The organism is Streptomyces sp. NPDC052052 (assembly GCF_040680455.1).
In the GTDB taxonomy this organism is placed as follows: Bacteria; Actinomycetota; Actinomycetes; order Streptomycetales; family Streptomycetaceae; genus Streptomyces.
The window spans coordinates 57,672-438,951 of record NZ_JBFAWU010000002.1; the positions used below are offsets into that span (position 1 = coordinate 57,672).

Consider the following 381,280-nt stretch of genomic DNA (forward strand, 5'->3'; position numbering starts at 1 on the left):
CGCCTGCGGGACCGGCGGGAGCCGTTGGTCGCGCAGATCGCCGAGTGGGTCGGCGCGGGCATCATCGAGGGGCGGCTGGAGCCGGGGCAGGACCTCAACAGCGTCGAGCTGTCCCGCCGGTTCGACACCAGTCGTACCCCGGTGCGTGAGGCGCTGATGCTCCTGGAGCAGGAGGGGCTGGTCGAGATGAAGGCCCGGCGCCGACCCCGGGTCGCCGCGCCCTCGCTCGCGGACATCCGTGACATCTACCAGGTGCGGCGGCAGCTGCTGTCGATGCTGGCAGGACTGCTGGTCGAGCGGGCCGGTGACACCGAGCTGGCCGAACTGCGCGGCCGGGTCGAGGAGATGCGGAAGCTCGCCGACGCCGGAGACGTGGACGCGTACTTCTGGAGCCATGTCCAGCTCCAGGAACGGATGACCGAGATCGTCGGCAACTCCACCCTGAAGCAGATTCTGGACTCGCTCGCCCTGCGGACCCTCATGCTGCGCCACCTCAGCCTGACCCGCCCCGGCCGTCTCGCCTACAGCGTGGACGACCAGGAGCGACTGATCCAGGCCTGCGAGGAGCGCGACGGGGAACTCGCCTCGGCGTTGATCGCCGGGGCGACCGTACGGGCTCTGCGCGCAGTGGAGGAGCAGATCGAACAGGACACCGCGAGCAGCCGGAAGCCCGCCCGAAAGCGCCGCGTCACCGCCTGAACGACGCGCCCCGCGGCACTACTTGGCAAGGACTCCGCCGTCCACGGGGAAGTTCCCGCCCGTCACCCACGCGGCCTCGTCGGACACCAGGTAGACCGCGCACCAGGCGATGTCCTCCGGCCTGCCGACCCGCCCCAGCGGGATGCGGGCCAGCAGCGCCTCGCGCTTCGCGCCCTCGTGGGCGCCGGCCGTCTCGGTGGCGGGCGTGCGCACCATGCCGGGCGAGATGGTGTTGGCCCGGATCCCGGCCGGGCCGCCCTCCACGGCAAGCTGCCGGGTCATTCCGAGCACGGCGGCCTTGCCCGCGCAGTGCGCGACCATGCCGAAGTTGCCACTACCCCGGAAGGCGTTGACCGAGGCGAAGTTGACGATCGAGCCGCCACCGGACGCCTCCAGATGCGGCCACGCGGCCCGCACAGGCAGAAAGACCACGTCGACCTCGCCGCGCATGGTCGGGGTCCACTGCGCGTCGTAGTCCATCTCGGCGGCAGTGGCCATGTGCGGGGCGATTGCACCCGCGGTGACCAGTGCGTCGATCCGGCCGTACCGCGCGTACGCCTCGTCCGCGAAGCGCCGGGCGTCGGCGGGGTCGGTCATGTCCAGCGGCGCGATCACCTCCAGGGCCAGCCCGCGATCGGCGGCGAGCTTACGGGTCTGCTCGGCCGCGGCCGGGTTGATGTCGCAGCCGACCACGGTCGCCCCCTGTTCGGCGAAGAGCAGCGCGCACCCCTGGCCGATACCGGCACCGGCACCGGTGACGAGGGCGACCTTGCCGGAGAGCCGACCGGTACCGGGTGTCGCGGTGGCCCCGGGGCGGGTTTCTGTCGTCACGTTGTCCTCCTGGTAGCGGTGTGCCGAGTGCCGGGCACCGCCCGAAGTGATCGGACCATGCCCCACACCCTTCCTAGTGTCGACAGTATGGCCACGTCAATGATTTTGGGACGAGAAAAAGCCTAAACTGTCGACAGATTCTGGTGAGTCGGGCATGCTCTCGCGGTGAACACACCCCGCACCAAACCCGGGAAGGAACCGTATGACGCACCACCGCAGGTACCGCATCGCCGTGGCCACAGCCGCCGGCCTGGCGCTCGCGGCGGCTTCCACCGGCACCGCCGCGGCCCGCCCCGGCCGTGCCGCCCACACTTCCCGTTGCCCGGGAACGGCCTCCTACACGCAGCTCGGAACCTCCGCGACGACCTCCACCAACCCCCGGCACGTGACCTTCGCCGACCTCGACGGCGACGGCCGCAGGGACGTCGTGGCCAGCAACCTCGAAGGCGACTCGGTGACGGTGCTGCTCGGCCGGGGCGGCGGGACGTTCGCGCCGGGCAGCACCTACGCCGTCGGCTCGCATCCGTACCAGACCGTCGCCGCCGACTTCAACGGCGACCACCACCCCGACCTGGCGGCCACCGACTTCGGCGGCGCCCAGGTCAGCGTCCTGCTGAACAACGGCGACGGCACGTTCGCGCCGGCCACCGCGCTGGACGTCGGCACGGCGCCGCGGGCACTGGCCACCGGCGACCTCGACGGCGACGGCCACGCCGATCTCGTCGTCGGTGAACAGGGACCGAACGCCGTGCGCGTGCTGCTGGGCAAGGGCGACGGCACCTTCGACGACCAGGGCGACATCGCGGCCGTCAGCTCACCGCACGGAGTCGTCGTCGCCGACTTCGACGGCGACGGAGCGGCGGACGTGGCCACCGCGAGCGCCGGCCGCAACGGGGTGAGCGTCCTGCTCGGTGACGGCACCGGAGCGCTCGGCACCCCGGTCGTCCATCCGGCCGCCGCCCGCCTCTACTCCCTGGCCAAGGGCGACTTCAACGGCGACGGCGCCGTCGACCTGGCCACCGTCAGCAACGACACCAACACCCTCGACGTCCTGCTCGGCAACGGAGACGGCACGTTCGCCGCGGCCGTCGCCTACACCACGCCCGGCCTGCCCGTCGCGGTCGGCTCCGCCGACCTCGACCGCGACGGCATCACCGACCTCATGGTGTCCTCGCTGAAGGGCAACTCCGTCACCCTCTTCCACGGCTCGGCCGACGGCACCCTCAGCCAGTCGACCGAGCTCGCGGCGCCGGGCGCCTACGACGCCGCCGCGGCCGACCTCGACGGCAACCGCGTACCGGACATCGTGGTGGCGAACAGCACGGCCGGCCAGGTGGACGTCTTCAGGGGCCACTGCGGCAGGTAGTGCCGCGACCGGCACTGGGCGGGGTGGCCGGCGCCGGTGAGGTCACCGGGCGCCGGCCACCGGCAGCTCCACGTCCAGGGCGACCAGGAAGCGGGACACCATGCTGTACGCGGCCACCGTGGCGGTCAGTTCGACCAGTTCCGGTGGGGTGAAGTCGCCGCGGACCGCGTCGAAGAGGGCATCGGGGACGTGGACGTCCCGGGTCATGGCGTCGGTGTACGCGATGACCCGGCACTGCCGCTCGTCGAGAGCCGGGTGCGCGCCGGCGTCCTCGGCACGGAGCGCGTCGAGTTGCGCCTCGCCGAGCCCGGCGGCACGGGCATCCGGCTCGTGGGCGGTCCATTCGTAGGGGGCCCGGTTGAGCACGGCGATCCGGAGGATCACCAGTTCGCGAATGTCGGCGGGCAGTGAGACGCGCTGCCGGATGGCGCCCAGCAGGCTGTTCCAGCCGTCCGCGAGCTGCGGACTGTGCAGCAGCATCCGGTCGAGGGGGCGCAGGACGCCCCCGCGTCTGTCGCGGATGCGGTCCGCGATGTCCCCGGTGCCGTCGGTACCCGGGAGTCGTGCCACGGGCATGTCCTTTCTGAGAGTTCCTGGAGCGTCTCCGGGGCGTGTTTCGGAAGTGGCGTCGTCTGCCCGAAGTCGCCGAGCAGGCGGGACGTTCGAAACACGCCTGTTGCGGCACTAGGAGCTCCGGGGGCGCCGCAGGGTCTCCGTGCGCACCGTGTCGCCGAAGACCAGGGCGGGGGTCTCGCCGGGGCCGGTGAACCGCGGCCACGGCGGCAGCGTGCCGCCGCCCGGGTCGCCGGTCGCGGCGAAGCGCGCCCAGGTGTCGGCCATGACGGCGGCCAGTCTCCGGTCGGTGTCCTGCCAGGGCCAGTCGGGGCGCTGAGCCAAGTTGTCCAGTACGTAGGGGAGTTCTGCGGTGTGGTAGACGCCGAGGTCGGGCAGGCCGGGCGGCAGCGGGGGCCTGCGGGCGAAGCGGTACATCCAGGTGGGTGCGCCGGACGTGGCGCGGTGGGTCTGTGCCCAGTGCCATACGGGGCCCACGAACCGGGCGTCGCCGACGGTTTCGGCGTCCTCGCCGGGGCGGGCGTAGACGGTGCCCTCGTCCGCGTTGGTGCCGAGCAGCAGCGGTACGGCGTGCTGGCGGCCGGCCGCGAAGACGTCGTCGGTGGGCTCGGTCAGGACCCGGCCGTCGACGACCGGGCCGAAGTGGCCGCGCACGATCAGCTCGACGCCCGAGGTGCCGCGCAGCGCCCCGATGTCACGGCCGCCGAATCCGTTCGCGTATGCCAGGCCCTGTTTCTGCGCTTCTGCCTGGCTCGGCAGCGGCCCCTCCGCCCGGCCCACACCTGAGGCGCTCTGTCCGAGGGCCGCGCGGAAGAGCGGTCGGCTCGCCGGGGCGGCCATGAGGTGGCAGATGTGGGCGGCGCCGGCGGAGTTGCCCGCGAGGGTGACTCTGTCGGGGTCGCCGCCGAAGGCGGCGATGTTCTCGCGCACCCAGGTCAGGGCGGCGACGAGGTCGAGCAGTCCGTAGTTGCCCGACGCGCCCAGGCCGTCCTCGGCGGCCAGTTCCGGGTGGGCGAGGAAGCCGAGGGCGCCGAGCCGGTGGTTGAGGGTGACCACGACCAGGCCCCGGCTTGCCTGGGCGCGGCCGTCGTGGATGTCCTGGTGACCGTATCCGTAGCGGTTGCCGCCGCCGTGGATCCAGACCATGACCGGCAGCCCGGTGCCCGGCGCGGCATCGGGTGTCCAGACGTTGAGGTAGAGGCAGTCCTCGCTCATCACCAGGGCGCGCCGGTCGGCGAAGTTGGTCCTGTACATGACGGAGGCGACCGGCGGCTGCGGCTGGAGGGGCGCGGGCCCGAAGTCGTACGCGCGACGCTCCCCGTCCCAGGAAGCGGCGGGCCGGGGCGGCCGCCAGCGCAGGTCGCCCACCGGGGGTGCGGCGAAGGGGATGCCGCGGAACACGGCAACGCTCCCGTCCCACTCCCCCAGCAGCCGTCCGGTGGCGGTACGGGCCCGGGGTGTGTCGGCACCGCCACCGCGCACCCGGCCCCGGGGTCCGCTCACGCCGTTCGGGGAGGCACTCACGCCGGGACCTTGTGGAGTCGGCCGTCCTTCATGATCGCCACCAGACGGTCGCGGTCCTGGAGGATGCGGATGTCGTCCAGCGGGTCGCCGTCGACGAGCACGAGGTCCGCGAGGAAACCCTCCCGGATCAGCCCGAGTTCGCCGCCCATGCCCATCACCTGGCCGCCGTACCGCGTGGCGGCGCGCAGTGCCTCGGCCGGGGTGAAGCCGAACCAGTCGACGAACAGCTCCAGGTCGCGGGCGTTGCGGCCGACCGGGTTCCAGGCGAAGCCGTAGTCCCCGCCCGGGACGACGCGGATTCCCCGCCGGACGAGCTCGGGGACGACCTGCTTGACCGCCTTCTCGGTGGCCTCGACCTCCATGCCGGGCTCGGGCTCGCTGTCGGCCTCGTGCAGGTTGGCGTGGATGATGCCGGGGGTCGGGGCGACGAACAGCCGGTCGCGGGCCTCCTCCAGCAGGTCGAGGGCCTCCTCGTCGGCGAAGGTGCAGTGGTAGACGGCGCGGATGCCGTGCCGTACCGCCATCTTGACGGACTCGGCGGCGTGCGCGTGGGCGGTCAGCGACACGCCGCGCTCGCGGGCCACGGCCGCCGCGGCGGCGACCTCCTCGTCGGTGAACTGCACGATCCGCGAGGTGCCCTGGACGACCGCGCTCTCGCCCGACAGCGACAGCTTGACGATGTCGACGCCCAGGTCCGCCATCTCCCCGACGAACCGGCTCACCGACTCGGGGTCGGAGGCCCGGCCTTCGACGCCGGGGAAGTCGTAGACGCCCGGCTCGACCATGCCTGCGGTGCCCTCCCAGGAGGCGGCCTTGAAGCGCGGTCCCGGCATCCAGCCCTCGGCGAACGCCTTGCGGGCGGCGGTCTCCGTGCGGGGCAGCCGGTTGCCTCCCGAGTAGGCGCTGGTGATGCCGTGGTCCAGCAGGACCCGGCCCGCGTGCGCCACCAGCAGGGCCTTCTCCTCGTCGGATTCGTCGCGGCGCGGCGAGCGGTGCTCGACGGTGGAGCCGAAGCCGAGGTGGGCGTGGGAGTCGACCAGGCCGGGGACGAGGGTGGCGCCGCCCCCGCCCCCGTCCACGACCCGGGCCCCTGCCCATCGGGCGGCCGGGATCTTCGGGGCGACGGCGGTGATGCGGTTGCCCTCGACGAGGACCTCGGCGGGGAAGGGGTCGCTCCCGGTGCCGTCGAAGACCTGGACGCCGGTGAAGACGGTCGTGTCGCTCATGGTGCGCTCCTGAAGGTGTGCCGCATCTCGCCCAGTCCCCCGATCCTGCTGACCAGGGTGTCACCGGGACCTATGAAGCGTTGCGGGGTGCGGCGGTTGCCGACGCCCGCGGGGGTACCGGTGAAGATCAGGTCGCCGGGGCGCAGCGGACAGACGGCGCTGAGGTGGGCGACCAGCCTCGGGACCGGGAAGATCATGTTCGAGGTGCGGTCGTGCTGGACGACCTCCCCGTTGAGTTCGCAGGTGAGCTCCAGGTCGTCGCGGTCGGCCAGTTCGCCGACGCTGACCAGGGCGGGACCCACCGGGCCGAAGCCCGGGAAGGACTTGCCCAGCGAGAACTGGGCCGGGCGGCCGGCGAGTTGGACGATCCGCTCGGACAGGTCCTGCCCCACGGTCACGGCGGCGACCGGGTCCCAGCCGTTCTCCTCCGGGACCCGGTGGGCGTCGCGGCCGATGACGGCGACCATCTCCAGCTCCCAGTCGACGTGGCCTTCAGGCAGGTCGACGGTGGCATACGGCCCGGTGAGACAGCTGGGGAACTTGGTGAAGACCAGTGGTTCGGCCGGTTCCTCGTAGCCCGCCTCGGCGGTGTGGGGGCGGTAGTTGAGGGCGACGGCGAAGATCTGGCGCGGCTCGGGGACGGGAGCGAGGAGGTCGGACTCCTGGTACGGCACGGCTGTCGCCGGGTCGACTCCGGCGGACCAGCGCAGCAGTTCGTCCCACTGGGCGAAGAGCGCGGCCGGGTCGGCGTCGAAGCCTCCGGCCGCCACGTCCACGGCGCCGTCGCCGGTCAGCAGGGCCAGTCGGCCCGCGAGGTTGGCGATGCGCATGCCGTCACGCCCACTGTCCGGCGGGCGGCTCGGGGGTGCCGTGCGCGTCCTGCCAGGAGACGACCTTGTTGCGGAGCACCCCCAGGCCCTCGATCTCGGCCTCGACGACGTCACCGGGCTTGAGGTAGTTGGCGAACGGATCCTCGGTGCTCGCCGCGACGCCGGCGATCGTGCCGGTGGTGATGATGTCGCCCGCGCTGTAGATCTGCGGCGAGTGGTAGGCGACCAGCTGCGGGATCGACACCGACATCCGGGAGGTGTTCGACTTCTGCCGGACGTCGCCGTTGACCCGCAGTTCCATGTCGAGGTCGTGCGGGTCGGCGATCTCGTCGGCGGTGACGATGTACGGGCCGATCGGGCAGAAGGTGTCGATGGCCTTGGAGAAGGAGAAGACGCCGGACTCCATCTCCTTGCGCTGGATGTCGCGCGCGGTGATGTCGTTGAAGACCAGGTAGCCGGCGATGTGTTCGGCGGCCTGCTCGGCGCTGAAGAACTTGCCCGGTCTGCCGATGATGACGCCGAGTTCGAGCTCGTAGTCCATCTCCCGGGTCAGGTTGGCCGGGTACACGATGTCGTCGTCGGGGCCGATGATCGCGTCCACGTTCTGGAAGAACACGATGCCCTTGTTGACCGGGTGGGACCAGTCGACGCGTTCCAGGTCCTCGTGGTGCTCCCGGAAGTTGCCGGCCGTGTGGAAGAACTTCTTGGGCACGATCGGTGCGCGCAGCCGAACGTCCGCGAGCGCGAACGTGCGCCCCGTCTCGCCGACTTGGCCGTCGCGTTCGAAGAACTCCCGGGTCGACGCGACGTCGAGTTCCACCACCGTGTCGCCGTCCAGCCGCCCCACGAGCCCCTCGTCGAACGTCACCAGTTTCATCAAGGCCTCCGTGTCACCACTACACCCACTAACTGTCGACACTCACCCTGCATCATTCCCATATTCGCGTCAACAACCTCCTCAAGTGTGGACACCTCGTTCCGGGGTCGACTACGGTCCAGAGCATGAAGACGATGTGGAACTTCTCCGGTACGCGTGCGCTCGTCGCCGGTGCCGGAGGAATCGGAACCGTCGTGACCCAGGCTCTGGCCGACGCCGGGGCGGACGTGGTCGTCCTGGACCGCGACACCGAGCAACTGGCGAAACTGTCCCGCACCCGCACCGCCGAGGGATTCGGCGCGGTCAACGGTCTGACCGCCGACCTCACTTCCGCCGACGCCTGCCGCGACGCCGTCGCAGCGGCCGCCGAACTCCTTGGTGGGATCGACGTGTTCGTGCACGCCGTCGGTGCCAACGACCGCAGGCCCGTCCTGGAGACACCCGACGAGGTCTGGGAGCGGATCGTCGCCATCAACCTCAGCAGCGGCTTCTGGCTGGGCCGGGCGGTGGGCGCCCTCATGGTGCCGAACGGCTACGGCCGCATCGTCTACCTCTCCTCCGTGTCGGGCCTGCTCGCACATCGCGACCACGCGCCGTACGCCGCCACCAAGGGCGGCATCAACCAGCTCATGCGTGTGATGGCCCGCGAGTGGGCGTCGTCCGGCGTCACCGTCAACGCGGTGGCCCCCGGCTACACCGAGACCGACCTCACCCGCGCCTACCTCGCCGAGCCGGGCATGCGCGCGTCCATGGAGGCGCTGGTCCCGTCCGGGCGCCTCGGCCGCCCGGACGACCTGGTCGGCCCCGCTCTCTTCCTTGCCTCCGCCGAGGCCGCGTTCGTCACCGGCCAGGTGCTGTACGCCGACGGCGGCCGCACCCTCGTATGACCCGCCCGCCCTCCTTCTCCCCCGAGCCTCTCCCCCCGAACGGAGTCGTCATGACCAACTCCCAGCGATTCACCGGCCGGACCGTGCTGGTCACCGGAGCCGGTACCGGCTTCGGTGCCGAGATAGCGGTGCGTGCCGCCCAGGAGGGCGCCGACGTCGCGGTCCACTACCGCAGTTCCCGCGCCGGCGCCGAGGCGACGGCCGAGCGGATCACGGCGCTCGGCCGCAAGGCCCTGGTGGTACAGGCCGACATCGCCGAGCGCGAGCAGATCAAGCGCATGGCCGACGAGGTCTGGGGGCACTTCGGCCGGCTCGACGTGGCGATCAACAACGTCGGTGACGTGGCCCGCGAGCAGATGTCCTGGCGGGACATCACGGAGGAGTCCATCGACCACGTCCTGGCGGTCGACGTGAAGGGCACCCTGCTGTGCACGCACGAGTTCGGCGCGCGGATGCTGGAGCAGGAGGGAGGCGGCTCCATCGTCAACATCGGCTCCACCGTGGTGGCACGGGGCAGTGCGCGGGCGCCGCAGTACGCGGCCGCCAAGTACGGGATCATCGGGCTCACCAAGTCGTACGCACATGCCTTCGCTCCGGCCGTGCGCGTCAACGTCTTCGCTCCGGGGTTCATCGAGACGGCGGCGACCCTCGGGCGCGAGGACTGGAAGAGCGGGCGCGGCGACCAGTTGCGGAAGATGACTCCCATGGGCCGTATCCCGGGTCCGGAGGAGCTCGCCGGCGCCGCACTGTTCCTGGCCACCGAGGACGCCCACCACATCACGGGCGGCTTCCTGATCGCCGACGGCGGCTACAACATGATCGGCGCCTGACTCCCTCCGGCGAGAGCCCCGGGCCCGATGCACGCACGCGTGCCGGGCCCGGGGCTCTCGCACGGGCACGGAGTGACGTTGCCGGCCCCGGATCCGAGTCCGGGGCCGGCATCGTCACTCCGTGGTGTCAGCGGCGGTCCAGCAGTCAGAGCACCGCCCCTCCGGTCTTCTCCCGGTCGGTGACGGCCTCGGCCTGTTGCGTCCCGGCGGCCGCCTGCCCCCCGCGGATCTGGGTCAGCACGCGGGTGCGCAGGTCGGTGAAGCGGGCGTCGGCCCGGGTGGTGATCTGGTCGCGGTCGGCGCCGAGGCCGACGGTGAGGTTGTCCACGACGGTGGTGGGCTTCCCACCGAGCACGACGACGCGGTCACCGAGGTAGACGGCCTCGTCGATGTCGTGAGTGACGACGATGACGGTGATGCCGAGCCGCGCGCGCAGTTTCAGCGTCAGGTCCTCCAGGTCGAAGCGGGACTGGGCGTCCACCGATCCGAACGGCTCGTCCATCAGCAGCACGGGCGCCTCGTAGGCGAGTCCGCGCGCGATGGCGACCCGCTGCTGCATGCCGCCCGAGAGCTGCCAGGGGTACTTGTCGCCGACACCGGCCAGTCCGACGGCGGCCAGGCACTCCTCGGCGCGCTCGCTGCGCGCTGCGCGCTTGACGCCCATGCCCTCCAGCGGGAAGGCCACGTTGTCCCGGACCTTCATCCACGGCAGCAGCGAGCCGCGGTAGTCCTGAAAGACGACCGCGATGTCGGCGAGCGGCTTGACGACCGGCTCCTCGCCGTACCGGACCGTTCCCGAAGTGGGCCTGGTCAGGCCGGACAGACAGCGCAGCAGGGTGGTCTTGCCGGCGCCGGACGGGCCGACGATGCAGACGAACTCGCCGGGATCGACCCGCAGTGACAGGCCCTCGATCACCCGGTGCTCGTCAGCGCCGTGGCCGAACGTCTTGCAGACGTCCTCCACGACCAGGCTGGATCCGCCTGTTTTCAGGTGTCGCTGCATGATGTCGTGACCTCGTTCCGGGGCTGGGGCTTGGTCCGCCGGGTACGGGGCGGACGCTGGTGGTACCAGCCGAGCAGCGCGTACTCGGCCGCGAGGAGGAGCACGCTCAGGCCATAGCCGAGGATGCCGATGAGCACGGTGCCGGCCCAGGTCTCGGGGACGGCGAAGCTGGAGCCGCTCTGCAGGATGAAGTTGCCCAGGCCCACCGGGGACCCGTAGATCTCGCTGACGACCATGAGGACCACCGCGATCGACAGGGCGACGCGGATGCCGGCGAAGATCTGCGGCAGCGCCCCGGGCAGGACGACCTTCAGCAGGCGCAGTCGTAGCGGGATGCGGTAGCTGTGCGCGGTCTCGTGCACGGCCGGGTTGATGCCGTGCACACCGCTGACGGTGTTGAGCAGGATCGGCCAGAGGGAGCCCAGGGCGATCAGGAAGATCTTGGGTCCCGAGCCGATGCCGAGCGTGAGGATGATGACGGGGACGAACGCCACGGTCGGGGTCGCGCGGGCGAAGTCCAGCAGGGGGGCGGTCGCCTGCCGCAGCAGCCTGGTCTCGCCGATGACGAGTCCCGCGCCGACTCCGACGACGGTGGCGACGACCAGCCCGGCCACGATGTTGCCCAGGGAGAACAGCAGGTCGTCCACCAGCCCCTCGTGTGCGAGCTCCCGCCACAGGGTGGCGAGCACCTCCGTCGCCGGCGGGAAGTAGAAGCTGGTGTTGCCCGCCGTGCCGACCAGCAGCACGGCGACGCACAGGACCGGCAGCCACAGCTGCTTGAGCGCGGATGCCCAGAAGGCGCCCGGGGGTTTCAGGGACATGGTGTCTCTCCCCGCCTCATTCGGTGTGCGCCGGCGGGCGCCAGCGCAACAGCCGGTGTTCGGCGAACTGGGACAGCAGGTTGATCAGGTAGCCGATCGTGCCCGCTGTGAGGATGTATGCGTAGGCCTCAGCCGACGCGCCGCCCTGCTGCGCGTTCACGACCTCGTGGCCGATGCCGGGCAGTGTGGTGAGCACCTCGACGCCGATCGTCACCAGGACGGAGGTGGTCGCCGCGAGCCGCAGCCCGGTCATGATCGAGGGCATGGCGCTGGGCAGGACCACCTTGCGGAAGCGCAGCAGTTTCGGGACGCGGTAGCTCTGCACGGTCTCCGAGATCATCGGGGTCACGGACCGGGCGCCGTACTGGGCCTGCAGGAAGATGGGGAAGACGCAGGCGATGAAGACGACGGTGGCCTTCATCGTCGGAGTCGACCCCAGAACCAGCAGGAACACCGGCAGCAACGCGATGACGGGGAACGAGCGCAGCACGTCCACGAGCAGCCGCGAGGACTGTTCGGCCGCCGCGTAGGTCCCTGTCACCAGGCCCAGCGGGACCCCGATCACGACGGCCACGACGAACCCCGTCACAGCCCCGTCGAGGGTGTCGCCGACCGCCTGCCAGTAGGCGCTGCTGCCGAACAGGTCGGGGAACCGCCCGAACACCGACACCGGGCCGGGCAGCGCCGTGGAGCTCACGAAACCGGTCGCCGCGACGGCTGCCCAGATCAGGAGGACGGCCGCGACGGCGGACAGTTGGAGCAGGAGGAGCCCGGATCGCCCAGGGCCCCCCGGCCGGACGCGCACAGCGGTGCGCACCCGGCCGGGGGTCGGACGCCGGCTCTCGGTGGAGATGGCCATGGTTGGTGTACCTCTGCCGTAGGTCAGCTGCCGGTGGTGGTCGGAGCCTGGTCCCAGTAGATGGCGCTGTCCTCGGGGGAGCTGGTGAGCAGCCCGTACTGGTGCATCTTCGTGGCGACGGTACGCACCACGGTCTTGTTGACGGTCTTGTCGTAGTACGAGACCTGCTCGTCCTTGATGTAGTCGGCGGAGAGCGTGGTGTACTTCGACTGGATCGCCTTGACCGCCTCGGGGTGCGCGTTGGCGTAGGTGATCGCCTTGGCGACGGCACCGATGAACTTCTTCGCCGTGGCGGCGTTGGCGGACAGGTACTTCTGGGTGGCGAAGAGGACACCCTGGGGGATGCCGGGCAGGTCGTTCATGCCGTTGCCGATCGACTGCAGCCCGGCCGACTTGGCGGCCGAGTAGAAGGCGCCGAAGGAGTAGACGGCGTCGGTCTTGCCGCTCTTGGCGGCGTCCGTCAGCGAAGTGGTCGGCAGGGCGACGAACTTGACCTTGCTCGGGTCGCCGCCGTCCTTCTCGACCAGGTACTCGACGATGAACTGGATCGTGCCGCCGAGCGCTGCCAGGCCCACGGTCTTGCCCTCCAGGTCCTTGAAGGACGTGATGGGACTGCCCTTCTTGACCAGCAGGCCGTCGGTGGGGTCGGTCCTGGTGGTGGCGGACTGGAGCCCGGTGGCGATCCGGATCGGCATGTTCTTCGCGGCGCCCTTGAGGAAGCCCGAGCTGTCGGTCATCGCGAACTGGGCCTCGCCGTTGAGGACGGACGGCGCGTTCTGCGAGGTGTCCTGCGCGCCGGCCTTGATGGTGACGTCCAGGCCCTCGTCCTTGAAGTAGCCCTGCTGCTGGGCTATGTACAGCGGCTCGAAGATGGCGCTGTTGGAGCGCAGCACGGTGATCTTCGTGGTGCCGTCGCCGGACTGCGAGTCGGAGGAGTCCGAGCCGCAGGCGGCGAGCGGAGCGGTGACGGCGAGCGTCACGAGGGCGAGGGAAAGACGGCGGCCCAGCGGGTGTCTCGTGAGCTTCGACATGAAGATGTGCTCCTTTGCACGGTGAGGGCAGCTCATGGACGCGTTCCCACGAGCGGATACGGCTCTTGGCGGGTGGATCGCTACAGCGGTGTTCGCGGTAACGGTGGTGCCAACGGTCGAACGGTGTACGGATGCTGCTGCAACAACCTGTGAGGCGGGGGATACGGGGGCGCTGCTACGAGCGCGCTGCGCGGGCGTAGGCGGTGGTGGACTCGGCCGATGCCATGTAGGTCCGGAAGAACCCGTCGGGGTCGTAGACGCCGCGGATCTTCTCCAGCCGCTCGGCGTTCTCGGCACTGAGACCGAGGTCGAAACGGTCGGCCAGGTTGTTGTCCGAGAACTGCAGGCCCTTGGACAGATGCTGGACCGCAGCCAGGGAGCCGTGGACCCAGTTCTCGTGAGCCAGGTCCTCGGACGGGTCGCTCCAGCCGGCGTTCGGTGAGAGGTAGGCCTTGGCCTGGGCGGACCAGCAGGCGTCGGGACGCGGCGGGTAGTGGCCCCACAGCATCCACAGCACGAAGCTGGTCCCGCCGGGGATGCCGTCCAGGACGGGCGCGGAGGCGGTCAGGATCTCCTCGACGGGTCCCTCGGCCCATACACCGTCCACGGCCCAGCGCAGGCCCTCCGGGTTGAGGCGGTCCGCGACGTCGTACAGTTCCGCGATGGTGGTCTCCTGGCCGACCAGGGCACGTACCGCCTGGTCACGGAAGGGGGCGGCCTCCAGGGGCGCCAGAGCTTCCGGGCCGTGCTCAGGGGTGCAGAAGGCGGTGGCGGTCAGGGAGACGGTCCGGGTGTCGAGCCCGGGGGTGAAGCCGACCTTCGCGGAGAACTCCACGGTGGTGGGCAGGGTCTGAAGAATGTCGTAGGACCAGGCCAGTACCTCGTCGCGGAGGGCGAGCGGGTAGCTGTGCACCGTCCGGACGATCTTCGTCGGGCGTTCGTGCACGTCCAGGTGGAAGCGGGTGACGATGCCGAAGAACCCGGGTCCGCTGCCCCGTGCCGCCCAGAGCAGGTCGGGGTGCGTCTCGTCGGTGGCGTGCACGAGCGTGCCGTCGGCGAGGACCACGTCGATCGCGCGGATGCTCAGGCAGGCCGGTCCGAGGTGACGGGAGTTCCAGCCGTAGCCGCCGCCCAGGATGAAGCCGCCGATACCGACGGTCGGCGCGTGACCGGTGGGGAAGAACAGCCCGTGCTCGGCGAGTGCCTCCTGGATGGCCGGGCCCTTGGCGGCCGGCTGGACGGAGGCGGTGCGACTGGCTGGGTCGACGGCGATCTCCTGCAGCCGGGAGAGATCGATCAGCAGACCGCCGTTCCGCACGCCGTTGCCGACCCAGCTGTGGCCGCCGGAGCGGATGGAGACACGCAGCCCCTCCGCCCGGGCGAGGCGCACGGCCCGGACGACATCCTGCTCCCCCTCGGCGATGACGATGACGTCGGGGAACCGGTCCGGCTTACGCTCGTTCCACACGGCATCGAGACGGGCCTTCTCATAGCTCGCATCACCACGCCGGATGACAGCTCCGCGCATGGCCTGGGCAGGGTTCGGATCGAACAACCTGGACAAGTGGGGCTCCTTGGGTGGTGCAGACATCCTGACGGTACTGTCGACACAAAATGGCGGTCAAGGGTCCGTACACCCCCTCTTTCGCCAATCTGTCGACACTAAGGGATCGTTTGGGCGCGCCGCTGCAGAGCCGGCGTCGTCCACACGGCGTTCGACGAGAAGTGCAGCCGGGCCTGCGTGGACCAGCAGGCGTTCTCCCGGACGGGCTGACGGGCGTCCTCGCAGCCGGGGGCGCCTCGAGCGAGGAAAGGTGCCGTCGAAGCCGGTCACGTCCGCTCCGTATCCGGGTCGTGCGGGCCGGGCGGGAAGTCGAAGAGGTCCACCGGGTTGTCGACCACGAGCCGGCGCAGCAGGCCGGGGTCGGGGGCGATGTCGGCGAGCAGGTCGACCAGCAGGCCGTCGTCGGGGGCGGCGCCCTCGATGTTCACGTGCGGATAGTCGGTGCCCCACACCACCCGCTCGGGCGCGTGCGTCACGAAGGAAGCCGCCAGCGCGACGGCGTCCGCGTAGGGCGGGCCCTGCCGGGAGACCCGGTCCACGCCGCTCACCTTGAGCCAGATGTCGCCGGTGTCGAGCAGGGTGCGCAGGCTGTGCAGGGCGGGACTGCGGGGGCCGTCCGCCAGATCCACCCGCGCGAGGTGGTCGATGACCACACGGCCGGGGAGGGACCGGATGAGGGACTCGTACTGGGCCACTTCCTGTCCCTTGACATGGATCTCGGTGACCCAACCGAGGCCGTCCACGCGCTCCAGCACGGAGTCGATCTCCTCGCGGGTCGGCGCGGCGCGCAGGTGCGGCAGGAAGTTGAGCCGGAAGCCACGGACTCCCGCGCGGTGCAGTTCCTCGATCTCCGCCCGGGTGGTCGACCCGCCGATCAATGCGACTCCGCGAAGTCGGCCGCCCCCGGCGGTGAGCGCGTCGAGCAGCACCCGGTGGTCGGAGCCGTTGCAGGACGACTGGACGACCACGGCGCGGGACAGGCCCAGATGGGCATGGATGGCCGCGAGCTGTTCCTTGGGGGCGTCGATCGGGGTGAAGGTGCGCTCGGGCGCGTACGGGAACGTCGCGGCCGGGCCGAGGATGTGGCAGTGCGCGTCGCAACTGCCCGGCGGCAGCCCGAGAGAGGGGCTGCGCGGCGCCGGGTGCGGGGGCGGGCAACCCGGGGAGGGCACCGCTTCGTGCAGGGCCGGATCAATCACAACGGGCCGTCATTCCGCCGTCGACGACGATCTCGGTGCCGGTGACGAAGCGCGCCTCGTCGGACGCCAGGAAGAGCGCCGCGTACGCCGTGTCCCGGCCGTCACCCATGAACCCCAGGGGGATGCGAGCCTGCCGCTGGGCGAGCAGCTTCCCCACGTCGCCGCCCGCCCGCTGATGGGCCAGGCGCGCCTCGACCATCGGGGTGTGCAGCTGACCGGGGACGACGGTGTTCACCCGGATGCCGTCGGGCGCGTACTGGACGGCTGTGACCCGCGACAGCTGGATGACCGCGGCCTTGGCCGCCGCATACCCCACCTGCGCGGCACCGGTCCAGCGCAGCCCGGACGCCGAGGCGGTGTTGACGATCGCCCCTCCGCCGCCGCGCCGCATGATCGGCACGATCTGCTTGCACGCCAGGAAGGCGCTGGTGAGGTTGGTGCGCAGCTGGCTCTCCCAGTCCTCCAGGGAGAGTTCGGCCGCTCCCCCGGCGCGGGATCCGCCGACGTTGTTCACCAGGATGTCGATCCGGCCGGCCTGCCGTTCGGTCTGCTCGAAGTAGGCGGCCACGGCCTCCGGTTCGGTCACGTCCAGCAGCGAGGTGTACGCCTGGCCGCCCTCCTCCCGGATCTGCCGGGCCGTGACCTCCAGCGCTTCCTCGTCGCGGTCGGTCAGGTACACGGTGGCACCCTCGCGGGCGAAGATCACGGCTGTGGCACGGCCGTTGCCCCAGCCGGGACCGACACTGCCGGCACCGCTGATGACGGCGGTCCGTCCGGCCAGGCGGCCGGACCGCGCGGGGGGCACGTCTCGGGTCACGGTTGTCTCCCTCGGTTCGAGTGTGGCGTTCCAACTGCCGAGAGTTTCACTTAGTGTCGACAGAAAGTAAACATCAGAGGAGACAACCGCCAGTAATTCGCATGTAGCTACCGTTAGTGTCGACAGCAATGGGGCGGCGATGCTTGAATGCAGAGCAGAGACCTTTCCAGACAGCCACCCGGAGGGCCCATGGACAAGCCGGCCGTATTCACCGACGAGGAGATCGCCCGCTTCCGCGCGGAACTGGCCGCCACACGCGCGCCCGGTGCATACGAACCGGGCCGCTGGTCGGTGAGCCCGCTCAACCGCCGGCCGGAGGTACGCGGACCGATGCCCGGATCCGTACGGCTGCGCGACGCCACCCTGCGGTCGGTGGAAACCCTGCCGGGCGTCGTCGCCTCCACCGAGGCGAAGGAGGCCTATCTGCGCCGGCTCGTCGGCGCGGGTGTCCGCGAGGTCGTCACGGCCGGGCTCGCCGGGCGGGACGACAAGGCGTTGCGCACCGAGATCGAGGTCATCAAGGGCGAGAACACCGACTGCCGGGCCGTGCTGCCGCTGCTGCGCACCACGCAGGACATCGACCGCGCCGCCGACGCGGGCTACGACGCCGTACAGATCTGGGTCCAGGGCCTGGGCGAGGCGTCCCTCATCTACAACCCGGCGATCTACCAGAAGGCGTGGCGGGGCGAGGAGTGGCGCGCCCCGGACACCCCGCGCGGCCGGGCCGACGTCCTCGCCCGAGCCGTGGCCCTCATCCGGCACGCCCGTTCCCGGGGTCTGGACGCGATCGTCCCGATGCTGATGGTGTCGTACCTCACCGAGGAGGTGCTCCAGGAATCGGTCGCCGTCCTCACGGAGGCGGGCGCCACCGAGCTCACGCTCTTCGACGGCCCCGGCGCCATGAGCCCCGAGGCCTACGGACATCTCGTCGCCCGCACCAGGGAACTCGCCCCCGGCGTCCAGGTGGGCCTGCACCCGCACAACACCTTCGGGCTGGCGGTCGGCTGCGCGGTCGCCGCGGTCCGGGCCGGCGCCGACGTCGTCGAACTGTCCGTCAACGGCTACTGCGGCGGCCCCGGCAACGCCGATCTCGCCGCCACCGCCATGGCGTTCGAGACGCTGTACGGGGTGAGCACCGGGATCAGGACCGAGCGGCTGACGGAACTGGCCCGCGCCGGCGAGGCGTTGACCGGCTACCACCTGGCCTGGAACCACCCCGTGACCGGCACCAGCGCCTTCTCCTGGGGAGGCATGGACCTCATCACCCAGGAGACCGCCGTCGACCCGCTCCTGCACAACTGCCTGGAGCCCACGCTCGTCGGCAACGCCCGCAAGGTCCCCTTCACCCCCGACAGCGGCCCGTACACCCTCGCCGACAAGCTGGCCGCGCTCGGTGTCGACACCACCACCGGCCAGGTCGACGAGGTGCTGCGGCGCGCCCGCGCGGTCATGGCACGCGAGGGCCGTCTGCTCACCGATGCGGATCTGGCGTCGCTGGCGAGCGAGGTTGCGGACGAAGCCACGGCGAGCGACGGGACGGGCACCCAGCGATGACGTCCGCGCCTCCGACCGGCCGACTGCCCCTCTTCCACCCCGCCCGCCTCTCGCCCGAGCAGCAGACCCTGTACGCGGAGATCACCGGCGGCCCACGCGCCACCGGCCCCCGGCTCTTCGCTCTCACCGACGACGAGGGACACCTCCACGGCCCCTTCAACGCCATGCTGTCCAGCCCCCGGCTCGGCGGCGCGCTGCAGGCACTGGGCTCGGCGATCCGCTTCGGGACGGATCTGTCTCCCCGGGTGCGGGAGACCGCGATCCTGGTCGTCGCCACCGTGTGGGACAGCGACTTCGAACGGTATGCCCACGAATCCGTCGGCAGGGCCGTGGGTCTGACCGAGGCCGAACTGCAGGCGCTGCGCGAGGGCACCGACCCCGGTTTCACCGATCCGTTCGAACACGCCGCCTGGTCGGCCACCCGCATGCTCGCCGGACATCCGGATCGGCTGGAGGACACCTGGTACACCACGGCCCGCGCGTCCCTCGGCGAGGCCGTCCTCTTCGAACTGTCCACACTCGTCGGCTACTACGCCACCCTCGCCCTCCAGCTGCGCCTCTTCGCTGTCCCCGCACCGGACACGGCCGGCCCGGCCCCCAGGCCTTCCCGAAGATAGAGCCCGCGCCTTGGCGATCACTGTGGTGAGCTCGACGACTCACACGCCGAGAGTCGCAACGACCAGCCCGGCAGTTCCGCTCATGTCCCGGTCCCTCCAGCTCCTCGGCGGACCGTCCGATCCCCATCTCTACGCACGATCCGAACCTCTGGCGAGACGGCATACTGATCGCACTTCAATCTTGCGCGAGGGAGGGATACCTGCCATGAGAGTAGTGGTTGAGTGCGACAACCCGGTCGAAGGACTTGAGGAGTTGTCCGACTGGTTCGCTCAGGAGCCTGACTTGAGGGGTTTAGTCAGGGGGAACACCGTGCCGGGACCGGGTGAACTAGGCGCGGTGACCGATGCGTTGGTGGTCGCTGTGGGCAGCGGCGGGGTGTTGAGCGTGCTGGCCGCATCAATCAAAGCGTTCCTGGCCTTGCCGCGTCGCTCCGATGTACGGATCAAGGTCAGCGGGAGGCCGGACGGGCGCACGGTGGAAATCGATGCCAAGCGCGTGAGCGACGTCGAGGCGATACTGCGACAGGCACTTGGACAGGACGAGTGAGTAAGCGAGCAGTCGATCCCGCCCGTTCGAGGATCGTGTTGGTCGGACCTGCCTACTACGAAGATCCGAAGTTGACGAACGTGCCGGAAATCGCCAACAACATCAGTGATCTGACTCAGGTGCTCACCGACGAAAAGCTCGGTGGCTTCAACCCTTTCCACTGCGTCGCGGTTCCCTCAGCAGCCGGTGTGGCGCAGATCGGCGACGTGCTGGTACGTGCGGCTGCCGAGGCGGAGGACCTTCTGCTGTTCTATTACAGCGGACACGGGCTGCTCGGCTCGCGGCGCAGGGAGCTGTATCTGAGCCTGGCCGCGACCCGGCACGACCAGTTGGCCTTCACCGCGCTGCCGTTCGAGGCAGTGCGCGATGCGTGTCTGGACAGCACAGCCACCAGCCGGGTCGTCATCCTCGACAGTTGCTTCAGTGGGCGGGCGATCGGAGAGACGCTTACCCACTTCGATGAGGCGGTGATCGGCGAGCTGGAGGTCTCCGGGACCTACACACTGACCTCGTCCCCGGCGAATCGAACCGCGTTGGTCCTGCCCGGGGAGCGGCATACCGCGTTCACCGAGCGGCTACTGGCCATGCTGACCGCGGGCAGTCCGACGGCCGGAGCGATGATCAATCTCGGAGACATCTACCGACACCTGCATACCAGGCTGCGCGCCGAGGGCCTGCCGTTGCCGCAGCGTTGCGGCGTGAACAACGCCGATCTGCTCGGGCTGGTCCGCAACATCCATTCTCCGCATACGCCCGGCGACGCACAGGCGGCTGACACCGCGGAATCTGAACGCGTTGCCGGCGCAGACATGACCGAGCGCCTGATACACGCCGAACGCATCGCCCACACCATCGATGACGGGGTGTGGAGAACCAGGGCGCTGGCACGGGTCGCCTTGGCGGCAGCGAACACTCTCGAACCCGAGCACGTGGGACGCCTGATCGATCAGGCGGAGCAGGCCGCGAGCACGGTCAGTCGGACTACAGAGGAGGCGCTGGCCGCCGTGGTCACCGCGTTGGCCGACCTCGACCCCGACCGGGCCGAACACATCGCCAACACGGCAGCCGACATGGTCGAGACCGGCTCCGCTCTGCATGCCTTGTCCAAAGCGGTGGCCGCCAGTGATCCCGGCCGAGCCGAGCAGATCGCCAACTCCATCACCAGCAAGTACCACAGGTGGCGAGCGCTCAGCGCCGTAGCTGCGGCAGTGGCCGCCGAAGACCCCGACCGGGCCGAACGCATCGCCAACTCCGTCACGGACAAGTACACCAGGTTCGCGGCGCTCGGCAACGTAGCCGTGGCGGTGGCCGCCAGGTACCCCGAGCGGGCCGAACACATCGCCAACACCATCACCGACAAGTACACCAGGTGGCGAGCGCTCGGCGCCGTAGCTGTGGCAGTGGCCGCCGAAGACCCCGACCGGGCCGAGCGCATCGCCAACACCATCACCGACGAGAACCTCAGGTGGTCGGCGCTCAGCGCCGTGGCCGTGGCGGTGGCCGCCAGGTACCCCGAGCGGGCCGAGCACATCGCCAACGAGATGATCCTCAAGCACAACAAGTGGTCTGCGTGGTTCTTCGCGGGAAACACCCTGCCCGCAGCGCTTAAAGCGGTGGCCGTGGCGGTCGCTGCCACGGACCCCGACCGCGCCGAACGCATCGCGTACGCGACGCCCCACAGGTACACCCGAGGCGCGCTGGCCGCGGTGGCCGCAGCGGTGGCCGCCAACAACCCCGACCGGGCCAAACGCATCGCCGGCACCATCACCGACAAGTCCGCACAAGTGACGGTGCTGATCGCCGCGGCCGCAGCGGCGGCCGACCGGGATCCCGAACACGCCGGCGCCCTGATCAGCGAGGCGGAACAGACCGCGAGCTCGGTCGAACTCGACGCCAGGACGGAGGCACTGACCGGTGTTGCCACCGCAGCGGCCGCCTTCGATCCCGACCGCGCCGAACGCCTCGCCCACGCGATCTTCGACAAGTCCTCGAAGGAGAGCGTGCTGGTCGCCGTCGCCGCGGCGGTGTCCGCCGACGACCCCGACCGCGCCGAACGCATCGCCGGCACCATCACAGACGAGTATTCCCGCGTCAGGGCGCTGGCCAGTATCTCCAGGGCAGTGGCCCTTGCCGATCCCGACCGCGCCCGGCGTATCGCCCGCCGGGCCCCCGGCGCGGCCGTGGCTGAGGTCCTGCACTCGGTCGTACTCGTGGCGGCAGCCCGGCCGACGGCCCTTCAGTGAGGGTCCTGCGACTGGCCGCGATAGATGACGCCAGCGCCTTGGGGCCAACCAGGCATGGCTCCTCGTTCGGGTCGCAATGGTTGGCACCCGGCAGTCGTCGACAGCGGCTGTGCCTGGCCTTCACCGCGGCCGCGCCCGTCGACGACGCCGCGTTGGAAGGGCATCGAGCGCACCGACCGATTCGGCAGCCAGAGGATAGGGGCGGTGGAGTTGTCAGGCGGCTCTACCTGCTAGATCGGGTTGATCGAGCCATTCGTAGAGTTGGGTCGCCCAGGGGTGCTGGGTGTGACCTGCGGCGCGGCTGGGAGGCGGTCGCCCAGCGGCTTCCGCCCGGCTCGGGCCGGACGAAGTACAGAAGCCGGATCAGACGTCGGAAGCCGCGCTGCGCCGAATCGCTGCGACCACCTCACTGGACGCCCGAGGCGAGACCTGCCGTCAGGTGATTGCGGCGACCGCGGCGCCACTCCTGCTCACAGCAGGCCGAACGACTTCAGGACCCGGCGCCGACCCGGCGTCGGGTGCGCCGGGACGTACAGGTAACAGGCCCCGCCCGTACCGCTCCCGACTTTGCCGTTCGGGTCGTAGCGCTTGGTGCGGAGCCAGATGTTCTCCACAGGGGACCCAGTCCACTACGACCTGCCACAGAGCCCCCGCAGCCTGAGAGGTGGCCTGCCTCGCGAACTGCCTGGTATCGCGGCGGGCCAGCCACAGTGACCAGCCGCGGCGCCGACAGCGGTACTCGACACCCGGTGCGTCAGTCGGGATTCCTCGTGCCGCCGGCCTGCCGCGCGGCGTAGCGGCGGGCCTTGGCCCGGTTGCCACACACTCGCATCGAGCACCAGCGGCGGCTGCGGTTCTTCGAGGTATCCCAGAAGACCCAGGCACAGGCGTGCTCGGAGCAGCGCTTCAGCCGTGCCGCCTCGCCGGTGACCGACAGCTCGCTCCAGGCGATCGCGAGCACCCCGAGGGCCTTCCTGGTCGCCGAGAGGTGTGGAGCAGGGGAGAGTGCGCTGGGGGTGCCGACTCCGATGGTGACCACGACGGGCAGTTCGCGCAGCGCCTCGGTCGCCTCGTGCAGGAGCGTCGGGTCCGCGGAGTCTCCCACGTGGGCACCCAGTTCCTCACGCATGCCCGCCCGCAGACGCAGGCACAGGGTGTGGTCCTGCGCTCCGACGCGTTCGCGGCCCCGCAGGAGCCCCTGCCCCCTCAGCCATGCGTCGAGCTTGCGGGCCGTGTCCAGGTCGTCGGTCCCGCACTCGACGTCGACGGTGTTGGCGAATACCTGGACCAGCTGAGCCGATGCCGGCGCGTCGGGCATGAGCCACCTCCTGGTACGGCCTCCACCTTACAGCGACTAACCGGCTATCGGCTTGACCGGGTAGAGAAGGAGGCCGTTCCGTGCCAGACTCAACGTCCCGGTTAACCACTAAAACCGTTAGACGGTTAGGGGAAGACTGATGAGCGATCACAGCGTCGACACCACGCAAGCGCCGGTGGCGCTCGTCGACCGCTTGGCGGCGACCGCACCGAGCACCACGCACTCCCCGCCGCGCCGCGGCACGCGGAACACCGTCGTCCTCCTCGTCTTCACCGCGGTCACCAACCTCGCGGACGGCGTCACCAAGATCTCGCTGCCCCTCATGGCCACCCGAGCCTCTGGCTCACCGGCTCAGGTCTCCGCGGTGTCCCTCACACTGTCCCTGCCCTGGCTGTTGGCCGCCCTCCATGTCGGGGTCCTGGTCGACCGCGTCGACCGGCGCCGCCTGCTGTGGGCGGCCAACGCCCTGCGGCTGATCGCGCTCGGTTCCCTCATCCCGATCGCGGCAGCCGATGCCGTCACCATCCCGGTGCTCTGCGCCACCGGAACGGTTCTGGGCGTCGCCGAAGTCATCGCCCTGACCTCGGCTTCGGCCTTGATCCCGGCCCTGACCCCGCCGGAGGGAAGGGAGCGCGCCAACACCTGGATCGCCGGCGCCGAGACGGTCTGCAACGAGTTCGCCGGCCCCTTCGTCGGCGGCCTGCTGCTCGCGGCGGGAACCGGCGTTGCCCTCGGTGCCACCTGGTTGTCCTACCTGGCCGCCTCGCTCGTCGTGATTCTGCTCGTCGGCCGGTTCCGGGCGAGCCGGCAGGGGGCCGCGCAGGCCGCCCCCGAGACCGTCCATGTGCAGATCGTCGAAGGTCTGCGCTACCTGTGGCGGCACCTGCTGTTGCGCACCATGGCCCTCATCCTGACCGCCCTGTGCGCCTGCTGGGGTGCCTGGCTCGCGCTGATGCCACTGTTCGCCACCTCCGTGATGCAGCTGAACTCGCGCGAGTACGGCACTTTGCTGAGCGCCCTGGGCGTCGGCGGCCTCGTCGGTGCGCTGGCCGTCACCTGGCTCAACCGGTTCTTCGGCCACCGCTGGGTCATGTTCGCGGACCTGGCCGGCACCTTTGCGATGATGGCCGTACCCGCGCTGACGACCCGTCTGTGGGCAGTGGCCGTGTCCGCTTTCCTGGGCGGCATGGGCGGCATCCTGTGGACGGTGAACGCCCGGACCCTGTCGCAACGCCTCGTGCCTGACGCGATGCTCGGCCGGTACGGAGCTGTCAGCCGGCTGTTCAGCTGGGGAGCCATGCCGGTGGGCGCTGGTCTCATGGGCCTGTTCGCCGAATGGTTGGGCCTGCGGGTCGCTTTCGGCATCTTCGCCGTGTCGGTCGCCCTCACTGTCCCGCCCTTCCTGCGTGTCCTGACACGGCCCGCGCTGGCGGAGGCGTTCGGCGGACAGGGTGCCTGAGGTGCGACGGCGCGCCGTTGGCCATGCAGAAGAGGAGGCCGGGGAGCCGGCCTCCTCTTCTGCATGGACCCCACTGATGAGCACCCTCGGGGAAAGGGCCGTGTTCAAACCCTTCGATGGGTGTGCATCTGAACCGTTGCGGTGGTCCAGTACGCCCCCGCACCTGGACGGTCAGGAACCCCTGCCGTCACATGGTTGGACCGGCGACCGTGGCGACGTACCTGCTCACAGCAGGCCGAACGACTTCAGGACCCGGCGCTGACTCGGCGTCGGGTGCGCCGGGAAGTAGAGGTAACAGACCCCGCCCGTACCGCTCCTGACCTTGCCATTTGCGTCGTAGCGCTTGGTGCGGAGCCAGATGTTCTCCAAATGGGAGGGCGCTAAAAGGAGCCCCTGTACGCCGCTCCCCTGCTGCTCCAGTGCATGGTGGAAGCGGGCTGTCTCGGCCGCAAGAACCGGCTCGGGTTTCTACCCGTACTGACCCCCTCGGTCGCCCCGGAAGGCGACCGAGGCGTAGCGGTCGTCCTCCGGGGCGGCCGAGGATCGCAACCCCGGCGGCCGTGTCCCCGCGAACACCATCTTCGTCGATGAGATCGACGCGCTCGGCGGCCGCCGCAGCGGGGTGGGCATACAGGTGTCCAACAACCAGCGTGAGCAAACGTTGAACCAGCTGCTGTCGGAGATGGACGGCTTCGACCCGTCCGAGGGCATCGTCGTGCTCGCCGCCACCAACCGTCCCGAAGTCCTGGATCCGGCACTGCTACGGCCGGGCCGCTTCGACCGCCAAGTCGTCATTCCCCTGCCGACGCTGGCCGAGAGGGCGGCGATCCTGGCGGTGCACTGCCAGGGAAAGCACCTCGGCGAGGATGTCGACCTCTCGGTGGTGGCCCGCGGGACGCCGGGCCTTTCGGGAGCAGACCTGGCCAATCTGGCCAACGAGGCGGCGATCGGAGCCGTACGGGAGGGTCACAAGATCATCGCGGCGAGCGATTTCGATGCCGCGCGTGACCGGATCCTGCTCGGCCGCCGCGAAGCCGCACCCGACTCCGCCGCCGAGCGCGGACCCGGTCGTCTCCGAGGTGCCGGTCGCCCAGTGGCAGCGGATCGTCGAGGTCGGTGCCTGGCCCGAGGCTGCCCCGCCGGCCGCGAGGACCTGCGGCTGGTGACGCCGTCTGGCAGACGTTCATCGAGGAGGGCTGGATCTGGCAGAACATCGAGGTCCCCGACTACATGCACTTCGGCACCGGCTACCCGTCGGCCCCCTACGAAGGGCCTGGCGTGTCTTTCGCATCCGGGTTCACATGCCAGGGGCAGGGCTCCGCCCCTGTTTCGATGGCGCATCACGCGGAGTGCATGTGTGTGCTACTGCTCGTGACGCTCATTCAGGGGCTGGTTCTGATGGCATGTCAGCTACAGTGAAGGGCCGGTCAGGGGTCTTCCGTGGCAGATTGTTCGGTTCAAGAGTCCTGGTCGGGGTCGGTCTTTCCTGGACTGGCAGTTTCAGGTGGAGCTTGTATCCGCCGTCGGCTGTGGATCCGGCGGCGATGGTGCCGCCGAGGAGTTCGGCGCGTTGGCGCAGGCCGATGAGGCCGTGGTGGGCGCTGGGCAGGGGCAGCGCGGGTCGGGTGGGGGCAGCGTTGCTGACGGTGGTGTGGATGGCGCCGTCCCTGTGATGGATGCATACCTTCGCCGTGGCGCCGGGGGCGTGTTTGCGGACGTTGGTAAGGGCTTCCTGGACGGTGCGATAGACAGCGCGTTGAACGGCGGGCGGAAGGTCTTCGGACAGGTCCGTCTCCAGTTCCGCTTCGATGCCGCTGCCGCCGACCAGTCGCTGCAGGTCGGCGAGGGACGGCTGGGGGGTGAGCTCCGTGGGACGGCTGTCGGACGCACGCAGCACGCTGACCATGTGTCGCAGTTCGTTCAGGGTCTGCACGCTGAGCCGTCGGATCGTGGCCGCGGCCTCTTTGGTCTCGGTGTCAGGGCTGCCCACCTGGAGCACTCCGGCCTGCACGGCGATGAGGCTGACCTGGTGGGAGACCACGTCATGCATCTCTCGGGCAAGCTGTGCGCGTTCCTTCGCCAGGATGCTCTGGGCGGTGAGCAGCCGTTCGTGCTCGCGGGCTTCGAAGATCTCGTCGAGGCGCAGGGACAGTTCGCGCCGGGCGTGTACGAGTTGCCCCAGGAACACAGGGGCGGCCGCGGTGGCCAGGGTGTAGGTGAGGTGGACCAGGCTATGGGTCTGAGCGAGTTCGGAGGCCTGCAGGGACGACCACGGCCAGGGCAGGAAGTCGGTGATCGCGTAGGCCAGGGCGCAGCCGGCCAGCAGGGTGCGGTGGCGGCTGAGTGAGGAAAGCGTGTACAGCGCGGCCATCGTGGCGAACACCGCATTGGTGACCACGGCGGTGGGGAGTGTGAGCACGAAGGCCGTCAGTGGCAGGAGGCGACGCAGCACGAGGGCGAACGCGGCGAGCAGCGCGCAGGCCATGGCCGCGTGCTCCTCGACGTCAATGTTGACCCACGCGTCCGCCAGCGACGCCCCGACGAGGGCGGCGTCCAGTAGCGGAGCCGGTGGATGCCGGAGGTTCATCGGGTGCCCCCGTCCTGCGGTGGCGTGAGAAGGCCCGCGCGTTCCGCGATCAGAGCCGCCTGGACGCGGCTGGTGACCTGCAGTTTGCTGAAAACGGCGCTGACATGGCCTTTGACGGTGCCGGTGCTCAGGTGCATCCGTTCGCCGATGTCGGTGTTGGCGAGTCCTTCGGCCAAGAACACAAGGACGGCACGCTCACGCTCGGTCAGCCGGGAAGCAAGGTGGACGGCGGAGGGCTCGCGCGCGCCCCCGTCGAGGTAGCCGTCCACCACTGTACGAGTGACCGCGGACGACAGTACGGTCCCGCCGCCGGCCAGGGTTCGCACAAGGTAGGGAAGGTGCTCGGGGTCGGTGTCCTTGAGCAGAAACCCAGCGGCACCCGAGCGCAGTGCGGTCGCCACGTATTCGTCGGTGTCGAATGTGGTGAGCATGGCCACCACCGGTGGGTCCACTATGCGCTGGAGGTCGGCCAGAATGGTCAGCCCGTCCACGTCGGGCATCCGGATGTCCAGCAGGACGACATCAGGGTGCAGCACCCGCACCGTCCGGACAGCCTGACCGCCGGGGACCGCCGCCACGACCTCGATATCGTCCACAGTGTTGAGGATGTGCGTGAAACCCATGCGGATCAGGGCTTCGTCGTCGACCACCAGTACCCGGATCACGTGCGCTCCGCTCGTCGCATGCCCGCCGTTCCATCCATACCCCATTCGGAGCTGTCCGCCGGCGGGCCGGCTGCGTTTCGCATCAGTTGGCCGCGCGGTTCCAGCCGGTCGGCGGGGGTGACTGCAGCCGGTCGGCGGGGTGCCTTCGGAATCCCGGCAGGGTGACTCGGACCGGTACTCGGTCAACCCTGAAGATATGACGCAGATTGCACCGCCGACTGTGCCGACACAGGTGTCACACGAGCGTGAGGCGGATCCCTCCCTCGCCTCGCTCGACAGGCAGCCGACGGGCCGACTGATCGGTATCGACCTGGCCCGTGGGCTCGCGGTCTTCGGCATGTACTCCGCCCATGTCGGCCCCGACGTGACTGTGGGCGGACCGGTGGGGTTCCTGCTGGAGATGGCGCGGGGCCGCTCCTCCGCGCTCTTCGCGCTGCTCGCGGGCTTCTCGCTCGTCATCATCACCGGCCGTCCACACCCACGGACTGGGTGTTCCGGCCGTCAGGCAGTGGTCAGGATCGTGATCCGAGCCGTCGTCCTGGCCGCGCTCGGCTACGCCCTGACCTCCCTGGACACTCAAGTCGACGTGATCCTCAGCTTCTACGGGCTGCTCTTCCTGACCGTCCTTCCCTTGTACCGGTTGCGGGCAAGGACGCTCGCGCTCATCGCCGCCGCAGGTGCGTTGATCCTGCCCCAAGTCCTTTACGTGGTAAGGAAGTCGATCGAGGAAGGGAACTGGGCGGAGACCTTCGCGGCCCGGGACCCGCTGGCCCGGATCAGCGGCACGGACGGCCTTGTAGAACTGATGTTCACCGGGGAATATCCGATCCTCACCTGGACGCCGTTCCTGGTCGCGGGTATGGCCGTTGCCCGACTCGACCTCACTCGGTCGGGTATTCGATCCCGGCTGGCCCTCACCGGTGCGGTCCTCGCCCTGCTCGGCTACGGAGGCTCCTGGCTGGCCCTGCGGCTGGTCCCTCACACGCTTTCCGCGGTCGCGGCCGCCACGGCCAGCGGTTCCGCGTCGTCCGCGTGGTGGTCCGACACCATCGGCGAACCCGAGGACGGCACCCCGCTCGCCTGGCTGCTGGTGGCCGCACCACACAGCCAGACGACCTTCTCCATCCTCGGCAACACGGGCGTCGCCCTCGTAGCGGTGGTCGCGTGCCTCACCGTCGCCGACCGAATGCCGCGCCTCACACGCCTGGCCACGCCCGTCGCAACGGTAGGCATGACAGCACTGACTGCGTACGTCCTGCACATCGTCGCCCTCTGGTTCTTCACCGACGTTTGGCACGTGGCCGTGATCGAGGACACGACCATGTCTGCCTTGCCAGTGCTGCTCGGCTTCATCGCGGTCACCACACTCCTGGCGACTGTGTGGACCCGCCTGTTCCGGCGTGGCCCCCTGGAGTACCTGCTCCATGCTGCCACCCGGCCCGCACGGCACATCAAGTAGACGTCGCGCGGGCCAACTTGGCAGACGCCACTGCAACTGGGTGTGGTGTCCCGCGACCGCGAGCACCGTGCGCGCCCGGCCGGGCGGGGCGAAGACATCGAGGGCCTGTACGCGCGTTGGCACCGGGAGGGGGCAGCCCTCCATACGATCGAGTCCCGCCACATCGTCCTTTCAGCCCTCTTCACCCACGCTGCACGTCACAGGCAGATATCCGGCAACCCGGTGAAGCAGGCCGAGAAGTTGGACAACCCTGTCATCCCTGTCGATGACAGGAGCCTTCCCAGCTTCGAAGAAATCGCAGCCCTGGCTCAGGAGATCGGCCCTCGCCTGTCTCCCGCCACATGGCTCACGACCTGTTGCGGACTTCGCATCGGGGAATCCTTGGGAGTGTTCACCGAAGACGTTCACGGCGGCACCCTGCGAATAAGGAGGGAGGTGATTCGCTACAAGGGGACCGATGGAAGGTGCACAGCCCGGTATGCCCCTTTGAAGCACCGAAAAGAAGGTGAGTGGCGCGATATACCCGTGCCCGCTTCCCTTCAGCCTTTCGTCGAAGGACTTCCGGTCCGCAACGCAAGCGGCGGCCTGCCTTACCCCGATCTCCTGCGTAAGTCGCGGGATCGGGCCATCAGGAGGCTCGGGCTACCCGAATACAACCCGCACGACGTGCGACACACATGGACCACCGTGACCTCGACGAGCGGCGTGTCCATCCACGAAAGTCTCTCGCCGACTCGGACATCGCTCGATCAAGGTCACGGTGGACCAGTACGGCCCCTTCACCCGGGACGGTCGGGAACGCTGCCGTCAGGTGGTGGAGGCGGCCGTGGCGCCGCACCTGCTCACAGCAGGCCGAACGACTTCAGGACCCGGCGCTGACTCGGCGTCGGGTGCGCCGGGAAGTACAGGTAGCAGACGCCGCCCGTACCGCTCCTGACCCTGCCGTTCGCGTCGTAGCGCTTGGTGCGGAGCCAGATGTTCTCCCACTCCTGGCGCTTGTAGACCCGGCGCACGGCGTCGTTGTTCGGCGAGGCCGGGTCGTTCGCGATCACATCGCCGTCCTCGGTGAACCCGATCACGGTCATCAGGTGGCCCGACGTCCCGTACCCGGCGCCGGTCAGCTCCTCCTTGAGGAAGGACTGCGACGTGATGGCCGGGATGCCCGCCCGGATCAGCGTCTCCAGGTCCGTCAGCGAGCTCAGCCGGGTCACCGCCGCGCTCAGCTCGTCGTACGTCGCGGCGTACGCGGCGTTGAACGGCCAGTTGCCGCAGCCCTCGTACTGGTAGTCATAGGTGGACCTGGCGGCGTGGCAGACCTGCGGGTCGGCCAGGGCGGGATCGACCCAGGCCAGGTCCTCGGCGCTGGGCTTGCGCCCCCAGTACTCGATGATCATCTGCGAGGAGGTGGGGCTGCACCAGGCCTCGCCGCCGTTGTCGTACTCCGGGTACTGGCCCACATGCACGTTCTGCGAGTACCGCGGCACCGGCAGCTCCCGAACGAGGCCGGGGGTGCTGGCGGGCACGGTGAAACGGGCCGGGATGTCGGACGCCATCGCGCCGACCCGCCAGACGGTGGGCGTGACGCGGGTGCCCTGGGTGCGGTGGAGGGTGAGCCGCAGCCGGTAGGAGACCAGCCGCAGCCCGCTCGCGGCGTCGTCCACGGAGAAGGTGTCGGTCCAGATGGAACTCTTGCCGTCGCCCTGGTCGTCGACGGACGTCCGGCGGATGTCCCCGTCGCCCGCGGCCCAGCGGCCCATCACGTACCAGGGCGTGGCGGTGTCGTCCGAATAGCTGCCCTGGAGCTCGATCTGGATCCAGGTGCCTGCCGGGGTGTCGGCGTTCCACGAGGCGATCACCTCGGTCGCCGGCACGGCGGACCGGTGGACCGGCGAGGTCCAGGTCGCGTACTCCCAGGTGGCGGTCTGGCCGGTGTGCGGGTCGGTGTAGTCGGTGACCCCCTCGGCGTGGCCGATCACCAGACCGGGCCGGCGGCCCGCGACGGCCCGGGTCCCGGCGCCGGAACCACAGCGCCAGTCGGTGTACGTGTGCCAGAAGTGGTTGTCCACCAGGGAGGCGGCTCCATCCGTGGCGGCGGAGCGCGGGGCGGCCGCCTCCGGAGCGGCGGACCGAGCGGCGGCGGTTGCGGAGTTGGCGGTGGACACCGTGCCGGCGGTGACAGCGGCCGCGATCGCGGCGTTCAGCACGGTCCTGCGCGAGGTCGGACTGTTCATGGGCAAAAGACCCCCGGTCGTCAGCGGAATGGGGCGGCAGGTGCACGACAGTGCGCCAACTATTACGGGTTGCGGCCCGATTCGGCCAGTGATTCGGGCCGCACCGGGGCAACCAATATTGGTCTGGTCCACTGGCGTGACCTGCGCTTCCCTCTCATCTGTCCATAAGCTGGGCACATGAACGACCTCTCGCCCCTCGCCGCCCGACTCCGCACCCTGGCGCCGTCCTGCGGACCGGTGCGGTTGATCGGCGTCGACGGTCACGCGGGGTCGGGGAAGAGCACCTTCGCGTCCCGTCTCGCGGCCGCGCTCGGCGATGCCCCCGTACTGCACCTCGACGACCTGGCCACCCACGCTTCCTTCTTCGCCTGGGTGGACCGGCTGCAGGCGCAGGTGATCGAGCCGATGTCGCGCGGCGAGTGCGCGCGTTACGCACCGTACGACTGGAGCACGCGGACGCTCGCGGCCCCGCGCAGCCTGGAGCCCGCACCGGTCGTCCTGATCGAGGGCGTCGGGGCGGGCCGTCGCGCACTGCGGCCGCATCTGGCCCGGCTGCTGTGGATGGACCTCGCCGCCGCGGAGTCCTGGGAGCGCGGCCGCCGCCGGGACGGACCGGCACTTTCCGCCTTCTGGGACGGGTGGACGGCGGCCGAGACGGAGCATTTCTCGGCCGATCCTTCGCGCCCTCACGCAGAAACTCTGATCCTGCAGGGGCCAGTGGGATACAAGTGGCTGGATAGGCCCGTCAAGGCAGCACGAGCGAACCATCTCGTCACGGAGAGTGAACACTTGGGCCGTCGTGATGAGTGATGAGAAAACGGCCCGGAAGTGCCCCAACTCCGCTTGACCCGGGGGCGGTACAGGTCTTACGTTCTCAATGTGCGGCTTTTCGAAGCCTCCACAAACACGAAGCCCCCGGTTGTTCCCCCGTGATCGGGGGCTTCGTTCTGCCCTCACTCCCGTTGCCCGTCACCTGTTCGACGGATTCCGCTCACCCTCGGTCACGGTCATCCTTCGGCCTGCGATCCTCTTAGTCGCGCACTCCCTGCGCAGGTACGATGCCTCCCGGTGCGGTCAAGTGCCGTGCGTGGCACGGCGATTCGGCATGCCTCGGCGGGCAGGCCGTGCGGCGCGACATCCTGGTGGCACGGTTTGTGGGGGACCAGATGGACATCGGCACACAGGGTGCGCAGGCCCCGGCCGACCTCGCCTGGCTGCGCGGCGTGGACGCCTACACGATGGGCGCCTACCCCCAGGCCGAGGAGGAGTTCCGGGCTGCGGTCCGGATCGATCCCGGCATGGCGGACGGCTGGCTCGGCCTCCACGCCCTCAGGGTCGACACCACGACGGCGCTGCTGCGCATGTACCGCCACCGTGAGCGCTTCGGTGAACAGCGCGCCCGCCATCGACGCACGCTCAACTCCTGGTACTGGCTCGGCTGGTGGGTGCAGCCGGTGCTGGAGAGCACACGCGACCTCCTGCTCGCGCACGCCTCGCACTGGCTGGACGGCCGCCATGTGCCCGAGCTGGACCGCGCGCTGGCCGGTCTGCCGCCGGTGGACACCGACCCGCAGGTGCGCTTTCTGCACGCCTGCCGCTCCTACCTGGTCAAGGACTGGGAACAGCTCGTCCGCAACACCGATCAGCTGATCGACGACCCGTTACTCGGTATCGAGGCGGGGCTGTTCGGCGGGATGGCGCGGGTTCGGCTGGAGATGTACGGCCAGGCGGAGCCCCTGCTCTCCGCCGCGCTGATGCGCTGCCGCAGCGAGCAGCCGCAGCGCAAGGAACTGCGCTACTGGCTGGCACGCGCCCATGAGGGAACCGGCCGCAGCGCGGCCGCCCTGCCGCTCTACCGTGCGGTGCACCGGATCGACCCGGCGTTCATGGACACCTCGGCCCGGCTCGCCGCGATCGCGGACTACGACGGTCTCGACGAGGGCGACGAGGCGATCGGCCTGACCACCGTGTCCCTGGGCGGGTTCGGCTCGGACACGGTGACGGAGGCGCAGCCGGACGGGGACGCGCCGGTCGGCACCGGGCTCGCGGACGGCCGGGAGCTGCGGCCGGGCGGCGAGACCCCGGGGCTCATGGGGATCGGGGTGCCGCCGTCCGGCGGGGCGCGGCGGAAGACCGCGGTGCCCGGCCAGCCGGTGGTCCCCTTCCCGGCCGGGCCCAGTGATCCGGTGCTGCTTGCCGAGGCGCTGACGGAGCTGGAGAGGATGGTCGGCCTGGAGCCCGTCAAACGCCAGGTCAAGGCCTTGTCCGCGCAGCTGAACATGGCACGGCTGCGGGCCGGCCAGGGGCTCCCGGTGCAGCCTCCGAAGCGCCATTTCGTCTTCTCCGGCCCTTCGGGCACCGGCAAGACCACGGTGGCCCGCATCCTCGGCCGGGTCTTCTACGCACTCGGTCTGCTGGGCGGCGACCATCTCGTCGAGGCGCAACGGGCGGACCTGGTCGGCGAGTTCCTCGGCCAGACGGCCGTCAAGGCCAATGAGCTGATCGACTCGGCGCTCGGCGGGGTCCTCTTCGTCGACGAGGCGTACAGCCTCTCCAACACCGGTTACAGCAAGGGGGACGCATACGGCGACGAGGCCCTCCAGGTCCTCCTCAAACGCGCGGAGGACAACCGGGACCATCTCGTCGTCATCCTCGCGGGCTACCCGGAGGGCATGGACCGGCTGCTGGCCACCAATCCGGGGCTCTCCTCACGCTTCACCACCCGGGTGGACTTCCCGAGCTACCGCCCGCCGGAGCTCACGGCCATCGGAGAGGTGCTGGCGGCGGAGAACGGCGATGCCTGGGACGAGGAGTCCCTGGAGGAGCTGCGCTCGATCAGCGGCCATGTGGTCGAACAGGGTTGGATCGACGAGCTGGGCAACGGGCGGTTCCTGCGCACCCTGTACGAGAAGAGCTGCGCCTACCGTGATCTGCGGCTCTCCGGCTGTACGGCCGTCCCGAGCCGGGACGATCTGGCCACGTTGCGGCTGCCGGACCTGATGCAGGCCTACGGCGAAGTGCTCTCCGGCCGCGGGCCGGTGGGCCGGGGGCCGCAGGAGCCGCCGCCCCTGTGAGAGCGGTCCGGACGGTCGGCCATACGGGCCGGGCCGGTCGGAGCGCGAAGGCCTGGGCCGGTCCGAGGAATCCCGCCGCGAGCGCGCGACGCCCTGCGGGCGCACGGCGGGATCCGTCGGACGCCCCCTGACCGACCGACTAACGGACCGACGCGGCGAGCTCGCCGTAGCCGGTCGTCGTCTCCGCCGTCCGGCGCGGTACCGAGACCCGGTGAGCCGGGTCGCGTACCTCACCGACCAGCATCTCCAGCACGTCCTCCATGGCGACCAGGCCCAGGATCCGGCCCGACGCGTCGGCGACCTGCGCCAGATGCGTGGCGGCGCGCCGCATCACGGTCAGGGCGTCGTCGAGGGGCAGTTCGGCCCGGACGGTCGCCATCGGGCGCCACACGTGCTGGGGAACGGCCCGCTCGCCGTCCTCCAGTTCGAGGACGTCCTTGACGTGCAGATAGCCCATGAACGGGCCGCCGCCCTCCGCGCACACGGGAAAGCGCGAGTAACCCGTCCGCACGGTCAGTTCCTCGATCCGGCGCGGGGTGACGGAGGGATCCACGGTCACCAGGGAGGCCCGCCTGAGCAGCACATCGGTGACGGGTCTGCTGCCCAGCTCCAGTGCGTCCTCCAGCCGTTCCTGCGCCTCCGGCTCCAGGAGTCCGGCCTGCCCGGAGTCCTCGACGAGCCGGTTGAGCTGTTCGCTGGTGATGACCGCCTCCACCTCGTCCTTCGGTTCGACGCCGAAGAGCCGGAGCACCGACCGGGCGCAGGCGCCCAGTGCGGAGGTGACCGGGCGGCAGACGCGGGCGAAGCCGACGAGGCCGGGGCCGAGCCAGAGCGCGGTCTTCTCCGGTGCGGCCATCGCGAGGTTCTTCGGGACCATCTCGCCGATCACGAGATGGAGGAAGACCACGAAGACGAGTGCCAGGACGTAGCCGAGCGGGTGGACGAGGCCGTCGGGCAGGTGGACCGCGTGGAAGACCGGCTCCAGGAGACGGGCGACGGTCGGCTCGGCGACGGCGCCGAGGGTCAGCGAGCAGACGGTGATGCCGAACTGGGCCGCGGCCATCATCCGCGGCAGGTGCTCCAGGCCGTACAGCGTGCGGCGGGCCCGGCTGGACCCGGCTGCCGCCAGGGGTTCGATCTGGCTGCGCCGTACGGAGACGAGGGCGAACTCGGCACCGACGAAGAGGCCGTTCGCCAGCACCAGAAGTGCGGCGAAGAGCAACTGGACCAGGCTCATCGCACGGCCTCCAGCGCGTCCCTCGTCATCGGTGTCCGGGTGAGGGGACCGGCCGCCTCGCCCGTGCGGACGAAGCGGACCTTCTCGGCACGGTAGTGACCGACCTGGCGGACGGAGATCCGCCATCCGGGCAGCTCGGCCCGGTCGCCGGGCGCGGGAATGCGTCCCAGCAGGTCGGCGACGAGGCCGGCCACGGTCTCGTACGGCCCGTCGGGTACGTCGAGTCCTATCCGGCGCAGGGTCAGGACGCGGCAGCTGCCGTCGGCGTCCCAGGCCGGGCGGCCGTCCTCGGGGGCGGCGGGGGTCGGTTCGGGCCGGTCGGCGCCTTCGACGGCGTCGTGCTCGTCCCTGACCTCGCCGACGAGCTCCTCGATGATGTCCTCCAGGGTGACGACTCCGGCGGTACCGCCGTACTCGTCGACGACCACGGCGATCGGCTGCTCGTTGCGCAGCCGCTGGAGCAGTTGTCCGACCGGCAGGGTCTCCGGCACCAGGAGGGGCGGTATGGCGATCCGGCCGGCCGAGGTGCGCAGCCGGTCCTCCGCGGGCACGGCGAGCGCGTCCTTGAGGTGGATCATGCCGACGACCTCGTCGATGCGCTCCCGGTACACGGGGAAGCGGGAGAGGCCGGTGGCACGGGTGAGGTTGAGGACGTCCTGAGCGGTTGCCGAGGACTGGAGGGCGCTGACCCTGACCCGTGGGGTCATGACGTGCTGTGCGGTGAGTCCGGCCAGTGACAGGGTCCGCACGAAGAGATCCGCGGTGTCCTGCTCCAGGGTGCCGGCCTCGGCCGAGTGGCGGGCCAGGGAGACGAGTTCGCCGGGGGTCCGGGCGGAGGCCAGTTCGTCGGTGGGTTCGACGCCCAGCAGGCGTACCAGGCGGTTGGCGACGGTGTTCAGCAGGCTGATCACCGGCCGGAGCGCGGCGGAGAACCGGTGCTGGGGACCGGCAACGAAGCGGGCGACCTCCAGCGGGCGGGAGACCGCCCAGTTCTTCGGCACGAGTTCACCGATCACCATCTGGACGGCCGAGGCCACCGTCATCCCGATCACCACGCTGATGCCGGACACGACGCCGTCGGGCAGACCGATCGCGGCGAGGGGGCCGTTCAGCAACTGGGCGAGCGCCGGTTCGGCGAGCATGCCGACGACCAGTGAGGTGATGGTGATGCCCAGCTGGGTGCCGGAGAGCTGGAAGGAGAGTTCCCTGAGGGCTTCGACGACGGTGCGGGCCCGCCGGTCGCCCTCGGCTGCGGCGCGCTCGGCGTCCGGCCGCTCCACCGTGACGAGCCCGAACTCGGCTGCCACGAAGAATCCGTTGGCGAGGATGAGAAGGAATGCTGCGCTCAGAAGCAGCAGGGGGATGGTCATGCCGCCGCCTCCTGGGCAGGGGCGGCGCAGGTACTACCGGACGATCCGTCCATTGCTGGAAGGAGTCACTCCTCGGGTCGCAGGAAGGCCCCGCCGGCCTGATGAGCCTCTCGTGCGGGGCGGGGCGTACAGAACACCACCGTCCTCCAGAGTAATCAAGAACGCACCGTACGGGGCAGGGGGCTCAGCCGTTGTCCCGGCCCGTGCCGTGGTCCTCGACCAGGATGCGGAGCGCACCGGCGTCGCGAATGGCCTGCTGCTTGCCGATCCCCGGCTGGATACCGAGGGCGGGCATGCTGGTCCCGTCGCTCAGGTCGAGAAAGACCCACGGGTCGCCGACGCGCAGGTTGACCCGGAGGATCTCGGCCCAGGAGAGCCGGCGTGTCCGGGTGAGATTGACCACCGTCACCCCGTCCTCGGTCGCGACCACCTTCGGGCGGCTGAGCAGCGCGAGCACGCCGAAGAACAACAGCGCGGTGAAGATGAAGCTGGACCGCTCCCCCGCGCTCAGCTGCTCCAGGCTCAGCGCGATGACGGTGATGACGACGAACATCGCCGCCCCCACGGTCAGCAGCACCACCCGGGTTCGGGTCGGACGGAACGTGACCGGGAGCGCGGGGAGTTCGGGCCGCGCGGCGGGGGCGGACATGGCGTTCTTCTGTCTTCCGGGTGATGCCGGGCCGTCAGAGGCGGCAGGCGTGGATGGCGGTGGTGAGGATGGCGCGGGCGCCGAGGTCGTAGAGATCGTCCATGATCCGCTGGGCCTCGCGGGCCTCGACCATGGAACGGACCGCGACCCAGCCCTCGTGGTGCAGTGGGGAGACGGTCGGCGATTCCAGGCCCGGGGTGAGGGCGACCGCGCGTTCCAGGTGCTCGACGCGGCAGTCGTAGTCCATCATCACGTAGCTGCGAGCGACCAGGACGCCCTGCAGGCGGCGGAGGAACTGCTGCACCTTGGGATCGTCGTCCGGTGCGCCGGTGCGGCGGATGACGACGGCTTCGGACGTCATGATCGGCTCGCCGATCACTTCGAGTCCGGCGTTGCGCAGGCTGGTGCCGGTCTCCACGACGTCGGCGATGATCTGGGCGACACCGAGTTCGATGGCGGTCTCGACCGCGCCGTCGAGGTGGACGACGGAGGCGTTGACGCCGGAGTCGGCGAGGTGCTTGGCGACGATGCCCTCGTAGGAGGTGGCGATCGTCCTGCCGTCGAAGTCCTGCGGCCCCTGCGCCGTGCCGGGCTTGGTGGCGTAGCGGAACGTGGAGCGGGCGAAGCCGAGCTGCAGGATCTCCTCGGCGTCGGCGCCGGAGTCCAGCAGCAGGTCACGGCCGGTGATGCCGATGTCGAGGCGGCCGGAGCTGACGTAGATCGCGATGTCCCGCGGCCTCAGGTAGAAGAACTCGACCTCGTTCTCGGGGTCGACGAGGACGAGTTCCTTGGACTCCTTGCGCTGTTGGTAGCCGGCCTCATGGAGCATCGCCATCGCAGGCCCGGAGAGTGAACCCTTGTTGGGGACGGCGATGCGCAGCATGAACTCAGGTTTCCTTTGCGAGGAGGGATCGTGTCGGGTGTGCGGGCCTGCGGCCGGCTACGGGGTGCTCGGGTCGGGCTCAGAGGTGGGCGTAGACGTCCTCGAGAGAGATCCCGCGGGCGACCATCATCACCTGGACGTGGTACAGCAGCTGGGAGATCTCCTCGGCGGCGGCGTCCTTGCTCTCGTGCTCGGCGGCCATCCAGACTTCGGCGGCCTCCTCGACGACCTTCTTGCCGATGGCATGGACCCCCTTGTCCACCAGCTCTGCGGTGCGGGAGGTGGAGGGGTCGCCGTTGGCGGCCTTGAGCTGCAGCTCGGCGAAGAGCTCTTCGAAGGTTTTGTTCGCCATGATGGTCCCTAGACTACGGGGTCCGAGACCCTCGTTCAGCGCCAGGGCTCGCTGACGGTGCGCAGGGTGGCGGCGGTGGCGACGGCGGCGGTGACCGCTTCGTACCCCTTGTCCTCGTTGGCCCCCTCCCGACCGGACCGGTCCAGCGCCTGCTCCTCGTTATCGCACGTGAGTACGCCGAAGCCGATCGGGACCCCGGTGTCGACGGCGACCTGGGTCAGGCCGTTGGTGACGCCCTGGGAGACGTACTCGAAGTGCGGGGTGCCGCCGCGGATGATCACGCCGAGGGCGACGACCGCGTCGTAGCCGCGGCCGGCCAGGACCTTGGCGACGACGGGGAGCTCGAAGCTGCCGGGTACGCGCAGCAGGGTGGGCTCGTCGATGCCCAGCTCGTTCAGGGCGCGCAGGGCGCCGTCGACGAGGCCGTCCATGATCTTCTCGTGCCACTGGGCGGCGACGACCGCCACGCGCAGGTCACCGCAGTTGCGTACGGACAGTTCGGGTGCGCCCTTGCCACTCATGGTTCTCCTACCGCTCGTTTCGGTGGTCGTTCACTGGTTGCCGCAGGTCGGCGCCGTGGCGGCGTCGAGCCACGGAAGGTCGTGCCCCATGCGGTCGCGCTTGGTGCGCAGGTACCGCAGGTTGTGTTCGCCCGGTTGGACGGGCATCGGCTCGCGGCCGGTGACGGCCAGACCGTGCCGCTGGACCGCGGCCGTCTTGTCGGGGTTGTTCGTCATCAGTCGCAGACTGTGGACGCCGAGGTCCTTGAGGATCTGGGCGCCGGCCGCGTAGTCCCGGGCGTCGGCGGGCAGGCCGAGCTCCAGGTTGGCGTCGAGCGTGTCGATGCCGCGCTCCTGGAGTTCGTAGGCACGCAGCTTGGACAGCAGGCCGATGCCGCGGCCCTCGTGGCCGCGCAGGTACACGACGACACCGCGACCCTCCTCGGTGATCCGGCGCATGGAGGCGTGCAGCTGGGGGCCGCAGTCGCAGCGCTGCGACTGGAAGATGTCACCGGTCAGGCACTCGGAGTGGACCCGGACCAGTATGTCGTCGCCGTCCCCGATGTCGCCGTGAACGAGTGCGACATGTTCGACGCCGTCGGCGGTGGAACGGTAGCCGTACGCGGTGAACGTGCCGAAGCCCGTCGGCAGCCGCACCTCGGCCTCACGGCGGACGGTCGGCTCCGAGGTGCGGCGGTAGGCGACCAGATCCTCGATGGAGATGATCGTGAGGCCGTGCTTGCGGGCGAACGGAACCAGCTCGGGCAGCCGCAGCATCACACCGTCCTCGCCGGCGATCTCGACGATCGCCCCGGCGGGCCGCAGCCCCGCGAGCCGGGCGAGGTCGACCGCGGCCTCGGTGTGGCCGTTGCGCACCAGCACCCCACCGGGGCGGGCGCGGAGCGGGAAGACGTGGCCGGGCCGTACGAAGTCACCGGGTCCGGCCTCGCCGCCGGCCAGCAGCCGGAGCGTGGTGGCCCGGTCCGAGGCGGAGATGCCGGTGGTCACGCCGTGGGCCGCCGACGCGTCGACGGAGACGGTGAACGCGGTGCGCATCGACTCGGTGTTGTGGTCGACCATCTGCGGGAGTTCGAGCCGTTCCAGCTCGTCGCTCTCCATGGGTGCGCAGATCAGACCACGGCACTCGCTCATCATGAACGCGACGATCTCGGGGGTGACCTTCTCCGCCGCGACGACGAGGTCGCCCTCGTTCTCCCGGTCCTCGTCGTCGACGACCACCACGGGCCGTCCGGCGGCGATGTCGCGGATCGCCTGCTCGACGGGGTCGAGGCCCAGGTCCTCGACGGGGATCTCGTGCTCCCGGTGCAGCCAGGTGGGCTGGGCAGTCATGCCGTGGCTCCTTCCAGAGCGGGTGTCCGCGAACGCAGCCACCAGTCGCGCATGCCCCACAGGACGAGGGCGCCGTAGACGACGTAGATGAGACCGGAGAAGGCGAGACCGCTGTGGAAGTTCAGCGGCACACCGACCAGGTCGACGAGGAGCCAGGCGAACCAGAACTCGACCATGCCGCGGGCCTGGGCGAGCATCGCCACGAGCGTGCCCGCGAAGATGTACGCGTCCGCCCACGGGCTCCAGGAGAGGGAGGGGAACGCGGTGAACAGGCCACCGACCGCGAGTGTGCCGACCGCGGCGCCGCCCAGCAGGTAACCGCGTTCGCGCCAGGTGGCGAACCGTACGGCGAGGGAGCCGTCCTGGGCCTGCCGCTTGCCCCGGGTCCACTGCTGCCAGCCCCATACGGCCACGGCGATGACCACGAGCTGCTTGCCCACGCTTCCCGCCTGGTGCACCGACGCGTTGGCGGCGACCAGCACGACACCGGACAGGAGCTGGGCGGGCCAGGTCCAGATCGAACGGAGCCAGCCCAGGGCCAGTGCGAAGAGACCGACCGTGTTGCCGATCATGTCGGACCAGATGATGTGCTGCCCGAGGACGGTGAACGCCTCGGAGTTCAGCCAGTTCAGCGCGGTCACTTCACCGGCTCCTCGGGCTCCTGCGCGGTGGTGCCGAGCAGCCGCTCGACGTACTTCGCGATGACGTCCACCTCCAGGTTGACCGGGTCGCCGGGCTTCTTGATGCCGAGCGTGGTCAGCGCGAGGGTGGTGGGGATGAGGCTGATGGTGAAGTAGTCGGGTCCGGCGTCCACGACGGTCAGGCTGACGCCGTCGACGGTGATCGACCCCTTCTCCACCACGTAGCGGGACAGGTCCGCGGGCAGGGAGATCTTCACGATCTCCCAGTTCTCGGAGACCTTGCGCTCGACGATGTGGCCGGTGCCGTCGACGTGGCCCTGGACGATGTGGCCGCCGAGCCGGCCGCCGACCGCCATGGGGCGCTCCAGGTTGACCCGGGAACCGACCGACAGGGCGCCGAGGCTGGACCGGTTCAGTGTCTCGGCCATCACATCGGCGGTGAACTCGTGCTCGGCGAAATCGACGACGGTGAGGCAGACGCCGTTGACGGCGATGGAGTCGCCGTGCTTGGCGCCTTCGGTGACGAGGGGACCGCGCAGGCGGAAGCGGGAGGCGTCGCCGAGTTTCTCGACAGCGGTGACTTCGCCCAGTTCTTCGACAATTCCGGTGAACACTCAGTTTTCCTTCCGGACGGGGCCGGGGACGGCGGTGATACGCAGATCGGGGCCGATACGGACGGTCTCGGTCACGTCGAGCCGCAAGGCCTGGGCCATGGTGGAGATTCCGGCGTCGGCGAGGGCCGCGGGGCCCGCACCGAGGAGCACGGGGGCGAGATAGCCGACGACCTTGTCGACCTGTCCCGCCGCGACGAAGGCCCCGGCCAGGGTCGGGCCGCCTTCGAGGAGCACGGAACGGACGCCCCGCCCGTACAGGGCGGTGAGCAGTGCGGGGATGTCCAGGCCGCGGCCGGTCGTGGCGCGCGGCAGCCGCAGGACGGCGGCCTCGGGGAGATGGCGGGCGTCGGCGTCGTCGGCGACGGCGATCAGGGTGGGAGCGGTGCCGTCGAGGACTCGGGCTCCGGGGCGCACGGCGGTGGCGTCGGTGTCGACGACGACCCGCAGGGGCTGGACGGCGCCTTCGACGCCCCGGGCACCGAGCTGCGGGTCGTCGGTGCGGGCAGTGCCGGAGCCGACCACGACGGCGTCGGCCTGGGCGCGCAGCCGGTGGACGTCGGCGCGGGACTCGGCGGAGGTGATCCAGCGGCTGCTGGCGTCGGCGGCGGCGATCCGGCCGTCGAGCGTCGCGGCATACTTCCACAGCACGTAGGGGCGGCCCAGACGCACCGAGGTCAGCCAGGCCGCGTTGCCGGCCTCGGCCTCGTCCGCCAGGAGGCCCTGTTCGGCCTCGACCCCGGCCGCGCGCAGGGTGTCCGCGCCTCCGGTGGCCTGTGGGTTCGGGTCGCCGACCGCATAGACGACCCGGGTGACACCGGCCTCGACGAGCGCCTGTGCGCAGGGGCCGGTGCGGCCGGTGTGGTTGCAGGGTTCGAGAGTGACGTAGGCGGTGCCGCCCCGGGCCCGGTCGCCCGCGGCGCGCAGGGCGTGGATCTCGGCGTGCGGCCCGCCGGCGCGCTGGTGGAACCCCTCGCCGACCTGCCGGCCCGTGGCGTCGAGGATGACGCAGCCGACGACCGGGTTGGGGCTGGTGGAGCCGAGACCGCGCGCTGCGAGCGTGATCGCTCGGCGCATGGCGGTGATGTCGGCTGCGGTGGCCACCGGGTCCTCCTGCCTCTTCGGGCACGGACTCCGGGGCCTGTCGATGACGACAGATCGAGCGGGAACGCAACGGGGGGAACGCCGAAAGGTCGGACCCACGGATGGATCGGTCGCCCGATGACCATCCGCCGACGGCGGCGTACCCGCGAAACGGCCCGCCGCGCACTGCCTCCCATCCGGACTTTAACCGTCGGTCCAGGAATCCCACCTGGTCAACCGGCCGCTGGATGCGGACGGGTCGCGGACTATAACCGCCGGTTCGGAATTGCACCGACCCCGGAGTGCGCTGCTGCTGGTACACGCCCAGTGTGCCATGCCCGCGCAAGGGCCATTCGGGCGAGCACCTGTGGGGTGGCTCACAGGCGGGCCGGGCGGGATCCGCGCGGACCGGCCGAAGCGGGGCCGCGACCGGGCAGTCGCACCCCGGACCAACCTTAAAGGTCCAGACCTATTGACGCAGTGGTCTAGTCCTTTTAATCTCTGCGTCACCTCCGAGGAGCGGTCCCGCGGTGTGCGCACGCCCGGGACATCAACACGACCACCCGTCCTGCCCGTTGTGTTCTGCCGAACCTCCCTTGGAGGAACCGAACGTGCTGTCCCGCACCCGTGCGAGAGCCACCCTGCTCACGGCCGCCGTGGCCGTCGCCGGCCTGCTCATGGGCTCGCTCGCCGCCACCCCGTCGGCCGCCGCCGACCAGGAGTCCTGTCGCCCCGACGGGCTCTACGAGACACCCGGTACCGCCGTCCCCTACTGCTCCGTCTACGACACCGAGGGCCGCGAGAAGATGGGCGCCGACCACCAGCGGCGCGTCATCGGATACTTCACCAACTGGCGGACCGGGAAGGACGGCAAGCCCGCCTATCTCGCCTCCGACATCCCCTGGGACAAGGTCACCCATCTGAATTACGCGTTCGCCCACGTCGACGCGGACAACAAGATCTCCGTGGGCGCCGACGGCCCGGACAACGCCTCGACCGGCATGACCTGGCCGGGCATCGCGGGCGCGGAGATGGACCCGGCCCTCCCCTATCAGGGACATTTCAACCTGCTCAGCAAGTTCAAGAAGAAGTACCCGAACGTGAAGACCATGGTGTCGGTCGGCGGCTGGGCCGAGACCGGCGGCTACTTCGACGACAGCGGCCAGAGGGTCGACTCGGGCGGCTTCTACTCGATGGCGACCAACGCCGACGGCTCCGTCAACCAGGCGGGCATCAACACCTTCGCCGACTCGACGGTCGCCTTCATCAAGAAGTACGGATTCAACGGCGTCGACATCGACTACGAGTACCCGACGACCATGAAGGACGCGGGCAACCCGCTGGACTGGACGCTGTCCAACGCCCGCCGCGCCGGCCTGGTCAAGGGCTACGCCGCGCTGATGAAGGCCCTGCGCGAGAAGCTCGACCGTGCGTCCGCCGCCGACGGCACCCACTATCTGCTGAGCGTCGCCGCGCCCTCGTCGGGTTATCTGCTGCGCGGCATGGAGACCTTCCAGGTCCAGAAGTACCTCGACTACGTCAACATCATGTCCTACGACCTGCACGGGGCCTGGAACGAGTACGTCGGGCCGAACGCCGCGCTCTACGACGACGGCAAGGACGCCGAACTCGCCCAGGCGAGCGTCTACTCGACCTCGCAGTACGGCGGGACGGGCTATCTCAACACCGACTGGGCCTACCACTACTTCCGCGGTTCGATGCCGTCCGGGCGGATCAACATCGGCCTGCCGTACTACACCCGCGGCTTCAAGAACGTGCAGGGCGGCACGGACGGCCTGTGGGGGCGGGCCGCCACCACCGACTGCCCGGCCGGCGCGGGGCTGACGAAGTGCGGTGACGGCGCCGTCGGCATCGACAACCTCTGGCACGACCTGGACGCCAACGGCAAGGAGTCGCCCGCAGGTTCGAACCCGATGTGGCATGCGAAGAACCTGGAGAAGGGCATCGTCGGCGACTACGTCACCGACTACGGATTCGCCGCCGACACCGAGCTGACCGGCACCTACGTCCGCAAGTACGACTCGACGCTGGTCGCACCCTGGCTGTGGAACGCGCAGAAGAAGGTCTTCCTCTCCACCGAGGACGAGCAGTCGGTGGCCGCGAAGGCGGCCTACGTGGTCGACAAGGGCATCGGCGGCACGATGATCTGGGAACTCGCGGGCGACTACGGCTGGAACGCGGCCAAGGGCCAGTACGAACCGGGCTCCACACTCACGTCGACGATGTACGACGCCTTCAAGTCGGCCGCCCCGTACGGCGCGAAGCGGTCCACCATCGATCTGCCCACCGAGACGCTCGACATCGACGTGTCGTTCGACCAGTTCCCGCTCGGCGACTCCAACTATCCGATCAGCCCCAAGCTGAAGATCACCAACAACACCGCGACAACCCTGCCCGGCGGTACCGAGTTCCAGTTCGACTACGCGACGTCGGCGCCCGCCAACGCCAAGGACCAGTCGGGCTTCGGCACGACGATCGTGCGCAGCGATCACACCGCCGCGAACAACATCGGCGGGCTGAAGGGCGACTACCACCGTGTCTCCCTGAAGCTGCCGAGCTGGCAGAGCCTGGCTCCCGGCGCCTCGGTCCAGGTGGACTTCGTCTACTACCTGCCTGTCTCCACGCCGTCGAACTGGACGGTGACCTTCGGCGGGAAGTCATACGCCCTCGCCGCCGATCTGGCGCGCGGCACCACACCGGTGGAGCCCGGTACGGGCACCTCGCCGTCGCCCGACCCGTCGACCAGCCCGAGCCCCGGCCCCACCGGCGGCAGCTGCACCGCTCCCGCCTGGAGCGCCACCGCCGAGTACGGCGGCGGTACGACGGTCAGCCACGGCTCGCACGAGTGGAAGGCCAAGTGGTGGACGAAGGGCGAGACGCCCGGCACCACCGGTGAGTGGGGTGTCTGGCAGGACCTCGGCGCCTGCTGACGCTCCCGCCGACCGCCCGGCGGTGACCGGTTCTCCCCCGGTCGCCGCCGGGCACGTCCATGGTGTGCCGCCGCCGGGCACGTCCATGGTGTGCCGCCGCCGGGCACGTCCATGGTGTGCCGGACACCGGCGCGGGGTCCGTGTGCGGCCCCGGTACATCGCGGGAGAGCCAGGTGTTCTGTCCAGGGATCCTCCCGCCGGGCGGTTCAGCCCGCCGGAGTGAACAGATCGTCCTGCGCCGCGTCCCGGGCGGCCAGCAGCGCGCCACGGAGCACCGCGCCGCCGCCCAGCCGGCCGGCCCTGACCTCGGTGCGCAGCGGTGACATCCCGGCCAGCCGCTCCTCGACCCGGGCCGCGAGCGCGTCGCCGCCCGCATGGCCCACCTCGCCCGCCAGCAGCACACAGCCGGGGTCGAGGACCGCGGTGACCGCGGCGGCGCCGAGCGCGATCCGTTCGGCGAGAGCGTCCAGGAACGCCTCGCTCTCCCCCTCCCCCGCCAGCGCCGCCCGGACCACTGCCGCGGCGCCCGGCTCCTTGTCCCCCTCGGCCGCGCCCGGCGGCACGGCGATGCCGTGGACGGCGGCCAGCTCGCAGACCGGTCCGGAGCCCACCAGCGAATGGAACCCGCCCTCGCAGTTGACGGCCGAGGGGGTGCCGCTCGTGCCGGGCACCGGCAGGAAGCCGATCTCGCCCGCTCCGCCCGAGACCCCGCGGCGGAGCTTCCCGTCCAGCATGACGGCGGCGCCGACACCATGGCCGAGCCAGAAGAGCACAAAGGTGTCGCGGTCGCGGGCCGCGCCGCCGCGGTGTTCGGCGACGGCGGCGAGATTGGTCTCGTTCTCGACCAGCACGGTCGCGGGCAGCCGCTGCTGGAGCACCCGCACCAGCCGCCGGTGCCAGGCCGGCAGCCCGGTGGTGTCGCGCAGTTCGCCGGTGACCGGGTCGATCAGACCGGGCGCGCCGATGCCGACGCTGTGGAGCGCGGCGCCCGCCTCGCGCGCGGTGCGTTCCAGCAGTGCGGCGGCCTGCTCGGCCGCGGCCTCGGTGCCGGTGTCACCGGCGATGGGCAGGGTGGCCTCGGCGAGCGTGGCGCCGAGGAGATCGGCGACGACCACGGCAACACTGCCGGTGCGTACGTCGAGCGCGGCCAGGTGGGCACGGTCGGCGGCGATCCCGTACAGCCGGGCGTTCGGGCCGCGGCGTTCGGCACCGGCCTCGCCGACCACCCGGATCAGACCGGCTCCCTGCAGCCGTTCGACGAGGTCGGCGACGGTGGGCCGGGAGAGACCGGTCCGGGTCTTCAACTGGGCGGCCGTCAGCGGGCCGTCCTGCTGGAGCAGTCGCAGGGCAAGCCGGTCGTTGATGGCCCGAGCGGTGCTCGGTGATGCGGGCATGCCGGGATCCTTCCAGATCGCTGCCGCACGGGATCAGAGGGTGGACTATTTATCAGGCAGGGTTCCTGATAGTTTACGGCCGCACCATGAGGCGGGCGCCGAACGCGCCGGTACCAGAGGATTTCCAGGGGAGGGCACGGCGGTATGACGACGGATTCCACAGGGACGGTCTTCGGCAGGGAGCAGGTGAGGCGAGCCCGGTTCGCCGTCGCCACGGTCTTCACCGTGCACGGCGCGGTGACCGGCAGTTTCGCCACCCGGGTGCCCTGGATCCAGGACCACGCCGGGGTCAGCGCGGGGCAGCTCGGGCTCGCCCTGGCCTTCCCCGCGATCGGCGCCTCGCTCGCGATGCCGCTGGCCGGTGCGGTCAGCCACCGCTTCGGCACCCGGACCGCGCTGCGCGGTCTGCTCGCCCTGTGGACCCTGGCACTCGTCCTGCCGGCGCTGGCACCCAACCTGCTGACGCTGTGCGCCGCGCTCTTCGTGTACGGGGCGTCGGCCGGCATGTCGGACGTGGCGATGAACGCCCTCGGTGTCGAAGTGGAGAACCGCCTCGACAAGTCGATCATGTCCGGGCTGCACGGAATGTGGAGCGTGGGTGCCCTGATCGGTTCCGCGGCGGGCACGGTGGCCGCGCATCTGGGCGCCGACGCCCGGCTGCACCACTCCCTCGCCGCCCTCACCCTCACCGTGCTCGGCCTGCTCGCCTGCCAGGGCGTACTGGACCTGCGCAGCGAGCCGGACGAGGAGCCGCCGCCGCGCTTCACACTGCCGCCCAGGTCGGCGCTGATCATCGGCGCGGTGGGATTCTGCGCCGTGTTCGCTGAGGGCGCCAGCCTCGACTGGTCGGCCGTCTATCTGCGGGACGTCATGGACACCTCCGCCGGGCTCGCCGCGGCGTCCACGACGGCGTTCACGCTCACCATGGCGGTGGCCCGGATCGCCGGCGACAAGGTCGTCGACCGCTTCGGCGCGGTCCGCACCGTACGGGTCGGCGGCATCCTCGCCACGGTCGGCGGGCTCCTCGTGGTCGCGTCACCGAACGCGGTGCTGTCGATGTGCGGCTTCGGATTCCTCGGTCTCGGGATCGCCGTGGTCGTCCCGCTCGCCTTCGCGGCGGCCGGACGCAGCGGCCCGAACCCGAGCCGGGCGATCGCCGGCGTCGCCACCATCACCTACACCTCCGGGCTCATCGCCCCGTCCGCGATCGGCTCACTGGCCGAGGCGACCTCGCTGGTCGTGTCGTTCGGTCTGGTGACGGTGCTGGCGTTCGGCCTGGTCGTGGGCGCCGGAGTGCTGCGCGCGGCCGACCGCAAGGCCGCGCCGTCCCCGGGCGCCGCCACCCCGAGCGCGGCGGCGGCCGAGCCACGCCCCTGAGCCGGCGGCCGGGCGCCGCGGTATGCGCGCTCTCCCACCGCTGACCAGGGCGGGGTGCTGACCACAAGATCGCGCCCACGGTCCCGCCCCCGGGCGCGGCGCGCTCCGGCATTACCATGGCTCCGAACATTTCTGCGGTGTGCGCCGGGCCCGTCGAGGCACGCGACTCCGCACCTACCCTCAGGGAGCGACCATGGGCCTCGGCGTGCGCTGGACCTTGCACGGCGACGGAAAGACCCCCGCCCCAGGGGCCGTGGTCCGGCCGGACGAACGGCTCTCCTGGCCCCGTACCTTCGGACTTGGCGCCCAGCACGTGGTCGCGATGTTCGGTGCGTCGTTCGTCGCCCCGGTGCTGATGGGCCTGGACCCGAACCTGGCGATCATGATGTCGGGTGTCGCGACAGCCATCTTCCTGCTGGCCACCCGCGGCAAGGTGCCCAGCTACCTGGGCTGTTCGCTCTCGTTCGTCGGGGTCGCCGCGACGATCCGGGCGAGCGGCGGCAGCAGCGCCGTGGTCACCGGTGCGGTGTTCGTGGTCGGCGTGGCGCTGTTCCTCGTCGGTCTGGTGGTGCAGCGGTTCGGCGCGCGCATCATCCATGCGGCGATGCCTCCGGTGGTCACCGGCGCCGTCGTCATGCTGATCGGCTTCAACCTGGCCCCGGTGACGGCGTCCACGTACTGGCCGCAGGACCAGTGGACGGCACTGCTGGTGATGCTGTTCACCGGGCTGGCCGTGGTGTGCCTGCGCGGGTTCTTCTCGCGTATCGCGATCTTCCTCGGCCTGGTGTTCGGGTACGTGCTCTCCTGGGTCCTCGACCGGGTCCTCGGCAAGATCCACTCCCCCATGGGCGGCGCCGAGGCCGTCGATCACTGGCGACTCGATCTGTCGGGCGTCGGCAAGGCCGACTGGATCGGTCTCCCCTCCTTCCACGCACCGAGCTTCGAGTGGTCGGCGATCCTGGTCGCCCTGCCGGTGGTCATCGCGCTGATCGCGGAGAACGCCGGACATGTGAAGGCCGTCGGCGAGATGACCGGCGCCTCGCTGGACGACAAGCTGGGCACCGCGATCGCGGCCGACGGTGCCGCGTCGATGCTGTCGACCGCGGTGGGTGGTCCGCCGAACACCACGTACTCGGAGAACATCGGAGTCATGGCCGCCACCCGGGTCTACTCCACCGCCGCGTACTGGGCCGCGGCCTGCTTCGCGCTGCTCTTCGGGCTCTGCCCCAAGTTCGGTGCGGTCGTGGCCGCCGTTCCCGGCGGTGTGCTCGGCGGCATCACCGTGATCCTCTACGGCATGATCGGGCTCCTCGGCGCCCAGATCTGGCTGCACGCCAAGGTCGACCTGCGCAACCCGCTGAACCTCGTCCCGGCCGCGGCGGGCATCATCATCGGTGTCGGCGGGGTCGGTCTGAAGATCACCGACACCTTCGAGCTGAGCGGTATCGCGCTGGGCACGATCGTGGTGATCACCGGCTACCACGTCCTGCGAGCTTTCGCCCCGGCGCATCTCAAGGGCCAGGAGCCCCTGCTGGACTCGGGGACGTCGGCCTACGGCGAGACGGCACCGGCGGACAAGCCGTAGTACGAGCGGCGATCCCGTACCGCGCGGCCCCGGCCGGTCCCTGGGACCGGCCGGGGCCGCGCGGCTCAGTCCTCCGGAAGCTCGACCGGGGCGATGGCGTCGAAGACATCGCCGGGACCGGGGTTGGCCGCATCGGTCGCGCCGCCGAACTGGGCCATCACACCCCACACCGCGTTGAGCGCGGTCTGTACGGCGCCCTCGGCCCATCCGGCCGTCCAGGAGATGTCGTCGCCCGCCAGGAACAGACCCCGCCGGTCGGCGGGCAGCCGGTCCTGCATGAAGTGGGTGAACAGCCGCCGCTGGTAACGGTAGTGGCCGGGCAGATTGGCCTTGAAGGCCCCCATGAACCAGGGTTCGTTCTCCCACGAGACCGTCACCGGGTTGCCGATGATGTGCTTCCGGATGTCGACGTCCGGATAGATCTCGCCGAGCGATTTGAGCATGACGTCCATGCGCTCGTTCGCACTGAGCGGCAGCCACTTCAGACTGTCGTCGCACCAGGTGTACGAGAGGCAGATGACGGCGGGCCGGTCGGGGCCGTCGTCCAGCAGATACGTCCCCCGGGTCATCCGGTCGGTGAGCGTCATCGACATGGTGTCCCGCCCGGTCGGCACGCCCCGGTCGTCGACGGCCTCGTCCAGCCAGAACGGCCGGTCGACGGGGACGAAGAGCTTGGACGACTCCATGTAGTGGGTACGCTCCATCGCCGTCCAGTGGTCGATCGGGAAGAGCGCCTCATCGCAGTCGATCTTCGAGAGCAGCAGCCAGGACTGCCCGGTGAAGATCACGGCGGAATAGGTGCGGATGTCACCGGTGGCGTCGGTGACGGTGATCCGGTTCCCGGCGGTGCGGTGCAGCCGGGTCACGGCGGGGCGCGGCCGGCCGTCGTGCAGCGAGGACAGGGACGTACCGAGCGGCCAGTGGACCATCTTCCGCGGTTCGCGGTCCCAGAGGCGCAGCGGAAGTTGCTGGCTGCCGCCGACGATGCCCCGGTGGTGGTCGTCCGCCTCGGTGTAGACGACGCGCAGGATCTCCAGGATGGAGTTGGGGAAGTCGGTGTCCCAGCCGCCGGTGCCGAAGCCGACCTGGCCGAAGATCTCACGGTGACGGAAGGACGTGAAGGCGTCGGAGTCGCAGAGGAAGCCGTAGAAGGTCTGGTTGTCGAGCTTGCGGACCAGCTTCGCCCAGATCTCCCGGATGCGCGGCACGTCGCGCTCGCGCATCGCGCGGTTCATGTCGGAGAAGTCCGCGCCCTCCTCCAGGCACCGGTTCCAGGCGTCCATCACATCGCGATAGACCTGTGGCAGGTCGGCGATGGTCCGCGCGTAGTGCGACTCGCCCTTGAGGTCGACGACGGTCGACGGGGTGGCCGGTGAGAGCGGGTTGGGGAACGGCCTGGTCTCCAGACCGACCAGATCGATGTAGTGCTGGAGTGCGGTGGAGGACGGCGGGAAGCGCATCGCGCCCATCTCCGCGGTGAGCTGCGGGTCGCAGCCGTCGAATCCGACGGTGCGCAGCCGGCCGCCGATCTCGTCCGCTTCGTACACAACCGGCTTGAGCCCCATCTTCATGAGCTCGTACGCGGCGACGATGCCGGAGAGCCCGCCGCCGATGACGGCGACCTCGGTGCCGTGCGCGGTCGCCGGTATCTGCCCGATCCCCGCGGGGTGCGCGAGGTAGTCGTCGTACGCATAGGGGAAGTCCGGTCCGAACATGGTGATGGGCTCGGCCGCGTCGGTGTGCTGTACGGCGTTGGGCACCGTGGACGTCATGGGGTACGGACTCCTTGCACGAAAACAGGAAAACGAGGAAACGAGGAAGGGGCGGAGCGGGGGCGGCGGGCTCAGAGCAGGGAGCCGTACAGACCGGCGCGGCGGTCGTCCAGATACGGGTTGGCGGCACGCGAGGCGCTCAGGAGCAGGAGGTCGACCTCACCGGTGACCAGTTCCTCACCGCGCCCGGCGCGGGTCCGGACGGTGCCGTCCGGGCCGGCCAGGCAGCTCAGCCCGACGAACTCGAACTCGCCTTCCGGACCGGTCCTGTTGACGTACGCGACATACATCTGGTTCTCGAAGGCGCGGACCGGTACGACGGACTCGGCGACGAACTGGAAGGGGTGCATCTGCGCGGTGGGAACCAGCAGCAGGTCGGTTCCCGCGAGGGCGTGTGCGCGGACGTTCTCCGGGAACTCGACGTCGTAGCAGATCATGATCCCGACGCGTACGCCGTCCAGTTCGGCCTGGACGACGGTCTGCTCGCCCGGGGTGAACCACTCCCGCTCGAAGCATCCGAAGAGATGGGTCTTGCGGTAGTTCGCGAGCGCCACCCCGTCGGGTCCGATGAGCTGCGCGGCGTTGAAGATCCGCTCTCCCGCGCGTTCCGGGTAGCCGTACAGGACCGCGAGCCCGCGCCGTGCGGCGATCTCGGCGACGGCCCCGGCCGAGGGCCCGTCGGCCGGTTCGGCCAGCGCGGGCACCTCGGCCCCGATCGCGTACCCGGTCAGGAACAGCTCGGGGCAGACCAGCAGCCGGGCTCCGTCCTGCGCCGCTCGCGCCGCGGCCCGTTCGAGGACCTCGATGTTCTCAGCCACCTGCCCGGGACGCCCCGAACTCTGGAGCAGGGCGGTACGCAAGGGGGGCATGGTTGACCTCGGGCGGTGCGGCGGGGCGGGACGCATTGACGGTACGGTCCGCCGATCAGCCCGGACAAGACGCGAGCGTTGCGCGTGTACCGTCGATCCGTTGCGCGCCAAAGGGCCGAGGCGGCGATTCATTGCGCGCCGCGTCCTCGCAGGCCACCGGGGTGATCGGGGTCTCGTCCAACCCCCCGTCCGCGCGCCCCGGGCGGGCCCGTGGTGTGCCCTATTCCGGCGCCCCCGACCCGTACCGTCGCAACAGCGGCGACAGCACCAGCACGGACTTGGTCCGCTCCACATACGGCTCGCCCGCGATCCGTTCGAGCACCTGCTCGAAGTGGCGCATGTCCGCTGCGAAGACCTGCACGAGGGCGTCGGCCTCCCCCGTCACCGTGGAGGCCGACGCGATCTCCGGAAAGCGTGCCAGCCCCTCCTTGATCACCTCCGGCGAGGTGTTGCGGCTGCAGTGGACCTCGATGAACCCCTCGGTCTCCCACCCGAGCGCCGCCGGATCCACGCGCACCGTGAAACCGGTGATCGCACCCTCGGCGCGCAGCCGGTCCACGCGACGTTTCACGGCGGGCGCGGACAGACCGATGAGCGCGCCGATGTCCGCGTAGGAGCGCCGGGCATCCTCGGCGAGGGCGTGGACGATGCGTTCGTCGAGGTCGTTCAGGCGCACGTCGGACGGTTCACTTCTCTGTGATGGTCTGCTTCGGGGGCGGCGCGGGCCGCCCCCGAAGTAGACCACGCGCCGCCTCGCCCGGCGCGCCCACCTCGTCCGGCGAGCGGTCAGAACGGGAACTGCGAGCGGCCGTGCTGCACCGAGATCCACTTCTGGGTGGTGAAGGCCTCGATCATCGAGTCGCCGTTCAGCCGGCCGAGGCCGGAGCTCTTCTCGCCGCCGAACGGGACGACGGGCTCGTCGTGGACCGTGCCGTCGTTGATGTGGATCATGCCGGTGTGGATGCGCTGCCCGACGCGCACACCGCGCTCGATGTTGCCGGTGTGCACCGCACCGCTCAGACCGTACGGGGTGTCGTTGGCGATACGGACCGCCTCCTCCTCGCCGTCGAACGGCACGATGAGCGCCACCGGTCCGAAGATCTCCTGGGAGAGCACGGGAGAGTCGGCGGCCAGGCCGGTCAGCACGGAGGGGCTCACCAGATTGCCCTCGGTGCCGCCGTGCAGCAGAGCCGTCGCACCGGCCTCGACGGTCTGCTCGACGAGCGAGGAAATGGCCTCGGCCTGCGAGGAGTTGATCAGCGGCCCGATCTGGGTCTCGGGGTCGGCCGGGTCGCCGACCCGCAGCGAGGCGACCTTGGCGACGAACTTCTCGGTGAACTCCTTCTCCACCGCCCGGTCGACCAGGATCCGGTTCGCGGCCATGCAGACCTGGCCCTGGTGCACGTACCGGCTGAAGACCGCCGCGTCGACGGCGTAGTCCAGGTCGGCGTCGTCGAGGACGATGAACGCACTGTTGCCACCGAGTTCGAGCACGGCATGCTTGAGGTTCGCCGCGCACACGGTGGCGACGTGCCGTCCCACCTTGTCCGAGCCGGTGAAGGAGATCACCTGCGGAATGGGGTGCTCCAGCAGGGCGTCACCGATCTCGGCGATGTCGGTGACCACGACGTTCAGGAGTCCGGCCGGCAGCCCTGCCTCCTCGAACACCTTCGCCACCAGCGTGCCGCCGCAGATCGGGGTGTTCTGGTGCGGCTTGAGCACCACACCGTTGCCCAGCGCGAGGGCGGGGGCGACCGACTTCAGCGACAGCAGAAACGGGAAGTTGAAGGGGCTGATGACACCGACGACACCGACCGGCACCCGGTAGACACGGTTCTCCTTGCCCTCGGTCGGCGACGGCAGGATCTGCCCGGTGGGGCGCAGCGCGAGGTGCACCGACTCCCGGAGGAACTCCTTGGCGAGGTGCAGCTCGAAGGCCGCCTTCAGCCGGGTGCCGCCCAGCTCCGCCACGATCGCGTCGCCGATCTCGCTCTCGCGCTCCTCGACGATGCGCAGCGCCCGCTCCAGCACCAGCCGTCGGGCATACGGGTTGGTCTCACCCCAGGCCTGCTGGGCGGCTTCGGCGGCCCGGTACGCCTGGTCCACCTCGTCGGCCGTCGCGACCGTGATCGAGGCGAGCTTCTCCCCGCTGTACGGATTGAAGTCGATGATGTCCCAGGAGCCCTTGCCCGGCCTCCACTCTCCGTCGATGTACTGATGGGCCAAGTCGGTGAAGAAGGACATGAGATCCCTTACCACAGAGGGGCGGGTAGTTGATTGGCCTTCATATTACTTACAAACCAACGACGTTGGAGCGGATCACGGGTTTTCCGAACGCCTGGATCGAACACCCCTGGTCACCTGCGAGAAGAGGGGCGAGACGGAACCGTGCCAAGCACGGTGCTCCTGCCCGCCCCGGGCGTCCCGGAACGCCGTTGCCCCCACGGAACGAACGTCCGCGGGGGGCAACGGTGTTGAAAGGGTGTGCGGATCAACTCCAGCTGGCGTGCAGCGGCTTGCCCTCGGCATAACCGGCGGCGCTCTGCATCCCGATGACCGCCTTCTCGGCGAACTCCTCCAGCGAGGCCGCACCGGCGTACGTGCAGGAGGAACGGACACCCGCGATGATCGAGTCGATCAGGTCCTCGACGCCGGGCCGGACCGGGTCGAGGAACATCCGCGAGGTGGAGATGCCCTCCTCGAAGAGCGCCTTGCGGGCCCGGTCGTACGCCGACTCGTCCGACGTACGGTTCTTCACCGCGCGCGCGGACGCCATGCCGAAGGACTCCTTGTAGAAGCGGCCGTCGGCGGTCTGCTGCAGGTCACCGGGCGACTCGTGCGTACCCGCGAACCAGGAGCCGATCATCACATTGGACGCACCTGCGGCGAGGGCCATGGCCACATCGCGCGGGTGACGGACACCGCCGTCGGCCCAGACGTGCTTGCCGTACTTCTTCGCCTCGGCAGCGCACTCCAGGACGGCCGAGAACTGCGGCCGACCCACGCCGGTCATCATCCGGGTGGTGCACATGGCCCCGGGACCGACACCGACCTTGATGATGTCCGCTCCGGCCTCGACGAGGTCGCGCACCCCCTCGGCGGCGACGACGTTGCCCGCGACGACGGGCACCCGGGGGCTCAGCGCACGGACGGCCCGGATCGCGTTGATCATGGATTCCTGGTGGCCGTGGGCGGTGTCCACGACGAGCGTGTCGACGCCCGCGTCGAGCAGCTGCTTGGCCTTGCCCGCGACGTCGCCGTTGATCCCGACGGCGGCCGCGATCCGCAGCCTGCCCGCGGCGTCGGTGGCCGGGGTGTACAGGGTGGCGCGCAGTGCGGCCTTTCGGGTGAGGATGCCGGCGAGACGGCCGTCCGCGTCGACGGCGGGGGCGAGCTTGCGGTGGGCGCCGTCGAGGGTGGTGAAGGCGTCACGCGGATCGATGTCCGCGTCGAGCAGCACCAGGTCCCTGGACATGACCTCGGAGAGCTGCGTGAAGCGGTCGACGCCGGTCAGGTCGTGCTCGGTGACGACGCCGACGGGCCGGTGCTCCGCGTCGACGACGACGCCCGCGCCGTGCGCCCGCTTCGGCAGCAGGGACAGGGCGTCGGCGACCGTCTGCCCCGGGGTCAGCACGATCGGCGTGTCGAGCACGAGATGGCGCGTCTTCACCCAGGAGACGACATCGGTGACGACATCGATCGGAATGTCCTGGGGTATGACGACGAGCCCGCCGCGCCGGGCGACCGTCTCGGCCATCCGACGGCCCGCGATGGCCGTCATGTTCGCGACGACGAGCGGGATGGTGGTGCCGCTTCCGTCGGGGGAGGCGAGATCGACTCCCTGGCGGGATCCGACCGCCGAACGGCCCGGAATCATGAAGACATCGTCGTACGTGAGGTCGTACGGAACCGAAGGGGAATCTGTGTAACGACCGGTGCCGGGCTCAAGGAAACGCATAACGATAATTTTTTCACATGGATCGGCGCAGGTCGCCTCCACAAAAACACAGCAAAAGCTTCCCGCGCTCGTACGTTCCCCCAAAGGGCGCAGCGGGAATTCCGGGCAGGCGACACCTGCCCTATCAGGGCCCCCTACCCCCGCCTGGCCCGATTCATGCACGATCACCCGCCCTGGACCTGGTGACAACCGGTCAGGTAGCTTCACCCCGCAGGTCCCGCGGGTCACACGTACGCCCTGGAAGGACAGTCGAATGGTCACAACTTCCGTCACTCACAAGACCGGAGAGGATCACGACCCGCCCGTGCGGAACGAACTGCCGGACATTTACTGCCCGTTCCCCCGACGCACGAATCCGCACGTCGGGCACACGCGTGTCCACCTCGACTCCTGGATACGCAACACCGGTCTGGTGAACCATGATTCGGCCAGAAAACGCTTCGAGCAGGCGGACTTCGGTTCCTTCGTCGGCATGGTGCACCCGACCGCGGACCGCGAGAGCCTCGCCCTCGTCGCCGACTGGTTCGTCTGGCTGTTCCTCGTCGACGACCAGCTCGACGACGGCGTGCTGGGCCACAGCCCGGAGCGGGTGCGGGACGTCGTCGCGGTGATGCGGTCCTTGATCGACGGCACCGGGACGGGCGCCCTGCCGGACGAGGACCTTCCCGCCGCCGTGGTCGCCCTGGCCGATCTGTGGGAACGGACGACACCGAACGCCGCCGCGCACTGGCGCGCCCGGTTCGCGCAGCACCTCACCACGTATCTGATGACGGCCACCACCTGGGAGACCGGCAACCGGGCGGCGGGGGTGGTGCCGTCCGAGGAGACGTACATCGCCAAGCGCCGGCACACCGGCGCGATCCATGTCTGCATGGACCTGATAGAGATCGTGGCCGGGATCGAGGCGCCCGAGTCGATCCACGACGATCCCCGGTTCGTCACCGCGGTCGAGGCGTCGTGCAATGTCGTGTGCTGGGCCAACGACGTGTACTCGTACGAGAAGGAGCAGATGCTCGGCGAGATCCACAATCTCGTCCATCTGGTCCGCCACCATCGCGGATACGGCAAGCAACAGGCGCTGGAACACGTCTGCACGCGGATCGCCACGGAGACGGATCGTTTCCTCAGCGCCGAGGCCGCGCTGCTGTCCGCGTATCCCCAGCTGTCCTGGATGCTCACGCCGTACCTGGACGGGATGCGGAGCTGGATGCGCGGCAACCTGGACTGGTCGCGGCAGACCCCCCGCTACAGCCCGGCGGATGCCGGCCAGTACGAGAAACCGCAGGAGTACCTGGAGGCGACGGTCCTGGGCGTGGCTCAGCGCTGAATCACCGGGGACCGGGGAGGGGATCGGGGCCGGGCGGGCCACCGCCCGCCCCGGACCCGCTCAGGCGCCGCCTGCCCCGGACCCGCTCAGGTCCCGTCCGGATCCGCCCGCTCCAGCGCCGGCCGCCGGGGCGCCGACGCGGTCAGCAGGTAGTCGGCCGCCGCCGTGTCCGTCACCAGGCTGGTGACGAGTCCGGACCGCAGCACCGCTCCGATCGCCGCAGCCTTCCGCTGACCGCCCGCGATCGCGACCACCTCGGGGATCCGGCGCAGCCGGTCGGCCTCGACCGTGATGCAACGCTCGCCCAGGTCCCGGCCGACCCGCCGCCCCTCCGTGTCGAAGAGGTGTGCCGACATCTCGGCGGCGACGCCGAGGGACGCGTAGTGCGCCCGCTCCTCCTCCGAGAGCATGTCGTGGACGGTGGAGATGCCGGGCTCCCAGGATCCGATGGAGACCGCGGCGACCGTCACCTTGTCGAAGTACTCGAAGGCGCGGGCGATGCCGGTCTGGTGGCGCAGCGCGGCGGCCGTCGCGGGGTCGGGCAGCAGCATCGGCGCATAGATCGGATGGGCCTCGCCGCCGGCCACCTGGGCCGCCCGCCGGACCGCCTCGACCGAGCCGCGCTCGGCCGTCCCCGCGTCGTACACCCCGGTGAGCTGCACGACCGTGCACGGCGGCAGCCGGTCGAGAGCCGCCGCCATGTGGATGGTGGACCTGCCCCAGGCCAGACCGAGCACATCGCCCTCGTTCACCAGCTCCCCGAGGAGGTCGGCCGCGACCTCGCCCAGGTTCTCCGGGTCGGGGGCGTCCTCCTGCTCCTCCGCCGGGGACTCCACGACCACCGCATGACGCAGCCCGTAACGGGCCCTGAGCGCGTCGGAGCGCTCGGCGTCCAGCTCGGCGGGTACGCGGATCTCGATCCGTACGAGATCGCGCTCCAGAGCCGTCTCCAGGACCCGGGCCACCTTGAAGCGGCTGACGCCGAATTCCTCGGCGATCTGGATCTTCGACTTTCCTTCGAGATAGAAGCGGCGCGCCATGGCCGCCGCCTGCACCAGCTCCGCGGGCCCCATCCGCAGGGCGGACCGTCCCGCCGACATTGCAGACACCGCGATCTCCTCACTGCTGTTCACACGCTCGATACGCCGTTCATCCTGTCAGATCCGGCGATCCCTGATCGGTCCCGTCGGACCACGTCCCTCTGCCCTGGCCCGGCCGGCCCGGTATGGGGCCGGGTGGCTCCCGGCCACGGTCACCGCCTCAGTGGCGGCACGCCCAGGCCGCCGCGGAGGTGGCCGTGTCGGCCTTGGCCCGCAGGGCACGCACCGCGTCGGCCGGGTCCTGCGCCCCGTACACCGCCGAACCCGCGACGAACACATCCGCACCGGCTTCGGCACAGCGCTCGATGGTGGACTCGGAGACCCCGCCGTCGACCTGGAGCCACAGTTCGAGACCGTGCTTGGAGATCAGCTCACGGGTGCGGCGGATCTTCGGCAGCATGATGTCCAGGAACGCCTGACCGCCGAAACCCGGCTCCACCGTCATGATCAGCAGCATGTCGAGCTCGGGGAGCAGGTCCTCGTACGGCTCGATGGGCGTCGCGGGCTTGAGCGCCATGGAGGCGCGGGCCCCCTTGGCCCGGATCTCCCGCGCCAGCCGTACGGGGGCCGCCGCGGCCTCCACGTGGAAGGTGACGGAACCGGCGCCCGCCTCGACGTACTGCGGTGCCCAGCGGTCCGCGTCCTCGATCATCAGGTGACAGTCCAACGGGGTGTCCGTGGCCCGGCTGAGCGATTCCACGATCGGCACGCCGAGGGTCAGATTGGGCACGAAATGGTTGTCCATCACGTCGACATGGAGCCAGTCGGCACCTTCGACTGCCTTCGCCTCCTCGGCGAGCCGGGCGAAGTCGGCGGACAGGATGCTGGGGTTGATCTGGGCCATGTGCCAAGCCTGCCATGTTCCCGGCCACTTCCTTGCCGTGGTGCGGGCCAAAGCCTCACGGGATCATTACAGTTCGCGGAATCCATGCCTCCGGGCGGGGCGATACGGGCTTTTCAGCCATCTTCGGCCCTCGCCGGTCCGCGGCGGGCCCGAAGCCGACGGGCCCGCCGCGGACCGGCGGGGTCACGGAATCCGCGTCAGGCGGTGCGCCGCAGCAGTGCCAGATACATCGCGTCCGTGCCGTGCAGGTGGGGCCACAGCTGCACGTCGGGACCGTCGCCGAGCGCGGGCACACCCGGCATCAGCGGGCGGGCATCGACCCACTCCGCCTCGACCGGCTGTCCGCCACGCCCCTTGAGCACGTCCTCGACGACGACCCGGGTCTCCGCGAGATGCGGCGAGCAGGTCGCGTAACCCACGATGCCGCCGACCCGGACCGCCTTGAGTGCCTCGCGCAGCAGCGCGCGTTGCAGCGGTGCGAAGCTCTCCAGATCCTCCGGGCGCCGCCGCCAGCGCGCTTCCGGGCGGCGCCGCAGTGCGCCGAGGCCCGAGCACGGCACGTCCATCAGGATCCGGTCGAAGGTGCCGGGCCGCCACGGCGGGCGGGTGCCGTCGGCGGTGATCACCTGGTACGGGCCGGGGTTGCCGGCCAGCGCGCGTTCGACGAGGCGGGCCCGGTGCGGCTGCTTCTCGGCCGCCAGCAGGACGGCGCCGCGTTCGGCGGCCAGCGCCCCGAGCAGCGCGGCCTTGCCGCCGGGCCCCGCGCAGCCGTCCAGCCACCGGGTGTCGCTGCCCTCCAACGGTGCGCCGGCCAGGGCGGCGGCCACCAGCTGACTGCCCTCGTCCTGGACCCCGGCGCGGCCCTCCCGCACGGCGTCGAGCGCCCCGGGCTCACCGCCCTCGGCCATCCGCACCGCGTAGGGCGACCAGCGGCCTGGCAGGCCGTTCCCGTCGCCGAGGGCGGTGAGCAGCTCGTCGGTGGTGGAGCGGCCGGGGCGGGCGACCAGGGTGACCTCGGGCCGTTCGTTGTCCGCTTCGAGCAGGTCCTCGATCCCGGCGCGGGGGCCGCCCAGGGCGTCCCAGAGGGCGGACACGACCCACCTCGGATGCGAGTGCACGACCGCGAGATGGTCCTCGGGGTCCTCCTCGTACGACGGGGCGACCCGCGCCACCCAGCCGTCGAGGTCGTCCGCGGAGACCTTGCGCAGGACGGCGTTGACGAACTTGGCCCGCCCCTCGCCGAGCACCACCCGGGCCAGCTCCACGCTGGCGGAGACCGCCGCGTGGGTGGGGATACGGGTACCGAGGAGCTGGTGCACGCCCATGTTGAGCACGTCCAGCACCGGCGGATCGACCTCGCGCAGCGGCCGGTCGATGCAGGCGGCGACGATCGCGTCGTACGTCCCCTGGCGCCGCAGCGTCCCATAGACCAGCTCGGTCGCCAGCGCCGCGTCCCGGTTGTCGAAGTCGCCCTTGGCGCGGGCCTTCTTCAACAGCGGAGGGAGGACGAGGTTGGCGTACGCGTCGCGTTCGTCGACCGCCCTGAGCGCCTCGAAGGCAAGGAACCGGACGGGGTCCTTCCGGGGGCGGCGATGCGGCTTGGCAGGACGGCGACGCTGCTGGTCGTTCACGTGAAAGGTGCTCCGCTGACAGTGAGTGGGCGAACCCTCCCAGCCTACGTCGCCGCCCCGGATCCGGATGCCGCCGGAGTGGCCCGGGGCCTCTCCCCCTGCTGCTGCGTCAGCTTCCGAGCAGCTCGCCGTGGACGATCCGCACCCCGCGGGCCCAGTCCGCCGCGCGCATCGGCTTCTTGCCCTGCGGCTGGACCCAGAGCAGTTCGACGGCATGCGATCCGGTGCCCACGTACACATTGTTCTTGGCCGCCGACAGCTCGCCGGGCGCCAGATCGGCACGGTCCAGCACGGGCGCGGCCTGGATCAGCTTCAGCCGCTCACCGCGGAACAGCGTCCATGCGCCGGGAGCGGGGGTGCAGCCGCGCACCACCCGGTCGACCCGCAGGGCAGGGGCGGACCACCGCACCTGGGCGTCCTCGACGGTGATCTTCGGCGCCTGGGTGACCCCGTCGGCGGGCTGCGGCACGGCGTGGAGCGAGCCGTCCTCGATCCCGTCCATGGTCGCGACGAGCAGCCCCGCACCGGCGAACGCCAGCCGGGTGAGCAGGTCGCCGCTGGTGTCGGTGGGCCGTACCTCCTCGGTGAGGACGCCGTAGACCGGTCCGGAGTCCAGCCCCTCCTCGATCAGGAAGGTCGACGCACCGGTCACCTCGTCCCCGGCCATGATCGAGTGCTGGACGGGGGCCGCGCCGCGCCACGCGGGCAGCAGCGAGAAGTGGAGGTTGACCCAGCCGTGCGCGGGCACGTCGAGCGTGGTCCTGGGCAGCAGCGCGCCGTAGGCGACGACCGGGCAGCAGTCCGGACCGATCTCCCGCAGCCGCGTCAGGAAGTCCTCGTCGCGCGGCCGGGCCGGCTTGAGCACCTCGATGCCGGCCTCCTCGGCCCGCTCGGCGACGGGGCTGGCGACCAGCCGGCGGCCCCGCCCCGCGGGGGCGTCGGGCCGGGTGACGACGGCGGCCACCTCGTGCCGGTCGGAGGCGATCAGGGCGTCCAGGGCGGGTACGGCAACCTCGGGGGTGCCTGCGAAGACGAGCTTCATGGGTGGCTGACTGCCTCTCGGGCCGAAACGTGCGGTGACGAGCAACGCACCAGTCTATGGGCCATGCGACCAGGGGGCGTACGCATGACCGCGCGCCCCCTGGATAGACGCACGCGCCCCCGCACCGTGACCAGATCCCCGGCTGACGCGTTGGTCAAGAGAGATTGACCGAAGCGAGCCGCCACGGTGCGGCCCGATCCCTTTTCATTGCCGGTTCGAGAGGCTTCTTCATGGCCGACCACGCAACCCACGACGCCCAAGCGCGGGCCAGTCTGCATCTGTTGGTGCGGGACATCGAGCGGGTCCGGCGGCAGGTGGACGCACTGCGCACCCTCACCGCCCAACTGGGCAACGTCTACCGTCCGCGCCGTTCCGGCCCGTCCACGGGCTTCGTCGTCTACGGCAGAGCCCCGGCCCCCACCGTGAGGCTCGCCCAGGAGCTGCGTGACAGCGTCGAGACCCTGGTCACCGCCGCAGTGGACTTCGACCGTTCGCTGGGCTTCTCCTGGGATGCGGTGGGCTCCGCGCTCGGGGTCACCAAGCAGGCGGTGCACCGCCGCTACGGTACCCGCCGCACCGCCCGGCAGACGGCAGCGGCCGAGCCCGTCGAGGAGACCGCGGCGTCACGTCCCGCACCCGCGGACCCCGGCCCGTCCACCGCACCGGCGCTGCCCGCCGTGCCTGCCGCGCGTTCCATGCCCCCGCAGCCGTCGACCGAGCGCCCGGCGCTGCGGGAGGACCTGCGCCCGGGTGTCTTCCCCGGACCACGCAACGGCTGACCGTCCGCTGCCCCGCCCCGTCGCGCCCACGCGCGGCGGGGCGGCGTCGTACCAGCCACCGGGTCCGCTCCACCCGGGCTGTCACCCGATGTCGGGCGGATCCACCCTGATCCGGACCTGCTCACCGCTCCCCCGGGACATCCGTGCCGCCTGGGCCGTCTTCAAGGCGGCCGCGAGCGCCGCGCCGCTCCCCGGAGGCACCCGGAGCAGCGCCCGCTCCCAGGACTCCCCCGGCGGCGCCTCAAAGGCCCTGCGGGGCCTGCCCGGCCCGGCGCCGGGCACCGGTACGGGGCCGAGGACCTCCGTCCCCGACGGCAGCTCGGCGGCTGCGAGGAACCCTGCGACCGCCTGGGCCGAGCCGGTCACCGAAGCCATCCGGGACACCGGCGGGAAGCCCAGCTCGGCACGTTCCGCCAGCTCACGGCGGGCGTGTCCGACCGGGTCCCAGCGCACCAGAGCCTGTACGGGCCGCAGCGTCGGCTCGGCGACGATCACCACCGTGCCGCCCTCCTGCTGCCCCTTCACCAGCGAGGCCGCAGCCGTCCAGCGGCGCAGCGCCTCCTCCCCGGCCCGCAGGTCGGGGCGCCCGACCATCGCCCAGCCGTCCAGCAGCAACGCCGCCGCGTAGCCGCCCTCGGCCACGGGTTCGGCGCCGGGGGTACTGACGACGAGCGCCGGCGCGTCCGGCACGGAGTCCAGGATGTGGTCGCGCCCCGACGTCCGTACGGGGACGGCGGGGAACGCCCGGCCGAGCTCCTCCGCGGTGCGGCGGGCGCCGACGATCCGGGCCCGCAGCCGGTGGTTGCCGCAGGCGGCGCAGGCCCAGGCGGTCTCGGCCCGCCCGCACCAGGCGCAGTCGAGACCCTGCTGGTCCGGCGCCTGGAGCGGTCCGGCACAGTGCCGGCATCGGGCGGGCTCACGGCAGCGCTCGCAGGCGAGTCCCGGCGCGTACCCACGGCGGGGCACCTGGACCAGGACGGGCCCGCTGCGCAGCCCGTCCCGTGCCGTCTGCCAGGCCAGGCTGGGCAGCCGGGCCGTCCTGGCGGCGCCGTCGCGCGCGAGCTCGCCGTCGCCCACCGTGCGCACCAGGGGCGCCGCGATCCGCACCTGCTCCCGGTCCGCGCGCAACGGCAGGGCCCAGCCGCTCTCCACCAGCTGGGCGGCCTCCACCGTGCAGCTGGTACCGCCGAGAAGAAAAGCGCACCGGCCATGTGCGGCACGGAGTTCGAGGACCTCGCGGACGTGCGGGAAGGGGGCGTTGTCGTCGCTGTGGCTGGAGTCCCCGTCGTCCCAGACGGCGACCAGGCCGAGATCGGCGACGGGCGCGAACATCGCGGCACGCGTCCCGACGACCGCCCGCACGGAGCCCCGCCGCACGGCGAGCCACTCGCGGTACCGCTTCTCCGGCCCGGAGTCGGCGGTCAGCAGTGCGTGGTGCCCCGGGCCGAGGAGCTCGGTGAGTGCCGCGTCGACCCGTCCCGCGGTCCGGCCGTCCGGCACGACGACGAGGGCGCCGCGCCCCGAGGACAGGGTCGCGGCCATGGCCCGGGCGATCTCCTCGGGCCAGTGCGGTCCGGGCAGCGCGGTCCACACGGCCCGGGGCGCCCCGCCCTCCGCCAGGGCGCGCAGAAACGCGGGCCCCTGGGCATACCGCGCCCAGCTCCCCGTCGGCGGTGCGGGCGGCGGGGGCAGCGGCTCGGGCGAGGGCCTGGACTCGGCCCGGCCGTTCCTCGGTGGCACGGCGAGCTGCAGGACATCGGCGAGGCTGCCGGCGTAACGGTCGGCGACGGCCCGGCAGAGGGCAAGCAGCTCCGGTCCCAGCACCGGTTCGGGCGACACGACGTAGGCGAGCGCGGCCAGGGCGCCGGTGTAGTCCGACTCGGCCAGCCGCTCGACGAGGAATCCGTCGACCAGTCCGCCGCCCTCGCGCCGCCCGCCCCGGACATGGCGCGCCCCGGCCCCGAACCGCACCCGCACCCGCACCCCGGGCTGTGCGTCCGCGTCGAGCTCCTCGGGCACGGCGTAGTCGAAGTACTGGTCGAGGTGGAGCGCGCCCTTGTTGACGAGCACGCGGGCGACGGGCAGTTCCTTGGCGAGCGCGGCGCCGCGCCAGGTCCGCGGCTTGGCCCGCGGCACCTTGGCCGTCCGTACCGACTCGCGAATGAGCGCAAGCTGTTCCGCGGCACCGCTCGCGGGGCCTTCGGATCGCTCGTTGTTCCTGCTCACAGCCAAATTCCTACCAGAGACCGCTGACACCGGCATCGGCGCGACCGCAGGGCGACCGGACGCACCGGGGCCCGGACGCCCTGTGCGGCGTCCGGGCCCCGGTGTTCCGGCGGGAGTGCGGCAGGCTGTGCCTCCGGTTACAGCCCGGCCGCCGCACGCAGCGCGTCCACCCGGTCCGTGCGCTCCCAGGTGAAGTCGGGAAGCTCACGGCCGAAGTGGCCGTACGCCGAGGTCTGGGCGTAGATCGGGCGGAGCAGATCCAGGTCGCGGATGATCGCGGCCGGGCGGAGGTCGAAGACCTCGCTGATGGCGTGCTCGATCTTCTCGGTGTCGACGACGGCGGTGCCGAACGTCTCGACGAACAGACCGACCGGCTCCGCCTTGCCGATCGCGTACGCGACCTGCACCTCGCAACGGGCGGCGAGGCCCGCGGCGACGACGTTCTTGGCGACCCAGCGCATGGCGTACGCGGCCGAGCGGTCGACCTTCGACGGGTCCTTGCCCGAGAAGGCACCGCCGCCGTGACGGGCCATGCCGCCGTAGGTGTCGATGATGATCTTGCGACCGGTCAGGCCGGCGTCGCCCATCGGGCCACCGATCTCGAAGCGTCCGGTCGGGTTGACCAGCAGCCGGTAGCCGTCGGTGTCCAGCTTGATGCCGTCCTCGACCAGCTGCGCGAGCACGTGCTCGACGACGAACTCGCGGATGTCGGGCGCGAGCAGCGAGTCGAGGTCGATGTCGCTGGCGTGCTGCGAGGAGACGACGACCGTGTCGAGACGGACGGCCTTGTCGCCGTCGTACTCGATGGTGACCTGGGTCTTGCCGTCCGGGCGCAGGTAGGGGATGACCCCGTTCTTGCGCACCTCGGAGAGCCGTCGCGAGAGCCGGTGCGCGAGGTGGATCGGGAGCGGCATGAGTTCGGGCGTCTCGTCACAGGCGTAGCCGAACATCAGGCCCTGGTCGCCGGCGCCCTGCTTGTCGAGCTCGTCCTCTTCCTCACCCGCGGTGGAACCCTCGACCCGCTTCTCGTACGCGGTGTCGACGCCCTGCGCGATGTCGGGCGACTGCGCTCCGATGGACACCGAGACCCCGCAGGAGCCGCCGTCGAAGCCCTTCTTGGAGGAGTCGTAGCCGATCTCGAGGATCTTGTTGCGGACGAGCGTCGGGATGTCGGCGTAGGCCTTGGTCGTGACCTCACCCGCAACGTGCACCAGACCAGTGGTGATCAAGGTCTCGACGGCGACGCGGGACCGGGGGTCCTCACGGAGAAGCGCGTCGAGAATGGTGTCGCTGATCTGGTCAGCGATCTTATCGGGGTGACCCTCGGTGACGGATTCCGAGGTGAAGAGACGGCGGGACACATCGCTCCCTGGGGTTGCAGCGGCTGCTGGCTGATCATTTGGTGGACAGCCGAGAGCTGCGCTCGGCATGGTCCGCGGGTCAGTTTATCGGGCGTCTCAGGTCCGTGGACAGCGTGTCTCACTGTTTGGCGGTTATGTCACCCCCCGCGCGACCCTCCGCCGTACCGGAGTCGCCGCCCGGAGATGCTGTTCGCGCCCGTGTTCCGGGGCTTTTTCCCGTGCGGCGCACGGGAGGGGAAACTCACCCCAGTCGTACCGCGACGAGATCCCAGACCGTGTCGGCGAGTGCTTCCTTGGGGCCGAACGGCACAACGGTCTCCCCGCCGTCGGCCGCGAGGACCACCGCTTCGTTCTCCTCGGAGCCGAAGGTCCGGTGCTCCCCCACCTCGTTGACGACGAGGAGATCGCACCCCTTGCGGCGGAGCTTCGCGCGGCCGTTGGCGAGGACGTCGTCGGTCTCGGCGGCGAATCCGACGACGATCTGGTCCGGCCGCGCGCGCTCGGCGGCGGCCTCGGCCAGGATGTCGGGATTACGGACGAGCACCAGAGGGGCGGGCTCCTGGCCGTCCTTCTTCTTGATCTTCCCCGTCGCGTACTCGGCAGGCCGGAAGTCGGCGACCGCCGCGGCCATCACCACCACATCGGCGTCCGCCGCGGCCTTCAGCACGGACTCCCGCAGCTGTATGGCGGTCTCCGTGTGCACGACATCGGCGCCCGCCGGGTCGGGCAGGCCCGTGTTGGCCTCGACGAGGGTGACCCGGGCGCCCCGGGCGACCGCGGTGCGGGCCAGGGCGTACCCCTGCTTGCCGGAGGAGCGGTTGCCGAGGTAGCGCACCGGGTCGAGCGGCTCGCGGGTACCGCCCGCGCTGATCACCACGTGCCGGCCGGCCAGGTCGGGTGCGACGGGCCCGCGGGCCAGCACCCGACGGCAGACCTCGAAGATCTCCCCGGGATCGGGCAGCCGCCCCTTGCCCGTGTCGACGCCGGTGAGACGGCCCACGGCCGGCTCGATCACCACGGCGCCGCGGCGGCGCAGCGTGGCGACGTTCTCCCGGGTGGCCGGGTGCTCCCACATCTCGGTGTGCATGGCGGGCGCGAAGACGACCGGACAGCGGGCGGTCAGCAGCGTGTTGGTGAGCAGGTCGTCGGCGAGGCCGTGGGCGGCCCTGGCGAGCATGTCGGCGGTGGCCGGGGCGACGACGACCAGGTCGGCCTCCTGACCGATCCTGACGTGCGGCACCTCGTGGACGTCGTTCCACACCTCCGTCGACACCGGGTGCCCCGAGAGCGCCGACCAGGTGGCCGCCCCCACGAAGTGCAGCGCCGACGCGGTCGGGACGACGCGTACGTCGTGACCGGACTCGGTCAACCGGCGCAGCAGTTCGCACGCCTTGTACGCGGCGATGCCTCCGCTGACCCCCAGAACGACCTTCGGCTTGTCCACTGCGTCTCCCCGCACTCGATTGCGAACATCCCCATGCTGCCTCACCGCACCCGGCCCCACGCTGTTGCCCCGGACACACCACAGGCCCGGCGGTCGTGACCGCCGGGCCTGTGGTGAAGGTACGTCTGCTGACCTACTGCGCGGGGCCCTCGATGGCCTCGGAGGTGAGCAGGCCCGCGTTGATCTCGCGGAGCGCGATCGAGAGGGGCTTCTCGTGCACGTGGGTGTCGACGAGCGGACCGACGTACTCCAGGAGGCCTTCGCCGAGCTGCGAGTAGTACGCGTTGATCTGACGCGCACGCTTGGCGGCGTAGATCACGAGGCTGTACTTCGAGTCGGTGGCCTCGAGGAGCTCATCAATCGGCGGGTTGATGATGCCCTCGGGCGTGGTGATGGAAGAGGACACTCTCTGCCTTCCGAAGGGGGTGACGATCAAAGAATCTTTGACAGTGCGGAGTTCCGTGCGGAGTTCCGTGCTGCGGCTCGCGCCGACTGAGTCAGTCGAGGGTCAGTCGAGGGTTCAGTCGCTCTCGGGTCGGTGGCCGGAAGGCTCCATCATCAAGGCTAGCAGCTCACGGGCCACCTCCTCGACCGAGGTGTTGACCAGCGTCGTGTCGAACTCGGACTCGGCAGCCAGTTCGACCCTGGCGGCGGCGAGACGGCGCTCGATCACCTCGGCGGACTCGGTCCCGCGGCCGGTGAGCCGGCGCACCAGCTCCTCCCAGCTCGGCGGGGCCAGGAAGACGAGCCGGGCGTCCGCCATCGACTGGCGTACCAGCCGGGCACCCTGGAGGTCGATCTCCAGCAGCACCGGCTCGCCCGCCTCCAGGCGTTCGAGCACGGCGCGACGGGGCGTGCCGTACCGGTTGCCGGCGAACTCGGCCCACTCCAGCAGTTCGCCGTTGGCGATCAGCTTGTCGAACTCGTCGTTGTCCACGAAGAAGTAGTGAACGCCGTTGCGCTCGCCGGGGCGCGGCTTGCGGGTCGTCGCCGACACCGAGAGCCATACGTCGGGGTGAGCCTTGCGCATATGAGCGACGACCGTGCTCTTGCCGACCCCGGAGGGGCCGGAGAGCACGGTCAGCCGCGGACGTACGTCCGGGGGTACGGGGGACGTCCCCCGGGATGTTGCAGCCATGCAGCGATTATCCAGGTTCTCGGGAGTGCCCGAGAACTCAGGCCGCGCTGCCGCCGAACTCGCGCTCCAGGGATGCGATCTGGTTGGAGCCGAGACCCCGGACCCGACGGCTCTCGGAGATACCGAGCCGCTCCATGATCTGCTTGGCGCGGACCTTGCCCACGCCGGGCAGGGACTCCAGGAGGGCCGAGACCTTCATCTTCCCGATGACGTCGTTCTCCTGGCCCTGCTTGATGACCTCGTGGAGGGAGGCGCCGGAGTGCTTCAGTCGATTCTTGACCTCGGCCCGCTCCCGGCGAGCCGCGGCGGCCTTTTCGAGCGCGGCTGCGCGCTGTTCAGGGGTAAGGGGCGGAAGAGCCACGCCTACGTCACCTCGGATGTCGATCTGTCGGATACGGACCGGTGAGGAAGCTGGGCGCTCCACACCAGGTGAGCGACGGACCACGTGTGTACGTCGGCTCTCGACGGAGACTAGCGGCCAAGACCGCCCGAGTCAGCGAGAACCAACGAAAAGTCCTGGTCAGCCTCAGCCGACCAGGACATTCCCGACATAACAGCCGAGTTTTTTGGTCAGGATTCAGTCAACGCGCTGTTACGTGGCATGCTCATCCACCTGCGACGGCACGCCGGACCTCGTCCGCGAACCGGTCGGCGGCCGCGCGCAGCGCTGCCGGGTCGGGTCCGTGGCTGAGCACACCGCGGCTGACACTGGGCACCACATTGCCCACCGCGTCGCCGAAGACAGCGGGCAGATCCGCCGGGGTCGCGCCCTGGGCCCCGATCCCGGGGGCCAGCAGCGGACCGTTGATCGCGAGATCCACCCCGGCGTCCCCGAGCGTGGCACCGACCACCGCGCCGACCGAGCCGAGCGGGGTGGCCCCCTCGTTCTCGGCGGCCATGTGGTCGAGCATGACCTGCGCCAGCGAACGGCCGTCGGCGGCGGTGGCGCGCTGCACCTCGCCACCCTCCGGGTTGGAGGTGAGGGCGAGCACGAACACCCCCGCGCCGGAGAGGACGGCCGCGTCCAGCGCCGGGCGCAGCGAACCGAAGCCGAGGTACGGCGAGACGGTGACCGCGTCCGAGAACAGGGGCGAGTCCTTGTCCAGGTAGGTCGCCGCGTAGGCCCCCATGGTGGAGCCGATGTCGCCGCGCTTGGCGTCCATGAGCACGAGCGCACCGGCCGCCCGCGCCTCCTCCACGGCCTTCTCCAGGACGGCGATCCCGCGGGAGCCGAACCTCTCGAAGAACGCGGACTGCGGCTTGAGCACGGCGACCCGGTCGGCCAGGGCCTCGACGACCGTGCGCGTGAACCGCTCCAGCCCCGCGACGTCGTCGTTCAGGCCCCAGGCGGTGAGCAGCGAGGCGTGCGGGTCGATGCCGACACAGAGCGGCCCGCGGGTGTCCATGGCGCGGCGCAGGCGCGCGCCGAACGGTTCCGGGATCATGCGGTGGCCCTTCTGGTGTCTGCGCCGACGGCCTCGGCGAGGGTGACGTACGGGGAGGCCGCCAGGCGGGCGGCGAGTCCCTTGTGGATCGCCCGGGCGTAGAACGGACCCTCGTAGATGAAGGCGCTGTACCCCTGGACGAGGGTGGCGCCGGCGAGAATGCGCTGCCAGGCGTCCTCGGCGTTCTCGATGCCTCCGACACCGACCAGGGTGATCCGGTCGCCCACCCGCGCGTAGAGGCGCCGGAGGACCTCCAGGGAGCGCTCCTTGAGGGGTGCGCCGGACAGGCCGCCGGTCTCCTGCACCAGGGACGGCGAGGACGTCAGACCGAGGCCGTCCCGGGCGATGGTGGTGTTGGTGGCGATGATGCCGTCGAGTCCCAGTTCGAGGGCGAGATCGGCGACGGCGTCGACGTCCTCGTCCGCGAGGTCCGGGGCGATCTTGACGAGCAGGGGGACCCGCCGGTCGGTGACGGTCCGGTCGGCCGCCTCGCGCACGGCCGAGAGCAGGGGCCGGAGCGCCTCGGTGGCCTGGAGGTTGCGCAGACCGGGCGTGTTGGGCGAGGAGACGTTCACGACGAGGTAGTCGGCGTGCCGGGCCAGCCTCTCGGTGGACTTCACGTAGTCGCCGACCGCTTCGGCCTCCGGTACGACCTTCGTCTTGCCGATGTTGACGCCGACCGTGGTCCTGAAGACCGGCCTGCGGGCCGCCAGCCGCTCGGCCACGGCGGCCGAGCCCTCGTTGTTGAAGCCCATGCGATTGATCAGTGCGCGGTCCGCGACGAGGCGGAAGAGGCGCTTCTTGGGGTTGCCGGGCTGCGGCTCCCCGGTGACCGTGCCGATCTCGACGTGGTCGAAGCCGAGCATCGCCATGCCGTCGATCGCGACCGCGTTCTTGTCGAAGCCGGCGGCGAGGCCGAACGGACCGTGCATCCGCAGGCCGAGGGCCTCGGTGCGCAGCTCCGTGTGGCGGGGGGCGAGCGCGGCGGCGACGAAGGTGCGCAGCACGGGGATGCGGGCGACGAGGCGGATCCAGCGGAAGGCCAGGTGGTGGGCCCGCTCCGGGTCCATCCGGGAGAAGACCAGCCGGAAGAAGAATGTGTACATCGGGGTGTCCTCGGTGTTCTCAGGGTCCTCGGGGGCTCACAGAGAGGGGGACACCGTTTCCGGTGTCCCCCTTCCGGGCTGCTAGTCGCGAGCCGCGATCAGACGCTCCGCGTGTTCCTGGAGGGAGCGGACGCCGACGTCTCCGTGGGTGAGTGCGTCGATGCCCTGGACGGCGGCGGCGAGCGCCTGGACCGTCGTCAGGCACGGCACGGACCGGGCCACGGCGGCGGTGCGGATCTCGTAGCCGTCGAGGCGGCCGCCCGTGCCGTACGGCGTGTTGACGATCAGGTCGACCTCGCCGTCGTGGATCAGCTGGACGATGGTCCTCTCGCCCTGCGGGCCCACGCCCTCGGACTGCTTGCGCACGACCGTGGCGTTGATGCCGTTGCGCTTGAGGACCTCGGCGGTGCCGGAGGTGGCGAGCAGCTCGAAGCCATGGGCGACGAGTTCGCGCGCCGGGAAGATCATCGAGCGCTTGTCGCGGTTGGCGACCGAGATGAACGCGCGGCCCTTGGTGGGCAGCGGGCCGTACGCACCGGCCTGCGACTTGGCGTAGGCCGTGCCGAAGACCGAGTCGATGCCCATGACCTCACCGGTGGAACGCATCTCCGGGCCGAGGACGGTGTCGACGCCGCGGCCGTGGATGTCGCGGAAGCGCGACCACGGCATGACGGCCTCCTTGACGGAGATCGGCGCGTCCAGCGGCAGGGTCCCGCCGTCGCCGTGCGCCGGGAGCAGGCCCTCCGCGCGCAGTTCGGCGATGGTCGCGCCCAGCGAGATCCGGGCGGCCGCCTTGGCGAGCGGGACCGCCGTCGCCTTCGAGGTGAAGGGGACGGTGCGCGAGGCGCGCGGGTTGGCCTCCAGCACGTAGAGGATGTCGCCGGAGAGCGCGAACTGGATGTTGATCAGTCCGCGTACGCCGACGCCCTTGGCGATGCCTTCGGTCGAGGCGCGCAGCCGCTTGATGTCGAAGCCGCCGAGCGTGATCGGGGGCAGGGCGCAGGCGGAGTCACCGGAGTGGATGCCGGCCTCCTCGATGTGCTCCATGACACCGCCGAGGTAGAGCTCGGTGCCGTCGTAGAGCGCGTCGACGTCGATCTCGATCGCGTCGTCGAGGAAGCGGTCGACCAGGACCGGCCGGGTGGGGCTGATCTCGGTGGATTCGGCGATGTACGTGGAGAGCCGCTCCTCCTCGTACACGATCTCCATGCCGCGGCCGCCGAGCACGTAGCTGGGGCGGACGAGGACGGGGTAGCCGATCTCGTCGGCGATGGCCTTGGCCTCGTCGAACGTGGTGGCGGTGCCGTGCTTCGGGGCCGGCAGGCCCGCCTCGGCCAGGACACGGCCGAAGGCGCCGCGGTCCTCGGCGGCGTGGATCGCCTCCGGGGACGTACCGACGACCGGCACACCGTTGTCCTTGAGCGCCTGCGACAGCCCCAGCGGGGTCTGGCCGCCGAGCTGGACGACGACACCGGCGACCGGGCCCGCGAGGGACTCGGCGTGCACGATCTCCAGCACGTCCTCGAGCGTCAGCGGCTCGAAGTACAGCCGGTCGGAGGTGTCGTAGTCGGTGGACACGGTCTCCGGGTTGCAGTTGACCATCACGGTCTCGTAGCCCGCGTCGCTCAGCGCGAACGAGGCGTGGACGCACGAGTAGTCGAACTCGATGCCCTGACCGATGCGGTTGGGGCCGGAGCCGAGGATGATCACCGCGGGCCTGGTGCGGGGCGCGACCTCGTTCTCCTCGTCGTAGCTGGAGTAGAAGTACGGGGTCTTCGCGGCGAACTCGGCGGCGCAGGTGTCGACCGTCTTGTAGACCGGACGGATGCCGAACGCGTGCCGCACCTCGCGGACGACGTCCTCGCGCAGTCCGCGGATCCCGGCGATCTGGAGGTCCGAGAAGCCGTGCCGCTTGGCCTCGGCGAGCAGCTCGGCGTCGAGCTTGTCGGCGGCGGCCAGCTCGTCGGCGATCTCCTTGATCAGGAAGAGCTGGTCGACGAACCAGGGGTCGATCCTCGTGGACTCGAAGACCTCTTCCTGGGTGGCGCCGGCCCGGATCGCCTGCATGACGGTGTTGATCCGGCCGTCGGTCGGGCGGGCCGCCTCGGCCAGCAGCACGGCCTTGTCACCGGTCTCGCCGACGAAGCTGAACTGCGAACCCTTCTTCTCCAGGGAGCGCAGCGCCTTCTGGAGCGCCTCGGTGAAGTTCCGGCCGATCGCCATGGCCTCGCCCACCGACTTCATGGTGGTGGTGAGGGTGGAGTCGGCGGAGGGGAACTTCTCGAAGGCGAACCGCGGGGCCTTGACGACGACGTAGTCGAGGGTCGGCTCGAAGGAGGCGGGCGTCTCCTCGGTGATGTCGTTCGGGATCTCGTCGAGCGTGTAGCCGACGGCCAGCTTGGCGGCGATCTTGGCGATCGGGAAGCCGGTGGCCTTCGAGGCGAGCGCCGAGGAGCGGGAGACGCGCGGGTTCATCTCGATGACGATGATCCGGCCGTCGGTGGGGTCGACGGCGAACTGGATGTTGCAGCCGCCGGTGTCGACGCCGACCTCGCGGATGATCGCGATACCGATGTCGCGCAGCCGCTGGTACTCGCGGTCGGTGAGCGTCATCGCCGGGGCGACGGTGATCGAGTCACCCGTGTGGACGCCCATCGGGTCGAAGTTCTCGATGGAGCAGACGACCACGACGTTGTCGTTCTTGTCGCGCATCAGCTCCAGCTCGTACTCCTTCCAGCCCAGGATGGACTCCTCCAGGAGCACCTCGGTGGTCGGGGAGAGCGTCAGGCCCTGGCCGGCGATCCGGCGCAGTTCCTCCTCGTCGTGGGCGAAGCCGGAGCCGGCACCGCCCATGGTGAAGGAGGGGCGGACGACCACGGGGTAGCCGCCGAGCGTCTCGACGCCCGCCAGGACGTCGTCCATGGAGTGGCAGATGACCGACCGGGCGGACTCGCCGTAGCCGATCTTCTCCTTGACGGCTTCCACGACGCCCTTGAAGAGGTCGCGGTCCTCGCCCTTGTTGATGGCCTCGACGTTGGCGCCGATGAGCTCGACGTTGTACTTCTCCAGGACACCGTTCTCGTGCATGGAGATCGCGGTGTTGAGCGCGGTCTGCCCGCCGAGGGTCGGGAGCAGCGCGTCGGGCCGCTCCTTGGCGATGATCTTCTCGACGAACTCGGGCGTGATCGGCTCGACGTACGTGGCGTCGGCGATCTCCGGGTCGGTCATGATCGTCGCCGGGTTGGAGTTCACCAGGATGACGCGCAGGCCCTCGGACTTGAGGACGCGGCAGGCCTGGGTGCCGGAGTAGTCGAACTCGGCGGCCTGACCGATGACGATCGGGCCCGAGCCGATGACCAGGACGGACTGGATATCGGAGCGCTTAGGCACGCTGGCCCTCCATCAGAGATACGAAACGGTCGAAGAGGTAAGCGGCGTCGTGCGGGCCCGCGGCCGCTTCGGGGTGGTACTGGACGCTGAAGGCCGGCTGGTCGAGGAGCTGCAGCCCCTCGACGACCTGGTCGTTCAGACAGACGTGGGAGACCTCGGCGCGGCCGAACTCCGTGTCGGACACCTTGTCCAGCGGGGCGTCGACGGCGAAGCCGTGGTTGTGCGCGGTGACCTCGACCTTGCCGGTCGTGCGGTCCTGCACGGGCTGGTTGATTCCGCGGTGGCCGTACTTGAGCTTGTACGTGCCGAAGCCGAGGGCGCGCCCCAGGATCTGGTTGCCGAAGCAGATGCCGAAGAGCGGGGTCTTCCGTGCCAGGACGCCCCGCATGACCGAGACCGGGTGGTCGGCTGTGGCCGGGTCGCCGGGGCCGTTGGAGAAGAACACGCCGTCGGGCTCGACCGCGTACACCTCGTCCAGGGTCGCGGTGGCGGGCAGCACGTGCACCTCGATGCCGCGCTCCGCCATGCGGTGCGGGGTCATGCCCTTGATGCCCAGGTCGATGGCGGCGACGGTGAACCGCTTCGTGCCGATCGCGGGGACGACGTAGGCGTCCTTGGTGGCGACCTCGGTGGAGAGGTCGGCGCCCACCATCCCGGGTGCCTCCTGGACCCGGGCGAGCAGCGTGGCCTCGTCGGTGACCGCGTCACCGGAGAAGATGCCGACGCGCATGGCGCCGCGCTCGCGCAGGTGGCGGGTGAGGGCGCGGGTGTCGATGCCGCTGATGCCCACGACGCCCTGCCGCTCCAGCTCCTCGTCGAGCGAGCGCCGGGAGCGCCAGTTGGAGGGCACCCGGGCGGGGTCGCGCACCACGTATCCGGCGACCCAGATCCGCTTCGACTCGGGGTCCTCGTCGTTCACGCCGGTGTTGCCGACGTGCGGGGCGGTCATCACGACGACCTGGCGGTGGTACGAGGGGTCGGTGAGCGTCTCCTGGTAGCCGGTCATGCCGGTGGAGAAAACCGCCTCGCCGAAGGTCTCCCCCACGGCCCCGTAGGCACGGCCGCGGAAGGTGCGGCCGTCCTCCAGGACGAGTACGGCGGGAACTTTGGCAGCTCCCCGGGTGGAGATCGTCATCGTGCGGTGCCTTCCGTAGTGCTGGTGAGTTGGTTGATGGCCTCGACCCAGGCCGGGTGCTCGGCCGAGCGGTCGGAGCGGAACCCGGAGTCGATCAGCTGGTCGCCCAGGGCCCAGGTGATGATCAGGAGGCCACCCTCGGGGAGGACCTTGCCTGCGATGCCCTTGTCGAGCCGGGCGCCGCGGAGTGCGGCTGCCGGGACGAAGAAGTCGGACGCGCCGGGTCGTACGACGTCCAGGCCCTGGCCGGTCAGTGTGAGCTCGACGCGGCTGCGGGTACCGAGACCGTGGGCGACGATCCGGTCGAGCCACTGCCCGGCGGTCGTCGAGGCGTGGTAGCGGCCGGTCAGCGTCAGCAGCTTCTCGCCGTCCGTGAAACCGTCCGGGGTGGTTTCGGGTTCCGGCAGATCGGACTGGAGACTGCCTCGCCACTTCCATCCCTGGCGCATCAGCCAGTAGACGAGGACGACGAGGACGATCAGTCCGACGACCCAGCTGATGCGGGCGGACCAGTCGGTCACTTCGGCCGACTTCCGCTCGGCTGCGAGCTGGAGGTACAGGGGGGTGAGTGTTGTCACGCGAGCTTCCCGTCGACGACCGTGGCGCGGCCCCGCAGAAACGTGTGAGTGACTCGGCCCGGCAGCTCACGGCCCTCGTAGGGGGTGTTGCGGCTGCGGGAGGCAAAGGCGGCGGGGTCCACCACACCACGGTAAGCCGGATCGACCAGGGTCAGGTTGGCGGGCTCACCGGCCGAGACGGGCCGGCCGTGGCCGTCGAGCCGGCCGATGGCCGCCGGACGGAACGACATCCGGTCGGCGACGCCCGCCCAGTCGATGAGGCCGGTCTCGACCATCGTCTGCTGGACCACCGAGAGCGCGGTCTCCAGGCCCACCATGCCCATGGCGGCGGCGGCCCACTCGCAGTCCTTGTCCTCGTGCGGGTGCGGGGCGTGGTCGGTGGCGACGCAGTCGATGGTGCCGTCGGCGAGGGCCTCGCGCAGGGCCATGACGTCGGCCTCGGTGCGCAGCGGCGGGTTCACCTTGTAGACCGGGTTGTAGGACCGTACGAGCTCGTCGGTGAGGAGCAGGTGGTGCGGGGTGACCTCGGCGGTCACGTTCCAGCCCTTGGACTTGGCCCAGCGGACGATCTCGACGGACCCGGCGGTCGACAGGTGGCAGATGTGCACCCGGGAGCCGACGTGGGCGGCGAGCAGGACGTCGCGGGCGATGATCGACTCCTCGGCGACGGCGGGCCAGCCGCCGAGACCGAGTTCCGCGGAGACGACGCCCTCGTTCATCTGGGCGCCCTCGGTGAGGCGGGGCTCCTGGGCGTGCTGGGCGACGACGCCGTCGAAGGCCTTCACGTACTCCAGTGCACGGCGCATGATCACCGCGTCGTCGACGCACTTGCCGTCGTCGGAGAAGACCTTCACCCCGGCGGCCGAGTCGTGCATGGCGCCGAGCTCGGCGAGCTTCTTGCCCTCCAGGCCCACGGTGACGGCGCCGACCGGCTGCACGTCGCAGTAGCCGGACTCCCTGCCGAGCCGCCAGACCTGCTCGACGACACCGGCGGTGTCGGCAACCGGGAAGGTGTTGGCCATGGCGTGCACGGCGGTGAAGCCGCCGACGGCCGCCGCCTTCGTGCCGGTGAGGACGGTCTCGGAGTCCTCGCGGCCGGGCTCGCGCAGGTGGGTGTGGAGGTCGACCAGGCCGGGCAGCAGGATCCGGCCCTCGGCCTCGACGACGGTCGCGTCCCCGGCCTCGATGCCGGTGCCGACCTCCGCGATGGTCTCGCCGTCGATCAGGACGTCCTGGGGTTCGCCGCCGAGGATCTTCGCGCCGCGGATAAGGATCTTGCTCATGGTTACTTGTTCTCCTCGGTACGGGCGGACGGAGCGGACGACGGGAGGGCGGGGCCGGGCTCCGAACCGCCGAGCAGCAGGTACAGGACGGCCATGCGGATCGAGACCCCGTTGGCGACCTGCTCGACGGCCGTGCACCGGTCGGAGTCGGCCACCTCGGCGGTGATCTCCATGCCGCGGACCATCGGGCCGGGGTGCATGACGATGGCGTGCTCGGGCATCTTCGCCATGCGGTCGGCGTCCAGGCCGTAACGGCGGGAGTACTCGCGCTCGGTCGGGAAGTACGCGGCGTTCATCCGTTCGCGCTGCACACGCAGCATCATCACCGCGTCGGACTTCGGCAGCACCTCGTCGAGGTTGTAGCTGACGTCGCACGGCCACTGCTCGGCGCCGACCGGAACGAGGGTCGGCGGGGCCACCAGGGTCACGTGGGCGCCGAGTGTGGTCAGCAGACGGACGTCGGAGCGGGCCACCCGGCTGTGCAGGATGTCGCCGACGATGGTGACCCGTCGGCCTTCGAGGTCCCGGCCGAGACCGTTGTCGGCCCCCACCAGGCGGCGGCGCAGGGTGAAGGCGTCCAGGAGGGCCTGTGTGGGATGTTCATGGGTGCCGTCCCCGGCGTTGACGACGGCGCCGTCGATCCACCCGGAGGTGGCCAGACGGTACGGGGCCCCGGAGGCACCGTGCCGGATGACGACGGCGTCGGCGCCCATCGCCTCCAGGGTGAGCGCGGTGTCCTTGAGCGACTCGCCCTTGGACACGGATGAGCCCTTGGCGGAGAAGTTGATGACATCGGCGGACAGGCGCTTGGCGGCGGCCTCGAACGAGATGCGGGTGCGCGTCGAGTCCTCGAAGAAGAGGTTGACGACGGTACGGCCGCGCAGGGTGGGGAGCTTCTTGATCGGCCGGTCCGCGACCCTGGCCATTTCCTCTGCGGTGTCGAGGATCAGGACGGCGTCGTCGTGTGTGAGGTCGGCGGCCGAGATGAGGTGGCGCTTCATCTGGGGGTTCTCCGGTGGCTGGAGGGTTCGGGCATGCGGGCGCGCGGGCGCGGCCGTACGGCTTCGAGGTGCGCCGTACGGGTGAAGTGCAGCTACTGCGCGCCCGCCGGGGCGGCCTGCTCGACACCGAGCAGCACGGCGTCGCGGCCGTCCTCCTCGGCGAGCTGGACCTTGACCGTCTCCCGCAGCGACGTGGGGAGGTTCTTGCCGACGTAGTCGGCACGGATCGGGAGTTCGCGGTGACCGCGGTCGACGAGGACCGCGAGCTGCACCGCGCGCGGCCGTCCGATGTCGCCCAGCGCGTCGAGTGCGGCGCGGATCGTGCGGCCCGAGAAGAGGACGTCGTCGACGAGGACGACCAGCCGGCCCTCGATGCCCTGGCCGGGGATCTCGGTGCGGGCCAGGGCGCGCGCCGGGCGCAGCCGCAGGTCGTCGCGGTACATGGTGATGTCGAGCGACCCGACCGGCATCTTCCGGCCGGTGATCTCTTCGAGCTTTTCGGCGAGCCGGCCGGCGAGGAAGACGCCTCGCGTCGGGATGCCGAGGAGCACCACGTCGTCGGCGCCCTTGGCGCGTTCGACGATCTCGTGGGCGATTCTGGTCAGTGCTCGGGCGATGTCGGGGGCCTCGAGAACGGGCCGCGCCGCATTGCCGGTGGCTTCGTGCTGTGCGTCCATAAGAAACGGACCTCCTTCTCCGCCTCACGGGACGGACCTTAAAGGACGTCGAAATTGCGTCATCCACGTTACCAGGGCTTGTGCATCGCCTTGAGAGCACCCCCGGGAGGTGCCGGTCCGGACCGTTCGGCTTGACGCATCCAAGTAACGCTGCGTAACCTCACAGTGAGTTACCAGCCTGCGGCGGAGCCGCGAAATGTTCCAGCGTCCGGGGAGCCATATGTCCAGCGAATACGCAAAACAGCTCGGGGCCAAACTCCGTGCCATCCGCACCCAGCAGGGCCTCTCCCTTCATGGCGTGGAGGAGAAGTCCCAGGGTCGCTGGAAGGCCGTCGTGGTCGGTTCGTACGAGCGCGGCGACCGTGCCGTGACCGTGCAGCGCCTTGCCGAACTGGCAGATTTCTACGGAGTCCCGGTGCAGGAACTCCTGCCCGGTACGACGCCCGGCGGGGCCGCCGAGCCGCCGCCGAAGCTCGTCCTGGACCTGGAGCGCCTCGCCCACGTCCCGCCGGAGAAGGCCGGGCCGCTGCAGCGCTACGCGGCGACGATCCAGAGCCAGCGCGGTGACTACAACGGCAAGGTGCTCTCGATCCGCCAGGACGACCTGCGCACACTGGCCGTGATCTACGACCAGTCGCCGTCCGTGCTCACGGAACAGCTGATCAGCTGGGGTGTGCTGGACGCCGACGCGCGTCGTGCCGTCGCCCACGAAGAGGGCTGAGCCCCAGCAGGCCGAAGCCCCAGCAGAAACGTGTCGCCGCGGCGGTGCGGTTCACCCTTTCGGGTGTCCGCGCCGTCGCGGTTTTTTGTCGCGCCACCTGGACACGCTTGGCAATGCCGAAGGGCCCGCGGTACGACCGCGGGCCCTTCGTCGGCTGAACGCCACCGGTGGGCTACTGCTCCCGGCGGAGGTTCGGCTTGAGGTCCTTGAACCGGGCCAGCAGCCCGTTCACGAAGGACGGGGAGTCATCGGTGGAGAACTCCTTGGCGAGCTGGACCGCCTCGTCGATCACTACCGCGTCCGGGGTTTCGTCCACCCAGATCAGCTCGTACGCACCAAGGCGCAGGATGTTCCGGTCGACGACCGGCATCCGGTCGATCTCCCAGTCCACCGCGTAGGTCACGATGAGTTCGTCGATCCGGTCCGCGTACTGCGCGTACCCCTCGACGAGCTCCATCGTGTACTCGGCGACCGCCGGCTGGCGGGTGTCGGTCCGCGAGTGCCGCACCCAGTCCGCGAGGACCGTCTGCACGGACTCACCGCGCTGGTCGGCCTCGAAGAGGATCTGGAAGGCGCGCTTGCGGGCCTTGTTCCGGGCAGCCACGGTTAGCTGTTCACCCGGCCGAGGTAGTCGCCCGTGCGGGTGTCGACCTTGATCTTCTCACCCGTGGTGATGAAGAGCGGAACGCCGATCTCGTAGCCGGTCTCCAGCGTGGCGGGCTTGGTGCCACCGGTGGAACGGTCGCCCTGGACACCCGGGTCGGTGTGCTGGATGGTCAGCTCGACGGCGGCGGGCAGCTCGACATAGAGCACCTCGCCCTCGTGCTGGGCCACCGAGGCGGTGAAGCCCTCGATGAGGAAGTTGGCGGCGTTGCCGACAGCCTTGCGGTCGACCATGAGCTGGTCGTACGTGTCCATGTCCATGAAGACGAAGTACTCGCCGTCCATGTACGAGAACTGCATGTCGCGACGGTCGATGGTGGCCGTCTCGACCTTCACGCCGGCGTTGAACGTCTTGTCGACGACCTTGCCGGACAGCACGTTCTTGAGCTTGGTGCGCACGAAGGCAGGGCCCTTGCCGGGCTTGACGTGCTGGAACTCGACGACGGACCAGAGCTGGCCTCCGTCGAGCTTGAGCACCAGGCCGTTCTTGAGGTCGTTCGTGGAAGCCACGGTTGCGGAATCTCCTGGACTGAAGCTGGTGGAACGGCCGAGGATGCGCGCTAGAGCGCGAGCAGCTCCTTGGTCGTGATGGTGAGTAGCTCGGGTCCGCCGTCCGCCTCGGGGCGCACGACGAGCGTGTCATCGATCCGGACCCCGCCCCGGCCCGGGAGGTGGACTCCCGGTTCGACGGTGACCGGCACACAAGCGTCCAGTTTACCCATGGCTGAAGGTGTCAGTTGCGGGTCCTCGTCGATTTCGAGCCCGACTCCGTGCCCGGTCCAGGGCCCGAGGCCTCCACCGTGGCCTGCGGAGTCCAGGACATGGCGGGCCGCACGGTCCACGTCGCGGTAGGCGGCACCGGGTACCAGAGCCTCGCGTCCGGCTCGCTGAGCGGCGAAAACCAGGTCGTAGAGCTCGATCTGCCAGTCGGCGGGCGCCGTCCCGATGACGAAGGTGCGGCCGATCTCGCAGCGGTAGCCGCGATAGTTCGCGCCCAGGCGGACGGAGAGGAAATCCCCCTCCTCCACCCGTCGGTCCGAGGGGCGGTGGCGCCCCTGGCCCGCGTTCGGCCCGGTCGCCACGGATGTGGGGAAGGCGGGGCCGTCGGCACCGTGGTCCACCAGCCGGCGCTCCAGCTCCAGGGCGAGATGCCGCTCGGTGCGGCCCACCAGGATGGATTCGAGGAGTTCGCCCAGCGCCTGGTCACTGATCTCGGCGGCGATCCGCAGGCAGGCGATCTCCTCCTCGTCCTTGACCACCCGCAGCTGCTCGACGGTGGCACCCAGGTCCGAGAGCCGGAGGCGCGGGGCGACCGAGCCCATGGCCCGGTGGCGCGAGACCGTCAGGTGATGTTCCTCGACGGCCAGGGAATCCGCTCCGCGGGAGGCGGCCAGATCCGCTGCCGCGAGCACCGGATCGCCGTCGGAGTCCGGCATCAGGGACACCCGCAGGTGCTCGTCGGTGCACCCGTCGGCGCGATCGTCGACCGGCCCGCGCGGGCTGAGCAGGATGTCCTCGCCTGGGCCGAGCAGGAGCACGGCGCCGGAAGGCGCTCCGCCCGCGAGATAGCGGACGTTGGCGGGACGGGAGACCAGAGCGGCCGCGGATCCGACGGCGGCGCACCGGTCGCGGAGCAGCCCGCGGCGGACGGCGTACACGTCTGACATGTCACGAGCCTACGAGCGCCGGCCCGGACCTGCTCGGTCAGCGCATCCGACCGGGGCGGCGGCCGGCCCGGGACCGGGCCGGGGACATCGCCCAGCGCCGCTTCACCAGGCCGGAGGACTGGCCAGGGAGCGGGCGAGTATGTCGTCCAGAACCCGGGCGGTGGTCTCCACGTCGTACGTCGAGTTGTCGATGATCGGCAGTCCGGAGCCGTACCACCCGGCCATCCGCCCGTGGATCCGGGCAACCTCCTCGTCCGAGAGGCGGCGGTTGCCGCTGCGGGCGGCGTTGCGCTCCAGCACGACCTCCAGGCCCGGCAGCAGGACGACGGGCAGCAGACCCGGGCCCACATGGCGCTTCCAGCCGCCGAGGCCGACCACCGGACGGTCGGGGAAGACGGCGTCGTCCAGGATGCAGGAGATGCCGTTGGCGAGGAAGTTGCGCGCGGCGAAGCCGCAGGTCCGGCGGGCCAGACGGTACTGGGCCTCGGAGTGGTCGTTCCATCCGGCCTGGGGGTCGGCGAAACCGGAGCGGACCCATTCGCGGACGTCGTCGAGGCTGATGTGGGCCGTGGGGACACGGCGACGGCCGGCCCAGAACTTGGCCACGGTGGTCTTGCCGGCGCCCGCGGGGCCGATCAGGAGAACGGCGAGGGTCGCCGTGTCGGCGCCGGGACCGGCAGGCGGCGCGGGCAGCGGGACGGGCCCGCCGGGCGGCAGCCGGAAGTGCCCGGTGGTCTCCCGGGAAGGAGGTGCCGGGGCGTGCTGCGGTGCGGGACCGCTCCAGCCCTGGGGCGGGGGCGGCGGTCCGGGGTGCCGGGCCTGGTGTGCCCAGCCGGCTGGTCCGCTTCCGGGCCCTTGGGGTGGCAGCGGAGCCCCCCCTGCGTGCTGCATCCGGTGCCACTCCGTCTCGTACAGGCAACTGGCGCTGGTGGAACGGCAACCGTACCGTCCCCGGCCGCCACGGGAGGAAGGGACGGGGACGGTCCACGGTGCCCGTAGGCGGAGTGGACCGTCCGGGACGCCGGTCGGTCAGGCGGTCAACTCGTCCGCGAGGGCACGCAGGGCGAGGCGGTAGGAGCCGATGCCGAATCCGGCCACGGTCCCCGTGGCGACGGGCGCCACCACGGAGTTGTGCCGGAATTCCTCCCGCGCGTACGGGTTCGAGATGTGCACCTCGATCAGCGGGGCGGTGCGCTGGGCCGCCGCGTCCCGCATTCCGTACGAGTAGTGGGTGAAGGCTCCTGGGTTGAGCACGACCGGAATCGAACCGTCCGCGGCTTCGTGGAGCCAGCTGATCAGCTCTCCCTCGTCGTTGGTCTCCCGCACGTCGACGTCGAAGCCGAGCTCCCTGCCGAGTGCCTGGCAGGTCTCGACGAGTCCGGCGTAGGAGGTGGCGCCGTACACATCGGGCTCCCGGGAGCCGAGCCGGCCGAGGTTCGGGCCGTTGAGGACGAGAACCCGGCGGGTCACGCCGACACCTCCCCGTAGGCGGCGAGCAGCACGGCCGGGTCGGGCCCCTCCAGCACGGTGGGCCTGCCGAGGCCGTCGAGGACGATGAAGCGCAGCAGGTCGCCGCGGGACTTCTTGTCGACCCTCATGTTCTCCAGCAGCTTGGGCCACTGGTCGCCGCGGTAGGTGAGCGGCAGTCCGACGGACTCCAGGACGGCCCGGTGCCGGTCGGCGGTCGCGTCGTCCAGGCGGCCGGCCAGACGGCCCAGTTCGGCGGCGAAGACCATGCCGACCGAGACGGCCGCGCCGTGCCTCCACTTGTAGCGCTCGTTCTTCTCGATCGCGTGGGCCAGGGTGTGGCCGTAGTTCAGGATCTCGCGTCGGCCGGACTCCTTGAGGTCGCCCGAGACGACCTCGGCCTTGACCCGGATGGCTCGCTCGATCAGCTCGGCCGTGTGCGCTCCGGTGGGGGTGCGGGCACCTTCCGGATCCGCCTCGATGAGGTCCAGGATCACCGGGTCGGCGATGAAGCCGGCCTTGATGATCTCGGCCAGGCCGCTGACGTAGTCGTGTACGGGCAGCGAGTCCAGCGCGGCCAGGTCGCAGAGGACCCCGGCGGGCGGGTGGAAGGCGCCGACGAGGTTCTTGCCCTCGGCGGTGTTGATGCCGGTCTTGCCGCCGACGGCCGCGTCGACCATGGCCAGCACGGTCGTCGGTACGGCGATCCAGCGCACCCCGCGCAGCCAGCTCGCCGCGACGAATCCGGCCACGTCCGTGGTGGCTCCGCCGCCGACGCCGACGATGACGTCGGTACGGGTGAAGCCGGTCTGCCCGAGCGCCTTCCAGCAGTACGCCGCGACCTCGACGGTCTTGGCCTCCTCGGCGTTCGGCACCTGGATCGCGATGGCCTCGTAGCCCTGCTCGGCAAGGTCCTGACGGACCGCCTCACCGGTCTCGGCGAGCGCCTCGGGGTGCAGCACCGCGACGCGCTTGGCGCGGTCGCCGATGAGCGCGGGCAGCTCGCCCAGCAGCTGACGGCCGACCAGCACCTCGTACGGGTCGGTGCCCGCGCTGCCTGCGATCGGGATACGGATGGGGCCCTGCTCGGTCATGGTGTGTTCTCCCGGCCGGGGGCGACGGGATCGTCCGCGCTCTCCGGCAGTTCCAGTGCGTCGAGGACCGCCTGGGCGACCTCTTCGGGGGTGCGCTCGTCGGTGGCGACGGTCACCCGGGCCACCTCGGTGTACAGGTGCCGGCGGGCGTCCATCAGCTCGCGCCACTGCCGGCGCGGGTTGACCGCGAGGAGCGGGCGGGCGGCGTTCAGGCCGACCCGCTTGACGGCCTCCTCCACGTCCATCGAGAGATAGACGACGGGGTGGTCGGCGAGCAGCGCACGGGTCGTGTCGTCGAGCACGGCGCCGCCGCCGAGGGCGAGGACACCCGTGTGCTCGGCGAGGGCGGTGTGCACCGCCCGGCGCTCCAGCTCACGGAAGTGCTCCTCGCCCTCGTCGTAGAAGATCTCCGCGATCGGCTTGCCGGCCGTGGCCACGACGTCCGCGTCGGTGTCCCGGTAGGAGGCGCCGAGCCGGTCGGCGAGCAGTTCGCCCACCGTGGACTTGCCGACGCCCATCGGACCGACGAGGACGATCAGCGGGCCGCTCATCGGATCTGCAGGTGGTCGAGGTACGACTGCACATTGCGGCGGGTCTCGGTGACGCTGTCCCCGCCGAACTTCTCGGCGACGGCGTCGGCGAGCACCAGGGCGACCATCGCCTCGGCGACGATGCCCGCGGCCGGTACGGCACAGACATCGGAGCGCTGGTGGTGGGCCTTGGCGGGTTCGCCGGTGACGACGTCGACGGTGGCGAGCGCGCGCGGCACGGTCGCGATGGGCTTCATCGCGGCGCGCACCCGCAGCAGCTCACCGGTGGTCAGACCGCCCTCGGTGCCGCCGGAGCGGCCGGAGGCGCGCTTGATGCCGTCCTCGGTGACCAGGATCTCGTCGTGCGCCTGGGAACCGGGGACCCGGGCCAGGTCGAAGCCGTCGCCGACCTCGACCCCCTTGATGGCCTGGATGCCCATCAGCGCCGCGGCGAGCCGGGCGTCGAGCCGGCGGTCCCAGTGGACGTGCGAGCCGAGACCGACCGGCACCCCGTACGCGAGGACCTCCACCACACCGCCGAGGGTGTCGCCGTCCTTGTGGGCCTGGTCGATCTCGGCGACCATCGCCTTGCTCGCCTCGGCGTCCAGGCAGCGCACCGGGTCGGCGTCGAGGCGCTCGACGTCGGCGGGCGTGGGGTAGACGCCGTAGGGCGCCTTGGCCGCGGCCAGTTCGACGACGTGGCTGACGATCTCGATGCCCGCGGTCTCCTTGAGGTAGGACCGGGCGACGGCGCCGAGCGCGACCCTGGCCGCGGTCTCCCGTGCGCTGGCGCGCTCCAGGATCGGCCGGGCCTCGTCGAAGCCGTACTTCTGCATGCCGGCGAGGTCGGCGTGTCCGGGGCGGGGGCGGGTCAGCGGGGCGTTGCGGGCGAGTGCGGCCAGCTCCTCCGGGTCGACCGGGTCGGCCGCCATGACCTGCTCCCACTTGGGCCACTCGGTGTTGCCCACCATCACGGCGACCGGGGAGCCCATGGTGAGACCGTGGCGCACGCCGCCGAGGAAGGTGACCTCGTCCTTCTCGAACTTCATCCGCGCACCGCGGCCGTAGCCGAGCCGCCGCCGGGCGAGTGCGTCCGCCACCATCTCCGTGGTGATCGGGACACCGGCGGGAAGCCCCTCCAGCGTCGCCACGAGTGCGGGACCGTGCGACTCCCCCGCGGTCAGCCAACGCAACCTGCTCAACGGTGCTCCTCCTGCTCGCGCCTGGAACTGCGACGGCGCGACCGGGTGCGCGGCCCTGGCCCGCCGTCTTTGATCCTCCCACGGACGGACGCATGGACCGGCCGCCGGTCCAGCAGACGGACGCATGGACGTCCTCGGGAGCCCGGGTCAGCGGGCAGCGAGCGCCGCTTCCCCGGCCCGCCGCATGGCCCCGAGCGGTGCGGGCGCACGGCCCGTCATCTGTTCGACCTGGAGGACGGCCTGGTGCACCAGCAGGTCGAGACCTCCGACGACCGCGCCGCCGCGGGCCGCCCAGGCCGCGGCCAGTCCGGTCGGCCAGGGTTCGTAGAGGACGTCGAAGAGAGTGCCGGGCCGCTCCGGTACGGCGCCGGTGAGCCCGTCGGTGGTGCCCGCCGGGGTGGTGGCGACGACCAGCGGGGCGTGCAGCGCCTGCTCGGCCTCGGTCCAGTCGGAGATCCGGACGTCGACGCCCAGGCGTTCGCCCCAGCCGCGCATCTCCTGGCCGCGTTCCCGGCTGCGGACGTACGCCGTGACCGGTCCCGTGCAGATCCCGGACAGCGCGGCGAGCGCCGAGGACGCGGTCGCTCCGGCCCCCAGCACGGCAGCGGACTCCACCTTCTCCACGCCTCGCTCGCGCAGGGCCGCGACCATGCCGGGGATGTCGGTGTTGTCGCCGGTCCGCCGACCGTCCTCGGTGAACACGACCGTGTTCACCGCTTCGACCGAGGAGGCCGTCTCGCTGACGGAGTCCAGCAGCGGGATGATCGCTCGCTTCAACGGCATGGTCAGCGACAGTCCGGCCCAGGAGGAGTCCAGGCCCTCGATGAAGCCGGGCAGCGCCTGCTCGTCGATCTCGAACCGGTCATAGGCCCAGTCGGTGAGGCCGAGTTCGGCGTACGCGGCCCGGTGCAGGACCGGGGAGAGCGAGTGGGCGATGGGTGAGCCGAGCACGGCCGCCCGTCGGCGCCCGTCAGTCGAGAGCATCGAACTTTTCCTTGAGCTTCAGGAATTCCTGATAGTTCTTGGCGAACTCGGTCTTGCTGTTTCCGTCGGTCGCCACGAAGTAGATCCAGCCGTCCGTGGTCGGATGCAGCACGGCCGCCAGTGCCTCGGCTCCCGGATTGCCGATCGGGCCAGGAGTGAGGCCCTTCTGCGTGTACGTGTTGTACGGATCGCGGTTCTGCTTGATCTCGTTCTCAGTGATCTTGATCTCGCTCTGACCCTTGAGATAGTTGTATGTCGAATCGAACTGGAGATAGCGATTGGTCTCCGTATTCGTGACCTTGAGGCGGTTGTAGACGACTTCGGCCATCTTCCGGAAGTCGTCGTGCGTCTTGCCCTCGGCCTGGACCAGGCTGGCCGTCGTGAGCAGTTGCCAGGCATTGTCCAGGTTGTGCTTCTTGGCGTTGCCCTCGAGATCGAGTTTGTCGTACTCGGAATCGGCCCGCTCGACCATCTTCTTGAGGACGTCCTCCGGCTTCATCCCCTTGACCACGGGGTAGGCCGCCGGGAAGAGGAAGCCCTCCAGCGGGTCCTTGAGTTCCGGATGGTTCTCGGCCCATTGCGGGAGCCCCAGGCTGCCCACGTTCTTCTTGGCGACGCCGCGAGTGGTGCCGTCCTTGAGGCCCAGCTTCTGGTCGATCTTCGCGTAGACCTGACTGTTGCGCCAACCCTCCGGGATGACGAGCAGATTCTGGCTCTTCGGGTCGAGCATCATCTTCACGGCCTCGGCCGCGGACATCTTCTCGTGGAGCAGATACACGCCCGCCTGGATCGACTTGCCCTTGGGGTTCTTGTTCTGCGCTTCGACGAACGCGTCGACGCTCTTGACGACACCCTTCTGCTTCAGGATGTTGCCGATGTCGTAGCCGTAGGCGTTCTTCTGGATCTCGACCTCGACCTCGCCGCTGCCCGTCCCGGTGTAGTCGGGCGCCGCGCCGAACTTGTCCTGCCAGAAGGAGTAGCCGAGGTAGGCCACCGTACCGACACCGCCGACCAGCACCAGCGAGACGACCAGGCAGGCACAGCCGCTGCGGCCCTTCTTCTTGCCCTTGCCGCCCCGGCGTTCGCGACTGCCGCGGCGCGACTCGCGCGGGTCGTCACCGTCATCGTCGTCGTACGCGTCGTCGCTGTCACGGCGGGCATCACGGTCGTCGCGGTCGTCGGTGCCCGTGAAGAAGGGGTGGGTCTCCTCCGGCTCGGCCTCCGGGTCCCAGTCGGGACTCTGCGTCGGGGCCGGCCCGGCTGCCCCGCGGCGGCTCGGGGGCTGCGGCGGCGGATAGGCCTCCGGCGTGCCGTAGGGGTCGTGCGTCTCGCCGTAGCCGCCCTGCCCGCCGCCGTACGGGTCGGCCTGCTGGGCGGGGTAGGGCATCGCGGCGGGCTGCTGTCCGGTACCCCAGCCGCCGTTGCCGTACGGGTCCTGCTGGGGCTGCTGCTGGGGCTGCTGCTGCGCATACGGATCCTGCGGGACCCCGTACGGAGGCTGCTGCGGGTAGTGCTGTTGCGCGTAAGGGTCCTGCGGGACGCCGTACGGGTCCTGCGGCTGCTGCCCGTACGGGTCCTGGGGATAGGGCTGCTGCCCGCCGCCGTACTGGCTCCGGCCGTGGGCGGACTGCTGCCCTCCCCATCCCTGATCCCCGTACAGGGGGTCCTCGGGATGCCACGGTTCGGAGCCGGAACCCCGGCCATACTCAGTCATCTATCCCCTAGAGCCGCGAGACGCCATTCCGCCTCTTTGCTGTGCGGTGTCTGTTCGAACCCCGCCGCATCGCGCGGAACGTTACCGTATCGCGATCAGGGGGCCACTTCGACGCCTTCGCCGGGTGCTTTGCCCGACGCCCGTTCGGACTCCAGAGCGTTCTGCAGGATCACCACAGCGGCAGCCTGGTCGATGACCGAACGGCCCTTCTTGGACTTCACGCCCGAAGCGCGCAGCCCCTGCCCGGCCGTCACCGTGGTCATCCTCTCGTCCACCAGTCTTACCGGAATCGGAGAGACCGCACGGGCGAACTCCTGGGCGAAGACCCGGATCTTGGCGGCCGCGGGGCCCTCGCCCCCGCCGAGGGAGCGCGGCAGACCGATGATGACCTCGATCGGCTCGTACTCCTCGACGATCTGTCCCAGCCGCCGGTGGGCCGCCGGGACATCCCGTCCCGGAACGGTCTCCACCGGCGTGGCGAGGATCCCGTCGGGGTCGCACGAGGCGACCCCGATCCGGGCGTCCCCGACGTCGATCGCGAGTCGACGGCCCCGGCGCATCCCCGTCACCTCCGTCGTCACGCCGTCTCGGTGACGAGGCGTTCGACGGCGGCAACGGCGGCGCCGATGGCCTCGGGGTCCTGGCCGCCGCCCTGGGCGACGTCCGGCTTGCCGCCGCCACCGCCGCCGAGGGTCTTGGCCGCCGTGCGGACCAGGTCACCGGCCTTGAGCCCGCGCTCACGGGCGGCCTCGTTGGTGGCGATCACGGTCAGCGGGCGGCCGTTCGCCGTGGTGAACAGGGCCACGACGGCCGGCCGGCCGCCCTGGATACGGCCACGGACGTCGAGGACGAGCCTGCGCAGGTCGTCGGCCGTGGTGCCGTCCGGGACCTGACCGGTGACCAGGGCGACGCCCCGTACGTCCTTCGCGGACTCGACCAGTCCGGCGGCGGCCTGGAGGACCTTCTCCGCGCGGAACTTCTCGATCTCCTTCTCGGCGTCCTTCAGCTTGCCGAGCATGCCGGCGATCTTCTCGGGCAGCTCCTCGGGGCGGCCCTTGACCAGTTCCTGGAGCTGGGCGACGACCGTGTGCTCCCGGGCGAGGAAGTTGTACGCGTCGACACCGACGAGGGCCTCGATGCGGCGCACACCGGAACCGATGGACGACTCGCCGAGCAGCTTGACCAGACCCAGCTGGGCGGTGTTGTGGACGTGCGTACCGCCGCAGAGCTCCTTGGAGAAGTCGCCGATGGTGACGACCCGGACCCGCTCGCCGTACTTCTCGCCGAACTCGGCGATGGCGCCCTGCTTCTTGGCCTCGGCGATCGGCATGACCTCGGCCTGGACGTCGAGTTCGCGGGCGAGGACCTCGTTGATCTTCTGCTCGACGTCGGTGAGGACCGTGCCGGGTACGGCGGCGGGCGAGCCGAAGTCGAACCGGAAGCGGCCCGGCGAGTTCTCCGAACCGGCCTGGGCGGCCGTCGGGCCCAGCGCGTCGCGCAGCGCCTGGTGCGTGAGGTGCGTGGCGCTGTGGGCGCGGGCGATGGCGCGGCGGCGGGTGGTGTCGATGGCGGCGTAGGCGCTGGCGCCGACGGTCACCTCGCCGACCTGGACCGTCCCCTTGTGGACGGAGATGCCGGGCACGGGCTGCTGGACGTCGCGGACGTGGATGACCGCGCCGCTGTCGAGCCTGATCCGCCCCTGGTCGGCGAGCTGACCGCCGCCCTCGGCGTAGAACGGGGTGCGGTCCAGCACGACCTCGACCTCGTCGCCCTCGGTGGCGGCGGGCGAGGGCACGCCGTCGACGAGCAGGCCGACGACGGTCGACTCGCCCTCGGTGGCGGTGTAGCCGGTGAACTCGGTGATGCCGGAGTTGTCGGCGACCTCGCGGTAGGCGGAGAGGTCGGCGTGGCCGGTCTTCTTGGCCTTGGCGTCGGCCTTGGCCCGCTCCCGCTGTTCCCGCATCAGACGGCGGAAGCCGTCCTCGTCCACCGAGAGGCCCTGTTCGGCGGCCATCTCCAGGGTGAGGTCGATCGGGAAGCCCCAGGTGTCGTGGAGCAGGAAGGCCTTGTCGCCGGCGAGGACCTTGCCACCGGCGGCCTTGGTCTCGGTGACGGCGGCGTCGAGGATGTTGGTGCCGCCCTTGAGGGCCTTGAGGAAGGCGGCCTCCTCGGCCAGGGCGACCGTCTCGATGCGCTTGCGGTCGGTGATGAGTTCCGGGTACTGCTGCCCCATCGTGTCGATCACGACGGCGACCAGGTCCTTCACGACCGGGCCGGTGGCGCCCAGCAGACGCATGTTGCGGATGGCGCGGCGCATGATGCGGCGCAGCACGTAGCCGCGGCCCTCGTTGCCGGGAGTGACGCCGTCGCCGATCAGCATCACGGAGGTACGGATGTGGTCGGCGACCACACGGAGCGAGACGTCCGAACCGTGCTCGGCGCCGTACCGCACACCGGTCAGCTCGGTGGCCTTGTCCATGACGACGCGCAGGGTGTCGGTCTCGTACATGTTCTGCACGCCCTGCAGGATCATGGCGAGGCGTTCCAGGCCCAGACCCGTGTCGATGTTCTTCGACGGCAGGTCGCCGAGGATCGGGAAGTCCTCCTTGCCGTCACCGGCACCCCGCTCGAACTGCATGAAGACCAGGTTCCAGATCTCCACGTAGCGCTCGTCGTTGACGGCCGGGCCGCCCTCGACGCCGAACTCGGGGCCGCGGTCGTAGTTGATCTCGGAGCAGGGACCGCAGGGACCGGGGACGCCCATGGACCAGAAGTTGTCCTTCTTGCCCAGGCGCTGGATGCGCTCGGCCGGTACCCCGACCTTGTCGCGCCAGATGGCCTCGGCCTCGTCGTCGTCCAGATAGACCGTGATCCACAGCCGCTCGGGGTCGAGACCGAAGCCGCCGTCCGCCACGGAGCTGGTCAGCAGCTCCCAGGCGAACGTGATGGCGCCTTCCTTGAAGTAGTCGCCGAAGGAGAAGTTTCCACACATCTGGAAGAACGTGCCGTGCCGGGTGGTCTTGCCGACCTCCTCGATGTCCGGCGTACGGACACACTTCTGCACGCTGGTGACGCGCGGGGCGGGCGGCTTGACCTCACCGAGGAAGTACGGCTTGAAGGGCACCATGCCCGCGGGGACCAGCAGCAGAGTCGGGTCGTCCGCGATGAGCGACGCCGAAGGGACGACGGTGTGACCGCGCTCCTCGAAGAAGCTCAGCCAGCGGCGACGAATTTCAGCCGACTCCATCAGTGGTCCTCATTCCGGTTGTACGAGTTGTAGGGGAGCTTGCGGTGGTTCGTGACATCGAGGGCCCGGTCCGGGCCGACGGGCTCGGCCGCCTCGACGACGACATGACGCCGCACCGGGGGGCCGGGGTCGACGGGCGCCTCCAGGCCCAGCGCCTCGCCCAGTTCGGCCTCGCGCCGGACCATCGACTCACGGACGTCGAGCGCGAAGTCCCTGACCTTGTGGCCCGTCTCGATCGCCTTGTCCGCGGCCTGCGCGGCGAGACTCTCGGGGGTCAGTTGCTTGAGCTTCCGGTTCACCTTGGCGGTGGCCCATACACCGGCGGCGGCGCCGGCGGTGAACCAGAACGTACGGCGGAACATCGCTGCGTCAGTCCTTCGGTCCGCGGGAGATTCTGCCGTTGCGCTTCCGTCCGCGGCCGGACGGTACGGTGCGGCCGACGATCACGGTCCGGCGGTCGGCCCTGCGGTCGGGCTCCGGTTCCGGCCCGGTCCTGCGGCCGATGGCCTGCCGTACCCCGTAGCCGAACGCCGCGACCTTGACGAGCGGGCCGCCGAAGGCCGAGGCCACCGTGGTGGAGAGCGCCGAGGCGTTCGAGGTGACTTCCTGGACGTCCGTCGCGATCGCGTCGACCTTGTCGAGCTGGGTCTGCGCGGAGCGCACGGTGGCGGAGGCGTCGGCAAGCAGCGGGACCGCCTGCTCCGTCACGCTCGCCACGAGTTCGGTGGTCGCCCTGAGCGTCTGGGCCAGCCTCACCAGCACGACGGCGAGGAACGAAACCAGGATCGCCCAGAAGACGGCCACCAGGATCCCGGCCACCTCTCCACCGGACACAGTGCACCGCTCTCTAGCTTGTCGCTGTCTTAAGTACTGTCTCTGTCTGTCTCGGTCCGGCGACGGCTGCCGCAACAGCCGATCGTCGTCTCCCGAGCCTATCGCGCCGGTGGTTGCGCCCCGTACCGCATTACCCACGGCAGGACCGCACCTTCCGAGACGATCGCACGGAGCGCATTCCTGGCGGCACTCTGCGTGCTCCACGGCGAAGGCCCGCCACCTCCCGTACATCGGAAAGGGGCGGGCCTGAGCGCCGGTGAGAGCGACTGCGCCTGGATCAGCGGGCGTAGTACTCGACGACGAGCTGCTCGTCGCAGATCACGGGGATTTCCTTGCGGTTCGGGTCCCGGTCAAGGCGGAAGGCCAGGGCCTTCAGGTTCACCTGCAGGTAGCGCGGGGTCTCACCCTCGGGGGCGTAGCCACCCTCGCGAGCAACCTGGAAGGGGTGCTTGTCACGGCTGCGCTCGCGGACCATCACGACGTTGTCGGGACGGACACGGAACGAGGGCTTGTCGACCTTGCGGCCGTCGACCTCGATGTGACCGTGCACGACCATCTGGCGGGCCTGGTAGATGGTGCGGGCGATGCCCGAACGCAGGACCAGGGCGTCGAGACGACGCTCGAGCTCGACGACGAGCGCCTCGCCCGTCTTGCCCTCGGCCTTCTTGGCGCGGTCGTAGGCACGCGCCATCTGGCGCTCGCTGATGTCGTACTGGGCACGCAGACGCTGCTTCTCCAGCAGACGGACCTTGTAGTCCGAGTTCTGCTTGCGCCCACGGCCGTGCTCGCCCGGCGGGTAGGGGCGGGCCTCGAAGTACTTGACAGCCTTCGGCGTCAGCGCAATGCCGAGCGCGCGGCTCTTCTTGACCTTGGGACGCGACTGGTTAGGCACGTTCTCCAGACCTCCGTTGTAGGTTAGGTACACCTTATTCGTGGAGATCGCATGTCTCGCCCGGGGAACACCACTCACGTCACGGCAGCACTGACAGCGTCGACACCTCCACAGATGGGGTGCCGATACGACGGAGGACCGATCAGATCGTGGTCAGCCGCGTCCCGGCGGGCTTGAAACCACTCGGATGCCGTCAGCAGCCGAGCGCACACGAACTCCCGTACAGGATACCTGCTCGGCGGCAGTGCTCGTCCCGGGGGGCCCGCGCCGGGCGCGGAACGGGTCCCGGCACGTCCCGTCGTCAGCCTGCAAAGCGGCCCTGGAGCCGCTCACGGACCCGCTCGACGACGTCCGCGTAACGCGCCTCCGCGCCATAACGCGTGGGCCGGTAGTACTGCTTGTCGCGTACGGCTTCCGGGGCGTACTGCTGGGCGGCGATGCCACCGGGGACGTCGTGCGGATACACATAGCCCTGGGCGTGCCCCAGTTTGGCGGCGCCCTTGTAGTGGCCGTCCCGCAGATGTGCCGGGACCGGACCCGCCAGCCCCTTCCGTACGTCCTCCTGCGCGGCGAAGATCGCCAGCGTCGCGGCATTGGACTTGGGGGCGAGGGCCAGGGCGATGGTGGCATGGCTCAGGGTGAGCGCGGCCTCGGGGAAACCGATCATCGCGACCGCCTGGGCTGCCGCGACGGCGGTGGGCAGTGCCGTGGGATCGGCGAGACCGATGTCCTCGCTGGCCGAGATCATCAGCCGTCGGGCGATGAACCGGGGGTCCTCCCCCGCCTCGATCATCCGGGCCAGATAGTGCAGTGCGGCGTCCACGTCGGAGCCGCGGATCGACTTGATGAGCGCACTCGCCACGTCGTAGTGCTGGTCGCCGTCCCGGTCGTAGGTGACGGCGGCGCGGTCGACGGTCTCCTCCAGGGTCAGGAGGGTGATCTCCTTCTCCTGCTTGTCCAGCGCCGCACCGGCCGCGGCCTCCAGCGCGGTCAGCGCCCGCCGGGCGTCACCGCCCGCGATGCGCAGCAGATGGGCCTCGGCGTCCTCGGGCAGCGCCACCGCGTCGCCCAGGCCGCGCTCGTCGGTCAGGGCGCGCCTCAGCAGGCCGCGCAGATCGTCGTCGGTCAGCGGCTCCAAAGTGAGCAGCAGCGAGCGCGACAGGAGGGGCGAGATCACCGAGAAATACGGATTCTCGGTGGTCGCGGCGATCAGGGTCACCCAGCGGTTCTCCACCGCCGGCAGCAGCGAGTCCTGCTGGGCCTTGGAGAAGCGGTGGATCTCGTCGAGGAAGAGGACGGTCTCCTTGCCGTATCCGCCGGTGGCGCGGCGGGCGCCCTCGATGACGGCCCGTACTTCCTTGACGCCCGCGGTGATCGCGGAGAGTTCGACGAAGCGCTTGTTGGTGGCCTTGCTGACGACGTACGCCAGCGTCGTCTTCCCGATGCCGGGCGGGCCCCAGAGAATCACCGACGACGGACCTGCGGGCCCGCCGTTCCCCTCGCCGACGAGTCGGCGCAACGGCGAGCCCGGCTTGAGCAGATGCTGCTGCCCGACGACCTCGTCGAGGGTTCGGGGGCGCATCCGGACAGCCAGCGGGCTCCTGGACGGGTCCTTCTCCTGGCGGTCTTCGGCAGCAGCGGTAAAGAGGTCGGGCTCCACGTCCTGAAGCCTATTCCACCTCTCCGACATCCCTGCCGGGCCGGTCGTCCCGGCCGGGACGACCGGGCGGTCAGCTCGTCCAGAAGTCCCACCAGCGCGTCAGGATCAGCATGCCGATGATGCCGATCCACAGCACCGGCGGCACCCAGTGGAACTCCGCCAGTCCTGTGCGCAGCCAGTTCGGGGCGGGCAGGATCCGGTGCTCGATGTTGTGCGCGGTGACGTAGCAGAACATGACGATCGTGGCGACCCAGGCCAGGCAGCACCACAGGCAGAGCGAGTTGATGTTGTAGAGCGACTGGTACTGGAGCCAGGTGCAGAAACCGACGCCGAACAGCGTGCCGGCGTTCATCCCGAGCCAGTACCAGCTGCGGAATCGGGCGCCCGCGAGCAGCGCGAGGCCGATGCCGATGATCACGGGGTAGGCGGCGAGACCGAGCATCGGGTTCGGGAAGCCGAAGGCGGACGCCTGCTCGCTCTTCATGATGTTGCCGCAGGCGACGACCGGGTTGAGACTGCAGCCCGGGGTGAAGTTCGGGTCCTCCAGCAACTTGAACTTGTCGATGGTGATGACCCAGGCGGCAAGAAGTCCGGCTGCGCCCGTGATCACCAGCAGCAGTGCGAACGCCCGACTGCCGCCGATGGTCCTCTTCCCGCCGTCCTCGTCCTGGTCGGAGGAGGGATGGTCAACCGCTGCAGTCGTCATATCTCTCGTTCCATCAGTGAGTGGCCTGCTGGGCAGGGACATTGTGCCGCACTGCACCACTGCCGTTCTGTTCGACGGACATAAAGACGTACGGGGAAACCTGCGCCTCGTGGGCGGGGATCACGCGGTCCTTGCGTCGCTCCGACCCGTGCGCGACGGGCCCCGGGGACGCTGCCTGCGCGGGTGGCGGGGAGAAGCGGCCACCGCGGCCGGGTCCGGACGCGGCGTCGGCCCGGCGCCGTCGGCCTTCTTGGCCGGAACCGGTTCGGCAGGATGAATCCGCCGGCACACCGTTGACGTCCGCGGGACCGGGGCGTGAGCAACGGGACGCGCCCGGTCCGCCCGGGGGACCGGGCGGACTCAGGCGGTCCGGCGGCCGGTCAGGCCAGCCGCTGCCGGACCTCGGCCACCAGCGCGCCGATCGCGACCGGCTGCTGCTCACCGGACTCCATGTCCTTGAGCTGGACGACGCCCTCGGCCAGATCCCGCTCGCCCGCGACGATCGTGAACCGCGCGCCCGAGCGGTTCGCGCTCTTCATCGCACCCTTGAGACCGCGGTTGCCGTACGCGAAGTCCGCCGCCACACCGGAGCGGCGCAGCTCGGTGACGATCCCGAAGAGCACTCGCCGGGCCTCCTCGCCGAGCGGTACCGCGAAGACGCTGGTGGTGGCGGGGAGTGCGAGCTCGATGCCCTCCGCCTCCAGGGCGAGCACCGTGCGGTCCACACCGAGCGCCCAGCCCACCGACGGGAGCGACGGGCCGCCGATCATCTCGGAGAGGCCGTCGTAGCGGCCGCCGCCGCCCACCGCGGACTGCGAGCCGAGCCCGTCGTGGACGAACTCGAAGGTGGTGCGGGTGTAGTAGTCGAGACCACGGACGAGCTTCTCGTCGTCCTCGTACGCCACACCTTCCGCGGAGAGCAGGTCGCGCACCTGCTCGTGGTACGCCTTGCAGGCGTCGCACAGGTAGTCGCGCAGCACCGGGACGCCCGTCAGCTGCTTCTGGACCTCGGGCCGCTTGTCGTCGAGGACCCGGAGCGGGTTGATCTCGATCCGGCGCCGGGTGTCCTCGTCCAGGTCGAGCTCGCGCAGGAAGCCCTGGAGCGCGTCCCGGTAGACCGGGCGGCACTCCTTGTCGCCCAGCGAGTTGAGCAGGATGCGGAAGTTCCGCAGGCCCAGTGCGCGGTACGCCTGGTCGGCCAGGATGATGAGCTCGGCGTCCAGCGCCGGGTCCTCGGCGCCGATCGCCTCCGCACCGACCTGCGAGAAGTGCCGGTAGCGGCCCTTCTGCGGGCGCTCGTAGCGGTAGTACGAGCCGGAGTACCAGAGCTTCACGGGCAGGTTGCCGAGCTTGTGGAGGTTGGCCTCCAGCGCGGCGCGCAGCACGGACGCGGTGCCCTCGGGGCGCAGGGCCAGCTGGGAGCCGCCCTTGGTGGTGAGGGTGTACATCTCCTTGGTCACGATGTCGGTGGACTCACCGACACCGCGCGAGAAGAGGGCGACGTCCTCGAAGCCGGGCGTCTCGATGTAGCCGTAGCCGGAGTTCTTCAGGGGCGCGGCGATCGCGTCGCGCACCGCGAGGTACGTCGCGGAGTCGGGCGGGGTCAGGTCGTACGTGCCCTTGGGGGCCTTGAAGGTGCTCACGGAGTTTCTCTCGTCACATTCCTCGTCGCGGCGCGTCCATACCGTGCAGGTAGGGATTCGAGGCGCGCTCGCGGCCGATGGTCGTCTGGGGGCCGTGGCCGGACAGCACCACGGTCGAGTCGTCGAGCGGCAGGCACACACGGGCCAGCGACTCGAGCAGCTCGGTGTGGTCGCCGCCGGGCAGGTCGGTGCGTCCGACGGAGCCGGCGAAGAGCAGGTCGCCCGAGAAGAGGATCTGCGGAACGTCCGCGGCCTCGGGCATCCTGAACGTCACCGACCCCTTGGTATGGCCGGGTGCGTGGGCGACGCCGAACTCCAGACCGGCCAGTTTCAGCAGGGAGCCGTCGCTCAGCTCCTTGACGTCGTCCGGCTCCCCCACGGTCAGCTCGCCCATGAGCGGCATCCCGATGGAGCGTCCGAGGGCCTTCTCCGGATCGCTCATCATGTAGCGGTCCTGCGGATGGATCCAGGCAGGGACGTCGTGCGCGCCGCACACCGGGACCACCGAGGCGACATGGTCGATGTGGCCGTGCGTCAGTATGACGGCGACGGGCTTCAGCCGATGTTTTCTCACCGCGTCCTCGACACCCTGCGTGGCCTGGTGGCCCGGGTCGATGATCACGCACTCCTCGCCTGCGGCCGGGGCGACCAGATAACAGTTGGTCCCCCAGGCCCCGGCGGGGAACCCGGCAATGAGCACGATCGTCCTTAGTGGTCGTCCGACGTCTGGATGGCGACTGAGAAGGTCGCGGCAGTTCAGAGCCTACCGGCGCTCCTCATTCCACAGCTAACCCATATACGGTACGGGGCAACCCAGGCCCCATCGACCTACAAGGAGATCACCCGGTGGTCAGCAGCGATCAGCGGCGGCGGCAGCTCGCCCGGGAGAAGTTCGAGCGGCAGCAGCAGCGCCGGGAGGAGGCCCGCCGCAGGACGAGGCGCCTGACGGTCGCCATCGCGTCCGTGGTGGCCGTGGCGGCCATCGTCGGGGTGGGGACGTATCTCGCGCTCGACGGCGACGACGGCAAGAAGGACAAGGCCGATGCGGCGGCGAGCCCGTCGGCGAGCGAGAGCGCGTCGGAGCCGGCGATGAAGATCGACCAGAAGGGGAAGTACACGATGTCGCTCAAGACGAGCCAGGGCGACATCGGGTTCACGATGGACGCGGCGAAGACGCCGCACACCACGAACTCCTTCAAGTCGCTGGCCGACAAGGGTTTCTTCGACGGTACGAAGTGTCACCGGCTGACCACACAGGGCATCTTCGTCCTGCAGTGCGGTGACCCCCAGGGCGACGGCACGGGCGGTCCCGGCTACACGATCCCGGACGAGAACCTGACCGCGCTCGGCAAGGCGGGCGAGAGCGGCACGGTGACCTACCCGGCGGGCACGGTGGCCATGGCGAACACCGGTCAGGAGCACACCGGCGGCAGCCAGTTCTTCCTGGTGTACAAGGACAGCGAACTGCCGCCTTCCTACACTCCGTTCGGCACGATGGACGCCGACTCGCTGAAGACGATCAAGAAGATCGGTGCGGCGGGTGTGGACGGCGGAGCGACCGACGGTGCGCCGAAGAAGGCCGTCGAGATCTCGAAGGCCACCGTCGACAAGTCGTGATGCCGCCTGGCGGGCCGCTGCGGGCCGGACCGGCGGTGACGACGAGGCGCGGGCCGGATTATTTTCGGCCGCGCTGAGTGCGGACAGCCGGGCGGCCGGTCGCCTAGATTGGCGTTGTGCAGGGCGGGCGCGGCCCGCCCCAGGAAACTGTGGACGATGCCAGGGGGGCGAACCCCCTCGCAGGCATCAGGTGGAGGAGGCGCTGTGAGCAGCGACCCGTGGGGCCGTGTCGATGAGACGGGCACCGTGTACGTGCGGACAGCCGATGGCGAGCAGGTCGTCGGATCGTGGCAGGCGGGTTCCCCCGAGGAGGCCCTGGCCTACTTCGAGCGCAAGTACGAGGGCATGGTGGTCGAGATCGGCCTCCTCGAACGTCGGGTGAAGACCACCGACCTGTCGGCGAAGGACGCCACGACCGCCATCGAGCATCTGCGGCAGCAGGTGGACGAGCATCACGCCGTCGGCGACCTCGACGCGCTGCGCAAGCGACTCGACGCGCTGGTCGCGGCGGTCGACTCGCGGCGCGAGGAGCGCAAGGCCCAGAAGGCGAAGCAGACCGACGAGGCGAAGCAGGCCAAGGAGGAGCTGGTCACCGAGGCCGAGGAACTGGCGCAGAGCGAGCAGTGGCGCTCCGCGGGCGAGCGGCTCCGCGCGCTCGTCGACACGTGGAAGGGCCTGCCCCGGCTCGACCGCAAGTCCGACGACGAGCTGTGGCACCGCTTCTCGCATGCCCGCTCGGTGTTCTCCAAGCGCCGCAAGGCCCACTTCGCCTCGCTGGACGCCCAGCGCGAGGAGGCCCGCAAGGTCAAGGAGAAGCTGGTCGTCGAGGCCGAGTCGCTGTCCCGCTCCACGGACTGGGGAGCGACGGCCGCCCGCTATCGCGACCTGATGACGGAGTGGAAAGCGGCGGGCCGCGCTCAGCGCGAGGCCGAGGACGAACTGTGGGAGCGTTTCCGCGGTGCTCAGGACGTCTTCTTCGCCGCCCGCGGCGAGGTCTTCGCGGAGCGGGACGCGGAGCAGGGCGAGAACCTCAAGCTCAAGGAGGAACTCGCGGTCGAGGCCGAGAAGCTGGTGCCGGTGCAGGATCTGAAGGCGGCCAGGGCCGCGTTCCGGTCCATCAACGAGCGCTGGGAGGCCATCGGCCATGTGCCGCGTGACGCCCGCCCGAAGGTCGAGGGGCGGATGCACGCGGTGGAGCGGGCGCTCCAGGAGGCCGAGGAGGCGGAGTGGCGCCGGACGAACCCGGAGGCGCGTGCGCGCGCCGCGGGTCTGACCGGTCAGCTCCAGGCGGCCGTGGACAAGCTGCGTACGCAGATCGACGCCGCCCGCGCCTCGGGCAACAACGCCCGGGCCGACAAGCTGGCGAAGGAGCTCGAGGGCAGGCAGGCGCTGCTGGACCAGGCGCTGAAGGGCCTGGAGGAGTTCGGCGGCTGAGCACCGCGGGCCGGTCGGCACTGAGCCGGCCGGCCTGGGACAGGGCCCCCTGTACGTGTCCTGAGGACACGTACAGGGGGCCCTGTCCCTGTACGGGAGCCCGCGGTCAGGGCCTGCGGGCGGAGGTGACGCGGTAGACGTCGTAGACGCCCTCCACGCCCCGTACCGCCTTCAGCACGTGCCCGAGGTGCTTCGGGTCGCCCATCTCGAAGGTGAAGCGCGAGGTGGCCACCCGGTCCCGGGAGGTCTGGACGGCCGCCGACAGGATGTTGACGTGCTGGTCGGACAGGACCCGGGTGACGTCCGAGAGGAGCCGCGACCGGTCCAGCGCCTCGACCTGGATGGCGACCAGGAAGACCGAGGACTGGGTCGGCGCCCACTCGACCTCCAGGATCCGCTCCGGCTGCTGCGACAACGAGTCGACGTTGACGCAGTCCGCCCGGTGCACGGAGACGCCGCTGCCGCGGGTGACGAAGCCGATGATCGGGTCTCCGGGAACGGGTGTGCAACAGCGGGCCAGTTTGACCCACACGTCCTCGACACCCTTGACGACGACCCCCGGATCGGCGTTGGACCGGCGCTTGTGGCGGCCACGGGAGGGCGGCGCGCTCTCCGCGAGGTCCTCCTTGGCCGCGTCCTCGCCGCCGAGCGCCTGGACGAGCTTCTGCACCACACCGGCCGCGGCGACATGGCCCTCGCCGACCGCCGCGTAGAGCGACGAGATGTCCGGGTAGCGCATTTCATGGGCGAGGGTGACCAGGGAATCACCGGTCAGGATGCGCTGGATCGGCAGATTCTGCTTGCGCATGGCGCGGGCGATGGCGTCCTTGCCCTGCTCGATCGCCTCGTCCCGGCGTTCCTTGGAGAACCAGGCACGGATCTTGTTGCGGGCGCGGGGCGACTTGACGAAGCCCAGCCAGTCCCGGGAAGGTCCGGCGCCGGCCGCCTTGGAGGTGAAGACCTCCACCAGGTCGCCGTTGTCGAGCGTGGATTCGAGCGGTACGAGCCGGCCGTTGACCCGTGCCCCTATGGTCCGGTGGCCGACCTCCGTGTGCACGGCGTACGCGAAGTCGACCGGCGTCGCACCCGCGGGCAGCGCTATGACATCGCCCTTGGGCGTGAAGACGAAGACCTCGTTGCGGGAGAGGTCGAAGCGCAGCGACTCCAGGAACTCGCTGGGGTCCTCGGTCTCCTTCTGCCAGTCCAGGAGCTGGCGCAGCCACGCCATGTCGTTGACCGTGTCCTGGCGCCCGCCCTTGCCGGGGGCCTTGGGCACGTCGGTGCGCACCTTGGACGCGCCGGCGACGGCTTCCTGCTTGTACTTCCAGTGCGCGGCAATGCCGTACTCGGCACGGCGGTGCATGTCGAACGTTCGGATCTGCAGCTCGACGGGCTTGCCGCTGGGACCGATCACCGTGGTGTGCAGCGACTGGTACATGTTGAACTTGGGCATCGCGATGTAGTCCTTGAACCGGCCGGGGACCGGATTCCATCGCGCGTGGACGGTGCCGAGCGCCGCGTAGCAGTCGCGGACGGTGTCGACGAGGACCCGGATGCCCACCAGGTCGTAGATCTCGGCGAAGTCCCGGCCCCGCACGATCATCTTCTGGTAGACGCTGTAGTAGTGCTTCGGCCGGCCGGTGACGGTGGCCTTGATCCGGGCGGCGCGCAGGTCGGATTGGACCTCGTCGGTCACTATGGCGAGGTATTCGTCGCGCTTGGGCGCCCGCTCGGCGACGAGGCGGACGATCTCGTCGTACATCTTGGGGTAGAGGATCGCGAAGGCGAGGTCCTCGAGTTCCCACTTGATGGTGTTCATGCCCAGCCGGTGTGCCAGCGGGGCGTAGATCTCCAGCGTCTCGCGGGCCTTCTTCTCCTGCTTCTCCCGCTTGAGGTAGCGCATGGTGCGCATGTTGTGCAGCCGGTCGGCGAGCTTGATGACGAGGACCCTGGGGTCCTTGGCCATGGCGACGACCATCTTGCGTACGGTCTCGGCCTGTGCGGCCTCGCCGAACTTGACCTTGTCCAGCTTGGTGACACCGTCGACGAGCAGGGCCACCTGGTCGCCGAAGTCCCGGCGCAGGGTGTCCAGGCCGTACTCGGTGTCCTCGACCGTGTCATGCAGCAGTCCGGCCATCAGTGTCGCCGGGTCCATGCCGAGCTCGGCGAGGATGGTGGTGACGGCGAGCGGGTGCGTGATGTACGGGTCGCCGCTCTTGCGCTTCTGGCCGCGGTGCCAGCGCTCGGCGACCTGGTAGGCGCGCTCGATCTGACGCAGCGTGGCGGTCTCGATCTTGGTGTCGTTGCTGCGGACGATGCGCAGCAAGGGTTCGAGCACCGGGTTGTACGGGCTGGAGCGCTGCACACCGAGCCGGGCGAGCCTCGCCCTCACCCGGTTGGAGGAGCCACCGGAGCGGGTCCCGGAAGCGGACGGGGCGACCGGCCTGGCGGCGGGCTTCGCCGGAGGCTTCGGCGTGGACGCGGCCGGGGAGGCGGGTTGGGCCGGCTGGGCGGGTGAAGCGGGAGCGGACCCCGGCGCCGCAGCCCTCCGCTCCGGCCCCGTGACGGGCTCGGGGGCTGGGGGCTTCGGCTTCTCCGCGGCCTGCTTCTTCCCGGGCACGGCTGGGGCCGCCACCGGCTTCTCGGGCTGCGGGGCGGCGACTGGCTGGGCCTCGTCTGGCAAGAGCGCTCCTCGTGCGGTTCCGGGTACCCGGGAAGGCCATCGTATCGACCCGGTGGCCGAGCCTCCCCCGGGGACCACGAGAGCTCTCACAACGCAGAACGGGCACCCGATTGTTCCCGGGTGCCCGTCCGACGCGCGCGATCCGTTGCCACGCGCGGTCCGTCACTGCTCAGACCGTGATCAGAACCTCCAGCGGAGCCCCCTGGAGCCCCTGCTCCAGACGGGCGCGTCCGGGCAGGAAGCCGAGCTCCATGAGGACCGCGACGCCCGCCACCTCGGCACCGGACCGCCGGATCAGCTCCAGCGTTGCCTCGGCGGTGCCACCCGTCGCCAGGATGTCGTCGATGACCATGATCCGGTCACCGGCGGTCACGTCCTCCGCGTGGATCTCGATCTCGGCGGTGCCGTACTCCAGCGCGTACGCCTGGCTGAGCGTGGCTCCGGGCAGCTTGCCCGCCTTGCGGACGGGTACGAAGCCGAGCCCGGCCCGGACCGCGACCGGCGCGGCCAGGATGAAACCGCGCGCCTCGAGGCCGGCGATCTTCGTGGCGCCGTGCCGTACGCACAGCTCCGCGAGGGTGTCGGTGAGGGCCGCGAATGCCGTCGGGTCCGCAAGCAGGGGGGTGATGTCCTTGAACAGCACGCCCGGCTTGGGGTAGTCCGGCACGTCGCGGATCCGGCTGAGCAGGAGCTCGCGCGTGGTCTGAGTGGTGTGACTGGTCATCAGCGCTTTCCCGAGGTGTTGCGGCCGTGGCCCCTGGGGGGCTGCTGGCGCTGCCCGACGACCGCGGCGGCGGGTGCGTCCGCGGGGAGGTCGTCGTCCTGGGACTCGTCCTGTGCGGACTCGCCCTTGGCAGCGGCCGCCGCGCGCTTGGCGAGCACCCGCTTCTTCAGGGCCTTCATCTGCGGATCGGTCTCCTTGAGGTCGGCGACCAGCGGAGTGGCGATGAAGATCGAGGAGTACGCACCGGCCGCGAGGCCGACGAAGAGCGCCAGCGAGATGTCGTTCAGCATGCCGGCGCCGAGGACGCCGCCACCGATGAACAGCAGACCGGCGACCGGCAGCAGCGCCACGACGGTGGTGTTGATGGAACGCACCAGCGTGCCGTTGATGGAGCGGTTGGCGATGTCGCTGTAGGTCCACCGGGTCTGCTTGGTGATCCCCTTCGTGCCCTCCTTGAGGCTGTCGAAGACGACGACCGTGTCGTAGAGGGAGTAACCGAGGATGGTCAGCAGACCGATCACGGTGCCCGGGGTGACCTCGAAGCCGACCAGGGCGTAGATGCCGACCGTGATGGTGATGTCGTGGATCAGCGCGACCAGGGCCGCGATGGCCATGCGCCACTCGAAGGCGATGGCCAGGTAGATCACGACCAGGACCATGAAGATGCCGAGGCCCGTCCAGGCCTTGTTGGCGATCTGCTCACCCCAGCTGGGGCCGACCAGGTCTGCGGCGATCTTCTCCATCGGGACGTCGAGGTCCTGGGCGAGCCGCTCCTTGATCTGGTCGGACTTCGCGGTGTCGACCTCGGTGATCTGGACGCGCAGACCGCCGTTGCCGAGCTTCTGGACGATCGCCTGGTGACCGGACGCCTCGGTGGCCAGGTCCTCCGCCTGGGCCACGGTGACGCTGGTCTTCGGGGTGGTGAAGACCGCGCCGCCCTTGAACTCGATGCCCATGTTCAGGCCGCTGACCGCCAGGCCGACGATGGCCGTGATGGTGATCAGGATCGAGATCCCGTACCAGATCTTGCGCTTGCCGATGAAGTCGTAGCCGACCTCGCCGCGGTAGAGACGGGCGCCGAGAGTGCCGAGTCGCGACATCTCACGCCTCCTTCGGGTCAGTGGGGGCGTTGACACGACGCGAGCGGCGCAGCGGCGGCTTGGCACCGAGCCGCCTCGGGTCCAGTCCGGACCACGGGTGGCCATCGGCGAAGAACTTCTTCCGCGCCATCAGCGTCATCACGGGCTTGGTGAAGAGGAACACCACGACCACGTCGAGCAGGGTGGTGAGGCCGAGCGTGAAGGCGAAGCCCTGGACCTTGCCGACGGTGACGACGAAGAGCACCGCTGCGGCGAGGAACGACACGAAGTCGGAGACCAGGATGGTGCGCCGGGCGCGCGGCCAGGCCCGCTCCACGGCCGGGCGGAGCGTCCGGCCCTCGCGGATCTCGTCGCGGATTCTCTCGAAGTACACGATGAAGGAGTCCGCGGTGATACCGATGGCCACGATGGCTCCGCAGACCGCCGGGAGGTTCAGCGCGAAGCCGATGGCCGGGCCGAGCAGCGACATGAGCGTGTAGGTCAGGATGCCGGAGACCAGCAGGCTGAGGAGCGCGATGAACGCCAGTCCGCGGTAGTAGGCCACCAGGTAGATGACCACCAGGGCCAGACCGATGGCACCGGCGATCAGACCGGCCCGCAGCTGCTCGCCGCCGAGGGCGGCGGTGACGGTGGTGACGCTCGACTCGTGGAAGGAGAGCGGGAGCGCACCGTAGGAGAGCACGTTGGCCAGGTCCTCGGCGGACTGCTGGGTGAAGCTGCCGGAGATCTCGGCGCTGCCGCTGAGCGTCGTGTTCACCTGGGGCGCGGAGACGACCTCACCGTCGAGCGCGATCGCGAACTGGTTCTGCGGGGACTGCTGCGCGGAGAGCTTCTTGGTGATCGTCTGGAACTGCTTGGACCCCTTCTTGGTGAAGTCCATCTGGACGATCCACATGCCGCGCTGCTGGTCGAAGGCGGCCTTGGCACTGTCGACCTCGGTGCCGGACACCTCGGACGGGCCGAGGATGTACTTGGCGTCACCCTCCGAGCTGCACGCGACGGCCGAGTCGGTCGGCTTGACGCCCTGGGCGGCCTTGGCGCGGGAGGCCTTGCTGGAGCAGTCGAGCGCCTCGAAACGCTTCTCCAGGTCGGTGGCGGCGGCCTCGTCAGCGGCCGAGGCCGTGGTCGCGGAGGCGGACGGCGTGGCATCGGCCGATGCGCTCGGCGTGGCGTCGGCCTTGAGAGCGTCGGTGACCGCGCGGCCCTGGGTCGTGGCGCTCGCGCTCGGCGTCGCCGACGCCTTCCCGTCGGACGCCGCGGTGCTCGGGCTCGCCGACGGGCTGGCCGAACCGGACGGCGAGGCGCTGGATGCGGGGGTGGGCGTGCCCGCGGCCACGGCCAGCACCGGCCGGAAGTAGAGCTTGGCGGTGGTGCCGACCTGCTCACGGGCCTGGGCGGAGTCCGTGCCCTTGGGGATGTTGACGATGATGTTGCGATCGCCCTGGGTCTGGACCTCGGCCTCGGAGACACCGAGACCGTTGACACGGCGCTCCATGATCTCGACCGCGGTGTCCATGTTGGTCTTGTTGATCGCGCTTTCCTGGCCCGGCTCGCTCTTCGCCGTGAGCGTGATGGACGTACCGCCCGCAAGGTCGATACCCAGCCGTGGGGTCGGCTGGTCAGCCAGGAACATCCCGCCGGTGAGCGCGACCAGGGCGATCAGGATCAGAGCCAGGGAACGCCCCGGCCTGCCCTGACCGCCGGCCGGCCCTCGGCTCTTCTTCGGTGCTGCCACCTTCTCGTTTCTCCCTGTCCAACCGCCCCGCGCCGGGTACGCGCCCGAGCGGCCACGAAGTGTAGTGGGGACCCGCCCCCGCGGAAGATCGCACGGTCCGGGGAGTGCCGGATGCCTGTGGGCCTGCGGCACTCCCCGGGTCGCGGACTACTTCTCGTCGGCCTCGCCGTCGGCCTTGCCCTCGGACTTCTTGTCGGAAGCGGAGTCGTCGGGCCCGGCCTTCTTGTCCAGGTCGATCTTGGACTCGTCCGAGGTGTCCTCGTCGGCGTCCGTCCCGGTCAGCGAGGAGGCGTCGTCCGGCACGACCGCACCGTCGAGGTCGAGGGCGTCATCGTCGTCGCCGTGGACGATGCGGTTGTACTCCGCGTCGTCGAGGACGGCTCCGATGGCGTTCTTGGCGTAGACGGCGTGGACGCCGGGCGCGATCTCAAGGAGCACCGTATCGTCGTGAAGCTCCTTGACGGTGGCGTACATGCCCCCGATCGTCCGAACGCCGGTGCCGGGCTGCATCTCGTTGCGCATCTGGGCGGCGGCCGCCTGCTTCTTCTTGGCGGACCGCGTCATCAGGAACATGGCCCCGATGAGCACGATGAAGGGGAGGAGAGACACGGGATTCACGGGACGAGTTTCCTTCGCACGACCGCGCTGAAAGACGGCCTGATCTTCGGGGGTGGGCACACCGACCCTGTACGGGCGGCATCGGCGGAGTCTAAGCGAGTCCGCATCGATGGAACAACGCCCGCTGTCGCCCGATCGTTCCTGTACGGGTGAAGCTGTGACGCATCACGCCCCGAAGAGACCCTGTTGTCCCGTTCCGCCGTGCTGAGGTGGCACGAGGCCCAGGTGGGCCCAGGCCGCAGGCGTCGCGACACGCCCTCGCGGCGTCCTGGCCAGCAGTCCTTCCCGCACCAGGAACGGTTCCGCGACCTCCTCGACCGTCTCGCGTTCCTCACCCACGGCCACGGCCAGCGTGGACAGCCCGACGGGGCCACCGCCGAAGAGCTTCAGCAGGGCACCGAGCACCGCCCGGTCCAGCCGGTCGAGGCCGCGGGCGTCGACCTCGTAGACCCCGAGGGCGACGGAGGCGACGGTGCGGTCGATCCGACCGTCAGCCTTGACCTGGGCATAGTCCCTGACGCGGCGCAGCAGCCGGTTGGCGATACGGGGCGTGCCGCGGGAACGCCCGGCGATCTCGGCGGCGCCGCCCGCGTCTATCGCCACGTCGAGGAGGCGGGCGGAGCGGTGGACGACGCGTTCCAGCTCGGCGGGGGCGTAGAACTCCATGTGCCCGGTGAAACCGAAACGGTCGCGCAGCGGGGGCGGCAGGAGTCCGGCCCTGGTGGTGGCGCCCACCAGGGTGAAGGGCGGCAGTTCCAGCGGGATGGCGGTGGCCCCGGGGCCCTTGCCGACGATGACGTCGACCCGGAAGTCCTCCATCGCCATGTAGAGCATCTCCTCGGCGGGCCGCGACATGCGGTGGATCTCGTCGAGGAAGAGAACCTCGCCCTCCTGGAGCGAGGAGAGAATCGCCGCAAGATCACCCGCATGCTGGATGGCGGGGCCCGAGGTGATCCGGATCGGCGCGCCCATCTCGGCCGCGATGATCATGGAGAGGGTGGTCTTACCGAGGCCGGGTGCGCCGGAGAGCAGGACATGGTCGGCGGTGGCGCCGCGGGCCCTGGCCGCCTTGAGGACCAGGTCGAGCTGTTCGCGCACCTTTTCCTGGCCGACGAATTCGTCGAGGTCCTTCGGCCGCAGCGCCGCCTCGACCGCGGTGTCCTCACCGTCCGCGTCGGCGTCGACGAGCCGCTCGTCGAGCCGCTCGTCGGTGTCGGGTCCGGTCTCGTCCCAGTTCATTCAGTCTGTCCCGCCTCGGGTGTTTCGGTGCCGTGCGGTGCCCGGCCCGGCGTCGGGGTCTCCCCCTGGGGGTCGCGCTCCGGTCAGCGAGCTCGGTTGAGGGTCTGCAGCGCGGCGCGCAGCAACTGCGGCACGGGGGCCTGCCCGCCCTCGGCCAGGGCCGCCTCGGCCTGCGGGGCGACGGCGGTGACGGCTTCGTCGGCCTCGCGGGTCGCGTATCCGAGGCCGATCAGGGCGGCCTGGAGCTGATCGCGCCAGGAGGAGGTGACGGCGGTGCCGATGCCCTGCTGACCGATGTGGGCGCCGACCGGCTCGCCGAGCTTGTCCTTCAGTTCGAGGAGGAGTTTCTGCGCGCCCTTCTTGCCGATGCCGGACACGGCGGTGAGGGCCTTCTCGTCGCCGGTGGCCACGGCGAGGCGCAGTGCGTCCGGGCTGTGGGTGGCGAGCATGGCCTGGGCCAGCCGGGGCCCGACGCCGCTGGCGGTCTGGAGCAGTTCGAAGACCTGCCGCTCGTCGTCGTCGGTGAAGCCGTAGAGAGTGAGCGAGTCCTCCCTGACGACGAGGGAGGTGGCGAGTCTGGCCTCCTGGCCGATCCGGAGGCCGGTGAGGGTGTTCGGCGTGCACTGGACGGCCATGCCGATGCCGCCGACCTCGATCACGGCCGTGGTCGGGGCGAGCGCGGCGACGGGGCCGCTGACGAAGGCGATCATCGGGGGACCTTCCGGACGGGAACTACGGGTGTACGGGGGCTGCGCGCGCCCCGGGCCGCGCCGGCTGCCGCCTGCGCCTGCTGGAGGCGGTTGATGGCCGGGGCGCGCCAGATGTGGCAGATGGCGAGCGCGAGGGCATCGGCCGCGTCGGCGGGTTTCGGCGGGGCGTCGAGCCGCAGCAGCCGGGTGACCATGGCACCGACCTGGGCCTTGTCGGCACGGCCGGTGCCGGTGACGGCCGCCTTGACCTCGCTGGGGGTGTGCAGTGCGACCGGTATGCCGCGCCGGGACGCGCAGAGCATGGCGACCGCACTCGCCTGGGCCGTGCCCATCACCGTACGGACGTTGTGCTGGCTGAAGACCCGCTCCACGGCGACGAATTCGGGCCGGTGCGCGTCGAGCCATTCCTCGATGCCGCGCTCGATGGCGACGAGTCGGTGGCCGAGTTCGGCATCGGGCGGGGTACGGACGACCCCGACACCGAGCATCGTCAGAGGCCGGCCGGCCACGCCCTCGACCACGCCGACACCGCACCGGGTCAGCCCCGGGTCGACGCCCAGTACCCGCATGACAGGCCCCCTCCGTACCGATCGGTCAACTGTTCCCGCAGGCTATCGGCTCGCACTGACAATGCGACGGGCCGACGGGGTGTGTCCCCGTCGGCCCGTCGGTGAAAGCTGCGCCGAACGCGGCTCAGGCGTCGACCTTCTCCATGACCTCGTCCGAGACGTCGAAGTTGGCGAAGACGTTCTGCACGTCGTCGCTGTCCTCCAGCGCGTCGATCAGCTTGAAGATCTTGCGCGCGCCCTCCTCGTCCAGCTCGACCTGCATGGTGGGCAGGAAGTTGGCCTCGGCGGAGTCGTAGTCGATGCCTGCCTGCTGGAGTGCGGTACGCACCGCGACCATGTCGGTGGCCTCGCTGACGACCTCATAGCTGTCACCGAGGTCGTTGACCTCCTCGGCGCCCGCGTCGAGCACGGCTCCCAGGACGTCGTCCTCGGTCAGATCACCCTTGGGGACGATCACGACGCCCTTGCGGTTGAAGAGGTACGACACCGAACCCGGGTCGGCCATCGAACCGCCGTTGCGGGTCATCGCGACGCGTACGTCGGACGCGGCCCGGTTGCGGTTGTCGGTGAGGCACTCGATGAGCACCGCGACACCGTTGGGGCCATAACCCTCGTACATGATCGTCTGGTAGTCGACGCCGCCGGCCTCGAGACCGCCACCGCGCTTGACCGCGGAGTCGATGTTCTTGTTCGGTACCGAACTCTTCTTCGCCTTCTGGATCGCGTCCACAAGGGTCGGGTTTCCATCGGGGTCGACACCGCCGGTACGGGCGGCGACCTCGATGTTCTTGATCAGCTTCGCGAAGAGCTTGCCGCGCTTGGCGTCAATCACGGCCTTCTTGTGCTTCGTCGTAGCCCATTTAGAGTGGCCGGACATCTGCCTTCTCCTTCGCGTCACCAAAAACGATTCGAACCCGGGAGATCCTACCGGGATCGAATCAGCCCACTGCGCGCACCATGTCCACGAACAGGGCGTGAACCCGGTGGTCTCCGGTCAGTTCCGGATGGAATGACGTCGCAAGGGCGTTTCTCTGACGTACGGCGACAATGTGACCGCCGTACTCCGCCACCACCTCGGCCTGCGCACCGACCGATTCCACCCACGGGGCGCGGATGAACACTCCCTCGACGGGACCGCCCTCGATGCCCGCGACCTCGACGGCCGCCTCGAAGGACTCGTTCTGCCGCCCGAAGGCATTACGGCGCACGATCATGTCGATCCCGCCGACCGTCTCCTGACCCGAACGGGGATCGAGAATCTTGTCGGCGAGCAGAATCATTCCGGCGCAGGTCCCGTAGACCGGCATTCCGCCGCGTACCCGCTCGCGCAGCGGTTCCAGCATGCCGAACAGCGAGGCGAGCTTGGACATCGTGGTGGACTCCCCACCGGGAATGACCAGCCCGTCGACCTCGGCGAGTTCCTCCGGAAGCCGGACCGGCCTGGCCTGGGCGTCCGCCGAGGCCAGGGCGATCAGGTGTTCCCGGACGTCGCCCTGGAGAGCCAGGACTCCGATCACAGGTGTGTCGCTCATCGGTGCTTACCAGCCACGGTTGGCGTAGCGCTCGGCCTCGGGCAGGGTGTCGCAGTTGATGCCGACCATGGCCTCGCCCAGGTTCCGGGACGCGTCCGCGATGATCTTCGGGTCGTCGTAGAAGGTGGTGGCCTTCACGATGGCGGCGGCACGCTTGGCCGGGTCGCCGGACTTGAAGATGCCGGAGCCGACGAAGACTCCCTCGGCGCCGAGCTGGCGCATGAGCGCGGCGTCGGCGGGGGTCGCGACCCCGCCCGCGGAGAACAGCACGACAGGCAGCTTGCCGAGCTCGGCCACCTCCCTGACCAGCTCGTACGGGGCGCGGAGCTCCTTGGCGGCGGCGTACAGCTCGTTGCTGTCGTAGCCGCGCAGCCGGGCGATCTCGTTCTTGATCTGGCGCAGGTGACGGACCGCCTCGACGACGTTCCCGGTGCCGGCCTCGCCCTTGGAACGGATCATGGCCGCGCCCTCGGCGATGCGGCGCAGGGCCTCCCCCAGGTTGGTGGCGCCGCAGACGAACGGGGTGGTGAAGGCGAACTTGTCGCTGTGGTTGACCTCGTCGGCCGGGGTGAGGACCTCGGACTCGTCGATGTAGTCGACCCCCAGGGACTGCAGGACCTGGGCCTCGACGAAGTGTCCGATGCGCGACTTGGCCATCACCGGGATGGAGACGGCCTCGATGATCTCCTCGATCATGTTCGGATCCGACATTCGGGCCACGCCGCCGTCCTTGCGGATATCGGCCGGCACCCGCTCCAGGGCCATGACGGCCACGGCCCCCGCGTCCTCGGCGATCTTCGCCTGCTCGGCGTCGACGACATCCATGATCACGCCGCCCTTGAGCTGCTCGGCCATGCCGCGCTTGACGCGGGCGGTGCCGGTGGCCGGGGAGTCGGCGGACTGCGGGGTGGTGGGAAGCGTGGACACGGATCGACCTCACTCGAAGAAAAGTGGCCTGGGAGCACGGAAGGTGCAGGCCTGAGCAAACTCTCCGGGACCAGTCCACAGCAAGGGCCAATGAGAGGCCGGTGGATCGTTTTGAGCGGCTGCGGGCCACGCGGTGAACCCGTCCTCCGCCGTGCGGGGCCGCCGGGTCAGCTGCCGGGGCGGTCCGCCAGGGCTGCCGGCGGCTCGTCGTCCATCTCGAAGGCGAGCGGGAACGGAGCGTGCCCGGCCAGCCGGAACCATCGCACCGTGCGGTGGCGGCGCAGCGCACGTGCCGCGCGGACCGCGTCGTTGTGGAACCGCCGGGCCATCGGGACACGGCGGACGGCCGCGGCGAGTTCGGATGCCGCCTCCTCGCCGCCGGGGATCTCCTTCACGGACTCCACCTGCGCCCGCTCGCCGAACACCGCCCGCAGTGCGGTGCTCAGCTCGCTCTCCGCCACCTCGCGGTTCTCCTCCTCCGCCTGGCGGGCGGCGTGCGCGGCCTCGTACAGGACGATGGAGGCGGCCGGGTCCAGAACGCCCGAGGTCGCCAGCTCCTGGGTGACCGAGGCCCGGCGCAGGAGCTGCGCGTCGAGGGCGGCACGGGCCGCGTCGATGCGGGTGTGCAGCCGGTCCAGGCGGCCGGCGGTCCAGCTGAGGTACATACCGATCGCGACGATCGCGACGGCGATCCAGATGAGGGTTTCGATCACGGGCGGCAAGGCTACCGTCGGGGCTCGGCTGCCGTGGCCGCCCGGTCCGGGGTGCCGGGGACGGTGCGGGCGGGTCCGGCCGCACCGTCGGTCCGTCAGTCCCGCGCCAGGCCCCAGCGTGCACGCAGGCCCGTGCGTTCGTCCGCGGCCACCGACGCCGCACCGTCCGTCACCGTTTCGTACACCGCGAGGATGTCCGCGCCGACCGTCGCCCAGTCGAAGCGCCGCACATGGGCGGTTCCCCGCTCGCGCAGCTCGGCGCGCCGTTCCGGGTCGCCGAGCAGCCGGATCGCCGCGGCCGCCAGCGCGTCCGCGTCCTCGTTGGCGAAGAGTTCGCCCGCCGCGCCCTGGTCCAGCACCTGCGCGAACGCGTCCAGGTCACTGGCGAGGACCGGCGCTCCGGCCGACATCGCCTCGACCAGGATGATCCCGAAGCTCTCGCCGCCCGTATTGGGCGCGACGTACACATCGACGCTGCGCAGCAGCCGCGCCTTGTCCTCGTCGCTCACCATGCCGAGGAACTCGACGTGGCCGCGCATCTCCTCGGGCAGCGAGGCGACGGCCTCCTCCTCGTCGCCGCGGCCGGCCACCAGCAGCCTGGTGTCCGGGCGCGCCGCGAGGATCGCGGGCAGCGCCCTGATCAGGACCGGCAGGCCCTTGCGGGGCTCGTCGATGCGGCCGATGAAACCGATCGTGCCGCCCTGCCGTTTCTCGCCGCCGCCCTCGACCGGGCTTCGGGCCTCCTGCGACTGCCACTCGGCCCTGGGCCGGGCCCCGGCGAAGAAGCCGACATCGACCCCGTTCGGGATGACGACCGCGTCGCCGCCCAGGTGTTCGACCAGGGTCCGGCGTGCGTACTCGCTCACCGCGATGCGTGCGCTGATCTTCTCCAGCGCGGGCTGCAGGATCGGGTACGCGGCGATCATGGCCCTGGAGCGCGGGTTGGAGGTGTGGAACGTGGCGACGATCGGCCCCTGCGCCGCCCAGCAGGCGAGCAGCCCCAGCGACGGCGAGGCCGGCTCATGGATGTGGATCACGTCGAAGGTGCCGTCGTGGAGCCAGCGGCGCACCCGGGCGGCCGAGAGGATGCCGAAGTTCAGCCGGGCCACCGAACCGTTGTACGGGACGGGCACGGCCCGGCCCGCCGAGACCACGTAGGGCGGCAGCGGGGTCTCGTCGTCGGCGGGTGCCAGCACCGACACCTCGTGGCCGAGGCGGATCAGGTGTTCGGCCAGGTCCCGGATGTGGAACTGCACACCGCCGGGTACGTCCCAGGAGTACGGGCAGACGATGCCGATCTTCACGGACGGTCCTCCCGCGGCTCCAGATCGTCCGACCACAGTCGTTGCAGCATGTGCCAGTCCTCCGGATGCTCGGCGATTCCGATGGCGAAGGCATCGGCCAGCGCCTGGGTCATCGAGGACGTCTTCTCCCTGCGGCTGCCCGTCCCGGGCACCTCGACCGGTGGGTGGACACGGGCCTTCATCACGGGCGTGTCGTCGTACGCCAGCGTCACCGGCAGCAGCAGCGCACCGGTCTGCTGGGCCAGCAGCGCCGGTCCGGCGGGCATGCGCGCCCTGTCGCCGAAGAACGTCACCTCGACCCCGGAGGCCGACAGGTCACGGTCGGCGACCAGGCACACCAGGCCACCGGCCCGCAGCCGTCGCGCCAGGGTCCCGAAGGCGGCGCCACCGCTGTGCGGCAGGACCTCCATGCCGAGCCCCTCGCGGTAGGCGACGAACCGGTCGTAGAGGCTCTCGGGCCTGAGCCGCTCGGCAACCGTGGTGAAGGGCACCTTGAGATCGGTGGTGACCCAGGCTCCCGCCAGGTCCCAGTTCCCGAGGTGCGGCAGGGCGAGGATGACACCGCGACCGGTGGCCAGCCCGTCGGTCAGCAGGTGCACGTCCGTGACGTCGATCGACGCCTTGATCCGGTCCGGGCTCCAGGTGGGCAGCCGGAACGACTCCATCCAGTAGCGCATGTACGAGCGCATCCCGGCCCGGGAGAGGGCGGCGAGCCGGGCCTCGGAGGCCCCGGGCACCACCCGTGCCAGATTCGCCTCCAGCCGCAGCACCCCCTTGCCGCGCTTCTTCCACGCCTGGTCGGCGATCGTGCGGAAGAGGGACCGGGCGGCCGGCTCGGGGAGTTTCTTGACGGCAGCCCAGCCGAGCCCGTACAGCCCGTCGGCCAGCCGGTCCCGCAGGCCCGAGGAGGCGTCGCCCGGTGCGCCGCTCACTGCGCGGCCCCGCTCCCCCGGTTCGCAGGAGCGGCATCGGCCGCATCGGCCTCGGCGGCCTCACGGCGCACGGTCACGACCCGCTGCACGAGCGTCACCAGGCTGCCCGCGGCGACGATCCACAGCGCAATCGGCAGCAGGACCTGGATCCCGGGGACGCCGAACGCGTGGAGGCCGGCGAGTCCGGCCGCGACCAGCGAGATCACCAGGCGTTCGGCGCGCTCCACGAGGCCGTTGACCGCGACCGGCAGCCCGATCGACTCGCCGCGCGCCTTCGTGTACGAGACCACCTGGCCGCTCGCCAGGCAGAAGATCGCGACGGCGCACAGCGTGTTGTTGTCGCCGTTGCCCGCGTACCAGAGCGCGAAGCCGCCGAAGATCGCCCCGTCGGCGACCCGGTCCAGGGTCGAGTCCAGGAACGCGCCCCAGCGGCTGGAGACACCGGCCTGCCGGGCCATGTTGCCGTCGACGAGGTCGGAGAAGACGAAGATCGTGATGACGATCGTGCCCCAGAAGAACTCCCCCATGGGGAAGAAGACCAGTGCACCTGCCACCACCCCGGCCGTTCCGATCAGAGTGACCGCGTCAGGACTCACGCCGAGGCGGAGCAAGAGTGCGGCGAACGGTGTGAGAACACGCGTGAAAAAGGCACGCGCGTACTTGTTCAGCATGGCCTTCCCGAGGGTCGGTGGGCCGAGCGGCCCCTACGGCCACCGGCTGGCCCATCGTAGTCACGCTTGCCGCACTCCACCGTCCGGGCACCCGGCGCCGCACCGCTCCACGCGACGTGTGGACGCGGCCGGAGCCGAGTGGAAAGCTCGAATTACCGCGGGCGTCGTCGTAGCCGCCGCGGCGGCTCCCCCGTGCCCGCGCACCCCTCTCCCCCCGCATCGCGTCGGATCCTCTCCCCGCTCCGCGCCATCACCTGGGAGGCACGCATCATGGGCGACAAGGCACATGCACACACCGGGGCCGCCGGCAGAGCAACGACGGCCGACCGGCCCTCGTCCGTACGGAATGTGGTGCTGGTCGGCCACAGCGGCTCAGGCAAGACCACCCTCGTCGAGGCCCTCGCACTGACCGCGGGCGCGGTCAACCGGGCCGGCCGGGTCGAGGACGGAGCCACGGTCTCCGACTACGACGAGATCGAACACCGCCAGCAGCGTTCCGTTCAGCTCTCGCTCGTCCCCGTGGAATGGGACGGTCACAAGATCAACCTGCTGGACACCCCGGGATACGCCGATTTCGTCGGAGAGCTCAGAGCCGGTCTGAGGGCCGCCGACGCGGCCCTGTTCGTGGTGTCCGCGGCCCAGGAGCCCGAGGCCGTGGCGGGCACCACCCGTGCCGTGTGGGAGGAGTGCGCCGCCGTCGGCATGCCCCGCGCGATCGTCGTCACGCACCTCGACACCGCGCGCACGTCGTTCGACGAGATGACGCGGATCTGCGGCGAGATCTTCGGCGGCGAGGACCCCGACGCCGTGCTCCCGCTCTACCTTCCCGTGCTCGGGCCCGAAGCCCCTGACGGGCACGCGCCGCTCACCGGGCTCACCGGTCTCCTCACCCAGCGGATCTTCGACTACTCCTCGGGCGAACGGCAGGAGAAGCCGCCCGCCGGCACCCAGCAGACCATGCTCCAGGAGGCCCGCGCCCGGCTCATCGAGGGGATCATCGCCGAGAGCGAGGACGAGACCCTGATGGACCGCTACCTCGGCGGGGCCGGGATCGACGTCCCCACGCTCGTCGACGATCTGGAGCGCGCCGTCGCCCGGGGTTCCTTCCACCCCGTTCTCCCCGCGGCCCCCGCCGCCGATGCCCGCCAGGGCATCGGCACGGTCGAGATCCTGGACCTGATCACCGGCGGCTTCCCCACCCCGCCGGAACGCCCGCTGCCCGACGTCACCCCGCTGCACGGGGCGCCCCGACCGGTACTGACCTGCGCACCGGAGGGTCCGCTCGTCGCGGAGGTCGTCAAGACCGCCTCCGACCCGTACGTCGGCCGGGTCTCGCTCGTACGCGTCTTCTCCGGCACCCTGCGCCCCGACGAAACCGTCCACGTCTTCGGCCACGGCCTCAGCGATCCCGGCCACGAGACACGTCCCTTCCACGAGGCGGAGGTGCGCGTCGGTGCGCTCTCGTCCCCCTTCGGCAAACAGCAGCGCCCCCTCACCGCGTGCATCGCCGGGGATCTGGCCTGCGTCGCGAAACTGGGCAGCGCCGAGACCGGGGACACCCTCTCCACCCAGGACGGGCCGCTGCTGATGGACCCCTGGACCGCACCGGATCCGCTGCTGCCGCTCGCCATCGAGGCGCACAGCAAGGCGGACGAGGACAAGCTCTCCCAGGGACTCGCCCGGCTGGTCGCCGAGGACCCGACCATGCGCCTCGAACAGAACCAGGACACCCGTCAGGTGGTCCTGTGGTGCCTCGGCGAGGCCCACCAGGAGGTGGCGCTCGACCGGCTGCACAACCGCTACGGAGTCCGGGTCGACGCCGTACCGCACAAGGTGTCGCTGCGCGAGACCTTCGCCGCCCCGTCGTCCGGACACGGCCGGCACGTGAAACAGTCCGGCGGCCACGGCCAGTACGCCATCTGTGATGTCGACGTGGAGCCACTGCCGCCGGGTTCGGGCATCGAATTCGTCGACAAGGTGGTCGGCGGGGCGGTGCCGCGCCAGTTCGTCCCGTCCGTCGAGAAGGGGGTGCGCGCCCAGGCCTCCCGGGGCGTGGCGTCCGGACATCCGCTCGTCGATGTGCGCATCACCCTGCGGGACGGAAAGTCCCACTCGGTGGACTCCTCGGACGCGGCGTTCCAGACCGCGGGCGCGCTGGCCCTGCGCGAAGCCGCCGCCGGCACCCGTATCCAGCTCCTCGAACCCGTGGACGAGGTCCAGGTGCTGGTGCCCGACGACTATGTCGGACCGGTGATGAGCGATCTGTCCGGGCGGCGTGGCAGGGTGATCGGTACCGAGCAGTCCGGCCCCGGACGCACCCTCGTACGGGCCGAGGTCCCGGAGCTGGAGATCGGCCGGTACGCGATCGACCTGCGCTCCCTGTCCCACGGCACCGGACGCTTCGACCGGGCGTACGCCCGGCACGAAGCCATGCCTGCGCAACTCGCCGAACGCATCCGCGAGCATCAGGGCGACGGCCTCAACGACACCTGAGCGACCGCGCTGTTCACCCTTGTCCACAAGGGCGAGCAGCGATCGGATCCGGACGATACGCTGTGGTCCCAGCTCAGAAGGTGTGCCGGGCACGGCAGTTGGGAAACAGCCGCAGGAGCAGATGCTTGGCGGGAGTGGGGGCGACAGTGGCCGACAACGGATTCGATTTCTCTCCTGGAGCGCAGATCCCGCTCCAGGGCACGGGCTCACAGGCGGTGGCGACGAACGCCCTCGCCTCCGCCGCGTACCGCGACAGCCCGGTGGAGAAGATCCTTGACGCCAACAGCGAGTGGCACAAGTCAGAGGTGAAAGAGGGCCGTTCCAAACTCTTCAAGTCCGACTACTTCAAGCCGAACCTCGGCGAGGCGTTCTCCCGCGCCGTCCAGGAGCGCATGCTGGGCGGCGCGCGGAAGGCCCTCATCCAGTCCTTCGGCATGGACCCGCAGACCGTCGTCGAGCACTGTCTGTCCGCGACCCGTCTCCGCAGGGCCCGTGACGCCAAACTGACCGCGGTCACCGCCCTGTTCGGCTTCGTCTTCCTGCCCGGCATGATTCTCTGGATCCTCGCGTTCCGGCTGCGCGACGGGCTCGGCAAGACCAAGGACAAGGCCCTCGCGGCCCTGGGCAACGCCCTTCTGCCGATCATCGGCCTCGTGGCCCTGTTCTTCCTGATCAAGCTCCCGCTCACCGGACTCCTCGCCCTCTACGCACGGGCGATGATCGTCGCCCCGGTCATCGGCTGGTTCCTCGCCCGACGGATCGCCGAGTCCTCCGCGAAGGACATGCGCGCCCGGTGGGAGGCCCTGCTCTCCGGTGGCGGGGTCATCGCCAAGATCCCCGAAGCCGTGCCCAAGAACCCCAACGAGACCGCGCGCGAGGCCCTCCGCCAGAGCCTGGAGAAGCTGTCCGCCGAACAGCAGTCCAATGCGGTCTTCTACGCGGGCCCCAAGGGCATCCTCGGCATGGGAACCCGCTGGGGCAGCTGGCAGCTCGCCGAAGAGCTCGCCCCCAAGGAACCCGGCAAGGAATTCCACCAGTTCCGCAGCTGGGACCTGATACGGGCCATCCACGACCAGCTCAAACTGCTGGAGCGCGGCCCGCTGAACACCGGAGGATTCCCCACCCCCTCGGTCACCCACTGGATCGTGTCGCCCATCGGCGAGAACGCCGACTCGGTCTCCCGGCCCGAGGGCGAGGACGTCGCCACCTTCCAGGTCAAGCCGCACGAAATACAGCGGATCTGCAACCACCAGCAGTTCGGCGGCGGCGACCGGCACTATCTGGGCGTCCAGTTCACCCTCTGGGACGGCCAGTTGGTCATCACCATGATGATCACGGTCACGGTGCTCTACGAGACCCTGCGCATCGAAGTCACCGGGCACGCCCTGGGCCCGATCCACTCGCTCTTCACCAGCAAACCGGAGGCCAGGACGAAGACGGTCAACAAGACCGTCCGGTTCTGGGAGACCCGCGACATCACCCTCGCGCTGGTCGAGCCGAGGGAAGTCGTCCGCCTCGCGCTGCGCGCCCCCTTCACCTGGTATCCCCCGCTCCTCGACTACCTGGGCGGAAAGATTGCCCTGCCCGAGCCGTTCGGCCTGCGGCACGCCTGGGCCGAGAAGCCATGGCGTCACCGCTTCATGGCCGACGACGCGATGCGCGCCGCCACCCCTGTCCTGCGCGCCGTGCACAGTGCCGCCCTGAAGGTCCTCGAGGAACACGGCGTCGACACCGAACGCTTCGACAACCGCTCCATGATCGTCAGCGGGCTCGTGCAGGACCCGACCCCGCGCAAGGCCGATCTGTACGACGCGTGAAGCGCGTGAGCCGCCCCGGACGGGGCGGCTCACCTGTCGGCATCGGCTCGGGTCAGTCCACCGGCCAGGCGTCGGCCAGCATCGAGCGGGTATCGGCGAGCAGCTGCGGCAGCACCTTCGTGTGTCCGACCACCGGCATGAAATTGGTGTCCCCGCCCCAGCGCGGCACCAGGTGCTGGTGCAGATGGGCCGCGATCCCGGCCCCGGCCACCGCACCCTGGTTCATCCCGATGTTGAATCCGTGCGCCCCCGAGGCCGCCCGCAGGGCCACCATGGCCCGCTTCGTGAAGTCGGCCAGCTCCATCGTCTCCGGACCGTCCAGCTCGGTGTAGTCCGCGACATGCCGGTACGGGACCACCATCAGGTGCCCGCCGTTGTACGGGTACAGGTTCAGCACGGCGTAGACGTGCTCGCCACGTGCCACGACAAGCCCGTCCTCGTCCGACTTCGACGGGATTCCACAGAACGGACAGCCGTCACCGGCCTCCGGACCGGTCGGCTTGTTCTCACCCTGGATGTACGCCATCCGGTGGGGCGTCCACAGGCGCTGGAACGCGTCGGGCGTCCCCACTCCGATCTGCTGTTCCGGCTCACTCGTCATGGCGTTCAGCATATTGCTTCGCCGGCGGCGGGCGTGTCGCCGGGGGCACGCCCGCCCGCGCACCGCAATGCTGAAGCGATGAGCGACCAGCCCACGGACTCCACCCCGCGGAGGTTCCGGCTCTGGGAGCAGCGCACGGAGGTGCCGCTCTTCGGTGCCTCTCTGCTCTTCCTGGCCGGCTACGCGGTCCGGGTCCTGGCCCCGCAGGACGCGGAGGCGTGGCGCAGCCTCGCCCTCGGGCTCGTCTGCGGCACCTGGGCGGTCTTCGCCGCGGACTACGTCGTACGGCTCCGTCTCAGCGGCCTCGGCCGCCGTTTCGTCCGCGTGCACTGGCTGGACACGCTGGTCCTGCTGCTCCCGCTCCTGCGGCCGCTGCGCCTGATCCGGGTCTACACCGCGGTCCAGCAACGCAGGGAACGGCCGAGGCTGAGCCTGCACGCCCGCGTGATCGCCTATGCCGGTGCGACCGCGCTGCTTCTGGGCTTCTCCGCCTCGCTCGCCGTCTACGACCGGGAGCGCGGGGCCTACGGAGCCTCGATCCGTACCTTCGGCGACGCGGCGTGGTGGGCGTGCGAGACGCTCACGACCGTGGGGTACGGGGACGCGGTGCCGGTCACGACGGGTGGCCGGATCGTGGCGTCGGGCCTGATGGCCTGCGGGCTGGCGCTGCTGGGGGCGGTGACGGGTTCGTTCTCGTCCTGGCTGGTGCAGGTGTTCCGGCGGGAGGACGAGAAGAGGCCCCCGGGGAGCAGGTAGCCGACGCTGCGGGTGTGCGACCCGCAGCGCCGGCACAGAGCTCTCCGAGAGCCTCGCCCCGGCCGTGTCGGACACGGCCGGGCGCCGGTCAGACCTGGACGCGGTCCTCGACGGCCTGCTGGATCTTGGCGATGGCGTCCTTGACCGGGATGCCGTTCTCCTGCGATCCGTCGCGGTAGCGGAAGGAGACGGCGCCGTTGGCCATGTCCTCGTCACCCGCAATGATCATGAAGGGGGTCTTGGCCTTCTGCGCGTTGCGGATCTTCTTCTGCATCCGGTCGGAGGAGGCGTCCACCTCGATCCGCAGGCCCTTCTTCCGGGCCTCGGCCGCGAACTCCTGGAGGTACGGGATGTGCGCGTCGCCGATCGGGATGCCGACCGCCTGGACCGGTGCCAGCCACACCGGGAACGCTCCCGCGTAGTGCTCCAGGAGCACCGCGAAGAAGCGCTCGATGGAACCGAACAGGGCACGGTGGATCATGACCGGGCGCTGCTTGGTGCCGTCCGGGCCGGTGTACTCCAGGTCGAAGCGCTCCGGCAGGTTGAAGTCGAGCTGCACGGTCGACATCTGCCAGGTACGGCCGATGGCGTCCTTGCACTGCACCGAGATCTTCGGACCGTAGAAAGCGGCGCCACCCGGGTCCGGGACCAGCGGCAGTCCCTGCTTCTCGGCGACCTGGCGCAGCGTCTCGGTGGCCTCTTCCCACGCCTCGTCCGAGCCGACGAACTTCTCCGGGTCCTTGGTGGAGAGCTCCAGGTAGAAGTCGGTCAGACCGTAGTCGCGGAGCAGGTTCAGCACGAAGGTGAGCGTGCGGTCGAGCTCCTCCGCCATCTGCTCCCTGGTGCAGTAGATGTGCGCGTCGTCCTGCGTGAAGCCGCGCGAGCGGGTCAGGCCGTGCACGACGCCGGACTTCTCGTACCGGTACACCGTGCCGAACTCGAAGAGACGCAGCGGCAGTTCACGGTAGGAGCGGCCGCGCGCATCGAAGATCAGGTTGTGCATCGGGCAGTTCATCGGCTTGAGGTAGTAGTCCACCCCGTCGTCGAGCTGCATGGGCGGGTACATGCCCTCGGCGTACCAGTCCAGATGGCCGGACTTCTCGAAGAGCTTGCCCTTGGTGGCGTGCGGGGAGTAGACGAACTCGTAGCCCTCCTCCTCGTGACGCCGGCGCGAGTAGTCCTCCATGGCGCGGCGGATGATGCCGCCCTTGGGGTGGAAGACCGCGAGACCGGGGCCGATCTCGTCCGGGAAGGAGAAGAGGTCCAGCTCGTTGCCGAGCTTGCGGTGGTCGCGCTTGGCGGCCTCCTCCAGGAACTCCAGGTGCGCCTTGAGCTCGTCCTTGGTGGGCCACGCGGTGCCGTAGATGCGCTGGAGCATGGGGTTCTTCTCGCTGCCCCGCCAGTACGCCGCGGCGTTGCGCATCAGCTTGAACGCCGGGATGAACCGGGTGGTCGGCAGGTGCGGACCCCGGCAGAGGTCCTTCCAGCACAGATCGCCGGTCTTGGGGTCGAGGTTGTCGTAGATGGTCAGCTCGCCGCCGCCCACCTCGACGTCGGCACCGTCACCGGCGTTCTCGACGGAGCCGGAGCCCTTGATGCCGATGAGCTCCAGCTTGTAGGGCTCGTCGGCCAGCTCCTCGCGGGCGGCCTCGTCCGTCACGACCCGGCGGGAGAACCTCTGCCCCCGCTTCTGGATCTCCTGCATCTTCTTCTCGATGGCCTTGAGGTCCTCGGGCGTGAAGGGCTTCTCGACGTCGAAGTCGTAGTAGAAGCCGTCCTTCACCGGCGGGCCGATGCCCAGCTTGGCCTCGGGGAAGATCTCCTGCACGGCCTGCGCCATGACGTGCGCGGTGGAGTGCCGGAGGATGTTCAGACCGTCCTCGGAGGAGATCTCCACGGGCTCGACGACCTCGCCGTCGGCGACGACGTACGCGAGGTCCTTCAGTTCACCGGCAACCCGGGCGGCGACGACGGTGCGCTCGCCGGGAAAGAGCTCGGCCGCCGTAGTGCCCGTCGTCACCACGCGCTCTTCCCGCTCGGAATCGCGTTGGATGATCACACGGACGTCTGACACCGGTCTCTCCTGACTCAGAGGTAACGCACGCGTCCGTAGTGCGCGTGCGCTATGAATCGTACCGAGCCGCGGGCCCCCTCTGCGAAACGGCCGAGCAGCGCTCGCCCGCCACCGCCCCCGCACCCCCGTGCGCCGGTGCCCACGCCGCCGGAACGGCCGGTGTTCTCCCGGGGCTGCTCCGTCGTCCGGGCCCGGCCCCCCAAAGCCCGTCACAGCTCTCCGCCCGGACCGACGGACCTGCGGGGCGGGCCCGACCGCGATCCGTTGCGCCTCCTCGCCCGGCCCCGGCCGGGTGGGCCCGGCTGCCCAGGGTGCCGCCGTGCGGGGCAGCCCCGGACGGCGTGGCAGGCAGAGGGTGCGGGTATCACCGAACCGGGCAGGGGCATCACGCCATCTGCCGTCCGGACACAAGGAGTTCGGGGATGACTCACTGGTACGAAGGCCCACTGGCCGCTTGGGGCACCGGGACAACGGGAGCGGACGCCGAGAAGGACCGGATCGTGTCGGCCGCCCTCGTCGTCCAGGACACCGCCGGCGGGCGGGTGCGCGTCACCCGCTGGCTGGTGAATCCGGGAGTGCCGGTGCCCGCCGGGGCGACCGGTGTCCATGGCCCGACCGAGGAAGATCTCCGGCGCAACGGCCGCTGGCCGGCGCCGGTGATGGCGGAGATGGCCCGGGCGCTGGCCGAGCAGTGCGCGGCCTGCCGTCCGCTCGTGGTGATGAACGCACCGTTCGATCTGACGCTGCTGGACCGGGAGCTGAGACGCCATCGCGCGTCGACGCTCACCGGCTGTCTGCGGGACGCACCGCTGTGCGTCCTGGACCCGCGGGTGCTCGACCAGCACCTGGACCGCTACCGCAAGGGCCGGCGGACCCTCACCGATCTCTGCGAGCTGTACGGAGTGGCGCCGGCCGGCCCGCCTGACGCGGCGACCGACGCGACGGCCTCGCTGGAGCTCGTACGGGCGGTGGGGCGGCGCTTCTCGTCCCGTCTGGCCCGGCTGACACCCCCGGAGCTGCACACCCTGCAGACCAGGTGGCATGCGGCACAGGCGCGCGGGCTCCAGGCGCGGTTCGCGAAGCACGGCATGACGGAAACGGTGGATCCCGCGTGGCCGCTGCGCCCGGAACTGCCGGCCGCGGCATGACCGGTCGTACCCCGAGTCCGTACCCGGACACGCAGAGGCCGGTCCGTCGGTACTACTGACGGACCGGCCTCTTCCGGGTGGGCGATACTGGGTTCGAACCAGTGACCTCTTCGGTGTGAACGAAGCGCTCTCCCACTGAGCTAATCGCCCGGGAACGGGTTGAACCATACAGGGCTCGGAGGGTCTGGTTCAAACTCCGCCCAGCCAGGCCGAGAGGCCCCGCCGACCGGCCCGCATCATGAGGGCGTGGTTGGCCCGGAACACGGCGCGTCCGGGCACCGCGCACAGCCGCATCAGCCGTCTGCGTACCTCGACCTCCTGTTCGTAGGTGGCCCGGCTGCCGGTGCCGTGCGCGGTCACCGTCCACCGGGCCCAGCCGTCGAGGTCACCGCCGAGGGTCGCCTCGAGAACCCCCGCCCGGGGGTCGCGGCGCCGTTCACGAACGGTCAGCACGAGGTCGTACGGCAGGAGGGAGCGGACGCGGACCGTACTGCTGACCCCGTCGACCGGTGTGACCGCGCGGATCTGCGGCCACCATCGCGGATAGTCGTCGGCGCGTTCGAGGATCTCGTACACGGCCTCGGGCGGGCCGGGCAGGTCCCAGACACTCACGAATCGGTAGCGGCACCAGTCCATCCTCCAAGTCTGCGCATACTCGGCGCGGGATCTGAGTACCCGAACTCATGTCCACAGATGTGGCCGACGCCACACTCCCCTTCATGGAACATCTACCGCCGCCCGCCGAGGAATTGGCGCTCCTCGATCGTGAGCTGGCCCAGCTGGACGTCCGCCGGTCCCAGTTGCTCGTTCGTCGCGCCTGGCTGCTGAGCGTGCTGACGCCGCCGGCCGCGCGCCCCGCGGTGCCGGCCGCACCGCCGTCCCGAACCGGGCCGTCGACCCCGTTCGCCGCTCCGCCCGGAACCTGGTCGCCGGCCGCACCGGCCGCATCGGCCGGGCCGCGCAGCGCCCAGAACGTGCTGCTCACCCTGGGTGGTCTGCTGCTGACGATCGCGGCGGTCGCGTTCACCCTGGTCAGCTGGGGCCACATGGGCATCGGCGGCCGCACGGCAGTGCTCACCGCCGTGACGGTCATGGCGCTGTCCGCCCCTGCCGCTCTGCTGCGTCGTGGGCTGTCCGCCACGGCCGAGTCGTTGGCCGCCCTCGCGGCGGTGCTGATGGTGCTGGACGCGTATGCACTGCACCAGGTGGCATGGCCGGAAACCGATGATCTCGGCTTCGCCACGGTCTGCACGGCGGTGCTCGCCGTGCTCTGGGGTGCCTACGGGCTGCTGCTCGGCCGGCTCCGACTGCCGCTTCTGCTGGCGGTGGGGAGCGCGCAGTTGCCGCTGGTGCTGTGGGCGTGGGCAGCGGACGCCGGAGCCACGGCGTTCGGCTGGGCGCTGCTGACGACGGCGGCGGTGGACTGCGCGATCGCGGTCCTGGGCAAGCGCCTCGCGGTACGGGTGACGGCCTGCGTCTGCTGCTGGACGACGGGCTCGATCGGTCTGCTGGTGGCCCTGGTTCAGTCGGTGTCCGCGGATGCGGTGCCGGCCGCCGCGGCGCCGGGTGCGCTGTTGCTCGTGGGTGCGGGGATCGCGGTGTGGGGGGCCTGGCGGGCGCCGTCGGGGCTCGCGGTGGCAGGGGGTGTGGTGGCCGGGCTGGCCGCGGTGGCCGCGGTGGGCGGTGTGCTGAGCGCGGAGGTGCCCCGGGGCTGGTCGGTGCCGTGGTACCTGCTGTGTGCGGTGCTGCTGCTGGTGGCGGTGCGCACCCCGCTGCCGCGTCGGGTGGGGCAGGGGCTGGTGTGCGCGTCGGCAGCGGTGACCTTCGCCGCGCTCCTGACCTCTCTGCCGCCGCTGGGCCTGTCGTTGGCGGGTGCTGCCTCGCAGGTGGCCGGGGTGTGGTCGGGAACCCCGGACGGGGGTGTCCGGGGCGCACTGGGCGTGGAGGGTCCGACCTGGTCCCGGATGGCCGCGGCGCCGGTGGTGCTGCTGCTGATGGCCGCGCTGTCGGCGGCTGCGCACCGGTCCTGGGCCCGGCTGGTGCGGGTGGCCGGGCCGGTGCTGTCTCCGGGTGAGGCGTGGCGGAGTGCGGCAGGGGCGGTGGCGGTGGCGCTCGGCTGGGCGGGGTTCACCGTGCTGCCCGCGGTGCTGGGCATGCCGTACGCACCGGCTCTGGCGGTGCAGTTGGTGCTGGTTGCCGGGGCCTTCGCCGTGGCGGTCCCGGGGCTGCGACGCGGGGCGGACGCCGTGGGGCCGATCGCGCTGCTGTGCGGCCTGGTGGGCGCGGCCGGCGCGGGGATGCTGTCGCTCGCGACGGAGACCGCCACGTACACGGCGTTCACGGTGCTGCTGGTGGTGTTCGGCACGTCGGCGGTGGCGCTCGCCGGCGCCTCGGTCTCCACGGCGCGGACCCTGCCGCCGCCGTCCACGTCTCAGGGAGCGCGGACCGTACGGCTGCCGGGGATCGCGCAGGCGGTGTCGGCGTGCGGGGCGGTGCTGTGCGCGACGGTGCTCGCGCGGGCGGTCGGGGCGTCACTGGACCTTGCCACCGACCGCGCGGCACTGGTCGTGCTGGTCGTCCCCGCGGTGACGGTGGTGCTCTCGGCGCGCCTGCGGGGCCTTCCCTCGGCTCTGCCGGTCGAGCTGTCCGGGGCCGCGGCAGGCGTGGTGGCGGTCGGCATGGCAGCAGGGAACCGGCCGTTCCTGGCGCTGGTGCTGGGGCTGTGCGGGGTACTGGCGGCAGGTACGGCCGTGCGTGCCGAGCGGCGCCCGGCAGCCGGGTATCTGGCGGTGACGCTGTTCGTCCTGGCGGCCTGGCTGCGGCTGTCGGCCTCGGGGGTGTCGGCCCCGGAGGCGTACACCCTGCCGGTGACCCTGCCCGCGCTCGCTATCGGTGTCCTGCGCCGACGCCGTGATCCGGAGGCGTCGTCGTGGACCGCGTACGGGACCGGCCTCGCAGCGACCCTGGTGCCGAGCCTCGTCGCGGCCTGGGCCGATCCGCACTGGCTCCGGCCGCTGCTGCTCGGCCTGGCAGCGCTGGCGATCACCCTGTCGGGCGCGCGGCTGCGCCTGCAGGCGCCGCTGCTGCTCGGTGGCACGGTGCTGGCCCTGGACGCCCTGCACGAACTCGCGCCGTATGTGGTCCAGGTCGTCGGCGTCCTCCCCCGCTGGCTGCCGCCCGCCGTGGCCGGGGTGTTGCTCCTGGCGGTCGGCGCGACGTACGAGCAGCGGCTGCGTGAAGCCCGTCGGCTGAAGAAGGTTGTGGGCAGGATGCGTTGACGGTGTGCCACGGTTGCCGGCTCGACCCGCTTCCGGGACCCGAGCCGGCAACGAGTTCGTCCGCCTCCCCCGGGTGAGGTGTGAACACGAGGGACGAACTCAGCCGAACTCCCCCTCGAAGTTACGCAGTACGCGATTTCTCGCCGCATGTGCGCAGAATTACGGAGGAGTTCCGAAACGTATGAGGAGATGCCTGGGGTGCGAAGGCTCCGCGCCGAACTCCTTCGAGAAATTCCGGTGTTACCGGAAGGCGGTCCCGGCAGCCCGTCCGGACCTTGTTTTCCGGCTTCCGCTTCTCACGGAAGCGCCCCCTGCGATACGCACCGCCCGAGGCTCATCGATTCGTCCACGGAGACACCGCAGCGAATCGTCCGAAGAAATTGCAGAGGGCCCGCGAGACGGTGAAGTCTCGCGGGCCCTCTGTCCGGGGTGGGCGATACTGGGTTCGAACCAGTGACCTCTTCGGTGTGAACGAAGCGCTCTCCCACTGAGCTAATCGCCCGGGCGCAGGCCAAACATTACCCCATGTCAGCGGCACCCCATGACCACCCCCGGGTCACTCGTCGATCTTCCACGGCATGGTGATCCCGAACTTCCAGACGTAGATCCCCACCAGCACCGCGACGATCACCAGACCGATCACGGTGAGGATGATGTTGCGCCGCCGGACCTTGGGGTCGAGCGCCCGCTGGGCGGCCTCGGTGACCTTCCGCCGCGTCCAGTGCAGCACCAACTGCGCCCAGACGAACTCGGTCGCCCAGATCGCCATGCCGCCGAAGATCACCAGCCAGCCGGGGCCGGGCAGCGGCAACATGATGATGCCCGCCACGACCACGGCGAGACCGACCACGAAGACGCCGACCTGCCAGCTCAGATGCAGCGCCCTGGACGCCTTGATGAACCCGGGCGCCCGGGAGCCGAGCTTCCGGCCCTCCCCCGCCGCTCCCTCGATGACGTCCCCCGTCACACGCACACCCCCGTGCCGGAGACCGGTACGCCGACACGGCGCCCCTCGCCCCACTCGTCCCTGTCCGCACTGTCCGCTTCCATGCGGCCAACCTACCGGAACGGCCTTTGTCACCGGAATGGCCGCATAACCCAAAGTTACACACCGCCATATGAGCTACTTGAAGGGACACAAAAAGGTCAGAGGGGTTTACAACACCACCCCAGGTGGCATGTCGATTTCGCCGACGTGCGAATCCCCGAGCGCACACTGAGCGAAAGGCCCTGGCGCTTATGAACACCACGGTCAGCTGCGAGCTGCACCTGCGCCTCGTTGTGTCGAGCGAGTCCTCACTGCCTGTACCTGCGGGCCTGCGGTATGACACGGCCGACCCTTATGCCGTGCACGCCACCTTCCACACCGGAGCGGAGGAAACGGTCGAATGGGTTTTCGCCCGCGACCTCCTGGCCGAGGGGCTTCATCGCCCCACCGGCACCGGAGACGTACGTGTCTGGCCATCCCGTAGTCACGGTCAGGGCGTCGTCTGCATCGCACTGAGCTCCCCAGAGGGAGAAGCCCTGCTCGAAGCCCCGGCGAGGGCCCTGGAGTCGTTCCTGAAGAGGACCGACGCCGCGGTTCCACCAGGCACCGAGCATCGTCACTTCGACCTCGACACGGAGCTCTCCCACATCCTGGCCGAGAGCTGAGCCAGGCCGAGAGCTGCACGGCGCCGTCCGACTCGGGGAGGCGGCGCCGCGCGGAAAACCTCATAAGGGCTGAGACCGGCGCCGTCATCACGGAATCCACCGTGGTGGCGGCGCCGGTGCGTGCCCTCCCCGCCCACACCCGTACGCCCGGCATGCCGCTCCCGGGCCCGCAGCGCCCGTCCAGAGCCGGGACCGGGCAGGCCCGGCTCCCCGGGACCCCGGCGCTCCGGTATGAGCTCTGTGCTCCCTTCAAGGGCCCTCTCGGCCCTCTTCCTGTCCGGCGCGAGCCAGTAGAGTCGGTCGGCATCGGCGGACACCCGCCCGCCGGAGGCCAGGGAGCGAAAGCGTGCTGATCCCCCACGACACCCGGATCGCCCTCGACACGGTGATCGACCTGCTGAACACCGCACCCGAGAGCGAACCCCCGGGGCACGGGCAGCCGGAAGACGGATCCACCGAGGGCCTCGACGGCATCGAAGCGCTGTACGACTTCGCGCGGCGTCATCGCATCAGCGGCGTCGGCGAGCTCCACGAGAAGGACCTGCGTGCCGTCCAGGAGGTACGGGCACGGTTCGCCACGATCTTCGCGACGGACGACGCCGGGACCGCCGCCTCGCTCGTCAACGCCCTCGTCGCCGCGGCCGGCACCACCCCGCAGCTGAGCAATCACGACGGCTACGACTGGCATGTGCACTACTTCGCGCCGGACGCCTCGCTCGCCGACCATCTCGCGGCCGACTGCGGCATGGCGCTGGCCTTCATCGTGGTGGCGGGTGAGCAGGAGCGGCTGCGGCGCTGCGAGGCGCCGGACTGCCGGCGCGCCTTCGTCGACCTCTCCCGCAACCGCTCCCGCCGCTACTGCTCCAGCCGCACCTGCGGCAACCGTCTGCACGTGGCCGCATACCGGGCACGCCGCAAGGAAGCGGCCGGCTGACCGTTCACAGCAGGAAGAGATCATGCAACGCGGCCATCAGCAGCAGACTGCCGACCACCGCGAGGAAGATCATCAAAGGGGGCTGGGAAAGCGCGAAGAGGCAGCCACGCGGCTCTTCGGCAGGGCTTGCGGGGGAATCGCCCCGTGAAGTGTCCACCATCTCGAGACGATCATGACCCAGTCCGGGCCCCCCTGGCGATCAACATGCCTTTTTGCGCAGTGAGTTCACCCTCTTCAGTGCCGGGAGGGATTCGCTCCGGCATCCGATCGCCCGTCATGCTTTCGGTACGTCCCGCAGTGCGCCGGACCGCGTTCACCGGCCCGGCAACGGCGCACCGGCCCGCGGGCGGCCGGCGAGGGACGGGGCAGCGTCAGATGCCGTGCTTCTTCAGGATGGCCTCGATGTCGCTGAAGTCGTCGTCCGCCGGGCCGGACTTCCGCTTCGGCTCGGCCTCCGCCCGGGTCCGCGTCGCCGGGAGGGCGGCTCCCCGGGAGGGCGCCGAAGCAGCGGGGGCGAGGGCGTCGCTCCCGGCCGCCCGCTCGGCGGCCTTGCTCCCCTTCCCCGCACCGACGCCGCGGTTCTCGACCGCACGGGTACTGATGAACAGCAGCCAGGCCACGGCGAGCAGTCCGAAGCCGATCCAGACGCTCGGCTTGAAGGCGATTCCGGCGACCCAGTCCACGATCCCGGTCAGCACCAGGCCGATCGGCACCAGGGAGTAGGCCGCGATCCGGGCCGCGCGGAGGAAGCGCTTCCGGTATGCCATGACGGCGGCGATGCCCAGGCCCGCCGCGGACGCCGCGGAACAGATCGTCTCGGCAAGCATCACGGCCTCCAGGCGTCGGCGGGGAACGTCCCTTCCATCCTGCACCGGTCGCGCTCCGCGCGGCCACGATCCGGGGCCGCATCGGGGACATTTCAGGGCCGGGATCCTCCCCAGGTGCCGGCCGGGTACCGATGGGGACATCCGCGAGGGCCCTGGGAGACTGGTCCCATGAGCGATTCCACCCCGGCAGCGCCCGTCGTCCTGGACGTCTGGTGCGAGCTCCAGTGCCCCGACTGCCACCAGGCCCTCACCGATGTGCATGCCCTGCAGACCAAGTACGGCGACCGGATCGAGGTGCGGCTGCGGCACTTCCCGCTGGAGAAGCACAAGCATGCCTACGCCGCCGCCCAGGCCGCCGAGGAGGCGGTCGCCCAGGGCAGGGGATGGCCGTACATCGAGGCGGTACTCGCCCGCACCACCGACCTCGGCCGCACCGGCGAACCGCTGCTGATCGAGGTGGCACGCGAACTCGGCCTGGACGCCGCAGAGATGGACACCGCGCTGATCGACGGACGCCACATGCTGATCGTCGACGCCGACCAGGCCGAGGGCAAGGCGATCGGGGTCACCGGCACACCGACGTACGTGATCGGCGACGTACGGCTCGACGGCGGCAGGAGCCAGGAAGGACTGCGTGAACGGATCGAGGAGATCGCCGACCGGCTCCTCGCCGCACAGGGCTGAGGCCGCCGAGCCGCTACAGCGCCTTGGCCAGGCTGTTCTGGGTCGTGCGGTAACCGAGCGACTCGTACAGCCGCAGGGCGGGCGTGTTGGAGGCGAAGACGTGCAGACCGAGCCGGTCCTCGCCCGCCTCCAGCGCGATGCGTTCCGCCTGGAGCATCAGGGCCCGGCCGTATCCCCGTCCACGGAACTCCTCGCGCACCTCGACGTCGAACACGTACCCCACCACCATCCCCGGGTGCATCTCCTGGCGCGCGACCCAGACATGTCCCACGACCACGTCCTCGTGCACGAGGACGTGCAGGTGCACTCCCGGGGTGGCGAGGCCGTGCGGCAGGAGTTGGGCATGGCTGGTCTCGGCCTTCCGCACGGCCTGTTCCGCCGGGACGCCGCGATCGATCCAGGACTGCGCGTAGCCGTTGATCGCGTCGCGCTCCCAGTGGGCGAACTCGTCGTCCGTCATCGACCGGGCGGTGACGTCGCCGGGCAGCTCGGGTGGGGTCTGCGGCAGCTGTTTGACCATGTTCCTGCTGCGCTCGACGTAGCCCAGCGCGGTGGCCAGCCGCAGCCCCGCCGGGGCGTCCGCCGGGACCGACACCATCATCCGGGTGCAGCCCCAGCCGCGCAGCACCTCCTCGGCCGCCAGCGCGGCGATGGTGCCGCGGCCCCGCCCGCGACGGGGTTCCTCGATGTGCAGGGAGCGGAGCTCGCCCGCCGTCGACCCGAACCCCGGATCCGTGCCGATCTCGACGGCGCCGACGGGCCGCCCGTTGTCGCACACGTCGTACGTGCGACTCTTCGCGCCGTCGGCGCCCTGCTGGATCGGCCCGGTCGGCCGGAGTGTCGTAGTCATCGGAGTTGTTCTATCCGCTGGGTCCCGGCTCGTCACCCGTTTTTACGGGGCATGGTGCCGGGGTCACGGGTCGAGGTCGTTCCCGGCCCGCTCGTCGAAGATCCGCATGGCCTTGGTGGTCACCGGTCCGGGCTCGCCGGACAGCTCCCGGCCGTCCACCCGGTGGACGGACTGCACGTCGCGCAGGGTGGAGGTCAGGAAGATCTCCTCGGCCTGTTCCAGGACGTCGAACGGCAGGTCGGTCTCCTCGGCCCCCGTCCACTCCACGGCCAGTGCACGGGTGATCCCGGCGAGGCAGCCGGAGGCGACCGGCGGGGTGTACAGCCGCCCGTCGACGACGACGAAGACATTGGACCCGGTGCCTTCGCAGAGCTGTCCGACCGTGTTGGCGAAGAGGGCCTCGGACGCCCCGTGCTCATGGGCGCGGGCAAGGGCGACGACGTTCTCGGCGTACGAGGTGGTCTTGAGCCCGGCGAGCGCACCGCGTTCGTTGCGCGTCCAGGGGACGGTGATCACGGCGGTGGTGTCGGGGCGGCGCCGGGCCTCCCCCAGGGCGACGACGAGGCCGGGGCCGGCGTCGCCGCGGTCGGAGCCCAGCGGGGAGAGCCCGCCGGTGTACGTGATGCGCAGCCGGCCCAACGCCATCGGGTTGGCATCGAGAACGGCCGCGCAGGCACGGCGCACCTCGTCGAGGTCAGGGTCGGGCAGGCCGAGGCCCCGGGCGGAGCGGGTCAGCCGGTCGAGGTGGCGGGTGAGTGCGAAGGTGCTGCCCCCGACGGCCTTGACCGTCTCGAAGACGCCGTCCCCCACGGTCAGTCCGTGGTCGAGCACGGACACCCTGGCGTCGTCGGCGTCCCGCAGTCCGCCGTTGACCCACATCCTCATGGCACGGTCCTTCCAGTCGCTTCTGTGGTGCCCGACGCTACAGCCGGCAGCCGGAAGGCCTTCGGTCCGGTCTCGTCCCCCTCCCCCTCCGTGGCGGAGTCCCGGGTGATGCCGGCCCCGGCGCCGGACCGGAGGACCGGGCGCGGTGCCGGTCCGGCGCCGGTCCACTCGATCCAGGAAGGTCCGTGTGCCGACGGCCGGCGAGGCGGTGCGGCAATCGGCGTCGGCCGGCTGCGGGACCGCTGGTGACGTCCTGCGGACCGGACGCGAGGAGGCTGCCGAAGCGGGCCAGGAGGGCGAGGTCGTGCGCCCGCTCGGGTCCGGGAAGGCACGCCGTGACCTGCCCCGGGGCACACGCACCTCAGCACGCTGCACAAACGCGTTTTTGTACTGGCCCGGGAATCCGCTAGAGTTCAACACGTCGCCGGGACGCGGAAGCGGACCGGGAAAGACAAGCGGACGTAGCTCAGTTGGTAGAGCGCAACCTTGCCAAGGTTGAGGTCGCCAGTTCGAACCTGGTCGTCCGCTCGCAGACAGGTGGGGGATCTTCCCGAACCCTCACTCCTGGTGGAGTGGCCGAGAGGCGAGGCAACGGCCTGCAAAGCCGTCTACACGGGTTCAAATCCCGTCTCCACCTCCAAGGACGATTAGCTCAGCGGGAGAGCGCTTCCCTGACACGGAAGAGGTCACTGGTTCAATCCCAGTATCGTCCACTGATCCGCAAGGATCCCCGCGCGATTAGCTCAGCGGGAGAGCGCTTCCCTGACACGGAAGAGGTCACTGGTTCAATCCCAGTATCGCGCACGCAGTACACGCAGGTTCACCCTGCGCGATTAGCTCAGCGGGAGAGCGCTTCCCTGACACGGAAGAGGTCACTGGTTCAATCCCAGTATCGCGCACCAGCGAGAACCCCGGTCGTTCCGACGACCGGGGTTTTTTCGTTTCCGTGGCGGGCACGGGTCGGCGCCTGCGGGCAGCGGGGCGCACCGCGGCCCGGACGGAAGGTGTCCGGGCCGCGGTCAGCTGTTGACCCGTGCCGGGCCGCTCAGGACGAGAAGAGCATGCGGCCGAAGCTCTTGTGCCGGTAGTGGCCACCGTGATGCTGAGGCGCACCCCAGGCGGGCGCCGGGGCAGCCGGGTAGGCCTGCGGCGGGGGCGGAGCCTGCTGGGTCCACTGCGCCTCGATGCGGGTCAGGGATTCCAGCTCGCCGTAATCGAGGAATATCCCCCGGCAGCCGCTGCACTGCTCGATCTGTATGCCGTTGCGGTTGTACGTGTGCATCGGCGCGTGGCACTTGGGACACTGCATGGTTCGACTCACTCCTCCACGTCGGTCACCGTCGTCGGAATGCGGGCCCGCCGACGGTCGGTTCAGCCTACGACGGGCCGTGCGCGCCCAACTCCGGCGGGAGGGAGGCGATTCGGGCGCAGGCGTCGATCATCGCCTGCTCCACCTCGTCCGGACTTCGGCCCTCCGCAGCGGACTTGGCGCATGCCAGTGCCGCGGTCTGGACGGTCAGGGCTCGGGCCGGGCCGTCCAGGGCGGACCACGGGTCGTCCTCGGCGTCCACGGCGGGCCCGCCGGCCGAGCGGTAGGCGTCGAGGAAGCGGAGCCAGACCTCCGGGGGCAGCACTCCGGCCGCGTACCAGGCGGCGGGGCGGGCGAGGTCCCACGCGGGGTCGCCGAGTCCGGCGTCGTCGACGTCGATGAGCAGCCAGGGGCCGTGGGGCGAGGGATGCCGGACGAGTTGGCCGAGGTGCAGATCGCCGTGGCAGAGGTAGCGGGAGCGGTGCGCAGGCGCGGTGCCCTCGCCGCGGGCCCAGGCGGGCAGGCGGCGCCAGGCCGCGAGGACGGGGGCGGTGGACGGGTGGCCGGGCCGGGCGGCCCGCATCCGGGCCACCGCGAGCGCCGCCTTGGCGGGGCCGCGCATGGGAGGGAGCCCGATGCCGGGCGGCGGCGGGGTCCGGTGGAGCCCGGCCAGCAGGACGGCGGCCTCTTCCCAGGGAGCGGCGTCGGGATCGCCGGGGTCGACGGGCTCGCCCTGGGGCCACAGGGTGATCGGACGCCCCTGGACGAGCGAGGTGAGGGGCCGGGGGCGCAGGGGGGCGAGGAGGATGCCGGACAGGCGGGGATCGTTCGCGAGGCTCAGGCGGGCCAGCAGGTCGGTGATCACCGTGCCGGGGGCGTGGGCCTTGGCCACGACGGGCCCGCGGCGGACGACCGTCCCGTCCGCACGGTCGGCGAGGACCGACGGCGCGGGGCAGGCACAACCGGACACGGTAGGTGCGTGGACGGCCCGGTGGGCGAGGGCGCCCAGCGCGTGTACGACTGCGGTGGTCACGTTCTCCCCCGGTGGCGGACGGCCCGATCCGTGCCGGGCCCGCCGACGAGCGTACGCGGGTCGCCCAGGGCGTATTGCGAAAGTGGCGTCGTCGAGCAGGCGGGACCTCCGGGACACGCTCAGGGGCTCCGCGCAGCGCGATGTCCGGCCGGCTCCCCAGCCGGCCGGACAAACGCTGCCGTCCGCCGCACCCCCGTCCCCACGGGGTTGTTGGCCGGATGCCCCGGTCCGGACCGCTCTTCCGGACCCGGAGCGCCGCTCAGCGCCCCAGCATCACACCCACGGACGACGCCTGTGTGACCACTGCGTCCCAGCCGCCGAAGACGACCACGAGCAGGGCCGCCAGAGGAAGAACCATCGCCGCCGCCACCAGCGGGTGGCGGGTACCGGACGACGGCCGGGCGCCGAACGCGGCATGCAGGGCGCGTTCCCGGGTGCGGATCATGGTCCGCGGTGCCGTGTCCGCCATGGTTCCTCTCCTGACCGGTTGTGAAGCGACGGGCGTGCTGCCTCGGGGGACGAGTAGTGCGCCCGCCGCTCGATCTCCACCCTAGGGAGGCGCAGGACCTGCGGCATCATGCCCGCGTACGGAATCCCGGGCCTGCGGGAGGATGAGCCCCGGGCAGTCCACGTACTCCCCTGGGTGGAGATCGGGCACGCCGCCCCGGGGACATCCCGGAGAAACTCCGCGGAAGGCCGGCCGGCAACCTCCGGAGACCCGCCGCCGCCCCCGGCCGTGACGTGACTCACTCGCTCTCTCCTCCACCGCTCCACGGCGGTCCCCCGCGGGTGCCCGCGCCCTGTCCGGTCCGCCGCTCGCGCGCGACCGAGCAGCCGCGATACCACGTCAACCCTGCTTCCTCGCAGTCGGGTTGAGGCGCCGAACGCTCCGATGCGAGGCCGTTCACAGCCCACGCTCCGTCATGAGCCCCGCCACGCACAGACAATCGGTCGGGGGGCGAGGGCGCGGCCTCTGAGCGCCCCGGGCACCGGGTACGTAAGCTGTGCCTCGTCAGGCGTACCAGGCAGCGGGGATGGGCAGACATGGCGATGATGCGGCTCCGGCGCGAGGACCCGCGTGTCGTCGGCTCGTTCAGGCTGCACCGGCGGCTCGGAGCGGGCGGCATGGGTGTCGTCTACCTCGGTTCGGACCGGCGGGGTCAGCGGGTGGCGCTGAAGGTCATCCGGCCGGATCTGGCGGAGGACCAGGAGTTCCGCTCACGGTTCGCCCGGGAGGTCTCCGCCGCCCGACGGATCCGCGGCGGCTGCACAGCGCGTCTGGTGGCCGCCGATCTGGAGGCGGACCGCCCGTGGTTCGCCACGCAGTACGTCCCGGGGCCCTCGCTGCACGACAAGGTGGCCGAGGAGGGACCGCTGTCGGCGGCCGAGGTGGCCTCGATCGGGGCGGCGCTGTCCGAAGGGCTGGTGGCGGTGCACGAGGCCGGTGTCGTCCACCGTGACCTCAAGCCGTCCAACATCCTCCTCTCGCCCAAGGGCCCCCGGATCATCGACTTCGGGATCGCCTGGGCGACCGGTGCGTCGACCCTCACGCACGTCGGGACGGCAGTGGGCTCGCCGGGGTTCCTGGCACCCGAGCAGGTGCGCGGCGCGGCGGTGACGCCTGCGACGGACGTGTTCTCGCTCGGGGCCACGCTGGCGTACGCGGCGATGGCGGACTCGCCCTTCGGGCACGGCAGTTCCGAGGTGATGCTGTACCGCGTGGTGCACGAGGAACCCCAGCTGTACGACGTGCACGACGCACTCGCGCCGTTGGTGAGCGCCTGTCTGGCGAAGGACCCCGAGGAACGGCCGAGCACGCTTCAACTCTCCATGCGGCTCAAGGAGATCGCGGCTCGGGAGGCACAGGGCCTGCATGAGAGCCGTCCGCCCGTGCAGCGTTCGGCGCAGGAGCTGGACCGGCCGACCGGCCGTATCGACGGCCCGTACACCGAGCAGCAGACCCGGCGCACGGCTCCTCCGGCACCCCGTCAGCCGAGGCAGAAGGTGCCGCAGGGCAAGCGGCCGGCCACGTCGTCGCGGTCCGGGGCATCCCGTACCGGTGGTTCGCGTCCGCAGCAGCCTCAGCCGCCGCGCAGCACGACGCGTTCCGGCAAGCGCCCCCAGGGCACGAACGGGGCGAACAGCCGGCCGGGTACGCGGCCCGGGGCCCGCAGGACATCGACGGGGCTGCGCCCCGCCAATCCGCGGCTGCTGCGGCAGCGGCTCATCGTCTTCGTCGTGGTGACGCTGCTGGTGGCCCTGGGCATCGCGGCGGCGCAGGGCTGCCAGGGTCCGGCCCGCGGGCTGGGCGCGGGCAACCTCGGGGACCGGTCTCGGAGTCAGGTCCTGGGCGAGGCGCAGGTTCCGGGCGAGGCGCAGGTCCTGGGCGAGACGCAGGATGCGGGCCCCGGGCAGGATGTGGCGCTTCGGTAGTCGGCGCGCGGCGGTTCCTGTGCGCGCCGTCGTCGGAGCGCCGTGGACCGGGTGGCGCGTTCAGGCGGTTCGCGGCCGGGTGGCGTAGAAGGCCACGGCGGAGGCGGCCGCCACATTGAGCGAGTCGACACCGGCATCCATCGGGATACGGACGTGCTCGTCGACCGATGCGAGCGTCCTGGGGGTGAGGCCGGTGCCTTCGGTGCCGAAGACCAGAGCGAGCTTCTCGATCTTCCGGGCGGCGAGTTCGTCGAGGGTGATCGCCCGTTCGCTCAGACAGAGTGCGGCAACCGTGAACCCCTCGGAGCGCAGCACCTCCACCCCCTTGGGCCAGGAGGCGAACCGGGTCCACGGCACCTGGAAGACGCCCCCCATCGAGACCTTCACGGACCTGCGGTAGAGGGGATCGGCACAACCCGGGCTGAGGAACACCGCCTCGACACCGAGGGCGGCGGCATTCCGGAAAGCGGCCCCCAGGTTGGCGTGGTCGACGATGTCCTCGAACACGGCGACGCGCCGGGCCGTCGGACCGCCGCCGAGGTCGTCACCGGCGATCCGACGGGGCGTCGCCAGCAGTTCGTCCGCGGTCGGCAACGGTTTGCGCTGCATCGAGGCCAGGGCGCCGCGGTGGACGTGGTAGCCGGTGACCCGCTCGGCGAGCTCGGGGGTGACCGCGTACACCGGGGCGGGGACCTCGTCGATGACATCGCGCATCAGGTCGATCCACTTCGCCGAGAGCAGCATGGACCGCATCTCGTACCCGGCGTGCCTGGCACGTCTGATCACCTTCTCGCCCTCGGCTATGAAGAGCCCCTCGGCGGGTTCCCGTCTGCGCCGGAGTTCGACATCGGTCAGCCCGGTGAAGTCGTGCAGACGGGGGTCGTCGGGGTCGTCGATGGTGATGAGATCAGCCACGGGGTTGATACTGCCTTGTCCGGTGTGTGGTGCCAACGGTGGGAGGAAGATCTGTTACCGCCGGTTACTCTGCGGGGGCCGGAGGGGTGTCCGGGCCGACCGCGACGACGTCACCGATCACGATGACGGCCGGAGGCCGCACGTCCTCCGCGACGGCCCGTTCGGCGACGGTCGCGAGCGTGGCGTCGACGCGGCGCTGGGCCGCCGTGGTGCCTTCCTGGACCAGGGCGACCGGGGTCTCGGGGGCCTTGCCGTGGGCGACCAGCGTGCGGGCGATGGCCCCGATCTTGTCGACGGCCATCAGGAGCACGAGGGTCCCGCGCAGCTTGGCGAGGGCCGGCCAGTCGACCAGCGAACGCTCGTCGTCGGGGGCGACATGGCCGCTCACGACGGTGAACTCATGGGCCACTCCCCGGTGTGTGACGGGGATTCCGGCCGCGCCGGGTACGGAGATCGAGCTGGAGATGCCCGGGACGACGGTGCAGGCGATGCCTTCGGCGGCGAGCGCCTGGGCCTCCTCCATGCCGCGGCCGAAGACGAACGGGTCGCCGCCCTTGAGCCGCACCACGGCCTTGCCTGCCTTGGCGTGCTCGATGAGCGTCCGGTTGATCGCCTCCTGGGCCATGAAGCGGCCGTACGGGATCTTCGCGGCGTCGATCACCTCGACGTGCGGCGGGAGTTCGTCGAGCAGGTCGCGCGGGCCCAGGCGGTCGGCGACGACGACATCGGCCTCGGCGAGGAGACGGCGGCCGCGGACCGTGATCAGGTCCGGATCGCCGGGGCCGCCGCCGACCAGCGCGACACCGGGGGTCCGGGTGCGGTGGTGAGGGGCGGTGAGGGTTCCGTCGCGCAGGCCCTCGACGATGGCGTCGCGGACGGCGGCGGAGCGCCGCGGGTCGCGGCCGTGGGTGTCGGTGGTGAGAACGGCGACGGTCACGCCCTCGCTGCGGCCGGTCGCCGGGGTCAGGGCGGTGGCGGCCTCGGCCCAGTCACTGCGGACGCACCAGGTGCGGGTGCGCTCGGCCTCGGCCGAGGCGGCGTCGTTGGCCGCGGTGTCGTCGGACGCCACCAGGGCGTACCAGCTGCTCGCCAGGTCCCCGTCGGCGTACGGACGGCGCTCCCAGCGGATCTCACCGGCGTCGGCCATCGCCTCGACGGACGGGGTCGCGGTCGGCGACACGAGGACGATGTCGGCGCCCGCCGCGATGAGCGCGGGCAGGCGGCGTTGGGCGACCTGGCCGCCCCCGATCACGACGACGCGTCGGCCGCTGAGGCGCAGACCGACGGGGTACGCGGGGTGATCGGCGTGAGCGGTGTGCTCGGTGTGATCGGCCATGGCGATGCGGGCTCCTCGTACGGTGCGGAGTGCGGGCCGCTGCGACGACGGAGCGGCGGTGACGTGCGATTTCGTGGCGCGGATCCACGATACGGCGTGGGATGCCGCGCACGGCGACGGGTGACGGAGGGCGTTTCGGCCGCGTCGGCTGCTTCCCGCTGCCGCTTCGCACCGGCCCCGCTCCTTCGCGTTGTCGAAGCCGAAGGGGCGGGGCCGGTGGAGGGGCGAGGAGACTACTTCTCCGTGACACCCGCCGAGTCGAACGTCGCCACCTCGTGCATCGCCCGTGCGGCGCTCTGGACGATGGGCAGCGCCAGCAGCGCGCCCGTGCCCTCGCCCAGGCGGAGGTCGAGGTCGACCAGCGGGCGCAGGCCGAGCTTGTTGAGCGCGGCGACATGGCCGGGCTCGGCGCTGCGGTGGCCCGCGATGCAGGCGGCCAGGGCCTCGGGGGCGATCGCCCGGGCGACCAGGGCCGCGGCGCCCGTGCTCACACCGTCGAGGATGACGGGAGTGCGGAGCGAGGCGCCGCCCAGAAGGAAGCCGGCCATCGCCGCGTGCTCGAGGCCGCCGACCGCCGCCAGCACACCGATCGGATCAGCCGGGTCGGGCTGGTGGAGTTCGAGGGCCCGGCGGACCACATCGACCTTCCGGGCGTGCATCTCGTCGTTGATGCCGGTGCCGCGGCCGGTCACCTCGGCCGGGTCCATGCCGGTGTACACGCAGATCAGAGCGGCCGACGCGGTGGTGTTGGCGATGCCCATCTCGCCGATGAGCAGGGCCTTGTTGCCTGCCGCGACCAGATCGCGAGCGGTCTCGATGCCGACCTCGATGGCCGCGAGGACCTCTTCCCGGGTGAGGGCGGGACCGGTCGTGAAGTCGGCCGTCCCGGCCCGTACCTTGCGGGGAAGGAGGCCGGCCCGCGCGGGCAGCTCCATGGCCACGCCGACGTCGACCACGCAGACCTCGGCGCCGACCTGGGCGGCGAACGCGTTGCAGACCGCGCCGCCGTCGAGGAAGTTGGCGACCATCTGGCCGGTGACCTCCTGCGGCCAGGCGGTGACGCCCTGGGCGTGCACCCCGTGGTCGCCCGCGAAGACCGCGACGGCCGCGGGCTCCGGGATCGGCGGCGGGCACATCCGGGAGAGCCCCGAGAGCTGCGCGGAGATGATCTCCAGCATGCCGAGCGCACCGGCGGGCTTGGTCATCCGCTTCTGGCGTTCCCACGCCTCGCCGAGCGCCTTGGCGTCCAGCGGGCGGATGCCGGCGACGGTCTCCTGCAGCAGGTCGTGCGGTTCCTCGCCGGGCAGGGCACGACGGCCGTAGGTCTCCTCGTGCACGACCCAGGAGAGCGGACGGCGCTTGGACCAGCCCGCCTGCATCAGCTCGGGTTCCTCGGGGAACTCGTCGACGTAACCGACGCAGAGATACGCGACGACTTCGAGGTGCTCGGGCAGCCCCAGGGTCCGCACCATCTCCCGCTCGTCGAAGAAGCTGACCCAGCCGACGCCGAGGCCTTCGGCGCGCGCGGCGAGCCACAGGTTCTCGACGGCCAGCGCGGAGGAGTACGGGGCCATCTGCGGCTGGGTGTACCGGCCGAGGGTGTGCCGACCGCCACGGGTGGGGTCGGCGGTGACGACGATGTTGACCGGTGTCTCGAGGATGGCCTCGATCTTCAGTTCCTTGAACTGCTTGGCCCGGCTCTTGGGAAGCGACTGGGCGTACGCCTCGCGCTGACGCTGTGCCAGTTCGTGCATGGTGCGGCGGGTCTCCGCCGAACGGATGACGACGAAGTCCCAGGGCTGCGAATGGCCGACGCTGGGCGCGGTGTGCGCGGCTTCGAGGACACGGAGCAGCACCTCGTGCGGGATCGGGTCGCTGCGGAAACCGTTGCGGATGTCACGGCGTTCGCGCATGACCCGCAGGACGGCCTCACGCTCGGCGTCGTCGTAGCCGGGTGCGGGCGCGGACACCTCGGCACCGTCGGACTCGGACGTCTGAAGCAATTCGTCTCCGTCGGCGTGGTGCGGGTCCTGGTCCTCGGGCTGCCCCGGCTCCATCGGTGCCGCCGCCGTGGACCGGTCGCTGCCGGTGGCCTCCGGGGCCTCGATGACCTGCGGGCCCGGCCCGGCCACCGTCGCAGCCTCGTCCTCGGCCCCGGGAACGGGGGCCGGATCAGGAGCTTCGGCCGGTGCGGGGACCGGCTCGACGCCCTCGGCGGGGGCGGGGACGGGCTCGGGAGCTTGCTCGGGTGCGATGCCCGTGACAGCCGCGGCCATCTGCTCGGCGGCACCGGGCTCGGCGGGCTGGACCGGCTCCCCCGCGAACGCCTCACGCTGCGGCTCGGGCTCGGGCTCCGCAACCGGCTCCGCGGCGGGCGCCGGGTCCTGGAGAGCGGCCGTCGGGGCCGGATCGTCCGCGGACACGAACTGCCCCGAAGGCGCGGTCTCGGTGGCTTCCTCCGCCGCGGGAGCCTCGGACTCGGCCGCGGCAACGGGCGTGGCCTCTGCCACCGGCTCCGCGGGAACCTCCGCAGGCGTGCCGACGGCGATCGGTGCCCCGTCGTCCACGGCCTCGGGGGCGTACACGGCCTCCGGCACCGCGGCCTGAACGGTCTGCTCCGGCTCCGTGGGCGCTGCGGGGGCCGGGACCGGCTCGGCGACCGGTTCCGGCACGGCCGTCTCCACGGTCGCGGAAGGGGCGACCGGCTGCGGCACATCGGCCGCCCACGGGATGCCGCCCTGCGGCAGGATCTCGCCGAGCTGCGGACCCGGCAGCACGGCCGCCCCGTCACCCGGCGTCCCGAAGTACTCGGGCCCGGTGGCCTGCGGTACCGGCTGCCGTACGGGGGCCTGCTGGACCGGTGCCGCGGGGACGCCCGCCGGGCCGCGGTCGGCGAGCGAGCGGACCACACCGCCGGTGGACGCTCCGCCGTAGGTCGGCCCGTCCGACGCGACCGGACCGCGGTGCAGCGGGCGGCGCACCGGGGCCTGGGGCTGTGCGGCCGGGGTGGGCGAAGGGATGCGTACGCCCCCCAGGTCGACCGAACCCGAGTCGCGGCCACCGGACTCGTGGGTCCCCTGGACCGCCTCGGGCCGGGCTTCGGTCTGCTGCACGGTGTGGGTGCCCGGGACCTGCGTCTGGCCGGGTTCCTGCGGCTGGGCCGTGGCCTCACCGGTCGGCGGGGCGTAGGCGGGCGGGGCCTGGTAGGTGCCCTGTTCGGGCAGGACTGCCTGGGCGGGTACGCCCTCGGGGTACGGGCCGGGGGCCGGGACCGTCTGCGGGTCGCTCCAGGCGCCCTGGGGGCTCGGCATCAGCAGGAGGTCGTCGTCCTCGGACACGTGCTCGGAGGGAGCGAGGTAAGGGTAGGCGTCCGGGGCGGCGATGCCCGGCTGCTCCACCAAGCCCGCGTTCTCCGGCAGTCCCTCACCCGGGATCTGGCCGGTGTCACTCATGCGTACCCCTCGCCCATCGTCAGTGCTCCTTCGGCCCTTCGCCCGGGACGCCCGACCGCGGCACACCGGCGCTCGTCAACAAGAACGAGCGGGCGCGCCGCGCGGCACGAGACGTTCGCGGACATCCTGCATTCTCGCGGCCGTTCGCCACCGGGGCAGCCGATTCCGCCCCGGTTCGCTGTGGACTGCGCCACGTCGCGCATCTCCCGGTTCCGCCGTACCACAACGGGGATCAAAACGGTCCCCTTTTCCGGACATTGACGAACGAACCGACGAACGCCCGGGCGCGGTGCAGCGATCGGCCAGCCTACCTCGCGCGCTACGCCGACCGGGTCAGGGGGCGAGGTCCGAACGCAGTGCGGAGAGCACGAACACGACCGAGCGTTCACGCTCCGACCACGCGACCGTGTCGAGTTCGACGGACTGGAGGAGCGAGCATCCGACGGTGTATCCGTTGCCGGCGAGTGCCGCGCCGAGTGCCTCGGCCTCGTCGCGCGTCGACGCATGGGTCACTATCCGTTCCGGGCGGGCCTCGGTGACCGCGGTGACGACGGGCACTCCCCCGCCCCCGATCCGGACGAGATCGGGCTCCGGAAGCCGCTCCAGCACCTGGGGCGCCCGTCCCTCGACGACCTGGATCTGGACCCCGTGCGCGCGGGCCGCCGCCGTGGTGCGGGCGCAGGCCGCCGGGTCGCTGTCGACCGCCAGGACGGCCGCACCGAACCGGGCGGCCTCCACGGCCAGGGCCCCGCTGCCGGAGCCGATGTCCCACAGGAGGTCTCCGGCACGGGGGCCCAGCCGGGCCAGTTGGGCGGCGCGCAGCTGCGGGGACTCGCCCTCGCCGGTCTCGTTCGCGGATTCCTGGGCGGCACCCGGATATGCCTCGGAGGGCAGCGCCCAGCCCCGTACGCCACGCGGGTAGGCGGGGTGCCGGCCGGCGATCCAGGCACCGGTGGGCTGCGCCTCGGGGCCGCCGCCTATGACGATCACCACATTGGGGTCGCGCCAGGCGTGGTCGGCGGCCTTGTCGGAGGTGACGACACTGACCCGTTCGCGCGCGGTGCCGAGTTCCTCGCAGATGACGAAGGTGCGATGGACGCCTTCGAGGAGCAGGGCGAGTTCCGCAGGGCCCGCGCCGGGCGAGGTGAGGACGGCGACCTTGTGGTGGGCCCGGCAGACATTGACGGCTCGGCGCAGGGTCCGGGGGTGGGCGACGACGGTCTGGGCGTCCTCCCACGGCATTCCGGCGCGGGCGAACGCGGTGGCGACGGAGGACACGGCGGGCACCACTTCGACTTCAAGGCCGTGCTCGGATGCGCGGAGATTGCGTACGACTCCGAAGAAGCCGGGATCGCCGTCGGCGAGCACCACGGCGCTGCCGCGGTGGCCGGCGATCCGGCGGGCGGCCAGGTCGATGGAGCCCAGGCGGATGTGTTCGGCATGGGCCGGGACTTCGGGGAGTGCGAGGTGGTGGGCGGCTCCGGCGACGAGTGTGGCGGCCGAGAGGGCGGCGGTGGCCGCTTCGGTCAGTGGCGAGCCGTCCCAGCCGATCACGGTGACCCGATCGGCCATCTGTCGTCAGTCTCCTGGAGTTGTCGCAGGTAGGAGTGCCCGTTCAGGGCGGGCAGAGTGAGATTACCCGGTCCGTGTCCGGAAGGTGCCGAAACCGTCCCGGGAACTCAGTCCCAGTCGTTGTAGGTGCCGTAGCCACCGGCATCGGCCAGTTGCTCGGCCACGCCTTCGAGGTCCTCGGCCAGCAGGCCCCAGACGATCAGGTCGGTCCTGATGTCGGTCCATCCGCCGTCCTCGGTCCGGGTGCGCGCTATGCGGGCGTTGCGCAGGACCCCCTCACTGATGCAGCCGAGCTTCTGGGCCACCTGCTGCGAGGCGGTGTTGCCCGCGGCGGTGCGCAGTTCGATGCGCTCGAAGCCCTGGTCGCGGAAGAGCCACTGGGCCAGAGCCAGCACGGCCTCGGTGGCGTATCCCTCGCCGCGCGCCCAGGGGGCGGTGATGTACGCGGCCTCGGTGGCGAGGGTGCGCCAGTCGGTGTGGTGCAGACGTACCGAGCCGACGAGCCGTTGGGTGAGGAACTCGGTGACGGCGAGCGCGATGCCGTCGCCCGTGGTGCGCTGCGCGGGTGCGATCCTGCGGACCCAGCGTTCGGCGTCCACCTGGGTGTAGGGGTGCGGGGCCCCGATCCAGGCGGTGACGAGTTCGTCGTTCATCATCTCGGTGTACGCCGGGACGTCGGCCATGTCGAAGGGGCGCAGCACCAACCGATCCGTGCTGATGGAGATGTCCGGAAAGGTGGAAGTCATGCGCCGCTCCATGCCGAAGACCGTGTAAAGGCACAGCATGCAGCATCCGGCCGGTATTGCGCATGGGCGGGTTCGAACGGCGGAACCCCGCGCCCCTCGGAATGCTCCGGTGGGATGCGCGGGGTCCGTCGTCCGGCCGCTGTGCGGGGGTCAGGACGTGGTGGTACCGAAGGCCGGGATGACCGAGCCCTGGTAGGTGTCCTCGATGAACTTCTTGACCTCGTCGGAGTGGAGGAGCTTCACGAGCTTCTGGACGCGGGCGTCGTTCTCGTCGCCCTTCTTCACGGCGATGATGTTGGCGTAAGGGTTGCCGTCGGCCTTCTCCAGCACCAGCGCGTCCTTGGAGGGCTTGAGGTCCGCCTCGATGGCGTAGTTGCCGTTGATGACGGCGGCGTCCACATCGTTCAGGGCGCGGGGCACGGTTGCGGCCTCCAGCTCCTTGAACTCCAGGCCCTTCCGGTCGGTGATGTCGCTCAGCTTGGCGTCGGTGCCGACACCGGACTTGAGGGTGATCAGACCGTTCTCGGCGAGCAGTTGGAGGGCGCGGCCCTCGTTCGTGGTGTCGTTGGGCACCGCGATGGTCTGGCCGGACTTGATGTCGCCGATGTCCTTGACCTTCTTGGAGTAGAGGCCGAGGGGCTCCAGGTGGACGGTGCCGACGGAGACGAGGTGGGTGTTGTTCTTCTTGTTGAAGTCGTCGAGGTACGGCTGGTGCTGGAAGAAGTTGGCGTCGACCTGGCCGCTCTCGGTGGCGGTGTTCGGCAGGACGTAGTCCGTGAACTCCTTGACCTCCAGCTTGAGGCCTTCCTTGGCCGCCAGGTTCTTCTTGACGTAGTCGAGGATGTCGGCGTGCGGCGTCGGGGACGCGGCGACGACGAGGGTCTTGGACGTGTCGGACTTGGCGCCGGTCTCGCTCTTGGAAGCCGGGTCGGACGACGTACCGCAGGCGGTGAGGCCGAGGGCCACGGCGGCGGTGGCAGCGGCGGCTGCGGTGATCTTGATGTTCTTGCGCACGAAAAGTGCCTCTTTCCGGTGGTGAAGGTGGTGCGCCCGGACAAGGAGTTCGGGCTCGGGTGGCAGGGAAGTCTCAGGAGGCGGTACGGCCACGGCGGGCCAGCAGGCGTATGGCCGTGTCGCCGATCAGCTGGACCACGGTCACGATGACGATCAGCAGCGCGACGGTGATGAGCATGAACCGGTTGTCGAAGCGCTGGAATCCGTAGGTCACGGCCTTGGAACCGAGGCCTTCGCCACCGACCGCGCCGGCCATCGCGGAGTATCCGATGAGCACGATGACGGTGGTGGTGATCCCGGAGACGAGCGAGGGCAGCGCCTGCGGCAGCAGGACCTTGCGCACGATCGTCGGGATGGATCCGCCCATCGACTGGACGGCCTCCACGAGCCCGTGGTCGACCTCGCGCACGGCCGTCTCGACGAGTCGCGCGAAGAACGGGATGGCGCCGACGGAGAGCGGCACGATCATCGCCGTCGGGCCGATGAAGGTGCCGACGACCCAGGTGGTGAAGGGAATCAGGGCGATCAGCAGGATGATGAACGGCAGCGAGCGGCCGATGTTCACGATCACACCGATGATCTTGTTCACCGGGGTGTTCCGGAGCAGTCCGCCCTTGTCGGTGAGGACCAGCAGGACACCGAGCGGCAGTCCCACGAGAACGGTGACGGCTGCGGACCAGAGCACCATGTACAGGGTGTCCACGGTTCCCTGGACGAGCAGTGGCTGCATTTCGGACCAGGTCACTTCGCCACCTCCTTGGTGAGCGGGGCGGGGGTCTGTACGGGGGCGGACGCGGCGTCGTGCTCCACGACCTCGGCCTGGAGCCCCTGCTCGCGCAGGAAGCCGATCGGGACGACGTTCTCCTCGAAGCGGCCGGGCAGCTCGATGCGCATCCGGCCGATCTGCCTGCCCGCGACGGTGTCCATCGCGGCGCCCAGGATCGAGATGTCGATGTTGTACGTCCGGGCGAGCTGCGAGATCACCGGCTGGGTGGCGGACTCGCCGTGGAAGGTGACGTCGACGACCGTGCGGTCGGGGCCGGAGGCCGCACCGCCGACGGGGAACAGTTCGTCGGCCAGTTCCGAGCCGGGGGTGGCGAGCAGTTCGCCGACGGTGCCCGACTCGACGATGCGCCCCTTGCGCATCAGCGCGGCGGAGTCGCAGATCGTCTTCACGACGTCCATCTCGTGCGTGATGAGCAGGACGGTCAGGCCCAGCTGCTGGTTCAGGTCCCGGATCAGCTGAAGGATGGAGCGGGTGGTCTCGGGGTCGAGAGCCGAGGTCGCCTCGTCGGAGAGCAGCACCTTGGGGTCCCCGGCGAGGGCGCGGGCGATGCCGACGCGCTGCTTCTGGCCGCCGGAGAGCTGGCCGGGGTAGGCCTTGGCCTTGTCGGCGAGGCCCACCAGGTCGAGGAGTTCGAGGGCCTTGCGGGCGCGATCCCGGCCGGAGACCCCGAGGATCTCCAACGGCAGTTCGACGTTGGCCTGGACGTTGCGGGAGGCCAGCAGGTTGAAGTGCTGGAAGACCATGCCGATGCGGCTGCGCGCCCTGCGCAGTTCCTTCCCGGCCCGGTGGCCCCGTCCGGCGAGGGCGGTGAGGTCCTGCCCGTCCACGGTCACGGTGCCGGAGGTGGGGCGCTCCAGGAGGTTGACGCAGCGGATGAGCGAGGACTTCCCGGCGCCGCTGCGGCCGATGACGCCGTACACCTCGCCCTCACGGACGTGCAGGTCCACGCCGTTCAGGGCGGTGACCTCGCGGCCGTGCGACTGGTAGACCTTCGTGAGGCCCGAAGTGGTGATCACAGGGTTTCCGTCACTGTCGAGGTGCGCGGCGCGATGTCCGCCGGGCACGGGGCATTCGTCTGATGAGACCGTCCGGACGTATCGATCGGACGTTCCGAGCGGGGTCTCGGCACGGTCGCGAACGGCCGGGCCCGGTGATGCTCGGGCAGGCCCGTCGCGACGGGTGCGGACGGCTCGGACTCGGTCTCGCTTCGGGGCGCGAGACTCGGGCGGGGGCCCTCAGAAGGCGCGCATTCGACACATGCAACGAGCACCGGGCGTGCTGATCGCCTCGGTCGCAGGGATGCGGCTGCTCGTCGTGGTCATGCGGCAAGTAAAACAGACGTAACGATCTACCAACCCCGGATGTCCACATAGCGGACATCCGTGGACGGCGCGTGGAGCCGGTTCGGTCGGCGGTCGAAATATCCGCCCTCACGGCTGTGACCTGCATCGATACAGCGAAGACCGGCCCCGTTGACGGGCTCCGCCTCCGGTTGGGAACGATCACGGGTTGTGGTCAAGACCACGATCACCCCTGCCCTCGTGCCCGCCGTCCGTCCGGCCCGCCGAGGCGACGACGGCCCGGCACGGCCTTCGGGCCCGGGGGCGCACGTCGAGGGCATTCCGGTCCGTAATACCCTCGCCTCATGCTTGACGCCCTGACGATCGCGGTCGGCGCGACCGCGCTCGCGCTCGCCGCATGGTGCGGATTCGCCGCGCACCGGGACCAGCCGACCAAGGACTGGCACTTCATCGGGATGGCCGTCGTGACGCTGCTGGCACTGGCCCAGCTGGTCACCGGCATCGTGCAGCTGGCCCGGGGAGAGCGGCCCGACCAGGGCATGACGATCTTCCTCGCCTATCTGATCGGGGCCTTCCTCGCCGTGCCCGCAGCCGGTTTCATGTCGCTCACCGAGCGGACCCGCTGGGGTTCGGTCACGGTGTCGGCGGGCGCGGTCGTGCTGGCCGTCCTCGAAGTACGGCTCTACGACATCTGGGGAAACTGACCGTGACCGACACCGATCGCACTCCCGCGGCCGACTCCGCCGAGAAGCAGCCCTTCGATCTGGGCACCGGTCCGGGCCGGGTACTGGTCTGGTTCTACGGGGTGTTCACCGTCGCGGCGGCCTCCCGCTCGATCGTCCAGATGGTCCTGGACTTCGACAAGGCGCCGCTCGCCTACACACTGTCGGCCGTCGCCGCGCTCGTGTACGGGTTCATCACGTACTCGCTGGTGCGCGGTGGCGAGACGGCGCGCAGGTCGGCACTGGCGTGCTGCGCCGCGGAACTCCTGGGTGTGCTGGTGGTGGGGACCTGGACGGTGGTGGAGCCCTCGGCCTTCGCGGACGCCACGGTCTGGTCCGACTTCGGCATGGGTTATCTGTTCATCCCGGTGATCCTGCCGATCACCGGGATGATGTGGCTGCGCCGGGCGCGCACCCCGCTGGCCGATCCGGCCTGACGGCCCTCAGGCGCTGGCCACGTAGGCGGGTGCGGCCGTGTCCTTCTCCAGCAGGATCATCAGGACGCCGTCCGGACTCGTCTCGGTGCCCACGGGGGCGTAGCCGGCCCGCCGGTAGAGCCGCAGATTGCTCTCGCTGCGATGCCCCGTGTGCAGCCGGAAGCAGGTGGCCGACCGCTCGTCGGCGAGTCCCGACTCGACGGCCCTCAACAGCCGGGCACCGAGCCCGTGCCCCTGGAGCCGGGGATGGACGCAGAGCCTGGCGATCTGCCCGGCGCCGTCCAGGTCGGTGGATCCGCTGACGGAACCGACGATTTCGTCGCCCAACCGCGCCACGAACACCAGCTGGGTCGTGATCGCCGTGCGCACCGAGTCGAGGGTCTGGACCAGTGGGTCGATCCGGTAGTTCGCGTACACCTCCGCCTCGCGCTGGAAACAGAGGTACTGAAGTTTCAAGATCTGCTCGGCGTCGTCCGCCGTCGCCGCCGAGATGACCACGCTCATGCCCATGTGCGCACGCCTCCGCCCACCTGATCCACCGGTTGTGTCTCACGCTCCTTTCCCCGCAGTTCAGGAGCCACAACCTCCGCCGGGAGCATTCTGCGCAGACATCCAAGGCATCGGGAACGGATCGGACCCAAACTCCCCTGTGACATACCCAACTCCCCTGCGATTTCCCGGTATGTGGGGTCGCCGGGCGCAAGCATCGCGGCCAGCAGCCGGGCGCACCGGCCGGGGAGGCGGCCCACCGCGGCGTGCAGCGCCCGGCGTTCGTCGGCACCGACGGCGATCCGCTCGGGGCAACCGGCCGGATCCGCCGCGGTCTCGTCACGGTAGGGGCGTTCGCGCCGCGCGGTGCGGCGGGCCCGGCGCGCCTCCGCCCGTACGGCGTCCCGCACCCAGCGCGCCGTGTCCGCGGGCGGCCCGTCCTGAGCGAGCCGCTCCAGCAGCCGCAGCCAGACGGCCTGTTCGAGATCGGCGGGTTCGACGGCCGCTCCCGTCGCCGAGGCGGCTGCCTCGGCCGTGGCCTCGGCGCGCACCAGCGGATACAGCGCGCGGACGACGGCAGCGGGGGCAACGGCCCCTGCCCGGACAGGATCGGGAAGCGTCATGCCGGGCCAACGCCCCCGCTCCGGCGGCCGGTTGCCCCGACCGTCGAGCTCCACCCGACCGGGGCACGCCCCGGCCGGGTGCTGACGCCGGTGTCACGCCGCGGCGAAGTCCGCAGCGGCGAGCAGGGCGGTGTCCGGGTTGTCGGAGAAGATGCCGTCGATGCCCGTCGCGAAGTACGCCTGGAACGCGCCGAACGCGTCGCCGTACGCGGCGGGGTCCGTACCGCGCCGGAAGTCGGCGGGCAGGAAGGTGTTCTCGTTGCGCATGGTGTAGGGGTGCAGGACCAGCCTTTGGGCGTGCGCGTCCTGCACCAGGGTGGTCGGTGCGGTGAGCCGGCCCGAGGCGTCCTTGGGAATGATCAGGTCGAGGGTGGGTCCGATGCCCTGGGCGAAGGACGCGATCCAGTTCAGGCCCTCGGGCTTCACCAGGTCGGCGACGGTGCGCGGATCGCCGGACGTCACGAAGTCCCACGGCCGCTCGCCCGCACCGGAGAGCAGGACGACGCGCGGGGTGGCGACGAGACCGGCCAGGCGCTGGATGCTGCCCGGTTCGAAGGACTGGAGGATGAGCGGCGACTGCTTGCGGTGGCGGTCGTAGCGGCGCAGCAGGTCGGCGAGGGGTTCTTCGAGGCCGAGGCCGAGGCCGCGGAAGTAGGTGGGGTGCTTGGTCTCGACGTAGAGCCAGACGGGCTTCTTGCGCCTGCGCCCCTCACGATCGGCCCAGCGCAGGACCTCCTCGAACGTGGGGATCTCCCAGCGTCCGTCGTAGAGCGTGTTCCTCTGCCGGGTGCCGGGGACGCGCTCCTTGGCCCGCAACGTCTTCAGCTCGGCGAGCGTGAAGTCCTCGGTGAACCAGCCGGTGACGGAGACTCCGTCGACGTTCTTGGTGGTTCTGCGGCTCGCGAACTCGGGGTGGGCGGAGACATCGCTGGTGGCGGTGATGTCGTTCTCGTGACGGCAGACGAGATGGCCGTCCTTGGTCGGCACCAGGTCCTGCTCGATGATGTGCGCGCCCATGTCGAGGGCCAGCTGGTAGGAACCGAGGGTGTGCTCGGGCCGGTAGCCGCTGGTGCCGCGGTGTCCGATGACCGTGGGGACCGGCAGGTCCAGCCGGAAGCCGTGGTCACCGAACGGTGCGGAGGTCCTGCCGGCGGCCGCGGCCGGGCCGCCGGCCAGTCCGAGGGCCGCCGTGCCCAGCACGGCGGCTCCCGCTCCCAGCAGGGTTCTGCGGCCGGGACCTGTCTGCGCGCGCTCTGTCATGAATGCTCCTCGCGTGTGATGTCTCGCACCTGTCGGGCGGGGCCCGAGCGTAGGGAGTCGTACCGTCGAAGGAGCAGCGCCTGGACGAACTTGGCGGGAACTCACGTCAAAACTGCGTATCCGCTCGATGAACCCGATGTGCGAACCAGGAGTACCCGCGAGTATCGTCCTCACCTGCATGGACCCCCACGATCCCGCACCCGGCCGGCCCGGCCACCACACCGGCCCGGCCACAACACCGGAGGAACCGTTGTCCCGACACGCACTCATCAAGGCAGTGCTCGGACCGATCTTGCGCCTGATGTTCCGCCCCCAGGTGGACGGCGTGGAGAACATTCCCGGGGACGGTCCGGTGATCCTCGCGGGCAACCATCTGACGTTCATCGACTCGATGATCATGCCGCTCTGCTGCGACCGGCCGGTGTTCTACATCGGCAAGGACGAGTACGTGACGGGCAAGGGGCTCAAGGGCCGGGCGATGGCGTGGTTCTTCACGGGCTGCGGCATGATCCCGGTGGACCGGGACGGCGGTCGCGGCGGTGTCGCGGCGCTGATGACGGGCCGGAGGGTGCTGGAGGAGGGCCATGCCTTCGCCATCTACCCGGAGGGCACCCGTTCCCCCGACGGGCGCCTCTACCGGGGCCGTACCGGCATCGCGCGGCTGACCCTGATGACGGGTGCGCCGGTGGTGCCGTTCGCGATGATCGGCACGGACAAGCTGCAGCCCGGTGGCTCCGGTCTGCCTCGCCCCGGCAAGGTGACGGTCCGCTTCGGCGCACCGATGGAGTTCTCCCGCTACGAGGGCATGGACCGCGACCGCTATGTGCTGCGTGCGGTGACGGACTCCGTGATGGCCGAGGTGATGCGGCTGTCCGGCCAGGAGTATGTCGACATGTATGCGACGAAGGCCAAGGCCGCCTGAGCCGACGCCCGGCCCAGGACGCGTGGAGGGGCCCGAACCGCCCTGGGGTGGTTCGGGCCCCTCCACGCGTCCGACGGGTCCTACGGGTGCCCCCCGCTGTCCTCCAGCCGCTGGCCCCGCAGCAGGAACCAGGCGGCGACGGCCGCCGCCAGCAGGACGGCGGCGCCGACGCCTGCGGCAACCCGCAGCCCGTCGACGAACGACTCCTGTGCCGCGAGGACCAGGGCGCTCGCCTGCTCCGCCGGAAGGCCCCGGGCCGCCTCGACGGCGCCGCCCAGCGATTCGTGGGCCGCGGCGGCGTGGGTGGACGGGACGCCGGGAGGGGTGGCGAAGCCCTGGTAGACGCCGGTGACGACGGAACCGAGCAGAGCGATGCCGAGGGCCGCGCCGAGTTCGTACGCCGTCTCGGAGACCGCACCCGCGGAGCCCGCCTGCTCCTTCGGAACGCTGGAGAGGATCACGTCGGCGGTGACGGTGAAGGCGAAGCCCGCACCGACGCCGACGACCAGAAGTACCGCGCCGATCAGCGGATAGGCGGTCTCCTGGTGGATCAGGGTGACCGCGGCAAGCGCCAGGCCGATCGCCGCGAGGCCGCCGGACACCACCGACCGTACCGAGTGGCGGCGGGCCGCCACGCCGGCGACCAGACCCGCGGTGACCGCGCCGACGGCCGCGGGAAGCTCCGCGAGCCCGGCCTCCAGCGGTCCGCGTCCCTGGACCAGTTGCAGGAACTGCGAGAGGAAGAAGACCAGCCCGGACAGGCCGAGGATGGTCAGCAGATCGGCGAGGACCGCCCCCGAGAAGCCCCGGTGCTGGAAGAGCCGCATGTCCAGCAGGGGTGCGGGATGCGTGAGCTGTCTGCGTACGAACCAGCAGAGCACGGCCAGGCCGCCGATGCCCGTGACGGCCGGCCCCCAGCCCGCGCCGTGCGCGGCCAGCTCCTTGACGGCGTAGACGACTCCGATCATGCCGACGAAGGAGAGCACCACGCCGACCAGGTCCCAGGGGCCCCGTGCCGGGTTCTTCGACTCGGGGATCATCCGGATGCCGACGACCACGAGGACGGCCATGACCGGCAGGTTGATCAGGAAGACCGATCCCCACCAGAAGTGCTCCAGGAGAAACCCACCGACGACGGGGCCGACGGCCGCGCCCGCGGAGGCCATGGCACCCCAGACGCCGATGGCGAGGCTGCGCTCGCGCGGATCGTGGAACAGGTTGCGGATCAGGGCCAGCGTGGACGGCATCAGGGTGGCGCCCGCGACACCGAGCAGGGCCCTGGCCAGGATCATCATCTCGGGCGTGCTCGCGTACGCGTTGAGCACGGAGACGGCGCCGAAGGCCGTGGCTCCGCTCAGCAGCAGCTTCTTGCGGCCGATGCGGTCGCCGAGGCTGCCCATGGAGACGAGGAGCCCCGCGATGACGAAGGAGTAGACGTCGCCGATCCAGAGCAGCTGGGTGCCGGACGGTTTGAGGTCCTCGCTGAGGAAGGGGGTGGCGAGGCCCAGGACCGTGGCGTCCACGGCCACGAGCAGCACGGCGAGGACGAGTACGGTCAGGGCGATCCACCTCCCGGGCCGGCGCAGGTCCCGGGATTCCGTCACGTGGTCTTCGAGGCTGGTCATCGCTCCACGCTCCGGCGTACACCGCCGAGCAGCAACTCGACGATCATGTGGGTGAAGTCCTGCCCGGCGATCCGGCCCGCCTGGACGGCCCAGGCTCCGCTGGAGACGAGCCCGTAGAGCGCCTCGGTCAGCCAGGCGGGGGTGAGGTCGATCCGGAACTCGCCGCGTTCCTGTCCGCGCCGGAAGAAGGCGGCGACCCGGGCGTCGAGCCGGTCCCAGCCCTCGTTCACCTCGTCGCCCTCGAAGAGCTGGTTCTCGGTGACGAGGAAGGAGAGCAGTCCGGCGCTCGGCTCGACGGCCGCCACGAACCGGCGCAGCGCCTCCTCGCAGCTCCCCTCGTCGAGAGCGGCCGCGTCCAGGGCCGCTTCGAACTCCTGGATCCCCAGATTCTCCAGCGCCTTGACCAGGGCGTCCCGTCCGGCGAAGTGCCGGTGCAGGGTGGCGCGGCCGATGCCCGCGGCTCTGGCGACCTCGTCCATGGTGGCGGTCGATTTGCGGGTCAGCAGGTCGGCGGCGCTGCGCAGCACACGTTCACGGTCAAGAGCCATGAGACAACCATAGCCCACATGAGACACCGATGTCTCACACTCTCTCGCTCCCGTGGAACGGAGGGAGGACGATGTCCGCATGAAGCCGCTGCTGCTGATCGACATCGACGGCCCGCTCAATCCGTACGCGGCACTGATGCTCCGCCGGGTCCCGGTCGGCTATGCCCTGTATCTGACACGGCCGGCGGGCTGGGACTACGGGTCGCCGCTGCCGGTCCTGCTCAACCCGGACCACGGCCGGTCGCTGCTGGCCCTCGCCGGCCGGTACGAGCTGGTCTGGGCGACGACCTGGAAGGACGAGGCCAACCGGTGGATCGGGCCGCGCCTCGGGCTGCCCCCGCTGCCGTACATCGACTGGCCGTCGATGCCCGACGACGCACCGGCGGGTACGTACTGGAAGACGCGGTACGTCGTGGAGTACGCGGCCGGCCGGCCGTTCGCCTGGGTCGACGACGAGGTCACCGAGCAGGACCGGGAGTGGGTCAGGGAGCAGGGAGCTGCCGAAGCGCTGCTGCTGTGGATCGACCCGCGGACCGGTCTGCTGGCGGACGATTTCGAGGAGCTCGCCGCCTGGGCGGACGACCGGCGGGACGACCGCCCCTGAACGCCGTACGGGCCCCTCCCCCGCCCTGCCCGGCGACGGGGCGAGGACGACGACCGGTCATCCCCAGGGCAGCGTGGCGCGGTGCCGCCAGTACGCGTCCGGCTCCTCCACGAGCGAGCCGAGCCGGGTACGCCGCTCCTCGTCGAGGCCGACGACGGCCGCGTGCAGGTTTCCGGCCAGCTGCTCGACCGTCACCGCACCGGACAACACCACACCCGCCCACGGCTGGTGCAGGACGAACGCCAGGGCGACCGCGTCGCTGCCCACACCGGCCTCGGCGGCGATCTCCCGGACCAGGGCGGGGGCGTCCGTTCCGGCGAGCCGGCCGTTGGCCATGGCCTCCTTGACGATCACGGTGAGTCCGGCGTCGTGGGCCTCGGCGAGCGCCGGTCCGGCCGAGGTCTCCAGGGTGTTGTAGGTGGCCTGGACGGTACGGAAGAGCGGCTCGCCGTCGACCTTGACGGCCAGCGCGGCGCGGATGGCGTCGGCCTGGCCGGGTCCGCTGGTGGAGAGGCCGACACTGACCCCTTCGGCGGCGAGTGCGGCGAGCCGTGCGTGCAGTTCCTTGTCGGTGAGGGCCGGGCTGTCGGCCGTGACCGAGTGGATCTGGTACAGGTCGAGCCGGTCGCCGAGCAGGGCGTCCGTCTCCGCGCGCTGTCGTTCGAACGTGGCGAGTCCGTGGTCCTTGGCCTCGTGCACCTCGGCCGACACGCTCCAGTCGGCCGTGTAGGTGTAGCCCCATTTGCTGCCGATGACGACGTCGCGCAGCTCCGGGTGCGCCGTCAGCCACTGGGAGAGGAACTCCTCCGCACGGCCGTAGGAGCGGGCCGCGTCGAAGTAGCGCACACCCTGCGCATAGGCGGCGTCCAGCAGCTCGTGGGTGCGCTGCCGCAGCGCTTCCACGCTGCGGTCGGCGGGGAGGTCGCGGTCACGGTGGAGGGTGATGTAGCCGGGCCTGCCGACTGCCGCCAGGCCGAGCCCGATATGGGCGGTCGGAGTCGTCGCTGTGGACAGCCGCTCGAATGGCATCGTGGGCTCCTCGTCGATCGGGTGCGCTTCCCCGCCGACGTCAACGTAACCCAGCGGGCGGAAAGCGGAAGGCGGGGAGCGAACCACCGCTCCCCGCCTCTGCCATCTTCCGGCCCCTGGCGTCAGCCCTTCGTCCGCGCCGTGGCCCATGCCTGCTGGACGGCGAGGTCGGCCTTCACCTCGGCGAGCTGGACGGCCACGGCGGACGGGGCCGTACCGCCGCGCCCACTGCGGGACGCGAGGGCGCCGGGCACATCGAGGACCGTGCGGACCTCGGGAGTGAGGTGCTCGGAGATCGTCGCGAACTGCTCGTCGGTCAGCTCGTCGAGCTCGATGCCGTGCTTCTCGCACTCCTTGACGCACGCGCCCGCGACCTCGTGCGCGACACGGAACGGCACGCCCTGCTTGACCAGCCACTCGGCGATGTCGGTGGCGAGCGAGAAGCCGGCCGGGGCCAGTTCCTCCATGCGCTCGCGGTTGACGGTGAGCGTGGCCATCATTCCGGTGAAGGCGGGCAGCAGGACCTCGAGCTGGTCGCAGGAGTCGAAGACCGGCTCCTTGTCCTCCTGGAGGTCGCGGTTGTACGCGAGCGGGAGCGCCTTCAGGGTGGCCATCAGACCCGTCAGATTGCCGATCAGCCGGCCGGACTTGCCGCGGGCCAGCTCGGCGATGTCCGGGTTCTTCTTCTGCGGCATGATCGAGGAGCCGGTGGAGAAGGCGTCGTGCAGGGTGACGAAGGAGAACTCCTTCGTGTTCCAGATGATGATCTCCTCCGCGATCCGGGAGAGGTTCACCCCGATCATCGCGGTGATGAAGGCGAACTCGGCGACGAAGTCGCGCGAGGCCGTGCCGTCGATCGAGTTGGCGACGGAACCGTGCTCGAAGCCCAGGTCGGCGGCGACCGCCTCCGGGTCCAGACCGAGGGACGATCCGGCCAGGGCGCCGGAGCCGTACGGGGAGACCGCGGTCCGCTCGTCCCACTGGCGCAGCCGCTCGGCGTCCCGGGAGAGGGACTGCGCGTGGGCCAGGACGTGGTGGGCGAAGAGCACCGGCTGGGCGTGCTGCAGATGCGTACGGCCGGGCATCGCGACGTCGCCGTGCGCCTCGGCGAGGCCCACCAGCGCACCCTGGAGGTCGGCGATCAGACCGCCGATGATGCGGGCGTGGTCGCGCAGGTACATCCGGAAGAGCGTGGCGATCTGGTCGTTGCGGGACCGGCCGGCCCGCAGCTTGCCGCCGAGGTCGGGGCCGAGGCGTTCCAGCAGGCCGCGCTCCAGTGCGGTGTGCACGTCCTCGTCGGCGACGGTGCCGGTGAAGGAACCGTCGGCGACATCGGCCTCCAGCTGGTCGAGGCCGGCGATCATGCGGCTCAGCTCGTCCTCGGAGAGCAGCCCCGCCTTGTTCAGCACACGCGCGTGCGCGCGGGAGCCGGCGATGTCGTACGGCGCGAGCCGCCAGTCGAAGTGGACGGAGGCGGACAGCCTGGCCAGTGCCTCGGCCGGACCGTCGGCGAAGCGGGCGCCCCAGAGGCGGACGTCGCTGCTGCCGTTGCCGTTGCTCACTGCGTGCTCCTCGGAAGAACAAGGGATGGATGTGCGACCGCCTCCCCGCGCGGAAGACCGGGGAGACGGCGACATGGCCACGGGGCTCAGGACAGGTCACGCCGTGCCGCGGTCCTTGACGAGAGCCTGAAGATCTCGGTGCAGGGTCCGCGGGCGCGCCCACTGATAGGCATAACTATGCAGTCCTCTGTATGTTTTGTCAAAGTACAGGCGGGGCGGCGCGGCTCCCGTCGGCCGCGGCGGCCGGGCCTTCCGCTCCGGCCGCCGGGCGCCGGAGGTGCGGACCGCGCCCCACTCCCTGACATGACCCTGACGCCGACCGGGTCCACGGCCATCATCGCCACCGCGGGAAAAACATACGCACGCATCGACGGACGGATCAGGACCTTCATCGAGGAGCAGCCCCTCTTCTTCACCGCGACCGCTCCCCTGGACGCGGCGGGCACGGTCAACCTCTCCCCCAAGGGCGTCCGCGGTTCCTTCGCCGTGATCGACGAACTGACCGTGGCCTACCTGGACTTCGCGGGCAGCAACGCGGAGACCGTCGCCCACCTCCGCGAGAACGGCCGTATCACGCTGATGTGGTGCGCCTTCCAGGGACCGCCGAACATCGTGCGGGTGCACGGACGCGGTGAGCCGGTCTTCCGTGACGATCCGCGGTTCGGTGCACTGCTCGGCCACTTCCCCGGGGTGGACCCGGGCCCGCACGGGCTGCGCGCCATCATCGTGGTGACGGCCGAACCGATCCGGGACACCTGCGGATTCGCCGTGCCCTTCATGACGTACGACGAGGACCGCCCCCTGCACGCCCAGCGCTTCGTGCGTGAGGACGACGCGTCGCTCAGTGCCTACTTCGAGAAGAAGGAGCACATCGCGACGAGCATCGACGGGCTGCCGGGGCTGCCGCTCCCGCTGCCGGCGCTGCCCCGGGCGGAATCGGACTGAGCCGCGGCCTCGGCCACGGGGAGGGCGCAGGGAACTTCCGGCACGTCAACGGGCACGGCGCGGCCGCCGGTTGAATCTCGGTACCGGCGGCCGCGACGGCCCGCTCAACGCCCGTTCTGGGCCAGGCGCAGCATGTGTTCGGCGAGCGCCTGGCCGCCCGCCGGGTCACGGCTGATCAGCATCAGGGTGTCGTCACCCGCGATGGTGCCCAGGATGTCCTGCAGTTCGGCCTGGTCGATGGCCGAGGCGAGGAACTGCGCCGCGCCGGGAGGCGTACGCAGCACCACGAGGTTGGCCGAGGCCTCCGCCGAGATGAGCAGTTCGGCGGAGAGCCGCCGCATCCGCTCCTCCTTGGCGGACTCGCCCAGCGGAGCCTGCGGGGTACGGAAACCGCCCTCGCTCGGCACCGCGTAGATCAGCTCGCCGCCGGTGTTGCGGATCTTCACCGCGCCCAGCTCGTCCAGATCGCGGGAGAGCGTCGCCTGGGTCACGCTCAGCCCGTCGTCGGCGAGGAGCTTGGCCAACTGGCTCTGCGAACGCACCGGTTGCCGGTTCAGGATGTCCACGATCCGGCGGTGGCGTGCGGTGCGGGTCTGCGGCACGGACGGCCCGCCGTGCTCGGTCTCCTGCGCCTCGGTCATCGTCGTCGCCTCATTCTCCGGATCGTCCGTCCCCGTTTGCCGTGTCGAGAGCGCCGGGCAGTGCCTGGAGGAACGCGTCCACGTCGGCGTCACCGATGATCAGCGGCGGCATGAGCCGCAGCACATCGGGGGCGGGTGCGTTCACCAGGAATCCGGCTCCCTGAGCCGCCAGTTGCACCTGGGGCGCGAGAGGCTCGGTGAGCACGATACCCAGCAGCAGTCCGGAGCCGCGGACGTGGGAGACCAGCGGGTGGCCGAGCCCTTCCACGCCCTCCCGGATCTTCTCGCCGAGCCGCTTCACATGGTCCAGGGCGCCGTCGGCCGCCAGGGTGTCCAGGACGGCGAGACCTGCGGCGCAGGCGACGGGGTTGCCGCCGAACGTCGTACCGTGCTGCCCCGGCTTCAACAGCCCGGCAGCCGGGCCGAACGCGACGGTGGCCCCGAGCGGCAGCCCGCCGCCGAGCCCCTTCGCGAGGGTGACGATGTCGGGCTCGACGCCCTGGTGGGCCTGGTGCTCGAACCAGGTGCCGCAACGGCCGATACCGGTCTGCACCTCGTCGAGCACGAGCAGGGTGCCGGTGGCCCGGGTGATCTCCCGGGCCGCCTCCAGGTAGCCCTTGGGGGGCACGACCACACCGTTCTCGCCCTGGATGGGCTCGATGATCACCAGCGCGGTGTCGGTGGTCACGGCGGCCCGCAGCGCCTCGGCATCCCCGTAGGGGACGTACGTGACGTCGCCGGGCAGCGGCTCGAAGGCCTCGCGCTTCTTGGGCTGACCGGTGAGCGCGAGGGCGCCCATGGTGCGGCCGTGGAAGCCGCCTTCGGTGGCGACCATGTGGGTCCGCCCGGTCAGCCGTCCGATCTTGAAGGCGGCCTCGTTGGCCTCGGCGCCCGAGTTGGCGAAGTAGACGCGGCCTTCGCGGCCGAAGAGCTGGAGCAGCCGTTCGGCGAGCGCCACGGGCTGCGGTGCGATGTAGAGGTTGGAGACATGGCCCAGCGAGGCGATCTGCGTGGAGACGGCCTCGACGACCGCGGGGTGGGCGTGGCCCAGCGCGTTCACGGCGATACCGCCGACGAAGTCGACGTACTCGGCGCCGTCGCTGTCCCACACATGGGCGCCTTCGCCGCGGACGAGGGACAGCCCCGGGGTGCCGTAGTTGTCCATCAGCGCGTGCTGCCAGCGCTGCGAGAGCTCCTGGTTGCTCATGACTCCCCCTGGGCGTCGGGCACGACCATCGTGCCGATTCCTTCGTCGGTGAAGATCTCCAGCAGGATCGAGTGCTGGACCCGGCCGTCGATGACACGGGCGGTCTCGACACCGTTGCGGACGGCGTGCAGGCAACCCTGCATCTTCGGCACCATGCCGCTGGACAGTTCCGGCAGCAGCTTCTCCAGCTCGCCGGCGGTGAGGCGGCTGATCACGTCGTCGCTGTTCGGCCAGTCCTCGTAGAGGCCCTCGACATCGGTGAGGACCATCAGCGTCTCGGCGTTCAGCGCGGCGGCGAGTGCGGCGGCGGCCGTGTCGGCGTTGACGTTGTAGACGTGGTTGTCGTCGGCGGAGCGTGCGATGGAGGAGACGACCGGGATCCGGCCGTCGTCCAGCAGCGCCTGGATCGCCCCGGTGTCTATGGCGGTGATCTCGCCGACCCGGCCGATGTCGACCGCCTCGCCGTCGATGATCGGCCGGTGCTGGGTGGCGGTGATCGTGCGGGCGTCCTCGCCGGTCATCCCGACGGCGAGCGGGCCGTGCTGGTTGAGCAGGCCGACGAGTTCACGCTGGACCTGTCCGGCCAGCACCATCCGTACGACGTCCATCGCCTCGGGCGTGGTGACACGCAGACCGGCCTTGAACTCGCTGACCAGCCCCTGCTTGTCGAGCTGGGCACTGATCTGCGGGCCGCCGCCGTGCACGACGACGGGCTTGAGGCCGGCCTGGCGCAGGAAGACGACGTCCTGGGCGAAGGCCGCCTTCAGCTCCTCGTCGACCATCGCGTTGCCGCCGAACTTGATCACGACGGTCTTGCCGTTGTGACGGGTCAGCCAGGGCAGCGCCTCGATGAGGATCTCCGCCTTCGGGAGTGCGGTGTGCTTCCGCGCCGTGGTCATGAGCTGTACGCGCTGTTCTCGTGGACGTAGTCCGCGGTGAGGTCGTTGGCCCAGATGACGGCGGACTCGGACCCTGCGGCCAGGTCGGCGGTGATCTTGACTTCGCGGTACCGCATGTCGACCAGGTCCCGGTCCTCGCCGAGACCGCCGTTCTTGCAGACCCAGACGTCGTTGATGGCGACGTTCAGCCGGTCCGGCTCGAAGGCGGCCTTCGTCGTACCGATCGCCGAGAGCACCCGGCCCCAGTTGGGGTCCTCACCGTGGATGGCGCACTTGAGGAGGTTGTTACGGGCGATGGTCCGGCCGACCTCGACGGCGTCGTCCTCGGTCGCGGCGTTGATGACCTCGATCCGGATGTCCTTGGAGGCACCCTCGGCGTCACCGATGAGCTGCCGGGCGAGGTCGGCGCAGACGGTCCGCACGGCCTCGGCGAACTCGTCCTGCTCCGGGGTGATGCCGCTCGCTCCGGAGGCCAGCAGCAGCACGGTGTCGTTGGTCGACATGCAGCCGTCGGAGTCGACCCGGTCGAAAGTGGTGCGGGTGGCGGCGCGCAGCGCGGTGTCGAGCGCCGGGGCGTCCACGTCGGCGTCGGTGGTGAGGACGACCAGCATGGTGGCGAGGCCCGGGGCGAGCATGCCCGCTCCCTTGGCCATGCCTCCGACGGTCCATCCCTGACCGTCCGCGACGGCGGTCTTGTGGACGGTGTCGGTGGTCTTGATCGCGATGGCGGCCTTCTCGCCGCCGTGCTCGCTGAGGGCGGCGGCGGCGATCTCGATGCCGGGCAGCAGCTTGTCCATCGGGAGCAGCGTGCCGATCAGCCCGGTCGACGCGACCGCGATCTCGCCCGCGCTGTGACCGGGGAGGACCTCGGCGACCTTCTCCGCGGTGGCGTGGGTGTCCTGGAAGCCCTGCGGACCCGTACAGGCGTTGGCGCCACCGGAGTTGAGGACGACGGCGCTGACCTCGCCGCCCTTGAGCACCTGCTGCGACCAGAGGACGGGGGCGGCCTTGACGCGGTTGGAGGTGAAGACGCCCGCGGCGGCACGACGCGGACCGTGATTGACCACCAGGGCCAGGTCCGGGTTACCGCTCTCCTTGATTCCCGCGGCGATACCCGCCGCCGAGAATCCCTGTGCTGCCGTGACGCTCACGGTGCGACTCCGATCGTGGAAAGACCTGTGTCCTCGGGAAGTCCGAGGGCGATGTTCATGCTCTGCAGGGCACCGCCCGCGGTGCCCTTGGCAAGGTTGTCGATGGCGCTGACGACGACGATCCGGCCCGCCGCCTCGTCGTACGCGACCTGGATCTGTACGGCGTTGGACCCGTACACGGCTGCGGTGGCGGGCCACTGCCCCTCGGGGAGCAGGTCGACGAACGGCTCGTCGGCGAACGCCTTCTGGTACGCGGCGCGGACGGACTCGGCGCTCACCCCCGGCTTCGCCTTCGCGCTGCACGTGGCGAGGATGCCGCGGGGCATCGGGGCCAGGGTCGGCGTGAAGGAGACCGTGACGGGCTCGCCGGCCACGGCACTGAGGTTCTGGATCATCTCGGGGGTGTGCCGGTGGACCCCGCCGACGCCGTACGGGGACATGTTGCCCATCACCTCGGACCCGAGCAGGTGCGGCTTGGCCGCCTTGCCCGCTCCGGAGGTGCCGGACGCGGCGACGATCACGGCCTCGGGCTCGGCCAGCTGGGCCGCGTACGCCGGGAAGAGCGCGAGGGAGACGGCGGTCGGGTAGCAGCCGGGCACCGCGATCCGCTTGGCCCCCGCCAGGGCCGAGCGTCCACCCGGAAGTTCCGGCAGCCCGTAGGGCCAGGTGCCCGCGTGCGGGGAGCCGTAGAATTTCTCCCAGTCGGCTGCGTCCCTGAGCCGGAAGTCGGCGCCCATGTCGACCACGAGCACCTCGTCACCGAGCTGCTCGGCGACGGCGGCGGACTGTCCGTGGGGAAGGGCGAGGAAGACGACATCATGGCCGGCGAGCACCTCGGGCGTCGTCGGCTGGAGCACCCGGTCGGCGAGCGGCCGCAGATGCGGCTGCAGCGCGCCGAGCTTCTGCCCCGCGTTGGAGTTGGCGGTGAGGGCCCCGATCTCGACCTCGGGGTGGACCAGCAGAAGGCGGAGCAGCTCCCCGCCGGCGTATCCGCTCGCCCCTGCCACTGCTGCACGTACCACGGTCGATATCCTCCTCGTCGATGGCATGACTATACGCAGTAGTGCACTTTTATGCAACGATCTCTGCGGTCCACCTCGTTCCCGTAAGCGGCGGGAATCGTCCGCCGGACGGTCGCCGGCGCGGCGACCGCACCCCTCTATCCGAGGGCCCGGTCGAGGTTGAAGGCCGCGCTGATCAGGGCGAGATGGGTGAAGGCCTGCGGGAAGTTCCCGCTCTGCTCCCCGGTGTGGCCGATCTCCTCGGCGTACAGGCCGAGGTGGTTGGCGTACGTGAGCATCTTCTCGAACGCGAGCCGGGCCTCGTCCAGGCGGCCGGCCCGGGTCAGTGCCTCGACGTACCAGAACGAGCAGATCGAGAACGTGCCCTCGCCGCCCCGCAGCCCGTCCGGACTGGCCTGCGGGTCGTAGCGGTAGACCAGCGAGTCGGACACCAGGTCCTCGCCCAGCGCGTCCAGGGTGGCGAGCCACTTCGGGTCGATGGGCGAGATGAACTTCGCCAGCGGCATCATCAGCACGGACGCGTCCAGCACGTGGCCGTCCTCGGCCTGGACGAAGGCGTGCCGCTCGGTGGACCAGCCGTGGCTCATGATCCGGCGGTAGATCGCGTCCCGGGCCCGCCCCCACCGCACGAAGTCGACGGGCAGTCCGCGATGCTGGGCCAGCCGCATGGCGCGCTCGATCGCGACCCAGCACATCAGGCGCGAGTAGAGGAAGTTCTTGCCCCCGCCGCGGGACTCCCAGATCCCCTGGTCGGGCTGGTCCCAGTGCCCGCACACCCAGTCGACGAGCTCGGTGATGCTGTCCCAGTGCGCGCTGGAGACCGGCTGGCCCCACTTGTCGTAGAGGTAGAGCGCGTCGATGAGCGCCCCGTAGATGTCCAGCTGCAACTGACCCACGGCACCGTTGCCGACCCGGACGGGGGACGAGCCGCGGTAGCCCTCGAGATGGGGCAGCTTGCGTTCGGGCAGCTCACGGCGCCCGTCGATGCCGTACATGATCTGCAGCGGACCGGCGGAGCGGGCTGTCGGGCCCGATCCGGTCGCCCCGGGCACTTCGAGACGGACGTGCTCGGAGAGGAAGCCCATGAAGGCCTCGGCTTCGTCGGTGAAGCCGAGTCTGAGCAGCGCGTAGACGCAGAAGGCCGCGTCACGGATCCATACGTAGCGGTAGTCCCAGTTGCGCTCGCCCCCGATGCGCTCGGGCAGGCTGGTGGTCGGCGCGGCGATGATGGCGCCGGTCGGGGCGTAGGTGAGCAGCTTCAGCGTGAGGGCGGAGCGGTGCACCATCTCCCGCCAGCGACCCCGGTACCGCGACCGGTGCAGCCAGTGCCGCCAGTACCGGACGGTGGCGTTGAACTGCTGCTCCGCCTCGGACAGCGGGCAGAAACGGGGGGCCACGTCGCCGCCGACCCGGTCGAGGGCGAAGACCGCCGACTCGCCCTCGTGCAGCTTGAACAGCGACCAGACGTCCTGGCCGTCGACCTCGAGGGGGACGCTCGACGTCAGGGCGAGCGTGAGCGAGGGCGACTCGAAGACCGCCTGCCCGTGCCCGGAGTGCACGGTGTGCGGCTGCGCCCCGTACTCGAAACGGGGGGCCACCCGGGCCCGGAACGGCAGCGATCCGCGCACGCACACCACACGGCGGATCAGCCGGTGCCGGCCGGCCTCGCGCGAATCGTCGACCACCGGCATGAAGTCCTGGATCTCACCGACGCCGTCGTCCGCGAAGAAGCGGGTGATCAGCACATTGGTGTCGGGGAAGTAGAACTGCTTGGTGCGCGTCGGGGCGTCCGCGGCGAGCTCGAAGGACCCGCCCCGCTCGGCGTCGAGGATCGAGGCGAAGACGCTGGGCGCGTCGAAGCGTGGGCAGCAGTACCAGTCGATGGTGCCGTTGGTGTCCACCAGCGCCGCGCTGCGCAGGTCACCGATCAGTCCGTGCTCGGCGATGGGCGGATAGCGGCAGACTCCTCCGTCCGGGGGTGCGCCGAAGGCGCTGGGCGTCCCGGCGCCCCCATGGGCTCCACTGGTCACGTCGGACCTCCCTGAGCAGCCACGCCCCCACTTCAGGCTAACCAGTGGCCGGGGTCCGGGACAGCGGGAGCGGACGGCGGGACGGACGGAGCCGTTCGGCGCTCCGCCCGGGGTTCACCGCACCCGTCGACGGCCCGGGTAGGTCATGGCCCGCCGGGCGGCGCGGCGCGCATGGATGTCAGGATGGTGTCCATGACGAGCAAGGTTTTCTTCGACATCACCATCAACGACGAGCCCGCCGGGCGGATCACGTTCAAGCTGTTCGACGACGTCGTCCCCAAGACCGCGGAGAACTTCCGCGCGCTGGCGACCGGCGAGAAGGGCTTCGGCTACAAGGGATCGTCCTTCCACCGCATCATCCCCGACTTCATGCTGCAGGGCGGCGACTTCACCCGCGGCAACGGCACGGGTGGCAAGAGCATCTACGGCGCGAAGTTCGCCGACGAGAACTTCAAGCTCGCGCACTCCAAGCCGGGCCTGCTCTCCATGGCCAACAGCGGCCCCGACTCCAACGGCTCCCAGTTCTTCATCACGACCATCGTGACCTCGTGGCTGGACGGCAAGCACGTGGTGTTCGGTGAGGTCGACAACGAGGAGAGCATGGACCTGGTCAAGAAGATCGAGGCCCTCGGCTCGCAGAGCGGCCGCCCCCAGGCGAAGATCACCATCGCGGACAGCGGCGTTCTCTGAGCCGCCCCCGAATCCGCTGAACGAGCGCGCCGCCCGACGGAGTAGGTCGGGCGGCGCGCTCCGTCGTATCCGGGGCGGACCGGGCGCGCCGGGCGGCACCGCCCGTCCGCACCGCGACCGGCGCCGGGACGGCCGGTCAGCGGGCTCCCGCTTCGAGGCTGAGGCTCCAGCGGCCCGGGGCCCCGGTCAGGGTGACGGTGGACAGCGGTCGGACGTCGATGTTCCAGTACGCCGACGGCGGGGCCTTGAGCGCGTAGACGAGGGCGGCCCGGACGACGGCCGGTTCGACGACCGCGACGATGGCACCGTCGAAGGCGGGGCGGGTGTCCAGCCAGCCCCCTATCCGCGAGATGAAGGCGAGCAGGGGTTCACCCCCGTGCGGGGCGGAACGCGGGTCGGCGAGCCATGCGTCGACGGCCGCGGGTTCACGTGCGGTGATGTCGGCGAGGGTGTGCCCGCGCCAGCGGCCCATGTCGCAGTCGCGCAGGGCGGGTTGGGCGAGCGGCGCGTAGCCGAGCGCGTCGCCGGTGGCCCGGCTGCGCGGGGTCGGTGAGCAGTAACGCAACTCCGCTGCGCCCAGGGGAGCCAGCGCGTGCGCGGCAATCTGCACCTCGTGCCAGCCGGCCTGGTCGAGCGGCCGGTCGTCGTCGAAGCGCTCGGCCAGCAGGGCGGAGCTGCGCGCCGCGGCGACGAGCGAGACTCTCACACTCATGGCGGCGATCGTGGATCCCGGCGCCACCCGGGTCAAGAGGGCCTCATGAACGGTTCCGGCCCGGCCGGACCGGGGCACGTACGCGTGCGTGGCTCCACCGGTCGCCCGGGGTCGGCGTTCCGGTGTCCCCGACCGGGCCCGGCGGCCGAAGGGAGATTCCCTGCCCCTCCACCGGGCGAAGTCACCTTTCGGTCATAGACTTGTCGACAAGGACCGCCACCCGTGAGGAGGTCACCCTCGATGGAGGCACACGCGGGCGACCGGCTGCTGACGCACGGCAGGACCGTGGGACAGCACGACCGTGTCGCAGAGATCGTCGAAGTGCTCGGGGCCGGGGGCACCCCCCCGTTCCGCGTCCGCTTCGAGGACGGACACGAACACCTGATTTCGCCCGGTCCCGACAGCGTCGTACAGCACACCACCGTCCGGAAGCAGTCACCGGAGAAGTAACGGTCTCCGGCGGACGGCGGCGCTCTTCGCGCCCCGGGCCCGGGGCGGGCCGATAGGTTCCGGGCGGCCCGCCCACGATCCCGTGCGTCCGCTCCGCTTCTCCTGTCAGCGGGGCGGGCGCACCCGTGTGCGGTAGTGGTCGGCCACCACCTGGTCCATGGCTCCTATCCGGTCCGTGACCACGTTCTTGCCGGAGAAGTACACATGGCCGCGCACCTGGTCGTAGCCGGCTGCGAAATCGAGGTGCCGGGAGAGTTCGGCCGGGTCCTGCCAGGCGGCCGGCTGGGCGGGGTCACCGGCCTTGTAGAGCGCCTCGCCGACGAACAGGTCGACGCCCGTCCCCCGTACGACCTCGTCCCACCAGGGCAGCAGCTTGGCGTAGTCGGCGGCCGCGAAGCCGATGTTCCAGTAGATCTGCGGGCAGATGTAGTCGATCCAGCCCTTCTGGACCCAGCCGCGGGTGTCGGCGTACAGGTCGTCGTAGGTCTGCACCCCCGCCTTCGTGTCGGAGCCGAGCGGATCGGTCGCGACATTGCGCCACACACCGAACGGGCTTATCCCGAACCGAACGTTCCGCTTGATGCTCTTGATCCGCTCGGCCGTCTCGCGCACCAGCTTGTCGGTGTTGTCGCGCCGCCAGGCGGCCTTGTCCGTGAAGCCCGCTCCGTACGTCGCGTACGTGGCGTCGTCGTCGAAGACCTGCCCGGCCACCGGGTACGGGTAGAAGTAGTCGTCCCAGTGCACGGCGTCGATGTCGTAGCGGCGGACCGCGTCCAGCATGGCGTCCTGGACGAAGCGGCGGACCTCGGGGATTCCGGGGTTGTAGTAGAGCTTCCCGCCGTACGGCAGGACCCATTCGGGGTGGAGCCTGGCGGGATGCGTGGACACCAGCCGGGACGGATCGGTGTGGTTGGCGACCCGGTACGGGTTGAACCACGCGTGCAGTTCCAGGCCGCGCCGGTGCGCCTCCTCCACGGCGGTGCCCAGCGGGTCCCAGCCGGGGTCCTTCCCCTGGACGCCGGTGAGGTACTGGGACCACGGTTCGTAGGGCGAGGGCCAGAGTGCGTCGGCGGTCGGCCGGACCTGGAAGATCACGGCGTTCAGCCGCCGGTCCACGGCCTCGTCGAGGTAGGCGATCAGTTCGGCCTTCTGCTCGGCGGCGGTCAGGCCGGTTGTCGAGGGCCAGTCGACGTTGACCACGGTGGCGATCCACATGCCGCGCAGCTCGCTGTTCTCCGCACGGTGCCCCCTCCTGCCCGGTGCCGCGCCCGCCCGCGCGAGAACGTCCTGCCGGGAAGGCGACGCGACGGCGTCACCGGAGGTGGCCAGGGAACCCACCACCCCCGCGACCACACCGGCCGCACCCGCCACAAAGCCTCTTCTGGCCATTTGCCGCATTTCGTTGCACCTGCCGTCTCTGGGCACTCATCCGTCGCACCCGTATTCGGGCGCAACGCAGAGCATGCCCGCCCCGGCCCGCAATGACCCCCAGGATGCGGAGTAACGTCGGGGGGTCGGGGCGGGGCCGGAATCGGACGGGACCCCGCGACTCGGACTTACAGCGAAGGGCACGAGGTGACGGACTCAATGGCCGACATTGCGCGTGTGGGAGTGGTCGGCTGTGGCCAGATGGGCGCGGGTATCGCAGAGGTCTGCGCCCGTAGCGGTCTTGAGGTCAAGGTGGCCGAGACCACTGGCGAGGCACTGGAGATCGGCCGCACCCGGCTGCACAACTCCCTCTCGAAAGCTGCCGAACGCGGCAAGATCACGCCGGAGGAGCGCGACGAGACCCTGGGGCGCCTGAGCTTCACCACCGACCTCGGAGAGTTCGCCGACCGCGATCTCGTCATCGAGGCCGTCGTGGAGAACGAGCAGGTGAAGACCGAGATCTTCCAGGTGCTCGACCAGGTGGTGACCCGACGGGACGCGATCCTTGCCTCGAACACCTCCTCCATCCCCCTGGTGAAGCTGGCGGTGGCGACCTCCCGCCCGGACCTGGTCATCGGCATCCACTTCTTCAACCCGGCCCCGGTGCAGAAGCTTGTCGAGCTGATCCCCGCGCTGACGACGTCCGACGACACGGTGAAGCGCTCCGAGGCCCTGGTGCAGGACATCCTCGGCAAGCACCCGATCCGCGCCCAGGACCGCTCGGGCTTCGTCGTCAACGCGCTGCTGATTCCGTATCTGCTCTCCGCGATCCGGATGTTCGAGTCGGGGATCGCCAGCCGCGAGGACATCGACAACGGCATGGAACTCGGCTGCGCCCACCCGATGGGCCCGCTCAAGCTCGCCGACCTGATCGGTCTCGACACCGTGGCCTCGGTCGCCGACTCGATGTACGCGGAGTACAAGGAGCCGCTGTACGCCGCTCCCCCGCTGCTCCAGCGGATGGTGGACGCGGGCCGGCTGGGGCGGAAGACGGGGTCGGGCTTCTACCCGTACGCCTGATCCCGCCGCCGGTGTCACTGCGGGGCCGACCGGGAGACCCCCGGCCGGCCCTGTATGCGTTCCAACAGGCTTCATCCCAGGCGTAAATGATGGGGCATCAGACTGTCTTGCCTCTTGATGCCCCGTCACAGCGGCACGCACAGCGCGCCGTCGATCAGCTCGGCGGCCCGCCCCGCGTCGGCGCAGCCGCTCGCGAGCAGGTCCTCGCGTACGGCACGCAGCCGGTCGCGCAGCCGCTGCGACTCCATGCCCCTGGCCCGCTCCGCCATCTCCACGGCCGTGGCCGCCGCCCGGTCCGCGTCTCCCTGGCGCAGCTCGATCTGGGTCAGCATGGCCAGCCGGTACACCCGGCCCCGGTCGTGCGCCGGCGTACCCGCGGCCGTTGCCGCGTGTTCCCGGGCCCCCGGCAGATCACCGAGGCGCAACAGGGCTTCCGCCACTTTCACCTCGACCAGGCCCGGCTGGACGTATCCCGTCTCGTCGGGCTCCTGGCCCGGGCGGATGCGCGCGGCCTCCGTCTCCGCACGCCGGATGCAGTGCAGGGCGCTTCCGGCATCGCCGATGTGGGCGTACGCCTTGGCCTGCATCGCGTGGAGATCGGCTGCCAGCGCCGGAGTGATGTGCCACCCGGCGGCCCGCAGCGCCGTCTGCGCGAAGGCCACCGACTGCCGGTACTCGGCGAGGAACAGCGACTGGTTGACCAGCAGGGCGATCACATAGCAGCCGAGCCCCCGGTCCCCGCTCGCCTTGGCCAGCCGCAGCGCCTGGTGGAAGTAGCGCTGGGCGAGGCCGTGCGCGTCGGCGTCGTAGGCGCAGATGCCCGCGACCGCCACCAGACCGCTCGCCGCCCGGTGCAGCCGGCGCCCGGTGGCGTCGCTGTAGCCACCGCGCAGCAACGGCGCGACCTCGGAGTTGAGGAAGGCGGTGATGCGGGAACGGGTCGCGATACCGCCTGCCCTGCGGTACATCAGTTCGTAGTGGGTACGGGCGGCACGCAGGGTCACCAAGTCGGCCGCTCCGACCCGGGTCGCGCCGTCGCGGGAGACGTCGGCTTCCTCCGGCGGGTTCTCCCACTCCCAGACGGGCATCACCGCCGAGGTGCCGGTGACGGTCGGCAGGGCGAGCCGGTGCGGGTGCTGATGGACATCGGAGCGCCACAGTGCGGTGGCCCGCTCGACGAATCCGGTGAGCGTGGAGGCGGGCGCGGCCGGGCCGGTGCCCGGGGTCGCCATGCCGATGTCGTCCAGCGAAAGATGCCTGTTCAGCCGGTTCCCGAGCACGTCGCAGATCAGGTCCGGCACCTGACCGCGGGGGCGCTGCCCCTTCAACCAGCGGGCCACGGCGGTGTGTTCGTAGCGCAGCCGCAGCCCGCGGGAGCGGCCGGCCCGGTTGATGTGCGCGGCGAGGCCGGCCCGGGAGACGCCGGCCTCCTCGATCAGGGCCGCCAGCAGAATGTTGGGCTCCGTAGCCCCCATGTGCCCCTCCGGTCGTTCAGCACGCCGAGGCGTGTCGCACCAGTGGAGCACGATTCACACGGGGTGTGAAAAGAGTGCCCGAGCCACCCCGTCGCATGCTCTGCCACCCCGGACCGCGAATCGGTTGAATCAGTCGTCTCGCAAGAGGCGGCCGGGTCGTCGGCTCCCCCTCGTACAGCAGACGACCCGCACCCGCACCGTCCGTTCCGCCGGCCTGCCGAACGCCCCGTGGCGGCGCGGTCGACGCGGGGAACGCCTGTGAGCGGCTCCGTGCCGCTCGGCGAGCGAGGAAGGGGCGTACCGGTCGCCGGTACGCCCCTTCCTCATGCTGGTGGTACGCGAGGTGTCATGCGCCCCGCAGTACCGCGCCCGTGCGCTCGGCGGCCAGGGCCACCGCCGCGTCGCGGGCGGCCGTGGCCTCGTCCACGGTCAGCGTCCGGTCCGCGGCGCGGAAGCGCAACGCGTACGCCAGGGACTTGCGGCCCGCACCGATCTGCTCACCGGTGAAGACGTCGAACAGCCGCAGCGATTCGAGGAGTTCACCCGCACCCGCGCGCAGCGCCTGCTCCACCTCGGCGGCGGGGACGCTGTCGGCGACGATCAGCGCGACGTCCTGGGTCGCCACCGGGAAGGTGGAGATCCGGGGTGCCTGGAGCGCGCCGTCGGCCGCCCGCTCCAGGAGGTCGAGCTCGACCTCCATGGCGCAGGAGCGCTCCGGCAGGTGCAGCTCCTTGATGACGCGCGGGTGCAGCTCGCCGGCGTGTCCGAGGAGGGTCTCCTCGCCGTCGACCGTGACGTACAGGGCGGCGCAGCGGCCCGGGTGCCACGGTGCGTGCTGGTCGCTGCGGACGGTCAGCTCGACACCCGCCTCGCGGGCGATCGTACGGGCGGCCTCGACGGCGTCCGCCCAGTCGGCCGGGCGTCCCTTGCCCCACCAGCCGGCCTGCTCGCGGGCGCCCGCGAGGACGACGGCGGCGCGGCGCGGCTGCCGGGGCAGCAGGGCGTTGAGCCCGGCGATCTCCTCGTCGGTGGGACGGCGGTCGACGGGCAGGCGCACGGCCCTGGTCTCGTCGCCGGTCGGCCTGAAGACCAGACCGGTCTCGAAGAGCGCGAGGTCGTGGCTGCCGCGGCCGTCGTTGCGCCGCAGAGCGCCGAGCAGGCCCGGCAGCAGGGTGGTGCGCAGCGCCGGCTCCTCGTCGGAGAGCGGGTTGACGAGGTCGACCGTACGGCGGCGGGCGTCGTCGGCGTCGAGGCCGAGCTGGTCGAGCACCGCGGTGCCGATGAACGGGTAGTTCAGCGCCTCGACGTAGCCGGCTCCGGCGAGCGCCCGGCCGACCCTGCGGTGCAGCCGCTGGCGGTCGGTGAGCCCGCGGCCGGACGGCGGCGTCGGGAGGGTGGAGGGGAGGTTCTCGTACCCCTCCAGGCGGATGACCTCTTCGGCCAGGTCGTTCGGCGCGGCGAGGTCGGGGCGCCAGGACGGCAGGGTGACGATCAGCTCGTCCTGCCCGTAGACGTCGCAGCCGACCTCCTGGAGGCGGCGTACGACGGTCTCGCGGCCGTAGGAGACACCGGCGACCTTGTCGGGGTGGTCCGCGGGCATCGTGATGGTGCGGGGCGCGGACGTGGCGCTGACCCCGGTGACCCCGGCCTCGGCGGTGCCGCCGGCGAGCAGCACCAGCAGGTCGACGGTGCGCTGCGCGGCGGCGGCCGCGGCCTGCGGGTCGCAGCCGCGCTCGAAGCGCTTGGACGCCTCGGAGGACAGCTTGTGGCGGCGCGCGGTACGGGCGATCGAGAGCGCGTCGAAGTGCGCGGCCTCGATGACGACCTCGGTGGTGCGGTGCGCGCCGTCCTGGACGTCCGCGATCTCGGTGTTGGCCCCGCCCATGACGCCCGCGAGACCGATCGGCCCACGGTTGTCGGTGATGACCAGGTCCTCGGCGTCCAGGACGCGGACCGTGCCGTCGAGGGTGGTGAGCTTCTCGCCCTGCTGGGCGCGGCGCACCCCGATCGGCCCGTCGACGCGGGTCCGGTCGTAGGCGTGCAGCGGCTGGCCGAGCTCCAGCATCACGTAGTTGGTGACGTCGACGGTGAGCGAGATCGGGCGCATCCCGGCCTTCTGCAGCCTGCGCTGCATCCAGATCGGGGAGCGGGCCTCGGGCTGCAGGCCGACCACGGTGCGTGCGGTGAAGCTGTCGCAGCCGGTCGGGTCGGCGATCTCGACCGGGTAGCCGAACGCGTTCGGCGCGGGCACGTCGAGGAGCGCCGGGTCGCGCAGCGGCAGTCCGTACGCGATGGCGGTCTCGCGGGCGACGCCGCGCATGGACAGGCAGTAGCCGCGGTCGGGCGTGACGGCGATGTCGAGGACCTCGTCGACGAGCTGGAGGAGCTCGATCGCGTCCGTACCGGCCTCGTGCTCCGGCGGCAGCACGATGATGCCGTGCGTGCCGTCGTCGCCCATGCCGAGCTCGTCGGTGGAGCAGATCATGCCGTGCGAGGTCTTGCCGTACGTCTTGCGTGCGGCGATCGCGAAGTCGCCGGGCAGCACGGCGCCCGGGAGGACCACGACGACCTTGTCGCCGACGGAGAAGTTGCGGGCGCCGCAGACGATCTCCTGCGGCTCACCGGTGCCGTTGGCGTCGCCGACGTCGACCGTGCAGAAGCGGATGGGCTTCTTGAAGCCCTCCAGCTCCTCGATGGTCAGTACCTGTCCGACGACCAGCGGGCCCTTGAGGCCGGCGCCGATCTGCTCGACCCTCTCGACCTCCAGGCCCACGGCGACGAGCTTGGCCTGTACGTCACGGCCGGTCTCCGTCGCCGGCAGGTCGACGTACTCCCGCAGCCAGGAAAGCGGGACACGCATCAGATCTCCATCCCGAACGGCCGGGTGAAACGGACGTCACCCTCGACCATGTCTCGCATGTCTTCGACGTTGTGGCGGAACATCAGCATCCGTTCGATGCCGAACCCGAAGGCGAATCCGCTGTACTTCTCGGGGTCCACCCCGCAGGCGACGAGCACCTTGGGGTTGACCATGCCGCAGCCGCCGAGCTCGATCCAGCCCTCGCTGCCGCAGGTGCGGCAGGGGCGGTCCGGGTTGCCCACGGAGGCGCCGCGGCAGACGTAGCAGACCATGTCCATCTCGGCGGACGGCTCGGTGAACGGGAAGAAGTTCGGCCGGAGCCGGGTCTTCATGTCCGGGCCGAAGAGCGCCTGGACCATGTGGTCGAGGGTGCCCTTCAGGTCGGCCATGGTGAGGCCCTCGTCGATGGCGAGCAGCTCGATCTGGTGGAAGACCGGGGTGTGCGTCGCGTCGAGCTCGTCGGTGCGGTAGACGCGGCCGGGGCACACGACGTAGACGGGGGGCTCGCGGTCGAGCAGGGTGCGGGCCTGGACCGGCGAGGTGTGGGTGCGCAGCACGACACCGGACTCGTCGTTGTCGCCGCCGTCGGCGCCGCGGACGAAGAACGTGTCCTGCATCTGCCGGGCCGGGTGGTCGGGCACGAAGTTCAGGGCGTCGAAGTTGAACCACTCCGCCTCGACCTCGGGGCCCTCCGCGACCTCGTAGCCCATGGCCACGAAGACGTCCGCGACGCGATCCATCAGGGTCGTCAGCGGGTGGCGGGCGCCGGACGGGGTGCGGTCGTAGGGCAGCGTGACGTCCACCGCCTCCTCGACCAGCACGCGCGCGTCCCGCTCGGCCTCCAGCTCCGCCTGACGGGCGGCGAGGGCCTTGCTCACGGCGCCGCGGGCCTGGCCCACGCGCTTGCCCGCCTCCGCCTTGGCCTGCGGCGGCAGAGCGCCGATCTCCCGGTTGGCGAGCGACAGGGGCGAGGTACCGCCGGTGTGCGCGGTCTTCGCCTGGGCGAGCGCGTCGAGGTCACCGGCGGCGGCGAAGGCGGCGAAGGCCTCGTCCCGCATGCGCTCGATCTCTTCCGGTTTCAGTGCCTCGACCTCGACTGGGTCGTACGACTTGTTCGGTGCCGACATCTCTTCCCGTGCTTCCGATTGGCTGATACTGCTCTGGACCGGGGACGTCCCGGACCCCGCGGCCCCGCTCGACGACCGGAGAACGCAAAGGTGCCAAAGGTCGATTCTAAGGGTTCGCGGGATGTGACGACGGCCCGTGGGATGCTCAGGCCCGTCCGTCGCCCGCCACCGCCCGGCCCGATGGCGCCGCAGACCGTCCTGCTCATCTCAGGTAGGCCGGTGCGCTCACGGGCAGAACGAATCGGAATTCGGCACCGCCGCGGGGGCCGCGGCCGACCGTGATCGTGCCGCCGTGCGCCTCGACGATGCCCTTGACGATGTAGAGGCCCAGGCCCGTACCGCCGCGCTTGCTGCCCCGCCAGAAGCGGGTGAAGACACGGCCCATCGACTCCTCGGGGATGCCGGGACCTTCGTCGCTCACGGTGACGGCCGTTCCCCTCTCGTCGCTCTTCGCGGGTGCGGGCGCGACGTCGATGGTGACGGTTCCCTCGCCGTGGCGCACCGCGTTCTCCAGCAGGTTGCCGAGCACCTGGTCGACCTTGTCCGGGTCGGCCCAGACCGCGGGCAGCGGCTGGCAGGTGCGGACGAGGAAGCGGTCGGGGGTCTGGCCGTTCGCGGTGAGGGTCTGGATGTGGCGTTCGACGGCGGCGGAGAGATCCACCGGCTGCCGGCGCAGCTCCAGCCGGCCGGAGTCGATCCGGGAGATGTCGAGCAGTTCGGCGATGAGCCGGGTGACACGGCCCGCGTCCGCGTCGACGGTCTCCAGCATCAGGCGCTTCTGGTCGTCGGTGAACCGTTCCCATTTGGCGAGGAGGGTCGCGGTGAAGCCCTTGACGGAGGTCAGCGGGGAGCGCAGTTCGTGGGCGACCGTCGCGATCAGTTCGGCATGGCTGCGTTCGGTGCGGCGGCGGGCCTCGGTACCGCGCAGCGAGATCACCAGGCGGCGCACGGGCCCGGTGGGGTGCTCGCGTACGTACCGCGCGGAGACCAGGACCTCACGGCCCCCGGGCAGTAGCAGATTGCGCTCGGGCTGGCCGACGCGGGTCGCGAGGCCGCCGTACGGATCGGTCAGGTCCCACCAGCGGCGGCCCTCGAGGTCCTCCAGCGGCAGTGCGTGCTCCAGGGGGCGGCCGAGTGCGGCGGCCCGGGGCACGGCCGTGATCCGGACCGCGGCGGCGTTGAAGCAGACGACCCGGCCGGTCTCGTCGGCGACGACCAGGCCGTCGGGGAGATCGTCGGGGTCCACGGCCGCATCGGCGGGCAGGAGGTCCCGGCCCTCGGCCGGTTTGCCCGTCGGGCCGAGGTCCTCGCCGGCGCGCACGGCAGCCGCATACGTCCCGCGCGGCCTGCTCATGCCGACAGCCATATCCCGTACCCCACCCTTCGAACCGGTGCAGTGGGCCCCCGAGTCCGTCACCCTACTAGTCGTCGGTGAGGGAGCGACACCCTGCGGAGGACGCTGCCGCGGTCGGCCGCCCGGTGGGGTGCGGGGCATCGTCCCGGAGTACGGGAGCGGCTCCCTCCCGTGGCCCGATCCCGCGCACGGCCCGGTCCCGGAGGGGGCGGGACGGACTCAGCGGCGCGGGCGCTGGGCCCGTGCGGAGGCGTACAGGCAGACGGCCGCCGCGGTGGCCAGATTGAGGCTCTCCGCCTTGCCGTGGATCGGCACCCGCACGACGGCGTCGGCCAGGGCGCGGGTCTCCTCCGGCAGGCCCCAGGCCTCGTTGCCGAAGACCCAGGCGGTCGGCCCGCCCATGGTCCCGGCGTCGAGCTCGTCGTCGAGGTCGTCGTCGCCCGCTCCGTCGGCGGCGAGAATCCGTACGCCCGCGTCCCGCAGCCCCTGCACGGCCCGCTCGACCGGGACACCCACGGCGACCGGCAGATGGAAGAGCGAGCCCACCGAGGCCCGCACGGCCTTGGGGTTGTAGAGGTCCACCGAGGCGTCCGTGAGCACGACGGCGTCGGCGCCCGCGGCGTCGGCACAGCGCAGCACCGTGCCCGCGTTCCCCGGATCGCGGACATGGGCCAGGACGGCGACCAGCTTCGGCTTCGCGGCGACGATGGCGTCGAACGGCGAGTCGAGGAAACGGCAGACCCCGATCAGCCCCTGCGGGGTGACGGTCTGCGACACGTCGGCGAGCACATCGGCGTCGGCGAGGTGCACCCGGGCACCGGCCGCGCGGGCGGCGTCCATGATCCCGGTGTAGCGCTCGGCCGCCTCGACCGTGGCGAACAGCTCGGTCAGCGTCGCTTCGCCGTCGCTCCCGCGGTGCTCGGCGGCCTCACGCACCGCCTGCGGCCCCTCGGCGATGAACCTGCGCTCCTTGCCGCGGAAGTTGCGCTTGGCCAGCCGCCGGGCGGCGGTGACGCGCGGCGATCGCGGGGAGATCAGTTCGGGGGTGCCCATGGTCGGCGGCGAGCCTCTCTGCGTACGGAGGTGTCGGGTCCGGAGCGGATGTGGGGTGTCGGGTCCGGAGCGGACGTGCGGAACAGGTCGTGCAACGCGCCGGACCCGCAGGCGACGGGCGCCTGCGGGTCCGGCTCAGAAGCCAAGAAGTGCGACCTGGGTCAGGCGGCCTTCGGGGCGTTGACGTCGCTCGGGAGGGCCTTCTGGGCGACCTCGACGAGGGCGGCGAACGCGTTGGCGTCGTTGACCGCGAGCTCGGCCAGGATCTTGCGGTCCACCTCGACGTTGGCGGCCTTCAGACCCTGGATGAGGCGGTTGTACGTCATGCCGTTCTGGCGGGCAGCGGCGTTGATGCGCTGGATCCACAGCTGACGGAAGTCGCCCTTGCGCTTCTTGCGGTCGTTGTAGTTGTAGACGAGGGAGTGGGTGACCTGCTCCTTCGCCTTGCGGTACAGGCGGGAGCGCTGGCCCCGGTAACCGCTGGCCTGCTCGAGGATCGCCCGGCGCTTCTTGTGAGCGTTTACTGCCCGCTTGACGCGTGCCACTTTTTAACTCCTTGTAGCGGGGCCGTGGTTGGACTCACACGGCCCGGAAACGAATTGGTCCCGGTCTGGGTCGAGGTCGCCGCCCGTCGGATGCACCGAGGGCCGCGAACTCACTTGCCGAGAAGCTTCTTGACCTTCTTGGCGTCGGCCGGGGCCAGCTCGACCGTGCCGGTCAGCGAGCGGGTCTTCTTGGACGACTTGTGCTCAAGAAGGTGGCGCTTGCCGGCGCGCTCACGGAGCACCTTGCCGGAGCCGGTGATCTTGAAGCGCTTGCTGGCACCGCTGTGCGTCTTGTTCTTCGGCATCGCGCCGTTCTCTCCTCGTCAGTGGCGCCCCTCTCGGTGCGGGCACCGGACAGCAGGGGCGTCAGATCTTGGTGGGGATTCCGGGGTGACCCGGGGCCGCCTGGCCGGCGGCCCCCTGAGATCACGCCTCGGAAGGTGTATCGGCCGGAGCCTCGGACTGCTCTTCGGCAGCCCCGGCGTCGGGGGTGGAACCCTGACGCCCCGCCTTGCGGGCGGCCTGGGCCTCACGGGCCTCGGCCATGGCTTCGGTCTTCTTCTTGTGCGGGCCCAGAACCATGATCATGTTCCGGCCGTCCTGCTTCGGGTTGGACTCGATGAAGCCGAGTTCCTCCACGTCCGAAGCCAGACGCTGAAGCAGTCGGAAGCCCAGCTCGGGGCGGGACTGCTCACGACCACGGAACATGATCGTGATCTTGACCTTGTCGCCCTGCTTGAGGAACCGGACGACGTGACCCTTCTTGGTGTCGTAGTCGTGCGGGTCGATCTTCGGCCGGAGCTTCATCTCCTTGATGACCGTGTGCGCCTGGTTCTTGCGCGCCTCACGGGCCTTCATGGCCGACTCGTACTTGAACTTCCCGTAGTCCATGAGCTTGCACACGGGCGGACGGGCGGTCGCCGCCACCTCGACCAGGTCGAGGTCGTACTCCTGTGCGAGTTCCAGGGCCTTGGCAAGCGGAACAATCCCGACCTGCTCGCCGCTGGGACCGACAAGTCGCACCTCGGGAACGCGAATCCGGTCGTTGATGCGGGGCTCGGCGCTGATGGATCCTCCTCGGTAGCACCACGCGACCGCCTGGAGGACAGCCACGTAACGTCTGTTTCGTGAGACCAACCGCATCGGGCCAAGAAAAATGCCCCGGACGGGACACAGGCGGGGCTCCTGGAACAACCGGAACACCGCCGCGTTGAACCGCGGGGCGCATCGGGCGGCTCCATCGTCCGTACGGAACGGTGGGCGCCGCCTGACCGGTGACCCGCTGTCCGGTGAGGACAGCCAGGTGGGAGATCGGAGCCTCCACTTGTGGGCCGGGCGCATAGCTGCCCAGCCGGTCGTCACCCCAGGTTAGCAGCTCCCGGATGTGGGCGCTAACCGGCCGGCTCCCACCGCTCCCGCGGACGGAGCGGTGTGCGACGGGGCCTATCGTATGGCGCATGAGTGACGCGACCCCCACCGGCGATTCCCCCGGCTACGACGACATGACCCGCGACATCGCGGAGGTGCCCGCGGTCGAGGTGATCGTGACGGTCGCGGTCAACCTGATGAGCGCCGCCGCCGTGAAGCTCGGCCTGACCGAGGACGGCGACGAGCACAAGGACCTCGACGAGGCCCGCAAGCTGGTGCACGCGCTGGCCGGCCTCCTGGACGCCAGTGCCACCGAGATCAGCTCCTTCCACGCGGCCCCGCTGCGCGACGGTCTGAAGTCCCTGCAACTAGCGTTCCGCGAGGCGTCCCTCGTGCCCGACGAGCCCGGCCAGGGCCCCGGCGAGAAGTACACCGGCCCCGTCTTCGGCTGAGCCGCCCCGTACTGCCCGCGCGCACGATCCACGTCTTCGAACGGCGGTGGGCTCCTGTCCGGTCCCGGACAGGAGCCCACCGCCGTTCTGTCGTGTCCGGCGCAGCGGTCAGCGCGTGAACAGGGGCTCACCAGGGGTGGCCGCGTCGGCCGGGAGCAGCGCCAGATCCAGGCCCCGCACCAGGCGCGCGCGCAGGACCTCGTCGGCCGCGAGCAGTTCCGCGACCCGGCGCGCCGCCACGGCGGGGTCCGTGTCGGGCGCGAGCACGAGCGCCAGGGTGCCGTCCGCACTGCCGGGGCCGAGGTGGGCGCGGAGCACCGTGGGCTCGGCGGCCGCCGCGGCCCGAATCGCCGAAATCACCGCGGGGTCGTCCAGCGGGTCGGCACTGGTACGGCCCTCGGCGAGAGCGAGCAGCGCCGAGCCGGTCAGCTCGAACGCGACCGGGCCGGCGAGGTCGAGAACCACCGTGTCGGCCTTCTCGTGCGCGGCGGCCTGCAGCGCCTGGTGCAGTGGTACGGCGACGGGGCGGGCCTGCGGGTCCCAGAGGGCCAGCGAAGCGGTCGAGGTGAAGGCCGGCAGGGCCCGCCGGTCTCCGGCCTGGAGGGTGGGGACGGCCATGTCGCTGGTCTTCTCGCGGCGCAGCCCGTTCTCGTCCACCTCCACCTCCCCCAGCACGGCGACGACCGGGACCAGGAGCCGGGTGCCCTTGAGCGCTTCGAGTACCGGGGCGACGGCCTTGCGGTCCTCGGCCCAGGCGGCGAGTGCCGCGGCCAGGGCCGGGTCTGCCGTGCCGTCGTCGTCGGAGTAACCGGGGTCCGGAATGTTCTTCAGCTCCACGGGGCGAGCGTAGTACCCCGGGTTTCTCACCTGGCCGACAGGTCGGGCTCAGCCGGTTCTCAGATGCCGTTCCTAGCGTCCGGCTCATGCCTCGAAAGAAAACCCGCGGCTTCGCCCGGACCACTTCCGTCACGGCCGTGATCCTGGTGGCGGTGTCCGCCGCAGGCGGTCTCGGTCTGGCCGCCCGGTCGTCGGACCACTCCCCGCGCACCACCGCGTCCGTCTCGTCCGTATCGGCCGCCGCGGCCACTCCCGTCCCGGCGACGACGAGTGCGGAGCCGGCGGTGGACCTCGACGGCGCACTGGCCTCGGCGGTGGAGCCGCTGCTGACCGACGCCGGGGAGGCACGGGTGTCCGTCGCCGTACTGGACACCGGTAACGGGGCGGGGGCGGTGTACGGGGACGGGGTGTACGACACCGCCAGCATCGTCAAGGTCGACATCCTCGCCGCGCTGCTGCTCATGGCCCAGGACGAGAACCGGGTGCTCACCGCCGAGGAGCGGAACTACGCGACCGCGATGATCGAGCGGAGCGACAACGCCTCCGCCACCGCGCTGCTGCAGGCGATCGGCGGGGCGGAGGCACTCGACGCGGCCAACGAGCGCCTGGGTCTGACCGCGACGACGGCCACGCACGCCTGGGGGCTGACCCAGACCACCGCGGCGGACCAGCTGGCCCTGCTGGAGGCGGTGTTCGGTACGGAGTCGGAGCTGAGCGAGAAGTCCCGTACCTATCTGCAGGAACTGATGGGGCAGGTGGAGGCCGACCAGCAGTGGGGGGTGTCGGCTGCGGGCAGCACCTGGGCGCTGAAGAACGGCTGGCTGCCGCGGACGTCCACCGGGCTGTGGGACATCAACAGCATCGGGCAGGTGCGGGCCGACGGGCACACCTACCTGGTGGCGGTGCTCTCGGACGGGCAGCGGACGCAGGAGGCCGGGATCACGCTTGTCGAGTCGGTCGCGAAGGCGGCGGTGGAGGTGCTCGACGACGCCCGGTGAACGCGGCCCCGGGCGGCGTTCAGCGCCTTCAGCGCCTGGCGCCGAACGGCCGGTGCCCGCGGCCGCGCCAGAGCACCACGGCCAGGGCCAGCAGTATCGCTCCGAGGCCGCCCGCCGCCGGGGCGAGCAGGCCCGCGGGCCCGTTGTCGTGGTGTGCCGCGGTGGGGCCGGGGCCGAAGTACCGCTTGCGGTAGCCCGCCTCGGCGGACTCGGCGCGCGCATCGGCGGGACGGAGTTCGGCCGCCGCACTGATCGCGGCGGCGGGGTCGACGATGCCGTAGCCCCGGGCGTCGTCCCGGCCGGACGCCGGGGCGCTGCGGGCCGTGTCCGTGAGCAGTTGCTTGATCTGGGCGGGGGTCAGTCCCGGGTGTGCGGCGCGGACCAGGGCGACCGCGCCCGAGACGAACGCGGCGGCGGCCGAGGTGCCCCACTCGATGTAGTACTTGCGGTCGGGGGCGGCGACGACGATGTCGACGCCGGGGGCGCTGACCGTGGCGTACCAGCGGCGGGTGGAGAAGGCGGCATGGGTGCCGTACCGGTCGACGGCGGCGACCGCGATCACGCCGGGGTAGGCGGCGGGGTACGAGATGTGGTCGCCCTTCTCGCCGCCGTTGCCCGACGAGGCCACGACGACCGCCCCCTTCTTCAGCGCGTACTGGATGGCCGCGTCCTCGCCCGATTCGGGGTGCGCGGACTTGCTGTCGTCGCCGAGCGAGAGGTTGATGACGTCGGCGCCGTGGTCGGCGGCCCAGCGGATCCCGTCGGCCAGGGCCGTGCCGCGGGACTCCCGCGCCTTGGTGCGGGCCGGGTCGGAGGCTTCGAGAATCACCCGGACGGGGAGGATCTTCGCCTCGGGTGCGATGCCCAGCACGCCGTCGCCCTGTCCGGCACCATGCCCATGACCGGCGATGATCCCGGCCATCGCGGTGCCGTGCCGGGCCCAGGAACGATCTCCTCGGGCGGCCCCGAAGCCGATCATGTCCTTGCCCGGGAGCACCTGGCCGTCCAGGTCGGGGACGGTGCCGTCGACGCCGGTGTCGACGACGGCGACGGTGATCCCCTTGCCCTTGGTGGTCCGCCATGCCTGATCGGTGTGGAGTGCCTCCAGGCCCCACTGCTGGTAACGGATGGCATCGGCCCGGGCCGGTGCCGCGGGCAGGAGCGCGAACGCGGTCGCGGCGCAGACCGCGCCCAGGGCGCGGCGGCGGTGGTGGCGGGCGCGGCGGCTCATTCCGGGTTCTCCGTGAGGTCGGTGACGGTCCGGCGCAGACCGCGCTCGATCCGGTCGGCGATCCCCTTGGCCTCGTGCCCCAGTCCGGCCTGGGCGGCGGCCGTGGTGGCGTTCGCGGCCATGGCCCGGTCGACGGGCTGCGGGTCGGTGACCGTTCGTCCGTCGGCGAATCCGGACACGGCGAACATGAGGACGGGCACCTCGGTCAGTACGTGGATGGTCCAGCTGGCGCGCTGCCGGTCGCCGAACCCGGCGGCGACCGTGCCCTTGACGGCATACGCGGGGGGCATCAGATCGGTCCGCAGGCCGAGGTGCTGGTCGGTGAAGCGGGTACTCAGCGCGCGCATGGCCTGGGGGTCGCCCTCGGTGAAGACGGCCCCGACCGTGGTGACGCTGCTGCGGGTCGCATCGGTGTAGGTGGCGCGGATCATCCGGGCGCAGCCGACCGGGCCGAGTGTCCTGGCGAGCAGGGGATCCAGGGCCTTCGCGCAGTCGCTGTCCGGCGCGACGCCGATCCTGGTCCACACCCGGTCGGCGCCGCCGGGCCCCGCTCCTGTCCCCTTGAGCGTGCGGGGGAAGAGGGTGTCCACGGGGACGCTGTGCCAGGCCGATCGTCCCACGGTGTAGGCGCTGCGCGCGGCGGAGCCGGCCGAGGAGTCGCTGGTGAGCCAGGCGCCGGTGGCCGCGCCGCCGATCAGTCCGAGTCCCAGCACGGCGCAGGCCGCGATGGTCGCGGTCCTGGCCGGATTGCGGGTCCGGACGGGGCGCAGCCGGGTGGTGGTCTCGACGGGCGTCTCGGGAAGCGGATCGCGGTACGGGAATCGGTACGGGTACGGGTGCTGCTGCCGGTGGTGGGCGTGCGCCTGCGGGGCAGCGCCAGGACGCGGGGCGGCGCCCACGGCGGGCGGCTGCCAGGGGCCGGGCGGCGGGGTGGCGGGCGGGGTCGCCGCGCGGGCGGGTGGCACGGCTCTCAGTCGCACCGTGGTCTCCACGGGCGGCACTTCGGGAGCGGGCGCCGGCCGGTAGGTCGCCGGCGGGCTCGGCTGCGCTGGCGGCTCCTGCTGCCGGGGGGTGCGGGCCGAGGCCGGCGGGCCGGCGGGAGGCGCCGGCACGCCGGGCGGTGGTGCCGTCGGGTGTGGTGCAACGGGCGCGCTCGCGGCGGTCGTGGGAGGCGGCTGCGCGGGCCCCGGTGGCGGGGCCGTGGGGCGGGGCGGGACAGGAGCGCGCTGCGCCTCGGTACTCATCCGTCCCCCTGATCCTGTTCCGTACCGCGCGCGGATCGCCGTCACAGGCAGGCCCGTTGGCTGCCGCGTGCCCGTCACTCTACGGGGTGGCAAGGCCCCGGTGGGAGCCGGAGGCCCAGCCCCTGGACGATCTGCGCAGATCATCCCCCTACCCAGTGGTACGGCCGTCTGGCAAGCTGCGGCCATGACTGCCCGTACCGCTGATCTGACCCGTTACAACCGTGCCACCGCCCATCTGGACGCCCCGGTCGCCGTCGTCGATCTCGACGCGTTCGACGCCAATGCCGATGACCTGGTGCGCCGGGCCGCGGGGAAGCCGATCCGAGTGGCGAGCAAGTCGGTTCGCTGCCGGGCGCTGCTTGAACGGGTGCTCGCCCGGCCGGGGTTCGCGGGCATCATGTCGTTCACGCTGGCGGAGTCGTTGTGGCTGGCGCGGGCCGGTTTCGACGATGTGCTGCTGGCCTATCCGTCGGCCGACCGGGCCGCCTTCGCGGAGCTGGCCGCCGATCCGAAGTTGGCCGGCGCCGTGACCGTGATGGTGGACGACGTCGCACAGTTGGAGCTGATCGACGCGGCGCGGGCCGGTGGCCACGAGGAGATCCGGGTCTGTCTGGAGCTGGACACCTCGTTGCGGCTGATGGTCGGCCGGGTCAGGATCGGCGCGCTGCGTTCACCGCTGCGCTCCCCCGCCCAACTGGCCGAGCTGGCGGGCGAGGTGGCGCGCAGGCCCGGCTTCCGGCTGGTGGGCCTGATGGCGTACGAGGGTCATATAGCCGGGGTCGGGGACGCGGTCGCGGGGCGGCCGCTGCGCTCCCGGGCGATCCGGCTGATGCAGGCGGCGGGCCGCAGGGAACTGGCCGCCCGGCGGGCCGAGGTGGTGCGTGCGGTACGGGCCGTGGCGCCGGACCTGGAGTTCGTCAACGGTGGTGGCACCGGCAGTGTGCAGCACACGGCGGCGGAGGCCGCGGTGACCGAGATCGCCGCCGGGTCGGGTCTCTACGTACCTCGTCTGTTCGACAACTACACGTCCTTCACCGCGCGTCCGGCTGCGCTGTTCGCCCAGCCGGTGGTGCGCCGGCCGGGTGTGGGTGTGGTGACGGTCCTGGGTGGCGGGTATCCGGCGTCCGGGCCGGCGGGCGCGGACCGGCTGCCCGTTCCGTACCTGCCGGAGGGGCTGCGCTACGACTCCCAGGAGGGGCCGGGCGAGGTGCAGACGCCGCTGGTCGGCGCCGCCGCTGACGATCTGCTGATCGGCGACAAGGTGTGGTTCCGGCACGCGAAGGCCGGTGAACTGTGCGAGCGTTTCGACGAGTTGCAGCTGATCGAGGGCGACCGGGTGACGGCCGCCGTGCCGACGTACCGCGGCGAGGGCCGTACGTTCCTCTGAGCTCAGGGAGCCACGGGGGCGGATTCCTGGCATGAACGCAGAGGCGGCCACGGCCGATTCCGCTTCGGCGGCAACCGGCGCGGACACGTCACGGCCACTCAAACCTATTGTCTGCCACCGTTGGCACCATGGAACCGAGCCCGCCCGCACGGGCGGCCGACCGGAGGGACCGCCTGTGTCCGAACCTCTCATCGGGGTCACCACCTATCTGGAACCCGAGGCCCGCTGGGGGGTCTGGGAGCTGCCCGCCACCCTCCTTCCGGCCGCCTACCCGCGGATGATCCAGCGGTCCGGCGGCCTGGCCGCGCTGCTCCCGCCGGACGCTCCGGAGCGCGCCGCCACGGCCGTGTCCCGGCTGGACGGTCTCGTCCTCGCCGGCGGCGCCGATGTGGAGCCCGGGCTGTACGGCGCGGAACGCGACTTCAGAACCGGTCCCCCGGTGCAGGAACGCGACGCCTGGGAGCTGGCCCTGATCAGGGCCGCGCTGGAGTCCGGAACACCGTTACTCGGCATCTGCCGCGGTATGCAGTTGCTCAATGTCGCGCTGGGCGGCACCCTCACCCAGCACATCGACGGACACACCGGTCCGCTGGGCACGGCCGGAGTCCTCGGCACGCATCCGGTGATTCCGGTACCGGGCACGCTCTGCGCTTCCGTCATCGCCGAGGAGACCCCCGTCCCCACCTACCACCACCAGTGCGTGGAACGGCTCGCACCGGGACTGGTGGCCTCGGCCCACGCGGCCGACGGCACGGTCGAGGCGATCGAACTCGAGGGACCGCAGTGGGCGCTCGGGGTGCAGTGGCACCCGGAGATGAGCGACGACCTGCGGCCGGCACAGGCCCTGGTGAGGGCGTCGACGGCCCGGTCGGTCCCGGCCCGTACACCGTCCGGCAGCATCGCCCCGCCGAGGCCCACGGGGGTACGCGAGGGATCGCGGTCCTGATGCCGCGACCGGCGCCGGCGGCGCGACCGGACGACCCACCGCACGGTCCGGTCCCGCGGCGGGCGGGCCCTACGCCTCCCGCCCGGTCAGCGACAGCAGATCGCGGGCCGGCCCGGTCGGGCGGTGTCCCGCGGGCCATACCGCGCGCAGCTGGCGCCTCAGCCGCACCCCGGCAACCGGAATCCTGATCAGGCGCCTGGCGGACAGTTCCTCGCCCAGCGCCAGTTCGCTCAGCACGCACGGTCCCGCCCCGCTCTGTGCCGCCCCCTTCACCGCGGTCGTCGAGGAGAGTTCGAGCAGCGGCTGGGCGAGACCGCCGTGCACGGCCAGGGCCGCGTCCAGGACCTGGCGGGTGCCGGAGCCGCGCTCGCGCAGGACCAGCGGGGTCCCGGCCAGTTCCTGCGGGGTCAGCGGCGTACGCCGACGGGCCCATGCGTGGGACGGGGCGACCACGACGACCAGCCGGTCGTGGGCGATGACCGTGCCGTCGAGCCCCTCCGGCACGGACAGGCCCTCCACGAAGCCGAGATCGGCCTCACCGGCGAGCAGCCGCCTCGCGACCGCCGCCGAGTTCCCGGCGAGCAGCGAGACCGCGGTGTCCGGCCGTTCGGCGCGCAGCGCCATCAGCCAGCCCGGCAGCAGGTACTCGGCGATGGTCATGGAGGCCGCGACCCGCAGCCGGGAGTCCCTCCGGTCCCGCAGGGCCTGCGTGCCGGAGTCGAACGATTCGGCGGCCTCGACGATCCTGCGGGCCCAGTCGGTGACCAGCGCGCCGGCGTCGGTGAGCCGGGAGCCGCGCGGCGAACGGTCCAGCAGGGCCAGGCCGAGCTGCCGCTCCATCGACCGGATGCGGCTGCTGGCCGCGGGCTGGGTGATGCCGACATCCCGTGCCGCGCGTCCCAGGCTGCCGTGCCGGGCGACGGCGAGCAGCAGTTCCAGCGCGCCGAGGTCGGGGACCCGGTGGGAGAGCGGAACACGCACGTCATCGGCCATAAATCCACCTTATGACCCCATAGACGCGCGGCCCCTGCCGGGTCCGCGCCCGCGCCGCGAGAATCGTGGCATGGCCATCTTTCCGCTGACACAGCAGTCACCGGTCCCGTTCCCCGCCCCGGTGCGGCTGCCCCGTCTGCGGCACATCGGCCCGAACTGGTACGCGACCGTCATGGGCACCGCGGTCGTCGCGAGCGCGGGTGCCGCGCTGCCGGGGCAGGTCCCGGGACTCCGGGGCGCCTGTGCGGTGGTGTGGGGGTGCGCGACGCTCGCGCTCGTCGTGGTGCTCGCGGCCCGTACCGGGCACTGGATCGCCCATCGCGACCAGGCCCGCGCCCATCTGCTCGACCCGGCCGTCGCCCCGTTCTACGGCTGTCTCTCGATGGCGCTGCTCGCGGTCGGCGGTGCGTCGATGACGGTCGGCCGGGACGTCGTCGGGGAGCGGACGGCCCTTGTCCTGGACGTGGTGCTGTACACGGCGGGCACGGTGACCGGCCTCGTCTGCGCGGTCGCGATCCCGTACCTGATGGTCGTACGCCACCGGGTCGAGCCCGGCACCGCCTCGCCGGTCTGGCTGCTGCCCGTGGTGGCCCCGATGGTCTCCGCGGCGCTGGGCCCGCTGCTGGTGCGGGAGCTGCCGGCCGGGCAGGGGCGCGAGGCGTTGCTGCTGGCCTGCTACGCCATGTTCGGCCTGAGCCTGCTGGCCACGCTGGTCATGCTGCCGCTGGTCTTCGCCCGGCTCGTCCACCGGGGCCCGCTGCCGCTCGCGCTGACGCCGACGCTGTTTCTCGTCCTCGGGCCGCTGGGCCAGTCGACGACGGCGGTCGGCGGGCTCGCCGACGTGGCGCCGGACGCGATCGGGGAGCCCTACGCCTCGGGGCTGGGAGTGTTCGCCGTGCTGTACGGGGTGCCGGTGATGGGATTCGCGCTGCTGTGGCTGGCGCTGGCCGTCGCGCTGGTGGTGCGGGCCCTGCGCAGCGGCATGACCTTCGGCATGACGTGGTGGGGCTTCACCTTCCCGGTCGGTACCTGTGTCACGGGCGCCGCGGGTCTGGCCCGGCACACCGGTCTCACCGCGTACAACTGGCTCGCCGTGGCGCTGTACGTGCTGCTGGTGGCGGCGTGGGCGGTCGCCGGGGTGCGGACGCTGCGCGGGCTGCTCAGCGGAGTGCTGCTCGCAGCGCCGCCGGGGCCTGCACCAGTGACGGCCCGTACCACGTGAGGAACCGCCCGTCGACGAGTGCGGCGGGCAGTGCGGGGAACGCCTCGGGCCCGTCGTCCGCGGTGAAGCGGTACGGCTCGTCGGGCAGGACGACCAGGTCGGCGCCCGCCGTGTTGAGGGCGTCGAGCGGGATGCGGGGATAGCGCTCGGCATGGTCCGCGTAGACGTTCCGGACACCGAGCCTGGCCAGCAGATCCCCGGCGAAGGTGTCCCGGCCCAGCACCATCCAGGGCCTGCGCCAGACGGGCACGACCGCACGACGCGGGGCGCGCGGCGGCGGGAGCGCGGCCCAGGCGGCCTCGGCCTCGTCCAGCCAGCGCGGCCTCGCCTGTCCGCAGCCGGCGACCAGCACCCGGTCCAGTTCCTCGAAGGCCTGGTCGAGGGTACGGATCTCGGTGACGAGCACCTCGATCCCGGCGGCCCTGAGCGCCGCGAGGTCGGGTGAGCGGTTCTCCTCCTCGTTGGCGACGACGAGATCGGGCCGCAGCTCGACGACCGCGGCCACGTCGGGGTTCTTGGTGCCGCCGATCCGGGCGGCGGTCAGCCCGGCCGGGTGGGTGCACCAGTCGGTGACACCGACCAGCAGCCCGGGGGCGGTCACGGCGACGGCCTCGGTGAGCGAGGGAACCAGGGAGACGACCCGCACGACGCGTGCCTCTCTCAGCGGCGGGGATCGAAGGTCGCGTCGACATGTTCGGCGACCGCGACGACCAGCAGCCGTGTGCCGGGTGTCGTGGCCCGCCAGCGGTGCCGCACCCCGCCGGACAGGAACAGGGTGTCCCCCTGCTCCAGCCGGTGCGCCCGCCCCTCGGCCTCCACCTCCGCGGCTCCCTGCACCACGTACATCACTTCGTCGTTGCGGTGCTGGAACTCGCGTCCGAGGTCGATCTCACCGGCGAACTCCAGGGCGCTGAGCTGATGGCGTCCGCGCACCACCCTGCGTACCCCGTCGCCCTCGCCCGCACGGACGACTTCGACGGCCCGCGCCGAGTCCGCGGCGGCACAGAGCCGGGCCGTGGTGGTCTCCAGGGCTTCCGCCACCCGGTCCAGGGACCGGGCACTGGGCCGGGCCCGCTCGTTCTCGATCTGACTGAGGAACGGCACGGACAGGCCGCTGCGGCTCGCCACCGCGGCCAGTGTGAGCCCCAGGGATCTGCGCCGTCGGCGAACCGCGGCGCCCACGCGGAGTGCTTCCTTGTCGTCCATGTCCGGCTCCCTCCCGACTCGTCATCCTTCCGGGTGCAGGCCCATTACGCACACTGTTGCGCAAGGTCGGCCGGTGGATGAACGTCTTCCGGACAGCCGGAAGGGGTGGGCCCCGCCATGGCGGGGCCCACCCCTTCCTCCACAAAAGCCCTGGTCAGAGCTCTATTGCGGGGCCATCGTGTCCACGATGCCCGGATTATCCTTCATCCAGGCCTTCACCGCCTCTTCCTCGTGTCCGGTGCCGCTCTTCTGGATCCGGTTCTCCAGGCCGGCGAGCTGCTCCTCGCTCAGCTCGAAGTCCTTGAACCACTTCGTGAGCTGCGGGTACTGCTTCGGGAAGTTCTTGCTGGCGATGGTGCGTATCCGGTCGCCGTCCCCGAATGCCTTCTCGGGGTCCTTCAGCTTGGTCATGCCGTACTCGTTGTACGCCCAGTGCGGGGTCCAGAGCACGACCGCGATGGGCTCCTTCTTGGCGTACGCGCGCTTCAGCTCGGCGAGCATGCCGGGCGTCGAGGAGTCGACGACCTTGTACTCCTTGTCCAGGCCGTACGCCGGCAGCACGTTCTTCTTGAGGTTCTCCATCGTGGCGGTGCCCGGCTCGATCCCGACGATCCGGCCCTTGAACTGCGAGGACTTGCCCTTGAGGTCGGCGAGGGAGGTGACGTCCTTCACGTAGTCGGGCACCGCGATCTCGATCGACGTCGGGCCGTACCACGAGCCCAGGTCGGTCAGTTGCGATCCGTAGGTGTCCCAGTAGTTCTTCTGGGTGTACGGAAGCCAGCCGTCGAACTGCACGTCGATCTGGCCGCGGGACATCGCGGTGTACATCGGACCGACCTCGAACTGCTTGAGGTTGATCTTGTAGCCGCGCTCCTCCAGGACCGCCTTCCACAGGTACGTGGCGGCGATGTCCTCCTCCCAGGGGAACCAGGCCATCTCGACGGTGCGGTCGCGCTCGTCCGTGCCGCCCGCGCTCTTGGACGTGCCGGACGCGGAGACGGGGGTCCACCGGTCGGCGACACCCGGGTTGGCCTTCAGCCAGGTCCGGACGGCCTGCTGCTCGTTGCCGGAACCGGCCTTCTGGATCTCCGCCTCGAGGCTGGTGAGCTGGTCCTCGGTCATCTCGAAGTTCTTGAGCCAGGTGCCGACCTCGGGGTTGTCGGCGGAGAAGCCCTTGCGGGTCAGCGTGTGGATGCCGTCGCCCTTGCCCCAGAGGTTCTTGGGGTCCTTGAGCTTGGTGAGTTCGAACTGGTCGTACGCCCAGTGCGGCGACCAGAGCGGGACGACGATCGCTTCCTTCTTGGCGTAGGCGCGCTTCAGCTCGGCCAGCATCGACGGTGTGGAGCCGTCGACGACCTTGTACTCCTTGTCCAGGCCGTATCCCGGCAGGATCTTGTCCTTGAGCAGGCCCATCTCGCCGGCGCTCGGCTCGATGCCGACGATGCGGCCCTTGAACTGCGAGGACTTGCCCTTGAGGTCGGCGAGGGACGTGACGTCCTTCAGGTACGAGGGGACGGCCAGCTCCAGTGAGGTGGGGCCGTACCAGGAGCCCATGTCCTCCAGGCGGTCCTGGTACTTCTTCCAGTAGCTGGCGTGGGTGACCGGGAGCCAGGAATCGGTCTCGAAATCGACCTGCCCGTTGGCCATACCGGTGTAGAGCGCACCGGCCTCGTACTGCTTGGCATCGACCTCGAAGCCGCGCCGTTCCAGCAGCTCCTTCCACAGGAACGTGGAGGCGATGCCCTCGTCCCACGGGATGTAGCCCATGCTGATCTTCTTGCCCGCACCGATCTTCGAGCTGTCGGCGCCGGCCGTTGCCGAGCCGGACGAGCCGAAGACGCCCATGCCTCCCGCGACGAGCGCGAGGACGACGATGCCGGCCACCGCGACGACGGGCTGCGGGCGGTGGTTCCAGATCTTCGGTCCACCGGCCAGCGCCTGCGCCCTGGCGAGGGCGCGGCGGGCGAGCGGGGAGACCTCACGGCCGAGGGCACTGGTCATCCGGTCGAGGTACATCGCCAGGATGACGATGGAGATGCCCGCCTCGAAGCCGAGGCCGACGTCGACGTTGCCGATGGCGCGGTAGACGGACCCACCGAGGCCGCCGCCACCGACCATGCCGGCGATGACGACCATGGACAGGCCCAGCATGATGACCTGGTTGATGCCGGCCATGATCGTGGGCAGGGCGAGCGGCAGCTGCACCCGCAGCAGGGTGTTGCGCCGAGTGGTGCCGAAGGCCTCGGCCGCCTCGACGAGTTCGCTGTCGACCTGGCGGATGCCGAGCTCGGTCATCCGGACGCCCGGGGGCAGCGAGAAGATGATGGTGGCGATGATGCCGGGGACCACGCCGACGCCGAAGAAGATGACGCCGGGGATCAGATAGACCATGGCGGGCATGGTCTGCATGAAGTCCAGGACCGGCCGGGCCACGGCGGCGACGGTCTTGGAGCGGGACGCCCAGATGCCCAGCGGCACGGCCAGCACCAGCGCGATGATGGTGGCGACGAGCACCAGGGTGAGGGTGTCCATCGCTTCGTCCCACAGCTCGACGGAGTCGATGACGGCGAAACCGACGAAGGCGAGCACCCCCGCGGACAGGCCGCGCAGCCACCAGGCGATGACGGCGACGATGCCCGCGAAAAGCAGCGGTGCGGGGGCGGAGAGCACGGCGGCGATGCCGTCGAACATGCCGCTGACGACCGAGCTGATCGCGTCGAACAGCCAGGCCAGGTGGGTCTGGAGCCAGTCGACCGCGGAGTCGACCCGGTCACCGAGAGGAAGCCTGAACACGAGCCACCTCCTTCGGGCCGGAGGCCGCGTCGCTGATGCTCTGCGGGGCCTCGACGGGCTTGCTGATGCCCTGCGGGGCTTCGACGGGCTTCATCGGCTCCCCGAGGACGGCGAGCAGCCGCGCGGACGGTACGACGCCGACGAGCTTGCCCGCGGCGTCGGTCACGGCGACCGGGACCGTGCTCCGCGAGCAGGGCGTGAAGAGTTCGATGATCGGCGTGGACTCGCCGACGGTGGCCGGGGCGGCCCCGAGGACGTCGGCGGGGGTGCGCAGTTCCCTGCCGTCGTCGGTACGGCTGCCCAGGACGGTGTGCGGCTCGGCCATGATGGCGCCCGCGGTCAGCACGCGCGTCCGGTCGACGTCCTGGGTGAAGGAGGCGACGTAGTCGTTGGCCGGGGTGACGAGGATGTCCTCGGCGGTGCCGAGCTGGACGATCCTGCCGTCACGCATCACGGCGATGCGGTCGCCGAGGCGCATGGCCTCGTTGAGGTCGTGGGTGATGAAGACGATGGTCTTCTTCAGGCGCTTCTGGAGTTCGAGCAGCTGGTCCTGCATGTCGCGCCGGATCAGCGGGTCGAGTGCGCTGAAGGACTCGTCCATCAGCAGCAGATCGGCATCGGTGGCCAGTGCGCGGGCGAGGCCCACACGCTGCTGCATGCCGCCGGACAGTTCGTCGGGCCAGGACTTCTCCCAGCCGGCCAGTCCGGTCAGCTCAAGCGCCTCGGCGGCACGCTTCTCGCGCTCGGCGCGCGGCACGCCCTGCACTTCGAGCCCGTAGGCGGCGTTCTCCAGCACGCTCCGGTGCGGGAAGAGAGCGAAGTGCTGGAACACCATGCTGATCCTGGAGGACCTGACATGGCGCAGTTCCGCGGGGCTCAGGGCGGTCAGATCCGCGCCGTCGAACAGCACCCGCCCGGCCGTGGGCTCCAGAAGTCCGTTGAGCATGCGCAGCAAGGTGGACTTGCCGGACCCGGAGAGACCCATCACGACGAAGATCTGCCCCGGTTCCACGGTGAACGAGGCGTCGATCACCGCTGCGGTCGTCCCGTCGGCGCGCAGTGCGTCGCGGTCGGCGCCGCCTTCGAGCTTCCGCACGGCTTGATCGGGTCGTCTGCCGAACACCTTGTACAAGCCCTCAGCTTGCAGCCTTGACACATGCACCTCACGGGTCGAACCGAAAAACGGTCTGCCACCCCCGCCGGCAGACCGTGGAGCGGCACGGAATCGGTCCGTAGGACACGTGCACTGGTTGAAATTGGTACGTGTTCCGCTCCGGCTGCGCGCCTGCCCCGACGAGAACAAGCCAAACACAAGAGTGACGCGCGTCACGTCCGCGGTCTCTTGTCGGATCGAGCCCGGCGCGATCCGGACCAAGGCCCCGATGCCCTCCGACGGAGCGCGGACCCGCACCCCGGTGTCCGCGACGGGCAGTGTCGGAGGGGTGCGGCATGATCGGGGTGTGACGCGACGCCTGATGCTCCTCGACACTGCCTCCCTCTACTACCGCGCATACTTCGGGGTTCCCGATTCGGTGCGCGCCCCGGACGGAACACCCGTCAACGCCGTGCGCGGGCTGCTCGACTTCATCGCGCGCCTGGTCCAGGACCACCGGCCGGACGACCTGGTCGCCTGCATGGACGCGGACTGGCGGCCCCACTGGCGGGTCGAGCTGATCCCCTCGTACAAGGCGCACCGCGTCGCCGTGGAGACCGCCGACGGGGTGCCGGACGAGGAGGAGACCCCCGACACCCTGGCCCCGCAGGTGCCCGTCATCGAGGACGTCCTGGACGCGCTCGGCATCGCCCGGGTCGGTGTCCCGGAGTACGAGGCGGACGACGTGATCGGCACGCTCACCGCTCGGGCCACCGGCCCGGTGGACATCGTCACCGGCGACCGGGATCTCTATCAGCTGGTCGACGACGCCCGCGGGGTGCGGGTGCTCTACCCGCTGAAGGGGGTCGGCTCGCTCCAGCTGACCGACGAGACCTGGCTGCGGGAGAAGTACGGGGTGGACGGATCCGGCTACGCCGACCTCGCCCTGTTGCGCGGTGACCCGAGCGACGGGCTGCCGGGCGTCGCGGGCATCGGCGAGAAGACGGCGGCGAAACTGCTGGACACCTTCGGGGATCTGGCCGGAATCATGGCCGCCGTGGACGATCCGGCCGCCAGGCTGACACCCTCGCAGCGCAAGCGGCTGGACGAGGCCCGCGACTACCTGGCCGCCGCTCCGAAGGTGGTCCGCGTCGCCGGTGACGTCCCCCTGCCGGAGTTCGACCCCGCGCTGCCCGCCGAGCCGCGCGATCCCGAGGCCCTCGACGCCCTCGCGAAGCGGTGGGGACTGGGCGGAGCCCTGCAGCGGATGCTCTCCACACTCCGGGACTGAGGTGCTAGCTTAGGTAACCCTAAGCATTTGGAGCAGGGAGAACCTCGTGGCCGAACGACCCGCACGACAGGCACCCAAGGCGCAGGGCGCCAGCGTTCTGCGCACCGAGCGGATCACCCCGCACATGGTCCGCGTGGTGCTCGGCGGCGAGGGCCTCGCCGACTTCGGGCTCTCGGGGTTCACGGACCACTACGTCAAGCTCTGCTTCGCCCCCGAGGGCGCGGACTACGCGCACCCGTTCGACATGGCCCGCATCCGCGAGGAGCAGCCGCGGGAGCTGTGGCCGACCACCCGCACCTATACCGTGCGGTCCTGGGATCCGGTCGCCCGGGAGCTGGCGATCGACTTCGTGGTGCACGGCGACGAGGGCCTCGCCGGGCCCTGGGCGCTGCGGGCGGCCCCTGGTGACCCGGTGACCTTCCTCGGCCCGGGCGGGGGCTACGGCCCGGATCCCTCGGCGGACTGGCACCTCCTGGCGGGTGACGAGAGCGCGCTGCCCGCCATAGCCGCCGCCCTGGAGCAGATGCCGGCAGGGGCGCGCGTGCACGCCTTCGTCGAGGTGGCGGACGCCTCGGAGGAGCAGAAGATCGCGGCGCCCGACGGGGTCGAGGTGACCTGGCTGCACCGCGGGGAACGCCCGGTGGGCGAGGCGCTGGTCGCCGCGGTCACGGAGTTGGAGTTCCCGGCCGGCGAGGTCCAGGCCTTCGTCCACGGCGAGGCGGGCTTCGTGAAGGAGATCCGCCGCCATCTGCGTCTGGACCGCGAGATCCCGCTCCCCCAGCTGTCCATCTCGGGCTACTGGCGGCTCGGCCAGAACGACGACGCCTGGCGCTCGGTCAAGCGCGAGTGGAACGCACAGGTGGAACGCGAGCAGGAGAACGCGGCCTGACACCGGCCCGCCCGGCCCCGTACGCCCCGGCCCCCGGCCGGGGCGTACGCGTTCTGGAGGCGGGCTTCCCGGAGCCGCCGGCACGTCCGCACGTCCGCACGGCCGCACCGCCGGCGCCGCGAGGACCAGGAGCCCGAGCGTGACGGGGAGAGCACCGATCGAGGCGACGACCGGGATCAACCGCCCGCCCAGCTGCGGTCACCCGGACGCGTCGACCACGACCTCTCGCGAACTCCCGTGGGCGTGGAAGGATTTCGCGCATCCACCATTCCGCCGCCGTCCGCCCCGGAGCACTCCGGAGAACCGACGCGCCATCCTGGAGGAAGCCCCGCCGGACGGAGCCGTGAGGGCCCGTCGCGCGAGGGCGGCACGACCGAACCCTGGAAGGGCGCACGTCCATGACCGTCTCCGTGGCGCTGTTCACCTCCGATCTGCGAGTGCACGACAACCCGGTGCTGCGGGCCGCGGTGGACGACGCGGAAGCCGTCGTCCCGCTGTTCGTCCGCGACGAGGGCATCCACCGGACTGGCTTCGACGCCCCGAATCGGCGGGCGTTCCTCGCGGACTGCCTCGCCGACGTCGACGCCGGGCTGCGCCGCCGCGGCGGACGGCTCGTCGTCCGGGAGGGTGCCGTGGTGGCCGCCGCGCGCGACCTGGTCGTGGAGACCGGTGCGCGGAGCCTGCACATCGCCGGCGGGGTGAGCGGATACGCGATGCGCCGCGAGGAACGGCTGCGCAGGGAACTGGCCGCCGTCGGCTGCACCCTGCGGGTCCATGACGCCGTGGTCACGGCGCTCCCCCCGGGCCGGGTCGTCCCGGCGGGACGGGACCACTTCGCCGTGTTCACCCCGTACTTCCGGCGCTGGGAGGCGGAGGGAGTACGCGGAACGCTGGACGCGCCCCGCACGGTGCGGCTGCCGGAAGGGGTACGGTCCGGGCCGTTGCCGGAGCGTACCCGGGTGACCGGGGTCTCCCCCGGACTCGCCCGGGGCGGTGAGTCCACCGGCCGCCGGCTGCTGTCGTCCTGGCTGCGCGGCCCCCTGGCCGACTATGGGACCGGTCAGGACGACCTGGCCGGTGACGCGACCTCCAGACTCTCCCCGTACCTCCACTTCGGCTGCGTCTCGGCGGCCGAGACGGTCGGCCGGGCACGACAGCGGGGCGGGCCGGGCGCCGACGCGTTCGTGCGGCAGCTGGCGTGGCGGGACTTCCATCACCAGGTGCTCGCCGCCCGGCCGGACGCCGCCTGGGAGGACTACCGCACACGGCACGACCACTGGCGGCCCGGCGAGGACGAGGCCGAGGCCTGGCGCGCGGGACGCACCGGCTATCCGCTGGTCGACGCGGCGATGCGGCAACTCGCGTACGAGGGCTGGATGCACAACCGGGGCCGGATGCTCGTGGCCTCCTTCCTCACCAAGACGCTGTACGTGGACTGGCGGGTGGGTGCCCGGCACTTCCTCGATCTGCTGGTCGACGGTGATCTGGCGAACAATCAGCTGAACTGGCAGTGGATGGCGGGTACCGGCACCGACACCCGCCCCAACCGGGTCCTGAACCCGGTGGTCCAGGGCAAGCGGTTCGATCCCCGTGGCACCTATGTGCGCCGCTGGGTACCGGAGCTCGAGGACCTGGCGGACGGCGAGATCCATGAGCCGTGGAAACTGTCCGGCCCGCGACGCTCCGCGCTCGACTACCCGGAACCGCTCGTGGACCTGGCGGAGGCGCGGGCCCGCTTCGAACGCGCCCGCGGCCTGGGCTGACGCCCAGCCTGACGCCCGACCTGATCCCCCGTCCGACACAGGGTCAGCCGAACGGGCCCCGAGTGAGGACTTCGGCCCCGCGCGGACACAGCTGCGTCATGCGGCCGAAACAGCCCGTCCCTAATTTCTGTCACCCGACAGGAAATCGGCGACAGGGGCTCATATGACCGCCACCGCACCCACCGAAGTACGGTCCTCCCCGCCCGGGACCGGCCGGGGCGACTCCGCCGCCCTGGCCGGCTTCGGCTACCGGCAGGAGCTTCACCGGTCCATGGGGCGGTACGCCTCGTTCGCGGCCGGGTTCTCCTTCATCTCCGTCCTCACGACCGTCTTCCAGTTCTTCGCCTTCGGCTTCTCGTTCGGCGGCACGGCCTTCTTCTGGACCTGGCCCGCGGTGCTGATCGGCCAGCTCCTGGTGGCCGCCTGCTTCGCCGAACTCGCCGCGCGCTACCCGCTGTCCGGGGCGATCTACCAGTGGTCGACGCGGCTGAGCACGCCCGCCTTCGGCTGGTTCGCCGGCTGGATCATGGTGATCGGGCAGGTCGTGGTGGTGGCTGCCGCGGCGCTCGCGCTCCAGGTGGTGCTCCCAGCGGTCTGGTCCGGCTTCCAACTGCTGGGCGGCGACCCGGCACCGACCACCGCGACGGGCGCGGGCAATGCGGCGCTGCTCGCGGTGGTGCTGCTGGCCCTCACCACGACGGTGAATCTGCTCGACAACCGGATCATGTCGGCCGTCAACCGGGTCGGTGTCACGGCGGAGATCATCGGCGCCGTCCTCATCGTGGTGCTGCTGTTCACGCACGCCGAGCGCGGCCCCGGGATCACTCTGCACACCGGCGGGCAGGGCGGCACGGTCGGCGCGCTCCTCGTCGGCTCGTTCACGGCCGCGTACGTACTGATCGGGTTCGACAGTGCGGGCGAGATGAGCGAGGAGACCCACAGCCCCCGCCGCACCGCGCCCCGCACGATCCTGCTGGCGCTCGCCTCGGCCGGCGTGCTCGGCGGGCTTCTGGTGCTGGGCGGAGTGCTGGCCGCGCCGAGTCTCGTCGACGGACGACTGGCCACGGAGGGCCTGTCGTACGTGCTGACCAGCAGCCTGGACCCCGGTGTGGGGAAGCTGCTGCTCGCCGATGTGGCGGTCGCCGTCGCCGTGGCCACGCTCGCCATCCAGACCGCCGGATCCCGGATGCTGTTCTCGATGGCCCGGGACGGCGTACTCCCTTGCTCCGTTCGGCTGGCCAAGGTCTCCCCGCGCACCGGGATGCCGGCCGCCCCCGCACTGCTGGTCGGCGCAGGGGCCGCTGCGCTCGGACTGCTCAACCTGGCGTCCCCGGACGCGTTCCTGGCGATCGGTACCACCTGTATCGCGATGCTCTATCTGGCCTACGCCATGGTCACGGGCCCGATGCTGCTGCGCCGCCTGCGCGGCCTGCCACTCGCCGCCGACGCCGACGCCGACGCCGACGGCACGGTCCGCGACGAGGCGGGCGACCCCCTGTTCTCGCTGGGACGGTTCGGACTCCCGGTCAACGCCCTGGCGTTCCTCTACGGGGTCGGCATGACGATCAACCTGGCCTGGCCCCGCGCAGCGGTGTACGACCCGGCGGGCGGCCACTGGTACTTCCAGTGGTTCACGGTGCTGTTCCTGCTGGTCACGGTGGGGATCGGAGCCCTGTACCGGCTCCTGCGCGCACGCCGCGTGGGCGCGGCTGCGGAACCGGTTATGACGGAGATTCAGTAACCGGCTGACTGCCCGAGGATTGCCCCTGAAGGCAGACGAGCCGACTCTAGGATGAGCATGCGCGTCGCCGCCATCACTTGATGCTTGAGCAGAGGAATTGAGGGCGCTATGCCGGTATTGCCGGACTCGGCGAAAGTGAGGGAAACCGGCCTGCCCCCGCGATAAAGCCGCAGGTCGCACAGCCTGCTCCCCGCGCACGCGGGGATGGTCCCAGTGGATCAAGACCACCGAAGGAACGCCCCAGCTGCTCCCCGCGCACGCGGGGATGGTCCCAACACCAAGCACGGTGTCTGGTACGGCATGAACTGCTCCCCGCGCACGCGGGGATGGTCCCGCTGGCGTAGGACACACGGCGGGCACGCTGAACTGCTCCCCGCGCACGCGGGGATGGTCCCATCTCGATCCGGCCCAGGCCGACATTGAGCTGCTGCTCCCCGCGCACGCGGGGATGGTCCCGCGCACAACTCACAGTGCCGTGGAGGCACTTGCTGCTCCCCGCGCACGCGGGGATGGCCCAGGAAGCGAAACCCCGGAGAGCGCTGCGGCAATACCGCTCGGTGCGGCTCTCGCACGTACACGAGGAGGTGGCGCTCCGTACGCTGAGCAGATGAACCCTCTGGGCATCGTGGGCCGGCCGGACCGTGTGGCGGGTGCCGTCGTCGGTTCGGCGGTCGGTGACGCGCTGGGCGCACCGTTCGAGTTCGGGCCCGCCGGTGTGTACACGGCCCGCTTCCCTGAGGGCATCGGCACCATGTGCGGGGGCGGCGGCTGGGATCCCGGCGAGGCCACGGACGACACGCAGATGGCCGTGCTGATCGCGGAGTCCTTGCTGGAACAGGGCGGCCTGGACCTCCCGGACATGTTCGGCCGGTTTCGCCGATGGGCGGCGGGCGACCCGAAGGACATCGGCCTGCAGACCGAGGACGTCCTGACGAGCGACGCCCCCTGGGATCTCGCGGCGGCGCTGCACTTCCAGATCAACGGGCGCGCGGCAGGCAACGGTTCACTGATGCGGGCCGCCGCACCGGCGGTGTACTTCGCGCGGGCGGGGTGCGGGGCGACCATGGACGCCGCCCGCCGGATTGCCGCGCTGACGCACGGCGACCGGGCCGCCTGGGAAGGCACCGCCGTGTTCCACGAGCTGGTCCGGGTGGCGCTGGAGGGCGACGATCCGCTCGCAGCCGTCCCGCGCACACTGGACCTCGTACACGAGGATCACCGCGCACGGTGGGCCAGCGTGCTCTCGCCCGACTGGCACCCGGACCAGGCGACGGAGTTCAACGGTGCGGTGTGGCCGTGCCTGGGTACCGCGCTGTGGGCACTTCGCACGACAGGTACTTACGAGGAAGCCCTGGCAGCGGCGGTCGACGTGGGTGGGGACACGGACACGGTCGCGGCAGTGACCGGTGGTCTGGCAGGAGCGGTCCACGGTTTCGAGGCGATTCCGACGCGCTGGTGCGAGCCCCTGCACGTCCCACTGCCGGGGTACGGAGACCGCGTACTGCGGACGCCTGATCTGCTGACCCTGGCCAGGCGGCTGGACGGCGGCGCAGATGGCGCGATTCCCGCAGATACATATACGCCATAAATCTGCGCATAAGGGCGAGATAAGAGCACAATGGCATGAGCGGGCCGTGTGCATGCAGTCACGCCGGTCAGGCCCGTAGAGACGAAGGAGGCGATCCCATGTCAAACGTCTCGCACCCCACCCGTGACATGCGCACTCACCCCGATATCACCGAAATGCGCGAACGTTACGCGCACATGTTCGGCGGCCGTGATGTGGTTCTGGTGGACGCGCCGGTGTTCCTCATCGGCCTCTACTGCGCCATCTCGCCCTGGGTGCTCCACTTCACGGCGACTCAGCCCGCACTCATGACGCACAACCTGATCATGGGTATCGCCATCGCCGTGCTGGGCCTCGGGTTCACCGTCATGCCGGAGCGGATGTACGGCTTGAGCTGGGCCATCTGCGCCATGGGCGCCTGGGTGATCGCCTCGACGTGGGTCGTCGGCAGCAGCCCGGACCTCGGCGTCACCCTCAACAACGTCATCATCGGCGCGCTGACCATTCTGCTCGGCCTGGTCTGCGTAGGTGCCGCGATGAAGAGCGGTCGGCGCGGCCGGCGCTCGACCTGAGGAAGGAAACCCCGGCCGGTCCGCACCCAGCGGACCGGCCGGAACCGTGCCCGGGCCGGGCCCGGCGGGGATGAATCGAGGCCCGGCGCCCCGGGCCGGGCTACGAACCGCCCGCCCCGCCCCGGGTCTCCCGGTGCGCTCCCACGATCCGCAGGGCCGCGTCCGCCGTGGCCGCCGCGAAGGCGTCGACCGCGCGCCCCGGATCCGACCGGTGGACCAGGATCACCCCCTCGATCAGCCCGAACACCAGATCCGTACGGAGTTCCGCCTCGTCCTGGCTGAGGGCCCCGCCCGCCTCCGTGGCCACCAGCAACTGCCCGTACGCCTGCTTCAGTCCGGCCCTCACGCGGTGGAAGTCCGCGAACCGCTCGGCCCGCACCTCGGGCAGCACATACAGCGCCCCGAGGTTGTACGCGCCGCCGCACAGCAGCTCCACGTCCGAGCGGCACAGCTCCCACAGCCGGTCCTCGGCGCTCCGCTCCTCGTCCGCCAGCAGCCGCCTCGCCAACTCCAGCGACGGGGCGACCGTGGACTCCAGGAGCTCGGCGAGGAGGTCCTCCTTGCCCGCCACGTAGTGGTACATCGTCGCCTGCCGCATGCCCGCCCGGTCGGCGACGGCCCGGGTCGTGGTGGCGGCGTACCCGCGCGTGGTGAAGAGCTCGGCGGCCGCGGTGAGCAGTTCGTCGCGCGCGGCCAGCCCGCTGTCCGGCCGCCGCTGAGCCCGCGGGCGGCCGACCTTTCTTCCGGTACTGGACATGGGCCGATCGTCGCACATCCGCACGGGTCGCGATCTTGGTGAGGACCCGGTAACTCCCGCGCAACGGACGGGCAACGCCCGCGACTTACCGCCGCCCTAATTTCTGTCGTGCGACAGAAACAGGCCGCGGTAACCGCGTCAGAACCCCCCGTACAGCCGGAGGTCCAGCCATGCCGACAGCGACGACACACGGGGCCCGGGATCACGCCCGCGCCCAGCACGGCACCCGTACCGAGTCCATGCCGGTGGTACCCGCGAGCGACTGGTCCGAGCCCCTTCCCGGCGCCCCGGTCTGGGCCGAGACCGTGGCAGGCGGCAACTACACCCATCGCGTCCTGGCCCGCGGCACCGAACTGCGGCTCACGGACCTCGCGGGCGACGCCTGCGCCCATCTGCTCCTGTACGCCGACGGGCGGCCGTGGGAGCGGCTCAACACCGCGGACACGGTGAAGGTCCAGTGGAACGCCTACCTCGGCACGGGCCGGCTGCTCCTCTCCGACCAGGGCCGGGTCCTCGCCTCGGTGATCGCGGACACCTCGGGGCGCCACGACGCGCTCTGCGGCACCTCGTCCCTCGCGCGCAACACCGCTCGCTACGGCGACGGCACCCCTCAGTCCGCCTCCCCCGCGGGCCGGGAACTGCTGAAGCTGGCCGCGGCGAAGAACGGTCTGGGGCCCCGCGATCTGCCGCCGTCGCTCTCCTTCTTCCAGGGGGTGGAGGTCCGGGAGGACGGCGCCCTGGACTTCACCGGCCCGGCCGGGGCGGGCGCCGCGGTGACCCTGCGCGCCGAGCAGGACCTGACCGTACTGATCGCCAACGTCCCGCACCCGCTGGACCCGCGCCCCGCCTACGTCTCCACCCCGCTCCAGGTGCTGGCCTGGCGGGGCAGGGCGACGGGTCCGGGCGATCCGCTCTGGGACGCCACCCCGGAGGGCCGCCGGGCCTTCCTCAACACCGTCGACTTCCTCACCTCCAGGGGGCTCGCATGACCTCGACCGGCACCACCGCCGCCACCGGTACCGGCCTCACCGCGGCCACCGCTCCGGGCCGCACCACGACCGTCGTTCCGGCCCGCGCCGCCTGGTCCGCCGTCGTGCGGGCCGGCGAACAGCTCTCGCTCACGGATCTGCACGGCAACCAGGCCGTCGACTTCCTGGTGTACGACGCCCATGACACAGCCGTCCGCTACAGCGCCCCGGACACCCTCCAGGCGCAGGGCGGCATCTTCCTCACCACCGGCAGTGTGCTGATGTCGAACGAGCACACGCCGTTGATGACCGTCACCGAGGACACCTGTGGCCGCCACGACACCGTCGGCGGCGCCTGCTCCAAGGAGTCCAACACCCTTCGCTACGGGCACCACACGTGGTCGCAGCACGCCTGCGTCGACAACTTCCTCGCCGAGGGCGCGAGGTACGGGCTCGGGAAGCGCGATCTGGTCTCCAACATCAACTGGTACATGAACGTCCCGGTCGAGGAGGACGGCACGCTCGGCATCGTCGACGGCATCTCCGCCCCCGGTCTGCGGGTGACGCTGCGCGCCGAGACGGACGTCCTGGTGCTGGTCTCCAACTGCCCCCAGATCAACAATCCCTGCAACGGCTTCGATCCCACCGCGATCGAGGCCACCCTCACCGCGGCCACCGTCAGCGGGGCCCGCGCATGAGCCGTTTCGACACCCTGCTGGTCGCCAACCGGGGCGAGATAGCCGTACGCATCATCCGCACCGCCCGCCGCCTCGGCATCCGTACGGTCGCGGTCTTCTCCGACGCCGACCGCTCCGCACCCCATGTCCGTCTCGCCGACGAGGCGGTACGGCTGGGCCCCGCGCCGGCCAAGGAGTCCTACCTCGACGCCGACCTGGTCCTGGCGGCGGCCAAGGACACCGGAGCGGGCGCCGTCCACCCCGGCTACGGCTTCCTCTCCGAGGACGCCGGTTTCGCCCGCCGCTGCGAGGACGCCGGGATCGTCTTCGTCGGTCCGACCGCCGAGCAACTGGAACTCTTCGGCACCAAGCACACCGCACGCGCGGCGGCCGAGGCGGCCGGCGTGCCGCTCGCCCCCGGCACCGGACTCCTCGCCGACCTGCCGTCGGCGCTGGACGCCGCCGGGCGCATCGGCTATCCGGTGATGCTCAAGGCCACCGGCGGCGGTGGCGGGATCGGCATGTCGGCCTGCCGGTCGGCACAGGACCTCACCGACGCCTGGGAGCGGGTGCAGCGGGTCGCCGCCGCCTCGTTCTCCTCGGCCGGTGTCTTCCTGGAACGCCTCGTCGAGGACGCCCGCCATGTCGAGGTCCAGGTCTTCGGCGACGGGCACGGCCGGGTGGTGACCCTCGGCGACCGCGACTGCTCCCTCCAGCGCCGCAACCAGAAGGTTCTGGAGGAGGCCCCCGCGCCCGCACTGCCCGCGCACATCCGCGCGCAACTCTCCCGGTCCGCAAGCGAGTTGTGCGCAGCGGTCGGGTACCGCTCCGCGGGCACCGTCGAGTTCGTGTACGACGCGGCGCGCGCCGAGGCGTACTTCCTGGAGGTCAACACCCGCCTCCAGGTCGAGCATCCCGTGACCGAGGAGACCCACGGCGTCGACCTCGTCGAGTGGATGCTGCGGCTCGCCCAGGGCGACACGGACGTCGTACGCGAGCCGGAAGCGCCGCGCGGCCATGCCGTCGAGGCGCGGGTGTACGCCGAGGACCCGACCCGCGACCACCGCCCCGGTGCGGGCCTGCTGACCCGGGTCGCCTTCCCCGAGAGCCCCGGCGTGCGCGTGGACACCTGGATCGAGACGGGTACGGAGGTGACGACCGCGTACGACCCGATGCTGGCCAAGGTCATCGCGTACGGCAGCGACCGCGCCGAGGCCCTGGCACGGCTGGACGCCGCGCTCGCCGCCACCCGGATCGACGGCATCGAGACCAACCTCGGCCTGGTACGGGCGGCCCTGGCCGACGACCGGGTGCTCGGAGCCACGCACTCCACCGCCACCCTCGCCACGATCACCGACCCGACCCCACGTATCGAGGTGGTCTCCGGCGGCACCCTCACCACCGTGCAGGACTGGCCGGGCCGCACGGGCCACTGGCAGGTCGGCGTACCCCCGTCGGGTCCGATGGACGACCTGTCGTTCCGGCTCGGCAACACGGCCCTCGGCAACGACGCGGGCGCCCCCGGCCTGGAGTGCACGCTCCAGGGGCCGACCCTGCGCTTCTCCCACCCGACGACCGTCTGCGTGACCGGTGCGCCCGCCCCCGTCACCCTGGACGGCCGGGCCGTCGCCCAGTGGGAGCCGTTCACGGTCCCGGCGGACGGCACCCTCACGATCGGCGCGCCCACCGGTCCCGGGCTGCGCACCTACGTCCTGTTGTCCGGTGGCGGACTGGACGTGCCGGAGTTCCTGGGCAGTGCGGCCACCTTCACCCTCGGCGGGTTCGGCGGCCACGGCGGCCGGGCCCTGCGCACCGGCGATGTGCTCCACGGCGGCGCGGCGGACACCCCGGCCGCCCCGGTACCCGAGGCGGACCGCCCCCGTTTCGATTCCGTCTGGCAGCTGGACGCGGCCGAAGGCCCGCACGCCGCACCGGAGTTCTTCACCGAGCAGGACATCCATGACTTCTACGCGGCCGACTGGAAGGTCCACTTCAACTCCGCCCGCACCGGCGTGCGGCTGGTCGGTCCGAAGCCGCGCTGGGCCCGCGCGGACGGCGGCGAGGCCGGCCTGCACCCCTCCAACATCCATGACACGCCGTACTCGGTGGGCGCGGTCGACTACACCGGCGACATGCCGGTCCTGCTGGGCCCGGACGGCCCGTCCCTCGGCGGCTTCGTCTGCCCGGCGACGGTGGTGACCGGCGAGCGCTGGAAGCTGGGTCAGCTACGGCCCGGCGACACGGTCCGCTTCAGGCCGGTGACAGTGACGGGCGAGCCCCGCGCCGACCTCGTCGACGGAGGCATCCTCCTGCGCGATGCCACCCGCACCTACCGGCGCAGCGGCGACGACAACGTGCTGGTCGAATACGGGCCGATGCAGCTGGACCTGGCTCTGCGGATGCGGGTGCACGCGCTGATGGAGGCGCTGGAGGCGGAGGCCGTCCCCGGCATCACCGGTCTGACGCCGGGCATCCGCTCGCTCCAGATCCAGCTGGACCCCAGCGTCCTTCCCCAGCAGCGCCTGGTGGAACTGCTGTGCCGCATCGAGGCGGAGCTCCCGCCCACCGATGCCCTGGTCGTCCCGTCCCGCACCGTGCACCTCCCGCTGTCCTGGGACGATCCTGCGACCCGTGAGGCCATCGCCCGCTACATGGCGGGGGTACGGGACGACGCTCCCTGGTGTCCGTGGAACATCGAGTTCATCCGCCGGGTCAACGGCCTGGACTCGGTCGACGACGTGTACCGCACGGTGTTCGACGCCGAGTACCTGGTGCTGGGACTGGGCGACGTGTATCTGGGCGCCCCGGTCGCCACACCGCTGGACCCCCGCCACCGCCTGGTCACCACCAAGTACAACCCGGCCCGCACCTGGACCGCGGAGAACTCGGTCGGCATCGGGGGCGCCTACCTCTGCATCTACGGAATGGAGGGGCCGGGCGGCTACCAGTTCGTCGGCCGCACCACACAGGTCTGGTCGGGCTGGCAGCAGCGCGGCGCCTTCGAGCCGGGTTCGCCGTGGCTGCTGCGGTTCTTCGACCGCATCAAGTGGTACCCGGTCGAGGCGGACGAACTCCTGGAGCTGCGCGCGGACATCACGTCCGGCCGGTTCGTACCGCGCATCGAGGAGGGCGAGTTCTCCCTGGCACGGTACGAGGAGTTCCTAGCCGAGAACGTCGACTCCATCGCCGCGTTCCGCACCCGCCAGGGTGCCGCCTTCGCCGCCGAACGCCATGCGTGGGAGGAGGCGGGCGAGTTCGCCCGCGCGGACGCGGTGGCGGCCCCGGCACCCCCGGCCGACGAAGTGCCGGTGCCGCCGGGCGGCCGCCTCGTGGAGGCGGAGTTCGCCGCGTCCGTCTGGCAGCTCAACGTCTCGGTGGGCGACACGGTGTCAGCGGGTCAGCCGCTGCTGGCCCTGGAGGCGATGAAGATGGAGTCCCGTGTCCACGCTCCCGCCGCCGGCATCGTCACGGCGGTTCTCACCCGGCCCGGTGCGCAGGTGGAGCCGGGTACGGCGCTGCTGGTCCTGGCCCCGCCCCACACGAACTGAGGAGCACTCATGCCGACCCCGGACCCGTCCCCCGTCGTCGCCCGCGTCCGTGCCGCCTACGCCCGGATCGAGGCGGTGGACCGCCCCGAGATCTGGATCGATCTGCGCCCTGGGCCGGACGTGGAGGCCGAGGCCCGCAGGATCGAGTCCCGCATCGCCGAGGGCGCATACCTCCCCCTCGCGGGCCGGCTGCTGGCGGTCAAGGGCAACATCGACGTGGTCGGCCTCCCGACCACCGCCGGCTGCCCCTCGTACGCGTACGAGCCGGACGCCGACGCACCGGCGGTGGCCCGTCTCCGCGCCGCGGGCGCGTTGGTGATCGGTACGACCAACCTGGACCAGTTCGCCACGGGTCTGGTCGGTACGCGTTCGCCGTACGGCGCCGTCCGCAACGCGTTCGATCCGGAGCGGGTCAGCGGCGGTTCCAGCTCCGGATCGGCGGTCGCCGTCGCCCTGGGCATCGCGGACCTCGCGCTGGGCACGGACACCGCGGGTTCCGGCCGGGTCCCCGCCGCGTTCAACGGCATCGTCGGGATCAAGCCGACCCGCGGCCTCGTGCCGACGGACGGTGTGGTCCCCGCCTGCGCGAGCCTGGACTGTGTCACCGTCTTCGCCCGTACGCTCCCCGAAGCCGAACAGGCGATGGCCCTGATGGTCACCGCCGCTCCGCGACCCGACCGCTCCCGTGTCCCCGGTCCCTGGCGGATCGCGGTCCCGCCCACCGAACTGCTCGGCGCACTCGATCCCGGCTGGGCGGCGGCGTACGAGTCGGCGGCCGGGCGTCTGCGTGCGGCGGGCGCGGTGCTCCGGACCATCGATCCGGCCCCGTTCATCGAGGCCGCCGCGATGCTGTACGACGGTGCGTTCGTCGCCGAGCGCTACACCGCGGTCGGGGCGTTCATCGACGGCGCCGCCACCGCGTCCGGTCTCGACCCCACGGTCGCCCGCATCATCACGGCGGCCCGTGACATTCCGGCCCACCGGCTCTTCGCCGACCAGGCAACCCTCTCCGAGCTCCGCGCCGCCGCGACAGCGGCGCTCGGCGACGCGGACGCCCTCCTGCTGCCCACCGCACCGGGCCACCCCACGCTCGCCGAGGTCGCGGCCGACCCGGTGGGGGCCAATGCCCGCCTCGGCCGGTTCACCAACTCCACCAACCTGTTCGACCTGTGCGCGGTGGCGGCCCCCGCGGGCGAGGTGGACGGCCTGCCGTTCGGCGTGATGCTGATCGGCCCGGCGCACACCGACGAGCGCCTCGCCCGGATCGCCGCCCTGCTGACCCCGCCCGCCCGCATCGCCGTGGTGGGCGCCCACCTCACCGGCGAGCCCCTGAACCCCCAGCTCCGGGCCCTGGGCGCCCGCCTGATCCGGACCACGGCCACCGCCCCCGTCTATCGCCTGCACGCCCTGCGCACGGACCCGCCCAAGCCGGGCCTGGAACGGATCGGGGAGGGTGGGGCCGCGATCGAGGCGGAGGTGTGGGAGCTGCCCGCCGAGGGGCTCGGGCAGCTCGTCGCCGCGCTCCCCGCACCGATGGCCCTGGGCCGGGTCGAACTCGGGGACGGGGAATCGGTGCCCGGCTTCCTCTGCGAGCCGTATGCGCTCGAAGGCGCGAAGGACATCACGGTGCACGGAGGTTGGCGCGCGTACCTCGGTCATTGACCCCGGGGGCAGTCGGCTCGGCGGCCCCGCACCCGTTCTGCAGGGCGCAGGTGCCTCGACCGATGTGGTCCCCCGTGGCCGGATCGGCATCCGCTCGTGTGGGTGCCCAGGGCGTGCCCTAGCAGTGGCCGGGCAGCGACCGGATCCGTGGCCTGCGGCCGGAGGTGCGCCGGGCGTGCCCCGGCCGGCCGGCCTCCGGCCGGATGCGCCCGTCGCCGCGGGTCTCCCCGGGGCGCCTGCCCCGCGATCCCTCAGCCCACAGAGCTGTAGGCGACGACGCCACGCAGCACCGCGTCCACGGCCTTGTGCGCACTGCGCGCCACGGAACTCCCGTCCCGGGGCGCCGCGGCCGCGATCTGGCCCAGCACGTCGATCACCTGCTTGCACCACCGCACGAAGTCCCCCGCGGGCATGTCCGCCTCGCTCAGCACCTCGTCCAGCGTCCGGCCGGACGCCCACATGTAGACCGCCCAGGCAAACCCCAGGTCGGGTTCGCGCTGACCGACCCCCTCCGTCTGGTTGATCTTGAAGTCCTCCTCCAGGGCGTCGAGCCGGCCCCAGATCCGGACCATCTCGCCCAGCGCGGTCTTCGCGGGCCCCGACGGCACCTTCGGTGCCACCGCGTCGTCGGCCTGCCGCGCCTCGTACACCAACGCCGAGACGCACGCCGCGAGTTCGGCCGGGTTCAGCCCCTCCCAGACCCCGGCCCGCAGGCATTCGCTCGCCAGCAGGTCCAGCTCGCCGTAGAGCCGCGCGAGCCGCCGCCCGTGCTCGGTGACCTCGTTGCTGCGGAGGTAGTCGAGTTCGGTGAGCAGGGCGACGATCCGGTCGAAGGTGCGGGCGATCGTGTTCGTCCGGCCCTCGATCCGGCGTTCCAGTTGCCTGGTGTCGCGCTGCAGCCGGTGGTACCGCTCGGCCCACCGGGCATGGTCCTCGCGCTCGTCGCAGCCGTGGCAGGGGTGCGCGCGCAACTCCGCCCGGTAGCGGGCGATCTCCCGGTCGTCGGCCGCCGGGGAACGGTTCTTGCGGTGCCGCTCGGGCACTATGTGCCCCGCCTTGGTCCGCAGCGCGGAGGCCAGATCGCGACGGGACTGCGGGGAGCGCGGGTTGAACGACTTCGGCACCCGCATCCGGTCCAGCGCCTCCACCGGAATCGGGAAGTCGATCGCGGCGAGCCGCTTGACCTGTCGCTCGGCGGTCAGCACCAACGGCCTCGGCCCGTCGTGGTATTCGAGTCCGCGGTGTCCGTGTCCGTTGGTCCGTCCGGCCGGCAGCCCCGGGTCGAGGACGAGTGCGAGTCCGGCGAACTTGCCGGTGGGGACATGGATGACATCGCCCGGCTTGAGCTTCTCCAGGGACGCCGCGGCCGCGGCCCGCCGCTGCGACGCGCCCTGCTTGGCGAGTTCGGTCTCCCGGTCCTTGAGTTCGCGGCGCAGTCGCGCGTACTCCTCGAAGTCGCCGAGGTGGCAGGTCATGCCCTCGCGGTAGCCCTCCAGCCCTTCCTCGTTCCGCTGGACCTGCCGGGAGATCCCGACCACCGACCGGTCGGCCTGGAACTGCGCGAAGGAGGTCTCCAGCAGTTCCCGCGAGCGGTGCCGCCCGAACTGCTGCACGAGGTTGACGGCCATGTTGTACGAGGGCCGGAAGCTGGACCGCAGCGGATAGGTGCGGGTGCCCGCGAGTCCGGCCAGCGCGCCCGGGTCCATGCCGCGCTGCCACAGCACCACCGCGTGGCCTTCCACGTCGATCCCGCGCCGCCCGGCCCGCCCGGTCAGCTGGGTGTACTCGCCGGGGGTGATGTCGGCGTGCTGTTCGCCGTTCCACTTGACGAGCTTCTCCAACACGACCGAGCGCGCGGGCATGTTGATGCCGAGGGCGAGGGTCTCGGTCGCGAAGACGGCCTTAACGAGCCCTCGTACGAAGAGTTCCTCGACGACCTCCTTGAACGTGGGCAGCATGCCGGCGTGGTGCGCGGCGATGCCCCGTTCCAGTCCCTCGAGCCACTCGTAGTAGCCCAGGACATGGAGGTCCTCGCTCGGGATCGACGCGGTGCGCTCCTCGACGATCTCGCGGACCAGGCGGCGCTTCTCCTCGTCGTTGAGCCGGAGTCCGGCGTGCAGGCACTGCTGCACGGCGGCCTCGCAGCCGGCCCGGCTGAAGATGAACGTGATGGCGGGGAGCAGCCCCTCGGCGTCCAGCCGGTCGATGACCTCGGGCCTGGCCGGGGTCCAGATCCGGCTGCGCTGGCGCCGCTCCCGCTCCCGGTCCGCCTCGCGGATCATCTTGCCGCGGCGGCGGTCTCGCGGGTTGTACGCGCGCTGGTTCTCCAGCCGGACGAGCCTGACGAGGTCGGGGTTGACCTCGCGGCGTCCGGCACCGCGGCCGCCGTGGTCCGTCTCCTCCTCGAAGAGGTCGTACATCCGGCGGCCCACCAGCACGTGCTGCCAGAGCGGCACCGGGCGGTGCTCGGAGACGATGACCTCGGTGTCGCCGCGGACGGTGTCCAGCCAGTCACCGAACTCCTCGGCATTGGACACGGTCGCCGACAGCGACACGAGGGTCACCGAGTCCGGGAGATGGATGATCACTTCCTCCCAGACGGCACCGCGGAAGCGGTCGGAGAGGTAATGCACCTCGTCCATCACCACATAGCCGAGACCCCGCAGCGCCTGCGAGCCCGCGTACAGCATGTTCCGCAGGACCTCGGTGGTCATGACGACCACCGGGGCATCGCCGTTGACGCTGTTGTCACCGGTGAGCAGGCCGACCTTCTCGGGGCCGTAGCGCTTGACCAGGTCGGTGAACTTCTGGTTGGACAGGGCCTTGATGGGGGTGGTGTAGAAACACTTGCGGCCCTGTTGAAGGGCGAGGTGGACGGCGAACTCGCCGACGATCGTCTTGCCCGATCCGGTCGGGGCGGCGACCAGCACGCCCTTGCCGGCCTCCAGTGCCTCACAGGCCTCGATCTGGTAGGGGTCCAGATCGAAGTCGTACATCGCGCGGAAGGGCGCGAGCGCGGTGGCCAGCTCGGCGGCACGGATCCGAGAAGCCTGGTATCGCTCAGCTGGTGAGAGGTCCTCTGTCATCTTGCTTACGAGCGTACCCGCCGCCTCGGACAGTGACGCGATCTTTAAATGGCACCCTCGGAACCCGGCACCAGCACCCTCGCCGCACCCGGCACACAGGTCGCCGTGAGCGGCAGCGCCCCCAACGGCTCGCCGTCCGCGTACGCGGTGACACCCGCTGCGGCCAGCTCGATCGAGGAGACCCGGTGCACGGTGACCGCGGGGTGGTCGAGGTGCGTTCCCCGGTAGACGCGGGGAAAGACCTTCAGCAGGGTGGTGCGGCTGCAGTTCCCGACGACGGTCACGTCGAAGAGCCCGTCGTCCATGACGGCGTCCGCGCAGATCCGCATGCCCCCGCCGTACGACGATCCGTTGCCCACCGCGATGAGGGTCGCCTCGATCTCCCGGACCGCTCCGCCGTCCAGCCTGACGCGGTACGGGATCGGCCGGAAGGCGGCGAGTTCGACGAGGATCGCGAGGTCGTACTTGAACCGTCCGCCGACCCACCGCATCCGGTTCCCGCGGTCGTTGACCCGGGAGTCGAAGCCGGAGGCGAGCACCGAGCCGAACCAGCGCTCACCGACCTGTCCCAGGTCTATCTCGCGGACGGTGCCGCCCTTGAGGGCTTCGGCCGCGAGCCGCCCCGCGGCGGCCGGATCGCGTATCGGCATCCCGAGCGCACGGGCGAAGTCGTTCCCGGTGCCCACGGCGACGACCCCGAGCGGGGTCGTCGTTCCGGCCACGGCCTGCAGGGCGAGGGACATCATCCCGTCCCCGCCCACCGCTATCAGCGCACCGGTCCCGCCCGCGACGGCTTCACGGGCCCGCCGCAGGGCGTCGTCGGCGTCCGTACCGAGCACCGTGCGGACGGAGAATCCGGCGTCCCGCAACGCCGAAGCGGCCGGCTGCGCGTCCTGCGCGCCCCGGCCGCGTCCGGCGGTGGGATTGACGAAGAGGGTGATCTCGCTGGTCACCCGGGGACCCTACCGGTCAGGTGATGTCGTCGTAACCGTCGGCCCGGTCACGGTCCGAGCCCGCCTGCGCGGGCAGCGACCGGCTGGACGCGACCGGTTCGATCTCACCGATGTCCTCCGGGGTGAGGTCCAGGTCCGATGCCTCGTCGTCGGAGGGACCGGCCGCCGCGAGCTGTGCCTTGCGACGGTCGTTGAGGAGGGAGATCGCCGTGGCGATGAAGTAGAGCACCCAGATCGGTCCGGCGAGCGCCAGCATGGTCAGCGGGTCGGTACTGGGGGTGGCAAGCGCGGCGAAGACCGTGATGCCCATGATCATTCCGCGCCACCAGCCGAGCATCCGTCGACCGGTGATGACCCCACCGAAGTTCAGCATGACGAGCAGCAGGGGCAGCTCGAAGGAGAGCCCGAAGACCACCACCATGCGCGTGATCAGGTCCAGCAGGTCGTCCAGCGGCAGCTGGTTGTCGAGCCCGCCCGGCGAGAAGTCCAGGAGCACCCGGGCCATCGTGGGCAGAGTCTTGTACGCGAAGAATCCGCCGGCGAGGAAGAGCGGGAATCCCGCGCCCACGAAGGCGAGCGAGTACCTCTTCTCGTGCTTGTGCAGCCCCGGGGCGACGAAGGCCCACAGCTGGTAGAGCCAGATCGGCGAGGCCAGGACGACACCCGCCATCAGGGAGACCTTGAGGGCCAGGGTGAACGGGGTGAGCAGACCGTTCAGGACGATACGCGCGCAGGTACCGTCCTCCTTCTTGGCGAGTTCGGCGAAGCTGTACTCGCAACCGACCGACTTCAGTACCGGGTCGGTGAAGAACTCGATGATCCCCTTGTAGAAGAAGGCGGCCACGATCGTGACGACGACGATCGCGAGCAGCGCCTTCGCCAGCCGGTTACGCAACTCACGCAGGTGCTCCACCAGGGGCATACGGCCCTCTGGATCGGTCTCCTGTTTGCGGGCAGACTTGAGCAACCCACGTCCTCATCTCGTGCAGCAGGCCGTCACCGTGCGCGGCGCCTGCGTCGGCCCGGTGGTCAGCGCTTGGTCGAGTCGGTCGGCTCCGCGACCGGACGCGAGCTGGTCACGTCACCGGGCGCCGCCTTGATGGTGCGCGGGGCGGCCTGGTCCTGGGCGGCGTCGTTGGCCGGCTCGGCCGGGGTGGCCGACGGGTTGCCCTCGGACTTCATGGCCTTGGCCTCGCTCTTGAGGATGCGGGCCGACTTGCCCAGCGAGCGAGCCATGTCGGGAAGCTTCTTCGCGCCGAACAGCAGGACGATGACGACGAGGATCAGGATGATCTCGGGAGCGCCGAGCCTTCCGAACATATGCGTGTACCTTCTCACCGAGGCAGCAGGGGTGGGGCGGATCGAACGCCGGACAGATGTCCGATCGTCGTACTGCCTGCGATCGTATCCCGCAGGAGTAAACGCAGGGCAATACCCATGCATCCTTGCGATTACGGCCCATGCCTCGCTCTCAGGGCCGCTTCAGCAGGGTACCCCGCGACGCTGAGAAACTGGAGGGCGCAACCTTCACTCGCCGGTTCCCCCTGTTCACCATGGGTCACACGATCGTGTGGACGGCAGAGCCGGGCGGCATCCTGTGGGCCGTACCGGGCCCTCCTCGCGGCAGCGCTCCCTCTCGCCCACGCTCCGCAGTGGCCCCTGATACCCCCTGATTCACAGGAGATCCCTAACGCAGGGCCTCACCGGTGGCGGCAAGATCCGTCGCGGCCCGTTCGAGGTCCTCCGCCGCCCGGTTGATGCGCTGGGCGGTCCGCGCCACCTGGTGCCCCAGACGCCGGGCCTCGATGAAGACCTTGACGGCCAGCACGCCGAGGACGGCGATCCCGAGAAACCCCAGGGCGACGGCGAGCATGGGCCAGAACATGTGCAGAGCCTCCATGTGTCCAGGTGTCCGAAGGCCTAAAGGCCGGCGTGGAGGCGCAGTGTCCGCACCCCGCCGCCGGTGAGGAGCTCGACTATCCGTTCCCCGGCGGGCTTGCGGACCGCCGCTCCGCACTCCGGGCAGGTGAAGGAGTAGAACGTCGTCCGACGGCTGGCGCCCACGGCGAGGCGGATGGCGCTCGCCGCCAGTTCGAACCTGCTGCCGCAGTCCGGACAGCCGGCCTTGAAGCGTACGGCCTCGGGGACGACCACGGTCGGAACACCCGACACCACAGACATATCGCTCATATCTCCCTCAGGGCTCCGCTCACGCCGGATCATCGTAGGCGGCGAGCGCCGCACGGGCCGCCTGCTGTGCGCTCTGCGCCAGTTCCGGCGGCGAGACGATGCGTCCTTCCCCGCCCAGCCGCAGCGCGAGCCTGCGCAGCGACGCCGGGTCGGGGGTACGCAGAGTGATCCGCAGCCCGCCGTCGGGCAGCTCCTGTGCACTGTCGTGCGGGTAGTACTCGGCGACCCACCGGCCGCCGGGTCCCACCTCCACCACGACCGCCGGGTCCTCGGCCGCGGGCTGGACGAGACCTGCGGACAGATCACGCAGTTCGAGCTCGGGCGGCGCGGCCGGTTCGTCGAGCAGCCGGATCTCGGCGACCCGGTCGAGCCGGAACGTGCGCCGGTCCTCGGTGGATCTGCACCACGCCTCCATGTAGGTGTGGCCCACGGCGAACAGCCGGATCGGGTCGACCTCGCGCTCGGTGAGTTCGTCGCGCGCGGGCGAGTAGTAGCGCAGCCAGAGCCGGCGCCGCTCGGAGATCGCCCGGTCGACATCGGCGAAGACACCGCCCTCGGACTCGAAGATGACCGAGAGCCGCGAGCTCGCCGCCGCCGCCTCACCGGCGGCCGTCTCCAGCTTCGCGGTGGCCCGCAGCAGCGCCTGCCGGTCGCTCTCGCGCAGCCCGGGCAGGGTGGCCACGGCGCGGGCGGCGACCAGGAGCGCCGTCGCCTCGTCGGCCGCGAGCCGCAGCGGCTCCGCGACATCGTCCGGGTTGTGCCACCAGATCCGGTCCCCGTCGGTGTCGATGTCCAGCAGATCCCCGCCGCGGAAGCTGGTACCGCACATGGGCAGCACGTCCAGGTCCGAGATCAGTTCGTCCGCGGTGATCCCGAAGGCGCGGGCGACGTCCTGGACATGGGCGCCGGGCCGCTCACGCAGGTACGTCACCAGGGAGAGCATCCGGCGGGTCTGGTCGATGGCGTTCGTGGCCATGAATACGGTCCCCCTCAGTCCTTGGCCACGGCGCGCAGCCGGTCCACCACGTCGGCCCGCAGGTCGGCGGGCTCCGTCACGACGACGTCCGGACCGAACTCCACGAGCCAGGCGTCCAGACCGTGTCCGTACGGAATCTCCAACTCGTCCCACCCGTCGCCGAGTTCCCGTACGGAGACGGCGCGTGAGCGCAGCGGGTATCCGGCACCGGCGCGCAGCCTGATCCGCGCGGTCCTGGTCGCCGTCTCCCCCGCCCAGCTCTCGACGGTCTCGCGGACGGTCACGACATCGGGGACCTCGGCGGTGAAGGCGCCGGCGCGGGAGCGGACCCGGCCGGTGATCCTGGAGAGCCGGAACACCCGCTCCGCACGGCGGTCCCGGTCCCAGCCGGCCAGATACCAGTGGCCGCGCCAGCACTCCAGCGTCCAGGGCTCGACCTGGCGCTGCTCGGGCCGGGCGGCCGTGGCCTTGCGGTAGTCGAAGGTCACCGGACGGCGGTCCCGGCAGGCCAGCATCAGGGGTTCGAACGCGGCCTCGTGGACGGGGATACGGGGTTCGAGGGCGCTGTGGACCTCATAGGCGTCCTCCGCCTCCGGCATGCCGGCGGCCCGCAGCTTCTGCAGCGCGCCGCTGGCGGCGCCTGCCAGCCGTGCCTGCTGCCAGACCTTGGCGGCGAGGCCGAGCGCGGCGGCCTCCTCGGCGTCGAGCGTGATCGGGGGCAGCCGGTTGCTGTCCCGGCGGGCGAGATATCCCGCGTCGCCGTCCAGGGTTTCCACGGTGTCGATGACCAGACCGAGTTCGCGCAGGTCTTCCTTGTCGCGCTCGAACATCCGGTTGAAGGCGTCGTCGGAGCCGGCTTCGAGATAGGCCTCGATGGAACCGCGCAGCTCGCGCTTGCTCAGCGGGCGCCGGGTCCCCAGCAGACACAGAGCCAGGTTCATCAGCCGCTCGGCCTTGGCAATCGCCATCGACGCCCTTTCTGTCGTGCTCTACGACCGTCGACCGTACCGCTCCGCGGTGTCCGGACAAAAGCGAGGGCCCGCGCCTTGCGGCACGGGCCCTCGTGTCCCACGAGCGCGGATCAGGCAGCGACCAGGTCGCAGACGAAGATCAGCGTCTCGCCGGGGGCGATCCGGCCGCCACCGGCGCCGCGGTCGCCGTACGCGAGGTGTGCGGGGATGGTCAGCTGACGACGGCCGCCGACCTTCATGCCCTGCACGCCCTTGTCCCAGCCGGAAATGACCTGACCGGCACCGAGCTGGAACTGCAGCGGGGCGCCGCGGTTCCAGGAGGCGTCGAACTCCTCACCGGTGGAGAAGGCCACGCCCACGTAGTGGACGGAGACGGTGGCGCCCGCCTCGGCCACGGGACCGTCGCCTTCCCAGATGTCCTTGATCTCCAGGTCGGCCGGCGGCTCGCCACCCGGGAAGTCGATCTCGGGCTTCTCGATGCTCACTGACTTGCTCCTCATGATGATGAACTGGGCAACCGGGACAGTCTTACATCTTGGCCAGCAGGTCCACGGCGAAGACCAGCGTGGACTTCGCCGGGATGGTCTGCTGGGCCTCGTTGCCGAAACCCTGGTCCGGCGGGATGACAAGGAGCACCCGGCTGCCGATCTTCTTGCCGACCAGACCGTTCTTGAGACCCTTCAGGGTGACCTGGGCCAGCGGGAAGGTCTGCGTCTTGCCCGTCGTGTAGGTGCTGTCGAAGGTCTTGCCGTCCTTCCACAGCAGACCCACGTAGTTCACGACGACGCTGTCGGTGTCCTTCACGACCTCACCGTCGGACTCCAGGATGTAGTTGGAGACGAGCTTCTTCGGCGGGTCGGTCTTGGTGGGGATGGTGACCTTGGGGGCCTTGCCGTCGGTGTTGGTGCCGACCTTCGGCAGGGCGGTGTCGTTCTGGGCGACCGCGGTCCCCTTGGCCGACTTGGGGATCTGGGTCGCCTTCAGGACGTCGACGACGAAGACAAGCGTGGCGTTCGGCTTGATGTCGCCCTGGCCCTGTGCTCCGTAACCGAGATCCGGCGGGATGACCAGCTGGACCCGGCTGCCGACCTTCTGGCCGACGAGGCCCTTGTCCCAGCCCTGGATGACCATTCCGGCGCCGAGGGTCAGGTCGAACGGCTGCTTGCGGTCGAAGCTGTTGTCGAACGGCTTGTCGGAGTCCCAGGCCTGACCGAGATAGTTGACCTGGACGGCATCGCCGTTCTTGAGCGTGGCGCCGTCGCCCTGGCTGATGACCCTGGTCTTCAGCTCCTTGGGCGCAGTGCCCTGCCCCTTGGACAGGGTGGGCTTCTCGCCGAACTTCGCACCGGCGGTGATCGCGGGGAACCCGTCCTCGGATGCGGCGGAAGCGGAAACGGAATGGGAAGCGGAGCCCTCGCCGCCACCGCAGGCCGCTGTCAACAGCAGCATGGGTACGACGAGAAGGCCGGCAAGTCGGCGCACTGGTTCCTCAGATCTCAGACGGCACAGTCGGTTGATTCCTCGACACTCTAAGGGCTGTCCCGTCGTCCCCGGAGGGCGTACGCGGGCCCCGCACGAGGAACGTACGGGGCCCGCGTCACCTGCCCGGCCGAAGGCGTCCTTCCGCCTGCTCACATACCCGCGATGAGCTTCTCCACCCGATCGTCCACCGAACGGAACGGGTCCTTGCACAACACCGTGCGCTGCGCCTGGTCGTTGAGCTTGAGATGGACCCAGTCGACGGTGAAGTCCCGCCGCTGTTCCTGGGCCCTGCGGATGAAGTCGCCGCGCAGCCGTGCCCTGGTCGTCTGCGGGGGGACGGACTTGCCCTCGAAGATCCTCAGGTCGTTGCAGACACGGGCGGCCTGTCCCTTGCGCTCCAGCAGGTAGTACAGGCCGCGACGACGGTGAATGTCGTGGTAGGCGAGGTCTATCTGGGCGACCCGCGGATGCGACATGGTCATGTTGTGCTTGGCCCGGTACCGCTCGATGAGCTTGTACTTCATCACCCAGTCGATCTCGGTCTCGATCCGGTCGAGGTCCTCGGTCTCGACCGCGTCGAGCGTACGGCCCCACAGATCCAGGACCCGGGCGACGGTTCCGGTACGGATTCCCCGGCGGTCCACGAAGTCGACGGCCTTCTCGTAGTACTCGCGCTGCACCTCGATGGCGGACGCCTCACGGCCACTGGCCAGGCGGACCTTGCGCTGCCCGGTGATGTCGTGGCTGACCTCACGGATCGCCCGGATCGGGTTCTCCAGCGTCAGATCCCGCATCACGGTGCCCGCCTCGATCATACGGAGCACCAGATCGGTCGCGCCGACCTTGAGCAGCATGGTCGTCTCGGACATGTTGGAGTCACCGACGATGACATGGAGGCGGCGGTACCGCTCCGCGTCGGCGTGCGGCTCGTCCCGCGTGTTGATGATCGGACGGGAGCGCGTCGTGGCGGAACTGACTCCCTCCCAGATGTGCTCCGCACGCTGGCTGACGCAGTAGACGGCCCCGCGCGGTGTCTGCAGCACCTTGCCCGCACCGCAGATCAGCTGCCTCGTGACGAGGAAGGGAATGAGGATGTCCGCAAGCCGGGAGAATTCCCCGTGCCGTGCCACGAGATAGTTCTCGTGGCACCCGTAGGAGTTTCCCGCCGAGTCGGTGTTGTTCTTGAAGAGATAGACATCGCCCGCGATTCCCTCCTCATGCAGGCGACGTTCGGCGTCGACGAGCAGACCCTCGAGAATGCGCTCGCCGGCCTTGTCGTGGGTGACCAACTCGGTCAGGTTGTCGCATTCGGGGGTTGCATATTCCGGATGCGATCCCACGTCGAGGTAGAGGCGGGCACCGTTCCGCAGAAAGACATTGCTGCTGCGGCCCCATGACACAACACGGCGGAAGAGGTAGCGCGCCACTTCATCAGGGGACAGTCGGCGCTGTCCCCTGAATGTGCACGTGACGCCGTACTCGTTCTCCAGCCCGAAAATGCGGCGGTCCATGACTGAACATTACGCCTGATGGCCTGAGCTGAAACCGGGTTCGACAGCACCGCTTCGATCATTTTCCGATCCTTGCGCGGCAACTGCCGTGCGCCCGGGAACGTCGAGGACCCTGCCCGTGGCCAGCAGGACCAGCAGTGCCGCCACCCCACCGGCCCCCGCGACGGCGAAGCTCCACGCCGTGCCTCCCAGCTCGACGGCCGGGCCCGCCACGGCCGTTCCCGCCGCCGCGCCCACTCCGAACGTCGTCACCAGCCAGGAGAACGCCTCGGTCACCGTGCCGCGCGGGGCGTGCCGGTCCACCACGATGAACGAGCAGGCGATCGCGGGCGCCAGAAAGACTCCGGCCAACGCCGCCAGAGCGGTCATGCCGGCCACCGAGGGGGTCAGCATCAGCGGCAGATAGCCCAGAGCCAGCAAGGCGACGATGATCCGCAGCCGCCGTTCCGGTGCTCCGGCCCACTGCCGCGCCCCGTACACCGCACCACCGACCAGCGCCCCCAGGCCGAGCGCGGCCATCAGCCAGCCGTACACCGACTCCCGGCCGTGGTCGTCGGCGTAGGCGACCGCGGCCACGGTGATCGAACCGAGTGCGAGCCCGACGAAGAAGAACGAGCCGAGCAGTGCCAGCAGCCCCGGCGAGCGCAGCGCGCCCAGCCAGTGCGCCTCGCGGGGCGCGGAGCGCCAGGTACGGGAGGGCTCGGAGAGGACGACGCAGAGCGCCCCCAGCACGCCGATCGCGTTGATCACGAGCAGGGCCGCGGCCGGCGACCACAGCGAGACGAGCAGCGTCACCAGCAGCGGGCCCACGGTGAACATCACCTCCTGGGCCACGGCATCCATCGCGTACGCCCTATGGACCCGGTCCTCGCCACCCAGGACGCTGGGCCACAAGGCCCGCAGGCCGCCCTCGAGCGGCGGGGTGAACAGACCGGCCACGATCACCGCCCCGTAGGCCAACGGCAGCGACCCCAGGCCCACCAGGGCCAGCAGCGCCATTCCCAGCGCCGACACGACGGAGGCCGGGAACTGGACGCGCGGCTGCCCGTACAGGTCCACGGCGCGGCCCAGCAGCGGCTGTCCGACGGCGTTGGAGAGCCCGTACACGGCCGCCAGCCCGCCGGCCAGGGTGTAGCTGCCGCCCTCGGCCCTGGTGAACAGCACGATCGCGATATGGGCGGTGCCGCTCGGCAGCCGCCCCACCAGGGTCCCTGTCAGCAGCCGCGCGGCATGCCGCGCCCGGAGGATGTCCAGATAGCCTGCGGCCATGTCCCGCCCCATCTCCTTCGGGCACTCTCCGGCACCCTGAGGTTTTACGTATAACGTCGAGGTTCATACGTACCATGTGCCCAGTCCGCAGGTCCACAGCACGGTGCCTGCCCCCGACCGGCCCGGAGGCCCGAGTGACCAGCGCACCACAGTCACACCCCGCCCCGGCGAGGCCCACCAGCCGTGATGTCGCCCGAGCCGCGGGTGTGTCGCAGGCCACCGTCTCGCTGGTGCTCGGTGAGAAGTGGCGCGGCAGGGTCTCCGAGGCCACCGCCGGGCGTGTGCGGGACGCCGCGCAGGAGCTCGGCTACCAGCCCAACCTCGCCGCCCGCAGCCTCCGGCTCGGCCGCACCAGGACCGCACTGCTGGTCGTCCCCGCGCTCACCAGCGAGTTCTTCGCACGTGTCTACACCGGAGCCGCAGCGGTCGCCGCCGAGCACGGCTTCGAGGTCGTCCTCTACCCGTCCCCCGAGGGCACCGGACCGGCCAGGGACCCCTTCGCCTCGGCGCGCGCCTCCCTCGACGGGGTGATCGCCTCCTCCATGGCCGCAGGTGCGCTCGACGCGTTGCGGGGCGCTGGGCTGCCGCTGGTCATGCTCGACAGCGATCCGGCGGACACCGGCGTGGCGGCACGGGTCAACCTCGACATCGCCGACGGCATGCGGCAGGTCGCCGAGCATCTGCTCGCGCTCGGCCACCGCCGCTTCGTCCACCTCGCGTCCGCGGTCGACACCTGGACCTTCGCGGTCCGTGCCCGGGCGCTCCACGACGCCCTGGGGGCGGTGCCCGGTACCTGCGTGCGGAGCGTCACGGCAGCGCTGGACGTCCAGGCCGGCCGTGAAGCGGCGGAGCAGGCACTCGCCGCCCCCGGTGCCCCGCCCACCGCCATAATCTGCGACGACGACATCCTCGCCGCGGGCGCCTTCAAGGCTGCCCGGAGGCGGGGGCTGCGCGTCCCCGACGACCTCTCCGTCACCGGATTCGACGATCTGGCCCTGGCCACGGCCGTCGAGCCGGAGCTGACCACCGTGCGGCTGCCCGCCGAGCAGGTCGGCGAACGCGGCATGGCCGCCCTGCTGGCGGCTCTGGACGGCCGCCCGGCCGAACCCGGCAGCCTGCCCGTGCGCCTGGTGGTGCGGGGCTCCTCGGCGCCGGCACCGGTGGACGGCCCGCGCTCATGACCGCGCCCCGGTCCGCCGGGACGGGCGGGCCGGGGCGCGGTGCGGCAGGCGACTAGTGCCGCGGCAGGGAACGTTTGCCCGTCAAGGAGCGGCGTCCGGTGCGTGCTCTCGGCGTGCCGGCCGGAAGTCCTCGTACTGGACGTACTTGGACTTTCGTCCGGTGCGGCGAGAGTGCGTGCCGGGCGTCGCGACGGGGCAAACGTTGCCTGTTGCGGCACTACTTCTCGGAGGACTCCACGTCCCCGCCGGATTCGGTGGGCTCGGTGCCTTCGGTCGTACCCGCCGAGGACGCGGTCCCCTCCTCGTCCTCGACGTCGGAGGGGGCGTCCGTCGGCGCGGAGCCGCCGTCCGCCTCCAGCAGCCGCGCCAACTGCCTGCCGACGATTCGCTTGAACTTCCGCTGCTGCGGCCTCGTACGGTCCAGGACCGCGACCTCGAGCCGCTCCGCGGGGATTTCCCGCTCGCTGCCGTTCGGGTCGCGGGAGAGCGCCTGGACCGCCAGCTTGAGTGCCTCGGCGAGCGTCATGCCGTCGCGGTGGCGCTGGTCCAGGAAGGTGCTGATCTGCTCGGCGTTCCCGCCGACCGCGACCGAGCCGTGCTCGTCGACGATCGATCCGTCGTGCGGCAGCCGGTAGATCTGGTCACCCTCGGGCTCGGTGCCCACCTCGGCGACCACCAGCTCCACCTCGTACGGCTTCTCGGCCGCACTGGAGAAGATGGTGCCCAGCGTCTGCGCGTAGACGTTGGCCAGCCCACGTGCCGTCACGTCGCCGCGGTCGTAGGTGTATCCACGCAGATCCGCGTAGCGCACACCGCCGATACGGAGGTTCTCGTACTCGTTGTACTTGCCGGCGGCGGCGAAACCGATCCGGTCGTAGATCTCGCTGAACTTGTGCAGCGCACGGGACGGGTTCTCGCCGACGAACACGATGCCGTCGGCGTACTGCAGCACGACAAGGCTGCGACCGCGGGCGATGCCCTTCCGGGCGTACTCCGCGCGGTCGGCCATGGCCTGCTGGGGTGAGACATAGAACGGCGTCGACACCGGTTATCCGTCCCTTTCTGTCAGTGACGAGAGCATCGGAGAAGCAAGGGGGAACGGAGGTCAGAGCAGAGCGGCGCGCGGACCGTCGGGCTGCTCCATCCGACGGTCCAGAATCGAGCGGGCGATCTCGGAGGATTCCGCGTCGGTGAGCTTCCGGAAGCCCTCGTCGGTGATGACGGTGACGATCGGGTAGATCCGCCGGGCCATGTCGGGACCGCCGGTCGCCGAGTCGTCGTCGGCGGCGTCGTACAACGCCTGCACGACCAGGGTAAGCGCCTGCTCCTCCGTCAGATCCTCGCGATAGAGCTTCTTCATCGAGCCGCGGGCGAAGACCGATCCGGAGCCGGTGGTCGCATATCCGTATTCCTCGGACCGGCCGCCGGTGACGTCGTACGAGAAGATCCGGCCCTTCCCACGGTCGATGTCGAAGCCGGCGAAGAGCGGCACGACGGCGAGCCCCTGCATGGCCATCGCCAGATTGCCGCGGATCATCGTGGAGAGCCGGTTCGCCTTGCCCTCCAGGGAGAGCTGGGCTCCCTCCACCTTCTCGAAGTGCTCCAGCTCCAGCTGGAAGAGCTTGACCATCTCCACGGCGATTCCGGCCGTGCCCGCGATACCCACCGCCGAGTACTCGTCGGCCGGGAAGACCTTCTGGACGTCACGCTGCGCGATCATGTTGCCCATGGTCGCCCGCCGGTCACCGGCCAGGACCACACCGCCGGGGAACGTCACCGCGACGATGGTCGTCCCGTGCGGCGCCTCGAAGGCCCCCTGCACGGGCGGCAGCTTCCGGTTGCCCGGGAGCATCTCGGGGGAATGGCCGGACAGGAAATCCATGAACGAAGAAGATCCCGGCGTCAGGAAGGCAGCTGGTAGACGCCCGGTACTACGAGTGTTGGCTTCCACGCGTTTCCCTCCAGGTATGCGACGGCCCTGCGCTGGGTGTCAGGATCGTCTCCCGACGTGCCGATGGCCGAATTGCAGTCGATGCGTTGCTGCCACGGACCCTACCCGTCCCGTGACCATGATCCACATGAACTGCGGGGAGGCAGCCGCTGCACGGCCTGTGGTACCGCCCGGAGCCGCGCGGTACGGGCCGAACCGGCCCGCACCGCGCACCCCGCCCCCCGCGTTCCGCCCGTGAAACTACTGTCCGCCCTTTTGGACGAAGGAACGCACGAAGTCCTCCGCGTTCTCCTCGAGGACGTCGTCGATCTCGTCCAGAACCGAGTCGACATCGTCGCTCAGCTTCTCCTGGCGCTCCTTGAGGTCCCCGGACGCCTGAGCGTCCTGCTCCTGCTCCTCGACCTCCTCGGTGGAGCGCGTCGCCCTCTGCTGTCCGCCGTCGGTGTCCTTGGTCGCCATACAGCTCACCCCGCTCGGTTCGAAGCACTTGATCAGACCCTACCCACGGGGTCCGACATTGGCCCGGTAGTTGTCTCAACGTCCGGGGGTCATCTCGATGTTTCCCCGATCGGCGGCGTTTCAGCCGCCCGACAGCACCTGGACGAGCTCTTCCGCCGTGCGGCACCGGTCCAGGAGGTCCTTCACGTGGCTGCGGGTCCCGCGCAGCGGTTCCAGGGTGGGCACCCGTTGCAGAGAGTCATGGCCGGGCAGGTCGAAGATGACCGAATCCCAGGAGGCCGCGGCCACGTCGTCCGCGTACTGCTCCAGGCAGCGGCCCCGGAAATAGGCCCTGGTGTCCTCCGGAGGGTTCTTACGGGCCTCCTCGACCCGGGCGTCGTCCAGCAGGCGCTGCATCTTCCCGCGGGCCGCCAGACGGTTGTAGAGACCCTTCTCCGCCCGCACGTCGGCGTACTGCAGATCCACGAGGTGGAGACGCGGAGCGTCCCAGTCCAGACCGTCCCGGCGCCGGTAGCCCTCCATGAGCTCCCGCTTGGCGATCCAGTCGAGCTCCCCGGAGAGGCTCATCGGATCGTTCTCCAGCCGGTTGAGTGTGTCCTCCCAGCGGATGAGCACGTCCTTGGTCTGCTCGTCGGCGTCCGCCCCGTACCGTTCCTCGACGTACTTGCGGCCCAGCTCGAAGTACTCCATCTGGAGCTGCACCGCGGTGAGCGTACGGCCGCTGCGCAGCGTGACCAGATGCTTCAGCGTCGGGTCGTGGGAGACCTGGTGCAGCGTGCGCACCGGCTGGTCGACCGCGAGATCGACGTTGATGAAGCCGTCCTCGATCATGGAGAGGACCAGTGCGGTGGTGCCGAGCTTGAGGTAGGTGGAGATCTCCGAGAGGTTCGCGTCACCGATGATCACATGCAGCCGGCGGTACTTCTCCGCGTCGGAGTGGGGTTCGTCGCGGGTGTTGATGATGGGCCGCTTGAGGGTGGTCTCCAGCCCGACCTCGACCTCGAAGTAATCGGCCCGCTGGCTGATCTGGAAGCCGTGCTCGTGGCCGTCCTGGCCGATTCCCACCCGCCCCGCTCCGGTGACCACCTGGCGGGAGACGAAGAAGGGGGTCAGATGACGCACGATGTCGGAGAAGGGGGTTTCCCGCTTCATCAGGTAGTTCTCGTGCGTGCCGTACGAGGCGCCCTTGTTGTCGGTGTTGTTCTTGTAGAGGTGGATCGGCTGGGCGCCGGGCAGCTGGGCCGCGCGTTCGGCCGCTTCTGCCATGACGCGTTCGCCCGCCTTGTCCCAGAGGACGGCGTCCCGCGGATTGGTGACTTCCGGGGAGCTGTATTCGGGGTGCGCATGGTCGACGTAGAGGCGGGCCCCGTTGGTGAGGATGACATTGGCGAGGCCGATGTCCTCGTCGGTGAGCTGGCTGGAGTCCGCGGTCTCGCGCGCGAGGTCGAAACCTCGCGCGTCCCGCAACGGGTTCTCCTCCTCGAAGTCCCAGCGGGCGCGGCGCGCCCGGTGCATCGCCGCTGCGTAGGCGTTGACGATCTGGGACGAGGTGAGCATGGCATTGGCGTTGGGGTGGCCGGGGACGGAGATCCCGTACTCCGTCTCGATGCCCATTACTCGCCGTACGGTCATGCGGCCCTCCTTGCCCGGCGTCGCTCCCTCGCGGGGGCGGCGTTCACGTACCGCGGCTTGTCCGATGCGTGTGCGGTGCCCGTCCCGCACTGTGCGACCGGGCGGTACGCACGAGCCTAGAGCGACTCTGCGCTGGTCGGGAGATCAATTACGTCATTCCTGCAGTGTCGCGTGGGCTGTCCGGAAAACAACCGGCTGCGGATGCCCGGCCGGGCATCCGCAGCCGGTCCGCGTTCTACAGGTACTGCCCGGTATTCGCGACCGTGTCGATGGACCGGCCGGTGTCCGCGCCCTGCTTTCCGGTGACGAGTGTACGGATGAAGACGATCCGTTCGCCCTTCTTGCCGGAGATCCGGGCCCAGTCATCCGGATTCGTGGTGTTGGGCAGGTCCTCGTTCTCCTTGAACTCATCCACACATGCCTGGAGGAGATGGGAGACGCGAAGGCCCTTCTGGCCCTGTTCGAGGAAGGCCTTGATGGCCATCTTCTTGGCCCGGTCGACGATGTTCTGGATCATCGCACCGGAATTGAAGTCCTTGAAGTAAAGGACTTCCTTGTCGCCGTTGGCGTATGTGACCTCGAGGAAGCGGTTCTCCTCGGATTCGGTGTACATCCGCTCGACGACCGACTGGATCATGGCGTGCGCAGCGGCTTCCTTGGAGCCGGTGTGCTCCGCGATGTCGTCCGCGTGCAGGGGCAGCGAAGGCGTGAGGTACTTCGCGAAGATGTCCTTCGCGGCCTCTGCGTCGGGGCGCTCGATCTTGATCTTCACGTCCAGGCGGCCGGGTCGCAGGATCGCGGGGTCGATCATGTCCTCGCGGTTGGAGGCGCCGATGACGATGACGTTCTCCAGGCCCTCGACACCGTCGATCTCGGCGAGCAGCTGGGGGACGATGGTGTTCTCCACGTCCGAGCTGACGCCCGATCCCCGGGTGCGGAAGAGGGACTCCATCTCGTCGAAGAAGACGATCACGGGAGTGCCCTCGCCCGCCTTCTCGCGAGCACGCTGGAAGACCAGACGGATGTGCCGTTCGGTCTCGCCGACGTACTTGTTGAGGAGTTCCGGGCCCTTGATGTTGAGGAAATAGCTCTTCCCCGCGGGCTGGCCGGTGACTTCGGCGACCTTCTTGGCAAGGGAGTTGGCCACGGCCTTGGCGATCAGCGTCTTGCCGCAACCGGGCGGCCCGTAGAGCAGGATGCCCTTCGGCGGCCGCAGTTCGTGTTCCTTGAAGAGGTCGGGGTGGAGATAGGGGAGTTCGACCGCGTCCCGGATCAGCTCGATCTGGTCGCCCAGACCGCCGATCCTGTCGTAGTCGATGTCCGGTACCTCTTCGAGGACGAGCTCCTCGACCTCGCTCTTGGGGACCACTTCGTAGACGTAGCCGGACCTGGGTTCGAGCAGCAGGGCGTCGCCGGGGCGGACGGTGGTGTCCAGCAGCGGCTCGGCGAGCCGCACCACCCGCTCCTCGTCGGTGTGCCCGATGACCAGGGCCCGCTCGCCGTCCTCGAGGATCTCCTTGAGGGTGACGATGTCCCCGGCCCGCTCGAATTCCATGGCGTCGACCACGTTGAGCGCTTCGTTGAGCATGACTTCCTGGCCGCGCCGGAGGTCGTCGAGCTCGACACTGGGACTGACATTCACCCGGAGTTTCCGGCCCCCGGTGAAGATGTCGCAGGTCCCGTCCTCATTGGCCTGCAGGAACACACCGAAACCGGCCGGCGGCTGTGCGAGCCGGTCGACTTCTTCCTTGAGCGCCACGATCTGGTCGCGGGCTTCGCGGAGTGTGTTGGCGAGCCGCTCATTCTGTGCGGACACGCCCGCCAGGTTGGTCTGCAACTCGACGATCCGCTCTTCGAGAATCCTCGTGTGGCGCGGAGAGTCGGCGAGCTTACGTCGCAGGACGGCGATTTCCTGCTCGAGATAGGCGACCTGGCCGGCTGGGTCTTCGGACCCCCGTCCGGGCCGGATGCCGCGGTTGATGTCGTCGTCGTGGGCTGCCACGGTCCTCACCTCCTCCAAGGGGAGCTGGACGCTTCCTGACCCTACCTGGGTGGGTGAAGATTGAAACCCCTAGATCACAAAGACTGCGGGGCGTGTCCGATCTTCACCCTTGCGTTCCCCCTCGTGACAGGGCAATACCCACCCTTCAACATCGGAAAGCGGCCGGTTGTATCGTCGAACCGTTCAACACCCGTCAGGGCTGGCGACTTTTGGTTCGGATACACAGGGAACGGCAGGAGAAATGACCGTGCAGCAGGACGCGCCCACCGATGGCGACGCGCAGGATCTGGAGGTCTGGATCGACCAGGACCTCTGCACGGGAGACGGTATCTGCGTCCAGTACGCACCCGAGGTGTTCGAGCTGGACATCGACGGCCTGGCCTATGTGAAGAGCGCCGACGACGAGCTGCTGCAGGACAAGGGCGCGACGACACCGGTCCCGCTGCCGCTCCTCCAGGACGTGGTCGATTCGGCCACGGAGTGCCCGGGCGACTGCATCCACGTGCGCCGCGTTTCGGACAGTGTCGAGGTGTACGGTCCCGACGCCGCCTGATCCGGCGGATCGGGCGGTGGTCACGTACGGTGCCTGACCGGCCGCCCCCGCGGCCGCCCGGTCAGGCGCCCGCGGGGGCGTTCCGGGTGGCACGGACGAAGGCGCCGCCCTGCCACCGCCAGGTGACCTCTTCCTGCTGGTCGGGACAGCAGCGCGGCACCGAGGCCGAGGAGTAGCCGAGCAGCGTGGCGGAGATGATTCCGTGACGCACCGTGAAATCGCCGACGCTCATCTTCTGAGCGGGGTCCACCAGGGTCGCCACGACCCTGGGAGTGGCCCCGCTTCCTTGTGTGAGGACGTAGACGCCGCTGGGCGGGGTGCCGGATCCGGCGGCGCAGTGGACCACCGCGACGGTCTCGGGGCGGCCGTCGCCGTCGAGATCGCCGGGGGCCTGTTTGGCCACGGTGTTCTCCAGCCCACCGCATTCCAGGGGGAAGGTCGCCCGCTCCGGATCGGGTGCGGCGACGGGCGTGGTGCCGTGCTGTGCGGTGGTGCGGTGCGAGGCCGGGACGGGGGCCGAGGGGTCCGGCTGGAGCATGCCGGCGGCTGCGACGACGGCGGCCATGGCCGTCGCTGTGGCAAGCCAGTGCACAGGCTTGGTGTCGGTGTGCGCGAGGTCCGGGAGCTCGGAGGTCTGCACGCGGGATGTCTCCTGTGGTTCGTGGGTGCCCGAGTGGGCAGTGCCGCCGGTGGAACATCAGCGGTGGCGCAGGGGCGGCCAGCATCGTGCCACACCTCACACGACGGGGGAACGGTGGGGTGGGGAACGACGCGCCTGCGTACGGGTAACGAAAGCGCGCCGCCGCCGAGTTCCCGGGTCGTTCGGAGAACTCGGCGGCGGCGCCCGTGGGTTGTACGGCTCAGCCGCGGGAGGAGCCGCTCTGGCTTCCGGGGCCGTCGTAGTCCTCGCCGTAGGCGCCCTTTGCGGGGCGGCGGCGGCGCAGCGGGGGTTCCACACCGTCGGCCAGTCGGCGGGCGGTGACGAGGAAGCCGGTGTGCCCGATCATCCGGTGGTCCGGGCGGACCGCCAGGCCCTCGACGTGCCAGTTGCGGATCATCGATTCCCAGGGCTGCGGCTCGGCGAAGCAGCCGATCTCGCGGATGGACTCGACGGTCCGCGCGAGCTGGGTGGTGGTCGCGACGTACGCGCAGAGGATTCCCCCGGGTACGAGCGCCTTGGAGACGGCCTCCAGGCACTCCCAGGGGGCGAGCATGTCGAGGATGACACGGTCGACGTCGGTGTCCGAGAGGTTGTCCTGGAGATCGCCGACGGTGAGCTGCCAGGCAGGATGCGGTTCGCCGAAGTAGCGTTCCACGTTCTGCTGGGCGATCTCGGCGAAGTCCTCGCGGCGCTCGTAGGAGTGCAGCATGCCCTGGTCGCCGATGGCGCGCAGCAGGAAGGTGGAGAGCGAGCCGGAACCGACGCCGGCTTCCACGACGCGGGCGCCCGGGAAGATGTCGGCGAAGGCCAGGATCTGCCCCGCGTCCTTGGGGTAGACCACGGCTGCGCCGCGGGGCATGGACAGGACGTAGTCGGGGAGCAGGGGGCGCAGCGCGAGGTAGGCGACGTTTCCCGTGGTTCGGACAACACTGCCCTCGGGGGCACCGATCAGCTCGTCGTGCGGGAAAGAACCCTTGTGGGTGTGGAAGTTCTTTCCGGCTTCGAGCGTGAAGGTGTAGTGACGTCCCTTGGGATCGGTGAGCTGGACCTGGTCCCCGACCTTGAAGGGCCCGCGTCGGCGGGCGGCACCGGTCGGTTCAGACATGTGACCAGCGTACCGGTGATTTCCCGCGCCCCGGTCGCGAGCCCGGACGCGCACCGGGCGGTCAGCCCGCGGGCCTCGCCAGAGCCGCGACGAATGCCCGTTCGACGTCGGCGGTGGACAGCACACCGTAGATCTCGCCGGTCTCCTCCAGGACGAGGTACTCGGTGGCGGGGTTGGCCTTGAGCCTGTCCAGGAGGGCCTCGCCGGTCAGTTCGGCGGAGATCCTCATGCCCTCGGTGAGGTCCTGGGCAAGGCCGCTGACGGCCACCCAGGGACGGCGGTGTTCGGGGACGGAGACGATGGCCGTCTCGCGCACGATGCCCCGGGGTTCGCCCTGTCCGTCGACGACGACGAGAGCACGGGCACCCGCTTCGTTGGCACGGCGCAGCGCCTCGGAGAGCGGAGTGGCGGCCTCCACCGGGACGGCCCGCCTGGTGAGGGTGCGGGCGCCCAGTTCGGGGAGGTGTTCGCGCAGGCGGGCCATGCGAAGGCTGTTGCCCGCACCGGTCCAGATGATGGCGGCGAGGATGGCGGCGAGCAGCGCGTCGGTGACGGTGTCCACGCCGCTCAGGTCCTGGGGCCCGTTCCCGAAGAAGCCCGTGTGGGTCAGCAGCGGGAGGCCGATGAGGGTGACGACGGCGAGTGCCCGGCCGACCCAGGCGGCGGCGACGGTGCCGCTCATCGGCCGGCCGGTGATCTTCCAGACGACGGCGCGCAGCATGCGTCCGCCGTCGAGCGGAAGGCCGGGGAGGAGGTTGAACGCGGCCACCAGGAGGTTGGAGATCATCAGTCCGGCGAGCAGGACACCGGGCACCGTACCGGGCTCGACGAACCTCATGCCCGCGTAGAAGACCCCGGCGAGCACCAGGGAGAGCAGCGGGCCGACGAAAGCCAGGACGAACTCCCGGCCCGGGGTCTCGGTCTCCTTCTCGATCTCGGAGACCCCTCCGAAGAACTGGAGCTGGATGCGGCGCACCGGCAGCTTGTAGCGCAGGGCGACGACCGTGTGGGCGAGTTCGTGGACGAGCACCGAGGCGTAGAAGGCGATCGCGAAGAAGAGCGAGACCAGATAGCGGACCGCGCCGAGTTCGGGCAGGACCCGTTCGAGCTGACCGCCGAAGACCCAGGTGATCAGCGCGGCCACGAGGAACCAGCTCGGCGCGACGTACACGGGCACGCCGAAGGGGCGGCCCATGAGGAATCCGCCGCCGGGCTCCTTCGGGCGTCGCGGTTCGCCTTGGTCGGGGCCGGGGGCCGTTCCCCCTGCGCCGGGCTGCGGCCGCCCGCTGTCGCCGCTCTCGTCCACGGGGTCCCTTCGGTCGGTGCCGTACGGCAGGATCATGCGGTGTTCGAGGATGTGTGGTCGATGGTATGCCGCCGGTTGTCGGTGGTGGGCCGTAGGGTCTTCGACATGACCTCCCTGCCGCGGCCCGCTCAGCCGCCTTCGTCCCTGTCGCCGTCGCGGGCGAGCGATTTCATGCAGTGTCCTCTGCTGTACCGCTTCCGGGTCATCGACAAACTGCCGCAGAAGCCCAGCGAAGCGGCTACCCGGGGCACGCTGGTGCATGCGGTGCTGGAACGGCTCTTCGACAACCCCGCGGCGGAGCGCACGGCCGGCCGGGCCACGGCGTTGGTCCCCGGCCAGTGGGACCGCCTGCTGGAGTCGAAGCCGGAGCTGTCGGAGCTGTTCGCCGAGGATCCCGGGGGCGAGCGGCTGGCCCGCTGGCTCTCGGAGGCGGAGGGCCTGGTGGAGCGGTGGTTCTCGCTGGAGGATCCGACGCGTCTGGAGCCCGCCGAGCGGGAGCTGTTCGTCGAGACGGAGCTGGAATCGGGTCTGCGTCTGCGCGGCGTGATCGACCGGATCGATGTGGCGCCGACGGGCGAGGTCCGGATCGTCGACTACAAGACCGGCAAGGCACCGCGACCGGAGTACTCGGAGGGCGCCCTCTTCCAGATGAAGTTCTACGCCCTGGTGATCTGGCGGCTGAAGGGTGTGGTGCCGCGCCGGCTCCAGCTCGTCTACCTCGGCAGCGGCGACATCATGACGTACGACCCGGTGGCGGCGGATCTGGAGCGCGTCGAGCGGAAGCTGCTGGCGCTCTGGGACGCGATCCGTCTGGCGACGGAGACGGGCGAGTGGCGCCCCCGGCCGACGAAGCTCTGCGGCTGGTGCGACCACCAGTCGGTCTGTCCGGAATTCGGGGGGACTCCCCCGGTCTATCCGCTGCCGGTACGCCCGGCGGAGTCGGGGCAGGATGCCCGGGGCAGAATGAACCCGGTCCGTGCCGAGGCCGGCCGGCCTGCGGCCCCCGAAGGACCTTGAGGAGACAAGGGAGACCCTGTGGCTGTCCGCGTCCTGCTGGTCGACGACCAACCACTGCTGCGCACCGGCTTCCGGATGATTCTCGAGGCGGAGGGGGACATCGCGGTGGTCGGCGAGGCCGGGGACGGCCTCCAGGCTCTCGACCAGGTGCGGGCGCTGCAGCCCGATGTGGTGCTGATGGACATCCGGATGCCGCGGATGGACGGCGTCGAGGCGACCCGCCGGATCACCGGTCCCGGCCGGGACGGTCCCGCGAAGGTCCTGGTGCTGACCACCTTCGATCTCGACGAGTACGTGGTGGAGGCGCTGCGCGCCGGTGCCAGCGGCTTCCTGTTGAAGGATGCGCCGGCCCATGAGCTGGTGCAGGCCATACGCGTGGTCGCGGCGGGCGAGGCGATGCTCGCCCCGAGCGTCACCCGCAGGCTGCTCGACAAGTACGCGGACCATCTGCCGTCCGGCGAGGAGCCGGTGCCCGACATCCTGCACACGCTGACGGACCGCGAGGTCGAGGTGCTGAAGCTGGTCGCGCGCGGCCTGTCGAACGCCGAGATCGCTGCGGACCTGTTCGTCAGTGAGACGACGGTGAAGACGCATGTCGGACACGTACTGACCAAGCTCGGTCTGCGCGACCGGGTGCAGGCGGCCGTGTACGCGTACGAGAGCGGCCTGGTACGCCCCGGCGCCCAGTGAGCGGAGCGCGGGGGGCCGGACCGGAAGCGGCGCCCGGCCGGGGATCACGCGCGTGAGGCGGCGTCCTGCCTGCTCTGCCGGACCGGCAGGGCACGGGGGCGTCGTGGACGCGCCGGAGTCGGCGCCCCTCAGCTCGGAGCGGAGTTCCGGGGCGGGCGGGTCACCGCTTTCCTGTGATCAGGCCCCGGAGGAAAGCGAGATCGACTTCTTCGAGCGAGCGTACGACCACTCGGCCCGACGCGGGGGCGATCGGCGCGACGGACGGTACGGCGACCACCCGGCAGCCCGCGGCCTCCGCCGCTGCGACGCCGGTCGCGGTGTCCTCGATGACCGCGCAGCGCTCGGGGTCAGCCCCGAAGCCGAACGCAGCCGTGAGGTAGGGCTCCGGGTGCGGTTTGGTGCGGGAGACCTCGTCGCCCGCGATGGAGAGGGCGAAGTGGTGGTGCCCCACCGAATCCAGCACCCGGTCGATGATCCGGCGGTGCGAGGCGGAGACCAGGGCGGTGGGAATCTCGTGCCGGGCCAGTTCGGTCAGCAGCCGGGCCGCGCCGGGCATCAGCGGTACCCCGCGTCCGATGCGCCTCTCGAAGCTGTCGTTGAGCAGCACGGTGAGTTCCGTGAGGGTGATGTCCGCACCGGTGACGTCCATGAGGTAGCCGGCGCTGCGGGTCATCGGCCCGCCGACGACCACGTCCCGCCATGCTTCGTCGAGCTGGTGCCCGAGCTCGGCGAAGACCTCCACCTCGGCGTCCCACCAGAAGCCCTCGGTGTCGACGAGGGTGCCGTCCATGTCGAGCAGGACGGCCTCCAGCGCGGCACCTTCGGCCGTGCGGGTCATGGACGCGGGAACCGTACTGGTCATCCGGCACACCTTCCGTAAGGGACGAGAAGGCCGGTCACCCTTTCCGGTGGAGAGGGCGACCGGCCTGCACTGGACCGACCAGTGTACGACTTGTCCGTCGACCGTGCGTGAAACCTTGATCTACCGCGCGTTGAAGTACTTCGCCTCGGGGTGGTGGATGACGATCGCGTCGGTGGACTGCTCCGGGTGCAGCTGGAACTCCTCCGAGAGGTGCACTCCGATCCGCTCGGGCCGGAGCAGCTCGGCGATCTTGGCCCGGTCCTCGAGTTCGGGGCAGGCACCGTAACCGAGCGAGAACCGCGCGCCGCGGTACTTCAGCGCGAACATGTCCTCGACATCGGCAGGGTCCTCACCACCGAAGCCGAGTTCCGAGCGGACCCGGGCGTGCCAGTACTCGGCGAGCGCCTCGGCCAGCTGTACGGACAGGCCGTGCAGTTCCAGGTAGTCGCGGTAGGAGTTCGCCTCGAAGAGCTTGGCGGTCTCCTCGCCGATCCTCGAGCCGACGGTGACGACCTGGAGGCCGATCACGTCCGTCTCGCCGGACTCCTCCGGGCGGAAGAAGTCCGCGAGGCAGAGGCGGCGGCCGCGGCGCTGGCGCGGGAAGGTGAAACGGGTGCGCTCCGAGCCGTCCTCGTGGAGCAGGATCAGGTCGTCGCCCTTGGAGACGCAGGGGAAGTAGCCGTACACGACGGCGGCTTCCAGCAGGTTCTCGGTGTGGAGCTTGTCGAGCCAGCCGCGCAGGTGCGGGCGGCCCTCGGTCTCCACGAGCTCCTCGTACGTCGGTCCGTCACCGGCGCGGGCCTGCTTGAGGCCCCACTGCCCCTTGAACAGGGCGCCCTCGTCCAGCCAGGACGCGTACTCCTTGAGCTGGATGCCCTTGACGACCCGGGTGCCCCAGAACGGCGGGGTGGGCACCGGGTTGTCCACGGCGACGTCGGAGCGCACGCCCTCCTCGGGCTCGTCGACCTCCAGAACCGCCGTGTCGCGCTTGGGCACGCGGCGCTGCTTGAGCTCGGGGAGGGTGGCGCCGGGGACGCCCCGCTTGACCGCGACCAGGGCGTCCATCAGACGCAGGCCCTCGAACGCGTCGCGGGCGTAGCGGACCTCGCCCTCGTAGATCTCGTGGAGGTCCTGCTCGACGTAGGCACGGGTGAGGGCCGCGCCGCCGAGGATCACCGGGAAGTCGGCGGCCAGCTTGCGCTGGTTCAGCTCCTCCAGGTTCTCCTTCATGATCACGGTGGACTTCACCAGGAGGCCGGACATGCCGATGACGTCGGCGCGATGTTCCTCGGCGGCCTCCAGGATCGCGGAGACGGGCTGCTTGATGCCGAGGTTCACGACGTTGTAGCCGTTGTTGGACAGGATGATGTCGACGAGGTTCTTGCCGATGTCATGGACGTCGCCGCGGACCGTGGCCAGGACGATGGTGCCCTTGCCCGCGCCCTCTCCGTCGGCGCTCTTCTCCATGTGCGGTTCCAGGTACGCGACCGCGGACTTCATGACCTCGGCCGACTGGAGCACGAACGGCAGCTGCATCTGGCCGGAGCCGAAGAGGTCGCCGACGACCTTCATGCCCTCCAGCAGGGTGTCATTGACGATGTCGAGGGCCGGGCGGGTCTGCAGGGCCTCGTCGAGGTCGGACTCCAGCCCGTTCTTCTCGCCGTCGATGATGCGCCGCTGGAGGCGCTCTTCGAGCGGCAGGGCGAGGAGCTCCTCGGCCTTGCCCGCCTTCATGGACTTCGTGCTGACGCCCTCGAAGAGCTCCATGAGCTTCTGGAGCGGGTCGTAGCCCTCGGTGCGACGGTCGTAGACGAGGTCGAGCGCGACCTTGACCTGCTCCTCGTCGAGGCGGGCGATCGGCAGGATCTTGGAGGCGTGCACGATCGCGGAGTCGAGACCGGCCTTGACGCACTCGTCGAGGAAGACGGAGTTCAGCACGACCCGGGCGGCCGGGTTGAGCCCGAAGGAGATGTTGGACAGTCCGAGCGTGGTCTGCACGTCGGGGTGGCGCTTCTTCAGTTCACGGATGGCCCCGATGGTGGCGATGCCGTCGCCCCGGGATTCCTCCTGCCCGGTGCAGATCGTGAAGGTCAGGGCGTCGATGAGGATGTCCGACTCCTTGATGCCCCAGTTGCCGGTCAGGTCCTCGATGAGCCGCTCGGCGACGGCGACCTTGTGCTCGACGGTGCGGGCCTGGCCCTCCTCGTCGATGGTCAGGGCGATCAGCGCCGCACCGTGCTCGGCGGCCAGTGCGGTGACCTTGGCGAAGCGGGACTCAGGTCCGTCGCCGTCCTCGTAGTTGACGGAGTTCAGCACGGCGCGGCCGCCGAGCTTCTCCAGACCGGCCCGCAGGACGGGCAGCTCGGTGGAGTCGAGCACGATCGGCAGGGTGGAGGCGGTGGCGAAGCGGCCGGCCAGCTCCTCCATGTCGGCGACCCCGTCACGGCCCACGTAGTCGACGCAGAGGTCGAGCATGTGGGCACCCTCGCGGATCTGGTCGCGGGCCATCTCCACGCAGTCGTCCCACCGGGCCTCCAGCATGGCCTCGCGGAACTTCTTCGAGCCGTTGGCGTTCGTGCGCTCGCCGATCGCGAGGTACGAGGTGTCCTGGCGGAACGGAACGGACTGGTACAGGGACGCGGCGCCCGGTTCGGGCAGCGGGGTGCGCGGGGTGACGGCGACACCGCGGACCCGCTCGACGACCTGGCGCAGGTGCTCCGGGGTCGTACCGCAGCAGCCGCCGACCAGGGAGAGGCCGTACTCGCGGACGAAGGTCTCCTGGGCCTCGGCCAGCTCGGCCGGGGACAGCGGGTAGTGCGCCCCGTCCTTGCCGAGGACGGGCAGGCCGGCGTTGGGCATGCAGGAGAGCGGGATGCCGGAGTGGCGGGCGAGGTAGCGCAGGTGCTCGCTCATCTCGGCGGGGCCGGTGGCGCAGTTCAGGCCGATGAGGTCGATGCCGAGCGGTTCCAGGGCGGTGAGCGCCGCGCCGATCTCGGAGCCGAGCAGCATCGTGCCGGTCGTCTCGACGGTGACGGAACAGATCACCGGGAGATCCGCACCGCAGGCCGCCAGGGCGCGGCGGGCGCCGATGATCGAGGCCTTGGTCTGCAGCAGGTCCTGGGTGGTCTCGATCAGGAGTGCGTCGGCGCCTCCGGCGATCATGCCCTCGGCGTTCTGCTGGTAGGCGTCGCGGAGCTTGGCGAACGGGGCGTGGCCCAGGGTCGGCAGCTTCGTCCCCGGACCCATGGAGCCCAGCACCCAGCGCTGCTGTCCGGTGGAGGCGGTGAACTCGTCGGCGACCTCGCGGGCGATGCGCGCGCCGGCCTCGGAGAGCTCGAAGACCCGCTCGGCGATGTCGTACTCGCCCAGAGCCGCCAGGTTGGCGCCGAAGGTGTTGGTCTCGACGCAGTCGACGCCGACGGCGAAGTACTCCTGGTGCACGGAGCGCACGATGTCGGGGCGCGTGACGTTCAGGATCTCGTTGCAGCCTTCGAGGTCCTGGAAGTCCTCGAGGGTCGGGTCCTGCGCCTGGAGCATGGTGCCCATGGCACCGTCGGCCACCACCACTCGGGTGGCGAGCGCCTCACGGAGGGCTGCGGCTCGGTTCCGGCTGTCGGCGGAAGGGGTCGGCGACGAGGCCATGGATGTACTCCCTGGGATGCGACGGCTGTCGGCTTTGCGTCTCCGGCGGGAGGCGCACCACGCCAGCGTAGCCGGGCGGCACCCGGGCCCGTCACTCCGTCCCACGGAACGGACGGCCTGGGCCGTGAGGGGGCATGTCCGGATCTCCATGGTGTCGCAGGCCCCCTGACCGATCGATCACAGGTCGACATCCACCGATACTGTTCAGCATCGTCGAACCAGATGGAGGAGTACGGCGCGATGGCCAAGAACATCCAGTCGCTGGAGCGGGCGGCGGCGGTGCTGCGCCTGCTGGCAGCCGGCGAGCGTCGGCTGGGGCTGTCCGACATCGCTGCCTCCCTGGGCCTGGCCAAGGGCACCGCGCACGGCATCCTGCGCACGCTCCAGCACGAGGGCTTCGTCGAGCAGGACGCGGCATCGGGCCGCTACCAGCTGGGCGCCGAGCTGCTGCGTCTGGGCACCAGCTACCTGGATGTGCACGAACTCCGGGCCCGCGCCCTGGTCTGGACGGACGACCTGGCCCGTTCCAGCGGCGAGAGCGCCTATCTGGGGGTCCTGCACCAGCGGGGCGTCCTGATCGTCCACCACGTCTTCCGGCCGGGCGACAGCCGGCAGGTCCTGGAGGTCGGGGCCGTGCAGCCGTTGCATTCCACGGCCCTGGGCAAGGTGCTGTCGGCGTACGACCCGGGGGCGCACACCGAGGCGATGGAGGCCGAGCGGCGGCCGTTCACCCCGCGCACCGTCACGGGCGCGGAGGAGTTCGGGGCGATGCTCGACCTGGTCCGGGCCCGCGGCTGGGCGGCCGACGTGGAGGAGACCTGGGAAGGCGTGGCCGCGGTGGCCGCCCCGATCCACGACCGGCGACGGGTCCCGGTCGGTGCGGTGGCCGTGACCGGCGCGGTGGAGCGGGTCTGCACGGACGGGGAGCTGCGCCCGGAACTGGTCGCCGCGGTGCGCGACTGCGCCCGCGGGGTCTCCAGGGATCTGGGCGCCCGGCCCTTCTGAGACCGGGCGCACCCGTCGCCGGGGTGGCCGGCCGGCCTGGCGGCCAGGTCCTTCGGTACCGCTCGGGCGCGAGAAGGACACGCCCTTGACGGCCGATTCCCCGGGGAGAACACTGCCGTTCATCGGTCGGCATTGTCGAACGCCTATAGGAATCTCGTAGCTCAGTGCGACAGCGCCAAGGGCCGGAAACCGCCCTCACCTGAGGGCGCGGACCACCGGCGGGCCCCGGGGTCCGGCTTCCCAGGACGAAGGACAAAGGAGTCGCGCGTGACCAGCTCCGACATCTTCACCGGCGAGACCTTAGGTACCGCCGTCCTCATCCTCCTCGGCGGCGGTGTCTGTGCCGCCGCCACCCTCAAAGGCTCCAAGGCACGGAACGCCGGCTGGCTCGCCATCACCTTCGGGTGGGGGTTCGCCGTCCTGACCGGCGCGTATCTGGCCGGTGGCGTGTCCGGCGCGCATCTCAATCCGGCGGTCACCGTCGGCCTCGCGATCGAGGGCGGCACCGAGTGGAGCGACGTGCCGCTCTATCTCGGCTCCCAGCTGCTCGGCGCGATGATCGGCGCGGTGCTGGTCTGGCTGACCTACTACGGACAGTTCCGGGCTCATCTCACGGATCCGGAGACCCTGGGCACCCGGTCGGGTGAAAACGCCCCGGCCGACCGGCTCGCCGGTCCGGCACTGGGCATCTTCTGCACCGCCCCCGAGATCCGGAACGCGGCGCAGAACCTCCTCACCGAGATCATCGCCACCGTGGTGCTCGTCCTGGCGATCCTCACCCAGGGCCTCAACAGCGACGGCAACGGCCTGGGCACCCTCGGCGCACTGGTCACCGCTCTGGCCGTCGTCGGGATCGGTCTCTCGCTCGGCGGTCCGACGGGTTACGCAATCAACCCGGTTCGCGACCTCGGCCCGCGTATCGTGCACGCACTGCTACCGCTGCCGAACAAGGGCGGTTCCGACTGGGGCTACGCATGGGTCCCTGTCGTCGGACCGCTCGCCGGCGGCGCGATCGCGGGCGGGCTCTACCAGGCCGCCTTCGCCTGAGCCGCGGCGCACAGAGCCGTACCCCTCACGACCACACAGTCTTCCGGGAGCACACCGTGACCGACGCACACACCACCGGCCCGTTCATCGCAGCCATCGACCAGGGCACCACCTCCAGCCGCTGCATCGTCTTCGACAGGGACGGCCGGATCGTCTCCGTCGACCAGAAGGAGCACGAACAGATCTTCCCGAAGCCGGGCTGGGTCGAGCACGACGCGGCCGAGATCTGGGAGAACGTCCAGGAGGTCGTGGCCGGCGCCGTCGTCAAGGCGGGCATCACCGCAGCCGATGTGAAGGCGATCGGCATCACCAACCAGCGCGAGACCACACTGCTCTGGGACAGGCACACCGGTGAACCCGTCCACCACGCCGTGGTCTGGCAGGACACCCGCACCGACGCGCTCTGCAGGGAACTCGGCCGCAACGTGGGCCAGGACCGCTTCCGCCGCGAGACCGGTCTGCCGCTCGCCTCGTACTTCGCGGGCCCCAAGATCCGCTGGCTGCTCGACAACGTCGAGGGCCTGCGCGAGCGCGCCGAGCGCGGCGACCTGCTCTTCGGAACCATGGACTCCTGGGTCATCTGGAACCTGACCGGCGGCGCCGACGGCGGCGTCCACGTCACCGACGTCACCAACGCCTCGCGCACCCTCCTGATGAACCTGCACACCCTGGCATGGGACGAGAAGATCCTCTCGTCCATGGAGATCCCGGCGGCCGTGCTGCCCGAGATCCGCTCCTCCGCCGAGGTGTACGGCACCGCCAGGGGCGGCGTCCTGGACGGGGTCCCGGTCGCCTCGGCGCTCGGCGACCAGCAGGCGGCCCTGTTCGGCCAGACCTGCTTCTCCGAGGGCGAGGCCAAGTCCACGTACGGCACCGGCACCTTCATGCTGATGAACACCGGCGAGAGGCCCGTCAACTCCTACAACGGACTGCTGACGACGGTCGGTTACCGGATCGGCGCACAGAAGCCGGTGTACGCCCTGGAGGGCTCCATCGCCGTCACCGGCTCGCTGGTGCAGTGGATGCGTGACCAGATGGGCATGATCGAGTCCGCGGCCGAGATCGAGCCCCTGGCCGCCTCCGTCGAGGACAACGGCGGGGCGTACTTCGTGCCCGCGTTCTCGGGTCTGTTCGCCCCGTACTGGCGCTCCGACGCCCGTGGCGTCATCGCCGGTCTGACCAGGTACGTGACGAAGGCGCACATCGCCCGCGCGGTCCTGGAGGCCACCGCCTGGCAGACCCGTGAGATCACCGACGCCATGACGAAGGACTCCGGGGTCGAGCTCTCCGCCCTGAAGGTCGACGGCGGCATGACCTCCAACAACCTGCTGATGCAGACGCTCGCCGACTTCCTGGACGCGCCCGTCGTGCGGCCGATGGTCGCCGAGACGACGTGCCTCGGCGCCGCGTACGCCGCCGGCCTCGCGGTCGGCTTCTGGCCGGACACCGACGCACTGCGCGCCAACTGGCGCCGGGCCGCCGAGTGGACCCCGCACATGGAGGCGGAGACCCGCGAACGCGAGTACGCGTACTGGCTCAAGGCCGTGCAGCGGACCATGGGCTGGATCGAGGACGGCACGGGCGAGAAGTGATCACCGCAGCCTCCCCGGGTGCGTCCCGCGGTGAAGACGCACCGGGCCTCCGGTCTCCTCCCGGGCCGTGCCGGGACCCGGGGGCGGCCCGGCGACCGGCTCCCCAGGGAGAGTGAACTCTCGGCGGATCCGGGGCTCCCGCGCAATTCCTTGCGGAAGGCGGTGCGCACCCTGTCGCTGATCCGCATGCTCGACGTGCGGCAGGGCGACGGCCCCCACGTGATCAGCTTCGACCCACAACTGCCGCTGGAGTCACTGAGCTTCGTGGTGGACTTCCCCCGCGACGACACGGTGCTCGAATTCCTCGCGGCCCGCCGGATCCTGGAACCGGCGGCCACGGCAATGGCGGCGACGCGCACAGAGAGGCCCGACTGGACGCTGTGGCCGCACAGTTGGACTCCCTGGGCGTCGAGCCCTCGGTGGAGGAACTGATCGCCTGTGACCTGGAGTTCCACCGCGGCATCGTGGAGTCGTCGGGGAACTCGTTGCTCTGCTCGCTGCTCGACGGACTCTCGGGGCCGACGACCCGGGCGCGGATCCGGCGGGGGCCGGCCCAGGAGGACGCGCTCAGCCGCACGCTCCACGAGCACCGGGCGATCCTGTAGGCCCTGTGGGACCGGGATGCGGAGGCCGCCCGGGCCTGGGCGACAGCGCATGTGGCGGGCGTGGAGCAGTGGTTGCACTCGACCCTGTGGCGCGGGGACACCGAGGCCGTACCGACAGGGCTTCCCCCGTTCCCGGTCCCGCCCCTGTGCCGTACCGGTGACCGCGACGACGGCGGGACTGGGACTGCGGCACATGTGACCAGAAGCCGTAAGGTTGACGAGTACGCAAGGGAACTTCGGAAGGAGGCCTGGGTGATCGAGCTCGAGGGAGTTCCCGAGCTGATCGACCCGGTCATGGTGGCCGCGTTCGAGGGATGGAACGACGCAGGTGACGCCGCCTCCACGGCGGTGGCGCACCTGGACCGGGAGTGGAAGGGCGAGGTGTTCGCGGCGCTGGACGCCGAGGACTACTACGACTTCCAGGTCAACCGGCCGACGGTGTGGCTGGACGGCGGGGTACGCAAGATCACCTGGCCGACCACCCGGCTCTCCGTGGTCCGCATCGGCGGGGACGAGCCCCGCGATCTCGTTCTGGTCCGCGGCATCGAGCCGTCCATGCGCTGGCGCTCGTTCTGCAACGAGCTCCTGGGATTCGCCCATGAGCTGGGCGTGGAGATGGTCGTGATCCTCGGCGCGTTGCTCGGCGACACCCCGCACACCCGGCCGGTACCGGTCAGCGGGGTCACCTCCGACCCGGACCTGGCGCGGTCCATGGATCTGGAGGAGACCAGGTACGAGGGGCCGACGGGCATCGTCGGCATCCTCCAGGAGGCCTGTACGCACGCGGGTGTTCCCGCGGTGAGCCTGTGGGCCGCGGTGCCGCACTACGTGTCCCAGCCGCCCAACCCGAAGGCGACGCTCGCGCTGCTGAACCGCCTGGAGGACCTTCTCGGTCTGCGCATCCCGCTGGGCGAACTGCCCGAGGACGCACGCGCCTGGCAGCTCGGGGTCGACCAACTGGCAGCCGAGGACAGCGAAGTGGCGGAGTACGTCCAGACGCTGGAGGAGGCCCGGGACACCGCCGAGCTGCCCGAGGCGAGCGGGGAGGCCATCGCCCGCGAGTTCGAGCGCTATCTGCGTCGCAGGGACATCGGTCCGGGCCAGGCGCCCGGTGGGCATGCGACGGACGGCGGCGACGCCTCGTACCTGCGCGACACCTCCAGTGGTCGCACCCGCCCGCCGAAGCCGGCCCGGCCGGACACCGGGTCCGGTTCGGCGCCGGGCGGCGGGCCCGGCCGGCAGTCGCCGACCGGCCGGGAGAACGAGGACGGCGAGGACGGCCCACCGGCCCCGCCGGATGATTCATCGGAGGACTGACGGACCGAGAGAGCGCCGGGCGGGTGCGTACCCGCCCGGCGCTCCTGTGTGTCCGGTGCGTGCGGGAACAGCCTCCGGGGCGCGTTCGACACGGATCGCTCGACCAGGGGCGGAACGGAACCGGCCCGGGACTTCTTGGAGAAGTCCCGGGCCGGTTCATGGATGGGCGGCCCTCGGGGCCGTCACCCCGTGCGGTACTTACAGGGCGACACCCAGCAGCGCGTCGACGGTGCGCGAGACGAGGCCGGGTGCGCCCTCGTCCGTCCCGCCGCCGGCGTTCTGGCGCTCGGCCCAGCGGTCCACGGCGGCCAGCGCCGCCGGTGCGTCCAGGTCGTCGGCGAGGGCCTCGCGGACCTCCTCGACCAGGGCGTCGGCGGACAGCCCGTCGGGCCGGGAGACGGCGGACCGCCAGCGTCCGAGCCGCTCCACCGCATCGGCGAGCACCTGGTCGGTCCACTCCCAGTCGGACCGGTAGTGGTGCGCCAGCAGGGCGAGGCGGATCGCCGCCGGGTCCACCCCGTCCTGGCGCAGCTTCGAGACGAAGACCAGGTTGCCCCTGGACTTGGACATCTTCTCGCCGTCCAGGGCGACCATTCCGGCGTGCACATAAGCCTGGGCGAACGGGTACTCGCCGGTCAGCACCTGGGCGTGCGAGGCCCCCATCTCGTGGTGCGGGAAGGCGAGGTCGGACCCGCCGCCCTGGACGTCGAAGCCCATGCCGAGGTGGTCCAGCGCGATGGCGACGCACTCGATGTGCCAGCCGGGGCGACCGGGACCGAGCGAGGCCCCGTCCCAGCTCGGCTCGCCCTCACGGGCGGCCATCCACAGCATCGGGTCGAGCGGGTTCTTCTTGCCGGGGCGCTCCGGGTCGCCGCCGCGCTCGGCGGAGAGCAGCCGCATCGCCTCGGCGTCGAGGTTCGAGACCCCGCCGAAGTGCGGGTCGGCCTCGACGGAGAAGTACACGTCCCCGTCGAGTTCGTAGGCGGCGCCGGCGTCCCGGAGCCGTTCGACGAGCGGAACGATGCCGGGTATGGCCTCGACGGCACCGATGTAGTGCTTCGGCGGAAGCATGCGGAGGGCGGTCATGTCCTCACGGAACAGCGCCGTCTCGCGTTCGGCGAGCTCGGTCCAGTCCTGGCCGTCGCGCACGGCCCGCTCCAGCAGCGGGTCGTCCACGTCGGTCACGTTCTGGACGTAGTGGACCTGCCGCCGGGTGTCGAGCCACACACGCTGGACGAGGTCGAACGCGTTGTAGGTCGCCGCGTGCCCCATGTGGGTCGCGTCGTACGGAGTGATACCGCAGACGTAGATACGGGCGACGGGACCGGGGTCGAGAGTGATCCGTCCGCCGGTCGCGGTGTCGTGGATCCGAAGGTCGCGGCCCTTGCCGGGCAGGGCGGGGACCTCAGAAGCGGGCCAGGCATGCATGCCACGAGCGTAACCGGACGCATGTTCCGGATACGAACCGGATGCCGGATCTGGCCGAAGGGGCGGTCTTGCGCGGCCCTGGCCCATCTGCTCTGCCTCGTCCCCGTCCACGCGCCCGCTGCTCGACCGCCGGGCCCACGCCCTTCCGTCAGACCGGCGGCCAGGGGATCGACGGCCATTCCCCGCTCGGCTCCGGGTGCTTCCCCGACACCCTGAGTGCCTCCACCCGGCCGCGCAGCGCCGCGATCTCAGCGGCGGTGATCAGCTCGGCCAGCCGGGTGACGAGGGCGGTCCCCGGCGCGAGCGCCGCACCGAGACGATCGACGACCTCGACCGCCTCGGCCGTCAACGGCTCCCCCGCCCACCCCCAGAGCAGCGTGCGCAGCTTGTCGTCGGCGTTGAAGGTCACCCCGTGGTCGATGCCGTAGAGCCGGCCGTCGGACGCGGGGAGCAGGTGGCCGCCCTTGCGGTCACCGTTGTTGATCACTGCGTCGAGCACCGCCAGCCGCCGCAGCCTCGGATCGTCGGCATGGACCAGCAGGGCCCTCCCGCCTTCCTCGGTCTCCGCGAAGGCGACGGCCTTCCAGCCCTCCCCCGGTTCCTCGTCCTCGACGAGCGCCAGGAGCGGGGGCCGGCCGTCCGCGTCGGGGCCGTCGGGGCCGTTGTCCTCTGCCGCCGTTTCGATCCACAGCTGGCACATGCCCTCACCGTAGGGCCCGTCCCGCAGCACGGTGGGCGGTATGAGCCCCCATCCGGTCGCCTCGGAGATCTCGTACGCGGCCACCTCGCGCTGGGCGAGCGTGCCGTCCGGGAAGTCCCACAGAGGCCGTTCCCCGGCAACGGGCTTGTAGACGCACGTGACTTCCTCGCCTTCGTGGGCGACCGTGCAGTAGAGGACCGCGTTGGACGCGCCACGGATCCGGCCGCGGACGGTCAGCCGGCCCTCGGCGAGGAACGTGACCAGTTCGGTCGCGGTCAGGCTCCGCGACGGTACCCGTTCTGGCGCGGGCATACATGTCCTTCCGGATCGAGCGGCAGGCTGCACAGCGGGCACGGCGGGCGCCCGGCGTTCACGACGTCCAGGGCGCGTTTGGCGAAGGCGCGGGCCTGCGCGCCGCTGAGCCGGACCCGCAGCATCGGCGGGCCGTTCTCCTCGTCCTGGAGCAGCCGCTCCTCGGCCTCCGCGAGATCCTCGTCGGATGCCACGTCCAGCTCGACCAGTGCCTGCGCCTCGACGATCATGCGCTGGTCCTCGCCGTCCCAGGCGAGCGCCATCGTGCCGACCCGGAACTCCTCCTCGACGGGCACGTCGAGGGGCGCGGTGTCGGTGACGTCCATCGGCGCGACGGCGGGCACCGGCGAGTTCCCGCCGGTCCGCCGCACCACTTCGTCGAGCAGTTCGTCGATGCGCTCGGCGAGTGCGGCGACCTGGGTCTTCTCCAGGGCCACACTGGTCACGCGTCCGCCTGAGGATGCCTGCAGGAAGAACGTACGACGCCCAGGCAACCCGACCGTACCGGCCACGAAGCGGTCCGGGGGGTCGTAGAGGAACACCTGACGGGACACGTCCTGTCTCCCTTGAGAATTGACGGCAGATGAGCGGTGGCCGGGCTTCCGGGGGATTCCCCGAGGAAGGGCGCCTCCGGCGCATCCACCCTACTGTGAGAAGCGATCACGGCGCCCCTGCGCCGCCCCCGACCGCCGCATCGGCATCGGCGTCCCCGGCCGCACGCCTGCCGTGGCCCGCACCGTCGGGGTGCTCCCGGGGCGCCAGGGCGGCGAGGTCCCCCGTGTCGCCGAGCCGCAGCAGGAAGGGCCGCAGTCTGGTGTAACGGATCGCGGTGACCGAACAGGGATCGGCCTGGATCCGCTGGAAGAGGTCGAGATGCATACCGAGCGCATCGGCGACGAGGGCCTTGATGATGTCGCCGTGCGAGCACATCACATAGGCGGCGTCGTCGCCGTACTCGCCCTCGATCCGCGCGTTCCAGTCCCGCACGGCGTCGACCGCGCGCGCCTGCATGGCACGCATGGACTCGCCGCCGGGGAACGCCGCGGACGAGGGGTGCTGCTGCACGACGCTCATCAGCGGTTCCTCGGTGAGTTCGGCGAGTTTGCGTCCCGACCAGTCGCCGTAGTCGCACTCGCTGATGCGTTCCTCGGCGTGCAGCACCAGTTCCGGCCGGGCTTCGAGCAGCGGCGCCAGGGTTTCCCGGCAGCGCTGCAGCGGGCTGCTGACGGCGGCGACCAGGGGCAGCGCGGTCAGCCGTCCGGGCAGCGCCGCGGCCTGTGCGCGGCCGCGCTCGTCGAGCGCGACACCGGGGGTGCGGCCCGCGAGCACCCCGTCCGTGTTGGCGGTGGAGCGTCCATGGCGTACGAGGATCAGGGTGGGCATACGAGCCAGCGTAGGGCTCCGGCGCCGACGAGGTGCGCCGGGCACCGTGGCAGGGAAGAATGCGCGCCGTGATTGTGGACTGTGCGATCTACCGGGACGGACGTCGTACCGCGGGCCCGGAGGATCTCTCCGAGGCCCTTGCGGAGGCACGCGCCACCGGGGACGCGTTCCTCTGGATCGGACTGTACGAGCCGACGAAGAGCGAGATCGAACGCGTCAGCAGCGAGTTCGGGCTCCATCCGCTGGCGGTGGAGGACGCCCTGAGCGCCCACCAGAGGCCCAAGCTGGAGGTGTACGACGACTCGCTCTTCGCGGTCATCAAGCCGGTGGTGTACGAGCACCACAGCGACAAGGTCACCACCGACGAGCTGATGGCGTTCGTCGGCGATTCGTTCGTCGTGACGGTGCGACACGGGGAGGGCGCCCCGCTGGCCGCGGTACGCCGCCGTCTGGAGTCCGAGCCGGACGTTCTCAAGCACGGGCCGACCGCGGTCCTGTACGCGATCAGCGACGCCGTCGTCGACCACTACATCGAGGTCGCGGGTGAACTCCAGGCCGACCTGGAGGAGCTGGAGACCGAGGTGTTCGCACCGGCAGGCGGGGACACCAAGAACACCGCGTCCCGCATCTACACCTTCAAGCGGCAGATCCTGGAGTTCCGCCGGGCCGCGGGGCCGTTGAGCGACCCCATGGCCCGGCTGGCCGGCGCGGAGGTGCCGTTCGTCCACGAACACTCGCAGCCCTTCTTCCGCGACGTGAACGACCACCTGACGCGTGCCAACGAGTACGTGGACGGGCTGGACCGGCTCCTTTCCGACGTCCTGTCGGCCCACCTGGCCCAAGTGGGGGTGCGACAGAACGACGACATGCGCAAGATCTCGGCCTGGGCGGCGATGGCCGCCGTACCGACCATGGTGGCGGGGATCTACGGCATGAACTTCAGGTACATGCCGGAGCTCAGCTGGACGTGGGCGTATCCGGCGGTGATCGGGGTGATGGGTGTCCTGGTGTTCGGCCTGTACCGGCTCTTCAAGACCCGCGGCTGGCTCTGACGGGCAGGACCCGTCGCCCCCATCAGCCGGCCGCGGGCACCCGCGTCGCGGGGCCGCCCAGCGGATCGCGCCGTCGGGGCGGCGACAGGCTCACCATGCGCCGCCACCCGACGAGCCGTTCGTACCCGTAGACCGCGTGGATACCGGCGGCCAGTACGGCCGACTTGGCCCGGGGCCAGTGCAGGATGCGGCCCATGTGGTCCATCACGGCGAGACTGACGTCGCGGTACACCCGGATCTCGGTGAGCGCGGACTCGCGCAGGATGCGCTGGATCGTACGGCCGTGTCCCAGCCGGGCGAAGCGGAGCAACTCCTCGTGACAGTAGGCCAGGTGGTTGTCCTCGTCGTCCGAGATCATCCTCACGGCGCGACCGAGGTCGGGGTGGTCGGCGAAGTGCGTGCGCAACAGCGCCATCTGCTCGGAGGCGCGCTGTTCGGTGACCCGGCTGTGGGCGAGGTAGGTGATGATGTCCCGCTCGGAGAGCGGCTCCTCGCGCCGCAGCTGCTCATGTGCGAGGCCGATGCCGTACTGCTCCAGCAGCATCGTGTAGTCGGTCTCGCGCGGCACCTCCACCGGCTGCAGTCCGCGCTTCCTCAGCAGCGCCTCGAAGATCCGGCCGTGCTTGTCCTCGTCGGCGCCGTGCCGCGCGATCCTGGACGCCAGGTGGCGCTGGCTCTCGGGTGCGAGGGCCGCGATCCGGCCGTTCTCCCAGCCGCCCTGGGACTCCCCGCCGGCCGCGATGGAGCAGAAGAGCCGGAAGGACTCGTCCTCGTCGAGGATCTCCTGGAACAGGCTCCTTGCCGAGAGCATCACCGCCACCTCCGTGTCGCCGTCCGTGCACCGACAGTCAAAAGCGGCTGCCCTGCCGGGGCAACAGGAGCGCTCCCGTACTGCTCCGGTCGGGGCCGGCCCGCCGGCGGTGCTCCGTACCCTCTCGGGGACGGAGCCGCCACCTCGGCCGGGCTGCCGGCGCGCCAGGGCGTGTTTCGAAAGGGGCGTCGCCGAGCAGGCGGGACTTTCGCCCTATGCGAGCCCGGCCCGTTCCAGGGCTTCGGCGCCGGCCCGCAGGGCCGTGATCCGCTCCTCCAGCGTGAACCCCGCAGGCGCGAGGGTCAGCGTCGTGACGCCCGCCGCGGCATAGGCCTGCATGCGCTCGGCGATCCGCTCGACCGAGCCGAGCAGCGTGGTCTGGTCGATCAACCGGTGCGGAACGGCGGCGGCGGCGCCGTTCTTGTCACCGGACAGGTACAGGTCCTGGATCTCGGCGGCTTCCTTCTCGTATCCCATGCGCCCCGCGAGCCGGTTGTAGAAGTTCTGCTTGCGGCTGCCCATGCCACCCACGTACAGCGCGGTGTACGGACGGAACATGTCGGCGAGGCCGTTGACGTCGTCACCGACAGCCAGCGGAAGGGTCGGGCAGACGTCGAAGCCCTCCATGGTCAGGCCCGCCTTCTCGCGGCCGGCCCGCAGGTGCTTCACCGCGGTCTCCTCGAGGTGCTCCGCGGACGGGAAGATCAGGAGCGCGCCATCGGCGATCTCACCGGTCTGCTCCAGGTTCTTCGGGCCGATCGCGGCGATGTAGAGCGGGATGTGCTCGCGCTGGGGGTGGACGGTGAGCTTGATGGGCTTGCCGGGGCCGTCCGGCAGCGGGAGCGTCCAGTGCTGCCCCTGGTACGACAGCCGCTCGCGGGACATCGCCTTGCGGACGATCTCGACGTACTCGCGGGTCCGGGCCAGCGGCTTGTCGAACCTGACCCCGTACCAGCCCTCGGAGACCTGCGGCCCGGAGACGCCGAGGCCGAGCCGGAACCGGCCTCCGGAGAGCGAGTCGAGGGTGGCGGCGGTCATCGCCGTCATCGCGGGCTGGCGGGCCGGGATCTGCATGATCGCGGAGCCGACATCGATCGATTCGGTCCGGGCGGCCACCCAGGCGAGCACGGTCGGTACGTCGGAGCCGTAGGCCTCGGCCGCCCAGCACACGTCGTAACCGATACGGTCGGCCTCCTGGGCGACGGCGAGGTTGTCGCCGTCCATTCCCGCACCCCAGTAACCGAGATTGATGCCGAGCCGCATAGCCGCTCCCCTTACTGATCAGTAACGTCGCTGGTCCCCGGACTCTAGCGCGCGGCGACGCGTTCCGGCAGGGGCGGCCCGACAAGGGGTTGTCCACAGGCTTCCGCCGAGGGGGGCTTCCGGCCAGTAATCTCAGCCCACATGGAGCAGAGGCATCTCGGCCGCACCGGCCTTCGCGTGTCCCGGATCGGGCTCGGCACCCTGACCTGGGGCCGGGACACCGACGAGCACGACGCCGCTGAACAGCTGAAAGCCTTCTGGGAGGCGGGCGGCACACTGGTCGACACGGCCGATGTGTACGGCGGCGGAGAGGCCGAACACCTGCTCGGACGGCTCATCGAGAGCCTGGTCCCGCGACGCGATCTGATCATCGCGACGAAGGCGGGCAGCGTGCCCGACCCGTATCGCCGGTTCAACGGATCCCGTGGTCATCTGCTGGCCGCGCTGGACGCCTCTCTGGCGCGGCTCGGGACGGACCATGTGGATCTGTGGCAGCTCCATGCCTTCGACCCGGTGACGCCGCTGGAGGAGACCCTTCAGGCGGTGGACCTGGCGGTCTCCACCGGCCGCGCCCGGTACGCGGGGGTGTCGAACTTCTGCGGCTGGCAGCTGGCCAAGGCCGCGACCTGGCAGCTCGCCTCGCCCGGGGTGCGCACCCGGCTGGCGAGCACCCAGATGGAGTACTCGCTGTTGCAGCGGGGCGTGGAGCGAGAGGTGCTGCCGGCCGCGCTCGACCTGGGTGTGGGACTGCTGCCCTCCTCCCCCCTGGGCCGCGGGGTCCTGACCGGAAAGTACCGGACGGGCACGCCGTCGGACTCGCGCGGCGCCTCGGAGCTGCTCGCTCCCTTCGTCGAGCCGTATCTCGACGAGCCGGCGAGCCGCATCGTGGACGCGGTGGCGACAGCCGCCGACGGGCTGGCCACGACACCGCTCCAGGTGGCTCTGGCCTGGGTGCGGGACCGTCCCGGAGTGGTGGCCCCGATCGTCGGCGCACGCAACGCGCGGCAGCTCACGGAGGCATTGTCGGTGGAGGCGCTTAGTCTTCCTGACGAGATCTGCCAGGCGCTCGACGACGTGTCCGCGCCCGTGCACCGCTATCCCGACCAGGACTGGAGCACGCTGTGACTGCCCTTCCCCGGGGGGAGACCCCCGGCTCCCCGGCCGCCGACGACGCCGATGCCGTCGCGGACCCTTCCGCCGCCGTACCCGCTCCGCCCGTCCGGGGCGAGGGGCACGGGGCGGGCGAGGGACCGTCGGCGGCCGACGGTGCCGCCGAAGTCGCGGAGACGGAAGACGACGAATCCGGGACCACCGGCGCCGACGAGGAGACGGCAGCGGAGCCCGGCGCCGAGGGGGCGACCGACGGCACCGCTCCTCTCTCCGAGGCCGAGGCCGAGCTCGCCGCCCAGCGTGAGCTGCGGGAGCGGATCGAGAAGCGCAAGGCCGAGAAGGCGGGCCCCATCGCCGCGGGCGCGAAGCTGAGTGGCAAGGCGGCCGATCTGCTCGCGGCCGTGCGCGCCGTGGAGAGCGGCGACAAGCCGGCCGCCTCGTTCTTCGATTCCCCCGCACCCGCCGTGCCCCGCCGGGACGCTCCCGCGCCCGCTCCGGTGCGCCCCCGCGTGCCCGAACCCGCCGCGGCTCCGCAGGGGCCGTCGCCCCAGACCCTCGCCGCGGTGGCGGCCGTGCTGGCCGAGGGCGGGGCGCCTGGAGCTCTGGCGGGCGCGGCGGCCGAGGCCCTCGGCGCTCAGGCCGCCGAGGGCCTGCGCGAGGATCCGTGGCGGTTGCTGGCCGTGCCCGGGGTCAGGCCCGAACAGGCCGACGGATTCGCGCGGGCGCTGCTGGGCGCCGCATGCGGTCCGGACGACGAGCGGCGGACCTCGGCCCTGGTCAGCCGGCTGCTGGAGCAGGCCGCACTCCGCGGCCACACGGCACTGGACGCGGCAGCGGTCCGTGCCGCCCTCGCCGAGCACTCGGTCGCCGACCCCGAAGCCGCTGTCCGGCACGCCGTCGCCGAGGGCGTCGTCCTGGTCTTCCAGGACGGACAGGAGGAAGGCCAGGACGACCAGGAAGCCGAAGTGCCGGCGGAGCCCGGCGAGGACGCCGGGGGCGGTTTCGAGGACCGGGCCGGACAGGAACCGGTGCAGGTGCTGCTGGGGCTCGACCGGTACGCACTCGCCGAGGAGAGCCTCGCCGACGGCCTGGCCCGCCTCGTCAGCACCTGCGGGAAGGACGCGGACTGGGCGCAGGCGGCGTCGGCCGCGGGCTCCCCGTCGGCGGCCGAACTGATCCGCGCGGTCGCGGCCCATGGTCTGGTGGCACACACCGGTGGCGAAGCGGCCAGGGCCGAACCCGCCGCTCTGATCACCGCGGCCCGCGGTCTCGGCCTGCGTGCCCTGGGTGCGGTGCACAGTGCCGAGGGCAGGCGCCGGCTGGCCGAGGCGACCGGTGATCCGTCGGCGGCCGTCACGCTGGCCGGGCTGGTCTCCGGCACCGAGGGCCCGGGGCGGGACGAGGAGGGCGCGATCGCCGTCGACCTGCTCGTGGTGCTGGACGCCCCGCAGCTGGACGTCGAGACGGCCGCGATCCTCGTGGAGTCCCTGGCGGACGGCACCCGCCTGGTCCTCAGCGGCGACCCGGGCGTGCTGGGCTCGGCGGGTGCGGGGCAGGTCTTCGCCGATGTGCTCGCCGCCCGTGTGTGCCCGCAGGTCGTCTCCCGTACGCCGGACCCGGGGCCGATCGGCGAGCTGGTCTCCGGCATCGGCATCGGGGAGCTGCAGACGGTCGCGGCGCCCGGCAGAGAGGTCGTGATCGTCCCGGTGCGCGACGCGGGCGAGGCGGTCCACCGCACCGTGCAGCTGGTCGCCGACTCGGTGCCGCGCGCCCTCGGCGTACCGTCGGCCGACACCCAGGTGATCACCGTCGGCCACGGAGGCCAGGCGGGGACCCGGGCGTTGAACGCGGCGCTGAAGCAGCGGCTCAACCCGGGGCCGGGGCGGTTCGGCGGCTACGACCCGGGCGACCGCGTGGTCCATGTCCCGGCGCCCGGCAGGGCCGTGCCCGGGGTGGTCGTCTCGGCCGACGCCGAGGGCCTGCACCTGGACTGCGCGGGCACCGAGGTCGTCGTGGCGCAGGAGCGGGTGGAGTCGTCCGTGCGCCACGGCTGGGCCCTCACCGCACACCAGGCGGTGGGGATGCGGTGGCCGGCGGTGGTCGTCGTGCTGCCGGGTGACGCCGTCCGGGGGCTGAGCCGCCCCTGGGTGTATACCGCTTTCGGCCGCGGGGAGCGGCACCTGTCCGTCGTGCACGGCGTGGACCAGGCGCTGGAGCGCGCGGTCGCCCAGTCGCCGGTCCGGGACCGCACGACGCGACTGCGCACCTTGCTGGAGACCCCGTCCGGATGACCGGGCCGCGTCCTGTCGTCCGTCGTCGGGCGGGCCCGGTCGCGGGCCCGGCCGACGACGGGCGGATCAGGAGCTGTCCACTGCCAGGCCGGCCCGCTCCCCGCCCGGTTCGTCCTCGTCGAAGACCGCGCTGACGTCGAAGCGGCAGACCACCAGCTGCGGGTCCGCGTCGTCGAACGGCGCACCGAGCCATTCCCCCGCCTCGGGCGGTTCCTCCGCCGCCACGACCCAGAGCGTGGAGTCGCCCTCCTCCAGGCCGAACTCCGTGTGCCGGGAGGCGATCTCGTCCGGTTCGTACTCGCCGAAGAGCACTCCGAGCGCCGCGTGGACGCTGGAACCGACCACCGCGGCGTTCCCGACGACGGAGTCGTCCGGTTCGAGATCGGCGATCCGCTGCGCCTGCGCGAGCAGCCGTGGCGGCTCCACCACCGTGTAGTCGCGGCGGATCAGCACGGTCAGCGCCTTGGGTTCCTCGGGGCCGGCGTACGGGGGCAGGGAGTCCTCCGCACCCGGGATCTCGAAGGGAGTCACCTCGTCGTAGCGGTCGTAGAGCAGTTCGTCGTAGACCTCGGCGGCAGCGGCCAGTGCGTTGAACGCTTCGTTGACAGCGGGATCGTCGTCCCCTGTCCGGCGCTCGACCGCCTCGAGGTGCTGGTCGAGCGCGGCTTTGATCGCTTCGGCGGCGGCGCGTACCTCGGCAGCGGTGGGCTGCGCAGCATCAGACATAGTGCAGACGCTATCCGCACAGGGGCTCTGCCCGCACAATAGATGCGATGCCGGAATACGAATTTGTCGATGTGTACGTACCGCGCGGGGTGTCCCGGAAGGACACGGCCCGCCTGTTGACCGACCATGCCGAGTACGGGCACTGGGAACTGGACCGGTTGTCGCTGCGCCGTGACGGCAGCCGCAGGGTGCGGCTGCGCCGACGGATCATCCGCCAGCTCCGGGCCACTTGGTGAGACGGAGCGGGCCCCGCAGTCGCGGGGCCCGCTCCCTTCACCATGCTCGCGCCGCCGTCCCGGTCCGCTGGGCGGACATCCTGGCGCGGCGGTAGAGCACTGCGCCCGCGCCCGCCAGCAGCAGACCCGCGCTCGCCGGGACCAGCAGGTCGAGTCCGCCCGCTCCGGTGTGTGCGAGTTCGACGACGTCCTGTGCCTGCTGCTCCTGCTGTGTCTGGGGTTCGTTCGGCACGGTCTGCGGTTCGGGTGCCGAGGGCTCGTTCTCGGTGACCGACGTACTGACCGGTGGCGTGACGGCGTCCTGCTCGTCTCCGCACCCGTTGTCGGAGGCGGGGCTGAGCAGTCCGCCGATGGTGAAGCTGTTCCCACAGACGTTCACGGGGATGTCGATGGGTACAGCGATCTTGTTGCCCGAGAGCACCCCGGACGAGCCGCTCGTGCTTCCCTCCGCCGTGGTCCCGCTCCCGGTGTCGCCCGGGACGGCCCGGTGCTTCCCGGTGCCCGCCCTGTGTGTCTCGGTCAGGTCGCCGGCCTCCTCGGAGCCCGAGGCGTGCCGGCCCGACGCGTCCCTTCGCGAACCGTTTCCGCAGGCGTTTCCCGCTGCCGGGTCGAACAGTCCCACGACGTTCACGGAGTTGCCGCATACGTTGACCGGCGCATGGACCGGGACCTGGACCGAATCCCCTGAAGCCACCCCCGGGGAATTCGACGCACCGCCGGTCGCTCCCGCGTCGGCGTGCGCGTAACCGCCGCTCAGTGCGAGGACTCCGCCCGCGGCCGCCATGGTGATCAGACCTTTACGCGTGACCTGTCGCATAGGTTTTCCCTGCCTTCTACGTTCCGGAATACCCCCGGACCCAACCGTGCGGGGGCGGGGCACCCAGCGGCCCCGGAGTGCATGGCGTGCACTCCGGGGCCGACCGGGTTCAAACCCTTACGGGGCGACGCACAACGTCAGGCGCCGGTGCACCTGTTGCCCATGGCGGGGTTCAGCAGACCGATCACGGAGATCGTGTTGCCACACACATTCACCGGCACGTGCACGGGCGCCTGGATGGTGTCGCCCGAGATCAGACCGGGGCTGTTGAGAGCAGTGCCCTGGGCGCCGGAGTCGGCGACGGCCATGCCCGCACCGGCCAGAACCAGGCCACTGGTGGCAACCGCAGCTGCGACGACCTTCTTGATCATTGTTCCTCCTCATTGGCAATGCGGTCCCAGCCGCGGACCGCATCACCTGTAACGAAGAAAAATGAAGCGGGCTACGAGCGTATGGTTCCTTTCACTCGTTCCGGCCATATACGTACACGTTGACGAATGTTGGCGTGGTGCTCGCTGAAAAAGCGGCAGGAACTCAGCAGTTGTCGATGAAACGGTCGAGCACCCGGACGCCGAACTGCAGACCGTCCACCGGTACCCGCTCGTCCACACCGTGGAACATGCCTGCGAAGTCGAGCTCCGGCGGGAGCTTCAGCGGGGCGAAACCGAAGCAGCGGATACCGAGGTCGTCGAAGGACTTGGCGTCGGTACCGGCGGACAGCATGTAGGGAACGGCGCGCGCGATCGGATCCTCCGCCTTCAGGGCGATCTGCATCGCGTCCACGAGGGAGCCGTCGAAACTCGTCTCCAGCGCCTTGTCCCCGTGTACGTCCTCACGCCTCACCCGCGGGCCGAGGATCCGGTCCAGATCCGCCAGGAACTCGTCCTCGAAACCGGGCAGGAAGCGGCCGTCCACATGGGCGGTGGCCTGGCCGGGGATCACGTTCACCTTGTAGCCGGCGCCCAGCATGGTGGGAGCGGCCGAGTTGCGGAGTGTGGCACCGATCATCCTGGCGATGCCACCCAGCTCGGCGAGGGTCGTCTCCATGTCCTCCGGGTCGAGCGGGATGCCCAGCGCATCGGACAGCTCGTCGAGGAAGGACCGTACGGTCTTGGTCACCCGGACCGGCCACTGGTGCCGTCCCAGCCGTCCGACCGCCTCGCAGAGCTCGGTGATCGCGTTGTCGTCATTGGTCATCGAACCGTGGCCCGCGGTGCCGTCCACGGTGAGCCGCATCCAGTGCATGCCCTTCTGGGCCGTCTCGACGAGATAGAGGCGGAGGTTCTCGTTCACCGTGAAGGAGAAGCCGCCGACTTCACCGATGGCCTCGGTGACGCCCTCGAAGAGGCCGGGGTGCTTGTCCACGAGGTAGCGCGCGCCGTAGGTGCCGCCCGCCTCCTCGTCCGCGAGGAAGGCCAGCACGATGTCACGCGGGGGCTTGCGGCCACTGCGCATCCGGTCGCGGACGACCGCGAGCGTCATCGCGTCCATGTCCTTCATGTCGACCGCACCGCGCCCCCACACGCAGCCGTCCGCGATCTCGCCGGAGAACGGATGGTGCGTCCAGTCGTGGGCGTTGGCCGGAACCACGTCGGTGTGCCCGTGGATCAGCAGCGCGGGCTTCGACGGGTCCTCCCCCTCGATCCGCGCCACCGTCGAGGCCCGGCCCTTGTGCGACTCGAAGATCTTCGGCTCCAGACCGACCTCGGCGAGCTTCTCCGCGACGTACTCCGCGGCGGCCCTCTCCCCCGGTCCCGAGTGGTCACCGTAGTTACTGGTGTCGATCCGGATCAGCTCACGGCAGAGGTCCACGACCTCGTCCTCGCCCGAGACGGTCCGGGCCGCGTTGGTCTCGCTCACACTGCTTCCTTCCGCTGTCGCCGTGGTGCGCCCGCTCATCCTCCCGTGCCCGGCCCGTACGCCCAAGGCCGCCGCCCCTGCCGTGCGCCCTTCGCACCCCCGGCGTGATCGAGCACCCCCGAATGTTTGCTATTGTTTTCCACGTCGGAACGGGCCAGGGCCCGCGAGACAGACACCTTGTCCGGGTGGCGGAATGGCAGACGCGCTAGCTTGAGGTGCTAGTGCCCTTTATCGGGCGTGGGGGTTCAAGTCCCCCCTCGGACACCAGCAGAAACCCCAGTTCACCTGGGGTTTTTCTGTTTTCCGCCCCGGCACGGCCCACCACGCGATCGACAGCGGAACGGTCCCTGCCCGGACCAAGGAGGGGCGCCCCCGGAAGACCAGCACACGCAAGGAGCCGCACCATGTGCACCGCTGTACCGGCCGGCGCGTCCCGATGAGAGGGCGCGCGAAGCCGCCGCAGCCGCCGCTGCCGCAGCGGGACGGGATCGATCCGGTCCGTGTGCGGCTCCCCGAGGATCCGGACGGCCGCTGGGCGACGGTCGGCGCCCATCTGCGGGCGCGGTTCGCCGGGGCGATCGGGGCGGCACGGGTGGACGCCATGGTCGCCGAGGGCCGGTTCGTCTCGGTACAGGGTCCGGTGTCCGCCGACGAGCCGTACACCGCCGGCCGGTACCTCTGGTTCCACCGGGATTTCGCGCCGGAGGAGCCGGTGCCGTTCCCGGTCGGCGTCGTCCACCGCGACGAGCACCTCGTCGTCGCCGACAAACCGCACTTCCTGGCGACGACCCCACGCGGCCGGCACATCACCGAAACCGCGGTGGCGCGGCTGCGCCGGGAACTGGACCTGCCCGAGCTCCAGCCGGCGCACCGGCTGGACCGGCTGACGGCGGGCCTCGTCCTCTTTGTCGTGCGGCCCGGGGAGCGGGGCGCCTACCAGACGATGTTCCGGGACCGGCTGGTGCGCAAGGAGTACGAGGCGGTGGCGGCGTACGACCCCGTGCAGGCCTTCCCGCGGACCGTGCGCAGCCGCATCGTCAAGGAGCGCGGGGTCATCGCCGCCCGCGAGGAGCCGGGCGAGCCGAACAGCGAGAGCCGGATCGAGCTGGTGGAGCACCGGGCGGGTCTCGGCCGTTACCGGCTCGTGCCCGCCACCGGTCGCACCCATCAGCTGCGGGTGCACATGAACAGCCTGGGGCTGCCGCTCGTCCACGACCCGGTCTACCCGGTGGTCCGGCCGGAGGGTGCGGCCGACGACTGGTCGCACCCGCTCCAGCTCCTCGCCCGGGTGCTGGAGTTCACCGATCCGGTCACGGGCCGACCGCGCCGCTTCGAGAGCGGGCTGCGGCTCGCCGCGTGGCCGGACCGGTGAGCCGCGGGCTTCAGTGACCGCGGGCGATCCACTCGTCCAGGTGCGGGGCCTCCGCACCGATGGTGGTGGAATCGCCGTGCCCGGTACGGACGGTGGTCTCCGCGGGGAGACCGAGCAGCCGGTCCCTGATCGACGCGACGATCGTCGGGAAGTGGGAGAACGACCGCCCGGTGGCGCCGGGCCCGCCCTGGAACAACGTGTCGCCCGTGAAGACGGTGAACAGCTCGGGGGCGTACAGGCAGACCGCGCCCGGGGCATGTCCCGGGGTGTGCAGGACCTGAAGCGTCGTCCCCGCGATCTCCAGCTCCTGGCCGTCGGCGAGTTCGCCGTCCGGGGCGCGGTCCGGGTGGGTCTGCCTCCACAGCGGCAGGTCGTCGGGGTGCAGCAGAACGGGTGCGCCGGTGGCGTCGGCGAGGGCCGGGGCCGCGTCGATGTGGTCGTTGTGGGCGTGCGTGCAGACGATGGCGCGCAGCGTACGGCCGTTCAGCGCGGCCGCGATGGCGGCGGCGTCATGGGCGGCGTCGATGACGATCGCCTCGGTGTCGTCGCCGACGATCCAGACGTTGTTGTCGACGTCCCACTCCCCGCCGTCGAGGGCGAAGGTGCCGGACGTGACGAGGTGGTCGATGCGGGCGGTCATCAGAAGACCACCACCGAGCGCAGGACGTCCCCGGCGTGCATCCGGGTGAAGGCCTCCTCGATGTCGCCGAGCCCGATGGTCTCGGTGACGAACGCGGCGAGGTCGATCCGGCCCTGCTGGTGCAGATCGATCAGCATCGGGAAGTCGCGGGAGGGCAGGCAGTCGCCGTACCAGGAGGACTTGAGCGAGCCGCCGCGGCCGAACACGTCGAGCAGCGGGAGTTCGAGCCGCATCTCGGGGGTGGGGACGCCGACGAGGACGACGGTGCCGGCGAGGTCGCGGGCGTAGAAGGCCTGCTGGTACGTCTCGGGGCGGCCGACCGCCTCGATGACGACGTCCGCACCGTTGCCGTCGGTCAGCGAGCGGATCGCCTCGACCGGGTCGGTGGAGCGGGAGTTGACGGTGTGGGTGGCACCCATCGTCCTCGCCGTCTCCAGTTTGCGGTCGTCGATGTCCACGGCGATGATCTTCGACGCGCCTGCCAGTCGCGCACCCGCGATCGCCGCGTCGCCGACGCCGCCGCAGCCGATCACGGCGACCGAGTCGCCGCGGCCGACCTGCCCGGTGTTGATGGCGGCGCCGATGCCCGCCATCACGCCGCAGCCGAGCAGTCCTGCGACGGCCGGGGAGACCTCCGGGTCGACCTTGGTGCACTGGCCGGCGGCGACGAGGGTCTTCTCGGCGAACGCGCCGATGCCGAGCGCGGGCGACAGCTCCGTGCCGTCGAGCAGCGTCATCTTCTGCTTGGCGTTGTGGGTGTTGAAGCAGTACCAGGGGCGGCCGCGCAGACACGCGCGGCACTGCCCGCACACGGCACGCCAGTTGAGGATGACGAAGTCGCCGGGCGCGACGTCCGTGACCCCTTCGCCGACGGACTCCACCACGCCCGAGGCCTCGTGGCCGAGCAGGAAGGGGAAGTCGTCGTTGATGGCACCCTGCTTGTAGTGGAGATCGGTGTGGCAGACGCCGCACGCCTGGATCTTCACCACGGCCTCGCCGGGGCCCGGATCCGGGATCACGATCGTCTCGACCCGGACCGGCTCGTTCTTCCCCGGCGCGATGACCCCTTGCACCTGCTGCGACATTCCGCCGTCTCCCTGTTTCCATCGTTTTGTGCGGATCGAACATGCTCACCGTACGCTGCGTCAGGGTGTCACAGGAGCGCACCTCGTCGGCGGGACACGTCCCCCTGCCGAGGCCGTCGGCGACGGGGGCGGCCCCACCCCCGTACGGGGTTCAGGGCGCGAGTACGTCCAGTTCGTGCAGGGCTCCCACCGCGATCTCCTTCGTCAACCGCTCCGCCGCCTCCGCGTCGCTCTCGCGCACCGCCTCGGCAAGGCGGACATGCAGGGTGACCGCGGCCGGGTCGGGTTCCTCGAACATCACCTGGTGGTGCGTACGGCCCGCCAGGACCTCGGCGACGACGTCGCCGAGCCGCGCGAACATCTCGTTGCCGGACGCGTCGAGCACGATCCGGTGGAACGCGATGTCGTGCTTCAGATAGCCCTCCAGCTGTTGCCCTCGCGAGGTGGCGACCATGCCGAGTGCGCACTCGGTGAGGGCCGCGCACTGCTCCGCGGTGGCGTTCCGTGCGGCGAGACCGGCGGCGACCGGCTCGATCGCCGAGCGGAGCACGGTCAGGGAGCGCAGCTGGCGCGGGCGGTCGGCGCCGGCCAGCCGCCATCGGATGACCTGCGGGTCGTAGACGTTCCACTCCGCGGCCGGCCGTACGGTCACGCCGACCCGGCGCCGGGACTCGACCAGGCGCATGGATTCGAGGACCCGGACCACTTCGCGCACGACCGTGCGCGAGACGTCGAAGCGCTGGGCCAGCTCGTCCGTGCGCAGTACCTGCCCCGGTCGGTGCTCCCCTGCGGCGATCTCCAGACCCAGGGTGTCCAGCACATGTGTATGCAGCCCAGGGCCCTGTGTGGTCATGCGCACAGCCTACGGGGCACCCCCGAGGCAGAAAAAGTACGACGTTTACATCACAGAATCTTGAATAAGTCGTACGTATGAGTTTCAGTAGCGCGACGGACCGATGTCGACGAAGACATCGATGAGAACAGCGAGGCACCGCCAATGAGCACCCCCCACGTCGTCGTGGTGATGGGCGTCGCAGGGACCGGCAAGACCACGATCGGCCCCCTGCTCGCCGCCGAACTCGGCGTTCCGTACGCCGAGGGCGACGACTTCCATCCCTCGGCGAACATCGCCAAGATGTCGGCCGTCACCCCGCTGGACGACTCCGACCGGTGGCCCTGGCTCGATGCGATCGGCCGGTGGGCACACGGCCGGTCGGGGCTCGGTGGCGTGGTGAGCTGCTCCGCGCTCAAGCGGGTCTACCGTGACCGGCTGCGGGCCGAAGCCCCCGACGCCGTCTTCCTCCATCTGACCGGCGACCGGTCTCTGATCGAGGAGCGCATGGCGCAGCGCACGGGCCACTTCATGCCCACCGCACTGCTCGACTCGCAGTTCGCCACCCTGCAGCCGCTGCAGGAGGACGAGGCCGGAGTCTCCGTCGAAGTCTCCGGCACCCCTGAAGAAATCACCCGGCGAGCCGCCGCCGCGTTGCGCCGCCTCGACAACCAAGGATCACGACCGTGAGCAGTCTCAGCGTCGAGATGCTGGCAGCGGATGCCGCCGAACCGATCACTTCGGCAGGCAACGCTCAGTTGGGCATCGCAGTCCTGGCGGGCATCGCCGTCATCGTTCTGCTCATCACCCGGTTCAAGATGCACGCGTTCCTCGCGCTGACCATCGGCTCACTGGCGCTCGGCTCGTTCGCCGGCGCCGCACCGGCCAGGACGATCGCCAGCTTCACCGCCGGCCTCGGCTCGACCGTCGCGGGTGTCGGTGTCCTCATCGCGCTGGGCGCCGTCCTGGGGAAGCTGCTCGCCGACTCCGGCGGAGCCGACCAGATCGTCGACACGATCCTCGCGAAGGCGAGCAGGCGGTCCATGCCGTGGGCGATGGTCCTGATCGCCTCGCTCATCGGTCTGCCGCTGTTCTTCGAGGTCGGGATCGTGCTGATGATCCCGGTGGTCCTGCTCGTGGCCAAGCGCGGCAACTACTCCCTGATGCGGATCGGCATCCCGGCGCTGGCCGGTCTCTCCGTGATGCACGGGCTGATCCCGCCGCACCCCGGCCCGTTGGTGGCGATCGACGCCCTCGGCGCCAACCTCGGTGTCACGCTCGCCCTGGGCGTGCTGGTCGCGATACCGACCGTGATCATCGCGGGGCCGGTCTTCTCCCGCTACGCCGCACGCTGGGTGGACATCCCGGCTCCGGAGAGGATGATCCCGCAGCGCCCTTCGGAGGAGCTGGACCGTCGGCCCGGCTTCGGTGCCACCCTGGCGACGATTCTGCTGCCGGTCGTACTGATGCTGGTCAAAGCCCTGGTCGACATCGTCGTGGACGACCCGGAGCAGCCTGTCCAGCGGGTCACCGACGTGATCGGCTCGCCGCTGATCGCACTTCTCGCGGCCGTCGTAGTCGGCATGTTCACGCTGGGCCGGGCCGCCGGATTCTCCAAGGGCCGGCTCTCCACCACCGTCGACAAGTCCCTCGCCCCGATCGCCGGTGTGCTGCTGATCGTCGGTGCGGGCGGCGGTTTCAAGCAGACCCTGATCGACGCCGGTGTGGGTCAGATGATCCTGGACTTCTCCAAGGACTGGTCGATCCCGGCACTGCTGCTGGGCTGGCTGATCGCCGTCGCGATCCGGCTCGCAACCGGTTCGGCGACCGTGGCGACCATCTCGGCGGCCGGTCTGGTCGCTCCGCTCGCCGCCGACATGTCGACCCCCCACGCCGCCCTGCTGGTTCTCGCCGTCGGCGCGGGCTCCCTCTTCTTCAGCCATGTCAATGACGCCGGGTTCTGGCTGGTGAAGGAGTACTTCGGCATGAACGTCGGTCAGACAGTGAAGACCTGGTCGGTGATGGAGACCATCGTCTCCGTGGTCTCCCTGGCCTTCATTCTGCTGCTCTCGCTCATCCTCTAGTGCGGCACGAAGGTGGCGCTCATGCGGCACCTTCGTGGCACGAGACCGGTGGCCGACCCATGCATCCACCCGGACGCGCCACCAACTCTGCTCTCCGCCCGAACAGTTGACGCCCTTCACCGGCGTGCGACCCGGCGCCGGGCCGAAGGCGCATGCCAGACTTGGCGCCATGCCGAACCGTGAACCTCTCAAGCCCTTTCTGCTCGCCTTCCCCGGACCGCTGCGCGACCGGTTGGTGGAGGCGGTGCTCGCCGGTGTGAAGGTGTCGACGACCAGTCTGCTCGCGGAGTACGAGGCGGAGAAGGAGGAGCTTCCTCCGGTGGGCGAGAGGTCCGCGCTGATCGACTCGGACGGCCGGGAGATCGCGGTGCTGGAGGTGACGGAGGTACGGGTGCTGCGCCTGGGGGACGTCGGTCTTCAGCATGCGATCGACGAGGGCGAGGGCGACACGTCGGTGGCGGGGTGGCGTGCCGGGCACGAGAGGTTCTGGCACAGCGAGGAGATGCGGGAGGCGCTCGGCGATCCGGAGTTCACCGTCGACGACGACACCATGGTCGTGGCCGAACGGTTCCGGGTCGTCGAGCTGCTGGACCCCGTCGTGGCCGCGGCCCAGCAGTAGAGCGTTGCGCGGGCCCGCTGCCCGGGCCCGCGTACCGCCGGACCGGCTACGCCGTGGCCTGCGCCGCCGCACGGCCGGCCACCCGGCCGGAGAAGAGGCAGCCGCCGAGGAAGGTCCCTTCCAGCGAGCGGTAGCCGTGCACCCCGCCGCCGCCGAAACCGGCCGCCTCCCCCGCCGCGTACACACCGGGCAGGGGCGTGCCGTCCTCGGTGAGCACCCGGGAGGACAGGTCCGTCTCCAGGCCGCCGAGCGACTTGCGGGTCATGATGTTGAGCCGTACGGCGATCAGCGGGCCGGCCTTGGGGTCGAGGATGCGGTGCGGGGCCGCCGTACGGATCAGCTTGTCGCCGAGGTAGGTGCGGGCCCCGCGGATCGCGGTGACCTGGAGGTCCTTGGTGAAGCGGTTGGCGATCTCGCGGTCGCGCGCGGTGATCTCGCGGCGCAGTTCGGCCTCGTCGATCAGTTGCTCGCCGGTGAGTGCGTTCATCCCGCGGACCAGTGCCGCGAGGTCCTTCTCGACGACGAAGTCCACCCCCTTGTCCATGAACGCCTGCACCGGGGCCGGTACGCCCGCGCGGGCCCGGCCGATCACGTCGCGGATCGACTTCCCGGTGAGGTCGGGGTTCTGCTCGGATCCGGAGAGGGCGAACTCCTTGCCGATGATCTTTCGGTCGAGGACGAACCAGGTGTACTCGTAGCCGGACCTCATGATGTGTTCGAGGGTGCCGAGGGTGTCGAAGCCCGGGAAGAGCGGGACCGGCAGCCGCTTGCCCCGGGCGTCCAGCCAGAGCGAGGACGGGCCGGGCAGGATCCGGATGGCGTGCCCGGCCCAGATCGGGTTCCAGTTCTCGATGCCCTCGGTGTAGTGCCACATCCGGTCGCGGTTGATGTGGTGGGCGCCTGCTTCCTCGGCGATGCCGAGCATGAGTCCGTCGACATGGGCGGGGACGCCGCAGAGCATCTTGCCGGGCGGGGTGCCGAGCCGTGCGGGCCACTGCTTGCGTACCAGGTCGTGGTTGCCGCCGATGCCACCGGAGGTGACGATCACGGCCTGGGCCCGCAGCTCGAAGGAGCCGGTCGCCACCCTGCTGCTCGCGGTCCCGCGGGCCGCCGTGCTCGGCTCCAGGACCTCCCCGGTCACCGTGTCGACGGTGCCCGCGGTGCGGCCGAGGCCGGTGACCCGGTGCCGGAACCGATACGTGACGAGGCCCTTGGCGACGCCCTCGCGGACCCGGCGCTCGAAGGGCGCGACGACTCCCGGGCCGGTGCCCCAGGTGATGTGGAAGCGGGGTACGGAGTTGCCGTGGCCCGTCGCGTCGTAGCCGCCGCGCTCCGCCCAGCCGACGACGGGGAAGAGACGCAGCCCCTGGGCGTACAGCCAGGAGCGCTTCTCACCGGCGGCGAAGTCGACGTAGGCCTCGGCCCACTTCCGCGGCCAGTGGTCCTCCTTGCGGTCGAAGCCGGCCGTGCCGAACCAGTCCTGGAGGGCCAGCTCATGGCTGTCCTTGATCCGCGACCGGCGCTGCTCGGGAGAGTCGACGAGGAAGAGACCGCCGAAGGACCAGTGCGCCTGGCCACCGATCGACTGTTCGGGCTCCTGGTCGAGCAGGATCACCGAACGGCCCGCGTCGACCAGCTCCGCGGTGGCCACCAGCCCCGCGAGACCTGCCCCGATCACGATCACATCAGCGTCGTACGCCATGGGTTTCCATCCTTGTCGAGGTGGCCCGGGCCCGGTGACGGTCCGGCTCCGGCGCCGGAAGTTACTCGTGCGTCAGATCCTCCGCACCGCCCGCCGCGGAGTCAACCGCCCGGTCGGCGGCACTCCGGCCGCACCCTCGGGGCGCAGGCGCTATCGTCGATACAAATCACCCACTTCTGGCCTGACTTGAGGTAGAAGCGTGTCGGTGCTGGTCCTCGTGCTCGCCGTGAGTGCCGCCTGCTGTCTGGGGTTCGGCTTCGTCCTGCAGCAGGCCGCCGCTGCGCACGCCCCGAAGAGCGACTACCTCTCCCCCAGGCTGCTGCTGGACCTGATGCGGGTGCCGAGCTGGCTGGCCGGGATCGGGCTGATGGTCTGCGGCATGGGCCTGGGCGCCCTGGCCCTGGGCAAGGGCGAGGTGTCCGTCGTCGAACCCCTGCTGGCGACCAATCTGCTCTTCGCGATGACCCTGTCGCGCCACCGCACCGGACAGCGGCTCGGCCGGCAGGGCTGGTCCGGGCTCTGGCTGCTGGCCGGTGGCGTCACCGCCTTCCTGCTGGCGGGCCGGCCGCAGGGCGGCGAGGCGGTGACCGATCCACTGCGGCACTGGCTGGTGGTCGGCATGGTCGTGGCTCCGGCCCTGCTGCTCACCACCATCGCCAAGCGCTCGCGGTCCGGGGTCGCCCCCGCACTGCTCGCAGTCGCGGCCGGTCTGCTGTACGGCTTGCAGGACGCCCTCACCCGGCTCTCCGGCCAGCGGCTGTCCGAGGGCGGCTGGACGGTGCTGATGACGTCGTGGCAGCCGTACGCGGTGGTGGTGCTGGGGGTGACGGGGCTGCTCCTGGTGCAGAGCGCGTTCGAGACCGGCCCGCTGCGGGTCTCGCTGCCCCCGCTGACCGCGTCCCAGCCGCTGGCCGGGATCGCCTGCGGGGTCGGCTTCCTCGGTGACCGGCTGCGTACCGACAGCGTGGCGCTGGCCTGGCAGGCGGCCGGTCTCGTGGCGATCGTCGTCGGGATCGTGCTGCTGGGGCTGCATCCGGCGATGCCCGAGGGACCCGTGGACCGACGCAGGGAGAAGAGCCTCCAGCCGAACTGAGCGGCTTCGACGGGACCTCCGGGAGCGTCGCCCGCAGGGCCTGATGTTGGATGAGGGGTATGACCCCTTCTGACGAGATCCTGGACATCGTCGACGAGAACGACGTGGTCGTGGGGCAGGCCCCGCGCGGTGAGGCGACCGCGCGGGGCCTGCGCCACCGCTGTGTCTTCATCGAGGTCCGGGATGCCGATGGCCGGCTCTTCGTGCACCGCCGGACGTCCACCAAACTGCTCTTCCCGTCCCACTACGACATGTTCGTCGGCGGGGTGGTCGGGGCCGGCGAGTCCTACGACGACGCGGCGCTGCGGGAGGCCGAGGAGGAGCTGGGTGTCTCCGGGCTCCCCCGCCCCGAGCCGCTGTTCACGTTCCTCTACGAGAGCGCCGAGCACTCCTGGTGGAGCCGCGTGTACCGGGTGCGGTGCGAGCTGCCGGTGCGGCCGCAGGCGGAGGAGGTCGCCTGGCACACCTTCCTCACCGATGCGGAGCTCGAGCGGCGCCTGGGCGACGGGCAGTGGGTGCCCGACGGTGTGGAGGCGTACCACCGGCTGCGCGCCTTCCGTGCGGGCGGGGCGGCCTCGTGAGCCCGGCCCACGACCGTCGACGGGTGACGGGCGGGTGTCCCGCGTGAGCGCGTTCCTCCAGGGCCTGCGGCTGTGGTTCGCGCCGCAGCGGATCCGAGAAGAGGGCACCACCCCCGACTACCGGTTCTCGCTCGCCAACGAGCGGACCTTCCTGGCGTGGATCAGGACGGCCCTGGCCCTGATCGGGGGCGGTTTCGCGGTCGATCAGTTCCTCCCGTCCCTGGCGTGGGTCATCCGGGCGGGGCTGGCGCTGGCCCTGCTCGCGGCCGGTGTGCTGTGTGCGCTGCGGGCCATCAACCACTGGGTGCGGTGCGAGCGGGCGATGCGGCGCGGGGAGGACCTGCCGGTCTCGCGCTTCCCGACGCTGCTGGGTCTCGCCGTCGCCGTGGTCGCCGTGGCGATGGTGGTGGTGGTCCTCTTCGGCTGGGAGGGCCGGTGACGGGCGAGGGCCGTGATCCGGGTCTGCAGCCCGAGCGGACCAGGCTGGCGTGGCGGCGTACGACCCTGTCCTGCACGGTGGTGGCGGTGCTGGCGGTCAAGCAGGCCCTGCACGGCGGGCCGGGGCCGGCCGGGATCGTCGCGGTGGCGCTGAGCGCACTGGCCTGGCTGGGGTTCCTGCGCGTCGCGCACCGGCGGGTGCTCGGGATGGAGGTCGCGCGGCCCCGGCCGCTCTCGGCGCGCGCCGCGCTGACGGCGGTGGCGTGCGTCCTCGCGCTCGCGGCGTTCGCCGTGGCGATGCTCTTCTGAGCGGGACGGACCAGTCCGGCTCGTAGAACGATCGGGGCGATCACCGGTTCCGGCCGGTCCGGCCCCCGCTGCCCGCATCCCGCTCTGGAACCCTCGAGCCACTGGACGACATACCGACTGGTCGGCATGATGAGCACCGACCAGTCTTTCTCACCCGGAGGTGCGCACGATGAGCCCAGTCCATCCGCCAGGCCTCGACCTGGACCGGCTGCGCGGACATCTCGACCGCGAGCGGCCGGGCCTGGTGAAGGGACCGCTCGAAGCCCGGCTCATCGAGGGCGGCCGCTCGAATCTGACGTATGTCGTCACCGTCACCGACGGCACCGGCCGCTGGGTCGTGCGCAGGCCTCCGCTCGGCCATGTCCTGGCCACGGCCCACGACATGAAGCGCGAACACCGGGTGATCAGCGCCCTGCACCCGACGGCGGTTCCGGTCCCCGCACCGGTCCTGCTCTGCGAGGACGACTCGGTGACCGGGGCGCCCTTCTACGTCATGGAGTACGTCGAGGGCACGCCGTACCGCACGGCCGAGCAGCTCGCGCCGCTGGGCGCCGAGCGCACCAGGCAGGCCGTCCTCGGTCTCGTCGACACCCTCGTCGACCTGCACGCCGTGGACCCGGGCTCCGTGGGGCTCGCCGATTTCGGGCGCCCCGAGGGTTTCCTCGACCGGCAGCTGCGCCGCTGGGGCAAGCAGCTCGACGCCTCCCGCAACCGTGAGCTGCCCGGTATCGACGCGCTGCACGCGGCGCTCGGCCGTGAGCTGCCCCGCTCCCCCGCTGCCACCGTGGTGCACGGCGACTACCGCCTGGACAACGTCCTGATCGGCTCCGACGACCGGATCAAGGCCGTTCTCGACTGGGAGATGTCCACGCTCGGCGACCCGCTGACCGACCTCGGTCTGCTGGTGATGTACAGCTCCGATCTCGGCCTGCCCGAGTCCCCGGTCTCCACCACCAGCGGCGCGGCCGGCCACCCCGCCCCCGCCGAACTGATCGAGCGCTACGCCGCACGCTCCGGCCGGGACACCTCCGCCCTCTCCTGGTACACGGCGTTCGCCTGGTTCAAGCTCGCCGTGATCCTTGAGGGCATCCACTACCGCTACACCCTGGGGCAGACGGTCGGCGCGGGCTTCGACCGGATCGGCGATCTCGTCCCCGTCTTCATCGAGCACGGCCTCACCACCCTCCAGGAAGGCTGATCCCCCATGGACTTCGCTTTCGACGCACGCACCGAAGAACTGCGCGACAGGCTGCTCGCCTTCATGGACGAGTACGTCCACCCGGCCGAGTCGACCGTGCACGAGCAGCGCGCGCTGCTGGCCTCCCCGTGGGAGACCCCGCAGATCGTCGAGGACCTGAAGGCCGAGGCGCGGCGCCAGGGTCTGTGGAACCTCTTCCTCCCCGACGCGAAGTACGGCGCGGGGCTGACCAACCTCCAGTACGCCCCGCTCGCCGAAATCACCGGGCGCTCCCCGCAGTTGGCGCCGACCGCACTCAACTGCGCGGCCCCGGACACCGGGAACATGGAAGTCCTCTTCCACTTCGCCACGGACGCGCAGAAGAAGCAGTGGCTGGAGCCCCTGCTCGCCGGGGAGATCCGCTCGGCGTTCGCGATGACGGAGCCCGAGGTGGCCTCGTCGGACGCGACCAACATCGAGACCCGCATCGAGCGCGACGGCGACCATTACGTCATCAACGGCCGCAAGTGGTACATCTCCGGTGCGATGAACCCCGACTGCCGCATCTTCATCGTGATGGGCAAGACCGATCCCGAGGCCGCGGACATCCGCCGCCAGCAGTCGATGATCCTGGTCCCGCGCGACACCCCCGGTCTCGAAGTGCGCCGCGCCATGCAGGTGTACGGCTACGAGGACCACTACCACGGCGGTCACGCCGAGGTCGTCCTCACGGACGTGCGGGTGCCCGCCGAGAACCTGATCGGCGAGGAGGGCGGCGGCTTCGCCATCGCCCAGGCGCGTCTGGGACCGGGCCGTATCCACCACTGCATGCGGCTGATCGGGATGGCCGAGCGGGCGATCGAGCTGATGTGCCGACGTGCGGTGTCCCGTACGGCCTTCGGCAAGCCGCTCGCCCAGCAGGGCGTCGTACAGAACTGGATCGCGGACGCGCGGGTCACCGTGGAGCAACTGCGGCTGCTGGTGCTGAAGACGGCGTGGCTGATGGACACGGTGGGCAACCGGGGCGCGCACACCGAGATCCAGGCCATCAAGATCGCCACACCGCGCGCGGTGGTCGACATCCTCGACCGGGCGGTGCAGCTGCACGGCGCGGGCGGTGTCGGCCAGGACTTCCCGCTGGCCGAACTCTGGGCGGCGGCACGGACGTTGCGGCTGGCCGACGGGCCGGACGAGGTGCACCAGCGGTCCTTGGCCCGGCGGGAGATCAAGCGGTACGTGTAGGCCGCGGCAGCGAGGCGGCGCGGGGCGAGCGGGTCCCCGGAGCGGGATCCGCCCCTCGTCAGTCGTCAGTAGCCGCCGAACGGCACATGGTCGGCCAGGGCCAGGTCGCGGGCGAACGCCCGCACCCGCAACAGGCACCGGGCGGCGAGGCGGACGGCCGGTGTGTGGTGCGGGCCGTACGCCGCGGACCACAGGGCGGGGACGTGCACGGAAGGCTGGGTGCGAGTCATACCTCCACCCTCGGCCCGGGGCGGCGGCCGGTCCAACCGAAGGTCCGGTCCGCGACCGGCGAGGGAGCGGACGGCCGAAACCGCAGCGGCTGCGTCACCTCATGACAGCGGTCGCGCACGTCGGGCCGGCGGCGCTCGCCCCGGTGGGACGGGGCCGCGCTCAGGGGCGCAGGGCGCGCAGCAGCAGGTCCGCCAGGTGGTCGGCGACCTCCTGCTTGCCGAGAGGCCCGTCGGGCCGGTACCAGGTGGACAGGTGGTGGACCGAGCCGAAGTGGTAGTCGACGACCAGGTCCGCCGGGGTGGCAGTGGTGAACACCCCGGTCCGCTGGCCCTCCTCCACCAGGGCCCGGAAGCGCTCGTGGTAGCGGCGTCGCTCCATCCGCACCTGCTTGTTCTTCTCCGGGCTGAGGTGGTGCATGGACCGGAAGAAGATCGAGGCGTCGTCGAGGTTCTCGATGGTCGTGACGACCACGTCCGCGGCGGCGTCGCGCAGGCGCTCCTCGACCGGGGCGTCGGCGTCGGCGAAGGCGTCGAGGCGCTGCTGCTGGAGCCGGAGCACCCGGGCGTAGATCTCCTGGAGGAGGTCCTCCTTGGAACCGAAGTAGTGGTAGAGCGCCCCCTTGGTGACGCCCGCCGCCTCGACGATCTCCTGGACCGAGGTGCGGTCGTACCCCCGTTCGGCGAAGAGCCGGGTGGCGGCGGCCAGCAGCCGCTGCGGAACGGGGGCCGTATCCCCGTCCGTCACCTTGGCCATTGCCGCCACCGTCCTTCCGTACCGTGCGTGGTCCCGTGCTGTGCGTGAAACGTCCTACCGGGGTGAACGCGGTTCCCGCCCGAGGATCTTCCCACTCGCCGTCCTCGGGAGCTCCGCCAGGATCCCGGCCTCGCGGGAGTACGGGTACACCGCCGGCCGTTCCCCGCCGTACGCGCCCCGTCTCCCTGGGGCGAGGGCGGCGCCCGGCCGCAGACCGGTCCGCGGGCTGCCAGGCCCGGTCACGCCTGCATCCCCTCCCACTTCTGCTGGAGGTGGTTCATCTGGCCGAGCCAGTGGTCGGGGTCCTTGGCGCGGGCCCGGTGGAAACCGGCCACCTCGGGATGCGGCAGGACGAGGAAGCGGTCCTCGTCCATGGCGTCGAAGAGCGCGTCGGCGACCGCCTCCGGCTCGATGGCGCCGGGGGCGAGGACGAGCTCGCCGGCCGATCCGGCCGCGGTGAGCATGTCCGTCCGCACACCCTGCGGGCAGATCGCGTGGACCTTGATGCCGCGGTGGCGGTAGGTGAGGGAGAGCCATTCGGCGAAGGCGACGGAGCCGTGCTTGGTGACGCTGTACGGTGCGGCGCCGATCATCGTCAGCAGTCCGGCGGCGGAGGCGGTCGAGACGAACCGGCCGCTGCCGCGCTCCAGCCAGTCCGGCAGGAGCGCCCTGGCTGCCCGGACCTGGGCCATCACATGGACGTCCCAGGCGGCTGCCCAGACCTCCTCACCGGCGAAGACGTCGCCCGGCGAGGCGAGGCCGGCGTTGGCGCAGTAGATGTCGACGGTCCCTCCCAGCGCATCACGGGCGGCGTCCACGACGTGCGAGGCGTCGCCGGCGACGGCCACGGCGCCGATCTCCTCGGCCAGCGGGCCGATCCCGGCCTCGTCGAGATCGTTGACCACGACCCGGGCGCCCTCCGCGGCGAACCGGCGGGCCAGGGCGGCCCCGATGCCGCCGCCGGCCCCTGTGATCACTACGCCTGCGCCCTGCACGGTACTCATCGGGTCCCGCCTCTCTCAGCCGACTTCCCAGCAGACTAACCGGTCGGTATGTCGTCGTGGAAGAGGTTGTTAACGCCCCGCAAAACACTCCTGTCACAACTGTCACGGCCAAGCTCATTCCATCGGGCCTGAACCAGCGCTAGCGTGCGTGTCCACGACAGACGTCGCGATCATGGAGGTTGCTGAATGAGCCTGTCCAGACGTGGTTTGCTGGCCGCCGGTGGCGCGATGGGAGCCCTCGTGGCCACGGGCACCGGCACCGGGGGCGCGACGGCCGCCCCCGCGTCCGCCGCGGAGCGGGCCAACGCGCACAGCAGGGTCCGTACCGGTTTCGACCGGCTTGCGGCGGACGGCTACTCCCTGCTGAAGGGGCAGAAGGTCGGGGTCGTCACCAACCCCACCGGGATCACCTCCGACGTACGGCACATCGTCGATGTGATGCACCCGGACGACCGGGTGGACCTGATCGCCGTCTTCGGGCCCGAGCACGGGTTCCGCGGCACCGCGCAGGCGGGTGGGTCGGAGGGGCGGTACGACGACCCGGCGACCGGACTCCCGGTCTACGACACGTACCTGAAGAGCGGTCAGCCGCTCGCCGATGTCTTCACCGCGTCCGGTGTGGACACGATCGTCTTCGACATCCAGGACGCGGGCGCCCGTTTCTACACCTATATCTGGACGCTGTACGACTGCATGGAGGCGGCGGCGCTCGCGGGCAAGCGGTTCGTCGTCCTGGACCGGCCGAACCCGATGACGGGGCGGGCGGCACTCGGGCCGGTGCTGGACCCGGCGTTCGGCACGTTCGTGGGCCGCCGGGAGATCGCGCAGGCGCACGGCATGACCGTCACCGAGCTGGCGCTGCTCTTCAACGCGGAGTTCCTGGCCGACCGTCCGGTGGACCTGAGCATCGTGAAGATGTCGGGGTGGAAGCGCTCGGACTTCTTCGACACGACCGGCCTGCCGTGGGTGCCGCCGAGCCCCAACATGCCGACGCCGGACACGGCGCTGGTCTACTCGGGGACCTGTCTGTTCGAGGGCACGAACCTCTCGGAGGGGCGCGGTACCACCCGTCCGTTCGAACTGCTCGGCGCGGAGGGCATCGACCACCGGTGGGCGGATGCCGCGAACGCCCTGGGTCTGCCGGGGGTCGCGTTCCGCGAGGCCTACTTCGCGCCGACGTTCTCGAAGTTCCAGGGGAAGACGGTCGGCGGGGTGCAGCTGCACGTCCAGGACCGCGAGGTCTTCGACCCGGTACGCACGGGGATCGGCCTGCTGGTGACGGCCAAGCAGACCTGGAGCGGATTCGCGTGGCGCTCGGACAACTGGATCGACAAGCTCACCGGCAACACGCGGGTCCGCACGATGATCGACGCGGGTGCGGACACCGATGAGGTGGTAGGGGCGTGGTCGGAGGACCTCGCCGCGTTCCGGGCCGTCCGCAAGAAGTACCTGCAGTACCGGTGAGACGGGCCGGGCGGGTCCGGTGCTTCCGGACCCGCCCGGCGCGGCACAGGCCGAGGCCGGTGGCCTACCGGTGGGTGGGGAACTCCACCACCTGCTGGTAGGTCGGGCGGTTCTGCCAGTGGATCGTCTTCTGGCTGATGCCGCCCAGTGCGCGGTGGATGATCGAGTCCGTGCACCACTGGTCGCCGGCATCGCAGTTGTCGTCACCGGGGTAGACCTCGGTGGCCGGCTCGGACGCCGCCTGCGCCAGGGAGGCGAGCAGCGCGTCCCGGCAGCTGTCCGGATCGCCGCCACCGCAGTAGGTCCTGGCGAGGGGGCCCCTGACCGGCTGCCCGAGGACCTGGCGCAGGTCCTTGTCCACGAAGCCCCACCAGCCGTACTGGAACGCCGAACCGCTGTGCGCCCCGCTCGGGCCGTGGCCGGCCGCCGGCGACTCGTCGGTGGCGAGGTTCTCGGTCAGCGCCGCGTACAGGTCGTCGCCGAGACCCGGCGCGAACTCCGCCTCCACCAGCTCGGGCCACCACGCGTCCATGACACGGATCGCGTCGGCATGGGTGTACGCGTGGGATCCCGGGCTGCTCTCCCGGCGCTGCGCTCCCGCCGCCTGCCAGGACTCCAACTGCTGGACGACGGCGTCGAGTCCGGCGTCGTCGACGGGACGGGAGCGGATCACCGCCAGCAGCTCGGGCAGCAGTTGCTCGCCGCGCAGATCGGTGACGGCGGCCTCGGCCATCGCCCGGGTGAGGGAGGCGCGGGTCACGCCGCCCGCCTCGACCAGCTTCGCCACCCGCCCGTCCAGGAGGTCGGCCCGGTGCACGGCGCCGAAGCCGAAGCCCGCCGAGGAGTACCCCTCGGCCTGCTTGTTGTTCCAGGAGACGTAGTAGTCCTGGCCGCTGGAGTGCGGGTGCTCGGCGAACGCGGTGTACGTGGCGGTGTTGGCGACCGGGTCGTAGCCCTTCCACTCGTAGGCCGGTTCGGCCTTCACCGGCAGGGCCGGATCGACGCCCGCCGAGCGCACCGGGTTCATGCCGCTGTTGTAGTACGCGGCGGTGCGTGAGTCGGCGTAGAACCAGTTGAACGCGTAGTCGATGTTGCTCGCGGCGCGCTGGAACGAGGCGGCGTCCGTGACGTAGTCGGGGTCGTTGAGCATCTGGAAGCCGATGATCGAGTCGGCCTCGTGGCGGTAGGTGGAGCGCAGTGAGGTGTACGCGACGGGCTTGCCGCCCACGGTGGCACGGTGGGTGACGATTCCGTAGGCGGTGCGCCTGACCTGCATCCGGTAGGAGCCCTTCGCCGTGGAGTCGGCGACGGTCGGCTTCCAGGAGTTGGTGCGGGACAGCGTCTCCATGGCGGTGCACGTACCGCGGTGGAGGTAGTACAGGGAGTCCTTGGTGGGCGTGGAGCCGTCGGGCTCGCACAGCTCGATGGCGTAGGTGTCGGTGATGTCCTGGCCGGCCGAGGTGGCGCTCCAGGCGTAGTCCTGGCCGCGGCCCATCTGGACGTACATGCCGACACCGGCGAAGGCGACACCGCGGGCGCTGATGCCGGGCCCCTGGAGTTCCTGAAGCATCATCAACTGCGGTGCGAAGTAGCCGGTCTGGGGTCCGAACACGGCGATCGGGTGCCCGCTCGCGGTATGCGCACCGGAGACCAGCAGGGCATTGGACATGCCGCGCTTCTGCGCACCGGAACCGGGCAGCGAGCCCTCGGGGAGGACGCCGTCGTCGTAGATGCCCTGGACCTTCCGGAGCGCGGCCGGGGCCGCGACCGGGCTCTTCCGGTCGGTGCCCGCGGAGCCCGTGCGGTCGAGGACCAGGGGTTCGGCCGTGACGGAGCCGCTGTCGGGCAGTGCGGTGCCGCGGGCCGCCGCGGGCTTGCCTGCGTAGGGGAACGCCGTGCCGTCATGGACCGTCAGCACGGCCTCGGGGTCGTTGCGCTGCCGGAACGACTCCCAGACCCTGGTGCCCTCGGCGACGCCGTACCGCTGCTGGGCGGAGAGCAGCGAGAGCGCCGCCTGCACCTCGCCGCCGCCACCACCGCCGAACTGGCCGCCCACGACGGAGGCGATCGAGATCAGGTCGGTCAGCACGAAGGGCTGGATCTCCCCCACGTTGGTGAGGGCGTCGATCTTGCCGGTGAGAACGTACTCACCGGGGAAGTAGCGGCCCTTCTTGGACTTCTCACGGTACGCGTTGATGCCGTCGACGTACGCCTGGGCATCCGCCATCGCCTGTTCGCCGCGGGCGCCCTCATGTGTCCTGATGTACTCGACCTGGGCTTCGAGATCGGCCTCGGTGTACGGGGCCTGCGGCCAGAACTGTTGCTCCAGCCCCTGGTTGGCGAGGGCGCCCCCCGCGAACGAGGTGAGTTCGCCGCGTCCGATGTGCCGGAACAGATCCATCAGCCAGAGCCGGTCCTGTCCGGCCGCGTAGCCGGCGCCGAACTCCGTGCCGTATCGGGTGGTGCCCTTGATGTGCGGGACGCCGGACGCCTTGTCGCGGGTGATGGTGACGTCGTCGCGCGGCGAGACGACGGACTCGGTCTGCCCGTCGGGGACACCGAACGAGGCGTCGTTGAAGAAGTCGGTCAGCTTCTGGTCGGTCAGACCCGTCTGCCCGGCCACCAGGCCGTTGTAGCGGTCGAGTTGGTCGTCACTGTGGGCGGGGTGCGTACCCAGTGCCTTGTTGGCGAGGATCTCGACGAGAGTGGCGTTGCCGTTCTCGCCGGGCGGCAGGATGTCGGCGCACTGGGCCTGGCAGTAGTCGGTGACGGATGCGGGCTGCGCTGCCGTGGCGCGGGACTGCGGCGAGGCAGCCAACAGGGTGGCGCCGAGCGCGAGAGCCGCTGCGACGGTGACGGCTCTGGACGTGACGGTGCGTGGGGGCATGCGTGCTCCTCCGGAAGGCCGATGGGCCGGAGGTTACTGGTGATATGACCGCTTGTTAAGATGAACAACAGTCACCTTCTCCGAATCGCCCCATGCGTTTGTGTCGAGCTTTCATGACGGGGCACCATCCCGCCTGATGGATACAGCCCCTGCTGAGGGATCCGAATCGGGCGGCCGTACGTCCATCCGTCGACGCCGAAGCACGAGCGACGGAGGTGGCGGCGCAGTGGCCGGATTCAGGAGTCTTGCGAGACAGGTCCGCGATCCGCGGAACGACCTGGCACTGCGGCGGTATTCGCTGCGCAAGTGCCTGGAGAGATTCGCCCCCTACGGGCATCGGGCGACCTGGGACCATCTGTGCGCCCGCCACGGGATCGAACCCGAGGACCGGTCCCCCGACCCGGTGCGGCTGCTGCGCGTGCTGGACGAGCTGGAGGCGGCGCGCGCCGTCTGGCTCGGCCATGAGGCGGAGTTCGCCGAGCGGCGCAGACGGGAGAAGCGCGAAGGCCTGCGCAGTCCCGGCACGTGTGACGACTGGCACCGGTCCGTCCGGGGCGGTTGCGGGGTCGCCCGCTGCGCGGACCCCGCGGTCCACCCCGCCGCGCCACTCGCCGACGTCCTCGGCCGGCTGGTCGCCGCTCTGGAGTCGCCACCGGGCACGGCCTGCCCGGTGTGCGAGGGGGCCGGCATCGTCTGGCGGCACGACCTGACGTGCGAGCCGTGGTCGGGACCGGTCTGCACGGAGTGCGGGATCATGGTGCCGCGAGCGGTGCTCACACCGGGGACCCTGGCACAGGCCAGGAGCGGGGATCACGGTCTGGCGCCCGCGGCATGACGGGCGGCCGCCTCACGTGACGGGGCCGGGGCACGCGAGCCCGGCCTGATCCATGAGGGAAGCCCTACGGGCGGTCGTCCGACGACCCTTCCGGCATCAGCCGCGAACCGCTGATCCGCTGACCGGAGATGTCGTCCGGGTTGGAGAGGACGCAGCTCTCCAGCGACAGACAGCCGCAGCCGATGCAGTCGGTGAGATGGTCCCGAAGCCGGCCCAACTGTTCGATCCGCTCGTCCAGTTCGGAGCGCCACGCCGCGGAGAGCCTCGCCCAGTCCTCCCGGTTCGGGGTGCGCTCGTCGGGGAGTTCGGCGAGCGCCTCCCGGATGGTGGCGAGCGGGATCCCGACCCGCTGCGCCGCCCGGACGAACGCGACCCTGCGCAGTGCGTCCCTGGTGAAGCGACGCTGATTGCCGCTGGTGCGGCGGCTGCTGATCAGGCCCTTGGCCTCGTAGAAGTGCAGGGCCGAGACCGCGGCGCCGCTGCGCGCGGAGAGCTGGCCGACCGTGAGTTCGTTGAGTGTCTGTGGGATCCGGGGCACCTCCCCCACCCTACGTGCCCCCCACCCGGCCGGTCCGCCGTTGACAGGAACGCACCCGCCAACCATGCTGAGCAAGCGCTTAGGAACGGGGGCGACCGTGATCGAGAACGGGAAGGGCGGGACCAGGGACATGACAGAGCCGAGGATCTTCACGTCCGCGCAGGAGCTGCGCGACGGGGTGGGCGAGCAGCTGGGTCACAGCGAGTGGCTGGAGATCGAGCAGAAGAGGATCGACCTCTTCGCCGACGCGACCGGGGACCACCAGTGGATCCATGTGGACCCAGAGCGGGCCGCCACCGGACCGTTCGGCTCGACGATCGCGCACGGTTACCTGACGCTCTCGCTGCTGCCCACCTTCGTACCCCAGATCATGCAGGTCGAGGGCATGAAGATGGGCATCAACTACGGGACGAACAAGGTCCGCTTCCCCTCCACCGTGCCCGTGGGGTCACGGCTGCGCGCGACGGCCGTGCTGACGAACGTCGAGGAGGCGGGGGGCGGCGTGCAGGTGACCGCCCTGGTCACGGTCGAGCGCGAGGGCAGCGACAAGCCGGTGTGCGTGGCCGAGTCGGTGTCGCGCTACTACTTCTGAGAACCGCTACCGCTTGGCGGCGACCATGCGCAGCACGAGGTCGGCGTAGAGTTCGCCGACCTCGTCGGGCGTCCGGCTGCCCCGCCCGTTGAACCAGCGCGCCACGTCGATGCAGAGCGAGAGCACCGCGAGCGTGGTGCCCGGGACGTCGGGCACGTCGAACTCCCCGTCCCGCACCCCCTCGCCGATGATCCGGCGCACCACCGCATCGCTCCTGCGCCGCAGCTCGACGATCTCGGCGCGGTGCTCCTCGCCGAGGGCGTCGAGTTCGTACTGGACCACCCGGGCCGTGGTGTGCCGCTCGGCGTGCCAGCGGACGAAGCACCGGACGGCCTCGGCCAGCCGCTCGGCGGCCGTTCCCCCGCTGTCGGCGGCCGCCTCCAGGACGGACAGGGCGCGGTCGTGGCCGATCCGGCTGATCCGGTGGAGCAGCTCTTCCTTGGTCCGGTAGTGGATGTAGAGGGCTGCGGGACTCATGCCCGCCCGGCCGGCGATGTCACGGGTGGTGGTGGCGTGGTACCCGCGCTCGGCGAAGGCGTCGACGGCGGCGACGAGGAGCCGCCTGGCCGCCTCGGGCGTCACCTCGGCCCACGGCTCCTGGTCGCCGTGGGTCTCCTCCGCCGCACTCATCGTCACTCGCCCCTCTCGTCAGCAGGACGAACACCATACCCCGAACCTGAGCAAGCGCTTAGAGTGCGTCCGGGCGGGGCCGTCAGAGCTTCTGGAAGGGGTCGTGATCGGCGAGGATCTTCTCCAGCCGGGCCTGGTCGACCCGGCTGACGATCCGCCCCTCCTCCTGGCGGTCCCGGATGACCTTGGCCAGGGTGAAGCAGGAGGTGACGAGATAGAGGACGCCGATCGCGAGGAATCCGCGGACCCAGGCGTCGGCGTCCAGGAAGTAGATGCCCAGCGCCACCGCGACCATCGCCACCCCGAAGGACGCGACGGCCTGGCCGTAGAAGGCCGAGGTGCTCTGCTGCTTGACCGATGATGTCTCATTCATGGCACCCAGCATGAAACGGCGCGACCCCTGCCACATCCGCCCTCCTACTCAGCCCGGTACTCAGACGCGCGTTCGAGCAGCGGTGTCGTCAGAAGGCGGAGACCCCGGTCAGTGCGCGGCCGATGATGAGCTTCTGGATCTGACTGGTGCCCTCGTACAGCGTCATGACCCGGGCGTCGCGCAGCAGCTTGCCGACCGGGTACTCGTCGATGTAGCCGTAGCCGCCGAAGACCTGGAGGGCGTTGCTGGCGGCGCGGACGGCGGCCTCGGAGGCGAAGAGCTTGGCCTTGGAGGCCGCGGTGGCGAAGTCCTCGCCCCGGTCGATGAGATCGGCCACCCGCCAGGTCAGCAGCCGGGCCGCGTCGACGTCCACGGAGATGTCGCTGATGAGTTCCTGGACGAGCTGGTGGCCCGCAATGGACTTGCCGAACTGCTCGCGCTCGCCCGCGTGGCGCACGGCGGCGTCGAGGGCGGCCTGCGCGATGCCCACACAGCCGGCGGCGACCGACATGCGCCCCTTGGCGAGGGCGGACATCGCGACGGAGAAGCCCCTGCCCTCCGGCCCGATGAGCGCCGAGGCGGGCACCCGGACATCCTCCAGGACCAGCTCGGCGGTGGCCTGGCCGCGCAGGCCGAGTTTGCCGTGGATGGTGCGACGGCCGAGTCCGGGGGTGTCGGCGGGGACCAGGAAGGCCGATATGCCCCGGTGGCCGGGGGTGTCGTTGGTACGGGCGAAGAGCAGCACCACATCGGCCCAGGTGCCGTTGGTGATGAACATCTTGCTGCCGTTGATGACGTAGGAGTCCCCGTCCCGGACGGCCTTCGTCGCCAGGTTCCCTGCGTCCGAGCCGGTACCGGGTTCGGTGAGACCGAAGCAGCCGACGGCCTCGCCCGAGGTGAGGCCGGGCAGCCACTGCCGCTTCTGCCTCTCGTCGCCCCAGGCCGCGATCGTCTTGGCGACCAGGCCGAGGGAGACGGAGACGATGCCGCGGACCGAGGAGTCGCCGCGGCCGAGCTCCTCGGTGACCAGGCAGTAGGCGAGGTGGTCGCCGCCCGAGCCGCCGTACTCCTCGGGGACGGTGAGCCCGAGGAAACCGACGGATCCCAGCTTCTTCACGATCGACCGGTCGACGCTCTCGGCCCGGTCCCACTCCACGACATGGGGGGCGATCTCCCGGGCGACGAAGTCCTCGGCGAGCCGCCGGACGGCTTCCTGCTCCTCGCTCAGCTCCAGGTTCATCCTTCGGCCCTCCCCATTTAATTAGCACTGCTAGTTTCCTGTTCGCAGGCCCTACTATGTGCCGCATGGCCCGACCGCGCAAGCCCCTCCTCAGCAGAGACCTCATCGTCGGGACGGCGAGCGCACTCGTGGACTCCGAGGGGCTCGACGCCGTCTCCACCCGTCGGCTCGCCGCCGAACTCGGGGTGAGCGGGCCCTCGCTCTACAACCACTTCCGCAACAAGGACGAGATCCTGGACGCCGTCGCGGACACCGTGTCCGCCCAGGTCGATCTGTCGATGTTCGACGAGTCGGACACCCGTGACTGGCGTGCCGCGCTGCACGACTGGGCCGTCTCCTACCGAGCGGCGCTCGCCGAGCATCCGCACATCGTCCCGGTGCTCGCCCGGGGACCGGGACGGCGGCCGGCCGGTCTGCGGGTCGCCGACGCGGTCTTCGGCGGCATGGTCAGGGCGGGCTGGCCGCCCGCCCAGGCGACGTACATCGGGGCCCTGATGCGCTACTTCATCACCGGCTCGGCCCTCGGTTCGTTCGCCCGCGGCTTCGTCGACGACGAGACGGCGTACGACCCTGCGGACTATCCGCACCTCGGACAGGCCCATCTGCTGGCCGACCACCGCCAGAAGGTCGACGAGGGGGCGTTCGAGACCGGGCTGCGCGCCCTGCTCGACGGCCTCCGCCTCCAGTACGAGCAGCTCCCACCCGCCGGCACGGTCCGGCCGGCGCCGAAGCGTTCCTGACGCCCGGCGACCGAGAGGGCCGAGGTGCCCGCGCCGCTCACCGTCGGCGGGGGGGCTGCTCTGCCTGGCCGGGGTGGCGGTCTCCCGGATGCGTACGCAGACTGGCCTGACGCGGAGAAATCCGGCTGAGCCGGTGGAGGGACGTTGACATGACGCGGAGCGCCAAGGGGCCGAGCAGCCGCAGGAAGCCGACGAAGAAGTCGGCCGGGCCCCGCGAGGACGTGCCGGACGTCCTCTCCGAGGCGGCCCGCCACGGCGGCCCGGCGCTCGAAGGCTTCGCGGTGACCGACAGCGGCGACGACGATCCGGTGCTCGTCACGCCCGAGGGCCGGGCCCAGGACGCCTGGCGCGAGGACTATCCGTACTCCAGGAAGCTCAGCCGCAAGGCGTACGAGAAGTCCAAGCGCGCCCTGCAGATCGAACTGCTCAAGCTCCAGCACTGGGTGAAGGAGCGCGACGAACGCATCGTGATCCTCTTCGAGGGGCGTGACGCGGCGGGCAAGGGTGGCACGATCAAACGCTTCACCGAGCATCTCAATCCCCGTGGTGCACGGGTGGTGGCGCTGGAGAAGCCCACCGAACGCGAGCGGAGCCAGTGGTACTTCCAGCGGTACACGGCCCATCTGCCCTCCGCCGGGGAGATCGTCCTGTTCGACCGGTCCTGGTACAACCGGGCCGGGGTGGAGCGGGTGATGGGGTTCTGCACCACCCGCGAATATCTGGAGTTCATGCACCAGGCACCGGGATTCGAGCGGATGCTCGCCCGGGACGGGATCCATCTGGTGAAGTTCTGGTTCTCGGTCTCGCGCAACGAGCAGCGCAACCGGTTCATGATCCGGCAGATCGATCCGGTGCGGCAGTGGAAGCTCAGCCCGGTCGACCTCGCCTCGCTCGACAAGTGGGACGCGTACACCGAGGCCAAGGAGCTGATGCTCTTCCACACGGACACGGCGGACGCGCCGTGGACAGTGGTCAAGAGCAACGACAAGAAGCGGGCCCGGCTGGAGGCGATCCGGCATGTGCTGCACCGCTTCGACTACCCGGGCAAGGACGCGGACGTGGTGGGAGAGCCCGACCCGCTGATCGTCGGCTCGGCCTCCCAGCTCTTCGAACAGGGCGAGATGGATGCCCGGCTGCTCACCACGGGACGGGTGGGGGCGCCGCCCACGACGTGAGTCCGGATCGGTCCCCCGGGGCGGGCCCCACCCCGGGGGCCGATCTCAGAAGACCACCACGGCCCGTCCGCCCTTGCCTGCGAGCATGGCGTCGAAGGCGGCCGGGATGCCGTCGAGCGTGATCCGCTCCGTCACCAGGGCCCCCAGGTCCATCCGTTGCGCACGGATGTGGTCCGCCAGCACGGGCAGGTCCCGCACGGGGTCGCAGTTGCCGTAGACGCAGCCGGAGAGGGTGCGCCCCCAGTGGAAGAGCTCCAGGGCGTTGAAGGTCACCTGCTGGTCCTTGCCGCCGATGCCGACGACCGTGGTCCTGCCGCCGCGGCGGGTCGACTCCCAGGCGGTGCGGATGGTGACGGCCCGCCCCACGCACTCGATGGCGGCGTCCACCCCCTGCCTGTCCGTGAGCGCACGGATCTCCCGGGCGGTGTGCTCCGAGGCGACCACGTAGTCCGTGGCTCCGGCCCGGCGTGCCAACTCCTCCTTGGCGGGGGAGACATCGACCGCGACGATGCGTGAGGCACCGGCGACACGGGCGGCCTGGAGCGCGGCCAGGCCCACTCCCCCGGCCCCGAACACGGCCACCGTCTCGCCCTCGCGCAGCCTCGCCGCGTGGTGCACGGCCCCGTATCCGGTGAGGACCGCACAGCCCAGAAGCGCGGCGTCGACCAGCGGGACGCCGTCCGGGAGGGGCAGGACGCAGCCCGCGGCGACGACCGTCTCCTCGGCGAACGCGGCGACGTTGAGGCCGGGGTGCAGCTCTCCGCCGCCGTCCGCGCGCCGGGCGTGGACGGCGGCGGCCCCGTCCAGCGCATGGGCGCACAGCCAGACCTCGCCCCGCACACAGGCGTGGCAACTGCCGCAGGAAGGCGCCCAGTTGAGCACCACCCCGTCACCGGGGGCGACATGGCCGACGCCCTCACCGACGGAGACGACCGTGCCCGCGCCCTCGTGTCCGAGCACGGCCGGGACCGGCACCCGCATCGTTCCGTCGGCCAGGGACAGATCGGAGTGGCAGACCCCGGCGGCGGCGAGGCGCACCCGCACCTGACCGGGGCCGGGCTCGGGAAGTTCGATGTCGGTGACCTCCAAAGGGGCCCCTACGGCGGGAAGTACGGCGGCTCGGACCACGAACGGCTCCTTGCTGATCGGACGGCGGCTCGGAGGGGCTTCGGAGAGGCTTCAGAGAAAGGAGAGGGACGGCTCGGGGGCCTGGGCGTGGTTCAGAACTGCAGGGACTTGGTCTGGAGGTACTCGCCGAGGCCGTGCGGGCCGAGCTCGCGGCCGACGCCGGACTGCTTGTAGCCGCCGAACGGGGCGATCGGGTTGAACCGGCCGCCGTTGATGTCGACCTGTCCGGTGTCCATCCGGCGGGCGAAGGCGACGGCCTCCGCGTCGTCGGCGGCCCAGACGGCGCCCGCGAGCCCGTAGACGGTGCCGTTGGCGATCCGGAGGGCGTCGTCCTCGTCCTCGTACTTCAGGATCGAGATGACCGGGCCGAAGATCTCCTCCTGGGCGATGGTCATCCCGGGGGTGACATCGGCGAACACGGTGGGGCTGACGTAGTACCCGGTCGGGTGCGGGGCCTCGGGGCCGCCGGCGACGAGCCGGGCGCCCTCCTCGATGCCCTTCTCGATGTAACCGCGCACCCGGGCCTGCTGCTTGGCGTTGACGAGCGGGCCGACCCGCTCCCCCGGCACGTACACGGCGACGGCCGCGGCAGCCAGGGCGACGGCCTCCTCGTACCGCTCGGCGTCCACGAGCATCCGGGTCCAGGCGCTGCACGTCTGGCCGGAGTTGGACATCACGTTGGCGACACCCGCCTTGACGGCCCGGGCCAGATCGGCGGAGGGCAGGATGACATTGGCCGACTTGCCGCCGAGCTCCAGCGCGACGCGCTTGACGGCACCGCCCGCGGTGGCGCCGATCTGCCTGCCGACGACGGTGGAGCCGGTGAACGAGACGAGGTCGACGTCCTCGTGCGCGGCGAGTGCCTGCCCGGCGACCGGGCCGAGACCGGTGACCAGGTTGAAGACCCCGGCGGGCAGGTCCGCCTCCTCGGTGGCCTCGGCGAAGAGCTGTGCGGTCAGCGGGGTGTCCTCGGCGGGCTTGAGCACGACCGTGCAGCCTGCCGCGAGCGCGGGAGCCACCTTGGCGACGATCTGGTGCAGCGGGTAGTTCCACGGGGTGATCGCCCCGACCACACCGACGGGCTCCAGCAGGACGGTGGAGTTGCCGTGCTTCTCCTCGAAGGGGTACGAGGCGGCCAGTTCCGCGTACGAACCGGCGACCAGGACCGGCAGCCCCACGTGCACCGCCTGCGCCAGCGGGAGCGGTGCGCCGAGTTCGGCGGTGACGGTGGCGGCGATCTCGTCCTGGCGGGCGGCCAGGACATCACGCAGGGCCGCGATCCGGGCCCCGCGTTCGGCGGGCGAGGTGGCCGCCCACCCCGGGAGCGCCGCGCGGGCGGCCCGTACCGCGGCGTCGACGTCCTCGGCCGTGCCGGCCGGGACCCGGGCGATGACCTGCTCGTCCGCCGGGTTCACCACCGCGATCGTGTCCGGGACCGATGCGGGACACCACTGTCCGCCGATGTACATACCGTCGTGGGCCTTCATGGCGTTTCCTCCCGGACATGGGTACGGCCGTTGTCGTCCGCACCCCAAACTAGCGGCGTTAGTTTTTCGGCGCCAGAGCCGCCCGGCACGCGCCGGGCGGCTCGGTCCGTACCGGCCTCGGCCGGGGCCGGTGTCAGCCGAGTTCTGCGGGTTGTGTGCCGGGGCTCGCGAACTGCGTCCGGTACAGCTCCTCGTACCGGCCGCCGGCCGCGACGAGTTCGTCGTGGGTTCCGCGCTCCACGATCCGCCCGCCCTCCACGACCAGGATGAGATCGGCCGCCCGCACGGTGGAGAGGCGGTGGGCGATCACCACGGCGGTGCGTCCGGCAAGTGCTTCGGCGAGCGCCTCCTGGACGGCTGCCTCGGAGGTGTTGTCCAGGTGGGCGGTGGCTTCGTCGAGAATGACGACGCGCTGGCGGGCCAGCAGCAGCCGGGCGATGGTCAACCGCTGCCGTTCACCGCCGGAGAGGCGGTAGCCGCGTTCGCCGACAACGGTGTCGAGCCCGTCCGGCAGCGAGGCGACGAGTCCGTCCAGCCGTGCGCGGCGCAGTGCGTCCCAGAGGTCCTCCTCGGTGGCTTCCGGGCGGGCGAGCAGGAGGTTGGCCCGGACCGATTCATGGAAGAGGTGGCCGTCCTGGGTGACCATCCCGAGGGTGTCACGCAGGGAGGCGGCGGACAGGTCGCGTACGTCGATGCCGCCGATGCGTACCGAGCCCGCGTCCGTGTCGTACAGCCGTGGCAGCAGTTGCGCGATGGTCGACTTGCCCGCCCCGGAGGAGCCGACGAGGGCCACGGTCCGGCCGGGTTCGGCGCGGAAGGAGATGCCGTGCAGCACTTCGCCGCCGTCGCGGGTGTCGAGGGTCGCGACGTCCTCCAGGGAGGCGAGGGAGACCTTGTCGGCGGACGGGTAGCCGAAGCGTACGTCGTCGAACTCCACGGAGACCGGCCCGTCCGGCACCGTCCGTGCGTCCGGCTTCTGGTCGATGAGCGGTTCGAGGTCGAGGACCTCGAAGACCCGCTCGAAGCTGACGAGGGCGCTCATCACCTCGACCCGTGCTCCGGCGAGGGCGGTGAGCGGGGCGTACAGCCGGGTCAGCAGCATGGCCAGGGCGACGACCGCACCCGCGTCCAACTGGCCGCGCAGCGCGTAGACCCCGCCGAGCCCGTAGACCAGGGCGAGCGCCAGCGCGGACACCAGGGTGAGGGCGGTGATGAACGCGGACTGGGCCATGGCCGTGCGTACCCCGATGTCGCGCACCCGGCCGGCTCGGGCGGCGAATTCGGCGGACTCGTCGGCGGGCCGGCCGAAGAGCTTGACCAGGGTGGCGCCCGGAGCGGAGAAGCGCTCGGTCATCCGGGTCCCCATCGCGGCGTTGTGGGCCGCGGCCTCCCGCTGGAGTCTCGCCATGCGTGAGCCCATGCGGCGCGCGGGCACGACGAACACCGGCAGCAGCACCAGGGCGAGTGCGGTGATCTGCCAGGAGATCGAGAGCATCACGACGAGGGTGAGGAGCAGCGTCACGAGGTTGCTGACGACACCGGAGAGTGTGTTGCTGAAGGCGCGCTGGGCTCCGATGACGTCGTTGTTGAGCCGGCTGACGAGCGCCCCGGTGCGGGTGCGGGTGAAGAACGCGATCGGCATGCGCTGCACATGGTCGAAGACGGCGGTGCGCAGGTCGAGGATCAGCCCTTCGCCGAGGTTCGCCGAGAGCCAGCGGCCGACCAGCCCGAGTGCCGCCTCGGTGACGGCGATCACGGCGATGAGCAGGGACAGTTGTACGACGGTGCCCCGGTCCCCGCCGGTCACGATCGCGTCCACGACGCGGCCGGCGAGGACGGGGGTGGCGACCGCGAGCAGCGCCGTCGCCACGCTCAGCACCAGGAACAGGACGACCCGGCGCCGGTGCGGACGGGCGAACGCGGCGATACGCCGCAGGGTGGCTCGGTCGAACGGGCGCCGGTCGGCCTGCGCGTTCATGACGTTGTGCAGCTGCGACCACGCGGTGGCATCCATACTCATGCAAGGAACGTACGACCTCCAGTGGACTTGAGGTCAACTCCGGGCTCAGGCCGGTGCGCTGGGGCTTCCCGGCAGCCCTTCCGGCCGGTTGCCTCAGACGTCGAACCCCGGGATGTCCTTCGGCATCGGGCAGATCCGGCGGCCCTGGTGGTCGAAGACGTACAGGTGCGCGAGGTCGACCAGCAGCGGAACCTGCGCGCCGGTCCGCAGCCGCATGTCGGGGCCGGTCCGCACGACCAGGTCGGCGCTCGTGACCGCGGGGTGGTCCGGACTGTGCAGGGCGTTCGGGGCACCGTCCTGGGCCCGCTCGTCGAGGGCGGCGCCGACAGCGCCGATGCGAGCGGTGGCGCGCTCCCTGATCCGCTCCAGTACGCCGACTCCGCCGCCGTTGCCCGTGCGGCGCCGGCGGGACACGGACTGGTCGGGGCGGGCCGATTCGAGATCGGGCACCAGGGCGGGCCGCGACCCGGTGTCGAGGTGGACCAGCGCCTCGTGGCCCTGGTACTCGACGTGTTCGACGATGCCGCTCAGCGCGACCTCACCGGGGCGGGCCTGTCCGGGCGGGGCGATCCTGGCGGCCTCGGAGCGCAGTCCGACGATGAGCCGCCGGCCCTGCTGGATGCGGAGCAGTTGGTGGTCGGGGCTGAGCGGTTCGGGCAGCGGCAGCCGCTGCCGGCCGAGGTCGATCGACATCCGCCCCTCCAGGGGGGCGTGGACGACGGCCTCCAGCAGATTGATGCGCGGGGTGCCGATGAACGCGGCCACGAAGACGTTCTCCGGCAGGGCGTAGACCTCGCGCGGCGGGCTCACCTGCTGGAGGCGTCCGCCGCGCATCACGGCGACCCGGTGGCCCAGCGACATCGCCTCGGCCTGGTCGTGCGTGACGTACACGGTCGTGACGCCCAGCTCCGCGGTGAGCTGGGCTATCCCGGCGCGCAGATGGTTGCGGAGTTTCGCGTCGAGGTTGGACAGCGGCTCGTCCATCAGGAAGGCGGAGGGGTGGCGCGAGATGGCCCGGCCCATGGCGACCCGCTGCCGTTCGCCGCCGGAGAGCTGGCCGGGATAGCGGTCGAGGACGGTTTCGATGCCCAGCATTCTGGCCGTGTCCTCGACGCGGGCGGTGTGGTCCTGCCGCGGGTTCGCCAGTTTCAGCGGGAAGCCGATGTTGGCCCGGTTGGTCATGGTCGGGTAGAGCGCGAAGTTCTGGAAGACCATCGCCATGCCGCGTTCTCGGGGGGCGAGGTCATTGGCCGGTTCGCCGTCGAGCAGCAGCTCGCCCTCGGTGATCTCCTCCAGGCCCGCGATCATGCGGAGCACGGTCGACTTCCCGCACCCGGAGGGGCCGAGCAGGACGACGAACTCGCCCGGGTCGATGGAGAGTGAGAAACGATCGACGGCACGCGTGGTCCGTCCGTACGCTTTGCTGACGTTGTGCAGGGAGATGGCGCGAGTCATGTGGGTCCGCCCGTGAAGGGAGAGATGGAGCGGGGAGCGGCTGCAGTGGGCCGAAATTAACCTACGGCCCCGGGTGCTGGGAATGATTCGCGCAAAGGTCGCATCGCATCGGACGGTCCTCGGCCGTTTTGTCCCGCCGACGGAACCGCGTCACCTCCTCACGGCCGGTCCAGGGCCTCCGCGAGATAGGCCCTGATCAGGCGCCGGGTCTCGGCGATGATCGCCGGGTCGCCCGATGGGTCGGTACGGAAGGCGAGTCGCAGGAGGGCGTCGGCGGCCTCGACACAGACCAGGACCGTGCGGAGCAGATCCTCGCCGGGTGCCTGGCCGAGGTGTCCGAAAAGCAGTGCGGCGAGCCGCCCGGCGACCCGGTGGTTGGCGTCACTGGCGGGGTCGGCCTCGGGGTCGGGTGCGCCGAAGTCGACGAGCGCGAAGCCGGGCACGGTCCGCTTCATCGCGAGGTACTCGTCCAGGACGGCGTCGACGGCGCCGCGCCGGTCGGCGGTCGGGATGGCGTCGAGGCGGGCGGTGACGCGTTCGGCGTAGCTGTCCAGGTTGCGCCGGGCGAGCGCGTCGGTCAGCGCGCGCTTGTTGGAGAAGAACCGGTAGACGGAGCCGATGGGGACCTCGGCACGGACGGCGACGGCCCGGGTGGACAGTTGCTCGTACCCGGTCTCGTCGAGGAGTTCGGCGCAGGCGTCGAGTATCCGGGCCAGGCGTTCGGCGCTGCGCTGCTGCACGGGGGCGCGGCGGAGGTGGGTGTTCGCATGGGGCACGGGCTCCATGATGCCGTGGGTCCTCCTCCGGGGTGGCGGGGCCGGTCCGGTGCGGACGTCAGGCGATGAGCAGGGACAGCCCCCCGACGGTGTAGGTGATCATCAGGACCAGCAGCGGGAGTTGCCCCACGACGGCGCGGCCGGGCGGGAAGAGGCGTACGGACCTGTCGTGGGCCGCGACGACGCCGAGTACGTGGCCGAGGACGATCGCGGCGACCTGGAGCGTGGCGACGCCCCCCGGCCCCAGGGGCGGTTCGGGCGGGGCGGGATGGTCGGCGCCGGATGCCAGCTGGACGGTGCGCGGCCCCTCGGTGACGAAGAGCGTGAAGTAGTGGGCGACGAGATAGCCGAGGGCGATGGGGACGAGTGCGTGCGCGAAGGCGGTGAGCGGCCGGCGGAGACGTCCGGAGATCAGCCGGGTGGCTCCGGCGCAGAGCACATGGAGCGAGGCGACGAGGGCGACGGCGCCGAGGAGTCCGAGCGTGGCGGTCGTGGTGCGCCCCAAGGGTGAGGTCTGGACGGTGGTGATCCAGGAGGGGGCGTCGGAGAAGCCGTCGTAGGCGGTGGAGCCGAGCATGACGCAGACGGTGGCGACGAGTCCGGGGAGCTGCGGGGTGCCGTCGAGTCCGTTGAACGGGGAGCGGAGCACGAGGCGGTGGTCGGCGGGGCGCCGGCCGAGCGGGGAGAGCCGCGCGAGCAGCCCCGAGTAGACCTCGAAGGCGTCCGCCCGGTCGAACCAGGCGGCGCCGTGCCGGGCGGCGCCCGCGAGGTGGACGGCGGCGTGGAGGGTGAGGAAGAGGAGGAGGGCGGTGGCCGACGCGGGGTCGGGGGCGACGAGTTCGAGCCAGGTGAAGGCGAGGAGACCGGCCGCGGCGGGCCACATGCCGAGACGTCCGGGCAGGGGCCGGCCCGCGTCCGGATCCCGGCCCCGTGCCCGGCAGACCAGGAGGTGGAGGGTGCGGAGCGGGTTGAGCAGGCGCCAGACCGGGCCGAGCAGGAGCGAGGCGGGCACGAGGCCGACCCACAGGAGTACGTAGACGGCGCCGGGAGCCGGGTTCTGGTCCGGGTCGTCCGGCCCGAGGAGGAGATGGAGCAGGACGAACAGCGCGGCGGCCGCGCCCAGGACGCGCGCGGCGGTCCGGGTGGCGCGGGCGTCGGCGAGGCGCTGGACGGCGGCCGGGAGCGGGCGGCCTGCCCGGTCGCCGCGGAATCGGGAGGTGGGCCAGAGCAGGCCGAGCGCGAGGAAGGAGACGAAGAGCGCGGCGAAGGCTCCGGCGAAGGCGTAGAAGGGCGACAGCGGCAGGTCGTGCTGGGCGCCGATGCCGTGGGCGAGGACGCTCACCGTACGACGAGCTGGGTCAGAAGCAGATCGGACTCGTGTGTCTCGACCTCGAAGAGCCCGGTGCGGTCGGCGGTGAAGGTCAGGGTGACGGTCTTCCCGGCCGGCAGCCGCGCCTCCTTGTCGTAGCCGTGGACGTGGAGGGAGTCCGATCGGTCGCTGCGGACCCGGAGTTCGACGGTCTGCCCCTTCTTCACCTCGGTGCGGCCGGGGGCTGGGCTGACCCTGCCGTGGGTGACGGCGATGTCGAGCGTCGTGCCGGGCCGTGGTGGGGCGGAGCCGCCCTGCGCGGGGTCGGTGGACGGTGCGGGGGCGGCGAGGGAGGCGGTGGCCTGGATGGGGGCGGAGCCCACGGCCCAGGCGGTGTGGTCGTCGGCGTAGAGCCGGGCGGTGAGACCGGTGCCGCCGCCGGCCTCGCGGACGAGGGAGGCGGGGAGGTGGTACCAGGGGCCGTAGACCCGGGCGAGGGGGTGGCCGTCCAGGAACAGCCGGGCGTGGCCGCGCCCCGGGAGCGCGGCGCCGCCCACGCTGTCCGGGGTGAACCGGAAGTTCCGTACGGAGAGATGGACGTTCCACCCGTCCTCGGAGTCGGCCCGGACGGCGAGGGTCACCTCGGGGGCTCCCTCGGCATCGACCTGGCGCAGCCGGTGTCCTGACCCGTCGTCGGCGGTGAGGAGCCGGCCGGTACTGCCGTTGGCCTGCTCATGGCTGGTGCCCGGTCTGTGGTGGGTGGTGGCTCGCCCGCCGCAGGCGCTCGCGCCGAACACGAGGCACGCGGCGAGCAGGGTGGCGGCTGCGGCGCCCGGCCGGGCGGCCCGCAGTCGCCGAAGGGGACGCCTCACGACACGTCTCCTTCCGGGGCGGGGGCGGCAACCGCGTCCGCCATCGGAGCGGGATCCGTCCCCGGCGCGTCCGGGCCGTCCGGGGCGCCCTGCTCGCCGTGCCGGGCGGCGGCCACGACGGCCCACACCACCCAGACCACTCCGAGCAGTCCCCGCACCCAGGCGGGGCTGAGCGGTATCCACGGGATCATGAACACGGCCTTGTCGACGGCATCGAGCAGCGTGAGCGCGCCCAAAACCACCGTGGTCCAGCCCAGCCATGGCCGTTCGCCCCGCAGCACCAGGCCGGTCACGGCCCACCACACCCCGGTCAGCAGCAGCGCCAGCGCGGGCACGTAGGAGGAGGACAGCCCCGTGGTCGATCCGGCCACGTCCAGGACGAGTCCGATCGCGCCGAGCGCCGTCGCCGCGGTGGCGAGCCGGCTGCCGCGCAGCCTGCGCCACCACAGGGTTCCGCCGACCAGGGCGAGCACCAGCGCGATCGCGGACGTCACCTGCACCTCGATGCGTTCGATCCCGCGTGCCCCGTACCAGTCGCAGCCGGCCGGCAGCCGCCGCGCCCGCACGTCGTAGTCGGCGCACACCAGCAGTTGGGCGAGTTTGAGCGGCTCGCCGACGATCCGGTCGGTGCTGCCGGACACGGCGCCGCGCTCCGTTCCGCAGACGGGCAGGGCACGCGGGGAGGACGGGCCGGTGTCCGACTGCCAGCAGTTGCCGTCGCCCTGGCCGTCCCAGAACACGTCCATGCGGTTGGGCCGGGAGTTGCCCGCCCGGTCCGTGCCGAGGTGATTGCCCGCGTACCGGTTGTGGTGGGAGGTGTCGGCCTGCTTGGACAGCGCGTTCTCGCCCCGGATGAAGGCGGGGACGGCGGTGAGGAAGAAGGCGGCCCGGTTCTGGCCGTAGATCCAGTTGTTCTCGTACAGGTTCCAGTTGCCGCCCGCGGTGATGATTCCGCTGCCGGGCGGCATGGAGATCTGCGGGCAGACGACCCCGTCCTCGTACCCCCGGTCCACGGGTGCCTTGGCGCAGGTGCCGTCGGCGACGTAGGGGTAGTAGTCGGCGTTGTTGTCGTGGATCAGATTGCGTTCGAAGCGGGCGTGGTTCTGCGGCAGTCCGGGGTGGCCGGGGAAGGCGCTGTCCATCGAGGCGCCGCCCATGTTGTGGTCGAACTCGTTGTCGTGGACGTAGACGGAGTCGCCCGCGGTGCCGGAGTAGCCGACCATGTTGTGGTGGCTGCGGCAGCCGGTGATCTCGATCGAGTAGCGGGGCACGTCGTAGCCGTACGCGTCGTTGATGTCCGACGCACTGCCGGGGTAGATGCCCGAGTCGCCGTTTCCGTACGACTCGCAGTCCTTGTACAGCCCGTGGTCGCTCGCGAAGGTCAGGAAGCCGTACTCGTCGTTCCACCGGGTGAGGACGGAATCGATGACGAAGCCGTCCTGGGCCAGGACGTACAGGGAGTTGAAGGTGGTGCGCTGGGCGGTGAAGTTCCTGAAGTAGATGCCGTCGGAGCCGTCGGCCCGGATGGCGTTGAGTTTCTGGTACTTGGCGTCGATGACGACGTCCGTGCGCTCGGCGCCGGTCCCCTCGATCTGGAGGTTCTTCTTGCCGAGGATCGCCACCAGGTTCTGGTTGTGCGGGCACCGCACCTGCTGCGCGTAGGACAGGATCTGGTAACCGAGCTGGGACTCGGGCGCCTTCAGCCGGGCACACTCCCCCACCGGCTCGGGCAGCGAGGGCTCCTCCTCGTACAGGCCGGGCAGGATCGCGATGTTCATGCCGGGCCCGGAGACCGCGTCGACGGCCTGCTGGAGGTGGCGGTAGCCGGACTTGAGGCAGCGGTCGAACAGCTTCAGGTTCCGGGCCCGCAGGCCGTCCGGGAAGCCGGCCACCCGGCGTTCGAAGTCCGCCCGGTCGGTCTTGCAGACCAGCAGGTCCGGTTCACCGGTGCGGTACGCGGGGACGCTGCCGGTTCCGTCCGGCAGGGTGACCGGACGTTCCTCGTGCGCCTGGGCGGCCGGTGCCGCGAGAAGGGCGGCGGCGAGCGCCGCAAGGACCACCAGAAGTCTTCGTGTCCACGACATGAGCGGAGAGTAGAGCATTGTTCACCTTCTGGAACCCCCCTGTGCGCCACGAATGCCATTGACGCGCCTCATTCCGATTCCTACGGTTGCCCATAGGATTCCTTCGGCACCGGGAGCGCACATGAGCGGCATCGAACAGGCGGGGAAGACGGCGGAAGGGCTCGAGTACTCCGCCGGTTTCGGCAATCAGCACAGCTCCGAGGCGGTGCCGGGGGCCTTGCCGCACGGCCGCAACTCCCCCCAGCGCGCACCCCTCGGGCTCTACGCGGAGCAGCTGAGCGGCTCGGCCTTCACCGAACCCCGGGCGCACAACCGCCGTTCCTGGCTCTACCGGATCCGCCCGTCGGCCGCCCATCCCCCCTTCGTCCGGATCGACAACGGGGCGATCCGGACCGCCCCGTTCACCGATTCCGTGCCCGACCCCAACCGGCTGCGCTGGGACCCGCTCCCCGACCCCGCCCCCGGTACCGACTTCCTGTCCGGCCTGTGGACCCTCGGCGGCAACGGCGACGCCGCCCAGCGCACCGGCATGGCCGTGCACCTCTACCACGCCGACTCCTCCATGACGGACCGGGTGTTCAGCGACGCGGACGGCGAGCTGCTGATCGTCCCGGAACGCGGCGGACTGCTGATCCGTACCGAACTGGGCCTGCTGCACGCACGTCCGGGGCACATCGCGCTGATCCCGCGCGGCGTCCGTTTCCGCGTGGAGCTGCTGGACGCCACGGCCCGGGGCTACGTCTGCGAGAACTACGGCCAGCCGTTCACCCTCCCGGAGCTCGGCCCGATCGGCGCCAACGGCCTGGCGAACGCCCGGGACTTCCTCGCCCCCGTCGCCGCGTACGAGGACGTCGAGCGCCCGGTGGAAGTGGTCAACAAGTACTGCGGCAACCTCTGGTCGGCGACCTATGACCACTCGCCCCTCGACGTGGTCGCCTGGCACGGCACCCATACCCCGTACGTCTACGACCTGCACCGGTTCAATGTCATCGGCTCGATCAGCTACGACCACCCCGACCCTTCGATCTTCACGGTGCTGACCTCGCCGTCCGACACCCCCGGTCTGGCGGGCGTCGACTTCGTGGTCTTCGCGCCGCGCTGGCTGGTCGGCGAGGACACCTTCCGGCCGCCGTACTTCCACCGCAACGTGATGAGCGAGTACATGGGCCTGATCGAGGGCGCCTACGACGCGAAGACGGCGGGCAAGGGCGGCTTCGTCCCGGGCGGCGGCTCGCTGCACACCATGATGTCGGCGCACGGCCCGGACCGGGAGACGTTCGACCGCGCGAGTGCGGCGGAGCTGAAGCCCCAGAAGATCGACGACGGCCTGGCCTTCATGTTCGAGACCCGCTGGCCGCTGACGACGACCGAGCAGGCGGCGACCGCCGGCCATCTCCAGCGTGGCTACGACGACGTGTGGCAAGGTCTGAGCCGCAACTTCAGGCCGTAGGCGACGACGCCGCTGCTCGACCCCCGCGTCGTCGCGTCCGCCGTGTCGCAGGACGGAGAGACCAGGTGACCCAGGTGCCCCAGATGCCCAGAACTCCCCAGGGGCATGCCTTCGCCCCCGACTCGCTCGTCCTGAACCGCAAACTTCCGCTGTGGTACCAGGTCTCGCAGTCGTTGCGCGCCTCGATACTCGGCCGGGCCAGGGACGCGTCGGCACGGCTGCCCACCGAGGAGCAGCTCGCCGAGCACTACGGCGTCAGCGTGCTGACCATGCGCCAGGCCCTCAAGGAGCTGGAGACGGAAGGGCTGATCAGCAGGCACCGGCGGCGCGGCACCTTCATCGAGCCGCACGCCCGGCGGGTGTCACCGGTCCGGCTGCTGGGCTCGATCGACGCGATCGTGGCCCAGCAGTCGGGCGAGCGCACCTCGGTGCTCGGCCATGGCGCCCTCCCCGTGCCGGAGGACCTCGCCGAGTACTTCCCCGACTGCACGGAGATCGTCAGTTACCGGCGGCTGCGGCGCGACGGGGACAGCGGTGAGCCGACCAACTGGGCGCAGAACGCGGTGCATCCCGAGATCGCGGCCCGGCTCGACGCTGCCGATCTCGAACGCTGGCCGATGACCAAGGTACTGCGCGACCGGGTCGGCGTCCGAATCGCGCGCATCACCGACACGGTCGAGGCGCGCCTCGCCGATCCGGCCACCGCCGAACTCCTCCAGGTGCCGCTGCTGAGCCCGATCCTGTTCTACACGGGCGTGTCGTACGAGGAGAGCGGCCGGGTGGTGGATGTGGCGCAGATCCGCTACCGGGGCGACCGGTTCTCGTTCTCGGTCACCCTTGAAGCGCACTGACCGCACCCTCTCCGGCCGCGGCTACGATGCCGGAGAACGCAGAGAACGCAGAGAAGGCAGACGGACGGGGCGACGGGGGGGCGGCGCGGTGGCGGCACGGGCGGCGGGCGGCTCCGGCGACGCCCCGGGCGAAGGCGCCCCGCTCCTCGACGACCTGATGCCCTGGTCCGTACGGGCGTTGCGCACCGGGCGCCCCTGGGTGATCGCCCCCGACGCCGCCTGGCTCAGAGCGCGCTGGGAGCGACTGGTGCGGGCCCCTGACGCCGAGCGCGAGCGCTTGTTCCAGGTCACCCGTTCCCGCACCCCGCACACCCCGGTGGCGGCCCTTCCCGGACAGTCCACCGGCACCGGCCGGTTCGCCCGGGAGAGCGGCCCGTGCCCCGAGCCGGTCCGGATCGCGCACGGCCCGTTCGACGAGCAGTGGCTGCTCCCGGACCACCGGCTGATCGATGCCGCCCGCCCCGAGCTGTGGCGGGTCGCCGACGGACACCAGTTCTTCGTCGTCGAGCACGGCCATGTACCCCAGGACGCCGGCCCCGCCCTCGTGGTGACGGCGCTGCTGCCGGACGGCCACTCCCCCGCCGGCCGGCCCGGCCGGATCCGGCCGCTGTACCGGCGCCCCGGCGGTCTGGAGGCCAATCTGGCCCCGGGGCTGCTCGCGCTGCTGCGGGCCCGCCACGGGGAGGCGGTCACCGAGCGTTCCGTGCTGGCCTGGCTGCTCGCGGCGGCCCGCCCTTCCGCTGCCGGGTGTGTGGTGCCGCTGCCTGCCGAAACAGCGCACTGGTCGGCGGGGGTGGAGCTCGGGCAGGAACTGCTGCGGCTGCATCTGCGCGGCGCCCGCGGCGGGGAGCGTCCCCGGCTGCCCGGCGGGCGGCGCCCCTATGTGCGGGCCGCGATACCGCCCGCGCCGGACGCCCTGGAGTACGACCCGGACGACGAGACGCTGGTGCTGGGCACGGGCCGGATCTCGCCCGTGCCGGCCGGGGCGTGGGAGTTCCGGGTGGGCGGGGTCCGGATGCTGGAGCTCTGGTTCGGGCGCCGTGCGACGGCGGCCGGGGCGCCGGAGCCCTCCGGTCTGGAAGCGGTCAGGGCCCGGGTCTGGCCCCAGGAGTGGACCTCGGAGCTGCTGGAACTGATCACGGTGCTGGCCCTGCTCGCCGAGCTCCGGCCTCGGCAGGAGAGTCTGGCCGGCGGCCGGCAGATCACTGCCGAGGAGCTCCGTGCGGCAGGGGTGCTGCCGGTCCCGGCCACGGCCCGGCGGCCCGCATCGGTGCTCGGCCATCAGGAGGAGGGCCCGGACGGGCAGTTCGCCTTGCTGTGACGGCCGGGGCCGGGTGTCGCCCGGATCCTGCCGACCGGACAGCCGGTGCGGACGGGTGAACACACCGAAGCGCCGCTGCGGGCCCTGGGGATGACGGGAGAGCAGGCAGCAGCGCGGCGCCGGGACGGGGTCGCGCGCACGGCCCCACACCGGGGGTCCGGGCACCTGGACCCGGCCGGGGAGTCCGGGCGGTGGGCCGGTACGGGGTGGTGAGGCGCCGTCGGTCAGTGGCGGCTGCCGAAGAGCGAGCGCCGCAGACGCCGCAGCGGCGCGAAGAGCGAGACCCGCGCGCTCTTGCTCCGATGGCTGTGGGCGGCGTCGCGCGAGGTGAGCTCGCGCATCAGCAGCGTCGCCTCCGCCGCCTCCCGCTGCGGGACGGCAGGGCCGCCGAGCACCGCGAGATGGCGGTCGAGGCGCGAACTCGTCGCGCTGCTCCCGCATGTGACAGCAGGCACACGCGGCCTGCTGCGCATCGTTATCTGTTCCATGTCTCTCCCCACCCGTACGAGGGCACCCGGCCCGGGCAGGTTAACCCTATCCCCCCGCGACGACACGCGTGTATCCCGGTGGCGGGATCGATCCCACAGCCGCGGAGGTTGACGCCGATACCCGAATCCATCAGATTCCAGGGCGAGTTGGACAGAACGGATACGACTTCGCCGCACCGGTCCGGCGGGGTGCCGGTGGAGACCCCTGCGGACGGGGTCTCCAGCCCGTCGGACGACCGAACGGGCCCGGCGTGCGTCCCGGCCGGGGCTCAGGCGGCCGAGGTGAGGGCGGGCAGATAGCCGCCCGACTGTCCGGCCGCGGTGGGGTGGTAGGACTCGCCGATGTTGAGCCAGTTGAGGCTGTGCAGCCAGGAGTCCCCGGAGCAGATCTCGTGCCCGGTGAACCCGCCCGCGACATCGACGTAGGTGAAGCCGTGGTCGGCGGCGCGCTTGGCGGTCGCCGCGTTGAGGTAGTCGGCGGCGCTGTTGATCGCGCTGCGCACCGTGTCGCTCAGACCGACGACGCAGCTGCCGCCGATCTTGTAGAAGCGCGGGTAGCCGAGGACGACGACATGGGCGGACGGCGCCTTGGCCCGGATGGCCGAATACACCGAGTCGAGGTTGCCGGGCAGGGTGCTGTCGACATAGCTGCGGGCCGTGGCGATCCGGCTGAGACAGGTCGCCTCGGAATTGAGGACACAGGTGGTCATGACGTCCGCGAAGCCCGCGTCGTTGCCGCCGATGGAGATCGAGACGAGATCGGTCGAGGCATTGAGGGAGCCGAGCTGACCGGACGTGACATCACCCGTACGAGCGCCCGAGCAGGCGGTGAAGGCGAAGGAGGAGGGACTGTTGGCGGCGGCCCACAGCGCGGGGTACGCCTTGGTGCTGCGCTTGCAGTCACCGCTCGCACTGTCGTAACTGCCGGATCCGACACCCGAGGAGTACGAGTCGCCGAGGGCGACGTAGTCGACGCCCTGGACGGACGACGCGGCATGGGCGGTGGCCGTTCCGGTCAGAGCGAGCAGAGCGCCGAGCAGGAGCGAGGACGAAAGCGCCCCGAGTCTGGACAGTTTCATGGAACCTCCCTGGGACCGACCGGCAGGGTCTCCGCCTGGTCTGCGATGTCCGTGGTAGCAGCACCCAGCCCTCACCGGAAGTGTCCATGCCAAGTTGCCCTCAACATCTTTTCCTCCGGCCGTCCTGAGGACACGTCAGGTACACCGCCCACACGGGAGGAAGACGACGAAACCCGGGTGCGCCGGGCGCCCCCTTTGCCGGATCATGGACGCCATGCCAACCCCCGAGTCCGCTCTGCCGATCCGGCTCACCGTCGACGACAGCGATTCCCCGTCCGACGTCGTCGACGCTCTGTTCCTCGGCCGCTTCGCGACGGGCGAGCAGCCCTACTCGCACAGCACTTCCCTCGATCGGGTAAAGGCCGGTGCCACGTTGCTGCCTCCGGCCGCCAACGTGCTGCGCGCCGCCCGCGACGACGACCGCAGCGCCACGCTCGCCGAGGGCGACGGCTGGACGCTGCTCGTCTCGCGCTGGAACCGCGGCGCCGACGTCACGGTCACCGCGACCAGCCCGGAGCTGGCACAGCAGATCGTCGACCGGGCGACGAACGGCGCCCGGGACGAACCCGAACCGCAGCCCGAGAACGTGCCGATGGGCTTCTGGTACGTGTCCCCGCGCCGCGGCCCGTACCGCACCACCCGGCAGATCTCCGCCGGTACGTGGGACGAGGTCCGCGCCAACTACACGGCGCCGGTGGCCGAGGCGATGGACCGGCTGATGAAGGTGACACCCGACGACATCTCCGGCCGGCTGCTCCTGCTGCACGGCCCGCCCGGCACCGGCAAGACGTCCGCGCTGCGCACGCTCGCGCGCGCGTGGCGGGACTGGTGCCAGGTGGACTGTGTACTCGATCCCGAGCGGCTCTTCGACGACGTCGGCTATCTGATGGACATCGCGATCGGCGAGGAGGACGGCACGGCGAAGGCGCGCTGGCGGCTGCTGCTCCTGGAGGACTGCGACGAGCTGATCCGGGGCGAGGCCAAGCACACGGCGGGCCAGGCGCTGTCCCGGCTGCTGAACCTCACCGACGGGCTGCTGGGCCAGGGCCGCAATGTGCTGGTGGGCGTCACCACCAACGAGGACCTGGAGCGGCTCCACCCGGCCGTGGTCAGGCCCGGCCGTTGCCTCGCCCGGATCGAGGTGGGCTCATTGACCCGCAAGGAGGCCACGGCCTGGCTGGGGACGGAGGAAGGGGTCGGCCGCGAGGGCGCCACCCTCGCCGAGCTGTACGCGCTGCGTCGCGGCAGCGGTCCCGCATCGGTTCCGAGGCAGGATTCCGGTGCGGACGCGGGCCTGTACCTCTGAGACCGCAGCAGTTCGGTCCCGCCGGCCGCAGGGGACCGCCGGCCCCCGGCTCACCGTGACGCGTACGCCGCCCGCACCGCGTCCTCGGCCAGGGACAGCGCCTCGGCCGGGGACAGGCCCAGTCGCCGGGCCTGCTGCGCGTATTCCTGTGCTGCGGCCGCCGCGTGCCGCTCCGCCGCGTCCCCGGCGGCGGCGATGAACGTGCCGTTGCGGCCACGGGTCTCGATCACCCCGTCGGCCTCCAGCGCCCGGTACGCCTTGGCGACGGTGTTCGCGGCCAGGCCGAGCTCCTCGGCGAAGCCGCGTACGGTCGGAAGCCGGAAACCGACGGGCAGTTCGCCGGAGCGGGCCCGCTCGGAGATCTGCGTGCGCAGTTGCTCGTACGGGGCGGTACCGGCGTCCGGATCAATGGCGATCTTCAGAGTCACGCCCCGATTCTCCCCCACGGCCGGAAAATCGGAGGCGGGTCCTGTGGACCCACGCGTAACGTCCGGCCCATGACCGTCCTCGTTCGCGATTTCCTGCCCGCCGACGCGGAGGCCTGGATACGGGTCCGGCGTGCCGCGCTGCCGTACATCGTGACGACCGCTCAACAGGTCGTCCACGAACTGGCCTCCGCCCATCCCGACCAGCGCCGCCGGCTGCTGGTCGCCGAGGAGGACGGGGAGGTCATCGGTACCGCGCAGGTCGGCCTCGCCCACGACAGCCCCGAACCCGGTCAGGCGTTCTGCAACATTTACACGCATCCGGACCGCACCCGGCGGGGCGCGGGCGCGTTGCTGCTGAGCACGGCCGAGGAGTATCTGGCGACAGAAGGCGCGCTCGGGATCTTCACCTGGGTGCTCGACACCCCCTCGAACCGCTCGTTCGCCGGGACACGCGGCTATGAACCGAGGCGCTCGGCCCACTTCCTCCACCTCGATCTGGTGGGCGGTCCGCTGCCGCCCCGTCAGGAGCTGCCGCCGGGCGTCGAGCTGCGTACCGCGGCGGACTTCGCGGACGACCCGCGCCCGCTCCACGAGGCGGACGCCGAGACCACGGCCGACGAACCGAGCGACACCCCGGCCGAACCGACCGACTACGAGGACTGGCTCCACAGCACCTGGCGCAGTCCCGGCCTCGACCACGAGCTGACCTCGGTCGTACTGGTCGACGGGCAGGTGGCGGCGTTCAGCGCGGCACGGACCGACGGCCTGACCCGCTACATGTCGGGGATGACCGGCACCCGCCGGGCGTACCGCAACCGCGGCCTGGCCAAGCTCGCGAAGAACGACTCGCTGCACCGGGCGCGGGCCGCCGGGTACACCGACGCGTACACCGGCAATGACGCGGGCAACGGTCCGATGCTGGCGATCAACCGATGGTTCGGCTACCGGATCTGCGCCACGGAGGTGCGTCATGTCCGCACGCTCGGCTGAGACCGCCCTTGCGGTGGTCCTGATGAAGGCCGGACAGACCAAGATCAGCTATCCCGCGGATCTGGTCCGTGACGACGGCACCCGGGTGACGGTCCGTGCGCCGTGGGCGGCGCCGGGAACCCGCGACTTCGGCTTCGTGCGGTTCGAGCCCGGCGACGTTTTCACCGAGCACTACTGGCGCGACTCCTGGTTCGCCGTGAAGGAGGTCCGTACCGGTACGGGTGAACTCAAGGGCTGGTACTGCGACATCACCCGACCCGCGGTGCTGCGCGACGGGGAGCTGATGGTCGAGGATCTCGATCTCGATCTGTGGGTATCGGCGGACGGTTCGTCCGTGCTCCGGCTGGACGAGGACGAGTTCGAGCAGAGCGGTCTCACCGAAAGCGACCCGGCGGCGGCCGAGGCTGCCCGCCGGGCCCTGGACGAACTGGAGTTCCTGGCCCGCACGGAGGGATTCGCGGCGCTGCTGGCCTGACCCGTACGGGCTGGGCAAACAGGCCTTCCGCGGCGGTCGACTGATCTAGAGTTCTGAGGTCAGCTCTCCGCCCGGTGACCTGAGAAGGATTCCCTGAATATGCCCACCGAGACGTTCGAGTTCCAGGTGGAAGCACGCCAGCTTCTGCAAATGATGATCCACTCCATCTACTCGAACAAGGACGTGTTCCTGCGCGAACTCGTCTCCAACGCCTCCGACGCACTGGACAAGTTGCGGCTCGAAGCGCTCCGCGACGACTCGCTCGGCGCGGACGTGTCCGACCTCCACATCGACATCGAGACCGACCGGCAGGCCCGCACACTGACCGTGCGGGACAACGGCATCGGAATGTCGCACGACGAGGTGGTCCAGCTCATCGGGACCATCGCGAACTCGGGCACCGCGACGTTCCTGCGGGAGCTCAGGGAGGCCGAGGACAGTGCCGCGGCCGAGGGGCTGATCGGCCAGTTCGGCGTCGGGTTCTACTCCAGTTTCATGGTGGCCGACGAGGTCACGCTGCTGACCCGGCGCGCGGGCGAGAGCCAGGGCACCCGCTGGACGTCGACCGGCGAGGGCACGTACACGATCGAGTCCGTCGACGATGCCCCCCAGGGCACCGCGGTCACCCTCCGGCTCAAGCCGGAGGACGCCGACGACCGGCTCTACGACTACACCTCCGCCTGGAAGATCCGGGAGATCGTCAAGCGGTACTCGGACTTCATCACCTGGCCCGTCAGGATGGTCCCGGAAGGTGCGGCCGCCGACGGTGCGGACTCCGGGGAGGCATCCGACGCCCCGCGGGAGCCCGAGACCATCAACTCGATGAAGGCCCTGTGGGCGCGCTCGCGCGACGAGGTATCGGACGACGAGTACCACGAGCTGTACAAGCACATCAGCCACGACTGGATCGCTCCGCTCGACACCATCCGGCTGCAGGCCGAGGGCACTTTCGAGTACCAGGCGCTGCTCTTCATCCCGTCGCACGCGCCCCAGGACCTGTTCATGCAGGGGTACAAGCGCGGTATCCAGCTCTATGTGAAGCGCGTCTTCATCATGGACGACTGCGAAGCGCTGATGCCGCCGTACCTGCGCTTCGTCAAGGGCGTCGTCGACGCACAGGACCTGTCGCTCAATGTGTCGCGCGAGATCCTCCAGCAGGACCGGCAGATCCAGTTGATGCACCGGCGCCTGGCGAAGAAGGTGCTGTCCACGGTCAAGGACATGATGTCGGCCGACCCGGAGCGCTACGCCACGTTCTGGCGGGAGTTCGGCCGCGTCGTCAAGGAAGGGCTGCTGAGCGACTTCGAGAACCGCGACGCCATTCTCGGTGTCGCCTCCTTCGCCACGACCCACGACGAGGACGAGCCGACCACGCTGCGGCAGTACGTGGAGCGGATGAAGGACGGCCAGGAGCACATCTACTACCTCACCGGCGAGTCCCGGCAGGCCATCGAGAACTCCCCGCACATGGAGGCGTTCCGGGCCAAGGCCATCGAGGTGCTGCTGCTGACCGATCCGGTCGACGAGGTATGGGTCGAGGCGGAGCCCGAGTTCGACGGCAGGAAGCTGCGGTCCGTCGCCAAGGGCGAGGTCGACCTCGGAACCGAGGAGGAGAAGAAGGAGGCCGCGACCGAGCGGGAGAACCGGCAGCAGGAGTACGCGGAGCTGCTCACCTGGATGACGGCCCGGCTGAGCGAGACCGTCAAGGAGGTGCGGCTCTCCTCGCGCCTGACCGTCTCGCCCGCCTGCATCGTCTCGGACACCCACGACGTGACGCCGGCCCTGGAGAACATGTACCGCGCCATGGGGCAGCCCGTCCCCCACGTCAAGCGCATCCTCGAACTCAACCCGGGGCACCCGCTGGTCAGCGGCCTCAACAAGGCGCATGCCGAACGCGGTGGGGAGAGCGACACCGGCCTGGAGGAGACGGCCGAACTCCTCCACGACCTGGCGCTGCTCGCCGAGGGCGGCGAACTGGGCGACCCGTCGCGCTTCGTCAGACTGATGGCCGACCGCCTCGAACGCACCCTGTGACCGCGAGCCGCACCGCACCGGCCTGACCAGGCCCTACTCCCGGCGCCGCGCCCACAGGTCGGTGTGCGGCGCCGGTTCCTGCGGCACGGGGCGGGCCTGCCGGACTCCGGCGACCAGTTCCACCTCGTACCCCGCCGCGTCCTCCAGATAGGCGGCCGTGTGCTCGTCCCCACCGGCGTGCGGGTAGCGGTCGGCGAAGAGCTGCCGCCAGCCGTACTCCGGGGCAGCGGTCACCAGGGCGTCGAGGGTGGCCCGGTCCCTGACGTGGAACGCCAGATGATTGAGCCCGGGGCGGCGGCGGTCGTGCGTGTCCCCGGTCAGGTCGGGCGACTGCTCGACCACCACATAGCTGTCGCCGCGCCGCCAGCTCCGTCCGTTCTCCCAGTGCTGGTACGGGACATGGCCCAGTTCGCCGAGCAGCCAGCCCCATCTCTGCTCGGCCGCCGGCAGATCGGGCACCCACAGCTCGATGTGGTGCACCCCGCCGGTGCCGGCCCCGCCGGCCGGCAGGGGTACGGCGCGCCGGGTGTGCGGTTGGTACGCCACCGTGTCGCCGTCCTCGTGCCAGTGGATCAGGAAGTGCTCCCCCGCGCGGTAGCCGTCGAGCCCCGCCCGGCAGTAGGCGACGATGTCGTCCGGGAGGGCGTCCAGCGGGAACCACGCCAGTTCTGAGCACTTGTCCGGTTCGCGGTTGTACGGCGGGCGGGCCGGGTCGTACTCCGCCTCGAAGAACCAGCCGGTCCTGGGCCTGCCACCGGGGCCGCGGTGCTGCATGACCAGGGCGACCCGCAGCTCGTCCGGGCCGAGCTCGACACCGATCTCCTCGGCCGCCTCGCGGATCACCGCCTCACGGACGTCCTCGCCGTCCTCGACATGTCCGGAGGGGCCGTTGAACAGCCCGTCCGCGTATCCCGTGCCGGCCCGGCGGGCGAGCAGGACGTCCGGCCCCCGGCGGAGGATCAGATGCACGTCGACGACCTCGGTGTGCCGGCGCGGCGGTTCGACGCGGGCCACCAGGGCGTAGCGTTCGTCGTCGACCTCCTTGCCCCACAGGGCCGGGTCGTCGGAGAGCGGCTCATGGTGGATGCGTTCGGTGAGTTCCGAGAGAAGTCCGACGAGCCGCTCGGCCGGGAGGCCGATGCCGCCCCAGACCCCTTCGATCAGGACCAGCCGGCCGCCGGGCCGCAGCAGGCTGAACCAGTGGCGCAGAACCGACGCCGGATCAGGCAGCAGGAACACGACGTGTCTGGCCATGATCACGTCGAACTGCCGCTTCCCGACCGGCGGTCGGGAAGCGTCCCCGAGGAACACCGCGGCGTCCGTCCCGGCGAGTTTGGTCCGCGCCTGCTCCACCATGCGCGGCGACCGGTCGACGGCGGTGATCCGGTGCCCCTGCCCGACGGCGAGCAGCGCAAGGCTTCCGGTGCCGCATCCCAGGTCGAGCACCTCGGAGCGCGCGCCGGGCAGCCAGCTCTCCAACCGCTGCGCCCAGGCGTGCCGGACCGCCGGGTCGAGCAGCCCGTGGTCGGGCTCCTCGTCGAAGGAGTCGGCTGCGGAATCCCAGTCGATCGTCGTCATGGAACGATCGTGCCACCCCCCACTGACAGAGTCGATCAGCCGGCCGGCCGCTTGCGGTAGTGAAAGCGGTCGTACACGCCGTCCGCACGGCGCTCCACCAGCTCGTACCCGTGGCGCGCGTAGAGCTTCTGGTTCTCCCCCATCAGGACGTGGGTATAGAGCCGGATCTCGGGGAGGCCGAGGCTGCGGGCGTGCGCCTCCACGTGGGCGAGCAGCCGTCGGCCGACTCCCCGGCCTGCCGCGTCCGGGTGGACCGCGACGGACTCCAGGAGGAGGTGGTCGTCGTGCGGTACGAGGACCAGGACACCGATGACGGCCCCACTCCCCGTCACATGCACCCGGTCCGCGGCGACATCCGCCGCATGGTCCGCCCCCATCGGCGCGGGGACGAGACCGATGCGTTCGATGGAGGGCCGGTAGGCGGCGTCGGTGACGGCCCGCACGGCGGGCACGTCGGCCGGGGTGGCGAGGCGGATCTTCTCGGAAGCTTCGACGGTCATGTGCGCACCGTACGGCCGGTTGTTCTTAATCGCTGCTGAGCGGGTCCTTAAGGCGGCCATAACGATCGCCGTCACCGCGCTCAACAGCCGTTTCCGGGGCCGGGAGCGGACTAGCTTCTCCTTCGCCCGGACGTGAACCACCGAAGGAGAAACACCACCATGGCCGTCATCAGGACCACCCGCCGCAGGGCCTTTGCCGCCGTCGCGCTCGGTGCGGCGCCGCTCGCGCTGACCGGTCTCGCCGCGTCCCCGGCCGCCGCCCACGGCTCGCTGACGGATCCGGTCAGCCGGGTCTCCGCCTGTTACGCCGAGGGGCCCGAGAGCCCGAAGTCGGCAGCGTGCGTGGCGGCGGTCGCGGCGGGCGGCACGCAGGCGCTGTACGACTGGAACGGTGTCAACATCGCCAACGCGGCGGGGAACCACCGGCAGTTGATCCCGGACGGCAAGCTGTGCAGCGCGGGCAACGACAAGTTCAAGGGGCTCGACCTGCCGCGTGCCGACTGGCCGTCGACGAAGATGGCGGCGGGCACGCACACCTTCCGCTTCCGGGCCACCGCGCCGCACAAGGGCACCTTCGAGCTGTATCTCACCAAGGCCGGCTACGACCCGACGCAGCCTCTGAAGTGGTCGGACCTGGAGTCCGAGCCCTTCGCCACGGCCACCGATCCGAAGCTGGAGAGCGGGTCGTACGTCTTCGACGGCACCGTGCCGAAGCGTTCGGGGCGGCAGCTGATCTACACCGTCTGGCAGCGTTCGGACTCCACCGAGGCGTTCTACGCCTGCTCCGACGTGGTGTTCGACGGTGCGAGCGGCAGTGGGTCGGCCGGCGCGGTGCCGGCGCCGACCGCGTCCGCGCCGACCGAGCAGGAGATCGCCCAGGGAGCCGAGAAGTCGTCCGTGGAGCACAACGGCCATGGTGACGACGACGCCGCTACGGGCGCGGAGGTCACCGAGGCCGCTCCGGCGGCCGGATCCGGCTCGGGTCCGGCCGAGGCGAACGCGCCCGAGCCGGACAGCGCCACCACCCCCGCCCCGGTGGGCGAGAGCCTCGCCGAGACGGGGGGTGACAGCAGTACCCGTTACCTGGCGATCGGCGGTGCGGCCGCGCTCGCCGCGGGTTCGGCCGCGCTGTTCGCCTCGATCCGCCGTCGGGCCGCTCTCACGACCCGACGCGGACACTGAGCACCTGGGGCGCGCCCGCGGGCTGGTGCCGTGGCCGGCCATGTGTGCGTCGCGACGAAGCGAACGTTGCCTGCCACCGGCACTAGCCGATGACCGAGGCGCAGGTGGTGGGGGTGGCGTGCGCCGGGTCCAGGGCGTTCGCCACCTCGTGGAAGGCGATCCGGTCGACGGTCCCGATCTCCACGTGCTCGGAGAGGTCGAGCGGGCACAGGTCCTGGATCAGCACGTTGCGTACGTTCGGCCCGTCCAGGAACTGTGTGGCGTACGGGGTCACGACCTCGTCGTACCTGGTCGTGATGACCGTGTAGGTCACCCCGGGCACGGTGTCGCCGCCCGCGTTGAGCTCGGTGAGGAACGGGGAGCCCGCCACCTGGTCGGTGAGGCCGGGCGTGGCGGCGTCCAGCAGGTCCCCGGCGCCCGGGAAGTACGTCAGCAGTTTCGTCAGGCCGAGGAGGGTGGTGCCGTGGTTGTCGGGGGCGAGTCCGATCATGGCGTTCACCTTGGCGGCCCCGCCGAGGAACTTCAGGTAGTGGTTCGGCATCATGCCGCCCTGGGAGTGGCCGACGATGTCGACCTCGGCCGCCCCGGTGGAGGCGAGCACCTCGTCGACGAACACGGCGAGCCGGCCGGCCGACTCGTCGATCGGGCCGAGGCCGTTGAAGACCGGCACGCCGGGCAGTTGCCCGTAGTCGAGCGAGTAGACGCAGTAGCCCTGGCTGACGAGGGCGGGGGCGAGGACGAACCAGTTGTCGGTCGAGTTCCCGAAGGTTCCGTGCACCAGGACGACGGGGCGGGGATGGGCCGCGGAGGGCTTGCAGGAGTAATCGTTCCAGCCACCGGAGGTGGCGGCGGGGGCGGTCGCGGCGGCAGTGGCCGTGGGGGTGGCGACTGCGGCCACTGCGAGGAGCAGTGCGGCGAGGGTCCGTCGCGCACGTGGGGTGCGTGACGCACGGGTCCAGGGCAGCATCGTGTGATCTCCTTGTGTCTCACGGGAGTTGCGATGTCTGTGCACCCTGCGGCCCGGACCACAAGTTCCGACGTCTGTTCTACTCCGACGTCCGTTCCGTTCCGGCGTCTACTTTCGACGCGCTCATGCCAAATTACGCGCCGGTAGGGCGACAGGGGAAGCTGCGCGCCGGCAAAAAATGACGACCCGTCAATGACGCCGGACCGGTGACCCGACCCGGCCGCACCCCGCAGCCATCGGTGCGGGCGCACCCGGACGGGCGACGCGCGCCACCCCGACACCGCCCGGCAGGACCGCCTCGCGGTCCGACGTACGACAGCCCCCTCCATGCCGCATCGACCCCCCTCCGAGGAGGGGCGGGGGCCGGCGCGAAGGCTTCCACCACGCCACTACTCGAACGAATGTGCGAGTATGGAGGGAGAGTGCTTCTCGCGATCGAGGCGACGCAGATGACACAAATGACACAAAGGGGGCTCATGGGAAGCAGGAGGTGTGTATGTCGTTTACGCATCTCCGTACCGCCAGCGGCTACTCACTGCGTTACGGGGCCAGTCACCCGCACGCCCTGGCCGAGCGGGCCGCGGAGCGGGGGCTCGACGCCCTGGCGCTGACCGACCGGGACTCGCTCGCGGGCGCCGTGCGCTTCGCCAAGGCGTGTGCGCGGGCCGGGGTCAGGCCGCTGTTCGGCACCGACCTGGCGGTTCCCGGTGCCCCGGAGGCCCGGCCGGCAACGACGGGGCGGCCGCGGACCCCGGCAAAGGGCGGCGCGTTCGTGACCGAGGCCCCGTTCCGTGCGGTGTTCCTGGCCCGGACCGCACGCGGCTGGGCCGAGCTGTGCCGCCTGGTGTCGGCAGCCTCGGACCAGGGCGTCACATGGGAGGACCTGAGCTGCCCGGACGACGAGCTGTTCGTCCTGCTCGGGGCCGATTCCGAGATCGGGCAGGCACTGGCGTCGGGACGGCCGGACCGGGCTGCGATGCTGCTCGATCCGTGGCGCGAACGGTTCGGCCGGGCACTGCGCCTCGAGGTGTGGTGGCACGGGCGGCCCGGCACCGGACCGGGGTCGCTGCGGCTGGCCGCACGGATGGCGGGCTTCGCCGCCGAGCAGCAGGTCGGCACCGTACTGAGCAATGCCGTCCGCTACGCCGATCCGCATCAGGGCGAGGTCGCCGACATCCTGGACTCCGCTCGCCTGCTGGTGCCGGTCGACACCCGGGACGCGTCCCGTCTGGACGGCGGGCAGCGGTGGCTGAAGGACGCAGGGGAAATGGAGCGGATCGCCGGGCGGATCGCCGAGGCGGCGGGAGGGCAGGGCGCGGATGCGCGACGACTGCTGTCGGCGACCGAGGAGACGGCGGCGGCCTGCACGGTCGATCCGGGCGAGGCATTCGGTCTCGGGCAGCTGAATCTTCCGGAGCCCGAGCTGGTGGGCGCACGCGCCGATTCGGCCGACCGGGTGCTGGCGGACCGGTGCGCGGCGGGCATGATGAGCCGCGGCTACCACCGGGACACCCGGCGGTGGGACCGCCTCGAGGACGAACTGGGGATCATCGCCGGGCATGGTTTCGCCGGGTACTTCCTGACCGTCGCCGAGGTGGCGGCGCAGGCCCGGCAGCTGGACATCCGGGTCGCGGCCCGGGGCTCGGGGGTGGGGTCGCTGGTCACGCATCTGCTGGGGATCAGCCCCGTCGACCCGGTGGCGCACGGGCTGCTCATGGAGCGGTTCCTGTCCCCGCGGCGATCCGCGCTGCCCGACATCGATCTGGACGTGGAGTCGGCGCGACGCCTGGAGGTCTATCAGGCGGTCCGGGAGCGGTTCGGGGCCGATCGGGTGGCGACGCTCGCGGTGTACAAGACGTACCGGGCCCGCGGGGCGATCGAGGACGTGGCACGGGCCCGGGGCATGGGCCCCGACGAGGCGGCCCGCCTGGCGAAGGCGTTCCCGCACATCCGGGCCCGGGACGTGCGGGCGGCGCTGGCCGAGCTGCCGGAGCTGCGCGAGGTCGCCACCGAGGACCACGGCCGGCTGTGGGAACTCGTGGAAGCGCTGGACGGACTGCCGCACGAGGCGGCGATGCACCCGTGCGGCCTCCTGGTCTCCAACGCGGGTCTGCTGCGGCGCACCCCCGTGGCGCCGACCACCGTCGAGAACATCGCCATGTCCCAGTTCGACAAGGAGGACATCGAGGACACCGGACACCCGAAGATCGACGTCATCGGAGTACGGATGCAGTCGGCGCTCGCCCACGCGGTCGCCGAGATCGAGCGGGCCACCGGCGAACGCCTCGACCTGGACGACCCCGCGCAGGTTCCGCCGGACGACCCCGCCACCTACGACCTCATCACGTCCGGGGACACCCTGGGCACGTTCCAGCTGGAGAGTCCCGGGCAGCGTGAACTGGTCCGGAATCTGCGGCCGCGCTCGTTCTTCGACCTGACCCTGGACATCAGCCTGTTCCGCCCGGGTCCGGTGGCGGCCAACATGGTGACCCCCCTGATCGAGGCCCGCGACGGCCGGGCCCGGACCCGCTACCCGCACCCCGATCTGAAGCCGGTCCTGGAGGAGACCGAGGGGCAGGTGGTCTTCCACGAGCAGGTCATCGCGATCATGGCGATGATGACCGGTTGCGACCGGGGTACGGCGGACGAGGCACGCCGCGCCCTGTCCGACACCGAACGGCAGGGCCGGGTCCGGGCCTGGTTCGCCGACCGGGCCCGCACCCGCGGCTATCCGGTGCAGGCCGTCCGGGACGTGTGGGACATCCTGGAGGGCTTCGGCAGCTTCGGCTTCGCCAAGGCGCACGCCGCCGCGTTCGCACAGCCCGCCTACCAGTCCAGCTGGCTCAAGGCCCATCGGATGGCGGCCCTGCTGGCGGGGCTGCTCACCCATGATCCGGGGATGTACCACAAGCGCGTTCTGGCCGCGGACGCCCGACGTCACGGAGTTCCCCTGCTGCTGCCCGACATCAACCGCTCCCAGGCCGCACACATAATCGAACTGGTGTCTGGTAAGTGGGGAGTACGTATCGGTTTGTCGCAGGTTCGCGGCATCACCGAGGCCGAGAGCGGGCGCATCACCGCCGGGCAGCCCTACACCTCCCTGGAGGACTTCTGGCAGCGCGCCCGGCCGAGCCGCCCGCTGGCCGAACGCCTGGCCCGGGTCGGTGCGATGGACTCCTTCGGGCCGCGCCGCGAAATCCTGCTGAACATAGCCGAGTTGCACCGTTCCGGCCGCGGACGGGACGCTTCCGCGGGGCAGTTGCCGATGGCGGACGAGGCCGGTGCCGAGGCGGACGGCATCACCGCGACCACGGGGCTGCCCGCCATGAGCGGTTCCGAGCAGCTCGCCGCCGAACTGGACGTGCTCGGCATGGACGTCTCGCACCACCTGCTGGAGGAGCACCGGTCCCTGCTGGCCGACATCGGCGTGACGCCCGCCGCCGATCTGCCCCGGCTCCGGCACGGCACCACCGTGCTGGTCGCCGGCGTCAAGGTCGCCACGCAGACCCCGCCGATCCGCTCGGGCAAGCGCGTCGTCTTCGCCACCCTCGACGACCCCACCGGCCTCTGTGACCTGGCGTTCTTCGAGGACAGCCATGCACGCTGCGCACACACGGTCTTCCACAGCGGCCTGCTGCTCGTCCGCGGGACGCTGACCCGCCGCCCGCCGCGCGCCTTCGGCATCACCGGCACGGCCGCCTGGGATCTGGCCGAGCTGATCGACCTGTACCGCGACGGCGGCCCGTCCGCCGTCGCCGACCGGCTCGCCCGTCCCGCGGCCGCCGGACGCCAGGCGGGTGTGCGCCGGACCCTCGTCCAGCCGACCGGCTACGCGCTGCACCCCTGGGCCGACCTGAAGCCCCCCGGCGCCCCGGCCGCCCTCAACGGAAGGACCTTCCACCATGCGAGTCCCGGAAGCGCGGGGTGACCGGCGGTGATCCTCTACCTGCACTTCGGCCCCCAGTCCGATGCGACATACCGCCGGCTCATCGGCACACTGGGCGAGTTCACACCCATGGTCCAGGCGTTGCCGCCGGATGCGGCGCTCGCCGACGTGTCCGGGAGCGTGCGGTACTTCGGCCGGGACGCCGTCGGCCTGGCAGCCCTGATCCGTATGCGCGCGGCCGCGGTGTTCGACGTCGACACGACGATCGGCGTCGGCCCCAACCCACTGCTCGCCCAGCTGGTCGCCCACCGCGGAGCCCCCGGCGCGATCCGCGCCGTACCCGACGACCCCGAGGCCATCGCCGCTTTCCTCACCGGTCTGCCCGCCGCCGCACTGCCGGGAGTGGGTCCGGCGACGGCGCGCACCCTGACCTCCTACGGGCTGTACACCGCCGACCAGGTCGCCGCCACTCCCCTGCTCACGCTCCAGCGCATCCTGGGACCGGCGGCCGGACGACAGCTTCGCCAACGCGCGGCCGGCATCGACCCCACCCGCGTCGCCCCCGGCGCCCCGCCGCGCACGTTCTGCGCCGAGCACCGCTTCACCCACGACGAACTCGACCCCGACCGGCAGCGCGGCGTCCTGACCCATCTCACCGAGCGCCTCGGCACCCGGCTCCGCAGCGAACGACAGGCCTGCCGCTCGCTGACCCTGACCGTCCAGTACGCCGACCGCTCGACCACCACCCGCAGCCGCACCCTGCCCGAACCCACCGCGCACAGCCCTCGACTACGCGCGGCAGCACACGCGTTGCACAGGTCTCTGGGGCTGCAGCGAGCCCGGGTCCATTGCCTCACGCTGCGCGCCGGGGATCTGTGCGACGCGAGTTCGGTGTCCCGGCAGCTGACCTTCGGGCCCGACGACGACAAGGCGCGCCGTATCGAGGCCGCGGCCGACCGCGCCCGGGCGCGCTTCGGCCCGGGCGCGGCACGGCCCGCCAGTACCGCCGGGATGCCATGACCGTCCGGCAGCGGCGGCTGCGGGCGCAGGGAGCTCACAGGCGATCCGGGCGACGCGGCGCACTCCTGCCACCGGTGCCCCTCCGGCCCGGCCGCCGTCGGCCCAACGCGCCCCCCAGGACCTCCCCGGTTTCTCAACACGCCGCTCCTATAAGGGCTCTGATGAGTCATCATCGAATCGGCAGAAAAAAGCCGGGCACTTCGGTGCCCGCACCACCCAGAGGAGGCGGGAGTGCGTAGTCGGGTACGCGCGAAGGACGGGCGGCATCTGGTGGTGGAGTGTCTGGGGGATCCCTGCGGCAGACCGGTCTTCCTCCTGCACGGAATGCCCGGCAGCAGGCTCGGTCCGGCTCCGCGCGGCATGGTGCTGTACCAGCGCAAGACGCAACTGATCACCTACGACCGGCCGGGCTACGGCGATTCCGACCGGCTACCGGGCCGCTGTGTCGCCGATGCCGTTGAGGACGTCCGCGCCATCGCGGACCATCTCGGGCTGGAGCGGTTCGCCGTGGTGGGGCGGTCCGGTGGTGCGCCGCACGCCCTGGCCTGCGCCGCGCTGATGCCGGAGCGGGTCACCCGCACTGCCGCACTGGTCGGACTGGCCCCCTGGGGCGCCGACGGCCTCGACTGGTTCGACGGAATGGCAGCCTCCAATGTGCTGGCGTACTCCACCGCCGCCGCCGATCCGGACGGGCTCGCGGAGTCGTTCATCTCACGGTCCGCGGTGATCAGGAAGAATCCGGTCCGTCTCATCGACGATCTGCGCCGGGAACTGACGGACTCCGACCGGATGGTGGTCAACGACGCCGGAGTCCGCACCATGCTGCTGCGCAACTACCGTGAGGGACTGCGCACTTCGGCATGGGGCTGGATCGACGACGCGATCGCGTTCAGCCGCCCCTGGGGCTTCGACCCCGCGGACATCTCGGGCCCGGTGATGCTGTGGCACGGCGAGAAGGACGTCTTCTCGCCGGTGGGCCACTCCCGCTGGCTGGCCGAGCGCATCCCGAACGCCACCGTCGTGGTGGAACCGGCTGCCGCGCACTTCGACGCGCTGCACGCGCTGCCCCCCATCCTCAACTGGCTGCTGGAGCCTGCCGCCTGCTGAGGAAAGTGCTTGGCGGAAGCCGGGAGGGAAGGGGAGCGTCCGGTGTCGGCCGGACGCTCCCGCGCCTCACACCTGCATCGGTTCGAGTTCGCGTTCGAACCGGCGCTCGTCCCGGGCGATCCGGGTCATCGGGTGGTCGTCACCGAGCTGCCGCGCCAGCTCGTCGAACGTCTCCGACCTCAGCCGCATCGCCTCGTCCGTGCGCCCCATCGCATCGAGCGTGACCGCCATGTTCGACATCATGGCCAGGGTCTCCGGGTGGTGCGCCCCGAGCACCACCCTGAGTTGTCCCGCGACCTTCCGTTCGGTCTCCAGCACGAGTTCGAGGTCGCCCCGTTCGGCCGTGGCATTGGCCAGATTCATGACGCAGAACAGGGTGTTGGGGTGCTCGGGCCCGTACACCTCACGCATCGTCGCGACCACCCGGGTCAGCACCTGCTCCGACTCCTCCACCGCACCGGCCCCCAGCAGGTAGACGCCGAGGTTGTTCAGAGCGGCCAAGGTGTACGGGTGCTTCTCCCCCGGCACCTTCATGTACTGGTCGACGACCTCCTGCGCCGTCTCCCTGGCCTCGACCACCTCACCCGCCGCGAACAGGTCGGCCGCCAGATTGAGGTCACAGGCGAGTGATTCCGGGTTGGCGGAGGTGTACTTGGCCCGGTACCGGGAGCGGGTGGCCACCGTGAGCCTGCGCGCGTCCTCCAGCCTGCCCGCCCTGCGCAGCGACACGGCCAGGCTCTTCGCCGCACTGAGCGTGCCGGGGAAGGCCCGGCCGAGTGTGGCCTTGTAACTGTCGTACGTGCGGCTGAGGATGCCGACGGCGTCCTCGTACCGTCCGACGTCCCGCAGGTCACGGGCGAGGTTCATGGCCGAGGAGAGGCTGTACGGATGCTCGGCGCCGAGCACCTCGACCCGCCGGTCGAAGACGTCCTGGTCGATCTCCCTCGCCCTGGCGTACTGCCCGATGGACCGCAGGGTGAACGCCAGGTTGTTGGCGGCCGCCAGGGTCCTGGGATGCGAGTCGTGGAAGATCTGGTTGAACCCGTCGGTGGCCTCCGTCGCCAGTTCGATCGCCTTGGTGTACTCGCCGAGCGTGCCGAGGTCCGTCGCCAGGCTGCTGGTGCTCATGTACGTATGCGGATGCTCCGGCCCGAGGACCTCCCGCTGTGTCGCCAGGGTGGTCTCGTCGAGATCCCTCGCCTCCACGTAACGGCCACGCGAACGGTAGATGTTGGCGAGGTGGAAGCAGAGGTAGAGGTACTGGATGTCCCGCTCCCCCAGCGTCTCCTTCCAGAGGGTGCGCAGTTCCTCGCCCAGCGCACCCGCGGTCCTGAAGTCACCTCGTTTCCAGAGGTAGCGGACCCGGTCGATCAACAGCCTGCGGGCTTCGGGCTCCTTGCAGTTACGGGCGTCGGACGGGACGAGGTGCGGCCAGAGCGTGGCGAACTGCGGCCAGTTCGCGGGGTTGTCGATCGGCTCGTCCTCATCGGGCCGGGCGCCGGCCAGGATGCGGTGGACGGCGTGCCGGGCGTCCCGCTGCTCCTCCTCGCTGAGCTGTGCCCGGATGACGGCCTGGACGAGACGGTGCACCTGGATGGAGTTGGAGACCTGGTCGACCTTGGCGAGGGCGAACCGGCCGATCTCCCGGATGACCCGGCCCAGCACCAGCTTCTCCTGGAGCGAGGCGTCGTACGGCTTCAGTGCCTCGATCATCTCCTTGCTGTACAGGAGGTTCCCCGAGATCGGCTCGGGGGCGAAGAAGGCGCAGAGCTGAAGCAGCCGCACCGCGGCGGGCGAGCGCTCCTTGAGGCGTTCGATGGAGATGTTCCAGGTCGCGGCGACCGGTTGCGGATAGCCGGCCGGCTGGTTGAGCGCCAGGACCTCGGGGGCCTGCTGCGCCAGCTGTTCCAGATAGGTCTCGATCGGGGTGGCGGTCTCCGCGATCCAGGCCGCCGCCTGTTCGACGGCGAGCGGCAGGTCACCGACCGCGGTGGCCACCTGCGCGGCATCCTCGTCGCTCAACCCCGGGGCCCGGCGCTGGAGGTGCTCGATGGACTCCTCGCGCAGGAAAACGTCGACGGGCAGTGCGTCTCCGTGCTGGGACCATGCCTGGTTCCGGGAGGTGACCAGGATGTGTCCGGAGCCGCCCTGCGGGAAGTAACGCCTGAGCCGTTCGGGGTCGTCGGCGTTGTCGAAGACCAGCAGCCAGCGGTCCGAGGGCACACCGCGCCGCAGCAGGTCCACGGCCTCCTGGGAGGCGGCCGCCATGTCGTCGCCGCCCTGCGCACCGAGCCGGACGGCAAGCTCGGCGAGCGAGGCCACCACGTCGTCGGTCTGCTCGGAGGATATCCACCAGACCAGGTCGTAGTCGGCCATGAAGCGGTGCACGTACTCCAGGGCGACCTGGGTCTTGCCGACGCCGCCGAGACCGTACAAGGTCTGTGGCTGCGGCAGCACGACGGCCATCCCGCCACCGAGCTGGTCGCGCATCCGCTCCAGGACCATGGAACGGCCGGTGAAGCCGGGGTTGCGCGGTGGTGCGTTCCAGATCCGGGGAACGGTGCCGGGGAAGCGCGGTCCGGGCGACACACCGTCGGAGAGCTGTACGGGCCGGTCCAGGGCGCGCAGCAGGGCGGCGGTGGCATGCACCTCGTCGAGCCGGAAGAGGTCGACGGGGTTGCGGTCGATGTAGGGCGCGGACAGCCGTACGTCACCGACCCTCAGCGGCAGCAGCTGGCGCCGGCCACCGCCGGGGTCCTCGGCCACGGCCCGGTCCCAGAGGTTCACCGCGCGCTGCGACTTGAGGTAGGCGGTGGAGAGCAGCACCACGGTACGGGCCGCGTTCTCCGTACCGGTCGGCAGCTCCTGCGTCTCCGGCTCGGCGGACACGTCGCGCGCCACGACGCGGAACCCGGCCCGGGTGAGCACGGAATCGATCCAGTCGGCCCACATCCGGTTCTCCGCCACATAGCTGAGGAAGAGGTCGGCCGGCAGTGCGGGCCTGCGCCGGGTGAACGCGTCACGGATGCGCAGCCGTACCTCTTCGCCGACCGGCGGCATCGAGGTGATCTGCTGGTCGGTGATGACGGAGGTCAGTCGCTCGAAGGCGGAGAGCAACGAGTTCGTCAGGCCGGACTCGTCACCGAAGGTGGCCAGCGTCTCCTCGTAGGCGTAGTAGGGGCGGTACGGAATCTCCACCGCGCCCCAGTAGGCGGTGAGTTCGTCCCCGGAGAGGTCGCGCGGGAGCCGGTCGAACTTCAGCCGGGCCAGCGCCCGTCCGGCATCCGCCTTCTCCTTCTCGCCCTCGTCGATGCGCATCGGGACGGGGAAGATCGAGATGGGGCGGCCGGTGTAGCGCTCGGCGATCTGCCGGGCCACGGAGGCGGCACCGTCGATGGACTGGTCGCTGAGCGTGAAGCAGTCGACGAGGACGTCGGGCAGGTGGACGGTGCAGATGTCGGCGATGTCGCTGAGGCCGGTCCGACTGTCGATGAGGACGTAGTCGTAGTTGGCCTTCATGTCCTCGCGCAGGGCGTCGAAGAAGTGGCCGCCGCCGAGCCGGTCGTAGAAGTTGTCCCAGTCGAAGGTGGAGACGGTCGCGGAGTATTCGCGGTTCTGCCGCCCGGCGGAGACGAAGTCGAGCGTGCCGCCGTGCGGGAACTCCCAGCCGAGCGCCTCGGGTGTGAGGGACACGGCGTGCGGCTGGATCCGGGCGTAGGCGCGGTGCCAGTCGTCGGCGCGCTGGACGGGGCTGGTCGCGGCCCACGCGTACTCGGTGATCAGATCGATGACACCGGTGGTGGCGCCGAGCGTCGACGGGTCGAGGAACGGGTGGAAGAACCGGTGGAGCCCCGGTGCCTCCAGGTCCCAGTCGACGGCCAGTACCCGTTTTCCGTTGGCGGCGAGTATCCAGGCGGTGTTGGCCAGGGCCATGGTGCGCCCGGTGCCGCCCTTGTACGAGTAGAAAGTGACGATGCGCCCGTCACGACCGGCCGTCATCCGTGTCCTCCGCATCCGTCGCAGGGTCGTGTGTATCGGGGGTGTAGTACGTCTGCGCCATTGGCCCCATCAGCCGTGTCCGTTCGGTGTGTCCGCCGCCCGTGGCGGGTGGGTAGACCGCCGCGTGCCTCAGGTACTGCTGGGCCGCCGCCTCGACCACCTGCGGCAGGATCTGCCCGAAGGCCTCCATGCTGGGTACGCCCTTGGCGGCGGCGCGGCAGTAGGCCCGGCCCTGGCGCATCTTGGTCGGCATGGTCTGTTCGAGCTTCTCGGTCAGCTCGGCCTCGGCCGCCCTGCTCTCGTGGTCCTCGCGGTTCCACGGCACGACCATCGTCACCCAGGGGCGGTTCTCGGCGTCGAAGGCGGCAAGCCGCCGACGTCGGTCCTCGTCCTGGAGGGCCCACCGGTCGACGAGCAGGATCTCCGGTCGGCGGGGCTGCTGTTTGCCTTCCGGATGCCCGGACTCCTCGTCGAAGGAGGAGATGGTGGCCTGGTAGTTGAGGGAGCGCACCAGGTCCTCCGCGACATAGGCCAGGGGGCGGGCGGCGGTCGGGTGGTAGGGGTTCCAGTCCTGCGGGTTGTCCCCGTAGTAATCGGGGTTGCGTCCTTCGGGCAGGTCGTGCCGGGTGGGTGCGGCGATGGTCACCTGCATGGGACGGGGGCCCCCGACTCCGCTGTTGGGCGGGCCGAAGGCGCTGGGGGCCAGCCGGTAGTCGACGGGGCGGCCGGTGCCGATCCGTACGGTGTCCGCGACGTTGACGATGCGCTTGGCGAGTTCGTACACCGCACGTTCGTACTCTTCCGCGAAGAGCCTGAGTTTGATCAGCCCGTAGAGCCCGTCACTGACGTAACGGTCTCCGAAATCACGGTGGTTGAACTGTAATCGCTCTGCGGGTCCAGGGAGTTGACTCGGTGGTACCGGCACCCAGAGCGCCGGGACGATGGCCTCGGCCGGCTGGTTGGAGCGGGCCCGGTGGTGAATGGCGCGTTGCGCGAAGGCGTACCACTCCTTGCCGCACATCTCGCTGGCGAAGTAACGCGGCGAGAACAGCGGAACGAAGACCCGGCAGGTGGCGAGCACCTCACCGAGCCGTTCCGACCAGCCCTCGCCGGAGCGTATCTCGCGGTCGATGAACCCTGCGGGCGCACCCGCGGGCAGATCGGTCATGGCCATCACATGGCCGCAGAGATCCTGGAAGAGCCGCTCGACCCACATATCGGGGTCCGTTCCACCGCCGTAGCCCGGTGTATGTGCGTAGCTCAAGAAGAAGTACGGCCGATGGTCCGCCGCTCGCTGCTGCGTTGTTGCGTGCACACGACCCCCGTCCTGTGTGAGCACCCGCATCCGAGGGTTGAAGTGAATGCGAGCGAATTCATCATTCCGGAGCGGAGGTTGCTCCACCCCCACGGCGTTCGGTCATTCAACGCCACTTTTCAGTCATACGTTCCCCGGCACAGCCGATCATTCCTTGATCGAATTCGTTCTGTATCCGTTCCTCCTAGTTGTCCTGTGCGTACCGAAGCCCGCCGCTAAACCGGAACGAAGGCCTCAGATATCTTTTCGCATCCGGTCCACCAGTTGTTTCCCACTGATGGTCAGTTCGGCAGCGCCTTCCAGGGTATCGAGTGCCTGCGGTACGCCCTCCAGGAAGAGCGGATCGAATGCCCCCAACGCCATCCGTTCATAGGTGTCTGCCAGCAACCGGGAAAACGGAACTGGCTCTTCCTGCCAGGGCATCCGGTGTTTCCACGAGCCGTCCGCGGCGTAGAGGTCCGTGACATCGCGCAGTGCCCGCAGTTCGGCCCGCCGGAAGCCCCGCACCAGTGCGAACGCCAACTCGTCGGCGCTGCCGTCCGGGGAGATCCCCAGCGCACCGTATCCGTGCCGTCCGACGGCGGGCTCCGTCGGAACCAGCCCGGTCAGCGGAGTGAGCGTGGTGAGGCAGCCGTTCATCTCCGCGGTACGTCCGGGCGCCTTTGCCTCGATCAGCCTCCACGCCTCGCCGACCCTGGCCTCCAGGTCGGCGAAGGCCCCCTCGTCGAGGGCGTCCGCGGCGGGTGCGGGGAAACAGTCCCGGTACGGGTCGAGGTCGTCGAGCACCGGGCCGGACGTCGAGCCGGATGTCACCAGCCGACGCAGGGGCCGCCAGCCGGGGGCGGCCGCCTCCGGCCGTGCGACGCACAGCTCGGCCCGGTCGCCCTCGTCCGCCCGGACCAGGAACCCGTCCTCGACGACCCGTAGCAGTGCCGTCCCGTGCGCGTCCGCGATCCGCAGCTCACCGAGGCCGGGCAGAAAGAGACTGCCGTCCGAGAACGTCACCCGGACGGACAGATCGAGGCCGGCCCGCACGACGGCGGCGGCGAGATACGCCGACATCCCACGCGCCACCCGCGCGGCCCCGGGCTGCTCCTGGGCCAGCTCCAGCGCACGCAGCAGCCAGCTACGGGTGTAGGGCTGGGCCAGCACCTCGCCCAGACCACGGGCACCCTCTTCGGACGCGTCGATGGCGGTGGCCAGCTCCCAGGCGGCCTCCCACCGCTCGCCGCCACGCCGTCCGATGTCGGCGTTCAGCCGGGCGAGCAGGGTGCGGGTGAGGTCCTGCTGGGCGGCGAGCAGCTCGACGGGCTCGGCCACCGCGGGCGCGACGAGGGCCGCTGCCGTGCGTGCCTCGATGCCGCGCACCAGGGCTTCGAGATCGGCGCAGTACACGGACGGGTTGTCGAACGCGCCGGACGGCCCCGCGGACCGGTATCGGTGCGTGTAGAGACCGCCTCCGCACGAACGTACGACAGGGCATCGGCGGCAGGTCTCGCTGACGCCGGCCAAGCCGAGCTGGCGAGCCTGCACGCCGGGGTGGGCCGCGACTTCGTCGAAGGCGTGGGTGAAGACGTCGAATCCGGTGGCCGCCGCGCCTTCGTAGGCGCTCTTGAGCGAGTCGACCTGCTCCAGCTGGCCGTCCGTCTCGACGACGACGAGATCGGTGGGGGCGAGCCCCAGGGACTCGGTGAGGCTGGGACCGCCGCTCAGCGTGGACAGCACCGAGGAGAAGAGCCGGACCGGCACCGGGCCGCCCCGCTCCCGCCAGTGGTCGAAGACCGCGAGCAGCCAGTCGGCGTAGGCCGTGGGCGAACCGTCCGGGCGGGACGGGGGATCGTCCCACGTGGCGTGCGGGAGAAGGAAGTCGATGAGCGGGGGTTCGAGCTCGCAGAGTGCGTCGAGGACCGCGCGCGGGTCGTTCTCGACGTCGACGGTGCACAGAAGCCCGAGATAGAGGTGACGGTAGCGCTCCTGCCGGAGCAGTTCGACGGCCTTGAGAACCAGAGGGTGGCTGCTGCGTCCGTCGGCGAAGCGGCGGTGCCGGTCGTTGGCGGCCCGGTCACCGTCCAGGGAGATGCCGACCCTGACGCCGAACTCGTCGAAGAGGTCGAGATAGCGCGGGCTGAGCTGGAGCCCGTTGGTGTGGATACGGAGGTCGAGCTCCGCAAGGCCTTCGAAGGCGGAGGTCAGCTCCTCGCAGACGCGCCGCAATCGGGCGGGACCCGCCAGCAGAGGCTCCCCTCCGTGCAGGATCACTGACACGGAGGGCAACGCATGCGTTGCGGCATGCTCGGCCAGGCGCTGAGCTGTCCGGAAGATGACGTCGTCAGAGATCGTTTTCGGGCGGGTACGCCAACTCTGATCTGCATGTTCGTAGACGTAGCAATGATCGCAGGCAAGATCGCACCTGCTGTGCACTTTGAGCACGATTTCGCGGAATGGGACCAGGGGTCCTGTCATTCCCTCAGTCTAGCCAGCATGGAACGCAATCAGAGTGCAGAACTGAAGGTGGACGCCTGGATGTGGCGATCCGCCGCGGCCGAAAACACCCGGCCGACCTTCCTGGTGGCTTCCGCACCGCGAGTGTCGATCTTGGAGAGCGGTACAGGCTCCTTCTTCGCAACTGCGAAGGCGCGAGGGGATTCAGAGATCTTCACGGCCGTCCTTGAGGGAGAGTGTTCCGGATCATGAGAAAAGCAGCCAGTTTCTGCATAACCACAGTGCCCGGCGGCACGACTTTACTCCCCTCAACGGGCTTGGCAACTGCGGTGATCCGCTCGTCACACGAGTGGCACAAAGCTGTGTTCCCTCCACCTGAAAACACGGGCGGAGCAGGGGATCGAGGACCTGCCCTCCGCACGGCCCGCGACAGCACGGGCGGCACACTCGGAAGACGTCAGGCCACCGGGGCGGCACGGTCGTTCCATGCGCCCTTCAGGCAGTCCATGACCCGCTCGTGGGTGTCGCCCACGACATCCGTGACCCTGACCCGGACATAGAGCGACTGAACCCGTTGGACGAAGAGCTCGGAGAACGCCCCCACCAACACGGTGCCGTGATCACCCCCGGCCCCCACCAGGGGGAATCCTGCGCCGAACCCGATGAGCCGGAAGTCCCGTCCCACGGTGAATCCCGCCTCGGTCAGTTCGGCCACCGTGCGGGAAACACTCTTCCACGGCGCATCGTCGGAGCCTTCCACGCCCTTCATGACCAGCTTGGTCTCCCACGACTCGATCACGGCCATGTGCTGGCCGCCATTGAGTATTCCGACTCGCCACGCGGCCGCTCGCTCCGCCAGCAGCCCCTCCGTCCAGGCGGCACGCCAGCCCAGGTAAGGCCTGACCGTACGGGCATACTGCGCCCGGGCCAGGACCGCCCCGGCAGAGACCGCCAGCAGGCTCCCCAGCACCTGCGCATCGATCAACTGCAGGCGCCAGGGCCACTCGGTACGCGCCCCGGCTGTCACGTTGCCCCGGATGGTTTCCCAGGCGAGCAGGGCGATCAGCAGCCCGAGGAGCACAAGCGGCGCGGTGAACAGCAACGGGCTTCGGCGGACCCGTCGTTGAGCCTCGGACAGCGGATCCACGTTCTCACCGTATGCGTCGCTCATCCATGCCCCCACTCAGTCGGTCGCGGGAAGAGAGGTGACCCCAACATGCCTCGCCACTCCCCGAGTTGGACCACATTGCCACAGTGTCCCGGATCGCACGAGGGGGCCTTCCCGGGACCGAAAAGCGCCGCTGACACCCCAGGTCCATTGCCGTGCACAACAGCACACCTCTACGCTCATCCCTCCTCGACGCACGGTACGACCGTGCCCATGCCCGAAGAGAGGGAGTGAACATGACGGCGATTCCCGGACCGCTGCAGAGCATGGTGTTCAGGAACGCCGACCTGCCGGCGCTCTTCCACCACACGGACGCGATCGCCATCGCACGGCAGCGGGAGGCCGTGAACACCACCCGCTGCCAGCTGGTCCTCCTGGTCGTGGGCGCGATACCGGCCGCGCTGCCATGGCACCCCAAGGCGGGTGACACGTTACAACTCCTCGACATCATGGGGGTGTTGGCATTCTCCGGCGTACTGATCACGACCTACCTCACCGCCCGCCGCAAAGCAAAGTCACAATGGCAACTCAACCGCTCGGCCGCGGAGTTCATCAAGTCGATCTGCTGGCGCTACGCGGTGCACGGATCACCCTTCGACACCACCACCCAGCACCCTGAGGCACTGTTCGCGAATCGCCTCGAAGAGGGCCTCCAGGAACTCCGGAAGGTGGGGTGGACCGATCCGCGCGACCTGACGGCGGACTCGGGCGGCCTGATCACGGACTCCATGCGCGAGCTGCGGAACAAGGCGTTCACCGTGCGCAAGGAGACGTACGTGCGCGATCGGCTGATCGAGCAGCGCAGTTGGTACCGCAGGCGCCAGGAGGTGTCCCGGCGGGCCACGCTCGTCTGGTCGACCACCATGGCCGTACTGACCGCACTCGCCCTGGTGCTCGCGCTGCTGCGAACGTTCTCCGTCGCCCAGTCCTTCGCCCTGACCGGCGTACTGTCGGCCTCCGCCGCGGCCTGCCTGGCCTGGAGCGAGCTGCGCCGCCACCACCCGCTGATCTCCGCACACTCCCTGGTGGAGCAGGACCTGGAGTCGATGCAGGTCGCGATGGAGACCACGCTGACCGAGCGCCAGTGGCCGCGGGCGGTCTTCGAGACCGAGCGCATCGTATCGCCGCAGCACACCGACTGGCTTGCCAAGCACCAGATGTGACGGCGCGACAGCTCTTGTCGGCCACCTGCGACGAGGGACGTCGGGCAACGAGTCAGGTGCGCTCCACACCGTCGCGCCAGATCACCGTCACCGGACGCCCCAGGCTGCGGGCGTACGTGACGATGTCACCCGTCCCGCCGAGACCACGGGCCGGCCTTCCGTCCCACACGGCGAGCAGACGGTCGCAGTGGTCGGCGATGTACGCGCCCGCCGCGTAGTACGCCTCGTCCGTGGAGTGCGGGTAGCCGAGCCGGACCTCCCGGACCGCCCGGTTCTTGAGGGCCCGGTAGCGGGCGAGTTCGGCCGCGGAGGTGAAGCAGGATTCGTAGTCGCCGCTCGGGATGACCACGGTCAGATCCGCACCGCGGGCCAGGGCGAGGTCGGCGAAGAGCTGGTCCGCCCCCACCGCCAGACTCGAGAGGGCCTCCAGGGACCCTTCCACGCCGCAGAGCGCCGCCTGCAGTCCGGCCAGTACGGAGGCATGGGCCTCCTGAGGAATACTGCGATGGCCGGTCACTCCGATGCGATTCACGGACCCTCAACCCCCTGTGGTGTCTTCCGGGGGCACCCGGAGGACACCCCTCCGGAAGGCGCAGCATCCACCCCCGTTTGCTCCTGCATGACCGGCCTGCCCCACATCTTCTCAAAAGTCGGGGCGAACGGGAGCCCCCGCCCGGGATCCGGGCAGGGGCTCCGTCATGACCGGCCGCTCGTCCCAGGGGCCGGGTCCGGGTGCCGGAACGTCAGTAGACGCTGACCCCGTACGCGCTGAGCGCCTCGGTGACCGGCTGGAAGTACGTCGTGCCACCCGAGGTGCAGTCGCCGCTGCCGCCCGAGGTGAGACCGATCGCCTTGGAGCCCGAGTAGAGCGGGCCGCCGGAGTCGCCGGGCTCCGCACATACATTCGTCTTGATCATGCCGTAGACGATGTCCCCGCTGCCGTAGTTGACCGTGGCGTTGAGACCGGTCACCGTGCCACTGTGGGTTCCCGTGGTGGATCCGCGGCGGGTCACCGACATGCCGACCGTGGCATCGGCCGCGCTGGTGATGTCGACGCTGCCGACGGTGCCCGCGTGGTCGAGCGAGGTGTTGTCGTAACGCACCAGTCCGTAGTCGTTGGTCGGGAAGCTGGATCCGACCGTCGCGCCGATACTGACCGACCTGGCGGAGTTCGTGTACCAGGGCGGTTTGCCGTCGGTGCAGTGACCGGCGGTCAGGAAGTAGTACGTGCTGCCGCTGCGGACATTGAAGCCGAGGGAGCAGCGCCAGCTGGTCGCATAGATCGCGTCACCTCCGGAGAGCAGCTTGCTGAACGTCCCGGAGGTGCGCTCGATCCGCAGTGCGCCCGCGTTGGCGCCCACGGACTTCTTGATCCGGTTGATCTCGGCCCGAGAGACCGTGCTGTCCGCGGTGACCACGAGGGTGTTGGTCTCCGGGTCGATGTTCCAGGCCGTGCCCGCCACATCCGCACCGAGCACCGCGTCACTCGCCGCGGAGAGCTGGTTGGCGCTGAAGGTGGCGGTGGTCTGGGCCTGTGCGGCGGGGACGGCGAGTGCGGCGACGGCGACAAGGCCCGCGGCGATGGCGACAGCCCTGGTGCGTCTGGCGGTGCCGTTGAGGGGGGTGGTGCGCTTGATCCTCACTTTTCGTTCCTCCCGAGGGAAGTCGGGGGTCCGTCTGTGGGGTGACCGGACCCGTGAGGCGCAGTCGTTCGCACGGCGCACCGGCAGCGCCGACATGCCGTGTTCCTGACAAGCGCTGCTCGGGAGTATTCAAGGGGTCCACTTCCGGCGCAAGAGGGCGTTCCGGCCCGAATGTCTCGCGACGCACGGCCGGATCCGGCCGCACAGAGGGGGCGCAGGATCTCTTGACGCAGGGTGTGGTGGCGGTGCGTCAGCCCGGCGGGGCGACGACGCGCCCCGTCCTCGGACGGGGCCGTGCGGAACTCCTCCTCAGCAGCTGCAGTCACACCCGCAGTCGCAGCAGTCACACGAATCGCAGCAGTCCCCGCAGTTGCTGCAGCAGTCACACACCTCGCAGCAGTCGCCGCAGTCGCACTGGTGACACAGCCCCTCGCGAGGCTGATGAGTCCACGGATCATTGAAGGTGCCGCAACACATCTGGCAGGTGCAGGCCAGCCCCGCCCACACCAGGCAGCCGGCGATCAGCCCGCGTCGGTCGCGCGGGGGCTCGGGCGGGGGCTCGGGCGGGGGCTGCGGCGGTCCCGCGGGACCGCCGGGACTCGGGGCGTAGGGATTGCCGGGCGGTGGCCCGAAGGCCCCGGTGTGGCCCACACCTGACGACCGGACAGCCGCGTCCGGGGCTGCTCCACCCGCCCGGTGCGAGCAGGCCGTCGTGCCGAACGCCCGATCCACCGACTGTCGCAGCTCGTGCACCAGCAGCACATGGGCCAGCGCGTCGTCGGTGAATTCCGCGTCACGCAGCGCCAGCCGCACACCGCGCAACGCGTCGTCGCAGAGCCGCCGGGCCTCGGCCCGGGAGGTGCCGGTCGCGGTGAGCGGGTTCCAGGATCCCGACGCGGCATCGGCCTCCTGGTCCTCCACGGCATCCAGCAGATGCGCCAGGCGTCCGAAGAGGCGGCCCGCCTCGGCCAGCGGCCCCGCGTTCTGCGGCCTGCCCGCGAGTATCGCGGTGTGCGCGAAGGCGGCCGCGGTGGCGGTCTCGGTCGGTTCGGTGACGGCGAGCAGCGGAGTACCGGGCCCGGCGAGCAGCTCGATTCCGGTCTGCCGGTCGACGGCGTCGACGAGCAGCGCGGTGTCGAAGCCGAGCTGGGCGCCGGTGCGCGCGCCGGCCCGGTCCCAGCCGGCGGCGACCCGCCGCGCGGCGGCGGCCACCGGGCGGCGCTTCAACAGGCCGTCCCCGTCGGCGACGTGGTCGCGCACCTTCGCCGATGCGAGTACCAGCGAGACCGCGGCGGCCAGTCTGGCTCCCTCGCCGCGGGCGACCGGGGCGGTGCGCATGGCCCGCAGCGGGCAGGGGCCCGCGGTGCGCCGCCACCCGGTGGTGCGTTCCGACTGAGCCTCCGTCAGGACGGAGACGATCAGTCCGTCATAGTTCGTCACGACCCGGGCGAGCTGCCCGTGATCGGAGCGGAGCGCGAGACAGAGCCCGCAGAGATGGGCCATCCACTCGGTCCTGAGCCCCTCCGACAACCGATGGGCACAGGGTCTGACGATTCCGAACACGACGATCCCCCGAGAGTCGTTGACCTGTGCGATGCGCTCGCACGCATGCTCGACGCGCATCGTATCGAGTGCCCTCGTTCACCCGTACGCCACATGCACCACCCATACGGACTGGAGCTTCATATTTTCTTTCTTTCAGGCCTCCCACATAGGAAGAACCCTGACGAATCGCCATATTTTCTGTGCCAGTACCGTCACGAATCCCCTTCGCAACGACTATCCACTTGGCGCACGATCCGCATCATGGACGACCATAGGGATACGACAGAGATTCGGAACATCACGGAACCGCGGTGAGAGGAGGCATCCATGGGATCGGTGCGCAAGGCGAGTGCCTGGCTGGGCCTCGTGGAGGACAACGACGAGCGGTACTACGACGACGAGTACGCCGACGGTGCGCAGACCGGGACCGGTCCGGCCTGGGTGACCGACCCCCGGGTGCAGGTGGCCTCCGAGGCGGCCGAGGAGACGGGCCGCCGGATCGCGACCGTCACCCCCGACAGCTTCCGGGACGCGCGGGGCATCGGGGAGCTCTTCCGGGACGGCGTCCCGGTGATCGTCAACCTCACGACCATGGACCCGGCCGACGCCAAGCGGGTCGTGGACTTCGCGGCGGGGCTGACCTTCGGACTGCGCGGCTCGATCGAGCGCGTGGCCACCCGGGTCTTCCTGCTGACCCCGGCCGACACGCAGGTGGTCTGCGGTGAAGCCGTCGGCCGGCCGACCGACGGCTTCTTCAACCAGAGCTGAGCAGGGTGCTCGCCGAGCCGGTCTACCGGAACGCGTCGAGGCCGGTGAGCGCCTTGCCCAGCACCAGCTGGTGCATCTCCACGGTTCCTTCGTAGGTGAGCACCGACTCCAGATTCGTCGCATGGCGCATCACCGGGTACTCCAACGAGATCCCGTTGGCGCCGAGGATCGTGCGCGAGGTACGGCAGATCTCGATCGCCTCCCGCACGTTGTTGAGCTTTCCGAAGCTGACCTGTTCCGGACGGAGCGTGCCCGCGTCCATCCGCCGGCCCAGATGGTGGGCGAGCAGGATGCCCTTGTGCAGTTCCACGGCCATGTCCGCGAGCTTGGCCTGGGTGAGCTGGAAACCACCGATCGGCCTGCCGAACTGCTCCCGGCTCCTCGCGTAGTCGAGGGCCGACCCGAAGGCGGCGCGCGCCGCCCCCATGGCCCCCCAGACGATGCCGTAGCGGGCGTGACCGAGACAGCTGAGCGGACCGCGCAGACCGGTGACGCCCGGAAGCACGGCGTCGGCCGGAAGCCGTACGCGGTCGAGGACCAGCTCACTGGTGACCGAGGCGCGCAGGGACCACTTGTGCTTGATCTCGGGTGCCGAGAAGCCGGGAGTGTCCGTCGGCACGACGAATCCGCGGATCCCGCCGCCCTCGCCGCCCTCGCCGGTCTGCGCCCAGACGACGGCGACCCCGGCGACCGAGCCGTTGGTGATCCACATCTTCCGGCCGGTGAGCACCCAGTCGTCGCCGTCCCGCTCGGCGTACGTCCGCATTCCGGCCGGGTCGGATCCGTGGTCCGGCTCGGTGAGGCCGAAACAGCCGATGATCTCGCCGGCCGCCATGGCGGGCAGCCACTGCCGGCGCTGCTCCTCGGAACCGAAGCGGTGGATGGCGTACATGGCGAGCGAGCCCTGCACGGAGACCAGGGAACGGATGCCCGAATCGGCCGCCTCCAGTTCCAGGCAGGCCAGTCCGTACTGGACGGCGGTGGCGCCCGCGCAGCCGTATCCCTGGAGGGACATCCCGAGAGCACCGATCGAACCGAGTTCGCGGGCCAGCTCCCGGATGCCGGGCAGCTCACCGTTCTCGTACCACTCGGCGATGTGCGGCAGGACGCGGTCGGCGGCCCAGTCCCGGACGGTGGCACGGATGGCGAGGTCCTCGGCGTCGAGCAGGTCGTCGACGCCGATCGGGTCGGCGGGGTCGAAGGGCGGGAGCTTCGAGGGCTCGGTGGTGGACATGAGGGTGCCTCCGGCGGCTCGCACAGCACTAAAACTAGCGGTGGTAGTTACGGCTCGCGCCGACGTTACGGCTCAGTGTGCCGCCCGTCCAGAGCCGGTCGCCCCAGCGGGTCGGCGCCCGGCGGGTGCCGGAAGCGGTCGCTGGACACGCTCGGCGACGGGGGCAGCGAGCGGACCCTGCACGTCCCGCGCCTCGGCCGTCCCGTCCTGTCCGGACTCGCGGACATCCGTTGCCGGGTACTCCATCAGCCGCGGCAGCCGCAGCGCGGCGAGCGCTCCGAGCAGCAGCAGCGCCACGCTGACGAGCAGTGTGACATGCAGTCCGGTGACGAAGGAGTGACGGGCCGTGGAACGCAGCACCTCGCCCAGCGATCCGCCCAGCCGGTCCGCCACCTGGTAGGCCTCGCCCAGCGAGTGCGCGGCGGCCGCACCGTCCCCGGCGGGGACCCCCTCCTGGGACAGTCCGGCGAGTCCGGGGGCGTAGGCGGCGTTCATCACGCTGCCGAGCAGCGCGATCCCCATGCCCGCGCCGAGTTGGTAGGAGGTCTCGCCGATCGCCGCAGCGCCGCCGGCCCGGTCGGCGGGAGCCTCGCTGAGCATGGACTCGTACGCCCCGAAGAGTGTGGTCTGCAGACCGAAGCCGAGGGCGACGAAGGCCACGGTCAGCAGTCCGGGCCGGTCGTGCTGCCCCATCGCGGTCAGGACCAGCACGGAGGCCGCCGTGAGCACGAAGCCCCAGCCGACCATCCGGCGCGGTCCGACACGGCGCAGCGTGTACGAACCGGTGGCTCCTGCGGCCATGGCCGCGAAGGTGAGCGGCAGCAGCCGCAGACCGGTCTGCAGCGGGCTCAGGCCGAGGACGAGCTGAAGGTACTGGACGGCTATCAGTTCCAGCCCGACCAGGGCGAGCATGGCGAGGACGATGCAGCCCACCGCGGTGGAGAAGGCAGGCCTGGCGAACATCCCGATGTCGATCAGCGGATGCGGCCGGCGCCTCTGACGGCGTACGAAGAACACGAGCAGTACGGCCCCGATCAGCAGCGGAACCGCCGTGGCCGGGCTCAGCAGCCCTTCGCCGGTACCCGCCCGCTTCACTCCGAGGACCACGCCGAGCACTCCGGCCGCCGCCATCAGCGCACCCAGCACATCCCACGGCCCGTCGTCGCTGCCCCGCGACTCGGGGAGCAACAGGCGCCCGACCGGCAGGACCAGAGCCATCAACGGGATGTTGATCAGAAAGACCGAGCCCCACCAGAAGTGCTCGACGAGGAAGCCGCCCACGACAGGCCCGGTGGCGGCACCGACAGCGGCGACCGCGGACCAGACGCCGATCGCGACGGCCCGTTCACGACGGTCGGGAAAGACCTGCCGGAGGATCGACAGCGTCGCCGGCATGATCATCGCCCCACCGACACCGAGCAGGGCACGGGCCGCTATGAGTACGCCGGGGCTGTCCGCCATCGCGGCGACGGCGGAGGCCACACCGAAGAGGCCGTAGCCCAGCAGCAGTATCCGGCGCCGGCCGACCCGGTCGCCGAGGGTGCCGAAGAGGATCAGCAGCGAGGCACAGACGAGCGGGTAGGCGTCCACGATCCAGAGCAGACCGGCGGCGCTGGGACGCAGATCCTCGGTGACGGCGGGGACCGCCACATGGAGCACCGTCGCGTCGAGGGCGACGAGCAGCAGGCTGAGGCAGAGGACGACCAGGACGACCCATCGATGGGCACCGTCGGCTGCCGGGCGCAGCCGGAATCGGGCTGCGGTCGTCCTGGACATGCAAGTACCTCCCCAAAAGGTCCCTCGCGCTCGGCGGGCCAGCCGGGGACACAACGATTCGCCGTCCCACGGCGCCCGGCATCGACGGGCAAGTGATCCGTCAGCGTACGCGAGTTCAGGGCGCGCACAGTGGCCCACCTCACACCTCGGTGGGCCGTGCGGCGTGGTGTACGCCACGCCGAGTCCCCGCTCGGACCTGCACGGACGCCCTCCGCGCCCGGCACAGAAGGTACTCCTCGCGACCCGCGAGACCCGCGCCGGGCCCACGCCGGGAGCTTGCGGTGACAGGTCGGACACCGTCCGTTCCGTCTCCCAGCGGGCCGGATAAATTCATACGGGCACCTCCTGCGCTTTTCCGTTCGCACCCAAACACCCTTCCGAAATAAGTGCGAAATCGGTGGCGCAAAAACCTGGCCATATGCTTCTACGGGTGCAAAATCAAAGCCCGACTGAGACATACTCCACATCACATCGTCATCACAAAGAGACCGGATCGGCCTGTTCTCGCACTCACTCGCTGTAACGTCCATTGGGTGCGTACCGACATCTTCGCCCGGCTGGACCGGGAACCGGAGCCGCCGAAGATAGAGCCGCCGCGGATGAGCCCTCACCGCATCGCTCTCTTCTGCGGGACGCTGGCGTTCTATCTCGCCATCGTCGTTGCCGTGCTGGTCTCTTCCTGGCTGGTGACGCTGGACTGGAAGGTCATGCTCTTCCGGCCGTATCAGCAGTGGCCGGAAATCCACGAGTTCCTCGACTACTACGTCGTGCTGGGCCAGCGCGGCCCCACCGCCACCATGGTCGCCTGCTGGCTCGGCTGGCGCTCCTGGCGGCAGCACACCCTGCGGCCCCTGCTGACGTTGGGCGCCTCCCTGCTGCTGCTCAATGTGACGGTCGGCGCGGTCAAGATCGGCCTGGGGCGGCTCGGCCCGCACTACGCGACCCGGATCGGCTCCGCGGAGCTCTTCGCCGGCGGCGATATATTTCCGTCGGGTCACACGGCCAACGCCGTCGTGACCTGGGGGATCCTCGCCTATCTGGCCACCACCCCGCGGGCCAGGCGCTATCTGTCGGCCACCTCGGCGATCGTCTCGCTCGGTGTCGGCCTCACCACCGTCTACCTCGGCACGCACTGGCTCAGCGACGTACTGCTGGGCTGGGCCGCGGGACTGCTGATCCTGCTGGCCCTGCCCTGGGTCGAGCCGCTGATCACCCGGGCCGAGGCCTGGATCTTCGACCAGCGCGAGAGCTTCCGCCGGCGCGCCCGTCCTGTTCCTTCCGTGCCCGTCGTGGCCGGAGGCCCCCGGGCCACGACGGTCCCGCAGCCGGACGGGGACGGCGCGGTGGCACCCGACCCCGCACTGGAGCCGGTCGCCGCGGGAGGGCACACGGCGACCACGACGGGCACGGTCACCGGCGGCCGCTCACGTGCACACCCGGTCGCCCCGCCGCATCCCACGCATCTGGTGCGCTCGGACCGGGCCCCGGCGGCAGCGAACGGCAGCCGCCGACCGCCCCACGCGGACCGCGTGCCACGCGGCGGCACCGCCCCGGCCCGCCCGATGTCCGGCGGCTGAAAGGTCCAGGAACGGCGGGCCGGCACGCACAGCAGCACCCCGCACCATGAAGGCCCCGACTCCAGTCGGGGCCTTCACGCACATCCCGGGGTACGAGAGCCCTCAGCCGACCCAGCAGCGGGTGACCACGGCGTCGACGACCTCGAAGTTGATCCGTCCACTCCGGAACTCCATGGTGATGATCGCACCGGGCGGCAAGGATCTGACCGTGGTCCAGCCCCGCATGCGTGCCCGCTGTTCAGCCACGTCGGCAGCGAGTCCCACATACACACCAGGGGTGTCGGCGGGCTGGGCCGAGGAAGTCGGTATGGGTGCCATGCCTCTCACCGTAGGCGGCCTCGAACCGGGACGGAAGCCGGGACAGCGGCCGTCGCACGGCGCGCCCGCGTCCCCCGACGGTCACGCTTGCGTCACAGGATCACGACACGCCCGTCGCGTGATTCACCCCACCCGACCATGCCGGTCCGCGACCGGACACACAGTAATCACACATATCGAGAAACGATCTTGCGGGAGTCCTGGAACAAAGGGAAATACCCCCTACCGGACAGACAGAATTCCCTCACTGGAAAGTATCCACAAACGAACGTTCCACCGATCATTCATGCCTACTTATGGCGCCCTTATTCTCTGGTCAAAAATCCGTGCCCGGAGCCGGATCCGCCCGGGACCGCCCGTATAGCGCACCACCCGATCCGGACGTATGGGGCGTCGCCCGCTCCAGGACATGGGTCCGGGCGCGGTTCGATACGGAGGCACGGTGTCCCCGGTAGCGTCGTCCACGCGCGCTACCCGGCCGGTGCCGGATCGGGTACGAGCCGCACGCAGAGGTCGTTGTCCGACGAGTAGCAGGGAATGGCCCGGCCCCCTGCCCCAGCGCTGCGTCCCGGGTAGACGAAGCTGTTCCTGCGGTCCCAGACGTCGTCGAGGAGGCGTGAGACGCGGACCCCTTCGGCCGGATCCCCGGCGCCCGTCGCGGGGACCAGCCAGAGCGTCCACAGCTGCTGTTCGGTGACCGGTCCGGAGCGCAGGCGGTCGAACGGGAGCGTGAAGGAGAAGGTGCTTCCCTCTCCGGCAACCGGCACCCGGCAGACCCGGTCGGGAGCGCCGGCCAGGCGCGCCTCGACGCAGGCGCCGTCGCCGAGGCGGGTCCCGTACAACGTGCCTTCGACGGTCATCCGGTCCCCGTCGAAGGTGAGCGGACCGGCCTCGGCGTGCGGTGAGCGGACCCAGCAACGCACGGCGAGCCGGCCGTCGGCGGTCGGGTACGGGATCCTGACGGTGATCCGTCCGGTCCGCGGTGAGCGGTCCATCAGGAGCCGCACGTCCCTGATGCCCGGCTCGACGGCCGTCCTCGCTCCGTCGTCTGCACCCGGCCCGCACACATAGACGTCCCAGCGGCCTTCGGCGAGCACCTCGCTGCCCGGGAGCACCGCTCGCAGCCGGCCACCGCCGAGCGGGCTCAGGGGCAGCCGCAGGGTGTTGCCGCCCGAACCGTTGCGCCCGCGCAGCCGGAGCAGCAGTTCGGGCGCCGGCCCGGCCTCGTGGCCGCCGTGGTCGAGGTCGAAGCCGATACCGCCGTCGTCGCCTGCGGTGCAGTCGGCTCGTGGTCCCGGTCGCTCCGCGGGGACGGTCATGCGGGCCTCCCCTTGCGGATGACGTCGGCGGCCTTGTACCGCAGGGCGTATGCCGCGTCCAGCGTGGCGCCTCGGGTGAGGTGCAGCGCGCTGCGCAGAGCGCTGCCCGAACGTGCACCCGGGGCCCGGGAGGCGAGTTCGGTGAAGAGCCGCTCATGGCGTTCGGCGATCAGTGACGGGTCGAACCGCCGTGACGCGACGAGCGCGGCGCGGCCCGCCCGGTGGCGCGCCTCGTCGTCGTCGATCAGACCGAGCAGGGCGTCCGCCACCGCCGCCGGGTCACCGACCGGGACCAGCCGCCCGTCGGTGCCGTCCTCGATGATCTCGCGGGGGCCGTGCGGGCAGTCGGTGGCCACGACCGGCAGCCCGCAGCGCATCGCCTCGACGATGGTCATGCCGAAGGACTCGCGGTCCGAAGTGACCGCGGCGATGGCACCCTTGGGCCACTCGGCCTCCAGCGGGTCGACGGCACCCATCAGGAACACATGGTTGTGCAGGCCGAGTTCGCCGATGAGCGCGTGCAGCGCCTGGCGTTCGTTCCCGGTGGCGTCGCCGCCGCCGTAGATGCGCAGCCGCCAGTCGGGGCGGAGGGCGACCACGTCTGCGAACGCCCGGACGAGCAGGTCGTACCGCTTGACCTTGTGCAGGCGGCCTGCGGCGATCACCCACTTGCCGTCTCCGTCGGCGGGGGCGATCCGCGGCTCGGGCACGCTGTTGGGAATCGCCTCGATCCGTACCCCGGGCAGCTTGAGGCCGGTCCGGTAGGCGCGGGCGTCGGCCTCGGTGACGGTGGTGATCGCGTCGAGCAGCGCGTAGCGGTGCCCGATCTCGCGGCGCAGCCGGTAGCTGTGGCTGTCGAGGGTGAGGTGTTCCTGCCCGATCCGGACCGGGCCGCGCCGGGCCTGCCGGCTGATCTGCACATTGAGCCCGGGGCGGGTTCCGACCACGACGTCCGCGTCCAGGGAACGCAGATGTCCGGCCACCCGCGCATCGGTCAGCCTGCTGTACTGGCGGTATCTGCTGTCCCCGCGGGGGAACACCCTTGCGGGACGGGCGTGTTCGTCCGCGTCGCCGTCGTAGCCCGGGCTCTTCTTCCGCAGGTCGACGAGGTGGCTCAGACGCACACCCTGCGGGCTGCCCAGTGCGGGGACGTCCCGGTGCCGGAAGACCGAGACGATCTCGATGTCATGGTGTCCGGCCAGCGCCCCGGCGAGATTGAACGTCGTACGGATCGTGCCCCCGACTCCGTAGGCGTTGTGGAGCAGGAAAGAAATATGCATGAGAACGCCGTATCCCCGGTTCAACTGTTCATCGGCAAAGACCACTTGACATGACGACACGTACCGGAACGGGGTTCACTCCGAGTATCGGCTGGTTTCAGCCATCCTCACGTTCACCCGCTTTCCTGACTTGTCGAGACAACAGCGAACCGGTCCATGACCGAGTCGACCACATCGCGGCACGGCCGACCTGGCGAAAAGGTCGCAACCAGCCGCTCACCTCCTGAGGTTCACCCTCTGCGCCGGATGGTTCGATTACGTTCCCCTTCCCGCGTGACCCCGGCCGCGGATCGCCCGTTGTCTCTGCATGAGCCGGGAACGGCCCGGCGCACGCACCGAGTTCGAGGAGCCACCCGTGCCGCGCATGCTCGACGTCAGCGAGGACGTACGCGCCGAGATCGGCGACGCCGAAGCCGACCGGCTGCTCGTCGGCGACAACACCCCAGGCAGCTACGACTGCACCTCCTGTCGCACCCCCGGCGACTCGGAGCAGGAACGCACCAGCACGGTCCTCTTCGTCGGTGACGAAACCGCGGTACTCGCCTTCGCCCACGCGAGCTGCATCCCCTCCCAGGTCGTCCGGGTGGCCGAGGAGCAGCTGCAGGGCGCGGTACGCAGCATCACCGGCAGCAGCGAGGCGGAGCACCACCAGGAGCATGCCGACCGTCCGGAGGCGCTCGGCCCCGAGCAGGCCGTTCTCGGGGTCACCAGCGGACTCGTCCTGATCGACGACGAACTGCACCCGGCCCTCGTCGTGGAACCGACCGGCGCGATCGCCCGGCCGGGCACGGACGGCAGCCGGGGCGACGAATTCCTCCCGTTGCTGCTGGAGCAGGGCTTCCATCCCGTTCACCGGATGGACCAGATGCCTTCGGTGCTGCACGGCTGGTCGATCCTGCTCGCCGTGGGCCAGCTGCATGCCGTGCTCCAGCCGGGCGTCGACGGCGGCGCCCCGATCGCCTGGTGGCAGGCACACGCGCCGCTCCAGGTCACGGAGGGCTGGCGGACCGCCGCCAACAAGTCGCAGACCGTGCTCCTGTACGCCGCCCCGGCGGGGGCGATCGGTCAGCAGCCCCGCGAGGACCTGTTGCGCGACGCGCTGGACAGGGCCGCCGCCGCCGGACTCCTGGTTGCCGCGGCGATGCCGCTGGCCGGAACCTGATCATGGCCGCCGGTTGCTCGCGTCCGCGGCGAACAGCAATTTCTCCAACGGGCCCGCATCCCACGGAGAGTGGGGTCGTTGGCACATACGTGCACGCATACGACTCCTCCCGCCAGCGCCCGAGCCCGATTCCCGCCATGCGGCCCTCGCATGAGCCCTCGGGCGGCCACTCCCCCACCCCGATCTACGACGCGCTGTACTCCGAGTACCGACGGTCGTTCCGGGCGCTGCCGGGTGATCGGAGCGGCGAGGAGAATCTCGGATTCGTCGCCTTCGGCAGCGGGTCCTTCACCGGCCGAGTTCCGTTCAGCGGCCACTCCGGTCACTCCGGCCCGTCCACGGGGCTGGTTGTGACCAGCGGGGCCGCCGGACACGGCGCCGGCCCGAGCAGCCATGCCGGCGGTCTCGGCTCCTGGCAGCGCGTGGGGCGGCACTCCGGACGGGCCCAGCCCGCGGCGCTGCCCCCGGGATCGGGATCACGCGGGGCCTGACCCATGACGGAGCCCCGGTCCGTACGCGGACCGGGGCTCTGTCATGGGATCTCCGTGCTACTTCTTGCGGCCGCGCTTCTCACGGACCCGCACCGAGATGTGGATCGGGGTGCCCTCGAAGCCGAACTCCTCGCGCAGTCGGCGCTCGACGAAGCGCCGGTAGCCGTGCTCCAGGAAGCCCGAGGCGAACAGCACGAAGCGCGGCGGCTTGGTGCCCGCCTGGGTGCCGAAGAGGATGCGGGGCTGCTTGCCTCCGCGCACGGGGTGCGGGTGCGAGGCGACGATCTCGCCGAGGAAGGCGTTCAGCCGACCGGTGGGAACACGGGTCTCCCAGCCGTCGAGCGCGGTCTCGATCGCCGGGACCAGCTTCTCCATGTGCCTGCCGGTGACGGCGGAGATGTTGACCCGCGGGGCCCACGCGATCTGCGCAAGCTCCGTCTCGATCTCGCGCTCCAGGTAGTAGCGGCGCTCCTCGTCGAGGGTGTCCCACTTGTTGAACGCGATCACCAGGGCGCGCCCGGCTTCCACGGCCATGGTGATGATGCGCTGGTCCTGGACGCTGATGGACTCGCCGGCGTCGATCAGGACGACGGCGACCTCGGCCTTCTCCACCGCCGCGGCGGTACGCAGCGAGGCGTAGTAGTCCGCGCCCTCCTGGAGGTGGACGCGGCGGCGGATACCGGCCGTGTCGATGAACTTCCAGGTGATGCCGCCCAGCTCGATCAGCTCGTCGACCGGGTCGCGGGTGGTGCCCGCGAGCTCGTTGACGACGACGCGGTCCTCGTTCGCCACCTTGTTCAGCAGTGAGGACTTGCCGACGTTCGGACGGCCGATGAGCGCGATCCGGCGGGGCCCGCCGACCGCGGTGCCGAAGCGCTGCGCCGGCGCCTCGGGAAGTGCTTCGAGCACGGCGTCGAGCAGGTCTCCGGTGCCGCGACCGTGCAGCGAGGAGACGGGGTGCGGCTCGCCGAGGCCCAGCGACCAGAGCGTGGCGGCGTCAGCCTCGCCGCTCTGTCCGTCGACCTTGTTGGCGCAGAGCACGACGGGCTTGCCGGCCCGGCGCAGCAGCTTGACGACGGCCTCGTCGGTGTCGGTCGCGCCGACCGTGGAGTCGACCACGAAGACCACCGCGTCGGCGGCCTCGATCGCGTACTCGGCCTGGGCGGCGACGGAGGCGTCGATGCCCAGGACGTCCTGCTCCCAGCCACCGGTGTCGACGACCTTGAAGCGGCGGCCCGCCCACTCGGCCTCGTAGGTGACGCGGTCACGGGTGACGCCGGGCCTGTCCTCGACGACCGCCTCGCGGCGGCCGATGATCCTGTTCACCAGCGTCGACTTGCCGACGTTGGGGCGGCCGACGACGGCGAGCACGGGAAGCGGGCCGTGACCGGCCTCGTCGATGGCACCCTCGACCTCCTCGGCGTCGAAGCCCTCCTCCGCGGCGAGCTCCATGAACTCCGCGTACTCGGCGTCGCCAAGCGCTCCGTGCTCGTGGTCCGAGCCCTCGGAGTGAATCTGGTCGTTCATGAAGTCCGTTCCTCTTTGCATCATCATCGATGGGCCGCGACCACGCGGCCCACTACTCAAGTCTTACCTAGCGCCCGGTGAAACGTCTGGCCTCGTCCAGATGGGCGGTCAGTCGCCGCTGGATCCGTACCGTCGCCTCGTCCAGCGCCTTGCGCGTGCGCCGCCCGCTGCCGTCGCCCGCGTCGAACGCGTCACCGAACACGACATCGACACGGCTGCGCAGCGGCGGCAGTACCGATATCAACCGTCCACGGCGCTCGGTGCTTCCCAGCACGGCCACGGGCACGATCGGCGCCCCGCTGCGCACCGCGAAGTAGGCGAGCCCGGCGCGCAGCGCGGCGAAGTCGCCCGCGCCCCTGGTGCCCTCGGGGAAGATCCCGAGCACCCCGCCGTCCTCCAGCACGCCGAGGGCCTGGGTGATGGCGGTGCGGTCGGCGCTCGCGCGGTCCACCTTCAGTTGACCGATTCCGCGCAGGAACGGGTCGAGGGGGCCGACGAACGCCTCCTTCTTGATCAGAAAGTGAACGGGTCGGGGCGCGGTGCCCATCAGCATCGGACCGTCGATGTTGTGGGAGTGGTTCACCGCGAGTATGACGGGTCCGGAGGCGGGCACCCGCCATGCGCCGAGGACGCGGGGCTTCCACAGCCCGTACATCAGCCCGACACCGATCCCGCGCCCGATCGCCGCGCCGCGCGGCGTGGGCGAGCCCGTGGCACGGGTCACTTCGTGGCCCGCTTCTCCTCGACGAGGGTGACGACGCACTCGATGACCTGCAGGAGGGTCAGCTCGGTGGTGTCCACCTCGACGGCATCGTCCGCCTTGGCCAGCGGGGAGGTCTTGCGTCCGGAGTCGGCCGCGTCCCGTTTGATCAGCGCCTCCTTGGTGGTGGCGAGATCGGCGCCCTTGAGCTCTCCGCTGCGGCGGGCGGCCCGCGCCTCCGGCGATGCGGTGAGGAAGATCTTCAGGTCGGCGTCGGGCAGCACCGTGGTGCCGATGTCGCGACCCTCGACGACTATGCCCCGCTCGGCCGCGGCGGCGATGGTGCGCTGCAGCTCGGTGATCCGAGCGCGCACCTCGGGGACCGCGCTGACCGCGCTGACCTTGGAGGTGACCTCCTGGGTACGGATCGGACCCGAGGCGTCCTCCCCGTCGACGGTGATCGTCGGGGCGGCCGGGTCCGTGCCCGAGACGATCACCGGCTTGGTGGCGGCGGTCGCCACCTCCGTCGCGTCCTGGACGTCGATGCCGTTGTTCAGCATCCACCAGGTGATCGCCCGGTACTGCGCGCCGGTGTCCAGGTAGCTCAGACCGAGCTGGGCGGCGACGGCCCTCGACGTGCTCGACTTGCCGGTGCCGGAGGGCCCGTCGATGGCGACGATCACTGCGGCCGGGGCCGTCCGGGCGGCGGCACTTGCGGTTTCCACGGTGGTGGACACCTTCCTGGTACACGGGGTGGGCGGGACAAGGGCGCGCGAACCCGCCCCGGACAAGGTTACCGAGTGTCGGAACGGACCTCTGCACCCCTGTGGACAACCTGCTCCCGGGCTCGCCGCCCCGGGGCTCCTACTGGCGCAGCGACCAGCCCCGGTCGCGCAGCGCCGCGCTCAGCCCGGCGGCCGCGCTCGGCTCGACCATCAGCTGGACCAGACCCGCCTGCTGCCCGGTGGCGTGCTCGATACGGACGTCCTCGACGTTGACCCCGGCCCGGCCCGCGTCGGCGAAGATCCCGGCCAGCTCGCCCGGCCGGTCGCTGATGAGCACGGACACGATCTCGTACGAGGCTGGGGCCGTCCCGTGCTTGCCGGGCACCCGGACCCGGCCGGCGTTGCCGCGGCGCAGTACGTCCTGGATGCCTTCGGTGCCCTCACGGCGCCGTTCGTCGTCGTCGGACTGCAGGCCTCGCAGCGCCCGTACCGTCTCGTCCAGATCTGCGGCGACGGCGGCCAGCACATCGGCGACCGGGCCGGGGTTGGCGGAGAGGATCTCCACCCACATCCGAGGGTCCGAGGCGGCGATCCGGGTGACGTCCCTGATGCCCTGCCCGCACAGGCGTACGGCGGTCTCGTCGGCCTCCTCCAGCCGTGCGGCGACCATCGACGAGATCAGCTGCGGAGTGTGGGAGACCAGGGCGACGGCCTTGTCGTGGGCATCGGCGTCCATGACGACCGGGACGGCGCGGCAGAGCGCGACCAGTTCCAGGGCGAGGTTGAGGACCTCGGTGTCGGTGTCACGGGTCGGGGTGAGGACCCAGGGGCGGCCCTCGAAGAGGTCCGCGGTGGCGGCGAGGGGGCCGGATCGCTCCTTGCCCGCCATGGGGTGCGTACCGATGTACGCGGTGAGGTCGACGCCGCGGGCCTCCAGGTCGCGTCGCGGCCCGCCCTTCACGCTGGCGACGTCGAGGTAGCCGCGCGCCACGCCGTCCCTCATGGCGGTGGCCAGCACCGGGGCGACGTAGGCGGGCGGTACGGCGACGACCGCCAGGTCGACGCGGCCCTCGGGTGCCTCGTCCGTGCCGGCGCCGAGCGCGGCCGCGGTGCGGGCCGACTCGGGGTCGTGGTCGACGAGGTGGACCTGGATGCCCCGCCCGGCCAGGGCGAGTGCTGCGGACGTGCCGACCAGGCCTGTTCCGATGACGAGGGCGGTTCTCACTGGGCGATGTCCTTGCGGAGGGCGGCCGTGGCACCGAGGTAGACGTGGGCGATCTCGGACTTCGCGAGGTACGTCTCGACGTGCGCGAGGATGCGCACCACACGAGGCATGGCTCCTGCGACGTCCAGCTCCTGGGCGCAGATGAGCGGTACGTCGACGATACCGATCGCGCGGGCCGCGGCGGCCGGGAAATCGCTGTGCAGGTCCGGGGTGGCCGTGAACCAGATGCTGATCAGATCGTCCGCGACCAGCTCGTTGCGCTCCAGCACAGCGGTGAGCAGTGTACTGACCCGCTCCGTCATGTGCCCGGCGTCGTCCTGGTCCAGTTGCACGGCTCCACGGACCGCTCGTACCGCCACGTCGTGCTCCTCGCTCTTTCGTGCGTGTCGCGCCTGCTGTCCGCCTGCGTGATCTTCCCGCGCGTTCAGCCTAGAGGGGCGGCGTGCTCCGCGGCCGAAGTGCTCTCCCAGTGAGACGGAGCGGCGGCTCGGACGGACCCGCGAGGTGTGCGTGACCGGCACGGGCCCGGCTCACCAGGGGTGGAACACGTCGGCCGGAGGGGCTTCGCCACCATGAACACCGGTGGCGGAGCCCCTCCGGCCGTGTGCGAAGCGCTCTGCGTCCTGGCACGGGGAACGGCCCTCAGGGCCGCCCCGTTCTCAGAGCTGCTGTTCCCGGACCAGGTCCTCGATCGAGCGGCCCTGAGGAACCTCTCCCGACGGGGTCAGTTTGTCGACCGCCGTGGGGAGTGACCGGGCGATCTCCTCGGCCGCCTGTTCCGTGGTGATCCCGGCTTCCTCGGCGACCTTCCGGAGGGTCTCGTCCGGCAGCGCCTCCGCGATCTGGGAGCCTTCCACCGCCTGGTTCTCACCCGTGCCGACCCAGGAATGCGCCTGGTCGACGAGACCGGACTTGGTGAGCATCCCGATCAGTCCTTCGAGCGCGTTCCCGGAGCCGCCCGTGCTGCCTCCCTGGCCCTTGCCCAGGGCGCCGAGCAGCGCGCCGAGGATGTTCCCGGCACCGCCCTGAGTGCTGCCGCTCTGACCGCTGCCGCCCAGCAGACTGCCCAGCAGGCTGCCCAGATCGTTTCCCGCCATGGTTTGTCCCTTTCCGAAGGAAATGACTCTTCGACAATGTCGATCACAAATCGAACTTCTGCCACTCGAACGGCGGTCAGGACCCGTCAGGAAGCCCTCGGACCGCGGCAGCGGACGTCGGCGAGAAGCGCCTGCTTCGCGACATCCGGAGGTGCGCCTCCCCTCGGGGCGTCCGGCTCCGCGACGGCCGGTCCCCGGGCCCGCAGCGCACCCACCACCGCACCGATCGCCGCGATCGGTGGGACCGAAAAACTTCCGGGCAACGCATTTTCGTTCCCGTACTCTCGCCGGCATGAAGACCCCTGGCCCCGAGGCCCTCGTACGCGATCACACGGTCTACTCCTGTGTGATGGGCTCACGCGCCTTCGGGCTCGCCACGGACGGCAGCGACACCGACCTGCGCGGCGTCTTTCTCGCGCCGACCCCGCTGTTCTGGCGGTTCGACAAACCTCCGACGCATGTCGACGGTCCGGCGGACGAGCAGTTCTCCTGGGAGCTGGAGCGTTTCTGCGAGCTGGCCCTGCGGGCCAACCCCAACGTGCTGGAGTGCCTGCACTCCCCGCTGGTGGAGCGCATCGACCCCGTGGGCCGTGAACTCCTGTCCCTGCGGGAGGCGTTCCTGTCCCGGCTGGCCCATCGGACCTTCGTCCGGTACGCGTGGGGGCAGCGCGCGAAGCTGGAGGCGGACGTCCGGCAGTACGGGGTGCCGCGATGGAAGCACGCCATGCATCTGCTGCGGCTGCTGATCAGCAGCCGTGATCTGCTGCGCACGGGCGAGCTCGTGATCGAGGTGGGCCCGGCCCGGGAGGAGTTGCTCGCGGTGAAGCGCGGCGAGGTGCCCTGGCCGGAGGTCGAGCGCCGCATGACCCGCCTGGTCGAGGAGAACGACGCGGCCCTGAACGCCTCCCCGCTCCCCGCGCACCCGGACCGGCGCCGCGTGGAGGACTTCCTGATCCGCACCCGCCGGGCGTCCGCGCTCCGGTCCGACGAGGGCTGAACGGTCGTCCTGCCCAGTGAGGGGCACGCACAGTCCGACGGCAGGACCGGGTGTCCCATGGGCCCTCCCGGCCGGTCACCCGCCGTCCTTCATGTGCCGTCACGCAGCCTCATGTCCGTCGTCTCCCGGTCTTTTCGAGCCGAGAGCTCATCGGGCGATGGCCATGCCGAAAGGCACCGGTCCCAGCGCACGGACCAGGCTGCTGACCATCAGCACGAACGCCTCGGGCCCCCGGGCGGTCCTCACGTCTCCAAGGTCGGTGATCCACTCTGGGGGCCAGCCCAGCTCGGTCAGCAGACCGGCCACGACCTCCTTGGCTCCGGCATCGTTTCCGGACACGAAGGCGCAGGGAGCAATGGCCAGTTCGGCCGGGGCGGCCATGACCGATTCGTGCATGGTGTTGAGGGTCTTCACCACGCGTACGTCGGGCAGCGCCTGCTGAATCTCCTCGGCGAGGCTGCTGCCCGGATACAGGAGTGCCGATGCGAAGCCTGCGTGGTCGAATTCAACAGCGTTGGCGATGTCGACCAGGACCTTGTCCGTCAGCTGTGCCGCAAGGTCGGTGAGCACGTCCAACGACGCCGAGCCGGGCGTTGCACCTGTGCCCGTCATGCAAGCCGTGACGCGATGGGCCGAGCAGAACATCGAACAGATCGATGCCGCTCGCACGGCACACGATGCCCAGCAACATCGAACGACCAGCCCCGGCGGTCGCCCACGCCGGTCCTGATCACTCGGCGCCGACGTGACTGGTACGGGGGAAGCTTCCGGTGGGCCGTCGAGGTCCTGCGGGACCGGGCCAGTCGCATCGAGGCGCGGGGCTTCTCCCGCCGGCCGCAGTTCGCGGGCCGGCGTAGCGCTCTCACCGGCGCCGTCAAGCTGATCGTGTCGGGCAGCGGATGCCGGCGGGAAGCCGTATGCCACCTCGGTCTGCACACGCAACGAGACGGTGCTGCGGACCTTCCGACTACACGGGCAACGGCGCTTGCCCACCTCAGACCCGGACCCGGCCGACCTTCAGGCACGCTCGGTACCAGAGGGCTTGGACGCCGATCCCTCCAACCGTGCCCGCACCACGAGATCGTGCAGCCGGTCGAAACCACCGGCCACCTCGGGAAGCCCGGATGCCGCCTGTGCCTCGCCCAGAACCCCGTGCAGCCTCTCGACGTCCCGGGACACCACCGTGACGTCCGGATGCCCCGCCCGCCCGTGCTCGGCCTCGGCCTTCGCGTCGATGAGCTCGGGCAGATACGCCGGAGCGTCCACCTCGCCGAGGAGCGTCGGCAGATGGGCGCACACCTCGCCGCTGCGCATCAGATGGACACCGGTGAGCAGTGCCCGGAACGTGTACAGCAGCGGCTTCAGTTCGCCGGTCCTCTCGAACAGCCGCCACTGTGTGCGGGCGAACCCGCGGTAGTGGTGGGCATGGTGCCGGGTGAGCACCTCGGGGGCCAGGTCCACCAGTTCCGCGTGCAGGTCACCTGTGTGCACGACGAGCGGAGAGAGCAGCTGCTCCAGCACGTAGCCGTTCGGTCGCAGCATCAGCCGGACGAACTTCCGCAGGTCGTGGGTGACGAGGTCCATCTCGACGCCGGCGCGGTCCCACATCCGCGAGCACGTCTCCTCTGGCGCGCGCAGCCCGACGAGTTCCTCCGCGGGCAGGAGATGGATCCCCCGAAGGTCCACATCCGAGTCCCTGGACGGAAACCCGTACAGATGCGCCCCGGAGACCGTGGCGAACAGCAGCGGGTGGCGCTCCTCGGCGAGCACCGGGCCGAAGTCCGTGACCGGCAGTCCGGCCTCCGTCAGACGTGTCGTTTCCGTACGCATGGATCAAGCGTCCCAGAGCGCCCCCAGTGCCAGCAGGTCGCTCCGGTACTCGATCCGTTCCGACCACTCCTTGGGCCAGGCCCCCGCTCCCAGGTGCGCCCCGGCGAACGCCCCGGTCAGGCAGGCGAGGGAGTCCGAGTCGCCCCGGGTGCAGGCGGCCCGGCGCAGGGCGGTGACGGGTTCCTCGGGGAAGAGCAGGAAGCAGTGCAGGGCGGTGGCGAGGGCCTCCTCCGCGATCCAGCCGTCGCCGGTGGTCTCGCAGGGGTCGGTCTCCGGGGCGGGGTCGCACAGGGCGTCCTGGACCCGGGCCAGGGCGGTGAGGCATTCGTCCCAGCCGCGCTGGATGTACAGCTCCGGGGAGGAGTCGCCCGCGTACCGCCAGAGGTCGCCGAGCCAGCGCGTCAGGTAGCGGCCGCTGTTCTCGTACGCGTAACTGCGCAGCTGCCCGATCAGGCCCGCCGGCTCCGCTCCCTGCGCCAGCAGGTACACCGCGCGGGCCGTCAGGTCGGAGGCGGCGAGCGCGGTCGGGTGGCCGTGGGTGAGCGCGGCCTGCAACTGGGCCGCGCCGGAGCGCTGTTCGTCGCTCAGCCCGGGCACGAGTCCGACCGGCGCGACCCTCATGTTGGCTCCGCAGCCCTTGGATCCGGTCTGGCTGGCCTCCTGCCAGAGCCGGTCGCTGTCGAGCAGGCGGCAGGCAGTCATGCAGGTGCGGCCCGGGGCACGGTTGTTGTCGGGCGAGTGGTACCAGTCGACGAACTCCTCGCGTACCGGGCGGACCAGTCGCAGCGGGGTGAGCAGCCCCCTGTCCATGGCGGTACGGATGCCCCGGCCCAGGGCCAGCGTCATCTGGGTGTCGTCGGTGACGAAGGCCGGCTTCGGCAGCCGCATCTGCCGCCAGGGCCCGTACTTGGCGAGGATCGACGGCACGTTGTTGAACTCGGTCGGGAAGCCCAGTGCGTCGCCGAGCGCGAGCCCGGTCAGTGCGCCGGTGGCGGCCTGTTTGGTGATGGTCCTGGTCACGATCACGTGGTTCTTCCTTCCGGTCTCAGAAGTGGAGGGTGCAGGGCGGTGGCGGCACCCGCGCGGTAGAGCGCGGCCGGTTTCCCCCGGCCGCCGGTGCGGCGCGGTGATCCCTCGACAGCCTGGACGAAGCCGGGCGTGGCGAGGACCTTGCGCCGGAAGTTGGGCCGGTCCAGCTCGACGCCCCAGACCGTCTCGTACACCTGCTGGAGTTCCCCCAGGGTGAATTCGGGCGGGCAGAAGGCGGTGGCCAGACAGCTGTATTCGAGCTTGGCGCCGATCCGGTCGTGCGCATCGGCGAGGATGCGGTCGTGGTCGAAGGCGAGGGGGCCGCGGGCTCCGGCGTCCCACCACCGGGCGCTGGCGGCGTCGCCGCCGCCGTGCGGTTCGGGCAGGTCGGGTACGAGGGCGGCGAAGGCGACGGACACGACCCGCATCCGCGGGTCGCGGTCCGGGTCGCTGTAGGTGCGCAGCTGTTCCAGGTGGAGGGCGAGGACGGTGTCCTCCGCCAGTCCGGTCTCCTCCGCGAGTTCCCGGCGGGCGGCGTCCTCGGCGGACTCCCGTGGCAGTACGAAGCCTCCGGGCAGCGCCCAGTGGCCCTTGTACGGGTCCTCGCCGCGTTCCACGAGCAGGACGTGCAGCCTGCTGTGGCGGACCGTGAAGACGGCGAGGTCCACGGTGACCGCGAAGGGTTCGAAGGCGTACGGGTCGTAGCCTGCGGGGACACCGGTGCTCATCGGTACTCCGGGAGGGGTGCGTCCAGGTCCCGGCCGGCGACGCGCAGGGTGCCGACAGCATCGACCGTGGCGGCCAGATTCTTTAATAGTCATTCTGACTATAAAGGCGGAACGGGCGCAGCAAAAGGCCCGCGGCCGATTCCTGTCGCGAACGCGAGAAAAAAGCGAGAAACAGGAGCCGGCCGCGGGCCGTGGAGCGGAAGGAAGGGGGTTACAGACCGACCTCGCGCATCAGCATGCCCACCTCGGTGTTGGTGAGGCGGCGCAGCCAGCCTGACTTCTGGTCACCCAGCGGGATCGGCCCGAAGGACGTCCGCACGAGCCGCTCGACCGGGAAGCCTGCCTCGGCCAGCATCCGGCGGACGATGTGCTTGCGGCCCTCGTGGAGGGTCACCTCGACCAGGTAGTTCTTGCCGGTGTTCTCGACGACCCGGAAGTGGTCGGCGCGGGCGTAGCCGTCCTCCAGCTGGATGCCGTCCTTGAGCCGCTTGCCCAGGTCGCGCGGGAGCGGTCCCTGGATGGCGGCGAGGTAGGTCTTCTTGACGCCGTACCTGGGGTGGGTCAGACGGTGGGCCAGCTCACCGTGGTTGGTGAGCAGAATGATGCCCTCGGTCTCGGTGTCCAGCCGGCCGACGTGGAAGAGCCGCGTCTCACGGTTGGTGACGTAGTCGCCGAGGCACTGGCGTCCGTCCGGGTCCTCCATGGAGGAGACGACACCGGCGGGCTTGTTCAGTGCGAAGAAGAGGTACGACTGGGCGGCGACGGTCAGACCGTCGACCTTGATCTCGTCCTTGTGGACGTCGACCCGCAGGCCCTGCTCGACGACGATCTTGCCGTTGACCTCGACACGCGCCTGGTCGATCAGCTCCTCGCACGCCCGGCGCGAGCCCATGCCGGCGCGGGCGAGGACCTTCTGCAGCCGCTCGCCCTCCTGCTCGGCGCCCGGGTGGGTCTTGGGTGTCCTGATCTCGGCCTTGCCGGCGTACCGGTCCCGGTTGCGCTGCTCGATCTTGGCGTCGAGCTCACGCGGACGGGACGGGGCGCCCTGGCGGCGCGGGCCGCCGCTCCGCCCGCCGCCGGACTGTGCGGGCCTCGGGCCGCCCTTGGCGCCGCCGCGGGCCGCCGCGCCGCGGCCCTTGCGGGGTCCGTCGCCGCCCTTCTCCCCGGTGGCGCCCACGTCGTAGCGGCGCTCCTCGGGCCGGGGCCGGCGAGGACGCTGCTCCTGCTTGCCCTCGCGCCCGGCGCCGGCGCTCCGGGGGTTCCGGCTGCCGCCGCTCCGGCCGCTGCCGCTTCCGCTGTTCCTGCCGCTGCTTCGCATCAAAATTCCGTCTTGTCGTCTGCGTGAGTATCCGGGGTGTCCGGTGCGTCCGGATCGAACGACGGCACACCCTCCAGCGTCTCGGCCTCGATCGCGTCCGCCTCGGGGAGGAAGGGCGCGAGCTCCGGGAGCTCGTCCAGGCCACGCAGGCCCATCCGCTCCAGAAAGTAGTTCGTCGTCCTGTACAGGATCGCACCTGTTTCGGGTTCCGCGCCCGCCTCCTCGACGAGGCCCCTCTGCAACAGGGTCCGCATGACCCCGTCACAGTTCACCCCGCGGACCGCGGAGACCCTCGACCGGCTGACCGGCTGGCGGTAGGCGACCACCGCAAGGGTCTCCAGCGCCGCCTGCGTGAGACGGGCCTGCTGGCCGTCCAGGACGAAGCCCTCCACGGCTGCCGCGTACTCGGGGCGCGTGTAGAAGCGCCAGCCGCCCGCGACCAGCCTCAGATCGAATCCGCGGCGCTGCACGGTGTACTCGTCGGCCAGCTCGCGCAGCGCGTCGGCGACGGCTCTGCGGGGCCGCTCCAGCACCTTGGCGAGGTGTTCCTCGGTGGCGGGCTCGTCGACGACCATCAGGACCGCCTCCAGGGCGGGCTTGAGATCGAGATCCGCGACGGTGGAGCCGGTGGCGTCCTGCTGACTCATGTCCTCACATCCTCGGAGACGTTCCTCACCTCGGTGTCGAACTCGTCGGTCACGACGGGCTCGACCCCCTCTCCCCCGGCCCAGCGCACCAGGAGCTCCCCGAGCGCCTCGTCCTGGTCGAGCGCGACGGCCTTCTCCCGGTACAGCTCCAGCAGCGCCAGGAACCTGGCGACGACGGTGAGGGTGTCCTGGGCGTCCTCGGTGAGACCCCGGAAGGTGGCCTCCCCCGCCTCCCGCAGCCGCGCCACCACGATCTCGGCCTGTTCCCGCACGCTGACCAGTGGTGCGTGAATGTGGTCGACATACACCTGCGGCTTGGGCTTCGGCTGCATCGCCTTCACGGCGAGCCGGGCGAACCCCTCGGCGCCGATGCTGATGACGACCTCGGGCAGCAGATCGGCATGGTGCGGCTCCAGCCCCACCGTCCGCGGGAAGCGTCGCGCCTCGGACTCCAGCCGGTCGCTGAAGATCTCCGCGATGCGCTTGTACGCGCGGTACTGGAGCAGCCGCGCGAAGAGCAGGTCGCGCGCTTCGAGCAGCGCCAGATCCGCCTCGTCCTCCACCTCGGCGGCGGGCAGCAGCCGGGCGGCCTTCAGGTCGAGCAGGGTCGCGGCGACGACCAGGAACTCGGTGGTCTGGTCCAGGTCCCAGTCCGGCCCCATGGCCCGGATGTGCGCCATGAACTCGTCGGTGACCTTGGACAGTGCGACTTCGGTCACATCCAGCTTGTGCTTGGAGATGAGCTGCAGGAGCAGATCGAAGGGGCCCTCGAAGTTCGCCAGCCGGACGGTGAACCGCCCGTCGTCGGCGGGCTCGGCAAGCGGTGCGGACGCCTCGGCGGCGTCCGGCTCGGCGGACGGTCCCGCAGCCGTCCCCGCATCGGGCCCGGGAGGCGCTACGGACGCCTGGGAGGCGGGCGCCGCCGCATCGGCCGCCGACGGGGCCGAAGGCGCACCCGCTCCCGCGGGAGCCGACGGCGCGGCGGGCCTGCCGTCGGCATCCCGGCCTTCCGCCGGCCGGGCCTCCGGTGCGGGCGCATGCCGACCGCCCGGACCGCGGCCCAGGGGGCGGCGGGGGGTACGGGCGGGCTCGTCGGTCATCGGCATGAAGGTCCAGAGGGCTGAGGGATACGGGCGGCGGGCAGCTGCCCGCGTGAAGAGGTCCGGACCGCTCGGCCGGCGGCACTCCGGGAGAGGCTGGTGCCGTGACGGGCAAGGTGTACCGACGCGAATTTCGAAACACGCCCCAAGGGCTGTCCCGTCATCCCCGGTGGATGAACACGCGGCTTCGGATGCGGTGCATCGCAAGGCGGAGGGCCGTCCTCATACCGGACCGTATGCAGACGAGCCCGACAACGCTGCGAGGTGCCGCAGCTGTCGTCGCGTGCCCACCGGGGATCACGGGACAGCCCTTGGGCGCCCGCCGGTCAACGGCCGCGCAGGCGCCGTACGAGAATGCTCGCGTCCCCGCGCGACTCCAGGTCCGCGAGGACCACCGCGACCGCCTCGCGGACGATCCGTCCGCGGTCGACCGCGAGCCCGTGCTCGCCACGGAGGACGAGACGGGCGTGCTCGAGGTCCATCAGTTCCTCGGCCGAGACATAGACGGTGATCTTCTCGTCGTGGCGCTCACGGCCGCTGGGCCGCCGGTTCGCCCCGCGCCCGCCTCCGCGCCTGCGCTGCTGCTGGCCGGCAGGAGCGGACCCCGCCTCCTGCGCGGCCGAGGGCGGCTGGGGTCTGCGCCCCGACCGCCCCGCAACCGGGCCCTGGTCGCCGTCACCGCCACGATTGCGCGGTTCCTCCGCATCGGGGTCCGCCGCGGAGTGCTCCTCCCCGGAAGGGGCCGCTGTGCCGGCGGCCTCCGCCCCGGCCCCGTCGGCCGTGGGATCGCTCTCCCCGGCCGGGCCGGGCACCCTGGCCTCGCCGTTCGCCCTGCGGCGCCGCTCGGCAGGGGACGACGACTGCAGCCCCATCCCCCCGGTGGTACGGAACAGTTCGTCGGCTCCGGGCAGACTCACTCGGCGTGACACCGGGCGAGCACCTCCCTGGCGAGCTGGCGATAGGCGGCGGCACCGACCGAGTTGGAGGCGTACGTGGTGATGGGCTCACCTGCGACCGTGGTCTCCGGGAAGCGCACGGTACGGCCGATGACCGTGTGGTAGACGTGATCGTCGAAGGCCTCGACGACGCGCGCGAGGACCTCACGGCTGTGCACCGTACGGGAGTCGTACATGGTGGCGAGGATTCCGTCGAGCTCCAGCTCCGGGTTGAGCCGTTCCTGGACCTTCTCGATGGTCTCGGTGAGCAGGGCCACACCGCGCAGGGCGAAGAACTCGCACTCGAGCGGCACTATCACCTTGTGGGCCGCCGTCAGGGCGTTCACGGTGAGCAGGCCCAACGAGGGCTGACAGTCGATCACGATGTAGTCGTAGTCGGCCATCAGCGGCTTCAGGGCACGCTGCAGCGTGGACTCCCGGGCGACCTCGCTCACCAGCTGCACCTCGGCAGCCGAGAGGTCGATGTTGCTCGGCAGCAGGTCCATGTTCGGGACCGCGGTCTTCAGCAGGACCTCGTCGGCCGACATGCCCCGCTCCATGAGCAGGTTGTAGACCGTGAGGTCGAGCTCCATCGGGTTGACGCCGAGTCCGACCGACAGGGCTCCCTGCGGGTCGAAGTCGACGAGCAGGACGCGACGCCCGTACTCCGCGAGCGCGGCACCCAGGTTGATGGTCGACGTGGTCTTGCCGACGCCGCCCTTCTGGTTGCACATCGCGATGACCTTCGCGGGACCGTGTTCGGTCAGTGGGCCCGGGATCGGGAAGTAGGGCAGGGGCCGACCGGTGGGGCCGATCCGCTCGCGGCGCTGGCGGGCAGCGTCGGGCGCGAGGGTGGCCGCGTACTCCGGGTCGGGCTCGTACTCGGCGTCGGGGTCGTAGAAGTGCCCCTGGGGCACCTCGTCGAAGTCGGCGAAGCGGGCGGTCTCTCGGCCACTCTCGTTGCCGGCCATGGCGTTCACGTGTAGGCCGTCCATCATCTGGGGGGCTGTCGTCATGTGCTGGTGGGTGGCGAAGGTGCGGACAGCGACGGAGCCGACAGCCTCCAGCCCGTTCGGGCTCTGGCCCCGTGCAGGCATCCCTGGTTGAACACCCCCGGGAGTAAATGTCGACTCATTCACAAGTCGTCTTACCTCCTCGGGTGTGACCAGGAAACTTATCGATAGGTCAGCGTGGCACCATGCCGACGATTGGCGACTCTATGGCGTGTCACCGCTCCGCAGCAACACAATCCGCCGGACCCGGCCGGATGTGTCGGCAATCGAACACCCTCCTGTCAAGGGCACACAGCCACCGGAGCGCACTTTCGACAGGGGAACGAATCGGTTGAAGGGTTACGTTCCAGGCGAGTTGAACGCAACCCCCACAGGACCCGGACATGCGTCCGGCCGGACCTCGTCGAGCAAGGTCCGGCCGGGCGCGTGAGGTTGACGGGAAGCGTCGATCCGTCAGCCGAGAAGTGCGTGCAGCTCGACGTGGTCGAGACCGTGGGCCTCGGCCACCTCGCGGTAAACGACCTTCCCGTCATGGGTGTTGAGGCCCTTGGCGAGTGCGGCGTCCCGGCGCAGCGCCTCGGTCCAGCCGCGGTCCGCGAGCTCCAGGATGTACGGCAGCGTGGCGTTGGTGAGGGCGTACGTGGACGTGTTCGGCACCGCGCCCGGCATGTTGGCGACGCAGTAGAAGACCGAGTTGTGGACCGTGAAGGTCGGCTCGGTGTGCGTCGTCGGGTGCGAGTCCTCGAAGCAACCGCCCTGATCGATCGCAATGTCGACAAGTACACTTCCGGGCTTCATCCTGGCGACGAGCTCGTTGCTGACCAGCTTCGGGGCCTTCGCGCCCGGGATGAGCACCGCTCCGATGACGAGGTCGGCCTCGACGACGGCCCGCTCCAGTTCGAAGCTGTTGGACACGACCGTCTTCACCTTGGTGCCGAAGACCTTGTCGGCCTCGCGCAGCTTGCTGATGTCCTTGTCGAGGAGCGTGACGTGGAATCCCAGGCCGACGGCGATCTGGGTGGCGTTCCAGCCGGAGACGCCGCCCCCGATGACGACCGCCTCGGCGGGCGCGGTGCCCGGGACGCCGGCCGGCAGCACACCGCGGCCGCCGACCGAGCGCATCAGGTGATAGGCGCCGACCTGTGGAGCCAGCCGGCCCGCGACCTCGGACATCGGCGCGAGCAGCGGCAGCGTGCGGTTCGCGGTCTCGACCGTCTCGTACGCGATCGCGGTGATGCCGGACGACAGCAGCGCCTGGGTGCACTCGGCGGAGGCGGCGAGGTGCAGGTAGGTGAAGAGCGTCTGGTCCTTGCGGAGGCGGTGGTACTCCTCGGCAACCGGCTCCTTGACCTTGAGCACCAGGTCGGCGGCGGCCCAGACCTCGTCGGCGGTGGAGAGGATCCGGGCCCCGGCGGCAAGGTACTCCTCGTCCGCGATGGAGGAGCCCGCCCCGGCGTTCTTCTCGACGAGGACCTCGTGCCCGTGACGCACGAGCTCGTCCGCACCGGCGGGCGTGATCGCCACGCGGAACTCATTGTTCTTGACTTCGCGGGGGATGCCGACCTTCACGTCGATCACGGTCCTTGGCTCAGAGGGATATCCGGGCATAGCAATAGATACCCGGATGAACGTGGCTTAAATGGAGACACCGCACGCGCGCAGCAGTGGAACCAGTCTATTGAAGGACTCCACGCTGTCTAGCCTTACAAAGCACTAACTTCCCGCTGTTGCACTACGGATTTCGTAGGTCGTACTGTCCTCTTTAAGCAATCTGTCGGCCAGCCCTCGGTGCAGCCGGGCCGCTGCCGGATCGCCGAGGCGTTCGTACGTGTCGGCCAGCCGCATCTCCAGCGCCGCCTGCAGTCGTACGTCCCCGGCCCGCCCGGCCCACTGGACGGCCTCCTGGCAGGTCTGCAGCGACTCGTGCGGCCGGCCCGCGTACTCCTGGACCCGGGCCGCCTCGCTCAGCGCCCGCGCCTGGGCCGGTACATCGCCGAGCCTGCGGTACCCGGCCGCTGCGGCCCGCCAGTTGCGCAGCGCCTCGCCGTACCGGCCGACGTAGGTGTGGACGGCGCCGAGCCGCCCGTACAGCCGGGCCTCGTCGGCCGGCTCGCCCTGGGTGAGCCGGTGCGCGAGCGCCCGTCCGTACCAGTCGGAGGCCCGCTGGTAGTCCCCCAGTTCGGCGTACGTGCCGCCCACGGACTCCATCGCGCGGCCGATGGCGTACGGATCCCTGGCGGCCCGTCCGGCGTCCAGCGCGGCCCGGTAGCGGGCCAGCGCCTCCTGCATACGGCCGGTTCCGGCGTCCAGGTCGGCGAGATTGAGCAGCGCGGCGGCCCGCTCACTCGGCAGCTCCCGCCGCTCGGCGACGGCCAGCACCAGACCGTGCAGTCCGTACAGATCGGGCGCTGCCGCCTCGGTGCCCTCGTGCACGGCCAGCGCACGCACCAGGGCGGCCACCAGCCTCCGGGCCAGAGTGTCGAGTTCGCCGTCCTGGACGGCGAGCTCGGCCGAGGCCAGCAGGGCGGGGCGGCGGGTCCGCAGCCATTCCGCGGCCGCGTCCGGGCCGGGGAAACGCAGGGAACCGGGCAGCCCCGCGAGCGCGCGGTGGGCCGGGGACCCCTCCGGCTCGGTGACCGCCCGGCAGGACTGCAGCAGCCGGACGGTCCGCTCCAGCATGCGGGCCCGGGCGAGCTGGATCTCCGCAGGCCGGTCCCTGGCCTCCAGCAGCGCCCGCAGCAGCGGGGCGATGCAGCCGGGCACCTCGTACTGCGACCGGCCCGGCCCCTGGACATGCAGCAGCCCCAGGTCCGCGAAGTCGTCGAGGGTCTTCCGGGCCGCGGAGACGGAGCAGCCGGCCAGTGCGGAAGCGGTGTGGGCGTCGGTCGATCCGGCGGGGGCGAGGGCGAGCAGGCGCAGTATCCGGGCGGCGGTCGGCGGCAACGAGTCGTGGAGCAGCCGGAAGGCACGGGCCAGCGGCTGTCCGCCGGTGGACTGCCCCGGGTCCTCGGGCAGCTCGCGCAGCTGTCTGGTGGCATCGGCGACCGATGCCAGGGGGTGGGCGGCGAGCCAGCCGCCCACCATGACCAGGGCGGCCGGCAGCCCGGCGCACTCCTCGGCGAGCGTCTCGGCGGTCAGCGGGTCGACGGTGATCCTGACCTGGCCGATGGTGCGGGCGAGCAGCCGGACGGCGGAGCCCGCGTCCAGGCCGCCGATGGTGCAGGGGCGGACACCGGGGATACCGGTCAGCGGTCCCTCGGAGGTCGCGACGACCAGGCAGGCGGGGTCGTCCGGCAACAGCGGATCGACCTGTTCCGCGTCGACGGCGTCGTCGAGGAGCAGCAGGACACGGCGTCCGGCGAGCGCCTCGCGGAGCATCGCGGAGAGCTCGTCCCCGTCCGCGCCGGGGGGACCGGTCACACCCAGCTGGTCGAGCAGCCCGCGGGCGGTCCGCTCGGTGGGGACCGGTACGCCGCCCGGATCGGTGAGCCGGGCCCGGAGCAGACCGTCGGGGTGGTCACCGGTGGAGAGCAGCCGGCGGGCGAGCTCCCCGGCGAGCGCGGAGCGCCCGGAGCCGGGGCGTCCGGCGATCAGCAGGACCCGGGCACGGGCGGCCTTGCGGCCGGCCAGGGTGTCCAGCCCGGCCCCTTCGATGTCCGCCTGGAGCTCCTTCAACTCTCTTTCACGGCCGAAGAACTGGGGCGGGGCGGTGCCGGACGGCCCCTCGGTTCCCGTCGCCTTGGCCGGGCCACCGGTGTCCACCGCCTGATCCGTCACGGGCCACGCTCCACTTCGCTGCACGCGGTGCCCGCCGGGACTCCGGTCAGGGCGTTCCCGAGCGTAGTTCAGTCGTGTGCACGATTTCGCTGGAGCACGGCGCAGAGGTCCCCCGATCGGATCAGCGTATTGTCCGACCGAAGGTGGGCGGTGGGCCCTCACGTGTTCCGCCCGGACGATCCCCCGCGAAGCGGACCACCGGCCCCGGAACCTGCCCGCGAGCAGCGGCCGCCCGGGGCCGGTCCCCTGCCGCCGTCAGACCTCGAACGGGCGGGCCGGCCACGGCGCCTCGGCCGGGCGCAGCGACTCGATCCCGTCACCGGCGAGCACCGCGGCCAGCGAAAGAACGCCCACCACGAGACAGTTGTTGTGCAGGTCCCCGGCGAGCACGCCCCGGACCAGCTCCTGGAGCGGCACCCGGGCCAGTTCCATGTCGGCCTCCTCCTCGGAGACCGCGTAGCGCTCCCCGTCGGCCTCGGAGAGGTGCCGGGCCAGGAAGATCCGTACCGCTTCGTCGCAGCCGCCCGGCGTGGTGTAGACGTCGGTCAGCACCCGCCAGTCCTCCGCCTTGACGTACGCCTCCTCGTAGAGCTCGCGCTGGGCCGCGTGCAGCGGATTCTCACCGGGAACGTCGAGCAGCCCGGCCGGGATCTCCCAGAGCCTGTGGCGCACCGGGTGGCGGTACTGCCGCAGCACGACGACGCGCTCCTCCTCGTCGAGCGCGAGCACGGCGACCGAGCCCGGGTGGACCTGGTAGTCGCGGTGCGCGACCGTGCCGTCGGGCATCACCACGTCATCGGTGCGGACGCTGGTCTTGTTGCCGGTGAAGGGCGTCCTGGTCGCGGTGACCTGCCATTCCTCGGGCGTGTCCTGAAAACCCATCTACGTCCTCCCGCAGAAAAACAGAAACCGGGGTACGCATCCTCGACGGATCCGTACCCCGGTCAACGGTAATGCCTGTGTACTGCCGGACTACTTGCCCGACGTGGTGTCCTGCCCGCCCTTGGCAGAGGCGCCGGTCTTGCGCGCGACGGCCGCCTTCACCAGGCCCGCGAAGAGCGGGTGGGGACGGGTCGGGCGGGAACGGAGCTCCGGGTGCGCCTGGGTGGCGACCAGGTAGGGGTGGATCTCGCGCGGGTACTCGACGTACTCGACGAGCTTGTTGTCCGGAGAGGTGCCGGAGAAGACCAGACCGGCCTTCTTCTCCAGCTCGGCGCGGTAGGCGTTGTTGACCTCGTAGCGGTGGCGGTGGCGCTCCTCCACGTACGGCTGGTCGTCGTACGCCTCACGGACCAGCGAGCCCTCGGCGAGCTTCGCCGGGTACATGCCGAGTCGCATGGTGCCGCCCAGGTCGCCCGCGCCCTCGACGTAGGCGAGCTGCTCCTCCATCGTCGAGATGACGGGATGTGCGGTGGCGGCGTCGAACTCGGTGGAGTTGGCGTCGGGGATCTCGGCCAGGTTGCGCGCGGCCTCGATCACGATGCACTGCAGGCCGAGGCAGAGGCCGAGCAGCGGCACCTTGTTCTCACGGGCGTACTGGATGGCGCCGATCTTGCCGTTGACACCGCGGTCGCCGAATCCGCCGGGGACGCAGATCGCGTCCACGTCGGACAGCTGCCTGGCGGCGCCGGCCGGGGTCTTGCAGTCGTCGGAGGCGACCCACTTGACCTTGACCCGGGCCTTGTTCGCGAAGCCTCCGGCCCGGATGGCCTCGGTGACCGAGAGGTAGGCGTCGGGCAGGTCGATGTACTTGCCGACGAGCGCGACGGTGACCTCGTGGTCGGGGTTGTGGACGCGGTCCAGCAGGTCGTCCCACGTGGTCCAGTCGACATCGCGGAACGGCAGGTCGAGCTTGCGCACGACGTAGGCGTCCAGACCCTCGGCGTGCAGCACCTTCGGGATGTCGTAGATCGACTTGGCGTCCACACAGGCCACCACCGCGGCCTCGTCGACATCGCACATCAGCGAGATCTTGCGCTTGATCGCGGTCGGCACGTCGCGGTCGGCGCGCAGCACGATGGCGTCGGGCTGGATACCGATGTTGCGCAGGGCCGCGACGGAGTGCTGGGTCGGCTTGGTCTTGAGCTCGCCGGACGGGCCGATGTAGGGCAGCAGCGAGATGTGCACGACGAAGACGTTGTCGCGGCCGACCTCGTGGCGGACCTGGCGGACGGTCTCCAGGAACGGCAGCGACTCGATGTCGCCGACCGTGCCGCCGACCTCGGTGATGACGACATCGACGTCGTCGGTGGCCATGCGGCGGATGCGGTGCTTGATCTCGTTGGTGATGTGCGGGATGACCTGCACGGTGTCACCGAGGTACTCGCCGCGCCGCTCCTTGGCGATCACCTGCGAGTAGATCTGGCCGGTGGTGACGTTGGCGGAGCCGTCGAGGTCGACGTCGAGGAAACGCTCGTAGTGGCCGATGTCCAGGTCGGTCTCGGCTCCGTCGTTGGTGACGAACACCTCACCGTGCTGGAAGGGGTTCATCGTGCCGGGGTCGACGTTCAGGTACGGGTCGAGCTTCTGCATGGTGACCCGGAGACCGCGCGCCTTGAGCAGGGCGCCGAGGCTGGAGGCAGTCAGACCCTTGCCGAGGGATGAGGCGACACCCCCGGTGACGAAGATGTGCTTGGTCGTCGTGGATGTGGGCTGCATAGCCAAAGGGGGCTCCCGTGGTCGCGATCATGAGGTGCGTACCGGCGCCGTCCGAAAGATTTCGGAGGTGCCGTCGCTGCGGTTCGGGGGCCTCGTCCGCGGTTGCGGACGACCACCGGTCCACGGGCTACCAGGGTATCAGCGACCAGGAGGGGCTGCTTCCGGCCACACCTCGCACCCAAGCCTCACAAGATCATCGCAAGCCCCCTGCGCCCCACCTGTTCGGATCGGACGCATTGCCGAGACCGTCGCGCAGAACATCCGGGTGCGTCGTATCCTGCTCGGACACTCGCTCCGGGCAAGGTGCCGGGCTCATAAGGTTCCCCCACAACGCCCCCTTGCGACGACCTCTTTCCCGCAGTAATGCCCTTCTGGGCGACATGGCCGTTCGACTGGAGATTGCACGTGGCCGGGCGCATCGAGGATTACGCACTCATCGGAGACATGCAGACCGCCGCCCTGGTCTGCCGGGACGGCACAGTGGACTGGCTGTGCCTTCCCCGCTTCGATTCGCACGCCGTTTTCGCGGGACTCCTGGGTACCGAGGAGCATGGCTTCTGGCGCCTGGCACCGGCGCGGGAGGAGGGGTCACAGCCCCCGTCCGCGACCCGCCGCCGCTACCGGGGCGACTCCCTCATCCTGGAGTCGGAGTGGGACACACCGTGCGGAACGGTCAGAGTGACCGACTTCATGCCACCCCGTGAAGGCGCTCCGCGGGTGATCCGGATCGTGGAGGGGATCAGCGGCCGGGTCACGATGCGCTCCGAGCTGCGGATGCGGTTCAGCTACGGGCGGGTCACGCCGTGGGTGCACAGGGTCGACGGCCGTACGGTCGCCGTCGCGGGCCCGGACTCCGTCTGGCTGGACACCCCTGCCGACACCTTTGGTGAGAACCTGACGACGTACTCCGACGTCACGGTCGCGCCGGGCGACCGGATCGCGTTCACGATCAGCTGGCAGCCCTCGCACCACGAGCCGCCCGGCCTTCCGGATCCGGAGGGCTCGCTGGAAGCGACCGTGGACTTCTGGCGCGAATGGGTCGAGCACTGCACGTATCACGGCCCCTACCGGGAGGCGGTGGTCCGTTCCCTGATCACCCTCAAGGCGCTGACGTACGCGCCGACCGGCGGCATCGTCGCCGCGCCGACCACCTCCCTGCCGGAGGACCTCGGCGGCTCCCGGAACTGGGACTACCGCTACACCTGGCTGCGCGACGCCGCGATCACCCTCTCCTCGCTGCTGCGCACCGGCTACCGCGAGGAGGCCCGCGCCTGGCGCGAGTGGCTGCTGCGGGCGGTTGCCGGCGACCCGGAGAACCTGCAGATCATGTACGGCATCGCGGGCGAGCGAGAGCTGGGCGAGGCCGAGCTGGACTGGCTGCCCGGCTACGAGAACTCCGCCCCGGTCCGGGTAGGCAACGGCGCCGCGGGCCAGCTCCAGCTGGACGTGTACGGCGAGGTCACCGAGGCACTGCACCTCGCCCACATGACGGGCCTGACCCGCAACGACTACGCGACGGGCCTCCAGCTGAAGCTGATCGAGTACCTGGAGAAGCACTGGGACGAGCCGGACGAGGGAATCTGGGAGGTGCGCGGACCGCGCCGGCACTTCGTCCACTCGAAGGTGATGGCGTGGGTCGCGGTCGACCGGACCATCAAGCTGATCGAGTCCGGGGACGCGGAAGGACCAGTGGAGCGGTGGCGCGAACTGCGCGACACCATCCATCGCGACGTCTGCGACCACGGCTACGACCAGGAGCGCAACACCTTCACCCAGTCCTACGGCTCCAAGGAGCTGGACGCCTCCCTGCTCCTGATCCCCCAAATGGGTTTCCTGCCGCCGGACGACAAGCGGGTGATCGGCACGATCGAGGCGATCCAGCGCGAGCTCTCCACCGAGGACGGCTTCGTACTGCGCTATCCCACCGAGGGCGAGCATGCGGGCGTGGACGGCCTGGAGGGCGACGAGGGTGCGTTCCTGGCCTGTTCGTTCTGGCTGGCGGACGATCTGGCGATGATCGGCCGGGTCGACGAGGCGCGCCAGCTGTTCGAGCGGCTGCTCTCGCTCCGCAACGACCTGGGCCTGCTCGCGGAGGAGTGGGACCCCCGGCTGCAACGCCAGGTCGGCAACTTCCCCCAGGCCTTCAGCCATGTGCCGCTGATCGACACGGCACTGCGGCTGACGGCGAGCGGGGCGTACGTCGGCTGAGCCCGAGAGGGACGGGCCGGGCCGTTCCTCCGCCCCGGCCCGCATCGGACCGGGGCGCCCCTGGGCCCGTACGGCCACCGGTCCCCCGGGGCATGCCGAAGCGCCCGCTGGGCACCGCTCGTCCGAGGCGGGCTCTTCCCCCGGCTCCCCGACGGCGCCTGCTGCGCCCGGAGCCGGTACCTTCCTGGATCAGGGCGGGTGTCCCGCCCTGATCCGAGGGAAACGCGAGGCCGGAACAGTGGAGACGCAAGGCGGAATCACCGTGCAGCGAGCCCTTGAGCTGCCGGGACTCCGCAGCGGGCTCCCGGAGGTGGTGGCCGGCGCGGACCGGCTGAGCCGTACGGTGCGCTGGGTGCACGCGGGTGAGGTTCCGAACATCGCCTCCCTGCTCAAGGGCGGCGAGCTGCTGCTCACCACCGGTCTGGGGCTCGGCACCCGCCCCGCCGAGCAGCGCGCCTTCGTCCACCGGCTCGCCGACCGGGGGATCGCCGCCCTCGTGGTGGAGCTCGGGCCGCGGTTCAGCAGGCTGCCCGCGTCGATCGTGGACGCCGCTCGCGCGGCCGGCCTGCCGCTGGTGCAGCTGCACCGCGAGGTGCCGTTCGTGACGGTGACCGAGGAGATACACACCGAGATCGTCAACGGTCACTACGCGCTGCTGCGGCGGGCCGAGGAGGTGCACCGGCGCTGCACGGAGGCGCTGCTCGGCGGTGGCGGGGTGCCCCAGGTGCTGGGCATCCTGGCGGACTTCACGGCCAACCCGGTCTTCCTGGAGACGGCGGACGGACAGCTGCTGTACGCGGCGGGCCCCGGGGCCGGACCGGTGTCCGCCGATCCGCTCCAGGTGTGGGACGGGATGCGCGGCGACCGGGCGGCCCGGGAGCGACCGCCCACCGGTTCGGTGCTGGTGGATGTGCCGAGCGGCGGCCCGGGAACCGGCGCGGTCCGGGCCAGGCTGGTGCTGCTGGCCGTGGCCGGGCCCTTGGTGCCGGTACACCGGATGGCGGCGGAGCGGGCGGCGGACATCCTCGCCGTGGTGCTGATGCAGGCGCGTCAGGAGGAGGAACTCGCCGCACGCGGCCGGGGGGACTTCCTGACGGATCTCGCCGAGGGCCGGATCGGTCCGCAGGACGCACCGGCGCAGGCCCGGGTACTGGGTTTCAGGCCGGGCGAGATGCCCCTGCTGCCGGTGGTGATGCGGCTGGCCCCCGAGCTGTCCGTCTCGGGGAACTGGGCGCTGCTGGCGCGGGCGGTGCTGGAGGAGCTCTCGACGGTGGGCGTGCCGGTGCTGCTCGGTGTACGGCCCGTGGAGGGCCGGGTACCGGTGCTGCTGGGGCTGCGGTCCGAGTCGGAGCGCACGGTGGTCGCGGACCGGGTCGCGGCGGCGCTGCGAGCGGGCGTGGAGCGGGTCGGTCTGGAGCGGGCCGGGTCGCATCCGCCGGTCGTGGTGGTGGGCGTGGCGGGCGGCTGGGCGGCGGCCGGTGCGGGACTGCGGCACGCCGCGGAGACGGCGACCGCGGCGCACGGTCTCGGCGACCGGCCCTGGTACGACGCCCGGCGTCTGGACATCGATCTGCTGTTGTGGCGGCTGCGTGACCATCCGGACCTGGCGGCGTTCGTGGACCGGGCGATCGGCCCGCTGCTGCATCACGACCGCGCCTCGCGCCCTGCGCTGCTGCCGACGCTGGAGACGTATCTGGCCCACGCGGGCCGCAAGGCGGAGACGGCACGTGAACTCCACCTGAACCGTCAGACGCTGTACAACCGACTGGCCCGCATCGGCGAACTGCTCGGCACCGACCTGGACGACCCCCAGGCGGTCCTGGCCCTGAGCCTGGCGCTCCGGGCCCGTCGCCACGCCCCGTGACGCCGGCAGCGGCCGGTGAGCGATGGTTCACCGGGCCCGCGCCACCGCCAGCGGGTGCGTCAACTCGTCGTAGATGCTGAGCACGTGTGCGATCGTGTCGTCCTCGCTCGGCCAGCTCGCGGCCTGCGCGCGCCCCGCGTCCGCCAGTTCCGCACGCCGTTCCGGATCGATGAGCAGACCGGCCACCGTCCGCGCGAGCACCTCCGCGTTCCCGTACGGCACGAGTTCCGCCCCGTTCCCCACCAGTTCGGGCACCCCTCCGACGGCGGTGGCGACCAGGGGCGTGCCGAGCCGCAGCGCCTCCTGGGCCAGCACCGAGCGCCCCTCCCACCGGCTGGGCAGCACGGCCAGGTCGGCGGCGGCGAGAAGCCCGGTGGCGTCATCGTGGCCGTCGATGAGCCGGACCGGCAGTTCCTCGTTCGCGATCCGGCGTTGCAGGGCGGCGCGTTCGCGCCCCTCCCCCACGACGGCCAGCAGCGGTTCGGGGTCGAGACCGCGCCACAGGCGTGCGGCGTCGAGCAGCACGTCGTACCCGTGATGCGGTACGAGACTCCCACGCGCCACGATCAACGGCCGCTCCACCGCCCCGAGTTCGGCTCGCGCCTTGCCTCCGCCCTCGCCGGGCACGCGCGGCGGCGGGGCGGAGACCGGCGAGAGGCGGGCGTCACGCGCCCCTCGGTGCCGCGCCCGGTCCACCAGCTCCGATGTCGTGCCGAGCACGACGGCCGCCGCGCGGACGGCCCTTCGCTCCATCCACCGCAGCAGTCGGCTGCGGGCGCCTTCGGCATGGGCACGGGCGTGCCAGGTGAAGACCAGCGGGATGCGGCTACCGCCGAGCGCGAGAGCGGCGCGCACGGCGGCGTGCAGACCGTGTGCATGGACCACGTCCGCCGTCTGGCAGGCGCCGCGCAGGGCCGCGACGGCGGCGGGGTCGCTGCGCCGAGGCACCGGTACGAACCGGGCTCCGGCGCCGGAGAAGTCGTGGGCGCGGTCCAGTGCGGCCGGGGCACAGACGGTGACGTGCACGCCTCGCGCCACCAGCCCGGCGGACAGCGAGCCGACGTGGGCGCTGCTGCCCGCGCTGCCGCCGCCCAGGACTTGGACCGTACGCAGCTGTGACACGTTGAATGGCTCCCGGAGCTCCCGAGCGGGCGGTGATGGGCATCGCCAAGGATGCCAGTCCGTACGCGCGTTCCGGCACAGTCGGCCCCCTGTCCCGCCGCGCAGAACAGCAATCAGCCATGACCTATCACTCGTACAGGTGGGGTATATGGCGCGATGTTGACGCGTCGGGGAACCTTCAGCGGTTCGACAGGGTTCGGGCGAGTCGGCTGACCCGGTCCCCGTACACGGCCGCCGCGACGAGTCCCGCCGCATGGGCGACGAGCCCGGCCCGGCCACGGCCCGCGACGACGGCCACGCCGAGCGCGGCGCCCAGGGCATGGGCTCCGGTGTCCCCGATCATCGTGCGCTCCCCCAGGTCGTCGGCGACGAGGGCGGCCACCGCCCCCATCGGCGCCGCGGCGAGCCCGCCCGGCAGTCCCGGGGCCCCGAGCGCGAGCACGGTGGCGGCGGCCGCGGCGGGCCCTACATCCACCAGATTGACCAGGTGTGCGCTTCCGGCGATCACGACGCCGGCGAGGACCCGGTCGACGGGCCGTTCCCGGAGCAGTGCGCCGGCCGCCAGCCCGGCGGCACCGATCCCGATGAGCTTCACCGCGCCGCTGGTCACCTCACGATCCCGCAGCGCACCCAGGTGGGCACGGAACCCGCGGCGCGGATCGTCCGCACCGACGAGGTCGTCGTACGCACCGCAGCCACCCGCCGCGAGCACGGCCAGCGCGGCGGCACACCGGGTGCGTGCGGGCAGCGGGAGGACGGCCGTTCCGGCCACGGCACCGAGGGCGACGGCCGGGCCCGCGTAGAGATCGACGGTGCGACCCGCGTAGTTGGTGCGCTGCCAGCGGGTGCGCGGCCGGACCCGCAGCACCCGGTACACGCCCCCCGCGACAGCGGCGGCGACGGCTCCGGAGACTGCGGTCCTGCTGAACGTCGATCCCATGACGGCCAGGCTACGCAGCGTCCCGCCGGGGCCGTACGGCGGCCGCCCCGTGCGCGGACCGCCGGGCACGCCTGAAGGACAAGCCCGCCCCGCGACAGGGCACGACGGCGCACGGCGACGTCTCCGTCACCCGTCCGCCCGTGCCGCGGCCAGCAGCTCCTCCGCATGGGCCCGGGCCGTCTGCGAGTCCTCCTGGCCCGCGAGCATCCGCGACAGCTCGCGTACCCGGTCCTCGCCCTCCAGGACCGTCACCCCGCTGCTGGTCACCGATCCGTCGACGGTCTTCTCGACCAGCAGCTGCCGGTCCGCGAAGGCCGCCACCTGCGGCAGGTGCGTGACCACGACCACCTGAGCGGACTTCGCGAGCTTCGCGAGCCGCCTCCCGACCTCGACGGCCGCCTTGCCGCCGACGCCCGCGTCGACCTCGTCGAACAGATACGTGGGTACGGGGTCGGAACCGGCGAACACCACCTCGACGGCGAGCATCACTCGGGACAGCTCACCGCCCGACGCGCCCTTGGCGATCGGCCGGGGCTGGGCGCCGGGGTGCGGGGCCAGCAGGAGCTCGACCTCGTCGGCCCCGGCCGGCCCGTAGAGCACGCTCCGCCCGCCGATGTCGATGCCGGACGCCTCGTCCGCCGCCCCGGTCTGCCGGATGTCGAAGGAGACCCGGGCATGCGGCATCGCGAGCGAGGCCAGCTCCGCGGTCACCGCCTCCGCGAACCGCTCCGCCGCCGCCGTACGCGCATCGGTCAACGCCTGCCCCAGCCGGGAGAGTTCGGCGCGCAGCGCATCGCGCTCGGCCGTCAGCTCACCGATCCGGTCGTCGTCGCCCTCGAGCTCGGTGAGCCGGGCGGCCCCCTCCTCCGCCCAGGCGAGCACGGCGGTGATGTCCTCGCCGTACTTGCGGGTGAGTCCGGTGAGCGCCGCTCGCCGCTCCTCCACCGCGGCAAGCCGCAGCGGATCGGCATCCAACCGGTCGGCGTACCCGGCCAGTTCGCCCGCCACGTCGGCGAGCAGGATCGAGATCTCGCCGATCCGGTCGGCGAGCACGGCCAGCGCCGGATCGTGGGCACGTACGGCGTCCAGGGACCGTCCGGCCGCTGCGACCACGGTCGTCGCGTCGACGCCCTCCGGGTCCTCCGGGTTGCCCGCGAGCGCGGTGTGCGCGAGAGCCGCCGCGGAGGCGAGCGCCTCGGCATGGCCCAGCCGTTCCGCCTCGGCGGCCAGATCGATGTCCTCGCCCGACAGGGGCTCGACGGCGGCGATCTCGTTCAGCCCGAAGCGCAGCAGATCCGCCTCCTGGGCCCGTTCGCGGGCGCGCGTCGTCAGCTCGTCCAGCTCCGTGACGACGGCCCGCAGCCGACGGTACGCCGCCGCGTACCCGGCGTGCGGCACGGCGACACCGTCGCCCGCGTACCGGTCCAGTGCCTGCCGCTGGCGGGCCGGCTTGAGCAGCCCCTGCTGGTCGGTCTGGCCGTGGACGGCGACGAGTTCATCGGCGAGTTCGGCCAGCATCCCCACCGGCACGGACCGGCCGCCGAGGTGCGCCCGGGAGCGTCCTTCCGCGGAGACGGTACGGCTGATCAACAGCGCGCCGTCGTCGAGTTCGGCACCGGCCTCCTCGGCGCGCAGGGCCACCGCGTCGCCCTCGGACACGGTGATCCGTCCCTCGACGACCGCGGACTTGGCCCCGATCCGTACCAGGGCGGGATCCGCGCGTCCCCCGAGCAGCAACCCCAGGCTGGTGACGACCATGGTCTTGCCCGCACCGGTCTCGCCCGTCACCGCGGTGAAACCGGGCGACAGCTCGACCACCGCGTCGTCGATGACTCCGAGCGACCGTATCCGCATCTCCTCCAACACGGACACGACCTTACGAGGTCCGGGTGCCGATGCGCGACGGACCCCGCTCCCGGGGTTCACTCTCCCGTGTGCACCTTCGGTTGCTCCGCCCCGCCTCCGGCGCGGATGCCCGCCGGTCAGTTCGGCGCGCCCCGCCATCCCGAGACGGGCAGTGCGAACTTGGCCACGAGCCGGTCCGTGAACGAGGCGTGGTGCAGCCGTGCGAGCCGTACGGGCACCGCGCCCCGGCGCACCTCGACCCGGGCTCCCGCGGGCAGCTCCACGGTCCTGCGCCCGTCGCACCAGAGCACCCCGTGCGGGGTGTGCTGCTGGACCTCGACGGCGAGCACCGAGGCTGGCGAGGTCACCAGCGGCTTGGCGAACAGCGCGTGGGCGCTGATCGGCACCATCAGCAGCGCCTCGACCTCGGGCCAGACGACGGGTCCGCCCGCCGAGAAGGCGTAGGCGGTCGATCCGGTGGGGGTCGCGCAGACTATCCCGTCACAGCCGAAACCGGTCACCGGCCGGCCGTCGATCTCCAGGACGACCTCCAGCATCCGCTCGGGCGACACCTTCTGCACGGCCGCCTCGTTGAGTGCCCAGTCGGTGTGGACGACAGCCCCGTTGCTGCGCACGACGACATCGAGCGTCATGCGTTCCTCGACCTCGTACGCGCGGGTGACGACCCGGTCGACGACCTTGTCCAGATCGTCCCGCTCGGCCTCGGCGAGGAAGCCGACCCGGCCGAGGTTGACGCCGAGCATCGGCACCCCGGAGGCGCGGGAGAGCTCGGCGCCGCGCAGCAGCGTCCCGTCGCCGCCGAGCACGATCAGCAGCTCACAGCCGTCCACGGCCCTGGGCGTGGAGTCCGTGACGGTCTCGACGGACGGCGGCAGCGGGAGGTCTGCCGCCTCGGCGGCCAGCACCCTTACGCCGAGGCCGCTGCGCAGCAGTCCCTGGACGACCAGTTCGGCGCTGCGGATCGCGGCCGGACGGCCGGTGTGTGCCACAAGAAAGACAGTTCGTGCCGCATTCGTCGTCAACGGGGCCCCTCCGCCACTGCGCGATCGACATCTGCGGGATCCAGCTCAGGTGCTCCGGCCCGCAGCCACAGAAAGTACTCGACGTTTCCCGAGGGTCCGGGCAACGGGCTCGCGGTCACCCCCCGCACTCCGAGTCCCAGCGCCCAGGCCCGGCGCGCCACCTCCCGCACCGCCTCGGCCCGCAGTTCGGGGCTGCGCACCACCCCGCCGCTGCCGAGCCGCTCCTTGCCGACCTCGAACTGCGGCTTGACCATGAGGACCAGGTCCGCGTCCGGGGCGGCACAGCGTGCCAGGGCGGGCAGGACGAGCCCCAGCGGGATGAACGACAGATCGCCGACGACGAGATCCACCGGCTGTCCGTCGATGTCCTCCAGCGTCAGCTCCCGTACGTTCGTTCGGTCCTTGACGGTGACGCGTGCATCGGACTGCAGTGACCAGGCGAGCTGCCCGTAGCCGACGTCCACGGCGACGACATGGCCGACCCCGGCTCGCAGCAGTACGTCGGTGAAACCACCGGTCGACGCCCCGGCGTCCAGCGCCCGCCGCCCCTCCACCTCCAGCCCGAGGGGCACGAAGGCGGCGAGGGCACCGGCGAGTTTGTGTCCGCCGCGCGAGACGTACTCGGGGTCGCTGTCGTCCTTGATGACGACGACGGCCGCGCTGGTCTCGACCTGGGTGGCGGGTTTGGTCGCGGTGTTGCCGCCGACGGTGACCCTCCCTGCGGCGATCAGCTGGCTCGCATGTTCGCGCGAGCGGGCGAGTTTACGGCGTACCAGCTCGGCGTCGAGGCGACGACGTGCCACTCCTGCCACGTTCGGTTCAGCTCCTGTTGTCGTACGAGGGCGTCGGTGCGGGTGCGGGCCGGGCGTCCAGCGCGGTCAGCGCATCGCGCAGCCCACCGTGTACATCCTCGTACACCTCGATGTGTCCGTCCGTCGGGAGGTGGTCCGCATCGGCGAGACGCTCCAGCCGCGCGTCGACCTCTGCGTTGCCGGTGGGGACGCGCACGACGCCGAGAGGCGCGGGTTCGGCGGGGTCGGGCGGGGGTGGTGCGGCCTGGACCGCTTCCTCCGCCAAGGGGCCTGCCGCCACGTCCGCGGATGCCGCCCCGGGCGTGGTCGCGGCTGCCGTCACGGGCCCCGGCGTCAAGTCGCTCATGCAGGAAACGCTACCGCGAAGCACTGGGGTACCGTCGCTCACGATGGCGACCATGACGGAGTGCCGCAGCGCACTCGACACACTTTCCGACAACCTCGCGGGGGCCGACGGCGACGTGCGCAGCGCGGCTGCCCTCGACCGCTCGCTGAGCTGCCACATCAAGGACCTCGATGTCACCTTCACCGGACGGCTGTCCCACGGTCGGATCCACGTCCTGGACACGATCGACGGACCGCCCAGGGAGAAGGCCGAGATCCGGCTCTCGATGACCGGCGACGACCTGGTGGCCATGGTGAAGGGCGAGCTGAACTTCGCCAGGGCATGGGGCGCGGGGCGGGTCCGCCTGGAGGCAGGCTTCCGCGATCTCCTGCGGCTCAGGTCGCTGCTGTAGCCGCGGTGAGGGCCTGGCTTCCCGGGCCCGTACCGCGACCGGGGCGGGGTCCGTCCGGTCAGTCCCCCGCCGGCACCCCGGCCGACGCCTTGTCCCGCACGCCCGCCGCACCGCCGCGCGGCTTCCGGGCGGCCGGCACCACCAGCGGTGTTCCGGTCTCCGGATCGTCGATGACCTGGCACCGCAGCCCGAAGACCCGCTCCACCAGCTCCGCGGTGACGACGTCACCGGGCGCGCCTTCGGCGATCACCTCACCCTCCCGCATGGCGATGAGGTGTGTGGCGTACCGCGCGGCGTGGTTCAGATCGTGCAGGACGGCCACCAGCGTGCGCCCCTGTGCCTCGTGCAGTTCCGCGCAGAGGTCCAGGACATCGATCTGGTGCTGGATGTCGAGGTACGTCGTCGGCTCGTCGAGCAGGAGCAGCGGGGTCTGCTGGGCGAGGGCCATCGCGATCCAGACGCGCTGCCGCTGCCCACCGGAGAGTTCGTCGACATAGCGATCGGCAAGCGCGTCGACCCCGGTCGCCGCCATCGATTCCTCGACGATGCGTTCGTCGTCCGGCGACCACTGGCGCAGCAGCCCCTGGTGCGGGTACCGGCCGCGCCCGACGAGGTCGGCGACGGTGATGCCGTCCGGCGCTATGGAGGACTGCGGCAGCAGCCCCAGCGTCCTGGCGACCTTCTTCGCCGGCATCCGGTGGATCGTCTCCCCGTCCAGGAGCACCCGGCCGCTGTCGGGCTTCAGCATCCGCGAGAGCGCGCGCAACAGCGTCGACTTGCCGCAGGCGTTGGGGCCGACGATCACCGTGAACGAGTTGTCGGGGATCTCGACCGAGAGATTCTCCGCGATGACCCGCTGGTCGTAGCCGAGGGTCACCGAGTCCGCGGTGAGGCGTTGCATCGTGGTACTCCCGGAGTCGGAGGTGATCGGGTGCGCAGGACCGTCCTTCGCCGTGCGGGCCGGGACCGGACCCGCCGGTGTGCTGTCGTCCGGACGACGGCACACCAGGCAGAACGAAATTAGGTTAGCCTACCCTCCCTGTGGCTCGAATCGCCGGGAGCCCGCTTTCACAGCCCCAGCCGTGCCACGGCTTTCCCGGACTCCAGCCCGCACGAGCCGTCCCCGGCGTACGACCAGGCCGCCCCGCAGAGCGCCCGCAGCCCGTCGAGCACGTCCCCGTCTCCTTCGAGCACCAGGCCCTCACCGCGCGCCGACGCCGTCCAGCCGCCACAGCCGTAGCCGTCGCCCGCCCGTGTCACCTCGGGCTGACCGGTCAGCAGCCCTCGCAGGTCGGCATCCACGTACGTCGGCCGGTGGTCCGGCCGGGCAGCCAGCAGCCGCGCCGCATCCGTCACCCCGGTGAGGACCAGGAGCGAGTCCACACCACCGTGGAACGCACCCTCGATGTCCGTGTCGAGCCGGTCCCCGACCACCAGCGGGCGCTCGGCCCCGGTCCTCAGCACGGTCTCCCGGTGCATCGGCGGCAGGGGCTTCCCGGCCACCTGCGGCTCGGCCCCGGTCGCGATGCGTACGACCTCCACCGCCGCGCCGTTCCCCGGCGCGATCCCTCGGGCGCTGGGAATCGTCAGGTCCGTGTTGGAGGCGAACCACGGCACCCCTCGCGCGATCGCGTACGCCGCCTCGGCGAACCGCCCCCAGGTCATGTCGGGGCCGCCGTAGCCCTGCGCCACCGCGACCGGCTCGTCGTCCGCCGACTCCACCGGCACCAGACCCCGCTCCCGCAGGGCGACGCGCAGTCCCTCGCCGCCCACGACCAGCACCCGCGCTCCGGCCGGAAGCTGCTCGGCCATCAGCCGGGCCACCGCCTGTGCCGAAGTGATCACATCGCTCGGTTCGGCCGGCACACCGAGTTCGGTCAGGTGCGCGGCCACCGCGGCGGGCGTCCGCAGGGCGTTGTTGGTCACATACGCCAGATGCATCCCGCCGTCCCGTGCGGCTCCCAACGAGTCGACGGCGTGAACGATCGCACGGCCGCCCGCGTACACCACCCCGTCGAGATCGAGCAGCGCCGTGTCGTACGCCTCGTTCAGCGGGGTGGTGCTGCCGCTCGGCCGGGTCCTGCTCGCCTGACTCATTCTTTGCGCTCCTCGATGCGTACGTATGTCCCGATCATCGCGCATCCCGGCCGCGCACATACGATGCAGAAATGAACACATCAGGTCCAGCCGGTCAGGGGTTGCGTCTGGTCCCGTTCCGCGGGCTGCGCTACGTCCCCGAGCGGGTCGGCAGTCTCGCGGCGGTGACGTCACCGCCGTACGACGTCGTCGTGCGCCCCGACGGGCTGCACCACCTGGAGTCGGCGGATCCGCACAACATCGTCCGGCTGATCCTGCCGCAGGCCGACACTCCCGCGGCCCGCCACGCGCAGGCCGCCGAGACCCTGAAGCGCTGGCTGGCCGACGGGGTTCTCGCGCCCGATCCCGAGCCCGTCCTCTACGTCTACGAGCAGCGCAACGACGAGATCCTGCAACGCGGTGTCGTCGGGGCGCTGGCGCTCTCCGCGCCCGCCGACGGCATCGTGCTGCCGCACGAGGAGGTGATGGCCCATGTCGTCGAGGACCGGGCCGCCCTGATGCGTGCCACGGCCGCCCACCTCGAACCCCTGCTGCTCACCTACCGCGACAACGGCGACGGCGTGGGCGCGACCGCGGTCATCGACCGGACCATCACGCAGACCCCGCTGCTGGCCACCACCACCGAGGACGGCTACCGCCACCGGCTCTGGGCGGTCACCGACCCGGCCGACCGGGCCGAGATCGAGACCGATCTCGCCCATCATCAGGCCCTGATCGCCGACGGCCACCACCGCTGGGCCACGTACCTTCGCCTCCAGCAGGAGCACACCACTCCTGGCCCCTGGGACTTCGGCCTGGTACTCCTCGTCGATACGGCCCGCTACCCGCTCCGGGTGCGCGCCATCCACCGGCTGTTGCACCGCCTCCCCGTCGCCGACGCTCTCGACGCCCTCGACGGCGTCTTCCGCGTCCGTGACATCGACGGCCCGCTCCCCCGCGCGCTGGACGAACTCGCCGAGGCGGCTGCCGAGGGCAACGCATTCCTGCTCGCGGGCGACGGCGGCTTCCACGTCGTCGACCGCCCCGATGCCGACCTGCTGGCCCGTACGATTCCGGCCGATCGACCGGCCGCCTGGCAGACCCTCGACGCGACGGTCCTGCACGCGGCTCTGCTCGACCATGTCTGGCAGATCCCCGACGCCCCCGAGCACATCGCCTACATCCACGACGCCGCAGCCACCGTCGAACAAGCCGAACTCCACAACGCCACGGCGGTCCTGATGCATCCGGTACACGAGGAGGCCGTCCGGGACCTCGCCCGGCAGGGCGTCACCATGCCGCGCAAGTCGACGTCCTTCGGCCCCAAGCCGGCCACCGGCCTGGTCCTGCGAAGCCTCACCCTCGACTGACAACCCGCGTACGAGAAAGGGCGGCACCCCTTCCGGAGTGCCGCCCTTTCTCATGTCCTACGACGCGGCCGGACCTTCCTCGTCCTTGTGGTCGTCGCCGTTGTCGCTCTTCTCCTCGTCCGCGGGGGCGGCCGACGTGGCGTCGTCGACGTCCTCGTCCTCCTCAAGGGCGTCGACGAACTCGACACCGTCCATCTCGGCGAGCCGATCCGACGCGTCGGTGGCACCGTCCTTGTCGGCCTCCAGCGCCTTCCCGAACCACTCACGCGCCTCGTCCTCGCGCCCCGCGGCCAGCAGTGCGTCCGCATATGCGTAGCGAAGTCGCGGGGTCCACGAGTGAACGGCGTTCGAGGCGAGTTCGGAGCTCTGCAGCGTGACGATGGCGGCATCGAGCTGCCCCATGTCCCTCCGGGCACCCGCGGCAACCAGCCGCATCTCGACCTGGCCGGCCTTGTCCAGCTTCTGCACCTCGGACTCGCCGGCCATGGCCAACGCCCGCTCGGGCCGTCCGAGTCCGCGCTCGCAGTCGGCCATGACGGGCCACAGCTCCACGGAACCGGTCATCCGCTTGGCCGCCCGGAACTCCGCCAGTGCCTCCGAGTACTTCTGCGTCGCGTACGCGGCAAACCCGGCCGCCTCACGTACCGCAGCGACCCGTGAGGCCAGTCGCAAGGCGATCCGCGCGTACGCGTATGCCTGCTCGGGGTCCTCGTCGATCAGTCGGGCCACCATGACGAGGTTCCTGGCAACGTCCTCGGCCAGGGTCTTCGGCAGGCTCATCAGCTCCTGCCGCACATCCTTGTCGATCTCGTCGCCGGTCACGTCTTCAGGGATCGGAAGCCGCTTCACGGGCTCCCGGTCCCGGTCGTCACGCCGCTCGTACCCGCCGCGGTCGTCGCGCCCGCGGTAGCCACCCCGGCCACCATGATCGTCCCGCCGCCCGCGGTAACCTCCGCCACGGCTGTCGTCCCGACGGAACCCGCCGCCGGAACCACCCCGGCTGTCGTCACGCCGGTATCCGCCACCGCGGGTGTCGTCGTCCCGACGCGGGCCACGATCCCGGTCGCGGTCATCCCGACGGAAACCGCCAGCGGGGCGCCCGCCGCGGTCGTCCTCACGCCGCGGCCCACGGTACCCACCGCGCTCGTCGTCCCGGCGCGGACCACGATCCCGATCACGGTCATCCCGACGGAACCCGCCGCCGGAACCACCCCGGCTGTCGTCACGCCGGTAACCGCCACCACGGGTGTCGTCGTCCCGACGCGGGCCACGATCCCGGTCGCGGTCATCCCGACGGAAACCGCCAGCGGGGCGCCCGCCGCGGTCGTCCTCACGCCGCGGCCCACGGTACCCACCGCGCTCGTCGTCCCGACGCGGACCACGATCCCGATCGTCCCGCCGGAAACCGCCGCCGGAACCACCCCTGCTGTCGTCACGCCGGTATCCGCCACCGCGGGTGTCGTCGTCGCGACGCGGGCCACGGTCGCGGTCGCGGTCATCCCGACGGAAACCGCCAGCGGGGCGCCCGCCGCGGTCGTCCTCACGCCGCGGCCCACGGTACCCACCGCGCTCGTCGTCCCGACGCGGACCACGATCCCGATCACGGTCATCCCGACGGTACCCACCGGGACGCCCGCCACGGTCGTCCTCACGCCGGTAACCGCCACCGCGGGTGTCGTCGTCCCGACGCGGGCCACGGTCGCGGTCGTCCCGGCGGAAACCGCCAGCGGGGCGCCCGCCGCGGTCGTCCTCACGCCGCGGCCCACGGTACCCACCGCGCTCGTCGTCCCGACGCGGACCACGATCCCGATCACGGTCATCCCGACGGAACCCACCACCGGAACCACCCCGGCTGTCATCACGGCGATACCCACCACGGTTGTCGTCCCGGCGGAAACCGCCGCCGGAACGATCGTCACGGCGACCGCCGAAGCCGCCGCGGTCACCACCGTCCCGGCGACGCGGCTCGCGTTCCGAACGATCGTCGGGAGAGTTGGTGGGCATCGGCGTAACTCCTGTCGTCTGGTACTACGAGCCATTCTCGCGCAGCCGGACTCCCGACGCGCTTCGACAAAACAAAAGGACCCTTGGTCCCAGCGTGAACGCTGGGACCAAGGGTCCTTGAAAGATTGTTCGGCGGCGTCCTACTCTCCCACAGGGTCCCCCCTGCAGTACCATCGGCGCTGAAAGGCTTAGCTTCCGGGTTCGGAATGTAACCGGGCGTTTCCCTAACGCAATGACCACCGAAACCCTATCGGGTTCTAGCGAACAAGCACACTTTTTAATTAAGTAGTGAAGCTGTTCAACCGGTGCGACTGTTCGCAACCCGGGAACAACACAGTGGACGCGAGCAACTGAGGACAAGCCCTCGGCCTATTAGTACCAGTCAGCTCCACCCGTTACCGGGCTTCCACATCTGGCCTATCAAC

Annotated in this window: 336 protein-coding genes, 8 tRNA genes, 2 rRNA genes, 8 pseudogenes, 1 CRISPR repeat array and 1 riboswitch (1 of these 356 running past the window's edge); of the genes and pseudogenes, 111 read left to right on the forward strand and 243 right to left on the reverse strand. The window is 70.8% G+C overall.

Going from position 1 to position 381,280, the window contains the following annotated elements:
* Positions 1 to 699: the 3' portion of a GntR family transcriptional regulator gene (locus tag AB0L71_RS02120; protein WP_365236879.1), read on the forward strand. Its footprint begins 42 nt before the window's first position; the window shows 699 of its 741 coding nt (coding positions 43-741); its start codon lies beyond the left edge, outside the window; the stop codon is at positions 697 to 699.
* An 18-nt stretch (positions 700 to 717) separates the two neighbouring features.
* Here AB0L71_RS02120 and AB0L71_RS02125 read toward each other — a convergent pair whose 3' ends face one another.
* Positions 718 to 1,530 (reverse strand): SDR family oxidoreductase, encoded by an 813-nt coding sequence (locus AB0L71_RS02125; protein ID WP_365236881.1) that lies wholly within the window; start codon positions 1,528 to 1,530, stop codon positions 718 to 720.
* 202 nt (positions 1,531 to 1,732) lie between these two features.
* On the opposite strand from AB0L71_RS02125, the gene AB0L71_RS02130 reads away from it, so the two are divergent.
* Entirely contained in the window at positions 1,733 to 2,896 is a 1,164-nt protein-coding gene (locus tag AB0L71_RS02130) for a VCBS repeat-containing protein (RefSeq protein ID WP_365236883.1), read from the forward strand.
* Between the two features lie 42 nt (positions 2,897 to 2,938).
* Here AB0L71_RS02130 and AB0L71_RS02135 read toward each other — a convergent pair whose 3' ends face one another.
* The 5 genes from AB0L71_RS02135 to AB0L71_RS02155 all read right to left on the reverse strand — a co-directional run bounded on the left by AB0L71_RS02135 (position 2,939) and on the right by AB0L71_RS02155 (position 7,926).
* The gene (locus AB0L71_RS02135) at positions 2,939 to 3,466 is read right to left on the reverse strand and encodes a carboxymuconolactone decarboxylase family protein (RefSeq protein ID WP_365236885.1); all 528 of its coding nucleotides are present in this window, start codon (positions 3,464 to 3,466) and stop codon (positions 2,939 to 2,941) included.
* A 114-nt stretch (positions 3,467 to 3,580) separates the two neighbouring features.
* The gene (locus tag AB0L71_RS02140) at positions 3,581 to 4,993 is read right to left on the reverse strand and encodes a carboxylesterase family protein (RefSeq protein WP_365236887.1); all 1,413 of its coding nucleotides are present in this window, start codon (positions 4,991 to 4,993) and stop codon (positions 3,581 to 3,583) included.
* Positions 4,990 to 6,219: an amidohydrolase family protein gene (locus AB0L71_RS02145; RefSeq protein ID WP_365236889.1), complete on the reverse strand. Its 1,230-nt coding sequence runs from the start codon at positions 6,217 to 6,219 to the stop codon at positions 4,990 to 4,992. The genes AB0L71_RS02140 and AB0L71_RS02145 overlap by 4 nt, the downstream gene beginning before the upstream one ends.
* Positions 6,216 to 7,049, reverse strand: a complete 834-nt coding sequence (locus AB0L71_RS02150; protein WP_365236891.1) for a fumarylacetoacetate hydrolase family protein — start codon at positions 7,047 to 7,049, stop codon at positions 6,216 to 6,218. Before AB0L71_RS02150 ends, AB0L71_RS02145 begins: the two co-directional genes overlap by 4 nt.
* A 4-nt stretch (positions 7,050 to 7,053) precedes the next feature.
* On the reverse strand, positions 7,054 to 7,926 hold the full coding sequence (locus AB0L71_RS02155; RefSeq protein WP_365236893.1) for a fumarylacetoacetate hydrolase family protein: 873 nt from the start codon (positions 7,924 to 7,926) through the stop codon (positions 7,054 to 7,056).
* A gap of 125 nt (positions 7,927 to 8,051) precedes the next feature.
* On the opposite strand from AB0L71_RS02155, the gene AB0L71_RS02160 reads away from it, so the two are divergent.
* Entirely contained in the window at positions 8,052 to 8,813 is a 762-nt protein-coding gene (locus tag AB0L71_RS02160) for an SDR family oxidoreductase (protein ID WP_365236895.1), read from the forward strand.
* Positions 8,814 to 8,863: 50 nt separating this feature from the next.
* A complete protein-coding gene (locus tag AB0L71_RS02165) occupies positions 8,864 to 9,643 on the forward strand; it encodes an SDR family oxidoreductase (protein ID WP_365236897.1) in 780 nt (259 codons plus the stop codon).
* A 145-nt stretch (positions 9,644 to 9,788) separates the two neighbouring features.
* On the opposite strand, the gene AB0L71_RS02170 is transcribed toward AB0L71_RS02165, so the two are convergent.
* The 7 genes from AB0L71_RS02170 to AB0L71_RS02200 form a co-directional block, all read right to left on the reverse strand.
* Positions 9,789 to 10,646: an ABC transporter ATP-binding protein gene (locus AB0L71_RS02170; RefSeq protein ID WP_365236899.1), complete on the reverse strand. Its 858-nt coding sequence runs from the start codon at positions 10,644 to 10,646 to the stop codon at positions 9,789 to 9,791.
* Positions 10,631 to 11,467, reverse strand: coding sequence for an ABC transporter permease subunit (locus AB0L71_RS02175; protein ID WP_365236901.1), 837 nt, complete (start codon positions 11,465 to 11,467; stop codon positions 10,631 to 10,633). Before AB0L71_RS02175 ends, AB0L71_RS02170 begins: the two co-directional genes overlap by 16 nt.
* A gap of 16 nt (positions 11,468 to 11,483) precedes the next feature.
* Positions 11,484 to 12,326: an ABC transporter permease gene (locus tag AB0L71_RS02180; protein WP_365236903.1), complete on the reverse strand. Its 843-nt coding sequence runs from the start codon at positions 12,324 to 12,326 to the stop codon at positions 11,484 to 11,486.
* A gap of 23 nt (positions 12,327 to 12,349) precedes the next feature.
* A complete protein-coding gene (locus AB0L71_RS02185; RefSeq protein WP_365236905.1) occupies positions 12,350 to 13,357 on the reverse strand; it encodes an ABC transporter substrate-binding protein in 1,008 nt (335 codons plus the stop codon).
* Positions 13,358 to 13,532: 175 nt separating this feature from the next.
* Complete coding sequence (locus AB0L71_RS02190) at positions 13,533 to 14,921, reverse strand: FAD-binding oxidoreductase (protein WP_365236907.1); 1,389 nt, start codon at positions 14,919 to 14,921, stop codon at positions 13,533 to 13,535.
* 266 nt (positions 14,922 to 15,187) lie between these two features.
* A complete protein-coding gene (locus tag AB0L71_RS02195) occupies positions 15,188 to 16,120 on the reverse strand; it encodes an amidohydrolase family protein (protein WP_365236909.1) in 933 nt (310 codons plus the stop codon).
* On the reverse strand, positions 16,113 to 16,937 hold the full coding sequence (locus AB0L71_RS02200; RefSeq protein ID WP_365236911.1) for an SDR family NAD(P)-dependent oxidoreductase: 825 nt from the start codon (positions 16,935 to 16,937) through the stop codon (positions 16,113 to 16,115). The genes AB0L71_RS02195 and AB0L71_RS02200 overlap by 8 nt, the downstream gene beginning before the upstream one ends.
* Before the next feature lie 189 nt (positions 16,938 to 17,126).
* On the opposite strand from AB0L71_RS02200, the gene AB0L71_RS02205 reads away from it, so the two are divergent.
* The 4 genes from AB0L71_RS02205 (at position 17,127) to AB0L71_RS02220 (ending at position 21,898) form a co-directional block, all read left to right on the forward strand.
* Positions 17,127 to 18,491: a hypothetical protein gene (locus tag AB0L71_RS02205; protein ID WP_365236913.1), complete on the forward strand. Its 1,365-nt coding sequence runs from the start codon at positions 17,127 to 17,129 to the stop codon at positions 18,489 to 18,491.
* Positions 18,488 to 19,108 (forward strand): carboxymuconolactone decarboxylase family protein, encoded by a 621-nt coding sequence (locus AB0L71_RS02210; RefSeq protein ID WP_365236915.1) that lies wholly within the window; start codon positions 18,488 to 18,490, stop codon positions 19,106 to 19,108. Before AB0L71_RS02205 ends, AB0L71_RS02210 begins: the two co-directional genes overlap by 4 nt.
* A gap of 205 nt (positions 19,109 to 19,313) precedes the next feature.
* Entirely contained in the window at positions 19,314 to 19,655 is a 342-nt protein-coding gene (locus AB0L71_RS02215; protein WP_365236917.1) for a hypothetical protein, read from the forward strand.
* Positions 19,656 to 19,690: 35 nt separating this feature from the next.
* Positions 19,691 to 21,898, forward strand: a complete 2,208-nt coding sequence (locus AB0L71_RS02220; protein WP_365237450.1) for a caspase family protein — start codon at positions 19,691 to 19,693, stop codon at positions 21,896 to 21,898.
* 470 nt (positions 21,899 to 22,368) lie between these two features.
* Here the strand turns inward: AB0L71_RS02220 and AB0L71_RS02225 are convergent.
* Positions 22,369 to 22,509, reverse strand: a pseudogene (locus tag AB0L71_RS02225) (peptidase C39 family protein); the annotation flags it as partial.
* A gap of 143 nt (positions 22,510 to 22,652) precedes the next feature.
* A complete protein-coding gene (locus AB0L71_RS02230; RefSeq protein WP_365236919.1) occupies positions 22,653 to 23,216 on the reverse strand; it encodes a CGNR zinc finger domain-containing protein in 564 nt (187 codons plus the stop codon).
* Between the two features lie 139 nt (positions 23,217 to 23,355).
* Here AB0L71_RS02230 and AB0L71_RS02235 point away from each other — a divergent pair, with 139 nt between their 5' ends.
* Positions 23,356 to 24,675 carry an MFS transporter gene (locus AB0L71_RS02235; RefSeq protein ID WP_365236921.1) on the forward strand — a complete coding sequence of 440 codons (1,320 nt, stop codon included), beginning with the start codon at positions 23,356 to 23,358 and terminating at the stop codon, positions 24,673 to 24,675.
* A 225-nt stretch (positions 24,676 to 24,900) separates the two neighbouring features.
* Here the strand turns inward: AB0L71_RS02235 and AB0L71_RS02240 are convergent.
* Positions 24,901 to 25,041 (reverse strand): annotated as a pseudogene (locus AB0L71_RS02240) (peptidase C39 family protein); the annotation flags it as partial.
* An 18-nt stretch (positions 25,042 to 25,059) separates the two neighbouring features.
* Between AB0L71_RS02240 and AB0L71_RS02245 the strand changes: the two are divergent.
* The 3 genes and pseudogenes from AB0L71_RS02245 to AB0L71_RS02255 all read left to right on the forward strand — a co-directional run.
* Positions 25,060 to 25,156 (forward strand): annotated as a pseudogene (locus tag AB0L71_RS02245) (3-hydroxyacyl-CoA dehydrogenase family protein); the annotation flags it as partial.
* A gap of 96 nt (positions 25,157 to 25,252) precedes the next feature.
* Positions 25,253 to 25,660: pseudogene (locus AB0L71_RS02250) on the forward strand (AAA family ATPase); the annotation flags it as partial.
* A 19-nt stretch (positions 25,661 to 25,679) separates the two neighbouring features.
* Complete coding sequence (locus AB0L71_RS02255; RefSeq protein ID WP_365236922.1) at positions 25,680 to 25,841, forward strand: hypothetical protein; 162 nt, start codon at positions 25,680 to 25,682, stop codon at positions 25,839 to 25,841.
* A 212-nt stretch (positions 25,842 to 26,053) separates the two neighbouring features.
* On the opposite strand, the gene AB0L71_RS02260 is transcribed toward AB0L71_RS02255, so the two are convergent.
* Both AB0L71_RS02260 and AB0L71_RS02265 read right to left on the reverse strand, forming a co-directional pair.
* A complete protein-coding gene (locus AB0L71_RS02260) occupies positions 26,054 to 27,262 on the reverse strand; it encodes a histidine kinase (protein WP_365236924.1) in 1,209 nt (402 codons plus the stop codon).
* Entirely contained in the window at positions 27,259 to 27,927 is a 669-nt protein-coding gene (locus tag AB0L71_RS02265; protein WP_365236926.1) for a response regulator transcription factor, read from the reverse strand. Before AB0L71_RS02265 ends, AB0L71_RS02260 begins: the two co-directional genes overlap by 4 nt.
* Before the next feature lie 196 nt (positions 27,928 to 28,123).
* Between AB0L71_RS02265 and AB0L71_RS02270 the strand changes: the two genes are divergently transcribed.
* Positions 28,124 to 29,386, forward strand: a complete 1,263-nt coding sequence (locus tag AB0L71_RS02270) for a DUF418 domain-containing protein (RefSeq protein WP_365236927.1) — start codon at positions 28,124 to 28,126, stop codon at positions 29,384 to 29,386.
* Positions 29,387 to 30,228: 842 nt separating this feature from the next.
* On the opposite strand, the gene AB0L71_RS02275 is transcribed toward AB0L71_RS02270, so the two are convergent.
* Complete coding sequence (locus AB0L71_RS02275; RefSeq protein WP_365236929.1) at positions 30,229 to 31,617, reverse strand: peptidase C39 family protein; 1,389 nt, start codon at positions 31,615 to 31,617, stop codon at positions 30,229 to 30,231.
* A 177-nt stretch (positions 31,618 to 31,794) separates the two neighbouring features.
* Here AB0L71_RS02275 and AB0L71_RS02280 point away from each other — a divergent pair, with 177 nt between their 5' ends.
* On the forward strand, positions 31,795 to 32,427 hold the full coding sequence (locus AB0L71_RS02280) for a hypothetical protein (protein WP_365236931.1): 633 nt from the start codon (positions 31,795 to 31,797) through the stop codon (positions 32,425 to 32,427).
* Positions 32,428 to 32,783: 356 nt separating this feature from the next.
* On the forward strand, positions 32,784 to 34,691 hold the full coding sequence (locus AB0L71_RS02285; protein WP_365236933.1) for an AAA family ATPase: 1,908 nt from the start codon (positions 32,784 to 32,786) through the stop codon (positions 34,689 to 34,691).
* A 139-nt stretch (positions 34,692 to 34,830) separates the two neighbouring features.
* Here the strand turns inward: AB0L71_RS02285 and AB0L71_RS02290 are convergent, their stop codons facing one another.
* The 10 genes from AB0L71_RS02290 to ribD form a co-directional block, all read right to left on the reverse strand.
* Positions 34,831 to 35,928, reverse strand: coding sequence for a hemolysin family protein (locus AB0L71_RS02290; protein ID WP_365236935.1), 1,098 nt, complete (start codon positions 35,926 to 35,928; stop codon positions 34,831 to 34,833).
* Positions 35,925 to 37,298, reverse strand: a complete 1,374-nt coding sequence (locus AB0L71_RS02295; RefSeq protein ID WP_365236937.1) for a hemolysin family protein — start codon at positions 37,296 to 37,298, stop codon at positions 35,925 to 35,927. The genes AB0L71_RS02290 and AB0L71_RS02295 overlap by 4 nt, the downstream gene beginning before the upstream one ends.
* A 184-nt stretch (positions 37,299 to 37,482) precedes the next feature.
* Entirely contained in the window at positions 37,483 to 37,947 is a 465-nt protein-coding gene (locus AB0L71_RS02300; protein WP_365236939.1) for a PH domain-containing protein, read from the reverse strand.
* A gap of 34 nt (positions 37,948 to 37,981) precedes the next feature.
* On the reverse strand, positions 37,982 to 38,830 hold the full coding sequence (gene hisG, locus AB0L71_RS02305) for an ATP phosphoribosyltransferase (RefSeq protein WP_365236941.1): 849 nt from the start codon (positions 38,828 to 38,830) through the stop codon (positions 37,982 to 37,984).
* Between the two features lie 79 nt (positions 38,831 to 38,909).
* Complete coding sequence (locus tag AB0L71_RS02310) at positions 38,910 to 39,182, reverse strand: phosphoribosyl-ATP diphosphatase (RefSeq protein ID WP_365236943.1); 273 nt, start codon at positions 39,180 to 39,182, stop codon at positions 38,910 to 38,912.
* Between the two features lie 35 nt (positions 39,183 to 39,217).
* Positions 39,218 to 39,703, reverse strand: a complete 486-nt coding sequence (gene ribH / locus AB0L71_RS02315) for a 6,7-dimethyl-8-ribityllumazine synthase (protein WP_365236945.1) — start codon at positions 39,701 to 39,703, stop codon at positions 39,218 to 39,220.
* Positions 39,704 to 39,733: 30 nt separating this feature from the next.
* Positions 39,734 to 41,032, reverse strand: a complete 1,299-nt coding sequence (locus AB0L71_RS02320) for a bifunctional 3,4-dihydroxy-2-butanone-4-phosphate synthase/GTP cyclohydrolase II (protein ID WP_365236947.1) — start codon at positions 41,030 to 41,032, stop codon at positions 39,734 to 39,736.
* Positions 41,029 to 41,673 carry a nicotinamide mononucleotide transporter family protein gene (locus AB0L71_RS02325; protein WP_365236949.1) on the reverse strand — a complete coding sequence of 215 codons (645 nt, stop codon included), beginning with the start codon at positions 41,671 to 41,673 and terminating at the stop codon, positions 41,029 to 41,031. Before AB0L71_RS02325 ends, AB0L71_RS02320 begins: the two co-directional genes overlap by 4 nt.
* Entirely contained in the window at positions 41,670 to 42,287 is a 618-nt protein-coding gene (locus AB0L71_RS02330) for a riboflavin synthase (protein WP_365236951.1), read from the reverse strand. Before AB0L71_RS02330 ends, AB0L71_RS02325 begins: the two co-directional genes overlap by 4 nt.
* Positions 42,288 to 43,388, reverse strand: coding sequence for a bifunctional diaminohydroxyphosphoribosylaminopyrimidine deaminase/5-amino-6-(5-phosphoribosylamino)uracil reductase RibD (ribD, locus tag AB0L71_RS02335; RefSeq protein WP_365236953.1), 1,101 nt, complete (start codon positions 43,386 to 43,388; stop codon positions 42,288 to 42,290).
* A gap of 158 nt (positions 43,389 to 43,546) precedes the next feature.
* Positions 43,547 to 43,677, reverse strand: a riboswitch (FMN riboswitch).
* Between the two features lie 301 nt (positions 43,678 to 43,978).
* Here ribD and AB0L71_RS02340 point away from each other — a divergent pair.
* On the forward strand, positions 43,979 to 46,318 hold the full coding sequence (locus AB0L71_RS02340) for a chitinase C-terminal domain-containing protein (RefSeq protein ID WP_365236955.1): 2,340 nt from the start codon (positions 43,979 to 43,981) through the stop codon (positions 46,316 to 46,318).
* Positions 46,319 to 46,524: 206 nt separating this feature from the next.
* Here the strand turns inward: AB0L71_RS02340 and AB0L71_RS02345 are convergent, their stop codons facing one another.
* Positions 46,525 to 47,712 (reverse strand): ROK family transcriptional regulator, encoded by a 1,188-nt coding sequence (locus AB0L71_RS02345; RefSeq protein ID WP_365236957.1) that lies wholly within the window; start codon positions 47,710 to 47,712, stop codon positions 46,525 to 46,527.
* Positions 47,713 to 47,856: 144 nt separating this feature from the next.
* On the opposite strand from AB0L71_RS02345, the gene AB0L71_RS02350 reads away from it, so the two are divergent.
* Entirely contained in the window at positions 47,857 to 49,089 is a 1,233-nt protein-coding gene (locus tag AB0L71_RS02350) for an MFS transporter (protein WP_365236959.1), read from the forward strand.
* A gap of 193 nt (positions 49,090 to 49,282) precedes the next feature.
* Positions 49,283 to 50,674, forward strand: coding sequence for a solute carrier family 23 protein (locus AB0L71_RS02355; RefSeq protein WP_365236961.1), 1,392 nt, complete (start codon positions 49,283 to 49,285; stop codon positions 50,672 to 50,674).
* 65 nt (positions 50,675 to 50,739) lie between these two features.
* Here AB0L71_RS02355 and AB0L71_RS02360 read toward each other — a convergent pair whose 3' ends face one another.
* The 5 genes from AB0L71_RS02360 to AB0L71_RS02380 all read right to left on the reverse strand — a co-directional run bounded on the left by AB0L71_RS02360 (position 50,740) and on the right by AB0L71_RS02380 (position 57,273).
* Positions 50,740 to 52,446, reverse strand: a complete 1,707-nt coding sequence (locus tag AB0L71_RS02360) for an NAD(P)/FAD-dependent oxidoreductase (protein WP_365236963.1) — start codon at positions 52,444 to 52,446, stop codon at positions 50,740 to 50,742.
* Positions 52,447 to 52,517: 71 nt separating this feature from the next.
* Positions 52,518 to 53,315: a carbon-nitrogen hydrolase family protein gene (locus AB0L71_RS02365; RefSeq protein WP_365236965.1), complete on the reverse strand. Its 798-nt coding sequence runs from the start codon at positions 53,313 to 53,315 to the stop codon at positions 52,518 to 52,520.
* Between the two features lie 220 nt (positions 53,316 to 53,535).
* Positions 53,536 to 53,991 carry an Lrp/AsnC family transcriptional regulator gene (locus AB0L71_RS02370; RefSeq protein WP_365236967.1) on the reverse strand — a complete coding sequence of 152 codons (456 nt, stop codon included), beginning with the start codon at positions 53,989 to 53,991 and terminating at the stop codon, positions 53,536 to 53,538.
* A 110-nt stretch (positions 53,992 to 54,101) separates the two neighbouring features.
* Positions 54,102 to 55,559, reverse strand: a complete 1,458-nt coding sequence (locus AB0L71_RS02375; RefSeq protein ID WP_365236969.1) for an aldehyde dehydrogenase family protein — start codon at positions 55,557 to 55,559, stop codon at positions 54,102 to 54,104.
* A 247-nt stretch (positions 55,560 to 55,806) separates the two neighbouring features.
* Positions 55,807 to 57,273, reverse strand: coding sequence for a GuaB1 family IMP dehydrogenase-related protein (locus AB0L71_RS02380; protein WP_365236971.1), 1,467 nt, complete (start codon positions 57,271 to 57,273; stop codon positions 55,807 to 55,809).
* A gap of 304 nt (positions 57,274 to 57,577) precedes the next feature.
* Here AB0L71_RS02380 and AB0L71_RS02385 point away from each other — a divergent pair, with 304 nt between their 5' ends.
* Positions 57,578 to 58,600 (forward strand): terpene cyclase, encoded by a 1,023-nt coding sequence (locus AB0L71_RS02385; protein ID WP_365237451.1) that lies wholly within the window; start codon positions 57,578 to 57,580, stop codon positions 58,598 to 58,600.
* A gap of 86 nt (positions 58,601 to 58,686) precedes the next feature.
* Here the strand turns inward: AB0L71_RS02385 and AB0L71_RS02390 are convergent, their stop codons facing one another.
* From AB0L71_RS02390 to fmt, 4 genes are all read right to left on the reverse strand, one after another.
* The gene (locus AB0L71_RS02390; RefSeq protein ID WP_365237453.1) at positions 58,687 to 59,700 is read right to left on the reverse strand and encodes a sugar-binding domain-containing protein; all 1,014 of its coding nucleotides are present in this window, start codon (positions 59,698 to 59,700) and stop codon (positions 58,687 to 58,689) included.
* A gap of 160 nt (positions 59,701 to 59,860) precedes the next feature.
* Positions 59,861 to 60,544 carry a ribulose-phosphate 3-epimerase gene (rpe, locus tag AB0L71_RS02395; protein ID WP_365236972.1) on the reverse strand — a complete coding sequence of 228 codons (684 nt, stop codon included), beginning with the start codon at positions 60,542 to 60,544 and terminating at the stop codon, positions 59,861 to 59,863.
* Between the two features lie 197 nt (positions 60,545 to 60,741).
* Complete coding sequence (locus AB0L71_RS02400) at positions 60,742 to 62,175, reverse strand: transcription antitermination factor NusB (RefSeq protein WP_365236974.1); 1,434 nt, start codon at positions 62,173 to 62,175, stop codon at positions 60,742 to 60,744.
* A gap of 109 nt (positions 62,176 to 62,284) precedes the next feature.
* Positions 62,285 to 63,217 (reverse strand): methionyl-tRNA formyltransferase, encoded by a 933-nt coding sequence (gene fmt, locus AB0L71_RS02405; RefSeq protein WP_365236976.1) that lies wholly within the window; start codon positions 63,215 to 63,217, stop codon positions 62,285 to 62,287.
* A 230-nt stretch (positions 63,218 to 63,447) separates the two neighbouring features.
* On the opposite strand from fmt, the gene AB0L71_RS02410 reads away from it, so the two are divergent.
* Positions 63,448 to 63,996, forward strand: a complete 549-nt coding sequence (locus AB0L71_RS02410; protein ID WP_365236978.1) for a hypothetical protein — start codon at positions 63,448 to 63,450, stop codon at positions 63,994 to 63,996.
* Positions 63,997 to 64,077: 81 nt separating this feature from the next.
* On the opposite strand, the gene AB0L71_RS02415 is transcribed toward AB0L71_RS02410, so the two are convergent.
* The 14 genes from AB0L71_RS02415 to pyrR form a co-directional block, all read right to left on the reverse strand.
* Complete coding sequence (locus AB0L71_RS02415; RefSeq protein ID WP_365236980.1) at positions 64,078 to 66,222, reverse strand: primosomal protein N'; 2,145 nt, start codon at positions 66,220 to 66,222, stop codon at positions 64,078 to 64,080.
* A 137-nt stretch (positions 66,223 to 66,359) separates the two neighbouring features.
* Positions 66,360 to 67,583, reverse strand: a complete 1,224-nt coding sequence (gene metK / locus AB0L71_RS02420; protein ID WP_365236982.1) for a methionine adenosyltransferase — start codon at positions 67,581 to 67,583, stop codon at positions 66,360 to 66,362.
* 241 nt (positions 67,584 to 67,824) lie between these two features.
* Positions 67,825 to 69,027, reverse strand: a complete 1,203-nt coding sequence (gene coaBC / locus AB0L71_RS02425) for a bifunctional phosphopantothenoylcysteine decarboxylase/phosphopantothenate--cysteine ligase CoaBC (RefSeq protein WP_365236984.1) — start codon at positions 69,025 to 69,027, stop codon at positions 67,825 to 67,827.
* A gap of 133 nt (positions 69,028 to 69,160) precedes the next feature.
* On the reverse strand, positions 69,161 to 69,433 hold the full coding sequence (gene rpoZ / locus AB0L71_RS02430) for a DNA-directed RNA polymerase subunit omega (protein ID WP_003970369.1): 273 nt from the start codon (positions 69,431 to 69,433) through the stop codon (positions 69,161 to 69,163).
* A 114-nt stretch (positions 69,434 to 69,547) separates the two neighbouring features.
* Complete coding sequence (gmk, locus tag AB0L71_RS02435) at positions 69,548 to 70,165, reverse strand: guanylate kinase (protein WP_365236985.1); 618 nt, start codon at positions 70,163 to 70,165, stop codon at positions 69,548 to 69,550.
* Between the two features lie 37 nt (positions 70,166 to 70,202).
* On the reverse strand, positions 70,203 to 70,526 hold the full coding sequence (locus tag AB0L71_RS02440; protein ID WP_014157387.1) for an integration host factor: 324 nt from the start codon (positions 70,524 to 70,526) through the stop codon (positions 70,203 to 70,205).
* Between the two features lie 244 nt (positions 70,527 to 70,770).
* Positions 70,771 to 71,610 (reverse strand): orotidine-5'-phosphate decarboxylase, encoded by an 840-nt coding sequence (gene pyrF, locus AB0L71_RS02445; RefSeq protein WP_365236987.1) that lies wholly within the window; start codon positions 71,608 to 71,610, stop codon positions 70,771 to 70,773.
* Positions 71,607 to 72,716 carry a quinone-dependent dihydroorotate dehydrogenase gene (locus AB0L71_RS02450; RefSeq protein ID WP_365236989.1) on the reverse strand — a complete coding sequence of 370 codons (1,110 nt, stop codon included), beginning with the start codon at positions 72,714 to 72,716 and terminating at the stop codon, positions 71,607 to 71,609. The genes pyrF and AB0L71_RS02450 overlap by 4 nt, the downstream gene beginning before the upstream one ends.
* An 81-nt stretch (positions 72,717 to 72,797) precedes the next feature.
* Entirely contained in the window at positions 72,798 to 76,106 is a 3,309-nt protein-coding gene (carB, locus tag AB0L71_RS02455; protein ID WP_365236991.1) for a carbamoyl-phosphate synthase large subunit, read from the reverse strand.
* A complete protein-coding gene (gene carA, locus AB0L71_RS02460) occupies positions 76,099 to 77,241 on the reverse strand; it encodes a glutamine-hydrolyzing carbamoyl-phosphate synthase small subunit (RefSeq protein WP_365236993.1) in 1,143 nt (380 codons plus the stop codon). Before carA ends, carB begins: the two co-directional genes overlap by 8 nt.
* Complete coding sequence (locus tag AB0L71_RS02465; protein ID WP_365236995.1) at positions 77,238 to 77,819, reverse strand: hypothetical protein; 582 nt, start codon at positions 77,817 to 77,819, stop codon at positions 77,238 to 77,240. The genes carA and AB0L71_RS02465 overlap by 4 nt, the downstream gene beginning before the upstream one ends.
* Entirely contained in the window at positions 77,816 to 79,102 is a 1,287-nt protein-coding gene (locus tag AB0L71_RS02470) for a dihydroorotase (RefSeq protein WP_365236997.1), read from the reverse strand. The genes AB0L71_RS02465 and AB0L71_RS02470 overlap by 4 nt, the downstream gene beginning before the upstream one ends.
* 2 nt (positions 79,103 to 79,104) lie before the next feature.
* Positions 79,105 to 80,103 carry an aspartate carbamoyltransferase catalytic subunit gene (locus tag AB0L71_RS02475; RefSeq protein ID WP_365236999.1) on the reverse strand — a complete coding sequence of 333 codons (999 nt, stop codon included), beginning with the start codon at positions 80,101 to 80,103 and terminating at the stop codon, positions 79,105 to 79,107.
* A 92-nt stretch (positions 80,104 to 80,195) separates the two neighbouring features.
* A complete protein-coding gene (pyrR, locus tag AB0L71_RS02480; protein WP_365237000.1) occupies positions 80,196 to 80,780 on the reverse strand; it encodes a bifunctional pyr operon transcriptional regulator/uracil phosphoribosyltransferase PyrR in 585 nt (194 codons plus the stop codon).
* Positions 80,781 to 81,000: 220 nt separating this feature from the next.
* On the opposite strand from pyrR, the gene bldD reads away from it, so the two are divergent.
* A complete protein-coding gene (gene bldD / locus AB0L71_RS02485; protein WP_014044812.1) occupies positions 81,001 to 81,501 on the forward strand; it encodes a transcriptional regulator BldD in 501 nt (166 codons plus the stop codon).
* A gap of 172 nt (positions 81,502 to 81,673) precedes the next feature.
* Here the strand turns inward: bldD and nusB are convergent, their stop codons facing one another.
* From nusB to AB0L71_RS02580, 19 genes are all read right to left on the reverse strand, one after another.
* Complete coding sequence (gene nusB / locus AB0L71_RS02490) at positions 81,674 to 82,105, reverse strand: transcription antitermination factor NusB (protein WP_365237002.1); 432 nt, start codon at positions 82,103 to 82,105, stop codon at positions 81,674 to 81,676.
* A 2-nt stretch (positions 82,106 to 82,107) separates the two neighbouring features.
* Positions 82,108 to 82,674, reverse strand: coding sequence for an elongation factor P (gene efp, locus AB0L71_RS02495; RefSeq protein WP_114243496.1), 567 nt, complete (start codon positions 82,672 to 82,674; stop codon positions 82,108 to 82,110).
* A 50-nt stretch (positions 82,675 to 82,724) separates the two neighbouring features.
* On the reverse strand, positions 82,725 to 83,831 hold the full coding sequence (locus AB0L71_RS02500; RefSeq protein WP_365237004.1) for an aminopeptidase P family protein: 1,107 nt from the start codon (positions 83,829 to 83,831) through the stop codon (positions 82,725 to 82,727).
* 102 nt (positions 83,832 to 83,933) lie between these two features.
* Entirely contained in the window at positions 83,934 to 84,722 is a 789-nt protein-coding gene (locus AB0L71_RS02505) for a Pro-rich N-terminal domain-containing protein (protein WP_365237006.1), read from the reverse strand.
* 138 nt (positions 84,723 to 84,860) lie between these two features.
* Positions 84,861 to 85,301 (reverse strand): type II 3-dehydroquinate dehydratase, encoded by a 441-nt coding sequence (gene aroQ, locus AB0L71_RS02510; protein ID WP_365237008.1) that lies wholly within the window; start codon positions 85,299 to 85,301, stop codon positions 84,861 to 84,863.
* A complete protein-coding gene (gene aroB, locus AB0L71_RS02515) occupies positions 85,298 to 86,392 on the reverse strand; it encodes a 3-dehydroquinate synthase (protein WP_365237010.1) in 1,095 nt (364 codons plus the stop codon). The genes aroQ and aroB overlap by 4 nt, the downstream gene beginning before the upstream one ends.
* Positions 86,389 to 86,943: a shikimate kinase gene (locus tag AB0L71_RS02520; RefSeq protein WP_365237012.1), complete on the reverse strand. Its 555-nt coding sequence runs from the start codon at positions 86,941 to 86,943 to the stop codon at positions 86,389 to 86,391. Before AB0L71_RS02520 ends, aroB begins: the two co-directional genes overlap by 4 nt.
* Positions 86,940 to 88,124 carry a chorismate synthase gene (gene aroC, locus AB0L71_RS02525; protein ID WP_365237014.1) on the reverse strand — a complete coding sequence of 395 codons (1,185 nt, stop codon included), beginning with the start codon at positions 88,122 to 88,124 and terminating at the stop codon, positions 86,940 to 86,942. Before aroC ends, AB0L71_RS02520 begins: the two co-directional genes overlap by 4 nt.
* Before the next feature lie 147 nt (positions 88,125 to 88,271).
* On the reverse strand, positions 88,272 to 89,108 hold the full coding sequence (locus AB0L71_RS02530; protein WP_365237016.1) for a shikimate dehydrogenase: 837 nt from the start codon (positions 89,106 to 89,108) through the stop codon (positions 88,272 to 88,274).
* Positions 89,095 to 90,822 (reverse strand): endolytic transglycosylase MltG, encoded by a 1,728-nt coding sequence (mltG, locus tag AB0L71_RS02535; protein WP_365237018.1) that lies wholly within the window; start codon positions 90,820 to 90,822, stop codon positions 89,095 to 89,097. Before mltG ends, AB0L71_RS02530 begins: the two co-directional genes overlap by 14 nt.
* Positions 90,823 to 90,917: 95 nt before the next feature.
* A complete protein-coding gene (ruvX, locus tag AB0L71_RS02540) occupies positions 90,918 to 91,382 on the reverse strand; it encodes a Holliday junction resolvase RuvX (protein WP_365237455.1) in 465 nt (154 codons plus the stop codon).
* Between the two features lie 17 nt (positions 91,383 to 91,399).
* Positions 91,400 to 94,069: an alanine--tRNA ligase gene (alaS, locus tag AB0L71_RS02545; RefSeq protein ID WP_365237020.1), complete on the reverse strand. Its 2,670-nt coding sequence runs from the start codon at positions 94,067 to 94,069 to the stop codon at positions 91,400 to 91,402.
* The gene (locus AB0L71_RS02550; RefSeq protein ID WP_365237022.1) at positions 94,069 to 94,431 is read right to left on the reverse strand and encodes a hypothetical protein; all 363 of its coding nucleotides are present in this window, start codon (positions 94,429 to 94,431) and stop codon (positions 94,069 to 94,071) included. The genes alaS and AB0L71_RS02550 overlap by 1 nt, the downstream gene beginning before the upstream one ends.
* Positions 94,432 to 94,438: 7 nt before the next feature.
* Positions 94,439 to 94,888 carry a DUF948 domain-containing protein gene (locus AB0L71_RS02555; RefSeq protein ID WP_365237457.1) on the reverse strand — a complete coding sequence of 150 codons (450 nt, stop codon included), beginning with the start codon at positions 94,886 to 94,888 and terminating at the stop codon, positions 94,439 to 94,441.
* A 292-nt stretch (positions 94,889 to 95,180) separates the two neighbouring features.
* On the reverse strand, positions 95,181 to 95,795 hold the full coding sequence (rpsD, locus tag AB0L71_RS02560) for a 30S ribosomal protein S4 (protein WP_365237023.1): 615 nt from the start codon (positions 95,793 to 95,795) through the stop codon (positions 95,181 to 95,183).
* Between the two features lie 301 nt (positions 95,796 to 96,096).
* Positions 96,097 to 97,455, reverse strand: a complete 1,359-nt coding sequence (locus AB0L71_RS02565) for a replication-associated recombination protein A (protein WP_365237025.1) — start codon at positions 97,453 to 97,455, stop codon at positions 96,097 to 96,099.
* Positions 97,456 to 97,525: 70 nt separating this feature from the next.
* Positions 97,526 to 98,161: a vitamin K epoxide reductase family protein gene (locus AB0L71_RS02570; protein ID WP_365237027.1), complete on the reverse strand. Its 636-nt coding sequence runs from the start codon at positions 98,159 to 98,161 to the stop codon at positions 97,526 to 97,528.
* A 380-nt stretch (positions 98,162 to 98,541) separates the two neighbouring features.
* Positions 98,542 to 99,804, reverse strand: a complete 1,263-nt coding sequence (hisS, locus tag AB0L71_RS02575; protein ID WP_365237030.1) for a histidine--tRNA ligase — start codon at positions 99,802 to 99,804, stop codon at positions 98,542 to 98,544.
* 13 nt (positions 99,805 to 99,817) lie between these two features.
* Entirely contained in the window at positions 99,818 to 100,504 is a 687-nt protein-coding gene (locus AB0L71_RS02580; RefSeq protein WP_365237031.1) for an MBL fold metallo-hydrolase, read from the reverse strand.
* Between the two features lie 146 nt (positions 100,505 to 100,650).
* Between AB0L71_RS02580 and AB0L71_RS02585 the strand changes: the two genes are divergently transcribed.
* Both AB0L71_RS02585 and AB0L71_RS02590 read left to right on the forward strand, forming a co-directional pair.
* On the forward strand, positions 100,651 to 101,421 hold the full coding sequence (locus AB0L71_RS02585) for a peptidylprolyl isomerase (protein WP_365237033.1): 771 nt from the start codon (positions 100,651 to 100,653) through the stop codon (positions 101,419 to 101,421).
* A gap of 204 nt (positions 101,422 to 101,625) precedes the next feature.
* Positions 101,626 to 102,855, forward strand: a complete 1,230-nt coding sequence (locus AB0L71_RS02590) for a DUF349 domain-containing protein (RefSeq protein WP_365237035.1) — start codon at positions 101,626 to 101,628, stop codon at positions 102,853 to 102,855.
* Positions 102,856 to 102,961: 106 nt separating this feature from the next.
* Here the strand turns inward: AB0L71_RS02590 and AB0L71_RS02595 are convergent, their stop codons facing one another.
* The 15 genes from AB0L71_RS02595 to pgsA all read right to left on the reverse strand — a co-directional run bounded on the left by AB0L71_RS02595 (position 102,962) and on the right by pgsA (position 118,312).
* On the reverse strand, positions 102,962 to 105,538 hold the full coding sequence (locus AB0L71_RS02595; protein ID WP_365237037.1) for a bifunctional (p)ppGpp synthetase/guanosine-3',5'-bis(diphosphate) 3'-pyrophosphohydrolase: 2,577 nt from the start codon (positions 105,536 to 105,538) through the stop codon (positions 102,962 to 102,964).
* Positions 105,539 to 105,707: 169 nt separating this feature from the next.
* Positions 105,708 to 106,262 (reverse strand): adenine phosphoribosyltransferase, encoded by a 555-nt coding sequence (locus AB0L71_RS02600; protein WP_365237039.1) that lies wholly within the window; start codon positions 106,260 to 106,262, stop codon positions 105,708 to 105,710.
* Positions 106,262 to 107,362 (reverse strand): protein translocase subunit SecF, encoded by a 1,101-nt coding sequence (gene secF, locus AB0L71_RS02605; protein ID WP_365237041.1) that lies wholly within the window; start codon positions 107,360 to 107,362, stop codon positions 106,262 to 106,264. The genes AB0L71_RS02600 and secF overlap by 1 nt, the downstream gene beginning before the upstream one ends.
* 1 nt (position 107,363) lies before the next feature.
* Positions 107,364 to 109,097, reverse strand: coding sequence for a protein translocase subunit SecD (secD, locus tag AB0L71_RS02610; RefSeq protein ID WP_365237043.1), 1,734 nt, complete (start codon positions 109,095 to 109,097; stop codon positions 107,364 to 107,366).
* A gap of 147 nt (positions 109,098 to 109,244) precedes the next feature.
* Positions 109,245 to 109,715, reverse strand: a complete 471-nt coding sequence (gene yajC / locus AB0L71_RS02615) for a preprotein translocase subunit YajC (protein ID WP_365237045.1) — start codon at positions 109,713 to 109,715, stop codon at positions 109,245 to 109,247.
* Positions 109,716 to 109,880: 165 nt separating this feature from the next.
* Entirely contained in the window at positions 109,881 to 110,954 is a 1,074-nt protein-coding gene (gene ruvB, locus AB0L71_RS02620) for a Holliday junction branch migration DNA helicase RuvB (protein ID WP_365237047.1), read from the reverse strand.
* An 83-nt stretch (positions 110,955 to 111,037) separates the two neighbouring features.
* Positions 111,038 to 111,664, reverse strand: coding sequence for a Holliday junction branch migration protein RuvA (gene ruvA, locus AB0L71_RS02625; RefSeq protein ID WP_365237049.1), 627 nt, complete (start codon positions 111,662 to 111,664; stop codon positions 111,038 to 111,040).
* On the reverse strand, positions 111,661 to 112,233 hold the full coding sequence (gene ruvC, locus AB0L71_RS02630; protein ID WP_365237051.1) for a crossover junction endodeoxyribonuclease RuvC: 573 nt from the start codon (positions 112,231 to 112,233) through the stop codon (positions 111,661 to 111,663). The genes ruvA and ruvC overlap by 4 nt, the downstream gene beginning before the upstream one ends.
* A 124-nt stretch (positions 112,234 to 112,357) precedes the next feature.
* A complete protein-coding gene (locus AB0L71_RS02635; RefSeq protein WP_365237053.1) occupies positions 112,358 to 113,110 on the reverse strand; it encodes a YebC/PmpR family DNA-binding transcriptional regulator in 753 nt (250 codons plus the stop codon).
* A gap of 61 nt (positions 113,111 to 113,171) precedes the next feature.
* Entirely contained in the window at positions 113,172 to 113,765 is a 594-nt protein-coding gene (gene pdxT / locus AB0L71_RS02640) for a pyridoxal 5'-phosphate synthase glutaminase subunit PdxT (protein ID WP_365237055.1), read from the reverse strand.
* Between the two features lie 6 nt (positions 113,766 to 113,771).
* Positions 113,772 to 114,692: a pyridoxal 5'-phosphate synthase lyase subunit PdxS gene (gene pdxS, locus AB0L71_RS02645; protein ID WP_365237057.1), complete on the reverse strand. Its 921-nt coding sequence runs from the start codon at positions 114,690 to 114,692 to the stop codon at positions 113,772 to 113,774.
* Between the two features lie 167 nt (positions 114,693 to 114,859).
* Positions 114,860 to 115,357: a hypothetical protein gene (locus tag AB0L71_RS02650; RefSeq protein WP_365237459.1), complete on the reverse strand. Its 498-nt coding sequence runs from the start codon at positions 115,355 to 115,357 to the stop codon at positions 114,860 to 114,862.
* A 143-nt stretch (positions 115,358 to 115,500) separates the two neighbouring features.
* On the reverse strand, positions 115,501 to 116,709 hold the full coding sequence (locus AB0L71_RS02655) for a glycosyltransferase family 4 protein (protein WP_365237058.1): 1,209 nt from the start codon (positions 116,707 to 116,709) through the stop codon (positions 115,501 to 115,503).
* Entirely contained in the window at positions 116,706 to 117,641 is a 936-nt protein-coding gene (locus tag AB0L71_RS02660) for a phosphatidylinositol mannoside acyltransferase (RefSeq protein WP_365237060.1), read from the reverse strand. Before AB0L71_RS02660 ends, AB0L71_RS02655 begins: the two co-directional genes overlap by 4 nt.
* A complete protein-coding gene (gene pgsA / locus AB0L71_RS02665) occupies positions 117,638 to 118,312 on the reverse strand; it encodes a phosphatidylinositol phosphate synthase (protein WP_365237062.1) in 675 nt (224 codons plus the stop codon). Before pgsA ends, AB0L71_RS02660 begins: the two co-directional genes overlap by 4 nt.
* 270 nt (positions 118,313 to 118,582) lie before the next feature.
* Between pgsA and AB0L71_RS02670 the strand changes: the two genes are divergently transcribed.
* Both AB0L71_RS02670 and AB0L71_RS02675 read left to right on the forward strand, forming a co-directional pair.
* A complete protein-coding gene (locus tag AB0L71_RS02670) occupies positions 118,583 to 120,805 on the forward strand; it encodes an elongation factor G-like protein EF-G2 (protein ID WP_365237063.1) in 2,223 nt (740 codons plus the stop codon).
* A 146-nt stretch (positions 120,806 to 120,951) separates the two neighbouring features.
* Positions 120,952 to 122,622 carry a hypothetical protein gene (locus tag AB0L71_RS02675; protein ID WP_365237461.1) on the forward strand — a complete coding sequence of 557 codons (1,671 nt, stop codon included), beginning with the start codon at positions 120,952 to 120,954 and terminating at the stop codon, positions 122,620 to 122,622.
* A 52-nt stretch (positions 122,623 to 122,674) separates the two neighbouring features.
* Here AB0L71_RS02675 and AB0L71_RS02680 read toward each other — a convergent pair whose 3' ends face one another.
* Positions 122,675 to 123,235, reverse strand: a complete 561-nt coding sequence (locus AB0L71_RS02680) for an HIT domain-containing protein (RefSeq protein WP_365237065.1) — start codon at positions 123,233 to 123,235, stop codon at positions 122,675 to 122,677.
* A gap of 66 nt (positions 123,236 to 123,301) precedes the next feature.
* On the opposite strand from AB0L71_RS02680, the gene AB0L71_RS02685 reads away from it, so the two are divergent.
* Positions 123,302 to 123,979 carry a potassium channel family protein gene (locus tag AB0L71_RS02685; protein ID WP_365237066.1) on the forward strand — a complete coding sequence of 226 codons (678 nt, stop codon included), beginning with the start codon at positions 123,302 to 123,304 and terminating at the stop codon, positions 123,977 to 123,979.
* A gap of 88 nt (positions 123,980 to 124,067) precedes the next feature.
* Here the strand turns inward: AB0L71_RS02685 and thrS are convergent, their stop codons facing one another.
* Entirely contained in the window at positions 124,068 to 126,053 is a 1,986-nt protein-coding gene (gene thrS / locus AB0L71_RS02690; RefSeq protein ID WP_365237068.1) for a threonine--tRNA ligase, read from the reverse strand.
* A gap of 422 nt (positions 126,054 to 126,475) precedes the next feature.
* Between thrS and AB0L71_RS02695 the strand changes: the two genes are divergently transcribed.
* Entirely contained in the window at positions 126,476 to 127,201 is a 726-nt protein-coding gene (locus AB0L71_RS02695) for an exonuclease domain-containing protein (protein WP_365237070.1), read from the forward strand.
* Between the two features lie 78 nt (positions 127,202 to 127,279).
* On the opposite strand, the gene AB0L71_RS02700 is transcribed toward AB0L71_RS02695, so the two are convergent.
* Positions 127,280 to 127,351: transfer RNA gene (locus tag AB0L71_RS02700), tRNA-Val, on the reverse strand.
* 39 nt (positions 127,352 to 127,390) lie between these two features.
* The gene (locus AB0L71_RS02705) at positions 127,391 to 127,837 is read right to left on the reverse strand and encodes an SRPBCC family protein (RefSeq protein WP_365237072.1); all 447 of its coding nucleotides are present in this window, start codon (positions 127,835 to 127,837) and stop codon (positions 127,391 to 127,393) included.
* A gap of 83 nt (positions 127,838 to 127,920) precedes the next feature.
* Here AB0L71_RS02705 and AB0L71_RS02710 point away from each other — a divergent pair, with 83 nt between their 5' ends.
* Positions 127,921 to 130,479: a hypothetical protein gene (locus tag AB0L71_RS02710; protein ID WP_365237074.1), complete on the forward strand. Its 2,559-nt coding sequence runs from the start codon at positions 127,921 to 127,923 to the stop codon at positions 130,477 to 130,479.
* A 430-nt stretch (positions 130,480 to 130,909) separates the two neighbouring features.
* On the opposite strand, the gene AB0L71_RS02715 is transcribed toward AB0L71_RS02710, so the two are convergent.
* Together AB0L71_RS02715 and AB0L71_RS02720 are read right to left on the reverse strand one after the other, a co-directional pair.
* Positions 130,910 to 130,981, reverse strand: a tRNA-Val gene (locus tag AB0L71_RS02715).
* Between the two features lie 54 nt (positions 130,982 to 131,035).
* Positions 131,036 to 131,446 (reverse strand): TIGR02611 family protein, encoded by a 411-nt coding sequence (locus AB0L71_RS02720; protein ID WP_365237075.1) that lies wholly within the window; start codon positions 131,444 to 131,446, stop codon positions 131,036 to 131,038.
* A gap of 272 nt (positions 131,447 to 131,718) precedes the next feature.
* On the opposite strand from AB0L71_RS02720, the gene AB0L71_RS02725 reads away from it, so the two are divergent.
* Together AB0L71_RS02725 and AB0L71_RS02730 are read left to right on the forward strand one after the other, a co-directional pair.
* Entirely contained in the window at positions 131,719 to 132,132 is a 414-nt protein-coding gene (locus AB0L71_RS02725) for an SsgA family sporulation/cell division regulator (protein ID WP_003959770.1), read from the forward strand.
* A gap of 346 nt (positions 132,133 to 132,478) precedes the next feature.
* On the forward strand, positions 132,479 to 133,066 hold the full coding sequence (locus tag AB0L71_RS02730) for a CGNR zinc finger domain-containing protein (RefSeq protein ID WP_365237077.1): 588 nt from the start codon (positions 132,479 to 132,481) through the stop codon (positions 133,064 to 133,066).
* Positions 133,067 to 133,070: 4 nt separating this feature from the next.
* Here AB0L71_RS02730 and AB0L71_RS02735 read toward each other — a convergent pair whose 3' ends face one another.
* Positions 133,071 to 133,226: a hypothetical protein gene (locus AB0L71_RS02735; protein ID WP_365237079.1), complete on the reverse strand. Its 156-nt coding sequence runs from the start codon at positions 133,224 to 133,226 to the stop codon at positions 133,071 to 133,073.
* Positions 133,227 to 133,437: 211 nt separating this feature from the next.
* Positions 133,438 to 133,893 (reverse strand): hypothetical protein, encoded by a 456-nt coding sequence (locus AB0L71_RS02740; RefSeq protein WP_365237463.1) that lies wholly within the window; start codon positions 133,891 to 133,893, stop codon positions 133,438 to 133,440.
* Positions 133,894 to 134,061: 168 nt separating this feature from the next.
* On the opposite strand from AB0L71_RS02740, the gene AB0L71_RS02745 reads away from it, so the two are divergent.
* A complete protein-coding gene (locus tag AB0L71_RS02745) occupies positions 134,062 to 134,577 on the forward strand; it encodes a DsbA family protein (RefSeq protein WP_365237081.1) in 516 nt (171 codons plus the stop codon).
* A 13-nt stretch (positions 134,578 to 134,590) separates the two neighbouring features.
* On the opposite strand, the gene AB0L71_RS02750 is transcribed toward AB0L71_RS02745, so the two are convergent.
* The 3 genes and pseudogenes from AB0L71_RS02750 to AB0L71_RS02760 form a co-directional block, all read right to left on the reverse strand.
* Entirely contained in the window at positions 134,591 to 135,427 is an 837-nt protein-coding gene (locus tag AB0L71_RS02750) for a GNAT family N-acetyltransferase (protein ID WP_365237083.1), read from the reverse strand.
* Between the two features lie 63 nt (positions 135,428 to 135,490).
* A complete protein-coding gene (locus tag AB0L71_RS02755) occupies positions 135,491 to 136,312 on the reverse strand; it encodes an aminodeoxychorismate lyase (RefSeq protein ID WP_365237085.1) in 822 nt (273 codons plus the stop codon).
* A pseudogene (locus AB0L71_RS02760) lies at positions 136,309 to 136,537 on the reverse strand (anthranilate synthase component I family protein); the annotation flags it as partial. The gene AB0L71_RS02755 and the pseudogene AB0L71_RS02760, both read right to left, overlap by 4 nt.
* A gap of 230 nt (positions 136,538 to 136,767) precedes the next feature.
* Here AB0L71_RS02760 and AB0L71_RS02765 point away from each other — a divergent pair.
* The 5 genes from AB0L71_RS02765 to AB0L71_RS02785 all read left to right on the forward strand — a co-directional run bounded on the left by AB0L71_RS02765 (position 136,768) and on the right by AB0L71_RS02785 (position 137,214).
* Positions 136,768 to 136,840 (forward strand) — tRNA-Gly (locus AB0L71_RS02765).
* Between the two features lie 38 nt (positions 136,841 to 136,878).
* Positions 136,879 to 136,952 (forward strand) — tRNA-Cys (locus AB0L71_RS02770).
* A gap of 1 nt (position 136,953) precedes the next feature.
* Positions 136,954 to 137,025, forward strand: a tRNA-Val gene (locus AB0L71_RS02775).
* Between the two features lie 19 nt (positions 137,026 to 137,044).
* Positions 137,045 to 137,116: transfer RNA gene (locus AB0L71_RS02780), tRNA-Val, on the forward strand.
* 23 nt (positions 137,117 to 137,139) lie between these two features.
* Positions 137,140 to 137,214, forward strand: a tRNA-Val gene (locus AB0L71_RS02785).
* A gap of 143 nt (positions 137,215 to 137,357) precedes the next feature.
* On the opposite strand, the gene AB0L71_RS02790 is transcribed toward AB0L71_RS02785, so the two are convergent.
* The 3 genes from AB0L71_RS02790 to AB0L71_RS02800 all read right to left on the reverse strand — a co-directional run bounded on the left by AB0L71_RS02790 (position 137,358) and on the right by AB0L71_RS02800 (position 139,123).
* Positions 137,358 to 137,621 (reverse strand): zf-TFIIB domain-containing protein, encoded by a 264-nt coding sequence (locus AB0L71_RS02790; RefSeq protein WP_365237087.1) that lies wholly within the window; start codon positions 137,619 to 137,621, stop codon positions 137,358 to 137,360.
* Between the two features lie 67 nt (positions 137,622 to 137,688).
* Positions 137,689 to 138,654, reverse strand: a complete 966-nt coding sequence (locus AB0L71_RS02795) for an aminoglycoside phosphotransferase family protein (protein ID WP_365237088.1) — start codon at positions 138,652 to 138,654, stop codon at positions 137,689 to 137,691.
* A 259-nt stretch (positions 138,655 to 138,913) separates the two neighbouring features.
* Positions 138,914 to 139,123, reverse strand: coding sequence for a hypothetical protein (locus tag AB0L71_RS02800; RefSeq protein WP_365237090.1), 210 nt, complete (start codon positions 139,121 to 139,123; stop codon positions 138,914 to 138,916).
* 575 nt (positions 139,124 to 139,698) lie between these two features.
* Here AB0L71_RS02800 and AB0L71_RS02805 point away from each other — a divergent pair.
* The gene (locus AB0L71_RS02805; protein WP_365237092.1) at positions 139,699 to 141,087 is read left to right on the forward strand and encodes a protein kinase; all 1,389 of its coding nucleotides are present in this window, start codon (positions 139,699 to 139,701) and stop codon (positions 141,085 to 141,087) included.
* A 60-nt stretch (positions 141,088 to 141,147) separates the two neighbouring features.
* Here AB0L71_RS02805 and AB0L71_RS02810 read toward each other — a convergent pair whose 3' ends face one another.
* The 8 genes from AB0L71_RS02810 to AB0L71_RS02845 all read right to left on the reverse strand — a co-directional run bounded on the left by AB0L71_RS02810 (position 141,148) and on the right by AB0L71_RS02845 (position 151,925).
* On the reverse strand, positions 141,148 to 142,002 hold the full coding sequence (locus AB0L71_RS02810; protein ID WP_365237094.1) for an RNA methyltransferase: 855 nt from the start codon (positions 142,000 to 142,002) through the stop codon (positions 141,148 to 141,150).
* A 64-nt stretch (positions 142,003 to 142,066) separates the two neighbouring features.
* Positions 142,067 to 143,338: a uroporphyrinogen-III C-methyltransferase gene (cobA, locus tag AB0L71_RS02815; protein WP_365237096.1), complete on the reverse strand. Its 1,272-nt coding sequence runs from the start codon at positions 143,336 to 143,338 to the stop codon at positions 142,067 to 142,069.
* 233 nt (positions 143,339 to 143,571) lie between these two features.
* Positions 143,572 to 146,790, reverse strand: a complete 3,219-nt coding sequence (gene cobT / locus AB0L71_RS02820; RefSeq protein ID WP_365237097.1) for a nicotinate-nucleotide--dimethylbenzimidazole phosphoribosyltransferase — start codon at positions 146,788 to 146,790, stop codon at positions 143,572 to 143,574.
* A gap of 333 nt (positions 146,791 to 147,123) precedes the next feature.
* Positions 147,124 to 148,362: a precorrin-6y C5,15-methyltransferase (decarboxylating) subunit CbiE gene (gene cbiE, locus AB0L71_RS02825; RefSeq protein WP_365237099.1), complete on the reverse strand. Its 1,239-nt coding sequence runs from the start codon at positions 148,360 to 148,362 to the stop codon at positions 147,124 to 147,126.
* Positions 148,363 to 148,469: 107 nt separating this feature from the next.
* A complete protein-coding gene (locus tag AB0L71_RS02830; RefSeq protein WP_365237101.1) occupies positions 148,470 to 149,147 on the reverse strand; it encodes a GNAT family N-acetyltransferase in 678 nt (225 codons plus the stop codon).
* A 111-nt stretch (positions 149,148 to 149,258) separates the two neighbouring features.
* Entirely contained in the window at positions 149,259 to 150,122 is an 864-nt protein-coding gene (locus AB0L71_RS02835) for a MetQ/NlpA family ABC transporter substrate-binding protein (RefSeq protein WP_365237103.1), read from the reverse strand.
* 73 nt (positions 150,123 to 150,195) lie between these two features.
* Positions 150,196 to 150,867 (reverse strand): methionine ABC transporter permease, encoded by a 672-nt coding sequence (locus AB0L71_RS02840; protein ID WP_365237105.1) that lies wholly within the window; start codon positions 150,865 to 150,867, stop codon positions 150,196 to 150,198.
* On the reverse strand, positions 150,864 to 151,925 hold the full coding sequence (locus tag AB0L71_RS02845) for an ATP-binding cassette domain-containing protein (protein WP_365237107.1): 1,062 nt from the start codon (positions 151,923 to 151,925) through the stop codon (positions 150,864 to 150,866). Before AB0L71_RS02845 ends, AB0L71_RS02840 begins: the two co-directional genes overlap by 4 nt.
* 629 nt (positions 151,926 to 152,554) lie before the next feature.
* On the opposite strand from AB0L71_RS02845, the gene AB0L71_RS02850 reads away from it, so the two are divergent.
* Together AB0L71_RS02850 and AB0L71_RS02855 are read left to right on the forward strand one after the other, a co-directional pair.
* Complete coding sequence (locus AB0L71_RS02850; RefSeq protein WP_365237108.1) at positions 152,555 to 152,914, forward strand: hypothetical protein; 360 nt, start codon at positions 152,555 to 152,557, stop codon at positions 152,912 to 152,914.
* Positions 152,915 to 152,916: 2 nt separating this feature from the next.
* Positions 152,917 to 153,369, forward strand: a complete 453-nt coding sequence (locus tag AB0L71_RS02855) for a hypothetical protein (protein WP_365237110.1) — start codon at positions 152,917 to 152,919, stop codon at positions 153,367 to 153,369.
* Positions 153,370 to 153,375: 6 nt separating this feature from the next.
* On the opposite strand, the gene AB0L71_RS02860 is transcribed toward AB0L71_RS02855, so the two are convergent.
* The 3 genes from AB0L71_RS02860 to AB0L71_RS02870 form a co-directional block, all read right to left on the reverse strand.
* Positions 153,376 to 153,879, reverse strand: a complete 504-nt coding sequence (locus tag AB0L71_RS02860; protein ID WP_365237112.1) for a GNAT family N-acetyltransferase — start codon at positions 153,877 to 153,879, stop codon at positions 153,376 to 153,378.
* Entirely contained in the window at positions 153,870 to 154,481 is a 612-nt protein-coding gene (locus AB0L71_RS02865) for a sigma-70 family RNA polymerase sigma factor (RefSeq protein ID WP_365237114.1), read from the reverse strand. The genes AB0L71_RS02860 and AB0L71_RS02865 overlap by 10 nt, the downstream gene beginning before the upstream one ends.
* 93 nt (positions 154,482 to 154,574) lie before the next feature.
* Positions 154,575 to 155,741 carry a glycerophosphodiester phosphodiesterase gene (locus AB0L71_RS02870; RefSeq protein ID WP_365237116.1) on the reverse strand — a complete coding sequence of 389 codons (1,167 nt, stop codon included), beginning with the start codon at positions 155,739 to 155,741 and terminating at the stop codon, positions 154,575 to 154,577.
* 250 nt (positions 155,742 to 155,991) lie between these two features.
* Between AB0L71_RS02870 and AB0L71_RS02875 the strand changes: the two genes are divergently transcribed.
* Positions 155,992 to 156,663: a lysophospholipid acyltransferase family protein gene (locus AB0L71_RS02875; RefSeq protein WP_365237465.1), complete on the forward strand. Its 672-nt coding sequence runs from the start codon at positions 155,992 to 155,994 to the stop codon at positions 156,661 to 156,663.
* Positions 156,664 to 156,743: 80 nt separating this feature from the next.
* Here AB0L71_RS02875 and AB0L71_RS02880 read toward each other — a convergent pair whose 3' ends face one another.
* Together AB0L71_RS02880 and AB0L71_RS02885 are read right to left on the reverse strand one after the other, a co-directional pair.
* Positions 156,744 to 158,288, reverse strand: coding sequence for an MFS transporter (locus tag AB0L71_RS02880; protein ID WP_365237118.1), 1,545 nt, complete (start codon positions 158,286 to 158,288; stop codon positions 156,744 to 156,746).
* Positions 158,285 to 158,836 carry a helix-turn-helix domain-containing protein gene (locus AB0L71_RS02885; RefSeq protein WP_365237120.1) on the reverse strand — a complete coding sequence of 184 codons (552 nt, stop codon included), beginning with the start codon at positions 158,834 to 158,836 and terminating at the stop codon, positions 158,285 to 158,287. The genes AB0L71_RS02880 and AB0L71_RS02885 overlap by 4 nt, the downstream gene beginning before the upstream one ends.
* 79 nt (positions 158,837 to 158,915) lie before the next feature.
* Here AB0L71_RS02885 and AB0L71_RS02890 point away from each other — a divergent pair, with 79 nt between their 5' ends.
* Entirely contained in the window at positions 158,916 to 159,440 is a 525-nt protein-coding gene (locus tag AB0L71_RS02890) for a hypothetical protein (RefSeq protein ID WP_365237122.1), read from the forward strand.
* 57 nt (positions 159,441 to 159,497) lie between these two features.
* Here AB0L71_RS02890 and AB0L71_RS02895 read toward each other — a convergent pair whose 3' ends face one another.
* Together AB0L71_RS02895 and argH are read right to left on the reverse strand one after the other, a co-directional pair.
* A complete protein-coding gene (locus AB0L71_RS02895) occupies positions 159,498 to 160,469 on the reverse strand; it encodes an aldo/keto reductase (RefSeq protein ID WP_365237124.1) in 972 nt (323 codons plus the stop codon).
* A gap of 122 nt (positions 160,470 to 160,591) precedes the next feature.
* The gene (gene argH, locus AB0L71_RS02900) at positions 160,592 to 162,031 is read right to left on the reverse strand and encodes an argininosuccinate lyase (protein WP_365237125.1); all 1,440 of its coding nucleotides are present in this window, start codon (positions 162,029 to 162,031) and stop codon (positions 160,592 to 160,594) included.
* 303 nt (positions 162,032 to 162,334) lie between these two features.
* Between argH and AB0L71_RS02905 the strand changes: the two genes are divergently transcribed.
* Positions 162,335 to 162,976 (forward strand): pyridoxamine 5'-phosphate oxidase family protein, encoded by a 642-nt coding sequence (locus tag AB0L71_RS02905; protein ID WP_365237127.1) that lies wholly within the window; start codon positions 162,335 to 162,337, stop codon positions 162,974 to 162,976.
* Positions 162,977 to 163,080: 104 nt separating this feature from the next.
* Here AB0L71_RS02905 and AB0L71_RS02910 read toward each other — a convergent pair whose 3' ends face one another.
* The 6 genes from AB0L71_RS02910 to AB0L71_RS02935 form a co-directional block, all read right to left on the reverse strand.
* Positions 163,081 to 163,617, reverse strand: coding sequence for an arginine repressor (locus AB0L71_RS02910; protein WP_365237129.1), 537 nt, complete (start codon positions 163,615 to 163,617; stop codon positions 163,081 to 163,083).
* A 10-nt stretch (positions 163,618 to 163,627) separates the two neighbouring features.
* Positions 163,628 to 164,824, reverse strand: a complete 1,197-nt coding sequence (locus tag AB0L71_RS02915) for an acetylornithine transaminase (protein WP_365237131.1) — start codon at positions 164,822 to 164,824, stop codon at positions 163,628 to 163,630.
* Positions 164,821 to 165,723 (reverse strand): acetylglutamate kinase, encoded by a 903-nt coding sequence (gene argB / locus AB0L71_RS02920; protein ID WP_365237133.1) that lies wholly within the window; start codon positions 165,721 to 165,723, stop codon positions 164,821 to 164,823. The genes AB0L71_RS02915 and argB overlap by 4 nt, the downstream gene beginning before the upstream one ends.
* Positions 165,720 to 166,874 (reverse strand): bifunctional glutamate N-acetyltransferase/amino-acid acetyltransferase ArgJ, encoded by a 1,155-nt coding sequence (gene argJ, locus AB0L71_RS02925; RefSeq protein WP_365237135.1) that lies wholly within the window; start codon positions 166,872 to 166,874, stop codon positions 165,720 to 165,722. Before argJ ends, argB begins: the two co-directional genes overlap by 4 nt.
* Positions 166,871 to 167,896 (reverse strand): N-acetyl-gamma-glutamyl-phosphate reductase, encoded by a 1,026-nt coding sequence (gene argC, locus AB0L71_RS02930; RefSeq protein ID WP_365237137.1) that lies wholly within the window; start codon positions 167,894 to 167,896, stop codon positions 166,871 to 166,873. Before argC ends, argJ begins: the two co-directional genes overlap by 4 nt.
* Positions 167,897 to 168,033: 137 nt before the next feature.
* On the reverse strand, positions 168,034 to 169,842 hold the full coding sequence (locus tag AB0L71_RS02935; protein WP_365237467.1) for a glycoside hydrolase family 15 protein: 1,809 nt from the start codon (positions 169,840 to 169,842) through the stop codon (positions 168,034 to 168,036).
* A gap of 276 nt (positions 169,843 to 170,118) precedes the next feature.
* Here AB0L71_RS02935 and AB0L71_RS02940 point away from each other — a divergent pair, with 276 nt between their 5' ends.
* Positions 170,119 to 170,616, forward strand: coding sequence for a peptidylprolyl isomerase (locus AB0L71_RS02940; RefSeq protein WP_365237138.1), 498 nt, complete (start codon positions 170,119 to 170,121; stop codon positions 170,614 to 170,616).
* A gap of 136 nt (positions 170,617 to 170,752) precedes the next feature.
* On the opposite strand, the gene AB0L71_RS02945 is transcribed toward AB0L71_RS02940, so the two are convergent.
* Entirely contained in the window at positions 170,753 to 171,328 is a 576-nt protein-coding gene (locus tag AB0L71_RS02945) for a histidine phosphatase family protein (protein ID WP_365237140.1), read from the reverse strand.
* 240 nt (positions 171,329 to 171,568) lie between these two features.
* Between AB0L71_RS02945 and AB0L71_RS02950 the strand changes: the two genes are divergently transcribed.
* On the forward strand, positions 171,569 to 171,778 hold the full coding sequence (locus AB0L71_RS02950; protein WP_365237142.1) for a DUF1918 domain-containing protein: 210 nt from the start codon (positions 171,569 to 171,571) through the stop codon (positions 171,776 to 171,778).
* 105 nt (positions 171,779 to 171,883) lie between these two features.
* Here AB0L71_RS02950 and AB0L71_RS02955 read toward each other — a convergent pair whose 3' ends face one another.
* Positions 171,884 to 173,149 carry a family 10 glycosylhydrolase gene (locus tag AB0L71_RS02955; RefSeq protein ID WP_365237468.1) on the reverse strand — a complete coding sequence of 422 codons (1,266 nt, stop codon included), beginning with the start codon at positions 173,147 to 173,149 and terminating at the stop codon, positions 171,884 to 171,886.
* 216 nt (positions 173,150 to 173,365) lie between these two features.
* On the opposite strand from AB0L71_RS02955, the gene AB0L71_RS02960 reads away from it, so the two are divergent.
* The gene (locus tag AB0L71_RS02960) at positions 173,366 to 174,226 is read left to right on the forward strand and encodes a 3-hydroxybutyryl-CoA dehydrogenase (protein ID WP_365237143.1); all 861 of its coding nucleotides are present in this window, start codon (positions 173,366 to 173,368) and stop codon (positions 174,224 to 174,226) included.
* 125 nt (positions 174,227 to 174,351) lie between these two features.
* Here AB0L71_RS02960 and AB0L71_RS02965 read toward each other — a convergent pair whose 3' ends face one another.
* From AB0L71_RS02965 to infC, 8 genes are all read right to left on the reverse strand, one after another.
* On the reverse strand, positions 174,352 to 175,701 hold the full coding sequence (locus tag AB0L71_RS02965) for a transcriptional regulator (protein ID WP_365237144.1): 1,350 nt from the start codon (positions 175,699 to 175,701) through the stop codon (positions 174,352 to 174,354).
* Between the two features lie 346 nt (positions 175,702 to 176,047).
* A complete protein-coding gene (gene pheT / locus AB0L71_RS02970) occupies positions 176,048 to 178,561 on the reverse strand; it encodes a phenylalanine--tRNA ligase subunit beta (RefSeq protein WP_365237145.1) in 2,514 nt (837 codons plus the stop codon).
* A complete protein-coding gene (gene pheS, locus AB0L71_RS02975; RefSeq protein ID WP_365237146.1) occupies positions 178,561 to 179,688 on the reverse strand; it encodes a phenylalanine--tRNA ligase subunit alpha in 1,128 nt (375 codons plus the stop codon). The genes pheT and pheS overlap by 1 nt, the downstream gene beginning before the upstream one ends.
* A 202-nt stretch (positions 179,689 to 179,890) precedes the next feature.
* Positions 179,891 to 181,054, reverse strand: coding sequence for an ATP-binding protein (locus AB0L71_RS02980; protein ID WP_365237147.1), 1,164 nt, complete (start codon positions 181,052 to 181,054; stop codon positions 179,891 to 179,893).
* A 207-nt stretch (positions 181,055 to 181,261) separates the two neighbouring features.
* Entirely contained in the window at positions 181,262 to 182,095 is an 834-nt protein-coding gene (locus AB0L71_RS02985; protein ID WP_365237148.1) for an RNA methyltransferase, read from the reverse strand.
* Positions 182,096 to 182,256: 161 nt separating this feature from the next.
* Positions 182,257 to 182,640 (reverse strand): 50S ribosomal protein L20, encoded by a 384-nt coding sequence (rplT, locus tag AB0L71_RS02990; protein WP_143625552.1) that lies wholly within the window; start codon positions 182,638 to 182,640, stop codon positions 182,257 to 182,259.
* Positions 182,641 to 182,750: 110 nt separating this feature from the next.
* Positions 182,751 to 182,945 (reverse strand): 50S ribosomal protein L35, encoded by a 195-nt coding sequence (gene rpmI / locus AB0L71_RS02995; RefSeq protein ID WP_114243588.1) that lies wholly within the window; start codon positions 182,943 to 182,945, stop codon positions 182,751 to 182,753.
* Positions 182,946 to 183,066: 121 nt separating this feature from the next.
* A complete protein-coding gene (gene infC, locus AB0L71_RS03000) occupies positions 183,067 to 183,783 on the reverse strand; it encodes a translation initiation factor IF-3 (RefSeq protein WP_365237149.1) in 717 nt (238 codons plus the stop codon).
* A gap of 314 nt (positions 183,784 to 184,097) precedes the next feature.
* Between infC and AB0L71_RS03005 the strand changes: the two genes are divergently transcribed.
* On the forward strand, positions 184,098 to 184,460 hold the full coding sequence (locus tag AB0L71_RS03005) for a DUF1844 domain-containing protein (RefSeq protein WP_365237151.1): 363 nt from the start codon (positions 184,098 to 184,100) through the stop codon (positions 184,458 to 184,460).
* Positions 184,461 to 184,568: 108 nt separating this feature from the next.
* On the opposite strand, the gene AB0L71_RS03010 is transcribed toward AB0L71_RS03005, so the two are convergent.
* On the reverse strand, positions 184,569 to 185,297 hold the full coding sequence (locus tag AB0L71_RS03010) for an SseB family protein (protein WP_365237153.1): 729 nt from the start codon (positions 185,295 to 185,297) through the stop codon (positions 184,569 to 184,571).
* Positions 185,298 to 185,383: 86 nt separating this feature from the next.
* On the opposite strand from AB0L71_RS03010, the gene AB0L71_RS03015 reads away from it, so the two are divergent.
* On the forward strand, positions 185,384 to 186,295 hold the full coding sequence (locus AB0L71_RS03015; protein ID WP_365237155.1) for a serine hydrolase: 912 nt from the start codon (positions 185,384 to 185,386) through the stop codon (positions 186,293 to 186,295).
* Between the two features lie 28 nt (positions 186,296 to 186,323).
* On the opposite strand, the gene mycP is transcribed toward AB0L71_RS03015, so the two are convergent.
* Complete coding sequence (gene mycP, locus AB0L71_RS03020) at positions 186,324 to 187,526, reverse strand: type VII secretion-associated serine protease mycosin (protein ID WP_365237157.1); 1,203 nt, start codon at positions 187,524 to 187,526, stop codon at positions 186,324 to 186,326.
* A complete protein-coding gene (locus AB0L71_RS03025; protein ID WP_365237469.1) occupies positions 187,523 to 188,296 on the reverse strand; it encodes a hypothetical protein in 774 nt (257 codons plus the stop codon). The genes mycP and AB0L71_RS03025 overlap by 4 nt, the downstream gene beginning before the upstream one ends.
* A 658-nt stretch (positions 188,297 to 188,954) precedes the next feature.
* Between AB0L71_RS03025 and AB0L71_RS03030 the strand changes: the two genes are divergently transcribed.
* Complete coding sequence (locus AB0L71_RS03030) at positions 188,955 to 190,157, forward strand: amino acid deaminase/aldolase (protein WP_365237159.1); 1,203 nt, start codon at positions 188,955 to 188,957, stop codon at positions 190,155 to 190,157.
* 175 nt (positions 190,158 to 190,332) lie between these two features.
* Positions 190,333 to 191,103 (forward strand): gamma-glutamyl-gamma-aminobutyrate hydrolase family protein, encoded by a 771-nt coding sequence (locus tag AB0L71_RS03035; protein ID WP_365237160.1) that lies wholly within the window; start codon positions 190,333 to 190,335, stop codon positions 191,101 to 191,103.
* A 69-nt stretch (positions 191,104 to 191,172) separates the two neighbouring features.
* Here AB0L71_RS03035 and AB0L71_RS03040 read toward each other — a convergent pair whose 3' ends face one another.
* Positions 191,173 to 192,096 carry a LysR family transcriptional regulator gene (locus AB0L71_RS03040; protein ID WP_365237162.1) on the reverse strand — a complete coding sequence of 308 codons (924 nt, stop codon included), beginning with the start codon at positions 192,094 to 192,096 and terminating at the stop codon, positions 191,173 to 191,175.
* 70 nt (positions 192,097 to 192,166) lie between these two features.
* Between AB0L71_RS03040 and AB0L71_RS03045 the strand changes: the two genes are divergently transcribed.
* The gene (locus AB0L71_RS03045) at positions 192,167 to 193,318 is read left to right on the forward strand and encodes a TDT family transporter (protein ID WP_365237163.1); all 1,152 of its coding nucleotides are present in this window, start codon (positions 192,167 to 192,169) and stop codon (positions 193,316 to 193,318) included.
* Here the strand turns inward: AB0L71_RS03045 and AB0L71_RS03050 are convergent.
* The 4 genes from AB0L71_RS03050 to AB0L71_RS03065 form a co-directional block, all read right to left on the reverse strand.
* Positions 193,257 to 193,964: a helical backbone metal receptor gene (locus tag AB0L71_RS03050; RefSeq protein WP_365237165.1), complete on the reverse strand. Its 708-nt coding sequence runs from the start codon at positions 193,962 to 193,964 to the stop codon at positions 193,257 to 193,259. The genes AB0L71_RS03045 and AB0L71_RS03050 overlap by 62 nt on opposite strands.
* Before the next feature lie 14 nt (positions 193,965 to 193,978).
* Positions 193,979 to 194,524: an XRE family transcriptional regulator gene (locus AB0L71_RS03055; protein WP_365237166.1), complete on the reverse strand. Its 546-nt coding sequence runs from the start codon at positions 194,522 to 194,524 to the stop codon at positions 193,979 to 193,981.
* Between the two features lie 162 nt (positions 194,525 to 194,686).
* Complete coding sequence (locus tag AB0L71_RS03060; protein ID WP_365237168.1) at positions 194,687 to 197,317, reverse strand: ABC transporter permease/substrate binding protein; 2,631 nt, start codon at positions 197,315 to 197,317, stop codon at positions 194,687 to 194,689.
* Positions 197,295 to 198,413 (reverse strand): glycine betaine/L-proline ABC transporter ATP-binding protein, encoded by a 1,119-nt coding sequence (locus AB0L71_RS03065; RefSeq protein WP_365237169.1) that lies wholly within the window; start codon positions 198,411 to 198,413, stop codon positions 197,295 to 197,297. The genes AB0L71_RS03060 and AB0L71_RS03065 overlap by 23 nt, the downstream gene beginning before the upstream one ends.
* A 379-nt stretch (positions 198,414 to 198,792) precedes the next feature.
* Here AB0L71_RS03065 and AB0L71_RS03070 point away from each other — a divergent pair, with 379 nt between their 5' ends.
* The 6 genes from AB0L71_RS03070 (at position 198,793) to AB0L71_RS03095 (ending at position 206,233) form a co-directional block, all read left to right on the forward strand.
* The gene (locus tag AB0L71_RS03070) at positions 198,793 to 199,701 is read left to right on the forward strand and encodes a 5'-3' exonuclease (protein ID WP_365237471.1); all 909 of its coding nucleotides are present in this window, start codon (positions 198,793 to 198,795) and stop codon (positions 199,699 to 199,701) included.
* A gap of 46 nt (positions 199,702 to 199,747) precedes the next feature.
* Positions 199,748 to 200,590, forward strand: a complete 843-nt coding sequence (locus tag AB0L71_RS03075; RefSeq protein WP_365237171.1) for a siderophore-interacting protein — start codon at positions 199,748 to 199,750, stop codon at positions 200,588 to 200,590.
* A gap of 398 nt (positions 200,591 to 200,988) precedes the next feature.
* Complete coding sequence (locus tag AB0L71_RS03080) at positions 200,989 to 202,353, forward strand: deoxyribodipyrimidine photo-lyase (RefSeq protein ID WP_365237173.1); 1,365 nt, start codon at positions 200,989 to 200,991, stop codon at positions 202,351 to 202,353.
* Positions 202,354 to 202,516: 163 nt separating this feature from the next.
* Positions 202,517 to 204,094 carry an amino acid permease gene (locus AB0L71_RS03085; protein WP_365237174.1) on the forward strand — a complete coding sequence of 526 codons (1,578 nt, stop codon included), beginning with the start codon at positions 202,517 to 202,519 and terminating at the stop codon, positions 204,092 to 204,094.
* Between the two features lie 183 nt (positions 204,095 to 204,277).
* A CRISPR array of direct repeats spans positions 204,278 to 204,611; the repeat unit is 29 nt; unit sequence CTGCTCCCCGCGCACGCGGGGATGGTCCC.
* Positions 204,612 to 204,701: 90 nt separating this feature from the next.
* Positions 204,702 to 205,682: an ADP-ribosylglycohydrolase family protein gene (locus AB0L71_RS03090; RefSeq protein ID WP_365237176.1), complete on the forward strand. Its 981-nt coding sequence runs from the start codon at positions 204,702 to 204,704 to the stop codon at positions 205,680 to 205,682.
* 98 nt (positions 205,683 to 205,780) lie between these two features.
* Entirely contained in the window at positions 205,781 to 206,233 is a 453-nt protein-coding gene (locus tag AB0L71_RS03095; RefSeq protein ID WP_365237178.1) for an SPW repeat protein, read from the forward strand.
* A gap of 100 nt (positions 206,234 to 206,333) precedes the next feature.
* Here AB0L71_RS03095 and AB0L71_RS03100 read toward each other — a convergent pair whose 3' ends face one another.
* Positions 206,334 to 206,990, reverse strand: a complete 657-nt coding sequence (locus AB0L71_RS03100) for a helix-turn-helix domain-containing protein (RefSeq protein WP_365237180.1) — start codon at positions 206,988 to 206,990, stop codon at positions 206,334 to 206,336.
* Between the two features lie 170 nt (positions 206,991 to 207,160).
* On the opposite strand from AB0L71_RS03100, the gene AB0L71_RS03105 reads away from it, so the two are divergent.
* From AB0L71_RS03105 to atzF, 4 genes are read left to right on the forward strand one after another with little or no spacing between them, the layout of a single operon-like run.
* On the forward strand, positions 207,161 to 207,979 hold the full coding sequence (locus AB0L71_RS03105; protein WP_365237181.1) for an urea amidolyase associated protein UAAP1: 819 nt from the start codon (positions 207,161 to 207,163) through the stop codon (positions 207,977 to 207,979).
* A complete protein-coding gene (locus AB0L71_RS03110; protein ID WP_365237183.1) occupies positions 207,976 to 208,656 on the forward strand; it encodes an urea amidolyase associated protein UAAP2 in 681 nt (226 codons plus the stop codon). Before AB0L71_RS03105 ends, AB0L71_RS03110 begins: the two co-directional genes overlap by 4 nt.
* Complete coding sequence (locus tag AB0L71_RS03115) at positions 208,653 to 212,183, forward strand: 5-oxoprolinase/urea amidolyase family protein (RefSeq protein WP_365237185.1); 3,531 nt, start codon at positions 208,653 to 208,655, stop codon at positions 212,181 to 212,183. Before AB0L71_RS03110 ends, AB0L71_RS03115 begins: the two co-directional genes overlap by 4 nt.
* A 9-nt stretch (positions 212,184 to 212,192) precedes the next feature.
* Positions 212,193 to 213,845, forward strand: coding sequence for an allophanate hydrolase (gene atzF, locus AB0L71_RS03120; RefSeq protein ID WP_365237187.1), 1,653 nt, complete (start codon positions 212,193 to 212,195; stop codon positions 213,843 to 213,845).
* Between the two features lie 251 nt (positions 213,846 to 214,096).
* On the opposite strand, the gene AB0L71_RS03125 is transcribed toward atzF, so the two are convergent.
* The 12 genes from AB0L71_RS03125 to AB0L71_RS03180 all read right to left on the reverse strand — a co-directional run bounded on the left by AB0L71_RS03125 (position 214,097) and on the right by AB0L71_RS03180 (position 226,283).
* On the reverse strand, positions 214,097 to 216,931 hold the full coding sequence (locus AB0L71_RS03125) for a DEAD/DEAH box helicase (RefSeq protein ID WP_365237188.1): 2,835 nt from the start codon (positions 216,929 to 216,931) through the stop codon (positions 214,097 to 214,099).
* A 44-nt stretch (positions 216,932 to 216,975) separates the two neighbouring features.
* On the reverse strand, positions 216,976 to 217,884 hold the full coding sequence (locus AB0L71_RS03130; RefSeq protein ID WP_365237190.1) for a diacylglycerol kinase: 909 nt from the start codon (positions 217,882 to 217,884) through the stop codon (positions 216,976 to 216,978).
* Positions 217,885 to 217,900: 16 nt separating this feature from the next.
* Positions 217,901 to 218,851, reverse strand: coding sequence for a twin-arginine translocase subunit TatC (gene tatC, locus AB0L71_RS03135; protein WP_365237192.1), 951 nt, complete (start codon positions 218,849 to 218,851; stop codon positions 217,901 to 217,903).
* Positions 218,852 to 218,913: 62 nt separating this feature from the next.
* Positions 218,914 to 219,204, reverse strand: coding sequence for a Sec-independent protein translocase subunit TatA (gene tatA / locus AB0L71_RS03140; RefSeq protein WP_365237194.1), 291 nt, complete (start codon positions 219,202 to 219,204; stop codon positions 218,914 to 218,916).
* Between the two features lie 367 nt (positions 219,205 to 219,571).
* Positions 219,572 to 219,769, reverse strand: coding sequence for a hypothetical protein (locus AB0L71_RS03145; RefSeq protein ID WP_365237195.1), 198 nt, complete (start codon positions 219,767 to 219,769; stop codon positions 219,572 to 219,574).
* Positions 219,770 to 219,804: 35 nt separating this feature from the next.
* A complete protein-coding gene (locus AB0L71_RS03150) occupies positions 219,805 to 220,074 on the reverse strand; it encodes a hypothetical protein (RefSeq protein ID WP_365237197.1) in 270 nt (89 codons plus the stop codon).
* A gap of 19 nt (positions 220,075 to 220,093) precedes the next feature.
* A complete protein-coding gene (locus AB0L71_RS03155) occupies positions 220,094 to 221,050 on the reverse strand; it encodes a WYL domain-containing protein (RefSeq protein WP_365237199.1) in 957 nt (318 codons plus the stop codon).
* A 14-nt stretch (positions 221,051 to 221,064) separates the two neighbouring features.
* On the reverse strand, positions 221,065 to 222,018 hold the full coding sequence (locus AB0L71_RS03160) for a WYL domain-containing protein (RefSeq protein ID WP_365237201.1): 954 nt from the start codon (positions 222,016 to 222,018) through the stop codon (positions 221,065 to 221,067).
* Between the two features lie 113 nt (positions 222,019 to 222,131).
* On the reverse strand, positions 222,132 to 222,506 hold the full coding sequence (locus tag AB0L71_RS03165) for an FKBP-type peptidyl-prolyl cis-trans isomerase (protein WP_365237202.1): 375 nt from the start codon (positions 222,504 to 222,506) through the stop codon (positions 222,132 to 222,134).
* 43 nt (positions 222,507 to 222,549) lie between these two features.
* On the reverse strand, positions 222,550 to 223,503 hold the full coding sequence (locus AB0L71_RS03170) for an FKBP-type peptidyl-prolyl cis-trans isomerase (protein WP_365237204.1): 954 nt from the start codon (positions 223,501 to 223,503) through the stop codon (positions 222,550 to 222,552).
* A gap of 149 nt (positions 223,504 to 223,652) precedes the next feature.
* Complete coding sequence (pafA, locus tag AB0L71_RS03175) at positions 223,653 to 225,014, reverse strand: Pup--protein ligase (RefSeq protein ID WP_365237205.1); 1,362 nt, start codon at positions 225,012 to 225,014, stop codon at positions 223,653 to 223,655.
* A 9-nt stretch (positions 225,015 to 225,023) separates the two neighbouring features.
* Positions 225,024 to 226,283, reverse strand: coding sequence for an MFS transporter (locus AB0L71_RS03180; RefSeq protein WP_365237207.1), 1,260 nt, complete (start codon positions 226,281 to 226,283; stop codon positions 225,024 to 225,026).
* A 134-nt stretch (positions 226,284 to 226,417) separates the two neighbouring features.
* On the opposite strand from AB0L71_RS03180, the gene AB0L71_RS03185 reads away from it, so the two are divergent.
* Positions 226,418 to 227,464: a LacI family DNA-binding transcriptional regulator gene (locus AB0L71_RS03185; protein ID WP_365237209.1), complete on the forward strand. Its 1,047-nt coding sequence runs from the start codon at positions 226,418 to 226,420 to the stop codon at positions 227,462 to 227,464.
* A 217-nt stretch (positions 227,465 to 227,681) separates the two neighbouring features.
* Here the strand turns inward: AB0L71_RS03185 and prcA are convergent, their stop codons facing one another.
* From prcA to arc, 6 genes and pseudogenes are all read right to left on the reverse strand, one after another.
* The gene (gene prcA / locus AB0L71_RS03190) at positions 227,682 to 228,509 is read right to left on the reverse strand and encodes a proteasome subunit alpha (RefSeq protein WP_365237211.1); all 828 of its coding nucleotides are present in this window, start codon (positions 228,507 to 228,509) and stop codon (positions 227,682 to 227,684) included.
* Between the two features lie 60 nt (positions 228,510 to 228,569).
* A complete protein-coding gene (prcB, locus tag AB0L71_RS03195; RefSeq protein ID WP_365237213.1) occupies positions 228,570 to 229,415 on the reverse strand; it encodes a proteasome subunit beta in 846 nt (281 codons plus the stop codon).
* A pseudogene (locus AB0L71_RS03200) lies at positions 229,367 to 229,560 on the reverse strand (endonuclease domain-containing protein); the annotation flags it as partial. The pseudogene AB0L71_RS03200 and the gene prcB, both read right to left, overlap by 49 nt.
* A 95-nt stretch (positions 229,561 to 229,655) precedes the next feature.
* Positions 229,656 to 229,874, reverse strand: coding sequence for a ubiquitin-like protein Pup (locus AB0L71_RS03205; protein WP_365237215.1), 219 nt, complete (start codon positions 229,872 to 229,874; stop codon positions 229,656 to 229,658).
* A gap of 120 nt (positions 229,875 to 229,994) precedes the next feature.
* Positions 229,995 to 231,506 (reverse strand): depupylase/deamidase Dop, encoded by a 1,512-nt coding sequence (dop, locus tag AB0L71_RS03210; protein ID WP_365237217.1) that lies wholly within the window; start codon positions 231,504 to 231,506, stop codon positions 229,995 to 229,997.
* A 235-nt stretch (positions 231,507 to 231,741) separates the two neighbouring features.
* A complete protein-coding gene (gene arc / locus AB0L71_RS03215; RefSeq protein ID WP_365237219.1) occupies positions 231,742 to 233,508 on the reverse strand; it encodes a proteasome ATPase in 1,767 nt (588 codons plus the stop codon).
* 241 nt (positions 233,509 to 233,749) lie between these two features.
* Here arc and AB0L71_RS03220 point away from each other — a divergent pair, with 241 nt between their 5' ends.
* Complete coding sequence (locus tag AB0L71_RS03220) at positions 233,750 to 234,061, forward strand: ferredoxin (RefSeq protein WP_365237221.1); 312 nt, start codon at positions 233,750 to 233,752, stop codon at positions 234,059 to 234,061.
* A 61-nt stretch (positions 234,062 to 234,122) separates the two neighbouring features.
* On the opposite strand, the gene AB0L71_RS03225 is transcribed toward AB0L71_RS03220, so the two are convergent.
* The 3 genes from AB0L71_RS03225 to AB0L71_RS03235 all read right to left on the reverse strand — a co-directional run bounded on the left by AB0L71_RS03225 (position 234,123) and on the right by AB0L71_RS03235 (position 237,133).
* A complete protein-coding gene (locus tag AB0L71_RS03225) occupies positions 234,123 to 234,701 on the reverse strand; it encodes a hypothetical protein (protein WP_365237223.1) in 579 nt (192 codons plus the stop codon).
* Positions 234,702 to 234,921: 220 nt separating this feature from the next.
* The gene (locus tag AB0L71_RS03230; protein ID WP_072484399.1) at positions 234,922 to 235,827 is read right to left on the reverse strand and encodes a tRNA (adenine-N1)-methyltransferase; all 906 of its coding nucleotides are present in this window, start codon (positions 235,825 to 235,827) and stop codon (positions 234,922 to 234,924) included.
* 61 nt (positions 235,828 to 235,888) lie between these two features.
* Complete coding sequence (locus AB0L71_RS03235) at positions 235,889 to 237,133, reverse strand: site-2 protease family protein (protein WP_365237472.1); 1,245 nt, start codon at positions 237,131 to 237,133, stop codon at positions 235,889 to 235,891.
* A 171-nt stretch (positions 237,134 to 237,304) separates the two neighbouring features.
* On the opposite strand from AB0L71_RS03235, the gene AB0L71_RS03240 reads away from it, so the two are divergent.
* Entirely contained in the window at positions 237,305 to 238,150 is an 846-nt protein-coding gene (locus tag AB0L71_RS03240; RefSeq protein ID WP_365237474.1) for a PD-(D/E)XK nuclease family protein, read from the forward strand.
* An 18-nt stretch (positions 238,151 to 238,168) separates the two neighbouring features.
* Positions 238,169 to 238,840 (forward strand): response regulator transcription factor, encoded by a 672-nt coding sequence (locus AB0L71_RS03245; RefSeq protein WP_365237225.1) that lies wholly within the window; start codon positions 238,169 to 238,171, stop codon positions 238,838 to 238,840.
* 160 nt (positions 238,841 to 239,000) lie between these two features.
* Here AB0L71_RS03245 and AB0L71_RS03250 read toward each other — a convergent pair whose 3' ends face one another.
* Together AB0L71_RS03250 and metH are read right to left on the reverse strand one after the other, a co-directional pair.
* Positions 239,001 to 239,702 carry an HAD family phosphatase gene (locus AB0L71_RS03250; protein WP_365237227.1) on the reverse strand — a complete coding sequence of 234 codons (702 nt, stop codon included), beginning with the start codon at positions 239,700 to 239,702 and terminating at the stop codon, positions 239,001 to 239,003.
* Positions 239,703 to 239,822: 120 nt separating this feature from the next.
* On the reverse strand, positions 239,823 to 243,344 hold the full coding sequence (gene metH, locus AB0L71_RS03255) for a methionine synthase (protein ID WP_365237228.1): 3,522 nt from the start codon (positions 243,342 to 243,344) through the stop codon (positions 239,823 to 239,825).
* A 240-nt stretch (positions 243,345 to 243,584) separates the two neighbouring features.
* Here metH and AB0L71_RS03260 point away from each other — a divergent pair, with 240 nt between their 5' ends.
* The 5 genes and pseudogenes from AB0L71_RS03260 to AB0L71_RS03280 all read left to right on the forward strand — a co-directional run bounded on the left by AB0L71_RS03260 (position 243,585) and on the right by AB0L71_RS03280 (position 248,910).
* Complete coding sequence (locus AB0L71_RS03260) at positions 243,585 to 244,349, forward strand: IclR family transcriptional regulator (RefSeq protein WP_365237230.1); 765 nt, start codon at positions 243,585 to 243,587, stop codon at positions 244,347 to 244,349.
* Positions 244,350 to 244,616: 267 nt separating this feature from the next.
* Complete coding sequence (locus AB0L71_RS03265) at positions 244,617 to 245,396, forward strand: MIP/aquaporin family protein (protein WP_365237232.1); 780 nt, start codon at positions 244,617 to 244,619, stop codon at positions 245,394 to 245,396.
* Positions 245,397 to 245,452: 56 nt separating this feature from the next.
* Positions 245,453 to 246,988, forward strand: a complete 1,536-nt coding sequence (gene glpK / locus AB0L71_RS03270; RefSeq protein WP_365237234.1) for a glycerol kinase GlpK — start codon at positions 245,453 to 245,455, stop codon at positions 246,986 to 246,988.
* A gap of 30 nt (positions 246,989 to 247,018) precedes the next feature.
* Positions 247,019 to 247,680: pseudogene (locus AB0L71_RS03275) on the forward strand (FCD domain-containing protein); the annotation flags it as partial.
* Positions 247,681 to 247,845: 165 nt separating this feature from the next.
* A complete protein-coding gene (locus AB0L71_RS03280) occupies positions 247,846 to 248,910 on the forward strand; it encodes a PAC2 family protein (RefSeq protein WP_365237476.1) in 1,065 nt (354 codons plus the stop codon).
* 198 nt (positions 248,911 to 249,108) lie between these two features.
* Here AB0L71_RS03280 and mshC read toward each other — a convergent pair whose 3' ends face one another.
* The 4 genes from mshC to AB0L71_RS03300 form a co-directional block, all read right to left on the reverse strand.
* Positions 249,109 to 250,338, reverse strand: coding sequence for a cysteine--1-D-myo-inosityl 2-amino-2-deoxy-alpha-D-glucopyranoside ligase (gene mshC / locus AB0L71_RS03285; RefSeq protein ID WP_365237235.1), 1,230 nt, complete (start codon positions 250,336 to 250,338; stop codon positions 249,109 to 249,111).
* Between the two features lie 148 nt (positions 250,339 to 250,486).
* On the reverse strand, positions 250,487 to 251,350 hold the full coding sequence (locus AB0L71_RS03290; protein ID WP_365237237.1) for an SCO1664 family protein: 864 nt from the start codon (positions 251,348 to 251,350) through the stop codon (positions 250,487 to 250,489).
* Positions 251,314 to 251,904 carry a DUF3090 domain-containing protein gene (locus tag AB0L71_RS03295; RefSeq protein ID WP_365237239.1) on the reverse strand — a complete coding sequence of 197 codons (591 nt, stop codon included), beginning with the start codon at positions 251,902 to 251,904 and terminating at the stop codon, positions 251,314 to 251,316. Before AB0L71_RS03295 ends, AB0L71_RS03290 begins: the two co-directional genes overlap by 37 nt.
* A 106-nt stretch (positions 251,905 to 252,010) precedes the next feature.
* The gene (locus AB0L71_RS03300) at positions 252,011 to 252,733 is read right to left on the reverse strand and encodes a histidine phosphatase family protein (RefSeq protein WP_365237241.1); all 723 of its coding nucleotides are present in this window, start codon (positions 252,731 to 252,733) and stop codon (positions 252,011 to 252,013) included.
* A 59-nt stretch (positions 252,734 to 252,792) separates the two neighbouring features.
* Here AB0L71_RS03300 and corA point away from each other — a divergent pair, with 59 nt between their 5' ends.
* Positions 252,793 to 253,785 (forward strand): magnesium/cobalt transporter CorA, encoded by a 993-nt coding sequence (corA, locus tag AB0L71_RS03305; RefSeq protein WP_365237242.1) that lies wholly within the window; start codon positions 252,793 to 252,795, stop codon positions 253,783 to 253,785.
* Positions 253,786 to 253,807: 22 nt separating this feature from the next.
* On the opposite strand, the gene AB0L71_RS03310 is transcribed toward corA, so the two are convergent.
* Together AB0L71_RS03310 and AB0L71_RS03315 are read right to left on the reverse strand one after the other, a co-directional pair.
* Positions 253,808 to 254,596 carry a ferritin-like domain-containing protein gene (locus tag AB0L71_RS03310; RefSeq protein WP_365237244.1) on the reverse strand — a complete coding sequence of 263 codons (789 nt, stop codon included), beginning with the start codon at positions 254,594 to 254,596 and terminating at the stop codon, positions 253,808 to 253,810.
* Positions 254,597 to 254,809: 213 nt separating this feature from the next.
* Positions 254,810 to 255,859 (reverse strand): LLM class F420-dependent oxidoreductase, encoded by a 1,050-nt coding sequence (locus AB0L71_RS03315; protein ID WP_365237245.1) that lies wholly within the window; start codon positions 255,857 to 255,859, stop codon positions 254,810 to 254,812.
* A gap of 141 nt (positions 255,860 to 256,000) precedes the next feature.
* Here AB0L71_RS03315 and AB0L71_RS03320 point away from each other — a divergent pair, with 141 nt between their 5' ends.
* Both AB0L71_RS03320 and AB0L71_RS03325 read left to right on the forward strand, forming a co-directional pair.
* Positions 256,001 to 256,984 carry an aldo/keto reductase gene (locus AB0L71_RS03320; RefSeq protein WP_365237247.1) on the forward strand — a complete coding sequence of 328 codons (984 nt, stop codon included), beginning with the start codon at positions 256,001 to 256,003 and terminating at the stop codon, positions 256,982 to 256,984.
* A complete protein-coding gene (locus AB0L71_RS03325; RefSeq protein WP_365237249.1) occupies positions 256,981 to 259,260 on the forward strand; it encodes a helix-hairpin-helix domain-containing protein in 2,280 nt (759 codons plus the stop codon). Before AB0L71_RS03320 ends, AB0L71_RS03325 begins: the two co-directional genes overlap by 4 nt.
* A gap of 66 nt (positions 259,261 to 259,326) precedes the next feature.
* On the opposite strand, the gene AB0L71_RS03330 is transcribed toward AB0L71_RS03325, so the two are convergent.
* A complete protein-coding gene (locus AB0L71_RS03330) occupies positions 259,327 to 259,986 on the reverse strand; it encodes a hypothetical protein (RefSeq protein ID WP_365237251.1) in 660 nt (219 codons plus the stop codon).
* A 47-nt stretch (positions 259,987 to 260,033) separates the two neighbouring features.
* Here AB0L71_RS03330 and AB0L71_RS03335 point away from each other — a divergent pair, with 47 nt between their 5' ends.
* Positions 260,034 to 260,222, forward strand: coding sequence for a DUF5703 family protein (locus tag AB0L71_RS03335; RefSeq protein ID WP_365237253.1), 189 nt, complete (start codon positions 260,034 to 260,036; stop codon positions 260,220 to 260,222).
* Positions 260,223 to 260,259: 37 nt separating this feature from the next.
* Here AB0L71_RS03335 and AB0L71_RS03340 read toward each other — a convergent pair whose 3' ends face one another.
* From AB0L71_RS03340 to AB0L71_RS03350, 3 genes are all read right to left on the reverse strand, one after another.
* Positions 260,260 to 261,039, reverse strand: a complete 780-nt coding sequence (locus tag AB0L71_RS03340) for a chaplin (protein WP_365237255.1) — start codon at positions 261,037 to 261,039, stop codon at positions 260,260 to 260,262.
* A gap of 137 nt (positions 261,040 to 261,176) precedes the next feature.
* Entirely contained in the window at positions 261,177 to 261,410 is a 234-nt protein-coding gene (locus AB0L71_RS03345) for a chaplin (protein ID WP_365237256.1), read from the reverse strand.
* A gap of 163 nt (positions 261,411 to 261,573) precedes the next feature.
* Complete coding sequence (locus tag AB0L71_RS03350) at positions 261,574 to 262,899, reverse strand: M20/M25/M40 family metallo-hydrolase (RefSeq protein ID WP_365237258.1); 1,326 nt, start codon at positions 262,897 to 262,899, stop codon at positions 261,574 to 261,576.
* A gap of 179 nt (positions 262,900 to 263,078) precedes the next feature.
* Here AB0L71_RS03350 and AB0L71_RS03355 point away from each other — a divergent pair.
* A tRNA-Leu gene (locus tag AB0L71_RS03355) sits at positions 263,079 to 263,166 on the forward strand.
* Positions 263,167 to 263,335: 169 nt separating this feature from the next.
* A complete protein-coding gene (locus AB0L71_RS03360) occupies positions 263,336 to 264,271 on the forward strand; it encodes a pseudouridine synthase (protein WP_365237478.1) in 936 nt (311 codons plus the stop codon).
* 10 nt (positions 264,272 to 264,281) lie between these two features.
* On the opposite strand, the gene AB0L71_RS03365 is transcribed toward AB0L71_RS03360, so the two are convergent.
* The 3 genes from AB0L71_RS03365 to AB0L71_RS03375 all read right to left on the reverse strand — a co-directional run bounded on the left by AB0L71_RS03365 (position 264,282) and on the right by AB0L71_RS03375 (position 266,849).
* Positions 264,282 to 264,911, reverse strand: a complete 630-nt coding sequence (locus AB0L71_RS03365; protein ID WP_365237259.1) for an MBL fold metallo-hydrolase — start codon at positions 264,909 to 264,911, stop codon at positions 264,282 to 264,284.
* The gene (locus AB0L71_RS03370; protein ID WP_365237261.1) at positions 264,911 to 265,996 is read right to left on the reverse strand and encodes an S-(hydroxymethyl)mycothiol dehydrogenase; all 1,086 of its coding nucleotides are present in this window, start codon (positions 265,994 to 265,996) and stop codon (positions 264,911 to 264,913) included. The genes AB0L71_RS03365 and AB0L71_RS03370 overlap by 1 nt, the downstream gene beginning before the upstream one ends.
* Before the next feature lie 151 nt (positions 265,997 to 266,147).
* A complete protein-coding gene (locus tag AB0L71_RS03375; protein ID WP_365237263.1) occupies positions 266,148 to 266,849 on the reverse strand; it encodes an FCD domain-containing protein in 702 nt (233 codons plus the stop codon).
* A gap of 144 nt (positions 266,850 to 266,993) precedes the next feature.
* Here AB0L71_RS03375 and AB0L71_RS03380 point away from each other — a divergent pair, with 144 nt between their 5' ends.
* From AB0L71_RS03380 to AB0L71_RS03390, 3 genes are all read left to right on the forward strand, one after another.
* Positions 266,994 to 267,518 carry a gluconokinase gene (locus AB0L71_RS03380; protein ID WP_365237265.1) on the forward strand — a complete coding sequence of 175 codons (525 nt, stop codon included), beginning with the start codon at positions 266,994 to 266,996 and terminating at the stop codon, positions 267,516 to 267,518.
* Positions 267,515 to 268,912: a gluconate:H+ symporter gene (locus AB0L71_RS03385; protein ID WP_365237267.1), complete on the forward strand. Its 1,398-nt coding sequence runs from the start codon at positions 267,515 to 267,517 to the stop codon at positions 268,910 to 268,912. The genes AB0L71_RS03380 and AB0L71_RS03385 overlap by 4 nt, the downstream gene beginning before the upstream one ends.
* Positions 268,913 to 269,081: 169 nt before the next feature.
* The gene (locus AB0L71_RS03390) at positions 269,082 to 269,531 is read left to right on the forward strand and encodes an ASCH domain-containing protein (protein ID WP_365237269.1); all 450 of its coding nucleotides are present in this window, start codon (positions 269,082 to 269,084) and stop codon (positions 269,529 to 269,531) included.
* A gap of 46 nt (positions 269,532 to 269,577) precedes the next feature.
* Here AB0L71_RS03390 and AB0L71_RS03395 read toward each other — a convergent pair whose 3' ends face one another.
* A complete protein-coding gene (locus AB0L71_RS03395; RefSeq protein WP_365237271.1) occupies positions 269,578 to 271,233 on the reverse strand; it encodes an FAD-binding dehydrogenase in 1,656 nt (551 codons plus the stop codon).
* Positions 271,234 to 271,432: 199 nt separating this feature from the next.
* On the opposite strand from AB0L71_RS03395, the gene AB0L71_RS03400 reads away from it, so the two are divergent.
* The 6 genes from AB0L71_RS03400 (at position 271,433) to AB0L71_RS03425 (ending at position 276,073) form a co-directional block, all read left to right on the forward strand.
* Positions 271,433 to 272,326, forward strand: a complete 894-nt coding sequence (locus tag AB0L71_RS03400; RefSeq protein ID WP_365237273.1) for a DMT family transporter — start codon at positions 271,433 to 271,435, stop codon at positions 272,324 to 272,326.
* Positions 272,327 to 272,385: 59 nt separating this feature from the next.
* A complete protein-coding gene (locus tag AB0L71_RS03405; protein ID WP_365237275.1) occupies positions 272,386 to 272,907 on the forward strand; it encodes an NUDIX domain-containing protein in 522 nt (173 codons plus the stop codon).
* Positions 272,908 to 272,950: 43 nt separating this feature from the next.
* Positions 272,951 to 273,346 carry a DUF202 domain-containing protein gene (locus tag AB0L71_RS03410; RefSeq protein WP_365237277.1) on the forward strand — a complete coding sequence of 132 codons (396 nt, stop codon included), beginning with the start codon at positions 272,951 to 272,953 and terminating at the stop codon, positions 273,344 to 273,346.
* A complete protein-coding gene (locus tag AB0L71_RS03415) occupies positions 273,343 to 273,654 on the forward strand; it encodes a DUF202 domain-containing protein (protein WP_365237279.1) in 312 nt (103 codons plus the stop codon). Before AB0L71_RS03410 ends, AB0L71_RS03415 begins: the two co-directional genes overlap by 4 nt.
* Positions 273,655 to 273,823: 169 nt before the next feature.
* Positions 273,824 to 274,852 carry a phosphotransferase family protein gene (locus AB0L71_RS03420; protein WP_365237281.1) on the forward strand — a complete coding sequence of 343 codons (1,029 nt, stop codon included), beginning with the start codon at positions 273,824 to 273,826 and terminating at the stop codon, positions 274,850 to 274,852.
* A gap of 6 nt (positions 274,853 to 274,858) precedes the next feature.
* Positions 274,859 to 276,073 carry an acyl-CoA dehydrogenase family protein gene (locus AB0L71_RS03425; protein ID WP_365237282.1) on the forward strand — a complete coding sequence of 405 codons (1,215 nt, stop codon included), beginning with the start codon at positions 274,859 to 274,861 and terminating at the stop codon, positions 276,071 to 276,073.
* Between the two features lie 65 nt (positions 276,074 to 276,138).
* Here AB0L71_RS03425 and AB0L71_RS03430 read toward each other — a convergent pair whose 3' ends face one another.
* The 3 genes from AB0L71_RS03430 to AB0L71_RS03440 form a co-directional block, all read right to left on the reverse strand.
* A complete protein-coding gene (locus tag AB0L71_RS03430) occupies positions 276,139 to 276,303 on the reverse strand; it encodes a hypothetical protein (RefSeq protein ID WP_365237284.1) in 165 nt (54 codons plus the stop codon).
* A gap of 160 nt (positions 276,304 to 276,463) precedes the next feature.
* On the reverse strand, positions 276,464 to 277,057 hold the full coding sequence (locus tag AB0L71_RS03435; RefSeq protein ID WP_365237286.1) for a TetR/AcrR family transcriptional regulator: 594 nt from the start codon (positions 277,055 to 277,057) through the stop codon (positions 276,464 to 276,466).
* A gap of 239 nt (positions 277,058 to 277,296) precedes the next feature.
* Positions 277,297 to 278,061, reverse strand: a complete 765-nt coding sequence (locus tag AB0L71_RS03440; protein ID WP_365237288.1) for an SDR family oxidoreductase — start codon at positions 278,059 to 278,061, stop codon at positions 277,297 to 277,299.
* A 186-nt stretch (positions 278,062 to 278,247) separates the two neighbouring features.
* On the opposite strand from AB0L71_RS03440, the gene AB0L71_RS03445 reads away from it, so the two are divergent.
* A complete protein-coding gene (locus AB0L71_RS03445; protein ID WP_365237290.1) occupies positions 278,248 to 279,525 on the forward strand; it encodes a DUF1343 domain-containing protein in 1,278 nt (425 codons plus the stop codon).
* A 64-nt stretch (positions 279,526 to 279,589) separates the two neighbouring features.
* Here the strand turns inward: AB0L71_RS03445 and AB0L71_RS03450 are convergent, their stop codons facing one another.
* Positions 279,590 to 282,412 carry a penicillin acylase family protein gene (locus AB0L71_RS03450; RefSeq protein WP_365237292.1) on the reverse strand — a complete coding sequence of 941 codons (2,823 nt, stop codon included), beginning with the start codon at positions 282,410 to 282,412 and terminating at the stop codon, positions 279,590 to 279,592.
* Positions 282,413 to 282,638: 226 nt separating this feature from the next.
* Between AB0L71_RS03450 and AB0L71_RS03455 the strand changes: the two genes are divergently transcribed.
* Positions 282,639 to 283,247 (forward strand): hypothetical protein, encoded by a 609-nt coding sequence (locus AB0L71_RS03455; protein ID WP_365237294.1) that lies wholly within the window; start codon positions 282,639 to 282,641, stop codon positions 283,245 to 283,247.
* 64 nt (positions 283,248 to 283,311) lie between these two features.
* Here the strand turns inward: AB0L71_RS03455 and soxR are convergent, their stop codons facing one another.
* Positions 283,312 to 283,785, reverse strand: a complete 474-nt coding sequence (gene soxR, locus AB0L71_RS03460; RefSeq protein WP_365237296.1) for a redox-sensitive transcriptional activator SoxR — start codon at positions 283,783 to 283,785, stop codon at positions 283,312 to 283,314.
* Between the two features lie 130 nt (positions 283,786 to 283,915).
* Here soxR and AB0L71_RS03465 point away from each other — a divergent pair, with 130 nt between their 5' ends.
* The gene (locus AB0L71_RS03465; protein ID WP_365237298.1) at positions 283,916 to 284,377 is read left to right on the forward strand and encodes a MaoC family dehydratase; all 462 of its coding nucleotides are present in this window, start codon (positions 283,916 to 283,918) and stop codon (positions 284,375 to 284,377) included.
* A 6-nt stretch (positions 284,378 to 284,383) separates the two neighbouring features.
* Here the strand turns inward: AB0L71_RS03465 and AB0L71_RS03470 are convergent, their stop codons facing one another.
* From AB0L71_RS03470 to AB0L71_RS03480, 3 genes are all read right to left on the reverse strand, one after another.
* On the reverse strand, positions 284,384 to 285,007 hold the full coding sequence (locus AB0L71_RS03470) for a TetR/AcrR family transcriptional regulator (RefSeq protein WP_365237300.1): 624 nt from the start codon (positions 285,005 to 285,007) through the stop codon (positions 284,384 to 284,386).
* Between the two features lie 82 nt (positions 285,008 to 285,089).
* Positions 285,090 to 285,380, reverse strand: a complete 291-nt coding sequence (locus tag AB0L71_RS03475) for a YiaA/YiaB family inner membrane protein (RefSeq protein ID WP_365237301.1) — start codon at positions 285,378 to 285,380, stop codon at positions 285,090 to 285,092.
* 88 nt (positions 285,381 to 285,468) lie between these two features.
* The gene (locus AB0L71_RS03480; protein WP_365237303.1) at positions 285,469 to 286,620 is read right to left on the reverse strand and encodes an acyl-CoA dehydrogenase family protein; all 1,152 of its coding nucleotides are present in this window, start codon (positions 286,618 to 286,620) and stop codon (positions 285,469 to 285,471) included.
* A gap of 65 nt (positions 286,621 to 286,685) precedes the next feature.
* Between AB0L71_RS03480 and AB0L71_RS03485 the strand changes: the two genes are divergently transcribed.
* The 3 genes and pseudogenes from AB0L71_RS03485 (at position 286,686) to ppk2 (ending at position 288,535) form a co-directional block, all read left to right on the forward strand.
* Positions 286,686 to 287,360, forward strand: coding sequence for a TetR/AcrR family transcriptional regulator C-terminal domain-containing protein (locus AB0L71_RS03485; RefSeq protein WP_365237305.1), 675 nt, complete (start codon positions 286,686 to 286,688; stop codon positions 287,358 to 287,360).
* 21 nt (positions 287,361 to 287,381) lie between these two features.
* A pseudogene (locus AB0L71_RS03490) lies at positions 287,382 to 287,508 on the forward strand (EamA family transporter); the annotation flags it as partial.
* A gap of 1 nt (position 287,509) precedes the next feature.
* Positions 287,510 to 288,535: a polyphosphate kinase 2 gene (gene ppk2 / locus AB0L71_RS03495; protein WP_365237307.1), complete on the forward strand. Its 1,026-nt coding sequence runs from the start codon at positions 287,510 to 287,512 to the stop codon at positions 288,533 to 288,535.
* A gap of 45 nt (positions 288,536 to 288,580) precedes the next feature.
* Here the strand turns inward: ppk2 and AB0L71_RS03500 are convergent, their stop codons facing one another.
* From AB0L71_RS03500 to AB0L71_RS03535, 8 genes are all read right to left on the reverse strand, one after another.
* A complete protein-coding gene (locus AB0L71_RS03500; protein WP_365237309.1) occupies positions 288,581 to 289,663 on the reverse strand; it encodes a Zn-dependent alcohol dehydrogenase in 1,083 nt (360 codons plus the stop codon).
* 92 nt (positions 289,664 to 289,755) lie between these two features.
* Positions 289,756 to 291,150 carry an aldehyde dehydrogenase family protein gene (locus AB0L71_RS03505; protein ID WP_365237311.1) on the reverse strand — a complete coding sequence of 465 codons (1,395 nt, stop codon included), beginning with the start codon at positions 291,148 to 291,150 and terminating at the stop codon, positions 289,756 to 289,758.
* Positions 291,151 to 291,283: 133 nt separating this feature from the next.
* Positions 291,284 to 293,170: an ABC transporter ATP-binding protein gene (locus AB0L71_RS03510; protein ID WP_365237313.1), complete on the reverse strand. Its 1,887-nt coding sequence runs from the start codon at positions 293,168 to 293,170 to the stop codon at positions 291,284 to 291,286.
* 93 nt (positions 293,171 to 293,263) lie between these two features.
* On the reverse strand, positions 293,264 to 294,625 hold the full coding sequence (locus tag AB0L71_RS03515) for an ABC transporter ATP-binding protein (protein ID WP_365237315.1): 1,362 nt from the start codon (positions 294,623 to 294,625) through the stop codon (positions 293,264 to 293,266).
* A gap of 158 nt (positions 294,626 to 294,783) precedes the next feature.
* The gene (locus AB0L71_RS03520) at positions 294,784 to 295,410 is read right to left on the reverse strand and encodes a TetR/AcrR family transcriptional regulator (protein ID WP_365237317.1); all 627 of its coding nucleotides are present in this window, start codon (positions 295,408 to 295,410) and stop codon (positions 294,784 to 294,786) included.
* A 49-nt stretch (positions 295,411 to 295,459) separates the two neighbouring features.
* Positions 295,460 to 296,743 (reverse strand): hypothetical protein, encoded by a 1,284-nt coding sequence (locus tag AB0L71_RS03525; protein WP_365237319.1) that lies wholly within the window; start codon positions 296,741 to 296,743, stop codon positions 295,460 to 295,462.
* Positions 296,740 to 297,582, reverse strand: coding sequence for a hypothetical protein (locus AB0L71_RS03530; RefSeq protein ID WP_365237321.1), 843 nt, complete (start codon positions 297,580 to 297,582; stop codon positions 296,740 to 296,742). The genes AB0L71_RS03525 and AB0L71_RS03530 overlap by 4 nt, the downstream gene beginning before the upstream one ends.
* Positions 297,579 to 299,666 carry a right-handed parallel beta-helix repeat-containing protein gene (locus tag AB0L71_RS03535; RefSeq protein ID WP_365237323.1) on the reverse strand — a complete coding sequence of 696 codons (2,088 nt, stop codon included), beginning with the start codon at positions 299,664 to 299,666 and terminating at the stop codon, positions 297,579 to 297,581. Before AB0L71_RS03535 ends, AB0L71_RS03530 begins: the two co-directional genes overlap by 4 nt.
* A 121-nt stretch (positions 299,667 to 299,787) precedes the next feature.
* On the opposite strand from AB0L71_RS03535, the gene hmgA reads away from it, so the two are divergent.
* The 3 genes from hmgA (at position 299,788) to AB0L71_RS03550 (ending at position 303,288) form a co-directional block, all read left to right on the forward strand.
* Positions 299,788 to 301,116 carry a homogentisate 1,2-dioxygenase gene (hmgA, locus tag AB0L71_RS03540; RefSeq protein ID WP_365237325.1) on the forward strand — a complete coding sequence of 443 codons (1,329 nt, stop codon included), beginning with the start codon at positions 299,788 to 299,790 and terminating at the stop codon, positions 301,114 to 301,116.
* Positions 301,117 to 301,199: 83 nt separating this feature from the next.
* Positions 301,200 to 301,967: a GntR family transcriptional regulator gene (locus tag AB0L71_RS03545; RefSeq protein WP_365237327.1), complete on the forward strand. Its 768-nt coding sequence runs from the start codon at positions 301,200 to 301,202 to the stop codon at positions 301,965 to 301,967.
* An 88-nt stretch (positions 301,968 to 302,055) separates the two neighbouring features.
* A complete protein-coding gene (locus AB0L71_RS03550) occupies positions 302,056 to 303,288 on the forward strand; it encodes a type ISP restriction/modification enzyme (RefSeq protein ID WP_365237328.1) in 1,233 nt (410 codons plus the stop codon).
* Between the two features lie 224 nt (positions 303,289 to 303,512).
* Here the strand turns inward: AB0L71_RS03550 and AB0L71_RS03555 are convergent, their stop codons facing one another.
* Both AB0L71_RS03555 and AB0L71_RS03560 read right to left on the reverse strand, forming a co-directional pair.
* Positions 303,513 to 303,776: a hypothetical protein gene (locus tag AB0L71_RS03555; protein WP_365237330.1), complete on the reverse strand. Its 264-nt coding sequence runs from the start codon at positions 303,774 to 303,776 to the stop codon at positions 303,513 to 303,515.
* 269 nt (positions 303,777 to 304,045) lie between these two features.
* Entirely contained in the window at positions 304,046 to 304,855 is an 810-nt protein-coding gene (locus AB0L71_RS03560) for an SGNH/GDSL hydrolase family protein (protein ID WP_365237331.1), read from the reverse strand.
* Positions 304,856 to 305,060: 205 nt separating this feature from the next.
* Between AB0L71_RS03560 and AB0L71_RS03565 the strand changes: the two genes are divergently transcribed.
* Positions 305,061 to 306,161: a DUF5925 domain-containing protein gene (locus tag AB0L71_RS03565; RefSeq protein WP_365237333.1), complete on the forward strand. Its 1,101-nt coding sequence runs from the start codon at positions 305,061 to 305,063 to the stop codon at positions 306,159 to 306,161.
* Positions 306,162 to 306,211: 50 nt separating this feature from the next.
* On the opposite strand, the gene AB0L71_RS03570 is transcribed toward AB0L71_RS03565, so the two are convergent.
* Positions 306,212 to 306,589, reverse strand: coding sequence for a GntR family transcriptional regulator (locus AB0L71_RS03570; protein ID WP_365237335.1), 378 nt, complete (start codon positions 306,587 to 306,589; stop codon positions 306,212 to 306,214).
* 69 nt (positions 306,590 to 306,658) lie between these two features.
* Between AB0L71_RS03570 and AB0L71_RS03575 the strand changes: the two genes are divergently transcribed.
* From AB0L71_RS03575 to htpG, 3 genes are all read left to right on the forward strand, one after another.
* Positions 306,659 to 307,579, forward strand: coding sequence for a GNAT family N-acetyltransferase (locus tag AB0L71_RS03575; RefSeq protein ID WP_365237337.1), 921 nt, complete (start codon positions 306,659 to 306,661; stop codon positions 307,577 to 307,579).
* Complete coding sequence (locus AB0L71_RS03580) at positions 307,560 to 308,054, forward strand: DUF402 domain-containing protein (protein WP_365237339.1); 495 nt, start codon at positions 307,560 to 307,562, stop codon at positions 308,052 to 308,054. Before AB0L71_RS03575 ends, AB0L71_RS03580 begins: the two co-directional genes overlap by 20 nt.
* A 99-nt stretch (positions 308,055 to 308,153) precedes the next feature.
* Positions 308,154 to 310,088 (forward strand): molecular chaperone HtpG, encoded by a 1,935-nt coding sequence (gene htpG, locus AB0L71_RS03585; RefSeq protein ID WP_365237341.1) that lies wholly within the window; start codon positions 308,154 to 308,156, stop codon positions 310,086 to 310,088.
* Positions 310,089 to 310,121: 33 nt separating this feature from the next.
* On the opposite strand, the gene AB0L71_RS03590 is transcribed toward htpG, so the two are convergent.
* Positions 310,122 to 311,666: a methyltransferase domain-containing protein gene (locus AB0L71_RS03590; protein ID WP_365237342.1), complete on the reverse strand. Its 1,545-nt coding sequence runs from the start codon at positions 311,664 to 311,666 to the stop codon at positions 310,122 to 310,124.
* 35 nt (positions 311,667 to 311,701) lie between these two features.
* Positions 311,702 to 312,166 carry a GNAT family N-acetyltransferase gene (locus AB0L71_RS03595; protein WP_365237344.1) on the reverse strand — a complete coding sequence of 155 codons (465 nt, stop codon included), beginning with the start codon at positions 312,164 to 312,166 and terminating at the stop codon, positions 311,702 to 311,704.
* A 159-nt stretch (positions 312,167 to 312,325) separates the two neighbouring features.
* Between AB0L71_RS03595 and AB0L71_RS03600 the strand changes: the two genes are divergently transcribed.
* Positions 312,326 to 313,348, forward strand: a complete 1,023-nt coding sequence (locus AB0L71_RS03600) for a lytic polysaccharide monooxygenase (RefSeq protein WP_365237346.1) — start codon at positions 312,326 to 312,328, stop codon at positions 313,346 to 313,348.
* An 82-nt stretch (positions 313,349 to 313,430) separates the two neighbouring features.
* Here AB0L71_RS03600 and AB0L71_RS03605 read toward each other — a convergent pair whose 3' ends face one another.
* Positions 313,431 to 314,315 (reverse strand): alpha/beta fold hydrolase, encoded by an 885-nt coding sequence (locus tag AB0L71_RS03605; protein ID WP_365237348.1) that lies wholly within the window; start codon positions 314,313 to 314,315, stop codon positions 313,431 to 313,433.
* Between the two features lie 496 nt (positions 314,316 to 314,811).
* Between AB0L71_RS03605 and dnaE the strand changes: the two genes are divergently transcribed.
* From dnaE to AB0L71_RS03620, 3 genes are all read left to right on the forward strand, one after another.
* On the forward strand, positions 314,812 to 318,243 hold the full coding sequence (dnaE, locus tag AB0L71_RS03610; RefSeq protein ID WP_365237350.1) for a DNA polymerase III subunit alpha: 3,432 nt from the start codon (positions 314,812 to 314,814) through the stop codon (positions 318,241 to 318,243).
* Positions 318,244 to 318,249: 6 nt separating this feature from the next.
* Positions 318,250 to 319,221, forward strand: coding sequence for a hypothetical protein (locus AB0L71_RS03615; protein WP_365237352.1), 972 nt, complete (start codon positions 318,250 to 318,252; stop codon positions 319,219 to 319,221).
* A gap of 231 nt (positions 319,222 to 319,452) precedes the next feature.
* Positions 319,453 to 320,328 (forward strand): alpha/beta hydrolase, encoded by an 876-nt coding sequence (locus tag AB0L71_RS03620; protein ID WP_365237354.1) that lies wholly within the window; start codon positions 319,453 to 319,455, stop codon positions 320,326 to 320,328.
* Between the two features lie 66 nt (positions 320,329 to 320,394).
* Here the strand turns inward: AB0L71_RS03620 and fxsT are convergent, their stop codons facing one another.
* The 4 genes from fxsT to AB0L71_RS03640 all read right to left on the reverse strand — a co-directional run bounded on the left by fxsT (position 320,395) and on the right by AB0L71_RS03640 (position 329,255).
* Entirely contained in the window at positions 320,395 to 324,327 is a 3,933-nt protein-coding gene (gene fxsT, locus AB0L71_RS03625) for an FxSxx-COOH system tetratricopeptide repeat protein (protein WP_365237356.1), read from the reverse strand.
* On the reverse strand, positions 324,311 to 325,672 hold the full coding sequence (gene fsxC / locus AB0L71_RS03630; RefSeq protein WP_365237358.1) for an FxsC protein: 1,362 nt from the start codon (positions 325,670 to 325,672) through the stop codon (positions 324,311 to 324,313). Before fsxC ends, fxsT begins: the two co-directional genes overlap by 17 nt.
* Positions 325,673 to 325,876: 204 nt before the next feature.
* Positions 325,877 to 328,105, reverse strand: coding sequence for a radical SAM/SPASM protein FxsB, inactivated metallohydrolase extension form (gene fxsB / locus AB0L71_RS03635; protein ID WP_365237360.1), 2,229 nt, complete (start codon positions 328,103 to 328,105; stop codon positions 325,877 to 325,879).
* A 436-nt stretch (positions 328,106 to 328,541) separates the two neighbouring features.
* Entirely contained in the window at positions 328,542 to 329,255 is a 714-nt protein-coding gene (locus AB0L71_RS03640; protein WP_365237362.1) for a hypothetical protein, read from the reverse strand.
* Between the two features lie 233 nt (positions 329,256 to 329,488).
* On the opposite strand from AB0L71_RS03640, the gene AB0L71_RS03645 reads away from it, so the two are divergent.
* Positions 329,489 to 330,415 (forward strand): DUF4231 domain-containing protein, encoded by a 927-nt coding sequence (locus tag AB0L71_RS03645; RefSeq protein ID WP_365237364.1) that lies wholly within the window; start codon positions 329,489 to 329,491, stop codon positions 330,413 to 330,415.
* A 52-nt stretch (positions 330,416 to 330,467) separates the two neighbouring features.
* On the opposite strand, the gene AB0L71_RS03650 is transcribed toward AB0L71_RS03645, so the two are convergent.
* The 3 genes from AB0L71_RS03650 to AB0L71_RS03660 form a co-directional block, all read right to left on the reverse strand.
* On the reverse strand, positions 330,468 to 330,947 hold the full coding sequence (locus AB0L71_RS03650; RefSeq protein ID WP_365237366.1) for a hypothetical protein: 480 nt from the start codon (positions 330,945 to 330,947) through the stop codon (positions 330,468 to 330,470).
* A gap of 211 nt (positions 330,948 to 331,158) precedes the next feature.
* Positions 331,159 to 332,058 (reverse strand): S1 family peptidase, encoded by a 900-nt coding sequence (locus AB0L71_RS03655; RefSeq protein ID WP_365237368.1) that lies wholly within the window; start codon positions 332,056 to 332,058, stop codon positions 331,159 to 331,161.
* Positions 332,059 to 332,367: 309 nt separating this feature from the next.
* Complete coding sequence (locus tag AB0L71_RS03660; RefSeq protein WP_365237479.1) at positions 332,368 to 333,621, reverse strand: DUF5685 family protein; 1,254 nt, start codon at positions 333,619 to 333,621, stop codon at positions 332,368 to 332,370.
* A gap of 309 nt (positions 333,622 to 333,930) precedes the next feature.
* Here AB0L71_RS03660 and sepF point away from each other — a divergent pair, with 309 nt between their 5' ends.
* Positions 333,931 to 334,371 (forward strand): cell division protein SepF, encoded by a 441-nt coding sequence (sepF, locus tag AB0L71_RS03665; RefSeq protein ID WP_365237370.1) that lies wholly within the window; start codon positions 333,931 to 333,933, stop codon positions 334,369 to 334,371.
* A 22-nt stretch (positions 334,372 to 334,393) separates the two neighbouring features.
* On the opposite strand, the gene AB0L71_RS03670 is transcribed toward sepF, so the two are convergent.
* Complete coding sequence (locus tag AB0L71_RS03670) at positions 334,394 to 335,605, reverse strand: acyl-CoA dehydrogenase family protein (protein WP_365237372.1); 1,212 nt, start codon at positions 335,603 to 335,605, stop codon at positions 334,394 to 334,396.
* A gap of 72 nt (positions 335,606 to 335,677) precedes the next feature.
* Positions 335,678 to 337,381 (reverse strand): MFS transporter, encoded by a 1,704-nt coding sequence (locus tag AB0L71_RS03675; RefSeq protein WP_365237374.1) that lies wholly within the window; start codon positions 337,379 to 337,381, stop codon positions 335,678 to 335,680.
* A 533-nt stretch (positions 337,382 to 337,914) separates the two neighbouring features.
* Between AB0L71_RS03675 and AB0L71_RS03680 the strand changes: the two genes are divergently transcribed.
* A complete protein-coding gene (locus AB0L71_RS03680; RefSeq protein ID WP_365237376.1) occupies positions 337,915 to 338,958 on the forward strand; it encodes a phosphatase PAP2 family protein in 1,044 nt (347 codons plus the stop codon).
* Between the two features lie 102 nt (positions 338,959 to 339,060).
* Here AB0L71_RS03680 and AB0L71_RS03685 read toward each other — a convergent pair whose 3' ends face one another.
* From AB0L71_RS03685 to AB0L71_RS03695, 3 genes are all read right to left on the reverse strand, one after another.
* Entirely contained in the window at positions 339,061 to 339,276 is a 216-nt protein-coding gene (locus tag AB0L71_RS03685; protein WP_365237378.1) for an I78 family peptidase inhibitor, read from the reverse strand.
* 470 nt (positions 339,277 to 339,746) lie between these two features.
* Positions 339,747 to 340,595 carry a transferase gene (locus tag AB0L71_RS03690; protein WP_365237380.1) on the reverse strand — a complete coding sequence of 283 codons (849 nt, stop codon included), beginning with the start codon at positions 340,593 to 340,595 and terminating at the stop codon, positions 339,747 to 339,749.
* Positions 340,592 to 341,875: a glycosyltransferase family 4 protein gene (locus AB0L71_RS03695; protein WP_365237382.1), complete on the reverse strand. Its 1,284-nt coding sequence runs from the start codon at positions 341,873 to 341,875 to the stop codon at positions 340,592 to 340,594. Before AB0L71_RS03695 ends, AB0L71_RS03690 begins: the two co-directional genes overlap by 4 nt.
* A gap of 355 nt (positions 341,876 to 342,230) precedes the next feature.
* On the opposite strand from AB0L71_RS03695, the gene AB0L71_RS03700 reads away from it, so the two are divergent.
* Together AB0L71_RS03700 and AB0L71_RS03705 are read left to right on the forward strand one after the other, a co-directional pair.
* Positions 342,231 to 343,037 carry a hypothetical protein gene (locus AB0L71_RS03700; protein ID WP_365237481.1) on the forward strand — a complete coding sequence of 269 codons (807 nt, stop codon included), beginning with the start codon at positions 342,231 to 342,233 and terminating at the stop codon, positions 343,035 to 343,037.
* Positions 343,038 to 343,174: 137 nt separating this feature from the next.
* Positions 343,175 to 343,528: a hypothetical protein gene (locus AB0L71_RS03705; protein ID WP_365237384.1), complete on the forward strand. Its 354-nt coding sequence runs from the start codon at positions 343,175 to 343,177 to the stop codon at positions 343,526 to 343,528.
* A gap of 57 nt (positions 343,529 to 343,585) precedes the next feature.
* Here AB0L71_RS03705 and der read toward each other — a convergent pair whose 3' ends face one another.
* The 6 genes from der to AB0L71_RS03735 all read right to left on the reverse strand — a co-directional run bounded on the left by der (position 343,586) and on the right by AB0L71_RS03735 (position 348,802).
* Positions 343,586 to 345,055, reverse strand: coding sequence for a ribosome biogenesis GTPase Der (gene der, locus AB0L71_RS03710; RefSeq protein ID WP_365237386.1), 1,470 nt, complete (start codon positions 345,053 to 345,055; stop codon positions 343,586 to 343,588).
* 67 nt (positions 345,056 to 345,122) lie between these two features.
* Positions 345,123 to 345,779, reverse strand: coding sequence for a lysophospholipid acyltransferase family protein (locus tag AB0L71_RS03715; RefSeq protein ID WP_365237388.1), 657 nt, complete (start codon positions 345,777 to 345,779; stop codon positions 345,123 to 345,125).
* A complete protein-coding gene (gene cmk / locus AB0L71_RS03720; protein WP_365237390.1) occupies positions 345,776 to 346,492 on the reverse strand; it encodes a (d)CMP kinase in 717 nt (238 codons plus the stop codon). The genes AB0L71_RS03715 and cmk overlap by 4 nt, the downstream gene beginning before the upstream one ends.
* Before the next feature lie 127 nt (positions 346,493 to 346,619).
* The gene (locus AB0L71_RS03725; RefSeq protein WP_365237392.1) at positions 346,620 to 347,705 is read right to left on the reverse strand and encodes a prephenate dehydrogenase; all 1,086 of its coding nucleotides are present in this window, start codon (positions 347,703 to 347,705) and stop codon (positions 346,620 to 346,622) included.
* On the reverse strand, positions 347,702 to 348,064 hold the full coding sequence (gene aroH / locus AB0L71_RS03730) for a chorismate mutase (RefSeq protein WP_365237394.1): 363 nt from the start codon (positions 348,062 to 348,064) through the stop codon (positions 347,702 to 347,704). Before aroH ends, AB0L71_RS03725 begins: the two co-directional genes overlap by 4 nt.
* A gap of 300 nt (positions 348,065 to 348,364) precedes the next feature.
* Positions 348,365 to 348,802 (reverse strand): YidB family protein, encoded by a 438-nt coding sequence (locus AB0L71_RS03735; protein WP_365237396.1) that lies wholly within the window; start codon positions 348,800 to 348,802, stop codon positions 348,365 to 348,367.
* Between the two features lie 292 nt (positions 348,803 to 349,094).
* On the opposite strand from AB0L71_RS03735, the gene AB0L71_RS03740 reads away from it, so the two are divergent.
* The gene (locus AB0L71_RS03740) at positions 349,095 to 349,799 is read left to right on the forward strand and encodes a nucleotidyltransferase domain-containing protein (protein ID WP_365237398.1); all 705 of its coding nucleotides are present in this window, start codon (positions 349,095 to 349,097) and stop codon (positions 349,797 to 349,799) included.
* Positions 349,800 to 349,946: 147 nt separating this feature from the next.
* Here the strand turns inward: AB0L71_RS03740 and AB0L71_RS03745 are convergent, their stop codons facing one another.
* The 13 genes from AB0L71_RS03745 to AB0L71_RS03805 form a co-directional block, all read right to left on the reverse strand.
* Positions 349,947 to 350,411 (reverse strand): NADP oxidoreductase, encoded by a 465-nt coding sequence (locus AB0L71_RS03745; protein WP_365237400.1) that lies wholly within the window; start codon positions 350,409 to 350,411, stop codon positions 349,947 to 349,949.
* Positions 350,412 to 350,816: 405 nt separating this feature from the next.
* A complete protein-coding gene (locus tag AB0L71_RS03750; RefSeq protein ID WP_365237402.1) occupies positions 350,817 to 351,629 on the reverse strand; it encodes a nucleotidyltransferase domain-containing protein in 813 nt (270 codons plus the stop codon).
* Positions 351,630 to 351,632: 3 nt separating this feature from the next.
* Complete coding sequence (locus tag AB0L71_RS03755; RefSeq protein ID WP_365237404.1) at positions 351,633 to 352,655, reverse strand: ADP-ribosylglycohydrolase family protein; 1,023 nt, start codon at positions 352,653 to 352,655, stop codon at positions 351,633 to 351,635.
* Entirely contained in the window at positions 352,652 to 353,386 is a 735-nt protein-coding gene (locus AB0L71_RS03760) for an NUDIX domain-containing protein (protein ID WP_365237406.1), read from the reverse strand. Before AB0L71_RS03760 ends, AB0L71_RS03755 begins: the two co-directional genes overlap by 4 nt.
* A gap of 211 nt (positions 353,387 to 353,597) precedes the next feature.
* Positions 353,598 to 354,704, reverse strand: coding sequence for a pseudouridine synthase (locus tag AB0L71_RS03765; RefSeq protein WP_365237408.1), 1,107 nt, complete (start codon positions 354,702 to 354,704; stop codon positions 353,598 to 353,600).
* A complete protein-coding gene (scpB, locus tag AB0L71_RS03770; protein ID WP_365237409.1) occupies positions 354,704 to 355,351 on the reverse strand; it encodes an SMC-Scp complex subunit ScpB in 648 nt (215 codons plus the stop codon). The genes AB0L71_RS03765 and scpB overlap by 1 nt, the downstream gene beginning before the upstream one ends.
* Positions 355,348 to 356,457 carry a segregation/condensation protein A gene (locus AB0L71_RS03775; RefSeq protein ID WP_365237411.1) on the reverse strand — a complete coding sequence of 370 codons (1,110 nt, stop codon included), beginning with the start codon at positions 356,455 to 356,457 and terminating at the stop codon, positions 355,348 to 355,350. Before AB0L71_RS03775 ends, scpB begins: the two co-directional genes overlap by 4 nt.
* Positions 356,458 to 356,777: 320 nt before the next feature.
* The gene (locus tag AB0L71_RS03780) at positions 356,778 to 357,368 is read right to left on the reverse strand and encodes a hypothetical protein (RefSeq protein ID WP_365237483.1); all 591 of its coding nucleotides are present in this window, start codon (positions 357,366 to 357,368) and stop codon (positions 356,778 to 356,780) included.
* Positions 357,365 to 358,483 carry a ParA family protein gene (locus AB0L71_RS03785; protein WP_365237413.1) on the reverse strand — a complete coding sequence of 373 codons (1,119 nt, stop codon included), beginning with the start codon at positions 358,481 to 358,483 and terminating at the stop codon, positions 357,365 to 357,367. Before AB0L71_RS03785 ends, AB0L71_RS03780 begins: the two co-directional genes overlap by 4 nt.
* Before the next feature lie 369 nt (positions 358,484 to 358,852).
* Positions 358,853 to 359,968 (reverse strand): alanine dehydrogenase, encoded by a 1,116-nt coding sequence (gene ald / locus AB0L71_RS03790; RefSeq protein ID WP_365237485.1) that lies wholly within the window; start codon positions 359,966 to 359,968, stop codon positions 358,853 to 358,855.
* 144 nt (positions 359,969 to 360,112) lie between these two features.
* Complete coding sequence (locus AB0L71_RS03795; RefSeq protein WP_365237415.1) at positions 360,113 to 362,176, reverse strand: tetratricopeptide repeat protein; 2,064 nt, start codon at positions 362,174 to 362,176, stop codon at positions 360,113 to 360,115.
* Positions 362,177 to 362,431: 255 nt separating this feature from the next.
* Positions 362,432 to 363,058 (reverse strand): NUDIX hydrolase, encoded by a 627-nt coding sequence (locus tag AB0L71_RS03800; RefSeq protein ID WP_365237416.1) that lies wholly within the window; start codon positions 363,056 to 363,058, stop codon positions 362,432 to 362,434.
* Positions 363,059 to 363,148: 90 nt separating this feature from the next.
* Entirely contained in the window at positions 363,149 to 364,834 is a 1,686-nt protein-coding gene (locus AB0L71_RS03805) for a CTP synthase (protein WP_365237418.1), read from the reverse strand.
* A gap of 405 nt (positions 364,835 to 365,239) precedes the next feature.
* Here AB0L71_RS03805 and AB0L71_RS03810 point away from each other — a divergent pair, with 405 nt between their 5' ends.
* The gene (locus AB0L71_RS03810) at positions 365,240 to 367,042 is read left to right on the forward strand and encodes a glycoside hydrolase family 15 protein (RefSeq protein ID WP_365237420.1); all 1,803 of its coding nucleotides are present in this window, start codon (positions 365,240 to 365,242) and stop codon (positions 367,040 to 367,042) included.
* Positions 367,043 to 367,280: 238 nt separating this feature from the next.
* Complete coding sequence (locus tag AB0L71_RS03815) at positions 367,281 to 368,906, forward strand: PucR family transcriptional regulator (protein WP_365237421.1); 1,626 nt, start codon at positions 367,281 to 367,283, stop codon at positions 368,904 to 368,906.
* 27 nt (positions 368,907 to 368,933) lie between these two features.
* Here the strand turns inward: AB0L71_RS03815 and AB0L71_RS03820 are convergent, their stop codons facing one another.
* The 6 genes from AB0L71_RS03820 to AB0L71_RS03845 all read right to left on the reverse strand — a co-directional run bounded on the left by AB0L71_RS03820 (position 368,934) and on the right by AB0L71_RS03845 (position 375,014).
* Positions 368,934 to 370,028: a glycosyltransferase family 4 protein gene (locus AB0L71_RS03820; protein ID WP_365237423.1), complete on the reverse strand. Its 1,095-nt coding sequence runs from the start codon at positions 370,026 to 370,028 to the stop codon at positions 368,934 to 368,936.
* Positions 370,029 to 370,206: 178 nt separating this feature from the next.
* Positions 370,207 to 370,968: a hypothetical protein gene (locus AB0L71_RS03825; protein ID WP_365237425.1), complete on the reverse strand. Its 762-nt coding sequence runs from the start codon at positions 370,966 to 370,968 to the stop codon at positions 370,207 to 370,209.
* Positions 370,969 to 371,094: 126 nt separating this feature from the next.
* On the reverse strand, positions 371,095 to 372,840 hold the full coding sequence (recN, locus tag AB0L71_RS03830) for a DNA repair protein RecN (protein WP_365237427.1): 1,746 nt from the start codon (positions 372,838 to 372,840) through the stop codon (positions 371,095 to 371,097).
* Positions 372,841 to 372,950: 110 nt separating this feature from the next.
* The gene (locus tag AB0L71_RS03835) at positions 372,951 to 373,856 is read right to left on the reverse strand and encodes an NAD kinase (protein WP_365237429.1); all 906 of its coding nucleotides are present in this window, start codon (positions 373,854 to 373,856) and stop codon (positions 372,951 to 372,953) included.
* The gene (locus AB0L71_RS03840) at positions 373,853 to 374,668 is read right to left on the reverse strand and encodes a TlyA family RNA methyltransferase (protein ID WP_365237431.1); all 816 of its coding nucleotides are present in this window, start codon (positions 374,666 to 374,668) and stop codon (positions 373,853 to 373,855) included. Before AB0L71_RS03840 ends, AB0L71_RS03835 begins: the two co-directional genes overlap by 4 nt.
* Positions 374,669 to 374,675: 7 nt before the next feature.
* The gene (locus tag AB0L71_RS03845; protein WP_365237433.1) at positions 374,676 to 375,014 is read right to left on the reverse strand and encodes a hypothetical protein; all 339 of its coding nucleotides are present in this window, start codon (positions 375,012 to 375,014) and stop codon (positions 374,676 to 374,678) included.
* Between the two features lie 43 nt (positions 375,015 to 375,057).
* Between AB0L71_RS03845 and AB0L71_RS03850 the strand changes: the two genes are divergently transcribed.
* A complete protein-coding gene (locus AB0L71_RS03850) occupies positions 375,058 to 375,405 on the forward strand; it encodes an SCP2 sterol-binding domain-containing protein (protein WP_365237435.1) in 348 nt (115 codons plus the stop codon).
* A 58-nt stretch (positions 375,406 to 375,463) separates the two neighbouring features.
* Here the strand turns inward: AB0L71_RS03850 and AB0L71_RS03855 are convergent, their stop codons facing one another.
* Both AB0L71_RS03855 and AB0L71_RS03860 read right to left on the reverse strand, forming a co-directional pair.
* Positions 375,464 to 376,306 carry an ABC transporter ATP-binding protein gene (locus AB0L71_RS03855; protein ID WP_365237437.1) on the reverse strand — a complete coding sequence of 281 codons (843 nt, stop codon included), beginning with the start codon at positions 376,304 to 376,306 and terminating at the stop codon, positions 375,464 to 375,466.
* Between the two features lie 167 nt (positions 376,307 to 376,473).
* The gene (locus tag AB0L71_RS03860; RefSeq protein ID WP_365237439.1) at positions 376,474 to 377,502 is read right to left on the reverse strand and encodes an HAD hydrolase-like protein; all 1,029 of its coding nucleotides are present in this window, start codon (positions 377,500 to 377,502) and stop codon (positions 376,474 to 376,476) included.
* Positions 377,503 to 377,573: 71 nt separating this feature from the next.
* Here AB0L71_RS03860 and AB0L71_RS03865 point away from each other — a divergent pair, with 71 nt between their 5' ends.
* Positions 377,574 to 378,851 (forward strand): DUF1015 domain-containing protein, encoded by a 1,278-nt coding sequence (locus AB0L71_RS03865; protein WP_365237440.1) that lies wholly within the window; start codon positions 377,574 to 377,576, stop codon positions 378,849 to 378,851.
* A gap of 57 nt (positions 378,852 to 378,908) precedes the next feature.
* Here the strand turns inward: AB0L71_RS03865 and AB0L71_RS03870 are convergent, their stop codons facing one another.
* The 4 genes from AB0L71_RS03870 to AB0L71_RS03885 all read right to left on the reverse strand — a co-directional run.
* Positions 378,909 to 379,631, reverse strand: a complete 723-nt coding sequence (locus AB0L71_RS03870) for a hypothetical protein (protein WP_365237487.1) — start codon at positions 379,629 to 379,631, stop codon at positions 378,909 to 378,911.
* A 65-nt stretch (positions 379,632 to 379,696) separates the two neighbouring features.
* Positions 379,697 to 380,797, reverse strand: a complete 1,101-nt coding sequence (locus AB0L71_RS03875; protein WP_365237442.1) for a hypothetical protein — start codon at positions 380,795 to 380,797, stop codon at positions 379,697 to 379,699.
* Between the two features lie 185 nt (positions 380,798 to 380,982).
* Positions 380,983 to 381,099: ribosomal RNA gene (gene rrf, locus AB0L71_RS03880) — 5S ribosomal RNA — on the reverse strand.
* Between the two features lie 108 nt (positions 381,100 to 381,207).
* Positions 381,208 to 381,280, reverse strand: a 23S ribosomal RNA gene (locus AB0L71_RS03885); the annotation flags it as partial.

Bases quoted from the DNA above. Each gene is read 5' to 3' on its own strand.
- AB0L71_RS03155 (WP_365237199.1), bottom strand. From the start codon at position 221,050: ATGGCCACGAACGCCATCGACCAGACCCGCCGGATGCTCTCCCTGGTG.
- AB0L71_RS03750 (WP_365237402.1), bottom strand. From the start codon at position 351,629: ATGCGTACGGAAACGACACGTCTGACGGAGGCCGGACTGCCGGTCACG.
- alaS (WP_365237020.1), bottom strand. From the start codon at position 94,069: ATGGAGTCGGCTGAAATTCGTCGCCGCTGGCTGAGCTTCTTCGAGGAG.
- AB0L71_RS03100 (WP_365237180.1), bottom strand. From the start codon at position 206,990: ATGTCCAGTACCGGAAGAAAGGTCGGCCGCCCGCGGGCTCAGCGGCGG.
- AB0L71_RS02830 (WP_365237101.1), bottom strand. From the start codon at position 149,147: ATGCTGTGCCTTTACACGGTCTTCGGCATGGAGCGGCGCATGACTTCC.
- infC (WP_365237149.1), bottom strand. From the start codon at position 183,783: ATGCGGTTGGTCTCACGAAACAGACGTTACGTGGCTGTCCTCCAGGCG.
- pyrF (WP_365236987.1), bottom strand. From the start codon at position 71,610: ATGATCCCGGAACCGTTCGGCGCGCGCCTGCGCCGCGCCATGGACACC.
- pgsA (WP_365237062.1), bottom strand. From the start codon at position 118,312: ATGCTGAACAAGTACGCGCGTGCCTTTTTCACGCGTGTTCTCACACCG.
- ribH (WP_365236945.1), bottom strand. From the start codon at position 39,703: ATGAGTGGCAAGGGCGCACCCGAACTGTCCGTACGCAACTGCGGTGAC.
- dop (WP_365237217.1), bottom strand. From the start codon at position 231,506: ATGACCGTACGGCGAGTAATGGGCATCGAGACGGAGTACGGGATCTCC.
- AB0L71_RS02185 (WP_365236905.1), bottom strand. From the start codon at position 13,357: ATGTCGAAGCTCACGAGACACCCGCTGGGCCGCCGTCTTTCCCTCGCC.
- AB0L71_RS02905 (WP_365237127.1), top strand. From the start codon at position 162,335: ATGACCCTGACGCCGACCGGGTCCACGGCCATCATCGCCACCGCGGGA.
- AB0L71_RS02275 (WP_365236929.1), bottom strand. From the start codon at position 31,617: ATGAACAGTCCGACCTCGCGCAGGACCGTGCTGAACGCCGCGATCGCG.
- AB0L71_RS02410 (WP_365236978.1), top strand. From the start codon at position 63,448: ATGGCCGACCACGCAACCCACGACGCCCAAGCGCGGGCCAGTCTGCAT.
- AB0L71_RS03595 (WP_365237344.1), bottom strand. From the start codon at position 312,166: ATGACCGTCGAAGCTTCCGAGAAGATCCGCCTCGCCACCCCGGCCGAC.
- AB0L71_RS03375 (WP_365237263.1), bottom strand. From the start codon at position 266,849: ATGACCACACAGGGCCCTGGGCTGCATACACATGTGCTGGACACCCTG.
- AB0L71_RS02755 (WP_365237085.1), bottom strand. From the start codon at position 136,312: ATGAGGATGTGGGTCAACGGCGGACTGCGGGACGCCGACGACGCCAGG.
- tatA (WP_365237194.1), bottom strand. From the start codon at position 219,204: ATGTTCGGAAGGCTCGGCGCTCCCGAGATCATCCTGATCCTCGTCGTC.
- AB0L71_RS03370 (WP_365237261.1), bottom strand. From the start codon at position 265,996: ATGTCGCAGCAGGTGCAAGGGGTCATCGCGCCGGGGAAGAACGAGCCG.
- AB0L71_RS02295 (WP_365236937.1), bottom strand. From the start codon at position 37,298: ATGACCATCCCCCTGCTGCTTCTGAGCGCAGCATTCCTTCTCATCCTC.
- AB0L71_RS03845 (WP_365237433.1), bottom strand. From the start codon at position 375,014: ATGAGCGACTTGACGCCGGGGCCCGTGACGGCAGCCGCGACCACGCCC.
- AB0L71_RS02805 (WP_365237092.1), top strand. From the start codon at position 139,699: ATGGCGATGATGCGGCTCCGGCGCGAGGACCCGCGTGTCGTCGGCTCG.
- AB0L71_RS02965 (WP_365237144.1), bottom strand. From the start codon at position 175,701: ATGGGGGCTACGGAGCCCAACATTCTGCTGGCGGCCCTGATCGAGGAG.
- AB0L71_RS02745 (WP_365237081.1), top strand. From the start codon at position 134,062: ATGAGCGATTCCACCCCGGCAGCGCCCGTCGTCCTGGACGTCTGGTGC.
- scpB (WP_365237409.1), bottom strand. From the start codon at position 355,351: ATGAGTCAGCAGGACGCCACCGGCTCCACCGTCGCGGATCTCGATCTC.
- AB0L71_RS03360 (WP_365237478.1), top strand. From the start codon at position 263,336: ATGAGAGGGCGCGCGAAGCCGCCGCAGCCGCCGCTGCCGCAGCGGGAC.
- AB0L71_RS03090 (WP_365237176.1), top strand. From the start codon at position 204,702: ATGAACCCTCTGGGCATCGTGGGCCGGCCGGACCGTGTGGCGGGTGCC.
- AB0L71_RS03520 (WP_365237317.1), bottom strand. From the start codon at position 295,410: ATGGAGCCCGTGCCCCATGCGAACACCCACCTCCGCCGCGCCCCCGTG.
- AB0L71_RS02215 (WP_365236917.1), top strand. From the start codon at position 19,314: ATGAGAGTAGTGGTTGAGTGCGACAACCCGGTCGAAGGACTTGAGGAG.
- AB0L71_RS03480 (WP_365237303.1), bottom strand. From the start codon at position 286,620: ATGAACCTGGAGCTGAGCGAGGAGCAGGAAGCCGTCCGGCGGCTCGCC.
- AB0L71_RS03220 (WP_365237221.1), top strand. From the start codon at position 233,750: ATGACCGTGCAGCAGGACGCGCCCACCGATGGCGACGCGCAGGATCTG.
- AB0L71_RS02360 (WP_365236963.1), bottom strand. From the start codon at position 52,446: ATGACGTCCACGGTGCCCAACGCCGTACAGCACACCGACGCGGCCGAG.
- AB0L71_RS02180 (WP_365236903.1), bottom strand. From the start codon at position 12,326: ATGGCCATCTCCACCGAGAGCCGGCGTCCGACCCCCGGCCGGGTGCGC.
- AB0L71_RS02380 (WP_365236971.1), bottom strand. From the start codon at position 57,273: ATGCGTTTCCTTGAGCCCGGCACCGGTCGTTACACAGATTCCCCTTCG.
- AB0L71_RS03535 (WP_365237323.1), bottom strand. From the start codon at position 299,666: ATGTCGTGGACACGAAGACTTCTGGTGGTCCTTGCGGCGCTCGCCGCC.
- AB0L71_RS03645 (WP_365237364.1), top strand. From the start codon at position 329,489: ATGACGGCGATTCCCGGACCGCTGCAGAGCATGGTGTTCAGGAACGCC.
- AB0L71_RS03860 (WP_365237439.1), bottom strand. From the start codon at position 377,502: ATGAGTCAGGCGAGCAGGACCCGGCCGAGCGGCAGCACCACCCCGCTG.
- AB0L71_RS03315 (WP_365237245.1), bottom strand. From the start codon at position 255,859: ATGCGGCTCGGCATCAATCTCGGTTACTGGGGTGCGGGAATGGACGGC.
- AB0L71_RS03555 (WP_365237330.1), bottom strand. From the start codon at position 303,776: ATGGAACAGATAACGATGCGCAGCAGGCCGCGTGTGCCTGCTGTCACA.
- AB0L71_RS02895 (WP_365237124.1), bottom strand. From the start codon at position 160,469: ATGCCATTCGAGCGGCTGTCCACAGCGACGACTCCGACCGCCCATATC.
- AB0L71_RS02985 (WP_365237148.1), bottom strand. From the start codon at position 182,095: ATGGGCACCCCCGAACTGATCTCCCCGCGATCGCCGCGCGTCACCGCC.
- AB0L71_RS03740 (WP_365237398.1), top strand. From the start codon at position 349,095: ATGAAGACCCCTGGCCCCGAGGCCCTCGTACGCGATCACACGGTCTAC.
- ruvA (WP_365237049.1), bottom strand. From the start codon at position 111,664: ATGATCGCCTTCGTCAGCGGCCCCGTCGCCGCGCTCGCCCCGACCACG.
- AB0L71_RS03115 (WP_365237185.1), top strand. From the start codon at position 208,653: ATGAGCCGTTTCGACACCCTGCTGGTCGCCAACCGGGGCGAGATAGCC.
- AB0L71_RS02710 (WP_365237074.1), top strand. From the start codon at position 127,921: ATGGAACATCTACCGCCGCCCGCCGAGGAATTGGCGCTCCTCGATCGT.
- AB0L71_RS02260 (WP_365236924.1), bottom strand. From the start codon at position 27,262: ATGAACCTCCGGCATCCACCGGCTCCGCTACTGGACGCCGCCCTCGTC.
- AB0L71_RS03045 (WP_365237163.1), top strand. From the start codon at position 192,167: ATGGCCATCTTTCCGCTGACACAGCAGTCACCGGTCCCGTTCCCCGCC.
- AB0L71_RS03105 (WP_365237181.1), top strand. From the start codon at position 207,161: ATGCCGACAGCGACGACACACGGGGCCCGGGATCACGCCCGCGCCCAG.
- AB0L71_RS03850 (WP_365237435.1), top strand. From the start codon at position 375,058: ATGGCGACCATGACGGAGTGCCGCAGCGCACTCGACACACTTTCCGAC.
- AB0L71_RS03670 (WP_365237372.1), bottom strand. From the start codon at position 335,605: ATGTCCACCACCGAGCCCTCGAAGCTCCCGCCCTTCGACCCCGCCGAC.
- AB0L71_RS02980 (WP_365237147.1), bottom strand. From the start codon at position 181,054: ATGGCTGTCGGCATGAGCAGGCCGCGCGGGACGTATGCGGCTGCCGTG.
- AB0L71_RS03765 (WP_365237408.1), bottom strand. From the start codon at position 354,704: ATGCGAAGCAGCGGCAGGAACAGCGGAAGCGGCAGCGGCCGGAGCGGC.
- AB0L71_RS02235 (WP_365236921.1), top strand. From the start codon at position 23,356: ATGAGCGATCACAGCGTCGACACCACGCAAGCGCCGGTGGCGCTCGTC.
- AB0L71_RS02530 (WP_365237016.1), bottom strand. From the start codon at position 89,108: ATGCTCTCGACTGACGGGCGCCGACGGGCGGCCGTGCTCGGCTCACCC.
- AB0L71_RS02705 (WP_365237072.1), bottom strand. From the start codon at position 127,837: ATGGACTGGTGCCGCTACCGATTCGTGAGTGTCTGGGACCTGCCCGGC.
- AB0L71_RS02365 (WP_365236965.1), bottom strand. From the start codon at position 53,315: ATGCCCCCCTTGCGTACCGCCCTGCTCCAGAGTTCGGGGCGTCCCGGG.
- AB0L71_RS02750 (WP_365237083.1), bottom strand. From the start codon at position 135,427: ATGACTACGACACTCCGGCCGACCGGGCCGATCCAGCAGGGCGCCGAC.
- AB0L71_RS02725 (WP_003959770.1), top strand. From the start codon at position 131,719: ATGAACACCACGGTCAGCTGCGAGCTGCACCTGCGCCTCGTTGTGTCG.
- fxsB (WP_365237360.1), bottom strand. From the start codon at position 328,105: ATGACAGGACCCCTGGTCCCATTCCGCGAAATCGTGCTCAAAGTGCAC.
- AB0L71_RS03775 (WP_365237411.1), bottom strand. From the start codon at position 356,457: ATGCCGATGACCGACGAGCCCGCCCGTACCCCCCGCCGCCCCCTGGGC.
- AB0L71_RS03055 (WP_365237166.1), bottom strand. From the start codon at position 194,524: ATGGACGACAAGGAAGCACTCCGCGTGGGCGCCGCGGTTCGCCGACGG.
- AB0L71_RS02600 (WP_365237039.1), bottom strand. From the start codon at position 106,262: ATGACCAGTCACACCACTCAGACCACGCGCGAGCTCCTGCTCAGCCGG.
- AB0L71_RS02740 (WP_365237463.1), bottom strand. From the start codon at position 133,893: ATGCTTGCCGAGACGATCTGTTCCGCGGCGTCCGCGGCGGGCCTGGGC.
- AB0L71_RS02345 (WP_365236957.1), bottom strand. From the start codon at position 47,712: ATGCCCGCATCACCGAGCACCGCTCGGGCCATCAACGACCGGCTTGCC.
- AB0L71_RS03510 (WP_365237313.1), bottom strand. From the start codon at position 293,170: ATGAGTATGGATGCCACCGCGTGGTCGCAGCTGCACAACGTCATGAAC.
- mltG (WP_365237018.1), bottom strand. From the start codon at position 90,822: ATGACTGAGTATGGCCGGGGTTCCGGCTCCGAACCGTGGCATCCCGAG.
- AB0L71_RS03080 (WP_365237173.1), top strand. From the start codon at position 200,989: ATGACCGTCTCCGTGGCGCTGTTCACCTCCGATCTGCGAGTGCACGAC.
- AB0L71_RS03300 (WP_365237241.1), bottom strand. From the start codon at position 252,733: ATGCCCACCCTGATCCTCGTACGCCATGGACGCTCCACCGCCAACACG.
- pheT (WP_365237145.1), bottom strand. From the start codon at position 178,561: ATGCGTGTCCCGCTTTCCTGGCTGCGGGAGTACGTCGACCTGCCGGCG.
- AB0L71_RS02800 (WP_365237090.1), bottom strand. From the start codon at position 139,123: ATGGCGGACACGGCACCGCGGACCATGATCCGCACCCGGGAACGCGCC.
- AB0L71_RS03290 (WP_365237237.1), bottom strand. From the start codon at position 251,350: ATGCCCGCGCCAGAACGGGTACCGTCGCGGAGCCTGACCGCGACCGAA.
- ruvX (WP_365237455.1), bottom strand. From the start codon at position 91,382: ATGCGCCGGGGCCGTCGACTCGCGATCGACGTCGGGGACGCCCGGATC.
- rpe (WP_365236972.1), bottom strand. From the start codon at position 60,544: ATGGCCCAGATCAACCCCAGCATCCTGTCCGCCGACTTCGCCCGGCTC.
- bldD (WP_014044812.1), top strand. From the start codon at position 81,001: ATGTCCAGCGAATACGCAAAACAGCTCGGGGCCAAACTCCGTGCCATC.
- AB0L71_RS02520 (WP_365237012.1), bottom strand. From the start codon at position 86,943: ATGAGCGGCCCGCTGATCGTCCTCGTCGGTCCGATGGGCGTCGGCAAG.
- AB0L71_RS02885 (WP_365237120.1), bottom strand. From the start codon at position 158,836: ATGGCTCTTGACCGTGAACGTGTGCTGCGCAGCGCCGCCGACCTGCTG.
- AB0L71_RS02270 (WP_365236927.1), top strand. From the start codon at position 28,124: ATGACGCAGATTGCACCGCCGACTGTGCCGACACAGGTGTCACACGAG.
- AB0L71_RS03435 (WP_365237286.1), bottom strand. From the start codon at position 277,057: ATGGCCAAGGTGACGGACGGGGATACGGCCCCCGTTCCGCAGCGGCTG.
- metH (WP_365237228.1), bottom strand. From the start codon at position 243,344: ATGGCCTCGTCGCCGACCCCTTCCGCCGACAGCCGGAACCGAGCCGCA.
- AB0L71_RS03870 (WP_365237487.1), bottom strand. From the start codon at position 379,631: ATGAGCCTGCCGAAGACCCTGGCCGAGGACGTTGCCAGGAACCTCGTC.
- AB0L71_RS02880 (WP_365237118.1), bottom strand. From the start codon at position 158,288: ATGACCAGCCTCGAAGACCACGTGACGGAATCCCGGGACCTGCGCCGG.
- AB0L71_RS03825 (WP_365237425.1), bottom strand. From the start codon at position 370,968: ATGGGATCGACGTTCAGCAGGACCGCAGTCTCCGGAGCCGTCGCCGCC.
- AB0L71_RS03145 (WP_365237195.1), bottom strand. From the start codon at position 219,769: ATGTTCTGGCCCATGCTCGCCGTCGCCCTGGGGTTTCTCGGGATCGCC.
- sepF (WP_365237370.1), top strand. From the start codon at position 333,931: ATGGGATCGGTGCGCAAGGCGAGTGCCTGGCTGGGCCTCGTGGAGGAC.
- AB0L71_RS03855 (WP_365237437.1), bottom strand. From the start codon at position 376,306: ATGCAACGCCTCACCGCGGACTCGGTGACCCTCGGCTACGACCAGCGG.
- AB0L71_RS03085 (WP_365237174.1), top strand. From the start codon at position 202,517: ATGACCGCCACCGCACCCACCGAAGTACGGTCCTCCCCGCCCGGGACC.
- AB0L71_RS02635 (WP_365237053.1), bottom strand. From the start codon at position 113,110: ATGTCCGGCCACTCTAAATGGGCTACGACGAAGCACAAGAAGGCCGTG.
- AB0L71_RS03580 (WP_365237339.1), top strand. From the start codon at position 307,560: ATGTCCGCACGCTCGGCTGAGACCGCCCTTGCGGTGGTCCTGATGAAG.
- AB0L71_RS03125 (WP_365237188.1), bottom strand. From the start codon at position 216,931: ATGACAGAGGACCTCTCACCAGCTGAGCGATACCAGGCTTCTCGGATC.
- AB0L71_RS03230 (WP_072484399.1), bottom strand. From the start codon at position 235,827: ATGTCTGAACCGACCGGTGCCGCCCGCCGACGCGGGCCCTTCAAGGTC.
- cbiE (WP_365237099.1), bottom strand. From the start codon at position 148,362: ATGGCCGATCGGGTCACCGTGATCGGCTGGGACGGCTCGCCACTGACC.
- AB0L71_RS03330 (WP_365237251.1), bottom strand. From the start codon at position 259,986: ATGTCTGATGCTGCGCAGCCCACCGCTGCCGAGGTACGCGCCGCCGCC.
- AB0L71_RS03095 (WP_365237178.1), top strand. From the start codon at position 205,781: ATGTCAAACGTCTCGCACCCCACCCGTGACATGCGCACTCACCCCGAT.
- AB0L71_RS03865 (WP_365237440.1), top strand. From the start codon at position 377,574: ATGAACACATCAGGTCCAGCCGGTCAGGGGTTGCGTCTGGTCCCGTTC.
- AB0L71_RS03150 (WP_365237197.1), bottom strand. From the start codon at position 220,074: ATGAGCGATATGTCTGTGGTGTCGGGTGTTCCGACCGTGGTCGTCCCC.
- AB0L71_RS03675 (WP_365237374.1), bottom strand. From the start codon at position 337,381: ATGTCCAGGACGACCGCAGCCCGATTCCGGCTGCGCCCGGCAGCCGAC.
- AB0L71_RS02170 (WP_365236899.1), bottom strand. From the start codon at position 10,646: ATGCAGCGACACCTGAAAACAGGCGGATCCAGCCTGGTCGTGGAGGAC.
- AB0L71_RS03690 (WP_365237380.1), bottom strand. From the start codon at position 340,595: ATGACCGTCCCCGCGGAGCGACCGGGACCACGAGCCGACTGCACCGCA.
- AB0L71_RS03485 (WP_365237305.1), top strand. From the start codon at position 286,686: ATGGCCCGACCGCGCAAGCCCCTCCTCAGCAGAGACCTCATCGTCGGG.
- AB0L71_RS02870 (WP_365237116.1), bottom strand. From the start codon at position 155,741: ATGACAGAGCGCGCGCAGACAGGTCCCGGCCGCAGAACCCTGCTGGGA.
- AB0L71_RS02210 (WP_365236915.1), top strand. From the start codon at position 18,488: ATGACGTCCGCGCCTCCGACCGGCCGACTGCCCCTCTTCCACCCCGCC.
- dnaE (WP_365237350.1), top strand. From the start codon at position 314,812: ATGTCGTTTACGCATCTCCGTACCGCCAGCGGCTACTCACTGCGTTAC.
- aroB (WP_365237010.1), bottom strand. From the start codon at position 86,392: ATGACCGAGCAGGGCCCCATCCGTATCCCGATCGCAGGCAGCGCGGGC.
- AB0L71_RS02940 (WP_365237138.1), top strand. From the start codon at position 170,119: ATGACGAGCAAGGTTTTCTTCGACATCACCATCAACGACGAGCCCGCC.
- AB0L71_RS02735 (WP_365237079.1), bottom strand. From the start codon at position 133,226: ATGGTGGACACTTCACGGGGCGATTCCCCCGCAAGCCCTGCCGAAGAG.
- AB0L71_RS03425 (WP_365237282.1), top strand. From the start codon at position 274,859: ATGGACTTCGCTTTCGACGCACGCACCGAAGAACTGCGCGACAGGCTG.
- cobA (WP_365237096.1), bottom strand. From the start codon at position 143,338: ATGGCCGATCACACCGAGCACACCGCTCACGCCGATCACCCCGCGTAC.
- AB0L71_RS02550 (WP_365237022.1), bottom strand. From the start codon at position 94,431: ATGTTCCGCCGTACGTTCTGGTTCACCGCCGGCGCCGCCGCCGGTGTA.
- AB0L71_RS02290 (WP_365236935.1), bottom strand. From the start codon at position 35,928: ATGAGCCTGGTCCAGTTGCTCTTCGCCGCACTTCTGGTGCTGGCGAAC.
- AB0L71_RS02470 (WP_365236997.1), bottom strand. From the start codon at position 79,102: ATGAGCAAGATCCTTATCCGCGGCGCGAAGATCCTCGGCGGCGAACCC.
- AB0L71_RS03070 (WP_365237471.1), top strand. From the start codon at position 198,793: ATGCTCCTCGACACTGCCTCCCTCTACTACCGCGCATACTTCGGGGTT.
- AB0L71_RS02685 (WP_365237066.1), top strand. From the start codon at position 123,302: ATGAGCGACCAGCCCACGGACTCCACCCCGCGGAGGTTCCGGCTCTGG.
- AB0L71_RS02205 (WP_365236913.1), top strand. From the start codon at position 17,127: ATGGACAAGCCGGCCGTATTCACCGACGAGGAGATCGCCCGCTTCCGC.
- AB0L71_RS02860 (WP_365237112.1), bottom strand. From the start codon at position 153,879: ATGGGCATGAGCGTGGTCATCTCGGCGGCGACGGCGGACGACGCCGAG.
- fxsT (WP_365237356.1), bottom strand. From the start codon at position 324,327: ATGACGGCCGGTCGTGACGGGCGCATCGTCACTTTCTACTCGTACAAG.
- der (WP_365237386.1), bottom strand. From the start codon at position 345,055: ATGAACGACCAGATTCACTCCGAGGGCTCGGACCACGAGCACGGAGCG.
- AB0L71_RS02280 (WP_365236931.1), top strand. From the start codon at position 31,795: ATGAACGACCTCTCGCCCCTCGCCGCCCGACTCCGCACCCTGGCGCCG.
- AB0L71_RS03335 (WP_365237253.1), top strand. From the start codon at position 260,034: ATGCCGGAATACGAATTTGTCGATGTGTACGTACCGCGCGGGGTGTCC.
- pdxT (WP_365237055.1), bottom strand. From the start codon at position 113,765: ATGAGCGACACACCTGTGATCGGAGTCCTGGCTCTCCAGGGCGACGTC.
- AB0L71_RS02150 (WP_365236891.1), bottom strand. From the start codon at position 7,049: ATGCGCATCGCCAACCTCGCGGGCCGACTGGCCCTGCTGACCGGCGAC.
- AB0L71_RS02910 (WP_365237129.1), bottom strand. From the start codon at position 163,617: ATGACCGAGGCGCAGGAGACCGAGCACGGCGGGCCGTCCGTGCCGCAG.
- AB0L71_RS03310 (WP_365237244.1), bottom strand. From the start codon at position 254,596: ATGCTCTCGGCAAGGAGCCTGTTCCAGGAGATCCTCGACGAGGACGAG.
- hmgA (WP_365237325.1), top strand. From the start codon at position 299,788: ATGAGCGGCATCGAACAGGCGGGGAAGACGGCGGAAGGGCTCGAGTAC.
- fsxC (WP_365237358.1), bottom strand. From the start codon at position 325,672: ATGCGGGTGCTCACACAGGACGGGGGTCGTGTGCACGCAACAACGCAG.
- AB0L71_RS03260 (WP_365237230.1), top strand. From the start codon at position 243,585: ATGGCCAAGAACATCCAGTCGCTGGAGCGGGCGGCGGCGGTGCTGCGC.
- AB0L71_RS03405 (WP_365237275.1), top strand. From the start codon at position 272,386: ATGACCCCTTCTGACGAGATCCTGGACATCGTCGACGAGAACGACGTG.
- AB0L71_RS02320 (WP_365236947.1), bottom strand. From the start codon at position 41,032: ATGACTGCCCAGCCCACCTGGCTGCACCGGGAGCACGAGATCCCCGTC.
- pheS (WP_365237146.1), bottom strand. From the start codon at position 179,688: ATGTCGGCACCGAACAAGTCGTACGACCCAGTCGAGGTCGAGGCACTG.
- AB0L71_RS02505 (WP_365237006.1), bottom strand. From the start codon at position 84,722: ATGCAGCACGCAGGGGGGGCTCCGCTGCCACCCCAAGGGCCCGGAAGC.
- carA (WP_365236993.1), bottom strand. From the start codon at position 77,241: ATGACGATCTCCACCCGGGGAGCTGCCAAAGTTCCCGCCGTACTCGTC.
- AB0L71_RS03030 (WP_365237159.1), top strand. From the start codon at position 188,955: ATGACTGCCCGTACCGCTGATCTGACCCGTTACAACCGTGCCACCGCC.
- AB0L71_RS03605 (WP_365237348.1), bottom strand. From the start codon at position 314,315: ATGCTGCCCTGGACCCGTGCGTCACGCACCCCACGTGCGCGACGGACC.
- AB0L71_RS02945 (WP_365237140.1), bottom strand. From the start codon at position 171,328: ATGAGTGTGAGAGTCTCGCTCGTCGCCGCGGCGCGCAGCTCCGCCCTG.
- AB0L71_RS03685 (WP_365237378.1), bottom strand. From the start codon at position 339,276: ATGGCACCCATACCGACTTCCTCGGCCCAGCCCGCCGACACCCCTGGT.
- AB0L71_RS02915 (WP_365237131.1), bottom strand. From the start codon at position 164,824: ATGAGCAACCAGGAGCTCTCGCAGCGCTGGCAGCACGCGCTGATGGAC.
- AB0L71_RS03005 (WP_365237151.1), top strand. From the start codon at position 184,098: ATGAGTGACGCGACCCCCACCGGCGATTCCCCCGGCTACGACGACATG.
- AB0L71_RS02230 (WP_365236919.1), bottom strand. From the start codon at position 23,216: ATGCCCGACGCGCCGGCATCGGCTCAGCTGGTCCAGGTATTCGCCAAC.
- hisG (WP_365236941.1), bottom strand. From the start codon at position 38,830: ATGCTGCGCATCGCCGTCCCCAACAAGGGTTCACTCTCCGGGCCTGCG.
- AB0L71_RS03470 (WP_365237300.1), bottom strand. From the start codon at position 285,007: ATGAGTGCGGCGGAGGAGACCCACGGCGACCAGGAGCCGTGGGCCGAG.
- AB0L71_RS03600 (WP_365237346.1), top strand. From the start codon at position 312,326: ATGGCCGTCATCAGGACCACCCGCCGCAGGGCCTTTGCCGCCGTCGCG.
- gmk (WP_365236985.1), bottom strand. From the start codon at position 70,165: ATGGCTGCAACATCCCGGGGGACGTCCCCCGTACCCCCGGACGTACGT.
- AB0L71_RS03440 (WP_365237288.1), bottom strand. From the start codon at position 278,061: ATGAGTACCGTGCAGGGCGCAGGCGTAGTGATCACAGGGGCCGGCGGC.
- AB0L71_RS02145 (WP_365236889.1), bottom strand. From the start codon at position 6,219: ATGAGCGACACGACCGTCTTCACCGGCGTCCAGGTCTTCGACGGCACC.
- ppk2 (WP_365237307.1), top strand. From the start codon at position 287,510: ATGACGCGGAGCGCCAAGGGGCCGAGCAGCCGCAGGAAGCCGACGAAG.
- AB0L71_RS02890 (WP_365237122.1), top strand. From the start codon at position 158,916: ATGAAGCCGCTGCTGCTGATCGACATCGACGGCCCGCTCAATCCGTAC.
- AB0L71_RS03380 (WP_365237265.1), top strand. From the start codon at position 266,994: ATGAGCACCCCCCACGTCGTCGTGGTGATGGGCGTCGCAGGGACCGGC.
- AB0L71_RS03160 (WP_365237201.1), bottom strand. From the start codon at position 222,018: ATGGCGATTGCCAAGGCCGAGCGGCTGATGAACCTGGCTCTGTGTCTG.
- AB0L71_RS03205 (WP_365237215.1), bottom strand. From the start codon at position 229,874: ATGGCGACCAAGGACACCGACGGCGGACAGCAGAGGGCGACGCGCTCC.
- AB0L71_RS02790 (WP_365237087.1), bottom strand. From the start codon at position 137,621: ATGCAGTGTCCCAAGTGCCACGCGCCGATGCACACGTACAACCGCAAC.
- AB0L71_RS02375 (WP_365236969.1), bottom strand. From the start codon at position 55,559: ATGTCCTTCTTCACCGACTTGGCCCATCAGTACATCGACGGAGAGTGG.
- fmt (WP_365236976.1), bottom strand. From the start codon at position 63,217: ATGAAGCTCGTCTTCGCAGGCACCCCCGAGGTTGCCGTACCCGCCCTG.
- AB0L71_RS03445 (WP_365237290.1), top strand. From the start codon at position 278,248: ATGAGCCTGTCCAGACGTGGTTTGCTGGCCGCCGGTGGCGCGATGGGA.
- mshC (WP_365237235.1), bottom strand. From the start codon at position 250,338: ATGCATGCCTGGCCCGCTTCTGAGGTCCCCGCCCTGCCCGGCAAGGGC.
- AB0L71_RS02350 (WP_365236959.1), top strand. From the start codon at position 47,857: ATGACGACGGATTCCACAGGGACGGTCTTCGGCAGGGAGCAGGTGAGG.
- AB0L71_RS02390 (WP_365237453.1), bottom strand. From the start codon at position 59,700: ATGTCGGCGGGACGGTCCGCCCTGCGGATGGGGCCCGCGGAGCTGGTG.
- mycP (WP_365237157.1), bottom strand. From the start codon at position 187,526: ATGAGCCGCCGCGCCCGCCACCACCGCCGCCGCGCCCTGGGCGCGGTC.
- AB0L71_RS02175 (WP_365236901.1), bottom strand. From the start codon at position 11,467: ATGTCCCTGAAACCCCCGGGCGCCTTCTGGGCATCCGCGCTCAAGCAG.
- AB0L71_RS02285 (WP_365236933.1), top strand. From the start codon at position 32,784: ATGGACATCGGCACACAGGGTGCGCAGGCCCCGGCCGACCTCGCCTGG.
- AB0L71_RS03240 (WP_365237474.1), top strand. From the start codon at position 237,305: ATGCAGTGTCCTCTGCTGTACCGCTTCCGGGTCATCGACAAACTGCCG.
- AB0L71_RS02960 (WP_365237143.1), top strand. From the start codon at position 173,366: ATGGCCGACATTGCGCGTGTGGGAGTGGTCGGCTGTGGCCAGATGGGC.
- AB0L71_RS03590 (WP_365237342.1), bottom strand. From the start codon at position 311,666: ATGACGACGATCGACTGGGATTCCGCAGCCGACTCCTTCGACGAGGAG.
- AB0L71_RS02570 (WP_365237027.1), bottom strand. From the start codon at position 98,161: ATGACGACTGCAGCGGTTGACCATCCCTCCTCCGACCAGGACGAGGAC.
- AB0L71_RS03505 (WP_365237311.1), bottom strand. From the start codon at position 291,150: ATGAAGGCCCACGACGGTATGTACATCGGCGGACAGTGGTGTCCCGCA.
- AB0L71_RS03705 (WP_365237384.1), top strand. From the start codon at position 343,175: ATGCGGCCCTCGCATGAGCCCTCGGGCGGCCACTCCCCCACCCCGATC.
- AB0L71_RS02300 (WP_365236939.1), bottom strand. From the start codon at position 37,947: ATGTCCGCCCCCGCCGCGCGGCCCGAACTCCCCGCGCTCCCGGTCACG.
- AB0L71_RS03015 (WP_365237155.1), top strand. From the start codon at position 185,384: ATGCCTCGAAAGAAAACCCGCGGCTTCGCCCGGACCACTTCCGTCACG.
- rpmI (WP_114243588.1), bottom strand. From the start codon at position 182,945: ATGCCGAAGAACAAGACGCACAGCGGTGCCAGCAAGCGCTTCAAGATC.
- AB0L71_RS03560 (WP_365237331.1), bottom strand. From the start codon at position 304,855: ATGAAACTGTCCAGACTCGGGGCGCTTTCGTCCTCGCTCCTGCTCGGC.
- AB0L71_RS03695 (WP_365237382.1), bottom strand. From the start codon at position 341,875: ATGCATATTTCTTTCCTGCTCCACAACGCCTACGGAGTCGGGGGCACG.
- AB0L71_RS03040 (WP_365237162.1), bottom strand. From the start codon at position 192,096: ATGGCCGATGACGTGCGTGTTCCGCTCTCCCACCGGGTCCCCGACCTC.
- AB0L71_RS02695 (WP_365237070.1), top strand. From the start codon at position 126,476: ATGACTCACTGGTACGAAGGCCCACTGGCCGCTTGGGGCACCGGGACA.
- AB0L71_RS03785 (WP_365237413.1), bottom strand. From the start codon at position 358,483: ATGCCTGCACGGGGCCAGAGCCCGAACGGGCTGGAGGCTGTCGGCTCC.
- AB0L71_RS03515 (WP_365237315.1), bottom strand. From the start codon at position 294,625: ATGACTCGCGCCATCTCCCTGCACAACGTCAGCAAAGCGTACGGACGG.
- AB0L71_RS03450 (WP_365237292.1), bottom strand. From the start codon at position 282,412: ATGCCCCCACGCACCGTCACGTCCAGAGCCGTCACCGTCGCAGCGGCT.
- AB0L71_RS02450 (WP_365236989.1), bottom strand. From the start codon at position 72,716: ATGTACACATTCTTCTTCCGGCTGGTCTTCTCCCGGATGGACCCGGAG.
- AB0L71_RS03760 (WP_365237406.1), bottom strand. From the start codon at position 353,386: ATGAGCACCGGTGTCCCCGCAGGCTACGACCCGTACGCCTTCGAACCC.
- AB0L71_RS03565 (WP_365237333.1), top strand. From the start codon at position 305,061: ATGGACGCCATGCCAACCCCCGAGTCCGCTCTGCCGATCCGGCTCACC.
- AB0L71_RS03340 (WP_365237255.1), bottom strand. From the start codon at position 261,039: ATGCGACAGGTCACGCGTAAAGGTCTGATCACCATGGCGGCCGCGGGC.
- cobT (WP_365237097.1), bottom strand. From the start codon at position 146,790: ATGAGTGACACCGGCCAGATCCCGGGTGAGGGACTGCCGGAGAACGCG.
- corA (WP_365237242.1), top strand. From the start codon at position 252,793: ATGCGCGCCGTGATTGTGGACTGTGCGATCTACCGGGACGGACGTCGT.
- AB0L71_RS03180 (WP_365237207.1), bottom strand. From the start codon at position 226,283: ATGGCCGCAGGCTATCTGGACATCCTCCGGGCGCGGCATGCCGCGCGG.
- pyrR (WP_365237000.1), bottom strand. From the start codon at position 80,780: ATGGACGCACAGCACGAAGCCACCGGCAATGCGGCGCGGCCCGTTCTC.
- AB0L71_RS02680 (WP_365237065.1), bottom strand. From the start codon at position 123,235: ATGCTGAACGCCATGACGAGTGAGCCGGAACAGCAGATCGGAGTGGGG.
- secF (WP_365237041.1), bottom strand. From the start codon at position 107,362: ATGTCGCGACTCGGCACTCTCGGCGCCCGTCTCTACCGCGGCGAGGTC.
- AB0L71_RS02475 (WP_365236999.1), bottom strand. From the start codon at position 80,103: ATGAAGCGCCACCTCATCTCGGCCGCCGACCTCACACACGACGACGCC.
- AB0L71_RS03640 (WP_365237362.1), bottom strand. From the start codon at position 329,255: ATGAGCGACGCATACGGTGAGAACGTGGATCCGCTGTCCGAGGCTCAA.
- AB0L71_RS03475 (WP_365237301.1), bottom strand. From the start codon at position 285,380: ATGAATGAGACATCATCGGTCAAGCAGCAGAGCACCTCGGCCTTCTAC.
- AB0L71_RS02155 (WP_365236893.1), bottom strand. From the start codon at position 7,926: ATGAAACTGGTGACGTTCGACGAGGGGCTCGTGGGGCGGCTGGACGGC.
- AB0L71_RS02950 (WP_365237142.1), top strand. From the start codon at position 171,569: ATGGAGGCACACGCGGGCGACCGGCTGCTGACGCACGGCAGGACCGTG.
- atzF (WP_365237187.1), top strand. From the start codon at position 212,193: ATGCCGACCCCGGACCCGTCCCCCGTCGTCGCCCGCGTCCGTGCCGCC.
- AB0L71_RS03575 (WP_365237337.1), top strand. From the start codon at position 306,659: ATGACCGTCCTCGTTCGCGATTTCCTGCCCGCCGACGCGGAGGCCTGG.
- AB0L71_RS03345 (WP_365237256.1), bottom strand. From the start codon at position 261,410: ATGATCAAGAAGGTCGTCGCAGCTGCGGTTGCCACCAGTGGCCTGGTT.
- AB0L71_RS03465 (WP_365237298.1), top strand. From the start codon at position 283,916: ATGACAGAGCCGAGGATCTTCACGTCCGCGCAGGAGCTGCGCGACGGG.
- AB0L71_RS03250 (WP_365237227.1), bottom strand. From the start codon at position 239,702: ATGACCAGTACGGTTCCCGCGTCCATGACCCGCACGGCCGAAGGTGCC.
- AB0L71_RS02310 (WP_365236943.1), bottom strand. From the start codon at position 39,182: ATGGCGAACAAAACCTTCGAAGAGCTCTTCGCCGAGCTGCAGCTCAAG.
- AB0L71_RS03110 (WP_365237183.1), top strand. From the start codon at position 207,976: ATGACCTCGACCGGCACCACCGCCGCCACCGGTACCGGCCTCACCGCG.
- AB0L71_RS02865 (WP_365237114.1), bottom strand. From the start codon at position 154,481: ATGACGCTTCCCGATCCTGTCCGGGCAGGGGCCGTTGCCCCCGCTGCC.
- AB0L71_RS02165 (WP_365236897.1), top strand. From the start codon at position 8,864: ATGACCAACTCCCAGCGATTCACCGGCCGGACCGTGCTGGTCACCGGA.
- AB0L71_RS02355 (WP_365236961.1), top strand. From the start codon at position 49,283: ATGGGCCTCGGCGTGCGCTGGACCTTGCACGGCGACGGAAAGACCCCC.
- AB0L71_RS03365 (WP_365237259.1), bottom strand. From the start codon at position 264,911: ATGACCGCCCGCATCGACCACCTCGTCACGTCCGGCACCTTCGCCCTC.
- AB0L71_RS03320 (WP_365237247.1), top strand. From the start codon at position 256,001: ATGGAGCAGAGGCATCTCGGCCGCACCGGCCTTCGCGTGTCCCGGATC.
- ruvC (WP_365237051.1), bottom strand. From the start codon at position 112,233: ATGCGGGTACTGGGCGTCGACCCGGGGCTGACCCGGTGCGGTGTCGGC.
- AB0L71_RS02130 (WP_365236883.1), top strand. From the start codon at position 1,733: ATGACGCACCACCGCAGGTACCGCATCGCCGTGGCCACAGCCGCCGGC.
- AB0L71_RS02670 (WP_365237063.1), top strand. From the start codon at position 118,583: ATGGGCGACAAGGCACATGCACACACCGGGGCCGCCGGCAGAGCAACG.
- AB0L71_RS03430 (WP_365237284.1), bottom strand. From the start codon at position 276,303: ATGACTCGCACCCAGCCTTCCGTGCACGTCCCCGCCCTGTGGTCCGCG.
- AB0L71_RS02850 (WP_365237108.1), top strand. From the start codon at position 152,555: ATGCTTGACGCCCTGACGATCGCGGTCGGCGCGACCGCGCTCGCGCTC.
- AB0L71_RS02160 (WP_365236895.1), top strand. From the start codon at position 8,052: ATGAAGACGATGTGGAACTTCTCCGGTACGCGTGCGCTCGTCGCCGGT.
- AB0L71_RS03800 (WP_365237416.1), bottom strand. From the start codon at position 363,058: ATGGGTTTTCAGGACACGCCCGAGGAATGGCAGGTCACCGCGACCAGG.
- AB0L71_RS03395 (WP_365237271.1), bottom strand. From the start codon at position 271,233: ATGGCGTACGACGCTGATGTGATCGTGATCGGGGCAGGTCTCGCGGGG.
- argB (WP_365237133.1), bottom strand. From the start codon at position 165,723: ATGACCACGGCGCGGAAGCACACCGCACTCCCGAAGGCGGAGATCCTC.
- pafA (WP_365237205.1), bottom strand. From the start codon at position 225,014: ATGGACCGCCGCATTTTCGGGCTGGAGAACGAGTACGGCGTCACGTGC.
- AB0L71_RS03420 (WP_365237281.1), top strand. From the start codon at position 273,824: ATGAGCCCAGTCCATCCGCCAGGCCTCGACCTGGACCGGCTGCGCGGA.
- AB0L71_RS03390 (WP_365237269.1), top strand. From the start codon at position 269,082: ATGCCGAACCGTGAACCTCTCAAGCCCTTTCTGCTCGCCTTCCCCGGA.
- ruvB (WP_365237047.1), bottom strand. From the start codon at position 110,954: ATGAACTGGGACGAGACCGGACCCGACACCGACGAGCGGCTCGACGAG.
- htpG (WP_365237341.1), top strand. From the start codon at position 308,154: ATGCCCACCGAGACGTTCGAGTTCCAGGTGGAAGCACGCCAGCTTCTG.
- AB0L71_RS03735 (WP_365237396.1), bottom strand. From the start codon at position 348,802: ATGGCGGGAAACGATCTGGGCAGCCTGCTGGGCAGTCTGCTGGGCGGC.
- AB0L71_RS03805 (WP_365237418.1), bottom strand. From the start codon at position 364,834: ATGCAGCCCACATCCACGACGACCAAGCACATCTTCGTCACCGGGGGT.
- AB0L71_RS03545 (WP_365237327.1), top strand. From the start codon at position 301,200: ATGCCCAGAACTCCCCAGGGGCATGCCTTCGCCCCCGACTCGCTCGTC.
- AB0L71_RS03745 (WP_365237400.1), bottom strand. From the start codon at position 350,411: ATGACGGGCACAGGTGCAACGCCCGGCTCGGCGTCGTTGGACGTGCTC.
- AB0L71_RS02500 (WP_365237004.1), bottom strand. From the start codon at position 83,831: ATGTCAGACGTGTACGCCGTCCGCCGCGGGCTGCTCCGCGACCGGTGC.
- AB0L71_RS02650 (WP_365237459.1), bottom strand. From the start codon at position 115,357: ATGTACCTCAGCTGGACCGCCGGCCGCCTGGACCGGCTGCACACCCGC.